Below are 461,373 nucleotides of genomic sequence, written 5' to 3'. Positions count from 1 at the left end.
CAAACATGCCGTACTGCAGCCCCTTTTCATCAAGCAGCTCACGGAACTCTGAAATAAAATCAGCCAGATTTTCAGGCGGAACACAGGTATCTTCTGTGAAGGCAACAGGCTTTGCCCTGCCCTCTGCTGCACCCAGCAAGCCCACCGCTTTTTTACGCATGGCATAAATACGGTTGATGCTGGCCAGATCTTCGCAGATCTGATAACCGATAATGCCGGCTTCATTGGAAGACGACATCTGTTCCAGCTTTTCAGTCAGCGCCTCGACGTTCTGCTTAACCTGCTCCGCATCCTGCCCGGCAAATTCTACAATGTTAATGCCCAGCAGCTCTTTATCCGGCACATCGGTCAGCAGATCACTCACCGTGTTCCAGACAATATCCTGCTTAGCCAGATTAAGCACTTTGGAATCAATGGTTTCGACAGAAAGCGCATTGGCTTTTACCAGAAAAGGCGCAGTACGCAGTGCAGAATCAAAGCTGTCATACTTTACGTTAACCAGAGTTCTGACTTTCGGTATCGGAGTCAGGTTAAGCTTGGCTTCCGTAATAAATGCCAGAGAGCCTTCAGAGCCGCAAAGTACTGCGGTCAGATCAAAACTGTCGTCTTCGCCTATTGCGTTTTTCAGGTCATAGCCCGTTAAGAAGCGGTTTAGATCCGGGAATTTATCGACAATTTGCTCACGCTTATCTCTACAGACGCTCTCTGTCATCTGACAGGCATCAAAGGCATATTCACCTTCAACCGGCACGCCGTGAGAATTGTCGGTCTCATAAACTGAGCCGTCCGCAAATACCGCCTGAAGCGAAAGAACGTGGTTTGATGTTTTACCATAAACCAGAGAGCCCTGCCCGGAGGCGTCGGTATTAATCATGCCACCTAGTGTGGCCCGGTTACTGGTGGAAAGCTCCGGAGAGAAAAACAGTCCGTGCGGGCGAACAATATCGTTAAGCTTATCTTTAACAATACCGGTCTGAACACGTACCCAGCCCTCTTCAGGGTTAATTTCTAAAACCTGATTCATATGGCGGGACATGTCCACCACTATGCCCTTGGTCAACGACTGGCCGTTGGTACCTGTACCTCCCCCTCGCGGAGAAAAAGTCACGCGGTCATATTCAGGATTGTTGCTGGTTTTCCCAAGCAAGACTACATCTGAAGTTGACCTTGGATGGACAACTGCCTGAGGTAACTGCTGATAGACACTGTTGTCTGTGGAAACAGCTAAACGGCTGGAGTACTGGGTTTCAATATCACCGGTAAATCCGGCTTGCTTTAATTCTTCAAGGAATCTAACTACGACTGGATCGACGTCCGTCTGGCTTGCTAATCTTGGTAACATCTCGCTTCCTGCCCCGATTTTTATAATTCCGATCTATTCGGGTAACTTAATCGGGTCACTTTACCTTATTTGCCAATTGAACAAAAGCATCAAAATGAGAGATATTTTCATGAAGAGTTTTTAATTTTAGCTCATACTAAGCCAAAGCAAATACGATCATCTATGTAGTGAGAAAATAATGAAAAAAACAACTGTCGTGACCAACGAAGACATTCTTCTTAAGCTTTGCCATTCCGTTTCGGAGGTTCTCAGTTCTGCCAGTGGTTCCCGGGTGGTCTACTCAGAAATGGTTCAGAAGATAAACAAAACTTGTCTGAAACCTGATTTAGGATGTTTCGTTCTGTTTGATGGAGGATTTTCCGGGCTTGTTGTTATCAATTTCACGGCTCAGGCAGCGCTTGAGCTTTATCAGAAGTATATGGTTAACATGGGCATGCCTTCAGAAGGGCTGGCGATTCTGCACACCTCAGATGAAGTCGGCGATGTTCTGGGTGAGCTGATGAACCAGCTGGTTGGTGACTTTACCAGTAAGATCCGCAGAGAGCTAAAAACCAACATCACACAAAACCAGCCTAAAATGCTGGCAATCAATAAACAGGTTCAGATGTCCGTTGACACTAACCTGGACCGCCCACAGGCACGAAGAGTGACCTTTTCCACTGAAAACAACAATATCTTCTACCTTGAACTGGCTATGGATAAAACTGAGTTTATTCAGTTGGAAGAGTTTGATGTGGAGGAGGATGTTTCTCCGGATTCTATTTTAGAAGCGGAAAGGAATAAGGTGGCGTCGGCAAATGCGAACCAGTTGGCCGATGATGGGGCTGATGATTTGTTGGATGAACTTGGGATATAAGGGGTTAAGGCTATGGGGCGGGCTTCGCCCTTGTGGGGCTATAGGGCTATGGGGAAAGATAACCCCATCACCCCATCACCCCATCACCCCATCACCATCATAAAACTCATCCTCTTAACATCAACCCTCCCCCCTTTAACTTCCCCGCCAAAATCGGTAAAATGGTCGACTTTTCTAAATATGTCTGCCCGTTTCTGAGAGTTTGATGGATAAAAAGAAAGCCCTGAAAAAAATTGCTAAGTGTCTTGAGTTAGGTAATTCCGCTAATGTGAATGAAGCTGCTCAGGCCATCAAAATGGCACACCGGTTGATGCTTAAATATGGTCTTGATAAAGACGATATTGAGTTTATCAAGATGGGGAAAACACAATCCACTCACCTTCTTCCGGCAAGTATCAGCTCTACGCTTTTAAGGGTTATCCGTGGTATCAACACTAAGTTTGGTGTTGAGGCTGTCCTGCTTAACCACAAGGGGCTAAAGCGGGTTGAATTTATCGGTGAAGCTGACAGGGCCATTTTTGCCGCCTTTGCTTTCGATATTATTTACCGTGAAATGAATGAGCATACCGGGCAGTTCCGTAACAGTTTTGCGGGAACCGGAACCAGCACGACCGAGGTTACCCGGCGTGTGAACTCGTTTGTATCCGGCTGGGTGGAAGGGGCACTTGAAAAGCTGCCGGTTATCGCTCCGGATGAAGAATCAAACAATAAGATCAATAACTATATTGATCGTGAGTTTAAAAATATCGACCGTGAAACCTTTAAGCAGCAGCTTAAAGAGGCGATGAAGAATATCACGGAAGATTACGAAGTCGGGTTAAAGAAGGGCCGCCGGCTTTCTGTTAACAGGCCGGTTGATGGTGCAAAGGCACCTAAGTTGCTAAAGTAGTAAAGGTTAATGAGCACGGCTTTGATGAGAATAACAATGAGACAACTCACCTCGGTTAATGCACTTCTTTTTTCTCTGCTTATTTCTTTCTGCGCAGTATCTGCACCCTCTGAAAATTTGGTTGCCCGGGCTGAGAGTAATGATACTCAGGCTCAGCTTCTTTTGGGGCAGGAGTACCTTGCAGAGAATAAAATCAAGCAGGCTCATTTCTGGCTTCTTAAGTCTGCGCTTAATGGCAATTTAGAAGCGCTCTCGAATATGGGCTCTCTTTATGAAGGTCAGGAAAATGCGGCGATAAGTTCGCTTTCTTTGGCTGAAAATTGGTATCAGGCAGGCAGTGAGCAGAGCTCTGAGGAAGCAGATCAGGGGTATTCGAGGGTACTGGAGAAGCAGTTTAATCAGCGTCGTGCTAAGCAGGTTTCTGCCATTGCCATTCTTGATAAGGCGGCAGACGAAGCGCTGATTCAGAAGGCGGCACGTCTTGACTCAGAGGAAAGTAATCGCGGTAATAAGATTAGTGTTGAAGTTATTGTGATTTCTGTTTTGATATTGCTTGTGGTCCTGTTTGTCACTATCCGGCGATTTTTCCGGACAAGAAAGCAAAATAAGTCGGCCGATCAAAGTAAGAAACTCGCTGAGAAGGAGAGAAAAATCCTTACTCTGCAAAAGAGTCTGAACAGAACCTTCGACCAGTTAAAGAAAGTGCAGCAGCAAAACCAGAAGCAGAGTAAGGATCAGAGTTTTGCTCTTGCCTGCGCTGTCCTTGGGTTCACGCCAAAAAATGTGCCTGATGATAAGGTGCTTAAAGCCAGATATAAGAAACTTTGCCGGGTTTATCATCCGGACGCCGGTGGCAGTGATGAGGATATGAGAAGGCTGAATACTGCTGTGAAGATCCTCTCTTCCCGAAAATAATATAGAGTAGTTAAGTAAGAGTCGCATATGCGGCTCTTTTTGTTTTTACCCTTCATTGACTTCAGTTTATGGTCACCTTGACCTCTGCCGGCCAGCAGGCAGGTCCCCATAGCAGACACGCATAAACCCATCCATGGGGCTTGACCTTGCCATCCCTGGCAAGGACAGTCTGCTATGGGGACCTGCCTACTGACCAAAGGCTCCTTTAAATCCTCTTGCTGCCATACAACCTTGCTGTAATACAAATGCTATAGATCACACTTGGATAGAAAACACGCAAATTAATGGTTGCAAACTGAACAAATATACATTACTGTTCTTTTATACAGTATGTACAGGAAAACAGTATTATGCTTCAGGTAAACACAACTATTCATTCAGGCTCGTACACAAGTAACCCAATTCTTTCTGGTCAGGCCGTTGTATCACGCTATGAATCAGATATGTATCAGCAGTTGGCGGCGCTTTCCCAACGTAAACAGTGGATACTATTTACCGCCCAGTGTCCTCGTCCTGTATATGCTGAGCTGTCTCAGTATGAGATTAACTGTTCTAACATCATTCATATGAAGCCTTCCGCTGTTTCCACAGAAGAGGAAATTGTCATCAAAGCGATTAAGGCCAGAACCGCAAGCGCTATTGTTGCCAGCGGACAGTTAAACTATACCGCGAAAGCCCGTATTCAGAAGTGCGCTGCAACTTCTAACTGTCAGGTGTTTTTCCTGAATAATGGTCCTGGTCTAGCCGGAAGCATTTGTCACTAATCGCCAACACAAAGGCTAGGATCTCGTTCCCATACTCCAGTGTGGGAATGCATACCTAAGCTAAAGTATTATGCATACTTCCCCCCTCTATCAGCTCCATTTAACCGCTAATTACAGTCAAATTGCACCCGCAATTCCAGAGAAAAAGCAAACGTTTGCTTTTTCTCTGGCAGCTTTAAATAGTTCTGGTATCATTCGCACATCTTTAGCGAGTGACGCAACTCGCGGTTATATCAGGATTAATGATAGGAAAGTCTCTATGAATCTCGCAGATCAAGTTCTTGCCGTAAATGATGATTTACCCATTCGGACAGATAAACCCGTGCACAGCGGAAAGGTTCGCTCTGTATACTGGCTTACGGAAGAAGACAGTAAGAGACTGATTAAAGAAAAGAATTACGATGTAGCGCCGGATGCTCCGCTGGCAATTATGGTGATAAGCGATCGTATTTCTGCATTCGATTGTATCTGGAAAGGTGAAGGCGGTCTGAAGGGTGTTCCGGGTAAAGGTGCTGCATTAAATGCGATTTCTAATCACTGGTTTAAACTGTTCCGTGAAAATGGTCTGGCTGACAGCCATATTCTGGACATCCCCCACCCTTTTGTCTGGATTGTTCAAAAAGCCAAACCGGTCATGATTGAGGCTATCTGTCGTGGCTATATCACAGGTTCAATGTGGCGTGCTTATGAAAAAGGTGAAAGAGAGTTTTGTGGTATTCAGCTTCCTGAAGGTCTGGAAAAAGATAAGCCACTGACCGATCTGCTAATGACGCCTTCAACTAAAGGTATACTGAAGGGGATTCCGGGTGTTCCTGAAGCGGATGATGTAAATATCTCGCGCAAGAATATTGAAGATAACTTTGCTGCTTTTAATATCTCTAAAGCTGAAGATATTGCTCTGTATGAAAAACTTCTGAAAGAAGGCTTTGGTGTGATCAGCAAAGCGCTGGATGATGTTGGTCAGATATTTGTGGATACTAAATTTGAGTTTGGTTATGTCACCAACTCAAAGGGTGAAGAAAAACTTATCTATATGGATGAAGTGGGTACACCGGATTCATCTCGTATCTGGGACAAGGCTGAATACCAAGCTGGCAATATTGTTGAAAACTCGAAAGAGGGCTTCCGTCAGTTCCTGCTAAACCACTTCCCGGATCCGGACATTCTGCTGAACAAGGAAAGAATGGACGAGCGTATGGCACTGGCAGAAAACAATGAACTGCCTTTGGAAGTGATGCAGATGGTATCGGATACCTATACCGGCATTGCTGAGAAAATCACAGGTAAGAAAATTCATCTGAGTGATAACCCTAAGCAGGAAATTATCCAGACTCTTAAAGACGAATACGATTTAATCTAAGAATCACGGCTGAAAATCCCCTGGCAAATGCCGGGGGATTTTTTATTGAGCTACACTTCAATAAGGGATCAAGTAAACCTCTTTCAGGTAGCTCCATCATGTCAGCCAGTGATAACAAAAATATCAGCTCCTCTCCAAATGAGACAGCTCAGTCCGTTGTCCGGATCGTTTGTGATATAACCAGAGAGCTCAATCCCGACGCGCTTGAAAACGGCGGATTAGGGCTGGACAGTAATCTGGATCATGACCTGGGATTAGACAGCCTTGCCCGTGCTGAACTGTTGATTCGTATTGAAGCCCATTTTAAAGCTTCGCTGCCTGAGCATACGCTGACCTCCATTGAAACACCCAGAGATCTGATCAAGGCCCTATTGCAGGCAGACACCAGCGTTAAACCTGATGCCATTGATAACGCCATCAGCCAGGTTACGCTGGACTCAGTGGAAAGCCACCCAACTAAGGTTAAGACTCTCCAGGAGCTGCTTAGCTGGCATGTAAAAAAACACCCTGACCGCCCTCACCTTTATGTGTTTCAAAATGCCGATAAAGTGGATGAAATCAGTTATAAAACTCTGCACAGCAAGGCTGTAGAAGTCGCAGCCGGTTTAATAGATAAAGGCGTGGAGCCAGGGGATCGCGTTGCCATTATGCTGCCTACCTGCAATGACTATTTTTTTAGTTTCTTCGGAATACTCTTTGCGCGGGCGATTCCCATTCCTATCTATCCACCAGCGCGAATGCAGCAGATAGAGGATCATCTGAAACGCCACGCCAGTATTTTAAAAAACGCCCAGGCAAAGCTGCTGATTACGGTGAAGGAAGCGAAACCTCTGTCTCAGTTGCTTAAGCTGCAGGTGTCATCAGTGGAATCGGTTGTCACCTTTGATGAACTGGAAGGCTCACGACAACCCGTTGATGTGGGAGAAGCCAAAGAAAAGGATATCGCCTTTTTGCAGTACACTTCCGGAAGTACCGGTGTACCGAAAGGCGTTACCCTGACTCATGCAAACCTTCTGGCCAATGTCAGAGCAATGGGCAAAGTGATCCATGCCAGCTCAGACGATGTCTTTGTCAGCTGGCTGCCGGTTTATCACGATATGGGGCTGATTGGTGCCTGGTTTGGTAGTCTTTATCACTCCATCCCTCTGGTGATCATGTCGCCTCTGCTCTTTCTGACTAAACCTCAACGCTGGTTATGGGCAATTCATCACTACCGGGGAACTCTCTCTCCGGCTCCGAATTTTGCCTATGAGCTCTGTGTAAACCGGATAAGCGATGCTGAACTGGAAGGGCTGGATCTTAGCAGTTGGCGGCTATCCTGGAACGGCGCGGAACCGGTAAGCCCGCAAACGATACAAAGCTTTACCGGGAAATTCGCCAAATTTGGCTATAAACCGGAAACCATGTCTCCGGTCTACGGATTAGCAGAGTCTTCCGTCGGGTTAACCTTCCCCGCCGAAATAAGAACACCACGTATTGAATATTTTTGCAGAGATGAGTTAAGCCTCTCAGGCAGAGCCGTTCAGGCCGACAGCTCTGATGAAAACAGCATTGCTATGGTGGGCCTGGGCCAGCCGCTGCCGGAGCATCAGATCCGCATTGTGGACGATTTAGGTAAAGAGCTACCGGACGGAGAAGAAGGTGCCCTCGAGTTTAAAGGCCCGTCCTCCACTCAGGGCTATTACCGGAGACCGGATAAGACCAAAGAGCTATACCATGACGACTGGCTGGTGACCGGTGACCGCGCCTTTACCTTAGCCGGTGAGCTTTTTCTTACCGGGCGCAGTAAAGATATTATTATCCGCGCAGGACGTAATATTTATCCCCACGAACTGGAGTTAGCCGTTGCCAGTATCCCAGGAATAAGAAAAGGCTGCGTAGCGGCATTTGGCAGCCATGACAGCGGCGCCGGTACAGAAAAGTTAGTGGTTCTGGCTGAGAGCCGGGAAACAGATACTGATCAATTAAAGCGGTTCAAAAAACAGATCAACTCACTGGCCATCGACTTGCTGGGCAGCCCGGTTGATGATGTGGTCATCGGCCCGCCACATACTGTCCCGAAAACCTCCAGCGGAAAAATCCGCCGCAGTGCATGTAAAGAGATGTATGAAAAAGGCACTTTAGGTGAAAGGCAAAAAGCGGTATGGCTTCAGGCACTTCAGCTAGCCATCGCCGGGGTGGTTCCTCAGATACGCCGGGGTTCCCGGACAGCAGCCGATATTGGCTACGCCGCGTACTGCTGGCTGATTATGGGATTACTCGCGCCCCTTGTCTGGATTCTTGTGGCAATTCTCCCGTCTCAGCCTACGCGCTGGAAAGTGGTGAAGTATGGCTCCAGAGCGCTAATACGGCTGACAGGTACCAGACTCACTGTAAAAGGCAAGAGTCATCTGCCGGATTTGGATCATCCCTCAATCCTTATTGCCAATCACAGCAGTTATCTGGACGGAATCATTGTCGCCGCAGCCACTGGCCTTCCCTGCCGGTTTGTGGCAAAAGCCGAGCTACTAAAACAACCGGTCGCACGAATATTCTTAACCCGTTTAGGAACTGAGTTCGTAGAAAGGTTTGATGCAGAAAAGAGCATTGTTGATGCAGATAAAATAATAAACCAGGCGAATAACAATCAGGCTCTGCTGATCTTTCCCGAGGGAACACTTTACCGCATGGCAGGCTTGCATGAGTTTCATATGGGAGCATTTATGGCAGCGGCCCATTCAGGGTTGCCGGTAACCCCGCTAACCATTTGCGGAAGCCGGGCAAAGCTCAGGGGAAATTCACTGTTTCCACGACGTGGTGCGGTCAATGTTACCATAAGCCAGCCGCTGCTCCCTGAAGGTGCTGACTGGGAATCGGCAGTGGTATTAAGAGACAAAGCCAGAAATGAAATCCTGAATCACTGTGAAGAGCCGGATATGGCGCATAATTCCACAAGATAAGCAGCGCTTATTCCGCTAAATATTAAATATCGATTTAAAATAACATTTTTATTAATAAAAATGTCGTTATTATTTTCTGGATTTTTTAAACGATAGGGGAAGTAAAACCAATTAATTTATAATGGCAGGCAGAATGAATATAGAGTTTTAGCTCGCCGAAATAATAAACAAAAAATGGCACTTAATACATATTACTGAGTAAACTATCAAACAAAATACAGTATTTATACTAAAGATAAATCGTAAACTCATCCTGTGCTGACCGGGAGATCTGCACTTCGCTTTCCTGACTGATATTGTCCAGTTGAGACTGCTCCAGCTCGTAAGGCATCATAAGCCTGATCTCTTTAACACCCTCATGCTTAGCCAGTTCAGTCAGTCTGATGATATTAGTCACATCACTGCTCTGTGCCGACAAGGTGCCTAGAGCCAATTCCCAGACCCTTTCCTGAATATTTTGCTCTTTTTGGACACTATTTTTCCATGCATATCCAAACACAGGCGCAATAGAAAGAAACACTTCAGTCAGTGTCCATTTCTTTCTACAAGCTGCTGCAAGAAATGTCGTGTAATCAAACACCACTAAATTTCTTTCGTGATCTTCCACAATGCTCCTCCCCAAAAGCACAGTACGGTATCGGTACTATCCTCCACTATGTTTGTAATAGCAATGGAATATGCAGCATTAATCTTTTATCGGTACACATGCCAAATAAATCGGACTAAATATATCAATTTATTAACATGAGAGTATCAATTTATATATATCCTCAGATCTAATTTTAATATTTAAAGAAATAAACATTAACGAACATCCACTATCCTGCTTGCTTTTTTATACTGAACTTTCCAGCCTTTCCAGACAGGTAATTCTCTTCTTTTTGGATCAGACTTACGCAATCCACTGCAATAGATTACATATATCAAATTTTTTGACTTGATATACTCAACATCAAGTTGCAGATCTCCGATATTTAAAAAGTTGGGATATTTTTCCGCGAAATCATCGAATTGCCAGTATGGAATACCTTCGAAAATAAAGTCATCTTCAGTAAAAATATCCAGTTCACTGATCTCTGTTATGCCCAGCTCCTGAAGCTGATGGGTAAACCAGGACTCAAAGCTGATATTCGCATGATCGGTGCAACTCTCATCCAACCCCAGCTCAACATAGAGCTTCCAGAGTTGTATCTCTCTTGCTCTTTTTTCTGCAAAGCCCGGAAAAATCGACCCGCTCTGAACCGCATCAACTATAGGCTTAAGCAAAAGCTCACCCTCGGGCATCACCTTTTTGGAGCTTAGTGTACGACCCGCATATATAAGGTTTAACCGGGAATAGAGAACGCCCTCCTCAACAACCGTTTCACCCTGACACCATTGGCCGATTTCCATTTCAATCAGCTCTGAAACTGGAACGGGCAGCATAACAGACCCAAGATTCAGCGTCTGCTTAACGCCTCGTCCCGGAATGCTGTGCTGATCCAGAACAATTGCCGCTTCATCTTTATCGGCAAACAGACTGTTTCTGCCCGGCATTAATTCGGCCTTGCCGTTGCCCATGGCTTCACGGCGCTTTTCTCGTCTTACATAAACCAGTTCAGGGTGAATCGCGATAATTGCCTTTAACCATTCACTCCGGTTGTAACGGGAAGCTACGTCAAGAGCAGGCAATTCCAGCGCATCGCGCATTTGCTGCGCCAGACCCCTGGCTTCTTTCAGGGCGTCCTGATCTATCTCCAGAAACGGCGCTTTTTCTCCCCTGACTAAGCGGATAAGCACAGCACCGTCACAGGCATTCGGTTCCCACTTGGCAAGTTCTTCCAGTTGTTCTTCATTCGAGGGAATTTTGAAGATGGTCGCAGGAACCGAAAGCGCTGCGGCCAAATCAAGCATGGCTTCACGCAGAGGTTTTATCGGCATTCGGGTCAGAAGGTCGGCATAGATGGCATCAATCGGCAGCGGATACAGCACCTGACCATGTCTGGTAATATCTCCGCGCTCATCTATCGCCTGCATGTTTTTCAGCATGGTTTCTGCACTGGCCAGAGATTTTTCCGGCAAAGCATCAAGAAAATGCAGCTCTGTTAACCGGCTACCACAACAAGCAGCAGCAAGCATTGCTTCGGTTAGCTCTTCCCGTAATAACTCGGGAGGTGTCATCAGCTCTAATGCCGCATGCTCACCGTACAGCCTGACACACAAACCGTCTCTGACCCGCCCTGCTCGGCCGGATCGCTGCCTTGCGCTGGCTTTGGAGATGGACTTCAGGCTCAGCACAGTCCGGCCATTTCTCTGTGAAGTACGGCGTTCAAGGCCGGAATCGATAACCAGTGTAATGTTGGGAATCGTCAGCGATGTTTCCGCGACATTGGTTGCCAGCACCACCTTTTGTTTGTCAAGCCGGTTAAGTGCTCTATGCCTTTCACTGTCAGAAACCGACGCATGAAGCCTTACCACTTCTACACCACTTAGCTTATTCAGCCTTTGCGCACACTGATTAATCTCTTTTTTACCCGGTAAAAACACCAGAAGATCGCCATCGGTTTCATCAATTCGCTGTAAAATCTGGTCGCACACATTCTGTTCCAGATTTCGGCTATCAGGTAGGGTGTTGTACTCCCGGGCCAGATAACGGATATCCACTTTAAACATCCTGCCTTCTGAAACCAGCCGTTTTGCGCCGATATAAGCGGCCAGCTTTTCGCCTTCCATGGTCGCTGATGTCACAATCATCCTGTGCTGATTATTCTCTTTCAGCAAAGCCACCAGCAAATCGGTATCCCAGCGACGCTCATGAAACTCATCCACCATCACCAGATCGAATTCGTTTAGCTTGTTTTCAGCAAACCATCTGAGCGCCACACCAGGCGTCACAAAGACAACCTGACTCTTATCAGAGAACTTTGAATCCAGCTTTATCGCATAACCTATTTTATCACCGAGCTTTGTCTGCTCACTTTCAGCGATAAATTCTGCAAGCGAAGTACAGGCAATTCTTCTCGGCTCAATCACCAGAACCCGTCCATGCTCTGCCGCCCACACAGGCAAACAGGTTGATTTACCCGATCCGGTTTCTGCTTCAACAACAAGATGCTGATTGGGGATCAGGGAATGAAAATCAGAACGAAGGCTATCAATAGGAAGAGACTGCATAGAATAAGTACAAACAGATGTTACAAACTGGATGGACATAGTATAACGCGACATAAACGAATTTTGCCGATAAAAAATCCGGTGATTTTTGCCCTGTGACGGGTTAGGCTATGAAAGCTAAATAAATTCCTAAACAAGAGACTTTAAGTATGCTCGAAGTACTCGCTCCCGTGGGTAAGCATATCGTTCCCTATACCCCGGAAATTTCAACGGCGCTGGTAGCCTGTCTGCTGGTGATGTTCGGCAGTGATATCAACCGCTTTTTAAGAAGAACGCTGTCAGGCCAGCATTTTATTGTCCGGACTCTGGCTTTTATTCTTCTTAACGCCTTTGGTTACGGGATGCTGATAGTGTATGCTGCACCTTACCTCTCCCGGCAGCTCAGAGAGCTGAACCCCGGTGATATGATGGCTCTTGTTGTGGTTAGTTTTATTGTTATCGGTATGTGGGCGCAAAGAAACAGACACGTATGAAGCTAAATTGGTCCAGGCTTAAAACAAAGCTCAGTATCCGTCAGATAAGAATCACCGCCCGGGCAATGAAAGCTTCGATCGGCATTCTTATCGGCCTTCTGTTTTCCATTTTTATGGCAGACAGGCTGGTCAGTTGGACCACGTATAAAAACATCTATGAAGAAACCCGCCAGCTTCCGGACTATGATGTGGCCTTAGTTCTGGGAACCAGTAAATATCTTGGTAAAATTCTTAACGACTATTACACCAACCGCATTGAAGCCGCCATTGAGCTCTATCAGTCCGAAAAGGTTGATGCCTTTCTTCTGAGCGGCGATAACGCCCACCGCTCTTACAACGAACCCTGGACCATGAAAAGGGATCTGCTAAAAGCCGGCATTCCGGAAAAAGCCATTCATCTGGATTACGCAGGCTTTCGCACGCTGGACTCCATTGTCCGCTCTAAAGAGATTTTCGGTGCCGATGAATTTATTATCGTCACCCAAAAATTCCACTGTGAACGGGCACTCTTTATCGCCAGTCATTTTGATATTCAGGCCGTCTGCCTTGCCGTTCCGGGACCAAAACAGCACTCAGGTATCAGCATCCGCATAAGAGAAGTTTTCGCCCGGGTAAAAGCCGTGCTGGATCTCTATATCTTCCATACCATGCCTAAGTTTTTAGGGCCTAAAGCGCCTATCAAGCCTAATTATCTTCAGAGTGGGAATTATCAACTGGCTCATCCTGAGTAAACAGCTATTTCTTTCACTTGATATACATTGTTTCGTGACTAAAAATACATTTATCAATTTGTGCTAAATACATATCAGTAATTAACCTTATTTGTATTGTATGATATACACAATTTATTATAAATCAGGCTTATGGACTAACGTGTATGCAAAGCAGGGAAGAACAAATACAAACAGAAGGCAACCAAATTGCAAGCAGCGTATTGCCGCTTCTGCCCGGAGCCTGAGACATGCAAGATGAGTCTAAAGTAAACCACCTCTACGATTCGGTTTTAACCGGAGAAATGCTTTTTCAAAAAAGCATTACGCCTATGATGATCGTCGACACTACCCGTACCATTATCAAGGCTAACAATCGATTCTGTGACATGTTCGGTTACGCGCTTAAAGAGATTGTAGGCAAAAAAACCGTCATTCTGACACCAACCGGAGAGCACTTCAGCCGGTATGCAAAAGCCTTTGAAGAGACGCGGGACGGCTCCATTGAGAGCAATGAGCTGCTGTATAAAAAGAGTGATGGTTCCCTGTTTTGGGTAAAGTTAACAGGCATGCCTCTTGAAACAGAAGCCGGCAACTTTGTTATCTGGTCATTTGACGATATCAGCGAAGAGGTCAGCACCAGGGAGGAGCTTGAAAAGAGCTATAAAGAGCTGGAAGCCATGAAGGAAAAGGCGGAGCGCTCAGATCAGGCAAAAAGTAATTTCCTTGCCAATATGAGCCATGAAATACGCACACCAATGAATGCCATTATCGGCCTTTCGAATCTCACTCTGAATACCGAACTCACCCGCATCCAGCATGACTACCTGACCAAAATAGAAGGCGCTGCAGTATCACTTTTAGGCATCATTAACGACATACTGGACTCTTCTAAAATCGAGGCGGGTAAGTTGCAGATAGAAAAGGTCAGCTTTTCTCTGGATGATTTACTGAAAAAGCTGCGCAGCCTGGTTTCTATTGATGCTGAAAATAAAGGGTTATCATTTGAGATTGAAATAGACTCCAGGGTACCCCGGCATCTTGTTGGTGATCCGATGCGCCTGGGGCAAATACTGATTAACCTTGTAGGCAATGCCATCAAGTTCACTGAAGCGGGGCAAGTACTTGTCAGAGTACAAGAGCAGACTTCAGCCGAAAACACGGGGGACGACGAACAGACCCGGCTTCATTTTGAGGTTATTGATTCAGGAATAGGTATCAGCCCGGAACACAAAGAAAAACTGTTTCAGGCGTTTAATCAAGCAGATGGATCGACAACACGAAAATATGGTGGCACAGGTCTTGGACTGAATATCAGTAAGAGTTTGGTTGAGATGATGGGTGGAAGCATCTCGGTAACCAGTGAACCCGGAAAAGGCAGCTGTTTCAGCTTTACGGTTTGTTTAGCAAAAGAAGCTCCGGTGAAACCCAAAAACCAACAAGCAGCATCAGACACAAACCAATCCACAGAAGGCGCATTTCAGGGGACTCAGGTTCTGCTGGTGGAGGATAACAAGGTCAACCAGACTGTGGCTATCGCATTACTGAAAAGCCAGGGAATTGATGTTGTACTTGCTGAAAATGGGAAAGAAGCCGTTGAGGCAGCAATGGGCACCACCGGCTTTGATGCGATCCTTATGGATATACAGATGCCCGAAATGGATGGATATCAGGCCATGAAACTAATCCGGGAGACCTACTCTTCTCAGGAGCTTCCTATTATTGCAATGACCGCTTATGCAATGGAGCAAGAAAAGCAAAAATGTCTGGATGCGGGAGCAGACGATATTGTGACTAAACCGATACTTCCGGAAATCCTGTTTGCTGCCTTATCAAAGTGGATAGCTCAAAATAGATAGCCCCTAAATTAACAATGAGACACTCAGGGGCTTTGGCTAATCACGCAGTCCCTTAGCCACTTTTCCGGCAAGACGCTGAAACTCTTCCAGCTCTTCAGGGCTAAGGTTTTTTGTGATTAGCTGATCCATCTGGCTATCAACTCCCGCAATCTGCTCCATGATCTTTTCGCCACTTGATGTAATACGCAGGTAATGACTGCGCTTATCAGCCGGATTGAGTTCCTTTTCGATAATACCGTCTTTAATCAGAGAATTAAGCAGGCGGGTAACCTGAGACTTATCACGATTCAGGAAATTCGAAACGTCTATCGCGGTGCATTGTGGATTTCTCCTGATCACTTTAAGAACCCCCATATGCATTGGAGTAATTCCAATATCAAGCTGCTCCATTTTATTTTGGTATTGGCGCTTTAACAGGTGAACTAACTGAAACAGGCTATCTAACGATCTGCTTTCCGACATACATACCCCTACAAAACTAGTTGATAAAGTCAATTTGTTAGTTGACTTTATCAACCAACAGCAACATAGTAGACATTATCAACTAGATTATGGTTAAACACAAGACTGGAATGATTATGGCTACTCTGAACTCAATTGTAACTTCTGTCCGTTCATCAATTGCGCCTTTGCTGACCAAAAGAACCGGCATTGTTTTGGGCGTTATGATTCTGATGCGCGGTATCGTCACCGGCGTAATGACTTATATGGATAACGGATTTACCAGTACTTTTTTCGCTGACTGGCTAAGTCTTTTGGCAAAAATGATGTTTATCATGATGCCTTGTGCCTTAGTCGCAATTAAGCTACTGAGCGAATTGATTAAAAAACTGATGCCGGACGCAAAAGATAACCTGAGAACCCTAGTTATGGTGGTGATTATGGTACTGGGTATGGAGTCGAGCATGACATTCAGCACAGCATTAAGCAGCGTTGGTACTGCGGATATCAGCCTGTTTATGCAGGCATGGTTAAAAGACTTAGCAACCGCTCTTCCCGTTAGCCTGACAACCATGATAATTATGGCACTGGCCATTAAGCCACGAATTAAGAAGTACCTTGGTTTTGAAGAGCAAAAAGTAGCAAGTTAATCTGGATAAAAACGAGCGCTGCCATTTGAAATGGCACGCTTTCTTTATGCAATAACATTGTTAAATTAGTCACCGACCTCTCGTTCCCATGCTTATATGGACTCCCGGGTGTTGTCAAAAAGTTTATTAGAACAGAGGTCAGATGCTTGCTTATATACGGGCTCTAACTGAGGAGCTACCTCGGCCTCTTCGATGTATTCGCACCTTCATGACTTTATCTCCCGCACGGTAGTTTCTACCTGAGCATGGGCCAGTCTCTTGAAGGTTGGTCTTACCTGTTTGTTCTTACGTTCTTTTTGACTAACCTGGTATTAAGCCACAAGTGGTTGTGGCTTATATTCCTCATCACTTTTTATCATGGCAAGAGCCGTTCTCACCGTTTTATTTGCCAAAGCAATAGCTGCAACTTTTTTGCCTCGCCTTGTGGTCAGATCTTTAAGCCATTGCTCTTTTCCTGTCCGGGCTTCTCGTTTTTCCAGTTTACACACAACTGTTAAGGCTCCTCGAAAGAGTGCACTACGCAACATGTTGTGACCACACTTTTTAGCGATAGAACCTATTTTCTGTTTACCACCACTACTGTGTTGAACGGGTGTTAACCCCAGACAAGCTGAAGCTTCTCTACCCTTACTAAAATGCTCTGCCTGGCCTAACGCTACTTTTAATAAAACTGAGCATACTGGGCCAACCCCCTCCAGAGCTTGTAACCGCCTGCACACTTTATCTTGCGCTATTGACTGCTGTAGTTGTTGTGTAAAAGCTTCTACTTGCTCTATCAAATTTATAAACTGCTCATACATCTGACTCAGGCAAGCTCTAAACTGGCCGGTTAATCCGTTATCAGCGTCCTCAAGAACATAAGGAATGGCTTCTCTCAATGCTTTATCACCTTTAGTGATCGGAATGCCAAACTCCAGTAAATAGGAACGCAGTTGATTACTTATACTTACCTTCTGCCTAACCAGTAGATCTCGCATATGAACGATGGATTGCTGACACTGCTCTTCAACGGTTGGTATGCGACAGGATTTTATTTGAGATTGCGTAGCTGCGATAGCAATGGCAATAGCGTCATTGGCATCGGTTTTTTGGCCCTGCCTGAATGCAGCTGCCCGACGTGGGGCAATAGCCTTCACTTCATGCCCTTGCTCTTTAGCATATCGAGCCCAATAGTTGGTTGTACTGCATGACTCCATTGCTACCAGTGTTGCTTTTTCCCTGGCTAAAAATTCCAGCAGTTTCTTACGGCTCATTTCTCGATTAAAAATAATCTTGCCATCGAAATTCATCTTACAGACCTGAAAAACACTCTTTGCAAGGTCAATAGCAATAACGGTAGAATATTTCATGTATGGACTCCTTTTGTAAAAGTTTGGTCGCTTATTACGCTACTCCTGAGGGAGCCGGGAGTCCATACATCTCCTCCGTGGGAACGAGATTTTTGTGTAATTATTCAGCTATGCGATGAATCAATTAAATCCTGTTAGCTATTTCTATTTAAAAACTCGACTAATAGAGCCGAAATCGTCTCGGGCTGGTCTTCCATTGAAAAGTGACCACAATCCTCAATGATATGTAATTCAGAGCCCGGAATATCCCTATTTAATTTATGCGCCCAATCAACTACTTGCCAAGCATCATCAGCCCCCCAAATTAATTGCACTGGACTGTTACCCAGCTCAGCATACCGTTCAGCCACTTCGTCAGTATGTTTTGGGTCGTAATGCATCACTTGGTGCTGGAAAAAACTACCCTGCCCAACAGGGCCGGAAATAAAGTCGAGATAGGTATCCATTGATGTATCCGCTAAACGCTGTTTATTCTGCACAGTTGAATACAGCCATTCACGGAAGTGTTCGCGATGAGTTTCATTAGACGCCTTAATCAGCTTTTCCAAACCAGCCTGCATCTGCTCGTGAGTTCGCTTTGATGGCCAACTGTCATAACTAACAACATCAATCATGGTTAGAGATAACAATCGATCCGGAGATTGAATGCCAAATCGCTGCGCTACACCTCCACCAATATCATGTGCAATTAAATGAATCTCCGTTAACCCCCAGTGTTCAAGCAATCCTTCTAGGACGGAAACTTGTCCAGTCACCGATGTATCTATATCCGGATCTCTAGGCCGTTCAGAAAAGCCATAACCCAGTAAATCAAATACATGAACCTTGTAACCAGATCCAACTAGTGAAGGTAGAACATTTCTCCAAATATAAGAAGAAGACGGCGTACCATGAATTAGTACAACAGGATCACCTTCCCCATGTACACCATGAGCAATACGCATGCCGTTAATTAACGTATTTTTAGTAACTATATGATTCATACATCGCCTCAGTATTCATACTTTTCAACATGGTAATGCTTTGATATGGTATGACTCAAATGAATGCTTTTCATGCCGAAATCAATAAATGTCATATAAGAGTTAAGTAATGACTGCCAAATTAGAAATTGATGCATTACGTACCTTGTTAGCAATTGAGTCGCAAGGTGGCGTTACCCGTGCAGCAGACCATATGCATTTGTCACAGTCTGCTGTAAGTCATAAGATCAAACGCCTGGAACAAGCGCTCGACTGCACCTTACTGGCAAGGCGAAGTGGTGACACTCTCTTTACAGATGCAGGGAAGCGATTACTCGAGTACGCTAGAAGAATGATTGATCTTCAAGATGAAACCATTGCGTCTTTAAGACAGATGAAGCTCAAAGGCTCCATCCAAATTGGAATGACAGAAGACACTACCAGCAGTGGATTGGCTCGAATTCTCGGACGGTTTTCAAGGCTATATCCAGATGTAAGTGTTCGAACGAAAATAAATCAAAGTAAAACATTGGCAACGCAAATAGAAAACGCTGTTATTGATGTAGCGGTAATGCAAGTATTCAAAACCGAAGTACAGCCAGATGATTTAGTGTTATATGAAGATAACTTGCACTGGGTTAAATCTAAAGAATTTATCCTATCTCCGAATGCTCTTATCCCTTTTCTAGCCTTCGATGAACAATGTTTCTATAAGCACTGGGCGACAACACAGGGTCAATCTAATGGCCATGAATTTGACACCGTATTTGAATGCTCTAGCGTTGCAGGTATTTTGGCAGCGGTTAAATCAGGAATGGGAGTAGCGTTACTTAATGATTTACACCTCGCTCCAGATCTAGACATTATCACTGATATCTTCCCGTCCCCCCCTGAAGTTGCTTATGTTGTGCGAATCAACCCAAGCAAAAGAAAGACTGAAGCAGTATTAACATTAGTAGACGAAATAAATAGAGAAATTAAAAATGCTATCCCACAACGAGTTGCTTGATGAGCCTGAACTTGCATTTCTATGCATCAACAAAAGTAACTGTTGAATCTGCTACTCCGATGACACACTCAGGCTCAAGCCTGGGCATTGAGCCAAATCGACTGTCTCTGCCCAATCACATAGTCAGCGACTAATATTCATCGTCCTTTTAATCATTTAATTTCACCTCCACTTCACCTCTGTTGCTTCACCCTTACCTTTAAAAATACATATACAAAGGTAAAACCTATGACAAAAACTTTCGCATTATTTGCTGCAATTGTGGTTAGCTCCTCTGCAAACGCTAATCCTGAAGAAGGTCGCTTTGACCAGCAAGGATTCAGTGGTGATTTATCACTAATGACTGGTTATTTTAGTTCAAAAAACAATCTGGACACTGAAACGAAGGTTAAATCTGGTGAGTTGAATAGCGAGGCCACCTCCGAATCTAAATTCGCAGCGGCTCCTTTCGGTAAGGTTGCATTCACCTATGGTAGTCAGCAAGTATTTATGGGCATGACCCACGATAATATTGTTGAAGGGGTATTCGCATTAGAGTTTGGTTACGCCTTCGAGCTTAGAAATCACTCCGCTCTCGCATTCTCTTATTTCCCAACAATTTCAAAGGGTGAAGTGTGGGAAAACCCATACCTGGTAAACACTGCAAGAACTAAAACAGATTTGTCGGGAAACGCTTATCGTATCCAATACGAAAGAATCGCCGGCTTACCAATTAACACTGACTTCACTTATTACGATAAGGAAGTAGAAAATGAACTATCTGGTAGCAGTAGTACTATTAATACTCAATCATTACGAAGGGATGGTACCGGTTATCAGATTGCTATGTCATCGGGATTACCAATAAGTCAATCCTTCCTACTGATGCCAAAGGTTAGTTATCACATATTCGATGCCGATGGCAGAGCAATGGCATTTGAGCAGTACGATGTCGACTTGCAAACTATGTACAGGGTTGGCAGCCAGGCGATCTCCCTTGCTGTCTCATATTCCAACGCAAACTTTGATGCAGAAAACCCACTATTTAATATAAAGCGTGAAGATACAAAGCATGGGGTTAGCCTGAACTATAAATACCGGGACCTTTTTGGCTGGCACAATTGCGATTTCAGTATCATGGCTGCATATAATGATAGTGATTCGAATATTGATTTCTACGATCAGAACAAAATCCTATTCGGTTTGGGGCTAAATTATAAATTCTAAACTATGGGGCTCCCACCTGACAGATGGAGTGGGAGCCCTCTTATAATCAGCGAATATCCATAGACAGCTTCGCTTTTACGCCACCCTCAATATTTTCTACCACAAGGTCCCAACCAAGCTTTTTACAAATTTTTTCCGTTAACTCTAAACCAAAACCAAAGCTAACCTCATAATCTTCACTGCGCATACTTTGCTCAACATTCTCAATAATTATTGAGTCCTCTTCGTAATTAATCCGAACCCATCCGTTATGTGTATACTGAAATGCGTTTCTTATTAAATTACCCAATACGACCCTCAGCGGAATAACCGGCAACATCCTTTCCGGAACACCCCCGTATTCTTTAGTTACTTCAACGGCCTCTCCCTGAAGCAAATAACTTTGCTCTTTAATAAGCCCATCCAGTAATGCAGGAACCGTTACCAAAGCGACTGAGGGCTTATTGTCACTCTTTCTTGAAAGCCAAAGTAAGGTTTCAATCACTTTGCCCATATTAGAGCTGGCTTTGTCTATCCTTGAAACCACCACCCTTGCTTCGTTACGCATTTCTATCTTCTCCAGAATCTCCATGTTGGCGCGAATTACCGCTATCGGAGTTCTTAGCTCATGGCTGGCATGGGACAGAAACTTTTTTTCCCTATCGACCAGTTCGGCATTTTTACGTAAAGCATCATGAAGGCAGGTTGCAACCTGGTTGTATTCGTCAAATGTAAAATCAGGCATTTCCTCACTGAACTCCGAGGAGACCTCTTTGGTCCAGGTTACCAGCTCCCCCGTTCTTTTACTGACTTTATAGTTGTAGTACCAGAGAATGGATATCGTAACGATAATGTAACTGGCCAGGAAAAACAGGATAGAAAAGAGACGTTGGCTAAACATCCCGTACGGGCCCAATCCCAAATCATATCTCGCCACGGTGTAGAGCGTCCTGCCATCAAAAAGACTCTGACAATAAATGGCAAAGGTAGGCGTTATACCATCGCTGGGTTCCACGTAATCATCCAAGAAGACCATCGTAAAGTCCCCATCAGACAAACTGACGTCACCAAAGACATTAATCCCCTGGATAATCAAGACGGGTAAATCATCAATGTAAAAGTTGGTCGCATAAGTCGACGGTAACACTATGTCAGGGTTTTGTTCGTAAACCGAAGCCAACGCGTTACTCTCTGTTATGACCCGCAACTTGGCTGAGTCGTTCAGGCCAAATTTAAAATGCTCTATCAGTAATACCAAAAAAACGATGGTAGTAATGATGGCAATAACAAAAAATAATGTAGAGAACCTGTTTTTTAGAGACAAACTATTTAGTTTCCACATTTGTTATCCCTAATCCGAAAACCTAATCCGGATATCGTTTCAAGCAGTTTGTCTGTGAAAGGTTTATCTATTTTCTGCCTCAGTTGATAAAGCTGTACCTTGAGGTTATTGCTCTCTGGGGGATCATCCGGCCAAAGCTTCTCTTCAATTTCGGCGCGACTTACGATGTTAGGACTGTCGCGCATCAACATTTCTAACAGTTGAAGATTAATCCGGGTAAGGGTTATCGCTTCCCCTCCCCGGGTTACGCTTCTGGATTCCAAATCTAACTCCAGATCTGCAACAACCAACTTTTTAGATTGGCTGCTTTTGCGTTTCGCCAGTGCTTTAATCCTTAATGCCAGCTCTTTCATAGCGAAAGGTTTTACTAAATAATCATCGGTGCCGGCATTAAAGCCGGCTTCTTTGTCTTCTAACGTGTCTTTGGCAGTGAGCATTAGGATGGGAACATCGCTCCCATTTTGACGTAAGTTCTGGCATACCGTTAGCCCATTGATTGTTGGCAACATCAAGTCCAGCAGAATGACGTCATAGCTGTTGCCCTGTGCCAGGTTAAACCCGCTATGGCCATTGTACGCATGATCACAACGTATATTTTCATACTTTAGATAGTCTGCAACCGCTATTGCCAACTCCTTATCATCTTCAATCAACAGTACGTCAATAATCAACTCATCATTCATAGGACAATTCTCTTTTATCTTTTGGATTCTCTTTGTGACCAAACCAGTTAATCAAACGATTTAAATCTTCATGCACCATCACCAGAGCCGGAATGAGTACCAGCGTGATTACCGTCGCAAACAATATTCCATATCCCATGGAAGTCGCTGCGGGGATAAGGTACTGAGCCTGTGGCGTTGTTTCTGCCAGAAGCGGGACGAGGCCAAAGTATGTGGTCGTGGACGTTAGTAATATTGCCCTCAAGCGGCCAGTACCCGACTCAAGCAATGCATCCATCACTGATAGCCCTTCATTTCTCTTGCTATTGTACCGGGAAATAAGAAGCAGGCTGTCATTCACTACCACCCCGGACAACGCAAGAATGCCAAATAACGACAACAGGCTGAGGGCTTGTCCATGCAACATATGCCCTAAAAGAGCACCGACGATACCAAACGGGATAGCACACATAATAATAATAGGCTGCAAATAGGACTTTAGAGGGATAGCAAGCAAGGCAAAGATCGCAATCATGGCAATGGCAAAAACCTCGATTAATGACTCAATAGCATCGTTCTTTTCCATTTGCTGGCCCGAAATCACAATATCTAAGTCCCGGTATTCAGCTTCAAGCTGTTGAAACAACCCGCTATCCAGTTTGGCTATCACGTCTTCTGGTGAAATCGCAGACTTATCGACATCTGCCGTAACCAGGTTCACCCGACTATAGTTCGTTCTTTCAATCGTTGTTGAAACATAACTGGTTTCAAGACTGGCGACTGAGGTTAACGGCACAACCTGACCATTTGGCAATCGAATCTGGGTATACTGCAGATCTTCCAGGTTGTCTCGTCGCTTATCCGGATATTGAATTTTAACTTTTACTTCATTCTGATCTTTTTGTAAGCGTTGGATTTCATAACCCATGAATGCCAGCTTTAATTGCAATATAAGATCGGTATTGCTCAGCCCCATCGCCAAGCCTTCAGGTTTGATGTTTACATTGACCTGAGTCTGGGCTGATGTCATGCCGCTTTTAATACCCGATACACCATTAAATTGCTCCAACGCTTTCATTAACGTCTTGCCTGCGAGTTCGATAACCCGGCTATCCCTACTGCGAAGTTCGATACTGATACCTTTTTCGCTGATCTGGTCAGCTGAAAAGCTGAGACTTTCAATCCCTTCTTGTGGTGGCAACCTCGATTGCCAGCGTTTCACCACTTCATTTGCAGTAAACGGACGTTCATTAGTCGAAGAAAGGCTTGCCGTTATTGTCGCAGTATTATCCGTAGTTTCGGTTAACAGGCTCTGGATAGGGTCAATTTCCAGACTATATTCGGCCTTGAGATCTGTATTTAGCGTCATAGCCAGACGTTCAAGATCTAACGCCTCACGTTGTACTATGCCAAAGCCCGCATCATCTTTAAACACAACATCAAGCTGTATGGAATCGGCCGCTATTTGAGGAAAGAAAACCGATTTAATCTTGCCTGATGGTATCGCCCCGACAACTAAAATAAACGCTGAAACGAAGATGGCTAATGCTGCATAACGGTACTGCAGCGTCATTGCAAGAAACGGCTTGTAGTGGTGATGAGTGAAATAATCTAATCCTGCTAATAGCTTATTTTGAAAACGGCTCCAATAGTTGTGAGTTTCTTTATTAGACATTTTCAGGTGAGCAAGGTGCGCAGGCAGTATCAGTTTAGACTCAATGAGCGAGAAGAGCAGACAGAATGTCGCCGCATACGCAAATTGAGCAAACATCTGACCTAATGTTCCTTCCACAAAGCTGATGGATACAAAGGCAACAATGGTTGTCATCACACCGAACGTCGTTGGGATTGCCACCCTTTGCGCGCCACGAATGGTTGATTCGATCGTTGCACCCTGTTTTTCGCGCTGCTCGTAAATACTCTCGCCAATAACTACTGCGTCATCGACAACAATACCCAGAGCCATGATCAGGCCGAAAGTGGTTAGCTCGTTCAGGGTCATACCAAAGAAGGATTCGCCCATCAATAGCATGGCACCAGAGAAGATAACCGGCAGACCCAGACCTACCCATAAAGCCACCCGGATATTCAGAAATATGGCTAACAGTATGGTTACCAGAAACACACCCTGGAAACTGTTATTCATTAATAGTGACAGGCGGTCCTTAATCGGCTCACTCATGTCATTCCAAAGCTCGACATTTACGCCTGTCGGCAAAGAGGTTCTAAATTCGTTAACCACCCGCTTTGTTTCTTCAGAAATTGCCGAGATGTCAGAATTTCCGTACATCTTAATGTCCAGGCCTACAGACGGCTGCCCATTGTAGCGGGTAAGGTTGTTTTTATCTGCAAACCCATCAATCACATCCGCAACATCAGACAAGTATACGGTGCTGCCATTCGGTAGTAACTTAAGCGGGATCGATGCGAAACCTTTTGCGTCCTTTCGCTGTTGTTCCGTTTTCAGGATCAGCTTGCCTGTCTCACCATCTAGCTCACCACCGGTATCCGTCACTGAAGCTTCGCTTACCTTGTCAGCAACCTCTAAAAGCGATAAACCAACCGCCTGAAGTTTACTTTCATCAACCTGGATAATGATTTCCTGATCTTTATGACCAATATAATTGACCTTTTGAATCTTGCTGTTGGCCAAAAGCTTAGAGCGCAACTCTTCTGCGTATTTCTGCAGTACCTGATCTTCAGCCTCACCATACAGGTTCACGAAAATCACGTCACGCAGACGTACCGCCCGTTCGATTACCGGTGTTTCAGCGTCCTGCGGTAGTGTGTTAATAGCATTAATCTGGTTTTTCACATCTTCGTAGAGCTTATCCAGATCGTAGCCACTCGTCTTGGTTATTGTGACAGAGACATTCTGTCCCGTAGAGGTACTATCAACACGCTTAATACCAGCGATCCCCTGCAAGGCATCTTCTATCTTAAGGGCGATCCCCTCTTCCGCTGATTCCGCGGAGCCACTGTTAAACTGGATATCAACAAAAACACTGTTGGGCGGAATACTTGGCAGGCTCTCTGTACTCAGGTTTGACGCAGAGATTAAACCTGCAACCAGGATCAACACCATCAGCAGATTTGCGGCAACCGGATTGCGGGTAAACCAGGCAATGATGCCCTGGTTAGTAGCGTTATCTTGCATATGCGCTCTCCTCAAAGGCCACAACACTCATTCCTTCGATATAGTGAGACATCGGCTTTTTCACTAAGTTGATTTTCGAGTCTAGTCCGTCTCTGGCAATGCCAACCTCTTTCGAATTAGCAAATAGTTTATTGGCTTTGTGTCTGAATAGTTGGTTATCTTTTTCAAACCAAATGTAGTTATCGGCGGTTATTGAAGACGACAAAATAACAAAGCTATCAGGCAATGTTTTTCCCTGAAGACGTACGTTCACAAACCCACCAAACAGGAGCGGTGTTTCCTGCTCTAAAGGCTTGTTAACCTCAACGGTAAGGGTTCTGGTGCGGGTACTTTGGTCAATGACCAGCGATAAGTCAGATACCCGGCCAGTCCAAACATGTTGCCTATTATTTGAAGAAGAGATCTCAACCTGAAGGTTTTCAAGCGAAGCAGGTAATTGCTGCCACTCGTTTTCAGCCAGTGCAACTTTGATTTCAGCGGTGTCTGCGGATTTCAACTCCCCAATGACACTACCAGTTGCGATATAACTATCTTTAGTCACACTGCGTGAAGCGATCACCGCATTAAATGGAGCGTATATTTTTGTGTTCGCCAGTTTTTTCTTAGCATTCCCCACCGCTTTTTTAGCAGCAGTATACTGCGTTTGCGCAACAGCGAGCTGTGGTTTTCTTAAGGCTAACTTACTTGGTTCATCGGCAATTTCTGCACGCTTCCAGTTATCCTGAGCCCGCTTATATTTCCTTTTCTCTTGCTGTAGAGCAAGGTCGGCGTCAGCCAGAGATTTCTCTGCGTTTGCCAGGTTGGCCTGATATTCAGAGTCCTCGATACGAAGCAACAACTCACCTTTTTTAATAAGCTTTCCTTTCCTGAAGTTATCTGACTTCCAGACAACCCTGCCCGATACCTGGCTAAGCAGTGAAAGTGTTTCGGATGAGATGACTTCACCAAACGCTTCGATCACACTGTTATTCTCACCGGCGATTAAGTGCTCAGTGGTCACGCGTGGCAAAATCAACGCTTCTTTTACGGCCACTGCTTCAGGTTGGTTGCTAATGGCGTAGTCGGTATAGAAAACTGCAGCCGGTATCGTCATTACAGCCAGGGCGCTTACACAAATTTTCTTCCAGTTCATATTTTTCACGGTCTACACTCCCATTCCTAATGCAAGGCCTAAAGTAATCCGGTTTGACAGCCGGGCCTGCTCTGTTTCTAACAACTGAATTTTCGCCTGGAAGGCGGTCTGTTTGGCTGACAACAAGGTCAGGACATCACTCACACCGTCCTGATACAGGTTTTGATAGTCATTCATGCTTGATGTCGAATAAGCGTATGCCTTTCTCAGGTGCAGCTCTTGTGCCTTCAGTGACACTTCTTCACCGAAGGCGTTTTCAACTTCATTCATCGCATTGATGAGTAGTTTTTGGTAATTGAGATAAGCAACCTGAGCATCGAGCTTTTTGATTTTTGCACTACTCTCGAGAGATTCACGATTGAACAGTGGCGCGGTAATACCACCAATCAGACTCCATGCCGATGTATCCACCGGCGTACCTGTTTTGCTGGCAGAAGCCGTTAGCGTAAATTTGGGAAGCAGCTCTTTGTACGCAACAGATGTATCCTTATCAGCAGCGACAATGCGCTGGTAGGCTGCGATCAAATCAGGGCGTGATCCAATCATATCTCCTGGCACCTGGGCCGGTGGTGACTTGACCTCCACACCAAGGAAGGTAATGTCCGGTAGTTCACTACCCGCATAGCCTCTCAGCACATTCAGACTGCGGATTGCCACAACCTGCGCCTGTTTACGAGCAACAAGAGACGCCTTAGTTTGTTCTGTAGAAGCTTTTGCGGTATCCAGGTCAGCTTGCTCTTTTACGCCATCAAGAACTTGTTCAAGAATGATATCTTCTGAATTGAGCAAACTGGTTACCCACTGCTCTTCAACTGCAATTATCTGAGCGCGGTAACTGATATCCAGCCATGCCTGTATGATCCTTGCTGCCAGTGAATTCTTAGCGTACAGGTAATCGAGTTTACTGGCTTTGGTTGTAGCTGCTGCTGCATCAGAGGCATCGGCCAGTCTTCCCCATACATCCACTTCCCAGCTAAGGTCCAGCGATAAGGATTGTGAGTTCGTGATTTGGCCTTTATCATCACGAGATGCCGTATAGGTTGTACTCAGTTCCGGGCCTTTATCCAGATCTGCCTGTCTGGCCAACAAGCGTGACTGCTGCAATCTGGCTGCTGTCACCCTCAGATCATAGTTAGCAGCTAATGACTCGTGAACTAACCTTGTTAATGATGGTTGATTAACAAGGTCAAGCAATTGGTTTGTTAGTGCATGGTTGACAAACTCACCCGAAGCCTCCCACTGATTCGGTATAGAAACCTCATTTGGTTTGGCTGCAAACTCTTGCTGAGAGTCAATTGAGCTACACCCTGCCAGGACAGCAATGAGCCCTGCCAGCATTAAACGCCGTGCACTGATATCGTCGCTTCTCATAAATCACCTCAAGTATTTTCTGATATTGTTAATACTGCGAGGTGAATCAGGGGTGAAATGACCTACTGAACAAATGAAAGAGTAGTTTCCATTGCAAACCAGTAAATACCAACGAGATAAGCAAACCCACACCGAATATTGCTGATGTATAGAGACTGATAGCCACAGGGGAACCGTCTGACTATTAAAGTACTCGCCAATCTGATACATAGCAGGTAAAAAAACTGCTGTAACCGGCAGCTAAAAATAGAAAGTCTGAATAGCAGTAGGTTAGGTATGCTGTGGTTGTTAACTAAAAGCCGGTCCGGGATCCATAAATATCCGGTAATCCGCAATTTTGTTCTCCTGGGTCAGGCGTAACGTGCTGTTTGCCGGTAGCTCTATTTTCCGTCCATCAGCAAATCCGTACCGGACAACGGCTTCAATGCTCACTACCGGGCCTTCTTCCCATAACCCAGTCCATATCCCCTGGATGATATGTTCAACGGAGGTAAAGTGCGCCTCCGAAGCTTTAAAGGCTTCTATCAAAGGTTCAATACCAATGGTTGCAGGCATATTTGCCATGCGCAGTAACACATCATCGGTCAGGAAAGGACGAAGTCCTTCAGCGCATTGCACATCGACTGCTGCAAAAAAAGAGCAGGCAAAGTCTTCTAATTCTCTGTGGTTCATAAGGTGTTTCCTGTATATATAAGCGAAGTTATATGGCTCTTATCCAGCCTGAATTAGAGAAGCCCTGCTTGGAGTCAGGGCTTTATTATCCGTTCTAATCGTTGTAGCGATTACAGGTTTGCTTCAAAGAACTCAGAAATAGCGTTTACTGCGTTTTTTACTGGTTCTGGCTGGTCGTAGAAATCGAACTGGGATACGCCGTCAAGCCAGATTGCAGAAACATTGTCGCCTGCGTTATCAAGGTACATGTGAGCACCAGCTGGCAGAGCCATCGCTTCAGAAGCCACCATCAGAGTTGGCTGTGTTAGTTTATCTGCGCTTAGCTGTGCGTTGTAGTTCAACCAACCGTCCCATGAAGCAACGTTAAACTTGTTGTCATACTCAGGGATAAGACCACGGTCTGTTTCTGTGTAGTATGGTGCGTTGTACATTAGCGCGCTTTCGTTAGTCGTGCTTGCTGCTTCAAGGTATACAGGCTCGCTTGCGTTCTTCGCTTCTTCAGCTGCTGCAAGAAGGCCTTTTACGCTCTCTTCACCGCCGTAGATAGCTGTCGCCATTGGTACGTCGTGCAGCCAAGGTGCAACTACTGCTGCTGCACTTACTTTGTCATTACCTGCCACTGCATCAAGCATGTAGCCAGCAGATGCACAGATACCGATACCTGCGATACGGGTGCCGTCAACCTGATCCAGCTCAGCAACAGCGTCAATTACCGCGCGGATATCATCAGTTTTACGAGCCGGGTCTTCAAGGTAGCGGATAGCATCAGCAGACTGGCCCCAGCCACGAAAGTCAAAAGTCAGGGCTGCGTAGCCTTTGTCAGCAAGAGCTTCTGCGTATACCGCAGGCATCTGCTCTTTAACCGTTGTCCATGCACCGGTGATGATTACAACAGGTGGCTTTTCAACACCCTCTGGCAGGTAAAGGTTAGCGGCTAGCTGGCCTACACGGGTGTCTAGTTGAATAGCTTGCATAGTAGTCTTCTCTGAAATTTGAGTTGTGTTTTTGTTGGCATCGTCACTGCTTGAACATGCAGCAAGAGACAGTGCGCCAAGTACTGAGATTAAAAGTTTCTTAAACATGGTGTGTCCTCTGACCGATTAACTGTCAAACCCGGTAAGCATTGGGTTTGTTGCTTAACTTGGGTATAGGATAGCGGGACACCGGAAATGTTTATTGCAGATTGCTGCCCGAGTTTTGGTATTTTATTGCACTGCGGTTTTCTGAATAATCCACCCGCTACGTTTTATCCGTCGTTGCTCCATTGACAGCCTCGGTTTCACTGGAAATATTCATGTCTATCTGGAACCCCTCAAACAGATTAAACCCAAGGAATTAGAGCAATAAAGTTATTTGATTCTTAATTAGCACAAAAATCCCTCTGTAACTGTTGAGGGATTTAATTCATCAATACATGTTTACTTTAGTCTGCGTACTGCAATGACATTTTTGTAATCTTTCCCTGTGTATTCCACCAGTAGTAATAGTGAGCCTCCCAGGCAGACCATTTGACGAGTGTCTTAGCGAAGCCACTTTTTTGCTCTAAAATCTCCTTATGAGAAAACGAGTCACCACTGGGCATTACTTCATTAAGTGCCCATCGTTTGATTTTACTCTTTCCCGTAAAGGTGCGATTTACATCAAGCATGATGGCATCTTCGGCAAAACAGTTCATATAATCATCGATATTTCTAGCTTGGGTGGCAGCTTGATAGCATTGGATTGCCTCCGGGAGCGGTTTAGCAACAGCAGGTAAAGAGAGTAATCCTAATAGTAGAGTTGATATAAACCATTTCATGTTTCTTGCCTCGTTTGGTTTCGAAGGTATTACTGACCGCTTATATTCATTGTTGCTTCAAAATAAGCAACTTCGCCACAGTCATTAGTTCTTCTTCTTTGCCGCTTCGATAGCAAGACCTAAAACATCTCTCGTCCCTTGCTCTTCTCCGGCGTGAAGTGTCAGGGAAGAAATTTGCCATGTGTCACCGGTTTTCTCCAGCTCGTATGAATACGAACCAGAAATTTGCCAGTAACCCTCTTCACCAATGTAGTGACTCGCTACGATATCTGCTGTTGCTTTCGCCTTGTTGCCCTTTTGCTCTACAACTTTAATGTTATTCAAGTCATGATAAGTAGCATCGAAACCAGGTAGCAGCCCAGCCCAGTTAGTCATTAGAACTGAACGTTGAATTGTAGATACTTCACCACCAAATGCTGATGTGTAATCAACAACAACTTCAGGGGTAAAAATTTTCTCTAATACATCGTACTGATTTCGGTCAGCCAATGTACCCATACTCTGCACCGTAAGTGCTATTTGGGCTTCGTCTTTTGTCAGTTCATAAGCTTGAGTAGTCATTGCCATAAATCCTAAAAATATAACCATTAATTTTCTAAACATATTAATCTCCATTAGCTCTTTGCAAAGTGTTCGACAGTAGCGTTGGTTGCTTATTAATTTAGTAGGATTGACTGACTGTTTATTGGAAATAATTGACTTTTCTTTTGAACATAATTGCTGGCTATGATTTGCCTTTGCTGCATCAGACCATCGAGATTAACAGGTGTGAAGGACTGATCGGGTGAGGTGAAATACGCATCTCCTGAGCAAATCATCAGCAAACTGCCTATATTTTAACTCCTCAAAGATCAACATAGCTTCGTCACAATGCCCACATTTATTTCTATTTTCACTAAGTTTTTTGCGCTGTGTTACAGAACACCAATTATCTATATATGGTATTTGGCAAGATTATAAACACCATATATAGTAGTAAGGTTGTCTAGCAAAATAACAAGGAAAACCCAAGTCATGGCAGACACTTACAACGAATCCGAACCTATGATCATCTCTGCAACCGATATTGAATACCAGTCTACATCCATCGAAATCTGGGACAGTAAATACAGGTTAAAAACCAAACATGGCGAACCAATAGATCAGGAGCTTGATGACACCTTTAAGCGTGTTGCCAAGGCGCTTTCTGATCTGGAAAAAAGAGATAAGAAAAAGTGGAACGAAGCGTTTCTCTGGGCGCTAAGAAATGGTGCTATTCCGGCAGGCAGAATCACCTCTAATGCTGGTGCATTTGAACACAAACCTGCGACCTCAACCATTAACTGTACTGTTTCCGGCACTATCCATGATTCTATGGACGATATTCTCAACAAAGTACATGAGGCGGGCCTGACTCTTAAAGCCGGTTGTGGGATCGGCTATGACTTCTCTACCCTGCGTCCAAAGGGGGCTTTTGTTTCAGGTGCAGGCGCTTATACCTCCGGCCCGCTGTCGTTTATGGATATCTACGACAAAATGTGTTTTACCGTCTCCTCTGCCGGTGGTCGCCGAGGCGCTCAGATGGGCACTATGGATATTCGTCACCCTGACATTATCGATTTTATTAGAGCAAAACGTGAAAACGGCCGCCTGCGCCAGTTCAACCTTTCTCTGTTAATTAGTGAAGATTTCGTTCATGCCGTTAAAGAAGACAAGCCATGGCAGCTTATCTTCCCTATTACCGCTAAAGAAGCGACTCAGGACGGAATGGATCTTCATAAGGATCAAAATATCGTCTGGGCAGACTGGCCGGTTAATGAAGAGCTGGTGGAAGATGAGTTAGGCAGAGTGGCCTGTAAGGTATATCAGACCCTTCCGGCGCGTAAACTGTGGAATGTTATTATGACTTCTACCTACGATTATGCAGAGCCGGGCTTTATTCTGATCGATAAAGTCAATCAGATGAACAATAACTGGTTCTGCGAAGAGATCCGTGCCACCAACCCATGCGGTGAGCAGCCTCTTCCGCCTTATGGCGCGTGTCTGCTGGGCTCCATAAACCTGACCAAATTTGTCCGCAATCCATTTACCGACAAAGCCTTTTTCGACTGGGACAGCTACAACAAAGTTGTCGCCATCTTCACCCGTATGCTGGACAACGTAGTTGAAATCAACAAACTTCCACTGGAAAAACAGCGTCATGAAATTGAGCATAAACGCCGTCATGGTATGGGTTTCCTTGGTCTGGGCTCAACTCTGACAATGCTGCAACGTCGCTATGGCAGTGACGAATCCATTTCATTCACCGATAAAGTTGCCCGTGAAATGGCAGTTACCGGCTGGAAAGAAGGCTTAGAACTTGCCAAAGAAAAAGGCCCGGCACCAATTATGGAGCAGGAGTTTGAGATCAGCGCAAAAATGATGCGCCAGCGCCCTGAAATGGCGGAAGATGGCATCAGGATTGGCGACAAAGTTAAAGGTAAAGTTCTGCATGCCAGATACAGCCGCTATATGCAGCAGATGGCCGAACTTGAACCAGAGCTGGTAAACGAACTGGCAGAGAGCGGCAGCCGCTTTACTCACCATACGTCGATTGCTCCAACCGGCACCATCTCGCTTTCTCTGGCCAACAACGCCAGTAACGGTATCGAGCCAAGCTTTGCCCATCACTACACGCGCAACGTAGTGGTTGAAGGTAAAAAATCCAAGAAGAGTGTTGATGTCTATAGCTTCGAACTTCTTGCCTACCGCCAGTTAATTAACTCAAAGGCGATGCCGTACTCAGAAGAGGAAGAGGCAAAACTGCCGGATTACTTTATCACCACAGACGATATTACCCCGTCGCAGCATGTTGCCGTTCAGGCCGCAGCCCAGAGCTGGATTGATTCGTCCATTTCCAAGACCGCCAATGTGCCAACCGATTTCCCGTTTGAAGGCTTTAAAGATATCTATATGGAAGCCTACGACAAGGGTCTGAAGGGATGCACCACCTTCCGCTTTAATCCGGAAGTGTTCCAGGGCGTGCTTATTAAAGAGAAAGATCTGGAAAACACCACTTATGTATTCACCCTGGAAGACGGCTCCACCTTCGAAGCCAAGGGAAATGAAGAGATTGAGTACGACGGTGAAACCCATACCGCAGCCAACCTGTACGACGCCTTAAAAGAAGGCTACTACGGTAAGTATTAATACCCGGAACTTTGAGAGGTTAAAATGACAAAAAAAATCGCAAACAAGATTGTCGGGTTCAAAATTAAAGAGGCTAATGACGACAATATTCAGCCTGAAAAGGAAGAGCCTGAAATTCAGCAGATGCATGAAACCATTCTGCGTCCGGAAAAACTGATGGGCTCCACCTATAAACTGAAAACGCCAGAGCATGTTTCAGAGCATTCGCTGTTTATCACCATCAATGATGTGATCCTGAATGAAGGGACAGAGCACGAAATCCGCCGGCCATTTGAGGTGTTTATCAACTCAAAAAGCCTTGAGCACTATCAGTGGATTGTGGCCCTGACCCGGATTATGTCAGCGGTATTCCGCAAAGGCGGCGACTGTACCTTTTTGGTGGAAGAGCTGCGCTCGGTATTCGATCCCCGTGGCGGTTACTGGAACAACGGAAAGTACGTTCCCTCTCTGATTGCAGAAATCGGCAACGTTATCGAGCAGCACCTGATGGAAATCGGCCTGCTGGAAAATCCGGAGATGGATGAGCATCAAAAAGCCTTTCTTGAACAGAAAAAAGCAGAGCTGACTTCAGTTGAAGAAGAGCCGGCGCAGGAAGAACAAGCTGCCAGCGGTTTTCCTCCAAATGCCACTTTCTGCTACAAATGCAACAATAAAGCGGTCGTCATCAAGGACAACTGCCAGACTTGTCTCAATTGTGGTGATTCAAAGTGTGGTTAATTAAAACCATTCTGATATAGAATAAGCGGGCTTTCGGGCTCGCTTTTTTATATCAGGGATACTTTATGAAGATCAAACACCTGCTTCCTGCTGCACTAGTCACCACCGCCAGTCTTACATGGCTAATCGCCTGTTCCAGCACAGCGCAAAGCGTAGGAGACTCTCAGGTTGGAACAATCAAAAGCGAACAAATCTCTGAAGCCAGTGGTTTAGTCGCTTCTTCCGTTAACAAAGGCATTCTCTGGGTAAATAACGACAGTTTTAGCCAGAATGCACTGTTCGCAATTAACGAGCGCGGAGAGCATCTGGCAACTTTAAAAATTTCCGGTATTCAGAATATAGACTGGGAAGATCTGGCAACATTTGAGTTTCAGGGTATCCGCTATATTCTGATTGCCGATACCGGCAACAACGCCGTAGACAGAGAAAATTACAAGCTGCACTTTATCCGCGAGCCTGAGCTGAAAAGATTATCAAGATCAGAGCAGTCCATCGTAGCCGCAAAGCCGGAGTGGACCATAACCTTCACCTATGAAGACGGTCTGAAAGACTGTGAAGCTGTTGCCGTAGACATAGTGAACAAAAAAATACTTCTGCTTAGCAAAAGAGACACACCACCAGCATTATACGAGCTCGATTTAAGTCAGCGCACACCCCAGGTAGCGACAAAACTTGGCGATATCACCCCGTTTCCGCTACCAAAAGAGCTTCGCTTTGGCATGTTGGATCTGCTGAATATATCCAGCATGCCAACCGCAATGGATATCTCACCGGATGGCAAAAGGCTGATGGTCCTCACCTACTCCGCTGCTTATCTCTATTCCAACGAAAACCAGAGCAGTTGGCTGGATGTGTTCTCAACCAAGCCGGAGATCATTGAGTTTCCACAATTGGAGCAGGCAGAAGCTGCCGGGTTTGGTGCAAATGGTGAGAGTATTTATATCACTACGGAAAAAGTTCCTGCTCCGTTATTGAAATATTGATTGTTATCCGCCATCCCGTGGAGGCGGGAACCTGCTAAAAGCACTTTGTAGAACATAGTGTTATTGCTGGCTCTACGGCGCGTTGACAGTAGATCCCGGATAAAAGCTTCGCAATTTCCGGGATGACGAGGGAGAATTCGCATTATCATTTTTTCGTCATTGAACAATGTGATTGCGCTGGACAAGGAGCTACACCCACTACCAGTTATAAGAAAAAATAAGTTATAACAAACTGTTGTTAACAGAAGCTTTGTTTTCTCATCCCAAGCCCATATATAATCTTGTAACAAAGACAAAAGAAACCTCGGAGTCAGCTCAATGAGTGATATCAAACATAGTAAACTACTGATCTTAGGCTCAGGCCCTGCGGGATACACTGCAGCCGTTTATGCCGCCCGCGCTAACCTTAACCCTGTTCTGATAACAGGTATGCAGCAAGGCGGTCAGCTGACGACAACAACTGAAGTGGAAAACTGGCCAGGGGGTGCGGCGGATATGACCGGCCCGGGTCTGATGGAAGAGATGAAAGCACACGCTGAGCGCTTTGATACTGAGATCATCTTTGACCATATCAATGAAGTTGATCTGCAAAACCGCCCGTTCCACTTAAAAGGCGACAGCGGCGAATACAGCTGTGACGCTCTGATCATTTCCACCGGTGCTTCAGCAAAGTACCTTGGTCTGGAGTCGGAAGAAGCCTTTAAAGGCCGCGGCGTATCCGCTTGTGCAACCTGTGACGGTTTCTTCTACCGCAACCAGAAAGTCGCGGTCATCGGTGGCGGTAACACAGCGGTTGAAGAAGCACTTTATCTTTCCAATATCGCTTCAGAAGTACATGTTATTCACCGTCGTGAAGGCTTCCGCGCTGAAAAGATTCTGATGAAACGAATGATGGACAAAGTGGAAAACGGCAACATCATTTTGCATACCGACCGCGTACTGGATGAAGTTCTGGGCGATGAAATGGGTGTCACCGGCGTTCGCCTGAAAGACACCAAATCTGATGCCACTGAAGAGCTGGATGTTATGGGCCTGTTCGTAGCCATTGGCCACCACCCGAACACTGAAATGTTCAAAGGTCAGCTGGAGATGAAAAACGACTACCTGCTTGTTCAGTCCGGCCTGGAAGGCAATGCGACACAAACCAGCATTGAAGGCGTGTTTGCAGCGGGTGATGTTATGGATCATCACTACCATCAGGCAATTACGTCTGCCGGTACAGGCTGTATGGCAGCACTGGATGCCGAGCGTTATCTGGACGAGCTGGCACTGCAGGACTAATACTAAAGAGTTAAAGCAACTGAAAATCAGCTGCTTAGTTCAAATCCCTACAAACCAGCGGTATTCCCGCTGGTTTTGTTTTTGTATACTCTTTTTTTTATAGCAATCATAATAATTAATAGCAGTAAGCCTTCTATACATGGATAAAACAAAACAGCGCGAGTTAAACAATTGGCTGAAAGATCAAAGCAAGCTGGCTAAACGCTGGCTTCTGATCAGTGTCGGCCTTGGGGTGCTCTCAAGCCTGCTCTTGCTTGGTCAGGCAGCACTTATCGCTTCAATTCTTCATCAGCTCATCATTGAACATACTGATAAATCTGAGCTAATTCCGTATTTTATTGGTCTGGCACTGACCATTGCAGGCAGAGCAGCCTGTACCTGGGGCCGTGAAATTGCCGGATTCCGCTGCGGTGAGCAGATCAGAATCTATATCCGTCAGCTGATTCTGGACAAACTAAGAGCCTTAGGCCCTGCCTATATCAAAGGCAAACCCGCCGGAACCTGGGTCACCCTGCTTCTGGAACAAGTTGAGGATATGCAGGACTTTTTTGCCCGTTATCTGCCTCAGATGTCACTGTCGGTTCTGACACCGATTATTATTCTTGTGGTGGTATTTCCGGTTAACTGGGCTGCGGGGCTGATATTCCTGCTTACCGCACCGCTTATCCCAATGTTTATGGCCTTTGTCGGTAAACGTGCAGCAGAGGCAAACCGCAAGAACTTTAAAGCACTGCAACGACTGTCCGGACACTTTTATGACCGTCTTCAGTCCATGACAACCATCAAACTGTTTGACCGTACAACAGCTGAAGAAGAGAAACTGAGCGCCGCCTCTGAAGTGTTCAGAACCCGCACCATGGATGTGCTGCGCGTTGCATTCCTCTCTTCCGCCGTGCTGGAATTTTTCACCTCTATTTCCATTGCCCTGACTGCGGTTTATCTGGGCTTTAGCTATATCGGCGAGTTGAACTTCGGTCATTATGGTGCAGGTATTACCCTGTTCTCAGGTCTGCTGATTCTGATCCTTGCTCCGGAGTTTTATCAGCCACTAAGGGATCTGGGCACCTTCTACCATGCCAAAGCGCAGGCAGTAGGCGCTGCGGAAAGCATCGTCGAATTTTTAGAAACGGAAGTGAAACAGTCAAATACAGGAACCACTTCTATTACTGAGCCGCAAAACATTCGAATTGAAGCGAATGACCTGACCGTTCTTAGCCCTGATGGGAAAAAACTGGTCGGCCCGGTTTCTTTTGTAATGGATTCAGGAAAAACCACCGCTCTGGTTGGCCCGAGCGGCGCAGGTAAAACCAGCCTGATCAACGCTATTCTGGGCTTTCTGCCCTACGAAGGCAGCCTGCGGATAAACAATACCGAAGTGAGCGAGTGCGATCTCAACCAGTGGCGCGAGCAGATAAGCTGGGTGGGACAAAACCCATTGCTTTTACACGGTAGTATTAAAGATAACATCACTCTGGGTAATCCGGAGGTAAGCAGCGAACAGATTCAGACTGCTCTGGATGATGCCTTTGCCTCTGAATTCGTAGAAAAACATGGCCTTGATTATCATGTCAGCGACCGTTCCGGCGGTCTTTCCGTTGGTCAGGCACAGCGCCTTGCGCTAGCTAGGGGCATGCTGCAAAAGGGTAACTTCTGGCTGCTGGATGAGCCGACGGCAAGTCTGGATGCAAGAAGCGAAGCTCTGGTTATGCAGGGTATAGAGAAGAAAATTCAGGAAAAAACCACATTAATGGTGACCCACCAGCTTAACCAGCTAAAAGAGGTTGAGCAGATACTGGTGATGCAGTCGGGCGATATTGTTGAGTCCGGTTCATTTGAAGAACTACAAAATTCAGAAGGTCTGTTTGCTTCTATGCTGAATGCACGAAACAGCCAGCTTGCTGCAGAAAAAGGAGATTTAGATGCGTGATTTACTGCCTTTTCTGAAGCTGTATAAAAAACACTGGTTCGGGCTTTCGCTTGGAATGCTTCTGGCTTTGCTGACCCTGTTCGCCTCTATTGGTCTGTTGACGCTTTCAGGTTGGTTTATTTCTGCGGCCGCAGTAGCCGGGCTGACTATTGCAAAAGAGTCCTTTAACTATATGCTGCCCGGTGGCGGTGTCCGTGGCTTTGCTATCGGCCGTACTGCTGGACGCTGGGGTGAGCGGGTTGTCAGTCACAACGAAACCTTTAAGCTGCTGACAGCGCTGCGGGTTTATTTCTTTAAGAAACTGGCACCGCTTGTTCCGGGTAAAGTCTCAGGGCTTCGTGACGGCGATATTCTGAACCGTCTGGTTGCAGATGTGGATGCCATGGACCATGTCTATCTGCGCCTTGTCAGCCCGGTAGTCACCGGAACCCTGGGCATTATCGTATTAACGGCCTTTCTTTGCGCCTTTGATCTGCAGTTAGGTTTAACGCTGGGTGCAATACTGTTAGCACTTCTTCTGCTCTGGCCGGTTGTTTTCTACAAGCTCGGCAAGCGAAATGGTTCTGAGCTTACTCACCATAAATCCGATTTACGGGTTTCCGCACTGGACTGGCTTCAGGGTCACAGCGAGCTGGTACTGTTTGGCGCAGAAGAGCGTTACCACAACGCCATACTGGACACCCAGAAAAAGCTACTGAGCAATCAGTTTGTGAATGCCAACCTGACAGGTATTGCCAGTGCCCTGCTTATGCTGGCAAACGGCTGGGCGCTGACACTGATCCTCTGGCTGGCGGCTGACGGTATCGGTGGAAACCAGCCGGATCCGTTTATCGCTATGTTTGCATTTGCCACTATGGCCAGCTTTGAGCTGCTAATGCCGATCGCAGGTGCCTTCCAGCACTTGGGACAAACACTGACATCCGCACGACGTCTGAATGAAATCACTCAGGCAACGCCAGATGTGATTTTCCCTGAAGGCGGCGATTTAAAGCAGAGCGAGCACAGCATTGAATTCAAAGATATTGAATTTAGTTACCCAGATGCAGATAGCCAGGCGATTAAAGGGATTAGTCTCACTATCGAAGCAAAAAACAGAGTGGCGATTCTGGGCCAGACCGGCTCAGGTAAATCTACCCTGCTTCAGCTTTTATGTCGGTACTGGGATGTGCAGTCCGGCAGCATTTCTGTTGCTGGCACACCAATTACTGAAATCAGTGAAAATGTGCTCAGAAACAAGATCTCTGTCGTCAGTCAGCGCGTTGATATTCTTAACGGCTCGCTGCGGGAAAACCTCTCCATCGCCAAGCCGGAAGTAACCGATTCCGAACTTAAAGAGCTACTGGCAAAGGTGGGGCTTGAAAAACTGACAGAAGATAAAGGCCTTGATGAGTGGCTGGGAGATGGTGGCCGTCAGCTTTCCGGTGGCGAAAAACGCCGGATCGGTATCGCAAGGGCCATTCTTCATAACGCCCCTATCCTGCTGCTGGATGAACCAACAGAAGGGCTGGATAAGAAGACAGAACATCAGATTACTGAGCTGTTCGACCAGCACTTTGAAGACAAAACGGTTCTGTTTATCACTCACCGTCTGGTGAACCTGCATAAAATGGACAATATCTGCCTGATTGAAGAGGGCCGGATTATTGAGCAGGGTAACCACTTGGAGTTAATGGCGCAGCAAGGCCGTTACTTCCAGTTAAACCAGACACTATAAAGCACCCAAAGGGCCTGGATATTGTTATCCAGGCCCTTTAATTAAACACGAATCCCTTTCTTATTTTTTGACGCAGTATCCAGCCAGGAATCAAACCCGTTCGGAAGCAGATTTGTTCTCTTGCATAAACCGGCCTATATCCATGTCTTTCTCAAGAATATGCTTCACAAGCCAACTGGTTAAAAATTCGTCGAGCGCATCCCGTCGCGATGGGTTATTCATCGTCTCGGTTGAGCTGTCGTTTAGCTTGAGTATCAGAAGATTATGCATTTCCTTATGCTGCTCATATTGAGGATAACCTGCCCTCTCCATCAATGCCTCTTCAGCGCGAAAATGTTCTCTGGTATACCGGTACAATTTCAGCAATGAGGATTTCAGTTTTTCATCTTCGTTGCTCTGAAGAACCTCATTAATCAAATCAAATAAGTACTTGTGCTGCTGATCCACCTCATCAACACCAATTGCATAATCATCAGACCATGGAATTAAATTAGCCATTAATCACCCCCGGTATTTTTCAGTCATACCTTAAACACGCACTAGCTACATCTTATGGCATTTCATAGCTATTTTAGATCAATAAGTTGGTGAAAAGTTTGACTGATTCTTCAATATATATAAGAGTTCGGAGACTTATTAGACAGATACGTCGTTTTTTCAGGAAAGCTTTAAATAGCGGAAGTGAAAATATGGGAGTTAAGTAACTTCACCGAAGTGAAGTTACTTTAGTTCTGAATTATGCGTATTCCGACTCAAACTCACGCATAAAGTCAACAAGTGCAGCAACGCCTTCTACCGGCATTGCGTTGTAAATAGAGGCACGCATACCACCAACAGCTCTATGGCCTTTTAACGCTTTTAGCCCCGCTTTGTCTGCAAGTTCAAGGAATTTGGCATCAAGTTCGGGTTTAGCCAGCTGGAAAGGCACATTCATCAGTGAGCGGTTTTCAGGGTGAACACCGTTTTTGTAGAAAGGAGACTGATCAATGTAGTCATAAAGAAGCGCCGCTTTCTCACGGTTTTGCTTCTCAATCGCTTGTACCCCACCCAGTTCTTTCAGCCACTTAAACACCAGGCCAGAAAGGTACCAGGCAAAGGTTGGCGGCGTGTTGAACATAGAGTCTTTTTCAGCCAGAACCTTGTAGTTCAGTATGCTAGGCAGCACATCAGATGCAAGATCAAGCAGATCGTCCCGTACAATAGCAATAGCGATACCCGCAGGGCCGATGTTTTTCTGAGCACCCGCATAGATTACGCCATATTTAGAGACATCAATTTCACGAGAAAGAATGGTCGAAGACATATCAGCAACAATCGGCTTGTCTGTTACCGGCAGGTCATTAATCTCAATACCGTCAATGGTTTCATTCGGGCAGAAGTGTACGTAAGCCGCATCGTCAGCGATCTTCCACTCTGTTGAAGGCAGAATGGCCGTTTTACCTTCAACCTCAGTTTTTGCCACAAATACATCCGGATCACAGTACTTTTTCGCTTCTGCGATGGCGCTTTCTGCCCAGTAACCGCCATCAATATAAGTTGCTGTTTTTGCGCCGCCCAGCAGGTTCATAGGTACTGCGGCAAACTGTGCACGAGCCCCGCCCTGACAGAAAAGTACTTTGTAATTGTCAGGAATATTCAGAAGATCTCTTAAGTCCTGCTCTGCTTCATCAGCAACCTTGATAAACTCTTTGCTGCGGTGACTGATTTCCATCACGGAAGTACCCAAACCGTTCCAGTCAATAAGTTCTGACTGCGCCTTTTCCATTACCGGCTTTGGCAGTGCTGCAGGACCTGCACTAAAGTTATATATCGTTTCCATGATGGTACGTACTCCCTACTAATTTCGATAAATTTACGACAATTTTATTATTTCAAACCGGTTTAAGTACCGATTTTAAGAAACTGTAAGCAAGTAATACCACGTTTTTGCCAGTATAAAAAGTACAAAAAAGAGGTCTAATGACCTCTTTCCTTTGATAACTTATTTTTCAGACAGTTTTATTAGCAATTACATCGCGAAAAACGAGAACAAAAGTTGCAACAGGGGCACTTTTTGACCACTTTCAAAAACAATATTTCCGTCCTCAACTACCGCTGCCATCTGATACCCTTTATCAACTGGTTTTACCATCTCCATAATAACCAGCTCATCAATTCCCTGCTGGATGGCGGGATAGCCATCAACCAGTTCGTTTGAAATAAATGTATCCATTTTACCGGTTAATACCGGAATAACGCCCATGATATTCTGGGTCACGTTTGAAGTGCCCTGCGGCACAGCCAGAGACCATTTTGAATCAAACACCCCCTCACCCAGATTCAGCTTCATCTGATTCATGGATAGCATAAAGCCTTTATCAAACAGGGTGTCGATATGCTGTGCCGACTGATTGATAGTCGCATTATCCATTTCACCGCTGCTGTAGAAAATAGTAGCCAGACTGCCAAATGCCTCTGCGTCTAAATCGCCAAGCGTAAAGTCAATATTCAGGTTCTCAATTAAGTCACCACCTGATTTGAAAGCCTTAGCTGCAATCTGATGATTGGTCTGCACCCGGCTTCCTGACTCTGATTCTGTAACCGATGAAGCAAACTGATAGTTAAGATTGCTGCCATAAACAAGGCTTACATGCGCCGGGTTTTCCATTGAGATTTCTTTCAGGTTAGCCCCGTGCTCTCCAAACCACAGGCCATTTAGCTTCTTGCCTTTGCCTGAACCGGTAAACTCGGTAAAAGAGAGTGACTCACCAGTGTCAAATTTTACCTGAACAGAGGGGAAATCGAAGCTATAGTCCAGCTCCCCAAGTACTGACGCTTTACCTGAAATTTGAGACCGTGCAACAGAAACAGAGCCGCCAAGCGTATTGGGATCCTGAAAATTCAGGTGAGCAATATCCAGATTAAATTCAGTATTACCATTTAACTGGCTGTGAGAATAAAGAACGAGAGGCAACTGCGGCATGCTGACAGGTTTGGATACGGCGTCAATACCAAGCAATCCGTGTTTAATTTCATGCTTTACCGTAATTTCAGTCGGGATACCATCAATCTGAAACTGCTCTATCAAAACAGGATCGGTAAGCTTGTAGCGGGAGGTTGCGACAGACGAGAGATACCCTCTGTCATAATCAACCACTGTCGCATTCAGATTGGCATCGTCAATTTTAGCCACACCATCATGCAGCACCTTCTGCGCAATCTGACCAACCGCCAGCGGCCAGATTGCCACCAGCACAATGGCCCCGCCGATAGCACCGTATTTCTTTAAATCCTTCATCGCTCTCTTCACTGAATCGTTGTTTACATGAAGTCTAGCTTATGTCCCCTAAAGAGAAAACCATTAGAACTTTGAGATTAATCAGGCTTTTGCAGTTAACTGGTTTTAAAACCTGATAATTTTACTCACCTCTCAACCCGTTGTGATGAAAATTGCTACATTGTAAAAAAACTGTAGAGAGGTGGCTGTGAATCCATACGTATTGCTCTATTTAGATAACGACCCTGTATCTGTTGAACTATTAAGAACAGAGCTGGCATCGCTTTCCTCGCATTTTGATATCTACTGCATAGATTCACCTGAAGAGGCAGAGCAGACCATTGAGTACCTTCAGGAGCAGAACCAGACTGTTGCCATGGCTATTGCCACCTCAAGTCAGGAGTTTAATGGTGCGGATTTTTTGATTCACCTGGAACAGTCCTCACATACAAAAAATGCCAGAAAGGTGCTGGTCAGCGATGGTGAAGACATTGAGACCATTCTGGCAGCCGTAAACGAAGGCAGCCTGGATCACTGTCTAACTCAGCCACTAAAAGAGCATGCCCTGCTTGAAACCGCCATCAAAGAGTTGACAAGCTTTATTCTGAGCATTGCTCAGGAAGACTGGCTTCGCTACAGTTCGGTTTTGGATCAGTCCCGTATCCTCAGCGCTCATATAGAGCATAAGCTAACCTCATTCAGGACCGGATTTATTCACGATTTCCATGAGCTTAGTGACACCTACCTTGCTGACCATTTTATCGGTGAACTGCTGGAGTTTTTCGCTGAACAGGATGAAACACGAGCCTGCCGAACCTATTCTGTTGATCACCTGCTGACTGTGGAAGGAGAGCCGAACGAATTTCTCTGGTTTATCGTTGAAGGTGAAGTGGCTCTTTATAAGCTGGATGACCTGGGTGTGCAGCGCGAGGTAGTCCGCCACGCCAAAGGCAATATTGTCGGTGGTATGTCCTTTGTGACCGGAGAAAACTCATTTTCTACCGCAATTACCCTAACCAGAACGAAAGTGATTAAGCTTGATAAGGAAGTATTTTCACAGGTTATGCGCTCCAACAGTGAGCTTCTTCCTCTGTTTACCAACCTTCTTTTGCGCCACTTTAACCGTAGGCTGCAGCGGAGCATCAATACCAAACTGGAGCTACAAAAAACGCTGGAATCTCTTGAGTCAGCTCATCAGCAACTGATAGAAAGGGAAAAGATGGCCATGCTGGGCCAGCTTGTTGCCGGTGTTGCCCATGAACTGAATAACCCGGTAGCCGCCATCCTGCGCGGAGCCGATACCCTGACAGCTAAAATTGATGAACTGATACACTCTCCACTTCCTGAATCTCATCAGGAGCTGGGAGCGAATATCCTGAAAGAGTCGCTTGAATCACGGCCTATGTCCACATCAGAAATACGTCAGCATACCAAAAACATTGTGTCTGATGTGGGAGATAAACAGTTGGCGAAGAAGATAGTGCAACTAAACCTGCATCACGATCTTCGGGAAGTTTTGCAACTGGGTAAAGAGCTCGGAAACCTTAGTGAAAGTATCACCGGGCTGGAAAAATACTATATTGCCGGCTCGACTCTGAGGTCGATCCGGGTCTGTGCAAAACGTATCGCGGACATGGTGAAAAGCTTGAAAGGCTACGCCCGTCAGGATGACGAAGTGATGCATGTGGTGGATATTCATGAAGGCATTGAAGATACGCTGGTTATCTTTGAAAACAAACTGAAAAGGCATCAGGTTATTAAGGAGTACCACCCTATTCCAAATATACTTTGTCTGTCCAATGCGCTTCAGCAAGTCTGGACTAATCTGGTGTCCAATGCCATCGATGCCTTTCCGGAGCAGGGCTGCCTGAAAATAACCTCTGAGCAGGCGATGAAGGAGGATATGCTCTACGCTAAGATAACCTTTGAAGACAACGGCCACGGTATCCCGCAGGAGCAGGTAGATAAAATTTTCGAGCTTAACTATACAACGAAAAAAGAAGGAAACTTCGGACTTGGTATCGGCCTGTCCGTTTGTCAGCAGATTCTGGCTCATCACAACGGATGGATTGAAGTCGAGTCAGAGCCTGAGCAGTTTACTAAAATGATTGTTTGGCTTCCGTTTCAGCAAGCCAACCCTCTTGTTCAACAGTGATAAGGAAATGCCATGAATAAATATCTCATACTTTGTGTAGATGATGAACGTGAGGTTTTGGACAGTGTTGTGCAAGATCTTTCCGACTTTGAAGACGACTTTATTATCGAAGGCGCCGAATCTGTGGCGGAAGCCCGCGAAGTTATCGAGGAAAATGAAGATGATGACGTAAAATTGGCGCTTATCCTCTGTGACCATATTATGCCCCAGGAGACCGGCATCAGCTTCCTGATTGAATTAAACAAAGAAGAGAAAACCAAACCCGCCAAAAAACTGCTTCTTACCGGTCAGGCCGATCTGGAAGACACCATACAGGCGGTAAACAACGCCAGTCTGGACTTTTACATTGCCAAACCCTGGAAAGGTGAAGAGCTGGTCAACAATGTAGTGCAGCAACTCACCAGCTATATGATTGAAAATGAAGAAGATCTTATGCCATGGGGACGAATTCTGGATACCGAGCGGATCTTTAATGCGATTGCGGACAGACGGAATCAGTTTGGGGAGTAAAAGCAGCTATCAGACTAACTCTTATACACAAGTTTAATGAGCCAAAGAATGCTCCTCCCCTTAGCCTCGAAAGGCCGGATTTTCGAAGAAGTAGCATCGAAGGGGAGGCAGGGAGGGGTTGTTTCTCATGGACTTAAGTTTTGGTGGTTTAACCATGCATGGCATAACCAACCCCCTCTAACTCCCCCTTCTATTAGCTTTATCAACTAGTTAGGCTTTTTCACTCAAGGGGGAGAACCGTTCTCTGGTCACTTTAATATATGCATATCCCGGCCTAATACTTACTGCTAAAAGCACAGCGACACAGCCCAACCCATTGAAAAAAAAACAGAATACAAGAATGGACTATTAAACCATAATTGGTGTATTTTATTCTGGTATGCATTCCCACGCGGGAGCGTGGGAACGAGAAATCAGTGAATCTTTCAATTGGTATAACTCTTGCATTTACAAAATCAGTGACATTTTTTTAGTGACTCAAGCCGTTGATTTATTATTATATGGCTAGCAATCTTGTGCTTGGGCCTGTTTTACGCAGTGCCCTTTAAAGAATAATTTAAGGATAAAGGTTTACTTGATATGCGTAAAACACTACTTGTTGCAGGACTAGCACTTGCATCCAGCGCAGCTTTTGCAGCAACTGACCCAAACAGCCCAACGGTAATGAGCAACTTTAACTACGACTATGCTGAAGCCCGCATCGGCATGAGCCCGGTAACTTTCGGTGGAGCATTCAGTAAGTCCGTTCACCCGAACGCACACGCTATCGTTCGTGTCGACTCTGAATTCGACAGCGATTACAACATGGCTGCTGGTTTTGGTTTCCATGCTCCTATCAATAACTGGGCAGATATGACGGGTGAAATGCTTGCTCGTGTCATTGACACTAAACACACTGACTCAGAAATCGGTATGGAACTGAACTTTGGTGTTCGCCAATGGCTTGGTCCACAACTGGAAGTGGGTGGTAAAATCGGTTACGTAGAAGTTGATGATCAGGACGACGTTGTTGGTACTGTTTTCGCTCGCTTCCACTCAACAGAGCTGTTCTCTGTTGGTGTTGAAGGTGTCTTCAACGACCTCTACGACGACGAGCAAGTTATGTTTACTACACGCTTTAAGCTTTAAATCGACTATCAGCTATCAAGAGCTTGCTGTTTCAAAAGAAAACAGCAAGCTTTTTTATTTTCTCCGGCGATTCTTGGGGTGAGAAACAGGAATGGCAGCTAGTAAGGTTTTCGTGTAATCCGCCTGCGGGTTGTCAAAGATTTCCTGAACGCTTCCGTATTCAACGATTTTACCGAAATACATTACCGCAACTCTGTCAGAAACATGACGGACAACGGACAGATCGTGTGAGATAAAAATAATCGCCAGATTCATCTCCTGCTGCAGTTTTAACAATAAATTCAGGATCTGCGCCTGCACAGAAACATCAAGGGCCGAAACGGACTCATCACATATAAGCAGTTTAGGTTTCAGGGCTATCGCTCTGGCAATGCCAATTCTCTGCCTCTGACCACCTGAAAACTCATGCGGATACCGGTTGGCAGAACTTGCCGGTAATCCAACTTTTTCCAGCAGTTCCGCAACCCAGATTTTTCGCTCTTCCTTACTGCCCAGTTTATGAATAATAAAAGGTTCCTCGATTATCATTCCCACGGTATGACGCTGGTTCAGTGACTCAAGAGGATCCTGAAATATTATCTGCATATCTTTGCGCAGGGGCCGCATCTCTTTTGTGCTCAATCCGGTAATATCCGTCCCTTCAAAAAAGATTTTTCCATCTGTTGGCTCGTAGAGCTTAAGCAGGGTTCTGCCAAGCGTGCTTTTTCCACAACCCGATTCCCCAACAAGCCCCAAAGTCTCACCCCGGTTAACATGCAGAGAAACACCATCTACCGCTTTAACCGTGTAGCCTTTTTTAAACACACCGCCACCAGAGGTAAAGTACTGTTTTAGGTCTTCGATTCTTAAAATTTCACTCATACAAAAACTTATCCGGAGAAGTGATTTACAGCGTCTATTTCTATAATTTGCTTAGGCGGTGTATCCAGCCTCGGAACCAGGCTCAGCAAGTGCTTGGTGTAAGGGTGCTGCGGGTTGTCAAACAGCTCGAAAATATTGGCATTTTCCACAATCTGGCCGTCATACATCACGGCAACATCATCACAGATTTCAGCAACTACCCCCAGATCATGGGTGATAAAAATCATCGCCATTCCGGTATCATTCTGAAGCTCTATCATCAGGTCCAAAATCGAAGCCTGAACGGTAACATCCAATGCAGTTGTTGGTTCATCACAAATCAGAATATCCGGTTTACAGGCCAGCGCCATTGCAATCATCACCCTCTGCCTCATTCCACCGGACAGATTATGCGGGTACTCATTCAGCCGCTTTTCGGGATCAGGAATCTTCACTTTGGTCAACATCTCAACAGCAAAGCTCTGACGCTGAGATTTATTCAGCTCCGGGCGGTGAAGAATCAGCACTTCGTGAAGCTGCTTACCGATACTATGAACCGGATTTAACGCTGTCATCGGATCCTGGAAGATAACCGAAATATGATTACCCCGAATCTTGTATTTCTCAGCTTCAGGCAGCTTAAGCAGATCTTCCCCGCCATAGAGAATCTCTCCGTTAGTCACTCTTCCATAGGGCTGAGGTAAAAGCCCCAAAATGGACATGGAAGTCACGCTTTTCCCGCAACCGGACTCCCCGACCAGACCCAGAGTTCTTCCGCGTTTCACCTGAAAGTTAACCCCTTTAAGAACCTGAACGACACCATCGTCTGTGGAGAACTCCGTCTCCAGATCCTTAACCTCTAAAATCACATCCGGGTTTGTCATTGCCATTTAATCCCAGCCTTAAAACTTGTAGGTGTCATCAATAACAGTTACCGGTTCAAACCCTTTTCCCTTCTTCATTGCTGACAGGGTCTCTTTTTTCGCCTCTTTGTCTATCCAGAAAACACCCAAGTCTGAAGGATAACCATGCGGGAAAAGTGATTCCGTTTTTTTGGTCATCGGATTTTGTGGAAACTTCATCCAGCGCCAGTAAGCAGAGCGGGCGTATGGCACCATGTAGCCAGGTATTACAATGCAGGCATCGGCAACAATCTGCTGAATTTCGCGGGATATCTGCTCGCGCTTTTCAGTGCTGAATTCATGACGGTAATCATCTGTCAGCTTATCCAGCTCTGGTGTCGAATAGTTGGTGAAATTATTCGTTTGCGGCTTATTTGCATTGTCAGAGTGAAGATACTGGCGATACGCAGGCTGCTCGCCACTGCCCATATCGTGGAACGAGATATCGTGTTTTTTCTCACTGACATACTTAAATGCAGAAGAGCCGTCAATCAGATTCAGGGTAAAATCCAACCCGGCTTTCTTTGCCTGCTCCTTCAGGTAGGCAAGGCGCTGAGTGTGATGAGAAGCTGCGTAGGTAATCGCAAAACTCAGGCGTTCACCTTTGTCATTCTGCCTTATCCCGTCAGGACCGATAACGGAAAAGCCTGCCTTTTCAAAATAAGAAACGGCCAGCGCAGGATCAAATTGTGGCGCTTTGATATCGGTATTGGTAAAAGCACCCTGCCCGACTCCCATGCCATTTGGCTTGCGCAGGTAGTCACCCCTTAATACTTTTTCAATCATGCCGTCGAAATCCGTCGCATGAGCAATGCCCTTTCTCACATCAACATTGTCCAGATAAGGTTTTGCCGTGTTTATCCAGAGCCCTCCGGCTCCCTGCGGCGTCTGACTAAAGCCCCAGAACTTGTGAATATAACCCTTCTGATAGTTTTTACTGTTGGTTTTATCGTGCCAGAGGTCCGGAATAATTACCGGATAGGCATCCATCTCACCTTTCTCAAAACGTTTTTTTGCAATGTCTTTATCGCGGATAACACTAACCCGTATTTTCTCTACATTGTAACGGTTCTTATAATATGGATTACTGTATCCCCACCACTCTGGCCCCACATGTTTAAAGGTGACTGAACGCCCTTTTTTCACCTTATCGAGTTTATATGCCCAGATTGTCGGTTCGGCTTTGAAGTTATATTTGCGGACAAAATTATCATCCACGCCGTCACCGTTTTTGTCGGTATCCGGCTTATAAAAGTGCTTAGGGCGTGGCCCCATCGTCGTGCTGAGCAGAAGGTCCGTCTTATCTTTTGGCTGAGCCAGGGTAATAGAAATCGTATGATCGTCGTATTTCTTGATGTCTTCTATTACCGTCTTAAAATAGGTGTTGTACCAGGGAGCAACAATATCTTCAGAGCGCATTAAGGTAAGGACATAGGTAAAATCATCCGCTGTCACCGGCATACCATCCGACCACTTAGCCTGTGGGTTTAACCGGTAATAAACCGTTTTGTGGTCATCATCAAATGCCCATTCATTAGCCAGATCAGGAATCCATTTATCCGTATTAGGGTGCTTGCTGACAAGACCCGGACTGACATCTCTCAGCCACCAGCGAAAGGTCCCGTTTGAATCCGGCCCCACCGTTCTGAATGTTTGCGGAAAGCTGGAAATATAGGTTCTGAAAGTTCCGCCAAATTGCGCTTTTTCTGACGCAAACATCGGCTCATCCCAGTTTGTCTGCCACTCAAGATTATCCGGTAGTTCTGTTGCCAGTGCCGAAGCTGAGAAACCACAAACCAGCAGGCCGGTTTTTATTCTGTTTATATTCATATTCACTTCCTTGTCAGACTCAGCTGTAACGGGTAAATTTCTTAGGATCAAAGGCAGCTCTTACCGCTTCACCAATAAAGGTCACCATAACCAGTATAGATACAATGGAGGTCACCACTGAGGTCACTATCCACGGAGAATCCAGGTTAGACTTACCCTGCTGAAGCAACTCACCCCAGCTGGGTGTTGGTGGCATCAGGCCCAAACCAAGGTAATCCAGTGCCGTCAGAGCGGTAATATTTCCGGCTATAGAAAATGGTGCCAGTGTCACAATCATAACCATAGTATTAGGCAATATATGTCTGAACAGAATTCGCGCCGTTGATGCTCCAAGCGCTTTGGCTGCCAGCACATACTCTCTGGCTGATTCTTTGTAGGTCATAGTCCTCATATACCAGGTCATCCCCATCCAGCCAAAGAGCACATTGATTGCCACAAACAGAGTAAAGGTCGGCTGAATAATGGAAACCAGTATCATAATCACATAGAGAAACGGCACCATGGACCAAATCTCTATCAGTCTCTGAACAATAAGGTCAAACTTACCGCCCCAGAATCCCATTGCACACCCGACTGCGGTCCCTATCGCGTAGGAGATAACCATGGTTATCAGAGCAAAACCCATAGCAATTCTGAAACCGTATACCAGGCGGGAAAGAATATCCCTGCCGATAGTGTCTGTTCCGAGATAATGTTTGCTCTTAGCATCCGGCGGGGTTGGTGGGTAATCTCCGCTAAAATCCTGCTCGTACGGATTCCAGGGAACAATAGGTAAAACAACAAAGTTACCCTCGCCCTGCTGTTCAAACACCTGTTGCAAACGGCGATAATTCGCTTCACCTGGCTCTCTGAGTCCAAACTCGCTACCCTGAATAACATCGCTGAATACCGGAAAACGGAATTCCCCCTGATACCTGACAATCAAAGCTTTACTGTTAATCAGCACCTCTGCAAACAGTGACAACACAAGCAGCAAGGTCAAAATAATAAATGACCAGTAACCGCGTTTAATGTCCTTAAAGCGTTGGATCTTTTTCTGAGTTAAGGGATCGAATTTAAACATCATCACTCTCCAAACTTAACTCTGGGATCAACAAAAGCCACACAGATATCAGACAGGATATTCCCCACAAGAAGCATCATGGCGTTAATGGCCACTATTCCCATAACCACGGGGTAATCTCGCTCCATAATAGATTCATAACCTAAAAGCCCTATGCCGTTGATATCAAAGATAACTTCAATCAGAAATGAGCCTGTCATAAAAAACAGCAGAGAGTTACCAAAATGACTGGCGATGGGAATCAAGCTGTTACGCAAGGCGTGCTTTCTCACCGCCTGCTTAAATGGCAGCCCCTTAGCAATGGCGGTGCGGATATAGTCTGCAGAGAGATTCTCCATCAGATTATTTTTCATTGTCATAGTCAGTGTGGCGAAATCCCCAATGAGGTAACAGATCAACGGAAGTACCGCATGCCAGAGCACATCCTTCACCTGCTCATAAAAAGTTTCATAGTCTTCAAAATCATCACTGGTAAAGCCGCCCATGGGAAACCATTCCAAATTGTAGGCAAACCAGGTAATCAGCAGCACCCCGACAACATATCCGGGTAAGGCATAACCGATAAAAATCATGACCGATGAGGCGGAATCAAAAACGGAGCCATGCTTAAGGGCTTTGAAGTAGCCAAGAGGTATGGAAACAAAATAAGCAATAAAAAAGGTCATGCCGCCATAAAAAAGGGAAATGGGCAACCTTTCTGCAATCATGTCAATCACCGGCTCGTAATAGCGGGTTGACTCACCAAAGTCCAGTGACAGCAACTTTACCAGCCACTCCCAGTACGCTTCAAATACTGGCTTATCCAGTCCGTAAAACTCGTTTAGCTGAGCAATCTGATCATCAGACAGAGCAACACTTGCACCCACATCGGTGGAAACCGCCGCTGTTTCAGCACTGTTAAACTGCATACTGGAAAGAATACGCTCTACCGGCCCTCCCGGAACCAGTCTTGTGATCGCAAAGATCAATATCGTAATACCGATAAAGGTTGGAATTACCAGCGCCATCCTGCGCAGGAAATAATCTATCACCTAAATTTCATCCCTTTATTGTTGTCTAAAGACAGACTTTAGAAGCGAACGTCATACTTTTAATAATATGATTTTTAATGGATTAGTGTTAGCAAAACTAAGTGATAAATATAAAAAACCCGGCATTTCTGTGCCGGGTATAACATAGTTGGTTTAATTTCCCTGCTACATCAGTTCACAGGCATCAAGAAGCTCTTTCTTTCTGGTTTCACTAAGCAGTTTCCAGTGAACACCATCCAGAGCCCCTGCAAATTTCCATAAAAGGCGAATATCTGTATCCTTCCCATACTCCTCGCGTACTCTTAGAAAAGCAGATTCCGGACCTAGTTCTCTGAACTTTTCAACATCCTCAATGCCAGACTTTTTCACCATACGCTCTAAGGTTAACTGCATATTTGGCAAATCTCTTAATCGCATATTATCTGAAGACTTCTGAAAACACCGATACTCTATCGAGTGTTCAATTGAACGCTGAATGAGTGAGTCCAGTTCCGTATCTGAATTTAAGTACAGGTCCGTAACGTTATAATAATTTACTGTCGCTGTTGTCTGCCTCTTTACATGACGATATTTATCACACCCTTTTGCTATAAATTTATCGTCAAGTTCATCCCCTCCCCGTATATAGACTTCATCTCCTATCACCAGGGCATACATGGCATCATTTAAAAAAAGCCCCATTCCACCAAACATCGATCGTTTCTGGTATCTGCCAAACTTTATTGCATAGTCATAAAACGATTGTTCAACCATCTTTCCGGACTCCCTACATCTGGATGTCCCCCGGAAAACACATTGCAAACCATGGCGGTTTTAACCATGGATTTGCTTAAATCTCAATCAGATAAGTATTTATTATATAATGAATATTTATTATTGATCCCAGCCAGCCGAGCTATAATACTTAATGAGGGTAAAGAAGTGATGATCAGGACGCATTCAAAATGTAAACAGATATTTATATGAGACCAATATCACATGAAAACAGACTCATATTGATACTTTTGTTATCCAAAAGGCGTTTTAGATGGCTCAAATATATGAACATACTGCCATTTATCAGGACACTGTATTGATAATCACACAAAAGAAATTGTAAGATGGGCCGCGAGAATTAGGATTAAAAACATATGAATCATTTATCATTCTATTGGCTACCGGGTAACAAAAATCAACTCATTGAAGCTCTGGAGTCAGAATTTGCTGTACTGGTAGAGCAATCTATCCAAACCGGAAAGATATCCCTTCCACCCATTCCGGAAGTTGTACTGAAAATCCAGAGATTATGTGCTGAAGAAGGAACCGGGATCCCTGATATCGCAGAATGCCTTATCGACGATCCAAGCCTGGCTGCGGTCGTTATCCGGGTTGCCAACTCGGTTATTTTCAACCGGCGTAACATTACCTGCACCGATCTGCAGACAGCAGTATCAAGACTTGGAATGATGCGGGTCAGAGACATAGTTACTGCACAGGCCATCGAGCAGTTAAAACACTCCGCGAACCTGGACAAAGAATGTAACGAAATTCTGATAAACAGTGCGGCAACATCACGAGAGCTTGCAGCCACTATGGTATTGGTCACCGAACAGATTAAGCAACTTTCTGACGGTGAGTACGAATACCTTGAGCTGGAAAAATCTCTGTTGGTAGGTTTGCTTGCCGATATCGGCCTGTTCTGCCTTGTTAGCGAATATCACCACTACCTTGATAAAGGTAACTACCTTGAATACGACCTGGCTCTGCAGATATTTAATTCCCGCTGCCCGGTAACCAGTGAACTGGTTCTTAAACACTGGCAGTTTGACACAGATTTTCTGGAAGTTGCGACCAACAACGAAATCTATGATAACCGCCCTGAGATCAGCTACTTAGACATTGCCAGAATTGCCAACCACCTGTTAATGTTCCGTCGCAACGATGAGGCTATCGATGATCATCATGTGGAAATTAACGCAGTCGGTGCCGAAGCACTCTATGAACTCAGCAATATGGAAGAGCCTATATTCAAAGCAAAAGTTTCTGATATCATTCAGGCATCGGGACTGTAAGTTCAGGCTATTTATTATCTAGGGAAAGAACGCTGAATGTTCGAAGGAATGCTGTTTATTTTTGCCCCACTTGTTGTGGGGTATTTATTTTCTGTTTCGAAGCAAAACATACTTGATGCCATAAACCGCTACACCTCCAGGCTGGTTTATCTGATTTTGTCATTAATGGGGCTAAGCCTTGCTGCGCTGGATAATCTGGGCAGTAACCTGCAAACCATTTTACTATTCACCGGCACGTTTTTCTTTGCGCTTGGCTTTTGCAATATGCTTGCGTTGCCTGTGGTGGATAAGCTGCTGCCATTAAAAACGGAGCACCTGCATAAAAAGCTTCCCCTCTCCTCAATGGCACTGGAGTCATTAAAACTGATTGCTGTTGTCGGCTCCGGGCTCATTATCGGGCTTCTTCTGCCCATCGACCTTGACTGGGTGGATACTGTCAGTGAATGGATTCTGTTTGTGCTGCTTTTTCTTATTGGCGTGCAGCTAAGAAACAGCGGCCTGACACTGAAACAGATCCTGCTGAATAAGCACGGGATGGTTATCGCCTGTGTCATTATCCTCACTTCCTGGTGCGGCGGACTGATTTCAGCCGTGATCCTGGATATTCCTCTGACCAAAGGGCTGGCAATGGCCTCGGGCTTTGGCTGGTATTCACTGTCCGGGATCCTGATGGGGGATGCTTTCGGCCCTGTTTATGGCGGTGCATCCTTTATGATTGAATTGTTAAGGGAGCTGGTCGCGCTTGTGCTGATCCCTATGCTGATCCGTAACCGCCCTTGCACCGCTATCGGCTATGCCGGAGCAACGGCAATGGACTTTACTCTGCCTGTCATTCAGACCACTGGCGGGGTCAGATGCGTTCCGGTTGCCATCGTCAGCGGCTTTATTTTAAGTCTTCTGGTTCCGGTATTTATGCTGTTTTTTGTCTCTGTTGGCCAGAATATGTGAGGATGGTAGCGTAGTCTCAGGAATCTCAGGCAAATAACGTCATACCAAGTTACAATGCGTTAACTGATACCAATCCCAGTAATTAGCTGTTCAGTGATTGCGCAGGCAAAATCGCTAAGAGCAAGGCAAAATTTGCAGTAACTAGTGGATCTAATTACAAAAATTTTAACGCAGCTAATAGCGATTTTGACAAGCAAGGATGAACAGATAATTGCTGGGATTGGTATTATAAGTAACACAGCCAATCATTCCTGAGGAAGCCATTATAATGAAGCGTATTCTGACTACCCTGCTGCTATCGATGACGGCCACATTCGCACACTCTGCAGACAATCAGTGTCTTTCCGGTAAATATGATGCTTATATTGACGCCTCGCTGACCTGGTATCAGGATCTTATCGAATTGACATCATCGCAATACCCGGAGCTTGCAGAAGTGGGAGACTGGTTTTATCAGCAGAGAAAGAATCACTTTGAGCTAAATCGCGCCGCAGTCCACTACTATCTGGAAAAAGACATGACCAAAGTAGCCACCGAGCAACCTATCGAAGCCTGGCTACAACTGGAACAGAAAGACGTAAAGCAGCTTGCGGGAAGAAATGATTCACTGGGTGAGCTTGCAAACAAGAGTTTTCAGGATCGCCAGCATAAACGCCATCCACAAAACTATGAATTAAGATCCGCCTTTGCTGAGCTGCTTAGCCATCCAGACAAAATTGATGTTATTTTGACTAAATACAACACGGCAATGGAAAAAGCAGAACAACTTAGCTGCGACTAACTATCTGTTTTATAAGCGCTTGCTTCATTAAAAAATCACTTTACATATTTAAAACGGGACTTTGTTCCCGTTTTCGTTTAGATTGACGCGCTAGCAAAGAAATTTAAACAGTCATTCTCTAAAGTATGGTATCAGATAACAAAACAGCGGACGTGAGCTTTGAAAGCCTGCTTCGTATCTTTACTGTGCCGGAAGCACCTGGCTCAGCACTTTCACAAATAGAAGCTGAACTTTCGCAAAACCTGAACAAGTTTTTGCGAGAGCACATCGTTGCTGAAGAAAAACCCCTTAGAGAAATTGAAAAAGACTTTCTGAACGCCAGCATACCTGAAGAAGCGTCCTTTGTTTCTGACCATACCCAGCACCTGATGGACACCCTGGTTGCGCAGTCTGTGCATACCTCCGCACCAAGCTTTATCGGTCATATGACATCAGCACTGCCTTATTTCCTGATGCCGCTGTCAAAGATAATGATCGCGCTGAATCAGAATCTGGTAAAAATCGAAACGTCAAAAGCCTTTACACCGCTGGAACGCCAGGTGCTTGGTATGCTGCACCGTTTGATCTACAACCAGAGCGATGATTTCTATCATCAGTGGATGCACAGTGCCAAACACTCGCTGGGCGCATTCTGTTCCGGTGGCACCATTGCCAATATCACCGCACTTTGGGTGGCACGTAACAATGCCCTGAAACCTGACGGTGATTTCCGTGGGGTAGAAAACGAAGGCCTGTTTAAGGCCATGAAGCACTACAACTACGACGGTCTTGCCATTCTGGTTTCCGAGCGCGGTCACTACTCGCTTAAAAAAGCGGCGAATGTACTTGGCATTGGTCAGGACTGTCTTGTCCCGGTAAAAACGGATAACAAGAACCGGATATGCCCTGATGCGCTGGAACAAAAAATTGCAGAGCTCAAGGCGCAGAATATCAAACCCTTTGCAATTATTGGTGTTGCAGGTACCACAGAAACCGGAAACATCGACCCGCTAAGAGAGATGGCTGAAATCAGCCAGAAAGAAGGCTGCCATTTCCATGTGGACGCGGCCTGGGGTGGCGCGACACTGATGTCGAAAAACCACAAGCACCTGCTAGACGGCATTGAACTGGCGGACTCTGTCACCATAGACGCCCATAAACAGCTCTACATTCCTATGGGCGCAGGTATGGTGCTCTTTAAGAATCCAAATGATATGTCAGCGATAGAACACCACGCTGAATATATTCTGCGTAAAGGTTCAAAAGATCTGGGCAGCCGCACTTTAGAAGGCTCCAGATCCGGTATCGCTATGCTTGTTTATTCAAGCATGCATATTATCAGTCGTCCCGGTTACGAACTGCTTATCGACCAGAGCATAAATAAAGCGAAATACTTTGCCAATCTGATTAAAGAACAAGCGGATTTTGAACTTATCTCTGAGCCTGAATTATGCCTTCTCACCTATCGTTATGTTCCGGAAGGTGTCAAAGAGGCTCTGGCCTTAGCAAACGAGACTCAGAAGCAGAGACTTCACCGGTTACTCAACGATTTGACTAAGTTTATCCAGAAGCGTCAGAGGGAAAGCGGTAAATCATTTGTTTCCCGTACCCGCTTAAACCCGCCCCAGTGGCAGGAAATGGATACCATTGTATTCAGAGTGGTTCTGGCAAATCCCCTGACCAGCTGTGAAATTTTACAGGCCGTACTAAAAGAGCAGCGAAAAATAGCAGAAACCTGTAAGTCACTGATGGATGAAATCAGCAAACTTACCAATGAGATACTGAGCGTTGAGTCTGTTTAGAGATAGGTTTCTTCCAGACGGTTTGTAAATTTCTTTCTTTTTTCTGTAACTATCAAATCAAAGCAGCGGCAAAACCGCTGCATTTTTCGCCTGTTATCGGATTTTGAGTTTTCCAAACTGAAACTTTGTTTGAACTTTGTCATATTCTGGTGAAGAAAAACCCGAATTCTCACCTTTTGTTTTTTCCAAACGATTACTTGGGTTTATACTCATTTTAATTTAGTAGTTCATTGTGTCTCCGGATTGAAGGCAGTCCTATAATGACAATAAAGACTACCATCAGAATGCAATGATAAATGAGCTTAATGTAAGCATTGACTATTAGTACTATGAATATTTTAGATAAGATTCAGAAAAGCCTTGATAACTTTAGTAAGTCGGAACGTAAAGTTGCCGAAGTTATCATGACTTCTCCCCAGACAGCTATCCACTCCAGCATCGCCACACTGGCGAAAATGGCGGATGTGAGTGAACCGACGGTAAACCGTTTCTGTCGCAGACTGGATACCAAGGGTTTCCCTGACTTTAAACTGCATCTGGCCCAGAGCCTTGCAAACGGCACGCCTTACGTAAACAGAAATGTGGAAGAAGACGACGGACCGGATGCTTACACCCACAAGATTTTTGAGTCCACCATGGCTTGTCTTGATGTAGCGAAAAACAGTCTGGATGCCGTGCAGGTAAACCGCGCTGTAGATCTGCTGACTCAGGCAAAGCGTATCTCATTCTTCGGCCTTGGCGCCTCTTCTGCTGTGGCAAAAGACGCTCAGAATAAGTTTATCCGCTTTAATATCCCAATCGCCTGCTTTGAAGATATTGTTATGCAGCGTATGAGCTGCATCAACTGTACCGACAATGATGTTATCGTGCTTATCTCCCACACAGGCAGAACCAAGAGCATGGTTGAAGTGGCTAATCTGGGACGTGAAAATGGCGCTACAGTTATTGCCATTACAGCTAAAGACTCGCCACTGGATAAAGCAGCTTCCTTGTCTATTACCCTGGATGTGCCGGAAGATACCGATGTCTACATGCCGATGGCAAGCCGTGTGGTTCAGATGACGGTTATCGACGTACTGGCTACAGGCTTTACACTGCGTCGGGGCTCAAGTTTCAGAGAAAACCTGAAGCGTGTGAAAGAAGCACTGAAAGATTCAAGATACGATAAGATCACTCAGTACTGATTTTCGCTGAATAGCAGACAGAGGGGACGACGATTCGTCCCCTTTTTTATTTCGGTCAGTCCTTAATATCCATTCCTGTCATACCAAACCCGGCAATACCTTCACTCTGCTTACCACAGGCACACACCTGTTCAAGGATATACACCAGACGCTCTTTATTCAGAGGCAACGGATTCCCTTTGATGGAATAGGTGTGTAATGCATCGCGGGCAATGTCTGAAAAAGAAAACTCGCACAATCCAAACTCCGTCAGCTTAGGCATTTTCAATCGATCCAGAGTCGATTGCACCCAGGTGATACATTCATCTTCCGCCACATTCTCCTTCTGCAGCATAATTTGCGATAGCCTTTTGTAGCGAGAAAGAATATCCCCTCGCCCAGCAAGGCGCGCAGCTTCAATATTTTCCCTCATTACATAAGGAACCAGTCTGCTAATAATATTGCCGTGCGGTACCATCATCTTACCGGCCAAAGAAGATGCAAGGCCATGCGCTGCACCCAGCTTGGCATTGGAAGAAGCCATCCCGCCTAACATGGCTGCAAATGCTAAATCTGAGCGGGCCTTTTTGTCATCGTTGATACAGGCAGGAATGACAGAGCCTGCCAGTCTGCCCAACCCTTCCTCGCAAATCATATCGGTAAGAGGATTTGGGTCACCACAAACGTAGGCTTCCATCAGATGAGAAAAGGTTTCAAATACCCCTCTGGCAGACTGCTCCAGCGGCATTTCATAAGTTAAAGTCGGGTCAACAATGGCCAGATCAGGCAATATCAGTGTGCTTCTGAGGCTGATTTTTACCATATCCTGCCCGGAACGCAGGACCGCTTTATTGGAAACCTCTGAACCGGTTCCTGCTGTTGTTGGTATTGCGATAAATGGCAGAGGCTTAGTCTTTAATGGAACACTCCGGCCTATTACATCCACATAGTCATATACGTTGCCAAAGTTGGTGATAATACCAGCCAGTGCTTTACCCGTATCAATCACACTACCACCACCAATCGCTACCACCATATCCGGCTTAAACTTACGGCCTACCACCGCAGTTTCTTCTATCATGGCGATATTGGGTTCACCGGACACAGAAACATGCTGATAGCGCATATTCTGGCTGTTTAAGTAACTCAGCAGAGGCTGAGCTCTTTCCTGGGCTTTTCCGGTTACCAGCAGAACGCTGTATCCAAACTGATTTAAAGTAGAGAGCGAAGTTGCCAGCGCGCCTTCACCAAACACGATTCTTGTTGAAGTCATAAATTGAAACATAAGGAACCCCTAAGCTCAGAAATTCTTTGACTTAACATCACACAATATAAATAAATATATTAGTAGATTACCGGTTTGTAAAAGACCACGCTGAAAGAAAGGAAATACCCATCCTTAACTCAACAAGTTTCCATAGATTTTACCTATCACACTAATTACTTCACACTCCCGGAGCTTTAAGGCAGAATAACCCCATAATCAATTAAGAAAGTAAGGTTACTCAATATGTTCGTTGTTATTTTTGGTCGTCCTGGCTGTCCGTTCTGTGTCCGTGCAAAAGATATCGCTGATAAGCTAAAAGAAGAGCGTGACGATTTTAACTATCGCTATGTCGATATTCACGCTGAAGGTATTTCAAAAGCCGACCTTGAAAAAACCGTTGGTAAGCCGGTTGAAACCGTGCCTCAGATTTTCATCGATCAGGAGCACGTTGGCGGCTGCACTGAGTTTGAAGCCTACGCAAAAGAAAACCTGAATCTGTTTGGTTAATAACAGGCTGGAATCATCAAGAAGCTCGCATTTTGCGGGCTTTTTTATTTCCTGATTAAAAATCGGCAATCCGATGAAAAAAAGATAAATTTTCACTTATCTTTTCATTTTATTCCTATACAATTTGTAGGAAATCCCCCTTTCAATCGCAATAAGTTTTTGTCGAGCTAAAACTGTGAATATTGATGTTGTCCTGTTACTAGAACAGAACCCAATACTGCTAATCTTCGTCGTACTGGCACTGGGCCTTGCTATCGGTAAAGTCCGTTTCGGTAGCTTTCAACTTGGTAATTCCATCGGTGTTCTTATCACTGCTCTTGTCATGGGTAACCTGGGTTTTACCTTTAGTACCGAGGCGCTCACCATTGGCTTTATGCTCTTTATATACTGTGTCGGCATTGAAGCCGGGCCAAACTTTTTTGGTATCTTCTTTCGCGACGGCAAACACTACTTTCTTCTCAGCCTGATTGTGCTTGTCTCCGCAATCAGCCTTACCTATTTTACCAGTCACTATCTGGGACTGGATTATGGCCTGGCAGCCGGTGTGATGGCTGGTGCGCTCACCGCAACGCCTGTACTTGTTGGTGCTCAGGATGCACTTAACTCAGGACTGGCAACCATGCCAAGAGGCATGAGTATGGACACGGTTATTCAGAACCTGTCCGTTGGCTACGCTATCTCCTACCTTGTCGGCCTTATCAGTATGATTCTGTTCGCCAAACTGCTGCCTAAAATGCAAAAAGAAAATCTGCATGACAGCGCAGAGCAGATAGCAAAAGAGCGCGGTATCGGTGATGCAGGCCAGCGCAAGGTTTACCTGCCTATCATCCGCGCATACCGCATCGGCCCGGAGCTGATTAACTGGATTGACGGTAAGAACCTGCGTGAACTGGGTATCTACCGCCAGACAGGTTGTTATATTGAACGGGTACGCCGTAACGGTATTCTTGCCCATCCCGACGGTGATGCCATTCTGCAGGAAGGTGATGAAATCGCACTTGTTGGCTACCCTGACAGCCACGCCCGGTTGGATCCAAGCTTTAGAAACGGCAAAGAGGTGTTTGACCGTAACCTGCTCGACCTGCGAATTGTAGAAGAAGAGATAGTAGTAAAAAGTGACAGTATCGCTGGCAAAAAATTGTCCGATCTAAACCTTTCGGAATACGGCTGTTTCCTTAACCGCGTTGTCCGTGCTCAGATAGAAATGCCGATGGATCACGATATCATCCTTTCCAAGGGTGATATTCTTCAGGTCAGTGGCGAAAAGAGCCGTGTACTGGGCCTTGCGGAACGAATTGGTTTTATCTCCATTCACAGCCAGATGGCTGACCTTCTTGCCTTCTGTAGCTTCTTTATTCTTGGCATGCTGTTTGGTCTGATTACCATGACATTCGGTCAGGTCACCTTCGGACTGGGTAACGCTGTTGGCCTTCTTCTGGCTGGCATTACCCTGGGCTTTTTGCGAGCTAACCACCCTACTTTCGGTTATGTCCCTCAGGGCGCACTGAACATTGTTAAAGATCTCGGGCTTATGTTTTTTATGGCAGGTATCGGGCTCAGCGCAGGCGGAAACCTGTTTAGTTATCTGAGCGAAGTGGGTCTGCAGATCGTACTGGTTGGATTACTGGTCAGTGTACTACCGGTGTTTCTGGCCTTTGTTGTTGGTGCTTACCTGTTTAAGATGAACAAAGCACTTCTGTTTGGTGCGATTATCGGTGCAAGAACCTGTGCTCCGGCGATGGATATTGTGAACGAATATGCCCGCTCAACCATCCCGGCTCTTGGATACGCGGGTACTTATGCTATCGCTAATATTCTGATGACTCTCGCTGGTACTTTGTTGATTATTCTGAGTTAATTTCTGTCATACCTCGTTCCCACGCGGGAACGAGGGTGAGTTGAGAAATTATTTAGATATCAATAACATCAAACTCAACAGCTGGACTTACATCCGCTTCGTAGTCAACACCTTCAACGCCGAAACCGAACAGCTTCAGGAACTCTTCCTTATAATCAACGTAATCAGTCAGTTCTTTCAGGTTTTCAGTGGTGATTTGAGGCCATAGCTTCTGACAGTGCTCCTGGATATCGTCGCGAAGTTCCCAGTCATCAAGACGCAGACGGTTATTATCATCAACCTCTGCTGCTGAACCGTCTTCTTTGTACAGGCGCTGGCTGAACATACGGAAGATCTGCTCCATGCAGCCTTCGTGTACACCCTCTTCACGCATTTTCTTAAATACCATTGCGATATACAGCGGCATTACCGGAATTGCAGAACTTGCCTGAGTCACAACAGACTTAAGTACAGCAACGTTGGCGCTGCCACCTGTTGCTTCAAGCTTGCTGTTTAGTGCTTCTGATGCACGGTCCAGATCCATTTTCGCTTTACCAAGCGCGCCGTCCCAGTAGATAGGCCAGGTCAGCTCAGTACCGATGTAGCTGTATGCTACAGTTTTACAGCCGTCAGCCAGTACGCCAGCTTCAGACAGAGCGTTAATCCACAGCTCCCAGTCTTCGCCGCCCATTACCGTTACAGTGTCATTAATTTCCTGCTCGGTTGCTGGCTCAACACTTGCTTCGATGATAACGTCTTTGTTGGTATCAACCGCTGTTGAAGTATAAGTTTCACCGATAGGCTTCAGTGAAGAACGAATGACTTCGCCGGTTTCAGGCATTTTACGCACTGGTGAAGCCAGCGAGTAAACCACCATATCAATCTGGCCAAGGTCTTCTTTAATAAGTTCGATGGTTTTTTGCTTCGCTTCGTTTGAGAAAGCATCACCATTTAAGCTTTTTGCGTAAAGGCCTTCTTCATGCGCCAGTTTGTCAAATGCTGCCGCATTGTAGAAACCTGCTGTTCCTGTTTTTTTCTCTGTACCTGCTTTTTCAAAGAAAACACCGATTGTAGAGGCACCACCACCAAACGCAGCTGCGATACGGGAAGAGAGACCGTAGCCACTTGATGAGCCAACAACCAGCACGCGCTTAGGTGCGTTTTTGATTGGTCCCTGAGCTTTTGTATAAGCGATTTGTTCTTTTACGTTTGCTTCACAACCAACTGGATGTGTTGTGGTACAGATAAATCCACGAATTCTAGGTTTGATGATCATATTCAGCTTCCTTAATAAAACCCCTGTAGGATAAAGTTTTCAGCCGGAGTTCGCACCCAGTTTTTTTGAATTTACTATTAATTTTGAAGTGGTTGGATCTCTGGAGAGCTCTTATTGGTCAGAACTTCAGAAAAGTCATGGCTGAAGTGGTCAACCTGAACCGCTTTAATCCGCAATGCTTCTGCAGCCTGGATTTTGGCAACCTCCTGCTCAGTCAATACACCCGCTTCCAGAGCCTGTTGCAACCTGTCCGCTAACAGGCCTTTACGGACCACTTTTCCATCTTTTGCCGCCTGAACCAGTTTGCGCTCAAGCCCTTTCACTTCATGCATCTTAATAAAGGCGCTTTCCATAAGACCGACAGGATCGCTTTCTCTGTTACTGACATAGCACAGATGTGTTAAGCGATTCCTTTGTGCCCCCGGCGTCATCATACTCTCAGCAATTCTTACCGACAGATAGTCCGATGGCTTGTTAAAGTGATTTCCCAGCGGGAAGGCAACAAAGCGAAGCAGATAACCTGCGGCTTTGCCCGGGAAGTTACTGTATGCCTCGGAAAGTGCTTTAGCCGCGTTATGGGTACAGTGCTGCATTGCATAGTGAACATAGTCCAGATCGCCCTGCTGCCTGCCATCGTCTTCATATTTCTTCAGAACGGCAGAAGCCATGTACAGATAACTGAGCACATCACCAAATCTGGCTGAAATCATCTCTTTACGCTTAAGATTTCCACCTAAGGTGCCCATTGCCACATCAGCACTGACGGCCAGTGCACGGCTTAATCTGGTTAAATCTTTATAGTATCTCTTTGTCACACCGCTCATAGGTGAGCGAATAAACGCAGAGCCGCTAATACCTGCCATCAAAGCACCCAAGCCATTTTTAGAAGCGTGACCGATATGCTTAAACAGCAATTCGTCAAACTCTTTCGCGCCCTGCTCTGAGTCCGGGTTTACTGCCGTTTCCATCTCCCTGAGAACATATGGGTGACAGCGGGTCGCTCCCTGACCAAAAATCATCAGATTACGGGTGAGAATATTCGCCCCTTCCACGGTAATTGCCACAGGAATACCGATATAGAAGTTTACCAGATAATTCATTGGCCCCTGCTGGATGCCCCGGCCTGCGTGGATATCCATGGAGTCATTCAGGATCTGCCGCGCCATTTCCGTCATATGATATTTGGCAATGGCGGTGACTATTCCCGGCTTCTCCTTCAGATCCAGAGCTGTCGTGGTGAGGGTTCTGGTTGCTTCCAGAAGGTAAGTAAATCCGCCGATCCTTCCCAGAGCCTCAGCAACACCTTCAAATTTACCAATAGAGACGCCAAACTGCTTGCGCACATAGGCATATGCTCCGGTAGTGCGTGCAGTCAGATGTCCGGTTGCCGCCCCCATTGCAGGCAGTGAAATACCCCGCCCTGCTGACAGGCATTCAACCAGCATACGCCAGCCTTTACCCACGTATTCCTGACCGCCAATAACCCAGTCCATCGGGATAAAAACATCTTCCCCCCGAGTCGGGCCATTCATAAAGGCCAGTCCCAGCGGGTCATGACGCTCACCAATTTCAACTCCATGATGATTGGCTGGGATCAGTGCGCAGGTAATGCCTAAATCAGTTTCACCGCCTAGTAACCCATCGGGATCCTGCAGCTTAAAAGCCAGACCAAGAACCGTTGCCACCGGAGCCAGGGTGATATAACGCTTGTTCCAGCTAACCCGCATACCCAGCACCTCTTTACCCTCGTGCATTCCCATACAGACCACACCTGCATCCGGAATACTACCCGCATCGGAACCCGCCTCAGGACCGGTTAATGCAAAACAGGGGATCTCTGTACCGTCAGCTAAACGCGGTAACCAGTAATCTTTTTGCTCTTGTGTACCATAGTGGGTGATCAGTTCACCCGGCCCCAGGGAGTTAGGAACCATCACCGTCACCCCGGCGCTGTTACTTCGGGTTGCTATCTTGGCAACAATGGTGGAATTGGCATAAGAGGAAAACTGTCTGCCACCGTACTCCTTCGGAATAATCAGAGAAAAAAAACGCTCTTTCAGGATATAGTCCCAGGCCTCTTTGGGCAGATCCCGGTCCTTCTGAACTATCTGATAGTCGTCCAGCATATCCAGGAGTGTTTCCACTTCATTGTCGATAAAGGATTGCTCTTCTTCGGTCAGGGCTGGCTTTGGATAATGATGCAGAGTTTGCCAGTCCGGAGAGCCGGAAAACAGTTCACCGTCCCACCAGACACTTCCTGCCTCCATTGCTTCCTTCTCTGTGGTAGAAAGCGGTGGCAGTACCTTTTTGAACATCTTAAATGCAGGGTCACTAACCCATTTCCGTCTTAGAGAGCACATAATTTCAATCCTTTTGTAGCGTACTGTTTTCTATAGCGCTTCCTTATTGTTTTCTTATAAAGCGGCTTTACTTAGTCTGCAGCAACACCCGCTGCCAGATAGGGAAGCAGTTGATCAATAAGTACATTTGAATCAACTGTCTGTCCGTAATCATTAAATGCAATTTCAGCCAACGCCTGGCTTGAGCCCATGGTGAATACACAGGTTCCCAGGGTAAAATGCAAACGCCAGAACAGATCGCTTGAGCTCAGGTTCGGGTTTGCCTTTTTAATACTTTCTGTAAACAGGTTCAGAACATCACTGTAGCGGGTCGTAATAAACCAGCGCAGATGCCCCTGCACATCGGTATACCCCCGGCCAATTAACAACATAAACCGGCTTGCGCCATTCGCATGTATTTCATCCAGCCTCAGCAAAGGAAGGCGTAGTGACTCAAACACCTCTTTCATTGAGTAACTGTCCTGACGGTTCAGTTGCACCAGCTCATCGCCGACAGCAGGCATAAACGCCTCCAGATATCTGTCTATTACCGCTCTTACCAGCGTTTTCTTGTCACCAAAGTGATAGTTGACCGACGCCAGGTTCACTTTCGCTTCACTGGTAATTGCACGAAGCGACGTATCGTTGAAGCCCTTCTCCGCAAAGAGAACCTCAGCGACATCCAGAATCTTATCTTTTGTTTTATTTACACGAACCATTTCAATCAACCGTATCAAACACTCGTTTGAATATACACCCGAAACAGTTTATTAACAATAAAACAACATCACATTTAGATTAATTTAATGTGGCGAGAAAAAAGATCATAAAAAAATTAAAAAAAAATGAACTGAATGAAATAAGGGGGGTCTGAATAGGTGTAGTAAGAAGTGCATTAAGAAGTTTACCTGTTGTAAGAACTTGTTTTCTAACTGAACTTACTCACTATGCTGCTTTTTTCTTATTAACTCCTATGTTTGTATCGCCCAATCCTTGTTAGATTGGGCGTTTTTTTATCCTGATTACTGACTCACCTCAGCCTCAACATCCACTTTCTTCGGCAGGGTGACATGCAACATGGCATAACCGGTCAGCGCCGCAAGAGTAGATCCCATCAGAATCCCCAACCTTGAGTAGGTGTCAAATTCTGCACTGGCTCCGACAAAGGCAAGCGATGAGATAAATATCGACATAGTAAAACCAATCCCGCAAAGCACAGAAACGGCAAATATATGCTTAAAGTCAACGCCCTCGGGAAGCTTTGCAACGCCAGACTTAACCGCAAGCCAGCTAAAGCTGAAAATGCCCAGAGGTTTACCAACGAACAAGCCCATTGCAATACCAAGCGGCAGCATAGATGTCAGTCCGTCAAGAGACACGCCCTGAAGTGAGATACCCGCGTTGGCAAACGCAAATACAGGTAAAATCGCATAGGCAACATATGGGTGGAGCGCATGTTCCAGGTGCCTTAGCGGAGAGTCTTCACCTTTGTTTCCTTTCAGAGGAATCGCAAAGCCAATCACCACACCGGCAAGTGTTGCGTGCACGCCTGATTTCAATACCGCAATCCATAAGATGGTACCTGCAATCATGTACCAGTTAAGGTTAGTCACATGCTTAGCGTTCATGGCAAACAGCACACCTGTCATGATAAAACCAATTACCAGCGCCAGAGTGGAAAGATCACTGCTGTAGAACAGCGCAATAATCACCACAACACCAAGGTCATCTATGATAGCCAGTGCCAGAAGAAAAACTTTCAGGCTTAAAGGTACGCGCTTACCCAGCAGGCCCATAATACCCAGAGCAAAAGCGATATCTGTTGCAGCAGGAATTGCCCAGCCCTTTATCGCTTCAGGACTGTCCAGGTTAAACAGCACATAAACCAGTGCCGGTGCCAGCATACCGCCAACTGCGGCTATCGCCGGAAAGATCGCCGTCTCTTTGGATTTCAGAGCTCCTTCCAGCAGCTCCCGTTTCACTTCAAGACCAACGAGCAGGAAGAATACCGCCATTAACCCATCGTTAATCCAATGAGAAAAACTCATTCCGAAAATATAGGTATGTAAAACAGAATCGTATACCGCGCCAAGGGGTGAATTGGCTATGGTCATCGCTGCCAGAGTTGCGAAAACAAGGATGATACCCCCTGCTGCTTCCAGCTTGAAAAAGTCGCGAATAAAGTCGGTCATACTGGTTCCCTCACCACTTTATATATCTAATCTTAATAATCGTCTAACTGAGATCGGCAGTTTATAGATCCCGTTAAGACAGGAATAATCGATTGTTTAGAGGTTACATTTCGATTTTTCCGAATTAACTAAGATTATTAATATAAAAACATCATATAAGCGTAGTCTAATATAACTAATTAGATGTAATTCGGGATATGAAAAGTGGAATAGAGATCGTAAGAAAGAGCCTAGTTTCCTGACAACTGCAGGTAACCAATAATCAGGCCTGATGCTTCTTCATAAACCGGGCCTTCCCACTGAGGGATCATAAAGGGATGCCACAAATCAGTACGAACCGGTTTAACCACCAAATCTATGTTATAGCGCGGAATTCTGACTGACCACTTCAGCGGCAGAAGCTCTCCGTTTGAAAGGGAGTAGTACTCCTTCGGAGTCAGCTCAATATCGGAGTCTTTCAGGGTAACAACCTTTCCTGAACTCTCCGCCAGTTGTCCGTTGGTGTAGGAACCGTGATTGTTAATTTGCACTCGCTCAACAGACAGAATCTGACCCGGAGCCGTTCTGAGCGAGAATTTAACAGAACGGGAAGGCTGCAGTGTTTCCGGATCACTGCCCCACTCTTTTTCCAGCCAGCCCTTACCTGATACCGAAACTGTTTTTCCATCAAGCTTTAGCTGCCCGGAAACGCTTAGAAACGGCGCTTTTACACCATAAGATGCAACAGGCATAAGATCATGCTTTTTAATGTATCCCTTATCCCCGGAAAGAATGTAAGGTCCCATTGCGGTTGAGGATAGACTTACCGTAAAGTTATCGGTTTCAACACTTAATAAGCCGGGTAACGGCATGGAACCAATGGAGCGCCACACCCAGTTATCCAGCCATAACCTGAACGGCCTTGGTCTTAAACCAGCCTGACCTATTCCGCCTCTGGCAACCCGTTGTTGTCTCCAGACTTTGCTTTTTGACGTAATAACAATGTTTGCCAGATAGAGCTGTGAGTTACGCCAGCCACTATCAACTCTGTCGTCAGCGGCAATCCGTGATACCGTCCACTCAATTCCGTAATGACGTCCCTGCCTGTCCTTCACATTTGCCGTGTACTGCCACAACTCATGCTGATATTCAGGGTGGAACGTAAAATCTTCGGGTAAGGTTACCGCTTTGTCAGGCAGTACAGGCTCAAATACCGCTTTAGGATCAACCTGAACAATGGCTTTTTGCTCCGTAAACGAATCACTGTGCTCTGTCATAAAGGCATAACGCAGACCCGCGCCAGCAAGCAGAGCAAACAGAACAGCAAACATGGTGATTTTATGTTTCTTCAGCAGCGTCATTTACAGCGCATCCCTCAGCGACTTCATTGGTGTACGTTTCACCATACCGATGACCGGTATCGCTCCCGCTGCAAGCAGTGCAAGCATCGTCCAGGCAAAGGTTTCCATATACTGCCAGGGGATCACGTAAAGCTGCATACTCCAGCCAAAGGCCAGTTTAAGTACTACATCCAGCATGACATTGGCAATCACAAATCCCAGAGGCAGTGCAACCAGCGCCGAAAGAAAACCAAGCATCAGCAACTGAAGGCTGCTAAGTGCAACCAGCTCTTTACCGGATATCCCCAAACACCTGAGAAGCGCGACTTGTCTCTGCTTAGAAACTTCACCCGCCACGGTCGCAAAGAATATCCCAAATACAGCAATAACCAGCGTCAGATTGCCCAGGGTGTCTGCGATAATAAAGGTCCGGTCAAACACTCTCATCGCCTGATTGTGGATATTGGTGTTATCAAAAATCCGGTCAGCAGATAAATGATAATAACTGCTCAGCCTTTTGATAATCGGTGCTGCCTGCGCTTCGTCATTCAGATGGACACCCAGCCCCACATTCCCTCTGCCAGAGAAAAGCCCGAGCCAGTTGCGGTGAGACATCAGAATCTGGTTGTACGGGTTGCCGTAGTCGTAATAAACCCCGGCCACCTGCCAGTCGTCACCAAGCTGCCCCGGAATATTCACATAATCACCCGGGCGGATATCTTCTTTCAGAGCCATAGATTCACTAATCATGACGCTTCTTGAGTTATGCAGATGATACCAGTAGTCCGGAATCGCCAGCTTAGGCGTTACCGCCTCCCTTTCACCGGTTGTGCTGCCGGAGCTGACAATCTGTAATGTACCTGAATCGCTAGTCAGCTCTTCTTCCCAGCGCCACCAAACTGCTTTAACTTCTTCTTGCGTGGTCAGCCAGTTGCTGACTCTGGCCGCAGAGCTGTTGCTCGGATAAATATAGAGATCGGCAGCCAGCCTCTGAGTCAGCCACTTATCGGTTGTCTCCCGAAAGCTGCCAACCAGAGTTTCAACCGCAATATTTGCCGACATAGCCAGCATAAATGCCATGGTGGCAACACCACGATAGCTCATGCTTGTCGCGGCATCAGCAAAGAACCAGCGCACTTTTACCCACCGAAGAGAGTAGGAAAAACGGTTAAACAGCTTATAGATAGCAAACGGAAGCAGCAGAGCCGTTCCCACCATCAATAGAGCAACCAGAGCAAAGCCTCGCTCCGGCGTATGCGGGATCTTGTAGTAAAGCAAGCTGGCAAACGCGAACAGTGCGCAGGCAACCAGAGCCTGAAGCGCAAACTCTGTACCGGCCAGCCGGATAAGGGAAAGGCGTGCAGACAGACGAATTGGCGGCGCCTTAACCAGGCGAAGTGCCGGCCAGCTACACGCGATAAACGTGCCGACAACGGCCATCAGCAGGCTGGTTCTGCTCCACTCCCAGCTCCATGAAATAGTCAGACCAACATTGGCGTTATAGAGATCAGCCAGAGTAGTAGAAACCGTCGGAATAAGCTGGTTTGCCAGAATAAGGCCAAAGACGTTGCCGCTAAGCCAGCTAAACACCACAAGGGCACACAGTTCTAACACGGTCGCCCTGACTAGCAGAGCGGTTGTCACGCCCGTCTGGCGAAGAATCCCCACCAGAGGCTGCCTCTGAACAAAAGAGAGTGACATCGCCTGATAAAAAATAAACAAACCAACCAGAAACGCCAGCATGCCCATTGCGGACAGGTTCATATGAAAGGCTTTTGTCAGCGATTTTAACTCGGTCTGAGAGCTGCGGGTGATAGTTACGCCATTGGGAAGGATACGCTTAAGCTGCTCAAACTTTGGCTGAGGCATAGCACCGCAATTAATTGCAGAGAAGCCGCCTGCTTTGTTGATCATTCGCAGCTTTGCAATATCTGTGATAATCCGCGTGCCTGATATCAAACCCTTAGAGTCGATAACAATAGGCCCCAGCAGGGAGTTATCAATAAGCTCTATATAATCCCCGTTCCCTTTATCCAGAAACGCGGCCAGCTCTTTACTCAGCATAATCGGGTACGGAGGTCTGAGCATGTCCATGTTGAGGTAATCAGCCAGATTTCTTATCCCGGCAAGATCAAGCGTGGCGACTGAGTCCAGCCCCAGTACGGAGAAATCGCGCCCCTCTGAGGTCTCAATCTGCATTATGTCGAGAGGCACACACTGATGAAAACCTTCCCGTCTTAGCTGAATATACAGGCCCTGAGGAATTTTATTGGCATTGTTCTTTGGACGAATACGGTATGGCAAAGGGTTGGAAAAAAGACGTTCGCCTTCGGTGTAGCTTTCCCGCGCATGCTGGTTCACCGCTTCAACACCGACAAAAATGGAGATACCAAGAGTCAACCCCAGCCAGACCAGCAGGAGTTGTAAAGGGTGACGCTTATAGTGGCCCAGTAGTGCTTTAACTACGGGCCATAACATGCAACTGCCCTCCCTGAAGGCGAATGCTGCCATTCATATGCTGCGCCACTTTCTCACTGTGTGTCACCAGAAGCAGTGTGCAATCCAACTGTCTGGTCAGAGAGGTAAGCAGTCTCATCACCGCTTCTGCGTTTCTTTCATCAAGGCTGCCGGTTGGTTCATCCGCCAGAAGCAAGCGAGGCTCCATATAAAGAGCACGGGCAATCGCAGCGCGCTGCTGCTGGCCACCGGACACCTCTTCAGGATAGCGGCCAAGAAGCGGCATAAGATCCAGAGCGGAAAGAATTTGACGCCATAATCCGCTATCTTCGCGCAGGCCTTTAAGCTGGCGGCAAAAACGGATGTTATCAGCGATATTCAAGGTCGGCAGAAGGTTGTACTGCTGGAAAACGTGTCCGATATTGTCGCGGCGGTATGCAGTGCGCTCCACTTCCGGGCTGCTGTGCATAGCGAAATCAGGGAACCAGATTTCACCGGTATCAGAAGTATCTAACCCGGCGATCAAATTCAGAAGTGTACTTTTTCCTGAGCCGCTCTCCCCCATCAGGGCTAACTGTTCGCCTTGTTCCACAACTAACTCTGCGCCCTGAAGTACTGGATGAAACTCTCCGCCGTCGAGATATCCTTTACTTAGGTTGGTTAGTTTTAACATTTATGGCTCGCTCAGAAACAGAAATTCGGGAATGTGAATCTACACCAAATTATCACTTTTCGAAAGCATTTTGATTAACTGATCACACTATGTAATACCAAACGGCAGAATTGAGTGATTTATGCCCAGTTTTTATCAACTAATTTTATAAATTTTCAAAAAAATTGTTTTATATGAATAATTTGTAATCCATTACACCGATGGCTACTTTTCAATCAGATTCACTATCCAGCGTTTGCTTTTCAGGCGCAAAACACAGGTAAAACACTTGATCGCTTCTTCCAACAAAAACAGGGCATAAACCCACTGAGGCTGCACCCCAAGAAAGATGGCTGCAACTGCAGTTAAAGGGATACCTATCAGCCACTGAGTAGCCAAATCCTGGTAAAGACAATACTTCACATCCCCGCCCGCTCGCAGCACACCAACAACCAGAGTTATGGGTACAGAGCGAATCACGATTCCCAGGCACAGGATCAGAATAAACTTATCGGCCAGAGCTCTGGTTTCCGGCGTCAGAGCAGTAAAGGCATTCAGAATTGGCGTCTGAACAAAATAGAGCAGAGTCGCAACAAATATTCCAGTCAGGATACTTAATAAAAGCAGACCAATGGCCTGATAGTAAACCGCATCATATTTCTTCGCTCCAATGCTGTTACCGGTCAACACCGCAGCAGCATTCGAGGTGCCAATAAGCAGACTAAAGCTAATCTGGTCCACAGGCGTCATAACTGAAAGTGCCGCCAGCCCCTGTACCCCGGTCTGACCCATCAGGGCATGATAAGAGAAAATACCCGCAGCCCAGGCAAAGAAGTTAAATGTGGTCGGAAGTGACAGTTTAAGAAATCGCCTTACTTTTTCACTGTCCATCACAATGGCAAGCTCTTTAAGCCCGAACGCCAGCAGGTGTTTCTTCGCATAAAGGTAGCTGTAGATGCAAACCACTTCGATGGCGCCACTGAGAACCGTTGCAATTGCCGCCCCTTTAATTCCCATGGCTGGCATTCCCAGGTTACCGAAAATCAGCACCCAGTTAAGAAATACATTGGACAGTATCCCGATACCACTGAAAAAGGTACTGATACCCGGCCGGTGCATGGCTCTCAGCCCCACAGCCATACTACTTACACAAGCCACGGCAAACATGCTTAAAGAGGTGATAACAATATACTCGCTGCCAAGGGTAATCACTTCCTGAGAGTCCGTTGCCAGCCCCATGATCTGCTTAGAGCAGAACATAAACATCACAACCGTTAACAACGCAAAAGAGTTAGCAATAACCCAGGTAAGCGCGGTACTCTCACGAACCCCTTTTTTATCACCGGCCCCCCAGTACTGGGCCGTTAACAGGGCACCGCCCATATTCACCCCCACCAGCATTATGGTGGTGACGAACATAGCTCTGCTGGCTACCCCTACCGCAGCAACATCCGCCTCACCCAGTTGGGCAAGCATCAGCACGTCCACCAGGCCGCGGCTGGAAAACATCAGATTTTGCAGCGCAATTGGCATAGCGATAGCGATCAAACGGCGAAGAAAGTCGCCTTTCGTATGCTGATAAACATGTGATAGGGTAGTTTTCATACGGGTAATCCCTGGGATCTGGGGAAAAGAGAACTCTGCATTCTACTCTTTCTGACCACAAAAGCCATCTTCGGAGGAGACAATTTACCTATGACTAAGTATAAGAAAATTCTGGTATTAGGCGCCTCGGGTTATGTGGGTTCTCAGTTAATCCCAAAACTGCTTGAGCTTGGTCATACGGTGACTGCCGCTTCAAGAAATGTTGACTACTTAAAAGCCAGAGTTGTCCCCCATGAAAACCTCACCTATCAGTATCTGGATCTGGCAGAAAAAGAGGCCACCCGTGAGGCCGTTCAGGGCCATGATCTGGTTTACTTTCTCGTTCACGGTATGGCACATGGACATGACTTCCTTGATTATGAGCTATCCCTGGCCATCAACTTCAAACACGCCCTGACTGACAGTTGTGTTAAGCATGTCATTTATCTCAGTGCGATTCAGCCGCAGACCGGCAATTCAGACCACCTTCTGGCTAGAAAGAAAACCGGCGAGATACTGCGTCAGTCAAAAGTGCCGGTAACCGAACTCAGGGCAGGCGTTGTTATCGGTCCGGGATCAGCCGCCTTCGAAATTATGAAAGATTTCGTCTATAACCTGCCAATCCTTATTGCACCTAAATGGGTGGACTCCAAAGCCAATCCCATTGCACTGGAAAACCTGAACCACTACCTGCTGTCTCTTATTGATGATTCCCCACAGGAACATTCCTATTACGAAGTTGGCGGGCCCGATATTCTCAGCTACCGGGAGCAGTTTGCCGTTATCTGCTCGGCAACCGATAAGCCCTTCCGGTTATGGTCCACTCCCCTGCTGACGCCTAAAATGGCCTCCTACTGGCTGGGCATGGTGACATCGGTACCATCCAATATAGGCCGCGCATTGCTGGCGGGGCTGGAGCATGACTATATCGCCGACTCACAGAAGATCAGAAACCGTTTCCCGCAGACACTGATTTCCTATGAGGATTCCGTCAGGAGTTCCATAAAGCAGGAAGGCACCTTTATCCGCAGTAAAGTCTGGGGCTATGATCCTGCCGCCTTAAACCGCTGGCAACCCGGTTATGGCTACTACCCGAAAAATGCAGGCGCAACTATCACCACAACACTGACTGCTGAGCAACTCTGGAAGGTAATTGAAACCATCGGCAGTAAAGAAGAGGGTTATTTCTTTGCAAATGGTCTGTGGCGTACCCGTGAATGGCTGGATATTTTTGTGGGAGGCGGAGTCCCGGTCCGGCGCAGTCCGCCCGGACCGGGATTAAAAGTGGGTGATCATATCGACTCATGGAAAGTGATACGCTGCGAATCAAACCGCTTTTTGTCCCTATTGTTTGGCCTGAAAGCACCCGGACTGGGAAGGCTGGAGTGTAAAATCAGCGACCACGGCGACTGCAGAGTACTGGATGTCAGAGCCTGGTGGCACCCCCAGGGTTTTCGCGGCCTGCTTTACTGGTATGCCATGATGCCGGCACACCTGTTTATCTTTAAGGGAATGGTTAAAGCGATTTGCAGGAAGGCGCATATTTGCGTTGCGGAAAACGCAGCACTGTAGAACATTCCTACTCTCACAATATCTGCAAGCAATTAAATGGCCCCAGCTGAGCCGGGGCCATTTAATTACATATTGTCAGAAACCTAAGAAAATACGTATTACCCGCCTATCCTTAGGTGACATCCTTACATTATTTTTCTATTAGCTCGTAATGCATAGACTGAGTGTTCACCCGGATAAGATAGCGACCGACAATATCGGTAAAGATATTATTTTCAGTTTCCCATTCCAATACGCCGTCTGAATTGCTATCACTCACGCTTTTTTCCCAACCGGTTGTCTCGGTGAATCTAAAGCGCTGCTCTCCGTCATCATCTTGTTCGCCGCTAAACTCAACCTCTAATTCCCAGGTATAGTCAGCAACCCTGGTCATAGGTGTTATTCCCCATTGATTAGGCGTCCCGCGGAAATAGAGGCTATCCAGATTACCGGCTGGCGATTCAGAATTATCACCAACCCAAACCGATACACTGCCGCCATTCACCTTAAAGGTACCTTTACCTTCAGCATCGGTGCATACTCTGTCATGAGTAAGGTGGTGACCTGTGACATCGATAAAGCACTCGTTAGCATTATCTGTCCCCATGTCCATCTCTTTATTGCCGCCCGGTCCATCAGAGATAAGTACAGCGAGGCCTTCAGGGTGCGCATTATCACCCTGACGGGTCCAGCCAACAATATCTCTGTGATCCATGTAACTACGCTGCACTCCGTAGGCATAGTTCTTCCGTGCATCCAAGAGTTTATCGATAATCCATTTATGGGAAGCCATCTTGATGGTCTGCCCTTTATCATGGTATTCCGCTCCATAATAGTCCGCATAGAAGATATTAGGGTATCCCTCTTCACGCAGCAGAATAAAGGCGTAAGCCAATGGCTTAAACCAGTCCTTTACCGGAGACGCCAAAGATTGCAGCTCCTGGGTATCGTGGTTTTCCACCAGAGTTACCGCATGTGCCGGATTATTACCCATCAGAGTGCCGTTCAACAATCCTCCCATATCATAGTTACCGTTACCGATAGAGGCATGGTGGAAATACAGGTGCAGCGGTGCATCAAATAGCGACATGCGATAGCCGGTCCCTTTCAGGTAATCCTGCAAGACGCCAAGATCGTACTGCCAATATTCCCCGACAGTAAACAGTCCCTTGTCCGTATCCCTACGCACAGAGTCCAGCCAGTCATTGAAGAAGTCCTGCTTGATATGCTTGATGGCATCCAGACGGAAGCCGTCCAGGTTGGCAAAATTCACATACCAGGAACCCCATTTCTTCAGCTCTTCAACTACCTCAGGATGCTCCATATCCAGATCAGCTCCCATCAGGAAGTCATAGTTACCGTTTTCACCACTTACCTGAGAATCCCAGGCCTTGCCTGTGCTCCGGAACCTGAAGATACTCTTCTCTTTGTCGTTGTTATCGTAGTCAACACCATCAAAGTGATACCAAGTCCACTTAAAGTCTGAGTAGGTGTCTCCCCGTCCAGGGAAGTCAAACTCAGTCCATGCCGCAACAGTTTTGTCGCCGTTTTCCTTGTATCGGTCGTTCCAGTCAACACGAACCGCTGGCACATCATGTGTTCTATCCGCACCAAACTTATGATTCAGAACGACATCAGCATAAATCTTGATACCCGCATTATGGGCACTATCAATCGCAGCTAAATACTGATCTTTATCACCATAGCGGGTAGGTCCGTCCCCCTTTTGCGGGAACTCACCAAGATCATATAGATCGTAGGTGGCATAACCGACACCCAGCGAACCATCATCTTCCGGCATCGCCTTGTAAGCAGGTGGTAGCCAAAGTGCTGTAATCCCTTTATCTGCCAGGTTAGATGCTTCATCAGCAACCCTATCCCACAGGTTATCAGCCTCACTGTTATACCAGTGGAAGTACTGCATCATAACGCCACTATTATTGTCGCCGGTTAGCAACTCACTGTCCGGAGACGTCTCAGAGATAATAGTAAGCACCGGATTATTGGTGTCGCTCGCATCCAGGTTAAAGCGATAAAAACCGGCTTGAGTAACGCTAATCTGAATTTGACCGTCGTTGTTTGCATCCAACAGCTCCAGCTCACCAACGCCCTGCAGCAACTCATCATACCCCAACTTAACTTTGCTCCAGTCATCAGACGCCAGTTTAAAGTTATAGGCTCCGGCTCGCAGATAGACACTGCTCTGATAAATACCTTCTCCGATAAAATCCATTTGGCTTCCCTCATCCCAATCGGTCAGAGAACCGCGCAGATAAATCTGTTCACTGCCATAAGGAGGAATTGCCGACTCAGGAGCTTGAATGGTCAGGGTCGCACCGGCACGATCCAGAGCAAAGGTATAATCACCCGTCGCTGCTGCCGTAATCTTAAGGTTGTCATCACTATCGGTATTCCAACCTATAGAGCCTTCACCCGCAGTCAGGCTGCTGGCACCATAAGCCGGTGTCCAGTCACCACTCGCCAGCTTAAAGGTCAATGAATCACCTTTAGTTAGTGCTAAGGTAGCCTCATACTTATCTGAGCCTTTATAGGTTAGCGGTTCAGATGTTGCCCAATCATCCGTTAGCTGGCGCAGGTAGAGCTGAGGCTGACTCATGCCTGTACCCTGCTCATTACCTTTCTGAGGGATAACAAATACCGCAGCTGTCATACCAGGAATCTTCAGCTCACCCTCGACCACCTTCGCATACTGCAGGAAATCACCATGACCAGCGACCTGCACCGGATGCAGCTCCATGCGCTCGGCGTTGTCTATCGCAATCCGTTGCTCATTGCGGTTGGCATTAATAGCAACGATCAGGGCTTCATAGTTCGGATCCAGATCGGCACCCGCCTCTACGCCATCGTCGATGCTCATAACAATCACACCCGGCTTGGCATTATCCCAAACCGCATGGAAGCGCAAGCGCTCTTTAATTTCCTCACTGGTGCCCAGACGCAACAATTCACTTGCGGAACGGATCTTCAGTAACTCCTTAAAGCGTGCATCCGTCCAGATAATATCTTCTGCGTTTGCCGCAGTATTGTCATTACCGATCACCTGTCTGATGCGATTCCAGTTACCACCATCTTTATCCTGACGCGGCAGGCCAACATTCCAGTTGTTGCTCTGTTTGCTAAAGTCAACGCGGTTATACCAGTCACCGGAGTCGTAACTGTCGCGCTCCATGGATTTGGAACGCAGCAACTCTGAGCCCATATGCAGGAACGGAACCCCCTGCCCCAGCATCACGGTCGACAAACCGATGATCTGCATCCGCGCCCGGTCTCTGGCACTTACATTATCTGACGCTTTGTACTGGATGATGTCCCACAGAGTCTGGTTATCGTGCTTGGAAACATAGTTTACGGCTTCCTGCGGATCGGCGGCGTAGCCTGCGCCATGCTCTCCGAACATATAGGCACTACCTGCAGATAAGGCCCCCTTATTTCCGGCCAGAGGAATCAGGTAGCTCTGCAAGTTACCCGTCATCCCCAGACGGATTAAGTTCATCTTATCTTCCATCCCGCTGAAACGATAACCGGCATTGGCATAACCAGGATTCGTATTCATCGGATCCGAGTGATCACCACGTACTGCATCACGCATCCTGTCGTTATAGGTTCCAATACCTGTACCAGCCATATTCCACTGGGAAGAGTTAATACCACGGGCATTTTTATACACTTCACCAAAGTCCCAGCCTTCGCCGTAGATCCAGCTGTCTTCGTCAACCGCTTTCACCGCGTCATAGGCCTTGACCATACTCGACTTCATCAGGTGACCCATAAGGTCAAAACGGAAACCGTCTATCTTGTAGTTCTCTGCCCACATCACCAGGCTGTTGGCAACGAACTTCTCAAACATACGATGTTCGGAAGCAGTATTATCACAGCAGGTGGATCTCTCTACATAGCCGTTATCCGGGTTGCGGCGGTAATAATAGCCAGGAACCACTTTATCCAGCACTGAGTTGTTATACAGACCCGAGGCACTGGTGTGGTTAAATACCACATCCTGCACCACGCGGAAGCCCATATCGTGCAATGACTTCACCATAGAGCGATACTCTTTAATACGGCTCAGACCATCGCTTTCTGATGCGTAGCTGCCTTCCGGTGCGTTGTAATGGTAAGGGTCGTAACCCCAGTTAAAACCGTCACGCAGGCGAACATCTGCCAGCACTTCCTGGGCTTTACTGCTGGACGGATCCATCCCGTTCAGGATATCTGAGATAATGCCTGTCTTAGCGATATCACATAGTGGAGCGTTCGGTGCGATACCTGTATCAGCATTACATAGCTTGGCAGCGTCATCAGTCATATCCAGGCGGCGCTCAGCCTCTTCCGGGATAGTCGAAATATCATAGCTCGGCAACAGGTGAATGGTGCTTAAACCAGCATCCCGCAGCGACTGCAGTTGTTTAACACTGTCGCGCTCCTTCTCAGTAAATGCCAGATAACCACCGTTATAGGCTTTAGTACCCACAGTATCAGAACCACTGAAATCACGGATATGCAGCTCATAAATAATGTTATCTTCCGGTTTGTTCTGCGGCGTAACAGTCTGACTGTCCCAGCCTTCCGGTTTACTCGCTTCACCATTCAGGTCAACAAGTTGACTGTAACGGCTGGCAGTACTCAGTGATACCGAGTAGGGGTCAGTGGTCATCATCCATTCGATACGATCGGTTGCAGGGTGGTAAGCCTGAACACGGTAACGGTAAAAACTGTTTTCCAGTGACGCATCGCCGGTGTAGGACCAAATACCGCTGACGGCATCTTCTGTCATCGAAAGTGGCGCATTATCCAGCGGACGCTTGTTTTCGTCGTACAAATAGAGTTCAACCTTCAGGGCAGTCGGAGCCCACAGACGGAACTCAGCCTTGCCGTCTTCCAGCCATGCCCCCTGCTTCGCCTCGTCGGCATCGTTGTCACCAACAGTAAATAAGCTGTCAATCAGGAAAGGCGTCTGTACTTTGGTTGCCGCTACGGCTTCGCCGTTGTCTGCCACCGCCACTGCATAAAGACGCTGCTTCAACAGGCTCTTCACCTCTTCAGCCGTCAAACCTATACTGTACTCATCACGACCTGTCAGGTGCGGTACACGCCCGTCATCAACCTTATTGCGGTATGTCAGGGCATAGAAGTCAAACTGAGATTTATCACTAAAATCCAGTTCACCATTAGCTTTGCCTACCCATAGTTCGTTTCTGGTTGCACCATCGGCACCGTTGTAGACAAACTGGTCCAGATTCAGCCAGTGCGCGGAAGCACCATCAACTGCCAGATTGACCGAAGCGGAGGCTACTCCTGCTGAGCCTTCTCCCTGCGGTGTTGCATCCAGAGAGTCCGGTGTACCATCACCATCATCGTCACTGGAAGCAAAATCACCCCAGCCGTCTTTATTGTTATCTTTGGTTTCAAAGCGGTCCAGCGGGAAAGCATCAATATCGTCGGTTACACCATCACCATCGGTATCGTTCTTACTACTGTATTTCTCCTTATCCAGTGGGAACTCATCTTCGGCATCGAGATGACCATCGTTATCATCATCCGTATCCGCATTATCACCAGTACCATCCCCATCAGTATCAGCCGATTCCTTAGGATCGTACGGGAAGATATCTGAGATGTCAGGTACGCTATCGTTATCGTCATCGGTATCGGCGTTATCACCGGTACCGTCTCCATCGGTATCCAGCCATTCAGCCTTGTTGTCTGGAAAAAGATCTTTTTCGTTGGCGACATTGTCGCCGTCACGATCATCATCTTCACTATCGGCAATATGGTCGCTATCTAAATCTGCGGGCTTAGAGTCCGATTTCAGCGCATCTGTCTTAAGACGGACCTCATCCGCATCCGACCAGCCATCGTTATCATCGTCTTCATCACTGTTGTTGCCAATTCCGTCGTTATCACTGTCCTGACTTTCCAACCTGTCATCTGGAAAAGCATCAAGTATGTCTTCAATACCATCTCCATCCTGATCACTAATCAACCTTGGCATATCATCATTATCGGATAAAACGAGATTATCCAACGATGCTTCCTGACCTGCAGATTGTTGGCGCCGAACCTCATCCCCAAGCACTTCAGCCCCGTGAACCAGTTTTTCCAGTTTCTGGCTATCTTCCATCTCCGTAATGTTTTTGGGCAATAGATTAACCAATGCCCTGGCACTATTAGCAAGCAAAGTATTACCGCTTGCCACATAGTCTGCAGATAGATCAATTTGGCTCTGGGCAATTGATTGATTAACCTCTTCAATAGCCTCAGCCTCTGTTTTACCCTCTTCCTCCATTTTAAGTTTTACTATTGTCGTTAGAGGAGTAATAACCTTATACCCGGGAGGAGCTGACATTAAATAACCCGCAGCTAATGGAACATCCGGATTATCTTCATCGATTGTCTGCCCGGCAACAGTTTGAACCATTAGGGAATACGCAGAAATATCGCCGCTCACATTGGAAATATCCAATACAGCACGCCCGTGTTCCCCGGATATAGCAGAAGGCTCTGCAATATCTTTTTCGTTATTCCCGTTCACATCCAACCATATTTCAGCATTACGCAAATAACCGTCAATTGCTGTAACTTCCAGTCGGTTTGATGAAGAACTACTTGTATTATTTTCATCTCCCCCACACCCAGACAATAAAGTGACAAGTGGTATTGTTGCCAATACCAGCGCAGAAAGCTTATGCCTCATTGTAAATCCTTTTTTCAGAACATCTAATATTTAGAAATAAGAAAACCACATGTGACTACTACGTAGCACACGCGATCAATGATAAAACTGAAATTAGCAGGACATTGGAATATCAAATTAGTTTATTGAGGCTATACTGCTTCTGAACAATCTAACAGACTTGACCTATTAAAATCAGTTTCTGTCCTGGCGAATAATAAGAACACACTAAAATAACACAAGAACCCAAAAAAGCGCTAACGGGGAGATAACGTTCTTTATTGAGTTATATTTAAGGTTTTAGTCTTATTGTTGTTTATACTAATAACCTAATCAAAAAGTTAAACCTCCTTACCCTTTAAAAAAACGAGATAGCAACATCGATTTTTATAAAGTTCACTAACCGCTTCTTGTGCTATCTTAGTTACTCTATCCAAATCTCCATTATTAATTGTTTCAGTCTTTGATATCTTTCCATCTTCATTTATTTTTCTATTGACTTGATGATTAATACTCATTATTGCTCTTTTGTATCAGGTTAGTTTTCCTAAAATAAGACTGACATTATTCTCCAGAACAACACCAGATGCAATGGGAACAGTCCCAAGCCGTGTTATAAATCACGTTTTTAATTATCTAAAAGACTCTTTTATAACGCATTCCCTGTACTGATATAAAAATATCGGATAAAACAGATGGGGCTGTAGTTCCTTCCAGTTGCTTGTTGGGACACACGATCTGCATCAGGGTGAGATCGTGAGTATTTTTTAAGCAAAAAGTAAGATCGATTTGACGATCACATCTAGCTGTGATCATATACTCTCCTTTTAGGGAGAACACCATGCACATTGACCACTTCAAAGAACATTTTCAACCAATAACCGACCAACGTCAGAGTGCAAAAGTTACTTATTGCCTATTTGATGTCCTGTTTGGCTCATTGTGTGCGGTAATAGCAGGTGCTAAAGGTTGGTTTGATATTCGAGAATACATTCTTGGGCATCATGACTGGTTTAAACGTAATGGATTGTTTATAGAAGGTATTCCCGCCGACGATACCATCGCTCGAATTATCTCCACTATTGAACCTGAACAGTTTCATGAATGTTTCGTCAATTGGATGTCATCGGTACACACGCTGACAGAAGGTCAAGTGGTAGCTATTGACGGAAAAACGCTTCGTGGATCATACAACCGCGAAGATAGAGCCAGCACCATCCATATGATTAGTGCGTATGCTTCCTCAAATAAATTGGTGCTTGGACAGCTCAAAACCGATCAAAAAAGCAATGAGATAACAGCGATCCCAGAGCTGATAGAAATGCTTGATATCAAAGGAGCTTTAGTCACGATTGATGCAATGGCATGCCAGACCAAAATAGCCAAAGCCATTGTAGACAAAGGTGGAGATTACTTACTTGCAGTAAAAAGTAATCAAGGGAAACTCCGAAAAGCAGTGGAAAATGCCTTTTCAGCTCAGCGGGCTAATATGCCAGAGACAATCTCCTTAGAAAATGGACACGGACGTATTGAATCTCGTCAATGTTATGTCTTTGACAGCAAAGATCTTGGAGGTAATTTCTCACGCTGGAAAGGCCTGAAAAGTATCGTAATGGTTGAGAACTTCCGCCTTGAAAAAGGAAAAGCGGTTGACCTTGAATATCGTTACTACATCAGTTCCAAGGCTCTTAGCGCAGAGCAAGCCTTAGCAGCGGTAAGAGAGCATTGGGGCATAGAGTCCATGCATTGGGTTCTTGATGTCAGTATGGGTGAAGACGCCTGCCAGATATATAAAGATCATGGTGCAGAAAACTTATCTTGTCTGCGTCATATGAGCCTGAATATGCTTCGTGCTGAACCGACAAAGGTGAGCATTGTTGGAAAACAAAAGCGATGCATGATGAATACATCAATGCTGGAAACCGTTTTAAATGCAGGTTTTAGTCAGGTGGCGAAAAGCTGAGCACTCATGCGGTTGCCCTGCGATCTGCATTAGTTTTTTGGAAAGTGCAGAAATATCCCCACTTTGATACCAATGGTTAAATTTTTTTGCCAATTCGGATGAGGTTATAGTCAATATGCCATCAACACCGTTAAATTTATATTTAAGCTCTGTCATAATTTAGTGGGTTTTACTTGTTCTTCCTGAGAATACTATTCTCTTGTTTAATACAATGTGTTACTCAAAACTCAAGTAGTAGGTAGTCCCTCCTTCCCATGACACCCGGCGTTCCTCTACCATAGGAACATCTCTCCATGAGCTAAACCGAATATCACCAGCGAGAGGTTTATCAGTACAAGCGATAACAATTTCATCGGCATAAGGTAAAAACAGCTCCCAGACTACCGCTCCTCCACCAACAATAAGTATTTCTTCAGAACTCTTATACTTATCCACCACCTGCATATAATCCGTCACAACGGTTGCTTTAGCGTTACCCCGTAAATCGAAGTCTTCATTTCTGGTCAGAACAAGCAGCTCTTTTTCGCCTGGATCTAATTGGGAAAACAACTCTATGTTGTGGTCATAAGTAACGCTGCCAACAATTGCATTTTCACCAAAGAACATTTTTTCAACTTCAGCAATAAGGCCTTTAGGCCATTGGCTTGCTCTTAGCGCTCTATCCTCGGGTTTTGTACAACCAACCGTGTCATTTTTATCGGCTACAAATGCTAATCTAATCAATGATATCTACCTTATACATCTATACTGATGGTGAAAAAATAATGTTGCTTCAAATAGCTTTGACCATTCTAAGCAACAGTTTTACCTTGAAAACTCCACTTGAAATTAACCAGCTCTTCACTTTTTTCCCAAAGGCGCTTTCTAGTGTCCTCAACCAAAATATGTGCACCAACTTGGGCGTCACCCACAGGACCTCGCATTTCCCACAGCTTCTGTGGCCCATAATACGCCCCGCGTAACGCCTCTTTACCTGCTGCAGCCAACACCGTAGGTAGTGCTCCTTGCGCAGGAGGTTGTGCAAATAGTGGATTCACCACCTTATAGATTGCATTAAGTAAACCTGCCGGCCCCGCATTTTGTAAGTTGGTGTTGGAGTAACCTGGATGACACGCAATTGAAATAGCTGAACTGCCGGACTCTTTGAGGCGACGATCCAGTTCTAAAGCAAACATTAGGTTTGAGATTTTGGATTTTACATAGGCTCCGTTTGGTGAGTAACTCTTGTCAGACATGTAATCATCCAGCATCAAGCCATCCACTCGATTAGCAAGACTGGTCAACGTCACGAATCTGCCATTACCTGCCTCGACTAAATCCAGCATCAATCCGGAGAATAAAAAGTGACCTAAATGATTCGTACCGACCTGCATTTCAAAGCCATCTTTGGTCTTTTGTTTCGGACACTGCATGATGCCGGCATTATTTATCAACCCATCTAACCGTTGGAAACGTTGATGAGCTTCTTCCGCTGCACGTCTGACAGATGCGAGGTCACTTAAATCTAACTCTAGGATTTCAACCTCACCTTCTATCATTTGTTTCAACTCAGAACTCGCCAGGCTCGCTTTATCTAATGATCGGCAGGCTAAGACTAAATTAGCACCTTTTGCACCAAGATATTTCGCAGCTTCAAAACCTAAACCAGCATTACCACCAGTAATCAGATAAGTCTTGCCCGTAAGATCCGGAAGTTGGTCAACACTCCAGGTGTTAAAGCCCGAATTAACAATCGTCTTATTTGTCATCGCTGAAATCCTCATTAGATACGTGTCTGCTGTATCGCTCGTATTAAGTTGTCACAAAACCAGCTTCAAGTCAACCTTAAGGTTGTCTCGATGATGCTTTATGACAACCTTTAAGTTAATTTATTCTGCATCAACGTAAACCAAATAATTGACATACGCGGCAATTATGACAAAATCTTATGGTTTGAAATTTGAAATGTATTTCGTGAACCGGGAGGAAATATGAGCTCAACAGAAATGCTGATGACATTTGCTCAACACGGTATTCAAAAAACATCCGTTGCCGACTTGGCTCAGGTGGCCGGAGTATCAAGACAGGCACTTCATAAACGATTTGGATCGAAACAAGGCGTACTTGAGTGGGTGTTAAAGACTTTTACAGAAGAGCTTTTTGAATCTTCTTTGGGTGTCCTTAAGACCTGCGATACGAAAGACCCAAAGCAAACGATATTAGTGTTTTTTGAGTCCTGGTCTGGTGCGCTTGTTCCAATACTTAGCACCACTCCTCATGGAGCCTCTGTGCTGGAAGCCGGCATGCAATTCGCGCACGAGTCACAAACCAATTGGGAAAGCGATCTGATGCTTAAACTATCAGAGTTTCTTGTGTCCTCAGGGGTCACATCCTCAATGGATTGTGCAATGGAGCAAACCTTTACTTTAAATATTGCATCTAAAGGGATTTTGCTTAAGAGTCGCTCGATGCAAGACTTTTCGCGAGATATGGAGCGTGTTGTTAGCGTCGTGCTGTCAGATCTAGTCTGAACTAATACAATTTATACCTCGGCTGGTAACTTTACGTCTGATATGCAATGGCATGGACTCCCTCACCTTCGTCGAAAATATCGGCTAAGGTAAGAGTGTCAACTAAAAAGGAGCCCATGCCATGAACAAGAATATCACTATTTCTATCGACCTTGCTAAGACTGTTATTCAAGTTGCGATAATTAATAAGCACGGAAAGCTTTCATCTAATCAAAAAGTATCTCAATCAAAGTTAATTTCAATGGTGGCTAAGCACCCCAAAGCTGTTATTTGTATGGAAGCTTGTGCAACGGCTCATTATTGGGGTCGAAAGTTCCAGCAGGCAGGACATCAAGTCTTACTCGTGCCTGCTCAGATCGCCGCTAAGTATCGCTCGGGAAATAAAAATGATCCCAATGATGCTTTGGCTATTTATGAAGCCAGTCAGCGGACAGATATTCATTTCGTTCCGGTTAAAACTGTTGAACAGCAAGATCTTGCCTGCTTACTAAGACTGCGGGAAGGTTATATTAAGCAACGAACACAGCTTGCTAACCGTATCCGGGGGCTTGCGATGGAATATGGCATCAAATTTCCCATAGGAATCAATTCGCTCAGAAAACAGCTACCGTTTGAGTTGGAAAATGCTGAAAATGAATTAACCCATGCTGCTCGGTTTATTCTAAATAATCTTAAAGAACAGTTGCTCGCGCTTGATACCCAAATTGATGATGCCACTCAAGCTCTTACCAATCAGGCAAAACAAAATGAAGATTGTAAGCTTTTAGCCTCGTTACCGGGTATTTCATGGATTTCAGGCAGTGCTTTGTATGCCAGGTTAGGAAATGCATCGGCTTATAAGTGTGGTAGGGATGCAAGCGCAAGCATTGGATTAGTGCCTGCTCATACAGGAAGTGGAGGTAGAAATATCAACCTTGGCATTACTAAGCGAGGAGATCGTTATCTCAGAGCTCTTGTCGTTCATGGTGCCCGAGCTGTAGTTAGTCATGTCAAAGATAAAACTGATCCACTTAGTCAGTGGATACGCTCTCTGTTAGAGAGAAACCATGTGAATAAAGTCGTTATTGCTCTAGCGAATAAGATAGTCAGGATGGCGTGTGCCATATTGAAATCAAAACAGCCTTACCAGCTTAAGTTAGCTTAACTGAAATAAGGTAAAGCTGAATTTGGAGCAAACGACAAACCAGCGTAATAGCAAGTAATTAAGATAAAGTGTTAGCACAGCACACAAGGCAAACTCTGTGTGGGAATGAGGCAATAAATGCCTGGACTGCGATTAGAAGCCTTGTTAGTGGATTTAGCCATAAAGGTTCGGGGTAGCGCCCCATGATGAAACCGAATATACGTGCACTTGCATAAACTCTTATTATCTTAAACCACTTGTGTTACAGGGGGAGTCCATATACATTCCCACGGAGGACCATGGGAACGAGAGTCCTGCATAACTATTCATACTCTAATCTAACGCTTCAAGCCCTAAAATTGATTCTGCATCAAAAGAACATGATGCTCTCCAACGGCGCTCATCTCGTAGATTGAATATTTCTCCACTTATATTCCTTTGATATTGAATATAAGCTTCAGAACGTTCAAGCGTGTTCATTTGCGCAGCTATTAGTGATTTGAAAAGGTTAGAATCAGGCTGAGTTTCATCTTCAATAAACCATAAGCATTCATTTACCCGAACAAACTCCACACTGTGAACTCTAGACTTTTCCACTTCATCTGAATCAATCAGAATAGATTGAAGCAGGCGTGCACTATCTAACAATGCTAACCGTGTCGCTTCTTGCTCTGCATATTCAAAGGTAATTGCCCTTTGTATATCATCCCGAACGCCATCATTATCAAAGTCTACCCCGGCAAGCGTAGTATTATTCTCCGTTCCTGGCTCTGGTGGTAAAGCATCAAATAGTGGATTACTACTCCCTTGTGTTACCCCGATTTCTATTATTTCCGGGAATATTCGTAAATCAGCCCAAGAGACTACCGGGAGTACTATTAATACAGGTAGTAATAACGTTTTTTTCATACGTCTCTTCGTCCCTTGTTGTGTGGATATATTAGAAAATATAGTGGCAAAGTTACTGACCTATGGTTCATAAGTGCGCCAGTCCAAACAATAAGAATCTTTTTGTCTGCACTCTACCTGGGCTGGCATGCGGCTTATGATAAAGACCCGGCAATTAATTGGTTATAGTCTTTGTTTATAGGTTCTATATATTCCTGATTTGTCTCTAAGTCCCAGGTACGATATCACCACCCCCAAGCGACTGATAAAGTTTTGCCTGTATCACAAACTGGTTATATCTGTTTTCCAGGAAGGACGATTCGATACTGCGCCTTGATTCCATCGCTTTGATCCAGTCAATCATGTCACTGGCACCGTACTTATACCTGCTGGAGTATATCGCTTCAATCTCTTGCGCATTGGAGTACTGATCTTTGTAAATCCCACCTTTGTAATGGTAATGCTGTTTTGCCGTAAGCAAATTCGCAACCTCCTCCAGAGCCTCATATACAGTGTCCCTGTAATCTAATACCGCCATTTGATAATCTAGTTCGGAAATATTTTTGTTCAGCTCCATCTCTTTCCATTCCAGAAAAGGTAAAACAATTCCGCTTCCCAGTTTGGCTACCGGGTTTTCCAGCAGTTCCAGTAAGCCCGATGAAGAAGTACTCAGTGAACCGGTTAGCGTTAATGTTGGCATATAGCCGGCCTCTACCCTATCTTTTGTCGCCAGCGATGACTTCAGCGTATACAGGGAGGCTTTTATATCCGGTCTGCGAAGTAAAAGCTCTGAAGGTATCCCCGGTGCGATTTCGGGCACTGGCAGCACGGATAGTTGCTCTATGATTAAGTCTGTTTCCTGCAATGGCTGATTTAGCAGCATCGAAATTGAATTTTGCGTCTCTGACAGCTCTTGCTGCAACTGACTGAGCTGTACCTGCTGACCATATAGAGTCTGAGTTGACTCCAGTACCTCTAAACGGGTTGCAGAGCCGTTATCGAATTTGCGTCTTGTTAGCATGGCAACCTTTTCCGTGCCTGCAATGTTTTCCTCAGTCAGTGAAATCATCTGATTAAGATAACCCAGCTTCCAATAGAGTGTTGCAGCCGTCACAGCCAGACTTTGTGCCGTGCTTTCTCTGTCTTCATAACTGGCTCTCGCGTTCCAGTCGCTTGCATCAGCGGCCGCATCGACGCGTCCCCATAAGTCCAGCTCATAGCTGAGGGATAAGCTGGAGCTAAAGCTGGTATCTGAAGAATCATCATCAATGTCGTATTCATACGAGGAAGCGTGTGAAAAGCTAAGCTCAGGCACTTTATTGTTTTCACTCAGTCCGGCTTCCAGCCTTGCTTTTTTCAGAGTCAGCGTTGCTTTAGCCAAATCACTATTTGACTGTAATACCTGCTCTATCAGGGCATCTAGCTGTGGATCTTCAAATAACGACCACCATTTATCCGGCTGCTCAACACTGTTGCTTGCCACTTGTTGTGATACTTCTTGTAATGATTGGGACCAGCTTTGCGGAATTGCTAACTCAGGCTGCACAAAGTCGCTGCGCATAGTGCTGCACCCGGCCAACGATCCCGTGCAGAGTATCAATGCAATAGACGGGTTTAATTTTGTTTTCATAATAGGTTCCTTACCCTAATCTCTGGAGAGCGCATCAACAGGGTTTAACTTTGCGGCATTACGGGCAGGAAGGTAGCCAAACAGAACACCAATTAATGTAGAGCAGGCAAAGGCTGCAACAATTGAAGATACAGAGTAGATCATCTGAAACTCAGCATTGGTGTAGGTAAAAACCATGCCGACAAAATAAGCGAGAGCGATGCCCATCGCCCCGCCACAAAAACAGACCAGAACCGCCTCAATCAAAAACTGACGCATAATATCTGTCTGTCTGGCACCGACAGCCATACGAATGCCGATCTCCCGCGTTCTTTCTGTTACCGAAACAAGCATGATATTCATCACGCCGATCCCGCCAACGACCAGAGAGATAAAGGCGATGGCAGAGATAAGCAGTGTCATGGTCTCGGAGGTTTTCTCTATGCTTTTACGCACGGTATCGGTATTAATGGTAAAAAAATCCACTATGCCGTGACGCATGGTAAGCAGGCTGATAATTCCCTGCTCTGCGGCATCACTGGAGACATTGTCATCGATTCTTACCGTTATATCGCTCACGTAGTTTTGCCTGAATATACGCCCGGATACCGTGGTGTAAGGCAGCCAGATATTCAGCTCTTCGCTGTTATCCGACACACTTTCAATCGGCTCTGTTACCCCTATAACTCTTACGGGAAGGCGACCAAGGAAAATGACGCGACCTAATGCCTCTCCGTCAGAAAAAAGCTCTTCCCTGGTATTTGCATCAATAATCGCAACCTGTTCCAGTGCATCAACACTGTCCTCGTCAAAGTATTGCCCTTCGGCGAGCGTGTAGCCCCGAACCCGAAAATACTCAGTACCGACCCCCTGAACCGAGCCAGACACAGTTTCACTGGCATAACGGATAGCGACATTGGCCCGGACTGTTGGCGTCACACTATCGACAAAAGGCAGTGTTTTAAGCGCGTTGGCGTCTTCGGCTGTCAGTGAGCGAACCCGGCCGGAGCGACGGTCTCCACGACCGGTTCCGGGTTTTATCTCAATGGTGTTGGTTCCCATTGAAGCGATATTGTCCAGAATCGATTGCTGCGATCCTGTACCAAGCGCGACAACGGATACCACTGAGGCAATACCAATTATGATGCCAAGCATGGTCAGAAACGTACGCAAGCGGTGATTAGACATGGCAAGTAATGCCATCTTCAGGGCTTCAAAATAGCGGTTCCAGTTAATTCTGCGCCCGGTATTTTGTTCTTCTGTCGATCTTCTGAGATCAGTTACCGAATGACAACTGTTCTTAGCACAGTTTTTCTTATCACCGATAATTTCGCCATCTTTGACCTCTATGATGCGGTCAGCAAAGCCAGCGACATGAGGATCATGCGTTACCAGAATAATAGTGTGACCGTCCTGATGAAGTTCCTGAATCAGCTTCATCATCTCATCGCCGCTGTGACTATCCAGTGCGCCTGTCGGCTCGTCAGCAAGAATAACATCACCGCCATTAACAAGCGCTCTGGCAACACTGACTCGTTGCTGTTGTCCGCCACTAAGCTGGCTTGGCTTATGATCTAAACGGTCTTCCAGACCAAGACGGGTAAGCAACTTTGTTGCTTTTTCCTGTCTGGAATATTTGCCTTCATTGGCATACAAGGCCGGAATTTCCACATTCCCCACGGCGGTTAAATCGCCCAGCAGATGGTAACGCTGGAAGATAAATCCGAAGTGCTCGCGCCTTAGTGCTGCAAGCTCATCTTCGCTCATAGAAGAAGTATTTTGCCCATTGATGAAATAACGGCCGCTACTTGGCTTATCCAGACAGCCAAGGATGTTCATAAGAGTAGATTTACCAGAGCCGGATGCACCAATAATGGCAACCAGTTCGCCACGGTGAATTTCAAGGTCGATACCTTTGAGAACAGTTAGCTCCTGCTCCCCGGCGGCAAATGTCCGGCTGACGCCTTCGACTCTCAACAGTGTTTCACTCATGCTGTTACCTCATACCTTGTGCTGGTCCAGGTCCCCCCGGCCCCCGCCCGCCTTGTCCCGGCACTCTGCCTGACCCGCTTAAGGAAAAGCCGGATCCTGACACCTCTATATCAGCAGACTGACTGAGAACAATTTCGTCGCCTTCATTTAAACCAGATAGTATCTGGGCATATATTTTGTTGTTGATCCCAACTTCTACATCACGGTACTCAACCTGGTCGCCACTTCTTACAGGAACCTGATACGCGGAAGTTGGGCCGGGTTTCTGAACCAGTATCTGCGAAGGAACAAGCAGTGCATTTTCTGCACTTTCCAGAACAATTGATACCTGCGCGGTCATCCCGATGCGCAGCAACTTATCCGGATTATCTACATCAAACAGTGCGTTGTAGTAAACCGCTTCATCATCGCCAATCTTCAGATCACTGTCGTCACCGGTAAGTAATGTAGGGCCCGGTTCAATCGCACGTAAGGCACCACGGAATTTCTTTCCGGTTGAGCCCAAAATCGTGAAATAGACTTCCTGACCGGCTCTGATGTTAATAATGTCAGCTTCCGAAACCTGCGCCTTTACGGTCATCACATCCAGTTGCGCCAACTCAATAATGCTTGGTGTACCCTGGTTGTTATTTACTGTCTGGCCTTCTTCTACCGACACATAAATCACAGTGCCATCAATGGGCGAACTGATGCTTGTGTAACCGAGATCGAGCTTGGCGTCATCCACACTGATAAGTGATTTTTCCTTTTCAGCGATTAACTGTTCCAGTTCGGCGCGGTAAACGGCCAGTGTTGACTCCGCTGTATCGTATTCCGATTGCGAGGTGGCACCGTCTGTCAGCATCTTTTTCTTACGTTTAAATTCGGACAAGGCTCCTTTAATCTGAGCCTGCTTTGCCCGGTATTGAGCGTTAATACTCTTGAGAGAGGCCTCTGCTTCCTTCAGGGTATTTTGTTGTGCCAGATTGTCGATTTGTGCAATCAAGTCGCCTTGCTTGATTTCGTCACCCAACTGAACATCCATTTTTTCTATCAGCCCTGAAACCTGAGCGCCGACACTGACCAGCTTTGATGGATATAACACGCCGTTTGTCAGCACAACGCTTTCGACGTTGCCACGCTTAACAAAGTCGGTAGTCAGTTGGTGATGCTCCTGCTGAGCAAAAGTGGATTTGTAACCAAGCCCGGCAGTGGCACCACCAATAAGAAGGCAAGCTACCAATGCATATTTACTGCTTTTTTTCATTTGAGACTCTCTGTTTTCTTTCGAAGCTGACCGTTAGTGAGTCAGATTCCAATACCAAATCACGCATGTTTTCCCGTAGAGTGGCCTCTGAAATATGGTTTGATTGCACCAGTTCCAAAGGCTTTGAGAGTGCATAGAGATGAAAGGTATAGTCTTTCGGTCCGGGGCCTCTCGAACAGGGCGGGGCATATTCGTTTTGATGGTTAACACCATTACTGCCAAGTGTGCCGACAGATTTCCCGATTGACGTACCAGATATCTCCACAGGTATGTTGTACATAGTCCAGTACCAGTGGATGCCTTCCGGCCCTTTCCCTTTTGATTTTGGTGGTGGGGGTGGCGGAGGTGGGGGTGTGCTTTCTGTATTAGCTTCAGGCTCAGGCTTTTGTTCTTTTCTGTCCTCCGGCTTTGGTTTCGGATCTGGCTTATGATCCATAATGACAACCAATGACTGAGCTCCGTCAGGTATACCACTCCAGCTTAAAGGTGGGGAAATACCTTCACCTTCACAGGTAAACTGAACCGGGTATACACCGCCATCAGTAAAAGCGGCACTGGTCAGTGTCAGGGGTTCACTGGCTCTGGTTGCCACTGAAACGCTCAGCATCAAGCCTGCAATGGGAACCATGATATTGGCGTTCATAAGCCAATCTCCTTATCGATAACTATCTAATGAGTTACCTTAAGTCTATCGATTAGGAGTCAGCTATGGATGACAATGCTGTCATTTAATGATTGCTACAGAAGAGGAATGAAGTTTCATACAAACATAAAGTGAGTTACTTCTGGATAAACGCCACAGACCTAGCGGACGAAATCTACCTGCGGATTAATTTTGGTATTTCAAAAGGCAATCAGCCACCGCTTCCTGTGGTGGCTGAGATGAAAGAAATTGGACAGAAGCTTGCACCCCCAAACAGTGGTATCGAATTCGCTTTATTCAGTATTTTCAGTGAAACATGCAAAGCACAACAGTTTTGTTAACACTTTTGCGCCTGTACGTATAATAGTTACTACTCCATAGATAAATCCAATCCCGATCTTATTAGCGTTGTACAACGAGCAAAGAGCCATGGAATAGGAGATATTTGTCTAAGAAAGTTTGGGTAGTCCAGTTGAAGAAAGGCACTACACCAAACAGTGCCATTAGTGAAAGGGTTAAGATCAAGGTTGCTTTTATCTTTTGATTATTCAACTGTACGAGGTGTACATATACGCGGTAACAAGTCGCCAAGAAATTGTCCTCCTTGAATTACCACAGAATCTCCCAACGTAGTGACCATTTTATTTCCCCCATACCCTCCGAAGCTGTTCTTAGCATTCACATAACCACATACTGTTCTTTTACCATTAGAGCCTTCTAGTGCCCAAAACTCCCCAAACCGAGCGCTTTCTGGATCCTTTAGAGCATCGGTAACCTGTTGCTTGAGGGCTAGTATTTCATCCTCTGTAGCACTAGCCAGAGTCCATACAACTGGTGGAGAATATGCTTTTGTCGCTGGAGTGTATGTCTGTGTGTATTGAGTACCACAGCCGACTAATGCCATGGTACACATCAAAATAGTTAGATATTTCATGTTTGCTCCGTATTCTGATAGAAAGAAATTACTTTTCTAAAAGTCCATGAATGAAAGGCGGTGAAGGTAAGTATATTCACTGATTTTCACATAGAAAGCATAGTTGAAGGTTAATCGGAGTTAGTAATTAATATAGTGCCAATTATTTCAACTCGTACACATCAACCATCTCAATATACCGATTCATTGCGGTAACATAATTCGAGATAGTGCTTTTTGAAAGATTTGTTGAATCTTCTAATCTTAACTTTAATATCAATACGTCTTTGGAGGTTGAGAGCAATTTCGGAGAAATACTTTCGTTCAGGTGTTTTGAAACTCCGTTAAGATATGATAGGTAAGATGCAACTGAATCGGCCACCTTGTCATGAGAGCCTACACCGATGTCATGAATATACGCTTTAAATTTCTCTTGGTGCAATATCATTAATCTACTTCTCCTTGTATTTAGGCCAACTAAGTTAATCATAGGAGAGTGCTTGATATGGAGCATGTTTCATTTGTGGGAACGATTGATAAATGCATTAGAGTTAACCCCCTAACTAGCTTCTTCCACCGCGACGTATTCACACAAGTAAGCCTGCATGATTATTCATACGTAATTTTTAGCTAGAAATGTTAATAAGTGCCAGTTTTTGGGAGTTTCCTTTCACCACACCTAAGCACTTAATCGTCGAGTCGATGCCGATAAGTATGGGGCGAAATTTATCTGCCTGATATCTTACTGACTCATAAAGGGGCAAAAAATGAGTTTCAACATACAACAAATTCAGATTTGCTAGGGCAGGTATAACCGCATGGTTACAACATCTTTCTGGCTGGGTTCCAGAGTAAGTTCTCCACCATGGGCGCGGGCGATTTCACGGGCCAGACTTAGCCCCAGTCCGCTGCCGGATATGCCTTGGATATGTTCCAGTTCACCACGATAAAAACGCTCGAACAGATGCTCTCTAACCTCTTCCGACATCGGTTGGCAAAAGTTACTGATTAGTACTTCCAGACCAGATTCACTTCGGTTTGCCTTAATGATGATGCCTTTATCCTGAAGACTATAACGCATCGCATTAGTAAGCAGATTATTGAAAAGTTGCCTCAGAAGAACGATATCACCTTTTAGATTTAACTCTCGCTCAATTGAACAATGCAAAACTAACTCTTCCGACACTAGCTCCATGTCGGCGGTCAGTTCGTCTAACAAATCAGTAATGTTTATCGCTTCAAGGTGAAGTGCCATAGAGCCGGAATCGGCCTGTGAAAGAAGCAGCAGTTTACGTGTGATTGCCGATAGATGACCGACTTCATCTAAAATGGCATTAAGATCAACTTGTGACGGGTCTTCGTTTATCACAGCCTGCTCAAGTTTGCCTCTGAGAACGGTGAGCGGCGTTTTTAATTCATGGGCGGCATCTGCAGTAAAGCGCGAAGTCTGCTGAAAACTCTCTTCCAGCCGGTCCAGCATGGTGTTGTATGCATCGATTAATACTCTGAACTCTTTATCTTCTTTGTATTCAGACAGGCGGTGGCTGAGATCTTTTTGCGTCACTTTATCCATCGACTTTTGCAGCCGGTCTATCGGCCTTATGGTATTGGTAGCGATAAACCATGCGCCCAGGATACTGAGCAGCAAAGAGAAGGGAATGACAAAAATAAGCGCGGTTTGCAAAGTCTCTCTCAGTTCACTGGTTGTCGCCGCAAGGTCAACAGCGATAAAACTTTCCGCTTGAGGGACGGCAAAAAAGCTGGCCCGCCATTGGTTATTGTTATGCTCAAAGGAAACAAACTGGCAACCAAGGTTGCCCCGGCGTCCACTTTTTGATGCCGGCTGTGCGGCATCACGTTCAGTCCGGTTAAATATGCTTATCAAGCGCTGAGCATCAGAGCCTTCAGACTTAAGAATAATGTCGTTATCTTCGGATTTAACCAATACCATTAGCTGGCTAAGAGTGCTTACCCGAAGTTTGTCCACCATATCATTGATCAGCCGGTTATCCGGAAGTTCATACTTATCCGTACTCTGCCTTGGCACCATTCGCTTTGCTTCCATACAAAGCCGGGAATCAAGATGCTCAAGCTCAACTTTATTTATACGTGACCAGCCCAGAATGACCACAATAGCCAGTACTGCACTCACGGTGAAAATGGATATGGAAAAAATGCGGGTGCGAAAAGACATAGGTTTACCTCAGCGGGGGCTCAGTCGGTAACCCGTACCGCGCACAGACTCTATGGCACCAACCATTTTCCCCGCACTCTCCAGAGAGCTCATCTTGCGGCGAATTCGTTTAATGCAGACATCAACGACATTGGTACAGGGGTCAAAGTCATACCCCCAAACGTGCTCTAAAAGTTGTCCCCTTGTAAAAATCTGATTTGGCGAGCGCATCAGATACTCTAATAAGGTAAATTCCCTGCTGGTAAGCTCTACAGACTGGCAGTTGCAATTGAGACTCCGGCTAATGCAGTCAAGTTGCAGTGAACCAACCTGAACCACGTGTTGCTGCGTACCTTCTCGCCGCCTTAGCAAGGCATGAATGCGGGCTATCAGCTCCTCCACATAGAAAGGCTTGGCTAAGTAATCATCGGCCCCCATCTCCAGTCCCTGAACACGATCGCCCAGTTCATTACGGGCGGTAAGCAAAATAACCGGAGTATCAAAACCGGATTGGCGAAGAGAGCGCAGAATATCGAGCCCGTCGCGCCCCGGAAGCATGATATCGAGAACAATAGCATCATGACTGTTTTGGCAGGCAACCTCATGACCCTGATCTCCGTCAGCGCAGTGGGTAACACTCATATTTTTGGCTCGCAAACCTTCGCACACAAAGTCCGCTATTTTCTGTTCGTCTTCGACAAGTAGTATCTTCATGGGGTTCAATCCTCTGACCGATACTGAAAGTATGTCATTGGATGCTTTAGCCTCGCAACAAGTATGACAAATTTGTCATTTTTGAGTGCTAATACCTTGTTTGTTTCAATGAAGCCGTTTCTATAGTGTCTATGATTACGAGATATAAAACATCAGTTACTAAGCTTTCTCTTCAGGTAAGGAACTCTTATGAAAAATCGATTACTGATCAGCTTGATAACTACGATACTGACAATTCAGTTATCCGGTTGTGGCACGATACTCCACCCAGAGCGAAAAGGTCAGAAAAGCAGGCAAATAGATCCGGCCGGTGATTATTCTCTTTAAAAAAGCCCATTCCGACAGCTGTCTGAATGGGCTTAAAATTAGTACTCTTCCGCTTTAAACCCGATAGGAATTTCAGCCAGTTGCTCACCCTGATTAGCCGGATAGATCAGATACTCCCCATGATACTTCACAATAGATTTGTACCCGGTTCGCTTATGCAAAAGAAAGCCGGCTTTGGTTGCCAGACGAACAAACTCGGCATGGTTACCTCTCACATAAAAGCTCATTGGTTTAACCAGCTCTTCATGCCCCTCTTCATCTGCGTTGGCAAAACACTCTTCACACTGTTTTGCACACAGCACCAGAGAGTTATCACCTTCGGTAAACACCTGAGTTTTTTCTGTAAGGTCAAACTCGGTACATACACTCCAGTTTTCCTGCTCCATGGCATCAAGGAAAGACTCAATGTCCTTATCTTTAATTACCTTTGGCTCGCCATCCAGCGGAAGAAAATGACCATAGAAAGCGGAAATATTTCTGAAAGTAAAAAGCATATCTGAATCCGTGCCTTTACTTCTTCCCGCTTTCTGCCATGCGGTGAGATTACCTCCGACGATACGTGGGAAACGCTGAGTTTTAAGGCTTCGGGTCACCCATCGAACCAAAAAGTGAGTGTTGCTCACCGGCGTATTGGCAAGCTTGCCTTTCTTATGTTCCTGCTCCAACTCTTCCAGTGCCAGATTCACCAGTTTCTGAATTTCAACGCTATAAACTGCCATTACACTCTTCTTCCAAATAACCAATATAATGCTGAGCAAAGAACCGCACAGCTTGCCATCACACTTATCAATGTCCAGGGCGTATGGCTCGGCAACCAGGCCACCAATGCCCCGACGGCAGCACCAACACCAAAACGCAAAGTTCCGGCCAGAGCTGTCGCCGTTCCCGCCATTGACGGATAACCCGACAACAACAGCCCCATAATATTACTGCCCACGGTGGACATGGCACTGATATACAGAGCAACAAAAGGAACAATCCCCCACAGCCCCGCATCAGTAAACCCAAACACAAACAGGCCAATACCGGCGACAAGCTGAATCATCAGCCCAAACCGCAGCATGCCCACTGAGCCCACTCTTTTCACCAGGCGGCCATTAACTATGGTCATGCCAAACATAGCAAAGGCATTTAAACTGAACATATAGCCAAACTCAGCCGCATTCAGTCCGTAAATATCAATATAGACAAAGGATGCGGCAGTCAGAAAGGCAAACATCCCCGCAAAGGAAAAGCCGCCCGCCATCATCAGGCCCATCGCCTCTTTGCTGGCAAACAACTTTGCGTAATTTCTCAGCATAGTCGCAAAATGCAGTGGCTGACGGTTCTCTTCAGAAAGGGTCTCCGGGATCTTCCACAGGATCAGAAAAACAACGATCACAGAAAACAGGGCCAGAAACCAGAACACAGAGCGCCATCCGAACCAGTCGGTAAGGTGACCGCCAAGCATAGGAGCAACCATAGGAGCCACCATCATCACCATGGTGATAAAAGACATGGTGCGGGCGAAATCTTCTTTATCAAACAGGTCCCGGATCAGAGCCTGAACCACTACCGCCGCAGCAGCACCGGCAAATCCCTGAGCGATACGCAGTAAAATCAGAAACTCGATGCTATCGGTAACCGCACAAACCACCGAGGTGAAAACAAAAAGCAGTGTACCAACCAGTATAATCGGTCTTCGTCCATAGCTGTCCGACAGCGGGCCATGAACCAACTGCCCTACCGCAAAGCCAGCGGTATATACTGAAAGCGTCATCTGAACCGCACTGGCGTCTGCACTCAGATCTTTAGCAAGCGCGGGAAGCGAGGGCAAATACATATCAATGGCCAGTGGTGTAATCGCGCAGATTGCACCAAAAACCATAAACATAAAAAAGCCGAGCTGTATCTTGTTTGTTTTGTTCATAGCACTCTTTATTATTTGATTTCTACAGCAATAGTCACCTGGGGCAAGGTGGCTGATATCAAAAAGCAGACCGTCCTTGCCAGGGATGGCAAGGCCGAGCCCCATGGAAGGGTTTATGCGTGTCTGTGTTTGATATCAGCTACCTTGCCCCACCCACAGGAACCAAAAATCACCGCCAGACAGCATCGATCTCTTCTTCAGTAAGATAACGATACTCACCCGGCTCCAGCTCTTCATCCAGCTCAATGGCGCCAATCCGCTCCCGGTGCAGCGCTTCAACCTTATTACCCAGAGCAGCAAACATACGTTTCACCTGATGGTATTTCCCTTCAGTAATCGTCAGAAGCACTTCCTTCTCATCAAGCACCTCAAGCTCAGCTGGCAGCGTCAGCTCCCTTTCATTTCTCAGCTCAATGCCGGTTGCAAATTTTTCCTGATAGTCATCCTGAACGGGATCGGCCAGCCAGACACGGTAAGTCTTTTCGCACTTATGTTTAGGAGAAGTAATTCTGTGAGACCATTTACCGTCGTCAGTAATCAGCACCAGACCGGTAGTATCCACATCCAGACGACCGGCAAAGTGCAGATTTTCCATTTTCACTTCATCAAGAAGCACAAATGCCGTGTGATTAAAACCATCTTCATGTGAGCAGACAAAACCCTCAGGCTTAAAAAGCATGATATAACGAGGGCCCTGCATGGCGATTTCTCTGTCCTGCCACTCAACAGTACAATCCTCTGTTACCTTAAAAGCGCCGCTCTTTTGCATTACGCCATTTACAGTCACATCACCGCTTTTAATAATCTTGGTTGCCTCTTTGCGGGTAGCACCCAGCGCATCACACAGAAATTTATCTAATCTCATGAATACCTCTTCTTGTTCAGGTCGGGTATTATATTCCCTATTCCATAATAAGTTGAGCTATTTCACACTTTTCCCGCGTATGTACAAACTCAGGCCCTATCAGGCAGACTCCGTAAAAGCTGTTATCCACTATTTCCGTAAGCATTCAACGCCTGCCGTCATTGTTCTGCCGACAGGTGCGGGTAAAAGTCTGGTCATTGCGGAGCTTGCCCGTCTGGCGAAGGGCCGCGTATTGGTACTTGCGCATGTAAAAGAGTTGGTTGAGCAGAACCACGCGAAATATGAAGGCTATGGTCTCACCGGCTCCATTTTCTCTGCCGGACTTGGCCGGAAGGAAACCGATCAGCAGGTGGTTTTTGCCTCCGTTCAGTCCGTGGTAAGAAACCTGGACGCCTTCGCCAATCAGTTTTCCCTGCTGGTTATCGATGAATGCCACCGGGTGCCGGACGATAAAAAAAGCAGTTACCAAAAGGTCATTACTCACCTAACCGAACTTAACCCCGGAATAAAGATTCTGGGCCTGACCGCCACCCCCTACCGTCTGGGCATGGGCTGGATTTATCAGTACCACACCCGTGGTCAGGTGCGCAGCGAAGAACCCCGCTTTTTCCGTGACTGTATTTTTGAGCTTCCCATTCGTTACCTTTTAGATGAAGGCTTTTTAACTCCGGCAAGGATGATAGATGCTCCGGTTTTAAGCTATGACTTCTCCCAACTAAAGCCAGCCAATACCGGACGCTATAAAGAGTCTGAACTGGATATGGTGATAGAAAGCTCAAAACGGGCAACCCCGCAAATCGTTCAGCAGATTATCCAGATGAGCCAGGACAAACAGGGCGTGATGATCTTTGCCGCCACCGTCCGCCATGCTCAGGAAATCCTGTCGCTTCTGCCTGAATCAGAATCCGCTATTGTTATTGGTGATACGCATCATAAAGAGCGGGACAGCATCATCCGTAGCTTTAAAGAACAAGAGCTAAAATACCTGGTCAATGTATCGGTTCTCACCACAGGTTTTGATGCCCCGCATGTGGATCTGATCGCCATTTTAAGGCCAACAGAATCGGTCAGCCTTTACCAGCAAATTATCGGCCGGGGACTCCGGCTTTCTGAAGGCAAAGAGGAATGCCTGGTTCTGGACTACGCCGGCAACAACTACGACCTCTACCAGCCTGAGGTGGGCGATCCTAAACCGGACTCACAAAGTGACATTGTCACCATTCCCTGCCCGTCCTGCGGCTTTAACAACAACTTCTGGGGCAAGTTAGACAGCAACGGATTTCTGCTGGAACACTATGGCCGTCGCTGCCAGGGCTATTTTGAAGATGAAGATGGCAGCAGAGAACACTGCGGCTACCGGTTCAGAGCCAAGTACTGCAATGAATGCGGCGCAGACAATGATATCGCCGCCCGTATCTGCCACGAATGCGATGCCACACTGGTTGATCCTGATAAAAAACTCAAAGAAGCACTTAACCTGAAAGATGCCTTAGTCTTTGAATGTACTGACATGACACTCTCGGTACACAAAGACAGTAACGGCAAAAACCAGTTGAAGGTGACCTATCAGGGCGATGAAGGTGCTCAGGTACATGAATTCTGGTCACTTAACACCAAGGCTCAGAAAATCCGCTTTTATAAGCAGTTTGTCCGCTCCCACCTTGCAGACAGACACCGTCCCTTTGAAGAAAGCTCACCGACAAAAATCGTTAATAATCAACACAGATTTCGCCTGCCGCAATTTGTTATCGCGCGCAAAAGCGGCCGCTTCTGGAAATTACGCGACAAATTATTTGAAGATGAATTAATTTCTAAGTGAAATACATGTCTGAGTTAACATATTGGATTATAATTAATAACAAGCTCAATAGAGTTATGACAGTATGTAAATTAACTCATTCTAATGTAAAACCTTAAGGTAAGAGGCCCTTCTTATCTGTTAAGGAGTATCGTCATAATGAAACTATCCTTCAAAAATATAACGCTCTCCAGACTTTTGCTTGTCTCTCTGTTGTCCGTTGGCGTCATTCCTGCGTTACTGGTTGGACTCACTTCCACCTATCTGTTTGACAACGAGTTAAGAAGGCAGTCCTACAATCAGCTTGATACTGTCAGGGCGATTAAAAGCAGCCAATTGACCGGTTTTTATGGTGAAAGAAAAGGTGACATCGGTGTACTGCGCGAGGTCATCAACACCTTTAACAGCGAAGCCATCAGGACACTACAGGAAACCAACAATACCCGCGAGAAAGAGGTGGCGGAATACATCAGCATACTGAAGAAAGAGCTGAAAATATTCTCACGCTCTGCCTCCGCTATCGGCGCGACCGAAGACTTCTCACGGGCATTTACTTTTCAGGGTAAGACGGTTGATTCAATGCTGTGGAAAGATGCAGCAGCGGTGCATGGTCCAAAAATTGATGACTTTAACAAAGAGTTCAACTGGTATGATGCATTTCTTATCAGTCTTGACGGCGATATTCTGTATACCACAGCCAGAGAGCCTGACCTGACAAAAAATGTGAGTTCAGAACTGATTCAGGGCTCCGGCCTGGAAGTGGCATACAATAAAGCAAAAGCTCTGCCTGAAGAGAGCAACGGCATCTTTTTTGGTGACTTTACCGCTTACAAGCCGTCTGATAACGATCCCGCCGGTTTCTTTCTGACAAAGGTATTTGATGATTTTGGCGCCCATACCGGCTATGCCGCGGTGCAATTTCCTATTGAGCATATCTCGCATATTCTGGCTGCGGAAAGTGATGTAAAAAGTTACCTGGTTGGCCCGGATCATCTTCTGCGCTCAGATACAGAAGACTTATCGGTCAATGAGTCCTTTGCAAAAAACATCAAAATTGCTGACGACACATCCGCTTCCCAAAACACGTCTGATTCCTATATCAGCAGAGACCGGCATGGCAAGCTGATCCTGACCGCCAGTAAGAGCATTAAAATCAGTGATGATGTGAACTGGAAGGTCTTCTCAGATATCGACATTCTCGCGGCCTTAGTGCCAACAGACTCAAGCGGACAAGAGCTCTACCAGACTTATATCCAGAAATATAACTACTATGATCTGTTTCTTATTGAACCGGACGGAGAGATATTCTACACCGCCACCAGAGAGTCTGACTTCGGCTCTAACCTGATTAACGGTCCATATTCCGACTCCAATCTGGCTCAGCTGTTCCGCGATGTAAAAAACAGCAAGGACTACGGCATTATTGATTTTGCACCATACGAGCCATCTAACTTTGACCCTGCTTCCTTCATCGCCCAGCCGATTTTGTCTGAGTCCGGTGAGGTTGCAATGGTAATAGCTCTCCAGCTCTCCATTGATGCCATTAACGCGGTAATGAATCTCAGAGAAGGTATGGGGGAAACCGGTGAGTCCTACCTGGTGGGCAGCGATAACCGAATGCGCTCCGACTCCTACCTTGATCCTGTAGGCCACTCTGTAAAAGCTTCATTTGCCGGGACCGTTGAGGAAAACGGCGTTCATTCAGTTGCCTCAGAGGCCGCACTGCAGGGACAAACCGGCTCACAGCTGATCACCGACTACAACGGCAATCCGGTTCTCTCTTCTTATGCTCCACTGGATATAGAAGATATGCGCTGGGCGCTGCTGGTTGAGATTGACGAAGCAGAAGCCTTTGCGACGCTGACAACCATTGAAAAACTGCTTATGGTTTTGATTATCATCGCCATGGTGGTTATCGTGGTTATGGCTGTTATGCTGGCGAAAATGATCAAAAAACCACTGGGTGGAGAGCCTAGAGAGATGATAGCGCTTGCCGCTCAGGTTGCAGATGGCGACCTGACCCATAGGTTTGATGACTCTATCGCCGGCGACACCCTTTACGGCTCACTGAGAAATATGTCACTGAACCTTAAAGCTCTGGTCTCCAAGATGCTGGAATCCAGTAACACTCTGGCCTCAACTTCCGAGGAAACCTCCATGGTTTCCAACCAGACCACCACCTCAATTGCCGCGCAAAATGCCGATATTGAGCAGGTGGCGACCGCTGTAAATCAAATGGCAAGCACCACCTCAGATGTTGCAAAAAACACAAATGATGCGGCACTTGCCTCTGAACAGGCTTCTAAACAGAGTGATCAGGGTCTGCAGGTTCTGGAGAAAAACATGGCCGCCATTCAGGAGCTGATTGCCTCTGTACAGGCCACTTCTGAAGATGTTATTCAGCTAAGAGATCAAAGTGAAGCCATCAATAAAGTACTGGACGTGATTCAGGAAATTGCCGAGCAGACCAACCTGCTGGCCCTGAATGCCGCCATAGAATCGGCCCGCGCAGGCGAATTCGGACGCGGCTTTGCGGTGGTTGCTGATGAAGTAAGAACACTTGCCCAGCGTACCCAGGACTCAGCTTCAGAAATTCAGCAGATGATCAGCAATGTCCAGAATTCAGCGAACTCGGTAAGCTCCAGCATTGAGCGCAACGCGCAAAATGCATCGCAGGTAGGAGAGCTGTCAGATAAAACCCGTGAAGCCTTCCTCGGCATCAGCACAGCCATCGGTGAAATAGACAATATGATGGCTCAGATCTCCACCGCTTCTGAAGAGCAGGCTCAGGTAACTGAAGATATCAACGAGAAGATTCTGCATATCAACGAAGTATCAGTACAGACCGCCACCGCCTCTGAAGAGCTAAGTGCGGCAAGCCAGGAGGTAGCCCGATCAGCAGAGGAGCTTAGTGAACTGACCCGGCAGTTTCATGTTTAAGAGCTGGTGTTCTAATCTGGAGGCTCCTTTAACGAGGAGTCTCCGTAGATCCCGGATAATGGCTTCGCTATTTCCTGGATGACGACGTTATCGTATAAGATAAGAGCCTGTCCTATTGGGTCTTACCCAAAACTCTTAGTCATAAACAACAACTTCTCAGACTGCTTACCAATTTCATCCGCATTCTTAGCCACCAGCTCTGCCTGGCACAGGCTCTGTGTTGACGACTGGCTCAGGTTGGAAATATTCCCCCCTATCTCCTTAGCCGCAACGCTTTGCTGCTCTGCTGCCGAGGCTATCTGAGTGGTGTTATCAGAAATCTCCGTCACTATGGAGCAGAGTCCGCTTAAGCTGTCTTTGGTGACATTGGTAATTTCCACACATTCATCTGCACTTTTCTGTCCTTCGTCCATGGAGGCTGACAGGGTTTTCAGCGTACTTTGAATTCCGGTGACCGATTTCTGGATTTGCTCAGTAGCGCCGTGAGTTCTCTGGCTCAGCGCACGCACTTCATCTGCAACTACGGCAAATCCGCGCCCGTGCTCACCAGCTCTTGCAGCTTCAATGGAGGCATTAAGCGCAAGCAGGTTTGTTTGCTCAGCGATACCCTGAATCTCTTCCATCACACTATTTATCCGCACTGACTCTTTGGCTAACTCATCGGTAATTTTGGCAGAAGCTTCCACTTCGGCTGCCAGGTGCTCGATTTTCTTCTGTGTGCTGCTTAAATCCCCGGTCACCTGCTTCGACGTATTTCTGGCCAGATTGGTCTGATTCATAATATCTGAACAGTGCAGCGCAATTTCTGAAATCGTCGCCACCATTTCTTCCACTGCCGTAGCCACTTTCTCCAGCTCCACCGACTCTTTCTCAACGTTTTCCCTTGCCTCTTCAGAGGTGCGCGACAGTACTTCCGCTTCCCCTAAAAGAAAACGGCTGCTATCCAGCACTCTGCCAAGAATGGTCCTCAGCCTTCCCTCAAACATCTTCAGATGGTATTCACTGATATTATTTTTGGTTTCGCAGAAAACCTGCCTTGAGATACTGTCATACTCATCGGCCAGTTTATTGTCGTAGCTTTCCCGGGTGCCGGTGTTATAAAACAGCATAACGGAAGCAAGAGGAAACAGAACAGATAAGTAAGGAGAGTAAGTAATGGAAGCAATGATTAAGGCAAGGTTCAGAACAATCCATAAGGCTAGCTTGCGCGAGAAGCTCAGATGAATATTAAAGATATCCACTTTGCTCACTTTCAGGCTCTCAGCGGCTATGGCTTTCTTATATAAATTAATCGCCCGCCGCTTTTCGGTCTCACCCAACTTTGTCCGCACCGACTGGTAGCCAACCAGAGTACCGGCTTCGTATATGGGCGTCACAAAAGCATCCACCCAGTAATAGCGCCCGTCTTTACAACGGTTTTTGACCGCTCCGCGCCAGGCCTGTCCCTGCTTTAAATGGTCCCACAGATCTTTAAAGGCCGCCTTAGGCATATGCGGATGCCGGACAACATTGTGGTTCTTACCCACCAGCTCCTCAGAGGTATAACCGGCAACTTCGCAAAACTCTTTGTTGGCGTAGGTGATAACGCCACGGGTATCGGTAGTCGAGACTAATTCAGCATCAGAAGGAAAGGAGACTTCTTCATTAACCGTCGTTTTACTGGACTTTCTCATAACGTAATATCCTCGGTGCGACTAAGGAAATTATAGGAGAAAATCTTTCTTACTGTTATTTTTGTTAGTAATGATATATAACCGCTACCGGATCATTGGCTAATCAACCAGTTCAATATCCAGACACTGCAACAGATTGAGTGCTTCATAACGCGAAAACTTAGCCCCTTTTACCCGGTTCTCCAATACGTTAATGGCATAATCTGTCGAGTCAGTGAAATCCACATTCTGCAAACTGGTTCTCATAAACAGGCTATGGGTAAAATCGCAGTACTTCATCACTGAGTCATCAAAATTGCCTTCGCGGAAGTCAACATCGTGCAGCTTGCACTCATCGATATTCAGTTCGTTTAAAGTAAGGCCAAAGAAAGAAGCGTCATTTAAAATACAGCGCTCAAAATTGAGTTCGAAATCCAGATGATAGGAAGACCAGGTGGCTTTGGTCCAGTCCACACCGACCAGTTTGCAGTCTGTAAATTTCACGCCAAACAGCCTGGAATTAGCAAGGTCTATCAGGCTAAGGTTGCAACGGATAAACTCACAATTGGTAAATTTGCAGTTCTGAAATTTGCTTTCGGAAAAGTCACAATCTGAAAACTCGCACTCTTCGAACTCCTTATCTTTGTAATGCTCATAGCTCGCTTCCACTTTCCCGAAGCTCTCTTCGAAGAACTCCTGATTATCGTCAATATTTGCCATCTGCTTTGCCACCTGATTTTTTTCGTCTTAATTGCAAGAATATCATGTTCATAGAAAGAAGAAGTTTATACAGGAACTACACTTAAGGGGAGCCTTATTTCTTACAAACGATTAAGCATAAGGAAATGCCATGGACTTCGACTTAAAAGATAAATATATCGGCAGATACCGCATCGACGAGCTATTGGGCGCAGGCTCCATGGCCCATGTCTATAAAGCCTACGACGGTGAGATTAACCGCACCGTGGCAATCAAGGTTTTGAAAAAAAACAACTGCCTGGATAAAGAGTATTACAACCGTTTTTTAAGTGAAGCCAAAGCTGCCGGTTTTCTCTCCCACCCCAATATTGTTACCATCTACGATGTGGGCACCTATGAGGATACACCCTATATCGTAATGGAGCTTATCGAAGGCAAAACCCTTGGCGATATGCTGGAAGAGAAACAGACCTTCGATATAAAACAGACACTGCGCATGATGATGCAGCTGGTTCATGCCCTGGATTATGCGCACAGCAAAGGCATAGTGCACCGGGATGTTAAACCGGACAATATTATCTTTATGCCCGACGGTGACACGGTAAAACTGACCGATTTCGGTATCGCTCACCGGGACGACAGCACCGCCAGCGAAAAAACCCAGGCAGGCACACTTTTAGGTACCCCGCGCTATATGTCTCCGGAACAGGCTCTTGGTGAAAAGCTGGATGGCCGCTCTGACCTGTTCTCTGTGGGCGTGCTTTTGTATGAAATGCTCACAGGTGAAAAGGCATTTAAATCCAAGTCCATGATCACTCTTATCACCCAGATCACTCAGCAGCAGCCTGAACTGCTGGGGAAACTGCCCGATGAAATACCGGCCGGTCTGCAACACCTGCTAAAACGCCTGCTGGAGAAAAAACCAGCCAAACGGCCAAAATCAGGCGCAGAAGTGGCTGAAGTGCTGCAGTGGGAACTGGATGCGCTGTATGAACAGGAAGAGCAAAAGAGCAGAAATAAATATATGCCCATGCATATCAAATGGACGCTGATTATGAGCTCGATTATCACCCTGGTTCTGGCATCCTGTATATTTATCGTACTTAAAATCCAGAGTCAGAAACTGACCGAATACGCCGTTGATTCGGGCGTCTCTCTGGCACAGTTTATCGCCTCTGAAAGTGCTATCCCGGTTCTGGGCGAAGACTGGGTTTCTCTGGAATCTCTGGTGAAAGATGCCAGTGAACGACAGACTTTTGAATACCTGATCATTCAGGATCACAGCGGTATTGTACGGGCAGCAATGCAGCCAGAGCTTATCGGCCAGCCGATGAAAGAGTTCCAGATAACCGGCACCCTGTTTAACAACGAAGAAGTTCTGGTCACCAGCCTGCTCACCCAGGGCGAGCAGCAGGTATTTAACTTCCAGACCCCTATTTATTTCCACGGTACCAATGTGGGCCGTATTCAGTTAGGCCTGCAACAAAACAGTCTGGAGCAGATTAAAAAGGTTTCCACCGGACTGCTGCTGTCCGTTGGCGGTGTCACCCTGATGTCTGTGGTGGTGGTGATCTTTATTTTCGGCAGCTTTATCGCCATCCAGCTGCGCATTCTTCACCGCGCTATGGTGGACTTTAAAGCAGGCAGTCTGGACAGACGTATATCCCAGACCCGTTCCGATGAAATCGGTGATGTATTCCAGCTGTTTAATGAAATAGCAGATAAAGTGCAAAATGATATGGTTCCGAGACAGCATATTGCAGAACCAGTCATCCAGGAGCTGCAAGAAACTTCAACTGACACGACAGCAGAAGATAGCTCCGAAGAAGTGGCTGAATCCGTTGAACCGGATGAAGCCATAACGTCTGAAGAGCCTGAGATACCGGCAATAAATACTGAACAGACTGAGCCTGATGACACTGAACTGGAAAAGGAGATTGAAGTTAAAGCAGAGCTGGCAGAAGAAGGCACTGTTATTGGTGAACTGACGACTGAAACCGGACAAGCAGAACCATCACCGGTTACCGGTGAGGAGATATCGGATGAAACCGATGGAACGACCATACAACCGAAAAGTTAACTTCTTCAGTTTTTCGGCTCTGCTCACTCTGGTGATGACGGGTTGCGCTTCCGGCCCTTCCGCTCCGGTCAGCGGAGTCGTGTCTGAAAACAAGGATTTTATTTTTGTTCGCAAGGCAGAAAATGAAAACTATCAGATGCTTGCTCAGCGTTACTATGGCTCTTCCGCTCTGGCAGAGAAGATAAGCCGGGTAAACCCGGCAGATAACAATACGGCAGGCAGCCTTATTGCTATCCCTAAGCGGGTGATCAATCCGTCCGGAGTCTATCCTGACGGCTACAGAACCATACCGATTCTCTGCTATCACAGGTTCACCGGCAGAGAAACCGGAAGTGACCGGCTGGATATGCCGGTGGCCTTCTTCCGGGCCCAGCTTCAGTACCTGGCAGATAATAATTACTACATCATCCCCCTCAAGGAGCTAAACCAGTATCTGATGGGAAACAAAGAGATTCCCGAAAAATCCGTGGTCATTACCATGGACGATGGCTACCGTTCTGTCTACAAGTATGCCTACCCACTGCTTAAAGCGTTTAATGCCGCTGCAACTCTGTTTCTGTACACCGATTTTATTGAAGCTCCGCATGCGGTCACCTGGAAGCAGGTTGCAGAGATGCAGCAAAGCGGCGTTATCGATATGCAGTCGCACTCAAAGAGTCATGCTTCGGTTGCGGTTCCGTTAGACCCTGAGATAGATCTGACTAAACAAACACTGGAGGAAGTTAAGTACCCAGCGGCACTGATCAAAAGAAAAACCGGTAACAAACCGGATATCTTTTCTTTCCCTTATGGGGACAGCAATGACGAAACAATCAATATTCTTTACCAACAGGGAGTAAAGATGGCAGTTACCGTTCAGCAAGGTGGCAATCCATCTTTTGCTAATCCTTACCTGTTAAAAAGAACCATGATTTACGCTGATGACAATATGGCGTCGTTTGTTGAGAAGCTAAAAGTCTTCCGCAGGGAGAAACTGCAGTGATGAGAACTAAGCTAGTGTCCATTCAGGAGCAGCATATGTATCCCATACACTTGGAGGGAAAACCTTCCAGTCCGGTATGCATTCCCACGCTGGAGCATGGGAATGCATACCGGAAAGGCAGCTTTTGGATAAAAACTAAGCTGATTTCAATTATTTTGCTTGGGTTGGTTGCACAGGGTTGTAACAGCACTCGTGTGGATACATCGCAGGAAACAGAATTTACCAACTTCCACAGAGCAGAAGCCAAACAGCTTATCGACTCTGGCCGCTATCATCAGGCCAGAACACATCTGGAAATTCTCAGTGCTTTTGATCAGAGCAACGCGGAAATAAAAAGCGAGATCAAACTTATCAATGTGCTGATTGAGACAAAAACTTCGCCTCTTATCAGCAAAGGACATAAAGAGCTGAAAAAGGGTCAGTACAGAAGGGCGCAAAAAACACTGTTAGCGGCACTGGCAATCGATCCGGAAAATCAGCAGGCTTTTCGTCTGCTGCGTCAGGCCAGCTATATTCCAAGAAAACACAAGCAGGGTGAAGAGCTGGTTTCCACTTATTCAACCAGTCCGCCGCTAACCTATGAAGGATTCCGGCGTGGTTCTGTTGTGGCTAAAAAACCGGTCGCACAGCCAAGCCAAACTACCTCTGTTACAGCGACGAAAGAAAAGCCACAGGCTAAACCCGCAACGGTAAAAGTAGCGAAAAAGCCCGTAGCTGAAACAAAAAACAAAACCATTCCGGTAGCGAAAGTTGTTACAAAACCAAAAGCAACACCGCAGCCAGACATGGCAAAAATAACAGATGGATACAAGGTTAAGCCTGCTGTAGAAGCGCCAAAAGTGGTAGCCAAACCCATTCCGGCCAAACCAGAAACAAGCGGCGACACCATTGCTATGCTTGCCGGAAAACCGGCAGAACAAACCATAGGTCCGGAACAGGCTATTATTGCCCCGGAAACTAAAGCACCGATAGCTCAGGACCCTGCACCGGTTTCAGAGCCTGAGCCGCAAGTGTCAGAGGAAAACTTTTTAGCACCTTTTGAAGCCTATTACCAAAAGCAGCAATGGTCTGAACTTATCAAGGCAGCCAACTACCTGCCAGAGGGACAGACAATGCCCGAGCAGCTAAAAGGCTGGCTATTTGAAGCTCACCTGCAAAAGGCACAAACCCTGAAGAGTCAGAATAAACTGGACTCAGCACTTGGCGAAGCCAGTCTGGCTCTGGATTATGCCAATAACGAAAACAAACAGAAAGCCGATACCTTTATGGCAGAGATCAGAGAGCAGCTTTCCCAACAGCTCTACGCACAGGGGCAAAAAGTGTTTCATTCTGATATAGAAAAAGCCATCTCCCTTTGGGAAACGGCTTTAATCTATAAAGAGAACTACCCGGAAGTGAAGCATCAACTGCAAAAGGCCTATCTGATCCGGAAAAATCTGGGCAATATAAAACTCAATCAGTGAACCCCTTTCTCATTCAGATGTTTTGAGTACTTCTGGTCAGTTCCCCTGATATGGTTTATCAGCCAGCCTTTAAGGAAATCAGAAAACTCCTCGCCCAGATCCTCGCCTCTGTCGAATCTGTCTTTAAAGCCCTGAACCTGAGCGACGATTTTCTTATGTTTCTCTTTATGAGGAATAAAATCAGGGTACCCGTTCTCCTCCATTAAGCTTTCTTCGTAGTCAAAGTGGCTTTTCGTGTAATCCACTACTCCCTGCATAACCCGTTCGATCGCCCCTCTGGCACTTTCAGTCGCCTGAGCCTTATGGTATTCATTTGCCAGCGTCATCAGACTCTGATGCTGACGGTCAATTTCAGCAATTCCCACGGAATAAGAGCTATCCCACTCAAACAGCTTAGCGGGATCTAACCACTCCGACTCAACCTGAGTCTCGCTTACAATAAACCGGTTAGAAAGTGCTTTTACTTCTGAAGATAACGCCTTAACCCGGCTGCTTGATTCCTTAGACTGATTGGCGTCACGGGAGGTATCAGCAGACACCTGCTTAATGCTGATAATATTGCGATTGATCTCCTCAGACACACTGCCCTGCTCTTCCGTTGCCGACGCTATCTGAGCACTCATGCTATTGATCACATCCACGGCCTGAACAATATCCTGCAGTGCCTGACTTGCGCCCCCGGCCTGCTCAGCACTTTGAGAGGCATAGGACACTCCCTTACGCATCACCTCAGAAGCTTCCTGAGAACCTTTTTGCAATTTTAAAATCATCTCCTGAATTTCAACCGTTGACTCCTGAGTTCTGGAAGCCAGAGTCCTTACTTCATCAGCCACCACGGCAAAGCCTCTGCCGTGATCTCCGGCCCTGGCCGCTTCTATCGCAGCATTCAGTGCCAAAAGGTTGGTCTGGTCAGCAATTTCACGGATCACATCTAAAATAGTCGTAATGCTGCTACTGTCATTTTCCAGGGTTTCAACCACCTCACCTGCACTTTCTACCTCCCGTGCAAGCTGCTCAATGGACTGCACCACTTCATTCACAACAGCCATTCCATTCTCAGCGGCACGCTGAGCCTGCTCCGCCGCATCCGCAGCCTGAACCGTACTGCCACTGACCTCCTGAACGCTTGCTGTCATCTGGTTAATGGACGTCGCTGCCATATCAATATCCGTTTCCTGGCGCAGAACACCTTCGCAGGTTCTCGCGTTGGCCTTGTACATATCTTCACAAAGATCATCCAAACTATCGCTGCTGGATTTTATGTTGAAAACCACCCGGCCAAAGTCATTGGCAATGCGGTTCAGCGCGATACTGGTTTTACCCAGCTCATCCTTAACATTCAGGGTGCTTCTCACCGTTAAATCACCTTCAGCCAGTTTTCCGGCCACATCACTTAAATGGTCAATTGAACTGCCAAGCGCCTTATACATAGCGGCAAATACGGTAAACAAGAGAACAAGAATAATGATAAAGACCCACAGAATAATCATCAGATAGCTCTTATCTTCGTCTATCCGCTCAACAAGCAAACGGTCCAGTTCCGGGATAACTTTGTCATAAAGGCTTAAGCATTCAGCGATTGCTTTGGTTCCGGCGTCAAAATAGTCTCCGGCGCTGACGGCAGGCAGCTTGTCCGTCAAAAGGTTTTCCTGTGTCAGTTGAATAAACTTGTGCGTTGCCTCAACCGCCTTTACTGACGGACTTTTAAGGCTGGTGTTGAGTGTCGGGTTTTCCTTCACCGCGGTCTGCATACCCACATCCAACCTTTGAAGCAGACTCACCAGGCGGTCACTCAGAACAGATAATCTGAGTGCCGGTATCGCAGACAAATCGTTTTTAGCGATGGCACCGGCTCCCATCCCCCTTACCTGCCCCATACTTTCTGCAAGGGATGGGAGAACCGAGACAATGGAATCCATCAGATAGTAACTGTCCAGCTCCGGATCAAGAATCAGATTAGATTCATTGGCGATATGCTGCATATGATTCAGTACATCGGTAATCAGCCGGGTATGCTCAGCAAAATTCTCTTTGGCAGAAAGACTGGTATCGTTTTTTATGGCTGACCATTTTTCATGCAGCTTTTTAGAACCGGACTCGCTATCCAGCTTTTTCCCTAAACCTTCATCGGCAGAAAACAGCTCGGTAAAATATTTATCCACCACCTGTTTACGGGCCAGAACCTTAGGGCGGAAGCTTTCATCGCCGTTCATAAGTCCCTGAGTAGTCCCCCGGTGACCAGCCATGTTTGCTGAAAGCTGGCGCAAGACCGGAAGGTACTCCACGCCCACTCTCTCTTTTTCAAAAAAGGTAATTTCAGCATCGAGTTTCGACCAGAGGATCAGATTGGTAATGATCAGCGGCACGATAAAAACAGTGCCTATCGCAAAAAACTTAACCCTGAATGAAAACTGGTTCATCAGCAGAATTAAAGGTGAAAGAACGCCACTCATCTCTTTATCCCCTTAATTGGCTTTCTGTAAATAATCAGAAAGGATCGAGAATCAATTCTTTACCCAGCCCTTAGAACCGTTAATTATAAATTTGTTAGTATACAAATAAACTTAGTTGACTCAGGCCGGGTTTGCAAAGATGCGGAGAGCGTTGCCACAATCACAGATAATGAAATTGCAGCAACGGTAAAGCAGATAGATTAGAGGCGGTCATGCACTGTGATTTGATTGCGTCCCTGATACTTGGAATGATACATCGCCTGATCGGCACGGTTAATAACGGCTTCTATCCCGGTATCGTTTTTCTGAATATCACTTATCCCGACACTAATTGAAAACGGGATGGGTATATCCTTATAAATACAAACATTGTCCTGAACCAGATTCTTAATTCTGGCAGCAAAACTGGATGCTTCTTCAACGCTGATATTCGGCAAAACCAAGCCAAACTCATCACCACCAAGGCGTCCGAAGGTATCTACAGCCCTGTGCTCATGCTGGCACAACTGAGTAAAATGACAAATGGCGGCATCACCTGCAAGGTGGCCATACCTGTCATTCACGGTTTTAAAGTTATCTATATCAATGAGAAGGAAACAAGCTGACGTTTCGTAGCGGAAGAATTCATTATAGGATTGGGTAAGCTGCTCAATGACTTTAATGCGGTTGTATATTCCCGTCAGGTAATCACGCTGAGACAAATCCAGCAGCTGTTTTTCATTATCACGCGTTTCAGTTAAATCCCGGCAGATACAAACTGCAATTCGCGCACCTTTGTGAATAGTGGTTAAGGGATTAATCTTCAACTCAAAAGTACGCGGCCTGTTCCCCGGAAGTTCGATCTTTAAATCAGGGGACGGCTCCAGCCGGTATTCAATGGTTTTTATTGCCGCTTCAGGATCCGAAAATGCCTCTTGCAGCGCATCAATAAACTGAGAAGACACCGTTTCGGGAAACAGTTCTCTCACCGAATGACCCACAATATTCTCAGGGTTATGTCCCGACACCCCTGCAATTTCAAGATATTCCCCATTTTCAGTAACAACAAGCACCAGTTCAGGAATACCGCGAATCACATCCCTGAGTAATCTTAACTCCTGTTTTTCCATTCTTATGCCTTTTATATTTTATAATTTTTTACCCAGCCATAACTCATTATACAACCTCATGCATAAATGTAATGTTAAATTTAGAATAATAATTCTAAATTATAGGATAGATTATGTATTACAAATGTAAAGAAACCTGCGTAAAGCAGGTTCCTTGTTAACATAAGCTTATGATATTACTTGTCTTCCAGCGCCGACAGCTTGGTTTTTAGCTCCTTCGCCTGCGCTAAATAGGCTTTCGCCGCACTGTGTTCAGGGTCAATTTCGAGAACCCGGTTCCACAATGTGATGGCTTTATCCAGCTCCTGTTTTCTATACGCAATTGAAGCTTCACTGTGGTAGCGGTCTGCATACTCACGCTGAATCGGTTTTAGTGCACCAATGGCCTTGTTATTATTCGCATCAAGCTGAGTTGCTTTTAGTAATGAAGGAATCGCACTTTCACGCTGACCATATTTGATTAAGGTTTTTGCCGACTCATAGTAATAAGCAGAGGCCTGTTTAGGGTCGCTGGACTCCAGTTGCATCGCCGCTTGCTTATAAATAGAAATACTGCGTTTTTCCTGAGTAGATGAGAGTCCGCCTGACTGCTTTATGGCTTCCAGGCTGCTCACTGCTGTCAGGTAGTCGCCCTGATCAAGCGCCGCCTGCATTTTCTCTTCCGGTGTCATAACCACCTCAGGCTCAGCTTCGGCAACGGACTCTGCCGCTTCCTCTGCCACCTCTTTCGCCATGTCTGCCATTTCGGTTACCGGCTCTTCTTCTGCACCATTAACGGCCATATCCAATAACGCCTCTTCGGAAACAGCGGGTTCCGGAGCAACCTGAGTGCCGTTTTGCTTAGCGGCAATCAACTCTGCTTTATATTTAAGTGCATGCTGAGTACTCGGCACCTTCACAACCTGTCCGGCATCAATTCGCGCAGGAACGTCGATTCCATTGTATTTTGCCAGTGCATAGAAGGAGAACACATCGCCCAGATAGTCTCTTGCCAGAGTAGACAGAGTTTCACCTTTATCCAGCGTCACCTTAAAGTTGGCAGCAGGAAAATAGGAAGATGCCGGTTTGTCTATCTGTTCAAGCAGGCGGTTTGCCCTTGGTGATTTCTTGTTAGTCGCGATATATTCCTTAAGCTCTATCCGCGCCATATCCGGTTGTCCCTGCTCCAGATAACTCAGTACCAGGCGCAGTCTTTCTGAAGGGCTAAGGCCCGGCTGAGCCATCGGCTCGGGTTCAACCATCACCTCTTCTTCTACCGGTAGATTGGTCTCTTCAACAACAGCCGCCTCCTCTTTCTCAGTAGAGATACAGCCAGCAAGGGTTACGCAAACCCCAAAACTCAGCATCATGGTTTTTATTAAGGTATGCATGCGCGCGGCTCCTGTATTATCAAAGAGTTCAGGACTCAGAAAAGTTTCGGACGTTTAATCAAATATATAGTCCAACTCCCCTGCTCTTGCCATTCAGGATGCCACCGAATTAGAGGCTGTCTGTTTCATTATTGATAATTCGCAAAAAACGGGAAGAGCTGGCAATTTTCTTTGACGCTAATTCCATTTTCCCGGCTTCAATTGCATAAGCTTATAAAGGAAAGAAGGGAGGTAAAGATATGGGTAAACCCGCAGCCAGAATCGGAGATCAGGTGCTTCAGGATGCACCTCACTGCCATGCGCCAATTCATCCGCCAGCACCGGTTCCCGTGCCAATCCCGCATCCGCCAATGCCTCTGACCATCATAAAAGGTCAGCCTAACGTTCTGATCGGAAACCAGCCCGCAGCAAGATCGCTGGACACCACAACCCCCTGCACCATAGCCGGTTGTGTACCGGGAGGCCCCGGCATGCTGGGAATGGGCTCAGCCACAGTTTTTATCGGCGGAATGCCCGCAGCGCGAGTAGGCGACCAAACCCTACACCCAAGCTGCGTAGCCCCCATTCCAAGCCCTACAGGGAAAATCCTGCCTCCTGGGTGTCCTACAGTATTGATTGGGTAGCAAAATCAACCTGCAATCCTGACTCTTACACTCAAATATTAATGTGACCAGAGAACGGTTCTCCCCCTTGTGTGAAAAGCTTAAGTGGTTGATAAAGCTAATAGAAGGGGGAGTTAGAGGGGGTTGGTTATGCTATGCATGGTTAAACCACCAGAACTTAAGCTCATGAGAAACAACCCCTCCCAGCCTCCCCTTCGATGTTACTTCTCCGAAAATCCGGCCTTTCGAGACTAAGGGGAGGAGCATTCTTTGGCTCCTTAAACTTGTGTATAAGAGTCAGCCTATAACCTATAAAAAACTAAACCACCTGCACCCCGTTAAACTCCAGACTTCCCAGCATCCGGTCAAAAACCGCCTCCGACTTGTCACAACTTGCTGCTAAAACCGTGGTGGTCAAAATATACTTACGCAGTACATCCCCGCCAACCAGCAGAGTAATCACCCTCTGCCGGAGCCGGGCTGGCTCCTGTCCCCACTCGTAAACACAGATAATCCCGTCATTTCCCCCGCGCTTGCCTGAGTTCTGACTGACCATTACAAAATCATCCAGACTTAAACTCAGAGCCTTCAGCTCATCCAGCACAGATTTCTCCAGTTCATACCCCTCAGGTACAAGCTCAAAGCGAATGGTCAGATTGGGAGAAAACCCGCCCTCTTCCGGCAGAACAAAGGTATAGCTGGAGGCATCCCAGCACTTTTCCGGTAAATCGATAACAAATCCTGAACCCTGAAACTGACTCATATCCTGCTTCCTGACTGACGCTGATATAAAAAGCTTAGTTGCAGAATCTGATAAATACGCTTTTCTAACTAATGAAAATGCGAAACCACTTGAAACAACTAGACTTAACGTAAAAGCGACACACAGCCGCTCAGGGAGGCATCGTCATATGGCAGAGTCATTAACTCAGATAAACAGAGCCGTTACCGTAACCACACCGCTTGGTGATGATACTCTGGTGTTTTGGAAGATGATTGCTGAAGAAGGCATAAGTCAGCTGTTTACCTACCGGCTGGAGTTATTAAGCGAAGATGACTCGCTGGATTTTAACTCCCTTCTGGGTGAAAAAATTTCCGTGACCTACCAGAACCCGGACGGTAAAACACGCTTTTTCCACGGCCATGTTTCCGATATCACTTATGCGGGCACCATCAGCCGCTTCCCCGGCTACCAGATTATCCTTAAACCCTGGCTCTGGTTCCTTTCACGATCCTCCAACTGCCGGATTTTCCAGCAAAAGTCTGTCCCGGATATTATAATGGAAGTCTTCCGCAACAGCGGCTTTTCTGATTTTGAAAATGAACTCTCAGGCGACTATCCGACAGTGGAATACTGCGTCCAGTACAATGAGACCGATCTGAATTTCGTCAGCCGCCTTATGGAATCTGTCGGTATTTATTACTTCTTCCGCCATGAAGAAGACAAAGACCGTCATGTGATGGTTTTTTGTGATGATATTCAGTCAAACACAGGAAATGTTTCACTGAACTATCTGCCAAAAGCCAACATTTCCCAAAGAGAAAAAGAGTGTATCTATACCTGGATACCCAAAGCCAAGGTTCAGCCCGGAACCTACTCTTCGCAGGACGCTCACTTTCATTCGCCGCCAATGAAGATCACCGGCCGAAAATCCGACCCTCAGTTGCACTCCCTTGCCGACAAAGAGATCTACGAGCTGCCGGACAGCAACTATCTGCACGATGATCTGCAGCTAAACGCCGATATCCGTTTTGAAGAGCTGAAGGCCAAAACCATCAGTGCCAGTGCCGAAGGTAACAGCATTGAAATCAGCACCGGCAGCGTATTTTATCTGGAAGATTTTCCAAGAGACGATCAGAACGATGAGTTTCTTATCACTTCTGCCCGCTATGAACTCAGCACCAATGAATACACATCAACCGAAACGGGCAAGAGCGCTGAAGCCGATTTTCACTGCAGCTTTAGCACCATTCCGGCAGACGTAAGATACCGGCCGGAAAGAGTTACACCAAAGCCCTTTGTCTATGGCCCGCAGACGGCATTAGTTGTCACCTCAGACAGCTCCGGCGAAGAGATTGATACCGATGAGCACGGCCGGATAAAAGTCCGCTTTTTCTGGGTTAAAAAGGACAACGGCGGACAATCTTCATGCTGGGTCCGGGTCAGTCAGTCTGTGGCAGGCGGCAACTGGGGCAGCATCTGTCTTCCGCGCGTCGGCCAGGAAGTGATTGTGGAATTTATCGGAGGCGACCCCGACAGGCCGCTTGTCACCGGAGCTGTCTATAACTCTGAAATGAAGCCGCCTTACACGCTGCCCGGAAACAAAACCCAAACCGGAATAAAAACCCGCAGCAGCAAAAGCGGCAGCGGCGATAATTTCAATGAACTGAGGTTTGAAGACAAAAAAGATGCCGAAGAGGTCTATTTGCACGCGGAACGAGACTTTACCCGTATTGTTGAAAACAACGATGTACTGACCGTAGGTTTTGAAAAATCCGAGCCCGGTGACCAGGAGATTGATATATACCGCAACCGCACCACCATGCTGGAAACCGGCGATGATACGCTTGCCCTCAGACAAGGTGACCAGAGCATCGATATTGCCGGTAAGCAGAAGATAAAAGTCATGGGCAAAGTGACCTACGAATCCCCCACCTCCATTGAGCTAAAAGTGGGGGCAAGCAAAGTGAAGATAGAGCCTGCAAAAGTATCCATCGAGTCACCGCAAATAGAGATAAAAGCCTCCGCCACACTAAAAGCTGAGGCGGTATCCACGGAAATCAAAGGCTCTGCATTGCTGAAACTGGACGGTGGCGTCATCAAAATTAATTAACCCGGAGCGACAAAAACCGCATGGAAGAGATCAAACTGGATAAAGTAGTTGCGCAGAAAGCATCGGAAATCATATCGCTTTATGAGCCGGAGGAAGAGGTTCTCCTGCATCTGAACGATGGCCTCTCCCCTGCTGAGTTCATCACTGCCTTAACCGGAGAGCAGCTTTATAGCGAGGCGCTTCATTATATGGTTTATGCGCTGCCTAAGCGGGAAAGCGTCTGGCTGGCTTGTGTCATTTACCGGCAAAACAGCGCAGACAATTCACTGGATAAAAGCGTCGAATCGGCAGAAAAATGGGTTTATACCCCGGATGAAAGCAACCGTTCGCTGGCAATGAAAGAAGCCGAAGCGGCGGGATACGGCACACCGGCCGGGCTGATAGCGGCGGGAGCTGCCTGGAGCGGAGGCAGTCTCACCGGCCCGGAAAATCCGCCTGTGCCACCGGCAGAAGATCTCACGGCAAAGGCGGTCTGGGCAGCCATTACCATTCTTGCTTATCAGTCAGATCCTGAGACAGTTTTGCAAAGATTTCACCACTTTTTGCAGCAGTCTGTTGATATTGCTAACGGCGGTGATGGGCGCTTGTCTCAGCCTTGATATAGGACAGGAGTTGTTAAACTATCATCAAAATCCACTTTACGTTTCACAGGAGTCTTACTACTACTTAATTAATGAATTTTACAAGCTGTTCACAAACAACAAATTAGCCCAGCCGTATCGGGGATATGGATATTCGTGACCTCACTTAACCTGAGGTAAGGGAGCCAATATGGCAGCAATTGATCGTGAGTCTTTGTGCAACGCTATTTCCGCAGATCAGCCTTGTGGTGAAGATCTGGAGTACGATAATGAATTTATCGAAATAGAGAACCTTTCTCAGGGCAAAGCTGAGCAGCAAATTGGCGATACTGTTGTTGAAGCAGAAGAAGCCGACTGGCAGTTAATCAAGAAAAAATCCATAGCGCTTCTTTCCAGAACCAAAGATATCCGGGTATTTATTTTCCTTATCCGTGCCGTACTCAATTCAGATGATCTGACCAAATTTAATGATGTGTTAGCGGCACTAAAAGAGTCCATTACTTCATTCTGGCCTGACATTTATCCCCTGCTCGATGAAGACGATGGCGATCCCACCATGCGCATCAACGCCCTTGTTACTCTGTGCGATGAGCAGGCGGTACTTCTCCCGCTGCGTAAGGCTCCTCTGGTTAAATCCCGGATGCTGGGCAGTTTCAGCCTTCGTGATATCAACTATGCCACGGGTGTTTCCTCTCCGCCATCAGGCTATGACCTTGTTGCAGAAAGCACCATAAATGGTGCCTTTCAGGATGCCGATACAGACGAGCTGCAGGCCACACATGATGCCATAACCGAAAGCATAGAAAGTATCAGCGAAATAGAAGGCTTTGTTACCGACCAGGTCGGCGTTGGCAACGCAGCCAGTTTCTCCGCACTGTCTGGTGAACTAAAAGAGATACAAAAAACCCTGGGGAACTATTTGCAGCTCAGAGGCGTGGCACCACAAACCGAAAGTGCAGATGACAATGTCCCTGCTAATGACACAACTGCCGCCGCTTCCGGCTCAGCAACTGCACCGGTATCCCAACAGGTTCAGAATCTCAGTGGCGATATAAGTAGCCGCGAAGATGTCATCAATGCGCTGGAAAAAATCGAACGCTATTACAACCAATACGAACCAACCAGCCCTATCCCACTTTTGATTGGCCGTGCAAAAAAAATGGTCAATATGAATTTTATGGAAATCATGAAAAATATTGCTCCCGACGGTCTGCCTCAGGTTGAGGTAATACGTGGCCCTGAGCAAGAAGAACAAAGTGTTTCACAGCCGGACGAAGCCAACGCTTCTAGCAGTACTGATGACGATTGGTAAGTCATTTACCAATCTTTAGGATTCAATGCCAACAGGAGGTGAACTGTGGCCCAGAGTAGTCAAAAATTTATCGCGAAAAACCGCGCTCCACGGGTACAAATTGAGTACGACGTTGAAGTATACGGCGCAGAGAAAAAGGTGCAGCTTCCATTTGTAATGGGAGTAATGGCCGACCTTTCCGGTAAGCCGGAAGAGGCATTACCTCCTGTTGCCGACCGGAAAATGCTGGAAATTGACGTGGACAACTTTGATGAACGCTTAAAATCAATGAAACCACGTGTTGCTTTTCAGGTTCCAAACACCCTGTCTGGAGAAGGCAACCTGAGCATAGACTTAACCTTTGACAGCATGGACGACTTTTCGCCCGCTGCGGTAGCACAAAAAGTCGGTGCTTTAAATGAATTGCTAAAAGCTCGCACTCAGTTATCCAATCTTATGACCTATATGGACGGTAAGACCGGTGCTGAAGAACTAATAGCAAAAGCGTTAAACGACCCGGCACTCCTTCAGTCCCTTGCCTCTGCTCCTAAACCAGCAGAAGAAACAAGTTCAGAGGAGGAGTAATCTATGGACACTGAACGCAAAGTTGAACAACAAGCTGGTGAACAAACACTGGAATCCAGCGAATTTGCCAGCCTGTTAAATCAGGAAATCAGGCCTAAATCCGATCAAGCTCGGGAAGAAGTGGAGAATGCGGTTCAGACTCTAGCTGAACAAGCACTTGCTTCATCCGTTACCGTTTCAGCAGATGTGACCATCACCATCCGCGAGATGATCGCTGAAATTGATAAGCGTCTTACTGAGCAGGTCAACCAAATCATTCACAATGAAGAGTTCCAGAAGCTGGAAGGCGCGTGGCGTGGATTGCATTATCTGATAAACAACACTGAAACCGACGAAATGCTGAAAATCAGAGTAATGAATGTGTCGAAAAAAGACCTTCATAAAACCCTGAAGAAATACAAAGGCACTGCCTGGGACCAAAGCCCTTTCTTCAAAAAGCTATACGAGGAAGAGTATGGGCAATTCGGTGGTGAGCCCTACGGTTGCTTAGTGGGTGACTATCACTTTGACCAAAGCCCACAGGATGTAGAGCTTCTGGGCGAAATGGCAAAAATCAGCGCATCAATACATGCTCCATTTATTGCTGGTGCAAATCCTAGCGTGATGCAGATGGACTCCTGGCAGGAACTGAGTAACCCTCGCGATCTGACCAAGATATTCCAGACACCGGAATACGCTGCCTGGAACTCATTGCGTGATTCAGACGATTCCAAATATATCTGTCTGGCCATGCCTCGTTATCTGTCCCGTCTTCCATATGGTTCTAAAACCGAACCCGTTGAAGAGTTCGATTTTGAAGAAGACACCGCCAACGGCGATCACAACAGATACACCTGGTCAAATGCCGCTTACGCAATGGCCGTAAACATCAACCGTTCATTTAAAGAGTATGGTTGGTGCTCACGTATTCGCGGTATCGAATCCGGTGGTGCGGTAGAAGGTTTACCTGCACACACCTTCCCTACCGACGATGGTGGTGTGGATATGAAATGCCCTACCGAAATTGCCATCAGTGACCGTCGCGAAGCGGAACTTGCGAAGAGTGGCTTTATGCCACTGATTCATAAGAAAAACACGGATTTTGCCGCTTTTATTGGTGCGCAGACACTGCAAAGACCAGCGGTTTATGATGATCCGGACGCTACCGCTAACGCAAATCTGGCGGCAAGACTTCCGTATCTGTTTGCCACCTGCCGTTTCGCTCACTACCTGAAATGTATTGTGCGCGACAAAGTAGGCTCCTTCAAAGAACGCAAGGAAATGCAGCGCTGGTTGCAAGACTGGATTCTTCAGTACGTAGACGGTGATCCTGAGCATTCCTCAGAAACCACGAAAGCGGAACACCCACTTGCAGCAGCTGAAGTTGTTGTTGAAGAGATTGAAGGTAATCCTGGTTACTACAGCTCCAAGTTCTTCCTTCGCCCTCATTACCAGTTAGAAGGATTGACTGTGTCACTCAGGCTTGTTTCTAAACTACCTTCAGCTAAAGGAGGCGCATAACCATTAACACCAAACTTACTGACATTAAAGGAATTAAATAATCAGGAGACTTGTTATGGCATTAGATATGTTCCTTATTTTAGACGAAATAAAAGGTGAAGCTCAGGACGATGTCCATGGGGATACGATCGATGTTCTGTCCTGGAACTGGGGCATGTCCCAGTCTGGTAGTTTTCATTCCGGTGGCGGTGGTGGAGCCGGTAAAGTTACCGTTCAGGATATTACTGTCACTAAATGGATTGATAAATCCAGTCCTGTACTGCTGAAGTACTGTTCAAATGGCGATCACTTTGAGGAAGCAAAACTCATTGTTCGAAAAGCAGGTAAAAAACCACTTGAATACCTGACTATCTCAATGAAAAAGGTACTGATTAAGGCGGTTTCAACCGGTGGTAGTGGTGGCGAAGATAAATTGACAGAAAACGTCACTCTTCACTTCAAAAAAGTGAAAGTTGATTATCAGGCTCAGGACGCCGACGGCAACAAAGATGGTGGTGCAATTACTTACGTTTGGGATATTGCTTCCAACGCTGAGAAAGAGTAACTGCAGACTAATTCGTTACGGAGCATATACCTATGAGCGCGCAACAAACACTGAATGAAGGTCGCCTGCATGAAGCCCTTTCAAAGCTTCAGGGTCAGGTGAGAAAAGATCCGTCAAAGGCAGAGTATCGTACTTTCCTGTTCCAACTATTAGCTGTATTGGGACAATGGGATCGTGCTACCAACCAGCTTGAAGTCGTTGGAGAGCTTGATGCCGGGACATTGGCTATGGTGAAAACCTACCAGACAGCGATTCAATGTGAAGTCTTTCGTCAGCAAGTGTTTAAAGGTGAGCACTCGCCACTTATCTTTGGTAAACCACCAAAGTGGATGGCACTGCAACTTGAAGCACTGCGCCTCACGGGTAACGCTCAGTATAAGCAGTCACAATCAGTAAGAAACCAAGCCTTTGACAATGCACCGGTCACAGGCGGATACATTAATGGCCAGCCCTTTGAGTGGCTGGCTGATGCGGATCCCCGCATCGGACCAGTGCTTGAAGCCATTATAAACGGTCAATACTACTGGATTCCGCTAGAGCATATACGCTCAGTTCAAATCGATGAACCCTCAGATTTAAGAGATATTGTCTGGATGCCAGCTCATTTCCGCTGGAGTAATGGCGGTGAAATAGTAGGCCTGATCCCGACCCGCTATCCTGGCTCTGAATTAAGCGATGATCCACAAATACAGATGGCGAGAAAGACAGAATGGCTTGATATGGGTGATGAGCTTTTTATCGGTATGGGGCAACGCATGCTTACAACGGATGAGAAAGATCATTCTCTGATGGATATCAGAGAGATAACACTGAATACCGAAGATGAATCTGAACAGGACATAAACGAGAGTTAAAAGGAGTTTTAACTTGGCAGAATTAACCACAAAGGACCGTCTGCAACCTTCCCTGTTGGACAGACTCGTTGACGATGCACCGGATAAAAAATATGAGTCCCGGGACCAACGAGTGCTTTCTTCGCAAAAACTGCGTGAGGGTGTAATGCGCGATCTAAGCTGGTTATTGAATACTGTTAATCTGGCTTCTGTTCAGGACTTATCCGCTTACCCTCATGTGGCAGATTCGGTACTTAACTTTGGTATGCCAGACTTGGCAGGACACACTGCATCGACGGTTGATGTCCATGCTATGCAGCGCCTGCTTCGTGATTCCATTCTTACCTATGAGCCAAGGTTAAACAGGCGAACTCTAAAAGTTAAGTTAAAGCTTGATAAAAGAGAGATGAGCCATAATACCCTGAGCTTTGATATCGAAGGAGAATTATGGGCTCAACCTCTACCCCTTCGAATGTATATGAAAACCGAAATCGACCTGGAAATCGGTCAGGTTAAAGTATCTGACTACAGTGGCAGGAGGTAGTGCTATATGAATCCTCAACTGCTTACCTACTACAATCAGGAGCTGCAATATATTAAAGAAATGGGTGCAGAGTTTGCCGAAGAATTTCCTAAGATTGCCGGACGCCTAGGGCTGGACAATTTTGAGTGCGCCGACCCTTACGTTGAAAGACTTCTGGAAGGCTTTGCCTTTCTGGCCGCGCGTGTTCAACTCAAACTGGATGCTCAGTTTCCGGACTTTACTCAGCACCTGCTGCAAACTGTCTATCCGCACTATCTGTGCCCGACGCCCTCAATGACTGTGGTGCAAATGCAACCCGATCTTAGTGAAGCCGGGCTGGCTGAAGGAATGCCTGTTCCCAGAAACAGCCAGTTAAAAGGGCTAATGGGGAAAAATGAACAGACAGCCTGTGAATACCGTACCGCCCATGAACTGACTTTATGGCCTCTAAAAGTCACTGAAGTGAATTATCTCACCACGCTGGTCGGTACTAAAATAAAAGAGATGCCGGGTACTAAGGCTGCCATTCACCTTCGTCTTAAAACCACCGCCGGATTAACTTTCGATAAGCTAACGCTGGATAAACTTCCTCTGTATCTATCCGGTGTGGATTCGGTTCCCATGCACTTATATGAGCAACTACTGGGAAACTGTATTTCCGTCGTAGTACGGCCAACGGCACACACTGCCACATGGTGTGAAACTCTGGAATCTAAAGCAGTTCAGACAAAAGGTTTTATTGAAGAAGAGGCACTGCTTCCGCGAACACCCCGCTCTTTTGAAGGCTATCGATTGCTGCATGAATATTTCTCCTTCCCTGAGCGTTTTATGTTTATTGAGTTGACCGGACTGGAAAAAGCGGTAAAACGCTGTGAACACGATGAGCTGGATATCTATTTTCTTCTGAGTCAGCAGGATAACTATCTTGAAAAACGGACTACAGCCGATAACTTCAGGCTGTTCTGCACACCGGCGATTAACCTTTTCCCTAAGCACTGCGACCGGGTCCAGCTCAATCATAAAGAGCATGATTTGCATCTGGTACCTGACCGGACCAGACCGATGGATTTTGAAGTTTATTCCATCGGTGAAGTGACCGGATACGGCAGCGAAAAAGGCAAGGGCCAGGAGTTTTTGCCACTTTACGGAGCCCGGAATCAGGCAGGCCAGCACCCGAATTTAGCCTTTTACAGTCAGATAAGAGAGCCGCGCCAGCTCTCATCAAAGCAGCAACGGGAAGGGCCTCGTTCAGGCTATATCGGCAGCGAAGTTTATATCAGCCTGGTGGATGGCAGAGATGCCCCCTACCGCTCTGATCTTCGCCAAATCGGCACTTATACCCTGTGCACCAACCGGGATCTGCCCCTGCATATGCCGGTTGGCAAAGGAGAGACCGACTTTACCCTAAGCGACGTACCAGTGGTGGAATCGGTTCGCTGTATTGCCGGACCAAGTAAACCCAAACCCGCCTGGCCAAAAGGGGAAAGCAGTTGGCGGCTGATTAACCATCTTTCACTGAATTACCTCTCTCTGACCGATTCCGACGAGCAGCAAGGCGCAAGCAGCCTTCGTGAACTTCTTGCCCTATACGGCAATGTCTCAGAGCTGTCAGTGAAAAAACAGATAGAGGGCGTGCGAAATATTCAATGCAACCCGGTAATTAAACGAATTCCGGTTCCCGGCCCGATTGCACTAGGACGCGGACAAGAGATTCAGCTGACCTTCGACGAGGATGCCTTTGTGGGAAGCGGCGTATTTCTGCTGGGAGCCATTCTGGAGCAGTTTTTTGCCAGATACGCCTCAATCAATTCATTTACCCAAACCGTTATCTGCACCACAGAGCGGGGAGAGATCATGCGATGGCCATTACGGACCGGGAAGCGGCACGTACTTTAGAGCTGTATCAAGAGTTGCAGCAATCGCCTTATCAGTTCGATTTTTACCGGGCTTTAAGGGCGCTTGAGTGTGCGCATCATGACTATCCGCGCATAGGAGAATCCCTGCGCCCTGCGGAAGATCCGGTCAGGTTTGGGCAAGAGCCCTCCAGCATCTTTGCACCATCAAGTATCGCGGAGTTTTCACCCGGCGAAGAAGGAACAAAACCACGCCTGACTTCACTGCACTTTGGCCTGTTTGGTCCTAATGGCCCTATGCCACTGCATCTGACCGAGTTTGTCAGAGACAGGCAGAAAAACTCTGAGGACTTAACTCTCACCCGCTTCGCCGATCTGTTTCATCACAGAATGTTTTCGCTGTTCTACCGGGCGTGGGCCAATACTCAGCCTGCCATCAGCATAGACCGTCCGGATGAAGACAGGTTTGCAAACTATATCGGTGCCACCTTCGGCAGTGGCTCAGCCACATTTGCTTCCCGTGATGCCATGCCAGATTGTGCCAAACGTTACTTCTCTGGCTGGCTGTCCGGTCAAACCCATAGCGCTGACGGATTAGAAGCCATTTTAGAAGAGTACTTAAGGCTTCCGGTTTTAGTGGAACAGTTTATCGGTCACTGGATGGATATTCCGCCTGAAGGTCAGTTAAGGCTGGGAGAGACACCGGAAACCGGTGCTCTGGGCACTACATCCACAATCGGTGCAAAGGTATGGGACAGGCAAAACAAGTTCCGCATCTCTGTGGGACCGCTAAACCAAAATCAGTATACCGACCTGCTGCCAGGTGGTCAGGGATTAAAACGCCTGATCTCAGTAGTAAAGAATTACATTGGCGATGAAATGAGCTGGGATCTCCGGTTTGTTCTCAGAAAAGAAGAGATTGTTGCCATGAAACTAGGAGACAACAGCACTTCAGGCACAGAAGGAAGGCTGGGCTGGACCTCCTGGAGTAAAAGTGACAACTCGGAAAATTTTGATACCAGCGACATAGTAATCAACCCGTTCGCGGCATCGCATTAACACAGAATTATCGAAAAAGGAGACAAGGATGGCTGAAATTAATCGTGTTGCTCTGTTTGGCAAACTAAATCAGATTGGATACAAATCTATCGAAAGTGCCACTGTCTTTTGTAAGATGCGCGGAAACCCTTATGTGGAACTGGTGCACTGGATACATCAGATTATCCAGCTTGCCGATTCCGATCTGCTGCGGATTATTAATCACTTTGAGATCAATAATTCCCGGCTGGCAAAAGATATTACCGACCATCTGGACCGTCTGCCAAGGGGCTCGACCTCTATAACCGATCTCTCTTCCTATATCGAAGAAACCGTCGAAAGAAGCTGGCTCTATTCCACTCTGATGTTTGGTGAATCTCAGATCCGTACCGGTTATCTGATGGTGGGCATTCTAAAAACCAAACGGCTCACCAACGCGCTACGAGCCATTTCCACTGAGTTCGATAAAATCAAACTGGAAGAGCTGACAGATAAATTTGACGATATTGTTGGCGGCTCACCGGAAGATCATATGGCCGCCAACGATGGCTTCCAGGTTGGCGGTGGTGCCGTACCGGGTGAAGCCAGTGGTGCAACCTCTCCGGCTCAGATGGGCAAACAGGAAGCTCTGCAACAGTTTACCGTAGACCTTACTGAAGAAGCACGAAGCGGTAAGATGGACCCGATTGTTGGCCGCGATGAAGAGATCCGCCAAATCACAGATATCCTGATGCGCCGCCGTCAGAATAACCCGATACTGACCGGTGAAGCGGGCGTGGGTAAAACCGCCGTTGTGGAAGGCTTTGCCCAGCGCATTGTGAAAGGCGACGTACCTCCGCCACTTCAGGGCGTGACCCTGCGTTCTCTGGATGTTGGCCTGCTTCAGGCCGGTGCCAGCATGAAAGGCGAGTTTGAAAACCGCCTTCGTCAGGTGATTGAAGAGGTTCAGTCTTCTGAAAAGCCAATTATCCTGTTTATCGATGAAGCCCATACCCTGATTGGTGCCGGTGGCGCTGCAGGTACCGGTGATGCAGCAAACCTGCTAAAACCGGCTCTTGCACGCGGTACACTGCGCACCATCGCAGCGACCACCTGGGCGGAATATAAAAAGTATATTGAAAAAGATCCTGCCCTCACCCGCCGGTTCCAGGTGATTCAGGTACCAGAGCCAACTGAAGATAAAGCCATTCTTATGATGCGCGGCGTTGCCTCCACCATGGAAAAACACCATAAAGTACAGGTGCTGGATGAAGCGTTAGAAGCAGCGGTTAAACTTTCCCATCGCTATATCCCGGCCCGTCAGTTGCCGGACAAATCCGTCAGCCTGCTGGATACTGCCAGTGCCCGTGTTGCTATCAGCCATGGCGCGGTTCCTGCGTCCATTGATGATTCCAGAAAACGGATAATGGCACTGGAAACAGAGCTGAAAATTATCCACAAAGAGAAAGATGTTGGCGTAGATATTAAAGAGAGAGAAAGCAATGCCACCGAAAGCTTAGCCAGCGAACAATCAAGGCTGGCAGAGCTAGAAGCACAATGGGAGAAAGAGAAAGCTCTGGTTGATCAAATACTGGCGCTGAGAACCAGACTGGGTACTCATAGCGACAAAGCAGAGCAGCCAGAGGCTGAGCCTGAAGAAACTGAACCCGCTGCTGAAATTGAATCCGTTGCGGAGCAGACTCAGGAACTGAGCGGGGTCGATCGCGAACAGGCCCTGACAGAACTGCAAAGCCTTCAGGATGAACTGATGACACTTCAGGGCGAAAATCCGCTGATTCTGCCATGCGTCGACGCTACCGCAGTGGGCACTGTGGTTCAGGACTGGACCGGTATTCCGGTCGGCCGCATGGTGAAAAATGAAGTGGAAACCGTACTGAATCTGGCCGACATTATGGAGCAGCGGATTATCGGTCAGCGCCATGCACTGGATATGATCGCCCGCCGCATCCAGACCTCGCGCGCAGGCATGGATAATCCGAATAAACCAATCGGCGTCTTTATGCTGGCCGGTAGCTCAGGTGTGGGTAAAACCGAAACCGCACTGGCGCTTGCCGAAGCCCTTTATGGCGGTGAAGAGAACGTAATCACTATCAATATGAGTGAGTATCAGGAATCCCATACCGTCTCTACTTTGAAAGGTTCACCTCCGGGTTATGTGGGCTATGGCGAAGGCGGCGTACTCACTGAAGCGGTTCGCAGACGACCTTACAGCATTGTTCTGCTCGATGAAGTAGAAAAAGCGCACCCTGATGTGCATGAACTCTTCTTCCAGGTATTCGATAAAGGATGGATGGAAGATGGTGAAGGCCGGGTAATCGATTTTAAAAACACACTGATTCTGCTGACCACTAACGCCGGTACGGATCTGATTATGAACATGTGTAAAGACCCGGAACTGATGCCGGAGCCAGAAGGCATCGCTAAAGCATTGCGCGAGCCACTACTTAAAGTGTTCCCGCCAGCACTACTGGGCCGCCTGGTTACTATTCCATTCTACCCACTAACTGATGAAGTTCTTAGCCTGATAGCAAAACTTCAACTCAAGCGCATAGAGAAACGTGTGGTGGAAAATCACAAGATTCCGTTCAGCTATGATGATGCTGTCGTTGAGCTAATCGTAAATCGCTGTACCGAGCTGGATAGTGGCGGACGTATGATCGACTCCATTCTTACCAATACTGTTTTACCTGCTGTCAGTGAAGAGCTGCTGAAATGTATGGTAGAAGGTAAAGCAGTTGAGAAGGTACATGTTGGGGTTACAGACCAAGAGTTTGTTTATAAGTTTGACTAACCGAATTAAATTTATCCTATTAAAGGAGGACACATTATGCCTTTGGATATGAGTTCATTTTTAATCTCACCGTTCAACCAGTCTAATGTTCTGGATACTGACTACAATCCGGAGTCAGCAAGTGGTGCCTGCCATATGTTTTCACTGAAATGGTTGTCGGAAATCATGGCGAACAAGAGTCAGGGTGCCGCAACCCGCATGGACACTATGCGACGAGAAGCCAAAAGCGTTCAGGTTATGTATGGCGTATTTGGTAAGCGCTGGGTTCGTGAAGGAGGACGTTATGCTGATGTAGGTATGGCGAAAATGCTTGGTGTTGAGGTTTTCGATTTTAAAACTCCAAGCAGTTTTGCAGATGTAGCCAGCCAGGTTCGAAGTACATCACGCACAGGATTTGTATACAGCTTCTGGTTTAATGATGGTGGCGCACACAGTATCGCAGTCTATCGTTCAGGGAAATCTTTCTGGGGGACTGGTCATATCTACGTATTTGACCCAAATTTCGGAGAGTATTATATGAAACGGTCCGTATTCGTTAACTGGCTCAGACAGGCAATGGATAGCGCTTATGCAGGATACGGCGGTATCGAAAGCCATCAGTTACGCTACGTTAAAAAATACCAGTCAGCTGGCAGTGCTTTGGGTGGTTTCTCGTACACATAATGAACTTCTGACAGGAAAAACAAAATTACGATATTTTTATTGGTACCTATAATTTAGTTAACATCTGTAACTGACCGGGGAAGCTAATGAAAACCAAAATAAAAGTCATAAGCTACAAAAAACAACCACCCGATTCACCAATCGAAGCAGAGATTGGTGAATCCGGGGGCACTTTAGGGCGCGCAGCTGCAAACACCTGCGTCCTCCCCGACCCTGACCGTTTTATCTCAGGCAAACACGCCGCTATCTCCTACAAAAGCGGTAAGTTCTATGTCACTGATACCAGCACCAACGGCCTGTTTTTTGAAGGTGATATCAATCCGCTCGGACGTGACCGCAGTGTGGAGTTAGCCGACGGACAAAGACTGGTTGTTGGTGACTATATTCTGCAAATAAGCATTGAAGATGACCCGCTCGAAATGGGCAGCTCGCCATTTGGTTCTCCGGCTCAGCAGTCCCAGACCAACTTCTTTGAAAAAGAACCGGAAAGCAGAGACGACTTTTTCAATCAGCCCGTTGAACAGAGCATACCGCCGTGGCAGTCCGATGAGCCAGCAAGCAATTCAGGTGGCAGCGACTTTTTCACTTCCCCCCCTACTCCGGATTTCGGCGAACCTGAACCCTCAGGAAATGACTTTTTTGCCTCAGACAGCGATCTTTTAGCCGACGCCAGTAAAGAGGAATTTACCGGAGCCTCTGAGCCGGACAACGTCCCCGCCGAAAACCAGTTTTTCAGCGCACCAAACAGCATTCCGGAAGACTGGGATATTCTTTCTGACAGCGAACCGGAAGTCGCCACTGAACCACCACCTCAGCCTGAACCTGTCTTCCAGCCAGAACCTGTAGCACAAACTGAACGGCAGGTCGCTGCACCACCGGAGCCGGTAGCCACACCACCACCAGCACAGGAAACCGCCCCGCAAAGCTTTGCGATACCAAACCCCGGAGCATCGAAACCCCGAACTCAGGTTCATGCCACAAACGGAGGTAATGGCAGCGCTTCTATGCAGTCCTTACTAAGGGGAGCCAGAATTGAGCAACTGAACATTCCGGAAACCAGCTCTGAACAGGTGCTGGAAACTTCAGGCGAACTGCTTCGTGACTCACTGGATGGCTTGATGCAGATGCTAAGAGCACGGGCAGAAGTAAAAAGCGAATTCCGTATGGAACAAACGACTATCCGCGCAGTGGAAAACAATCCGCTTAAATTCTCTGTCACCGTAGATGAAGCGCTCAGACAGATGCTGATGCCGACCAGCAGCGCTTATCTGCCGCCAAAAGAAGCCATGCATGAAGCTCTGAATGATATCGAAGCCCACCAGCTTGCCATTATGGCAGGAGTGCAGGCTGCCTTATCCGCCATGCTAAAACGCTTTGAGCCGGAACAACTCAGAAACCAGTTTGACAAGAAAAGTGGCCGGGGCCTGCTTGAAACCAAGAAAGCATGGTACTGGGAGCAGTACGAAGACAAATACAAAGAGATCCTGACAGAAGCGGAGGACTCTTTTCAGGAACTGTTTGGCGAAGCTTTCTCCAAAGCCTATCAGGAGCAGGTGGAGAGGCTTTCCCGGTCACGAAAATAACAGACTGACGACGGCGGTTTTCTCAATGAAGAGAAAATCGCTAACAGTCTGATGTATATCAACGAAATAAGAGCGTGTTAAACACAGAGGTCGGTAAATAGCTCCTATACTTTTGAATTAGATAAGCCATAAAAAATGGAGATTTTTATGCAGTTACCCATCAGGATGTTTCGCATAGTACTGTCTCTGCTATTTGCCGGTCTGCTTCTCAGTGGCTGCGCAAGTACGTCTGTTCCCTTTAAGGCTGACTTTATCGGGTCAATTCATATGAACCCGAATATCAAAGGCGACCCTTCTCCCACCGTTGTTTATATCTATGAACTCGCCTCACCGACCACATTTGAATCCGGCAACTATTTTTCTCTTACCGACCCGGACAGTGGCGTGCTGGCCGACGATCTCCTCGGCTACAACGAAGTGATGCTGTTTCCCGGAAAAGAGTTGTCACTGGAGCAGAAGCTGCACCTCTCCACCCGTTATATCGGCTTTGTTGCCGCATTCCGGGATATCAATACCGCTCAGTGGCGCACCGTGGTTCCGGTAAAAGCAGGCTCATCAAACAAATTTATGGTCAGGATCAGTAAAGACGCCATCGAAGTTTCCAAGAAAACCATGGACCTTTCATTTGAAAAGGCAGACGAAATTAAAAAGAAAATCAAACCGGACGAAGAACTCAAGTTTGATTTTTAGGAGCAATAACCATTATGAGTTGGCGTAACAAAGTGATCTGGACGGAGGGAATGTTCCTGCGTCCGCAACATTTTCAGCAACATGACCGGCATCTTGAGCAGCTGCTGGAATCCCGCTGCGCACCAATGCGCCCCTACAGCTGGGGGATAAGCGAGCTGAGCATTACTCAGGATCTGCTGGCTCAGGAAAAACTCGCCATTGAAAGCTGCTCAGGAATTTTGCCGGACGGCACGCCATTTAATATCGGTGGTGAAGATCAGCCGCCGAAGGTGCTGACGGTTCCCGATAACACCAGAGATACTATTGTCTACCTCTGCCTTCCGGCAAGGCGCAAAGGACAAATAGAGGCTGACGCGAATGAAAAGCCTCAGATTCTGGCCCGTTATCTGCCGAGAGAGCAGGATGTCAGCGACAGCAATCATGGCTCTAACAGCGAAGCGGCCATTCTGACCGGCGAGCTCTGTCTGCACCTGATGCTGGAGCCTGAAGATCGCAGCGCCTTTGTTGAAATGCCTTTATGCCGGATTATCGAAAAGAAAGCCGATAAAACCGTGGTTCTGGATAAGGACTTTATCCCGCCGTGTCTGGATTGCTCCGCCGTTCCCAAAGTGCACGGTTATCTGGTTGAACTTCAGGGCATGCTAAAGCACAGAGCCGAAGCCATAGCTGGCCGGGTAACTGAATCCGGCCGAGGCGGCGCTGCAGAAATCGCCGATTTTATGATGCTTCAGGCAGTAAACCGGCTTGAGCCGCTCTTTACTCATCTGACTCTGGCCAGAGGCGTGCATCCGGAAGAGTTCTTCCGCATTGGTATTCAGATGGCCGGAGAACTGGCTACCTTTGCCAGACGCAATAAACGCCCTGAGGCTATGCCTGAATATCTGCATAACGATCTGAAAACCACATTCGATGGTTTGATGTCGTCGCTTCGTCAGTCTCTGAGCATGGTTCTGGAGCAAAACGCCATTCCTGTGGAAATTCAGGCCCGCAAATACGGTATCTATGTTGCGGTACTTGGCGACCATACACTGCTGGGCAGCGCCAATTTCGTACTGGCAGTAAACGCTCAGGTTTCCGCTGAAACCCTGCGAAGCCACTTCCCGACTCAGGTAAAAATCGGCCCTGTAGAACAGATTCGCCAACTGGTTAACCTTCAGCTTCCGGGCATCGCCATCAGGCCGCTTCCGGTGGCGCCAAGGCAGATCCCGTACCACGCCGGATTTAACTATTTCGAACTGGACCGTAACAGCGAACTCTGGAAACAACTCAGCACCTCCGGCGGATTTGCCTTCCATGCTGGCGGCGATTTCCCGGGGCTTGAGCTTGAGTTCTGGGCCATTAAGGGAGAATAACCGTGAGTAATGATAATCCCTTTTTCGATAACCCTGATACTGATATAGACAGTACGGTTATCCGCCCGACACCGGGAGGTATGCGTCCACAGTCCCCGCCACCACCGACGGGGAAGCCTGCTGCGCCCGATATTCCGGTGACACCGGGTAACTACTCCGTTGAGCAGGGACTGAATCCTCTGGTAGCCAGCGCCTCTCCCCTGCTCTCTCTGATTGCCAAGCTGTATAACAGCGCCAGCCACAGCAACGTAGATGGCTTGCGCCAGCAGGTTGAGCAGGAACTGAAGCGCTTTGAATCCAGCGCACTGGAGCACAGCGACAGAGAAACCATTCACGCTGCGCGTTACTGCCTTTGCTGCGTAATTGATGAAACCGTGCTAAATACCCCCTGGGGCAGCCAGAGCCGCTGGAGCGAACGTAGCCTGCTGGTGAGCTTTCATCAGGAAACCTGGGGCGGAGAAAAGTTTTTTGTCATTCTTGAACGCCTGATGAAAGATCCGGCCCGGCATCTGGATATGCTTGAGCTTTTGTATATCTGCCTGAGCATGGGATTTGAAGGCAAATTCCGCGTACTTGATACTGGCCAGAGGGCACTGGAGCAGGCAAAAGAGACTCTGTTTCAGCTGATAAAAAAACAGCGCGGCGCGGCGGAGCCGGAGCTCTCCCCTCACTGGCGCGGTGAAGCTGCTGCCAGTCATAAGATCCGCGATTATATTCCTGTCTGGGTTATTGCTCTGGTCACGGGCGCATTGCTGCTGATTATCTATTTTGCATTCAGCATTCTGATTAATCAGGCCTCTTCCCCAGCATTCAGTAATCTGGCCTCCATTGGCAGAGAAGAGCCTCCTGCGGTGATTATCGAAGCAGCCGAGCCTCCACCAGTGATTGAAAGCAACCTCTATGAGCGGGTCTCCACATTTCTGGCCGATGAGATCGCTCAGGACATTCTGGAAGTGCTGGATGCCGATACCGATGTGATTATCCGGCTGAGAAACAAAGGCCTGTTCGGCTCAGGCAGTGCAACCGTCACTCAGGCATTTGTCCCTATTTTGCAGCGTATTGCCGATGCCCTTTCCCTTGCCGAGGGACAGATTATTATCGCCGGACATTCGGACAATGTGCCGATCCGTACACTGAAGTTTCCTTCAAACTGGCACCTGTCAAAGGCACGTGCTGATTCCGTCACTCAGGTGATTACCGAAGCTTCCATTATTCCAAAGGCTATTACCGCCGAAGGCAGAGCGGACAGCGAGCCACTGGTCAGCAATGACTCAGCAGCAAACAGAGCGCTTAACCGCCGGGTAGAGATCATACTGGAGAAATGATGAGCATCTTTAAAAAGAAATGGCTACTACAGTTACTTGGTCTGATTGCAGCCAGCATTATTATCTGGTTTGTCGGGCCCATCATCGCCATTGGCGGCAGTGTTCCACTGGAAGGTATGATTGCCAGGCTGGTTCTGATCGTTATTCTGTTTGCTATCTGGGGCCTGATTCTTCTGCTGGCAAAACTGAAAGCGCGGAAAAACGAGCAGAAACTGATTGAAGAGCTGGGTGAAAGCTCCCCTGATGAAGCGGCAGATCAGTCGGCAGAAGAGCTGCAGGTGATTAAAGATCGCTTTGAAGAAGCCATCAGCGTTCTGAAAAAGACCAATAAAGGCGGCGTGCTTTCCGGCAATCAGTACATCTACGAGCTGCCATGGTATGTGGTTATCGGCCCTCCGGGCTCAGGCAAAACCACGGCACTGATTAACTCCGGCCTGAACTTCCCTCTTTCCGATAAGTTCGGTAAAGACGCCATCCGTGGTGTTGGCGGCACACGAAACTGCGACTGGTGGTTTACCGATGACGCCATACTGATTGATACTGCCGGACGCTACACCACACAAGACAGCCATAAAGACACTGACTCCGGGGCCTGGGGCGGTTTTCTGGATCTTCTGAAAAAACACCGCAAACGCAGACCGATAAACGGTATTCTGGTGGCGGTGAGTATTACCGAACTTATGCTCTCCAATCAGGCTCAGATAGAGCAGCACGCCAACGCCATCAAAAGCCGCATTGAAGAACTGAACACCCAGTTGGGCATACGTGCGCCAATTTATATGATGTTCAGTAAATGCGACCTGATTGCAGGCTTTAACGAGTTTTTCGAAAGCCTGAGCCATGAAGAACGAAATCAGGTCTGGGGCATCACCTTTCCGGTGATTGATGAAAAGGCAGAAAAAAACGCCAATGACCTTCTGCCCGGCGAATTTGATGAACTGCTTCAGCGAATCAATGAACAGCTGCTGCAGCATATGCATCAGGAAAGAGACAGCTCCAAGCGCGCTACCCTGTTTGCTTTTCCTCAGGAGCTGGCCTCTCTCAAAGCACCTGTCACAGACTTTCTTGAGCAGATCTTTCACCCGAACCGTTTCCAGGGCGCGCCTTTGCTGCGGGGGGTTTATTTCTCCAGCGGAACTCAGGAAGGCACGCCAATTGACAGACTGATGGGTAACCTTGCCAGCAGTTTCGGTTTAGACCGTACTTCTCAGCCCGCCTTCAGCGGTCAGGGGCGCAGCTACTTTATCCATAATCTGTTTAATCAGGTGATGTTCCCCGAGTCCAGTATGGTCGGTTCCGATCCAAAAGCAGAAGCGCGCCGGGCATGGTTCCAGAGGGGTACCTACTTTACCGCATTCACCGCTCTGCTTGTCGGCGGCTTTATCTGGGCCACCAGCTTTACTCAGAATAAGAGCGCTATTGCCGATGTGGAATCCCATATCAGCCACTACGAAAACAAACTGACTGAACTGCCGTTCATAACCACTCAGATCGATACCCTGCTTCCGGCGTTAAATGATCTGCGCGCCGCCAGCGATGTTTATCAGGAGGAAGTGCCATGGTCACTGGGCTCCGGCCTTTATCAGGGCGATAAACTGGATCCGGCTGTTCATAACGCCTATCACAGAGTACTGGAAGGACGTTTCCTCTATTCCATTGGTGCGCAGCTTGAAGAGTTTCTTTCCACGACTTCTGAAACCGAGCTGCTGTTTGAGGGGCTGAAAACCTATCTGATGCTGGGTAGAATCCAGCATCTGAACCCTGACGAGGTGAAACTCTTTATGTCGCTTATCTGGTCAGCAACTGTGCCGGAAAAACAAGAGCAGCTTCTGGCTCACCTGGATAGTCTGCTCAGCGAGAAATTCAGTCCGCTTCCGCTCAATCAGCAAACCATTGAGCTCACCAGAATGAGCCTGACCGACATGCCTTTTGCTGAATATATCTATCATCAGATTCAGATGACAGCCGCCGATCAAAGCCAGGATATTCTGTTAACCCGGGTTCTGGGCCGCCATGGCGACAGAGTCTTTACCTACAATCAGGGCGATCTGAAAAACGCCCGTATCCCGGCTCTGTTCACCTACAACGGCTATCATGAGGTTTACAGTAAGAGCAGTGAGCAGATCATCGAACATAACCTTAAACAGCAATGGGTGCTAAGTGATGAAGTTTCTGACGAAGAGATAGATGACCAAAGGCTGCTTGATGTCACAACCGAAGTGGAAGAGCTCTATTTTGAAGACTACATTACCCAGTGGCGCAGGCTGCTGAATAATCTGAGTATTGTTCAGGCGAAGAATCTTTCCCACGCGGTGGATATTCTGGAAGCGGCCTCCTCTCCTTCCAGCCCGGTGAAAAAACTGCTGACAACCGTTGAAAAGAATACCTATCTGACCAAAAAAGATCAGGCTGCAAGCAAAGCAGCCGGTGTTGCTGAAGGCTTAGGTGAAGCCGCTGCAACCCTGAGCACTTCTGCCGATATGCAGAAAGCCCGTCTGGAAAGGATGATGCAGGCAGCAGGAAAAGTAAATTCAGGGGATGGAACGCAGGCTCCTGTTTATCAGGTAGAGTCTGCCTTTAAAGAGATCAACGAACTGGTTCAGGAAGTGGACGGTAATCCTCCGCTTATCGACGAATTGGTTGGTGATTTCTACAACTCCTTCAATTTCCTTTCCGAAATGCAGAGCAGCGGCACCGCTCTGGACGCCGCCAAACAGAGCGCATCCGGCGAAGGCAGAAACCCGCTTAAACTGCTTCAGCAAAAAGCCAAGCAACTGCCGAATCCGGTCAATAAGTGGATACTGGCGCTTTCCAGCCAGGGCTGGAATATGGTGGTAGGCGGAACCCGAAGCGAGCTCTCCTCTATGCTGGGTCAGGAAATTCTGCCGCTGTGCCAGAAAGGGATTGAAGGACGTTTTCCTTTCTCGACAAACATGTCCAAGGAAGTGACGCTTTTAGACTTTACCCGTTTCTTCGGTCCGGGCCAGCTTATGGATCAGTTTTTTAATGAGAACATCAAACCATTTGCCGATACCAGAAGAAGCCCGTGGCGCTGGCGGGCTGCAAATGGTCATCCGATGGGTATCTCTAACAGCGTACTGCGCAAGTTTGAAACCATTGCCAAAATACGTTCAACCTTCTTCCCGTCCGGAGGCTCGCAACCTCAGATTGGCTTTAGCCTGAAACCGGTCTTTATGGATACCGGCAGCCAGAGGTTTGTGCTGGATATTAACGGTCAGACCGTTTCCTACCGGCACGGTCCTGCACGGGTCAGTAACCTGCAGTGGCCTTCAAAGAAGGATACCACAGGGCAAAGCTCAGCAACCTTTGTCGATGCTGACGGAAAATCATCCACCAAGGTAGAAAGTGGTATCTGGGGCTGGTTCAAGCTGCTGAAAAGCGCTGAGCTGCAACGCGGCGGTCAGGCCGATAAGTTTATGGTTGTGTTTGAACAACAGGGGCACAGAGTGGAAATGGAGCTCAGGGCAAACAGTGTCAACAATCCGTTTATGATGCGGGAACTGGAGGCGTTCAGGTGTCCGAGGCTATAAACAAGTACAGAGCCAAAATCGGCTTTTTCGGTAAGCAGCCTACCTATGGCGACTTTCTTTCCAGAAGGCTGCCCAACACTTTTACGTCCGTCTGGGACAGGTGGCTGGAACTGGCGATTAACGAAAGCCGACAGCAATTGGGCAACGAATGGCTGAATTACTATCTTACCAGCCCAATCTGGCGCTTCGCCCTGCCAGCGGGCATCGCCGGAGATAACGGCTGGGCGGGTGTTCTGATGCCAAGCGTCGACAGTGTCGGCAGATACTTTCCTTTCACTCTGGCCATGTCGCTTCCGTCCGGCACAAACCTGTCTGCCCTGCTCTCTGAAAACGAGATATGGTTTAACCAGTGTGAAGAGGCTGCTCTGTTAACGCTTCACAGTGATTTTAACCTTGAGCAATTTGACAAAGAGATAAGCAATATAGAAGAGCCAAGAATCGTAACTTCAGCGAATCCGTTAACCGGGGCTCAGCCAGTAATGGTTCATTTTGAGCTGCCAAGCGTTGATCCGTTTTACAGCGGAATATCTTCACTAAACGGTTATCTGTCTTCAAAACTTCCCGACAGGCACAGCCTTTGGTGGACTCACGGCTCTGAAAAAATCAGTCCTTCACTCTTAATTGCTCATGAACTTCCCGCCCGGCAGAGTTATGCGAGCATGCTGGACGGAAACTGGGAACTCAGGGGCTGGCAGCAGTATGATCTGGCTCATAACGGTGAGCCTCAGGCAGGCCAACAACCTCAGGCGAGATAATATGCAGACTTCTCCAACACGGTTTAAATGGGAAACATCTGCTCTGACTCATCAGGGTAAAGTGCGCAAGGTCAATCAGGATGCCTGTATTGCAAGGCCTGAACACGGTTTCTGGATCGTGGCAGACGGCATGGGCGGACACAACTGCGGAGAAGTTGCCAGCCAGACCATCACATCCACATTTGAGCTGGCGCAACTCCCGGAAAAACTCAGTGACAAAGTGAAAGTACTGGAAGATAACCTTCTGGCAATTAACCGGCACTTGCTGCTCGAAGCCATGCGCCACGGAGAAAATACGGTTATCGGAAGTACCGTGGTTATTCTGCTTGCTCATCTTGATATCAGCATTCTGCTTTGGGTTGGTGATAGCCGGGCCTACCGTTACCGCGATGGTCAGTTACTTCAGCTAACTCAGGATCACAGTCAGGTTGAGGAGATGGTAAAACGGGGCATGCTGCTAAGAGAAGATGCAGAAAACCACCCTCTTTCCAATATCGTCACCAGAGCCATTGGCGCCAACGATGCTCTGTTTGTGGATCTTATCGACTATGACATTCATAACGATGATATTTTCCTGCTCTGCAGTGACGGTTTAAATAAAGAAGTAAAAGACTCAGAGATGGCAGAGCTTCTGGCTCAGAATAAAAGCATTGAAGAGATAAACCAGTCGCTTATCGAACTGACTCTGCAACGGGGTGCCAGAGATAATGTCACCACCATATTGGTTAAAGCCCATGAGCTTGTTCAGGCTGATTCAGAGTAAAACAGGCGGAAACTATGTCTAATACCAACCGCACCAGCATCAATCAACTCGCCCAGCAATATGCCGACGGCGAACTGGATCGTGCCAGATACCTGGAATTACGCACAGAAACATTGGAAAAACTGGTAACTGACAGAACAAACCGGGAGAAGCCTGCAGTATCGGACAAATTTACGCCACCGGAAACTAAGCCAACTCTCCGGGAACCCGGCATTTCTCAACCTGAAAAACCAGAGCCAATCCCACAAGATTCCATACCTTTTATCCGAATTGCCATAGTCGCATTTATCCTGCTGCTATCTTTTATTCTTGGTATTTACCTGTTCTTTATGATCTAGAAAATCTGTACCATAAAAACCAGAAATGCAGGAAATAAGTTCTGATTTTTGTGGTTCAGTAACAAAAAGATCAGATAAACCGCGTAAAATACAATTTCCGGATATTTATTGCAGTTTCTATTGCCCTATCAGGACAAGAATGATAGTATCCGCGCTCGTTTTGCAGGTATCTGTAAAACGTTAAGCATTAACGGCCAGGTCGCTATGCTGTTAATGAGATTTAAATTTTACTAATTTGAGAGTAAATACTATGAAATTTGAAGCAGTAGTACGTACTGAGCTAGGTAAGGGTGCGAGCCGCCGCCTACGTCACGCTGGTCAGTTCCCAGCAATCGTTTACGGTGGTGAAGCAGCGCCAGTATCTATCGCTCTAATCCACGATGATGTTGTTAACCAAATGGACAAGCCAGAATTCTACGAAGGCATCACTCTAGTGATCGACGGCGCAGAAGTTAAGGTTAAGCCACAAGACGTACAGCGTCACGCGTTCAAGCCTAAAGTTGAACACATGGACTTCATCCGTATCTAATTCTCTACCAAAGAATTTCGGATAAAATCCAAACCTTTTGCATAAAGATAACCGGAATTACCAACCGGGAAATCTAAAAATCAGAAACCCCAGACGGCTACCAAACGTCTGGGGTTTCGCTGTTTATGGGGCCAAATCCGCCCCATTTCTTTTATACCAGTCCCAGCAATTATCTGTTCATCCTTGCTTGTCAAAATCGCTAATAGCTGCGTTAAAACTTTTGTAGTTAACTCCACTAGTTACTGCAAATTTTGCCTTGCTCTTAGCAATTTTGCCTGCGCAATCACTGAACAGCTAAATACTGGTATTGGTATTAATCCGGGGTGTTACTTGCAAAGTAGCTTATAAAATAGCTCTTCAGCTTTTTTAGTACCCTCTGGGGTTACGTGAACAGATTTGTTCTTGTTCACTGGATTACCGATTAAGCCTTTTTCATGAAGGTGGTTCATTACCTCATAATCCAGCGTCTTCCAGGCTCGATAAGAGTCATCAACCGATGATTTATCGTGAAACGTTAAGTACAAGAGTGCAAGCGCTAGTTCAGAGCTTAAAACATCAGATTAAAGTCTGGATGGTTATGCAAAAGCCTCGTTCCCACGGTCCTCCGTGGGAATGTATATGGACTCCCCCTGTAACACAAGTAGTTTAAGATAATAAGAGTTTATGCAAGTGCACGTATATTCGGTTTCATCATGGGGCGCTACCCCGAACCTTTATGGCTAAATCCACTAACAAGGCTTCTAATCGCAGTCCAGGCATTTATTGCCTCATTCCCACACAGAGTTTGCCTTGTGTGCTGTGCTAACACTTTATCTTAATTACTTGCTATTACGCTGGTTTGTCGTTTGCTCCAAATTCAGCTTTACCTTATTTCAGTTAAGCTAACTTAAGCTGGTAAGGCTGTTTTGATTTCAATATGGCACACGCCATCCTGACTATCTTATTCGCTAGAGCAATAACGACTTTATTCACATGGTTTCTCTCTAACAGAGAGCGTATCCACTGACTAAGTGGATCAGTTTTATCTTTGACATGACTAACTACAGCTCGGGCACCATGAACGACAAGAGCTCTGAGATAACGATCTCCTCGCTTAGTAATGCCAAGGTTGATATTTCTACCTCCACTTCCTGTATGAGCAGGCACTAATCCAATGCTTGCGCTTGCATCCCTACCACACTTATAAGCCGATGCATTTCCTAACCTGGCATACAAAGCACTGCCTGAAATCCATGAAATACCCGGTAACGAGGCTAAAAGCTTACAATCTTCATTTTGTTTTGCCTGATTGGTAAGAGCTTGAGTGGCATCATCAATTTGGGTATCAAGCGCGAGCAACTGTTCTTTAAGATTATTTAGAATAAACCGAGCAGCATGGGTTAATTCATTTTCAGCATTTTCCAACTCAAACGGTAGCTGTTTTCTGAGCGAATTGATTCCTATGGGAAATTTGATGCCATATTCCATCGCAAGCCCCCGGATACGGTTAGCAAGCTGTGTTCGTTGCTTAATATAACCTTCCCGCAGTCTTAGTAAGCAGGCAAGATCTTGCTGTTCAACAGTTTTAACCGGAACGAAATGAATATCTGTCCGCTGACTGGCTTCATAAATAGCCAAAGCATCATTGGGATCATTTTTATTTCCCGAGCGATACTTAGCGGCGATCTGAGCAGGCACGAGTAAGACTTGATGTCCTGCCTGCTGGAACTTTCGACCCCAATAATGAGCCGTTGCACAAGCTTCCATACAAATAACAGCTTTGGGGTGCTTAGCCACCATTGAAATTAACTTTGATTGAGATACTTTTTGATTAGATGAAAGCTTTCCGTGCTTATTAATTATCGCAACTTGAATAACAGTCTTAGCAAGGTCGATAGAAATAGTGATATTCTTGTTCATGGCATGGGCTCCTTTTTAGTTGACACTCTTACCTTAGCCGATATTTTCGACGAAGGTGAGGGAGTCCATGCCATTGCATATCAGACTCAGATTCACCAGTCGAGTATAAACTGTCACTGAACTTATGTTCTTTATTTTTAGTGTGTTATGTGGGTATTTTCAGCTGCGGTATGCATTCCCACGCTGGAGCATGGGAACGAGGGCGTGGTGAGTAATCTGACACTTTAGTTGCATAAATAAAGCATGCCATTTCAAATGGCAGCGCTCGTTTTTGTCCATTTCCTTGTATCTTAGGAGTGTGGCAGAGGACATTTCAAAAAACGGCAATCTACAGTGATTGCCGTTTCTATTACGGTAAGCTCAGTCAAATTTCTTTCTTGCAGAAATACCAGTCTTTACATTCGTAACCTTCTCCCAGACGAGCTTCAACTGCCTCATTATCCTGCGGTGGTGGTACAATTACTTTGTCTCCCGGCTGCCACCCTTCAGGTGTTGCTATTTTATGCTCGTCTGCTGCTTTGAGAGCCTTAAGTAGACGAAGAAACTCAGGGATAGAACGGCCATTACTCATAGGGTAATACACCATTGCACGCAGGATACCTTCTGGATCAATAATAAAGGTTGCACGAACTGCTGATGTATCCGCTGCTCCGGGGTGGATCATTCCATAGGCATTTGCCACTTGCATTGAGAGGTCTTCAATAATAGGAAACTTAATCTCTACATCAAACTTCTCTTTAATATTGCGAGTCCAGGCAATATGGCTGAAGTAACTGTCAATAGATAAACCCAGCAGATCCGCTCCTTCAGCAAGAAACTCTTCATGATGATTGGCGAAAGCCATAAATTCAGTTGTGCATACTGGCGTAAAGTCAGCAGGATGAGAAAATAGAATTAACCATCGGCCTTGGTAGTCAGATAGCTTTTTTACCCCGTGGGTTGTGCGTGCTTCAAAATCTGGAGCTGGTTTATTTAGCTGCGGAAAAGCAGGAGCTTTGTTTTCTATACTTTCCATGTTGGCACCTATAATTTAATCAAAATAATCAATAACCAGAACAGCAAGTTACCTTGTTTTTAGAACAATTAAACTATAGAGCTGAATTGTAGGTTTTGTGAAATTGATTAAGCCTATTTTATTTATAGTTCCTTCCTATAGCTCTAAACGTCACAGACCATCGCTATCAGCGATGGTCTGTGTGCAGAGAGTTGAACAAAATTTGCTATAGTCGGTTGATGTAATTCAGGCTGCCCGGCGTTAATCGTTTGTATTTACAGATTTACCAAGCATACGAGTTACAACGGGATATTTATCTACCAGTTGGTATTTAACTGAACCAACAACATGAGCTGTGATTCCCAGAGTCAGGCCATACATCCCTGCCCCATGCAGTGCGTATCCCATTTCTTTAACTAATTCATATTTTTCGCCAGGCGCAATCAAAGGGTATCCGAATACGAAAACCGGATAACCGCTGCCAACCGAAATCATTAGTCCTGATAGCGGCATTACGACTGTTGCCAGAAGCAGTGCCACATGAAGCAGCTTGATGCCTTTTACATGCCACCCGGACATAATTCCAAGTTGCTCGTACTCTCCTTCTTTCCAGCGCCACAGGATACGGAGAACAGCAATAGCAAGCACGATGGCACCAAGAGACTTATGCAGATTCATCACCTCTCTGCGTTCATCATTATGTGCCATTTCTGCCACCAGAATACCCAGGCCGGTACTGGCGATCATTAAGATACCGACGACCCAGTGCAGACTGATGGTTAGCAGTGAGAGTTTAGATTGATTTTTCATACTTAGTTCGGCATTGACTCAAATTCCATTACAAACGCATATGTGCGGCCCGGAAGACGATCACGACCATATGTGCCAACATCATCCATGTAGTCTCCCCATGTTGGTACTGGCAGGTTCATCTCACCAAAGCCCATTACACGCTGACCGTTACCTGAATCATTAGGCTGATCGTTAGGCCGCGGATCTTTATCCACTACACCATCATCCAGATTTACAGCCCAGTTGCTGTAGTCCCAATTCTCACCACTTAACCAGCTCCAGCCACCGGCAGGCTCAGCAGAACCCTCTGGCTGATATCCGCCAAGGAATGGACCGATAGTGATTTCATAGTGGTTATGACGGCTCTGACCTTCAACATACTTAGGAAACTTCCAGAAGTACTTCATATCGTTAACCATGTTAAAGATAAATGCGTTTTCTTCTTCTGAAGTGATAGAGGCAAGGTAACCGCCTGCGTCGTCTGCCATATAAGCAGCCTGGAACCAGTTCAGATTACCGTCCGGTAAGTAAACGACCTGGTAATAGTGTGTTTCACCATTTTTGTTGGTGAATGTCTGAATAGGTTGCTTTTCATAGTTAAAATCAGCAGGCGCATTATCCCAGCCAAAAAACTCGTAGCTCTCAGACACATCAAAGGTCACACCGTTAATAACAACTTCTTTTGTTTCCTGGTTCAGGTTTGCCGCTCCGGGAGGAGCCATATCATTCTGTGAACAAGCTGCAAGTAGCGCGACTGACAGACTTGCCATGGCAAGTGTAAGTTTTGTTTTGGTCATAGGATTTATCTCAACAGTTATAGTTTAGCGGCGTAGTGCCTCGCCTTAAAAGTTGAGATAATTTTAATCAGAAGATTTTGGGGTTAGGTTTAGATTTGGTTTAGATATCGGCGATTTACATTTCTTTACAGAAACAGAAATATATCGCTTAAGCGCACTGGCACCTCACTATATGTGTTAACGCCGTTTAGTAAAAAATGTAAATAAATCATTGCTATATATCGAAATAAATGTGCATCCAACCTAACCCTAAGTGATTAATATCACACTAATAAGAAGCAGCCACTATCACCGTTGGTGATATGTATCACAACAATATTATCTATGGTAGGTTTTTACCGTACCCAATCTCTAAACACAGTATTGGCCGAAGTTATTTCAATATATGGACTAGCCATATTATCTTTCTGTTATTCTTATTGAGTTATCTATGAAAAAATTCAAATTTCAGGTTGTCGGAACGCTCTGTGCTTTTATTGCTCTTACTGTCCTAATTTTAATATCGCTAAACTACACCTCCTTTAAAAACGAAAGTGTCAATTTAACCAAAGTGATACTGCAAGAGCGAAATGCCACCATTAAAGCTGAGTTATCCGAACGATTTAATAAATACAAATCTCTGCTTTCTTCAGTAACTGTCAATGAGTCTGACTTTTTAGGAAGCTCTTTATCTAATGACGCTATCCTGCGCCTGAAGTCCGTATCTGAAATGCAGAGCAAGGTCAGCACCGGTGTTTATGTTGTCAGAAGTAATGGAGAAATCTATAAAAACGGAAAGCTGCTAAATTTCAATGTTAAGGAGCTGAACCGCTCTTACTATGTAGCAAGTTTTGTTGAAGGAAAGCCTTATTACTTTTCAGAGCCCTATATTTCGAAAACTACCGGAAAACATGTAGTAGGCGTAATCGTAAAAATTAACCCGACAACAGCGATTTTATCCAGTATTTACCTGGAAGCGATGCTGGGCTCTGCTCAGGAGAGAAACGATATTTTCGTATATACGAGTAAGAGAACTATTGTCCATTCGGGATATCCTGAACTTTTTGGTAAGGATATTTTTGAGAAGCGCCCGCTGTATAAACAATTTAACCCTGGCAACCCCCAGCTATCCTATACAGCGGATATAGATGGTGTAGCTACAGATTTCACTGCTTTCTGGGGTGAGTTTGATATTAACGGCTGGGGCTATGTAAGCTTTATCCGTGACCAGGTTATCGAAACGAACGCGAATGAACAGCTAATTTCTTCACTGCTTATAGGTTTACTTAGCCTGTTTGTTTCCTGCCTGGGGCTGTTTTTTATTATCAATAAGCTGGTTATTAAACCTGTGGGTGGCGCACCAGAACAAATTGCTTCTTTAATGATGGATATGTCTAAAGGCAACCTGACTTTAAAACATGATCAGCATGGTTCAAAGTCAGGAATTTACCTGTCATTAGTTAATCTGGCCCATCAGTTATCAGATCTTATCAGAAACTCTCACGGTATTTCTGAAAGTGTTTCCTCTGCTTCAGAGCAGCTTAATGTCATCATGAATGATACAAAAGCCAACTCTCAGGTGGAGATGGATCAGGTTGAGCAAATTGCTACAGCGATTAACGAGTTGTCATCTACATCCCAGGAAGTAAGTCAAAAAGCGGTAATGGCAGAAGAAGCCGCAAAAGAAGCGCAAAATAATGTACTCAATGGTAAAGGTACCCTTGAGCAGAATATCTGTTTAACTGACCAAATTAACTCTTCCGTCAGCGACAGTGCGGTCATTGTTCAGGAACTTCGCCAGTTCGTAATTGAAATTGGTACAGTGACCGAGGTAATTAATAATATCTCTGAACAAACAAACTTGCTGGCCCTGAATGCGGCGATAGAAGCAGCACGTGCCGGAGAACAAGGCCGGGGATTTGCGGTGGTAGCGGATGAAGTACGAAATCTGGCTTCTAAAACGCAAGCCTCAACGGTAAGTATTCAGGAAATTATTACCAAACTTCAGGATCAGTCTGAGAAAGCGACCTCCAATATGGCGCAGAATGTGGAGCTTATTGAACAGTCAGTTCAGTTGGCGGACAAAGTAAAATCTTCCTTCGAATCCATATCACTGGCGGTGGAAAAAATATCCGAAGTCAACGCGCTGGTCGCAACAGCTTCACAGCAGCAGCATGCCGTGACTGAAGAGATATCTGAAAATACCTCTCATGCGCTAGAGTTAGTTCAGCAAAATGTTTCTGCTGTTAATGAAACTCTTCAGGCTTCTTCTGAACTGTCTAAGCTTGCTGAAACTCAAAAAAGTGAACTTGCTTTCTTTAGCGTATAACAGAAAATCAACTCTGATTTTCTGAAAAGCCGGCTATTTATGCCGGCTTTTGCATTTATTAAGATCCCAGATTCCGGAGCCTCTTATATAAATGTCACTCTAATCTGTAAAATTGCCCGAAATATATATCGGCCATAGCACCAAATATACCCAAAACCCAAAAGGTTAGTTATCAGATTTGCTCGCTGTATAAGTTGCAGATATATGTTAGTTATACAGTAAAACGTCTCCGGCTAAGGAAAAATAATGAAAATACAAAATGCTATCGGCGCTTTATTTCTGGGTTCTGCGGCAATCAGCTCTGCGGCGGTGAACTCTGCACCAATGCGCCTGCCTGCAGACAGTGAAATCCAGAAAGTGCTCTACCAGTTTGCGGAAACCTACATCTGCCCTAACAATCAGATTTCCCTGTTAGATTCGGTTGAAGATGGCCTCCCCTGCCCTAAAGGGCAAAATGCGATACCTATGATTTATAAGAACCTTAAGTCTGGCGAGTGGGATATCAGCCAGGTGGTGCCGCTGGCTACCGGAGAGTTTCAGCGCTTCCGGCCAGAAAATATTGAGCAGCTTGTGAATGTAGGCAATAAAGACGCCCCGGTTGTGGTTATCGAATATACGGATCCTCAGTGCCCGTTTTGCTCATACTATATGAAGCGCCCTTTTACGGAGATCAAGAAACGCTATATAGACACGGGAAAAATACAGTACAGGTATCACCACACCCCGCTATCGTTTCATAAGGATGCCTTTTTAGCCTCAGAAGCCAACTATTGTGCCAGCGAGCAAGGCGCTTACGCCTCATACCATAAGCTGTTGTTAAACGATACTCAAAAGCAGGGCAAAGAGTACCTGATTGAGTATGCAAAACAGACTGACCTTGATATGGACAAATTTACCCGGTGTCTGGACTCACATAAGTTCCGTGATCAGGTCGCTCGGGAAAAAGCGCTGATTGATCAGGTGACACCCATTACCTATCCGTTCTTTGTGATTGGGCACTACGATTCAGGGGAATTTCAGACTCAGGCAGTCTATGGCGCACCATGGCTGCATGTTGTGGATAGTAATCAGCTGATTTCCAGAATAGAGAAAGAGTTACAGGCAGTTTATTGATGAGCTACTCGTCATCCCACTGAGACCACCAACTTTGATATTTATGGTTGATGGAATTAAAACTTATCTCGCCACTGTGCTTATTATTTTGTTTCAGTTGGTCAAGTGCCGACTGAAACATACTGACCACCTCATCAGAGGTATCAAGATTTAAAGCATAGTAAAGCTCTATCGGCTCAAGAACATAAACCACTTCATAATCTTTCGGGCTATACCCCGCGCTGCTTATCGCCCACAAAGCCACTTTTTCTTCATATGACCATAAGTCGATTCGTTTATGCTCCAGCATTCTGGCCAGAGCTACCGATGAGTGGGCATACTCTATATCGTCTGCGCCAATCTCTTTCTTTTTAATCAGCTGCTCGCCTATGTCGTCGGTTATAACACCAATGCTGTAATTCTTAATCTCGCTTTTATCATGAATAACAATTTTGGCATCTTTTCTGGCAATCAATACGATGCGGGTAGAAGCGATTGGGCCAACCCATTTAAACAGCTTTTCCCTGTGAGCCGATCTGGCAGCGGAAAACAGAACGGTATTTTGCCTGGACAGCACAGTTCGGTACGAGCGGGCCCAGGGGCGTAGTTTTAGTGACTTTTCCGGGATCGCAGTATTGAGCAGTTTTGCCGACTCATTTAGCAGATCAACGGCAATACCTTTTACCTTCTCACCGTCACTGAAGTTGTATGGAGGGTACTCTTCGGTATAAAAATCAAACTCATTAAAGAAATCAGAAGCATCTGATGTATAGGCATAACCGGAAGCGGTAAACAAACAGGCAATCAACAGAAGCACACTGCGCATAACCAACCACTCCGGTAATCTGAAAAAAAGAGACTCTTTAATAGAATAGTGTATTTATAACATTGATGCTAAGACGCTCCCAGCAATAACTTATAAAGTTGAGTTTCCATTTCCAGCGCTCTTGGATCTGCCAGTGAACTGATTTCTGAGGCTCCCGGATTTTCTATCACTTTAACAACTCTGGCCGGAGCTGAAGACATAATAACAATTCGCTGCCCCAGTAAAACCGCTTCTCTGGTATCGTGGGTGACATAAATCGCTGTGGTTTTATGCTCACTCCAGATATTCCGGATAAGGTGGATCAGCGTCTGCTTGGTGTTGATGTCCTGCCCCTGCATAGGCTCATCCAGCAGCAACAAACGGCAGTCGCGGGAAAAGGCTCTCGCCAAAGAAAGGCGGAACTTCATGCCTCCGGACAACTCCTCCGGATAAGAGTTCTCTTTTCCTGATAAGCCCGTTTTCTCCAGCCAGTCATTGACCAGCTTGCGGCGCTCCGTTTTATCCGGGGTGTGTCCTTTCAGGTTAATATCCAGATTTTCTGACACCCTGTACCATGGCAGCAGACGCGGTTCCTGAAATACAAAACTCATGGACGCTTCGAAGGGATTGGTAATTTTGCCCTGGCTAATCTCAGCCAGACCAGCGATGCAACGTAGCATGCTTGTTTTTCCGCAACCTGAAGGGCCGAGAATAACGGTGATCTCTCCTTTTGGGATCTCCAGATCGATATCCTTAAATATGCTTTGCTGACCAATTAAGTAACTGCAGTTTTTTAGCTCAACTCCGGACATTTCGCCTCCAGGATAAACGCAACAGGCGATCTAAAGCGCCGCTTGTAATGACTGCCAGTAACGTCCATGCCATCACTTCTGCGGTAGCCAGATTCATCTGCGCATACTGCATCTTAGTTCCTATCGCATAAAGAGGCTGACTTAATATCTCAGCGGCAATCACCACCTTCCACACCAGCCCGGCGTTAGCAATCACCGCGCTGTATAGAAATGGTACGCATGAAGGCAGATAGATATGCCTTATTACATCTGCCCTGCTCCAGCGATAAAATCTGGCGACTTCAAGCAGCTTAGGATCCGTTTCACGAATGCCTTGCTGTACATTCTGTTCAAACAGAGGAAAAGACATAAGAAATGCAACAAAAACCGGCACCCGGCCAGACTCAAGCCACATAACCGCCAGCAGAATAACAGCAAGCACAGGGACAGCCCGTATAACAATGATATAAGGCTGGAAAAATGCCCTGCATTCGCGGCTGATACCACTTAAAATCCCGACCACTAACCCGGCAGTCATAGAAAGAAAAAACGCTATCACCGCCCGCCACATTGTTGCGGCCCAATGATGCAAGAAGTCCGGGCTGGTCATCAGAGAATAAAATACTGCCACCACCTCTTCCGGCGGGGGGAGAATAAGCGGCGAAGAAAGCGCCACTGCTCCGGATTTCCAGAGCAGCAGAATAAACAGGATACTGATAAAACTGATTAAATTAGTATTCAAGGTAGAAGCTCTCATCCGGAAGCTTTCCGCCTATTGAAGCGGGTTCAAACCCGAAAAGCACCTGATAGAAAAGCTCCAGCTCATTTTTTATTTCAGAAGGCGTGCTGAAACTTAAATTACAGCGCGGGATCGCTTTTTCCGCCATCGGTGCCGGCATAACGCCCTGACGCTCAATTGCTGCCGCTGCCTGCTTCGGGTTTTCTAACACCCACTCAATGGAATCTTTATAGGCAGAAAATACCTTACCAAGAATCGCTTTGTTGGTTAGCTTCGGTGATACAACAGCCAGAGATATGGGGTAGCCTTTTCCTGTTCCGCTCAGCTTACCCCACTCTTTTTGCATATCTGAGAATATCCGCGCATCGGGATTTTTTGCCAGCACCATACTCACCAGTGGTTCAGGGAGTATTGCATTGTCGACCTTACCTGCTGCCATCATCTGAGCTAGCTGCTGTGGAGAATAGGTGAAACGAAGCGCAACATCCTTACCCGCTTCCAGCCCTTCGCCACTTAACACGTAGCGGGTCAGATAGTCGGGCGTTGAGCCTTTGGCAATACTGTTAATGGTTTTGCCACGAAAGGAACCCCATGAGATATCCCCTTTGCCGGTAGTCAGTCCATAAATGGCACCGTTACCAACGCTACCTCCCAGCGCATACCCTTTTGCACCCATTTTGTTATACAACTTTGCAGCAAGATTTACCGGAAGAACCGCGATATCAACCTGCCCGGAAGAGATGCGTGCAACCATATCCTGAGGCGTTGCAACCAGCTCATAGGAGAGTGAAATGTCATCTCCCAGCGACTCAAGCTGGTCAATCATCTGGATCATGCCAAACGCAGTCGGACCTTTTAAAGCTGCCATTTTTATCTGAACAGGCTCATGCCCGCAAGCGGACATACTGAATACCACCGCCAAAGTTGAAAAAATGGAAAATAAGATTTTATTCATAAACAGATTATTCCCTAAAATAAAGTGAGAGCTCAATTCAAATAGTTAGAGCATATTTTTACATAAAGCAATAAATTGAGACAGTTCTTAAATCTGATTCATTGACAGCACTATTGCCTAACCTATCATTTAAATTATATACCGTTAAACATTCTGAAAGAATTTTGATACTATTCTCAGGTTCATTTGTGCTGTCACAATAATTCAAGAAGTAACATCAGGTTTTTATGTCTAAGTTATCAAAAGTAGTTCGCGTTATTGAAGAGAAATGTACGAACTGCCATGCGTGTATTGCGGTTTGTCCAGTTAAACTCTGTAATGATGCCACCGGTGATGCGGTCACCATTAACGACGATCTCTGTATCGGCTGCGGACAATGCATCACTCATTGCCCTCACGGTGCCAGAGTACCCGTTGACGATTTTGATTTATTTCTTAGTGATTTAAAGAAAGGCGAAAAAATAATCGCCATTGCCGCTCCGGCAGTGGCTTCCAATTTCCCCGGCCAGTATTTAAATCTTAATGGCTGGTTTAAATCCATTGGTGTTGATGCTGTTTTTGACGTCTCTTTTGGTGCTGAGCTGACTATTCGCTCCTACCTGGATCATGCTGAAAAAAATAACCCTAAATGCATCATTTCTCAGCCATGTCCCGCAATCGTTACCTATATTGAATTATATAAGCCGGAACTCATTCCTCACCTTGCTCCGGTAGACAGCCCAATGATTCACGTCATTAAGATGTTGCGTAAACATTATCCTGAATACAGGAACCATAAAATTATGGCTATCTCGCCCTGTATTGCAAAACGCCGCGAGTTTGATTCAACCGGATATGGCGACTACAACATCACCTTTACGGCAATTGAAGAGCACCTGAAAGAGAACAGAATTAATTTACGCTCATTCCAGGAGGTCGAGTATGCAAACCCGCCTGCTGAGCGTGCTGTTCTGTTTTCAACGCCAGGCGGATTACTTCGTACCGCAGAAAGGTGGAACCCGGATATTGCACTGAAGACAAGAAAGATTGAAGGTCCGGACGTTATTTACGAGTACCTTGACGGTCTGAGTGAACAGATTAAGAAAGGCCAGAATACTTTCCTGGTTGACTGCCTGAACTGTGAAAAAGGGTGTAATGGCGGCACCGGCACGACCAGCCAGCATAAGTCCTTTGATGAACTGGAAGGACTTATTGAAAAAAGAAACAAGAAAATGGTCTCTGACTATAAAATAAAAGGGATCTTTTCTGAAAAGAGAAGCAAGAAAGCTCTGGAAAAACTGATAAATAGATACTGGGAGCCAAACCTATACAAACGGACTTACCAGGATCTATCACGCAATAACTCTGCCACCTACCCAAACCCGGCGCAGATGAAAGATATATATCTTTCCATGGATAAACATAGCAGTGATGATGTCTATGACTGCCATGCCTGTGGATACAAGAGCTGTGAATTAATGGCTAAAGCTATTCATAACGGTTTAAATAAGCCGGATAACTGCCATCACTTCAACCTCAAGAATGCCCAGAAAGAGTATGACAGAGCCGAGCTGGAGACACAGAAAAACCAGGAAGCGCACGCCCAGCTTATTGAGATGATTGAAAAAGGCAAAGCAGACCGTCTCGACACAACTTCGGCGATCAGCAGCCTTCTTACCTCGCTGAAATCCTCTATGGATTCCCAGCAGACAGAGTTTAAAGAGCTGGACAGTACCCTACACGGCCTGTCTGATATGACAAAAGAAGTCATCACCATTGCCGATGCCATTACCAGCCTTTCAGAGCAAACCAACCTGCTTGCCCTCAATGCCTCAATTGAAGCCGCCCGGGCAGGTGAAGCCGGCCGCGGCTTTGCCGTGGTTGCTCAGTCAGTGAAAGAGCTCGCCTCCAGCTCCGAAGAAGAAGCAAATAAAATCGCGCCTTATGCTAAGAAGTTAATAAATAATGTAAGCCAGATAAGTGCTGAAATGGGAAATTCGGTAGAGACGCTTTCTAAGAATAGCCAGTTGGTCGATGAAGCAATAGATAAGACTGAAGAGATTGCCAATAAAGATTAAGCAGCGGGGAAGATGGTGAACGGTACTATAACTATGTCCGATTAGTCAGAGATGTTAATTAGGCGAAATCTACCTGTCACTAACACCCTCCATTACTGGATTTGCTTTATGCAGGAGTAAACGAAAAGTATGCAGTATATCGCTCATCCCCGAATTGCTTTTGCCCCAAAGCGAGATGACTTGTATTTTAGCCGATAAATTCTGCCCCTGATTTATCGGCTAACAGAGGCTAAGACGAGGTGAAAGCTTTCTCCCATTTTCTTTCACGGTGTAATAGAGTTATCGAGTATGCTCATTTGCATATCTATTTGCTGGGAAGTACACAATATTAGGAGAAATTAGGGGGAATATCCAAAAACTGGCAGGAGTTAAAACTCCTGCCAGTGTATTAGTTTGCTGTATGGTGATGGGCAACACTTTCAAGCCGTTCTGCCAGCCATATCTTAATTATTGATTGTCTTGTTACTCCAACCCGGCTAGCTTCACGATCTAAAGACTCAAGCATCCAAGCAGGGAAGTCTACATTCACACGCTTCTGTTTTTGCATTGGCCGTTTGGCTTTAGATAAGTCTAGATCGCCTAAGATATCTTCATCGCTTTCAAACTTGGCATCAAATTCATGCGCTTTCATATAAATTTACCTCCACTTTGCGTGAACGTCTAACCGAAATGATCCTGATATTCGTTCCTCGGTAAGTTATTACACCAGACCAATGTTTACCGTTAAGTAAACCAATAACTAAATATCTAGGCTCATCGCTAGTGTTTGCAGGGATTTCAATAAGGTCTGAATCATTCCATAAACCTTGAGCTGTATAAAAATCAATACCATGCTTTTCTAGATTCGTTCTGCTTTTGTTCTCGTCAAATTCAAATGTAATCATGAGTAAAATCTATACCATTATTACTCGCTTCGCAACACTAAAGTATCAATGTAATGCGTCCATCATTCCCTTAGTCGTAAGCGAGAGATGAGAAATATGTTCTCTTAATAGCATTAATATGCAATAGAATTGTCTGAAAAAGGTGTTATGTTTTGCACAAAACTGTCCATTTTCTTTCAGATTCGGCATCCTTATCTTATCCACTGCCCAGAATAAGAGAAGCCCCGATACCAACGTATCGGGGCTATAGTCTTACTCGCGACAATCCAGCTACTAACGGTGCTCCATGCATCTAATCCATGACAGTGTGCTGTTTCCTTCAGCTTATTCCTTTCTTCGCCTTCCTAGCGGTGTCCTCGATCTTATCCTGATCAGCTAACAGTCCTCATTAGCGCACATCACTTGTTCCGTGAGCGGTGTCCCTTTCATCATCCTGATGATAAGTCCTTGCCTCATCCTGAAGACTACCGCCAAATAGCTCTGGTAGCTTAAACTGATACTCATTGTCACGTCTTAATCATCATCTCCAGTGTTTGGGACAACTGTTCACTAAAGAAAGTTATGAATGACGGTATCCGCATTGTTTTGAACGGACTCGCTACCAATGATCTCAGGCCAATGTTCTGTCTGGTCAGCCAACTCTCCCGTAAGCCCTTTCTTACTGCCCCACCAGATACCAGACTTGAAAGTGTCTTTATTTAGCAGCACATCTACGTAACGCTTGGCACCGACTTCCACAGAATGAGCTTTACCAAGGAATTGCATAACCCGCATCGTGGCATTGGTAGCCCACTTTTGATACCAAGGGAAAGCGTCAGCTCCCGAGGTACCAACTGCCATACCAGGGTCAACCGTGATAAACCTCATGTCGGGGTGCTTGCGCGCCATGCTCATCGTCCATAATGCGCCCATAAGCTTTACGGAACCATAGTGGTCTGTATAAGCCTTGTTGGTGACAAACTTCTCGCCATTAGCAACTGAGGTCCACTCTTCAATTGATCCCTCGGTGATCGGGGGTTTTGCCGCGCCAAGCTCAGGAGCACCTCTAGCAGCAAAACTGGCGACATACATTACCGAGCCACCCTTGGATAGCTTGCCGTTCTCCATAAGAAGCTCAGTCAAGTGGACATTTCCAAGCACATTAACCGCGAAGGTAAAAATGACGCCATCCTTTGTGAGTTTAGTTGGCTCAGATCCACCTGCACCTCCGGCGTTCAAAACAATTCCGTCAACTTTGGCGTCAAGGTTTTCGGAAGCTTTTCGGCACGACTCTAAATCGCTAACATCGACAATTAACGTTTCGAAAATCTTCTTGCCAGTCAACTCTTCCAATCGCTGAAGAGCTTCTTTAGCCCGGGCTTCGCTTCGACACGCTAAAATAATTTTGTTGATTTCTTTCTGCTGGGCGAACTGTCGCGCCGCCTCGAATCCTAGTCCGGAATTTGCGCCTGTAATAAGAACAGAAGAACAAGTCATATAGTTACCAATAGTTAAAAGTAAGTGGGTGACCAGAGGCCGTTATTTATATATTTAAAAGGTATGCGTGATCGTTTTCCTTAGATTTTCACGCACCTGACCGAGAACATGTAATCTTTTGAGCTTGTCGCGCGTCGAATCTCCCCTTTGTGGGCGTTCCACCATGAGTAAGCTAATGTTCTGATAATCGCCTGTTTATCTGTCTCACTGCTGCCTGTCCAAAATTCGGTATAAGCACCCTGTGTGATATATAAGCCGTTCCATTTCACGCCAGCAGGTCTTGCGAAAAAGTTGTGCTTGTTCACTTGTGATTGATCGAACTTCTTGAACAGGCCATCGGATTGCGCCTCTTTAAGTTGAACACCTAAATCATTGTCACCGCCGCGCCAGCCTTTTTTATGTACTTCCTCTTCCGGCATGCCGATAGTACGTTCTAGCTCCTTCCAGTCATCATCGGTTGCAACACGCCAACCTTCCGGACAAATGTTTCTTTCATCCGATACATCATGCCAGTCATAGAGTCTGCCGTACTTTAAGAGATTATCTTCGTCATCTTTTGGAATGAAGCCGGTATTTACCTTCGAGCCATCTTGAAACTTTGTGGTCCTGAGGTTTTCTGCAAGCCAAACCTGATTTCCGATTTTGACTGTTCGATAGGTATTGCCTTCTATATCCTGGACGGTTTCCTCCAGGGCCGAAGACACTTTGTTTATATCATTTGCGGATAATATACCTGGAACAATCATGAAGGCTCCCATAGAAAGTAGTAGTGTTTTAGCTGACATAGTATTAACTTCTTTTGGCCCCGGAATCATTGCAGAGCTCTGGTGAATCTTGGTTTGCGCCTATGGCGTTTCAGTAAAGTAACTATAGTCATTCACCTGGAGATTAAACAGGCCATATAATCTCTAAAACATGCCTATTTGTATCAATTACTATCACTTGGATGGAGGACGCAGACTCAGGAGTTTAAGCGATGAACAGCATAAACCAATTTAGTCCGAATGGATGGACACCAGAGCAACTAGACTCTCTGGCAGGCAAAACCTACCTTATCACTGGTGCGAATACTGGCGCAGGATTTCAGGCAACACGCATTCTGCTGTCTAAAGGCACCACTTTACCTATAACGATTCTGAAGGCGATGACCGCTAGCTTAGGTCGAGTTACACCGCCCCCACCGTCAAGTCGAGTATGAACCCACTACATTTAAATTGATCCAATTTAAACAATAGTGAAAATTAAACCGTAAACTGGTCCACTACATGATTCAAATCTTCCACTTTATTACGCAGTGAATCACAGCCGTTTCTGTTATCTTCTGCAATGCTTGCGGCATCTGAGCTCTGTTCGGAAATCACCACAATACGTTCAGAGATTTCATTTCCCACCTGAGTTTGCTGTTCTGTCGCTGTTGCAATAAGGGTATTCATTTCCATGATTGTCTCTACGGCTTTAACTATATCTTCCAGCGCCTGACTGGCCAGAGTTGCCTGAGACACAGTGTGCTGGCTCTGTCCCTTACTCTCATTCATTGCATTAACGGCTTCATCGGTTGCTACTTTCAGCAGGTTAATTGCCTCATTGATTTCACCTGTACTTGCCTGAGTACGGCTGGCAAGCTGACGAACTTCATCAGCAACCACGGCGAACCCTCTGCCCTGTTCGCCCGCGCGCGCCGCTTCAATCGCCGCATTCAGTGCCAGTAAGTTTGTCTGCTCTGCAATTTCCTGAATCACATCCAGTGATGAGGAGATATTTTCCACGTTGCCTTCCAGCCGCTGCATAACCACACTGGCCTGCTCAATTTTGCTCGCTAATGTCTCAACTGAATTTACCGCTGAACCCACTGTGCTCATGGCATCTTTTGCCCTTTCATCGGCAACCGTTGCAGAGGACGCGGCATTGGTGGCATTTTGTGAAATATTCTGGGCTGTCGAGGTCATTTCCGTCATTGCGGTTGCAACCTGCTCAGTCTCTTCTCTCTGTTTGCCGGAAACATCTTCCGCCATATTGGCCCGGTTCTGAATACTTGAAGTTTCACCGGCAATTTCATCGCTGGCAGCCGCTAACCTTCTTACTATCACCTGAAGATCGGAAACAAACTTATTGAAATTGGTACTCAACCGGGAAAATTCAGGAACTGAGAAATCATCCATTCTGGCAGTGAGATCAGCATCGCCACTGGCAAATGAGGCAATTGAATTATCAAACTGCTTAAGCGGAGAGAGAATACCGACAGTGATTAAATATGAAACCAGACCAACCACAACACCGATAACCAGGCTAAACATACCGATGACCCGGAACCCTTCAGAGGTTTTCTCCGTTGAAATCACTTCCATCTCATGAATAGTCTGCTCAACATCATCGATATAAAAGCCGGTACCGATAATCAGATCCCATTGAGCTTCATAGATAGAGTAGCTCAACTTCTCTTCTGCCTCGGTCTTACCCGGCTTAGGGAAGAAGTAACTGGTGTATCCTCCGCCATTTTTTGCTTTCTGAATAATTTCCCGTATCAGATAGGTGCCGTTCACATCCTGCAGGTTCCAGAAGCTGTCACCAATGCCCTTATTGGTATTCCCCTGAACAATACGTATTCCCTTGCTGTCATAGCCAAAGATATACCCGCTCTCTTCGTATTTCACTAGGGCGAGCTCTTCAACCACTCTTTCAATCGGCGCGTTGTTCTCCTTCAGTGGCTCTAAAATTGAATCCACAATCTGCATGTAAGATTTCAGCTCGCGCTGTTTCTCTTCGTACAGCTGCTCGCGAACAAGCTCAATCTCTGTCTCATTCAGCTCATCAATCTGCACATGAGTAAAGTAGACCATGCCCGTCACCACAAGAATGAGCGGGACAAACGCCAGGAGGTATAAACGTGCTTTAATAGTTAATTTTGACATAGCGGCTTACCTTATTATTCAAAGGTGTAGCCATACCGACGCGAAACAATAATTATTACTGTTCTTTTATTAAGTTTAGTGACAGATGATATATTCATCAATTATGAGCGAGAATATAATCATCATTTTCTCAGTGATGTCATCCCATGCGCAGAAAATCTTCTACTCAAACAGGTCAGACTGAGGGTTTATCGGTTCAGACAAGTCGGCAGGCTGCACTTTTCCCTGCTGCATTTTTCTTCGGTAACGTTGACGACAGAGTTTAAGAACGTGCTTTTGCTCAGCCGGCGTCATGGAAAGCCAGTTAAACCTCTCTTCTCTCTTGCGCATGCATCCCCGGCAGTAGCCTTTTTCATCCATACTGCACACCCCGATACAAGGGCTTGGGACACTAAAAAATTCAAGTTGCTCCATAGGCTTATGTTTCCGGCTAAGCTAACTGCATAAAACGAATCAAGTTAATAATAGAATAGCCCACTCCTTATTCCCTCCATTTTTAGCTGATAATCTCATAAGCATCACAGATCCCTGACATAATTAAAAAAGAATATCTTATACTGATTAAATCTAAATTCTCTGAACCGGAGTAAGTAATGAAAAAACTGATTGCGACACTGAGTCTCCCTCTGATTTTAGGCGCGTGCCAGAGCACTGACGAACAGGTGGCAAATGTAACAGAAACAGCCCTTGTGCATCACAACTGGACTTTGGTCCGGATTGACGGTGAAAATGTCCAGACAGGCAAGAATAAACCAGTGGCAAATCTGGAAATAGGCGAGAAAATGTCAGCAACAGGTAACGCAGGCTGTAACAACTTTTTTGGCCAGGGAGAGCTGCGTAATAATCAGTTCCGGATTAAGGCCATGGGCATGACGATGAAGATGTGCAAAAGCGAGTTTATGACAATGGAGTCTGTCGTTGCACCTGTGTTGGGAGAGTGGAGTGATATGAGCTTAACAGAAGAGACTCTGGTGCTGAAAAGCAGCGAACATACGCTGACTTTTGTGCTTACTGACTGGAAATAAAAAGATCCCGGATAATGGCTTCGCTATTTCCGGGATGACGAAAACCGTTAACTGTATTAGTATTCTTAATAATTACAAAAATCACATGCAGGATGCTAATGATTGAGCTTAAACACCTTCGCACCATCACATCACTCAGAGATACGGGCTCACTGACCGCTACCGCAACGGCTCTGCATCTGACGCAGTCTGCCCTCTCCCACCAGATTAAAGATCTGGAGCAGAAAATCGGCAGTCAGCTGTTTTTACGAAAAACCCGCCCGGTAAAGTTTACCTCCGAAGGTGAAATCCTTTTAAAACTTGCCGATGAGATTTTGCCTAAAATCGCTGTCGCGGAAAGCAAAATTTCTAACCTGAAAGAAGACGTAAATGGCCGCCTGCATATGGCGATAGACTGTCACTCCTGCTTCCAGTGGCTCATGCCGGCGCTTAAGGAGTATCAGCTTGCATGGCCCGGTGTCACTCTGGATTTCTCTTCAGGCTTTGGCTTTGATCCTATTCCCGCCCTTCAGACCGGCGAGCTGGATCTGGTTATCACCTCCGATATTCTTCCGCGTTCAGATATTCATTATGAGCCCCTTTTTGACTTTGAAATGCGGCTTATCACCTCTACCAGCCACGAACTGGCAGATAAAGCTGAAATCCAGCCGCAAGATCTTGCTTCTCAAACCATGCTCTCTTATCCGGTACAAAAAATAAGGCTGGATGTTTATAAGCACTTCCTGCAACCGGAAGGCATAGAGCCGGAGCGATGGAAACAGGCCGACAATACCCTGATGCTGGTTCAGATGGTTTCAGCCGGTTTAGGTGTTGCTGCGCTGCCGAACTGGGCAATTATCGAATTTTCACGCCAGGGGCTGATCACCAGCATTCCTTTGGGCAAAGGGCTTTGGAGGAGACTGTTTGCTGCGGTCAGGGCTTCCGAGGTTGAAAAGCGTTATCTGCAGGCATTTTTTCAGACGGCGAGAAGTCAGAGTCAGCTGCATCTGGAGGGGATAAAGATTGCTTAAAGGGCTATGGGGCTATGGGGCTATGGGGCTATGGGGCTATGGGGCTATGGAAGCATACACCCGGCTTTTGCCGGGTGTATAGAAATTTAGTTGTAGGATTTAAACTGGTTGGTTAACGGGTCGTATTGGTAGCCGATAACATTAAGTTTTCCGATCAGGCTTTCCACGTCCATTTCATATTTATTCACCAGCTCTTCAAAGCTGTCACACTCAAGACGAAGCTTCTCGTTAACAATGCCCAGAAGAATGGCACTATCCAGCTTTTTTACATCACTTAAATCCATGGCATCTCTCCTTATTCACATACAGTATTAAGGCTAGACCGGATTTTAAGAATAAAGAGTGACCCCGGCTACGATTTACACTTTTTATGCCGAAAACAACAGAGGCTGGAAGCTAACACAACTTCCCAGAATAAGCACAAGTACCATAACCAACTGTGACTTTCTGGTCTCCTGCCCGGTGAGCATATGCCAGCACCATAAAACTATACCAGCCACCAGACTGGCTAACCCGGCAAAAACATACATTGAAAGCGCCTCTAGCTGAGCTTCCTCAATACCTGTAGCCTGCACAGAAACCAGTACTGCTAACAAAATACCGGCTAATATCCCGCTAACCGGCAGTATTTTATGGAATGCGTCCAGTCTGGATGCTGCAAATTTAAGGCTCAGGTGTGCATAGGCAGCACCAAGAAGCATAACGGCGCAAACCGCCGCCAGAGAAGCGGCCAGCGAACTGTAACCGGAAACCTGTTTTGCTACATAAAGCAGAGCAAACACATCAGCCAGGTAAAGCAGCCAGAGTGGCCCTTTCTTCTTCGTTTTCTTAGTCTGAATCTGTGAATAGAAATAGAAGATCGGCGCAGAGACAACCAAAGCCTCAACACCCAGTGAAGCGCATGCAAGCCAGAGCGTACCTATTGCAGGAAGCAGCTTGTGCAGCCTTCCTCGCTGCCCGGGACAGATCTCTCCCTTTACCAGAATCAGAGTCAAAACCAATTGGGCCCCAAGCAACATCTTGGGAATAAGCTGAAGAAGAGAATCAAGCATTTCAGGTTAGTCAGTATTTCATCAAAAAACAGGGCTGAGCATCATAACACAAAAGCAAATTATGGCTCCTTGTTCTTTCAGGACTGGCTTCACACAATCCATCCCGTTATAATTCCCCACCTTCCGGTCTTGAGGTCAAAAAATGCACAACGAAATAACTCCCATCCATGAATACAAAAAGTACTGGGCAGAATGCTTTGGTACCGCTCCGTTTTTGCCAACCAGCAGAAAGGAGATGGATGCTCTGGGCTGGGACAGTTGTGACATCATCATAGTTACCGGTGATGCATACGTAGACCATCCGAGTTTTGGTATGGCAATTATCGGCAGGCTGCTTGAAGCTCAGGGCTTTCGGGTGGGTATTATTGCCCAGCCCGAGTGGAATAATAAAGATGCCTTTATGAAGCTGGGTAAGCCAAACCTGTTCTTTGGTATTACCGGCGGTAATATGGACTCAATGATCAACCGCTACACCTCTGACCGAAAGCTTCGTCATGATGATGCCTATACGCCAAACAACGAAGGCGGCAAGCGTCCTGACCGCGCGGTACTGGTTTACTCTCAGCGCTGCCGTGAAGCCTATAAAGAGGCACCCATTGTTCTGGGAGGCATTGAGGCAAGCCTGCGCCGCCTGGCTCACTACGACTACTGGTCTGATAAAGTGCGCCGTTCAGTACTCTTTGATGCCAAAGCCGACATACTGCTGTTTGGTAACGCAGAACGCGCGCTGGTTGAAGTGGCGCACCGCCTGGCAGATGGCGAATCCATTTCTCAGATGACCAATATCCGCGGTACAGCGGTTAATCTTGCGCAAGTACCGGAGGAATATAAAATTGTCGACTCTTCCCGTATTGAAAAGCCGGGAAAACCCTTTGTCGCGGTTAACCCGTATGAGATCATTCAGGACTGCGATAAAAAGTCTGAAGAAGAAGCCAAACCTATTACGGTAAGACCGTCTCGTCATGATGCGAAAACAACCGCTGTCCGGCTGCCGCCCTTTGAGAAACTCAATAACGACCGGATTCTGTACGCGCATGCCAGCCGCGTTATGCATCTTGAAACTAACCCATATTCCGGCAGAGCTCTGATTCAAAAGCACGGAAATCGTGAATTATGGGTTAATCAGGCACCGATTCCTCTGACAACAGAAGAGATGGACTATGTGTTCGGCCTGCCCTTTGCCCGTGTTCCGCATCCTATGTACAAAAAGGCCAAAATCCCGGCCTACGAGATGATCAAAACCTCGGTCAACCTGATGCGTGGTTGTTTCGGCGGCTGTACATTCTGTTCCATTACCGAACATGAAGGCAGGATCATCCAGAACCGTTCTAAGGAATCCATTCTTAACGAACTGGAAGAGATCAGAGACAAGGTACCGGGCTTTACCGGGACTATTTCCGACCTTGGCGGCCCTTCAGCCAATATGTACCGGCTGGGATGCAGCGATCCAAAGGCTGAAGCAAACTGTCGTCATCCTTCCTGTATTTTCCCCGGGATGTGCAGCAAGCTAAATACCGATCACAAGCACCTGATCGACCTGTACCGCTCGGCCCGTAAAGTGCCGGGTGTAAAGAAAGTACTGATTGCATCCGGTGTCCGTTATGACTTAGCGCTTGAGTCACCGGAATATATCAAAGAGCTGGTTACCCACCATGTTGGCGGCTATCTGAAAATCGCTCCGGAGCACACCGAGAAAGGGCCGCTTGAGAAGATGATGAAGCAGAGTATGGATACCTACTACAGCTTCAAAGAGTTATTCGAAAAATACAGCCGTGAAGCGGGTAAGAAGCAGTACCTTATCCCTTACTTTATCTCTGCTCACCCCGGCACAGAAGACGAAGATATGGTCAATTTGGCACTCTGGCTGAAAGCCAATGACTATGAGTGCGATCAGGTTCAGAACTTCTACCCCAGCCCTATGTGTAACGCTACGGCTATGTATTATTCAGAGACCAATCCTCTTAAGCGCGTGAAGTATAAACAGCGTGAAGTAGTTCCTGTGCCAAAAGGTGAGCGCCACCGCCGTCTGCACAAAGCTCTGTTGCGTTATCATGATCCGGCAAACTGGCCGCTGATCCGTGAAGCCCTGAAGGATATGGGCAAGCAGCATCTTATCGGTGATAAACCAAGCTGTCTGGTTCCGGCAGAGGACAAAGATGCCAGAACGCCTGCACAGAGAAGAAAATCCGGCCGCCACGGTTCAAACCGCTTTGCAACCAAGCATACCAAGGGACAGTTTGCTAACGACAAACCGCGTTCAAATAAAGGTAAGCAGAATGGTGGAGCCAGTGGGAATAAGAAACCCGATGGAAAAGGAAACCAGACTAAAAAAGGGAACAACGCCCCAAATAACAAGCGCCCGAAACGCAGATAAAATTCTCAAATTAAAAGACTAGCACAGCACACTCCGACCCCTCGTTCCCACGCTCTCCAGCGTGGGAATGCCACTGATTTTTCAGGCTAATGCCTGATTTTCATTCCACTGACTCAGCTTCTGCATCGGTATCGGCCGGTCAAAATAGTAGCCCTGCAGGTGTGAACAGCCGTAAGAAACCAGCTTCTCGTACTGCTCTTTGGTCTCGACACCTTCCGCGACAACCTGCATGTCACAGGAGTCGCCAATGGCGATAATAGACTTAATCAGCATATCGCTCTGCTGGCTGACCAGAAGCTTATCCACAAAGGTACGGTCGATTTTAATTTCAGAAATAGGCAAGTTGTTGAGATAACTCAGCGATGAATAACCGGTACCAAAGTCATCCAGTGAAATACCAAAGCCCAGGCTGCGTAACCGCTGCAGCACAGGTGACACTTTATTAAAGTCTTCCAGCAGAAGATTTTCTGTGATTTCCAGAGTAATACGTTCTACATCAATCCCCACATCCGAGGTAATTTCAAGCAGGAATTCAGCAAAGTCTGGCCCCAGGATCTGTTTCGGCGAGATATTTACCGACAGCTTAAGCGCATCCTCACCATTACGTGACAGCGAATAAATATCTTCGCAGGCTCTGCGGAATACAAACAGGCCAATTTCATGGATCAGCCCGGTCTCTTCTGCAACGGCGATAAACTTAACCGGCGAAATCATACCAAGGCGCATATTGCTCCATCTGGCCAGCGCCTCCACCGAAACCATCTTGCCGGTCTGGGAATCAATCTGAGGCTGATACAGAACAGAAATCTCATCCTTATAAATCGCCCTTCTCAGCTCCTCTTCAACGGTAAAGTCAAACTGAACTTCTTCGTTGATGCTGCTATCGTAGAAGAGCACATCACCTTTACGGGTAGACTTGGATTTATAAAGCACAATATCGGCTTTGCGGATCAGAGATTCAGGATCGTCACTATCTGCCGGGAACATACTGACGCCAATACTGCATCCGGTGGAAAGGATTTTTCCGTCAATAACAAACTGATCATTAAAGACTTCTTTTATCAGCGAGACTTTCTTTTCAGCCTCACTGACATCTTCAAGATCCGGGAAGCAGAAGATAAACTCATCGCCCCCAAAGCGGGAAACCGTATCTTTTTCACCTACCAGAGTTTCAAATTTCCGGCTTATGGTTTCCAACAGCTTGTCACCCGATGAGTGACCATAGAGGTCGTTCACCTTCTTAAAATCATCCAGATCAGCGAACATGATTGCCAAATGCCTGTTGTTGGTTCTGGCATGCTCAATACCGGCTTTTATATCTTCTAAAAGCATCATCCGGTTAGGCAAACCTGTCAGCGAATCGTGCAGTGCCATATATTGCATCTGATCTTTTGTATGCTCCAGTTCACCGAAATCTTCCGCTATACGGTCCTGGAACTTACTAAAACGCTGAGCAATCAGATTGCCGGCTACCAGTGAAATCCCGATAACAAGCAGAGTGGAAATCAGGCTAAGAACGGTAATTTTTATAAACTCTTCGTCGTTACTGGCTTCGAGGATTTGTTGCCTGGTTGACAAGTACTTTTCAAAATCATCGACGTAAAAACCGGTACCCACGATCCAGCCCCAGTCGTCCACCGACTTCACAAAACTTATTTTTTCGGCTTCTCCCTGAGCACCCGGTTTATATGAAAAGTTGTAATTGACAAAGCCACCTCCGGTCGCCGCTTTTTCGCGGAAACTGGATACTGTCGGTCCGTTTTCTGAAACCTCCAGTTCAGAGAGTTTCTGACCCACAAACTCTTTGTTAGGGTGAGCCAGTATCGTCCCGTTTTTATTTACGACAAATATATAACCCCTGTCGCCGTAACCGTAGTCCGAAACCCAATGCAGTATCTTTTTCTTTACATCCTGTTCAACATCAGCAACGTATTCACCGGTTCCGATAAACCAGTCATAGGGTTCAAAGCGCTTACCAAAACCAATTTTTTCATATTCGTTTTCAGCCGGTTCACCGGGTTTTTGGTACCACCAGTTATAAAAGGCTTCGCCACCAAGCTCTTTAATCAGACGTATATGCTCTCTTAAGATGTAGGTCCCGCGTATATCTTTTGCACCCCAGGCCGAATTGCCCTCTATCTGCGGCTTTAGAGCATGCATAACGTTGACACCATCCATCTGGAAGATAAAGAAATAGCCTCTTCCTTCATAAAAGCGAATCGGTTTCAGCGCTTGCGAAATCATCTGGGTAATTTCTGCTTTGCTCTTGCCCGGATTGTTTTCATAGATACTCATTGCGATATCATGGGCTTCATTGACGCGCTGTTTCGCCTGCGCCTTCAGGCTCTGAACCGTCTGATTTTTTTCGAAATGGATGTGTTTTACAACTTGGTTAACTTGTTGAGAAATCGTGTCTTTCTGGCGGGTAATGACATCATCCCGTAATGACAAAAAGCTTTCGTCAGCCTTACTCCTGTTGTCCTGGAGGATGACAACATTAACGGCTAAGACAAAGACTCCAATGATTAATACGGGCGCAAAACGTATTAAATTAAGCAATTTTCGATCACTGGTCGCAGACATAAGATCCATCTTCTCTCTCTTTTTTATCAGTATAGCCTACTGACCCAAATAACATCAGGTCAGGCTAACTTTTTATTTTTATAGAGTTATGTGCCCAAAGAACGCCTGGGTATATCAGGTGTTCTCACACTCGAATTCCACTTCAAGCGCCATGGAAGGTTCGTAATACAAAACACCACCTTTCTGCTGACCCTTTGCTCGGAACACCGCGATATCAGCATTGCTTATCAACTCTTCAGCTGTGATACCACCTTCAGGATAGGTCACAACACCCATAGTGCAGGAGACGGAGATTGATTTATCATCGATAGTAAACTTCTCTGAGAAGATCTGCCGAAGAATATCCAGCTTGTCCTGCAACTCACTTTTTTTAACCAGCTCAGAAAAACAGAAGATAAACTGATCACCAGCATGCCTGGAAACAATATCATGCTGCTCCGTTACGGTTTTAAAGTGTCTGCTGATAAGTTGCAGTAACTTATCACCAAAAGCAAAACCGTATATATCATTGATCTCTTTAAAATTATCTATATCAAGCAAAGCAATGGCAACCAGACGGCCGGAGGATTCCGCCTCCTGAACATGCTTTCTCGTTGTCTGAGTAAACTGAACCCGGTTTGGCAGATCGGTGAGCGAGTCAAACAGTGCCATATACTGCATCTGGTTTTTGCTTGCGGTCAGCTCACTAAAGTCATGATTGATTTGGGCCTGGAATTTCTTAAACCGGGTGGAAAGTCTGCCGCTGATATAGGCTGCACATACGAACATGACAGAAGCGATCAAAAAGCTGAACAGAATCAGTTTTACCAGTTCAGCATCATTCTGATCCGCTATTTCCCTCTCTTTCGCCGCGAGATAGGATTCCACTTCAGACTCGTAAAAACCACTGCCTAATACCCAATTCCATGGCTTCAGCAAGCGGGTATAACTGACCTTATCTCGACGCTCAACACCTTCGGGTACAAATGTCGCTTCATAATTAACAAAGCCACCACCATCCATAGCGGTTTCGATAATCTCGCGGACGTAAAATTTGTTTCGGCTGTCATGCAGATTAAACCCCTGTGTACCTCTTATTTCAGGATCAGGGTGCGCCAGAATATTTGCATCTGTATCAACAACAAAAACGTAGCCGGACTCACCAAATCTGATCTCAGATATCCAGCTAAGAAGGCGCTTCTGCGTGTCTTTTTCAAAATCTCGTATGTACTCCCCTGTCCCTATAAACCAGTCAAGGGGTTCAAAGTATTTAACGAAACCGATTTTTTCCAGATCCTGCTCCAGATCCTGTGGCTTGAAAAACCACCATCTGTGGTAACCTTCGCCTTTATTCTTCACTACGGATGCTAGATCATGGATGATGTAGGAACCACGGCTATCTTGCATATCCCAAAGGGAGGTTCCTTCCCGTTCCGACAAGTGAGGTAACAACACATTTGTGCCGTCCATCTTATAGATAAAGTAGTAACCACGGTTGTCATTAAAGCGGATATAGCGCAAAGCGTCAGTGATTTGCTTAGTGATCTCTGCTTCAGATTTGTCTTTATTGTTCTGGTAAATATTGCTGGCAATGGTGTGAGCTTCATAAACGCGCTGCTTAATCTGCTTTTTCAGCTCTAATTCTGTGCGCGCTTTTTCGTAAACCAGTTGCTGGTAAACGCTCTCAACTTCAAGCTGAACACGTGTTTTTTCCCGCTGGGTATAATCCGTATGCAGTGACTCCAGGTTTTCTACGGCTTCTTTCCGGTTATCGTGAAACATATTCGCGATAATCGCTGCTGTCGCCAGACCGATGAGAATCATTGGCGTATATTTAATGAAACTCAGCAGTTTTTTGTCATAAATCTGTTCCATTAGCCTCTGACTACCACTCCAGAATACCTTTTATTAACCTATTTGCCTTAAAACAACCGAATCAACAACTGATTATTAAATCAAGAAAATAGAATCCACTCAGCATATTACCACTACTTTAGTCGCGCTTACATGCTGTAATATGCTGATGCGGGTCAATTAAGTAAATTAACAATGACTTAAGGCAAAATTCTACACCAAATTGTAAACAATAAGTATCAATTTGTTAATTTTTAGGCCATAGCCAGGCCGCACCACGCACACCACTGGAGTCCCCATGAACGGCTTTCTTAATTTCTGTCTGGCACTCACCCCCAAACACATATTCAGACAGAAGTTTCGGCACATTGTCATAGAGCCGTTCGATATTGCAGACACCACCGGCCAGCACAACCACATCCGGATCAAGCACATTAACCACCCCCGCCAGAGACTTCGCCAGTCTCTGCTCGTAAGCTTCCAGAGAAAGATTTGCCGCTTCATCACCGGCCAGCGCCAGCTCTGAAATCTCTTTGCCAATCAGCTTTCTGCCTGTGCGTCTTTCATAGTCAGCACAAAGACCGGTGCCCGAGACAAACTGTTCTATGCAACCGTGTTTACCGCAGTAACATGGTGTCGCATCTGAAAACTCCCGTTCCTCTCTGTTTTGCCAGGGCATGTTATTGTGCCCCCACTCGCCACCGACACCATTGCCACCGGAATGTGGCTTTCCGTCAATAACGATACCTGCACCACAACCGGTTCCCAGAATCAGAGCCAGCACAACATGTTTCCCCGCTCCCGCCCCATCGGTAGCCTCAGAAACTGCCATACAGTTTGCATCATTAGCAATTCTTACTTCACGGCCAAGCAGGTCAGAAAGGTCTTTATCAAGAGGCTGGCCATTAAGCCAGACGGAGTTGGCATTTTTTACTTTGCCTGTATAAGGAGAGATGGTACCCGGAATACCCAAGCCGACAGTACCGGTCTGGCCGGTCGCCTGCTCTGCGTCATCAACCAGCCCTTTGATGGCCTGCAGCGTATCCTCATAGCTACCACGGGGCGTTGGAACCCGCTTTCTGAAAAGCTCTTCACCAGCATTGGAAAGAGCAATAACTTCTATTTTTGTACCACCTAAATCGATCCCTATGCGCATCTTAAAGCCTCTGTTTTTATTAATTAATTGCTTAACAGAGTTATTCTGAACCAATAAAAGGGGTAATTCTGTGCGTCTTCTCGCGACCTTGAGGTTTGTAATAAAGAGTTTTGTGACTCCGGTGTAGCTTGTGGCTAATAGCTATCATGCACTCTTGATTCTTCGGTAAAAACCCATCATTGACAAAATCAACATAAACAACCAGCCAACACCCGCCCCACTCCGCGAAGAAGTGGTTGAATCCTCTTCTCTTTCTGAAATATCAGAGCTGGTTGCGCCCGCGATAGGGATCAGCTTCACCGCAACAATTCTCTCGTCACCTGAACCATCGTTACAATAGGCAAAATGGTCAGTGGAATCATAAGCCATTGAACTGGTGGCATCCTCATCTTCAAAGCACTGAAGTGCGGTTGCAGAAATCACGCCGGCATCGTTGATATCTCCGGCATCGATAACCCGGAAATGGTTATTAGCGGAGCTGTAATCCCCACCATTGGTCAAATCATCCAGCCACCAGGCCTGATTGTTGAAACGTGCCCTGCGTGTTGAGTCTGTTCCGGTGTCGTTATAGGGATAGATAAAGCCGCGATGGTCCCGCTGCTTTCCGCTCACTTCACGATGGTCTTCGGCATCCACCTGTCCGACAATTTCATTGTAATTATTGATGGCATTGGGATTTCCGTGAGCACTGTCGAAGAAAATGTCTTCTCCCTGAGCCGTGAAAAAAGTGGCGCTGGGGTCATCATCATTGGCGTCGGCTAAAAACATGCGGTTGTCGGTCACACCGTCATAAGGGTAGTCATCATCCCGCTTGGCGTAACCAATCACTATCATATTTTCATTAATACCGGTTGCGATGGAGTGACTGTGGATATACGCATCATCCACTTCTACCGTCACATCTTCAATAAAACTGGTCTCCCAGGCATTTTCACTCACAGAAAAGCTGCTGGTTGATGAAGGCCTGAATATAGCCGCCTGCATCAGAAAGTTATCCGAGTCATCAATATAGGTGTTGTAACCCACCAGCACCGGAAGGTTGGCGTAGGTGCCGGTATTACTGATCACCGCAGAGCGGATACTGGCCTGGGCCGAAGCCTCATCATCGTTGTACTCATAGTAGGTATCATCAGTATCCGTTTCCCAGTCTGCAGCTGAAAAGCGATTGTCCGTTGTATCTGAGTTCGGGCCGTCTGAATCTGAGATGTTCCAGATATAGGCTCTGGTGGCAAAACCGAAGTTCTGACATTCAGGGTATAGCGCCGGATCGGTATAATCGACGCAGTTGGTCACATCTTCATCGTCTTCGGTTGAAGTATAAGCGGAATCATAATCCTTTATTTCGTCATCATCTTCGTAGTAGAAAGGCGCGACCGCAGCACTGCCGACAATGTAGGTCTCTCCACCATAGCTAAATGAGTCAAAGGCCATAGTCCGGCCCATCTGAGCCACAATATTCTGCTCATAGTTGGTATCACCGTCTTCATTTTCATCGTCGGCTAATTCAAGAGAAGTATCCGCTTCCGGCTCCAGTACGGTTTCACTCAGTGTAGAAGTGGAATAGAAGAATCCACGGCTTCGGTACAGGCGTACATAACTGCCGTTGTAATTGTAATAGCCGCTACTTGTATTGCCGATGACATAGCCTGACTCATCAATCGCGTTAACCACTTTATCATCAGTACCTGAAACAAAGTCATCACTGCTAAGGGCTGACGGAGAATCATCCCCGGAATCCGGGGTAAATGTGATGGTGTAACCGTCATCGGTGTAAGTCGTGGCATTCGTCTGATAATCGGCTTCGTAGTATGCCTCACGTTCATTCTCCAGACCACCGATACCCGTGTCAGTATTGCCGTACCAGTGATTCTCAGCCCAGCTATCGCAGGTAGAATAACCCAGATCATTCTCACAATAAGATTCAAGATCAGAGTAGTCCAGATAATTGAACCTGTTGCCTATACCAAAAGCGACCTCTTCTTTGTAGGACAAACCATCGGTGCCATTTAGTGTGTCACCAACAAGTTCGTAATCATTGTCACCACAACTATCCTCAAAACAGTCTATGGTGCCTGTTTCTTCGCCTATGCCAATACCATAGGACTCTTCCGTATCTGTCGGTGAGTCAGACTCAACAATCCTGTATAAGGCAGCATAAGAGTGGTGTGAAGTTAACGTGAGGAAGGGGATTAACAATAATTTCTGTACAGCTTTAATCATTTTTTGAGCCCGATGCCTGAGAAGATAACAGGCACTGTGTAATAAATGAGACAAAGATATTCCTGCTCTTTGCAGAAATTATGGAGAAAACAAGGAATTATAAATCCTCACTTTCTCCATTTTCCCTGCTCAATCTCCTTCTAATATCTACCCTATTCCTAAATGACCCGACTAACGGAAACAATGATATGAAAAAAATCACAGTGCTATTAGCAGCCTGCTTATCCCTGCTGTCTCTTCAAGCATTTACCAGCGAAAACTCACAGGGTGAAGGGCCACAGGGAGGCAATCCACCTAGCTTTAGTGACATGGATACCAACGGTGACGGCCTGCTTCAGAAAGACGAGCTAAGAGGTCCGCTGGCTGATGAGTTCGACCGCTTTGATCAGGACGGCGACGGTGCGCTATCAGAAGAGGAACTACCGCCACCTCCACCGCAAAGACAATAATCCCCATTTTTAAGAAACCGCCATCATTGGCGGTTTTTCTATTCATTTTCTGAAATTTTCTGTTAAAATCTGCCGCCTTTTTCCGCTTAACACATTAGGCAACCATCGGTTTTAACCATGAAACTCGCAGAAAGCCCGATTACCCGTCACTTTTTTAACGGGCAGCCGTTTTTCCTCAAAAGAGATGATCTTCTTCACTCCCAATTTACCGGCAACAAAGCCCGTAAATTTATGTCTTTGCTGGAAGGCGACTTTCCGCTGATTGACACACTTGTGGGCTACGGCTCCGCCCAGGCAAATTCACTCTACTCGCTTGCCGTTTTGTGTGCCTGTCGTGGCTGGAGGCTGGTCTATTTTGTCGACCATATCCCCTCTTTTGTAAAACAAAAGCCCATGGGCAACTATCGCGCAGCACAGGATCTTGGCGCTGAAATTGTCGACCTTTCTCAGGCGGAAGACCGTAACGGAAGGCATGCGTCGGAATACATCCAGGACAACTTCGGAAATAACCCGAATATTCTGACTATCCCTGAAGGAGGTAGAAGCCCGCTGGCCGAGGAAGGTGTAAAAAAACTGGCTCAGGAAATCCTGGACTGGAAGGTGATGGAGCGCCATGAAAACCTCACCGTTGCCCTACCGGCGGGAACCGGCACCACAGCGCTTTATCTGCAAAAGCATTTAGGGCAGTGCAACATTGACGTTCTCACCTGCGCCTGTGTGGGAGGAGAAGACTACCTGCGCATGCAGTTTAATGAGCTGGACAGCGAAGCACCTCATCCAACCATTCTTGGCACTGAAATCAAGCACCCATTTGGCCGCCTGATTAAAGAAAATTATGAGATCTGGAAAGAGCTGGAAGAGCAGACTCATGTCGAGTTTGAGCTACTTTACGATCCTCTTATGTGGCGCTGCCTGAAAAAGTGGATCCCGGAGAATCAGGATAAAACCCTGCTTTATATTCACCAGGGTGGCACCATGGGCAATGAAACCATGCTGCCGCGATATCAGAGAAAGTTCGACAAAAAGTGCGGCAACGCAAACTGCCTGAATAAATCAGTAAAAGCTGACTGGTAAATAGAAATCCAGCTCAAACCTCTCATCAGAGGCCAGAAAATGGTTCTTATGATAATGAACATAGGCGGGAGTGGATTTCATCTTAAAGCCGGACTCCGGCAGCCAGAGATCCTGAATACGGCTGATTTGCGGAAGCAGTTCGCCATATTTCCCGGTGAAGCGAAATTTGGCGTACAAGCCGCCGGGAATGCTCATCTGATTGACGACGCCACGCTGTTTCAACGGGCTGTCAATTTCAATACAGGCAACATAACGGCACTTATCCAGATCGACCCAGGCCGGATTTGAGTGATGAAGGCCATACTGGCTGGAAAAGTCGCGCCCTTCACTGCCCGCCCAGGCTTTCAGCAACAGCCAGGCATTTCTTATACTCCGGTTGTAACCCAGGTGACGTACATAGGCCACAAACCTTTCCGGCACTTCCACAATCTGAGGCTCGGGAATATCGTCCGATACAATGCGCCTGTATCCGGCGGCAATTTCAGGCTCGGAAAGATAGGGCTTCTCGCTGTTCTCTCTGTCCGCTTTACGCCATTCACCGGGTGAAACCTCAAACACGGTTTTAAATGCCCGGCTAAAGGAAGAAACTGACTGAAACCCGGCCCGGTTTGCGATATCTAAAACCGTCGCCCCTGAATCAAACATCAACTGGTTTGCCGCATACTCAATTCTTGTCCGCCGGATATACTGATGAATCGACTCACCAACCACCTCTTTAAAGATCCGGTGAAAATGCTGCTCCGAGTACGCTGCAATTCTGGCAAGCTCTGCGGCGGGCAATTCACGGCTGATATCCTGGTGAATATGGTAAAGGACATCATTAATACGGGAGACTTTCTGGGACTGCTTCATACAAAATCGCATAAATGGACATATCATTAAGCATAATCGGACATGATTCGGATAACAAGTAACATTATGCTATGCGGTACTTTAAAAACCGGAGCTTAATAATGGAAATCGCTAAATCCCTGCAACAAATCCAGTCATCCTACATCCGAGAAATTCTCGATGCAGCGAGTGATCCAAATGTCATTTCACTAGCAGGTGGTTTGCCGGACGCAAAGACATTTCCCATTGAGCTAATGAGAGAGACCCTTTCCCAACTTGCAGATATGCCGGAAGTTTTCCAGTACGGAAACACCGCAGGCTACGGCCCGCTTCTTGACTACCTTTCCGGATATTTCAGTCTGCCGGAAAACCAGAAGGCTCTGATTTCCACCGGCTCGCAACAGGGTTTGGATCTGGTTGCCCGCGCCTTTATCGATCCGGGCGATAAGGTGGTTATGGAAGCACCGAGCTACCTTGGCGCAATGCAGGTATTTGGCCTGGTTCAGGCTGATATTGTGACGGTACCGCAAAATGAATCCGGCCCTGAACTGGATAAGCTGGAAACCTGCTTTAAAGAAGAAAAACCTAAGCTTTTCTATACGGTTCCGGATTTTCACAACCCAACCGGCGTATGCTGGTCGCTTGAAGCACGACAGAAAGTTGCTGAATTATGTGAAAAATACGGCGTTACTCTGGTAGAAGATTCTCCATACCGCGAGCTGAGATTTACCGGTGAAGCACTACCACTGGCATCGAGCTTCTGCCCGGACAACTCTATTGTTTTGCGTTCGTTCTCTAAAATCGCCTCTCCGGGCCTGCGTATGGGCGTAGTCACAGGTAAAGCGAGCTATATCGATCCTATGATCAAGGTGAAGCAAGGCGCTGACCTGCACTCAAGCGTTCCAATGCAGGCGCTGCTGCTAGGACTGCTGAAACACGACAACTTCGAACTGCATATCGATAATATCCGTGAGCTCTATAAGTCCCGCTGTGAAAAACTGATCAGCGAACTAAAAGATAAGCTTCCGCAAGGCTGCACAGTAAACAATGTTGAAGGCGGTATGTTTGTCTGGGTGACCATTCCTGAATGCGATACCTTTAAACTGGCGAAAGAACTACTGGCAGAAGGCGTAGCAATAGTGCCAAGTGATGTTTTCTACCCTCAGAATGCAGAAAAACAGGCTGCAATGCGCCTGAACTTCAGCAACGCGACACCAGATGAAATTGAAATCGCGGTAGATAAACTAGCAAAAGTACTAAAAGACTTCCACTAACCCATTGAAATATAACCCCATCCCTCGTTCCCACGCTCCAGCGTGGGAATGCATACCGAAGCCAAAAACACCAAATAAGGTCATATCGCCCTAGGCTCAACTTTATGTCTGTAACTCACAATCTGACAGACAATAACAAGTACCATCGCAGCCACCAGCGCAATACCTGCAGCAACAAGTACCCCCTCCCAGCCCGAAGAGCCAAAGTGAGGCTCAAAATAGAGCACACCTAAACTCGCACCTGAGTAATAAAAAAGACTGTACAGTGCCTGCGCACTTCCTTTCGCTTTTCTGACACTTTTCCCTATCAGAGTACTGGCATTGGCATGGCAGAAAAAGAAGCCAAAAGAGAGCAAAATCATCCCGGATATCACCACAAAAAGATGGCTGTTTGAAAGCAGCATCACCGCGGCCAGCATAATTGACAGACCAACTCCGATTCCGGCTAATGGACTATGATTTTTAGCAAACTTCCCTGCCAGTGATGAACTGGTTGTGCCGCCAAGCAGCGTCAGAAACATCAGGCTGCGCATATCCGCCGGCATTTCATAGGGGGCACTCTCCAGTACCGTCATCAGATAGTTAGTCAGGTTCACAAAGCAGCCAAAACCAATACCGATAATCATATAAGCCATAACAAGCTTAGGTTTTCTGATATGAGACAAATAACCTGCAAGACAAGAGCCGATATGGAATGGTGTTGGCTTGAAGTGACGCTGTTTTGGCAGGCTGTAATAGATAACCAAAAACAGCAGAGTGCTTATTCCGGCAATCACATAACCGGCTGCATGCAGGTTACCAAGGTATTCTGAACTGATACCGCCAATCAGGCGTGCAGCCAGTCCGCCCAGCGTATTTGCCGCGATATAAAACCCGACCGCTGTCGCTATCCAGCTTTTTCTCAGCTCATCGGCAAAAAACGGCACCGCGACGGCAGGGCAGACTGCAAAAAATGTCCCCTGAAGAAAACGCATTGCCAGAAACAGTGAGTAATCTTCAACAAGAGGCAACCAGACTGAAACACAAACCCCAAGTGCAATCCCCGTTAACAGCACAGGGCCACGGCCTGCGGCATCAGATATTGGGGCAAAAACAAGCAGACCAAGCCCCATTCCAAGCAAGGGTGCTGACATTGAAAGGTGAGCATCCAGAGTACTCACCTGAAAACTTTCCTGAATCATGGGAAGTAGCGGCTGAAGCCAGTAAATATTGGCAAAAGTAACAACGGAGCTAAGACAAACGGAAATAATCAGGCGCTGATAATGGGTTAATTTCTTCACTGCTTTACATCTATAGGACAAGGTTAGGAACAAGGAACCTGTGTAGATTAATTAACCCTTGCCAATAAATAAAATATATTATATTTATGAGTTCCATATATATTATTTATACCGTTAGATTTCTCAGAAATTTAACCAAATGTCATAGGAAAGCCATGGAATTCAGACAACTCCAGCACTTTGTTGCCGTAGCGGAAGAAGGCACGATTTCCGGCGCTTCCCGCAGGCTCAGCCTTGCCCAGCCGGCTATCAGCACCAGCATAAAAAAACTGGAAGCAAGTCTGGGAGCCCCTCTTTTCCACCGTAAAGAGCGTGGGGTTGATCTGACCATAGCAGGTCAGAGCTTTCTGCTTCAGGCAAAGCAGATCCTTAAACTGGCTTCAGATGCAGAGCTTTCTATCCAAAACCTTGGCTCACTGGACAAGGGCGAGGTGGAGTTTGGTGCTCCCAGCATGATGGGGTCATACTTTTTTCCTCCCATACTAATGGCCTTTAAGCATCAGTATCCCGGACTGCAACTGAGCATTGTCGATGACGGAACAAGAAACATCCGCGAAATGCTGCTTAATGATGAACTGGAGCTCGGTGTTATTGCCGACCAGTACCTGACTCCGGAACTGGAAAGCGGAAAACTGATTCAGGAAGAGATGGTGGTCTGTATGGCGGCTGACCATCCACTGGCAGAAAAAGAGCGAATTGAGTACAGCGACTTTCTGGCACACGAACTGGTTCTGTTCCGCAAAGGTTATTATCACCATTCGCTGATAGAAAAAATTAGCCGTGAAGAGAATGTTCTGCCTAAGATCGCCTTTTCAAGCAACCTGCTGCCACTGATTAAGTCTGTGATCAGACAGGGCTTTGCCATATCTCCCATGTGGAAAGTCGCCATACAGGATGATGACCATATTGTGACCCGAAGATTTGCCAAACCCTTCTATATCGATCTTAGCCTTGCATGGCGTAAAAACCGTTATCTCTCCAGTGCCAATCAGGCATTCCGGGATTTTGTACTGGAAACAGTAAACCAGAAATAAATTCATAACTTTCAGTTAATAGTCTTATATTCTGTATTTATCCTGACAATACATCGCCTTCGCAACTGCTATTATCGGGGCATTACAAAACAAACAGAGAGCAAAAATGGAATTTAACGATCAGGACCTGCAGGCGCTAAACGATATCTGGATGTCACAAAAAGCCAAGATGCGTATGACGCAGATGGAGGTGGTAAAAAAACTGGGCATTTCTCAGGCTGAATTTTCCGGCTATATGAAAGGAAAAATGCCTTTAACCATAAGCTTTGTGGAACACCTGTGTAAGCTGCTTCATGTGGATCCTAAATTAATTGTTCCTTCCTTAAGGCAGGCTGCTTATGAAACTGACAAGGTGATGCACCTTCAGACCAGAGTTGTGATTGACGGTGAGATCAAAAGCGCGCATATCGAAGGCAACCAGGTGATCATCGAATACACTCACGTGGTGGAATAAATCACACTCTGTCTTTGTCACAGAGTTTTCTATTACCTGTTTTCGTTATCCCGCTCACACTTAGTGCGATGATTCAATAGGTTATATTCATCATTTTACATATAGCATCGCCCTGACACATAACTTGTGCCAATATAGGCTCAATATTTATAAAAAGAATAAAAAGGCCGTTTATGGAAGTACAAACAGAACCAAGCTTGCTTGAATCTTTATCGGGCACAATTAAAAACATTTACAGAATCGCGAATGAGAGCTCCCTTGTTGATTTTAAGCAACTGGCATATCAACAAGTTATTAATCATATCCAGACTGATAGCGGTATCTGGGTAACCAGAAGCGATATGAACTCCCATGAATATATCGCAACCAAACTTGCTGATGATACCTACCTGTATAACCAGCCGGAAGCTTTTATGGATAACTACCAAAGAGTGATGACTTCTGGAACAGAGCAGGATTGGGTATTCGTTCAATTGGTAAAGAATCAGGGAAAGGTCATTGACCTCTTTGATGTTATGCCAGAAGAAGAGTGGCTCAAAACACCTTCATACACAGATCACTGCGCTAAATTTGGTCTGGAACAGATTATCAGTTGCATGTCCCCAGCCACAGAAAACACTATTACTCATCTGATCAGCTTGTATCGTGCTGATCGTGCAAAGCCATTTAGTGAAAAGGACAAACAGACCTATCAGCTACTATTCCCTCATCTGGTGGAATCATTCAGAATCAACATACTAAGCAGCTTTAAACGTCCTTCTACAAAGCTAAATTGTACCAGAGCGGTTTGCGATCGCTTTGGCTTTATTATTGAGGCTGAATCAGCCTTTTACAGCATGGCTGAAAATATTATCAGCCAAGGGAAAATAGACTTAGACTTCGATTCTGCTCAGACTCACTCACAACTCTTCGTTGATAAAGATCTTCACATCAATATCGATTTTATACAGGGTGCATTCTATATCGAAGTCATTCAACAAACTCAGCTGAAGCTTACCAAAAGAGAAAAGCAGATTGCCGCTCTTGTTTCGCAGGGACTGCCTGACAAATCAATCTCTGAACAGCTGGAGATCTCCCCTTCTACAGTAAACAACCACCTGAACAATATTTTTAAGAAAGTCAGGGTAAAAAACCGCACCGCCCTTATCGCTCAGCTTTCAAAGCAGGGAGCACTTGAATGCTGAGTTTTGAAGATCAGGCAGAACTTTCCAGGCTTATTGCCCGGTTATATGGCACCGCAAATGATGTCAGTCTGCCCGATTTTCAACGGTTTTGTTTTGATAACCTGAATGAAAAACTTAATGTCTGCGAAGGGATATGGTTTTCAGTAAGACGCGATGAGCAGCTAACTCTTCTGTCCAGTTCCTATGGTTATAATCTTGTTGTTCCCCAGATGCTGGAACAGCAGGATGCGACAAAAGTCACTCAAAAAGAGCTGGACAGCCTGATAAACAAATACCCTTCTCTTATCAGCCAGCAAGTTTTTGATATTACAACTGAATATTTTCAAAGCCCCGGACAACCGGCAACCTCTTCTGTTGCAAAGAATATTTATCTGACTTCAGACTGTGCCTTCTGGGCAATCAATCATGGAGACTACATTGATATTGTCGGGATCCACTCTAAAGAGCTGGATAAAAATCTCCCTCAAGAAGCGTTATCTTTCTGCAATCTCTATTTTGAACACATTATTGAAGCCAAAAGGCTGAACATTCTCTCCTCGTTCAACCGGGGCTGGGTTCACAGAAATAGTTGCCGTGCGGCTTGTGATATCAACGGATACCTTCTCCATGCGGAAGCCCCGTTTCTGGACAGGATGGAAAAGCTGGGGCTAGGCAAAGACCACAGATACGAATTACCCGACCTGAAACCTGAAATACCTGTGCGCCTCTCTCCAATAAACGGAACCATAATCGAAGCCACTAAAAGCGGAAGTCTGGTTTATCTGGAAGTCGCCAACGAAGCCCCTTTGCCGGAACAACTCTCCCGAAGACAGAAACAGGTTGCTAAAGCGCTTTTAAAAGGACTCAGCGATAAACAGATCGCTGACGAGCTTCATATCAGTAAGTTCACCGCTTCAAATCACCTGAAAAACATCTATAAGTTATTGGGCGTAAAGACAAGAACAGAGGCAGTAAGAAAGCTGCTTGCGCAAAATAGCTAATTTCACCCATAAACATTTCCGATAGTTTTGTCGATAATCACTGTTAATCAACAAATAACAATGTTGGTTGGCTACAATTTCTATTACGTTAAATTGCATTTATGCCAGCAAGGTTAATGTCGCCCTGCTGGTTTTTTTTATTTCCGGCAAAACCACCTATCTGGATTAATTCAGATTTATCAATTATTCTCTTGACAATAATTTTTTGTTATCAATATTGCTATGCTAAATCCTAACTGGCTGAATACCTTCAAAACCCTGATTGATACCGGACATTTCACCAAAACAGCAGAAAAGCTGTATATGACTCAGCCCGGTGTCAGTCAGCATATCCGCAAACTGGAGGAGTCCTGTGGATACCCGCTTATCCACCGGGAGAAGAAGAGCTTTGAACTTACCGAGCAAGGCCGCCTTGTCTACCGTTACGCGCTACAACTGGCCCAAAGCGAGACTGCTCTGCTGGAAAGCTTAGCCTTTGATGATCCAAACAGCGGTGAATGCCGGCTATCCTGCTCCGGCTCTCTGGCGCTGCTGCTATTTCCCAGGTTACTTGAGAGACAAAAAGCGCACCCGCAGCTGACTATCCATATGGAAGCCGCACCCAACCATATCATTTTGGCGGAAGTGCAAAACGGCGGCATCGACCTTGGCATAGTCACAGATATTCCCAACAAGAGTATGTTTGATGCGGAAGAAGTTGGCAGGGAACCGCTGTGTCTTATCATGCCCAACAGCAAAAGCTGTCACTGCAGTTCTGCGCAGGAGTTGATAGAGCTTGGATTTATCCGCCACCCCAATGCACTCCATTATGCTTCGTTGTATTTTTCCCAGTGCGGAAACAGCGATCTGGCAAACCTGAACATCAACGACATCCCCACTTCCGGATACGTTAACCAGATTGGACAGATCCTGCTTCCTGTCTCTAAAGGGCTGGGATTTACCGTACTGCCGCAAAGTTCCGTAGAGAGCTTTCCTGAGCCTGAAAAACTCAAACTGTTTAAGTCTGAAAGTTTTGTCTATGAAACTCTGTACCTGGTAAGAAAGCGAAACCGGACACTGCCGGCGCGCTTTGACAATATTATTGCCGATATAAAAGCTAATCTGCTGTAAAAATAATATCCCCGTAATACGCTGTGGCCTGCTGGCCGCTGTTGTCCGTGTCGGTCATTATGGCAACCACATCAACATAGCGGTAAGCTTTCTGGTTTTTCTTATCGCTTCCTTTATCGCCAAAGGCCGAAATTAGGTCTTTGTACACATTTCGCTTTTCCCGGTACCATTGATTCAGTTCCGCCTCTTTCCCTTTTACAGCAATCATTTTTGCGTTACTTCCGGCAAAGGCATTATCCCAGCGGCTCGCTTCTGGCTGGTTGCCTGACCAGACATAATTCAGCGCCTTGGTTTTCCATATCTGCCAGCCGCCATCCAGAACAAGATAGATACGCGCAGAATAGTCATCACCTGATTTGGCCAGCTCATCAAACCCCATAAGCTGCGTTTGGGTCATCCAGCTCCAGTTAATATAAGGTGTTTTTAGCAGATCGATTTTGCGCTCCAGTGCCAGCCCAGAGGCGCTGGCACTGCTGTTTGCCTGAAGCACAGAGCCACCCTCCTGCTCAACGATCGCATATTGCGTATAGCCGGAAAATGACTTTTCTTTCCAGATACTCAGATCCTGCTCTGCAAATTGAGTCACGTTTATTGCTGCCTCAGCACTGAAAACTGAAGCGGAACCCAGCAGATAAATAAACGGAAATAATATTTTATGCATCAAAATCCCTCCCCTTCTCTCTTATAGACCCTTGATAAGTTGAAATTAGTTCAAACTTAAGAATAAATTTTGAGCTAATTAAAGCTATTTACAGTTTAACAACCCAGTTTAGGTTTTTTGTTCTACTCTTATAAAGAATAATTATATATACGCTCACCAAGGACGTTGGCTATGACAGATAAGGAGACCATTCTGGTTGTCGATGACACACCGGAAAACATTGATGTGCTGGTCGGAATACTGAAAGCGGATTATAAAATTAAGGTGGCCAGAAACGGTGAAACGGCGCTAAAACTTGCCGCCAAGCAGCCGCAGCCCGACCTTATTCTGTTAGATATTATGATGCCGGGTATCGATGGCTACCAGGTATGCGAAAAATTAAAGTCTGAACTGAACACCCGCCATATCCCGGTCATTTTTGTCACCGCGAAAATCTCTCCCGAAGATGAACTGAAAGGGCTTGAACTGGGCGCTGTTGACTATATCGCCAAACCCATCAGCCCGCCTATCGTCAAGCAGAGAGTCCGCACTCACTTAAGCCTGTTTGATCAGAACAGAGCCCTTTCACACAAGGTTAAAGAACAACTTGGGGAAATCGAATATACCCGGATGAAGGTGATAAAAAGCCTTGGTCGTGCCGGTGAGTACAAGGACAACGAAACCGGATTTCATGTGTCCCGCATGAGCCACTACACCCAGATTCTGGGCATAGGCATGGGCATGTCTGAAGAAAACGCAGAACTGCTTCGCGATGCCGCAACCATGCATGATATAGGCAAAATAGGTATCCCCGACAGCATTCTCAAAAAGCCCGGTAAACTGGAGCCTGAAGAATTTGAGATCATGAAAACTCACTCTGAAATTGGCCCGGCGATTTTGGGGGATACCGAAGGCAGCGAACTGCTGGAAATGGCCAGCACTATCGCCGTCACCCACCACGAAAAGTGGAATGGCAAAGGCTACCCAAAAGGGCTGAAAGGAGAAGAGATCCCACTTGTCGGACGCATTGTTGCCATTGCCGATGTGTTTGATGCACTCACCAGTGAACGGCCTTATAAAAAAGCCTGGTCTGTCGAAGATACGGTCGCACTTATTGAGCGGGAAGCAGGAGAACACTTTGACCCGGAACTGGTAAAAGTATTTAAAGACAATCTAAGCAAGATTATAGACATAAAAGAAACACTTACAGACTAATAACAACTTATATTGGCTAGCTGAATCCGGAGAAGCCCATGGAAGCCCAGAATACGCATGTGCTCGTTGTCGATGATATGGAAGCGATTCGTAAAATCACTGCAGAGCAGTTAACCCGTATCGGTATCAATGCAAATAACATTACACAGGCCGAAAACGGCCAGCATGCACTGGAAATACTAAACCGGAGCCAGGTAGATATCATTCTGTCCGACTGGAATATGCCGGTTATGAGCGGCATGGAGCTACTGGATAAAATCAAATCCAACCCTGAGTGGGCAAAAATCCCCTTTATCATGCTTACCGCTGAGTCACAGCGCTCTAAGATTGCCGAAGTGATTCAAAGCGGCGTTACCGACCTCATCATTAAGCCATTTACCGTTCAGACTCTGCGCGACCGCTTTAAAGAAGCCATGTCCGGTAAAGTCAGAAACCGCACCAAGCCACCGGCGCCAAAACAGCTTGCGGAAAAAACAAAGGCGCCTGAAAACCGCGAAGAAGAAAAGCCGGAACAAACGGTTCTGGTTGTCGATGACACCCCGGAAAATCTGAAACTAATGGCAGGTTTGCTGCGTAAACACTACCGTATTCAGTTAGCTAAAGACGGGCCTAAAGCCCTTTCTATGGTTCAGTCTGACTCTCCGCCGGATCTGGTATTGCTTGATGTAATGATGCCGGGAATGAATGGCTTTGAAGTGTTAGAAAAAATGCGCTCCCATCCGACATCGGAAAATATTCCGGTCATATTCGTTACGGCTCTGACGGATACCAAACATGCGGAGCAAGGGCTCCGGGGTGGCGCGATCGATTACATCACCAAACCGGTTGATCCTGAAATGCTCCTTCTCAGGGTTAACAATCTGATGGGGATGGTTGCCCTTAAAAAGAATCTGCAGATAGATATCGATAATATGCTCTCTATGCAACGAATGAAGGATGATGTGGATCAGATGCTGCATCATGATCTGAAAGGGCCAATCTCCGGAATAATGGCGATATCGGAAGAGCTCACCACAGATAACCGCCTTCCGGTGAAAACACAGGAGATGCTCGCCTCTATCCAGAACCTTTCCTCTCAGATGAATAATATGGTCAATCTGTCAGCAGACATATTTAAAATTGAGAGCGGGCAATATGAACAGACACCTGATACCTATTCTGTGATAGAGCTTTTGAAAAACCTCTGCCTTAGCAGCAAAGAGACGTTCCGCCATAAACGTCTGATGGTTTATCTGGAGCATTTTGCCGACGAAAGTGACACTCTGGATCTGACGGCTGCAGGGGATGAATCCCTGACCTATTCCGCACTGAGTAATCTGATAAAAAATGCCTGCGAAGCTTCACCGGACAACAGCCGCATCGCGGTACACGTTAAGCAGGAAAACCGGAACATTGAGATAAGCATCCAGAATTACGGGGTTGTTCCGCAAGAGATACGCCAGACTTTCTGGAACAAATATGTCACCTGCGGAAAAGAGGCAGGAACCGGTCTGGGAACTTACTCAGCCAAACTGCTTATAGAAGCACAAAATGGCAGAATTGACCTCGATGTGGATGATATCGCTGAAACAACCAAAATAACAGTGAGCTTACCGGCCGCCTAGCCAGGTTCCCCTCGTTCCCACGCTCCAGCGTGGGAATGCATACCGGAGCTGATGAATATGAAATAACGCTCATTACACTATGTCAGGCAGGGGCAACTTCATCAAGCTGCTCTTTTAGCTCTGCCAGCGTCTCTTCGGCCGCTTCAAAGTCATAGTCGTTGAGCTGCTCATCCAGACGCTTAACCGTACTCTGAAGCCCGCTTCCCTGTACCAGTTCATCAATGGCCTCGGCGGTATCTATTGCGTCAGCATCGGAGTCTTCCACTTCCTGAGAAAGCTTATCCACTAACTCGCGCAGTTTGTCATAGTCCAACTCTCCCGAAGACTCTGTTACCTGCTCTTTTTCAACGGATATGGCAGCCTGAATCGTCTCTATCGCCTGTTTAAGTTTTCCTGCGGTATTTGCCAGTTTGTCACCAAAGGCCTGCTCATCTGAAATAGCGCTATTCCCCTCTTCATGCTCGCGGCGAAGATGAGATTCAAGCAGCGCTGCTTCTTCAAACAGTTCCATTGCCCCGATATTACCCGCCAGACCTTTCAGGGTATGGGCCATTCTCTCTGCGGTATGCAGATCGCCGGTTGCCACCTCTTTCTCAAGTTCTTCCAGAGCATCAGCCTGTGAATCCGCAAATTTACGGAGCATCCTGGTATAGGTTTTAACACTACCTGCTGAGCGGGCCATTCCGCCTTCAGTGTCAAAGCCAGCAAGCTCTGGAAGCGTCTCTTCGGTCTCCTCTTCACTGTTTGCTGCCAACTGTTCAAGATAGCCTTCCGGTGCCTGCCGCTCTCCCGGTTTAACCCACTTCACCAGACATTCAAGCACAGCTTTAGGATCGATAGGCTTAGCAAGGTGGTCATTCATACCCGCCTCGAGACATTTTTCATGATCCGTACTCATCGCATTCGCCGTCATAGCAATAATCGGAAGCTCATCGAACTCGGGCAGGCTTCTTATTTCGCGAGTCGCGCCATAACCGTCCAGCACCGGCATCTGGATATCCATTAGCACGGCGTCGTACTCATTTTCCTTGATTTTATCGACGGCTATCTGGCCGTTCTCAGCAACAGAAATATGCAGACCGGACATGGTCAGAAGCTCTACTGCTATCTGCTGGTTAATTTCATTATCTTCCACCACCAGAACATGAGCTCCCGCAATGGATGCGGTAATGCTGGTATCCAGCTTCGAAGAAGACTGAACGGGCTTAACATCATGTTCACTGCCCAGCGCAGACATAGTGACGTCAAGCAGGGCCGACGCGGTAATCGGTTTGGCAAGGTATCCACTAAAATCAACACCAGCCGCTTCTCTGACTAACTCGTCCTTATCATAAGCCGTCATAATGACAATCTTACCCGGATTTTTAATATCGCTATGAGAGCGGATAAGTTTGGTCAGCTCAATGCCGTCAACCAGCGGCATCTTCCAGTCGGTGAAGATCATTTTGTACGGCCTTTTTTCCATCTCAGCGCGAACAATTTTATCCAGAGCCTCGGAGCCGGAATGCGCGACATCCACATCAAAGTTCAGGCTTAGAGCCAGATTCAGCAATATTTCGCAGGCGGTAGGACTGTCATCCACAATAAGGATCGGCATACTGCGAATATCTTCCATTGAATATCTGGATTTCAGCCCCTGCTCAAAGTCCTCGGAAATACCAAACCGGACGGTGAAGAAGAAAGTACTGCCTTCTCCGTAGGTGCTTTCTACCCAGATTTCACCACCCATCATTTCTGTCAGGGATTTACTGATGGTCAGGCCAAGGCCGGTACCGCCGTAGTTCCGGGTTGTGGATGCATCAGCCTGAGAGAAAGACTGGAACAGTTTGCCAAGCTGAGCCTCTGTCATACCGATACCGGTATCTTGCACCGCAAACTCCAGCATTACCGACTCTTCCTCCAGAGAAATAAGGCGGGATCGGATAATCACCTCGCCCTGATCAGTAAACTTAATGGCGTTATTGGCAAGATTAGTCAGGATCTGTCCCAGTCTGAGCGGGTCACCCACAAGGTTAGTCGGAATATTTGGCGGAACATCAATCAGCAGCTCAAGCCCTTTCTGCTTGCTCTTCACTGTGATGACCTGAATCATCTGCTCCAGAGTGGAATTAAGATCAAAGGAAATATTCTCAATATCCAGCTTACCGGCCTCTATTTTCGAGAAGTCCAGAATATCGTTAATAATACCTAACAGCGCATTAGCAGAGCCGTGGATCTTATTGACATAATCCAGTTGCTTCTTGCTCAGATCAGTCTGCAGGGCCAGGTAACTCATTCCGATAATGGCGTTCATCGGTGTGCGGATTTCATGGCTCATATTGGCAAGAAAATCGCTCTTGGCCTGAGTCGCTTCTTCTGCTGCCTCTTTGGCAAACATAAGCTCACGTTCGGCTTCTTTCCTGCTGGTAATATCACGCACCATGCCGGTATAGATATGGTCACCATCCAGCACAGATTCACCTACAGAGACTTCCATATCAAATCTCTGACCATCTTTACGGCGTCCCTCCACTTCAAACAGGGCATCTGTCAGATTATCCGAATCAAACTCCATATCCTCCGGATGCAGGTCGTAGAGATGAAACGGTTCATCCATCAGAATTTCCAGAGGCTGGCACTGGAGTTCGTCCTCGGTATAGCCAAATATCATTTCCGCAGCAGGGCTGAACTCAATAATCCGTCCGTACTGGTTGGTGACAACAACGCCATCGGATGCATTTTCAATAATAGAACGGGTGCGCTTAATGGACTGATTGAGCTCAGAAGTCCGCTCTCCCACCAGATCTTCAAGCTCAGCCTGGGAGCGGCTTAATGCATTTGTCGCGCGCTTGCCCAACTCCAGGGTAAAGAACGAACTGCCGAATATCAGCATAAGCGCCACTGTCAGCATTCCGTATAGAGTGTACTGAAAAGTCGTAAACTGCTCATAGGCCTCAGAAACATCCAGCTCAGTGGCAATACCAAGATCCAGATAGTGATCCCATACCCAGCTTCCCACAACAGGTACCCCGCGATAATCCCGGTACCCTTCCAGATCGCCGTCTTCGATAAACAGGGTGACATCTTTTGCCATCCGGGTTAGCGGCCACTCCTGCCGAGGAATCTGACTTTTTTCTCCGTTTGCCAGGTTCACTCCCGGATCGGCAATTCTCAGGTTAAGAATCGGTTTACGATCTTCCTGAACAAGTCCAAGCGATTTCACCTGCTCTGCAAAACGAATATTGGAAATCAGCAGCCCATCACCATCTACCGCATAAGTTTCGCCTGTCTTTCCGATTGAACTGGCCGAAAGAACCTCTGAAAATTCACCTTCCGGATCGATACGGCGGGTTACAATCGCAATGACTTTATTTCCCTTCATTACCGGCGCAGCAAAAAGCATGGTTGGGGGTTTTTGTGAGCTGGTGTGAGAATCTGTTAAATTAACATCGGAACGGATAGGAGAGATAAACACCCCTTCCCCTGCCAGTACTCTTTTTATTAGCAGCGGTTTTTTCTTGCTTACGAAATTAACCGTACCAATGTTGGTGTCACGCCGTGAAGCCAGACTGATCATGTCATCCGGCGCTATAATGAAAAACCCGATGGCGCCAAATGTCTCTTCTCTTTCTTTAAAGAAATTACGAATTTCAGCCTGCTCTTGTGAATGAACAAGCGCGGCCTTATCTCTCGGAAGTGCAAGGAGCCGCTCTGTGATTTCCACCAGTTCAGGCGTTTTACCCAACTGCTTAAGGTCGCTGATTTCTCTGGTAATCCAGCCATCTATGCGGTTATGAGTGGACCAGAGCAAACTGTCAAAGTTGTAAGCCAGATTATCCTGAGTCTTAGACTTAAAGCTGCTGATAAAGCCCGACGTCATGGTAAATAACACCAGAGCAAAAGCGATCAGACCAAGAAAGTAATAGTACCGGAATCTCTCCGAGCCCATTAAGTTTGCCAGTCTGTTCTCATCAACCTTACGCACAGCAAAATGAACAAAAGCAACAAAGGCCAGAATGACAATAACTATGTAAGTGAAAAACCTGATCAGTCTGTCATCACTAATTTTGAACTGTGCGTTATCAGCCTCAGTATGAATCTGAGATTTCACCCACTCATCATCTGCAATCATGGACTTATTCGAGGCCACAGCATCAAGCCCCTTCTCGATAATATTATGTAATACCGGCTGATCAAGCGCCGTAAGAAAATGCAGTGCTGACGGGCTTATTGCCTCGGCATCAATCACTCTTAACTTGTCTATATTCCTCGCTTTTAGCCTGGATTCTACAATAATCTGGGAGTCAATCATGGCATCAACAGCCCCGTCAATAACCAGATTTATCGACTCTTCGATATGCTCAGTTTCCACAATTTTTATTGAAGGGAAGGCCTCTTTCACCTTATCTACCGTTGTATATCCGGCCGGTATTGCAACTTTTACACTGGTTAAATCTGCCAACTGATTCAGGTCCGTGCGCTTATCCAGTACATAAAACCTTTCATTCACCATATAGTACGGAGAGGAATAGTTACCATATTCCTCACGCTCTTTGCTGTGGTAAACCTCAAGCAACAGGTCATACCTTCCTTCGGTGAAATTATTCCAGATATTGGTCCAGTCATCAGACTCAAACTCAACTTTAAGACCTGTCAGAGCAATGATCTGGTTCATTAGCTCACCAGCCAGTCCTTTTAGCTGACCATTTTCTTCGTATACAATCGGTGGCCAGTAATCGATGCCAATTCTGACGGTGTTGCTCTCAATCCACTCTCTCTCGGCTCCGCTTAACTGCACCATGCCATAAGAGGCCGGCAGTATATTTTTTACCACCTCTGTAGTGTTAAGAACTTCAACATAATCATCTAACCCCTGCATAAGAACAGACTTGTTATTGCGGTATGCATTTGAGTTTAAAATTGCGACAGCTTCCTGCTTGTCTCCCCGGCGAACGGCCTCAATAGCAGCCCGCTCCAGTGTAACAAGGTTATAGTTCGCATTTCTGACCTTACTCACCAGTTCGACGTGCTGTATCTGAGGCGAACTGATCAGGATCTCTATTAACCTGCTCGCCTTTATATCGTTCTCCTGATAGCGCAAAGCCCACTCTTCTTCGCCGGTAAAGGCAAAATTCAGTACCGAAGAGGTAAGAATCTCATCGATATATTTCAGCTCCAGGGCCATCTTTTCTAGCGCAGGAGCATCCATTTCCGCTGCACTGGTCTCTTTGTGACCGGGAACGTGGTCAGCAAAAGCAGCACAAACAGTAAATAACGACAGGAAAACCAACAAAATGATTTGTTTGACTTTGTTCGCACTTTTGGTGCAACAAAGAAAACGAGCAGAGCTAATATCCATATACAGTCACCAAGCCAATTTATACGCCTATCCGCTGACGTTTATTTTTTAATCAGATCATTAAGTTGAGTATATACTCTTGGACCAGATTCGATGGAAAACCCCGTTACAATGGTAAAAATTTTGTTGCATTTGTGATCATCTCACTCTTTCCCCCACACACTCCCTAAAACAAACCAACCAAATATGAGCCGCAAAATAAATGAGTGACAAGAATCACAAAACAACCAATACGCTCAATTTAATTGTGGTCTTTTGGGGCAAAATCACGGAATATAGCCGTCATCGGTTACATAAAATTAACATTAACACCGAATGAACAAGGAATAAGTCAACGGCTAGATTGAAAAATCACACAATCATGAGCCACAGAGAAAACAAAATCAAAGATTGGTGACATAAGAATAAATGCTTTTATTAACAAGCAACTTAAAAGCATTTAACAACATCGATTTTACTACGACAAAGGTTATGCCATGGATATAAGTAGCAAGACATCTATCCGTACCCAGTTTGTACTGTTTAACGTTATCATTTCCGTTATGTTTGCATGCGGCTTTGCCATTGCCGTATTTTCCGTCAATCAGGTTGAAAGCAGCTGGAATAACTACCAGGAAAATGCAGCCAGCAGACAAAATCACCTGGAAAGCATGAAAGAAGCCTTCGGCTACGGCGGCCTGATCCACAACTTCAAAAACTATGTACTTCGGGCGGATGATAAGTATCTTCAGCGTGCTCTGAACAATCATAAGTCACTGACTGATGACATTCAGGCATACCGCTCAGCAAGAAACCTCTCTTTTGACGAACAGCAGGCACTGACCGCGATTTCAAATACTGCTGATAAGTACAGACAAGAGCTGGCGAATGTGACTTCTATGATTAAACAGGGCGAAGAGGTTACTTCTATTGACTCTGTTGTAAAAATTGATGATTCACCTGCGCTTCAGGGCTTCACTGCTCTTAATACCAAAATCAAACAATTAAAAGACGTAGAGCATAACCGTCTATACAACAAATTGGATCAGGGATACTGGTTACTTATTTCACTAACCATTCTGGGAATCCTTATTCAGGTTCTTGGCAGCACCGCGATGATGAGACCAATACAGCGTGAACTGGCAATACTTACTGCCCGTATTAGTGCTAAGTTTGCCGATGCAGACCTGGATAAGCACAAAAATGAAATTGTAAAACTGGATTCTGGATTTGACACACTCTTCTCCGGCTGTGACCGCCTGCTGGGAGTACTGGGAAGTGCTTCATCAAAAATAGCAGAAACAGCGGCAGATCAGATGCGCGTGGTATCCAAAGCGTCTGAAGGCGCCAACGTACAAAAACGTGAAATCGAAAGCTTTACTACCGCCATGAATGAGATGGTGGCAACAGTTCACGATATCGCTGACAACTCAGGAAAGGTTGCCGACGAAGTGAGCAGTGTAAAACAGCACGCAAGCCAGGGAAGCGCAAGCATGCAGAAAACCGCTTCAGCCATCACAGGTCTATCGGAAGAGTTGTCCAACTCCAGCCAGGTGATCTCTCAGCTGGAACTGGACAGTCAGCAGATCGAATCTGTACTGGAAGTGATTATCAGCGTTGCTGAACAAACTAACCTTCTGGCCCTGAACGCCGCTATTGAAGCCGCAAGAGCCGGTGAGCACGGACGCGGATTTGCAGTTGTTGCCGATGAAGTAAGGGCACTTGCCGCTAAAACCAATGAATCCACTCATGAAATCCGCTCAACGATTGAACAGCTTCAGAGCCGTGTACAGGCAACAGTAAGCAGCATGTCGGCCAGCATTGAAAGCGCGAAAGAAGGCGCAGAGCAGGCTAAGGATTCAGAGCAGCAGATCTTAAACATCGTCGGCCTGGTTGATAACGTCGCGGATATGACAGCGCAGATTGCAGCAGCCGCTGAAGAACAAGGCGCGGTCAGCGAAGAGATGAACCGTAACATCACCATTATCAATGATGTGGCTAAAACCACTCACGATACCGCGTTAGAAGTCGAAAAGTCTTCTGCCGATATTCATGAACTGGTGCGCTCACTGCATAAGACAGCCAATGAATTTAATATCACAGATCCTTCTTACCATATCAGCCTGGCGAAGATGGCCCATAAACTGTGGATTGGTAAGATGATCAACTTCCTTGCCGGCAAGGAGGAGCTCACTCATCAGGAAGGCTGTTGCTACAAGTCCTGCGACCTGGGCAAATGGTACTTCAGTGAAGGTATGCAGGACTTCAGCCAGATACCGGGAATGAAAGAGCTGGATGAACCGCACCGTGAGTTCCATGCCACCATCAGTAAGATCATCAAGGCTAAGTCTGAAGGTAATACGGCCGCGATAAATCAGCACTTCGATGAACTGGTCGAGCTGTCAGAAGATGTGGTTAAGTGCCTTGAACGGGTTGAAGACAACCTTCAGATGCAGCCACAACACCACACCGCTTCCGCTAAAGCTGTTGCTTTGGTAGAGCAGCCTGCTTATTAATTTACTGCTGTCACCTCAATGTTCCCACGCTCTTCGGCGTGGGAACAAGGAAATCATTTGTTTCTTATAAAATACAGAACAGGTAAAATGCCCCACCCTTTGAACACCTAACCTTCAGGCACCATACGACCATCATGCAGACCCCGGACAACTGTTTTACCCGCTTTAAACAATCCACCGAAGAGTACTCCCTGCCGGAGAAATTCACTTTTCCGTTCTGTTATGAACCTCACCCTCTTTGTGAACTTGCGGCTAACGAGTTACAGCGTCACCTAAAAACTCAAACCAGCTGGAAACATAACTTTGGTCTTGAGGGTGAAAGCGAAGGTGCCATTGGTAAGATGTTCGGCGTACTGGTTGTGCAGAATCAGGCCGGAGAGCTTGGTTATCTGTCCGCATTTTCAGGCAAACTGGCAGAGCGTAATGACATTCCGGGCTTTGTTCCTCCTGTATTTGATATGCTCACTGAAGGCAGTTTTTTTCTTAAAGAACAGGCAGAAATAAACCAGATCAACTACGACATTGAGAAGCTGGAAAACAACCCGGAAATCAATTGGTCTGAACAGTATCTGGCAGATACGAAAAATGAAGCGGAAAAAGCGCTGACCGCCCACAAAAGTGCAATGTCCGAAAGAAAAAAGGCACGCAAAGCCCTGCGCGCAAACATCAATAACACGCTGACGGGAGAAGAACACCAGCAACTGATACAGGAGCTGAACCAGCAAAGTGTTATCGACAAATTAAAGCTAAGGGATTTGAAGATTGAGTGGGAGCAAAAAACCGCAGAGGCACAAAGTAAATTAACCGGACTTCTTGCCCCGATTAATGAACTGAAAGAGCAGAGAAAAAAACGCTCTCATAAACTGCAAAAGCAGCTTTTTGCCCAATACCGTTTTCTGAATCAATCCGGCGCCGAAAAAGATCTGACCGATATTTTTAAAGATACACCTTCACATATCCCGCCAGCCGGTGCCGGTGAATGCGCTGCGCCAAAGCTGTTGCAGTACGCTTTTAAGCATAAACTGAAGCCTGTTGCCATGGCTGAGTTCTGGTGGGGCATCTCACCGAAATCTGAAGTGCGCCGACATAAATACTATTACGGCTCCTGCAAAGGAAAGTGCGAACCCATTCTGGGCCATATGCTCGAGGGCATTGAGATGGATGATAATCCGCTTGCGGTTAACCTGGCCGAAGGTAAAGAGCTGGAGATAATCTATCAGGATGATTCTATTGTTGTGGTCAACAAACCGGCTGAGCTTCTTTCGGTTCCGGGCAAATCGGTGCAGGATTCAGCCTATCTGCGTGTAAAGCAGATGTTCCCTGAGGCAACCGGCTCTCTGACCATTCACCGCCTGGATATGTCCACTTCCGGCCTGCTGGTGTTTGCGCTTTCCCACAGAGCACAAAAGCACCTGCATAAACAGTTTATCAGCCGCACAGTTCAGAAACGCTATGTTGCGCTTATCGATGGTGTACCGGAAAACGACAGCGGCGAGATTAACCTGCCAATGCGCGGTGATCAGCACGACAGGCCGAGGCAGTTAATCTGTTACGAACACGGGAAACCGGCGCAAACCCGATGGGAAGTGTGCGAGCGCCGTGACGGAAAGACTAAAGTTTACCTGTATCCCAAAACCGGCAGAACGCACCAATTAAGAGTCCACTGCGCGCATGTTGACGGCCTGAATATGCCGATTGTCGGTGACGATCTGTACGGGCAAAAAGCCAACCGCCTGCATCTGCATGCTGAATCTCTGACACTGGAGCATCCGATTACTAAAGAAATTATGCATTTTCAGGCGGATGCTGAGTTTTAGTAGCCGGTCAGCTCCATATAACCTTCCCCGCTGTGGGAACCTGATACCAAAACCGGTCCCTCCCAGTACGGGATCGTCAGCGGCATTTTTGCATTGGGATTAAGCGCCTCTGCACGAATCTCTATCTGCCCGGAAGGAATGCGGATATCCCAGGCAATTGGATAAGGAGTGCCTTTGATTTTGTGGAAATCAGCAGGAACAACCTCTATCTCATCAGATGCAATATTGATCCCCTTCCCATCCGGATACATTCTCCGGGCGCTGTAAAAGTTTCGGCTTTTATCTTCACTGGAGCGAAGCTGAAACAACATCAGAGCAGAGCCGTCATCCAGTCTTAATCCAAACCAGTCCCAGCCCTGTTGCGAGCGGCTTAGCACCTGAGAGCTCCATTCTCTGTCAAGCCAGGCTTTGCCAGTGACCTGATGCGCAACTCCGTCTATGACCAATTCTCCCTGAACATCAATAAATGGCTGGCTGTAATAATAGGAAGCGGACTTTCCGTCAGCGCTTTTTATGCTGTACCCATTGTCACCCTGCAACTGCAACGGGCTTGTGCTGGTAAGAGAAAGCCGGTAGTTAAATTCATCACTGCTTACGGTTAACTCTGCCGGAAACAGATCTTTACCCGTGGACTGCCAACGCCAGTTATCCAGTTTAATGCTAAAGGGCTCGGGTAACACGTAGGCCATCTGTCTGTGCTGGCGGGACCACTTTTCATTGGCGAGATGTTTATCCCCGGTAGTGACAGCGGTATGTGCCATATAAAGTTGATTGGTTTCCCAGCCGCCATTGTTTGTTTGCTCATCTGGATCGGGTGAAAGTGCAATGCGAAACTGGGTCCACTGGAGACCCAGTTTCTCCCCGTTTTCGGTTTGCAGATTGGCAGTCAGGTACCACCACTCCTGACGAAATTCAGGGTGAGCACGGTGATCAAAGGGAAAAGACAAAGCTTTGCCCGGAATCACTTTGCTATAGCCGCTAAGATCGCCTGCAAGCAAACTGCCCATGGATTTCGAAGGCTCCGGCTCTGAGCAGGCAGAGACAAAAAGAGTGATAGCCAGCAGGTAAATCAAACGCTTCATATCACCTCACTTTGCAGACTGGATACCAGCGGTCTGCGTGTCTGCCGGTACAGGGGATAAGCCACAGCAACGCCACTGGCAAACAGTGCCAGTCCAACCACTTCTGCATAAGCCTGCCAGCTCCAGACCATGGCAATACTCCAGCCAAAAGCCTGCAAGGTCACTTTGTTAATCAGCAGATAGCCCAGCATAGCGCCGGTGGGAAGCGCCACAAGACAGGTAAGCAGAACAATCACAAGCATCTGAGTGACCACCATCAGCGTCAACTGCTTTCTGCTGACACCCAGGCTGTAAAGCCTGGCAATAGGCGCCGTTCGGGCCTGAGTCATCAGATAGCAGGCACTAAAGAGTCCGATTGCCGCCACCAGCAGAGTCAGGGTATTTAAGACTCCGGTAATAGCAAAAGTGCGGGTAAATATGGTGATCGCCCGTTCTCTTATCTGACTCTGGTCAAAAATCAAGGCGTCGGATATTCCCAGCTCATTTCTCAGCACAGCTCTTAGCTCATCAGGCGTGCCGGAATAATCTGCGCCAAGACTTAACGGTATATCGGTAAACCGGTTTTCCTGCCACACATCCGGAGCGATAAGCACTTCTCCTGAAGGATTTCCGTAATCGTAAAAAACGCCCCCTACTGTAAAACTATTATCCGGAATGGCTTCAAGAGTGATGGCATCCCCGGTTTGGATGCCTAATTTAACCGCCATAGGTTCATTAAGCAGAACCAGCTTTCCGGCAAAACAATCAGGCCAGATATCTGCAAGTGAGTTTTTGAAAATAGTCGTTTGCTCGAAGGTTGGAATATCTTTTGTGACCAGATAAACCGGCATATTCTGGTGGCTGCTTTTTATAAAGTACTGCGCAAATACGTCTGTGACTTCAGGTTGCTGGCGCAGGAACTGCTCGGTTTCAATCATTTGTGATTGAGGCGGTCTCACATAAATGTCTGCATGAAGACGCCCTTCCAGCCAGTTTTTCAGCGTAATTTCAAAGCTTCCCACCAGTGTATTCATTGAAATGTTGGCGGTTACCGCAAGCAGCATCGCCATCATTGCCAGAGACATTGGCGGTACCAGTTCTTTGGTTTCCTCCGCCTGATAGCCCACCAGACCTTTAGGTGCAAACCGGGCCATCAGATTCACCAGCATGGAGAGCGACCAGGGCAGAGCCAGGGGTATCGCCACCACCACAAAGCCAAGCAGCAGCATGGTTTTGCGATAGTCCTGACTAAATGGCATCGCAACCACGGCAACAGCTGCAAAACATAGCGCCACCAAGAGCTGAATAGTATGAATTCTCTGAGCATTTTTCTGCTGATGATACTGCCCCGACGTCCGGGCCAGTGGCTGCCGCCAGAACTGAATAAAGAGAGAAGAACAGGCCAGCAGTGATGAAAACAGGGTCAGACCAACCGCCTGCAACAGCCAGATCCAGCTCCAGCTTCCCGCTAATATCCGGGCATCGTAAAGCTGTTCCAGAGTCACTGAGACCATTGGATGCAGCCAGTAGCTAAGCTGCAACCCGGCGGCAAATCCAATAAAAGATCCGGCAATAACCAGAGCGACCAACTCTGTAATCAAAGCGGAAATTATCATCAGCTTAGGCATACCCAGTTGCTGCAACTGGGTCAGCAGCCTTTGCCGTTTCATCAGGCTGTAGCGGATACCGTTATAGGCGATAAACAGACCAACAATAAAAGCCAGCATACTCATGGCCGTCAGATTAAGATGAAAACTTTCGGTCAGCGCCGAAAGATTCTCGCCGTTATCACTCTGACTTAGCAAAGCTCTGCCTGCGATAAGGGCATTCAGTGATTGTTGCTCTGAAGAAATATCATCAAACAGCGCGATATAGCTGATTTCACCCGACCGGTTAAGCAGCCGTTGCAGCAATGAAATATCCATCAGCACCCGGCTTCCGATGTTCAGGCTTTGATCTAATCCGACAACTTTTACCTTTTCACCCGCAAGCACCAGAGTCTCATTTGCGTATCTCAGAGCCTTACCTTTATTCATTAAAGCAACCGGCTTACCTGCCAGCATATCTACCACAGGTAAATCACCATCAAACAGCGAAGCGCCGCTTTTATCGTCTTGCTCACCTTTCGATGAAGAGAAAGCCATTAAAGCCGCAATCAGGTCACTGCCTGTCACCTGCAACCTGTTACCCAGCTCATCAACCAAAGTCTCTTCAATCACCGCCAGACTCTGACTGTAGCCCGCACTGCGCAAATCAAAATAAAGATCTTCAGAGAAAGTTTCCCGGCCGGAAAGAGGAGTAATAAACCAGCTGGCCTGCTGGCTCAGTAGTTCAGTGGCGGAGCTGTAACTTTTAACGGCATTGTCATTGATAGCTTTGACCCCGGTCAGAAGTGTGACCGCCAGAACCACGCCGACGACAATAGCACCGGCCTGAAGAGGTGCTTGTTTGTAGTGCGCCGCGAATACCCTCAGGCAATGCAGATACTGATTAAATCTGGTTCTGCTGACAGCAGGGCTATTCATGAACCTTTCCCTGCTCCAGATGCCAGCGCCTTTGCATAAAGTCAGCGCAGCTCTGGCTGTGAGTCACCAGAAGAATGCTTGTACTCTGCTCGGCACTTAACTCGCAAAGCAGCTGCATCACCTCCAGGCTGGCGGCTTCATCCAGATTACCAGTGGGTTCATCGGCAAGCAGGATCTCAGGTTGATGGGCCAGTGCCCGGGCAATCGCCACTCTCTGCTGCTGCCCGCCGGAAAGGTTTTCCACATGACGGTCCAGCAAACCGCTCAGACCAAGCTTTGCCACCAGATGATCGCACCAGTCATTCCACTTCAGGCCATTGAGCCTGAGCGGAAAATCGATATTTCCGGCGACATCAAGCGGTGTCAGCAGGTTAAACTGCTGGAAAACAATGCCAAGGTTCTGATAACGGAACCGGCTCCACTGCCTGTCCTGCCAGCCTGACGAGTCATTCCCCAGCAGCACCAGTTCACCGGATGTGGGCGGCTCAAAACCGGCAATAATATTCAGAAGCGTACTTTTCCCGCTGCCACTGGCACCGGTAAGGGCGATGGTATCTCTGTGTTCCAGAGTAAGATCCAGCCTATCCAGCACCCGGTGCCGGTTTTCCCCATCGGTAAACTCTTTGCTAACCCCGTTAAGCCTGACTATCTGATCTGCCATTCCTTTGCATACTCACTTATTAACCTTACCTGAACGCCACACAATTTAAGGTAGCGTAGGTAACAGGTAAAACCACCAATGTAAGTACAGTAGCAAAGCCCAGACCAAATACAATGGTAACTGCCATGGATGCGAAAAACGGGTCGAAAATTAACGGCGCCATACCCAGCATGGTGGTAATTGCCGCCATACAGACCGGGCGCATCCGGCTGACTCCGGCATCCACAATGGCTTTATGTATCTCAGTGCCCTTCTCTTTTTCTATCTCAATCTGCTCAACCAGTACAATGCCGTTTTTCACTATCATCCCGGACAGACTGATTAACCCGAGCAGAGCGGTGAAAGAGAAAGGAATATCAAGCAGCAGCAAACCACTTGCCACCCCAATCACAGACAGAGGCACGGTAAACCATATCGCCAGTGGGTCGCGGATGGAGTTAAACAGTAAAATCGTGATCAAAAACATCACCAGATACCCAATCGGCAGTGTGCTGAACACCGCTCTTTCTGCCATTTGCTGAGATTCGTGTTCGCCGCCCCATTCAAACGAGTATCCTGGCGGAAGCGGTATGGATTCGATCTTATCTTTCAGCTTCTGACGCAGCATTTCAGGCGTATTACCTTTAAACGGCTCAATATCCGTCATCACCGAAACCACACGCCGGTAATCTCTTCTGGTGATCAGAGAGTTCTCAAACTCAGTGGAGAAATCCGTTACCACCTGACCAATGGGAATATAGGCACTGTTTTCAGCACTCCAGATCTGCAGGTTCTCCAGTCTGTCCACATCATTTCTGATCTCATCCGGCGCCCTCACCAGAACAGGCAGCAGATGGCTGCCCTCCCGGTACAGACCGGCAACCATACCATCGGTATTGGAGAGCAAAGTATTGTTGATATCCTGCTTGCTGATCCCACTTCTTCTCGCCTCCGCCATATCTATCTGCGGCCGGATGGCCAGCGTTTTCTCGCGCATAGAGTGACGCGTTTCAACCGCAAGCGGTTCATTGTCGATAATATCAATGGCCTGAGCGGCCAGCGTGCGCAGTACATCCAGGTCCGGACCATAGAATCTGGCTTCAATATTGGCTGCCGGTGACGGCCCTAAAGTCATCAGCTTAAACTTCAGTTCCAGCTCCGGAAACTGAGCTTCTAACTGCTCCCGCACAATGGGAATCAGCTCTGCCAACCTTTCTAGAGAAACAGCTTCCACTATCATTTGCGCGTAGCTCGGATACTGCCGCTCAGGGGCGTAAGTCAGGATAAAGCGCTGTGCCCCCATTCCGATGGTTGAGGTGACATTGACCACACCTTCGGTTTCCATCACCACCTTTTCTATCTCACTGACCGCATCAGAGGTTGCCCTGACATCCGTACCCTGCTGAGCCCAGATATCGATATAGAAAATAGGCGTGTTAGAGGTCGGGAAGAAGCTCTGTTTTACCTGAGTAAATCCATATCCGCCAGCTATCAGCAGCGCCAGAGTAAACAGAATGGCAACCACTCTAAAACGCAGGGCAAAGCTGAGAAAAGCACGGTATCCCCTGAATACCACAGAAGAATAGGGATCATTTTTACTGTCATCTTCATCTATGATGCCGTCTTTAAACAGCATATGGCAGAAAAACGGAATTAAGGTAATGGCCAGAATCCAGCTGATGGAAAGAGAAATCATCAGCACCGCAAACAGAGAATAGAGAAAGTCCCCGGTGGCGTTATCTGACAATCCAATGGGCGCAAAGGCAATAATGGCAATCGCCGTTGCGCCGAGCAAAGGCGTCTGGGTTTGTGAAACCACGCGGTTGATGGCCTGCAAACGGGTCAGCCCCTGCTTTAAGCCCACCAGCACACCCTCGGTAACCACAATGGCATTATCCACCAGCATACCCAGTGCAATAATCAGCGCACCAAGGGAAATGGTTTCAATATCGATTTTCATCACCAGCATGCCGATAAAGGTGCCGAGTATCGTCAGCATCAGAATGCTGCCCATCAGCAACCCGGAACGCGCGCCCATGGTGAAAAAGAGCACCACAATAACAATGGCAACCGAAACCAGCAGATTGGTAATAAAGTCATTGATGGAGTTATCGACCTCTTTTGCCTGGTCATATACGAGATTCAGGTCGATACCAATGGGTCTTTTATACTCAAGCTCTTGCAGCTTCTCATTGACCAGTCTGCCCACTTCAATCACATTCACTTCGTCTTTAAATGAGATGCCAAAGGAAAGGGCACGGTTCCCGTTGCTGCGGTAGATATTCCCCGGCCGCTCTTCGTACTCTCTGGAAATGGTCGCAATATCGCCAAGGCGGATAAGAGAGCCGCTTCCCGGAGGGCTGATAATCATCTCTCTCAGCTCTTCAAGGCTTTCAAATTCGCCGGTTGGATGAAAGCGCACAGACTGAGTCCCGATTTTAACCTGACCGGCATTGGAAACCACATTCTGGTTAGTCATCAGTCCAAGAATCCAGCCAGGATCAATACCCAGTCCATTCAGGTTTTCCTGCGAAAGCTCAATAACGATCTGCTCCTGCACCGTGCCAACGATGGAGATCTTTTTCACGCCGTCGACAAGTATCAGCTCCCTTTTCAAAAAATCGGCATAGTTTTCCAGATCTCTGTAGGAATAATCCTGCGTTGTGATGTTATAAAAAATCCCGAACACATCGCTGAACTCATCCATAACAACAGGCGGATATGCGCCGGGAGGCAGTGAACTTTCCAGATCCTGCATCTTTTTATTCAGCTTGGCCCAGGCCTCAGGATGCGCAGACGCCGGATACTCTTCCGACAGTTCAATCAGGATCTGAGAAAGCCCGGGGGTATTGAAAGAGTCGATATGAAACACCGCTTCCAGCTCTAAGATAGCCTCTTCAAGCTGAAGTGAAACTTCTTCCTCAACCTGCTCAGCAGAGGCGCCCGGATAAGCGGTTGTCACCATAGCCTGAGGAATAGGGAAAGCCGGAAACTCAAGCCGCCCCAGTTCGTAAAAAGACACCACTCCGCCCACAAGAAGCAGCAGGCAGACCACCCAGCTAATCACGCTATTTTTAATGGAGTATTCGGCTAAATTCATGGTTACAGCCCTCTCTCAAGCGTTAGCGGAACTACCTCCATTCCCTCTTTCAGCCGGTTTAACCCTGCCGTTACCACGCGATCATCAGGCTCAACATCAGCTTTTACCAGTACTGACTCACCCGTAACCTTTCCCAGCTCCACTGCCTTAGGGTGGACCTGACCCGTTTGGGCATCGTAAATCCAGATGTAGTTCTCACCGCTGGCGTCATCCTTAATCACCGCTGTCACCGGCAGAGCTATATAGTCGTTTAGCTGGTTTTCCAGAAAAACCTTATCAAAATCAATGTGCATAGTTGCAGGCATTCCCGGATAAACCGTCGCCTCCTGCGGAGCTGCCAGCGTAAATGTCATTCTGTAAGATTGAGTCCCCGGAGTCACCTGGGTGGCGTGCTGTTTGTATGTGACCGGATAGTGCCTGCTGTTATCCGATGCAAAAGTCACTGTTGGCTGATAATTCAGATTCACTTTCTCTTCCTGCAAGCGGAAAATCTCACGCGCAGGCAGTTGAATTTCAACATCGATAACACCGCTGTTCTGCAGTATTACCACGGTTTGCTGGGGCTGAATATACTGATGATTTTCAACCAGAGTTTCTGAAATCAGGCCCACAAATGGCGAATAGACAACGCTGTCGGTTACTCTGTCTTTTGCCAGCCTCAGATTCGCTTCTGCTGCTTTCAGATTTGCTCTGGCAGAGTCGTATTGCGCCTTTGAGATCATTTTCTTTGCCAGCAATTTTTCATAGCGGGCAAAGTTGGTCGCCGCGAGATCATAGTCAGCCTGAGCAAGTTGCTGCTGATTGAGAAAGTCACGGTTATCGACTTTAGCGATCAGATCGCCCTTTTCAACTGAATCCCCCGGCTTCAGCGGAAACTCAACCAGCCTCCCGGCCACCTGAAATGAAACGGCCACCTCTTTGTTGGCAGACACCTTCGCCGGGTATTTTTTTATATTGCCGGTTAATGTATCCGACACCTTAATCATCTTGACCGGGCGGGGTTTGTGCTCTGTCACCACCAGGGCTTCATCTTTGCAGCCCGAAAGGGAAAAGCTTAGTGATAAGCCAACCAGAAAGGTAATAACTTTATTGGAATTGCTGGACATAAGAAGCTCCGGATCTATCTGATACTATAAATCTAGAACATTATGCGAATATTATTCGGGTAATATCTCGATTACATCTTTGGTCACAGTTTGGCATATAATTTCAACATGTTCGGCAAGATTGGTATCTTTTATGCTCCAAGCGGACAATAAACGACAAACGGCAGGAATCAGGTTATAAACCGGTCCCTTTGTCCTGTCTGAGTGCTTATCCAGAATCATGCCGTAACCTGACATTTTTATTTCCATAACACCAACCACCATGCCATACAGGCTAGTAACAAAAAGCTCGGCACTTCTGTCATCCAGTGTCAGCCCTTTTTCCTTATTGACCGAATCAACCAGTTCAAGGATATTTTCCAGGATCTGCTCTGCCATCTTATTGCCCTCTTCCACCCGGCTGGCAGAAGCGTTTGCCCAAATATTGGGGTTCATCGCAAGCTGGTTTAGCGCGTAATACTGGGGTCTTTCAACGAACAGTGCAGCGATGGCAAAAACGGTAGATAGCAACTTATCGAAGTCGTCTTTCGCCTTCTCAGTCACCTTTTCAAGAATGGCAAGATCCTGCTTTATGGTTTCGTTAGATACGGCGATCAGCAGATCTTCTTTGCTGGGGAAGTGGGAGTAAATAGCCCCCATAGAGCACTCAGAAGCTTTGGCAATGTCGGACATGGTTAAGTCAAGCACACTGCTGATTTCCAGACGGTCCAAAACCGTCTGGATAATATGCTGCTCACGTTGCTGACGGGCTTCCTGTTTACGCAAAGTCTTTCCCTTGCCTTTGTCTTTTGTAACAAGTATATACCCGGTTTTGAGAAAGCGCTGTTGTCGGCGAAGAATAAAGAACGATAGAACTCGCTGATTCTATCGCCCCTGACACATATAATTTACACTATTCGGAATTTTGAAATTTCTGCCTCAAGCTGGCTGGATAATTCATTCAGATCCCGGGCAGCAGACTCAATGTTACTGATCTCAAGCATCACGTCTTTGGAGTTTGAGTAGATCTCTGCCACGTTGCTACTTATTTCCGTTGCAACAGCGCTTTGCTCCTCAGAGGCAGTGGCAATATGTGTGTTCATGTCCTGAATGTGATTTGCTGAATCAATAATCTTACCTAAGCTGTCGCTGGTAAGCTGAGCTAATTTGGAGGTTTCTTCAGACATAGTGAAGTTAAGACTCATTTTCTCTACGGCACTAACGGATTCAGACTGAAGCTTTGTAATTGTTTTCTGAATATCGTCTACACTTGACTGAGTTTTTGCCGCTAAGTTACGCACTTCATCTGCAACAACGGCAAACCCTCTGCCATGTTCTCCCGCACGAGCGGCTTCAATCGCTGCATTTAGTGCCAGCAAGTTGGTCTGTTCCGATATTTCCCGGATCATATCAAGCACACTTTCAACATTCTTCGTTTCTTCTTCAAGCTGATTTAGTGTTGCACTAACGACAGTCGTGTTTTCAACCAGCTCCGACGCCTGACTGGTCACTTGAGTGGTTGCTTCACTTCCTTCAGAAGCATCTGAGAAGGTCTGGGTGGCTGCATTCAATGCCAGTTGAGCATTTTGAGCAACTTCGTTAACGGTCGCAGACATTTGATCTACCGCGGTGGATACCTGCTCCAGGCCTGTCGCCTGATTCTTAGTTGAATGGCTGAACTGTTCAACCATTCGCTCCATTTCATGGCTGGAGCCACTGACTGAATTGACCACATTACTGATATGAGAAAGCAAATTCTTTAAGCTGTCTCTCATCACTAACATCTGCTTTCCAAGCTGGTCAATTTCATTATGATTTGAAGTATCAATACTTACGGTAAGATTTCCTCGCGAAATCTGCTCTGAAAAATCAGATAAACGAGCAAGAGGCTTAACAATACTGTTAACAATCAAAAGACTTATCACGATAAAGACAATGGTTGAAACGACAGCGATAATCATAACGATCTGAGAAGCCTGGCTGACATTAGTTTTGACGCCGCCATAGAAGGTTTGAAGCTTATTATCGGCGAAGGCAATAATTTCCTGGATGCGCTTATTCAGTTTATTGATATGCACCACACCCTCAGTCTGAGTTATTCTGGCCGCATTTTTCATATCACCCTGATTTTTGTAATCAATAACTTTTTGGCGTATCTGTTTCCAATCAATAAACCACTGCTTCAGCTCTTTAATGTCACTCTTATCCCCAAGAAAGCGTTCTTCTAAAAGGTCAAACTCAGCAAGCGTATCGTTATGGAGCTTGTTAACAACCGCCTGAGCCTTACTGAGATCTTTTCCCAGTGCAATGTCTTTCATTTCCCGGTGGATTAGCACAACGTTATAGTCGATTTTTTTGATAACGCTGGACACAGCAACAGGATGCCGGTACATCTTATCAACCAGCTCTTCAATGTTTGAGAACTTTGAATACTGAAAAAAAGAGGTTCCCACTAAAAATGAAATAGAAAGTACGAGAATAAGTAAAATACGAGCTCTTACCGTCAACTTTTCAAAATTCATAACTACCTGGCCTTATTTATGTCTATTTTGGTGTGCTACTCTGCACTCTAGAGCACAACGACTACGATTACAAAACTCTATGCTGTGAAATAAAATCTAGAGCACATAGCCTATAATAAACATCTGTTCTACGGCCCATTCGTAGCTCAGTTCGTCCCCTTCTTTGATGCTTAGCAGAAAGTGCCCTGTTGCCGGCGAGGAATAAAAAACGATAGCAGTTGAGCCTTTCCAATATCCTTAGTTCGCTTACCGCTATTAAGCATGGTTAGAGTTTTCATTCTAATATATATATCAATAAATCCCAAAAATGAAACACCCTGCATATCAAAGCCTCACCTAAGATCAAATTAGGTACACCGCTCTACCTCCTTAAAGTTATCGATAGATTTCATTGTATTAATTTATCGAAATTTGTAGTTAGCAGGAGGGGAAATAATGGATAAATATAGAAGAACCCGGTAGTTGTTTTGATTCTGACTATATGACTTTCATTTTACTTATATACCCATGGAGAGGGAGACAAAGTAATGATTACGGTCTACAAAATTGAAACCTATAGCGACGAATGTGCAGCTCAGATTGCTAACTACATTGAGAAAAATAACGGATACTGCTCGATTCAGGGGTGGGCAATTATCACCGATTACTGTTTTCGCTCTCCAAAATCACTGGAGCTGCTGCCCTTTATCTCAACGATAACTGCCGAACTCAGTGAATCCGATATCTATTATGTACGCAGTCAGTCACTAATTGCAGCATAAGACTTTCCTGACTTTGCAAATGTACACCCACAAAGTCACCCCTATTCGGGTGACTTTGCTCTCTCCTTGTCCAGCAAGGCTCGTTTCCGCTCAAGCCCCCAGCGGTAACCTCCTAAGCCTCCGTCGCTTCGCAATACCCGGTGACACGGAATAAGGATCCCTATCCGGTTTTTACCACAAGCTGTGCCTACGGCGCGAACCGCTTTCGGGCTATCAATCTGTTCTGCAACCTCTGCGTAACTCATTACGTCCCCTTCTTTGATGCTTAGCAGAAATTGCCATACTTTGATTTGGAATGCGGTTCCTCTGATATCTAGCGGCACATCGGGTCTGGGTGCTCCCTGACTGATATGCTGATCTAAGGCCAGCATCCAGCTATCCAACTCCGGCGCATCCTGCGCTGCAGAAAGCACAAGTTGTGCATTGGGGAATTCATCGGAGAGAAGAGTATGCAGAGCCTCTTTGTCGTCACCAAACTGTACTGAGCAGACTCCCTTACCGGTCGCGGCCATAATCATGTAGCCGAGAGCAGTCTCACGACACGCATAATGAATCACTTCCCCCTGACCACCCGCTCTGTAAGCTTTGGGGTTCATGCCTATATTTCTGGACGCTTCACCATATACCCGGCTTATTGAACCGTAACCTGACGAGAAAATTGCATCGGTTACACCTTCGCCTTCCTTTAATGAATCCTTAAACTTTTGCATACGCACTGCATCCTGATACTGCCTGGGGGATACGCCGAACATGGCTTTAAAAGTGCGCTGTAATCTGGAAGGCGAAAGTCCTGCAAAATGGCCTAACTGAGTGAGTGTAATTTTATCTTCGGCATGGCTGTCAATATAGCGAGCCACATCAATCAGCTTCCGGCTACGCTCATCCCGCACCGGCGTATTTTCCAACTCATTTTCAGGTAACTTTGACATAACTGGACTCACTGTCTATCGGATTTCATTGCTATCTCATCACACCTGGCCTGATGATACCATCCGATTCTTGCCGGATAATTAATTTAGCTGATACAGCGCCAGCTTCCGGTACAAGGTTGACAGAACAATACCAAGGCTTTCCGCTGTAGCCCGTTTATCACCCTTGTGATATTCGAGCGCTGTCAGTATATGCTGCCTTTCCACCGCTTCCATTGGCATTAACGGAGAAAAAGAGTTCTGCTCTTCTTCAACGATATTTAGTTCCGGTGGCAGATCGTTCTCTTCTATCCATTCACCGGCACAAAGGGCGACAGCGTACTCCATCGCATTGGCCAGCTCGCGGACATTTCCCGGCCAGGTATAGTTCATCAGAGTCTGGACCGCTCCCCTTGAAAGACCAATAACACTGCGATTCATGCTGCTACCGAATTTATGCAGAAACAGGTTAGCTATAGGCAGAATATCTTCACGGCGCTGTTCCAGGTCCGGAACTTTCAGCTCAATAACTCTCAGGCGATAGAAAAGATCCTGGCGGAAGTTGCCCCTTTTCACCTCATCACTAAGATTACGGTTGGTCGCAACGATAACCCGCACATCCAGTTTCCGGGAAAGATTTTCGCCAATACGTTTAACTTCTCTCTCCTGCAACACGCGAAGCAGCTTAACCTGCATATTCGGGCTGGTTTCACCTATTTCATCCAGAAAGATAGTGCCACCATTGGCCTCTTCAAATAAACCGGCGCGGGCTCGGTCTGCTCCGGTAAAGGCGCCTTTGGCATGACCAAACAGCTCATGAAGTGGGTAATAACCTGCAAAGTGAGCTCAACTATGCAAAAGAGATGAAAGCTATGGTGGTTGCACATTGAAACCTAAATAACGAAGAACACCGGACTGAGCTCAGTCCGGTGTTTTTTATTGCCTCAAAGCAGAACCAAAAACATGCTATTCTGCTTTAATACTGCTTTTTATCTGGTTTCGGCCACTATTCTTAGCCTGATATAACGCTTTATCCGCAGTTGAGAAAAAGCTTTCAGGATCATCACTTTCTGATGGTTTGAACGAAGTAACCCCCATACTTACCGTCACATAAGGAGAATCGAGGTTAGAGTCACAGTGAGGAATCTTCAATTTAGCCACCCGCTGACTAATAAACTTTGCAACCTCAACAGCCTCTTGTTCAGTAACTGACGGAAGAATAACTGCGAACTCTTCTCCACCATATCGCGCTACAAAATCGGACGCGCGCCTCATACTCTCTTTTAGGGCCCGACCAATCTGAATTAGACAATAATCCCCCTGCTGGTGACCATAGCTATCGTTGTATTGTTTAAAATGATCGATATCTAATAAAATCATGGATAACGAAGCTTGCTCTCTGGCAGCCCGGTACCACTCTTTTTCTAATATTTCATCGAAACGCCTTCTGTTCGGAATTGCAGTTAACGAGTCAATAAATGCCTGCTTCTCCAACAGGTCTCTGGCTTGTTTCAACTGAATATGGTTTCTGATTCTGGCCTTTATTATCGGTATGCGAAATGGCTTTTTGATGTAGTCTACGGCACCAAGGTCTAATCCCTTAGTTTCATCTTCCTCATCATCAAGGCTGGTGATAAACACTACCGGAATTAACTTTGTCGCTTCATTCTCTTTCAGCCGGTAACATACCTCGAATCCATCCATTTCCGGCATCAGAATATCCAGCAATATTAAATCAGGTGCCAGTTTCTCTGCATCCTCAAGGGCCTCTTTTCCGCTAGTCACGATATGAAAGTCATATTCATCACCCAAACGTTTTGCCAAAAGTCTGGAATTTGCTTTTACATCGTCAACTATCATGATCTTTGGCTTAGGTACCGCCACGTATTCTTCTCCACTAAAACTACCTGTGTCACGGCGTAATTACCGTCAAACATACCGGAACTCCATACGAGAAATATAGTTTCTCGCTTTGCTCCATACACTATGACACCTCGATTTATCTTGCTCTTGGGATGCACTTTCCAGCTCAAAATATATGGCAGCCAGTTCCTGAATACCATAGTTACTGCAGGCTCCTTTATAACCATGGGCCAGTCGGCGTAAGTCTTCAAAGTTTTCTTTTTCCAGAGCCATTCCCATGCTGTACATTTCTTGTTCAAGCTCTTCTATAAATTCTGGAATTAACTCTTGTAAGTCTTCGTCCACTTCAACCAAATATAATTCGCTGCTATTAATGCCATTCTCCGTACCAGCAGGGTACACCACCTTCTCTAAAGCCTTTATCAGATCGCTTTTCTTGACCGGCTTGGCTAAAAAGTCATCACAACCAGCGTTTAGGCACTCTTCTTTGTGTTGATTAAAAGCATGTGCCGTCAGGGCAATAATCGGTGTTCTCTTCAAACTGTATTCTTGCTCAAAAACTCGAATTTCCCGGGATGCAGTCAGACCATCCATTATTGGCATTTCCCGGTCCATGAGAATGACATCAAACTGACCACCAGACTTAACATAAGCATCAACGGCGGCTCTTCCGTTGATCGCCTCTATTATCTGAATTCCTGATTTTTTAAGAAAAAGGTGAACAACTTTACGGTTTGCCGATATATCTTCTACGAGAAGTAACCTGAGCTTATTCATATTTCGGAGTTGATTATTTCCACCCTTTTCCTCTACAGAAACAGGGAGCTCATCAGCCTGCTCAAAGTGAACCGTAAAGAAGAAAGTTGAGCCTTTTCCCTTCACCGACTGAACCCAAATACTTCCTCCCATAAGCTCAATCAACCGTTTACATATCGCGAGGCCGAGACCTGTACCACCATACTCTCTTGTTGTCGATGTATCAGCCTGTGAGAAGCTATCAAAAATTGAGTGCTGTTTGGATTCAGGAATACCAATACCAGTATCGCTAACAGAGACCAGAATCATATCCTGCTCTCCTGGATCCGGAATAATCTCCAGATTAACAGCGCCTTGGTCTGTAAATTTAATAGCATTACTGAGCAGGTTTATCACTATCTGCTTTAATCTGATGGGATCTCCCTGGAGCTGACTGAATACATCCGGAGAAATCCGATAGCCAAATTCAAGGCCTTTTCGCTCTGCCTTAGGAGCAAGTATCCTGATCGCTTCTTCTACCAAGTCATTCAGATTAAACGGCGTGTGTTCTAGCTCAACCTGATCCGCTTCAATTTTTGAAAAGTCCAGAATGTCATTAATAATATCCAGTAACATTTCACCAGAAGAATGAAGCGTTTCGGAAAAATCTTGCTGTTCACTATCAAGATCAGTTTCAAGCAGTAGCTCGCTCATACCCAGTATGGCATTCATAGGCGTCCGGATTTCATGACTCATCCGGGCTAAAAACTCCGATTTAGCTTTAGTCGCATCCTCTGCTGCAATTTTGGCTTTATTCAGTTCCTGCTCTGCCATCGTTCGTTCGGTAACATTTCGCATACACTCAATGCCAGCCACTACTTTACCTGAACTATCTCTCAGGGGTGCTGCAACCCCCCATAAATAGGCACCTTTACCTCCAAAAGCATTGGGCGTATAAATCTCGCCATACAATTTCTCACCATCGCGTCGTACCAGGCTATATTTTTCGATAGGAACTTTATCTTCAGGATCCAGTGTCCAGTCAACCAATATCGGCCTTCTGGTACCGTAAAATGGTAAAGCATACTCATAATTTCCTTTACCAAGGATATCTTCTTTTTTTACCCCTGAAACATCTTCAATAGCCTTGTTCCACACGACAACTGTGCCATCCAGATCCACCACCATCGTGGGTTCGGGTAAAAATTCCAGCACTTCCGCCAGGTGGAGGTTCCATTGCAAATGCTTCTGTTGGGAGAACTCCCGAATTTGAACAAGCATATATTCAGCAGATTCAGTAGCCACAGGAGTGAACTGCAACTCAACGATTCGACCGTTAAGAAGGTCCTGCCTTATAAGCCGTCCCTTATCGTTACGGGCTTTATGAAGTTGATATTCCTTCGTATCAAATCCAGCCGCTATTTTTTCCATGGCTACTATAAGGCTAAGATTAATAAGAACGTCTTTGGATACACACTTGAACAAAGAAACAGCTTTGAAGTTTGCATCAAGGATACTGCCATCCTTATCTAATATAAGGATGGCCTGAGGGGCTTGTTGAAAAAAGCTCAGGAAGAGGTTTTCTGGTTCATGCATACAGGAATACTGTTTTAGCTTATATCATGTCTTTTATATTAGGAGGAGAAAGAAATTCAGGTCAAATTAGATTCGAAAAAAATGGCCTATATTCAGGCTATTACTCGATATCTAGCATGGAATTATGTCGTTTGCTTCGAACAAACACACTCCGCTTCTACTTTTGGGATAAGCTTAGGAAGTCTTCGCCACTGGGAGCGAGGAGACCGGACGCCACGTGGCCCGGCCCTGGTTCTGCTCAACGTTCTGGCTAAAGATCCGCAAGCGGTTCTTAAAGCTTTGTCTTAAAACGCTAATGTCAGGCTCATTGCCTCTTTCTCTTCTTCGGAGACAAAAGAGGCTTCAATGGCATTTAAAGTAAACTGGGCCAATTCCTGCTCTGACAACTCAAATGCATTCGCTACTGCGAGGAAGTTGTCCGTCATATAACCGCCGAAATAGGCCGGGTCATCCGAGTTGATGGTCACACACAGCCCTTTGCGCAGAAGATCGACGATATTGTGCTGCTCCATTTGCTCGAATACTTTCAGCTTAGTATTTGATAGCGGACAGACGGTTAACGGCATCCTTTCCGAAGCTAGTCTCTGCACTAGGTTTTCATCTTCAACGCAGCGTACACCGTGATCTACCCTATCGGCGCCTAACATGTCCATCGCATCCAGAATATTCTGCGCAGGCCCCTCTTCTCCCGCATGGGCAACCACTTTAAAACCGGCTTCTCTGGCTTTGTTAAATACGCGCTCAAATTTCTCAGGCGGGTGGCCCTGCTCAGATGAATCTAGTCCAATACCAATAATCTTGTCTTTATATGGCAGAGCCTGCTCCAAAGTCTCAAATGCGGCATCTTCACTCAAGTGACGCAAAAAGCACATAATCAGCTGGCTGGAAATACCAAGTTCAGACTGAGCCTGCTTCAGTGCCCGGTCGATTCCGTTAACCACGGTTTCAAAGGCGATACCCCTGTCGGTATGAGTCTGAGGATCGAAGAAGATTTCGGTATGAATAACATGATCCTTCTGGCATCGAAGCAAGTAAGCCCAGGTTAAATCGAAGAAATCCTGTTCATTAATCAGTACATTTGCGCCCTGATAATAAATATCCAGAAAAGACTGAAGATTAGTAAATTGATAAGCCTCTCTCACCTCTTCCGGCGAATTAAAAGGTATGTCGATTTTGTTTCTCGCAGCAAGCTCAAACATAAGCTCTGGCTCAAGAGAGCCCTCAATATGCAGGTGAAGTTCAACTTTAGGTAACTTCTGAATAAAATCGATCTGTTCCGGGGTCAGGTTGGCATTTTTATTATTTTTCATTGTCATTCGCTCTATTTGATTTCTTTTTAAAAGAATAGGTTATCCATGTCTAAGCATCAAACTATACTCATTGTATTACAGGTTAATTTTTAGGGAAGCGCTATGCTTGAACTGATGCTAAACGACCAGGTTCTTGAGCTGCCGGAGACTCCTTCCGACCTGATGCTGCTTGACTGGCTGCGTCAGCATCAAAAATTAACCGGAACAAAAGAAGGTTGTGCCAGTGGCGACTGCGGGGCATGTACTGTCGTTGTTGTAAGTCCCGGAAAAAATAGCACTCTCCATTATCAGCATATTAATTCCTGCATTACCCCGTTAAATGCATTGCACGGTAAACAGATTATTACCGTCGAGCATCTGCAACAAGGACGAGAGCTGCATCCCATTCAAAAACTTCTTGTAGATAAACATGCTACTCAATGCGGATTCTGCACTCCCGGTTTTGTGATGTCTTTATACGCACTTTCAAAGCAGACTGCTAAGCCTGAACACCCGGAAGAGTTTCTTACCGGAAACCTGTGCCGTTGTACCGGATACGGCCCCCTAATCGAAGTGGCCCAGCAGGTATCTGAGCTGCCTCACATTGCCGATAACGATGAAGCCCGTGTCATCGCCTGGATGAAACAATGCAGAAAGCAACAAACCGAAAACTACCTTAAACCATCAAACCGGGCAGAACTGGCAAACGCATTAAAAGCATTGCCCAATGCGCGGCTTATCGCCGGAGGCACAGATCTGGCGCTGGAAGTAACACAGGAGCATAAAGCACTGCCGCAACTTATCGATATATCTGACGTTGATGACCTGACCCAAATCGGGCAAACCGATAACGGCTGGCGAATCGGCGCAGCCGTTACTCTCGCCAGACTGCACTCTTTTATGAAAGAACACTATCCGGAAACAGACGAACTGCTTTCCAGAGTCGGCAGCCTGTCAATCCGCAACCGGGCTACAATGGGTGGCAGTCTTGGACACGCATCACCAATTGGCGATATCGCCCCTCTGCTGATTAGCCTGGACGGAAAGATTGAAGTGGATGATGGTGAACAAAAGCAATTATTTAAGCCAGAAGACTATATAACCGGCTACTGCAAAACCCTACTTAAAACGAATCAGTGGGTAAGTGCCATTTATATTCCTCCCCTTTCAGACAACCAGAGCTACGCCATATATAAAATAAGCAAACGAAACGAGGATGATATTTCCAGTGTTGTACTGGGAATCAACATCACCACCTCCCCGGATAACAAAATAACAAACTGTATTATTGCTGCCGGAGGCGTTGCGGAAAGAACACTTCAGCTTCACCAGATAGAAGCGATTATTACAGGAAATGAATTCAATCAGCCTACTCTGGATAAAGTCATCGCTAAAATTCCGGACTGCATTCATCCCATTTCAGATCTTCGCATGAGCGCAGAATACCGGACTCTGGTAGTGCAGAATCTTTTTCGCCGCTTTTATCTGCAATATCACAAAATTTCAGCGAGGATAACCGATGAAGCGTAGAGTTATTCAGATAATAGGGCAAGCAGGCAACAATAAATTCATCGGTTGTCCGCTAAAACACGAAAGCGCTGAAAAACAGGTAACCGGTAAAGCCGTGTATGTGGATGACTATGCGGTATCGGAAAGCTGCCTGCATGCAGCGGTAATCTGTGCTGATATCGCAAAAGGCGAAATCCTCTCTGCTGATTTCAGCAAAGTAAAGCTCCACGCCGGAGTGGTTGCTGTCTACAGCGAAAGTGATATTCCGGGCCTTAAAGATATCGGGACTTTAGACTGCGGTGACCCCCTACTTTCTGATGGAAGCATACGGTTTCACTCTCAGGCCATAGCGTTGGTACTGGCTAAAGGTCATAAGCAGGCATGGCGAGCCTCTGAGCTAGCCGAAATCACATATAAAAAACAAACATCTGCTACAGATTATGCCACGGCTAAGAATAAGCCCCCACTTATCAGTCCGTGCCATATCGGTGCGCAAGTCAGCGACTCTGAAATAGGTGACTGTGATATCCGCCTTGAGGGCACTATTTCCACCGGAGGACAGGAGCACTTCTATCTGGAGGGGCAAGTCAGTCTGGCAGAGTCCACTGAAGATGGGGGCATCTTTATCCAGACATCCAGTCAGAATCCGTCTGAAGTTCAGAAAATGATCGCTAAGGTGCTGGATATTCCGTTCAATAAAGTTGTCGTCGATACCCGGCGAATTGGCGGTGGATTCGGAGGAAAAGAAAGCAACGCGACACAATGGGCATGCCTTGCTGCACTCGGTTCAAGCCTTAGCGGGAAGATGGTAAAAATTCGTCTTCCGCGCAGTGTAGATATGGAGGTCACAGGAAAACGTCACCCTTTTGTCAGTCATTACCAGTTAGGCACAAACAAGGACGGCGTAATTCAGCATTGCAGACTGGAAATGAATGCGCTCTGCGGTCATTCACCAGACCTTTCTCAGGCCATAATGGAAAGGGCCATACTGCTTTGTGATAATGCCTACTTTCTCAACCACGCCTCCATCACCGGAAAATACCTGAGAACCGACACGGTTTCCAATACGGCTTTTCGTGGTTTTGGCGCACCTCAGGCTGCAATGCTGATAGAAAAAGCTATGCAGGATCTTAGTATCCGAACGGGTCAGGATGCTTTGGATGTTCGTCTGAAAAACAGATATCAAGAGGGGAAAGAACTGACTCATTACGGTATGCAGGTTGAACAACACCAAGTGCTCTCTGAAGTGTTCAAAACACTGGAAAAAAGCAGTGGCTACCGCAAACGCAGGCAAGAGATCAACCAGTGGAATTTAAGCAATCCCGTAATTAAAAAAGGATTGGCTCTAACCCCGATAAAATTCGGTATCGCGTTCACTGCCACTTTTTTAAATCAGGCTGGCGGATTAATCCATATCTATACCGATGGTAGTGTTCAGGTATCCCATGGTGGCACGGAAATGGGCCAGGGAATCAACACCAAGATTCAGCAAATTGTTGCAGAAGCACTGGGAATTCCGGCAGAGCTGATACTGGTTACCTCAACCCGGACAGACAAAGTTCCCAATACCTCCCCGACAGCAGCCTCATCCAGCGCAGATCTTAACGGAATGGCAGTCTACAAGGCCGCCCAAACTATCAAAAAGAGACTGTTGGAGTTTGCTACCGAGCATTTCCAATTAAGTACCCCACCCCGGATAACCGATGGTCTGCTCGTAACAGAAACAGAAAAACTTGAGTGGACAAAATTTATCCAGCTGGCTTATATAAACCGGGTATCCCTGTCCGCTACCGGTTTTTATAAAACACCAAAAGTCTGGTACGACAGAGAAAAGGGCGAAGGTCACCCCTTCTACTACTTTTCCATCGGCGCGGCATGCTCAGAAGTGAAAGTAGATACACTAACCGGAGAGATGAAAGTCACCCGGACGGATATTATTCAGGATGTGGGAAACAGCCTGAACCCGGCTATAGACACTGGACAGATAGAGGGGGCATTTATTCAGGGAATGGGCTGGCTGACCACGGAAGAACTGATCTGGGACAAAGACGGAAAGCTGCTTACCAACACACCGGCAAGCTATAAGATCCCGACAATAGGCGATTATCCGGATCAAATGAATATTACCCTGTACAACAACGCCAACCCGGAGCACAGCATTTACCATTCAAAAGCAATCGGTGAGCCCCCGTTTTTGCTGGCAATCAGCGTCTGGTGCGCCATATACGATGCTGTCGCCTCAATTAGCAACCATAAGCTCATACCGGAACTAAATACACCAGCAACCTCTGAGCAGATACTGAAGGCCTGTGTAGATCAGCACCAGAAGATGGCTAAGGATGAAAATGAATAAGAATAATCAGTGGCACCACGCCTGTCAGAAACTGGAAACCCAAGGTTCTGCTTACTGCCTGGCGACCATCCTCTCTAAGTCTGGTTCTGTTCCGGGAGAAACCGGAGCAAAGATGGTGATCACAGCAAACGAAGAGTTTGGTTCCCTTGGGGGCGGTAAGCTTGAGTTTGATGTGATAAACAAAGCCCGAAAGGAACTGACATCGTCAGAAATAAAAATAGGGAGCGAAGGTTTCATGCTGGACAACAAGCATGGTCAGGCATGTGGTGGATCTCTGAAAGTTCTGTTTGAATACCGGAATATAAACCAGCCAAAGGTCGTCATTTTCGGAGCCGGTCATGTTTGTCAGTCGCTCTGTCTGATCCTCAGCCAGCTTCCCTGCTCCGTTACCGTCGTAGACTCCAGAAAAGAGTGGCTGGATAAACTGGAGCCGCTAAATATTATTACCCGTCACAGCGAGCAACCTGAAAGCATCATCAGTGAACTGAGCGAACATACTTCTATTCTGGTGATGACACATGAACACCAACTCGACTTTAAAGTCGTTCAATATGCGCTGGAAAGAAACTGTTTTTCTTATGTTGGCCTGATTGGCTCAAAGTCTAAAAGAAAACAGGCTGAAAGGTATCTCAATGAACACCTTTCAGCCCCGGAGCTTCTTTCGCAATTAACCTGCCCTATCGGTCACCCCGATATAAAAGGGAAATTGCCAATGCAAATTGCTGTCTCTGTATCCGCTCAGCTGATAAGCCGTTTTACTTCTTCCTGATCACAAGAGTAAAGCTCGTATCTTCTGATGACAGCGAAGGCTGAAGCTCAACACTGTAGCGGCGAAGTCTGCATCCCAGAGAACTAAGCAGCTGCTTTTTGTTAAAAGTGCTCAACTTAATGCCGGAGCCACTGCTTAGCGCTGTCGCCTCTTCATCCAAAAATTCCAGAACCACCAACTTATAGCGGTTTCTCTCAATTGCTGTAATCAGCTTTTCCATCTGAAAAGAGTGATGCCAGCCGGCACTGACCTCTGAAAAGATAACCAGACTCGATGACGCATTAAAGTAGATATAATCAAGCACATCTGCTTTCGCCGTTTTTCTGATCCCGGAGTACTGGCTTTGTACCTCTTTCAATGCCTCCATACTGGAATCTACATACGTTACGTCATGGCTGTCGCTGACTTTCGACGCTATGGACGCATCCCCACAAAATATGATCGGATTTCCCGCAGATTGTGAGAGGTGTTTTTCAATACTTTTCGTAACGACACTTGAATCTAACATACGCTCCCCCTGTGTATTTTGGCTGTTAACTCGATAGTGCTGCTGTTATTAGTAACAATACAAGGGGCGTGCCAGAACCGACAAAATCAATAAAAGTAATTCATTTCTGAATTTTTATTCATTATCGAGCTTATAACTAAATAAATTTGCATTTAGTGGATTATTTATCTGCAAACTTACTCCATCACCAGTTAGATTATCTAGCCCCCCTTTGCCCAGCAATGATCTATTTCGCACCACAATGGTGCAGTGACAACTTCAAAGCAAATTGCACACTTTTATCTATACTTAAATGAACCAACTGCGCAGGGCATTGAATTCTATGGATTTGTTACAAAATCAGCTTATAAATATGCCTATAGAACAACTATGGGAAAAAATCTCATCTTTCTATATGACAGATGAAGCTCGCCTCCAGAGTCAACTGCTTCCGCTTGCTACCCCATCTGAGGCGGAAAAACAGCAGATAGAAGATCAAGCCAGCAGCCTGATTCAGACGATTCGTGCTGACAAAGAATCCGTTCAGATGGTCGACGCCCTTTTGCTGGAATACAGCCTGGATACTCAGGAAGGTATTTTACTGATGTGCCTTGCCGAAGCCCTTATGCGTATTCCGGACAAGGCAACCGCCGATGCATTAATCAGGGATAAACTTTCGGTTGCAGACTGGCAATCTCACCTGAGCCATTCCGATTCTGTTTTCGTTAACGCCTCAACCTGGGGGCTTCTGCTATCCGGAACCGTCTGTAATCTGGAAGATAAATCTCCGACTCCTGTAAAAGCACTCTCGCACCTGGTCAATAAACTGTCTGAACCGATAATCCGCCAGGCAATGAATCAGGCGATGGCGATATTGGGACGCCAGTTTGTTCTGGGCCGGACAATAGAAGAAGCAAAAAACAACGCACAGGAGAAGCAGGCACTGGGGTTTGACTACTCTTTTGATATGCTGGGCGAAGCCGCTCTCACCGCTGCTGATGCAGAAAAGTACTTTACCGATTATATGCGTGCCATTGAATCAGTGGGCAGTCATAAGGCACTGAGAAATCAGCGCTCCTCTTCCATTTCCATAAAGCTTTCCGCACTGCATCCCCGTTATAACGTTGCCAATCAAGAGCGGGTTATGACTGAGCTCTTCGCAACCCTGCTTGCTCTGGCAAAACGGGCCAGACAACTGGAGGTTCCTCTAACCCTTGATGCAGAAGAGATGGACAGGCTGGCGCTTTCACTCAGGCTGTTTGAAAAGCTCTACCATCACCCGGAAATTCAGGGCTGGGGCGAACTGGGTATTGTGGTTCAAACCTATTCCAAACGCGCACTGCCAGTTTTTGCATGGCTGAATAAACTCGCTGCCGGGCAGGGAGACAGAATTCCTGTCCGGGTAGTAAAAGGCGCATACTGGGACAGTGAGATAAAGCTCGCTCAGCAAGGGGGATATCTTAACTACCCGGTATTTACCCGCAAGGAAGGAACGGATGTCAGCTATCTGGCCTGCGCCCGTTTTGTATTAGATCCAGAGGTGAATAAAAACCTGTTCCCGCAGTTTGCCAGCCATAATGCGCAGACCGTCACATCGGTTTTGGTGATGGGAGAAGGCAGGGATTACGAGTTCCAGCGACTGCACGGAATGGGTGAAGCCTTGTATAACCATCTGATGAGCGGTTATCAGCCACGTATTCGCATCTACGCTCCGGTGGGCAGCCATAAAGATCTACTTCCCTACCTGGTCCGCCGCCTGCTTGAAAACGGAGCCAACAGTTCGTTTGTGCACAGACTGGTTGATGCAAAATGTCCGGTGGAACAACTGACCCGCCATCCGGTTGATCAGTTGCTAAGTCATCCGACACCCGATAATAAAGCGATTCCGCTTCCTCCGGATATCTTCCCTGAAAGGAAAAACTCTCTGGGAATCAATATTGACATTGAAAGTGAGTATGCTCCGCTTAAAGCTGATATTGACGCTTTTTTGTCAAAATCATGGATTGCAGGGCCTGTCATTAATGGCGCTTCCCTCTATGAAGAAATGAAAAATGCAGGAGATACAGTCCAACATATCACGGCTCCATATGACCGGAATATTTCCGTCGGCACTGTTGTTTTTGCCCAAAATGAGCAAATTGAAACCGCAATTGTGAGTGCAGAGGATGCATTTCAAACCTGGAATAAGAAATCAGCTCCAGAAAGAGCTGTGCACCTGAACAGGCTTGCGGATTTACTTGAAGAAAACCTGGCTGAACTGGTTGCCATCTGTCATCAGGAAGCAGGTAAAACCATTCATGATGCTATTGATGAAGTGCGAGAAGCCGTTGATTTTTGCCGTTATTACGCTTGTCAGACACAAGTTTTTGGCCCAGAAACTGTTACCGATTTTAACGGTACTTCTGTAAATGTATCCCGGACAGGCCGAGGCGTTTTTGTCTGTATCAGTCCCTGGAATTTTCCTTTGGCAATCTTTCTGGGACAAATTACCGCAGCCGCAATGGCCGGAAACACAGTTATCGCCAAACCCGCTGAGCAAACATCACTTATCGCCGCAAAAACCATGCAGCTAATTTCCAAAGCAGGTTTCCCGGATGGTGTTATCCAGTTGCTTCCGGGAACAGGATCAGAGTTGGGTAATATACTGACCTCCCACCCTGCAATTGCCGGAGTCGCCTTTACCGGCTCAACGCAGACGGCACAAAATATCAACCGAACACTTGCTGCAAGAGATTGCGCCCCTGTTCCACTTATTGCTGAAACCGGCGGACAAAATGCCATGATTGTAGACAGCACTGCCCTGCCGGAACAGGTTGTGCGCGATGTGCTTCGTTCTGCATTTGCATCAGCCGGGCAAAGATGCTCAGCCCTGAGAGTGCTTTGCGTGCAGGAAGATATCGCCGACAACATCATTGAAGCCATTTCCGGAGCTATGGATGAGCTTAATGTCGGTCTGCCCTATCTTCACAAAACTGATGTGGGACCAGTAATAGATATTTCGGCAAAGAACAAGTTGCTAACCCATATCGAAGAGATGAAATCCACTCAGCATCTTATCAAGCAACTGAAATTAAGCGATGAGTGTCAGAGCGGTGATTTTGTCGCTCCATGTGCCTTTGAAATCTCCGATATCTCATGCCTGAAAGAGGAACACTTCGGTCCGGTTTTGCATATCCTGCGCTACAAGGCTTCAGAGTTATCAAAGCTGATAGAAGATATAAACAGCACAGGTTTCGGCTTGACTCTGGGCATACACAGCCGCAATGAAACTACTTACCGCCAGATTGAGCAGATGGTTAAAGTGGGCAACAGCTATATTAACCGGGATCAGGTTGGTGCCGTAGTTGGCGTGCAACCCTTTGGCGGACAGGGATTATCAGGTACAGGACCTAAAGCAGGCGGGCCACATTACCTCTATCGTTTTACTCAGGTTGAATACTCGGAGGCAGAGAAATGAGTCAACATCATATCAGCTTCAACCAAGCATTAAATGCCTTTGAAAAGTGGAACCTGACAGAGTCTGAAAAAAGGTGCGAGGTGTTGAACCAGCTATTCAGTCCCTATCCGGATGACCTTAAAGCAGTATTCAGGTATCAGCTTAATCATGCGGGGAAAATAGCCGCCAAAACCGAATTTCTTAACGGCCCCACCGGAGAGACAAACGAGCTTTATACTCAGGGGCGTGGTGTTGCTCTTCTACTGGTTGACTCGGATGAAAACAATGCTCTTAAGGCAGTAGTTTCTATGCTGGTTTCACTGATGATTACCGGGAATAGCGTTATTGTATGCAGTGATAAAGAAGCGATTAACAGCTTCACTTCCAACCTATCCGGCAACCCGATTATGCCAGAGAATCTTTTGCAACAACGAAACTATGCAGCAAGTGAACAGCTAATTGGTGAGGATATCCGAAGCCTTGTTTATATTGGTAACAACGGCAAAGCAGGTAAATTAAACAGAGCACTGGCAGACAGTGTGCATGCCATTACAGCCCTGATTTCAGAAACAGATTTAGCCCGTTTGCCAAATTCCAGAGATCCTATGCTGGCACTTCACTTTATTACCGAAAGAGTCCGCACGATAAATATTGCTGCTATCGGTGGGAATGCCAAACTACTTGAGCTGGGTGCTGACCGCTCATAGGTATTTACTTCCTTCCCGGATACTAAGGGCTGAAAGACCTTCTCTATTCTCAGCGATAAAAAGACGTACCCAGTCAGGGTCGATTTTGCTGTAACTTCGTAAACTCCAGCCTATCGCTTTGTTAATAAAGAACTCTTCCTGATTCAGGTTATTGATCAGGATTTCTCTTAGCAATGCTGTATTAGTTTTGTCTTTGCGGTTTAGCTGATGATCAATAGCGATTCTTCTGAGCCAGAAATTCTCATCGGTACTCCACTCAAGCATTAACTTATCCACTTCGGTGCAAGTTAAACCAATATCACCGATAAGCCTGTCCAGACAATCAATACTGTCCCACCATGATTTGGTAAGAGCGAGTTGCTTCAGACGAGGAATATGCTCCGGCTTCAGGTAACGTTTCTTTTTGCTCAGATAATCCAGAGCCACATACTGAAACTCCCGCTCTGCTTTGGCCCAGCATCCCTCAACAAACGTCCAGTCTACTTCTTTTTCCTGACGTCGCTCTGCCCAAAACGGCTTACACAACTCCCTTCGTTTAGGAGTCTGAATCCCCAGAAAAGGAAACTGGTTTTTCATATAAGCGCTCATCTGCTTCGCCTTTTCAGGATCGGCGTGTTTCTCTAAAGTTTCGAAAAGCGTGTTCATGGCTTAGCCCGGAAATTCTTATGTAATGATTACAATATATTAGAAGTGATGCTCGGCTAATACAAAACTAATCAATTTATGTCTGTCCGAACTCCATAGTCCACGCCCCACTCCCAGAAGTCGTCGAATGCACGGACTGTGTGGGTTGATAGGTAGTCTTGGGCGAATTTGTTGGCTTGTTGTTTTTCGGGCTCGGTCATCGTGGAAAGGAGTTCGTGATAGAGTTCTTTCCTTTTTTCATGAGCATATTTTTTGGAGCTATCTCCTACGATCTCGTCCCCCATAACCGAATAATAAATTTGAAAATATCCAGCCGCTTTCGTTTTACTGTATGGCACAACGTCTCTTAAATAGTCGTCATAACTATAAAACTCAGCCATATAAATTAAGTTTTGTGCTATACCTGAATCAACACCTTTCAAAAGCCACTTCACCGCTTCTTCTTTTGTTTTTTCATTTGCTGCAAGCAATGAAGCATACGCATCCATCGCAGGAGGATATCCGGACTCAGCTGCTTCTCTGTACAACCTCTGTATCTCCTTATCTCGTTTTCCCGGAACAAGAAACCAGCCATAAGTCCCATGCTGATAGCGCTTAGCTAAATAGTATTGGCTATGAGGATGCCCTGCCTCTGCAGCTTTTATTACCCAATCCATTTGAATATCGTCATCAGAATAGAGCCCCGGCATTTTCCCTATTGCCAGTGCATCTCCCGATTTAATCTTCCTTTTCAAAATTGCCAGTGCCTGCCCACGAAAGAAATTCTTTTTTTGTTTAGAGACATGGATACTTCGGGTTACCTTAACCATGGCGTTTACGTTACCCAATTGAGCAGCTTTCAAAGCATAATCACTTTCATCTTTCTGCTGAACAAATACGTTGCCCTTTAGCAGCTCTGAATACATATAAGTAGCTTTTGCATGTCCTTTACTCATTGCATATTTCAGATAGTTTTTTGCATCTTTTTGTTTATATTGAGCATTTAACAATTTCGCTTTTTCAAAAGCTTCTTGAGCCGTAAGTTCTGCTAAATCATCATCTGCTCGAATTTGAGATACATTAATTAGAACAACCAAACAACTCACTTGTAACAGCCACCTAAGTAGCATTCTTGTTTTCATTCTATTTTCCTGTCGCGCTATAGTAACTTGAGTGGGAATATTCTGTATTTCCTTTTCCAGTAGCATTGGAATACCCGTTATTTGACTCAGTTATCTTCTGTTTAATCTCGTCAGTGAGCACATAGTCCATATGTACAATTAGCGTAGAAAAGTGATCTGGAAATCCTGTTATTAGCCTGTAATGATCAAACTTAAGATCTCCAATAGATATATTTCGCTTATTTTGCTTACTAAATTCCGGCCAATTATCAAATGACATGAATTTAGTTATCCGAGCTTTGTTAACCGTAAACATCCACACCTTCATCGCATACTCTTCAGGCGATTTACTGTTTCTATTCATACGTATAACAGCTTCTTCTAACTGTCGCTGGCTTGCATGTATCTTTTCCGGTTGCCTGGTTGGATAACAACCTCCTGTCGTTTCAGCATCCAAATACAACCAACAGATAATTTTAGCGATAGCCATCTGTTGCCAAGCGTGCACCTGAACAATTGAATACTCGTCCGTTCCACCACCTGCTCTTGGTATTTTTAATTCCTCCGGCTCACTAACCAAAGTATCCAACAACGGCCCCAACGCTTCCGGTGGCAATAACAACACCCATTGCCTCAATAGTTCCTGATCGGCAGTATTAAAAATATGCGCTACCATCCCAGCCCGCTCCGAGCGGTCAAAAAAGGAAATCAGGGTATCCAGTTTATCTTTTCCGTAAGCTAACAAGCTGCCGACATTGAGCTGGGTAAAGAGCATCGCCCGGCTAAGCCCAACCATAAAGTTAAAACTCTCTTCGTCAGCGAAGGATTCTGTTGAGCAATCAGAGACAATCTTGCGGTACTTGCATCTACGCAGCATTCGCTGGAACTGGGTTACCCAGAGGCCTAATGCTGAGGGAGAGATTTCACCTTCAAAACTGACCGTTGTTGCACAGGGCCCGATATTAACCTTCACCATAGGTTTGCCATCTTTCAGGCGGAACTGTATGGGCAACTTTATCTCTTTCTTTACCTCAGCTTTTATTGCACCCCGTACCAGAACCATTCTTTGTGTGCTTTGCTGTGCCCGTGACAGAAGCTCCGGTAGATCATCGGGTAGCAGCCAGTCAATAAAGCAGCCGAGCTCTATACCAGCTTCGGCGGACAAAAAAGCGTTAATAGAATCAATATCCAGTACCTGCTCTTCCTGAATGGTCTTATAGCCAACGGTAGTTAAATGAACGCCGTCGGCTTCATGCGTCAGTGCCAGCTCAGGGTTAAAGCTTAAGCATGCGCCGACAAATCCCCATGCTTTGGCATAAAAGCGCATCTGCAGTGCTCCGTTGTTAAAGCTGGTGTTGGTCAGGGTGCCGTCGCGGTCAATATAACTGAGAGGTACGGACTCTGCTCTCATCTTTTCACTCACGTTTTCAGACGGGAAGTAGAGATAGTCCCGGCCACTAATTGCCTTAAACAGATTCAGCTCACCACGCGCTAACGAAATCTCAGAGCTGGCTTCCAGGCTTGCAATATTGACCTTTTTAAAGTCGTTCACGTGCATCTTGTATAGACCGGGTAAGTCAGAGCTGGTTTTGTTTGTATTTACCATTCTGAAAAACTGGGCCTGAGGACTGCGGTCAAACGGGTCCAGCCGCTTTTTCAACTTGCGGGCAAACAGCACTTCTTTGATATTTTCCTCCCAGCCACTGATATCACCCTGTAGCATTTTTACTGCTATTTTCTTCTGTTTCAGGGCGTCATAGAGTTTTTCAGGTTCAAACAGACCTTGGTCATCAAACCAGCTCTGCTCAATTGGCAAAGGCTGAATATGGACGCCAAGCAAACGAATGAGTGCCTGATCCGGGTTTTCGTCAACCGAAAGTGAGCCGGGTTTGAGGGTTTTGGTGGTTGGTAATTGGTACAGGGAAAAGTAACGAAATTGCCGCAGTTTACCTTTTCTGTCCTGTGGCTCGGCGGATAAGTACTCTCTGAGCGGGAAGTCGCCCTTTGCCAGCCGGGTTAACGGTTTTGGTTTATAGTCGGTATCCCACAGCAGGTACATTGGGCTCTCACAGCTCAGTACATTCTTCTGTGCCGTTTCCCGAATTCTGGCAGCTTTTTCCTCAAGGACTTCCACCTGTTTTAGTTCATCTTCGAATAGTTTATTTGGCATTATCTGAGCAGAATTATCCGCGAAGGCATACAAATTGGTTGAACTGTCCAGTTGCTTAAATTTCTGCTGTATCTGCTGCTCTGTCTCTTTCGCCTCTTTCAGATACTGGTAATATTCAGCCAGAGCATCATGACCATTACCTTCCTGATTCAAAGCGTATTCAGGGGTAGCAATACCGCATAAGGCCAGTGTTTCGATGGACTCCATCAATTCAGGCAGACTCTTTTCTACTTTGACCAACTTGTCCTTACTGTTTGCCTGTACATACTCTGCGGTGCCTTTGGCTGAATAGCCGGTTTTGGCAACTAACTCTTCAAACTCTGAAGTGGTTTTCTTTAAGGCCGCGAATTGCTCTTGAGGTGGCACTTCCCTTTTACCGGCAAAGGCTTCTCTTGCTTTCAAATAGCGCTTTATCTCAGCCTGTATTTCCAGCTCCCGCTTACCATAAAGCTTGCCATTTTCGTAGCGGTAACCTTTACTCCGCGCTACGGATACCGCCTTCTGTTCAAGCTTTTTGTACTCCGACTCAATACCCGAAACATAATGAGACCAGGCATAGCCATGAGTCGCTTGCCCTTCATCAAAAAAACGCCGAGCCGACTCATCGGGTTTAGCTAACAGTAAACGCAATTCAGACAAGCGTTTCTTCTCTTCGTCACCCTCCAAAAACGAAGTCAGATCTGCCGACACCAAAGCATCCATCAAACCGGATTTTGCCAGCCCCTGAAACTTGCCTTCCTTATCATCAATATCCACCACTAATGCCGAAAGTTTCTGCTCCGCCTCCCGACAGCGCGACTTACCTTCGCGACTTAAAAGATAAAAGCTATCTGAGCCGGTCAGATAAATCAGATCTTCGTACTCCATCGGCTTGATATCATCAGCACAAGCCGATGCAACAGGAGCGGGAGTGACCTCTTCGGAGCCGATATCCAGTGCAGGTTCGACTCCCGGCGAGCTATCCGGGTTTTCTATCTGGCTCTGGCAATATAAGGATTCCAGGGGGAATTGAGACTCAGATGACATAAGACGATTCCTGTTTCTATAAGTAGCATCAACCTCTGAGTTGAAGTAACAAGAATAATGCCAACGAACGAATCCTTAAAAATCAAAAGGTTATTCTTGACAACTGTTTTGCCGGCAATATTTTGCTTAATTCAAGCAATTAGTCACTCGGATTGGTCATAACTTGCTAAGAAGGAGTTATAAGGCTCGCAACTTACCCTCCAGGCGCATCCTTTATCTCTGCACGAACTCCATAATCCACACCCCACTCCCAGAAATCGTCGAATGCACGGACGGTGTGGGTTGATAGGTAATCTTGGGCGAATTTGTTGGCTTGTTGTTTTTCGGGCTCGGTCATCGTGGAAAGGAGAGTTTGATAAAATTCCCAATAGATATCATAGAGTTCCTTATCATGTTCATCACTCATAACCGAAAAGTAGGCTTGGTAGTATCCTGCGCCCTTTGTTTTATCGAAAGGAAGAACCTCTCTCAACCAATCAACCTCTGTATGCAATCTGGCAAAAAATAAAAGGCTTTGAGCTTCCCCGTTTTCTACTCCTTTATAAAACCACTCGAGAGCCTCTTTTTTGGCCTTTAGCGTATTGTCTTGATATAGGACACTTCCATATTTATCGATTGCAGGAGGATAACCGGACTCTGCTGCAGCTTTAAACAATCTTCTTATTTCCCTTTCTCGGTTTCCCGGAATTAAAAACCAACCGTAAGTTCCATGTTGATAACGCTTTGCTAAATAATATTGGCTATGAGGATGCCCTGCCTCTGCAGCTTTAATTACCCAATCCATTTGCCTATCATCATCAGAATACAGACCCGGCATTTTTCCTATTGCCTGTACATCTCCCGATTTAATCTTTCTTTTCAAGATTGCCAATGCCTGCCCCCGAAAAAAATCTTTTTCTTGTTTAGAAATATGAATACTTCGGGTAACTTTAACCATCGCATTTACACTACCCAATTGAGCGGCTTTTAAGGCATAATCACTCTCATCTTTTTGCTGAACAAATGCGTTATGCTTTATCAATTCCGAGTACATAAAGGTAGCCTTAGCATGTCCTTTACTTATCGCATATTTCAGGTAATTTTTTGCTTGTTTCTTTTTATATTGCGCATTTAGCAGTTTAGCTTTTTCATACGCCTGCTGTGCTGTAAGTGTTTCTAATTCTCCCCCAACACTAAGCGACGAGGTACTTATTAAAACCATTAAGGTGATTGCTCGTAATGTCGTCCTAACCAGTGTGATTGTTTTCATCCTACTTTCCTGTAGCAGTGTAATAAGATTTATGAGAATACTCAGTATTTCCTTTTCCAGTCGCTCCGTAATATCCCATACCTGATTTTGTTATTTGCTGCCGTATCTCATCTGTGTGCGTATTCCGGCTAATCCGGACACCGGCACCGGTTTAATCCGGACACCAGTTTCCCTCGCTTTTCTCTAACTCTATTTTTACCCCAACTGTCCGGATTGCACCAGTTTTCTCATTGATTCTCCTCCCAGCTCGATCCGGTGGCTGTTGTGGATCAGCCTGTCCAGAAGTGCATCTGCCACCGTGGCATTGCCTATCATGTTGTACCACTCTTTGACTGGGAGCTGGCTTATCATGATCGTGCTGGCCGTTTGATACCGATCTTCCAGGAGCTCCAGCAGATGACCCGCATGATCCTGACTCAGTTTCTCCATTCCCCAGTCGTCTAAGATCAACAGTTGTTTCTTCGACAAGGCAAGAAGCTGCTTCTGATAGCTACCGTCCAGGCGACCGGGACTCAGATCGTCCAGTAAACGGCTGAGGCGATAGTATCGGACGCTATATTCCTGCTCACACGCCTGAGCAGCCAGTGCACAGGCAACATAGGTTTTCCCTGCTCCTGTTGGCCCGGTGATCAAGATGTTCTGATGCTTTAACAGGTAGCTCCCCGTTAGCAGCTCGCTCATCTGGACACGTTTTAGCCCCCGATCTTCTTTGTAGATAAGCTGGCTGGGTAAGGCATCCACCCGTAGCTTAGCTTGTCGTTTCAGGCGCAGGATCTTGGCCTGGCTTCGTCCCAGCACTTCACTTTCAAGCAGCAGGCTCAGTCGTTCCTCGAACGTCAGTTCTGCGTAGGTGGTTAGCTGCTCCCGCTGCTGCTCGAGTGCCTTGGCGGCGTGGCCAAGACGAAGGGATCTTAGTTGCTCATTGATCTGGTTCATGTCGCTCTCCTAGTGGTAACAGTTCGGGCCGCGCACATTGCTGTGCTGGATATCCGGAGTGGTATGAGACTCGGAAGAGAGTTGGCCTTCCCGGTGGTGTTCAAGCAGGTTTCTGATGAAGCGGAGATAGGGCTTGTTTACCATCAGAGCATCTTTGCAGGCCTGCTCTAAGCGTACGTCACTGTATTTCTTGGTGAGATTGAGCAGACCAAGGCAACTGCGGTACGCCTGCTCTGGATGATCTTTAGATCTTAGCTGGATGCTCACTACTTCTCGGTTGGCCGCGCCTATATTGCCTCCCCAGCTCAGCAACCGCTCCGGATTCCACTTCTGATATTGATAATTGCTGGGCATATGTTCCGCGTGCGTGCTGATCCCGCGCTCTTTTTGACTGGCCGGATGTTGAGACACCAGGTTTCCCTGGTGATAGATCTGGATGAGACGTGAGTTCGCCTCCAGAGCGACATGTTGACCAACCAACTGATGGGGAACCGAGTAGTAATGGCGTCTGTACTCGATGTGATAGTCCGGTCCCACCTTGGCACGCTTGATCTCTGTATAGAGGTAGCGCTGGGCTGGGAGAGGCTTAAGGGCCGGTTTATCCAGGCTGTCGAACAAGGCTTTACGGCTGGCACCCAGTTGCTTCATTTCTCGCTGGTTTAGTGAGTCCATGAGCTCTCGGATCGAGAGATTCAGCTCATGGAAGGTATGGAAGACCCGGTGGCGAAGGCGCATCATGATCCAGCGCTCGACGATCAGCACCGCATTTTCTGCTTTGGCTTTATCCTTCGGCTTATAAGGCCGGGCAGGCATAACGGCCGTTCCGTAATGGTTAGCGAGTTTACGATAGCTGTCATTAAGCTTCGGTTCATAACGATCGGTTTTAGTGACAGCGGCTTTAAGATTATCCGGGATCAGGAGAGCCGGCACCCCACCAAAGTGTTCGAAGGCGTTCGCGTGGGCTTCCAGCCAGTGCTCCAGCTTCTGACTTGGGCAGGCATAGTTGGAGGCTCCCAGCGTCGCAACGAAGATCTGAGCGTGACGTACTTCTCCGGTATCGGGGTTAACCACGGGGATCGTCGGGCCGCAGTAGTCGATAAACAGCTTATCTCCGGCGGTGTGGATCTGACGCATGCTGCGTTTTTGTTTCTTATGCCAGCGTAGGTAGTGCTCGCAGAACTGGCTGTAGCGGTAGGCTCTCTCTTGATGCTCCGCAACATGCTCTTCCCACAGGAGCCGTTTTGTCATGCCTTTACGCCTAAGATCGATAAAGCACTGGGCGAAGTCAGGCATGATCTTATCCTGATTAGCTGCTTTTTCCCGATACAGTGCCTGAGTTAACTCGGTATCTGAGTAGCAGCCAGGAAGCGGCCAATCCAGATCACTTTGTTCAAACCGGATCAGGATCTCAGAGATGGTCGAGCGTCCGACCTTGGTGCATGCGGCGATCTTTCTGGTCGATAAACCGCATTCGAATTTAAGGCGCAATACCTCTTTGATGTTTGCCATAGATGTCCTCTTTTTGGTCATGATCACTTCCTTGCTATATACAGACTGATAGCAGAGATAGTGAGCTATTGATTTAAAAGAGAAAAGGGAGAGATTCCGGGGGTTCCGGACAGGGTTTCCGCTCAACCGGACAGTGATTCCGGAGTTAGCTGAAAATTGGCTGGTTTATCCCGGAATTGCTGTCTGGATTAAAACGGAATGGGTGTCCGGATAATCCCGGAATCGGTGGTCGGATTGCTCCGGAATATGCATCTGTGAGTGCACCAGCCATATGCACCAACAATACACTTATGTATGAATCAAAATCGGCGGTCACTTTGCTATGCTTAGCAAATAAGGAATCTATATCTTTTGAATAAGTCGAAAAATCAGGATGATTCTCAAACGCCATGAAATCTAACAACCTGTGTTGGTTCAATGTGAATTCCCACACCTTCATCGCATACTCTTCAGGCGCTTTACTGTTTCTATTCATGCGAATAACAGCTTCTTCTAACTGTCGCTGGCTTGCATGTATCTTTTCTGGTTGCTTAGCGGGATAGCAACCTCCTGACCTTTCTGCATCTAAATACAACCAAAGGACAATTTTCGCGATAGCCATTTGCTGCCAGGCGTGCACTTCTACGATTGAATACTCGTCCGTCCCACCTCCTGAACTTGGTATTTTTAACTCCTCCGGCTCACTAACCAAAGTATCCAACAACGGCCCCAACGCCTCTGGTGGCAATAACAGCACCCACTGCCTCAATAGTTCCTGATCAGCGGTATTGAAAATATGCGCCACCATACCTGCGCGCTCCGAGCGGTCAAAAAATGAAATCAGGGTATCCAGTTTATCTTTTCCGTAAGCTAACAAGCTGCCGACATTGAGCTGGGTAAAGAGCATCGCCCGGCTAAGCCCAACCATAAAGTTAAAACTCTCTTCGTCGGCGAAGGATTCTGTTGAGCAATCAGAGACAATCTTGCGGTACTTACATTTACGCAGCATTCGGGGAAACGGCTAACCTCACCTTCATTTCTACTTCCCCTCAGGACGAACACCATAGTCCACGCCCCACTCCCAGAAATCGTCGAATGCCCTAACTGTGTGGGTTGATAGATAGTCTTGGGCGAATTTGTTGGCTTGTTGTTTTTCGGGCTCGGTCATGACCTTAAGTAGCTTTTCATAGTCTTCTAATACGATTTCATAGCTGCTTGAGTTTGGCTCCGGAGCCATTACATCCAAATACGCTTTCAAATAACCTGCAGCTTTCACGTTGTCACGTGGAACAACTTCCCTCATGTCAGGGTTTTCGGTATAGATATAAGCAATAAACGGGAGGCTTTGTGCTTTTCCTATTTCTACTCCCTTTAGCATCCACTGAAATGCTTCTTTTTTTGTTTTTGAGTCCTTCGCTAATAACGAAGCATATTTTGCCATTGCAGGAGGGTAGCCGGCTTCTGCCGCTGCCTTGTATAACCGGGATACCTCTTTTGCTCTCTTTCCTGAAATTAAAAACCAGCCATACGTTTCGTGTTGGTAACGTTTAGCTAAATAGTATTGGCTATGAGGGTGTCCCGCCTCAGCAGCTTTCATTACCCACTTCATTTGGGTATCATCATCAGAATAAAGTCCTGGCATTATCCCTATTGCTTGTATATCACCATGCTTTATTTTCCGTTTTAAGATCGCTAACGCGCGGCCTCGAAAGAAATTCTTTTCTTGTTCCGAAATATGGATACTACGCGTTACTTTTATCATCGCATTTACATTGCCCAATTTAGCTGCTTTCAGCGCATAGTCACTTTCATCCTTTTGCTGAACAAAAGCGTTATGTTTGATCAGCTCTGAATACATCAGCATTGCTTTTGTGTGTCCATGTGCCATCGCAAACCTTAGATAAACTTTTGCATGCTCCTTTTTATATTGGGAGTTTAATAGCTTTGCTTTTTCATAAGCTTCTTGGGCTGTTGTCGCCGACGTTAAACCTTGTTCTGCACTAATAGTTGCACTATTGATTAGTGCAAGCAAAAGCACTAGTTTCAATATCCATGAATCAAAATATCGTGCTTTCATCTTACTTTCCCGTTGTACTTAAATAGCTTGAATTAAAGTTGGCGAGACTACTCTTTCCTTTCGCGTTGTAATAGCTTAGGTGGGATTGTGTGATTTGCTTTTTCACTTCTTCCGTCAGTACGCCATCCATATGAATAAGAATCTGCTCTAGGCGTGAGTAAAAGCCTTTTGTTACCTTATAATGCTCACCGAAAAGCTTTGTGTAAGTATCATCCGTAGTATTGAAACTAGGTTGATTATCACGCCCCATAAAATCTAGCAACCTGCGTTCATTTCTAGTAAACACCCAAACCTTCATCGCATACTCTTCAGGCGCTTTACTGTTTCTATCCATACGTATAACCGCCTCTTCTAACTGCCGTTGACTGGCTTGTATTTTTGCCGGTTGCTTCGCGGGATAACAGCCTCCTGACCTTTCTGCATCCAAATACAACCAATGGATAATTTTAGCGATAGCCATCTGTTGCCAAGCATGCACCTGAACAATTGAGTACTCATCGGTTCCGCCTTTAAGTCTTGGGATTTTTAATTGCTCTGGCTCACTAACCAAAGTATCCAACAACGGCCCCAACGCCTCTGGTGGCAATAACAACACCCATTGCCTCAATAGTTCCTGATCGGCAGTATTAAAAATATGCGCTACCATCCCTGCGCGCTCTGAGCGGTCAAAAAATGAAATCAGGGTATCCAGTTTATCTTTTCCGTAGGCTAACAAGCTGCCGACATTGAGCTGGGTAAAGAGCATTGCCCGGCTAAGCCCAACCATAAAGTTAAAGCTCTCTTCGTCAGCGAAGGATTCTGTTGAGCAATCAGAGACAATTTTGCGGTACTTACATTTACGCAGCATTCGCTGAAACTGAGTTACCCAGAGGCCTAATGCTGAGGGAGAGATTTCACCTTCAAAGCTGACCGTTGTTGCACCCGGCCCGATATTGACTGTCACCATAGGTTTGCCGTGTTTCAGACTAAACTGTATGGGCAGCTTTATCTCTTTCTTTACCTCAGCTTTTATTGCGCCCCGTACCAAAACCATTCTTTGTGTGTCTTGCTGTGTCCGTGACAAAAGCTCCGGTAAATCATCGGGTAGCAGCCAGTCGATAAAACAGCCGAGCTCTATACCAGCTTCGGCGGACAGAAAAGCGTTAATAGAATCAATATCCAGTACCTGCTCTTCCTGAATGCTCTTATAGCCAACGGTCGTTAAATGAACGCCGTCAGCTTCATGTGTCAGTGCCAGCTCCGGATTAAAGCTTAAGCATGCGCCGACAAATCCCCATGCTTTGGCATAAAAGCGCATCTGCAGTGCTCCGTTGTTAAAGCTGGTGTTGGTCAGGGTGCCGTCGCGGTCAATATAGCTAAGAGGAATGAGCTCTGCTCTCATCTTCTCAGCCACAGCTTCAGACGGGAAATAGAGGTAATCCCGACCAATAATCGCCTTAAACAGGTTCAGCTCACCACGTGCCAACGAAATCTCAGAGCTAGCTTCCAGGCTCGCGATATTGACCTTTTTAAAGTCGTTCACGTGCATCTTGTATAGGCCGGGTAAGTCCGAGCTGGTTTTGTTTGTGTTTACCATCCTGAAAAACTGGGCCTGGGGACTACGGTCAAAAGGGTCGAGTCGCTTTTTCAGCTTACGGGCAAACAGCACTTCTTTGATATTTTCTTCCCAGCCACTGATATCACTCTGTAGCATTTTTACTGCTATTTTCTTCTGTTTCAGGGCGTCATAGAGTTTTTCAGGTTCAAACAAACCTTTGTCATCAAACCAGCTCTGCTCAATTGGCAAGGGCTGAATATGAACGCCAAGCAAACGAATGAGTGCCTGCTCCGGGTTTTCGTCAATTGAAAGTGAGCCGGGTTTGAGGGTTTTAGTCGTCGGTAACTGGTACAGGGAAAAGTAACGAAATTGCCGCAGTTTACCTTTTCTGTCTTGTGGCTCGGCTGACAGATACTCTCTGAGCGGGAAGTCGCCCTTTGCCAGTCGGGTTAACGGTTTAGGTTTATAATCGGTATCCCACAACAGGTACATTGGGCTCTGACAACTCAGAACATTTTTCTGTGCCGTTTCCCGGATTCTGGCCGCCTTTTTCTCAAGGACTTCCACCTGCTTTAGTTCGTCTTCAAAAAGCTTATTTGGCATTATCTGAGCGGCGTTGTCCGCAAAGGCATACAGATTGGTTGAACTGTCCAGTTGCTTAAATTTCTGCTGTATCCTCTGCTCAGTCTCTTTCGCCTCTTTCAGATACTGGTAATACTCTGCCAGAGCATCATGACCATTGCCCTCCTGATTTAAAGCGTATTCAGGGGTAGCAATACCGCACAAGGCCAGTGTTTCGATGGACGCCACCAGCACTGGGAGACTCTTCTCTGTTTTGGCTAGCTTTTCCTTGCTGTTTGCCAGTGCATACTCAGCGGCGCCTTTAGCTGAATAGCCGGTTTTGGCCACTAACTCTTCAAACTCTGAAGTGGTTTTCTTTAAGGCCGCTAATTGCTCTTGAGGTGGCACTTCCCTTTTACCGGCAAAGGCTTCTCTTGCTTTCAGATAGCGCTTTATCTCATCCTGTATTTCCAGCTCCCGCTTGCCGTAAAGTTTACCGTTTTCATAACGGTAGCCCTTACTGCGCGCTGCCGATATCGCTTTTTGTTCAAGCTTTTTGTACTCCGACTCAATACCCGAAATATAATGAGACCAGGCATAACCATGAGTCGCTTTTCCATCATCAAAAAAACGCCGGGCCGACTCATCGGGTTTAGCTAACAGTAAACGCAATTCAGACAAGCGTTTCTTCTCTTCGTCACCCTCCAAAAACGAAGTCAGATCTGCCGACACCAAAGCATCCATCAAACCGGATTTTGCCAGCCCCTGAAACTTGCCTTCCTTATCATCAACACCCACCACTAATGCCGAAAGTTTCTGCTCTGCTTCCCGGCAACGCGACTTACCTTCCTGGCTTAAAAGATAAAAGCTATCTGAGCCGGTCAGATAAATCAGGTCTTCATACTCCATCGGCTTGATATCATCGGCACAAGCCGATGCCACAGGAGCGGGATTGACCTCTTCGGCACCGATATCTAACGCAGACTCGATTCCCGGCAAACTATCCGGGTTCTCTGTCTGGCTGTGGCAATACAGGGATTCCAGAGTGAATTGAAACTCAGATGGCATAAGAAGGCTCCTGTTGTTGCACGCGATACTGCTTAATCCATTGCATGGCTATTTGCTTTTTCTGGTTGATACTTTCAGTGCCCTGAAAGCACAGCCTGAACTCTTCATTTGGAAGGTATTGATAATATTCAGCCAACCAGTGTGCACACCTGGCCAGTGTTATCTGGGTCAGACTTTTATCCTCACAGGTCCACTGATATAACAGCTCTGCTGCGGATAAAATTGAATCCCCCGGCAACGGCCAGGTCGATAATGTTCCCAGCCAATACGCATAATGATGCACCCTGATTCGCTGGCAAAGGTCAGAGGTTAAACACCAGGAGGGTGAGATTTGAACCTCAGGTAATGTGTGAATTTCCCAGCTTTGGGACAAATAATCAGGAATATGCACAGCTCTAACTGAAGGAAAACAAAACGATTTTTGTTCCATCAGCGCTCTGGCAATATGCGGGGCATAAAAACGAATGTATGACCTTCCGCACTGCGGATTTTCGGCATAGATCTGCTGACGAAGCAAAGCCTGCAATTCACTCAACCTAAGGGGCGTATCCAGAATAATGCCTCCCCGGCTCTGGCAAATCTTATCCAGCAAGGCTTCAGGAACCTTATTCGCCGGGAACAGATAAGGTCCCTGAGTTTGACAGCCTGCATACATAGTCCCTTTCAACAAAAAGGTATAGGGGACTTCGCCCTCACTCAGCCTTCTGGCCAGATCCTCGACTCGCTGCGGCTCTGCTATGACAATGTAGTTGTGTTCTATTTGCATCGGCACTTATCTCCCTGACTACAGGAACCATCCGACTGCTTTCCGCAAACAACAAAACTGTCCGCACCACTGACCGAGGCATGCAATAACGCTTTGGCAAAATCAGGCGTACTGCTGACAGGCATAGGGGGAGAACTAATTCCCAGGGGTAACTTAGCGATTTTTCCATCATACCCGCTGCCGCTTCCGGCACTGCCTCCGGAGTTAAGATTGATAACAGGTCCCATAACGTGAACACCTGCCGGATCGATCTTGACGAAACTGCCTCCAGCCTTCAGTGTGATTTCGCAACCAGCTTCAATCACCACTTTCTCACCAGCTTTAATATGCACTTCACTTCCAGCCTCACTGGTGATGACTTTCCCGGCCTTCACCTGCAAAGAAGCGTTTAGCTCCATCGTTTTGTCTTTACTGACCCTGACAAGGCTTTCGCCTTCAACGGTGACATGCTGGTTGTTTCTGACCTGAGTAAAACTGTCGTTATCAATTAATTGATGTTGGTCATGCCCAATTTGAGCCAGGTGATCATTCAGCACATCGGCCTGAAGGTCTTTTTGAGCATGCAGATAAACCAACTCCGATCCGGACTGGTCTTCAAAACTAAGCTCGTTATAGCCCTCTCCCTGATGGGTTTCACTACGCAAGACAGTTTTGGTTTTATGCTCGGGAAGTATATATGGTGGGGTGTTCGCAGCATGATAGGTACGGCCGGTAATTATTGGCTGATCCGGGTCACCATTTAAAAATGAAACTATTACTTCATGACCAATCCGGGGCAAAGCCAGCATCCCATACTGGCTGCCAGCCCAGGCTTGTGAAACACGCACCCAGCATGAACTCTGTTCATTACTGTCTGAATATCGGTCCCAGGGAAAATGGATCTTTACCCGTCCGTATTCATCACAGTAAATCTCTTCACCTTTCGGGCCAACAACTGTGGCAATCATAGGACCATCAACCTGAGGTTTAGGTTGTGGCGTTGCTCTCCAGGTCTGATTAGCCGGAATCACTTTGAAGCCATTTCTGTAAGTAGTGGCCCCTTCTCCCCCATACTCTTCCAGAGCCTGAGGCTGGCTTCCCTTATGAGTGATAGACACCAGAAGCCAGTCCCGGTTTAGCTCACTGTTTAAATGTTCCTCCAGCTTAAACCGATAGCCCGCCCGCATTAGTGGCTGATCACTATGCCCGGATGCAATAAAGGCTTCCCGCCTCAAATACTCCAGCCGGATCCGGCTGAATACTTTACCGTTAACATCGTTTTTATAACGTCCGGGAAAATCAAAAAGCGCGTAATTGTTAGCCTGCCCTGAGCATTCTGTCTGATGGGAAAAATTGTATGATGGCTTTTTAAAGCAGCGATCCTGCAACTCTACTTGCTCAGTTTCACTGCGGGTCACTATTTGAAAATTTTCAACAAACGGAACATCTGAAGTTCCGCCCGACAAAGCATTGTATGGTACTGGCCCGGAAAGCTTAGGTAACAGTTCAGAATTGTCACTAAAAACCAGCGTATGCTTTCCCTTGCTGTGTTTGTGGCTGTAAACCAGCCCTTCTTCAGCCGCTAATCTATGCACAAACTCCAAATCCGTCTCGCGGTACTGAACGCAAAACTCCCTTTGCTGAAAGTCACGGGATACAGAAAAGACAAAGTCACGGATTTCCATCTCCTTAAATAGTACAGAGATAATTTCCGGCACTGTTTTACGCTGAAAGATACGGGAGTTATAACGCAGAGAAAGGCGTTCAATTGCAGGAACCAGTGTTAAAGAATAAAAGGTATGCTGATGACCGGTATCGCCCTGGGTAAAACTGCGGACAATACCGTGAAGCCTCTGAACCAGTTCACCATTACGATAAATGTTCAGCTCTGCGCAGTTATCAATAAACTGCTCTGGACTTAAATCGCTTCTGCGACTGGCAAGATCAATATCGAACCTGAATCCAAAACAGGTAGTTTGGTTAAACACCCCGTCAGAAAGAGCTTCATGCCCTTCGAAACTACGTACGACCAGGCTGTTATCCTCTAATCCTTCCACTCTGAGAGTAAACTTCAGTGTTGCCATTAAATCTTCCTTTGCCATTCGCTACAGAGACTGAACGGAGATAGGTAAACAAGAAGAGTGCCAACAGAGGAAGGCTTTAATTTCAATTAATTATATTCAAAGGTGTGTATTTTCGGCAATAAGCCGCTCACTTAAGGTAATTTATTGCTCAGGTTGGTAACATTTTGCTAATTCATATCTCCTCTTTATGATATTTATATTTACTTACAATAACTACAACTTAGTTAATATTTACCAAACTTAATAACACTCAATATCACACTCAATCAAACTCATCCCATTATCTGTTTGACCAGGAGCGAAAAATAATGTCTTATTCCCACCGAATTAAAACAAATAGGAAAACCTATTATTTAGTTTAAATGATCGATACAACGTATAGTTAACCGTAAAAATCATCATTCTGACACAGAAGTCAGGCACAAGATTTAGCGAAACCTGTTTATCATACGCTCAGCTTGGAAGAATCATACACCCAGATTATCAATTTAATTTAGGTGTGGGCGACTGCGCCTTATGGAAATATAAAAATCATGATTAATAGATAATGCAAGCTTATTTATTCGATAATTACATTTTGCAAATTAATTACCGTACGCCTGATTTCAAATAAATATAAATCGTAAATCACAGGCCATTATTTATGAACGATAATACCGTCTCCGTAGACAATACAACTTCCACAAGCGAAACAAAATTCACCTACAAAGACTTCACCTGGTGTTTATCACTATTTGGTACCGCTGTGGGCGCAGGTGTCCTTTTCCTGCCAATTAAAGCCGGTGCCGGTGGTTTCTGGCCACTGGTGATTCTTGCCCTGATTGCAGCGCCGATGACCTGGTTTGCCCACAAGTCACTTGCCCGCTTTGTACTATCCGCAGGCAACCCGGAATCTGATATTACCGACACTGTGGAAGAGCACTTTGGTAAAACCGGCGCAAACCTGATCACTTTTGCTTACTTCTTTGCTATTTACCCTATCGTGCTGATTTATGGCGTTGGCATCACCAATACCGTAGACTCTTTCCTTGTAAACCAGTTGGGATTTGCCTCTCTGCCCCGCTGGCTTCTGTCCGGCTTCCTGATTATGGCGATGACAGCCGGCGTTGTATTTGGCAAAGATCTTATGCTTAAAGCCACTTCTGCGCTTGTATACCCTCTGGTATTCATTCTGCTGGCTCTCTCCTTCTACCTGATCCCAGACTGGAATACCTCAATGATGGACGTAGCTCCCGACTGGGCTGCAATGCCGTCTGTAGTGTGGCTGGCAATTCCTATTATCGTGTTCTCATTTAACCATAGCCCGATTATCAGCCAGTTTGCCAAAGAGCAGCGCATAGAGCATGGTGAAAACGCAGCAGCGAAAACAGACATGATCACCGGCGGCGCAGCCCTGATGCTGATGGGCTTTGTGATGTTCTTCGTATTCTCTGTGGTACTGTCACTTTCCCCTGAGCAGCTTGCAACAGCAAAAGAGCAGAACATCTCCGTACTTTCTTATCTGGCAAACGTTCATGAGTCACCGATGATTTCGGTTATGGGTCCGGTTGTTGCCTTTGCTGCCATTACTTCAAGCTACTTCGGTCACTTCCTTGGCGCACATGAAGGTCTGGTCGGACTGATTAAGAGCCGCTCTTCAACTCCGGTAAACAAAATCGAAAAAGCCTCGCTTATCTTTATTGTGCTGACAACCTGGATTGTTGCCATCATCAACCCAAGTATTCTGGGCATGATCGAAACCATGGGCGCACCAATGATCGCAGCAATCCTGTTCCTGCTGCCGGTATTTGCCATGAACAAGGTTCCTTCAATGGCCAAATACAAAACATCAACACCTGCGCAAATCTTCACAGCAGTCTGCGGCTTCGCGGCAATCACTTCTGTCATCTACGGCGCGCTTTAACCGCCTCCCGCAATAACTAATATAACAAAGTGTCTTCTGATTAAGTCAGAAGGCACTTTTGAGGAAATCTCAATGATTAGTGTATTTGATATATATAAAGTTGGTATCGGCCCTTCCAGTTCGCACACTGTCGGACCGATGAAGGCTGGCAAAGAGTTTATTGATAGTCTGCGGACAATGGGCAAACTGCGCGAGATAACCAAGATTACCGTCGATGTGTATGGTTCATTATCTCTGACCGGGAAGGGCCACCACACAGATATCGCCATTATTATGGGGCTTGCAGGCAACACTCCTGAAAAAGTCGATATCGATTCAATTCCGGGCTTTGTAGAAAGAGTCAGTAACACCGGGAGATTACCGGTCGGCATGCATTGTCATACCGTTGCTTTTCCAAAAGACGGCGGTATGAACTTCCATTCGCATAACTTAGAGCTGCATGAAAACGGAATGCAGATCCACGCCTGGATTGATGACAAGGTCTTCTTTTCAAAGACTTATTACTCCATTGGTGGCGGTTTTATTGTCGATGAGGAAAATTTCGGTAAAGAAGAAGACTCTACGCTCGCAGTCCCGTTTGAATATACCTCCGCTAAAGAACTGGTAGAACACTGCAAATCTCAGGCTCTGTCTGTCAGTGCGCTGGTTATGGAGAATGAGAGAGCCCTGCATTCTGAAGATGAGATCCATAAGTACTACTTCAACATCTGGAGAACCATGCGTGAATGCATTGAAAGAGGCATGAATACCGAAGGAGTACTACCGGGCCCTATGCGGGTTCCGCGCCGCAGCGCAGCACTCAGGCAGCAGCTTATGTCTACTGAGTCAACCAATACAGACCCGATGGCAGTCATTGACTGGGTAAATATGTACGCCTTCGCCGTTAACGAAGAAAATGCAGCCGGAGGCCGTGTCGTCACAGCACCAACCAACGGTGCCTGCGGCATTATTCCGGCAGTACTGGCTTACTACAATAAGTTTATTCAGACTGTTGGTGAAAAGGATTATATCCGTTACTTCTCAGCTTCCGGTGCTATTGGTGGTCTGTACAAAAGAAATGCCTCAATTTCCGGTGCAGAAGTGGGCTGTCAGGGCGAAGTTGGCGTTGCCTGCTCTATGGCTGCCGCCGGACTTACTGAGCTTCTAGGTGGAAGTCCGGAGCAGGTATGCATTGCAGCAGAAATCGCCATGGAGCATAACCTTGGCCTGACTTGTGACCCTGTAGCGGGACAAGTTCAGATCCCATGTATTGAGCGTAATGGCATAGCGACAGTGAAAGCGATTAACTCTGCAAGAATGGCATTGCGTCGCTCTTCTGAGCCAAGGGTTTCTCTGGATAAAGTAATCGAAACCATGCTGGAAACCGGGAAAGATATGAATGCCAAGTACCGGGAAACTTCTCAGGGTGGACTGGCTGTTAAGGTTCTTTGTTAACTTATACCTTGTATGTGACCCAGCGCTATCCCTGCTGGGTCAGAATATTAATTCTTACTTAATCTCTGGCCTGACTCCATAGTCCACTCCCCACTCCCAGAATTCATCGAATGCCCTGACTGTGTGGGTTGATAGGTAGTTTTTTGCGAGCTCTTCTGCTTGTAATATTTCTGACTCGGTCATAGTGGAAAGGAGATCTTGGTACAATTCGTAATAGTAATCATATGTGGCGCGTTTTTTTTCAATCTTAGCCATATTAGCAAAATAGCAATGATAATAGGCTGCAGCTTTTACCGAATCATAAGGCATTACATCCCGTAGGTCGCCATCACTGCTATAAAGCTCTGCCGCTATTAATAGCGCCATAGCCTGACCTGCCTCTACACCTTTTAATATCCAAAAGACTGCTTCTTTTCTTGTTTCAGGTTTACGTTCTAAGGAAAAAGAATAGGCATCCATTGCTGGTGGGTATCCTGCCTCAGCGGATGCTTTGTATAGCCGGAGAATCTCCTTTTCTCGGCTACCAGGAATGATAAACCATCCATACTGACCCTCATATCGTTCCGCCAGCATAAACATCGCCTTGGGGTTACCACTTTCAGATGCTTTCTTTAACCAATAGTAAGAACGGTCATCGCTGTCAGGATAAAACGAATACAAATAGCGCATTGCGTCACTATTACCTAATTGAGCCTGATTAAGAAGGAGCTGTTCCGCCTTCACTCGCCAATCTCTTTTTATCATACTTGTACCGATGGACACCTTAAGCAGCGCTAACAAGTGTCCAGATTCAGCTGCCATTACAGCATACTTTGACTCTTCTTCATTTTGGACAAATGATGGCTGAGATAATATTTCCGAATACATAAATGCAGCTTCTATATGCCCTTTATCAGCAGCATATTTTAAATATGACTTAGCCTGTTCTTCTTTATATTGCCAATGTAATAACTTTCCTTTTTCATATGCGTCCTGAAGGCTTAGTAACGACATACCTTCCTGGGCTTGAACCGCCCAACTGCTTATTATTCCAAGTAAACACATCAGGAGTATAATTTGTTTAAATAATGTTCTCTTATTCACCTGCCAGCCTCATCGAATTAGCTTTGATTAGATTTAATTACTTTTTGCTGCATGTCGCTCGTAAATGCTTTGTCCATATGGACCAATATCCTTTCTATGCAAGTTGGAAAATCGTTCATCAAATCGAAATGTTCACGCTCTAAACGCCTTCTATCTTGACGAGATGATGTTTCAAATCTCGGCCAGTTTTCGGGTAACATAAAGCCTGTTAATCGTGCTTTATTCACAGTAAACAACCACACTCTCATCACATACTCTTCAGGCGCTTTACTGTTTCTATTCATCCTAATAACAGCCTCTTCCAGTTGCCTTTGACTGGCCTTAATTCTCTCCGGGCTACTGGCCGGATAACATCCGCCGGCGTTTTCTGCATCGACATATAACCAGCGGACTATTTTTGCTATAGCCATTTGTTGCCATGCATGAACCTGCACCTTAGAGTACTTTTCCTGCTCTGACTTACTTATATGTTCAACTAGCTCCTCCGGCTCACTAATCAAAGTGTCCAACAACGGCCCCAACGCTTCCGGTGGCAGTAACAACACCCACTGCCTCAATAGCTCCTGATCGGCAGTATTAAAAATATGCGCTACCATCCCTGCACGTTCCGAACGGTCAAAAAATGAAATCAGGGTATCCAATTTATCTTTTCCGTAAGCTAACAAGCTGCCGACATTGAGCTGGGTAAAGAGCATTGCCCTGCTTAGTCCAACCATAAAGTTAAAACTCTCTTCATCAGCGAAGGATTCTGCTGAGCAATCAGATACGATCTTGCGGTACTTACATTTACGCAGCATTCGCTGAAACTGAGTCACCCAGAGGCCTAATGCTGAGGGCGAGATTTCACCTTCAAAGCTGACCGTTGTTGCACCGGGCCCGATATTAACCTTCACCATAGGTTTGCCGTCTTTCAGGCGAAACTGTATGGGCAGCTTTATCTCTTTCTTTACCTCAGCTTTTATTGCGCCCCGTACCAAAACCATTCTTTGTGTGTCTTGCTGTGTCCGTGACAAAAGCTCCGGTAAATCATCGGGTAGCAGCCAGTCGATAAAACAGCCGAGCTCTATACCAGCTTCGGCGGACAGAAAAGCGTTGATGGAATCAATATCCAGTACCTGCTCTTCCTGAATGGTCTTATAGCCAACGGTAGTTAAATGAACGCCGTCAGCTTCATGTGTCAGTGCCAGCTCCGGATTAAAGCTTAAGCATGCGCCGACAAATCCCCATGCTTTGGCATAAAATCGCATCTGCAGTGCTCCGTTGTTAAAGCTGGTGTTGGTCAGGGTGCCGTCGCGGTCAATATAGCTAAGCGGAATGAGCTCTGCTCTCATCTTCTCAGCCACAGCTTCAGACGGGAAATAGAGGTAATCCCGGCCACTAATCATCTTAAACAGGTTTAGCTCACCACGCGCTAACGAAATCTCAGAGCTGGCTTCCAGGCTTGCGATATTGACCTTTTTAAAGTCGTTCACGTGCATCTGGTATAAACCGGGTAAATCCGAGCTGGTTTTGTTTGTGTTTACCATTCTGAAAAACTGGGCCTGGGGACTGCGGTCAAACGGGTCGAGTCGCTTTTTCAGCTTGCGGGCAAACAGCACTTCTTTGATGCTTTCCTCCCAGCCACTGATATCACCCTGTAGCATTTTTACTGCTATTTTCTTCTGTTTCAGGGCGTCATAGAGCTTTTGAGGCTCAAACAGACCTTGGTCATCAAACCAGCTCTGCTCAATTGGCAAAGGCTGAATATGAACACCAAGCAAACGAATAAGTGCCTGCTCCGGGTTTTCGTCAGCCGAAAGTGAGCCGGGTTTGAGGGTTTTAGTCGTCGGTAACTGGTACAGGGAAAAGTAACGGAATTGCCGCAGTTTACCTTTTCTGTCTTGTGGCTCGGCGGATAAATACTCTCTTAGCGGAAAGTCGCCCTTTGCCAGCCGGGTTAACGGCTTAGGTTTATAATCGGTATCCCATAACAGGTACATTGGATGCTCACAGCTCAGAACATTTTTCTGCGGTGTTGTCCGCAAAGGCATACAGGTTGGTTGAACTGTCCAGTTGCTTAAATTTCTGCTGTATCTGCTGCTCAGTCTCTTTTGCCTCTTTCAGATACTGGTAATATTCAGCCAGAGCATCATGACCATTACCCTCTTGATTCAAAGCGTATTCAGGGGTAGCAATACCGCACAAGGCCAGTGTTTCTATGGACTCCATCAACTCAGGCAGATTCTTTTCTATTTGGGCTAGCTTTTCCTTGCTGTTTGCCAGTGCATACTCAGCGGCGCCTTTAGCTGAATAACCCGTTTTGGCAACTAACTCTTCAAACTCTGAAGTGGTTTTCTTTAGGACCGTTAATTGCTCTTGAGGTGGCACTTCCTTTTTACCGGCAAAAGCTTCTCTTGCTTTCAAATAGCGCTTTATCTCAGCCTGTATTTCCAGCTCCCGCTTACCATAAAGTTTACCGTTTTCATAACGATAGCCCTTACTGCGTGCTACCGATATCGCTTTTTGTTCAAGCTTTTTGTATTCCGACTCAATACCCGAAACATAATGAGTCCAGGCATAACCATGAGTCGCTTTTCCATCATCAAAAAAACGCCGGGCCGACTCATCGGGTTTGGCTAACAGTAAGCGCAATTCAGACAAGCGTTTCTTCTCTTCGTCACCCTCCAAAAACGAAGTCAGATCTGCCGACACCAAAGCATCCATCAAACCCGACTTTGCCAACCCCTGAAACTTGCCTTCCTTATCATCAATATCCACCACTAATGCCGAAAGTTTCTGCTCTGCTTCCCGGCAGCGCGACTGACCTTCACGGCTTAAAAGATAAAAGCTATCTGAGCCGGTCAGATAAATCAGGTCTTCATACTCCGTTGGCTTAATATCATCAGCACAAGCCGATGCCACAGGAGCGGGAGTGACCTCTTCGGAGCCGATATCCAGTGCAAATTCAACTCCCGGCAAGCTGTCCGGATTCTCTGTCTGGCTCTGGCAATACTGGGATTCCAGAGGGAATTGAAGCTCAGATGACATAAAAAAATTCCTGTTGTTATGCGCACTAACAAGCTAAAGAACAAGAATGATGCCAATCTTAGGTTATTTAAAAATCAATACGTTAACGAAAAGAAATTGTGGAAATAGTAATAAACTGCTTAACCTTAGCAATTTATTACCCGAGTAAGTAACATGCTGCCAATATGTAGCGAATGCTATAACAAAATGCACGATCATGGTGCAAACGGGCATAAATTTGTGCCTTTCTACACACAATTGAATGAAAAACTGTCACATTCTTCATGTAAAACTGGTTATTTATTCAGTCTAAATTTATAATGTCGGCTCAAAAAATTCAAAAGCCATATATTTCAATACGTTACAATCAACACCAGGAGATAGGTTGGTTGCAACATAGATATGAATGCATAATTTTTTAGATAAATGGAGTTTTTATGTACACGGCAGTTAAAAAAGCACTTATCGTTCTTGGCCTTGGAATCTCACTTCCGGCGATGGCAGAAAACTATACTATCGGGACAGGGAGCCAGAGCGGTACTTATTACCCGCTTGGTGGCACTCTTTCTAAGATCTGGAGTGAAAATATTCCGGACTTCAACATGCGCGCAGAAGTAACTGCGGCATCTGTTGAAAATATCATCAAGGTTTCAACCAATAAGCAGCTAGTTGGTATCGCGATGGGCAACGTTGTGCTTAAAGCAGCACACGGCGAAAAACCATTCCCCCGAACTATGCCAGTAGATGTACTGTTTGCACTTTACCCTAATGTTGTGCAATTTATTGTGCCTGCTGACTCTGACATTCATTCTGTCAGCGATCTGAAAGGGAAGAAAATCTCTCTTGGTGCTCCGGGCTCAGGTACCCGTGTAAGTGCAACTAATATCCTTAAGACACTGGGCATTACCGAAGATGATATCAAGGCTCAGTCTCTGAACTACACTGCAACCACCAGCGCAATTGCAAACAATCAAATTGACGCTGGCGTTATCGTTGGCAGCCTGGGGGTTGGTGCAATCACGGAGCTGGCATTAACCCGTGATATCCGCATCCTGTCATTTACGCCAGAAGAGCTGGCAAAGATCTCGGCTGACAACCCTTCTTACTTACCACTTGAAGCTGGCGCAGACAGCTACAAAAACGTTCCGGCATTTACCGCACCGGCTGTATGGAACGTTCTGGTAACCAACAAAAAAATGGACGACGCAATGGCTTATAAAATGACCAAAATTGCGTTTGAAAATATCGAAACTCTTCGTCAGGCGATTGGTGTAACCAAGTTTACTACTGTGGAAAACATGACCAAGCTTGAAGGTGTAGCCCTTCACCCTGGCGCTCAGAAATACTTCAATGAACATCAGTAATCCTTGCTGACTCTCTTTGTACATCCGGCCTGCTGAACTAAGAAGCCGGAAACAGAGCAGTATTTACCTTCAAAGGTAAATACTGCTTTTGGTGTTTTAAAGATTATTATAATTGGAGTTTTCATGACTCGTGTTTCTTACCATCAACAAAAACTGGCCGATCTGCTTTCAATGATCGCTGGTATCTGTGCGGTTTGTCTGACTATTTTTCAGATCTGGCAGGGTATCACCGCTGAGCTTTCAGCCACGGTATTCAGGCCAGCTCACCTTTGCTGGGTTCTGGTGCTGATATTTTTGTCTTATCCGCTGGTAAAACCTAACAAAGCCTCAGCTGCTTTATACTTTGCAGCCAGGTTTACAGATGTCTTGCTAATCGCAGCGACTTGTTGGGCTGCAAAGCAAATCATCACATTCGATTATGACGATATCACTTTCCTGCTGGATGGCCTGAATAGCACAGACCAATTAGCGGGACTTCTGATTTTGGGTCTGCTTCTGGAAGCCACACGAAGAGCCGTCGGCGGTATAATGGTACTGGTGGCAGCACTATTTCTTGCCTATGCGCTTTTTGGCAATGTGCTACCGGACTCGTTTGCAAGTAAAGGCTTTTCAGTAGAAGAAATGGTTCGCTTCCATATCTTCTCCACCAACGGCGTGTATGGTGCTCCGCTGGCTATTGCTGCCGGTGTGGTGTTTATCTTCGTTCTGTTTGGCGCGTTTCTTCAGGTTACCGGAGCCGGTCAGTTCTTTATCGACAGTGCGTTTGCCATTGCCGGGAAATCACGCGGTGGCCCGGCAAAAGCCAGTGTTCTGGCCTCCGCTGCTTTGGGCTCAATCTCTGGCTCCGCCATAGCCAATACAGTAACCACAGGTTCACTAACCATTCCTATGATGAAAAAGCTGGGGTATAAACCTGAGCAGGCAGCCGGGATTGAAGCTGCAGCGTCAACCGGCGGGCAGATTATGCCTCCTGTTATGGGCGCAGGCGCTTTTGTTATGGCTCAGTTTACCGGTATTCCTTACAGTGAAATTATCCTGGTTTCGATAGCACCGGCCATTCTCTATTTTGGCTGCACCCTTCTGTATGTTCATCTGATGGCCTGTAAGCTAAACCTTCAGGGCCTTACTGAAACAGAAAAGATCGGCAAAATACTAAAACAAGGCTGGCACTTCCTTCTGCCACTAGTACTGATTACAACGCTTCTGGTAATGAGCTACTCGCCAATTCTGGTTGGTGTCGCAGGATGCGCCGCAATACTTATTGCAGCCGTATCCAGAAAGCACACGAAAATCAGTTTTAAACTCGTACTTCAGGGCATGAAAGAAGGAGCAATCCTAGCACTTCCTATCTCAATTGCCTGTGCCACAGCAGGTATTGTTGTTGGTGTAGTGGGTCAGACAGGCATCGGACTTCAGTTTACTCAGTTCCTCACTTCGCTTTCCGGTGGGTACTTATGGTCAACACTGCTGTTTATTGCGGTAGCCGCCGTCATTCTGGGGATGGGACTTCCTGTAACCGCAGCCTATATCGTACTTTCTGTAATGGCGGTACCGGCACTTCTTGAGCTGGGCATTCCACTTCTGACGGCACATATGATAGTGTTCTGGCTATCACAGACCTCAAACGTAACACCACCAATCGCACTAGCCGCATTTGCCGGAGCAGGTATTGCCAATGCTTCGCCGATGCAGTCCTCCGTTCAGGCATTTAAACTGGCTCAGGGGTTCTTCTTAATTCCGGCAATGATGGCGTTTTCCGGTCTTATCTGGACACAAAATGAATCTGTGTTCGAGTTTATTGAGTCCATTCTGGCCTGTATGGCGCTTATCGTTGCATTTGCAGGGGGAATTGAGGGGTATCTGGTGAAGAAGTTATCGAAGTTCCAGCAACTCCTGTTTGTTGCCTTGGCTGTCGTAACTTTACTGCTTCCGGATCCTTACCGGATCATCAGTGTGTTAGCCATAGGATTACTGGTTATGCTTGAGTGGCGAGGTAATAATTCCAAGCAGAGTGACACTGCAATGGATACACAATAGCTAAACACCAGAAATTAACTTCTGGATCATTCCGACTTTTCTTCTATGTCTGTTTTTGGTGCAACATCATTCACTGAGTTGCACCAAAAATACAACATCATTCATTGATACACAGTAATGGGTAAGCTTTTAGTACCACACCTGCCATTGGACATTTTGTCCACTTTAAATAATCATACAAGTGTCACGGCTAGATAAAATACTATTACAAGGATTTATACCAATGAAAATTCGGCTGAAAATATCACTATGGATGGTAATAGTAGCGACGATCCCTCTGCTATTTTCTATAACACTCATCAGTATATCGGCATCAGATAATGCCACAGAGGCATTAGAAAATAGCTACAGCAAAAAGCTGCTTTCAATTCGTAACGCCCGTAAAACTCAAATAGAAGATTACTTCGCTTTTATACGCAGCCAGATTCTGACTCTTTCATCAGACAGTATGACGGCTGAAGCTATGTCATCTTTTTCCCGTGCTTTTGATGAAGCCGCTACCCCTGACACAAAAACCACCGATAGCTTACATAAGTACTACCGCGATCAGTTTGGCCAGGAATTCAGCAAGCAAAACAACTCTCAATCTATCTCTACAGAAAGCCTGCTGGAACAACTGACCCCAAAAGAGGCCTACTGGCAAACACAATACATCAGCCAGAACCCGCACCCTCTGGGGTCAAAACACAAGTTAAGCAGAGCGGCTGAAGAGAACAATTATAATCAGCTTCATCAGCACTATCACCCTCAGTTTTCCCGGTACCTTCAGGAATTCGGCTATTACGATATATTCCTGGTTGATGCCCAAAGTGGACACATTGTTTACTCGGTCTTTAAAGAGCTGGATTTCGCGACATCACTTAAAACCGGACCTTACGCAGACTCTGGCATAGGAAGAGCGTATCAACAGGCACTTTCAGCCGGTAATCAGGACTCCGTGGTGCTGATAGATTTTGAGCCTTATGTTCCTTCTTACAATGCACAAGCTTCCTTTATCGCATCCCCGGTTACTGATGAAAACAATGTTGTGCTCGGCGTATTAATATTCCAGATGCCCATTGAACGCATTAATCACATTATGACCAGCGGTGGTGAATGGCAGAAAAATGGGCTGGGCCTGAGTGGCGAAACCTACCTCTTAGGTCAGGATTATAAAGCAAGAAGTGTCAGCCGTTTTCTGCTTGAAGATCCAGAACATTATCAGGAAAGTCTGATTGATAACGGAATTAGTGAGCACTTAGTCCGGCAAATTATAGCGAAAGGAAGCAACATTGGTCTGCAGGAGATCCGCACTCAGGCCTCCGAGCATGCCGTTAATGGCCAGACAGGGTTCGATATCAGCCCAGATTATCGCGGAATCAGTGTGCTGTCGGCATACGCCCCGCTTGATATTCCCGGGCTCAACTGGGTAATCCTGAGTGAAATAGGCAAGGACGAAGCCTTTGCCGGCGCCAGAAAACTTCAGGACAATATTTTCTACATGGCTGTTATTACTCTCCTGGGAGTGTCCATCCTCGCAATAGCTACCGGCATACTAATTTCCCGCTCCATGACCAGACCAATTATCGAATTTAGCGGCTTGCTGCGAAAAATCGAACAAGAGAACAATCTTCAGTACCGTAGCGATATTTCATCGAAAGACGAACTTGGCGATATGGCTACAGCGCTCAATATCATGCTGGAGAAGTTTTCAACACTGTTGCAGGAAGCCAATGACTCAGCTCAACTTGTTGCCCGTACATCGGAAGAACTCAATTTAACCTCAAAGCAAAATGTTCAGGGAATTGAGGCGCAAAAAGAACAAACACAGCAAATAGCAGCCGCAATGGATCAGATGGTTGTCGCCATAAGAGAGGTGGCAACACATACAACTGAAGCGGCAGATGTCGCTCATTACTCAGCAGAGCAGGCAGAGACCGGAAAAGAGATCGTACTTAAATCTTCATCCTCCATTAACGAGCTATCTGCAAGACTGACTAAATGTTCCGACTCCGTAAAAGAACTCTCTGATAAAAGCCAGAATATTGGCAATATTACGGAAGTAATAAAAGAGGTTGCTGAACAAACCAATTTGCTGGCCTTAAATGCAGCAATTGAAGCTGCCAGAGCCGGGGAATCTGGCAGAGGATTTGCTGTTGTAGCTGATGAAGTCCGCTCTCTGGCTCTGAGAACCCAGAGTTCAATTCAAAAAATTGATAATACCGTTGAGCAACTTCAGGCAGGCACTATAGAAGTGGTTGATGCCATTGAGCAGAGCCAGAATGATGCCAGCGCCAGTGTCGAGTATGCTCTTCAGGTTAACTCTGCACTGGAAGATATATCTGCATCAATTGAACAGATCAGGACGTACAATGTTCAAAACTCAGACTCGATGCAAGAGCAAAGTGTGGCAACAGAGCAGATGAATATCAACATCCGCAGCATCAATGACATAGCTCTCCAGACAGCAGCAGGTTCTGAGCAAAGTGCAACATCCGCCAGGGAGTTAGCTGACTCGGCTTCCCGTTTGCAGGGGTCGATAGATAAATTTAATGTGTAAGTATTGAATTTTGGATCTGACTGGATAATAAGCCCAGGCCCGGAAATCGTTATGTTCCGTGGCAATTACGTTTTATCAAAATAGATCGCATTATTGTCTTTGTGCTCTTACAACTTCATGCGCTTCATTGAACTAGCTACAGTAAACTTATATACTTGTACGTGATTACGTACATGCACACTTTGGAGGTAATATGGACGCAATAAGCTATACAGCGGCAAGGGCAAACCTTGCCAGCACGATGAAAAAAGTCTGTAACGACCATGCCCCCGTTATCATCACCAGGAAAAGTGAAGCACCAGTAGTTATGATTTCTCTCGAAGATTTCGAAGCTATGCAGGAAACAACGTATCTTTTGCGAGCACCGGCAAATGCAAGGCGTTTGCTTGAATCCGTTGCTGAATTAGAGTCAGGAAATGGAGAGGAAAGAGATCTAATTGAATGAAGCTGACTTTTTCTGCCCACGCATGGGAAGACTACTTGTACTGGCAAAAGACAGATAAAAAGATTCTTAAACGTATAAATACGTTAATCAAAGATATTCGCAGAGAGCCTTATGAAGGATTGGGAAAGCCTGAACCCTTAAAGCACGGTCTGTCCGGCTACTGGTCGCGTCGAATCAACGATGAGCACCGGATTATTTACAAGTGCAAAGAGAACAATATCTTAATAGCTCAGCTTAGATACCACTACGAGCTTTAAAAAAGCCGCAGACAAGATCTGCGGCTTTTGTTTGTAACAAACAGAAATTTTAGAACTGGTCAGTCGCCAGCATTACCAGAGTACAGCCTTCCACTACCTCAATGCCCTGCTCTTTCGCTTTAGCCATCAGGTTCTGATTTTCTGTACCCGGGTTTGCAATAATACGCTTAGGCGATAATTTCAGAATTGGGTCAATCATCGACTCCAGTCTTTTTTCACCAACGTAAAGTGTCAGCGTATGAACATCGCCTTCTACTTTTTCCAGTGAATCCACCAGCTCAATCTGGTCAAGTTCCAGCGACTTAGGAGAAACACCTACCTGATTATTAAAACCAAATTCTTTCAGTTTTTGGTGGGCTTTAAAGCTATAACGCTCTGGATTGTCAGATGCACCCAGAATAACAACTTTTTCTTCTACAGCGGTTTTCATCCCTGTTTTTCCTCTAAATTATGATTTCTGCAGCATAGAATATATGAATAAAAATACACAGCATAGTACTGAATAGGAACACTAAGGTTGACGTTATGTGGTGCACCACGCACCAACTTAGTTAAAATAAATACTAAAACTCTCCCCTCTTTCAGGTTAATTTATAAGAAACAACAAGATATATTTACAACTTTATTGGCAAGCTTTTCGCAAAATGTCTAACGCTTTTGCTGGTTTTCGGTTGTTCTATACTTAAGGCAAGGATCTGATTTCACAGGTCAAAAACCATTGTGTTATTAATTCAATGGAGTGACGTATGAAAAGCCATGCCTTACCTGAAACAAATGTTATCCGATCCAGTTTTCTTCATTTTCTGGCCGACCCTGCCTGTTGCGAAAGCAGCTCCGACTGTTACGAGTATCTGCCAGACGGTTTGCTGGTCATAGAAGATGGACGGGTAAAATCTCTCAAGCCTTATGATGAGTCCGAGGCAAAGCAATATACGCAACTTATTGATGAACGGGGCAAACTGATCCTTCCCGGCTTTGTTGACACTCACATCCATTACGCCCAGACCCAGATGATTGCAGCCTATGGCGAACAGCTTCTGGAGTGGCTTGAGACTTATACCTTTCCTACAGAGAAGCAGTTTGAAGACAAAGCCCACGCAGAAAGAATATCTGAATTTTTCATCAATGAGTTACTAAAGAACGGCACCACCAGCGCCTCGGTGTTTGGTACGGTTCATTCTGAGTCTGTCGATGCTTTGTTTAGCCAGGCGCTGGATAAGAATATGCGGCTTATTGCCGGTAAAGTTATGATGGACAGAAATGCTCCGGATTATCTGCTCGACTCCCCTCAGTCGGGCTACGATGAAAGCAAAGCACTCATTGAGAAATGGCACAATAGAGGCCGCTTACTTTATGCCGTTACACCGCGTTTCGCGCCTACATCAACCCCTGAGCAACTGGAACTAGCAGGTAAACTGAGGGCTGAATTTCCGGATGTCTACGTTCAGAGCCACCTGTCAGAAAACAGAGATGAAATTGAGTGGGTGAAATCCCTGTTCCCTGAGCGCAAAGGTTACTTTGATGTGTACCAGCATTATGGCCTCACCGGCAGCAAATCTATCTTTGCTCATTCGGTGCATCTGGCAGATAGCGAATGGGAGGCGCTTCATAAAACGGATTCCGTAATTTCATTTTGCCCCACTTCAAACCTCTTCTTAGGCAGCGGACTTTTTGATTTAGAAACAGCAGACAAGAATAATATCCGGGTTGGTTTAGGTACTGACGTCGGCGCAGGCACCAGCTTTTCCATGCTTCAGACGCTTAGTGACGCCTACAAAATAATGCAGCTGCAAGGCAATAAACTTTCCGCATTCAAGGGCTTTTATCTGGCAACTCTGGGCGGAGCGAAATCCCTCTGCATTGATGACAAAGTGGGAAATTTCTGTAGCGGAAAAGAAGCTGATTTTGTCGTACTAAATCTCGAGGCAACCGAACTTCAAAAGCTCCGTTTTGAGCACTCAACCACGCTGGAAGATAAGCTGTTCGCACTTATGATGTTGGGTGATGACAGGAATATTAGTTCAACCTGGGTGGCTGGGAAGAGAGTTTATTCATCATCCTTCTTAGCAACCTGAGTATTATAGAAAATGGTCGCAAAATTCTGATGGGCTGCTTTTGAGTATCCTTCCTTGTACACTCAGATTTTTACTAAGGATTAGAACCGCTACAACCGGTTCAAGACAAATGCTAGACTAGCCGCCAAGTTCATTTAATAATTAAAAGGTAGTGCAATGAATCCGATTATTGCGATGTTGAAAGAAAACAATATCAGCGAAGCACAAATCAACGAGGTTTTCGAAGCCTTGGTACAAAACCCTCTTGCGGCGATGGCAACAATCAGCCAGCTAGGTTTACCTGAAGAAAAGCTAAAGCTATTGATGGGACAGGTAATGCAACGTCCTGACCTGATTAAAGAAGCAGTAAACGAGCTGGGCCTGGATTTCTCGAAAGTAGAAGCAGCTAAAGAGCAGCTTCAGAAGTAAGTTTGTTATTTGCTTGTTCAAAGAGGCCGCTAAGCTAAGCGGCCTTATTAAGTTCTATCCAACAAACCAATTCGCATATCAGTTCGTTTTATGATGATGCGAAACAGTTTCAAGCCGTTTAGCTTGAGATATATCCAGCTCACCAACAATATCTTCATCACTCTCAAACTTAGCATCGAACTCATGCGCTTTCATACAAATCTACCTCCGCTTTGCGTGCTCGATCAGCAGCTATTACATATGTTAGCTGAAACAACTAGCCACTTCACGATGCATTAAAACCAGAGCGTCTTTAATAACATTAGTCGGCAAATGAAAAGTCTGAAAAAATAATAAATTGGTATTGAAATGTGATAAATAATACGGCTATCTCTAGAACCTAAAGCCAATTCCAAGCGAAACCACCGAGCTGTCGTTATCGCCTGAAATAGTTAAGTTATCTGTCTCAAAGGTTTTGTAGGCTAGTTTCAATGATACATTTGGACCAAAAGATAGACGAAGCCCCCCACCAAACACACCAGTGGTATCGGAAAATGCACCAGAGTCGCTTCCGCTGGCATAAGCGTAATCCATGGAATAGTGAATGAAACCTGCGGTAGCAAAAAGTGACAGGTTTGGCGTCAGATAAAGCTCCGGCCCGATACTGACTTGATAGCCACCGCCATCAGCAGTAAAACGAGAGCTATCGGCATAGCCATGGTCGTTAATATTAAACCCGGCAATTTCACCGATAAAACCAACATTATCTCCAAGCTTGCTACCAAACCCTAACCCAAGGCCGTAACCATTAAGGTTATTGCCAAAATCAATAAGCGAACTATCGATACTTAAATAGCCGTCACCCATGCCAACTCCGGGGCCAATACCCACTCCCCGAGGCCCGGGCCTTGCTTGAGCAGTGCAGCAAACTAAAACCGGAAGTAGCGCTAACAGAATGGTTTTATTCATAGGAAAGTCCTGAGATAAGCGGTTTAAGTTAATCGAACAACCGTTAACTTACCCGGTAACAGAGACAAAATCTCTAAAGGGCGCTAATCTCCTATGCTTTTCCATATTTGCGCTTGTGGTCTCCTTAATCTCTCCTTAGTTTGTTCTGAGAATTTCAAAATCACAGGGACAGAGTCTGAGCAAAATATGCGAATTACTTGATTGGACCTTTACACTTTACGCAGTCTTAAAGCCAAAGCGTAACTCACATCCACAAGCCTTGGCATATTTAATTAGCGTCTTCAATGTAGGATTTCCCCGACCTTTCTCAAGGCGAGATATATTTGCTTCCTTAGTTCCCATCCGCTGAGCAACCTGGTCTTGAGTTAAACCAGCGGCATTGCGCATTCTTAGCAGAGTATTAATTAGTTCAAACTCCGGTTCCAGTTCATCATAAGCCTCCTGTACATCTTTATCCGCCAGTGCTTTGTTTTTTAGCGCTTGAAGTTTACTAGTCATGTTTTCTGTTCCCCCCTTTGATACCGCTAGTTTAAGTTTCTGAAAAATTGATGCCATCATGGACAGAATGAATTTTAGTATGAAATGCGGATAGTGATTCTGGACTGTCTATTTGTTGTTCTCTCCCAAGCTTCTATGCTTTTAGTTATCCGGTTAACAAAGAGGTTAGCAAACAGATGCCAAATATTTTTTCAGACATTCCGACCAGTATCCCCGACGAAATATTTGAAGATATCGTCACAACGGACAGCATCCGGATTGAGCGCATTATTTCTCACGGGCAGAGTTCACCGGAAACCGGCTGGTATGATCAGGATGAAAGTGAGTGGATTATTGTACTGTCCGGGCAAGGAATTATTGAGTTTGAAAATGGGGAGCTAGTTACCTTGCGGAAAGGTGACTACCTTAATATTGAAGCCCATGTCAGGCATAGAGTGCTGGGGACTTCTGTTGATGAGGTTACTATTTGGGTTGCAGTATTTTATGATTAACAAAAATCAAAGTATGATGCCCCCCAAAATTAGGCAGACAAAATAAGGAACGCCAGCCATATGAGCGAGCTCACCGCAGAACAAGAACACGCACTCACACTTTTCAAAGAAAGAACCCACCTTCCGGGTAACGGCTTCCATGCTCTGATTATTGAACTGTGTAAAGAGTATCAGCTACCTTTCCAGCAGGTGCGAACTGTGTTTATGGAGTCTCAGGCGGCGATTGAAAAAAAGATCCGTACCGATTTTGCCAATACTACCGACGAGCAAGTGACCAAGGAGCACTGGTTGTCTGTGATAAAGAGCAGGCTGGATGAACTGGCTGCTGATAATCCGCCAATAATGGAGAAGCTAACCTCCAGCAACCGTTATCTGAAACTTAAACAAGCACTTGCAAAACCGATAAACAGTGAAGAGGAAAAAGCACTGCTTTTGGCAAACCTTGAAGACGTGTACGAGTTTGAAGTGTGTAAGCCCCTGAAAGCTATGCTTCGTACTACCAGCCTGTTCTGGGCCGTGAAAAGTGAGCTTTTTGAAATGACGCCAGAACAACGCCTAAAGTTCAGTGATTATCCTCAGCATATGGAGGCGACTGAACATCTGCTGGAACTGGCAGAAAGGATTCGGAAGTAAAAAAATAGCCTGCTTTTCAGCAGGCCATTTATCGTAAAGCATCTGTGACGATACTAACTTACCTTTTAGCTTACATTCTCTACCGGAATTGCTTCGCCTTGAGGTTTGTTTCCTTTTGCTGCGTCTTCATTACGCTTCTTAATTTCTTTCCATAAGTCTGCATTCTTAATGCCAAGCTTTTCAGGATCAAAGATTGGGTTCAGGCCAGCTTTCTTCTGCTCTTCGTAGTCTTTCAGACATGCCAGAGCAGGCTTTTGCAAAATAAGGATAGCAACAATATTCAGCCATGCCATCAGGCCAACACCCACATCACCAAGACCCCATGCAACACCAGCGCTGTGAACTGTACCGTAACCAACAGACACCAGGAACAGCACCTTCATGATGAAAGTCAGCCATGGGCGGTGTGCTGTGCGGTTGATGTAGGCGATATTGGAATCAGCCATGTAGTAATACGCAAGCATGGTTGTGAATGAGAAGAACAGCAGTGCTAATGCAACAAAGCTGGCACCAAAGCCTGGCAGAGCAGATTCTACTGCTGCCTGAGTAAAGCCAGGGCCTGCCGCTACTCCAGCTAGTCCTTCTACCAGCATAGTGCCGTCTGCACCGTGAACGTTATAGCTGTTGGTTGAAATCAGCATAAATGCCGTCGCAGTACAAACAAACAGAGTATCGATGTAAACAGAGAACGCCTGTACATAACCCTGTTTGGCCGGGTGAGAAACCTCTGCAGCCGCTGCCGGGTGTGGACCGGTACCCTGACCTGCTTCGTTTGAATAAACGCCGCGCTTAACACCCCACTGAATCGCCATACCAATCATTGCACCAAAACCGGCATCTAAGCCGAAAGCGCTGCTGATAATCAGTTTGATCATATCCGGGATCATAGAAGCGTTCATGCCTACGATAACCACTGCAATCATGATGTATGCCAGCGCCATGAAAGGTACAACAATCTCAGCAAAAGCTGCGATACGTCTTACGCCACCAAAGATAATGAAACCAAGACCAAGCACAATGATAGCGGCTGTAATTGCAGGAGCTACGCCCCACGCGTTTTCCATACCAGAGGCGATACTGTTCGCCTGAACACCCGGTAGGAAAAGGCCCGTCGCTACTGCAGTCGCTACTGCAAAAATCCATGCGTACCACTTCTGACCCATAGCTTTTTCGATATAGTAAGCCGGGCCGCCACGGTACTGACCGCTGTCATCTTTTTCTTTGTAGATCTGACCAAGCGTCGATTCAACGTATGCAGTAGAAGCACCTAAAAATGCCACCATCCACATCCAGAAAACCGCACCCGGACCACCAAATGCGATAGCAGTTGCTACACCTGCAATATTACCTGTACCTACACGGCCAGAAAGTGACATTGCAAGTGCCTGGAATGACGAGATACCTGCCGGTGATTTCTCACCTTTAAACATCAGGTTTAGCATCTCTTTAAAGCCGCGGACTTGCATAAAACGGGTTCTGATAGAAAAGTACAGTCCAGCACCTAAGCACAAGTAAATCAGAGCAGGACTCCAGATTATACTGTTTAAAAAGTCGATAATTATTGCCATATTGTTATCCATTTAAGTTTTAATATGTTGTGTTGCGTTTCCTCTTGTTATCACTGCAATAATAACGCCAACATGAGCAACAATATAAAATAACTCCAAATAAGGCATGTTTGTTGGTTTGTTTCACTCCGAAGCGAATAAACCCTTACCAGAAGAATATATTACCAACAACGCAATGCACAAGATTCGAGCATCGCACCAATTTGGATCATTAACCCTTAAGCAGCACGAAACATTTAAGTAACAAACGCTTTAAGTCTCTTATTACCTCAAAAAAAAAGACCTGCTCACTTATGCAATGAGCAGGCCTTATGACAAACGTTGGCAGCTAGCTTATCTCAACCTGATGACAGGCAACCCAGTGTTCCGGCTCAGCCTCACGCAGCACAGGAATTTCACTGCGGCATTTGTCGGTTGCTACCGGGCAGCGTTTGCAGAATTTACAGCCGGTAAAGGTTTCCATAGGAGAAGGAACCTCACCCGTTAGCGGCTGCCTTGAACGGCGCTGGCTTGGGTGCGTTACCGGCACACTTCCGATAAGAGCCTGGGTATAGGGATGCAGCGGGTTTCTGTCCAGCTCTTTGGACGGACTGATCTCCACAATATTACCAAGGTACATTACCCCTACTCTGTCCGAAATATGCTTCACGACAGACAAGTCATGGGCAATAAACAGAAAGGATAGCCCTAAATCACGCTGCAAAGACTTAAGCAGGTTTATGATCTGCGCCTGAATGGACACATCCAGTGCTGATACCGGCTCATCGGCTACGATAATCTCTGGCTGGCATGCTAACGCCCGGGCTATACCGATACGCTGGCGCTGACCACCTGAAAACTGGTGCGGATATCTTTGCAGATATTCCTTACGCAGTCCGGCCTGTTCCATATAGCTGACTATTTCAGCATGAATATCTGAGTTCGGACGATAAAAGCGGACCGCCTCACCGATAATATCCCCAACCGTCATTCGCGGGTTCAGTGAAGAGAACGGGTCCTGGAAAATCATCTGAACCACGGAGCGGAATTCGCGCATCTCTTTCATGCTGAGATTGGCGATATTAGTACCGTGCAATTCAACCGAACCATGAGTTATCGGGTTCAGGCGAACAATAGCCTTACCTACGGAAGTCTTACCACAGCCGGATTCACCAACCAGACCAAAAGTCTCGCCTTTGTAGATCTCAAATGAAACACCATCAACCGCTTTTACGTGGCCGACCGTCTTCTTGAGTATGCCTTTTTGCTGAGGGAACCAAACCTTTAAATCATCAACCTTTAAGACAGGTGTACGGCTCATAACGATGTCTCCTCTGATTGATACAGCCAGCAACGCGCATAGTGACCATCTGAGAAATGCGTCACCGGCGGCTCTTCTTTTTCACAGCGCGACATGCACTGATCACAGCGGGGTGCAAACTTACAACCTTCCGGCAGTTGAGTTGGATTTGGCACCATACCGCGGATGGCGTACAGATCATCACTGTCTGTATCAAGCGTTGGCATAGAGCGTTTAAGGCCAACCAGATACGGGTGCTTAGGATCATCGAAAATATCATTCACATGACCGTATTCCACGATTTTACCTGCGTACATCACAGCCACACGGTCAGCGGTTTCAGCTACAACACCTAAGTCGTGAGTAATCATAATCACTGCCATACCAAGCTGCTGTTTAAGATCATCGATAAGGCGCAGGATCTGAGCCTGAATGGTTACATCCAGCGCACTGGTCGGCTCATCGGCAATCAGCAGAGCCGGATTACAGGCCAGCGCCATGGCAATCATGACACGCTGGCGCATACCGCCAGAAAGCTGATGCGGATATTCATCCACACGGGATTCCGGTGCAGAGATCCCCACCTGACCCAGCAGCTCAATCACACGCTTACGCGCTTGCGCTTTGCTGGTGCCCGGCTGGTGCAGAAGGATAGACTCTGCAATCTGGCGACCTACCGGAATAACCGGGTTCAGTGATGTCATCGGCTCCTGGAAGATCATGGCGATATCGTTACCGCGAATCGACTGAATCTCTTTATCTGAAAGAGAGAGCAGATTCTTGCCGTTAAACCAGATTTCACCACCTTCAATTTTGCCCGGAGGACTTGGGATCAGACCCAGCACCGACAGTGAAGTTACCGACTTACCCGAGCCGGACTCACCCACAACAGCCAGCGTTTCACCCTTGTAAACGGTATAACTCACTTCGTCACAACCACGGACCACACCTTCATCGGTGTAGAAGTTGGTTCTCAGATCTTTAATTTCTAATACTTTTTCCACTGAAGATCTCCTAGTGAGTAATTTTTGAGTCAAGCGCATCACGCAAGCCATCACCAAACAGGTTAAAGGCCAGAACGATCAGCAGGATTACGGTACCAGGGACCAGAGACATGGAGATATTCTGATGCAGGAACTGCTGTCCGCTTGCCAGCATAGCGCCAAGGCTTGGCGTTGGCGGTTGCACGCCCAGACCAAGGAAGGACAGGCCGGCAATGGTCAGAATGGTTTCACCCACACGCAGAGTTGCCATAACAATGGTCGGTGCCAGGCAGTTAGGCAAAATATGACGGCGGATAATCTGGCTGTCAGGAATACCCATCACGCGCGCGGCGTTAACATAGTCAGCACCACGAAGCAGAAGCGAGTCACCACGGATAATACGGGCAAACTCAAGAATACCGGTCAGGCTCACCACCAGCACAAGGTTAAATAGCCCAGTTCCCAGTGCCGCCATCAGAGCAATCGCCATCAAAATAAACGGAATCGCATTCCAGAACTCCAGAGAGCGCATAATAACGTTATCGGTTTTCCCGCCGTAGTAACCGGCAAGCAGACCAAGGGTTGTCCCCATTGCGGTATTCAGAAGTACCGCCAACAGGCCAATGCCCAGTGCAATACGGGTTCCGTAAATGGTGCGGGATAAGGTATCACGGCCAAGGTCATCGGTACCCAGCCAGTGGGCAGAACTTGGTCCCTGAGACAGTGCGCCCCAGTCAATCGTCAGCGGATCTACAGGCACAATAAACGGCGCCAAAATGGCAGCATAAGCCAGAATAGTAACGACAATAAGGCCGCCCATAGCCGCTTTATCGCGCTTAAGCTTCTTCAGCATCAGCGTAGTTGCTGAACTTGTACCAGGGATCTGGGCCGCTTCACGGCGACGGCTTCGCACTAAGATAAGTACCAGGAAAATGGTTAAACCGGCAAACAACGCATAAGAGATAGTCGCATCCTGACTACTCAATACTTCGGGAGCAAAAAAAGCCAGTAACAACAGATTGATAATAATCAAAGGTAACAACATTTCACTTACCTCAATCGTACTGAATCTGTGGATTCATCAGGCCGTAGATAAGGTCAACAATCAGGTTAACCACGACGTAAACAATCGCCATCAGCAGTACACAACCAAATACCATTGGTTCATCTCGGCGGAAGATAGCATTCACGGCAAGACGGCCGACACCCGGCCAGGCGAATACGGTTTCCGTTAATACCGCACCGGCGAACAGGCGTGCAATCTGGTTACCGATATTGGTGGTAATCGGGATAAGCGCATTGCGGAATGCGTGGTAGAGCACCACCATTCTTTCACTTACGCCCTTAGCACGCGCAGTACGGATGTAATCCTGATGGATAACTTCCAGCATGGCTGAACGGGTCAGACGCGTGGTTGAGGCCATCAGAACAAAAGAGAGCGATAACGCAGGAAGGATCATGTGACGGAAGCCTTCCACCGTCCAGAAATGTCCGCCATAACCCGAAGCCGGTAGCACCTTCAGATAAACTGCGAAGAAGTAGATTAAAAGGATACCGCTGAAAAATACCGGGATAGAGACACCGAACATCGCCAGAGACATGGCCGTGTAGTCGAACCAGGAATTACGTTTTACCGCAGAGATGATCCCCACCGGAATGGAAACCACAACGGCGATAAGCAGGGCAAGAAAACCGAGCTCCAGAGTTGCAGGCATACGGGCCAGAACAAACGAGAGTACGTTATCTTTGTAGAAAATAGACTGCAGCTCTCCGGTAAAGAAGTTCTGCATCATTTTGAAATACTGAACCGGAAGCGGCTTATCCAGCGCGTATTTTTCGTGAACCGCTGCGATGGCTTCTTCTGTCGCCTGATCGCCAAGCAGCATTGCCGAAGGGTCACCCGGCGTTAGCTTGATAATGGCGAATACAAAAATGGAGACAAAAATCAGCATAGGTATTAAGAGCAGCAATCGTCTTAATGCGTAATTTAGCACCTTGATATCCTTTAATAATTAATGCTTTAAAAGTGTTTTAGGTAAACCGAAAAGGTTCTGGAAAATGAGGGAAGGTCCACCTTTTGTATCGGATGTTAACTCAGTAACAATCCGGGATTTGTTTTATACGCGCTTAAAATTCAAAGTCACCTTTAACTCTACGGCGCGATTTGAGTAGATTCCTGCCTTCGCAGGAATGACGACAACCTCCTATATGACAGCGTCGTCATCCCGGAAATAGCGAAGCCATTATCCGGGATCGACTAACTGCGCGTTGTAAACTCAAACGTAACCTCTGGCTTCACAACGCAATTTAGGCAGATTCCTGCCTTCGCAGGAATGACCGCTGATATTAGTCAGCTAGGTCTACATTACGCTCCCAGGTCACCAGGTGAATATACTTCTGTGGTGATGGAGTGAAATCTTTCACTTTCGCGCTTGTGCCTGTCACAGTTTTCAGCCACACCAGCGGAATGTGGATGTAGTCTTCAGTCAGAGCCTGACGCATTGCAGTCTGGTACGCTTGTGCACGTGCAGCCGGGTCGCTCAGCGTACGGCCTTTTTCAAGTGCAGCAGTGACTTCAGCATTGTCATACTTTGAGAAGTTCATCGTAGAGTCTGGCGTAAACAGACGGTATGTCCAGCGGTCCGGATCTGGCACAGAACCCCAGCCCATTACGTACATGTCACAGTCACCTGCTTTCAGTTTAGGGAACAGGCTGCTCCACTCAGGAGTCTGAACATTTACAGTAAGGCCAAGTGAACGTAGCTGAGTACTCAGTACTGTTGCCACCTGCTTACGAGCCGGATCGCCTGGTGAGTAGATATCAAACTCGAAGCCATCTTTCAGCGTGCCGTCTGCCTTCATTTCAGCAATCAGCTCCTGAGCCTTCTTCATATCGAAGTTCAGCGCTTTTGACTTCATATATTCAATGTCATCGCCCACGACACCAACAGGGATCCATGAGTAAGCGCGTTCGCCTGCACCTTTAAAGATGCCCGGAATCGCCTGCTCAAATGGCACTGCGTGGTATACCGCTTTACGGAATCTTACGTCAGAGAACGGAAGGTTCTTAGTTGAGAAACCGATGTAACGAAGCGTCAGACCAGGAACGCTCTGAATGTTCAGGCCATCGTTTTCAAGACGCTGAAGATCCTGAGGCAAAAGTTCGAATGCGATATCAATACCACCAGCCTGAAGCTCAGCAGACATGACTTCCAGTTTAGGGATCGGACGGAATACCACTTTGTCCAGCTTAGGCTCAGCAACAAAGTAGTCTTTGTTCTTTTCAAGCGTGATGTGGTCATCCGGAACCATTTCAACAAATTTGAATGCACCGGTACCAATTGGGTTACGGTCAAAACCTTCCATACCCATCTCTTTCAGCGCTTTCGCAGGCAGAATACCCAGAGTCGGGTTTGCCAGTGCAAGCAGGAAAGGAGCCGATGGCGCATCAAGCTTTAGCACAACAGTGTGCGCATCAGGTGTTTCAATAGCCTGAATTGGTTTTAAGAATTCACGGTTAGGAGAAGCGTTTTTCTCATCAAGAGTAATCTCAAAAGTGTATTTTACATCTTCAGAAGTAAGAGGCTGCCCGTTATGGAATTTAACGCCTTTGCGCAGATGGAAGGTATAAGTTTTACCATCTTCAGAAATGTCCCATGATTCAGCAAGAAGAGGCTCAGCTTTCTTAGCGCTCTCTTTAAAGCCAATCAGGGTATCAAACATATTACCGGCAAGGGATTCTGCGTATACGCCTTGCATCAGTACAGGGTTGAGGTTAGTCGGGTCCTGAGTCAGACCTATCTTAAGCACTTTATCAGCAGCATTTACGGCAAAAGAGCCCGCCAGCATCAGTGCGCACGTCACTTTCGTGAATATCCTTTTCATTTATTTGACCTTAATAAAATTGATTTTTATTGGAGTGCTTTTCCACGTAAATGGAAAAAAGGTACAGCCTGATAGTATGGGATCCGGTCGGACCTGTAAAGATTATGCATAGATGCAGCTATTTGACTTGTATAGTAAATAGCTTTATTCACCATACAATAACTAAGGCTTTACAATTTTAGCTCTATTGTTTACATAACTGAATGTTTTTTAGTCGTTCAATATAATTACTGACTTACCTTGAATAAATGCCCGAACTCCGGCTTTTTATCCCGGTAAGTATGAGCAATCTGAGCCAGTAACAACTCCGCCGTTGCAATGGAATCGATAAGCGCATTATGAGTGGCGTACTGAGGAAGGTTATACTGTTGCCGGACAGAAGAAAGACGGTTGTCCTGGCCAAATTTAGTGCCCTTCTCCAGCGAGCGCCATTGCTCGAACCTCAGAGTATCAATCCAGAGTAGCGGCAGTTCAGGAATGTCCAGCTCTTTTCTGGCATAAAAATCCAGAAAGCTTTTTTCAATTACCTTCCCGTGCGCAACCAGCACCTTGCCCTGCGCCTTTTGTAGCAGCAGATTAACGGCTTCTTCAAGAGTCACACCCGTATCAACCATCTGCGGAACAATATGATTCACCACCGCGGTCTGGTGGTTGATATTCTCACTGTTGCTGACGTAAATGTGCTCAGAAGAGGCAAAGTCCACCTGCATCTGTGACACTTCTATCCATCCCATGCTGATAATGTCGCAATTGTCCGGGTCAAACCCTGTGGTCTCAAAATCCACCACCAGATAGGAAAGTTTATCCAAAGGCGTACTCTTATCCGGAAGCGGTGCTGAAAGGTGCTCATACACTAGATCCGGCAGAGACTTGCTGGCGCATTGTTTGCGTGTGGTTTCGAGCTCTTTTAACCAGTCCCGCTGACGGAAAAATTTCAGCATCAGTTAAACCTCATTTTGGCCGACTGCTGCCAGTCATCAATAAGGCGGAATGCATCCTTGATATGTTTGCGCTCAAAACTGCCGAAGTAGTCCGGGTTGATGTTGTTGTCCGGGATCTCGCCTTTATTCAGGCGGTCAACCTGATAGGAATAGCGGAAACTGTTCAGGAAATTATAGGCACTGAGAACATTTTTTAATGTGGCTTCTGTTATCAGGTCAGCCTTATGAGCTTCAATCAGCCTTTCGCGCGTATTACAGGCATCCGATTTTGCAGACAAAGCGAATATACGGGCTAAATCTACAATGATATTTATCCCATAACGCTTAATATTCAACGCTTTCTCATTGTTCTCGTTTTTGGTTAATACAAGGTTATGGAATACGCCTAAAGGTGTCCGGTTTTCAGCGGCATCTCTGATCAACTTAGCAAGAAAGTGACGCTGTGACGTCATTTCTTTAAAACCCTGTGAAAGGGTGTCACCAAACTCTTTTTTACCGTAGATGACTCTGATATCCAGAAATACACTCAGGTTCAGCAGGCGCTCATATTCCGGACTTTTAATCCATTTTTTATAGTACTCCTGCCATACCGACAATGGCTGACACCACTTTGGCGTCACAGCCATAAACTTGCCGGAGCAGAGCTCGTAACCACACTGAGCCATGCCTTTTGTCACTATCATCGCCAGATGACGGAAGTAGAACTTATCACCTGGCGTGGCACCGTTAGACATAATGATGCCGCTGTCCTGATCGGAAAGAATATGCGCTTCTTTGCGGGCATGAGATCCGGAAACAATCCAGGCAAATTCGCAGGGTGCAGGCCCAAGGCGTTCAATGGCAATATCGATAAGACGTTGGTTCACCGCATCCATAATGGTACTCAGAATCGTGCTAATCAGATCCGCCGGAACCTTATCATTCGCCAGTTCCTGAAAAATCCGGTCACGCTCATGCATAAAGCTGGCAAGCTCTTCCTCATTTCTGGATTTCTTAATTTTGTCGATCAGATAAATCGCCTGCATTCTGTGATTCTGAAATAACTGATGCAGGGAAAGCAGTGCAATTACCTGACCATCTTTCACCACTGGCAGGTGCTTAATATGCTGCTCCATCATAGCAATTGCCGCCTCAAAGACGGTCTGGTCAGGGGAAATAGTGGTAGGTGCCGGACTCATTATGCTGTGAATGGGCTGGTCCGTATCCAGATTTTCGGCAACGACCCGGTAGGTCATATCGGCATCCGTCATTACACCGGTAAGCTGCCCGTTGTCCAGTATCATGGCACAACGGGTTTTCTCTTCCCGCATAATCTGAGCAAGTTCGCGGATAGATTTATTCTGCTCAACCTGAGTAAAGCGCTGACTGGCTACCTGCCCCACCGTATTGAAAAAGGAGCTGCTATTTAAGTCACTCCAGGTAGATTCAACCGCTGAACGAATCCGGTCTTCAGGCTTCGCGGTAAAGTGCTCGGCATATTCCGGATACTGCTGCTGAATATGGTAAATGGTTTCTGAAGGCACCAGATACAGCAGAGAGTTATCCATCGCTTTTACTTCATAGCGGGTTTCAGAGTCGGAAAACAGACTAAAACCAAATACATCCTCCTCTTCCAGTCGCCCTCTTAACGCACCATCACTTAACCGCTGCTCCACCGCACCGGTTCTGACAATGTACAGATACTTGTCATCTTCCGATTTTGCCGGAGGAATGACTTCATCTTTTGCCAGATAGATGATTTTGATTGTTGAAGTAACGCGATCCAGCAGTGCCTGAGGCAGCCTGCTAAAAGGGTCAATTGCCGAAATAAAGAGTTCAATATTAGGTATCAGTGTCTCAGACATAAAAAAAGCCTGTCAGGGAATCCAGAACAGGCTTCTTTATACCATTAAAGTGAAAACGTTTACACCGTTTAGCTATGAAAGTTTGCCTAAGTGCTTAACACTCCTCTGGCGGAGTTTTCAGTCTTACCAGTCCCTGCTCAATCTGAGTGAAGATAATATCCGTCAGCTCAGGCAGAGAAAGCAGGTTAAACGCTTCACCCTTCTCACCTTCTGCGATTGCCACATCACAAAGCTCGGAAAGCTGAGCCTTAATCTCTGTCATATCTTTGATAAAGTGATTACCCGATACCAGCAGCATTGGGATGATTCTTAGCTGAGGTTTAGCATCGCTTTCACCCTGCTCTATTCTTCTCTTCAGAGCCGTTACAAGCAGATCGAACGGCATTGCGCCTTCCAGTGAACAGGAGATGTTTTTCTCTGAAAGCTGTGAAAGCAGAGTATCGCAGTAGCTGATTGCCTGATGCCCGGCGTTGTCCAGATATGGTGCACCGTGATGGATAAACAGGTTAATATCACTGCCGGTTTCAAAGCGTCCGTTTAGCGCAGAAAGCAGATCATTCGCTCTGTGCGTATGGTGAATAATCGCCGGAGTGTATTCGATAGCGGAAAGCGAGAAGTTTCGGAAACCCTCAACAATCAACTCTACCTGCTTATGTTCATCTGTCGGGAACAGATAGCAGGAAACCACCAGAATGCGCTGATAGCCTTCCAGATCCAGCGCCGCAAGCACAGACGGCAGGTTCAGATACTCTTCACCGCTTGCTGCCAGCTTTTTGGTTACCATGCGCGAACTCACAGCGATTCTCACTTCGCAGTTCGGATAGCGCTCTTCCACTTTGCGCTGCAGTTCGTTGTAACGTTTCTGTTCAACCACTGAGCCAAAGCAACTCAGTACTATCGCGGTTCCCTGAGTGTAATGTCTTAATCTTTTCATTTTTTCTCTCTCAGCTTTAGGCCGGTTGTTGTTCTAAAATCAGTTTTCCTTCGTGCAGACGATATTCCGTATCAGTCAGCGTTTTGCGAAGTTTCTCGTCATGGCTGACAAGAATAATAGGCAAATTTACCCGGTTTACTATGTCGATAAACAGCTGGTAGTTTTTGTCATCAAGGCCGTTGGTGGGCTCATCAAGCAACAGCACTTCCGGCTTCATTACCAGCACACTCGCCAGTGCAGCAAGTCTTTTCTGACCGCCGGAAAGGCGGTAACTTACGCTGTGAGCCAGATGCTCAATACCCAGATCTTTGAGGGTTTTCATCGACATCTCTTCCGCTTCTTTCTGGTTGTACCCCTGATTGATGGGGCCAAAGCAGACATCTTCTATCACCGTAGGAGAAAACAGCTGATCATCCGGGTCCTGAAACACCAGACCTAACCGGGTGCGGAACTTTGCAAACTCTTTATCCGACTTGCAGCTATTCCCGAACAGAATCACTTCACCTTTCACATCCTGAAGCAGTCCGAGAATTATCTGTAAAAGCGTACTCTTTCCGCTGCCGTTACTGCCGGTAATGGCGACCCTGTCCCCTTTGCTCAGGGAAAAGTCTAATGCGTCGGCACACTGTTGTCCGTTTGAACGCTGGTAGGAGATACCTTTCAGCTCTATCAGTTTATTCACTTAATCTTTTCCAAAAATCACTATCTAACGGGCCAGACAGCCAAAATATCCATCGAGAAAACCACCAGCGTCAGGAACAGAAATAACATTGCTGAGCGATCAAATAACTGGCTCTGTTCTCCTTTTGATACGGGAAAATGACCACTGTATCCACGACACTTCATGGCAAGCCAGATACGGTCTGCCCGTGCCAGCGCTCTTACCAACAGCATACCAAACATATAGCCGTAGCTGCGCCAGACATGTAACCTTGGGCCGCATCCCAGACCGCGTGCTTTCATTCCAGAGCGGATGCTTGCTATCTCCTGCTGCATCACACTGATATAGCGGATACTAAACTGCAGCAGCAGAATAAACTTAGTCGGCACTCTGAGCACACAAAGCGCTTTAGTCAGTTCCAGTCCGGAAATACCGCTGCACTGCGTCATCATTAGCATGGCGGAAAGCGAAGCTTTGAAAAAGATCTCCTGCGCCTTAACCACTCCCGGCTCTGAAAGTACCAGAGGCCCCCAGTGAATCACCTGATCGCCGACGTAATTGAAAGGCAGAGGCAAAATGGTAAGCAGTACAACGCTATCGATAATAAGCAGGCGCTTCAGGCCAGTGGCAAAGCCCATAGGACTTTTCAGCCAGAGCAGACAGGCAAGAATAAAGTAACCAGCAAAAGAGAGCGGATTAGCAGACAGCACAATAGCGACGATCATAAATATCGCCAGCAGGATCCGGGTATGTGCTAGTCCATACTCAGCACTGCCCGCTTTTACGTTGCCTGATAAAACCCCTTCTATCATGCCTGTGCCGTTTTTCTGTTTCTGACCAGAACCAGAAGCCCGAACAGGCCAAGGATATAGCCTATCCCGCCAAGAATATCGTGCATAGTTCATAGTAAGCAACGTGGCCCTGACCACCATCGCCACGAACTGAATAGGAATCCGGCACTACAGGATCTATGGTAAAGAAGCCTTCTTCATCAGCAACTGCCGTACCGACAACTTTACCGTCTTTCAATAGCTGAACTTTAACGCCAGCCCCGGCTGGATTAGCACCGCCAACAAAATAAACCTCACCTTCGATATAACTTTCTTCCGGATACACAGACATACGGATCTTGTGAGCATAAGCCGATAAACTCACACTTAGAGTACATAAAATAAGAAGCATTAAACCGGCAAATTTTGATAATAACTTAGTCATTTTCTACAACTCTCTTAACCCCGGACACTCATTAGTTCCGGGCGACTTTTCTTAAGCAATTTTAATGTAAACGCGAAAATCACACCTTCCAGTGCAGCCAGCGGCAAGTGGGCGATAATAACCAGAGAAGCACTATTCATAAATACATCACCGGACAGTACAAGCACCAGTGCAACCATCAGGCTGGTAAGAAATACCGAGCCAAAGCCAGCCAGAAAGCCAACCACTGAAGGTGACCATTTATCCATATAAGGTCTGAGAAGCACACCAACTAAAACCGCCGGAACGGCAATATTCATGGTGTTGACGCCAAGCACCAGGATTCCACCAAAGCCAAAGAATACAGCCTGAAGAACAAGACCAATCAAAACTACGGGAAAAGCACTCCAGCCCAACAGAAGACCGATCAATCCGTTAAATATAAGGTGAACACTGGAAGGCCCGATGGGAATATGAACCAGAGAAGCCACAAAGAAACATGCTGCAAGTACTGCTGCCTGTGGGATCTTGCTGTCAGTGAGCTGGCGCAGACCGAGATATGATCCGCCAATAGTGATTGCGGCTCCGGCAGCCAGAACCGGCATACTTAGTACGCCATCTACAATATGCATATCTTCCCCGACAAAATATCTGAACTGCGCTGGGAAGAGTTTGAGAAATTATCAGAAACCACTTCTGAGTGCTCCCGCCCAGATCGTAAGCAATATGAATTCACATCTAGCAGGTTCTGACTTATGGCATTCGTTAGTGGCGATGCTATTTACAGTTGCGGGTACAGTCCAGGACTCTCACCTGATTCACTTTCAGCCCAAAGGCTCACTAGATAAAGTCTGTGGAGTATCGCACACCGATTTCTGGTCACAATTGATTGCGATCAATTTTGAAGTAACGGCAGATTTGCGTATTGATAAATCTGATTGAGCTGATAAATACTCGCCGTTCTATAGATATTTATTGCCAATAAATGGATGGCTGATCACTCTTCTTCAGTCGATATTGGCGCAAACAGCAATTCCTTTAGGAACAGGATCGCCCACATCTGCAGCAATACCCAAATCATCATTTGAATGGTATACATACGCCCTCCCTTGGCTCCGCCTGGTAATCATCATGATTATCTATTAACCAAGATACTGAATTACCGACTGACATACCAGATGGGAAAGGCGCAGATTTAGTCAGTTGAATGGGATACAGATTTCCACACTACAATAGAGACTAGAGCAAGCAAGATACGCTTAATAGAAGTGGCTAGGCAGGTGGATCTCACTGGAAAATAGCATAAAAAAAGCGAAGCTGGGTGCTGTAGAGTCCGCAATAACCTTTTACTCTACAACACGCCTTGAGCAGATTCCCATTTTCATGGGAATGACGAACTGTTTAGCTAAAAATGAAACGAGTAGTTGTGGCGACTTCTTCTATCTACTCATCCGAATAACCGTAGGCTTTCTGCCAAACCTGATTAATCTCATGATCAAAAAGATAAAAATAAATATCGATATCCTTAAACTTAGACTCCCTGCAAACATCCAGAGAAATCTGAGCCGCCTCATGCAGCGGATAACCATACACCCCACAGGAAATAGCCGGAAATGCAACAGAATCACACCCATTTTCCAGAGCCAGATACAGTGAAGAGCGGTAAGCCGAAGCCAGAGTTTCTGCCGGAGACGGATCGGAATGATATATCGGCCCGACAGTATGAATCACATAATCGGCATTCAGATCACCCGCCGGAGTGATCCGAGCCTCTCCAGCCGGACAACGCACCCCATTCACTTCCGGAACCTGATAGCAGGCCTCAAGCAGCTTAGGTCCCGCCGCCCGGTGAATGGCACCATCAACACCGCCTCCCCCCAGCATTCTGGAGTTTGCAGCATTCACAATCGCGCTGACACTTGCGCGGGTAATGTCCCCCTGAAGAATTCGGATATTGGTCATGGCTTCCTCCGGTCGGAATGCAACTGATATATTTAGTTTAGTCATGAACGGAGGTTTGTTCCGACATATAACCGCGGCGAAAACCAATGAAACTACCAGCAATCAAATACTAGTTGAATACATCAAAGCTCTTCGGAATACTTCTCCACATGCAAATTCAAAAAGTGCATACCTGCGGAGCTCAGAACATAATGCTTATCACCGCATAGATATAAGAAGTTCCTGTCAGCAAGATAGGCTATTGCCTTATCCCAGTTTTCTATTCCAATAGCCTGACGGATATCATTGTAAATAGTTTGCTCTGCAATTTCTTCAAGAGCAGTTCGGCCCAGGCCAATGACAGGCGTTGCCAGATCGTCAAGGTCAAAACCTTTGTCTACCCAGTAGCGCGCAATGATCAATAACATCGCCTGGATCTTAGTTGCGTTGGTATCCGCATCTTCCTCGGCTTCACTGCGGCTAATATAGAAAAACTCACCTTCAACATTAAAGTTAAGGTTGTAGCCAATGTGCAGGTAGAGCTGGGTAAAGTGATCAAGATTTGTGTACAGCTCTGTGTAGAGGGGGCTGTCTGTAAAAGCCTGCTGGTAGATATCGTACACCTGCTTTGTTATCACCTTACCGTTCACAAAGGTGGCGTATATCTGCTGGCTTTTTGCCATATTGATTTGTGAAAAAGCCGTATTCATTACTTCACTCTCTCAGTTCGAATTCTACGATAAAGATAAACGGTTTCATCCTGTACCAGGCGGCGCTGGAAGTTGGTCACTTTTACTGCATGCCCGTCTAGCATCTCATTGCTGCGCAGCACAAAGTTGAGCCCTTCTAACAGATCAACAAAATGATACCCCGGAAGATGTTCTTTTAACCGGCGCTGCAAGGCCAGCGTCAGATCCTGATACTCTGTCATTTGCATCTGCCTGACCAGATTATAAATCTGCTCTGCGCGCTCCAGTCTGCGCTCGGTGGAATCATCTTTGGAGCTAACCAGCTCCACATTCTGGTTCTGTTTAAACAGATTCTGATCGGACACTCTGGCTTCAATATCACTCACCACATTGTTCAGATAAGCTTCAGAGCTGCTGATACGCAGAACCTTCGGCCTTGGCTGCTGCATTAAGCCCATAAAGGCTCCGTTGTCACGGGCAAACTGACCGTCAATCTGTCTGCGCTTGAGGTTGTGACGAGTCGCATCCAATGCTTCTGAAAGTTCAGCAAATGCATTTTCAATCGCGTTAAACTGTTTAAGGCGTTTTTTGGAACGGGCTAAAAACTGATCGACCGAATGCGAAACCTTACTGATCTGAGAATGAAAGCTGTTAAAACTCACTTCATACCTCAGCATTGCTGTTGCGCGTTGGTGATCCTGATGCTTTTCAAACAGACGGCGCAAACCTTGCAGACATTCGAACAGGTTAGGGCCATCTTTCAAACGGCTCTTTTCATCCAGAAACTGGCGTGTCGGCAAAATATGCCGGGACAACAGGTGAGATATTTTTTCGATGGATTCGCGCTGAAGAACAGAAAACGCCCTGGAATTATCGGCCTTAGCGGCCTGCTCACTGGCTTCACTCAGCTCCTGATTAATCATCTGCATTTTAACCAGATTCAGACGGATACTGTTCAGCAGTTCACTCAAGCGATGAAACAGCTCGTCTATCAGCTCTTTGTAATCAAGCTCTACATCGCTAAACAAGAGCGAGCCCGATTCAAGCTGACCAAGCAGCAGACGTATGCCGCCCAGTTGAGTTTTCAACGCCACATCGGTTAAATCCTGAAACAGGCTACGGTCAAACAGCCGGAATACACCAATGACCGAACGGTCAAAAATAAGCCGGCTCTCCCCACCAAACTCATCTTTATCCACCAGAATATGCGCTGAAAGCAGGTTATCTGTCGAGAAGGCGGTGCGCAGCTGTTTACGCTTCTCCTTGCTCTGACCCTGCATATAATGGTGCAGCCTGCCCACAAATTTAGCTTCACGCACATAAGGCTCACCCGCTTCATCCATCTCACGAATGACATCACGCATAACGGTATGGTGCTCAAGCATAATGGCAAATGTCGGTATGGTCAGAAGTCGTTGATCACTCATCTTCCTCTCCAAACATATCCAGTTGCTCTCTGTCCAGAGTACTGCCTTTCACCACAAAGCTCTCCGGCATACCGGTAAAGGCTATAGTCCGGGCCGCATGATATGGGGTGGCAGTGCGCATGGCATCCAGGCGGAAATGCTGACCGAATTTAAAGATAATTTCGCTGGATGCAGAGTTCGTCGATGCACTAAGCACCCTGAATCCCGCTTGCTTTAGGTTCGGCAGCAACCAATCAAACTGCGAACTATCGACAGAGGCACCTTCGTCAATAATCAATGGGAAATGAGTGGTACAAGCCTTGTTTCTTAGGCGACTAAGCAGGATTTCAACCAGCTTCAGATTAATCAGCATAATGGTTGAGGTAGATTGCGACTTACTCTCCCACCCGGTCTGCCCCTGCTTTTTCACCCGGTAGGCAATACCTGCCACAATCTGCTCCATGGTTAACAGCGCAGCTTTTCCGTCGGGGAAGAACTTATGACTGAAGGCTTTCAAACGTTCAATAAACTGCTCTGAGGCCTTTTGATCTGAGTGAGTGTCCAGATGTTCAATCTCTCCCACCAGATCACTGAATCTCGCTTCAACCTTAATCTGAGCTTCTACCTGAGCCAGATCATTGATCGTCACTCCGGCAAACGCACGGTTAATGCTCTGCTCAAACTGACGAACCATTTCCCTGTTATTTTTCAGCTCGTTAATGATGCTGTGAATAGAATGCTTATGCTCAACGAAGTTTTTACGCAGTATATCAAACTCTTCTTCCAGCCCCTGATAGCGGGACTGCAACTGTTCGAACGCATGTTCCAGCAACTCATCCTCAACATAGGACCTCATCAACTGATCATCATTCTCCAGTACCTGATTACGGACAAAGTCCTGGATTTTTTCAACCAGATCGGTTCGCGCTTCACGCTTTAACTGCAAGCTGGCGATACGGGAATCTAAACCCTCTTTACTAAGTTCAAGTGATGGGTTTGGCAGCACAGAAAAGTTGCTGCTTGGTAAACCGTGAGCTTCAAGCTGAGCTTTAGCTAAGAGCTGATAATGATTCAGTTGCTCCAGTCCGGACTTAAGTTCAGCTACCTTCAGCTCTTGTTCGTTGTAGGCTTGCAGCTCCTGCTCTAAAACCTCCTGCTGGCTTTCAAGCTGCCTTACCAGTTCCTGCTGCTTGTTTCCAATCGCATCCAACTCTTCATTGCAGGTATGTAACTGCTGAGTATTGCTATTGCAGGCCTGAAGCAGCTCAATTTCAGCTTCAGTGCGGGAGATTTCTGATTTAAGCGCCGAGATAGTTTTAACCTGCTCAAAGCGACTCTCTTTATCCATGGCGCTGATTTCTGCCGCCCGCTTACGCTTAACTTCCAGCACTTCACGAACCTTGTCTAACCGGCTTTGATCTGACTCGCGTTTATCCGGTGATACCGGCTCCAGTTTTACGCCGAACAACTCATACCTTAGCTCATCAGCTTCAATCAGATCGGTAAAGTCGCCAATAGCCTGCACTTCTGATTCCGCTAAAGCACGCCCCGGATTCGCTTCTGCCACTTCCGGGTTTACAGCTGCCAGCTTCAGCCAGACGGATTCTGACAACTGGTTAAACAGTTTAAATTCCTGTTTTTCAACCGACGCCTGGAAACGAAGCTCAATATCTTCAAGCCCGCTGATTTCCTTGTTCAGATTCTGCAAATCTTCCTGGCGTTTCTGTGCATCTAACTTGAGCTCCAGCTCCTCATTTTTCTCATTAAGATGCTCGCGGTGACCTTCGATAATAATCTCAAGGGTGTCCGACTCGTCATACTGATTCACAATCAGCTGAGTTTTCTGCACCACGTCATCCAGCTTTTTCTGCTGACGACTGAGCGCTTTTCGTTCACCTTCCAGGGCTAGCTGTGTTTTCTCTATATCGATACGCTTATTACGGGCAGCCCGGACGCGGCCATCCATCAGGCTTAGCCGGGTCTCTTCTGTCCCCAGCTCAGTATTGTCCTTACCAATCTGGTTTTGCGCCATCATGGCATACTGCATCAGGTCATCTTCTGCATTTTTGTTTCGGAGCAGTTCCTGGTGACTGGCAGCCAGCTTCTCAAACTCGGGGCGCAGACTTTCGATATTTTTCAGCAAGCGTTCACGACGGGCGAGCGCATCATTGTGTTCAATAAAGGCATCGATATCGAAATTGAGCTCATCTTTGCGCTCTTTCTTCTGTGATTCGATAATATTGGCTACCGCCAGACGCACCGTATCCGAGCCTGTCTTCATATCAAACAACAGACGAACCAATGCCCGGAAGGCATCTACATCGGCATCACTTGTGGTACTGAGCGGGAACAGGCAAAAGCGCATAGCATCAATATCAAGCAACTGATTCGCGTAAATCACCTCTTTGATTGCCGAAGAGCGCATCAGGGTTTTAAAGTACTTATCCTCCTGCTTAAGGAAGGTTTGCACTTTCGCCGGGCTTAAACCATCGACTCTGCCCCCAATCCCATCCTCACCTGCGTTTGCGTCCCAGAAAAGGTGGCGGATCTGCTCATAGCGCAGGGAGGTGAACATGCGGCGATAATCAAGCTTGTCTGTGCTGCCCCGGTAAAGGATCTGGCAGTGTGGCAAGCGCCCGCCTAAATAGTTGTCACATTCCAGAATTAAAAAGCTGCTGTTGCTGGGAAAATAGTGTTCAAAGCTCTCATCATCGGAGAAAAACTTTCCCTCTTTATCGGAAAAGCCAAATTTCTTTGCAGAGTTTTTAAAGTTTTCTTCCGGCAACAGAAATAGCCGGATGGCATTAAGAATCGAGGTCTTACCGATATTTCCCCCGCCTATCAGTATGCCACCTTCGCGAAGATCTATTTCTGCAATGGCAACTCCAGCAGAGTCCACAGCAACCAGACGTGAAATGCTGATAAGCAGGTTGTCGATAGCGTCGTTTTGCATAACTTAATCCTGTGTTAATTCCGGTAGCAGGGCTTCCTGTTCCAGAAAGGCGCGGGTCTGGTTCATTAAATCGGCTTCCTGAGTGAGTTTCAGCTCCCGCGCGAGTTTAATCGCCTTAGCTAACTGGTTTGCGTTTTTAGGCGCTAATTGAAATTTATTGCGATGAATTTCCCAGTCAGCAGGAGCCAGCCACTGACATTGAGGAAGGGCGTTCTTTAAAGTTTGATAGGTTATCAGGCCACCTAAATCGACATCCTGGGCGCAATAAATAACGTCATACTGAGATAAAAACGCAAGATTGAGGCGGTCGCAAATCTGATTGCCTGCCCCAAAAAAGATATCGCAACTATCAGCCAGATCCGACTGCCCAATTGCCGACAAAAACTTCCGGAAACGATAAAAGTTTTCACAGTTTTCGATGATCACTGCACACTTTCCAACAAGCTTCCCTTGCGTTTTAAACCCGTCAGCATCAGAAACAACCACAAACGGGATCTGAGAATAACAATGCTGGTTTAATACCAGAATATGCGCGAAGCTACAGGAAAAATCATGAGAGCGCCCAAGACCGGACGCGCTGACTCTGTCCGTCAGTTCCGGTAAATATAAAGCCTGGTGCCTGTCGCTATCAATGATGGTTAATTGATAACCGCCACGTACACGTACGGCCTGATAAATCTTTCGCCACTCCTGGGGATCTGAGTATGGAAGACAATCTATAAAACGGTCGAGGTTTATAGTGTCGCCCTGTTCTATTTTGGTCAGGTATGGGTTGAGTTTCATGGTTTGATGCTGAAAGTACTAAGCGTATGATTAAATGTCCTATTTCGCCAGCCTATATTGTTTAATCAAACAATCTGATGGCTTCAATTGGGCCTGGCGATTCAATCGGATAATACTCTTCCTCAAAGGCATCAACCAAAGTCGCTAATACTTCCAGTTCATCGCCTTCAGGCGTGTCTGGTTCCGCATCAAATAACTGATCAATACGAGCTAAAGCTGCTTCATGATCAGCTTTTGTCTCAATCTGTTTGATTTGCATCGCTGCACCTCTATAGAGTTGTTGCATCTATTTTACCATACTGATTATTGAACTTGTAAAGTTTACTGTTTGAATTCAATGGCTAAACTTAACGCATCAACGAAGGAAACAATAAAGCCAGCATCAACTGGCTAATTGAGAATATCATAGATACATAAATCACTTCTCAGCGCAGAGTGTGATCGACATTGAACACTATGCACTAAAGAACATCGTGGCATAATACTGAACCGAACCATCGATAACAGGTAACCAAATTGCAAAAACTCATTCTGATAAGAGGCGTTAGCGGCTCCGGCAAAAGCACCCTTGCAAAGAAGATACAATCTGAACAACCGGGCGCTGCCATAGTGGAAGCCGATATGTACTTCTGCGATCAGGATGGAACCTACCAATATGACCGTGATGACATTAAGCTGGCTCATCAATGGTGCCAGTCAGAAACCACCCGGTTACTGAGGCAGGGAAAGACGGTGATAGTTTCCAATACCTTTTGTCGTCAGTGGGAAATCCAGTTTTATCTTGATCAAGCTAAGAAAAAGGGCATCACGGTTGAGCTGCACCATTGTTACGGGCGCTACCAAAATGTGCATGGCGTGCCTGATGAAGTGGTCGAGAAGCAGCTCGAAAGTTTTGAAAAGGTTCAGATGCCTTAAATTTTCGTCTTACCGGTAATCAGAAGTGCTACTTTTCTGGTCCAGGCAGTGTGAATGAAACACAAGCACCGCCCAACTGCGATGTTGATATATGCAGGGCTCCTCCGTAGCTGCTTAAAATATCGGTTACCACAGCCAAACCCAGGCCCTGTCCAAGGTTCGCCGTGTCAGAACGGGCCCCCCTTTTCAATATTGATGTTCTTAAATGAGAATCGATGCCGGGTCCATCATCTTCCACCCGGATCTCCAGCTCTTTTTCTGATTTAACGGCGGAAATTTCAACGCAGCTTTTTCCATATTTACATGCATTTTCAATAAGATTACCCATGATTTCCATCAGATCCCCATCCTCACCATAAAAACGAATGTTATCGGCTATCGTGACTTTGACTGAAATATGGGAATAACTCTCCAGTTTTGTTAACGCATTAGTCAGGCGGGTAACTACTGAGACAACAGCAACCTGCCCGGCTAAAGGCTGATAGCCCAAATGAGCACGGCTTAAATGGTGGCTGATGATGTTATCCATGCGTGTGACTTGCTCATCAAGCGATTGATTCTCTTTCGTATCATAATTTGACCGGATGATAGCCAAGGGTGTTTTCAGACTATGTGCCAGATCGGCTAGCGTATTCTATGTGTCACGTAATCATATACAGGAGTCGCCTTTACAACTCTTGCGTAGTCATAGTTTGAGTTGTGCTTAGCCATTACACCAGAGCTGAAACAGGCAGTAATAGCAAGTGAGATGATAATTAGCTTGTTCATCTTCCCCTCCAATAAATAATGATCCTTCATCTTTATAATAAGAGGGGGAAGCTGAACGTAAGCTGAATGGAACACTCGTCCTCTAATTTCAGCCAACACGTTACCGAAGGACAGGAAGAAGCACTCTCCGACTTTACCAACAAGCGCCCAATTAACCTGACGATAAACCGGTAAACGAAGTTATTGTCTATGAGGGTAAAACGGCTCAGACAATCACTGCCAAACAGCCACCTGAAGCTATGAACGAGTTAGTCCGCCAGTTGGTCATTAAGCTACTAATCGAAAACTGGGATAGTGAACATGATTCTAGACATACTTTCTCTATGGCATTGATATTACTGGTTCCAATAAGATTCCAGCAGCCAGGCTTCTAAGGCCTCTTCATTCAGGGGACGGGCATAGAAATAGCCCTGCGCGTATTTACACCCTCTCTGCTTTAAAAGCTCGGCTTGCTCAGCTTCTTCAATACCCTCTGCTACCACATCAATATCTAAGCTGCTGGCCATTGCCAGAGTGGCTTCTACCAGCCTTTTGCTTTTCGGGTCAGTTACCAGATCATCGATAAACTCTTTATCTATTTTAAGAATATCAAAAGGATAGTGACGGATATAACTCAGAGAGGAGTAACCAGTACCAAAATCATCCATTGCTATCTTAATTCCACTGCCGCAAAGTTCCTGAATAACCGATTCACTTTTTTCTTTGTTATCAATCAGCACGCCTTCGGTTATTTCCAGTGTCAAACAGCTGTGTGGTAACTCCAGGTCGTCCAGAACCGTTATTACCCGGGAGGCAAAATGAGGATCGTGAAACTGCTTTGGTGAGACGTTTACTGCAATCATATAGTCCCGGCTGTGACGTTTACGCATGCGGGCACACGCCGTAAGAGCCTGCTTCAAAATACAGTCTCCCAGCTCAATAATCATGCCGTTGTGTTCTGCCAGCTCAATAAACTCCCATGGAGGAACAACGCCAAGGACCGGATTAGTCCAGCGGGCAAGCGCTTCAAATTTCCTCGGCTGGCCTGTGCTTAAGTCAACAATAGGTTGATAAGCAACACTAATTTCGCCGCATTCAATAGCTACTTTAAGTTTTTCTTCAAGCACCATTTTACGCAAAGTTCTTTTATTCATATCCGTTGAAGAAAAACTAAAGCTATTTCTGGCAGTATTTTTTGCTTCGCGTTTCGCGATAGAAGCGTTTCTCAACAGTTCGTTAACCTGATCACCATCTTTCTTATAGCAGGCAATGCCAATACTCGAAGTAAGGCGGACTTCTTTCCCGTCAAGGAGGAAGGCCTCATGTATTGTGTTCAGAATATGTGAGCAGACAGCTTCAGCATCGTGCTTGTCGTCACTAACCTGAGTGATAACAACAAATTCATCACCACCAAAGCGGCATATAAAGTCTGACGTTCTCATTGCTGATTGTAGTCTTGAGGCGACCAGCTTTAATAACTGGTCCCCCCCAGCCAGTCCAAATCTGTCGTTTTGCTTTTTAAAATCGTCAATGTCGAGAAAAAATATGGCAAAACTGGATTCAGAAGACTCTTTAGCAATACGAATTTTCTGCTCCAACTCAGCAAACATCCCCGACTGATTTGGCAGGCCAGTTAAGCTGTCTTTAAAAGATTCTTCAACAAGCTGGTCAGATTTTGACTTTACTGTCTTACTGAGAGTTATATTCCAGAAGGCAATAATAGAGGTGATAACGATAAACGCCGCGAAGGTAATACTCAGAAAAACGATAAAGAAGTAAAAGTAATCATTCAGCAGATTAATCTGTTTTTTTGCAATAGAGTCTGGAAATATGACGCCTATATGCCAGTTCTGACCTGCAAGCCTGGTCACGACCAGAATAGAACGTTCTGAGCCAAGAACACTGGAATCAAGTTGAATAAAGGAACTGTCAAGATGATGAACGGCTTCAACCAAAGGAGCCAGTGACAAATCTGCATCTACCGCCTTTTCTATGCTGTGCATCAGAAGGCTGTGATCTTGTGGCAGTGAGGTAGCAACAAACTGTTCGTTTTTATCCAGAATAAAACTGATGATACCCGACTGCGCTTTAATTTCCATCAGACGCTGATTAACACCACTAAGATCAATATCTATTGTTGCCACCCCCCAGAAAAGCCCATCACGCTCAATTCTGACAGAGCAAGTCACCATAGGAACATTAGAGTGTGGGTCAACATAGGCCTGTGACCAGACGCACTGGTTAATAGCAGCATTTTTGGCAGCCTGATACCAGAATTCATTCTGGTAAGCCTGGCTCTGCGGTGAGTTGTAGCCTTCATCAAGCCGGAATTTTCCGTCACCGGTTTTTACCCAGAATAATGACGCTTTTTCCTGACTATCGATTAACTGGTACGGTTCGGGCCAGATACCACCACCGGCAATACCCGTACTGTTTTCTATCAGAATACCGGCATTACTAATAAAGCTATTCCGGTTAAGCGGGATACTGGATGCAATTACCGCAAGGCTCTTAGTAAGTGCCGCCTGCTCAGAGAACTTTATTGCCAGCTCTTTTTCTATCACCTGGGCCTGTAACTTAGCTTTAGCAACGCTTTCCTTAACAACAGTCGGCGCAACGATATAGTGGGCAACGTAAAGCAGCGCACTCATCAAGACGATAAGAACGATGAGAGCTCCCCAAAAAAAAAGCCTTTTTTTTCTAAACATATTCCACCATGACAGAACAACGTTCCTTGTCGTTGCTATCGATATAATACTCTTATAATTGTTAATAACAAATCATCCAGCGATCTTCACAGTAAGATACATATAAGCAAGCTTGTTAGCCCGGACAATAGAAATCTTAAGCCTATACTTAAGTCCGCGCTAGAAAAGTACTTTCTGTCATGGTGCTCGTCACTCTCCACCATGGATGCGGCGACTTTGGTCGCTTTACTCGTACTGTGTCTCATATGATTCAAGCGTGGAGGAGGTGAAGCCGAGAAAAATGCCCCTACCGCTATCTGGATAAAGAAAGCATAAAAGAAGTAGTCACTGATAAATTTAGCGCTGAACCAGCCAAGTGCATTTTCGATAAAATACAGGAAAGCCAGCAAAACAGTATTTGCACTGACAATGAAAAATATAAGACGCATGGTAAGGTGACCTTGCTGTTCATCTAAAGGTTAATCATGTTCAAGCCTTTTTCCGAGCCCTGCAACATTATCGTCGGCATAGCCAATAGCCTTATAGAACTCGATAACGCTTGTATTTGTATTCCGGACCTGAAGATTGATTTTAGGGCAGCCTTTTTCTTGAATCAGGCCTTCTACCGCCTTTAAGATCTGCTGCCCATACCCCTTTCGCTGGTGCCCGGTTTTGACAGCAAGATAATTTATCCAGCCACGGTGTCCTTCGTATCCACCCATAACGGTAGCGACAATTTCATCTTCCTTCACCCCCACAAGGAACAAATCTGGATCGACTTTCAGTTTTCTCTCGATATCTTTGGCGGGATTATTCTGAGGAGCTACAAGACCGCATTCTTGCCAGAGTGCGATTACTTTTTGTTTGTCGTTGTTGGTGTATGCTCTGATTTTCATTTGGGCTGTTCCTGAAGCTCTGTCATTAATGCCAAAATATAAATATATATTAATAGGTTAGATAAAGGTAGCATTCTAATCTACTCCCCGGCTACGGAATATTTGACCAGCTATAACAAGCAGTAACTCATCGGCTAAAGCCTCGTATAAACCTGCAACATTTTTATACATAGCTAACGCTTCTGAGTTCACACCTTGACCTTCGAATACCGGGAACAATTCACTTTGCATCTTTGCTGATGTTGTACATGCTCGTACCATAGCTTCCATTTTAAAAAGTTTATGTGTAATAGAGTTACTACTGTCAAAAACATCTCTGAATAAATGCGATAATTCAAGGAAATCAATCCTCTCATTTAGAACTTCCAGTTGAAAATTCACATCGCAACTAAGTAGCGTAGCTTTTTCCAGTAGTTCACTCATAATTTCCATGATAATAATCACTTTCTCAGGCGCGCTACCATAACAACTAAAACATCTCATACAATGCTAAATGTCTAATTTGTTTTTTATATATTCAGACTCAATAAAACCCAAGTCTTTTATTACCTCTTCCCAATTAATACTTTCATATGTCTCAGGATTATTCTCGCCATGATATGAAATATGAGGGTGTGCATACTCATTCCAACAAGAAATGGATTCATCTTGTGCAGGAACCATTGTATATTCTCCCATATTTCTCTTTATATATAGGAAAAATCTATCATATTCCAGTCCAATATAAAAATCAGGATACCCCGTCAGTTCAAGTAAAGGCTCTAAATTCCTACTAAGACAAGGCATCAAAGCAATTTTATTGAATAACGTAGCTGTCGTAGGATTTTTATCGATTAATCCTATATTAAACCTTTTACCAGGTGGAGCTTCATAGCCACTAGTAGATTTTGTTTTGTAAGGCAAGAGGTAATGATATTCTTGATAAAGATTACCCTTTAACAATTTGACATCTCTACTTTTAGTCCGATCTACATTAATAATATCTATTTCTTTGTAATCTATAGGTACAAAAGAGAAATAAAGATTAACCTCCTTATACCTCTCACCTCTAAAGTTGCAATTAAATGCAATTGGAAGTGCGATACCTTTAATCATAGCCATATCCTTTTTAATATATGTAACAATTAAAAGGCTCCCGAAGGAGCCTTGAAGTTTTAGATGAGTGAATATAGAAATAAAAACTATTTAGTCAGCGTTATACGTTTATTTTCAGAAAGATAATAAATAACATACTGCCAAAAAGTATGATCATCATCTTGCAACTCAACACCTTCTAAATTGATAAGGCTTACATCTTCGGTTTCGTAGAACTCATCCTGAATTTCTTCCGGAAGATCATTTATTACCAGGTCAATGAGCCTATCCTTCAAGTCTTCATCAGACACCCCGAAAAACCTTGCTGTAGAATTCGGGCTACTCGCAAGAAATAACTCACCCAAACCACCATCTGGATTACTATCCCTTAATAGTTGCTTCACTAGCTCGTCATCTTCTTCCAGATTAACTTCTCTCCAAGAATCATAGCACTCACTTGCGAACAGCAACCAATAATCCACATTAATAGCAACTTCCCAGCCCAATTTATTAAATTCCCGGATTATTTTCGCCCTATCTTCGTGACTCAAAGGCATGTTGATTAGCTTTGAAAAAAACTCTTCTTTCAACTTAAACCGAGATACCTGAGTGCTATACTCAAGAGCGGTATCTCTGGTACTGATATATAAACACAATAAAGCCAGTTGCTTATGATTAAGCATCATTACTTCATCAATAGCTTTTCTTCTAATCACACCCATATTTTCACCTGTCTGTTTTACGAATCATATGATCGACAAAAGAGCAGCAAACTTTTGACGTTTACTGCTCTTTTGTCTAATTGATATTTCAGGCGAGTTATACCAAAACTGTGAATTCCTTTCATTACGCTTTTGGCCAGAATTCAGGTCATTTGAAGTAACTTTAGATTCAGTGTGGTAGAAACTATCGGATATCGTCTGTCAAACCATCACCATAGGGTGCAACTTTACGTGCTTCTCGTTCATATTTTTCATAAAGTCAGTCTGTAATTGAAAGTTTATGAAATCATTGTAGGTAAAGCTTTTTTTTCCTCTATTGAACTGATGCTCCATTGACGTAAGCAAGATAGACTCATTTAAGAAACAATATCTATCCAGCATAAGATGTCTATACGCAAAAACAGCTTGGGCGGAAAAATACGATTTAAAATCCTCACAAAGCTGTTCATTTTTTCCAATAAGGCATGATGAAAAAATAATTACTTTATCATGATTCTTCTTCGATAGAGCCTTCAAGTTACTTCCATCAAATACCTCTCCGTTTGAAAGTTCAAATCCCTCTTCATTTCCATGGCCGGAAAAAATAATAACATCTTCCTTTATTTTCCGCGAAAGAAAAAATTCAAGGTCTTTCAGTGAGTGAACTCTTTCGTAGCTAAAGTCCCAATTTGCAGATTTGCAGAAAGGTTTCCAGAAATCAGCAGAATTTCTTGTAACCGTATCTCTGCGATTTCTTCCATCTAAAACAGTATCAAAAACTCTTACACCACTAACCATATTCACTCCAGATAGAAATAAAAAACTCGATAATGCAAAGTAAGAATTTATCTGAGATATGCTCTAAATGCTATGTATTTTAATGAACTTTTTATATTTATTCCTGGATATCTTTATTTAAGTCCCCAAAATGACGTTATACGTATTTTGCATAGCTGCTTTTAAGCAACTTGAACATATTTCGTTTTCGCTTGTACTTTGTGGCAAGTTTTCCTACGTTCTCATAAAACGCTCTCTTTACTTCAGGGAGTGGTTCTAATCGCTTTTCCAGAGATTGAAGATAACGGAGCGCTTTTTCATAAGCGCTATTGTGAGTTTGTTCAATCGTAGCAGTCACTGTTCGAAAATAGTATCTCATTGCAGTTTCAGGGTTGTCATTGAGGACTTCATTTGCCAGCTCTATTAGTGCATTCGAGCCCACTTTATGCGTTTCCACCCATACGCACGCCTCATCCAGTCGGCTCTGATCTATATAAAACCTCACAAGATCATCACTTTGATGAGAAACATACCTTCCATCTGGCTCCTGATAAGCCTGTTTTAATAAATCCTCAACTCGCGAAAGAAGCGCAGGATCATCAATTTCACAGCGCTTACGAATTTGGTTAAGTCGAAGGTATTCGCTAAAGCTTGGAGATGACTCGAAAACCCGGTTTGCCAGTTTCCAGGCACTCTGATACTCGCCCATGGCTTCTCTGACAATGACCTCTTCCCTGTCACAAGCATCCGTTTCATAACCTGCATTCGCTACTCTTCGGGCTTTTATCAGCCAACTTTCAGCATCTAATAATTCGTTATGTTCCCGGCAGAACTTACTCAAAGCCAGATACTCCCTTGTTCGCCGGGCCAACATAGCCTTGATACTGACTTCCTTTCTCCATTCACCTGACTGCCGGGCAAGAGCAAGCAATGGAGCGGCATAATTTTTGGCCTTCCAGTATGATTTTTCATCACCCAAAGCACATAGCTTCTCAAGATTTTTCTGACAAAGGCTTATAAATACCTCATTGCTGGAGTAAACATCAGCGAAGCACTCTTCGATAGAGGGAAATACATCATACTCATCATCAACCAGACGATCTGCCAGCCACTGAGCCTTTTTCTCCTGACTCCAGTCAAGACGATCAAATATGACCGGCATTTTTTCAGCTATTACCCTCTCAAGACCAAACCTCGAACCATCTGAGTCATCAATCCTCTCTAACACCAGATTCAAACGATCAATGATGTACTGAATCAGCTCCCACTGGTCTTTAGTCGTCACCAGGCCAAACACATTCCAGATAGCTTCGAACTGGATTTCTGCATCCTGAAAATATCCCGATGACTCTCCCCACCCCCATAGCTCTTCCTGTGGAAGAGCATCATCCACCCAACTTTTGAGCTGCTTTAGCGTCGGAATATCTATACTCGCCTGAGCTCTGAGCAACCAACTGTTCCAGTGTGCTTCGTCTTTTTTTAAAAAGCCCATGATAATATCTATCAGTTCATCTGGTGCCTGTTGGCTAAGATAGCTATGAATGATCTCTTTCTCGTCGATAACTTCCGGTGGTGTAAGGTTTGTCTGCATAGCAACGGCAACAGCGTGCTTGCATATATCCTGATATTCCGCTGCCGGACATGTGCAATAGCAAGAAACCGGGGTATCTCGGCTTATCTGCACTTTATATTCAAGCGTCCCGTCTACCGTCGCAAAAACAGTATCGCCTTGTGAATGCAGATGACGAACACATCCGTTTTTAACCAATGCAATGCCTCTGGCAAAAGTCAGATCGCCGGCTCTACGCAGGAATTCATCCATATCGAAGTTGATTGTTTGTTCTTTTTTCATTATTTGCCTCTTGTCATCACAGTATTGCTAACCTAACTGTAGATCCTCTCTGGAGTTACATATTTCAGAAAACTGCATATAAATCACCAATATTGGAAAAACAATAAAAATAAGCGTAATAAAAATTGATATTAAATAAGCAATAAAATACTGAATACCACTAACAATCCCACTCCAGGAGATAATTCCAAACCCGGCATTTACCAATGTATACGTCACTAAAAGTGAAATCAGCAAAACAAACACACACAATGGAACTATATCAAAGCCAGATTCGTTTTTCCTTACAGCATAAGACACTGTTCTTTTTACAGTAAACAAATCAACAACTAAAACGAACAAAGAAAAAAGGAACATCCAGGAAAAATAAACCAACCATGTTGAACAGAAAGATGCATATATATCACACACCCAACCAAGTAAGTTATACACTAACATAATCAATAAGATGAATGGCCAAATTCTGAAGGCATAAAATATTCCAACAAAAATAAACAGTAAGGCAATACCGACCACGCTAACTCCTAAAAAGGATAATGAAGAAATTGTTATCAGAAAAATATTTAATCAAACCAGGTCTCACTGGAGTGATATCTAATGTTGCATTCAAATAGAAACAGAAAATGCAGCCGAAGACTTTGGCTCTTTAACAAGAGGCTTATGACCGGTGAGATATAGAAAACACCCAATACAAAGCAATACTGTCGTTACCTGCACTACCGCAAAAAACACTGAGTTAGGGATTATGAAGAATGAAACTTCTAACACTGTAGCAGCTTTAAAAAATAAAGGACGAAAACTTCCGTTCATATCACTGTGAAGGTTTACTCCCTGCCACCTGATTTCATAAACCGTTTCATCAATAATGGTGCATATCAGACTCATGATAATCAGTAAATAAAGGAGAAAAGAGACCAGAACGACAGCGACTGACACAAACCCCAGATCAATATCATCAAGCACGCTGCCCACATCTGAAGACGACAATCGTGGAATTAAAATGCATACAAGCCCAACGAAATAAAAGCGGGCGGGAAGTGCTCGAAAAGAGCGGCACACTGCATTAAAAACAAGTTTTGCTATGTTTCCTTTTTTCCCGTAACCCAGGTATGCCAGCATCAGAACGACAAACAGTGAAGAACAAAACAAAAACGGCAGGACGACCATTGTTTTAGAGAAAACATTGCTCCCGTAACCAGAAACATACTCTTCAGCAAACCTAACCCAGCGAACGCTCAGCACATGAAACAGCAAAAACAAAACGACTGAGCTTATACATGTCATCGGGTCTTTAACAAATACATCTCTGATCAACTTTAGAATGTCTTTTTCTTGTTCTGAAACAATCATACTTTTTGAAAACCCTCGTTATGTTTAAAACCGTTGCTGTTGAACGTAATTCGTTGACAACTTGAGTATATGGAGGGCCGCGACAATTACTGTCGCAGTAAAAATATAAGATTGAAATTTTTCAGAGAAAGGCGGACGCCCCCCTGGTGGAGAAAGTTAGCTGATGGGATTCTCAAGCATAGTTCTTTGCACTGTTCGTAACTATATCTGCAACTTTAGTGCGAAGGCTTTGGGGAGACTCAAGTACAACATCCTCGCCATACCGAAGTACCCAGGCTATAAGATCATAGGTAGGAATGCAGGTGAAGGTTACTCTGAACCACTCATCATCTAATTTTTCTAATCGCTGATCTTCTGCCAGTTTATTGTGAGTCAGAACATCCAGGGCGAACCTTTTAACCTTCATAACCATTTTCTCTGGCTCTTCAGCTAATACCCACCCGGTAGGATTTGTAGAAAGATAAGACTCAAAGCTGAACGTTTTAGGTTTGACGATATCCAGGTAAAGCCGCTCTGCGTGCTTAATGCGGTGGAACAGAAACAGCTGTGGCTTTTCCGGTGAGTCAACCTTCGTTGCTGCCAGATAGTGGCTTTGGTCCCGAATGATAAGCCCTATGGGGTTTAGCGAGTAATCAGTACAGCTCTCACTCTTTGCACCCTGATACACAATCTTAATTTTCTCCTCATCCAGTACCGCTTTGTAGATTATCTCTCTGAGCGCTTCGGAAAGCTGGCTTTCATCCGGAATCAATGGATAACCATCGGATATCACACTGACTTTTCGATTCCAACGAGTTAACTGATGCTTAGAAGCCAATGTTGCGGACGCCTTGCCAAGCAATTTCTCTAATTTTGCAGACAGGCTATTTGGCAGGATCTTGCGCAGGAGGTTTTCCGACAGAACAAGTAAAAAAGCTTCCGCAGTCGAAACGATGTTGATCACGTCAGATTTACGTGAATCCCGATACCAGAGATTCCCGTTTGGCGTCTCTTCATAATCCAGCTCCGCCCATTCACAGAGTTTTTGCAGATCGCGTTCAACAGTGCGCTTGGATACTTTGTATCCCTCATCTAATAACGCCTGGTAAATCTCTGATGTAGTCATAGGAGCGTGATAGGAGCGCACTCGTTCAAGCATGATCAGGTTGCGTAATATTGTGCTTTTTTGTCGGGTCTCTTCTATTTTTGGCACGTTGCCCTCATTGCCTTTGATTGTCTGAATTAGCCAGGTTGGTCTGACTTTAGATGTCAAATGCTCTTAAACAGCAGCACTCAGGTTTCGGTACTCTTCCAAAGCAAAACCATCTGTCATACCACTAATGTAATCTATGACCAGTCGGGAGCGATGATAAAGCTCCATCAACTTATCACTATCAGTAAGCATCTTGTCCTCTTGAGAATAGATTTCCCCGACCGCTTTTAAGTAGGTTGTTTTATGTTTGCTTGATAGCTTGTGAAATAACCGGGTAGCAACAGGATTAGATTTTAGCCTGTTATCTACCGCCAAGGTTTTAAAGTCTTCAAAGGAAACATTGATTAACGAAGAATATATTTTCAGTAACCCGGAAATTACGGCATAGCCTTTAAGCTCCAGATTCTCCACTTCATAATGGCTGAAAACATTTTCCTGGGCCAGTTTTCTTAATGTTTCGGTAGCCACATGATACTCATCTTTACCATCCAGTAATGACTCATCCAGCGTACCATTAAATACGGCGTCATGATTATCAACATATCTGGTGGCAGCATAGCCAGCCAAATCATTAACCAGTCTGGTTCTCAATGTAAGGATGTAGGCGTGGCTGCTAATAAACTTTTCCTGTTTAGCCCGTTTCATGGCTTCTTCCGCTATACGCAGGAGGTAACCTTCATCAATAACAGTGTCATCAATGCCCTCTTCTCCCCTGAATGACTCCCAGATTCTTTTTATTTCAGAGTGCAGCTTTTCAACAGTAAGAATGCCTTTATCGATGGCATCATCTAAATCTGCAATGCAGTATGAGATATCGTCTGCAGCCTCCATAATATATGTCAGAGGAAAGCGGCAGCCTTTATCAATTTCCAGGCAACTCTCTATTTGGGTCAGGAGTTCCTCTTCGGTAAAGTAGTAGCCCGGCTTTTTCATCCGGTATTCGAATTCATGCCCTTTTTTCGGTTTTTCAGCATACGCCGGGCGCGTGTATTTGATAAGACATGCCAGCTGCGTGTAAGTCAGATTAAGATCCTGCAGTTGGTGAAGAACCCTTATCCCCTGAGCGTTGCCTTCGAAACTGCAAAGATCCTGGATCAGCTTGTCGCAGTCCAGTTCTCCTTCGAACCTTTCCCGGATAGCGTCAGACAGAAAAGATTTGGTCCAGAGGTTAATCGCTTCTTCACCAAAATGTCCAAATGGCGGGTTACCAATATCATGAAGCAGACAGGCGACTTCTACGGCGCTAACAAAGCCATCAGAGAAATCACTAATATCCAGTCCCTGTTCAGCGAGTTTGCTCAATATGGTTTTGCTGATGTAACGGCCAACCTGCTGAACTTCAAGGGAGTGAGTCAGACGGCTACGAACAGCCGCATTAGCCTCTAGTGGAAAAACCTGTGTCTTTTGCTGTAAGCGCCTAACGGCAGCTGAGTTAATCGCTCTTCCCCGATCACTTTCCATTTCTTCGTTAAACACCCGTCCCTGAATTGTTGACTGGCGGTATCGGTTGGATTTTAGTTTTTTATGGTAGTTCATGATTTCTCCAGGAATTTTGGACAGGGCCGATAAGTAAAAAAGTAACCGTGAAAAATATTGTATGTAATTCAACGATGGATGCAAATCTGTAACTAACAATAAGCAAAACTATAGGGTAACCAACTAAGTAAGGAGCCCACTACTTATCATCCTTGTAATATTCTCATTGTTGACCTGATGCCATGTTACAGACTCAAAGAATATAACAATGCATCCTAAAGTTGCTAAACACATCTGAATAAAGCAAGATAAATTGTCTTTTACTAATGTACTTTCGAATCCAAATATGCATCGCAATTCGAACTTTATCATCAAATAATCTAAGTAAAAACATGCTAGATATTGATTACCTCACTGAAAAATGCAACACTCAACAGACTGATATAAGCTAAGACTCATATATGATAAAAAAATATAATTCACTATCATTCGAAAATATTCGTTCCATGAGAGGAAAATCACTACGAAATTTGACTGTTACACTTGACAAACTTCCAGATTACTCTGGTGTTTATATTTGGAGATATTGGCCTCAACCTAAAAGCTATAGCAGAGAAGACTTAATTGAGTATTTAACAAAAATCACCAAAGAATACCCTGTACTTGAAAAAGAAATTGTAAAATATAACGACACTATGATATATAAAAGATATGCTCTAGGATCTGACTATAACTCACCATTTAAATCTTTAAATTTAACTCCGAACAAAATAAACAAACTAGAGGCCTTACTTGATGATGAAGACGCTATATCATCTATATCAAATGTTTTTGAAATGATGGTTTCTATGTTGCCGCCTTTATACATTGGGAAAGCATCAAATTTATCAGATAGAATTAGTCAACACGTAAATAGGAAATCATCAAAGTTATTAGAAAAAATCGACCAGGCAAATATCAATTACGGAGACATATATATTAGCTTTATCAAAGATGAACTAAGCTACCCCGATAAGGATATGTCTGACCTAATGGAAATAATTATACAACGAGTCACAAATCCAGTGTTTACAGATAGGCAGGGATAAACAATGATAGAAAAAAAAAGAAAGAAAAAAGTAGAAATAAAATCTAAAAGTAAGAGTTTTAGTTTGTCATCATCGATATCTTACACTAAAGCCTCATTTGGTTTAGAAACTGAAAGTGTCGGTGTCTATTTTCTTGATATAAAGGTAAATGACCTTTTAGAAAATTTTAAAATATTCGAAGAAATGAATAATGTTGAAGTTTGGCCTATAAGCACTTTAATACAGCGAGAATTAGATCATAATAGAGCTAAACAAATTGCAAACGACTACCTTTTGAACTCTGGTGTTACTAAATATTTCCCGCCACTAATTTCCGTGATGATTCCAACTGGAAGCGATTACCTGCCGTTAGACTCCTTTGAACAAATAGACCCTACAGCCACTTCGACCAACTTTGTTGACGGCGCAATCAAACACATGAACCCCGAAAAATTTGAAGATTATGAAAACTCGATAGAAGTTGCCGGAGGTATTTTTGAAATACCATTCGATCCTATGTCCGGGGATATAGTATGGGATAACAATAGACTTACATCAGTTGTTATTGATGGCCAACATAGATTTAAAGCACTAAAAGAAGCTGCTGCAATAAATAAAGAAATTCTAGAATCAAGAATAACCGTAACTCTTATTGACTTACCTTCTATTTGTGAAAGAAAAAACAGTAAACCAACTGACGTTGCCAGAGACCTATTTGTAACTATTAACCATACCCCGGTTGAAGTAAATGAAACAAGACTAGTTCTTATGGATGACAAAGACGTACTTGCATGTTTCACTCAATCACTCGTAGATGATGCGGATAAGTCACTACCCCCAGCAATTCAACCAGAGATAGTGGATTGGGATTGTGAAGGCGGAAAGCACGCTATGGATATGACACTCTCTGGAGTTCTTACAATAAGACAAATAATTCAGACATGCATTTTCGACGATCGACGCGCATCCAGTATTGATGATCGACAGAATCAGAGAAATATACAGCAATGGTTGTCAAGATTAGATTCTTGGGTTACGCCAGATGAAGAAATCAAGAAAGCTCTTGGCGAAAACGAAACATTTAAAGGTAGAATGGATATTGCTAAGGCTTCAATATGTGATGATGAAGATGATGAAGAAAGCACCTTTTTATATACTTGGTCACCTGCTGCATCAAAGATAGCAAAGAAAGAATTCTCTAATAAATATAGAAGTGTGTTCAGGTATGTTTTTGAAAATTTGCATCCATTCCGAGAGTTTTACTCTATATGTAATCAACATAATGCATTAGACGAAGGTAGCAGCTTGAGAACATATTTAAGATCTTTTAAAGGAAAAAGAAAAGAATATAGCAAAGATTCATCTACTATAATGATGAAGTCTGTTAAGTCGTTCAAGAAAGACATTACTGAATTGACATCAGACAATATTTGCTTTTCTGTAATGGGTCAAAAGTCGATATTTAAAGCACTGTTTAACGAATACCTTTCTATCGTAGAAGACAAAAATAGTGAGAACCTTTTACAAGAAACAAAAAAATTCGTAGATGACTTCAATAATATGTATGAACAATTCAATGAGTCTAGTGTTGGAGATGAGCGCGTATTTTCTTTGGAATATAAAAACTCCCAGACAGCAAGACAGAAAAGCTATAAATCTTTATCTGCATATTTTTGGTCTGGAATTATAAGAAAGGCTAATGGTGAAATAGACTATAGTAAAAAAGCTGTCGATATATTATCTAAAATAATTTTGGATCTAATTAACACATCTAAAGATAATCACCTAGATTCATTTACATCAGTTAAAGATATCAACAATAGACATAAGAGCCACTTAAAGAAAATACAACCTGATGAAGATGATGATTTTTACGTAAGAACTTCATCTAAAATAGTTCTATCAAAACAACAACATCTTCTTTCAGTATTATAATTATGAATTATATGAACTGAAAAAATTTAAAGGCTCATTTCCAAAATGAGCCTTTTTCAAATTTATTTACACTCTCGATTCATATGTATTATTATATCATTATTTATAGCACGTAATACACGGCCCTTCATCAATATCTTCGCCATATATATCATCCATATTACGAGTTTCAATAAGCATATTTTCGTCAATCAAAGCATGCATACCTAAACGGCGTTTGCGCTCTTTAGCCTTTCGCTTTTCAAATCGCTTGATCGCCTTTTCATGGTTTTCTTTAATCTGAGCAATTCGATCCGGATCCTCTAACGTTGTTAGTGGCTCATTAGGCCCCATCCAATAGAAAGTTTCACCGTTTGCACTACTCTCAGCCTGTTTTTCGAATGCCTTAGCCTCTTCGAAAAGCTCTGGATAACGCTCCATTAGCCTTACCCATTCAATCTTTCTCTGGAAGAAACAGAACGTGCAGCCAGAGCGTGAACGCCATTTGTAATATTTGGGAAGACCAAGTCCACTGCTATCTAGTATTGAAAGCACGCCGTCTTTCTTAATACCATCATCAGCAAATGGCATTTTAATTTTTAGGTATTTTTGCGCCTCATTTGGTTTATAACCATCACGCCATGGCTCATCAGCTCGAATACCAACATACGACACCACTTCGTAACCTTCATCACGATACGCTTTGATCCATTTTTCAAATGGTTCAAGCTTCATCTTGATGGTACACCAACGTTGACGGCCTGAAGGAAGGAAATTATTGTGCTCTTTCAGTATCTTGTCAAAGACTTTCACATCCCCATTAACCATGCGTTCGGAGTGGTTTAGTCTAAGAATCTTTTTACATAGCACAGCCTCAAGCTTATCGATAAAATCATAAACTTCCGGCAGCTCATACCCTGTATCTGTAAAGAAATACTCAATATCAATATCTGGGTATTCTCTTGCCATATAAATCGCAAGAGCGGCACTGTCTTTCCCTCCAGACAGTCCCAGCACATGTTTTACTTTCTTTTCGCTCATCAGTTAACCTCAAAATCATGTTGAGCGTCTTTACTTTGCTCTTTCAACGTATCTCGTAATAGCTGATATAAGATATCGACCTTTTCAAACTCTGTTAGCCCACTAAGCGTGTTCATAACACTATCTTTTTTGCGAGTAACATCATCAGATTTCGATTCTAGTATCTCAGTCTTGTAGGTTTTTAACATACTATCTTCTTCTAGTACTAAAGATACTGTTTTGATGTTTTGAGTTTCAAATGATGCTGAAGTATTTACTGAACCGGCTTTAGCAATACTCAAGAAGTCTCTGGCATATTCGTTTATCGCTTTTTCAGCGCCAATAAGGTCATTCTGATTCCAGTTTTGCTCACTTTTGCCTACGGCAAGGCTAACAATATCTTCTACCCAGCTAAGACCTTTACTCTGTCTAAGGGCTAGCTTTTTAGCGAACGCTTTCAGCTTCATATCGCCACTTTTAGCTTCGACTAGCTCGCACATAGCAAATAGCTCTTCATCCGATACTGGGAAGATAGCCTTGAGTGTGTCACTAAACTGAGTGAGCATTTTATCGTGAGCTTGCTTTAATACGGTAAAGCACTCATCAAGCCTGTCAACCCGCTCTGTAAGAGAAAATTCTTTGTCACTGTCTAGTGCAACAACAAGATCTGAAGTAAGAAGAGCATGTGGGTCTTTGGCTTGCAAAAACCTGTCCCTAACATTCAAAATTCGTTTGTTTAGCTCTTTGTCATCCGACAAATGGTTGGCATTTTTTATCCATTTAGGAAGAACCAGCATGCTTGTTACGAGAGGCCTTGCAACAGACAATAAACTATCTGTAACGACTTGACCGGTTAGAGTCGCGGCATAAACACTAAGCTGGGTAATCCACTGCTTTTCTTCATCCTGCAAAGATATGTATTTTACCGCCAGTTCTTTAGGGTTCTTCTGTAGCGTCTGAACATAGTCAGAGTCAGGCTCCATTAAGAATGCAAAATCACCTGCACTATCAATTTCATAGTAGGCAATCTTAGTGCCTAGTGTCTTCAAGTACGCCAATAGATAGATTGGTGTAACACCCAAAGTAAGTCCGAAAGGAGCATCAGTACAAATATCAACCAACTCAGAAAGTGGTGTAATCTGACCTTTTTTATCTTTTAGATAATTAGTTAGACGGTCAAATAATCGACGCAATTCTGGGCCAATATTTTTAGTTGAAAAACACCATTCACCGTCAATGCAATCATGCAGCTTGGTATTTTTCAAACAGCTAACATACATTGACTTCTCAGGAGGAAAGCCCTCAATATCAAGGTCTTCTTCATCCTCAAAGTCAATCATTGCTTCAAACAGCTTTTTACGGGCTGAAACAGCAGTACCCGATAACTTATTTTTGTTCACTAACTCATTGAGCAGTGGAGGTGTATGGTAATATACATCTTCTGCTAAAACGCTTGCTAATGAGCTAATACTATCTGAAGTAATTTTCTCTCCTCTGATAAACCATTCCGCTCGCGTAAATGCATCTTGTACACAGTTATTAAGCAGCTTGTGCGCTTGATACCTTCTGCTATCGAATTCTTTTTTGGCTACTTTATCGTGCTGTAACGACGAACCAAACTCTCTGTTTTTCTCCAATAGTTCAAGAGCATAAAGTTCTTTAGCGTAGTACTCTATGTCCGCTGCATTCTGAGCAACCGATATTGCAATGGTTTTGTTGTTCTCAGATATCTCCAATAATTGACTTTCTTCCGCTTCCTTTATAAGTAAAACGAAGTTAGCAAACTCACCATTTCTGCCCTTAATTACTCGATCGATATCTAAGTGATAAATATCAGAACAAACCACATGCTCAACCCAACGCATTGTGCCCACAGTGTGATAATGGCCTATGGCAATGGTTTGTTGAGAATATTTAATCTGCTGCAAAGAATCTGTGCTATCACTGAGTTGTGAGAGTTGTTTGTCTAACTCACTTTGGATATCAATATCAGACCCTTCAAAAATAACCCATGATGACTGGTGTTTTCGATAGACTATGCAAGAAGCCGCGCGTAATAACTTAAGGTGCTCATCTAGCTCATTTGCTTCTTGAATACCAACAGCAGCTTGTAAGACCTTCTCTGTCGCATAAAGATTTGCAGCTTTACCAAATAGGTTAATAATCGCTATCGACTTCAGAACATTTCGAGTTTCTTCTGAAACATCTGCACGGTTTACTGCATCAGCAGCTTCCGCCCATGCATGTCCATCTGGTGACCCTAAAATAGTATGCTCAAGGTTTATCTCTAGGTAATCCCAAAGATTTGCAAGCGAATACCTCTCCTGCTTGTTTACTGTATTCTGCAAGAACATCTGAAAGCTATGTTCTTCTCTAGAAGTTAGGAAACTGAAAGTGCTACGCTCGTTTTGACTAAAGCGACGCTTAGATAACGGGCCAAGAATCAATGCTGTTAACGGATGCAAAGGAGCACATTGCTTTAGGCGAGTCTCTAGCGACTGCTTACGCTCTTCACTGTCGTTTATAGCATCAAGTGTCATCGACACATAGGGGGTTTGATCTGCAAAGCTATCATTTTCAGGAACAATCGATCTAGCTAACAGTGCTACGGTTTCATCTGTTGATACGTTATAAGAGATATCTGAATAACGTCCCTGAATTTTGCCCCACTCTTCTTGCAGCTTAGTACCACGCTCTTTGGCATATTCACTGAATGACTGGTGCAACAGGCCTAGGAAGATAACATCGGTATCAATGCGCCCAAGAACCTCCGCAAGATCTTGGAATAAGTGTAGCTCTCCCTTATTCTTGTTGATGAACTCTAGGGTTTTACCCATTTCATCCGCAAGAAGTAATACGCCATCAACTTTATCTTTGATCTCTGTAAATAACCCTTCCCACAATTCAATGAGCTCAGATTCATTAACTGCATTAAAGCGTTTGTATTTTTTGGCCACTTGTAAGGTATTTGGGTGTTCCAGCAAGGCTTCTAATGTTGCTTGCCAAAAGGTATCTACTGGTGCGTGTACACCACCTACTGAGCGGATCTGTAACCACCCCTGGCTATAGGTAACGCTTTCATCAATCAAAGATTTTGTACTTTGATTGATTGTATCTAATGCTGCATTTCTAATTCCAGAGTCATAGCTAAGAAGCCCCGTCAAAAGAAGAGCAATTGTTGACTTACCTGAGCCATACGGTCCGGTAAGTGTATAAGCGCTTTGGTTAGTTTGCCCAAATTGACGTATTAACGTTTCTAAAGCAGTTTGTGCCGTACCATGATAAACAAGTCCAGGGAAAAACTCGGGATTAAGATCGCTATCTATACGTGTTGAACGCTGGTGCCGAATAGCGATGGCATAGTGCTGTGCAAGAGTCATTATTTATCTCTTTTTTTATAATAGCTTTCTAAATACATTTCAGGAGAAACAGTGCTGATATCTTCAAATTCATGACGTAGCTGCCTTAAGCCCTGCGTATCGGTCCAGGCCAGCATCCCTTCAGATAGCTTTTGCAGTTCATCTAGCTTTTCGCTTAATCCTTGCTCAGTCAGGCGAAAAACTTTACCTGGGGAGCCAACATCTTTAAGAAGTGAATCAAATGAAAAAGTCCGCTCTTGCGAATCAACCTTAACATTATGTTTTTTCTTAATAAAATCGATAAGAGCATAAGCAAAAACTTCTACAGGTAAGCTTTTTCTAGTAGATAATTCAGCAACATAGCTTTTTGCATCAACCTGCTCTAATAAACCAAGCTCAGTGAAAGGTGAAGTAAAGCTATCCTCATTTACCTTAGAGCCTTTGCTGCTTGATTTAACGGAATACGTTTGTAAAAAGCAGTCGATATCTTTCTTCAAGGTAGCTTCTGTAACCTCTCTACCACCTTGCTCAAGTGCTGCATTTATATCTGCAGCGATCTGCTGCTTGTCACACCGGACTCCGTTGTAAAAGTTGAAAAACCAGCGAGGAGTATTTAATTCGAACTTTGAAGGTGATATTGATTGAGAAAGCCAATGTATTAACCACACTGTACCCACCTTATCCATAAACTCATCGTACGCAGGTTCTTCCTTCGTCCCCACAAATAGCTTCTCAGCCAACGGTGTTAATTCGAAGTCCTGAGCCTGTTCTTTACTAGAAGTCACCAAACCAAGGGTTTTGATCCAATGACGTATAGATAAAACCATATTTTTACCTACACCCATATAAACCATTTGCTTATCTATCATCTCCTTACTTGAGATAGATCGACCCGCTTTAACTTCTTGTATTATTTTATAAATCCACCCATATCGGAGAGGAAACGTTTGATGCCCTGAGAACTTCAGGGTGCTAGACTCAATTGACAATGTGATTACCTATAGCTGTTTGGAGATTTTATCCAAACCGTCATTTTACGGATTCTTGTGAGAAGTTCTAGGAGGTATACTAAGAAAAAATGCAAAAGTCTGAGTAAAGTTGTGATTTAGCGCATTGCTTTTACTCTGCATCAGAATAGAATGCTTTAATGAAAAACCTTTCAAAAACAATTGGTTAATAATACATCATGTTACATATTGTTCACATAGGCCCGTAATATACTTGTTTTACTTACAGATCAAAACTCTTTTCTCAATGCCAGACGTAAACTACCATACATCCTAAGCTAGTGGAGAAGTTCTCTAGCATGAATAGAACATAATTGCAAAGCTATGCCAAAAACAGTGTTTTGCCAACATCAGTAACTAGGAACACCCTCAATGCAGAAGTCGTTAGATATTTTCAAAGCTGAACCCCAATCCGTTTTCGATGTTCTTTGTGAACGAAAACAGACTGGATTCTATATGCCAGCCTACCAAAGACCATACTCATGGGAAGAAAAGCACATCAGAGACCTTTTCTCAGATTGTGAAAACGTATTTAGAAATCTGTTAGAATCGCCTGATGCGATCATATTCCTAGGTTCAATATTAAGTGTTGATGATAGTGCAGCAACAACAATCTACCCTGTCGCAAAGCGCCATACTCCTACACATATAAAACTAATCATTGATGGTCAGCAGCGCTTATCAACCTTGCTTTTAATCATCTTATGTCTAAACGAAAGATTGAATATCAAGCTACCTAAACTTAAAAAAGTAATAGACAAAGAAAAAGATGAAGATGCAACCGACGCTCTAGAAGATTTGAGAGAAATTGTATCGCAACTAATTCAAGATACATCTAACTTTGTTATCGAGACACAAGCCGAGCACTCTTTATTCAAGTTCTATCCTAAAATAATCCGTTCTCAAGTTGACTGCTGGGGTAAGGACGACAAGAAAGCACAATACGATAGTCCATTAGCAGAAGTATTACTTAGTTATCAACGACACATAGTTGAGTCTCGAGAGTCAACCACCTTCAAACCATTAGATTTGAATAATATTGCCATATCCTCTAAGCGAGTTGTTGACAACATAAAGGAAATTCGTAAACAACTTAATTTTGTGCAAACAGGGTTTGAATCAAAATCTAACGACGGAGAAGAAAATGAAGTATTGACGGTATCTCACTTAACCAATAAAGATACTCTTGATGAATGCTTAGATTTTCCGATTGATGACGAACTCAAAAAAGTTGCGGACTCAAACAAAGATATACAAGAAATTATCTTCATTTCTGCATTTTCAAAATTCCTTCTTCATCGTGTTTGCTTAACTTATGTAGAGGTAAACAATGAGTCGTACGCGTTTGACATGTTTGAAGCACTAAATACGACAGGTGAACCACTTACAGCAATCGAGACCTTTGTCCCAAAAGTAATTGAACATATTGGCAACAAGCGTAAGAACGGCGAAGAGAACGCAGACAAAGCAATGGAAACCCTCAGTGCCATTACTGATAGGTTTGAAGCCATAACTAAAGCAAAAGAAAAAAATGACAAAACTAAAGCGCTAATTTTAGCCTTTGTTCGTGCCTACCAGGGAAAAGTAAAAACTTCCAGCTTAAGAGATCAGCGTGATTCAATGCTAAAAAGTTACGAAAGCTGTCTCGCTATAGATAAGGATGAATATTTAAATCATCTGAAAAAAACTGCTGATTTTCTATTTGATCATTGGCAAGCTAAAACACCTAACTTGAATGGGTTAGTCAGTGAAGCTGAGCAGCAACAAGCCATGGTTTGCCTCCATTACCTAACAGATATCAAACATGATATTACTCAAAGCTTACTTGTTCAGTTTATCTTACAAGATGAACTGTACGAAACATTAGAAAAACCAGAATCAAGCTTTTTGCAGGCGTTAAAGGCCGTCACGGCCTTTAGTGTCTTGTGGAGAGCTATGAGTGGTGGAGCTGATGGTATTGACAGCGTGTACAAGAAACTTCATGAAAGAGGATTTGACGTCTGTGGTGTTGAATACGAACCATATCAACTCCATGGAGGTACATTAAGTTCAAATAAATTCAATATTGAAAAAGTCAAAGCGTACTTCAGACAAGAGCTAGAAAACAAAATCATAAGTAAAGCATCTCCAAAAGATACACCGTTTGAGCAATGGTTAGATATTTGCTCAAAGCAACAAATGCTCACAAAATCCAAAAATATTCGGTTGTTAATATTAGCCGGCTTCCATCAGCTCGAGCTAGAAGGAGAAAATTTTGTGCAGTCTACAGCAGACCGAAATAATTTCCTAACAACAAGTATGTGGGAGCTTCTTTACAGTGGCAACAGAATTTCAATGGTTTACGATCGTGACACTGCAGACCATCAAGGATGGAATGAGTCTTTAAATGCGCCCGAAGTTTTTAACAAACTCGGAAACATTCTTATCGACGCCCGGAACAACATTGTAAACACTAAAAATCAGAGTTGGTTTACTGTTTGTCAAAAAATGATGCAAGCACTACAAAATGAATCAATCCCGGATATAGATATGATCTTTACTTCAGAGGGTGTAAAATCTGACGAAGCACAAAGACACGCATCAATATTAATGCTTGAACGAAAATATGCTGAAATTACTTTCGCATCTGAATGGAACGCTCAGGCAATAGAAGAAAGAACACAGCTTCTTCTAAAAAATGCATGGGTAAACTTATCTAAATGGCTAGCTTAGATAGGAAAAGTATGCAGTTTTCTGACCTTGTCCTCAAAGCCAAATATGACTCCGATGAAGATGATATTCTCCATAGCTTTCATGTCCCCTTGCTTAGCTATGCTAAACAATATGATAGAGCTGTAGGATATTTTTCTTCTGAAGTATTAGCCTCAGCAGCAGCAGGGTTAGAAAAATTTGTTCAATCTAAGGGAAAAATAAGACTCATCATCGGTGATCCGCTAACTGATGATGAGTATGAAGCCGTACTCAATGGTACAAAAAATAAAGAAGCTGAGTGTTCAAAAAAATTAACCGATTTATTGCTAGAAACTCACGATAAGAATTTAAAAATTCTTACATATTTAATTGCAAATAAACAACTTGAAATTAAATTTGCGTTCACACACAGAGGCATGTTCCATAAGAAAATTGGCATCTTCTATGGCGATGCTCAAACCGTTGTATTTAGCGGTTCTGCAAATGAAACACTGGCTGGCTTATCTAAGTACAATTCAGAAGAAATCAGTGCATTTTTTAGCTGGAAAAGCTCTTTTGACGAGTACGGTCAAAGTGAAATCGATTACTTTAATAGCCTCTGGCTAAACACAAAGAAACGGACAAAAGTCGTATCACTAAGTTCTAGGACCTATCAAAAAATCCAGACTAGTGTGGATAAAGAAAAACTATACCGAGACATTTTAGGGGAATCTATATACCCAAGCCCTAACAAAAATGATTCATATGAGCTAGCAGAGTCGAACTCTGCCCAGAGTTCAGACATCTTCTTTAAGTACAGTTTTGCAAAGGCCGACCATAAAGTTATTCATTTCGAACCTGAAAACAAAGTACCCTCAAAACCTCTAGTAATCAAAAACAAACCTTTCAAACTTTTCCCACATCAAAAAAGTGCAATACAAAGCTGGATAAATGCTGATTATAAAGGTTTATTTAAGCTCGCTACAGGTGCTGGTAAAACGTTTACATCTATTAGTGCGATGGTAGATCTATATGAATCCCGCGCTAGATTAGACAAACAAACCTTTGTCGTTGTTACAGTTCCTTATATAGAATTAGCAAATCAATGGCTCCAAGAGTTGGAACCATTCAACATAGTTGCTGTTCCTTGCTACGAAAGTTCCGATAAATGGATCAAAACTTTAGATAAAAAAATCTTACGCTTTAAATCAGGAGGACTAGATTTTGTTTGTGTTGTTGTTGTTAACCGAACGCTGGTTAGTGAAAATTTCCAAAATAGAATATCAAAGATTCCCCTCGATAAAATGTTACTTATCGGAGACGAATGCCATCACCTAGGAGGCCAAAACCTCTTCGAAAACATTCCAAAATGTAAATATCGCATTGGATTATCTGCAACCCCTTTTCGAATGGAAGATGATGAGATAGAAGGAAATCCATTTCCAGACACCGCTAAAGAGAATCTTATTGCCTATTTTGGAGGAATAATTAGTGAATATACACTTTCGGACGCAATCAACGATGAGGTACTATCTCCCTACACTTATGATTTAGTTCCCGTTTATTTGACAGAAGAGGAACAAAACATCTACGAAGAATACTCGGAACGTATTCAACGAATGATCTTAAAAAGTCGCAGCAGCCAACTTAGCAGTGAAGAAAGGCAGAACCTAACAAATATATGCGGATTACGTTCACGTCTCTTAGCTACTTGTCAGGGAAAACTACCTGCTCTTATTGCATACTTAAGTAATCACAAAAACCTACAACTAACACACTCTTTGATTTATGTAGGAGAAGGAAAGGCTTTAGATGAAGAGAAAAAGTATGTATTTAATGTAACTAATAGATTACACGAATATGGTATCCGAGTTGCGAAGTTCACTTCAGATGAGAGCAACTCCGAACGCAAAAGGATAATGGCTGATTTCAAAGATGAAAATATCGATGCCTTAGTCGCTATGAAAGTACTTGATGAGGGTATTGACGTTCCTGTATGTAAGTCTGCATTCATTTTAGCAAGTACTCGAAATCCTCGACAATACGTACAAAGGCGCGGAAGAGTTCTAAGAAAAGCGATAGGAAAAGAATCCGCGCTTATAGTCGATTTTGTTGTTTTACCCCAAAAAGGTGTTGTAAACCGATTCAGTCAGAACTTAAAAAATGCTGAACTTCAAAGAATCGAAGATTTTAAATTTACAGCTTCAAACACTAATGCTGTTGAAAAAAGAATTATTGAGCTAGGAATTATGTGATGGATTTAGCAAAAATAAAAGCCATGTTGGAAGCCGCTGACAAAGAGACAGCAGATGCTCACCACAGCTTTTCAGACAAGTCTTCTGTTCATGCCGCTGCTTTGCAAATTATGCAGTTTGAGAAAGATCTCCACTATGGCGATATTGCTCAAAACCGACATTTACAGAAAATTCGAGAAATTATTGAGTCATATATGGAAGAAATAAATAATGAAACTGCTAAGAATTAAAATTAAAAATTTTCGCCAGTTTTATGGTACTCAGGAAATTGAGTTTTCTACAGATTTAGAAAAATGCGTTACACTAATTCACGGTGAAAACAATGGTGGTAAAACGGCTTTACTAAATGCACTTCGTTGGTGTTTGTATGAAGAAACGACCGAGAACTTATTGGAGGCTAACAATTTATTAAACAAACATGCATTAGCCGAAGGTCAAATCTCTTTTAGCGTATTCATTGAGCTTCTATATAACAATAAACTATATGAAGTTAGAAGGACTAAGTCACGCTCAAACACTGCTTCTGTACTTAAACTCTATGAAATCAGAAATGGTTGTTATGTCGAACAGCCTAATGCAAACGAGCTAATAGCGACATTCTTACCAACAGAAATGTCGCAATATTTCTTCTATCAAGGAGAAGGAACTGGCACTTTAAACAGTCAGAACAGTTTCTCTCATATTAATGAAGCTATTAGCAAGGTACTTGGCCTGACGATTGCAGAAAAAACGACAAACCATTTAAGAAGTATAAAAAATGGTTATCAACGTGACTTAAAACAATTTGACACAAGCAATGAACTATCAAAAGCTATCTCTGATAAGGAAACTTTGGAGTCCCGCCTTGACAAAGACAAGGCTGAATTGTCAAAGCTAAATCTTGAACTAATTGAAGTAGATAAGATTTTTGAAGAACAGATTGCTAAACTAGCAACACTTAACACAGCCTCTATTGAGCATCAATTAAAATTGAGGAGTGAGAAGCAAAGTATACTTTCTTTACTCCATAAACAATATAACGACAGTCTATCCAAAAAATCTAAAAACATTTCTAAGTGGGTAAAATCTGCATTTAGCAAGTCATTGAGTCAAATTGACTTATCTAGTATCGATATTGATGAATTAAATCAAAAACAACGATACTCAGTTGATAAAAAATTGATTGATGCAATTATTAACAACGCAGAATGTATTTGTGGAAGAGATGTAACTGAAAACAGCGATGCCGCTAACCTACTAAAAGAATTATCAAAATTCGCTGTAGATCCTAAGCTTAAACAAAGATGGGCAAAAGCTACGGATTTATTGACTCAGCTTAGAGGTTGGGAAAATCCTAAGTTTTCAATGGGCGATCTTCTTAGCCAACTAGATGATTGTCAAGATCAAATAGCGAATATAACTCGTCAAATCAATGAATTGACGCTTACAATAAAAAATTCTGATATTGCCGACATCAAAAACATAGAAAATGCTAAAGCTAATGCTAAAAGCAGGCGCGACCAATTACATAAGAACATACCAGCTCTAGAACAAAAAATTAATAGAGCAAAAATAGATATTGATGAGTGTGAAAGAAGAATATCTAAGCTTTCATCAAATGCACCGCAAGCTGAAAGAGTTAATAAGCTGATTCACGCTACCGATGAAATTCTAAAGCTTTATAACAATGAAATAGAAAAGTCTAAAAAAGATGTGGATGCTATTTTGCTGAAAAAAATGCAAAACTTCTTCAGCCAAGTTGCATTTAACGGCTATACAGTACAAAAAGATAGTAAAGTAGGGAGCTATACTTGGGCTATTGTTGACAGAAACAGCAAAAAGGTTGCTGCCGGTAATGGCTATCAGGCAATGCTTTCTATTTCCTTCATTATTGCATTAATCCAATTTTCAAAAGATCGGATTAATGATAACCGAAACTTACTAACTCCCGGAACCGTCGCCCCATTTATTGCGGATTCTATACTAGCGTTTATTGGTCCTGACAATGGCAGAGAGTTAGTCCGATTCATTGCTGATTCTGTTGACCAGTCAATATTTATGTTCTCCCAAGCACAATGGACTGAAAGTCATACTGATAAAGGAATCCGAGACAAAATAGGGAAAGAATATAACTTGGTTCAACACACCGTTCTTTCTGAAAGTGAGTTTAAAGGGCAATATCCGACATCACTAGTAGTTCAAGGAAAGCAATATGATGTGGTCAGGTTCGGTAGTGAATTTGATAAAGTAACCATAGAGGAGGTTGCAGTAAATGGATAATCAAATCGACTGGCGCAAAATTTCTGTAAGCCGAAGCACAGACTATGAGTCTTTGGTAGATCGTTATTGCTCTACTAAAAACTCAAGAACGAATGAAAGTATGGTGTTTGGAACCATCAAAGACTTTATGGTATTTGCAGCCTTAGTTGGATTTCAGATGAAACTTTTCAAACCACTAGAAAGTAAGACTAATACCATTTCTATTCTCTTAGAGACGTATGCCAGCACCAACCATGATGCATATATTTATTTAATGGCACTATATAAAAAACCAACATTAGATGTTTTGAAAGATGAAAACCTTAGAGAAGCGATCTCCATTTTTGAAGGGTATTGTAATGGAGGGCTAGAGCATATAAATAAGTGGGTGCTAAACAATGTTGGACAACACTTAAATTCTGACATCTTATTTAATCAAACTTTAGAGTATTTAATCGAAGCTGAAAATGACTGAGTATTACGACTACGCTGCTTCTACACCAATTGCTGATGCAGTCCTTGAAGATATGAAACCCTGGTTTCAGAATAATTTTGCAAACCCTTCTGCTTCTCATAATTTAGGGGAGAAAGCTTCTTACGAGATAAAGAAAGCTCGAGAAGTAATAGCAGAAAAAATTGGTGCAATGCCAGCAGAAATCATCTTTACAAGTGGTGCAAGCGAGGCAAACAACCTTGCAATTAAAGGCATAGCCTTTAAGCATCTAGATACTAAAGGACATATCATTACATCGAGTATTGAGCACAAATGTGTTCTCAATACATGCAGCTTTTTAGAATCAATTGGTTTTGATGTCACCTATTTAGAACCGGACAACAATGGAGTTATCTCTCCAGAGTCAGTTCAGCAAGCTCTTCGAGACGACACTATTCTGATCTCTATCCATCATGTAAATAATGAGTTAGGAACCATACAACCTATTCAAGAATATGGCTCTATTGCTTTTGATGCAGAAATTCCATTTCATACCGATGCAGCTCAATCATTCTGTAAGCTAGATATTGATGTAGAGGACTCAGATATCGATATGCTATCTCTGTCTGGACACAAAATATTTGGTCCTAAGGGAATTGGAGCTCTTTATATCAGAGATGGCAAAAACTCAGGGATTGTTCCTCTGATCCATGGAGGAGGCCAAGAAATGGGACTTCGTGGTGGTACCTCCCCTACCCCATTGATTATTGGCTTAGCGTCTGCGGTAAAGCACTTTCCACAGAATGAGCCAAGTGTCATTTCAGAATTTAAAAAAGTACTTTCTGAATATTCATATCAGCGTAATGGTGGGGAAAATGTAGTCCCTTCTATTTGGAATATTACATTTAGTAGTGAAGAAGAAGCTTTAAACTTCCAGTCCTCTACTGGCTGGTTAATTTCTCAGGGCTCTGCTTGCAACGCAATGAGTAATGTCGCTTCACACGTCTTATCTGCGATTGGTCTAAATGAAGAAGAGGCAAGGCGTTCATATCGAATTAGCCTCCCTCCTTATCATATCAGCGAGTAAGAATTCTAAAGCCTTTTACCTGCTTATTGCGCACTAAAAGGCTTTCTTCCCATTCATTTCGATGAATAATTACTTCTTTTTTGTCTGAGACATCAAGTAGCTTGGCTATTCGTTTATCAAAGCTTTGCTGCTTATTGAAGTCTTGATGACCCTCCGCCATAAATAAGTGCTTGTTAAGCAGTGGTGGTCGCCTTTTCTCATCAATATAGTCAAAAAAGTCAATATCCTGATCCGCCATCTTTATTTTCACTCTTTCAACTAGGAAAGGAATTGAATGCTCAAAATCATCATAAGATGTAAGAGTTAACTTTCCTGATGTTGTATGAATCTTTATTAAGTCAATGTCATCACTTAAGTCACCATACATCTGCAATCCCGCACCTACATAGGTTCTAAGCAAAAGGGGAAGCTCATCAATATAGTCCTTGTGGAAGATTAACGAGTGACCAGCATTGAGGATACTAGCCGGTAATAATGAATGCGCCTTTTCACACTGATTATGTATCTCCTCCTTGTCCGCAATTGCAAATAACAATTCAGTTGCAAGGTTAATAACGTTTTTATAATCACCAAATAACGCTTTGATATCACGCTTTAAAGACTCAGGTTGATGAACATAAGGTTTGCGCTTCTCAAATAAACCCATTGCAAAATAAAGCAATAAATCTTCCTTTCGGCTTTTTTCTGCGTTAGCAAACTCTTGAGTATCATATAGTTCTTGAAGGAGGCTAAAAACTTTTTTGTGCGAACCCACTAGTGCTCGCATTTGCTCTGAGTCATCAAATTCGTCGTTAGCAGGAACTCTCCCAAGCTCTAAGCAAACGTTCCAAAATCCATTAAACAATTCCTGATTTTGAGTGATCAGTAGCTTAGCCTTATCTTTCGCCTCAATAGGCTCCGGAGAGGTCAGTTGCTGCCATTGATGGTGTCGTTTGTATTTACCTTGCAGATACTGCTGCTCTTCTATTTTATCCTTAAATATAAAAAATATTCCTGGAGCTACAGCTATTGCATCTTCTTGCAGAGTACGTTCTATATAAGCCTTAATTTCTGATTGTGCGTAGTATTTTTGAAACGTGTTTCGGCTGGTAATTACACCATCTTTAAATGGCGTAAACTGGGCAATATAGCTCTCATTAGCCAGCATTACAGATACAACTAGAAGCTTCTGGCTTAACTCCCATGCACCGAGTAAGGCCTCTAGCCTCTCATCTTGATCTTCAATTACGTTTAAGACAAAACCAAGATTAACAATATCTGAGGCAACCTTTTCATTATCCGGCTGATAGTTTGGGTCCCAGCCTAAAACATCTAACCCATGTGCTTCCAGTTCCCTTAAATCATCGCCTCGCCCGCACCCAAAATCAAAGATTGAATGAGAGCCTTCTAAGTAACCATACTTTGCAAGAGACTTCATTGGAGCAGATAATTCATGTCGCACAATTGCAGTTCTATGCCTGTCTATGCCCACTTCTTCGACTGTTACATTAACAGTAGAACTTCTGAACAACCTACCATCAACCAGATCGTATCCATGTTTTCGAATTACGTTTTCCCATGAACGCTTAAAACCGATCAGGCGAGAATTCTCATATAAACCGGCCGCTTCGCCCTCCTGAGTAATCGCAACAAAATTACTATAATGAGGACTATCTTTGAGGATCATGGTCTCTTTGCGATGAAGAATCGGTGGGTTGTCTGAGTATTCGTATGAAGTAACCTTGTGAGTCAATTTGTTCAAATCAACGTTAAGGCTTTGTTTTAGTGCCGGATAGGACTCGTTGTAGAAGTCTGGATAATATAGCAACGAAAGCCTAAACTCACCCTTGAATAGTTTTACAAGATTCCATTTGTCATCGGGCAAACTAACTGCCTTGGCTACAGCGGGAATGAACTGGGCTAGTTTATCAGGCACAGCTTCTAAAGCATCACGGTGCAAATAAACAGCGTCTGGTAACTTTTTCCCGATGTTAACTTGTTTTATAAGAGAAGAAAAAAGCTCTTGGTTCATAGTCATACCCGAATCTATCTATTTGACGATAAAACGATATTAGAGGAAAAAAACCACGTCTACTAGTCATATAAGTGCAGACAAGAGAAACTGATATCCCCAGCGTATATGAATTCCTGCCTATCTTTGCATTACTCGCAATTTGCCTCTCACTGTAACCCTTTTGACTGAAAGCAGCTACTTAATCGCAAAGCTTTCTTACCCTGATTTGGGCTCACATCCATACTTATTCACACATTCAATATATAACAATAGCATCCATAACAACGTTGTTGTTTAATATAAGAATCACGTACCGTAACAAAGAATAGAATGCTCGAGAGATCAGATGTCGACATGCCGCTGTGGCGAAAAAAGGTCGACAAAACACTACTAAAAGATTCTGAGACTCCAATACCTAAATGGTTATGGGAAGTTTGGGATATCCCAAATACGTTTGGTGGCGTGCGATCTAAAAGAGAGCCTCAATCTATTGTTGATATATCCTATCAAGGCAAAGAATATTCCGGCCATATTACAAAAGTTAAATCTCCCGGTGGCTATAAATTCAGATTCACATTTGAGAAATCACTCTCAGAAGCCTTAAATGACACTTATCTCATGTCATATATGAGGATGCTTGAAGCAGAAATAAATCCAGAAAAAAACTACAGACAGGTTGAGGACGAAATTTCCTTCTGGGAGTTTCTCGATATTGAGTTTAACTCTGAACAAAAACACTTTATCTTTACTTCCCATTTTACGGTGAAACCAACTTTTCCAAACTTATTTTCAAGATTAATTAAGTCTGCTCCACTGAAAGCCATGGAATCAGAAATTCTTGGAAAAGACGCTCAAAGGATACACAAGCAAAACTGGAAACCACGGGCCGAATACAAAACTGAACTTGGTGCTATAAATGTGGTTTACATGCTTCTCGATTCTAAGTCTAAACTACTTTACGTTGGTGAAGCTGAGAATCTTAAGAATCGATTTGATGCTGGACATCCAGATATAAGGGAATGGGATTTCTACAAATATAATGTTCTACCAAATAAGCTATATCCTTACCGACTTGCAATCGAACGAATGGTAATAAGAGACATGGCGGCACTTCTTACAAATAAACAGGACATCCCAAATATTAAAATCTCTGAGTATAAACTTGCAAACCGGAAAATTGACAAGTAGCCATACGGTTTCTGCCAATCCAATCACCTGAATCAGATGTATTTTGTGATACGAGAAATTCAAGCCGGTTTTGAACAAGATCTGGTCACCGCTTACAGTACAGAATCCCATTCTTGCACCAAAGATCAAAGAATGCGCAATTCATCTCCTATACTGTAAAAGGACTATCAAACTCAGACAGCAATATAAAAATGCATAATTACAAAGAGTTAAAACAACGTCAAAGAGCTGAACGAGACACCTACCCTCAAAACCTAAGCCTCCGCGTTCACCGCGCATTAAGCTGGCTGAATAAGTCTGAGCAATGCGACGATGATGACTCCAGGTTTGTTTTCTTGTGGATCGCCTTTAACTCAGCATACGCACAAGAATTCGAACAACGGCAAAACTATGGAGAACAAGGTCTCTACGGAAAGTTTCTGGAAAAACTGATCTGCTGCGATAAGCAAGAACAACTACACAGCCTGGTTTGGGCTGAGTACTCAAACACGATTCGGGTAATCCTGGACAATGAGTTTATTCTTCAGGCTTATTGGGATTTCCATGCAGGCAGGATCAACGAGGAAAGCTGGAAAAACGAACGCAGCAAAGCCAAAGCAGCGGCCAATAAAGCACTTAGCCAAAATGATACTGCAAAGGTTCTATCCATTCTGTTTTCCAGGCTGTATACCCTTCGAAACCAGTTAATTCATGGTGGAGCGACTTACCTTAGCTCAGCTAATCGGCACCAGTTAAGAGATTGCACCAGCATTATGGAGAAGACCGTTCCTGTCATCATCGAAATCATGATGGACTCAGCAGATAAAGTCTGGGGTGATGCTGTCTATCCTCTGATCAATCACAACTAACTCCACACCAGTTAAGTTCATACCTGCCTTAGAAGTAACCATCATAACTAAGATCTGTTGCACTGCTTTCCCATACCTCATCTGTGATGACAGAAGCAATCATGAATGATGGCCGCTGATCTGGATTGTCAGTAAAAAACGTAACTGTTAATTCAGAATAATCTCCGCCTTTTATCCCATCCTCCGATCTTAAAGTAACAATAACCTGATGGTCAGGAAGAACAGGCTGTGAATCATCTATAAGTAAAAATCTCGGTTGTTCCTCTTCGCTTTTAGCCCACTTTGCTCGGTTGTACTCACTTACTGCTTCTCGTGTACCCTCAAGTGACCCTGCATAGGTATAACTTATAGACATTTCGCGTACAGAAATCTCCCTACCTTTTTCTGTTATGAATTTTATCGCGTTCATCATACTACACCTCCCGTCAATTCAGCGGCACAACACTTTTTAATGTAGGCGATATACTGAGTTAACTGACATTGATTGCCTCAAAAAAATCTCGCTTCACCGACATAGTTATCAGCTCATCGCTATCATAAAGCCTCGCTGAAGAAAGTGTCATACCCAGCTTTTCTAATAATCTGGCTGATGGCAGATTTTCAGTAACTGCAACACCATAGATTTCATTCAGGCTTGTATTGGCAAAGGTAAACTCAACCACTGCTTTTGCAGCCTCCAGCGCATAGCCGTTGCCCTGAAACTTGGTAAGCAAAGCGTAGCGAATATCATCAAATCCACTTTCAGCTATAGTCTCAACTCCGGCATAACCGATCTTTGTCTCTGGACTGTTTTTCAGAGAGACGATAAAAGTGCCATAGCCTTTCTTCCAGTGCTCGATCTTCTGGAGAAGATAGTTCGCTATGTACTCTTCAGTGAATGGTTTTCCGCCTGGGAGATATCTGGTGGTTTCCGGGCTGGTCAGCAGTGCTGTGTAGATCTCCATATCGTCTGCTGAAACCGGCTTTAGGATCAGCCTGTCTGTAATTATACTGGCGTGATTAGTCATCAGCTCAATTCCTGTTATCGTTTGCGATTGCTTCAGAGACAAAGACCAAACAATCCAAAAGTTGTACAAAACACCACAAACAACATTTTAGTTGTAGATAGAAGACGGGTAGAACAAACCAGCGCTGTCCAGTACCGCCGTCACTTTCATCAATGCAGTTTCAAATGACGGATTAAGGGAGTTGCTTAAGCTGTAAGTATTTGTCATTGATTATCTCTGCTGTTTCTCTGTTGCGCCCGTCATTTGTAGCTAAAAGCTCACCAATAGCCAATAACGCGACACCCGTTTGACTAACTGCTAGCTTCTCACCCCAAAACGCTTTAGTGAGCTTAAGTGGACTTTGCCCTTTCTGACCCAAAGGATACTTTCGCCCGCGTGTCATCGTATGGCTAAACAATACTAGATCTTGCGGAATCAGATATTCAGTCAGTTGAGCAGCAGCAGCCTCTCCTCCCCAAAGTTCACCATTTTCAATGGGTACAGCTTGCCACTCTGCTGGAGGAGGTAAAGGAACGGAGTTTAGCTTAGGCCTAACCGTAGTACGATAAGCCATCAACCATTGATACTGCAGTTCCTCAATATTCAAAAAACGGCGCTTCTTTTTATCAGCGGGAATATAGTTGTGCCTAATTAGGTACTGCATGGATTTTGTAACCATCCCAAGCGAAATTGCTGCTTTGTCGGCTATTTCCTGATAGTTTTTATTTAGTAGACCTTCTTCAGCAATGAAGGCGAACAAGCATTTGGCAATACCTATGCTCATGCTCTCTGGAACTGATCGAGTACTTTCTTGTTCACGCCCTTCAACCAAAGCGTAAAAATTGTCATGTGCAATTCGCAAATTACCAGCGCTATCAAGATAATTTATCTGATGCTCTTCGCAGTATTCGCGCAGAAAGTCACTCATCTGCTCGCAGATGAGTAACCGTTGCCTGTCTGGATTTTCAATCAAAAACTTCAGGCTCTCTTTTCGATGAACTCTCTTACATTCTACCACCAGAGTAATATGCTGATTGTTAATGTGTAAGGCTAGCTGCCCATCATATGGCCCTGATGTAGACGCAATAAATTCAGCCTGCCAATCTCTAGGCAGCTTGTTTATCGCTGTATCGATAAGTTTTTCTTCTTTCATTTTCACGAACCTTGTCTTTTCATGATTCATGAAAAAATATTAACTGTGAAAAAAGAACTTTGCAAGATTAGTAAAGCGGAACATAGCAATTTACTAACAGTATGATTGGGTAGCATTATCGGCTACCGAAAAGTCAACAACACCGAATTCTGGCGTGATTAGTCATCTGCTCAATTCCTGCTATTGTTCGTCTTGTGAAATCACCAATTCCTTCGAGCCTATTAACTGAGCTACTCCACCAACATTTATCGTACGTACTTCCGAATCAATAACTTCAACACAAGCGAATATCTCCGAACGGCAATTCATGGCTCTGCCCTGCTCAAACAAGTATTCGCTCTGTACGTTGTGGTACCTGGATAAATAACATGCCAGAGCACCAGATGAACTTCCTGTTGCTGACTCTTCTTCAATCCCAAACAGAGGAGCAAAATTTCTGCAACTTGCAGTATAGCTGCTTTCACTGTCACATAACTCAAAAGCGTGAATGCCAACCAGATTATGCTCCCTGCAAAACTTGGTTATTGCATCATGGTTTGGCCTGAGCTTATCAAGGCAACCAGCCGGAACCGGGATTATCAGGTCAGCAAGCCCGGTGGACACAACCTGAATAGGCAAGCTCACGCCTTCCAAAACCTCGCTGTCTATACCAATCAATGAAGCGATATCGCCGGGAGAGTATTTATCTGACCATTGAGGCAGTTTTTGCTGCATCATAACCTTGCCATCAGGCTGAATATCAACAGCCAGAACGCCCGCTTTCGTTTCCTGGGTATACTTGCCGGGAGATAAAATGTCTTTCTGATACATCATTGAAAATGTCGCCAATGTGGCGTGACCGCAAAAGTCCACTTCACCGGCAACAGTAAAGAAAGAAACGTGAAAGTCTGCGGTATCACTGCTGGAAACAAAAGCAGTTTCAGAATAGCCCACCATTTGAGCAATCAACAGCTTTTGCTCATAGGATAAATGGTCTGCTCTAAAGACGACGCCAGCAGGATTTCCTCCACTTCCATTGGATGTAAAAGCGCTGACTAACTCTACTGAAACTTCCATTGGTTAATATTCCGTTCTCTTTGGGCTCGCGGATAAAATTGTAAAGATGTCCGCTAACAACTCGCTAGGTTACACAAAATTAATTATATATGACCTTAAAATCAGCACTCAGTCGCTGCCAATGTTGCTTCAATTCAGCTTTATGCTCTTCTAACATCGGCAGATCTTCTAGCCGTTTCGGCCATTGGTTTCTAGCCTTATCCATCACATCAAGTAAATGAGGTTTAATGGCAATCCACGGAACTCCCGTTTTTCCACACCATATTTCAAAATGCGTCATCGTCATGTCATACCATTGCTTATTGCCAGCCATATTGAGCGCAAGACTATCGTGCTCTATGTATGGCGCTGTGAATACCACATCATACAGCGGCGACAAACGTGGGGAGTATTTGTCACTATAGATCAACGTCCAGTTCTTCAGATGAGCGTCACCATTTCCAAGCAGGATGTTGATAAGCAGTCTCCTTGCCATCTGTTGGATGTCCTTCAGGCGCTCAGTACTTGATTGATAAAGCACACTACCAAGCTGTTCGTAATTAACCCGTTGATACTTATCTGAAGGATAGAGCCCAAACACCTGAGCAAAGTCTTCCATATGAATACGACCTTTATGGCTGCGATCAAAGCGTTTAATTCCGTAAGCATACCGCTCATCCGGCAGCTTAATGTTTGGCAGTCCTTCCAGCACATCGAGTTCGATTAACCGCACTTCCGGAATCTCTGCTCCTGCGGCTTCCGCAAGCTTCATACAGGTATATTCGTTAACCGGCACACCCTTGTGGATTGTTGACGGAGTTTTAATGATCCACATATCTTCAGAGATTTCCTGATCGATATGATATCGGCCATCTACATGTGACGACGAAAACTTCATTTGTACACCAGCAAGCGAAAACTTGGTGTCAGCATGCTTAACATTGATCTGCTGTGGCTCTGTCGATAAACGCTGCTCAAGAGCCCAAGCTGGAACATCGCCAGCCTTTATCGGTTTGGCAACGAGAGCCCCCGGCAGGTTTGAGCCCAAGTATGCAAGAATTGAAAATTCGTTGTTGATATGGCATTGAAGCGCTTTGGCCGTCAAATCTCTTAGTGCTCCCTCCGGTAGCAGGTTGGATAAAACCGGAGGTATCTTGTCAGTCCGAATTTGAGGCTTGCTCAAATAGTCAGGATCACGCAACTGCCTCAGAGTAAAAACTGGTCGCCTCTCTGCTGACATCGCAACAAAATCTGGATTGAAGGTCAGTATATTTTTTCCACCAGCATAATGCGCAATAACGCCAACATTGATGCCATGCAACTCAATACTAAGCCCCTCAACCTTCTCAACTTGTTTGCTCATAACTCATCCTCTGAGCCAAACCAAAAACCAAGGTCATCAGTGTCATCTCGCAGGGCCTCTTCACTTTGGCTAACTGGCGCTTTATCGACAGGGATAGATGGTGCTTTTCTACCCTTAGGAACAATCGAAAGCTCTAAATCCAGCCCTTCAAGAACTCTAAGTAAGGTTGACAGTTTTACATCGCTACCTGCCTCAACACGCTGATACTGTTGCTGCTTCATGCCGATCCGCATATACATGTCTTTTTGCTCAATGCCCAGTTTTTTACGCTGCTCGGTTAACTTCACTGCAATTTCTTCAATACTTTTCATCACTCACACCAAACAACCTAAAAGTTGTACAAAGCACCATAAACAACATCTTAGTTGTACACCCATTAAATTACAACTTTTGAGTTGTAATTGTAATCACTAACAACTTCACACCTGTTTAAGCCCTGTTTAAATCTCACACCGCCTATTTGGAAAGTTTAAAAATTTCCCATTTTAAGCGGTGCCATTTCCCAATTTAAGTGGTGTCACTTTACGAACAGTATGATTGGACCGTCATTTCGACTACCGAACATTACTGAATTTTAGGCAAGAAAAAAGGCCTGATAAATCAGACCTTTAAGAATTTGGCGGTGAGTGAGAGATTCGAACTCTCGATACGTTGCCGTATACACACTTTCCAGGCGTGCTCCTTCAGCCACTCGGACAACTCACCGTATTTTGAATTTTGCGTTACCGCCGTGGGCAACGAGGCGCTAATTTAATGATTCTTAGGGCTTTGGTCAAGGTTAAATTCACGAAAAAGTGCCCTTTTGTGCCTGACTGACGATAATTTAGCTTATTTGTGCAAATTCCCGGCTAATTCAGCATTCAATCACAAGTTTCTGCTCTGTTCCAAAGTGGTCTAAGACAGCTATCACACCTTAATCTTCTTCCTTTGCTTCACTCCGAACAAAGTGCAATCATAAGCCCGAAATATAAAATCAATAATAATATCCGGATAATTATGATTTCTGTTGCATTAGTTGACGATCACGTTATGGTGCGCTCTGGCTTTGCCCAGCTATTGAGAGTTGAAGACGATATTCAGGTAGAAGGCGAGTTCAGCTCGGCTAAAGATGCCTTTGATACCCTTGCCCGTTCCGGCACTTTAGATGTGGCCGTGATTGATATCTCCATGCCTGACGAAAGCGGCCTTTCACTGCTTGAACGCCTGCGTAAACACAAGCCCGATCTTAAAGCCATTATCCTGAGTATCTACGACTCGGCCTCCTTTGTTAGCAAAGCGATTGATGCCGGCGCTTCAGGTTACCTTTCAAAACGCTGCGGGCCCGGTGAGCTGGTAACGGCAATACGCACTGTGGCTTCGGGTGATCGTTACCTTTGTGCCGATGCACTGATTAACTTAAGTAACGCCTCCACTTCCGCTGCTGCTCTTGATGAGCTTACCAAGCGGGAGAAACAGATCTTTGAGCACCTTATTCAGGGGCTTTTGCTAGTTTCCGAATAATTGATTAAACCTGATCATAGGAGGTAATTCCTATGAAAATAATCGACCTCAGCTTAGTCAGTATCAGTGAAGCAGCCCACTACTATGGTGTTTCCGTGCCAACCATGCGTCGATGGGACAGAGCCGACCAGCTCAAATCGGATTGCCGAACAGTCGGTAACCATTGTCGCTATCATTTGCATCAACAGGATAAGCTCAAAGTGGGTTATGCTCATGTCAGTTGCTATGCTGTTGGCAAAGCCGGTGTCTGAACTGCATTTATCACATAAGGATCGTTTGCTGCGTTTTGGCCACGAGCTTATCTTTCAATTGTGTCAATGGTCTGGAACAAAAGTGATTATCCATAAGGAAGAGAAAGAAATTTCTTTTGAGCAGGAGTTATGCCGGGATGTCATTACACTGATGACGGTGTTCTCCGCAAGACTTTACGGTAAGCGATCTCACTCGAATAAAAAGGCCAAAGCGGTTTAATGCTGTATGCCTGACCAGTATAGTTCCGGCATGCAGATTTCTATCAAAACTCAGCTGTTCACCAATAACCGACAGGCGACTTACATGGCGAAGGCGTCAGGCACAGCTCGTTTTGTGTGGAACTGGGCTCTGGCGAACTGGAATGAGCAATATCAGCAGGTTAAGGAAGGTAAACGGGATAAAAAACCGAATGGCATGAGTCTGAAGAAGGAATTCAATGCCATCAAGAAATCCGACTATCCCTGGGTTTATGAGGTCACTAAGTACGCCTCCCAGCAACCATTTATCCACTTGGGCCGGGCGTGGTCTGAGTATTTCAAAGGAAACCGTAACCGCCCTAAGTTTAAGAAGAAAGGCAGATGCCGTGATGCCTTTTATGTAGGAGGAGACCAGGTAAAAGTGCAGGGCCGGTTTGTCAAAGTGCCCAATTTAGGCTGGGTGCGTATGGCCGAGCAAATTAAATACGGCGGACATATTAACTCAATGACGATATCCCGCAGAGCAGACAAATGGTACGTTTCCTTCTCTATTAATGTCGAAGTCTCAATGCTCCCCTGTAAAAGCCAAGCAGGTGTCGGAGTAGATTTAGGAATTAAAGCGCTGGCTACCTTAAGTCGCGGAGAGTTCCGTTACTGGTTTTCACCCAAACCGCTGCAACAGAGTCTTCGCAAGTTGGCTCGTTATCAGAGACGGCTGGCTAAAAAAGTAAAAGGCTCAAACGGATATAAGAAACTCAGGATGAAAATCGCCCGGCTTCATAAACGCATTGCTGATATTCGTAGCAATACGCTCCATCAGCTCACCTGCTATCTGGTGAAAAACTTCAGTGACATCACCATTGAGGACTTAAACGTCAAAGGTATGATGAGCAATGGCAGGTTAGCCAGACATATTGCAGATGTCGGCTTCTATGAGTTTAGAAGGCAGCTTGAATACAAATGTCAGAACTTTATGGTCAGGTTAAACGTGGCAGACAGATGGTATCCTTCCAGTAAGCGATGTTCGTCCTGTGGCAGGCACAATCCGAACCTGACATTAAGTGACCGGACTTACCGGTGCGAATGTGGTCTTGAGGTTTGCCGGGACCATAACGCCGCCATCAATTTAGAATCGTATACGGCTTATGTGGACTCCCCCGTGTCAACAATACCTTTGCATCTATTTAGAATTAATGCGTGCTTATGTTCGAGCTCTGTTTGGGTAGCTAACCCTGGCTCACTGATATTTACGCGAACGGCTTTGTCATCTCTCGTTCGCGAGCTATAAGCTCAGACCGTAACACTGACTAAAACCGCTGATTTTCATCTAAACTCAGCAATTGTATTGGTGATTCTTAAAAGCTAAGCAGTTAAAGGCTCAGCCCGGTATTCGGTTCCATTGGCAATTAATGCAAAGGCGGTTCTAATCGTCTTATTTGCTAACGCAACCGCAGCACAACGCTTTCCTCGACGTTCGATTAACGCTTTTAGCCAAGCTTCTTTTTTCGTTCGGGGCTCTCGTCTGGATACCTGGCTACACACAGACATAGCCCCACTAACTAACGTAGCCCTCATGCTATGGTTTTTAACAAACTTCCCAACGCTGCCGAGTTTTACCTTACCGCCAGTAGTATGTTGAATCGGGGTAAGCCCAACACAAGCAGAAGCATCCCTGCCAGTGCGGAATGTCCCCATCTCACCGCACACTAATAACATGTACATATTGACGGCATTCATCGGTCCAACACCCTCTATTGCCATAAAGGTTCGACACTCTTCGTTCTGGGCAGCCAGTTGCTCAAGTGTCTTTTCATGCTGAATGATGACTTCTACCTGTTGCTGGTAAGTTTGCCAAGCGGCATCTAATGACGCTCTAAATTCATCGCAAAACCCGTTCTCAGCATCTTCGAGCGTTGATTCAATCACTGTTCGAATAGAGCCTTTTTTCGCGATACGGATACCAAATTCACGCAATAGTGCCCTAAGCTGATTCTCCATTGCGACCTTGTGCTTAGTGGCCAAATCTTTCATACGAACTATCGATTGCAACTCTTGTTGCTTAAACGTTTTTCCTGAAATGAACCTCACTTCAGGTAACTGGCTGGCTTGCACAACGGCAAGCGCATCATTTTTATCCGTTTTTTGATTTTGGCGAACCTGAGCAACTAATTTAGCGCTGATTTGCTTTGCATGGTGGCCCAAAGAATGAGCAGTTTGCTGCCAATAGTTGGCACTACTACATGCCTCAAATATGACAGTTACTGGTTTTGACTTAGCAAGCCAGGCGTTAAAGGCTTGCGGTGTCATCTCTTTATTGGAGAGCACCTTGTTACTCCTGACCACACAGACCTGGATAACATCATTTGCTAAATCAACACCAACAATTGTATTCTTCATACTATGGACTCCAACTAAGAACTATGTGTGACAACTAAGATCTTAACCTTTTCTCTTGGGGAGGGGGAGTCCAATTATCTCGTTCAGCCGGAATTTACGACGCTGGAGATAACGGCTCTGTCCCTGCTGCAAGACAGCAAGGGCAACCAGTATCGTTGAACGCGTAAGAAAGCTTCAAACCTCATGATCAGGTTTGTGTAGGTATTTCAGAACGGATACAGGAAAGAATCAATGCCCTCGGCGGCGAGATAGAGATAGAAAGCAGAGGCGGAGCCAGAGTTGTTATTAACCTGCCCGTAAAATCCGATAACACGCCGTTAAGCGAGGCACCCCTGTGAAACCACTTACCGACAGACGAGAGATTGATCAGGTTTACCGCCACTGGCGGCTTCAGCTTATGGCTATGATGTATGTAGGGTACGGCGTCTTCTACTTTGCCCGTAAAAGCCTGAACTTTACCATGCCGGCCATGCTGGCCGCCAACTCTGCCGTATCCATGTTTGAGGTGGGCGGTTTTCTGGGTTCACTGTTCGGGGGCTGGGGCTCGGACAGATTCTTCCATGGCAACCGGGCACCTATGAACCTGATATTCGCTATGGGTATCTCTATCTCAGTGGCCGCGCTCTGGTTAACCCCTCTGGACAACATTTATGTGCTCTCAGCTTGTCTGTTCTCCATCGGCTTCTTTATCTTTGGTCCGCAGATGATGATAGGCATGGCTGCCGCTGAATGTTCTCATAAAGATCTGGCCGGTACTTCCACCGGTTTTGTCGGTCTGTTCGGCTTATGTGGACTCCCCCGTGTCAACAATACCTTTGCATCTATTTAGAATTAATGCGTGCTTATGTTCGAGCTCTGTTTGGGTAGCTAACCCTGGCTCACTGATATTTACGCGAACGGCTTTGTCATCTCTCGTTCGCGAGCTATAAGCTCAGACCGTAACACTGACTAAAACCGCTGATTTTCATCTAAACTCAGCAATTGTATTGGTGATTCTTAAAAGCTAAGCAGTTAAAGGCTCAGCCCGGTATTCGGTTCCATTGGCAATTAATGCAAAGGCGGTTCTAATCGTCTTATTTGCTAACGCAACCGCAGCACAACGCTTTCCTCGACGTTCGATTAACGCTTTTAGCCAAGCTTCTTTTTTCGTTCGGGGCTCTCGTCTGGATACCTGGCTACACACAGACATAGCCCCACTAACTAACGTAGCCCTCATGCTATGGTTTTTAACAAACTTCCCAACGCTGCCGAGTTTTACCTTACCGCCAGTAGTATGTTGAATCGGGGTAAGCCCAACACAAGCAGAAGCATCCCTGCCAGTGCGGAATGTCCCCATCTCACCGCACACTAATAACATGTACATATTGACGGCATTCATCGGTCCAACACCCTCTATTGCCATAAAGGTTCGACACTCTTCGTTCTGGGCAGCCAGTTGCTCAAGTGTCTTTTCATGCTGAATGATGACTTCTACCTGTTGCTGGTAAGTTTGCCAAGCGGCATCTAATGACGCTCTAAATTCATCGCAAAACCCGTTCTCAGCATCTTCGAGCGTTGATTCAATCACTGTTCGAATAGAGCCTTTTTTCGCGATACGGATACCAAATTCACGCAATAGTGCCCTAAGCTGATTCTCCATTGCGACCTTGTGCTTAGTGGCCAAATCTTTCATACGAACTATCGATTGCAACTCTTGTTGCTTAAACGTTTTTCCTGAAATGAACCTCACTTCAGGTAACTGGCTGGCTTGCACAACGGCAAGCGCATCATTTTTATCCGTTTTTTGATTTTGGCGAACCTGAGCAACTAATTTAGCGCTGATTTGCTTTGCATGGTGGCCCAAAGAATGAGCAGTTTGCTGCCAATAGTTGGCACTACTACATGCCTCAAATATGACAGTTACTGGTTTTGACTTAGCAAGCCAGGCGTTAAAGGCTTGCGGTGTCATCTCTTTATTGGAGAGCACCTTGTTACTCCTGACCACACAGACCTGGATAACATCATTTGCTAAATCAACACCAACAATTGTATTCTTCATACTATGGACTCCAACTAAGAACTATGTGTGACAACTAAGATCTTAACCTTTTCTCTTGGGGAGGGGGAGTCCAATTATCTCGTTCAGCCGGAATTTACGACGCTGGAGATAACGGCTCTGTCCCTGCTGCAAGACAGCAAGGGCAACCAGTATCGTTGAACGCGTAAGAAAGCTTCAAACCTCATGATCAGGTTTGTGTAGGTATTTCAGAACGGATACAGGAAAGAATCAATGCCCTCGGCGGCGAGATAGAGATAGAAAGCAGAGGCGGAGCCAGAGTTGTTATTAACCTGCCCGTAAAATCCGATAACACGCCGTTAAGCGAGGCACCCCTGTGAAACCACTTACCGACAGACGAGAGATTGATCAGGTTTACCGCCACTGGCGGCTTCAGCTTATGGCTATGATGTATGTAGGGTACGGCGTCTTCTACTTTGCCCGTAAAAGCCTGAACTTTACCATGCCGGCCATGCTGGCCGCCAACTCTGCCGTATCCATGTTTGAGGTGGGCGGTTTTCTGGGTTCACTGTTCGGGGGCTGGGGCTCGGACAGATTCTTCCATGGCAACCGGGCACCTATGAACCTGATATTCGCTATGGGTATCTCTATCTCAGTGGCCGCGCTCTGGTTAACCCCTCTGGACAACATTTATGTGCTCTCAGCTTGTCTGTTCTCCATCGGCTTCTTTATCTTTGGTCCGCAGATGATGATAGGCATGGCTGCCGCTGAATGTTCTCATAAAGATCTGGCCGGTACTTCCACCGGTTTTGTCGGTCTGTTCGGCTTATGTGGACTCCCCCGTGTCAACAATACCTTTGCATCTATTTAGAATTAATGCGTGCTTATGTTCGAGCTCTGTTTGGGTAGCTAACCCTGGCTCACTGATATTTACGCGAACGGCTTTGTCATCTCTCGTTCGCGAGCTATAAGCTCAGACCGTAACACTGACTAAAACCGCTGATTTTCATCTAAACTCAGCAATTGTATTGGTGATTCTTAAAAGCTAAGCAGTTAAAGGCTCAGCCCGGTATTCGGTTCCATTGGCAATTAATGCAAAGGCGGTTCTAATCGTCTTATTTGCTAACGCAACCGCAGCACAACGCTTTCCTCGACGTTCGATTAACGCTTTTAGCCAAGCTTCTTTTTTCGTTCGGGGCTCTCGTCTGGATACCTGGCTACACACAGACATAGCCCCACTAACTAACGTAGCCCTCATGCTATGGTTTTTAACAAACTTCCCAACGCTGCCGAGTTTTACCTTACCGCCAGTAGTATGTTGAATCGGGGTAAGCCCAACACAAGCAGAAGCATCCCTGCCAGTGCGGAATGTCCCCATCTCACCGCACACTAATAACATGTACATATTGACGGCATTCATCGGTCCAACACCCTCTATTGCCATAAAGGTTCGACACTCTTCGTTCTGGGCAGCCAGTTGCTCAAGTGTCTTTTCATGCTGAATGATGACTTCTACCTGTTGCTGGTAAGTTTGCCAAGCGGCATCTAATGACGCTCTAAATTCATCGCAAAACCCGTTCTCAGCATCTTCGAGCGTTGATTCAATCACTGTTCGAATAGAGCCTTTTTTCGCGATACGGATACCAAATTCACGCAATAGTGCCCTAAGCTGATTCTCCATTGCGACCTTGTGCTTAGTGGCCAAATCTTTCATACGAACTATCGATTGCAACTCTTGTTGCTTAAACGTTTTTCCTGAAATGAACCTCACTTCAGGTAACTGGCTGGCTTGCACAACGGCAAGCGCATCATTTTTATCCGTTTTTTGATTTTGGCGAACCTGAGCAACTAATTTAGCGCTGATTTGCTTTGCATGGTGGCCCAAAGAATGAGCAGTTTGCTGCCAATAGTTGGCACTACTACATGCCTCAAATATGACAGTTACTGGTTTTGACTTAGCAAGCCAGGCGTTAAAGGCTTGCGGTGTCATCTCTTTATTGGAGAGCACCTTGTTACTCCTGACCACACAGACCTGGATAACATCATTTGCTAAATCAACACCAACAATTGTATTCTTCATACTATGGACTCCAACTAAGAACTATGTGTGACAACTAAGATCTTAACCTTTTCTCTTGGGGAGGGGGAGTCCAATTATCTCGTTCAGCCGGAATTTACGACGCTGGAGATAACGGCTCTGTCCCTGCTGCAAGACAGCAAGGGCAACCAGTATCGTTGAACGCGTAAGAAAGCTTCAAACCTCATGATCAGGTTTGTGTAGGTATTTCAGAACGGATACAGGAAAGAATCAATGCCCTCGGCGGCGAGATAGAGATAGAAAGCAGAGGCGGAGCCAGAGTTGTTATTAACCTGCCCGTAAAATCCGATAACACGCCGTTAAGCGAGGCACCCCTGTGAAACCACTTACCGACAGACGAGAGATTGATCAGGTTTACCGCCACTGGCGGCTTCAGCTTATGGCTATGATGTATGTAGGGTACGGCGTCTTCTACTTTGCCCGTAAAAGCCTGAACTTTACCATGCCGGCCATGCTGGCCGCCAACTCTGCCGTATCCATGTTTGAGGTGGGCGGTTTTCTGGGTTCACTGTTCGGGGGCTGGGGCTCGGACAGATTCTTCCATGGCAACCGGGCACCTATGAACCTGATATTCGCTATGGGTATCTCTATCTCAGTGGCCGCGCTCTGGTTAACCCCTCTGGACAACATTTATGTGCTCTCAGCTTGTCTGTTCTCCATCGGCTTCTTTATCTTTGGTCCGCAGATGATGATAGGCATGGCTGCCGCTGAATGTTCTCATAAAGATCTGGCCGGTACTTCCACCGGTTTTGTCGGTCTGTTCGGCTTATGTGGACTCCCCCGTGTCAACAATACCTTTGCATCTATTTAGAATTAATGCGTGCTTATGTTCGAGCTCTGTTTGGGTAGCTAACCCTGGCTCACTGATATTTACGCGAACGGCTTTGTCATCTCTCGTTCGCGAGCTATAAGCTCAGACCGTAACACTGACTAAAACCGCTGATTTTCATCTAAACTCAGCAATTGTATTGGTGATTCTTAAAAGCTAAGCAGTTAAAGGCTCAGCCCGGTATTCGGTTCCATTGGCAATTAATGCAAAGGCGGTTCTAATCGTCTTATTTGCTAACGCAACCGCAGCACAACGCTTTCCTCGACGTTCGATTAACGCTTTTAGCCAAGCTTCTTTTTTCGTTCGGGGCTCTCGTCTGGATACCTGGCTACACACAGACATAGCCCCACTAACTAACGTAGCCCTCATGCTATGGTTTTTAACAAACTTCCCAACGCTGCCGAGTTTTACCTTACCGCCAGTAGTATGTTGAATCGGGGTAAGCCCAACACAAGCAGAAGCATCCCTGCCAGTGCGGAATGTCCCCATCTCACCGCACACTAATAACATGTACATATTGACGGCATTCATCGGTCCAACACCCTCTATTGCCATAAAGGTTCGACACTCTTCGTTCTGGGCAGCCAGTTGCTCAAGTGTCTTTTCATGCTGAATGATGACTTCTACCTGTTGCTGGTAAGTTTGCCAAGCGGCATCTAATGACGCTCTAAATTCATCGCAAAACCCGTTCTCAGCATCTTCGAGCGTTGATTCAATCACTGTTCGAATAGAGCCTTTTTTCGCGATACGGATACCAAATTCACGCAATAGTGCCCTAAGCTGATTCTCCATTGCGACCTTGTGCTTAGTGGCCAAATCTTTCATACGAACTATCGATTGCAACTCTTGTTGCTTAAACGTTTTTCCTGAAATGAACCTCACTTCAGGTAACTGGCTGGCTTGCACAACGGCAAGCGCATCATTTTTATCCGTTTTTTGATTTTGGCGAACCTGAGCAACTAATTTAGCGCTGATTTGCTTTGCATGGTGGCCCAAAGAATGAGCAGTTTGCTGCCAATAGTTGGCACTACTACATGCCTCAAATATGACAGTTACTGGTTTTGACTTAGCAAGCCAGGCGTTAAAGGCTTGCGGTGTCATCTCTTTATTGGAGAGCACCTTGTTACTCCTGACCACACAGACCTGGATAACATCATTTGCTAAATCAACACCAACAATTGTATTCTTCATACTATGGACTCCAACTAAGAACTATGTGTGACAACTAAGATCTTAACCTTTTCTCTTGGGGAGGGGGAGTCCAATTATCTCGTTCAGCCGGAATTTACGACGCTGGAGATAACGGCTCTGTCCCTGCTGCAAGACAGCAAGGGCAACCAGTATCGTTGAACGCGTAAGAAAGCTTCAAACCTCATGATCAGGTTTGTGTAGGTATTTCAGAACGGATACAGGAAAGAATCAATGCCCTCGGCGGCGAGATAGAGATAGAAAGCAGAGGCGGAGCCAGAGTTGTTATTAACCTGCCCGTAAAATCCGATAACACGCCGTTAAGCGAGGCACCCCTGTGAAACCACTTACCGACAGACGAGAGATTGATCAGGTTTACCGCCACTGGCGGCTTCAGCTTATGGCTATGATGTATGTAGGGTACGGCGTCTTCTACTTTGCCCGTAAAAGCCTGAACTTTACCATGCCGGCCATGCTGGCCGCCAACTCTGCCGTATCCATGTTTGAGGTGGGCGGTTTTCTGGGTTCACTGTTCGGGGGCTGGGGCTCGGACAGATTCTTCCATGGCAACCGGGCACCTATGAACCTGATATTCGCTATGGGTATCTCTATCTCAGTGGCCGCGCTCTGGTTAACCCCTCTGGACAACATTTATGTGCTCTCAGCTTGTCTGTTCTCCATCGGCTTCTTTATCTTTGGTCCGCAGATGATGATAGGCATGGCTGCCGCTGAATGTTCTCATAAAGATCTGGCCGGTACTTCCACCGGTTTTGTCGGTCTGTTCGGCTTATGTGGACTCCCCCGTGTCAACAATACCTTTGCATCTATTTAGAATTAATGCGTGCTTATGTTCGAGCTCTGTTTGGGTAGCTAACCCTGGCTCACTGATATTTACGCGAACGGCTTTGTCATCTCTCGTTCGCGAGCTATAAGCTCAGACCGTAACACTGACTAAAACCGCTGATTTTCATCTAAACTCAGCAATTGTATTGGTGATTCTTAAAAGCTAAGCAGTTAAAGGCTCAGCCCGGTATTCGGTTCCATTGGCAATTAATGCAAAGGCGGTTCTAATCGTCTTATTTGCTAACGCAACCGCAGCACAACGCTTTCCTCGACGTTCGATTAACGCTTTTAGCCAAGCTTCTTTTTTCGTTCGGGGCTCTCGTCTGGATACCTGGCTACACACAGACATAGCCCCACTAACTAACGTAGCCCTCATGCTATGGTTTTTAACAAACTTCCCAACGCTGCCGAGTTTTACCTTACCGCCAGTAGTATGTTGAATCGGGGTAAGCCCAACACAAGCAGAAGCATCCCTGCCAGTGCGGAATGTCCCCATCTCACCGCACACTAATAACATGTACATATTGACGGCATTCATCGGTCCAACACCCTCTATTGCCATAAAGGTTCGACACTCTTCGTTCTGGGCAGCCAGTTGCTCAAGTGTCTTTTCATGCTGAATGATGACTTCTACCTGTTGCTGGTAAGTTTGCCAAGCGGCATCTAATGACGCTCTAAATTCATCGCAAAACCCGTTCTCAGCATCTTCGAGCGTTGATTCAATCACTGTTCGAATAGAGCCTTTTTTCGCGATACGGATACCAAATTCACGCAATAGTGCCCTAAGCTGATTCTCCATTGCGACCTTGTGCTTAGTGGCCAAATCTTTCATACGAACTATCGATTGCAACTCTTGTTGCTTAAACGTTTTTCCTGAAATGAACCTCACTTCAGGTAACTGGCTGGCTTGCACAACGGCAAGCGCATCATTTTTATCCGTTTTTTGATTTTGGCGAACCTGAGCAACTAATTTAGCGCTGATTTGCTTTGCATGGTGGCCCAAAGAATGAGCAGTTTGCTGCCAATAGTTGGCACTACTACATGCCTCAAATATGACAGTTACTGGTTTTGACTTAGCAAGCCAGGCGTTAAAGGCTTGCGGTGTCATCTCTTTATTGGAGAGCACCTTGTTACTCCTGACCACACAGACCTGGATAACATCATTTGCTAAATCAACACCAACAATTGTATTCTTCATACTATGGACTCCAACTAAGAACTATGTGTGACAACTAAGATCTTAACCTTTTCTCTTGGGGAGGGGGAGTCCAATTATCTCGTTCAGCCGGAATTTACGACGCTGGAGATAACGGCTCTGTCCCTGCTGCAAGACAGCAAGGGCAACCAGTATCGTTGAACGCGTAAGAAAGCTTCAAACCTCATGATCAGGTTTGTGTAGGTATTTCAGAACGGATACAGGAAAGAATCAATGCCCTCGGCGGCGAGATAGAGATAGAAAGCAGAGGCGGAGCCAGAGTTGTTATTAACCTGCCCGTAAAATCCGATAACACGCCGTTAAGCGAGGCACCCCTGTGAAACCACTTACCGACAGACGAGAGATTGATCAGGTTTACCGCCACTGGCGGCTTCAGCTTATGGCTATGATGTATGTAGGGTACGGCGTCTTCTACTTTGCCCGTAAAAGCCTGAACTTTACCATGCCGGCCATGCTGGCCGCCAACTCTGCCGTATCCATGTTTGAGGTGGGCGGTTTTCTGGGTTCACTGTTCGGGGGCTGGGGCTCGGACAGATTCTTCCATGGCAACCGGGCACCTATGAACCTGATATTCGCTATGGGTATCTCTATCTCAGTGGCCGCGCTCTGGTTAACCCCTCTGGACAACATTTATGTGCTCTCAGCTTGTCTGTTCTCCATCGGCTTCTTTATCTTTGGTCCGCAGATGATGATAGGCATGGCTGCCGCTGAATGTTCTCATAAAGATCTGGCCGGTACTTCCACCGGTTTTGTCGGTCTGTTCGGCTTATGTGGACTCCCCCGTGTCAACAATACCTTTGCATCTATTTAGAATTAATGCGTGCTTATGTTCGAGCTCTGTTTGGGTAGCTAACCCTGGCTCACTGATATTTACGCGAACGGCTTTGTCATCTCTCGTTCGCGAGCTATAAGCTCAGACCGTAACACTGACTAAAACCGCTGATTTTCATCTAAACTCAGCAATTGTATTGGTGATTCTTAAAAGCTAAGCAGTTAAAGGCTCAGCCCGGTATTCGGTTCCATTGGCAATTAATGCAAAGGCGGTTCTAATCGTCTTATTTGCTAACGCAACCGCAGCACAACGCTTTCCTCGACGTTCGATTAACGCTTTTAGCCAAGCTTCTTTTTTCGTTCGGGGCTCTCGTCTGGATACCTGGCTACACACAGACATAGCCCCACTAACTAACGTAGCCCTCATGCTATGGTTTTTAACAAACTTCCCAACGCTGCCGAGTTTTACCTTACCGCCAGTAGTATGTTGAATCGGGGTAAGCCCAACACAAGCAGAAGCATCCCTGCCAGTGCGGAATGTCCCCATCTCACCGCACACTAATAACATGTACATATTGACGGCATTCATCGGTCCAACACCCTCTATTGCCATAAAGGTTCGACACTCTTCGTTCTGGGCAGCCAGTTGCTCAAGTGTCTTTTCATGCTGAATGATGACTTCTACCTGTTGCTGGTAAGTTTGCCAAGCGGCATCTAATGACGCTCTAAATTCATCGCAAAACCCGTTCTCAGCATCTTCGAGCGTTGATTCAATCACTGTTCGAATAGAGCCTTTTTTCGCGATACGGATACCAAATTCACGCAATAGTGCCCTAAGCTGATTCTCCATTGCGACCTTGTGCTTAGTGGCCAAATCTTTCATACGAACTATCGATTGCAACTCTTGTTGCTTAAACGTTTTTCCTGAAATGAACCTCACTTCAGGTAACTGGCTGGCTTGCACAACGGCAAGCGCATCATTTTTATCCGTTTTTTGATTTTGGCGAACCTGAGCAACTAATTTAGCGCTGATTTGCTTTGCATGGTGGCCCAAAGAATGAGCAGTTTGCTGCCAATAGTTGGCACTACTACATGCCTCAAATATGACAGTTACTGGTTTTGACTTAGCAAGCCAGGCGTTAAAGGCTTGCGGTGTCATCTCTTTATTGGAGAGCACCTTGTTACTCCTGACCACACAGACCTGGATAACATCATTTGCTAAATCAACACCAACAATTGTATTCTTCATACTATGGACTCCAACTAAGAACTATGTGTGACAACTAAGATCTTAACCTTTTCTCTTGGGGAGGGGGAGTCCAATTATCTCGTTCAGCCGGAATTTACGACGCTGGAGATAACGGCTCTGTCCCTGCTGCAAGACAGCAAGGGCAACCAGTATCGTTGAACGCGTAAGAAAGCTTCAAACCTCATGATCAGGTTTGTGTAGGTATTTCAGAACGGATACAGGAAAGAATCAATGCCCTCGGCGGCGAGATAGAGATAGAAAGCAGAGGCGGAGCCAGAGTTGTTATTAACCTGCCCGTAAAATCCGATAACACGCCGTTAAGCGAGGCACCCCTGTGAAACCACTTACCGACAGACGAGAGATTGATCAGGTTTACCGCCACTGGCGGCTTCAGCTTATGGCTATGATGTATGTAGGGTACGGCGTCTTCTACTTTGCCCGTAAAAGCCTGAACTTTACCATGCCGGCCATGCTGGCCGCCAACTCTGCCGTATCCATGTTTGAGGTGGGCGGTTTTCTGGGTTCACTGTTCGGGGGCTGGGGCTCGGACAGATTCTTCCATGGCAACCGGGCACCTATGAACCTGATATTCGCTATGGGTATCTCTATCTCAGTGGCCGCGCTCTGGTTAACCCCTCTGGACAACATTTATGTGCTCTCAGCTTGTCTGTTCTCCATCGGCTTCTTTATCTTTGGTCCGCAGATGATGATAGGCATGGCTGCCGCTGAATGTTCTCATAAAGATCTGGCCGGTACTTCCACCGGTTTTGTCGGTCTGTTCGGCTTATGTGGACTCCCCCGTGTCAACAATACCTTTGCATCTATTTAGAATTAATGCGTGCTTATGTTCGAGCTCTGTTTGGGTAGCTAACCCTGGCTCACTGATATTTACGCGAACGGCTTTGTCATCTCTCGTTCGCGAGCTATAAGCTCAGACCGTAACACTGACTAAAACCGCTGATTTTCATCTAAACTCAGCAATTGTATTGGTGATTCTTAAAAGCTAAGCAGTTAAAGGCTCAGCCCGGTATTCGGTTCCATTGGCAATTAATGCAAAGGCGGTTCTAATCGTCTTATTTGCTAACGCAACCGCAGCACAACGCTTTCCTCGACGTTCGATTAACGCTTTTAGCCAAGCTTCTTTTTTCGTTCGGGGCTCTCGTCTGGATACCTGGCTACACACAGACATAGCCCCACTAACTAACGTAGCCCTCATGCTATGGTTTTTAACAAACTTCCCAACGCTGCCGAGTTTTACCTTACCGCCAGTAGTATGTTGAATCGGGGTAAGCCCAACACAAGCAGAAGCATCCCTGCCAGTGCGGAATGTCCCCATCTCACCGCACACTAATAACATGTACATATTGACGGCATTCATCGGTCCAACACCCTCTATTGCCATAAAGGTTCGACACTCTTCGTTCTGGGCAGCCAGTTGCTCAAGTGTCTTTTCATGCTGAATGATGACTTCTACCTGTTGCTGGTAAGTTTGCCAAGCGGCATCTAATGACGCTCTAAATTCATCGCAAAACCCGTTCTCAGCATCTTCGAGCGTTGATTCAATCACTGTTCGAATAGAGCCTTTTTTCGCGATACGGATACCAAATTCACGCAATAGTGCCCTAAGCTGATTCTCCATTGCGACCTTGTGCTTAGTGGCCAAATCTTTCATACGAACTATCGATTGCAACTCTTGTTGCTTAAACGTTTTTCCTGAAATGAACCTCACTTCAGGTAACTGGCTGGCTTGCACAACGGCAAGCGCATCATTTTTATCCGTTTTTTGATTTTGGCGAACCTGAGCAACTAATTTAGCGCTGATTTGCTTTGCATGGTGGCCCAAAGAATGAGCAGTTTGCTGCCAATAGTTGGCACTACTACATGCCTCAAATATGACAGTTACTGGTTTTGACTTAGCAAGCCAGGCGTTAAAGGCTTGCGGTGTCATCTCTTTATTGGAGAGCACCTTGTTACTCCTGACCACACAGACCTGGATAACATCATTTGCTAAATCAACACCAACAATTGTATTCTTCATACTATGGACTCCAACTAAGAACTATGTGTGACAACTAAGATCTTAACCTTTTCTCTTGGGGAGGGGGAGTCCAATTATCTCGTTCAGCCGGAATTTACGACGCTGGAGATAACGGCTCTGTCCCTGCTGCAAGACAGCAAGGGCAACCAGTATCGTTGAACGCGTAAGAAAGCTTCAAACCTCATGATCAGGTTTGTGTAGGTATTTCAGAACGGATACAGGAAAGAATCAATGCCCTCGGCGGCGAGATAGAGATAGAAAGCAGAGGCGGAGCCAGAGTTGTTATTAACCTGCCCGTAAAATCCGATAACACGCCGTTAAGCGAGGCACCCCTGTGAAACCACTTACCGACAGACGAGAGATTGATCAGGTTTACCGCCACTGGCGGCTTCAGCTTATGGCTATGATGTATGTAGGGTACGGCGTCTTCTACTTTGCCCGTAAAAGCCTGAACTTTACCATGCCGGCCATGCTGGCCGCCAACTCTGCCGTATCCATGTTTGAGGTGGGCGGTTTTCTGGGTTCACTGTTCGGGGGCTGGGGCTCGGACAGATTCTTCCATGGCAACCGGGCACCTATGAACCTGATATTCGCTATGGGTATCTCTATCTCAGTGGCCGCGCTCTGGTTAACCCCTCTGGACAACATTTATGTGCTCTCAGCTTGTCTGTTCTCCATCGGCTTCTTTATCTTTGGTCCGCAGATGATGATAGGCATGGCTGCCGCTGAATGTTCTCATAAAGATCTGGCCGGTACTTCCACCGGTTTTGTCGGTCTGTTCGGCTACCTTGGCGCGGCGCTGGCCGGTTATCCTGTTTCTCTGGTGATTGAGCAGTATAGCTGGGAAGGCTTTTTCAGTGTGGTTACCATTGTTGCTGCAACCGGCGGACTTCTGCTTCTGCCGTTTCTTAAAGCGCAGGATCCGCAGACTGAGCCAGATGCTGCCTGAACGATGTGAACCCAACCACAAAACCAGTTAACAATCAGTAAAACTAGGAAATTTTCCTAGATGACTAAAAATCCGTCTCATCCATTTTACCATTCTGTTTTTTAACATGGCGAAGAACCCTACTTCCAACCGGCGCATAAAAGCGAAAAAGCTGACGCCGGAAAACAAGAAAACAGAGGAAACAGAAGATGAAAGGAAAATTCACTCGTAACCTGCTTACCGCCTGCATCATGGGATCCGCTGCTCTCGCTGCGCCACAAGCACTTGCTAAGGGCCGCCTGGTGGTTTACTGCAGTGCGACAAACGCGATGTGTGAAGCGGAAACCAAAGCCTTTTCAGAACAATTTGACGTGAAGACTTCGTTTGTGCGCAACGGCTCGGGCAGTACTCTGGCTAAAATTCAGGCGGAACGCAAAAATCCGCGTGCTGATGTCTGGTACGGCGGTACATTAGATCCTCAGTCTCAGGCGGGTGAAATGGACCTGCTTCAGTCATACCAGTCACCTCAGTTGGACAATATTATCCCTGAGTTCCGCGATCCGGCTAAACGTAAAGGCAACTACTCTTCTGCAGTTTATATGGGCATCCTCGGCTTTGGTGTCAACACCGAGCGTCTGAAAGAGAAAGGTCTGGAAGTGCCGCGCTGCTGGAGCGATCTGACCAAGCCTGAATTTAAAGAAGAAATCCAGATTGCTGATCCGCAAAGCTCAGGTACGGCTTATACTGCGCTTGCAACCTTTATCCAGCTTTGGGGTGAAGATAAGGCATTTGATTACTTTAAGAAGTTAGACAAAAACATTTCACAGTACACCAAGTCTGGTGTGACTCCATCGCGTAACTCGGCTCGTGGTGAAGTCGCTATCGGCATCGGATTCCTGCATGATTACTCACTTGAGCAGTCTCAGGGCGCGCCACTTGAGCTTATCTCACCTTGTGAAGGTACCGGCTATGAAATCGGTGGTGTAAGTATGATCAAAGGCGCCCGTAACCAGGAGAACGCTAAGCTGTTTATCGACTGGGTACTGTCTAAAGAAGGCCAGCAACTGGCATGGCAGAAGGGTAAATCCTTCCAGATCCTGACTAACACTCAAGCGGAGCAGTCTCCTTACGCGTTGGACCCGAGCAAGCTTGATCTTATCAACTACGACATGGACACCTATGGTGCCTCTGACACCCGTAAGCGTCTGATCAAGAAGTGGGTTAACGTGGTTAAAATGGGCGAATAATCCCCCCTTCTGTGTTCTGCTTTCCCTCCCCTTTCCGGGGAGGGAGTATTTACTTCCTATTTTGTTATCAAGGTGACTAACATGTCTCAGCTAGCTGCAGATACGGGTATTGAGCTGCAAAACGAGAAGATTGGCCGTGATCCAGTGTTCTACTGGCTTGCTTCCATTGTTGCTGCATTTATTCTGTTGCCGGTCTTTTCTCTCGATTACGGGGTTTTTGAATCCACCTCAGATGAGTTTCTGGATGCCATGGGCTGGAGCAGTCAGAATGTTGCCTGGCTCTGGTTTGGCCTGCCTCTGTTTTTATTGCTGCGCCCGAAACTGGCTCAGAATAAATATAATAAAAAACGCCATTACACGGATATTGGCTATTCCGCATTTTGTATTCTGTTTACTCTGATCTCTTCCTGGGCCACCGGGCACGGTCTGGGCTACGGCACCATTTTGCTCTTTATTGCTCTGGGTTGTGTGATCACCTTTGCCTACGCACGCCTTGAGTATCTTGGCGGCGATGTCTTTGTTATCGGCTCTCTGGTCGCTATTATCGGCCTTATCACCACCTTTATTCTTTATCCGAGCATCGCCATTTTTGTGCCTATGTTTCAGGATGAGATGGGTAACTTTGTCGCCTGGCAATTTATTGAAATTCTCTCTCAGAGACAGATTGTCCAGATCATTATGAACTCAATGATGCTGGGAACCTCTGTTGGTGTGACGGCGACCTTCTTCGGTCTGATTTTCGCAATCTATTCAACCCGGATTGCGGTGCGCTCTGCCTTTATCGCCAGAATCTTTTCCATTCTGCCAATTGTCACACCGCCGTTTGTGGTTGGTCTTGGTGTTACCCTTATGCTGGGCCGCTCAGGCTACATAACCGATATTATGGTGGACTGGTTTGGTCTTGAGCACACCAACTGGCTGTACGGCTTTACAGGGATCTGGATGGCACAGGTGCTGGCCTTCGCGCCTATGTCCTTTATGATTCTGGATGGTGCCATGAAGTCACTGCATCCGTCGCTGGAAGAGGCTTCTTATACGCTGCGTGCAAACCGTTATCAGACCTTTTTTAACGTGGTGATCCCGCTGCTGAAGCCTGCACTGGCCAACTCCTTCCTGATCATCTTTGTTCAGTCACTGGCGGACTTCAGTAACCCGCTGGTACTTGGCGGCAGTTTTGATGTGCTGGCCACTCAGATCTACTTCTATATTGCAGGTGCACAGCTGGATTATGCATCGGCCAGTACGCTTGGTGCGGTTCTGCTGATCTTCTCTCTGGCTATCTTTGTGATTCAGTATCTGTGGATTGGTAAGCGCTCCTACGTCACCATCTCGGGTAAATCTTACCGTGGTGATGTGCAGCCACTTCCGGACAGCCTGCGTATCTTTGTATCTGCTACGCTCTATGTCTGGATGGCCTTTAACGTGCTGCTGTACGGAAGCATTGTTTACGGAAGCTTTACCGTAAACTGGGGCGTAGATTACACCCTGACTCTGGCTAACTATGTGAACCTGTTTGGTATGGGATTCGGTGAAGGCGCATGGCCATCGCTAATCAGTACCATGACTTATGCGGGTATCGCAGCGCCAATCACGGCAACCTTCGGTCTGTTAATCGCCTATATCGTTGTGCGTCAGCAGTTCCACGGTAAGAAAGTGGTGGAGTTTGTGACCATGCTCTGCTTCGCGGTACCAGGTACCGTTGCCGGTGTTTCTTACATCCTGGCCTTTAACGATGCTCCGGTTTATCTGACAGGTACTGCTGCCATTGTGGTTATCTCCATGGTGATGCGTAACGTTCCTGTGGGTATCCGCGCCGGTCTGGGACAGCTGGACAAATCTCTGGATGAGGCTTCACTGAGTCTTCGGGCTGACTCCTTTAAGACCATCATGAATATCCTGATCCCTCTGCTGAGACCGGCGATCCTCTCTTCGCTGATCTACAGCTTTGTGCGCGCCATGACAACGGTTAGCGCCATTATATTCCTGGTGACACCGGAGACCCGCGTTGCCACCTCGTACATTCTTAACCGGGTGGAAGACGGCGAATACGGTATTGCCATCGCCTATGGCTCGCTGCTGATATTTGTCATGCTTGCCATCATTCTGACTTTCGACTTCCTTGTGGGAGAAGCCCGCATATCCCGCTCTAAAGCCAAGCACCAAGATTAGGTCTGGAGAATTTTTAAATGAAAAAGAATAGCTTTGTAGTTCTGAAAAATATTTGTAAACGCTTCGGCGATAATACGGTAATTGGCAACCTGGATCTTGAGATTGAAAAAGGCAAGCTGATCACCCTGCTCGGCCCATCCGGCTGCGGTAAAACCACGGTACTTCGCCTGGTTGCCGGACTGGAGAAACCCTCCAGCGGACAGATCTTTATTGATGGTGAGGATGTCACAAACACCTCTATCCAGCATCGTGATATCTGTATGGTGTTCCAGTCCTATGCCCTGTTTCCGCATATGTCGCTGTATGAAAACGTCGCTTACGGTCTGAAAATGCTTAAGCTTCCTGCGGATGAAATTAAGCAGCGGGTGGACGAAGCACTAAAGCTTGTAGACCTTGAAGGCATGGGCAACCGCTTTGTGGACCAGATCTCTGGCGGTCAGCAGCAGCGCGTTGCCCTGGCAAGGGCGCTGGTGCTTAAACCTAAGGTTCTGCTGTTCGATGAGCCGCTGAGTAACCTTGATGCTAACCTACGCCGCAATATGCGTGAAACCATTCGCGAACTTCAGCAACGCTTTAATATCACCTCGCTTTACGTGACTCATGATCAGTCAGAAGCCTTTGCCGTATCAGATACAGTTATCGTAATGAAAGATGGCGATATCATGCAGCAAGGGACACCGGATGAGCTGTACCGCTCACCAGCGTCCATGTTTATGGCCAACTTTATGGGTGATGCCAACATTTTCACCGGTCAGTTTGAAAACCGTCAGCTGGACATTAACGGCTATAAAGTTCCGGTTGAAGACGCCACCTTGTCTACTTTCCCGGATGATGAGTATCAGGTTGGTGTCCGCCCTGAAGCGATTTTACTTGTCGGAAAGGGTGACGAGTGCCAGCGCTGTAAGGTGAAAGATGTGGTTTATATGGGCTCCATGTATGAAGTGGCCGTTGAGTGGCAGGATCAGGAGCTGCTTCTGCAGCTTAACTCTTCTCAGTTTGATCCTGAGATCTCAGATCACGCCTATCTGACCATTGAACCAACGGGAATATTCCTGCTGCCGAAAGCTGCGTAAACGATTCAGGGGACGATTAGCTCCCCTGATTTTCTCCAAATACCTGAAACTCAGCAGGCAGGCCTGTTTTGTATATCCAACTGGTGCCACTTTTATCTCTGCAAGCTGGTCAATCTGCACCTCATCATGCAACTTCAGCCCCAGAATCTCTACCTGCCGGGAAGTCAGCTCCATGTATTACTCCTGAAAAAATAGTGAAGGATCATCAGTAATGATATTACTCACTCCAATTTGTTCAAAATCGTTTCTCTTCTCTGGGTTATTCATGGTCCAGATATTTAACTCATAGCCCGCTGCCAATATGGCTTCTGCCATGGGTTGAGTCAGTATTTTCTGATTCACATGCACGCTGTACATATCTAAGCGGGCCAGCTCTTGCAGGTAGTCCGTTGTCTCTTCTTCTGTGATATAGCCGATACGGATCTCAGGTAATGCCTGCTTTATTTCCTCTATTGCTCCCTTAGAGAAGCTGGAAATCAGAAGCTGACCGGCAGGAAAACTGCTCTGACGGATAACAGTGGCGACAGATTTGACCAGAGCTTCTACCTGACTTTCACAATGCACCTTAAGCTCCAGGTTGATGCCAACCTGATTCTCAGCGCAGAATACCAGCAGCTCTTCAAGTGTTGGGATCGGCTCTTTACTAAACTCCGGCCCGAACCAGCTACCGGCATCAAGCTTTTTCAGCTCCCGCAGTGTCAGCTCAGCAACCTGTCCTTCTCCGTCGGTGCAGCGGGCAACTGAAGCATCGTGAGTTATCACAGGTACGCCATCGGCACTTAACTGGGTATCAACCTCTATCCAGCTAACCCCGGCTTTAACCGCCGCCCTTACGCCCGCAAGTGTGTTTTCCGGCGCTAAAGCTGCTGCGCCCCGGTGACCCATTATCATCTTTTTCCCTCTGCCTTTTTTCATTTGAAGATATCTGGATTTCGTACTAAATCATACAAAGTGATCTCTCAAAAACAACAATATACCCCTTATGTGACAACAGTATTTATGAGCCTGTTATCAGGATCGCAACATTCATATGAACATAGAAATGCTCATATGAATACATGAGAAAATCATATATGGTAACTTGCATAAAAACTCTAACAACGACAAGTAGTGACCAACAAGGACACGTTACTTCTGACCTATTCCGAGTGGCTGGTCATGTTCCTGCCAAACCTGCTCTAAGCTGTGGGGTGACTTATGAATTTTGTGCCGAACCAACTGGACGATAGCTGGAAGCAGGTGGACTGGGTGTTGACCGACGTGGACGATACACTGACCTGGCACGGCCGCCTGCCTCCGGAAACATTAGTTGCTCTGGATAAGCTGCAAAAATCGGGCGTTAAGGTGGTTGCGGTAACCGGAGCCTGCGCCGGTTGGTGCGATCAGATTGCCCAGCTCTGGCCTGTGGACGCGGTGCTGGGAGATTCCGCCATCCGTGGTGATGTCTGAACCGGGAGGATACGGTTTCGCTGAATTTGCAGAGCAGTTGATCAAGATTAAAGAAAAGCCCCCGGAATAGTGCGTGGGGGCGGCTTTCTTCACACTCTAGCCAAGCGTGACATTGTTATAATTCATCAAAGCAATCAGGCTTGCTGACAATAACCCGGAACACGGAACCATTTACGGCAGTAATCAAGGAAATAGCCGTAAAGTACGCCCATCCCGCAAGAGAGCACCGCATTTGTCGCTACCGCTGTAATGATCTGGTCTGTACTTGCACCTACTGACAGCAGAATGCCTACGTATACAGGCGACTGGAAAGTTACAAACGCAACCAGATCAGCGAGGTTTTTCACTACAAAGTTATCCGCAATTTTTGCACCCTGGCGCAGTACCCAGTCACGGTACAGGCCGTAAGGCATTGCGATTGCTATATTTACCGGAATCGAGACTAAGCGAGAAGCCAGTGACTTTTCGAAGCTCATTCCTGATATAAAAATTTCGATTGCCATCCCTGAAACAAAGCAAAATACCACCATGGCAAAGGTATCTGCCGCTACATTCCTTACGCTTACAGAACTACGCGCTTTCATTTCTCTCCTCAAACAGGATAAATAACTAATATAGGCATTAAAATATAAAATGATTATCTGGATTGTCTTCGCAATCCTAGAAAGTTGCGCTATTAGAACAGAATTAATCCAGATTTAGATTCTGTTTTTCAAATAAAGTTATGAATATTCCGCTAGTTTTTTAACCAGAATAAGAGAGATCCACTGCACACTTTTCGGTCTGCCAGTCGGTTAATCCATAGGTGGTATAAATTGGGGTTTAGACTTGATTGGGAAGTTGTTAGGATACAGTTCAATTTCTTTACCGGGATTTATTGTGACTCTGCAAGAATTACTTCAATTACCTGAACTGGAAGGTAAACTGCTTAACGAAGCTCAAACCATCGGCTTTGTAACCGCTATGGCAGCGGCTCCTAATGTTCTTAACCCTTCTGAGTGGATGCCTTTCCTTTGGGGCGGCGATGAGGTTGCTCCTTTCGCCGATGGCGAACAACTGGAAACATTTGCTGACCTTGTTATTCAGATCTGGAACAACACCCGCCCTGCCCTGTTAGAAGGCACCTGGCAATGGCCTGAGGGTTGTGTGCTGGATGATGAGGATATCGTATCAGAGAAGGCAAGAGACTTTCTGGAAGGAGTTCTGCAGGGCTATCAGCTTGCCAGAGATGACTGGGAAACCTTAATGCCGGAAGAGAGTGAAGAGAATGCGCTTTTAGGTGGTGTTCTGCTGTCACTAAGCATGCTTTATGATCCGCAAACCGCACTAGAGACTCTGAAAGAGCAAGGCTTTGAAGGCCTTGAGCAGTTTGAAGAGATTTACAATGCCATTCCTGTGATGCTTTGCGGGCTGACGCAGCGCGGTGTGGCGTTGGCGGAATAGAGCAGCTATCGACCTTAATCTTATACATAAGTTAACTGGGCAAAGGATACTCCTCCCCTTTGCCTAGTAAGGCCGGATTTTCGAAGAAGTAACACCGAAGGGGAGGCAGGGAGGGGTTGTTGCGTCGAAGTTTAAGGTTCTACGACTTAGTTAATTTATGTATAACCAACCCCCTCTAACTCCCCCTTCTATTAACTTTATCAACCACTTAAGCCTTTCTACTCAAGGGGGAGAACCGTTCTTAGAACACTTTAACATCTGTGTATAAAAATCAGCACTAACTTCCCCTCTGAAAGCTGACGACTAATAGCTGACAGCTTAAGCGTTCCCTTTCACCTGCATCTGCAACTCTTCGGCGAAGTCGAGCATGCGGTTTAGTGGGATAAGAGATTTCACGCGAACTTCTTCATCAACAAAAATCTCATGGGTTTCGCCGCTTTCTGTTAACGAACTTTCAATGGCAGCAAGGCCGTTCATTGCCATCCACGGGCAGTGTGCGCAGCTGCGGCATGTTGCGCCTGCACCCGCTGTCGGTGCTTCAAACAGCTCTTTTTCCGGAACCAGTTGCTGCATCTTGTAGAAGATACCTTTATCGGTAGCGACAATCATCTGCTTATGAGGAAGCTCTTTTGCCGCCTTGATTAGCTGGCTCGTCGAACCTACAGCATCGGCAAGCGATACTACGGTTGCAGGTGATTCCGGGTGAACAAGAACAGCCGCTTCCGGATAAAGTTTTTTCATATCCTCAAGTGCTTTTGCAGAGAACTCGTCGTGTACAACACACTCGCCCTGCCAAAGCAGCATATCTGCGCCGGTTTTGTTTTTGATATAAGAGCCCAGATGACGGTCCGGTCCCCAGATAATCTTCTTATCTTCTGAATCCAGATGATCGACGATTTCCAGTGCAATACTTGAGGTAACAACCCAGTCAGCCCTTGCTTTTACAGCAGCGGAAGTGTTGGCGTAAACCACAACGGTATGGTCTGGGTGCGCATCACAAAACTCTGAAAACTTATCTACAGGACAACCTAAGTCCAGCGAACACTCTGCCTCAAGATTAGGCATAAGCACGGTTTTCTCCGGAGTAAGGATCTTGGCTGACTCACCCATAAAGCGAACACCGGCAATAATCAGAGTTTTTGCTGGATGGCGCTTGCCGAATTTTGCCATTTCCAGTGAGTCGCCAACAAATCCGCCTGTTGCTTCAGCCAGTGCCTGAATTTCAGGATCAGTGTAATAGTGGGCAATCAATACCGCATCTCGCTCTTTCAGCAATCGCTTTATGTTAGCGATATGAGTTTGCTTCTGCTCTTCAGTCAACGGCGTTGGTTTTGGTGGAAATGGATAATGTGTATGTTCAATAATATCTAATAAGTGGCTCATTGCTCTGCTCATGCAACTTCCTATAATCCGGGCATTGTACACCCGATGCAGAGCAAACTTCCACTAGCAAGGGGAATATAAATACTACAATAAGCGGTAAAATTAGATTTAACGGTTCTGGAAAAACAAAAGGCCACTTTTCAGTGGCCTTTGGAAGTTACTTCATTCTGCTCTTGGCAGTTTTGGCGGAAGAGCTGTCAGGGTACTCATTAACTACCTGCTGATAGTACTCCTTCGCAACGTCAGGTTTACTGTTTCGCGTTGCGATATCACCTAACTTAACCAGAGCGTCAGCCCGTTTGCTTGACTCTGAGAAAGAAACAACAGAAGCAAAGCTTTTCGCCGCTTCCACATCTTCTTTGCGGGCAAAGTAGAGTTGTCCTAACCAGTAGTGCGCATTCGCAGCGTACACTGAGTTAGGGTAATCAACCTGGAACTGCTTAAAGGCATCTAAAGCCCCCTGGTAATCTCTCTTCTGAAGAATGAGATCAACCGCGGACTGATAATCTTCCTGCTCTTTTTCGTTAGACGAGAACTGGCCATCAGTTGGCTTGTCCTGGGCTTGCTGCCCTTCTGAGCCACTAACAGGCGCTGCTGGTGTTGCTGTCTTCGCTTCGCTTCGTACTTTATCAAGTTCAACGAACAGCTCTCTTTGCCTGTCGAGCATCTTCTTCATTTCGTAACTGTTTCGTTCAACCTCGCCTCTTAGCTCTGCGATCTCAGCCACCATATCATCGATCTGCTGTTGCATCTGGATCTGGACACGGTTTCGGTTCTTAAGCATACGTTCAAGGCGCTGAACGTCGGTTTCAGAGGAGGAGGTTACGGAAGCGGTAGAAGAGGCGCTTTCATTTACGTTTGATACTGGAGCTGGTGCAGCGAGAACAACTCCCGCTGCACTTGCCAGTAACACAAGCGAAACAGCTCGCTTTAAGTTACTGAACATGAGGTAATTCCTCAATTAGTATACGATAACCGCACGGCGGTTTTTCGCGTAAGCTTCTTCAGTCTGGCCCATTACCAGAGGCTTTTCTTCACCGTAGCTTACTACTGAGATTTGGTCAGCCTGTACACCAAGAGCCTGAAGGTACTTAGATACAGCTTCTGCACGACGCTCACCAAGAGCGATGTTGTACTCAGGAGTACCACGTTCGTCAGCGTGACCTTCAACTTTAACTTTGATTGAAGCGTCTTTGCTCAGGAATGCAGCGTGAGCTGAAAGCATTTCTTCGTAGTCGCCAGAGATAGTTGCGTTGTCGAACGCGAAGTATACAGTCTGGTTTTCACGAAGTGCTTTTTCTTTTAGTTCCTGCTCAGATAGCTGAGATTCAGCACCGATTGGAGAAACTACAGATGTGTCAGTACCGTTAGCAGCAGCTGTGCTCTGCTGGTTAGTTGTTGACTCACCAGAAGCGTCTGTTGCTTGATCGCTTGAACTACACGCAGTCACTGCTAGAACTGGTAGCGCAATTAGAAGCCCTTTCAGAACCTTATTCAGTTGCATCTTATTTCTTCCTTACTTTATAAAAACTTAGTTGCTACAAAAACGGAGACCAGGCGGGAGCTCTAACACGCCCATTTGTTGCCGGTAATCTAGCTTTAAATCGTCCATCTATAGAAACCATCGAAAGTACGTTTTTCTTTCTGTAGATGGAGCTATAAATGACCATGCCACCATTTGGGGCAATACTTGGAGACTCATCCAACAGTGTTTTTGTTAACACCTGAACGGCCCCTGTTTCCAGATCCTGTTTGGCCAGATTAAAGCCTGAGTTTGATCGGTTTACCATAATCATAAAGCGACCATCAGGGGTAATCTGTCCACCCAGATTCTGACTACCTTGCCATGTCAGACGGCTTGTTGCGCCGTCGTTCAAATTTACTCTATATATCTGAGGTTTACCACCCCGATCGGAAGTAAATATCATGGATTGACCGTCTGGGTACCAGAACGGCTCTGTATTATTTGCTCTGCCACGCGTAATTTGCTGTAGTCTGCGCGATTTCAAATCAAGGACATAGACCTGAAGGCTGCCGGATTTGGACAACACCACGGCCAGTTTACTTCCGTCCGGTGAGAATCTTGGCGCACCATTGTGACGCGGGAATGAGGTTAATTTCTCGCGCTCACCGGTATAGATATTCATCATAAATATCTCTGAGCGCCCGTTTTCAAAACTAACGTAAGCCAGCTTCTTGCCATCCGGCGACCAGGCCGGAGACATCAGCGGCTGCTTTGAGCGAAGAACCAGTCTTTCGTTGTAACCGTCATAGTCGGAAACACGCAGCTGATACGGATATTTGTCTTCATCATTCACAACCACATAAGCGATACGGGTCAGAAACGCACCTCGTTCACCTGTCAGCTGTTCATAAACCAGATTAGAAATGCGGTGCGCGTAGCGGCGCATATCTTTTGCTTTCAGGCTGTTTTTGTTCTTGTGGAAGTGGATATGGTCTCTGGAAATAACCAGTTCGCCTGTCGCAGGGTCAAGCGCTTCACTCCGGCCACCTGTCAGCTGGCCTCGTACCACATCAATCAGCTGATAGTTGATGTTAAAAGTACCGTCTGCGTTTTCAGTGATGCTGCCGGTAAGCAGCGCATCCACACCAAGGCGAACCCATGCAGAATAGTCTACATCGGTATCAACATAAGGTGTCTGTGGCATACGGTTAACCCTGACAGGGTTAAATTTCCCGCTTCTTTGCAGATCCGAAGCAATCACCGCCGATACATCGTGCGGAAGCTTTTGCTCGCCATTCCACTTAAAAGGGATAATCGCAATCGGGCGGGCAGAATCAATACCTTCCGTAATCACCAGTTCCAATGCCGCATTGGCAACATTGGAAAAGCCGATCATCAAAATAACTATGCTTGTTAAAAGTCGCTTAATCACAACCTGTTCCTTATTCTTATTCCGGAGCAACCGTCAGATTGATATTTCTAACTTTCTCAACAACATCGCTCTCTTTTGGTAGAGGAAAGCTGCCCACCTGAGCAACGGCGCGCTTAGTTGCAGAACATAAACGCGTATCCCCTTCCAGAACTTTTACATCGCTGAGTATCATATCTGTTCCTGTAGGAAGAAGTCTGAGATTAACCCGGCAGGTTTTACCTTTAAACGACTCTTCTACCAGAAGGTTATTCTGTATCAGCTGCGTATAAATGGCGCCATAGCGGTCGGTTTCTGAAACCACATGGCGCTCTTTTGCAGACATATTCTGCGCAGATTCCTGCTGAAGCCCTGAGAAGATGTCACCAAGCGCCGCTTCCTGCTCTTTACGCTCACGTTCTAACTGCTCAAGGCGCTCTCTTTCAAGACGGGCTTTCTCAGCCGCTTCTTTCGCTGCCTTCTCTTTGGCAATTCTTTCTTTCTCAGCTTTGGCCGCTTTCTCGCGCTCAATACGCAGTTTTTCTTCTGCTTCTTTGGCTGCTTTCTCTTTTGCTACGCGCTCCGCTTCAGCTTTGGCAATAGCAGCCTGCTTAGCTTTTTGCTCAGCCTCTGCCCGCTTGATAGCTTCCTGCTTCTTCTTGCGCTCAGCTTCAACTTTTGCCGCCTTTTCGCGTTCTGCTTTCAGACGTTGCTGTTCTTTCTTCACACGAGCCTGCTCTTGTTTAACGCGCTCCTGCTCAGCTTTACGTTTTTTCTCCGCTTCCCGCGTTGCCTTATCGGCCTTCGCTTTCTGTTCGCGAAGCTTTCTGATTCGCTCTTCTTCGGCCTTACGGTTTTTCTCAAGCTGCTCGCTCTGCTTACGAAGCTTATCTAAACGCTCCTGCTCTGCTTTTGCTGCCGCTTCACGGGAACGGCGAATTTCCTGCGCCTGCTTTTTCACAAGCTGAGGATCAATCACCACAGCTTGCATCAGCTTGCCGCTTGGCTCTGGTTTGGACATATTAAAATCTGTCCCCCAGACAAGCGCCACGACCAGCAGCAAATGGAGAACAACCGATATCAATATCTCTTTTGTATAATTCTTATCGCTTTTCATCAACAGCTAAAGCTATTCCCTGATTTCCGTCAGCAGCCCTACTTTCGGGATGCCGGCTCTTCTCAATTCATCCAATACCAAAACCACTTCAGCGTATGGCGTTGAAGCATCTCCCCCAACGGCAACCGGTGAAGTCGGTGCAAGAGACAGTTCTGCTTTCACCCGGACGATAATCTCCTCCAGTGACATACCTCTTCTTATCTCTTCATCGTTTACGCTTAAACCAAGATTGCCTTCCTGGTCGATTTCCACAATGATAAAGCTTGCCTCGCTATCGCCTGCAAGCTCAGCAGCAGACTGCGCCGTTGAGGTTTGCGGAAGCTCAACATCGACACCCTGTGTCACAAACGGAGAGGTAACCATAAAGATAATAAGCAGAACCAGCATCACATCAATGTAGGGAACTACATTGATTTCTGCGGTCATCTTTCTTTTCTTTGGTTGATAACCCGCCATGCTTAATCCTTATCGCTCATTGCCTGGCGGTGCAAAATACTATGGAACTCTTCTGAAAAAGTCGCATACGAGTGTTCAAGTTTACCTACACGGTTACTAAGGCGGTTATACGCCATTACTGCCGGAATCGCAGCAAACAGACCCATTGCGGTTGCAACCAGTGCTTCTGCAATACCCGGAGCAACCATGGCAAGCGTTGCCTGCTTTACTTCACCTAAAGCGATAAAGGCGTGCATGATCCCCCAAACCGTACCAAACAGGCCGATATAAGGGCTAATAGAACCGACTGTTGCAAGAAATGGCAGGTTGGTTTCCAGCTCTTCCACTTCGCGGGCCACGGCGACACGCATTGCGCGGCCCGTCCCGTCCATCACAGACTCACGTGATGAACCCGGCGTTCTTCTCAGACGCGCAAATTCTGTAAAACCTGAATAGAAGATCTCTTCGGAGCCGGAGATGTCGTCTTTACGCTGCTTTACTTCCTGGTAAAGCTTAGACAAATCCTGAGTTGCCCAGAACTTATCTTCAAACGACTCTGCATTTCTGATTGCGCTGGTCAGTACCTGGCTGCGCTTGATGATCATCGCCCAGGAGACAACTGACATACCCAACAGAATTAGCATGACAATTTTTACTAATAAACTGGCCTGTAAAAAAAGATCTAAAATCGAAATATCAGCTGACACTGTTAGTTAACTCCGCAATTATCGAACCTGGTATAGCTTGTGGTTTCATCTTCTCAATATTGACGCATGCTATCTTAACCATAGCTTTGCACAATATTTTTCCATCAATGTTTACAATTTCCTGACAGAAAACCAGAGAGGCTTTTTTGCACTCCTCTACTTTGGTCAGCACAGTAAGCTGTTCGTCCAGCTTTGCGCCCTGTAAAAAATCGATATCCATGTGTCTGACAACAAAGCCTACACTTTGTTCAAGTAACTGATTTTGAGACACACCAACAGAGCGAAGAAGCTCGGTACGCGCTCGCTCAAAGAATTTAAGATAATTTGAATGGTAAACCACACCACCTGCATCCGTATCTTCGTAATAAACGGTGACGGGCCATTCGAAAGGAGAAGTCGTTACTTCCTGCACAAACTCTATACCAAATGAAACCTATTAATAATAGAGGCTAACTATACATGATGAATATGGCAATAGTACGAAAATGTTAAAAATTTTTGAGAGAAACGATGAAAAGTAGGAGTAATTGAACAGGAATCACTCCTTGATGCCTATTTTTTAGCCGAGAATATAGGCTAATGTCAGGTAAAACAAAATTAAAAGAGAGAAATAAGGACTGAAAAACACCCGCCAAAACCAGCTGTTCGGGGTAAAACCAATACCGAAAATCACACCGGAACATACCGCCCAAATGAGTAAAGGCGCAATAAGCGCATTAAACCCGCCAATTGCAGATGCATATTGCACAGGATCCCAAAGCACTAACCCCGCATGAGCAAATGCCAGTAATAAAGACAGAGCCCTGAAAAAGGTTTTTTCTACTGGCTTATGCATATGTTTTATATAATTTTTAATTTCCTTCATACAACAAAGTATCCACTCATGGAGAATTACGTCGTATTCTAACATCGGCTTATCAATGGCTCTAGAGAAAGCTGCCTTCGTTGGTGGTAGTATTCTGACTTTAAAAGAAATTCTGAGACACAGGAGATTCAATTGGCCATTAAATACTCTCCCAAAGTAGGTCAGATTTTAATGTGTGACTTCCACGGATTTAAAGCGCCTGAAATGGTAAAGAATCGCCCTGTAGTTATATTGGCTACACGACCTAACGGGCACAATTTAGTCACAATAACTTGCCTGAGTACTGCTGAGCCAACCCCTAAACAAAGCTATCACTATAAATTGGAGCAAAGTCATCTCCCCAAAAGCAAGTTCTTTCAGGGGAAGGAAACCTGGGTCACCTGCCACAATATTTATAGATAGTAACGCATGATATTGCGTCATAAGATGTAACTAAAAGCAAATGAGGTTGATTCATAACTAATTTTGCCATAAGATTTATCCCGTTACAGCTTCTTTGGTTTTTACCAAAACGGAGCACTTGAGACTGAAGCCGAGAGTTTCAGCCAGCCCATAATAGGCGATAACAAGCTCTATGGTGCTGCCGATTGAAGGCCCTCTTATTAGAGGGCTTTTCTGTATCTGGATGGGCGCAAAATAATCATATCTAGTCGTTTTCACCCGGCTCAAGGCAATAAAAAAGCCTTGAATATCAAGGCTTTTTCGATGTTTTTAACAGTAAATCTCAGCGACTTTCGTTGCCAGATTACTTGTCATCTTTATCCATCATTTCTGAGTGCTCTAACCAAAGAGCATTAATAATGCCGAACGCACAGGCTAACAGTACACCCAGGATCCAAGCGAAATACCACATATTAATAACTCCTTAGTAAAGTGAATTCTTGTTTTCTTCGATGAAGTTCTCATCAATACGACCAAACATCTTGTAGTAACACCATGAAGTGTAAGCAAGAATAATTGGTACAAAGATGGCAGCTACGCCAGTCATAATTTGAAGAGTTAATTCACTCGACGTTGAGTCCCACATGGTCAGGCTGTGGCTCGGTTCCAAATCCGAAGGCATTACGAACGGGAACATTGTAAAGCCAGCAGTCAGAATAATACCGGCTGAAGTCAGACTTGAAGCGATAAACGCAAGTGCGTTTTTCTCTGTCTTAGTCGCCAGAATAGTTACCAGCGGCATTACCGCACCAAGAACAGGTGCCAGCCACATCAGCGGATACTTCTCAAAGTTAACCATCCAGGCGCCGGCTTCACGAACCACTTCTTTTGCCAGCGGGTTAGAAGCGGCTAATGTATCAAGCTCTCCTTTAATTGCGTATCCGTCGATAAACTGAATCCAGATACCGGCAAGTACAAACAGCACTGCCACAGCAATAGAAGCGATATTGGTAAAGCTACGCGCTCTGTCATATACGCCATCTGTTGTTTTCATCTGTAGCCAGGTTGTGCCCATCATGATAAACATGCCCAGGCTGACAATACCGCAAACCAGCGCAAACGGATTTAGCAGACCGAAGAACGAACCGTGGTACTCAGGCATCATAAACTCGCTCAGAGTAAACGGAACGCCCTGAAGCAGGTTACCAAACGCAACACCAAAGATAACCGGCGGAACAAAACCACTGATGCTGATAGCAATATCCCAGTTGTTACGCCATTTCGGATCTTCGATCTTTGAGCGGTAATCCAGGCCGATAGGACGCAGCCACAGTGCAGCCAGTGTCACTATCATCGCCAGATAGAAACCAGAGAAAGAGACCGCGTAAACCAGTGGCCATGCAGCAAACAGTGCACCACCAGCGGTGATCAGCCAAACCTGGTTACCATCCCAGTGCGGTGCAATGGAGTTAATCATTACACGACGCTCGTTATCGGTTTTACCAATGATTGGTACCAGAGCACCAACACCCATATCAAAACCATCAGCAATGGTGAAACCAATCAGCAGAACACCAACCAGAACCCACCAAATAAATCGTAAGACTTCGTAATCAAACATTATTCTTCTCCCTATCTTACACTTCTACCTGGCGGTTAACTGCATCCTGTGCAGAAGCACCATTTTCAAAATGATAGCGGCCAGTCTTCAGGCTACTTGGTCCCTTACGGGCAAATTTCACCATCAGATAAACTTCTGCAACCAGGAATGCGGTATACAGAGCCAGAATTGCTGCCAGCGACAACCATAGTTCGCCAGCGGAAAGTGCAGATGCCGCAACATCCACAGGAAGAATTTCACCTACGGCCCATGGTTGACGACCGTATTCAGCAACGAACCAGCCCATTTCTACGCCAATCCACGGCAGAGGAATACTCCACAGTGCCGCTTTAAGTACCCATGGTTTCTGCTCGATCTTCTGACGACAGGTCTGAACAAATGCAGCACCAAATACAAACAGCATTGTAAAGCCGATAGCAACCATGATGCGGAAGGACCAGAACAGCGGCCATACAGTCGGGATAGAATCATCTACCGCTGACTTAACCTGCTCATCTGTCGCATCAACCACATTTTCTGTGTAACGCTTAAGAAGCAAACCGTAGCCAAGGTCATTTTTCACGCCGTCAAATGCCTGAATATTCGCTTCAGACTTATCACCGGCACGCAGTTTTTGCAGCAGTTCGTAAGCGTACATACCGTTACGAATACGCCCTTCATTCTCTACTTTGATATCTGCAATACCCTGCACTTCTTCTGTGAAAGAGCGGGTTGCGATGATACCCATCACGTAAGGGATCTTAATGGCGAAATCAGTATGCATGGTTTCCTGATTCGGGAAGCCAAACAGAGTAAACGGTGCCGGAGCTTCTTCTGTATGCCACTCAGCTTCGATTGCAGCCAGTTTCACTTTCTGCACATCACCCAGCTCATAACCGGATTCGTCACCAAGTACGATAACCGAAAGTACAGCAGCCATACCAAAGGAAGCCGCTACCGCAAATGAACGGCGGGCAAAGGCGATATCACGGCCTTTCAGCAGGTAGTAGGAGCTCACACCAAGGATGAACATGGCGCCCGTTGTGTAGCCGGAAGCGACTGTGTGAACGAACTTAACCTGAGCAACCGGGTTCAGAACCAGCTCTGCAAAGCTCACCATCTCCATCCGCATGGATTCGAAGTTGAACTCAGAGCCAACCGGATTCTGCATCCAGCCGTTTGCCACAAGAATCCAAAGCGCTGAGAAGTTGGAACCCAGAGCCACCAGCCAGGTAACTGTAAGGTGTTGGCGCTTAGATAAGCGATCCCAGCCAAAGAAGAAGAGACCTACAAAAGTGGATTCTAAGAAGAAGGCAACTAAGGCCTCAATGGCTAACGGCGCACCAAATATGTCACCTACGTAGTGCGAGTAGTAGGACCAGTTGGTACCGAATTGAAACTCCATGGTAAGGCCGGTAGCCACACCAAGAGCGAAGTTGATACCGAACAGCTTACCCCAGAACTTGGTCATGTCCTTGTAGATTTGCTTATCGGTCATTACATATAAAGACTCCATAATGGCAAGCAGGAACGCCATACCAAGAGTCAGTGGAACGAATAAAAAGTGATACATCGCTGTTAGCGCGAATTGCAACCGCGATAAATCAACTATGTCAATCATAGTAACTCCTTTTGTGTCGGCTGAATGACACTGATACTTATTGCATCAATTTATAGGCTTAAAATTGATGCCAATCCCTTTAAATCTTGAGCTATTCAGGTAATTGGCACTGCCAGCTACGATTTCCGGTCAGAAATCTTGTTTGTTAATTTTATGTACCCTATGTGTTTATTTAATGTAAGAATACAACTTATGTAGCTACGGCTAATATTAACGACAAAACATAGATGTTTCAAAAGTTTTATCACAATTTCCTGCTTTGATTTGAATCAAACAACAAGCCGGATAAATTGCGAACAGAAAGCAAAATTGATTTGCATCAATTAGAGTAATGATTTTAATAACCAAACAGTGATAAGGGTTATGTTTATTATGCGAATTAGTTTTGAACAGAATGAATTTTATGTAAGAAAAAGATTTTTAGAAATGTGATAAGTAACACCTATTGGGTAGAAAAGACAAATGGCTAACAAACAACTAACAAGGTCACTCTTGTTAGCTGTTTGAGTGTTACTCTTTTGTGTCCAGACCAAAATGAAGGTAGGCGCGGTTTGTGGCAATCCGGCCACGTGGCGTTCTTTGCAGGTACCCCTGCTGGATAAGATATGGCTCTAACACATCTTCGATGGTGTCTTTCTCTTCACCGATGGCTGCCGCCAGGTTATCCAGGCCAACAGGTCCGCCGCCAAATTTTTCCATAATCGCCAGAAGCAGCTTTCTGTCCATATAGTCAAAGCCCTGATTATCCACATCCAGCATATCCAGAGCTTTATCAGCAACGTCGGCGCAGATATGTCCGTTGCCTTTTACTTCAGCGTAATCCCGTACACGTCTTAACAGGCGGTTGGCAATACGCGGTGTACCCCTTGCCCGGCGGGCCACTTCAAGCGCACCGGCTGGGTCCATGGACAGGCCCAGGCAGTCAGCACTTCTCTGCACAATGTTTTGCAGATCGGCAACCTTGTAATACTCAAGGCGTTGGACAATACCAAAACGGTCTCTGAGCGGAGACGTCAGTGAACCGGCTCTGGTGGTAGCGCCGATAAGAGTAAAAGGCGGAAGATCGATTTTGATTGAACGGGCAGCGGGTCCCTCACCTATCATGATATCCAGCTGATAGTCTTCCATTGCCGGATACAGCACCTCTTCCACCATTGGGCTGAGGCGATGAATTTCGTCGATAAATAAGACGTCATTCTCTTCCAGGTTAGTCAGCAGAGCGGCCAAATCACCGGCTTTTTCCAGTACCGGCCCGGAAGTGGTACGGATATTCACTTCCATCTCATTGGCAACGATATTGGCCAGAGTGGTTTTACCCAGTCCGGGAGGACCAAAAATCAGCAGGTGATCCAGTGCCTCTTCGCGCATCTGAGCTGCTTTGATGAATATTTCCATCTGACCACGGACATGATCCTGCCCCTGATAATCGGCCAGCTTTTTAGGACGGATTGCACGATCAATCACGTCCTCTTCTTTAAATACCGGATTATCCGGAGCGATTAATCGGTCTGCTTCTATCATCTTTCTCTCTTAAACCATAGATTTCAGGGCTTCACGGATAAGAGTTTCGCTGGACATATCCGGTTTGGCAACCTGAGAGATCACCTTAGAAGCCTGCTGCGGTTTATAGCCCAGCGCAATCAGAGCACTTACCGCTTCATCTTCAGCACTGTGAGCAGCTTCTGCCGCCGGCGCACTGTCAATTGGCGCTGCATCAGTAGCCGGAGTAAAGAGATCACCGGCTCCCCAGCCTTTCAGACGGTCTTTCATTTCTACCACCAAACGCTCAGCGGTTTTCTTACCCACGCCCGGCAGCTTAATCAGAGTGGAAATATCTTCACGCTCCACACAGCTGACAAACTGCGCCGCCGTCATTCCTGAAAGGATCGCCAGTCCAAGCTTAGGACCAACACCGTTCGCTTTAATCACTTCACGAAACAGCGCCCGCTCTTTCACTGTATTAAAGCCGTAAAGCAGCTGAGCATCTTCGCGCACCACAAAATGGGTATAAACGATAGCTTCCTGCCCTGTCTCCGGCAGTTCATAGAAGCAACTCATCGGCATCTGTACTTCATAACCAATACCACCCACTTCAATAAGCAGTTCAGGTGGCTGTTTTTCGATAAGTGTTCCGCGCAGGCGTCCAATCACGAGAGGGTTCCTTTGAAAAATGGTAATGGGGGAGATGATAATAAAATACTGGATGGATAGCCAGTGTTAATTCGAGCTATCAGTTATTAGCTATCAGCTTTCAGTAAAAACCTCTGACAGCTGATAGCTGACGGCTGAAAGCTATTAACGATACCTGCCCTTCCTGGCAGAAGTAGCCTTCCCCGCCAGCGCAATCAGAGTTTTGTTGGTATTCGCATGACATATCGCCACCCCCAACGCATCGGCGGCATCTGCCTGAGGTTTTCCCGGAAGTTTTAGCATACTCATTACCATATGCTGAACCTGAGATTTATCAGCGCCACCTGTACCAACCACCGCCTGTTTGATCAGTCTGGCAGCGTATTCATAAACGGGTAGGTCTGCGTTTACGGCGGCAACGATTGCACTGCCCCTGGCCTGTCCCAGTTTCAGTGCTGAGTCGGCGTTTCTTGCCATAAACACCTGCTCAATGGCAAAGGCGTCTGGCTGAAACTGAGTGATGATCTCTGTTACGCCGGCGTAAATCTGCTTTAGTCTGCCGGGCAACTCTTTTTCAGATGTACGGATACAACCACTGCCAAGATAATGCAGATGTCGGCCTTCCTGTCGGATAACGCCGTAACCTGTAATACGTGAGCCGGGGTCGATTCCAAGGATTATCATTAACTATCCTTAAATTGGGAAAAATGTAAATGATGCCACGCCATGCACCACCTTATTTATGGTGCGGCTGGTGCTGTCTGCAACTATGTTCGCCATCAGATCCTGAGTAATGATCATCTTGCTGAAGATTCTTTCATAGCTGAGATTAGATACACCATTCTTGGCTATGCCATTGGTAAGCAATAAAAGTGAGCCATCATCATAACGGGCATTATTCAGCCGCCAGGTAATGGTTTCCAGGTTGCGTGCGCTGTCATACAGCTTTTGCTGATCAAGTTCGTCCAGCATATTAAACTCAAGCTGATTGTTGTAAGAAGCACTGAGCATGCCTGTTACTCCTGCCATCAAAGCAAATACCCTGTCCCCCTTAAACTCCTTGGAAAAAGCCAGCGGCAGAACCTCTACCCCATCCATATAGCCTAGTTCAATAAATCCCTTTTCCGGACGTTTTACAGTCATTAACTGAGCCACACGCGCATCAACCGTCATTCCTGAGCTTTTTTTCAGCTCAGACGGGTTTCGCTTGTAGAGTTTTACAATAAGCTGCTCTGTGAGTTCCCTAAGCTGCGCCAGATGAATCTCAGTAACCAGATCGATATCCGATTTCACCAGGTCCTTCACGTTAAAAGAACGGGAACCATCATCAGAAGCACAAGCTGATAGACAAAACACAATAACTGCAATGATAAGCGACCGCATACCTCTTCCCTGCCGATAATACCAATTCACCGAAGCTATCATAGGAGGCATAAAGAATCACCATTACTATCAAAGGAATGAGACAGGTAATCGCACTCCTGCAGACATAAAAAATGCCCGCGGGGGGCATTTTTTACTATCGACACCACTCACTTTGATGTCAAAAAAGAATTACTTACTCTTCTTCTTTCTTCTCAGCAAGGGTGACCGCAACTGCCAGCTCTTCAAGCGCAGCAGGGTTTGCCAGGCTTGGGGCATCTGTCATCAGACACGCCGCCGCTGTTGTTTTAGGGAATGCGATAACATCACGGATATTTTCAGTACCACAAAGCAGCATAACCAGACGGTCAAGGCCAAAGGCCAGACCCGCATGCGGTGGAGTACCGAACTTAAGCGCGTCCAGCAGGAAGCCAAACTTCTGCTTCTGCTCTTCTTCGTTAATGCCCAGAGTATCAAATACCGCTGCCTGCATTTCTGCATTGTGGATACGAACCGAGCCGCCACCCACTTCGTAGCCGTTGATAACCATATCGTAAGCGTCAGAACTTGCGGCTGCAGGGTTCGCTTTCAGCTCGTCCGGCGTTACACCAAGTGGCGCTGTGAACGGGTGGTGCATCGCATGCAGGTTGCCTTCGTCGTCTTCTTCGTACATTGGGAAGTCGACAACCCAAAGCGGAGCCCATGCTTTAGTATCTGTCAGCTCAAGGTCGCTGCCCAGCTTCAGACGAAGTGCGCCCATTGCTTCAGAAACAATGCTCGCCTTATCGGCGCCAAACAGAATGATATCGCCAGTCTGTGCACCAGTGCGCTGAAGAATGGCATTAATCACTTCCTGAGAAAGGAACTTAGCAACCGGAGACTGAATGCCTTCCATGCCAGCATCAAGATCGTTCACCTTCATCCATGCCAGACCTTTCGCACCGTAAATACCAACGTACTTACCGTACTCATCAATCTGCTTACGGGTCAGTGAAGCACCGCCAGGTACACGGATAACCGCTACGCGGCCTTTCTCATCATTTGCAGGACCGGAAAATACTTTGAACTCAACTTCTTTAACTAGATCAGCAACATCAACCAGCTCAAGCGGGTTACGCAGGTCGGGCTTGTCTGAACCAAAGCGACGCATCGCTTCTTCAAACGGCATAATCGGGAACTGACCAAGGTCAACGTTCAGAAGCTCCTGCCACATTTCGCGGATCATACGCTCAGTCACTTCACGAACCTGCTCAGCAGACATAAATGAAGTTTCGATATCGATCTGAGTAAATTCAGGCTGACGGTCAGCACGCAGGTCTTCATCACGGAAACACTTAACGATCTGGTAGTAACGGTCAAAACCAGACATCATCAGAAGCTGCTTAAACAGCTGAGGTGACTGAGGCAAAGCGTAAAAACTGCCTTTGTGTACGCGAGATGGTACAAGGTAGTCACGGGCACCTTCAGGCGTCGCTTTAGTCAGAACCGGAGTTTCGATATCCAGGAAATCGTTAGTATCTAAGAAACGACGAACAAAGCTTGAAGCCTTAGCACGAAGCTTGATGTTGTTGCTCATTTCAGGACGGCGAAGATCGATGTAACGGTACTTCAGACGCTGCTCTTCTGTGTTGTTCTGGTTAAAGTCCAGAGGAAGAACGTCACTGCGGTTGATGATTTCAAGGCCTTTAGCCAGAACTTCAACCTCACCCGTTGCCATATCTTTGTTGATCTGGCTTTCCGGACGTGCACGTACTTCGCCGGTGAACTTGATGCAAAACTCGTTTCTTAGCTGGTTGGCAACTTCGAATACGTCCTTCATATCCGGGTCAACAACTACCTGAACGATACCTTCGCGATCTCGCATATCTACGAAAATAAGACCGCCTAAATCGCGGCGACGGTTTACCCAACCGCACAGTTCAACAGTTTGTCCCACAAGGGACTTGTTCAGGTGACCACAATACTGGGTACGCATAATGAAATTCCCAATCTCTAATTCGTTTAATCCAGTGCAGCAATGGCTGCGATTCAAACCCACATTTATACTCGGAAAGTCGCTCAAAATCGACCTTTATGGGGACTTTTTCTTGTAAAAAAGGATCACTTTGCCCTGACAGGTTAGAAAAGCATCAATTTTCAGCAGCAGCTTCCTCAAGCAGACATCCGCTATCCAGTTTTTAATTGCCATGAAGCACATTGTTTTATATGTTATCTAAAATGAGATCTGTGGCACACAATATAGACTATCCACAGAAAATGAGGCTGGCAGGATGCTTTAGCTGGTTAAACAACAACCTATGTTTGTAAGCGGTAAGCATGGATGATTTCTTTTGGCTGCTCATAGCGGCACTATTGGTATTTTTGATGCAGGCAGGCTTTCTCTGCCTGGAAAGTGGCCGTATTCGTAGCAAAAACAGTATAAATGTCGCTGCCAAAAATATATCCGACTTTGTCATCTCTTTTATCATTTTCTGGCTATTTGGCTTTTCACTTATGTTCGGTGAAAGCTTTAACGGAATATTCAGCTTATCGCCCTCCCCTTTTAACGAAACTGATAATCCATGGAATGTCAGCTTTTTTATCTTTCAGGCCATGTTTTGTGGAACAGCAACGACCCTAATGTCCGGTGCGGTTGCAGAGCGCATGTCTTTTCTCGGCTACCTTGTTATCGCCATATTGTTAAGCTCATTAATCTATCCTGTAACCGGGCATTGGGTCTGGGCTGGTGCTTTTAACCCTGAAAACCCCGGATGGCTTCAAGACCTCGGTTTTGTGGATTTTGCTGGTTCTATGGTTGTACATGGTGTTGGCGGCTGGCTTTCACTTGTCGCTGTTATGATTATTGGCCCTCGAACAGGCCGATTTAACCGTCAAATGCAACTTCCGCAGGGAAGTAACCTGCCACTATCGGCGCTTGGTGTTTTACTGTTATGGTTTGGCTGGTTCGGCTTTAATGGCGGAAGCACACTGGTATTCAACGCCCAGGTTCCAGCAGTATTGCTCAATACATGCATTGCTGCTGCATGGGGCGGATTAACCGCCCCGGCCATTTTCTATTACTTCAACCGCTATGTTGATGTCACTTTAATACTAAACGGTGTTATCGGCGGTTTGGTAGGCATCACAGCCAGTTGTCACATCGTTACTCCTTCACAGGCAATGGTTATCGGTCTGATTTCTGGTGCTATTGTGTTTTTTGGTGAGAAATGGATAAGCCAGAAAAGAATAGACGATGCTCTGGGTGTTGTTCCCGCCCATCTGTTTTCCGGCATATGGGGAACGCTGGCCGTTGGCCTGTTTGGTGACCTTACACTGTTAGGCACCGGATTAAGTCGAATAGAGCAAGTGGGTATTCAGCTGTTGGGTATTCTGTGTATAAGCCTGTGGTGTATTGGTATCGGTTACATTCTTCTGCGGACAATAAACCGTTATATCCCACTCAGAGTATCTGCTGAAGCCGAAGAACTCGGGATGAACGTTGCTGAACATAATGCAGCAACGGAACTGTTTGACCTGCTGACTTCTATGCAGCAGCAACAAGATCAGGGTGACTTCTCTTCTCCTGTCCCTGAACACCCATTTACAGAAGTTGGATTGGTAGCAAACCAATACAATAAGGTTCTTCACCGGGTACAAACAGAGATCACAGCACGAGACGAAGCAATCAACAATTTCCAGACTAGCGAACGAAGAAAAAGCGCTATTTTGGACTCTTCTATGGATAGCATAGTTACGCTTGACATATCAGGTAATATTCTGGAGTTTAATCCCTCCGCAGAAAAGACTTTCGACTGCCTGCAAAAAAGAGCGCAGGGCCGGAACTTCATCGACAACTTTGTTCCTGATAATAAAAAACAGTATTTCCATGACAGCCTGACGCATGGCTTTACTCTTTCAGGAGGATTACTTTTAAACAGGCGTAACTCTCTTAATCTCCTGCGTACAAGCGGAAGTGGTTTCCCGGCAGAGATTTCCATTACCCACTCAAAACATATAAATAAATTTAATGGTGAGTTTATACTGAATATCCGCGATGTGACCAGACAAAAAAAGCTGCAGGCAAAACTCCGTCAGCTCGCCTACAGCGATCCATTAACAGGGCTTTACAACAGAACTTACCTGATTGAAAAACTCAATAATGCGATAAAAACCGCAGGAAAAACAGACGAAAGTATCGTTGTGTTCTTTCTGGACCTTGACAAATTCAAGCGTATCAACGACACCATGGGGCACAAAGCCGGCGATGAGTTATTGTGCGAGGTTGCAAATCGGTTAAGTGGCGTTACACGTGAATCGGATATTATCACCCGCTGGGGAGGAGATGAATTTATCGTTCTAATGCAGGGACGGCTTACCAGCCTTTTAGCACAGCAAAAAGCCGAAGAAATACTTAATGTTATGCGACAACCTGTTCTGCTTGAGGGTCAGAGCATAAATATCCCTACCAGTATAGGAGTAACGCTTGTAGATCAGATTGATATCGAAGCTGATAAAATCATTCAGCAAGCCGACATAGCTATGTACGAGGCCAAAATCCAAGGACGTGACAGTTACAAGTTCTTTGTCGATGAAATGGCCCAAAAAGCAAACCAGAATTTTCTCTATGAAAGAGCATTGAGAGAAGATCTGGGTACTGAACGTTTCTTCATGATGTTCCAGCCTAAAGTAACATCGCGTGGAGAACTAATCGGCCTGGAAGCATTAAGTCGCTGGTCCCACAAAAACGACGGATTTATTTCACCGGCAAAGTTCATCCCTATTGCTGAAGAATCCAACCTAATCATCGAAATTGGTGAACAGGTAATTAAAACATGTCTGGCTTTTCTTAAGCAGCTACAAAGCAAATCAATTCCATTAATTCCTATATCCGTCAACGTATCAGAAAAACAATTGCTTTCACCTGATTTCCTACCATTTCTTAAGACGCAACTGGAACACTCAAGCGTTGAAGGAAAATGGCTGGAAGTAGAAATTACTGAAGGTGTTCTGGTATCAGACATCGACCAATGTATTGAGGTTATGGAACAGCTTAAAGAGCTAGGCGTGTCTATATCCGTTGACGACTTTGGTACCGGGTACTCTTCTCTGAATTATCTGAAAAGGTTACCTATTGATGTCCTGAAGATCGACAAATCATTTGTTGATGAGTGCCATACTATATGTGAGGATGGGAAAATATGCTCTACAATCATCAACCTGGCCCACAACCTAGAATTGACCACGATAGCTGAAGGTGTTGAAACTCATGAGCAACTGGAGTTTCTGACTCAGCACGGCTGCAATTATTTTCAGGGTTATTATTTCTATATTCCCCTGCTTGCTGATGAAATCGAGTCCTTACTAATGCAAAATACAAGTGACATAGCCTAGCTGATCTCTTAAAATACGCCCCCGTTTTTCACGCATCCAGGTCAGCAGCAATGAGTAATCGTGACGATATTTTCTCTTCACCGATAGATAACATAGGCAACTTCTCCTTTGATGAGAATGTGGTAGAAGTGTTCCCGGATATGATCCAGCGTTCTGTGCCGGGGTACAGCAATATTGTCTCTGCTATCGGCATGCTGGCTCAGCGCTTTGTTAAGCCAAATACCAATATCTATGACCTTGGTTGTTCCCTGGGTGCCTCGACGCTTTCCATTCGCCGCAATATCAAGCAGGAAGGCTGTAAAATCTATTCCATCGATAACTCTAAAGCCATGGTGGAAAGATGTAAGCTTCACGTCAACGCCTACCGCTCAGATACCCCGGTGGAAGTGATTGAAGCTGATATCCGCGATGTGGATATCGAAAATGCCAGCCTGGTTGTTCTTAACTTTACCCTGCAGTTTTTATCACCCGCAGACCGTCAAACGCTGCTGGAAAAGATCTACGCCGGACTAAGACCGGGCGGAATCCTGATTCTTTCAGAGAAATACATCTTTGAGGATGAGGTATCAAATGAGCTGCTTATCGACCTGCATCACGACTTTAAACGCGCCAACGGCTACAGCGAGCTGGAGATAAGCCAGAAGCGAAGTGCTATCGAAAACGTGCTGATCCCGGATTCCATTCCTGCCCATAAGAAAAGACTGGAAGGTATCGGATTTTCTACGGTAGAGGTCTGGTTCCAGTGTTTTAATTTTGGGTCTATGTACGCGATTAAGTAAAGGGCTATGGGGTTCTGGGCCCTAGGCCCTGGGACATCTGAACTTGGTTGAATTTATTACTTATTTTGAGACTAAATAATTTCGATGTTTAATTTTTCTAATTTTTATCAGTTGATTGCTCAGGATACGGTTCTGCAGCCATGGCTGAATATTCTTCCTCAGCAGTTAACGGACTGGCAGAATGCTGAGCATGGTGACTTTGAGCGCTGGCTGAAAGCACTGAAAAAGATTCAGGAAGGCACACCGGACAATATTGAACTTAAGGATTCGGTCACTGTTTCCAATAACGAGCCTCTGGTCAGCGGTGAAAGGAAGAAGCTGGAAAACCTGCTGCGCACTTTCCATCCGTGGCGCAAAGGCCCGTATAACCTGCACGGTATCCATATCGATACCGAATGGCGCTCGGACTGGAAATGGGACCGTGTGCTGCCGCATATCAGCCCGCTTAAAGACCGCTCTGTGCTGGATGTGGGCTGTGGTAACGGCTATCACATGTGGCGTATGCTGGGTGAAGGTGCCCGTCTGTGTGTCGGTATCGACCCGTCGCACCTGTTTCTGGTTCAGTTTGAAGCTGTACGTAAACTTATGGGTGATGATCAGCGTGCTCATCTTTTGCCTCTTGGGATTGAACAGCTGCCTGAACTGAATGCCTTTGATACCGTATTTAGCATGGGCGTTCTGTATCACCGCCGCTCTCCTCTAGATCACCTGATTCAGCTTAAAAACCAACTTGTTTCCGGTGGTGAACTGATTCTGGAAACTCTGGTGATTGAGGGTGACGAAAAGGCCGTACTTGTGCCGGTGGACCGTTATGCTCAGATGAGAAATGTCTACTTCTTCCCTTCAGCAAAGGCACTTAAAGTCTGGCTGGAAAACGTTGGCTTTACCGATGTGCGTATCGTCGATGAAAACGTAACAAGCACGCATGAGCAGAGAACCACTTCCTGGATGACCCATAACTCGCTGCCTGATTATCTTGACCCGGAAGATTCTTCAAAAACCGTAGAAGGATACCCGGCACCAAGACGAGCAATTCTGGTGGCACGTAATCCATAAAACTGACACAACGCTAACATAACGCTTACACAAGGGTGCTTTTTGCACCCTTTTTGTTGGATAAACTCGCGGGAGACAAAAAGCTTTTAATACCAATAACGTAAGGCTAACAATGAAACCACTTCCGCTGTCACTTTTTATCCTCTCTCTGTTATCCGGATGCGCGCTTACCGATGACATACACTTTAGTGAAGAAACCAAAGAAGCCATTCTGCAGTCAGAAGCAAATCTCAATCAGAAGCTGACTAACCTTGAGCTCGCTATCAGCAATCAGTCCGACTATATCGACAGTCTTGAGTCGGAACTGCAGCATCTGAAAAACCAGATAGCTAAAACCGAAGCAGCCCAGCCTCCCCTATCGGATAAAAAGACTCCGCCCGGAACGCCAAAACATAAATCTGAGAAAAGTCCGAAAACCCAGGTAACTCTTGGCTCAGTTGAAGCAGTAAACGTTGCGACATTAAAACAGACTTTCAGTGCAAGGATAGATACCGGTGCCACCACTTCCTCCATTAACGCACTGGATATCCAGGAGTTCGAGCGAGAAGGGAAAAAGTGGGTGAAATTCCACATTGTTAGCGAAAAAGAGAGAACAGATGACTCACTGATAGAAGCCCCTGTTGTTCGTTACACCAGCATCCGCCAGTCATCGTCAAAAAAGAGCATAAAAAGGCCCGTTGTTGAACTCTGGCTAAAGCTGGGAAAACTGCATGAAAAAGTGCCGTTTTCCCTGGCAGACCGCTCTCATATGACCTACCCCGTTCTGTTGGGAAGAGACTTTCTCAAAGACATTGCGCTGGTTGATGTGAGCGGTACTTATCTTTACTCAAATCCAGATGACAAGAAGTAAGTACGGGGTAAATTATGATTTCAAGAATTCCATTTTATATTCTGATCTGCCTGTTGGTTGTGATTGGTCTTAGCTTTAGTTTTCACCGCCATAACACCTACGGTGTACCCTGGACACCCGGTGAAAAGCGCCAGGTATGGGATATCGAAGCGAGGGTCGAGTTTAACGGTACCGGTGCACCTGCCAAAGTGTCTCTTGCAGCGCCTAAAACTCAGCAGGGTTATACCCTTATTGAAGAGTTTTCCGCCTCTCCCGGTTATGGCGTGGCTTATATCCAGACAGACTCCGGCAGAAGAGCGGAGTGGTCTGTGCGCCACGCAGAAGGCCCGCAAACCATCTACTACAAAACCCAGTTCCTTGCCGATGACAATGCCGGTGTAATCCCGGTTCCTCCGGACGAAGACAGCATAGGGAAGCCGGTGTTTAACCGCTCGCAGGAAGCAGCAGCCATCGCACTTATAAAGCAGGCAACAGCACGTTCAGCAGACAATATCACTTTTGCGCGAGAGTTAATCAAAGCATTAAATGATAAGGAGAGCCAGAATGCTTCCCTGCTTTTGGATGGCACCAATAAGCCAGAGCTGGTTTCCCACCTGCTCTCTTATTCTGATGTCCCCAACAAAATTGCAGGTGTTATTTTTCTGGAAGACGGACGGAGACGTCAGTCTATTTCCCATATGATTCAGGTCTGGAGCGGCGAAAACTGGATACTGTTTGATCCGGATTCCGGCACTCAGGGACAGCCTCAAAATGTTCTGGTCTGGGATGAGTCAAATGTCTCTCTGCTTGATGTAGTCGGTGGTCAGGACAGCCAGATCCACTTTTCCATGATCGCCAACGAAATCTCTCCCCGGGCAGCCACGGAGAGCAAAATAACCGCTGATAACCTGATTAACTTTTCCATTCATAGCCTGCCGCTGGAAGAGCAGGCGATGTTTAAGACCATTATGCTTATCCCGATCGGTGCACTTATCGTGGTGTTTCTCAGAATCATTATCGGCCTGAAAACATCAGGCACCTTTATGCCGGTTCTGATTGCGGTGGCCTTTGTCCAGACTCAACTGGTTACCGGGATAGTCGGCTTTTTAGTGATTGTGGGAACGGGCCTGATTATCCGCAGTTATCTGTCACGACTCAATCTTCTGCTGGTGGCCCGGATTTCAGCCGTGATTATCACGGTTATTCTGATCATCTCTGTGTTTACCGTTGTGGCATTTAAGATAGGACTGACTGAAGGTCTGAGTATTACCTTTTTCCCTATGATTATCCTCTCCTGGACAATCGAGCGTATGTCCATTCTATGGGAAGAAGAAGGCGCAAAAGAGGTACTGATTCAGGGAGGCGGTTCACTGCTTACTGCGGTAATTGTCTATCTGGCAATGACCAACTCCTATATTCAGCACCTGACCTTTAACTTTATCGGTCTGCAGCTTGTTGTTCTGGCGGCCATTCTGGCACTGGGTAACTACACAGGCTACCGTTTAACCGAGCTAAAGCGCTTTAAACCGCTGGCGGAGAGTTAAGTCTATGTTCAGTCGATTTACCTCCCCGCTTAAGTTAAAAGAAAAAGGCATCATGGGGATGAACCAGCGAAACAGCGGCTACATTGGCCGCTACAACGACCGCTCAAAATACCCTCTGGTGGACAATAAACTCAAAACCAAGCTGATTGCCGAACAGGCCGGCGCAACTGTGCCAAAGCTAATTGGCGTTATCAGCCATCAGGCCGAAGTCAGGAACATCCACAAAATGATAGAAAGCTGGCCCGGCTTTGTGATCAAGCCCGCTCAGGGGAGCGGGGGCAAAGGTATTCTGGTTATCATTTCCCACCAGGATGGCACATACACCAAACCTTCAGGTGCTGTTATCAACCGGCAGGATGTAGAGCGTCATATCACCAATACACTGGCCGGACTGTTTTCCCTTGGCGGCAAAAACGACGTTGCCGTGATCGAAAACCTGATTAAGTTTGATGACTGTTTTGATGGCTTCAGTTATGAAGGCGTGCCGGATATCCGCATTATCGTTTTCAAAGGCTATCCGGTTATGGCAATGATGAGGCTTTCAACCGCAGCCTCAGATGGAAAAGCCAACCTCCACCAGGGCGCTGTTGGCGTAGGCATAGATATCGCAACCGGCAAAGCGGTCCGGGCAGTACAGTTTGATCAACCCATAAACCAGCACCCCGACACAGGAAAAAACCTCAGTGAGCTTCAGGTCCCCCACTGGGAAAAGCTACTGACCCTGGCATCAAGCGCCTGGGAAATGACCGGCCTCGGCTACTTAGGCACAGATATGGTTCTGGATAAAGAAGAAGGCCCAATGGTGCTGGAACTCAACGCCCGTCCGGGACTGGCGATACAGATTGCGAATGGGAGCGGGTTGCTACCCAGGCTTATGCATGTTGAGGGGTTGGGGGTTCCGGCGGAGTATCCGGGGGCTGTGGAGAGGGTGGTTTATTCTCGGAGGGTGTTTGGGGCTGGATAATGGCTATGGGGCTATGGGGCTATGGGGCTATGGGGCTATGGGGCTATGGGGCTATGGGGCTATGGGGCTATGGGGCTATGGGGCTATGCAAGATTTGATTCGACTGCACATAATGTCAAACTTTTTAGCTTTTCCCTATAGCCTTATTTCCCTCAAGGACGAAGTCCGTCCCCTAGTCCCCTAGCCCAAAATCCTATTTCCCCAACGCTTCCTTATAATGCTGCCGGCAAACCGAAACATACCTGTCATTCCCGCCGATCGCTACCTGATCACCTTCCGCAATCGGGTTACCTTCAGCGTCGGTACGGATCACCATGTTAGCTTTGCGGCCGCAGTGGCAGATGGTTTTTAGTTCGATCAGTTTGTCTGCCCAGGAAAGCAGGTATTTGCTGCCTTCGAACAGCTCTCCCAGAAAGTCAGTGCGGAGGCCGTAGCAAAGTACCGGGATATTCAGTTTATCTACCACTTCTGTTAGCTGGTAAACCTGTTCGCGGGACAGGAACTGGCATTCGTCGATTAAGATGCAGTGCAGCTTTTCTTTCTCATGCAGATCGGTAATTGCCTGCAGAAGATCGGTATCGGTCTGAAACAGGTGTGCATCAGACTGCAAACCAATCCGGGAAGCAACTTTACCGACTCCGTAACGGTCATCCAGTGCAGCAGTAAAGATAACCGGGTTCATTCCCCTTTCTTTGTAGTTGAAAGAAGACTGTAAAAGGGTTGTGGATTTACCTGCGTTCATTGCAGAGTAGTAAAAGTACATCTGAGCCACAAGGGTGTTCCTATCTTATCTGTCGGCAATATTCTTTGCCTTTACGGTTATAAAAAAAGCCCGTGAGGGCATTTTGTATTTTTCTGTCATTCCGGCGTTTTTTATTCCGTCATCCCGGAAATAGCGAAGCCATTATCCGGGATCTACTATCCACGCGTTGTAGTGTTAACAATAACCTTTGCCTCTACAACGCGCTTCCATTAGATTCCCGCCTTCGCGGGAATGACGAATATTTAGCAGAAATGACCGATGAAAGCCTTACTAGCCGCGACGCCAGGTCGTGCCTTCCGGGCCATCTTCCAGAACAATGCCCATCTCGTTCAGTTTGTCACGGGCCATATCAGCATTTGCCCAGTCTTTTGCTGCGCGGGAATCGTTACGCAGTTTGATCAGAGCTTCAATCTCAGCCACTTCATCATCGCTGCCTGCGTCGCCTTTCAGGAAGGCTTCTGGATCCTGGTAAAGAATACCGATAACATCAGCAAGCTCACGCATTAGTGCGCCAAGCTGAGATGCTGCAATGATATCTTCCGTTTTAACCCGGTTGATTTCGCGGGCAATATCAAACAGCACAGAGTAAGCAATTGGCGTATTGAAATCATCATTCATCGCTTCAGTAAAGCGGGTAACATACTCTTCGCCACCAGCAGGCTCTGCTGACATGTCCAGCCCTTTCAGTGCGGTATACAGACGCTCAAGTGAAGCACGGGCCTGATTCAGGTTATCTTCACTGTAGTTTAGCTGGCTGCGGTAATGACCGGACATCAGGAAGTAACGTACTGTCTCTGCATCGTAGTGCCCAAGCACGTCACGAATGGTAAAGAAGTTACCCAGTGACTTAGACATTTTCTCTTTGTCTACCATCACCATGCCACTGTGCATCCAGGTGTTCACGTACTGAGTATCGTGAGCACAGCAAGACTGAGCAATTTCGTTTTCATGGTGCGGGAACTGAAGGTCTGAACCGCCGCCATGAATATCAAAATGGTTACCAAGAATCGCAGAGTTCATCGCAGAGCATTCAATGTGCCATCCCGGACGGCCAGGGCCCCATGGCGATCCCCAGGTTGGTTCACCCGGCTTAGACATCTTCCACAAAACAAAATCCAGCGGGCTCTTCTTCGCACTTTCAACATCAACACGGGCACCCGCCTGAAGCTGTTCAAGGTCCTGCTTAGAAAGCTTGCCGTAATCGTCATACTTGCTCACTTCAAACATGACATCGCCATTTTCAGCAACGTATGCAAAGCCGCGCTCAATCAGGCTTTCAACAAGTTCGATAATCTCCTGAATAAAATGTGTCGCACGAGGCTCAACATCCGGGCGCTTCATGTTCAGCGCATCGAAATCCTGATACATATCCTGGATCAGACGCTCTGTCAGAGAGTCACAGCTTTCATTGTTTTCAGCTGCACGCTTAATGATCTTGTCATCGATATCTGTGATATTACGAACGAAAGTCAGATCGTAACCCAGGTAGCGCAGGTAACGTGAAACCACATCAAAGGAAACAAACGTGCGTCCGTGGCCAATGTGACAGAGATCGTAGATAGTCACTCCACAAACGTACATGCCAACTTTACCGGCATGGATGGGTTTGAATTCCTCTTTTTGACGTGTGAGCGTGTTGTATATTTTTAGCATGATCTCTATCTAAATCTGGTTGATATAAAAACAGAGCGTGAGTATAACAAGTCCAGCTTGTTTTAGTCACTTCAAATATCGTGCAATTGAAGGTAATCAGCAGTTATATCAATCCAAATTACCGAATGGTGACTATTATTTACTCAGAGACAGTAAACTACTCCTCCCAGGAGTCTATAATGGTTTGAATGTGGCAAATGTTCAGCTAGACTAAGCTCTTGTACACTTATACAAATACAAAATATTTGAAAGGAAACTAACATGATCGTCCTTCACACAAACTTCGGCGATATCAAAATTCAGCTAAACGAAGAAAAAGCACCGGAAACCAGTGCTAACTTCGCGCAATATTGCCGCGACGGCTTCTACGACAATACTCTGTTCCACCGTGTAATCGATGGCTTTATGATTCAGGGCGGCGGTATGACTTCAGGCCTTAAAGAGAAGGCGACCCGCGCTCCAATCAAGAACGAAGCGAACAACGGTCTGAGCAACAAGGTTGGCACACTGGCTATGGCCCGTACTATGGAACCGCATTCAGCAAGCTCTCAGTTCTTTATCAACGTAAACAACAACACCTTCCTGGACTTCAAATCAGAAAGTCTGGATGGCTGGGGTTACTGCGTATTCGGTGAAGTTGTTGATGGTATGGATATCGTTAACAAGATCAAAGGTGTTAGCACAGGCACCATGGGTATGCACCAGGATGTACCGCTTGAAGAAGTGGTTATCACCGGCACTACCATCGAAGAGTAATCACTCCTTGTTTCTCCCCCCTTTATCAGGGGGAGAAATGTATCTAAAGGCCGGAACAACCGCTGCTAAGACTATGACAACATTTTTTATTGCCGACCTTCACCTGACTCCATCACGCCCGGATATCACCCACTGCTTTTTTGAATTTATGCGCAACGAAGCTGCAAGTGCAGATGCGTTATACGTTCTTGGTGATCTCTTTGAGTTCTGGGTGGGTGATGACGACAACAATTCGTTTAACCAATCCATCAAACAAGAGTTCAGAAAACTGACTGACAGCGGCGTCCCCTGCTTTTTTGCCCATGGAAACCGTGATTTTTTGGTCGGAAAACGCTTTGGTAAAGAAACCGGTGTGACCTTGCTCGGCGACGAAAGTGTCATAGACCTGTATGGAACCAGAGCGGTAATAATGCATGGCGATACGCTCTGCACTGATGATCTTAGCTACATTGCCTACAGGGAAAAAGTTCACAAGCCCTGGCTGCAATGGCTATATAACCGCTTGCCACTTTCAGTAAAACTAAAAATTGTCGCAAAAGTTCAGTCAGATATTGGTGAAGACAAAAAACAGAAGTCTTTAGATATTATGGATGTGAATCAGCAGGAAGTAGAACGCGTGATGCAACTGCATAACTGTAACCTGATGATTCATGGACATACCCACAGACCGGGAACTCATGTTTTTGCTTCTGACGGGGCGGAAAAAACGCGAGTTGTTTTAGGCGACTGGTATACCCAGAGCTCAGTTTTGGAATGCACTCCCGGAAAACAGGAGCTGCAAAGCAGAAATTTTTTATCTGAGACGAAAAATAAGCACGATACTTAATATATTCATGCTTTTTCTCCGGAAACAACGTATCATCCATATACCAGATTTTTATTGTTATTTTTGTCAGAGTCAGTCAAATCCATGAAAGATGCCTATTCTTATGTTGCGCGCCAACCTATCCTAGATAGAGAAAAGAAAACAGTCGCTTATGAGCTGCTGTTTCGTGATGGCCCTAAGAATACTTTCCCTGAAGTAGAGCCAGAGCTTGCAACAAGCAGGCTGCTTTCAGAGCAATTTTTAAGTGCGCAATCGGACGCGATCGGATCAAAACTTGGATTTGTTAACTTCCCATACAACAGCCTTATCAATGGTATTCCAACACTTTTTCCAAAAGATAAAGTGGTTGTAGAGATCCTGGAAGACTGTGAACCCACTGATGAACTTCTGGAAGCCATAAAACAGCTTGCAGCCAAGGGCTATAAAGTCGCGCTGGATGACTTTGTTCCAAGCCCGGGCTGGATTCGCTTTCTGCCTTACATTGATATCATCAAGTTCGATATTCAAATCGTTCCTGTTGCTAAAGCAATCAAGTTCATTGATAAGCTCAGGGAAACCAAAATTCAGTTTCTGGCCGAAAAGGTAGAAACCTATGAAGAGTTCCATGAAGCAAAAGAAGCGGGTTTCGACTTTTTCCAGGGATACTTTTTCAGCAAGCCTGAAATACTGCAGCAGAAAACCATTGAACCATCCTTTCTGACAACCGTTCAGTTATCCAGTGAAGCGGCTGCAGAGGATATTAATTATGACGAAGTTGAGCGCATCATCAGCACAGATGTGTCACTCTCCTATAAGCTGCTGAGGTACGTTAACTCATCGGCAGCGATCAGCTCAGAGATCAAATCCTTCCATCAGGCTCTGGTTTATCTGGGACAAAGCCGTCTGAGAAAATTTATCGCGCTTGTTGCACTCACTTCAGCAAACGAAAGCAAGCCGGACTCTTTATATGGTCTTTCCATACACAGAGCGCGTATCTGTGAGCTTTTATACCGCCGTCTGGACAAAAAAAATGATGGAAAACAAGCCTTTCTTGTAGGCATGTTCTCACTGCTCGATTCTTTGATGGACCAGCCTCTGGAATCCATTCTTGAAGCCATTCCTCTGGATAACGCCATTAAAGATGCGCTGCTAAAAAAAGAGGGTGCGCTAGGTAAACTGTTATCGGTTTCCATTGCCTATGAAAATGCAGACTGGAAGGCTCTGACATGGCTGGCCGATGAACTGGGACTCTCACAGCAAGAGCTGATCAGCAGTTACGAAAGTGCAACGGAATGGGCTGAAGAGCTGTTTTCCGGGAACTAATCTCCAATATTTCATTTCGTGGCCTCGCCTGAGGTCACTTTGTATCGAAAGGCAAAGTCATGTCCGAATCCAATCTTCAAACCTGTCCCTGCTGCAGCGGAAAAAGCTACCAGGAGTGCTGTCAGAAAGTCCACCTGAACCATCAGGCAGCAGTCGCTCCAGAGCAGCTTATGCGCGCGCGCTTCTGCGCTCATAAACTCAAACTCACGGACTTTGTCGTTGCTACCTATCACCCGTCCTGCAACGCAGAAGAGGAAAGAACCGGCATCGAAGAGTCAGTAAACCTGGACTGGACACGACTGGAAATCATCAAGGCACCAAAACCAGATGCAAAAGAAGGTTTTGTTGAGTTTAAAGCCTATATGTCAGAAAACGGTGTTGAGCACTGCATGCATGAACGTTCCCGTTTTGTCAGAGAAAATAACCTCTGGTACTACATTGATGGCGAATTCCCTGAACCGGCAGAGCCAGAAGCTCAGAAGCCAGCCCAGTCAACCAAAGTTGGCAGAAATGATCCCTGCCCATGTGGCAGCGGAAAGAAATTCAAGAAGTGTTGTGGTTAAGGGGAGTTACTCCCCTTCCATAAAGCTCAGGTCTGGCAGCATATCCAGGTGCTCTGAGTAGCGCTTTTCATTAAACGGTTCCTGATTTTTCATCACATCAAAAATCTCAACCGCCACCGCACACGCCATCAAAGCAACCGCATCTTCTCTTGAGGTTCCCGTCATGGTAAGGCGCATCAGGGTCTCTTTTACCTTAATTGGGTTTCCGTCAGCCAACTGATTCTCAATAATCTCAACCAGTGTATCCTCATTTACAAATTCATTTTCTTCAGTCATCAGAACTCCAATGTTTAAGTGACTTAATATCCAGTGCTTTGCTGCTAATATGGTGTTGATGGAACAAACATACTTAGCCAGGGAAGGCTAAGTTTGAGCGCCCATGGATGGCCCGAGCGTTTTGTGGAATCAACACCATATTGGCAGCGACAGGGGGTTAAGACTCCACCCCGCAAATTTTCACCTAACTATGACAGAACAAACAAAAATTTCGAGTATTTTCTTTCCCCGTCAATTTTATTACACAGGACGAAACTGTGAACAACATCCCGAAAACTGTATCCCGGAGAATCTTTCTGTTAGAATCACCGCCCGTGTAATTTTACTGGTGTTTACCAATGTCTGATAACAGTCAAAAGAAAGTCATTGTCGGTATGTCCGGCGGCGTTGATTCATCCGTTTCCGCTTATCTTCTTCAGCAACAAGGCTACCAGGTTGAAGGCCTGTTTATGAAGAACTGGGAAGAGGATGACAACGAAGAATACTGCACAGCAGCAGATGATCTGCGCGATGCTCAGGCAGTATGTGACAAACTTGGTATTCATCTGCATACAATCAACTTTGCAGCAGAATACTGGGACAACGTGTTTGAATATTTCCTTGCCGAATACAAGGCAGGCCGAACGCCTAACCCGGATATTCTTTGCAACAAAGAAATCAAATTCAAAGCCTTTCTGGACTTTGCTGACGACGTGCTGGATGCTGACTACATCGCAATGGGTCACTATGTGCGCCGTACTTTCCCGGAGAATGGCGAAAAGCCTCAGATGCTTCGCGGTTTAGACGGAAACAAAGATCAGAGCTACTTCCTGTACACACTAAGCCACGAGCAGGTGGCAAGAAGCCTGTTCCCTGTGGGCGAACTGGAAAAGCCAGAAGTACGTCGCATCGCGGAAGAACAAGATCTGATAACGGCTAAGAAAAAAGACTCAACCGGTATCTGTTTTATCGGTGAACGTAAGTTTACCGATTTCCTTTCCCGCTACCTGCCTGCACAACCGGGTAAAATTGAGACGCCGGAAGGAAAAGTTATCGGTGAACATATGGGCCTTATGTACCATACTTTAGGTCAGCGCAAAGGCCTTCAGATTGGCGGCCAGAAAGGCGGCGGCGGTAATGAAGAGCCGTGGTACGTTGCAGATAAAGACCTGAAGCGTAATGTACTGATTGCAGTACAGGGTGCCGACCACCCACTGCTGAAATCTCAGGGTCTTATCGCTTCTCAGCTACACTGGGTAGACAGAGGCGTTATTACTGAGCCGACCAGCTGCACGGTAAAAACCCGTTACCGTCAACAAGATATTCCGTGTACAATCATCCCGGTAGATGATGAAAACATCAAAGTAATATTTGACGAACCTCAGGTAGCCGTAACACCAGGACAGTCCGCAGTGTTCTATAATGGTGATGTCTGCCTTGGTGGCGGAATTATCGAACAACGAATCTAATTAAATCAGGAGTTAATACGTGGCGAATTCTCTTTATGACCGTACCATCGCTTTTGCAGGCATATGTCAGGCTGTTACCTTAGTTCAGCAGGTTGCCAAAGACGGTTATTGTGATTCCGCCGCGTTTGAAACTTCCATCAAAGCAATCCTGAATATCAACCCAACCAGTACGCTTGACGTATTCGGCCATGAGTCAGACCTGAAAATTGGTTTAGAAACTCTGGTTAAAGGCATCGACAGCACTCCGGCAGGCAGCGAAGTTACCCGCTACATTATCAGCCTGATGGCGCTGGAGCGTAAGCTGAGCGAAAAACCGGACACTATGGGCCAGTTGGGTGACCGTCTTCAGATGATTGCAAGACAAGCCGATCACTTTGAACTTATGGAAGATCAGATGATCGCCAATATCGCCAGCGTTTACCTGGATGTCATCAGTCCGGCAGGACCACGCATTCAGGTAACCGGCACCCCATCCGTATTACAGCAAACCAACAACCAGCAAAAAGTACGCGCCCTTCTGCTATCAGGTATCAGAAGCACCGTACTTTGGCGTCAGGTTGGTGGTAAGCGCCGCCATATGGTGTTTGGTCGCAAGAAAATGGTCGAGCAAGCACAGATTTTACTGGCAAGAATTTAATCCCACACAACCAACCTTTTTTATTCAGGAGAAACAACATGGAACTGTCAGCATTGACTGCTGTTTCACCGGTAGACGGCCGTTACGGAAGTAAAACGATTGCGTTACGTAGCATCTTTAGTGAATATGGACTCCTAAAGTACCGTACTATCGTTGAAATCCGTTGGTTACAGAAGCTCTCAGCAACGGATGCAATTAAAGAAGTACCTGCTTTCAGTGCAGAAGCGAATAAATTCCTTGATGAGCTGGCAGCAAACTTCAGTGAAGAAGATGCTCAGCGTATCAAAGATATCGAGCGCACAACCAACCACGACGTAAAAGCGGTTGAGTACTTCCTGAAAGAGAAAGTCGCTGGTGTTCCTGAGCTGCATGCAGTAAATGAATTCATTCACTTTGCCTGTACTTCAGAAGATATTAACAACACTTCACACGCTCTTATGCTAAAAGAAGCGCGTGACACTGTTGTTCTTCCTGAAATCAAAAACATCATTGATGCTATTCGCGCTCTTGCAGAAGAATACCGCGATATTCCTCTGCTTTCCCGTACACACGGTCAGCCAGCTTCACCTTCTACTATGGGTAAAGAGATGGCTAACGTTGCTTACCGTATGGAGCGTCAGTACAAGCAGATCGAAAATGTTGAGATTCTTGCGAAAATCAACGGCGCAGTTGGTAACTACAACGCTCACCTTTCTGCTTACCCTGAACTGGACTGGCACAAGTTCAGCGAAGAGTTTATCACCCAGTCTCTGGGCGTAACCTGGAACCCATACACAACTCAGATTGAGCCGCACGATTACATCGCAGAGCTGTTTGATGCAATCGTCCGCTTCAACACCATTCTGATCGACTTTGACCGTGACGTTTGGGGCTACATCGCTCTGGGCCACTTCAAGCAAAAGACTATCGCTGGTGAAATCGGTTCTTCAACCATGCCACACAAAGTTAACCCAATCGACTTTGAAAACTCGGAAGGTAACCTTGGTCTGGCAAACGCAGTATTCAGCCACCTTGCACAAAAACTGCCTATCTCTCGCTGGCAGCGCGACCTGACTGACTCTACGGTTCTTCGTAACCTTGGTGTTGGCTGTGGTTATGCAATTATCGCTTACACTTCAACACTGAAAGGTATCAGCAAGCTGGAAGTTAACCGTGACGCGCTTCTTGCAGAGCTTGACCAGAACTGGGAAGTTCTTGCAGAGCCGGTACAGACGGTAATGCGTCGCTACGGCATCGAAAAGCCTTACGAGAAGCTAAAAGAGCTGACTCGCGGCAAGCGTGTTGACGGTGAAGCTATGCGTAACTTTATCGACGGTCTGGAGCTTCCAGAGGAAGAGAAAGCACGTCTTAAAGAAATGACACCGGCTAATTATATTGGGCAGGCGATTGAGCTGACTGATAAGCTGTAAAGGTCCTGGGTTTATAGGCCCTGGGCCCTTGGTTTTTGGGCTATGGGATTTCTAGCCTATTGATATTTAAAAAGCGAGCTGGTTTGGCTCGCTTTTTTATTTGCTCTTAGCTCGGTTCCTTTTGCTAGATAATTTTTCGCAAGTTCTTCAATTGCTAAGCGGTCTTTCTCTCGAAGATCAATCATATTCCTGTGCCCTTTTCCATACTTCCAGCTCCGAAGGCCTCAGTCTGTAACGCACAAGAATCCCTTCATGTATAATTCGTAACTCTTCTGTTACCAGTGCCGTTATAATTTCTTTATCCCGCTCACTCGATTCATTGCTCACAGAATCCTGAATAATATCCAGCGGAGAAAGCTCAGGAGACAAAATCACCTCCCTTACAATCGCTTTTACCCTCTTTCTGTAATGCAGTTTCTGCATGTCCGGCGCAACCAGTTCCCGTTTTACTTCTACGTACTCTCTGACAGATTCTCCGTATGCCCATAGATAAATATCTCTCAGCAGCTCTACCCTGTTCATTTCATATACACCGAGTATCGCTTTGGTATAAGCCTCTTCAGGAACACCGATAAATGTTAGCGGACACAGGTTTGCTTTTAACAACGGGATGTTAGCAGCAAGGCGGGAAGTTCGCTTGTTTACATCGGCAAATGGTTGAAGGTAGGGCAAATGAACCATGATAAAAAAAGACTGCTCAAACGGATCTTCTATTTGATTTGCTTTATCTAATATCAGCCTGAACTGAACACTTAGCAGCTCTTCAGAAGACATTGGTTTGTATACACTGCCACCAATTCCTACCATATGCTTTCTGATGCGTCCTTCATCTTCTGGCTCCGGTAGCAGACCCTCTGACAATGCACCGTGAATATTCAGAATTGTATAGGGGTTAAACTCAACTAATTCCGCATCTTCAATCAACATCTCAATCGCAGTTTTGTGGTTTAGGATCATCAGGGTTTCAGTATAGGCTTTACCTTCGGCATGGTTTCCATACTTGAGCAGCTCTACAGTATCGAGCTTGCTATAGGTGTTACCTTCAAGGTGACTGGAAGCCCATGATAAATCGATTAGGATACGGTTATAAATATCTCTTCCATAGGTTCCCGCCGGCTTTGTTTCGTAGCCCGTAGTGCCTATCCGGTGCAGTTGTCTGCGTATTGGCTCCGACAGATAATAGCTTTTATTGGGGACATAAGAATTCAGAAACTCCTGATCATAGCCAACACTATGTCGTGCATGAACGGGTTGCATCAGATATTTAATAATATCTCTGCTATCGGGAGAAACCGGGATAGATGAAGATAAGCCGTAAACCGGAGGATCTTCTTTTATTGCTGAGTGTACGTAAGAAATATACTTTCTTGACCTGCCCTCACCAATCGTCTCTAACAGACCATCAGCACTGAGCTTGCCAAGCCAGCGTTGCACAGTTCTTCTGCTCAGATCCGGGAAAGCTTCTGTAATTTCTGAAACAGAAACCGGAAACACCTGCTTTTCAATATACAAAAAAAGCTCATTCATTGTCATAACTCAACCTGATAGAAATCGCGCCAGAAACAGATTGACTATGCCATAATTGCGCCACAAATCAATTTATTGCGCCAAGTTTTGGGATGAATCGCGCCATTTTAGCAGGTGGCAGGTGGCAGGTGGCAGGTGGCAGGTGGCAGGTGGCAGGTGGCAGGTGGCAGGTGGCAAATTTATAAAAAAAAGCGCGATAAAGTCAAACCTTTCCGCGCTTTTTGCTTTTCCTGTAACCTGCAGGACGAAGTCCGTTCCTGCTGCCTGTCGCCTATTTTATTTGTGCCTTTCCTTCAGCTTATTAACCACATCATTCATAGACAAACCCTGATCCTGAAGCAGAACCAGCAAGTGGTAAATAAGGTCAGCTGATTCACAAACCAGCTCAGCTTTGTCGCCGGAAGTTGCTGCCAGTGCCACTTCTACGCCTTCCTCACCAACTTTCTGAGAAATACGCTTTGTACCACGTGCATACAGGCTGGCAGTGTAAGAGGAATCCGGATCGGCATCCTTACGCTCTGCCAGAAGTTGCTCTAGCTGAGCCAGCCATACCATTTGTGACTCTTCCTGCTTATCACCGTCAAAACAAGTCGTTGTACCCAGATGACAAGTTGGACCGATAGGGTCAACCTTCACAAGCAGAGTATCGTTGTCACAGTCCAGAGCGATGTTCTTTAGCTGAAGAACGTTGCCAGATGTCTCACCTTTGGTCCAAAGGCGCTCTTTGGTGCGGGAGAAGAAGGTTACCTGCTCAGTATCGGCTGTTTTCTTCAGCGCGTCCTGGTTCATATAACCCATCATCAGAACCTGACTAGACTGAAAATCCTGAACAATCGCAGGCACCAAACCATCGATCTTGTCCCAGTCAATACGCTCAATAATGGTTTCAATATCCGAAGCTTTAAAACCTTCTGTCAATGTACTCATAAACGGATCTCCACGCCCTCTGCTTTTAAGTATTGTTTTAGTTCACCAATATTGATGACCTGCTTGTGGAATACCGATGCTGCCAGTGCACCATCTACATCCGCTTTTTTGTACGCTTCTGCAAAGTGTTCCATCGCACCTGCACCGCCTGATGCGATCAGAGGCACATGACAGACTTCGCGAACCATATTTAGCTGCTTGATGTCGTAACCGTTACGTACGCCATCCTGGTTCATCATATTCAGTACAATTTCACCGGCACCGCGCTTTTGTACTTCCTGAACCCAGTCACGAGTTTCCCACTTAGTCGCCTTAGTACGCTCTTCGTCACCGGTGAACTGGTAAACCTGATACTTACCGGTTTCAGAATCAAAGTAAGAGTCGATACCCACAACAATACACTGAACACCAAACTTATCAGCAAGCTCAGTGATCAGGTTAGGATCAGCAAGCGCCGGTGAGTTAATAGAAACCTTATCAGCACCAAACTCAAGGATACGCGCTGCATCTTCAGCAGATTTAATGCCACCAGCAACACAGAAAGGAATATCAATCACTTCTGCAACACGTGCTACCCAGCTTTTATCTACCACGCGCCCATCAGAAGACGCAGTAATATCATAGAACACCAGCTCATCTGCACCTTCTTCCGCATAACGCTGTGCAAGCGGCACTATGTCACCAATGATTTCGTGGTTACGGAACTGAACGCCTTTTACAACCTGCCCGTCTCGTACGTCAAGACAAGGAATTATTCGCTTTGCCAGCATGCAAATGCCTCCTCTGCGGTAAACTTACCATCAAGCAGTGCGCGGCCAACGATAACGCCGGCAACGCCGCTGCCTTTCAGTGCTTCAATATCTTTCAGGCTACCGATGCCGCCTGATGACTGGAATTCAATCTGCGGATAGGTGTTGCACAGGTCAACGTAAAGCTCTACGTTTGAGCCCGCAAGCGTACCGTCACGGGAGATATCTGTACAAAGTACGTGCTTAAGACCTACGGTCAGATAGTTCTCAATCAGCTCTTCAATCGATACGCCAGAATCTTCCTGCCAGCCAGAAACGGCTACGCGGCGGTTGCCGAACTTATCGATATTGATATCCAGAGCCAGAACGATTTTCTCAGGGCCGTATTTTTCCATCCAGCCTTTTACCACTTCTGGCTGTTTAACCGCTGTTGAACCAACAACAACACGCTGAGCACCCGCTTCAAGCAAATCCACAACGTCCTGCTCGCTACGAACACCGCCACCAATCTGGATATTGGCCGGAGTACTTGCCAGCAGCTTAGCGATAAGATCAAGCTGACGCGCTGACGTATCCTTTGCGCCTGTCAGATCCACAAGATGCAGCCAGTCTGCGCCTGCTTTGTTGTACAGGTTAAACTGCTCTGCCGGATCCACTTTATATTCTGTTACCTGCCCGTAGTCACCCTGATACAGGCGGACTACCTGGCCTTCAATTAAATCTAATGCTGGAATAATCATTTTTAATTCCTTTTACTCGCCCCCTCCCCTTCTGTATGCATTCCCACGCTGGAGCATGGGAACGAGGGAGGAGAACCAAAAATTTATAGTTCCAAAAAGTTCTGAATCAGTTTCGAACCTGCTTTGCTGGAACGCTCAGGGTGGAACTGAACACCGTAGTAGTTTCCACTCTGTACCGCAGCTGAGAACGGGTTGCCGTAGTCGCAGCTTGCGATGGTATAGTCACCTGCCGGCATTGCGAAGCTGTGAACAAAGTAGAAGTACTCACCCTCTTCGATACCTTTAAACAGAGGATTACCCGCTTTGGCAGTCACAGTGTTCCAGCCCATATGCGGAAGCGGAAGATCTCCGGTTTCCATCAGGCGGACTTCACCTTCACAAAGACCAAGACATTCAACGATATCATCAGCCTTAGAGCCTTTTTCCATGGAAAGCTTACCTAAAAGCTGCATGCCAAGGCAGATGCCCAGAAGCGGTTTTTCTACCTTTTTCACCAACTCAATCAGGTTGCGCTCTTCTAAGTTCTTCATTGCTTCACTTGCTGTACCTACACCCGGCAGGAACAGTTTATCAGCCGCAAGAACCACTTCAGGATCTTTAGAAATCGTAACTTCGTAGCCCAGTCTTTCAATGGCAAATTTTACAGAAGATACGTTGGCACAGCCTGTATCAATAATAACTACCTTCTGATTCTGACTCATTTACAGCACTCCTTTACTGCTTGGCATCTCATTGCCTTCTACTTTAATCGCCTGGCGAAGTGTACGGCCAAATGCCTTAAAGATGCTTTCGATAATGTGATGATCGTTATCACCCGTCGATGAGATATGAAGCGTACACAGCATAGTATCTGACAGAGACTTAAAGAAGTGCTCGGTCATCTCAGTGGAGTAATCACCCACCATCTCACGGCTGAATTTAGCATCAAACACAAGGTAAGCACGACCGGACAGATCCAATGCACATTGCGCCAGACACTCATCCATTGGAAGCGAGAAGCCGAAACGGCCAATACCGCGCTTATCACCCAGAGCTTCGCGAAGTGCCTGACCCAGAGCCAGCGCGGTATCTTCTACCGTGTGGTGATCATCAATATGCAGATCACCATCAACCTTCACTTTCATCTGGAAACCGCCGTGTGTCGCGATCTGATCCAACATATGGTCGTAAAAGCCAAGGCCGGTAGAAATCTCGTTTCCACCCTGACGGTCAAGGTTCACTTCAATTGAGATATCCGTTTCTTTTGTCTTACGGACAACTTTTGCAGTGCGCTCTTTAACGGTCAGCTCGCGCAGAATCTCGCGCCAGCCCATTGTCTCCGGGTTGTACTGAATACCGCGGATCGCCATATTTTCAGCAAGCTGAAGGTCGGTTTCACGATCACCGATAACAGCAGAGGTTTTAAAGTCTACCTTACCGTTTTGCAGATACTCTTTAACCAGACCCAGACTCGGCTTACGGCAAGCGCAGTTATCTTCTTCAAAGTGAGGGCAGATAAGAACGTCATCAAACCTGATGCCCTGAGATTCGAAGATCTGCATCATCATATTATGCGGTGCATCGAAATATTCCTGCGGATAGCTGTCTGTACCCAGACCATCCTGATTAGTTACCATCACCAGACGGTAGCCTGCGTCCTGAAGCGCCAGAAGGCTTGGAATCACAAAAGGTTCCAGCTCCAGTTTGTCGAGTCTGTCGACCTGAAAATCCACCGGAGGCTCAACAATTAAGGTGCCGTCACGGTCGATAAATAGAATTTTTTGTTGGTTGCTCACTAAATACTTCCTTATTTGTCAGCTCTTCGCGGAGTTAAGGAGTTCTCGTTCCCATGCTCCAGCGTGGGAATGCATACCATAACCAAAGTGATCATACATAGTACACATCTCCCGACTCATTTTGCCCCTTATGCATTCCCACGCAGAGCGTGGGAACGAGGAGAAAGGGAGCTCCTCGGCTTAAAACTGCTCTTCAATAAACGCCAGCGTTCTTTCACACTCTTCCCTGCTGCCGATGCTAATTCGCACACAGTCATCAATCGGAGAGTTACGCAGGATAATGCCTTCATCCCATGCCGCTTTAAACAACTTATCGCCTTGTGGGAACTTAACCAGCAGGTAATTACCCCAGCCTTTAAATACGGTTACCCCTTCCAGCTTTGACAGCCCTTCTTCAAGATAAGCACGATTTTCGCAAAGCGTTGCCACCTGCTCTTTGGCCCTTGCAAGACCGGCTTCTGAAAGCGCCTGAGTGGCAATGTCCGCTACAGGGACAGGCACCGGATATGGCGCGATAACTTTAAGCAGCACATTGATCAGCTCTTCATTAGCCAGAGTAAAGCCACAGCGAAGACCTGCAAGTGCAAAGGCTTTCGAAAGCGTTCTCAGGATGGCCAGATTCTGGTATTTATCCAGCAGGTCAACCGTAGAAGCTTCAGGGCAGAAGTCGATGTAGGCTTCGTCCATTACCACGATAGCCTTGTCTTTAGTCATTTCCAGCAGAGCAATAATATCTTCACGGTTAATCAGGTTACCGGTCGGATTATTCGGGCTGCAGACAAAAACAAGCTTTACGTTATCCAGATTAGCTTTAATGCCTTCCAGATCCAGCTGCCAGTCACTGGTTGTCGGCACTGTCTTACGCTCAACACCAATGGTTTCTGCGCTGATAGAGTACATACCGTAAGTTGGCGGGCAGTACAGAATTGCATCTTCACCCGGCTCACAAAAAGCACGGATAAGCAATTCGATACCTTCATCCGCACCACGGGAAGTAAGTGTTTGCTCCGGTTTTACACCAGCATATGCAGCATATGCATTGATTAGCTCCGGTGGCTGACATTCACTGTAGCGGTTAAGCGCTGAAAATGTGGTCTTGTACTCGTTGTCGTAAGGTGACTCATTGGCGTTCAGCCAGATATCACCACTTCCTCCGATACGACGAGCCGAAAGGTAAGGCGTTAGCTTCTGAACCTGTTTCCTTGCAAGTTTCTCCACGGCCTTACTCTCCTTTTTCCAGCGCTTCTACACGAATTGTTACCGCACGTTTGTGCGCATCCAGACCTTCTGCTTCAGCCATGGTCACTACCGTTGGTGCCAGACCACGGATACCGTCTGCGCTTAGCTCCTGCACTGTCATGCGTTTTGAGAAATCAGCAAGGCCAAGGCTTGAGTAGGTTCTTGTGTAGCCGTAAGTCGGCAGAACGTGGTTAGTACCTGAAGCGTAGTCGCCCGCAGATTCCGGAGACCAGTCGCCAAGGAAGATAGAACCGGCGTTATCCAGTACAGGAAGCAGTTCGCGTGCGTTACGGGTCTGAACAATCAGGTGCTCAGGACCGTAGTAGTTAGAGATAGAGACACACTGAGGAATAGATTCAGCAATAACAATAACACTTGAACCCAGCGCCTGCTCAGCAATCGATGCGCGGGAAAGCGCTTTAAGCTGCTTTTGCACCGCATCGGCTACCTGATCCGCAATCACAGCAGATGGCGTTACCAGAACTACCTGTGAGTCCGGGCCGTGCTCTGCCTGACTTAGCAGGTCAGCGGCGATAAATTCAGGGTTTGCCTGTTCGTCAGCAATCACCAGTACTTCAGAAGGCCCGGCCGGCATATCGATAGCAGCACCACGGAAGTCGTTGCTTACCTGACGCTTAGCTTCAGTTACATATGCGTTACCCGGACCAAAGATCTTATCCACTTTAGCCACGGTTTCAGTGCCGTAAGCCATAGCGGCAACCGCCTGACCACCACCAACGTTGTACACTTCATCAATGTTACATAACTTAGCAACATACAGAATTTCATCAGCAATTGGCGGAGGTGAACAAAGCACAACCTTACGACAGCCTGCAATCTGAGCCGGAACGCCCAGCATCAGTACCGTTGAAGGCAGTGGCGCGCTTCCGCCCGGAATGTACAGACCAACTGTGTTGATAGGTCTTGTAACCTGCTCACAAACCACACCCGGCTGAGTTTCCACGCGAAGCGGTTGTGGCTTCTGCGCTTTGTGGAAAGTCGCGATGTTCTCGTAAGCCTGCTCCAGAGCCTGCTTCATTTTGTCAGAAAGGCGCTCAGACGCGGCATCAATTTCTTCCTGAGAAACACGGATAGACTCAGGACGGATACCGTCAAACTTCTCGGTAAGTTCAAGCAGAGCAGCATCGCCCTCTGCTCTTACTTGCTTAATCACACCTTCTACAGCAGAGGTGATATTTGCACCTTCAGTAATCGCAGGACGTTCCAGTACGGAGTCCTGCTGCTCTTCACTCAGTGATTGCCAAACGACTGTTTTCATCGTCTTACCCCAGCATTTTCTCGATTGGTAGTACCAGAATTGAGCTTGCACCCAGTTCTTTCAGTTGTTCCATCTCTTCCCAGAACAGATTTTCAGTACTTACCAGGTGAACCGCTACGCGGCTTTTATCTTCAGCAAGAGGCAGTACTGTTGGATCTTCAGCGCCCGGCAGAAGTTTTTTCACTTCTTCAAGCTTATCTGTTGGCGCGTGCAGCATGATGTACTTAGATTCTTTCGCCTGAATCACGCCCTGCATACGAGTCAGAAGACGGTTAATAAGTGCTTGCTTGTCGTCAGCAAACTCACCGGCACGCTGGATAAGGGTCGCTTTTGAACGGAAGATAACTTCTGCTTCTTTCAGGCCGTTTGCTTCCAGTGTTGCGCCAGTTGAAACAAGGTCAGCAATCGCATCAGCAAGACCGGCACGAGGAGCCACTTCTACAGAGCCCTGAAGAAGACAAGTGCTGAAATCAACGCCCTGCTCTTCCATATAAGCTTTCAGAAGGTGCGGATAAGTTGTCGCAATACGCATGCCTGCAAGATCCTGAGGACCGTTATAAGTTGCGTCTTTATCAACGGCGATAGAAAGACGGCAACCACCAAAGTCAAGGCGGCGAAGTGCAACAAACTCACTTGGCTCATCTAGTGCGATTCTGTCTAAACGCACTTCTTCCAGCTCGTTTTCACCGATAAAGCCAAGGTCAACAACGCCATCCATTACCAGACCCGGAATATCGTCATCACGAACCAGCAGCAGATCGATTGGCATGTTTTCAGAATGAACAACCAGACGCTCACCCATCAGATTAAACTTAACACCACATTTTTTTAGTAGTTCCTGGCACTCTTTGCTTAGACGGCCTTTTTTCTGGATTGCGATTCTTAGTCGTTGTGTTGGCATTGCTAATTCCCTGTTTCTAGATATTCGTATAATAAGTTGCTGTAAAACTGAAAAACCCCCGGAAGTGTTATCTCCCGAGGGTTCAAATCTGATGTATCTGACTTAAACTCCGGGAGACTGTCTCCCGGGCATGCGTACATCTCCCGAAAGACTACTCAGGATGATGGTGATGATGAATGTTCATTACAAAATTACGCATAAGTTTTTCAGCTCCGTTTTCTTGTGTTCCACACTAGCGGACGCGTTAACATTTTTCAACAGAAAATTTAGAGTTTTTTCATTTATCTTGAAAATTACACGCGAACTGCTTTTGCAGAACCAGCCCTAGACACAGCAGCAAAGACAAAGCAAATAGCAACAAACGAAGCCAGCGCAGCACCGAATGCAATGGAAACCGAACCAGACATTCCCAGTACCACATAACCAATACATGAAACCAGTGCCACAGACAGTGCATAAGGAAGCTGAGTTGCCACGTGGTCGATATGATTACAGCGTGCACCAGTCGACGAAAGAATGGTGGTATCAGAAATTGGCGAACAGTGGTCACCAAATACAGAACCAGCCAGAACCGCGCCAAGCATTGGCAGCATCATAGATAAATCTGTAGCACCTGCCATATCACCGGCAATTGGCAGCATAATTCCGAATGTACCCCATGAAGTACCGGTAGCAAATGCCATCAAGCCAGACAGCAGGAATAAAATAACCGGCAGCCACTGAATATTAATATTGCCCTGAACAAGCGATGATAAATAAGTACCTGTTTTCATATCACCGATAACAGAACCGATAGACCAGGCAAATATTAGAATTAAAATTGCGCCTAACATAGATTTTGCACCAATCCAGATAGTTTTAGCTATATCTGAAAGTGGAAGTTTTTGTTTTAGCACCGTTAATAACGCAATAAATAAACCAACTAATCCACCATTAACCAGAGACTTACCCACATCAGTATTTTCAAATGCGCCTAAAAGTGAGAACTCTTTACCAGACTCAGCAAGCGCATCGCCGCCCGTAGTCAGCATAAAAATAACGGTAGCAATAATTAACGCCGAAATTGGCGCAATCAGGTCAAATACACTGCCGTGTTCGCTTTCAACAATATCCAGCTCTTCGTTAATTTCATGCGCTAACTCATTATCATCGTCAGATTTAACTTCATTGCCTTTACTTGCTTTCTGTTCATGCGTGCGCATAGAGCCAATATCAATCTGGAACCAGGCAACGGCAAATACCATTAATAGAGCAAATACGGCATAAAAGTTCATTGGCACTAAGCGAATATAAGCGCCGATAGCAGAATACTGGTCCAGCCCATGAGTAACTAAAATACCACTGATGATCGTCATGATATATGCGCCCCAGCTCGATGCCGGCATTAATACACACATAGGCGCAGCGGTGGAATCCAGAATATAGGCCAGTTTCGCGCGTGATACATTATATCTATCGGTAACAGGACGGGAAATGGCACCAACAGCCAGGCTATTAAAATAGTCGTCGATAAAAATAAATACGCCCAGGAATGCTGCCAGTAGCTTAGAGCCTCTTTTACTTTTTACCCGCGCTTGTGCCCAAATAGCAAACGCTCTTGTACCGCCGGAAAGAGTAAGCAGAGCAGTCATCATGCCCAGCAATAAAAGAAATGCGACGATACTCATATTCCATGAGTTAATACCACCATCTTCAATAAATACACCTTTAACGGTGGTACCAATATATGCAGCAGCATTAAAGAAAGAATAATCTGCCAGTAGCAGAGAACCAAGGACAACACCAATCCCCAGAGAAAGCAGAACGCGACGCGTAATTATTGCCAGCGTTAAGGCAATCAGTGGCGGCAGCACCGATAACGGTGAGGAAGCAAAATCGATTAAATTCATGATCTTCAAAAACCTTTCAGGTTAGAGATCTACTGCAGTGAAATTACCCAAAACGGTAATTTAAGTTGAACAAGCGAAAGGGAAGCGAACACTTCACCCAACCCTACAGTAGCGCTCCATAGTTTAACAATAAAATAGACTATGGCAGTGTTGCACTTATTCAATGCAACCCCAGCGAACCGCTTTGATATACAGGTTCACTTCGGCAATCATTCCTTTCACTACTATTCATTGGTATCACCCCAACAGTAGTTACTGATAAAGACTGCGCCTCTACGTCAGTTCTCTGACTGATTTTGAATAAAGTTTACTCAAACCAGTTTCAAACTGAATTAGGTAGCGGCGATTCTACTGATCCAAATGCGCATTGCAAGATAAAACTCGATCAATTTCACGAAACTCAATAGTTTTGCATTCTAAATGACTATTTAAGCACTATTTCATGAAATCAATGAAAGGGACTGATCAACAGGGCAACCGCATGAGTGCTCAGCTTTTCGCCACCTGACTAAAACCTGCATTTAAAACGGTTTCCAGCATTGATGTATTCATCATGCATCGCTTTTGTTTTCCAACAATGCTCACCTTTGTCGGTTCAGCACGAAGCATATTCAGGCTCATATGACGCAGACAAGATAAGTTTTCTGCACCATGATCTTTATATATCTGGCAGGCGTCTTCACCCATACTGACATCAAGAACCCAATGCATGGACTCTATGCCCCAATGCTCTCTTACCGCTGCTAAGGCTTGCTCTGCGCTAAGAGCCTTGGAACTGATGTAGTAACGATATTCAAGGTCAACCGCTTTTCCTTTTTCAAGGCGGAAGTTCTCAACCATTACGATACTTTTCAGGCCTTTCCAGCGTGAGAAATTACCTCCAAGATCTTTGCTGTCAAAGACATAACATTGACGAGATTCAATACGTCCGTGTCCATTTTCTAAGGAGATTGTCTCTGGCATATTAGCCCGCTGAGCTGAAAAGGCATTTTCCACTGCTTTTCGGAGTTTCCCTTGATTACTTTTTACTGCAAGTAAGTAATCTCCACCTTTGTCTACAATGGCTTTGGCTATTTTGGTCTGGCATGCCATTGCATCAATCGTGACTAAAGCTCCTTTGATATCAAGCATTTCTATCAGCTCTGGGATCGCTGTTATCTCATTGCTTTTTTGATCGGTTTTGAGCTGTCCAAGCACCAATTTATTTGAGGAAGCATACGCACTAATCATATGGATGGTGCTGGCTCTATCTTCGCGGTTGTATGATCCACGAAGCGTTTTTCCGTCAATAGCTACCACTTGACCTTCTGTCAGCGTGTGTACCGATGACATCCAATTGACGAAACATTCATGAAACTGTTCAGGTTCAATAGTGGAGATAATTCGAGCGATGGTATCGTCGGCGGGAATACCTTCTATAAACAATCCATTACGTTTAAACCAGTCATGATGCCCAAGAATGTATTCTCGAATATCAAACCAACCTTTAGCACCTGCTATTACCGCACACAATGAGCCAAACAGGACATCAAATAGGCAATAAGTAACTTTTGCACTCTGACGTTGGTCGGTTATTGGTTGAAAATGTTCTTTGAAGTGGTCAATGTGCATGGTGTTCTCCCTAAAAGGAGAGTATATGATCACAGCTAGATGTGATCGTCAAATCGATCTTACTTTTTGCTTAAAAAATACTCACGATCTCACCCTGGACTGATCAAGCTTTCCATAAAGGAAGTTATTTTACACTTAATCACTCATATATAGACGATAAGTAAATTTCTTGTAAGAATATCCGCTGTTAATATTCATTAACGAGAATTTTGCTATATTTAGCATTAGACATTAATAAAATTATTTGTAATATCTTGGTACACTGTTATCATTATATTGTTTAATTAAAGTCCAACGGGAAGAATTATGTCAGAACTTACCAAAACTCTGCTCAATATTCGTAGCCTGCGTGCATTTGCCCGCGAGTTAACTTTAGAGCAACTAGAAGAAGCACTAGATAAACTAACTATCGTAGTAGAAGAGCGTAAATCCGCTGCTGAAGAAGAAAAAGCAGCAAATGCAGAGCGCGAAGCTAAATTAGCTGAATACGCTCAAATGATTGCTAAAGACGGTATCGATGTTGCCGATTTAGTTGCAGCTCTTTCTGGCGAGACTAAAACTAAGACTCGTAAAAAGCGCGAACCACGTCCTGCGAAATATAAATATGTAGACACTAACGGCGAAGAAAAGACCTGGACAGGCCAGGGCCGTACACCTTCTGCAATTCAGGCACAGCTTGATGAAGGCAAATCTCTGGATGATTTCCTGATTTAAGTATCTATATATTAGATGTAAAAAAAGAGCTCTAATGAGCTCTTTTTTATTGCGTAAATATAAATACTTAACGCTCCCAATACGCCTCTTCCAGGCTATCTTCCCGCTCAGGAAGGCCTCTTGATAACCTTGGGGAATGCTGAACTAATACTTCATAACTGGCGCGGTTTGCATATTTACAAACCTGGGAGAAAGAAGAATAAGTTAAAAACGGATACTGATGCTTACTTGAATTTGGCACATTCTCTTTATGGTATTTATTAGCAGCCATATCGTGCAGAAGTGCAGAAAGCGCTGCATCTCCGGCACCGTTGGTATTTTTAATCTTCTCCGGACCGCCCATATATGGCGCAATATGGGAATAAACCTTAATTGGATTTTCACAGGCGCTTTTAGACGACGGGCGGCTGAATTCATATTGGTTAAACTCAGCAATCGCACCAGGAAGCAGTGGCAGAGAAGTGGTTCTCTTTGCATTATCTTCCGTATAACCCGCCATAAACAGGCCGATAGGACCTGCTGTACACAATACAAGGTCAACCCACTCCAGCGCTTTATCTGATGCCAGTAGCGGATCGGACTCGCCTGTAAGCGCTTCTGCCTCATCTTCATTCATTGCAACAACCGTTACGTTGTCATTGAGAAAATCCTGCCAGAATTTCGGGTCATCCTGAATCACAAATTTAGTTCCCAGAGTCAGCACAACCGGTACATCGTACTTTTTCGCGTATTCAATCGCCTGCATGGTCGCTTCAGGCATTGGATCGCCCTCTTTACAACGCACCAGATAAGCAGTCAGTACAAGCGCTGAAGCGTTTTCGAAGATCTTCTCAGGGATATTTTCCGGCTTTAGCTGGTTCATCTGGCCTTCACTGATTGCGAAGGTGCGCTCACCGTCATCTGAGATAAGGGCGAAACAGCGGCCAATCGCGCCATCCACGCCCTGCAGGTGGTTCAGGTCCATACGGCTTGAGGTATTACACAGATAGCGGTAGCCATAGCTGCCGATTTCGATATCTTTGCTCATTACACCAAGCAATGTAGAAGCGTCGTCGGCCAGCACAGAGTAGTTGTGCAGCGTGTTGCCAATAGTACCGCCGGCAAACTCGTTGGTGATCAGCTCTTTCTCTTTTAACTCACGGTAAAGCGCTTCAGCAGTCTGATCGTCGATAACCAGAGAATGCCCCTTACTCAGGCCAAATTTCTCGATATAGTCGTCGGGAACACGGGCTTCAATATCAACCAGAGTCTGATCAATACCGATTACATGAGTCTTTGCCATCTTTCTGACCTGAGACTGACTAACCAGAGGATCGCGCTCGTGAACCGGGAAATAGTGTTTAGATTTGCGTTGGCCTGGAAATTTCATGGGAACGTTCTGCTGGAAGTGGGTAAAGAGGTAAGTTTAGCTTGTGATAGGCTTATCAGCAATATGGCGAGGAAAAGCAAACGGTTGCGGGAGAAGCTTTCAGCTATCAGTTGTCGGCTTTCAGTGAAAAACAGGTCTAACTGGGCAGAAACTGACATCTGACATCTGACATCTGACAGCCTGACTCTTATACGCAAATATCAAAGTGATCAGAGAACGGTTCTCCCCCTTGAATGAAAAAACCTAATTGGTTGATAAAGCTAATAGAAGGGGGAGTTAGAGGGGGTTGGTTATGCCATGCATGGTTAAACCACCAAAACTTAACCCCATGAGAAACAACCCCTCCCTGCCTCCCCTTCGATGTTACTTCTTCGAAAATCCGTCCTTTCGAGGCTAAGGGGAGGAGCATTCTTTGGCTCCTTAAGCTTGTGTATAAGAGTCAGGCTAACAGCGATTCCCTTGGGAATACATACCCTGGTTAAAGAGACCTATAGTGTCATTGAGCCCTGTAAGGAATATTCGGAGGGATGCCAAAGATGGCGTGTGTTATTCTTTCTTGATGGTAGGCCTGATGCGCGTCATTCCGGAAATTGCATAGCAATTATCCGGAATCTACTCACTGCGCGTTATATGTTCACAGAAAACTTATAGTCTACAACGCGCTTTAATCAGATTCCCGCCTTCGCGGGAATGACAACAGTTGGAGTTGATCACTCCTGATCAATCATCCAGCGGCGGAATTCTTTCTGCTCTTCTTTGCTTGCTTTGGTGTACCAAAGTTTTAGCTGGGTAACCGGGTCGCCTTCTACTTCAAGTTTACCGGTTTTTTGATCTACTGTAACAACAGCGTCAGTGATGTCTTTAGTACCCATGCTCGTTAAAATAAGGCCACTTTGCTTATTATGAGCTTTTATTGCTTTTTCAATATTCGTAAAGGGTGCGAAGCCACTTCCATACATTGTTTCAATAGTTACCGGGTATGATTTACCTTCAGACTCAAGCTCCCAGCCCATCTTATTCTTTTCCAGCGCCTTTTCTACTGTATTAACGCTATAAAAAGCTTTATGGCTCAGCTCATAGCTTGCATTCGGATCGGTAACCTCTAACTGCATAACTAATGGCTTACTTGCAAATAACTTTGTTTTTGAACCATCTTTAAGCTGTTTAGCATACTGAAGAATAATCTGATGTTTACCTTCAGGTAGTTGACTAAGGACTGATTTATCCTGCTGTTTCTTCCCATTTAATGCAAGCAGCTGGATAGAATATGGTAGCTCGAGTGACGCTGCATTCACATATGAGGAAAACGCTATCAAAGCAGACATTGACAACATAGTGATTTTTTTCATAGCTATTTCCTATTGTTTAATAAATTAAAAAGCCACCCAAATGGGTGGCTTTCAAGAATATCTAAATATGCTTTAGATTAGAAGCTTAGCTTAGCACCAACAGCGTAGCCCATGTCGTTGTTCGCGTAAGAACCAGCGTCACCTTCAGTTTCAGCGATTTCAACATATACAGAAGCGTTAGTTGCTAGAGCGTAAGATACGTTTGCGTACCATTGATCCTGATCCTGAACACCTTCAACATCAATTGTAGACCAACCAGCACCTACAGTAGTCTTATCCATAGTGTATGCAACACTTAGAGAGATAGCATCAGCTTCGATATCGCTTGTAGTACCAGCAGCATCTTTCTCACCAGATGTGTAAAGAGCGCCTAGAGACAGAGCATCAATAGAGTAGTTAGCTTGGATTGCTAGGTTATCGTAATCTGCTGCCGCTTCGTCTTCAGCAGTAGAGTAGATTACCATCACGTCTAGGTCAGCAACGCGTAGACCAGCTTTAAGATCGATTTGCTCGTAATCGTTGCTAGTAGTGTCGTCACCATCTGCGTCTGCAGTATATGCAAGACCTGCGTAGAACATCTCACCGTTGTCCCACATTACTTTAGCAACCTGGCTAGTCTTATCATCGATACCGATAGCATCGTTTGCTTCGTAGTTACCTGCGATGTTTTCGTCGTTTGCAACGCCGATTTCATCAACAAAGTTAACCGCACGACCAACTGTCACAGTAACGTCACCAGCAGTAACACCAATGTATGCGTTGTCGATAATTGGGCTGTTAGTGCTTTCAGTTTGAGAAGCATCATCATCTGATGTTTCGTTACCGTTCCACTGGATTTTACCAAATACTTTAACGTCATCATTTACAGCAGTAGATGCATCGAAACCAAAGTCGTAGTCACCAACAAATAGTGCACCGTCTTGATTTGTACCGATAGCTTGCTTGTAACCAACTTCTAGGTCACCAAATACACCAGCTGTAACACCGTCTGCATCGTATACTGTAGCTGCGTTTACTGAACCAGCCATTGCTAGTACAGAAAGAGCGATTAGAGTCTTTTTCATAATTAATCCACTGCCTTTTCTTAAGAAAATTCGGGAAATCCTTATCCGGTTCCCTTTAGTTTTATTGATGATGCCGGTTTCTCTTTTGGAAACTCGTCATCGCCATCAAATTGCGGGGTCTAGATTGCAAAAGTTTTATTGGCATGTCAAACGGATAAATTTTCCTAAATAAAAAAATATAAAGCCTTTAATTTCATACACTTAAAATCAACACATTGAGATAAGTGTGATCTACATAATAAAATATTCATCAAATTTAAATAAAACTCAGTGATAAACTAGCAGTGATAATAACCATAATTTATTAGTTTTATACAGTTTATCCATACATAATCCTGTTTACATATTTTTATTTAGACATATCATTCTGTTTCAGGCGTATTTCTAGAGTTCCGAGAAGGTTCAGTTTTTTTTTGGGATATAGATCAACTTTTAATTAAATTATGAGCTGCAATGGGTACAAAATGGGCAGTGTCACTCGCAAATTGTGGATAAAAATGGGGTTTTGGGGGTGGGGGGAATTTCTGATTTTTTGATTAATTGAGCATATTTTCATCACCACTGTGGGCTATGAGGCTATGAGGCTATGAGGCTATGAGGGAGGATAAGGCGCTAATTGCGATAGTTCACTTTTTTACTCTGTGCTACTATGCCGCTTCCATTCAGCGGGCGAAATCATGCTTAATCCTAGAATTCAGAAATCCATTCGTGGCAGTTATCAGAACCTTCAGCATCAGTTGGATAACTTTACCCCCAGAAGAGCACAGAATTATCTGGTGGCGGAGATAGCAAAAACACTGAGCGGTGAGTATCACGACAGAAACCGTATTATGATTGCAGAAGCTGGGACCGGGATTGGTAAGTCGCTTTCTTATCTTATGGCGGCAATTCCTGTTGCTGTGCTTAACAACCGTAAGCTGGTTATTTCTACTGCTACCGTTGCGCTTCAGGAGCAGCTTCTTAATAAAGACCTGCCTCTGTTTCGTCGTATTACCGATCTGGACTTCTCTTTTATTCTGGCAAAAGGCCGGCAAAGATACTGCTGCGCTGAGAAACTGGCTATTGCCTGCGGTGCTGATGGCGGTCAGATGGCGATGTTTGAAACTAAGCCTAAGAAAAAAGATATCGAACTGCTGGAGACCATGTACCGCTCGCTGGCTCAGGGCAAATGGGATGGCGACCGGGATTCCTGGCCTAAGCCTATAAAGGATGAACTCTGGCAGGTGATTGTCAGTGATAAGCACAGTTGCAATAACGCCTTACCACAACACAGAGGCTGTCCTTTCCAGAAAGCACGCTCTGAAATGGATAAAAATGATGTGGTGATAGCTAACCATAGTCTGGTTATGTCTGATATTAACCTTGGTGGTGGCGTTATTCTCTCTGAGCCGGAAAATACCATTTATGTTTTTGATGAGGCGCATCACCTTCCCCGCGTTGCCCGTGACCATTCATCTGCTGCTGCCAGTTTAAAAGGTGCCGCCAGTTGGCTGGAAAGTCTGAATCAGAACTCAGCTAAGTTTGCCAGCCTTGCTGACGATAAAAGAGTCAACCGGTTCCGCAATGAGCTTCAGGAAAATATTCAGCAACTGATCCCTGACTTAACTCAACTGGTAAGGCAGTTTAATCCTTCAAGCTTTGAGGAGAACGTCTTCCGCTTTGAAAATGGCGAACTGCCGGATTGGCTGGAGAAAAAATCGGATGAACTAAAAAATTCATCCGGCAAAGCAAATCAGGCACTTGGCAAGATAATGGATCTCATTGCTGAGCAGGTAAAAGACGGTCAGCTTTCAGCAAGACTGGCTGAGCCTGCGCTGGCTGAAGCCGGAACCTATCTTCAGCGGCTGGAAAATTTGCATAAGGTCTGGTCATTAATGGCTGAGCCAAGAAGGGAAAAAGGCGCTCCGCTGGCGAGATGGTTTGAGGTCAATCCGGAAAGAGAAGGCGATTTTATCGTAAATGTCTCACCACTTGAGATTGGCTGGGAGCTGGATAAAAAACTCTGGAGCCGCTGTATTGGCGCGGTACTGACATCCGCAACCGTACGGGCGTTAAATTCATTCAGTTTCTTTTGTCGTCAGGCGGGTGTTAGCGAGAAGAAAGAAAACGGCACACAATTTCTGGCTCTGGCTTCTCCCTTTGATTACCAGAATAATGCCGAACTCTGTATTCCCGCTATGAAGTATGAGCCACAGGAAAAAGAGTATACCGACTATCTGGCGGAGATACTTCCCTCTTATATAGAAGAAGATAAAGCCAACCTGATCCTTTTTGCTTCCTACTGGCAGATGAATCAGGTGGCTGAAGCCCTTGCTGATCAGTTTGTAAAAAATGGCTGGGCACTTCAGGTTCAGGGGGACAGTTCCCGTGTGGAAATTCTAAAAAAACATAAAACGCTGACTGAAAAAGGGAAAACCAGCGTTCTTTTTGGTACCGGGAGTTTTTCTGAAGGTCTGGATCTGCCGGGGAAACTTCTGGAAAACCTGATTATTACCAAAATTCCTTTTGCGGTTCCTACCTCTCCTGTGGAGCAGGCGCATTCGGAATATATTGAGCAGAGAGGCGGCAATTCCTTTATCCAGATTTCTGTGCCTGAAGCGAGTAAGAAACTGATTCAGTCCGTTGGCCGTTTGCTGCGTAAAGAAGAGGATTCTGGTAGAGTCGTCATCCTTGACCGACGTCTGGTGTCTAAGCGCTACGGGAAGTCTTTGCTGGATTCGCTTCCGCCGTTTAAAAGGAATATAGAGTACTGACGGGTTTCGTCATTCCTATCATCGCGTCATTCCCGCGGAGGCGGGAATCTGATTGAAGCACGTTGTAGAGCCATAGATTATTGTTAACACTACAGCGCGCAGACAGTAGATCCCGGATAATGGCTTCGCTATTTCCGGGATGACGAATAATTAAAACTAAATATAGAAAAAATAGAAAACACAAAAGGTTTCTGACTAAATGGAAATGATTGAACCAGCAACCCTGGTTATTCTCTCACTGGTGGCCTTTGCCGCCGGTTTTATTGATGCTGTCGCCGGAGGTGGCGGAATGCTGACCATTCCTGCCCTGCTCTCTTTAGGCTTGCCGCCACATATCGCGCTAGGCACCAATAAACTGGCTGCGACTTTTGCATCATCCACAGCGGCGATTACCTATTACCGTAAGCGACTGTTTAATCCTCAGTTCTGGGGAAAAGCCTTTATTGCCACTTTAATTGGCGCAACCTGCGGAACACTTGTGGTAGATGCCATCAGCACAGACTGGCTGGAAAAGGCCTTGCCACTGGTTGTTCTGGCAGCCGCTGCCTATACCATTTTACATAAAGCGCCCGATGCCAATAAAAATGTGCTGCCTGAACCGGGCAAGCAGATTAATAACAAGCAGATAGCTCAGGGATTTACCCTTGGCTTCTACGACGGTGTTGCCGGACCGGGAACCGGGGCCTTCTGGGTAGTGAGCAGTATGGCAATTTATCGTCTGAATATTCTGCTCGCTTCCGGCCTTGCTAAGGCGATGAACTTTACCAGTAACTTTACTTCTCTGGTTACTTTTGCCTTTTTGGGTCATATTAACTGGGTGCTTGGGCTGGCGATGGGTGTTTGTCTGATGCTTGGGGCTTATGTTGGGGCGCATTCGGCTATCCGGTTTGGGGCTAAGTTTATTCGGCCGGTGTTTGTTTGCGTTGTTAGTGTGTTGGCGGTTAAGTTGGCGGTTGAGGCTTGGGTATAAGGGGCTATGGGGTTATGGGGTTATGGGGCTGACTCTAGTACACAAGTTTAAGAAGCCAAAGAATGCTCCTCCCCTTAGCCTCGAAAGGCCGGATTTTCGAAGAAGTAACATCGAAGGGGAGGCTGGGAGGGGTTGTTTCTCATGAGCTTAAGTTTTGGTGGTTTAATCATGCATGGCATAACCAACCCCCTCTAACTCCCCCTTCTATTAGCTTTATCAACCAGTTAGGCTTTTTCACTCAAGGGGGAGAACCGTTCTCTGATCGCTTTAATATTTGTGTATAAGAATCAAGATTACAGGTAGTGTGTTGAAGTCAGTACTTTCAGACAACTTTTTTCTTTAGGTTAAAATGAACAAATTTGAGCAACTTGAACAGACTTTGGAAACTCTGGTTAAACAGGCTTCGCTGCTTGATCGTAAGCGGGGGGAGCATTATCAGCCGCTGTTTGATGAGAGGTTGTTTGGTTGCCGGGCTAAGCTTTTGCTTCCCTGTGTTGAAGAGGCTCAGGGGGTACTTGAGACTTTGATCCGTGAGCAGAGTGAAGGGAAACTGACTTCTGCCAGTGCGGAGTATCTTACTGAGCACCTTGTGGATCAGGTTTCGGCGATTTCCAGAGAGCTTTCTACCGAAGCGATTCGCAAGAGCGAAATCAGACACGGCAGCCATTACCGAAAACCTATTAACCTTCTTTATCAGGATCTTGCTCAGCATCAGGAGTGGGAACGAAGACTGAAAGAGATGGTGCGAAATAAAAAGCTGGCACTTCAGTCCGCCTCTCCTGCAGAAGCGCCCGGAGCTCAGCAGGCACTTATCGCAACCGAAAGAAGGCTGATAAAGTGTCAGGCCGCTAAATTGAAAATTGAAAAACAGATTAATTACAGAGAAAGAAAACAATGACAGAGCAAAACTCAAGCCCGTTAGACAATGCGCCCGATGAAATCAAACTGGCCGTGGATCTTATTTATCTGCTTGAGTCTAATGAGATTGATCCTGAAACTGCTTTAAAAGCGATTAATATTGTAAAGAAGGATCTGGAAGCCCGCTTAGATAAGGAAGCGGATAAATAGTAAGCCAGATGGAGCGGAAAACATCATTCTGATGTTCGTCTGTGCTCTCACCAAGTTTCTCTCCCTGCTTTTCACCACTTTGTTCACTATCGTAAAAGTGGGTTTCGCCTGTGGCGGAGAGATCAAGCTGCCAGTCAGGCGAAGAAGCTAACACTATTCCCTGACTCAGAATCAAAACCAACAATCCGGCCAACCATTTTCCAGTAATCTGTTTCATGACGACTCTTGCCTCTTAAGTAAGTGACTCTGTACTAATAGCAGCAAAAACTATTCCAGAAACAGATCAATCGGGCCCACACGCTAACCAACTGATCTTAAAGAGTTATTTATAAAAAGGCGAAAACCGTCTTTTTACGGGTGCAAACAAAGGTAAATAATAGTGGCAACATCTGGCCTTGGCTCTTATACACAAGTTTAAGGAGCCCAAGAATGCTCCTCCCCTTAGCCTCGAAAGGCCGGATTTTCGAAGAAGTAACATCGAAGGGGAGGCTGGGAGGGGTTGTTTCTCATGAGCTTAAGTTTTTTAACCATACATGGCATAACCAACCCCCTCTAACTCCCCCTTCTATTAGCTTTATCAACCAGTTAGGCTTTTCACTCAAGGGGGAGAACCGTTCACTGATCACTTTAATATTTGTGTATAAGAGTCAACATCTGGCCTACCCGGCTTTTCTCAGAGTTAACTGAACCGTGCTGATACTTTTAGCCAGAAAACCCCCTTCGCAATAACTCAGGTAATAACGCCACATGCGGATAAACCGTTCATCATAACCAAGCTGGCGAACCTGATGCACAGAGCCGGTAAATCTTGTATGCCACTCAGACAGCGTGCTGGCGTAATCCTGGCCGATATCTTTTACATTGGTAGCCACCAGCCTGCTGTGACGGGTAGTCGTTTCCAGCAGTGCAGTGACGGAAGGTAAAAAGCCGCCGGGGAAAATATACTTCTGAATAAAGTCTACCCGGCTGCTGTAGGCGTGATAACGCTGGTCGGCAATAGTAATGGCCTGAATCGCCATTAATCCATCCGGCTTAAGCAGCTCATTACACTTTTTAACGTAGGAAGGCAGATATTGTTTGCCCACCGCCTCTATCATTTCGATGGAGACCAGTTTATCAAAGCGGCCTGTCAGCTCCCGGTAATCCTTTTTCAGCAGTGTAATCTGCTGTGATAACCCTCTTTGTTCGATCTCCTGTTTGGCATACTGGTATTGTTGTTCGGAGATAGTGGTTGTGGTCACCTTGCATCCGTAGTTCTCTGCCATATAGATCGCCATGGCACCCCAGCCGGTGCCGATTTCCAGCACATGATCTGAGCTTTTTAGCTGCAACTGGAGGCACAAGCGTTCCATCTTATTCTTTTGAGCGACCTCTAAGGACTCCTGCTCAGACAGATAAATTCCTGACGAGTAAAGCATATTGCTGTCGAGAAACAGCTTGTACAGATCGTTGCCTATATCGTAGTGCGCTTCGATATTCCGCCTGGAGTTCGCCTTACTGTTTTTATTTAACCAGTGATCAAACTTGTACAGCAGCTTTGATAGTTTCCCGGCTTTAGACTCAAGCCTGTCCAGTACCGGCAGGTTCTCAGCCATCAGGCGCATCAGAGCCGTTAAGTCCGGGCTATCCCACCAGCCATTCATAAAGGCTTCGCCTACCGCGATACTTCCACCTTTCAGCAACACCGGATAGAACTGAGGATTTTTTATCTCAATGGCAGCATGAGTACCACTTTCACTGCCAAAGCGTTCTGAAACCATCTCTCTGCTTTCACTGCAGGAAAAGTTCTCAATAAGAGAAAGCGAACCTTTATCCAGAGCCGAGGCTATACGCAGAACAAGTGTTCTGGCGGTTCTCTGGGATGAGCTTAGTACTTCGGCATTAATACTTGCGGTTGAATCTAACATGGTTATCCCTCTCCGGATCGGGTTTGTCTGCTTCCCGAACCGGGATGCGGGTAAATTGGTGCTCTTTTCAGAGCAAGTTTTAGCGCGTGCCAGTAAATTCCCCATACCACTTTTAGCGTCATAAATGGCGTTGCACTGAGCTGTTTAATCAGGTTTGTTGTGGTAAATGTACTGGCTTTCATAGACAGGGTTGCGCTGAATTCTTTGTCTGCACGATGGCATTCAAGATGAACAAAAAGCTTCTCTGCTAAAGGTTTTAGCCTCCAGACATACTGCTGATCCATCGGGTTAAAAGGCGAAACATGAAACGCCTTCTGATGAATCCATTTCTGGCTGTCTGAACTCACAGCATAGTAATGGCGCTGATTCCAAGGTGTGTTACTCACCTCCGCCAGCAGATATCGCCAGTTGTCCTGCTCATCAAACAAGTAGTAGAAATTCACCGGACTGAAATAGAGGCCAAAGTATCTCAGGTGACATACCATTACGACCCGCCCCTGAACTTTCTCTCCGGTAAGCTGATACACCTTGGCCTGAACATCCGTTTTAAGATCGCCCTCTCCCAGATAATCTTCTCTGTGAAAACGCGCCCAGTGCCACCACCGGTAACCAAACCCCCATACCTTTTCCTTCAGCATTTCAAGTTCATCCAGGTCAATACAGGGCATAAACAGTGAATAGCTAAAACTGTGCTGTACTGGTTTAAAACGGGAATGCATCACCTTTCCCACCATCAGAGAGCTGCGCAGAGTCATGCGGCCCCCTTTTGCTGGTTCGGCGTATTCACGCTCTCTTCCAGTCCGCTGACTACATCAATCGCACTTCTTACCCCGTCTTCATGAAATCCGTTGTACCAGTAGGCACCGCAGAACCAGGTGTTGCGGGCTCCGTTGATTTCGTCTCTGCGTTTTTGTGCCTTTATGGTCCGGCGCTCAAACAGCGGATGATCGTAAATAAAGCTCCGCAGGATTTTGCTCTGATCAATCTTGTTCTGTGAATTCAGAGAAACACAAAAAGTGTGAGAAGACTGAATATGCTGAAGAATATTCATATTGTAAGTCAGCGTTGGGCGGGCTTTACTTAACGAATTCGTATCTGCCAGATGATAATTCCAGGATGCCCAGGCTTTTTGCTCTATGGGCAGTAAGCTGGTATCCAGATGCAGCGTCACTTCGTTTTCCTGATAACGGATATCAGAAAGTATCTGGCGCTCATAGGGTGAACAGTCTGCCAGTATTCTTAAAGCCTGATCGCTGTGGCAGGAGAAGATAACCTGATCAAAATGTTCATCCCTGCCACCGGCCCGAATCACTACACCACTTTTAATGCGCCATACTTTTTCTACCGATGTGTTAAGGCGTATTTTATTCCCGAATCCTTTTGTCAGTGGCTGAATATACTCTCTGGAACCACCTTTAATCACATACCACTGCGGTCTGTTGGCAACATCCAGCAAGCCGTGATTGAGGAAAAAACGTAAAAAGAAATCCAGCGGAAAAACCCGCATATCAGCTATGGTAGAGGACCAGATCGCCGCACCCATAGGCAGAATATAGTTTTGCGCAAAATAATCACTAAAGTCATAAATCTTGAGAAAATCCCCCAGGGTCAGGGCATGACTGCTCTGATAGCTGATGCTCTCTTTAGCCAGACGGTTAAAACGGATAATTTCCCGGATAAACTGATAAAACTGAGGATTAAGCCAGTTTTTCTTCTGGGCAAACAGGGTACTTAAAGTATGTCCGTTATATTCAAGGCCGTTAGCATCATTACGGACGCTAAAACTCATCTGAGTCGGCACACCCTCAACACCAATCTCATTCATCAAATTAATAAAATTGGGGTAAGTTCTGCCGTTGTAGACAATAAATCCGGTGTCGACAGCATAGTTGCGGCCATCCACCTCCACATCGACGGTGGCTGTATGGCCTCCGATATAAGAGTTAGCTTCAAACAAAGTGATATCATGGTGCCGGTGCAGATAGTAACCCGCCGTCAGTCCGGAAATACCTGTCCCTATAATTGCAATCTTCATTCTACTTCCCCAACCGATTTTTCAATGAACGAACCGTTTCCCCGAGCACCGGGATGTTTTCGTAAAGCATTTCACCAAGATCAAAGTAGTCTCTGTGGTACAGCACTTTGTCCTGATAAAACTCAATATGTGTACAGCCATCCACAAGTATTGTTTTTCCGCCTTTCAGGCGTGGGTGTTGAAGGGACATCTCCCAGACAATAAAACCCACACTGCTTTTCTGCATATGAGAGCGGATATGGAAAGTGCAGGCATCCACATTTTTGTACAGAGATTTAAAGTAATTGTACAAATTCTCAATGCCGTGAATTTCGTGTGCAGGATCATGAAATTGCACATCTTTATGATAAACATCATTTAACTGATGGAGATTATCCAGACTCAGACTCTTATAAAACTCAGCGACTGTTTCAATATTCATAACATCACCTGTCACAGAAATGTAAAGCTATTAGTTTACAAATTAGTACACCACGGACAAATTGTACAAATTATTTTTTGTGCAATTTTTCCCTATATTTTCTGTGGTATTTATACGAAAACGGCGGGGGGATGGATCAATTAAGTGAGAAAAAATTAATTGAGAAGGAAGTTAGGGAGTTATGCCGGTGGAATGATTCACTAAAATTTAAGCTAATACTAATCAACCCCTCCCAGCCTCCCCTTCGATTTGGCTTCATCGAAATACCAAACTTATGAGTTCAAGGGGAGGGGCTTTCTTTGCCCATTAAACAACGAGCTAAGTAAATGTTAGCTATTGCGCAGTGCTTCGATACGCTTATCCAGCGGCGGGTGGCTCATCAGAAGCTGCATCACGGTACTTTTACCATTAATGCCGAATGCCATCATAGAACCTTCCAGTTGAGGCTCGTAGCTCAGTTTCAGACGTTCCAGAGCAGCGATCATCTTCTGCTTACCGACCAGATCAGCAGCACCTGAGTCTGCGTAGTACTCTCTGCGGCGGCTGTACCACATGGTGATAAAGCTTGCCAGGAAGCCCAGAATCAGCTCAAGGAAGATGGATACTGCAAAATAAACCATCATATTGCTGCCCTCGCCTTCTTCACGGTCACCCGACGCTATGATGTTAGCAACAAATCTGGACAGGAAGATCACAAAGGTGTTCACCACCCCCTGCAGCAGAGTCATGGTTACCATGTCACCGTTGGAGATATGGCTGACCTCATGGGCAAGCACCGCTTCTGCTTCGTCTCTTGTCATGTTATTCAGCAAACCGGTAGAAACCGCAACAAGGGAATCATTTCGCTTGGCGCCGGTTGCAAAGGCGTTGATATCCGGCGAGTCATAAACCGCCACAGTAGGCATACCAATGCCAACCTGCTGAGACTGACGCTTAACGGTTTCCATCAACCAGTGCTCGGTTTCATTACGCGGGCTGTCGATTACCTGTCCGCCAACTGAGCGCAGTGCCATTCCCTTAGACATCAGCAGGGAAATAAATGAGCCACCAAAACCAAACAGTGCTGCCATCACCAACAAGCCATTCAGGCTGCCCGGTTGCAGGCCGGTTGTCGCATACAGAATATTAAGTACGATGCTTAATACAAAAACGACCGCAAGGTTAGTCGCTAAAAAGAGCATTATACGTTTCATTTTTTATCTCCATTTAATAGCTGATTTTTACTATTTCTTTTAATTATAAATGTACGCCAGTTATCCTATTCTTGCTTCCATCAGATTCCCGCCTCCGCGGGAATGACGAAAGTATTTAGCAGTAAAGAATAAAATAACTATAAACCATAAGCCGGATTATTTTTCAGTACACTATATCCTTATACATATAGTCGTAAATTTCGATTACAAGGTGAAGAAACAAATTGCAACAAATTGTCAATGGCGCTCAAACTTCCGCCGTTTTCTCACTGGTATAACCTCCACAAACCTTAGACCAAAGTCTAATTGAGGCTTAAGGGCGGCAGAGATACAGTCAGAAACACAGGACAGCTATACAGGAAGACGTTTATGGCTGAAGATACACTACAAAGGAAGAAAGTGATGGTTGAGAGTCCTAACTACCTGATGGCAATCGATCTTTTATGCTGCCACCTGGGAATGACCGAACAGGAAGCAATGGAGCAACTTGGTATAGATCCGGCCAAAAATATTCATGAAACGATCGCTGAAACTCAACAGGCTCTGTTGGGGAGTGGGGAGAAATAGAGCTGTCAGTTTTGATAGCTGATAGTCTGACTCTTATACACAAGTTCAAGGAGTCAAAGAGTACTCCTCCCCTTAACCTCGAAAGGCTGGATTTTCGAAGAAGTAACATCGAAGGGGAGGCAGGGAGGGGTTGTTTCTCATAAACTTAAACCTTTGTGATTAAAGCATGCATGGCATAACCAACCCCCTCTAACTCCCCCTTCTATTAGCTTTATCAATCAATTAGGCTTTTTCACTCAAGGGGGAGAACCATTCTCTGGTCACTTTAATATTTGTATAAAAACCTGGCCAATAGCTGTTTTTACCCTTCCAGAATCGGAGAAATATCCATATATTTCCCGATATCACGCTTTTTCACGCTTGGGACATACGGGATTTCACCAAGCTTCGGAGCCGGGATCTGCTCTTCCAGCATCTGGATAATTTCTGCGTAGTTTTCCGTGCCCGGATTGATTCTGTTTGCGGCCCAGCCGATTAGCTCAAGTCCGTCGTTCTTGATGGCTTCAACCGAAAGCATGGCATGGCTCAGACAGCCAAGCTTAATGCCGACAACCAGCACCACCGGCAGTTTCTCCTGCTTAACCCAGGAAGACAGACAATCTGTATCAGACACCGGAACTCTCCAGCCACCAGCACCTTCAACCAGAACCACATCCGCGCACTCTTTATGATGAGCAAGCTTTTCACTCAGCACAGAGTATTCAATGCTAACGCCATCGCGCTTTGCCGCAATATGCGGAGATGTAGGCGCAATCAGTGCGTACGGGTTGATATCTTCGTAAGGTATTTCCTCTGTTGCCGCCTGCTGAAGGTGCAGCGCATCAGAGTTTCTCATACCCTCTTCGGTCTCTTTGCAGCCTGCTGCCACAGGCTTGTACCCGATAGTTTTTAATCCCTGACTGTTCAGGGCCTGTAAAATAGCTTTAGATACAACGGTTTTTCCGACTTCTGTATCTGTACCAGCAATAAAAAATGCTTCGATCATAGGTTAATTGCCCCTAGACATACATTGTAAGTGGCGGGCAACTGCCCTTCCTCACCTTTAAATTTTTGATATTCGTTTTCAACATCTAACAGTGTCCGCTTCTTCATCAGGCCATGCGACCTGCCACGAACATGGGTGGCTCCAATACCTTTTAGATCCCGCATTAACTGAAATGCAGACGAATACCACATTCTTATTGAGCGTAAGTCTAAGTGATGCTTTTGGATGTCAGATTGCGCTAACGCAATTTTTATTTCCTTCTCAGTGAGAAAGTCATTAACGTGTTGATGTGTGTCAATTTTTGACCAGGATAGTTTGAGCTCATGCAGTGAGCCATCCAGTAAAGTAGAAAACAGTACGCTGCCTCCGGGCTTTGTCACCCGCTTAAGCTCCTTCAACGGCTTAGACAGATCTTCGCACCATTGCAGGGCAAGACTTGAAAAAGCGAAATCAAAAACCGAATCCCCGAAGGGAAGATTCTCGGCATCTGCCTGCTGATAATGAGCAACGCTTGAGCCACAGCGGAATTTTGCCTGTTCCAGCATATCGGCTGAAAGATCAGCAGCGGTGACTTCTGCTCCCCTTTGCGCCAGCAGTTCTGAGAAGTATCCGGTCCCGCAGCCAATATCCAGCACTTTATATCCGGTCAGATCCCGTGGCATCTTAGCCATCAGCTCACGGCCAACCTGACGCTGAAACTCAGCATGTTGATCGTATTTAGATGCCGCCTTACCAAAGGCCTCTGCAATCGCCGCTTTACGATTAAATTCCATCAGATTCACCGACTCCTTAACTTAAGAATGGCCTGACAAAGGCTGTTAACCTCTGAAGCAGAATGGTTAGCTGTTAATGTAATGCGTAATCTGGCGCTGCCACTGGGCACTGTTGGTGGGCGGATAGCGCTCACCCAGAACCCCTGGCTTCTCAATGATTCCGCCATTGCCACCGCTTTATCCGCATCGCCACAAATATAAGGCTTAATCGGAGTATCTGTATCCAGATAGCCTTCCGAACCTGACAAAGTTTCCTTATAAACCATTTGCAATTCAGCAAGCTTATCCCTGCGCCATTGCTGGCTCTGAATCAGCTTTGCAGCACAAGCCAGCGTATAGGCCTGCGCCGGAGGCATTGCAGTGGAATAGACATGATGACGGGCAAACTGAACTAAATAATCACCCAGATCCTTGCTACACATAATGGCAGCGCCGGATAAGCCAAAAGCTTTGCCGAAAGTGACAACCAGCAATTCAGGCTTAATTCCGGCTTCTGAGCAACTTCCTGCTCCCTTACCTCCGAGAACGCCGATTCCATGCGCATCATCCACCATCAGCCAGCTCTCTGAAGCTGTGCACTGAGCACTAATCGCCTGCAGCGTCGCTCTGTCGCCATCCATGCTAAATACGCCTTCGGTAACTACCAGCGCCTGTGATGAAGCGGTAAGAAGCTGATTCAGATGCTCAGTGTCATTATGTCTGAAGCGTCTCATCGTAGCCGGAGAAAGCATTCCTGCTTCCATCAATGAGGCATGGTTGAGCTTGTCCTGAATCAGAGTATCCTGTTTCTCCAGCAGGGAAAAAAGCGCGGCCTGATTGGCACTAAAACCGGAGTTAAACAGCACCGCTTTTTCATATCCCAGCCACTCACACAGGGTTTCCTCCAGCATCTGATGAGCAGGAGAAAAGCCGGTAACCAGCGGAGAGGCGCCGCTTCCAACGCCGTAATCCGACAGCCCTTTCTGCCAGGCTTTTACCAGTTCCGGTTCGGATGCCAGGCCAAGGTAATCGTTGTTGGAAAAGTTAACGTACTCTGATTCGTCTTTACGAAGGCGGGACTGATTCCCCCCCTCCAGAACCGAAATCTGGCGGAAAAGCCCCTTCTCTCTGCGTTCGTCCAGGGCTTTTTGAATACGACGGTTAAACACTTGCATCGTAGAACAGATCATCCGCTGTCGGGCGGGATACCACACGCTCAACCACCTGCTCCATCAGTTCATTTTCCTGAACTTCGTCTGGCTTCTGGCTTACTTCAACGCTGTTGATGCCCAGCTTTTTAAACAGCTGCATATCTGCATCTTCATCCGGGTTTGGTGTCGTCAGTAGCTTACATCCGTAGAAAATCGAGTTAGCACCTGCCATAAAGCAAAGTGTCTGCATCTGCTCGTTCATATTCTCACGACCGGCAGAAAGACGGACGGCTGATTTCGGCATCATAATACGGGCAATGGCTATCAGACGGATAAAATCAAACGGATCAACATCTTCTTCGTTTTCCAGTGGTGTGCCTTTAACTTTAACCAGCATATTGATCGGCACGCTTTCCGGATGAGTTGGCAGGTTTGCCAGCTCAACAAAAAGTCCGGCTCTGTCGTTGACGCTTTCACCCATACCGATAATACCGCCAGAGCAGATTTTCATGCCCGCATCGCGCACGTGGGAAAGGGTATCCAGCCGGTCTTGGTATGTACGGGTGGTAATAATGTTACCGTAGAACTCAGGCGATGTATCAAGGTTGTGGTTGTAGTAATCCAGCCCGGCATCCGCCAGCTCATTTGCCTGCTCAGGCGTCAGCATGCCAAGCGTCATACAGGTTTCCAGACCTTTATCCTTTACACCCTGAATCATATTGATCAGGTGCGGCATATCTCTGTCTTTCGGATTCTTCCAGGCTGCGCCCATACAAAAACGGGTGGAACCGGCTTGCTTGGCTTTTTCCGCCGCGTCCAGAACACGTTCCACTTCCATCAGACGCTCTTTTTCAACATCTGTCGTATAACGGGCACTCTGAGGGCAGTACTTACAATCTTCCGGACAGGCACCTGTCTTAATCGACAAAAGTGTGCTTACCTGTACGTAGTTATGCTGCTGATATTGACGATGCACCTGCTGCGCTTCAAACAGCAGATCCATAAATGGCTTTTCCATCAGTGCACGCACTTGCTGCACTGTCCAGTTATGTCTTACTTCCACGTGTAATCCTAATTTGCTCGGTTGTTATATTTTATGAGGCTCTGAACTCGCTCGTCATCCCGGAAAATGCGAAGCTTTTATCCGGGATCTGCTTTGAATTATCTGAACTCTCTGCGCTCAGACTCATTCATCCCTCAGCCATAAATTAATTGACAGTCTACCCGTAACCCTTAGACTGTCAACAAAACTAAATAAACAAAAGTTTACAACTGATTACTATTTGAGCTATTTGTATGTCAATGGATCTGAATTTTGATCGCCAACACATTTGGCACCCCTACACTTCGACACTAAATCCGCTAACCTGCTATCCGGTAAAAAGTGCTGAAGGTGTCTATCTGCAACTGGAAAGTGGTGAAAAACTGGTTGATGGTATGTCTTCCTGGTGGTCGGCTATTCACGGGTATAATCATCCGCACCTGAATCAGGCAGCACATCAGCAGATTGATAAGGTCTCCCATGTGATGTTTGGCGGCATTACCCATGAGCCGGCCATTAACCTGTGTAAAAAGCTTATCGGTATGACACCTGAGAGCCTGCAGCATGTGTTTCTTGCCGATTCTGGTTCCGTTGCGGTAGAAGTCAGCCTGAAGATGGCACTGCAGTACTGGCACGCCAAAGGTGAGCCAAGATCCAAGTTCCTTACCTTAAGGGACGGCTACCACGGCGATACCTTTGCAGCCATGTCAGTTACCGATCCTGATAACTCCATGCACAGCCTCTACAAGGGATTTCTGCCTGAGCATATTTTTGCCGAGTCACCAAAAACCGGCTTCTGGCAGCAGTGGGACCCAAATGATATTAAGGACTTCGAACAAAAGCTTTCTGAAAACCGTGACAAAATCGCTGCGGTAATTCTTGAACCTATCGTTCAGGGCGCCGGAGGGATGAGAATTTACCACCCGGAATTTCTGAAACAGGTGCGCCTGCTGTGCGACCAATATGGCGTGCTGCTGATCCTGGATGAGATTGCCACCGGATTTGGCCGTACAGGCAAGCTATTTGCCTGTGAACATGCGGAAATCGAACCTGATATCCTGTGCGTCGGTAAAGCCATTACTGGCGGCTATATGACACTTTCCGCCACACTGGCAACCAAAGATGTGGCAGATACCGTATGCGGAGGCGAAGCCGGCTGCTTTATGCACGGCCCGACATTTATGGGCAACCCGCTCGCTTGCGCTGTAGCAACAGCAAGTATGGAACTGCTTGAATCAGGCGAATGGAAAAAACAGACTCAGATAATCGAGGAGACCTTTGCCAGCAAATTCCCGGATTTAAACCAGCATGAACTGGTTAAAGATACCCGCTGGCTGGGCGCCATTGGTGTTGTGGAAACCACCAAGCCGGTCAATATGGAAAAGATTCAGCAGCTGTTTGTGGCTGAAGGGGTTTGGATCCGTCCTTTTGGCCGGTTGATTTATATGATGCCGCCGTTTGTTAGTACGGAAAAAGAAGTTGGGAGGTTGATTGGGGCGGTGGAGAAGGCGTTGGGGGATAAGGAGTGTTTTGTATAGGGTACTGGGGTCGGGCTTTGCCCTGCTGGGCTATGGGTTATGGGGGAGAACCGATCTCTGGTCACTTCAATATTTGTGTATAAGAGTCAGGGTTACAGTCAACCTTCTTTTACCTGTCACCTGTAACCCAGTAAAAACTACCCCTTCTTCACATACCGCTTCTTGCGATCTGCCGCTTTCAACTTCTTCTTTTCTTCATTGATAATCGCCGGATTACCATTACGGACGGTCTGAAGCGTGTGCTTAATCCAGGTTGGCAGATGCGTTGACAGGCGGTAGAAAATCCACAGTCCGTCTCTTTCATCCTGAAGGAAGCCGCTGTCTCTTAGCAGAGCAAGGTGGCGTGAGACCTTTGGCTGGCTCTCACCGGTTGCATCGGTAAGATCTGTTACGCTTAGCACTTCTTCGTCTTCAAGCAGCATCATAATTTTCAGGCGCAGAGGGTCGCTCATTACCTTGAACAGCATGGTCGGAACAACCGCACTACCCGCTTCCTGGCCGTGCAAAAGCAAAAACAGTGAAATGCGCTCTTTCAGGCCCTTATAAACTTCATCAAAAACCGCAACGCCTTCCTGGTCCTTAGGATCCGGGAAATCCCAGTGAATTTGTGCACCGGAGTTATCAAAGACCACGCACTCATCTTTTGCGTGTTCACAAAGCGTAATAACAACATCGAAGTCCTCCCGGTCAAACTCTTCTACAGACTGACTTTTCAGGTAACTGCCATCAACACCATACTGTTCGAGAACGGTGAATACCCTGGGATCAACCACAGAAGGTTCCAGCCCCGCGCTTACCGCAGAAAAGTTTTCATCCGCCATGTGATTAAACAAGGCTTCAGCCAGTTGAGAGCGTGCAGAGTTGCCTGTGCACAAAAAGAGGATTTTTTTCATAATCGCATATTCATACTATTAATCGCTTTGCGTACATTTTGCTGAATTCACTACAGAAATCAAGGTATAAAAAAACCGGCAGTCGCTGCCGGTTTCCTTTAAGCCAATGATGATTAGCCGATATGAGTAACACCCTTCATGTACTTACGCAGTACTTCAGGGATCTCAATGCGGCCGTCAGCCTGCTGATAATTCTCAAGGATCGCTACCATAGTACGGCCAACTGCAAGACCTGAACCGTTCAGTGTATGCACAAGCTCTGGTTTTTTCTCACCTTTACGGCGGAAACGAGCCTGCATACGGCGCGCCTGGAAGTCCCACATGTTTGAACATGAAGAAATCTCACGGTAAGTCTCCTGCGCCGGAACCCATACTTCAAGGTCGTATGTTTTGCATGCGCCAAAGCCCATATCACCGGTACAAAGAACCACTTTACGGTACGGAAGCTCAAGAAGCTGAAGTACTTTCTCAGCGTGGCCTGTCAGCTCTTCAAGTGCATTCATAGACTCTTCAGGCTTAGTGATCTGTACCAGTTCTACTTTGTCGAACTGGTGCATACGGATAAGACCACGGGTATCACGGCCGTAAGAGCCAGCCTCAGAGCGGAAGCATGGTGTATGCGCTGTCATCTTCAGCGGCAGATCTGCCTCATCAGAAATGGTGTCACGAACAAGGTTTGTCAGCGGCACTTCTGATGTCGGGATCAGAGAAAGCTTACGCGGCTCCTCATCGTTCACTTTTTCAGTCAGCGGCTCTGTATGGAACAGATCTTCACCAAACTTAGGCAGCTGGCCAGTACCGTACAGGCTGTCAGCATTCACCAGGTAAGGGACATACATCTCTGAGTAGCCGTGCTCTTCAGTGTGCAAATCCAGCATAAACTGAGCGATAGCGCGGTGAAGACGAGCAAACTGACCCTTCATCACGATAAAACGTGCGCCTGTGATTTTCGTTGCTGCTGCGAAATCAAGGCCGTCGCCCATTTCACCCAGATCAACGTGATCTTTTACTTCAAAATCGTAAGACTTTGGTTCACCCCAGCGAGAAATCTCTACGTTTTCGTCTTCATCTTTTCCGTTTGGTACAGACGCATCCGGGATATTCGGTACAGACAGAGCGATATCTTCCAGCTTAGACTGAACTTCAGCCAGCAGAACTTTCTTGCTATCCAGTTCGCTGCCAAGGTTACCAATCTGCTTTTTGATCTCTTCTGCGCCTTCTTTATCACCAGCCGCCATTTTCTGACCGATTTGCTTGGAGATGGAGTTACGCGTGGATTGTAAATTTTCAACTTCTACCTGAATGGACTTACGTTCCTCTTCAAGTTGGCGAATAGTCTCTACGTCCAGCTTAAAGCCGCGGCGCGCCAGTTTTTCAGCTGTTTCTTCCAGCTCTGTACGAAGTAATTTAGAATCCAGCATTGCTAATCCTATGCTTTTGGGTTTGAGAAAAAACCTGCTCAATAATCAGGCAGGTTATTTGAATAATGTTAACCGGGTTAAGATAAACAAAAAGTGCTAGTTTTCATAGCGCTTTTGCAGGCTTTTTGCGTCCAATGAGGCAAGATAATCTAACTTTTCACCAATTTTCGTCTCCAAGCCCCTATTTGTTGGGAAATAGTAACGGGTTTGTGCCATTTCTGGTGGGAAATAATTTTCACCGGCGGCGTAGGCTCCCGGCTCATCGTGGGCGTAGCGGTACTCCGCTCCGTAACCCATATCTTTCATCAGACTGGTTGGCGCATTTCTAAGATGAACCGGAACTTCGAACTCCGGCTGATTATGCGCATCAGACAGTGCCTGTTTCCAGGCGGTGTAGACGGCATTACTTTTAGGCGCACAAGCCAGATAGACGATTGCCTGCGCGATAGCCCTTTCCCCTTCCGCCGGACCGACACGGGTAAAGCAGTCCCAGGCAGAAAGCGCAACCTGCATGGCTCTCGGGTCGGCATTGCCCACATCTTCCGAAGCGATTGCCAGAAGACGCCTTGCGATATACAGAGGATCGCAACCGGCTGCAATCATTCTTGCGGCCCAATACAGAGCCGCATCGGGATCTGAGCCACGGATGGACTTATGTACCGCAGAAATTAAGTCGTACCAGATATCGCCTTTGTTATCGAAACGGGCAACTTTCTCACCGGCAACCTCAGCCAGCAGCGGCAGCGTAATCAGTTTCGTCCCTTCCCCGTCTTCCTCTGCCATATCATAAAGCAGCTCAAGATAGTTAAGAGACATACGCGCATCGCCGTTAACCAGTTCGGCCAGCCGCTCAAGAACATTGTCAGAAAAATGCGCAGCCGTTTTGCCGAGCCCTCTTTCCGTATCGCTAACAGCCTGATTGACAACCTTAAGAATATCCTGGTTATTCAGTGACGTAAGCTTATAAACACGCGCGCGGGATAGAAGTGCATTATTAAGCTCAAAGGACGGGTTTTCGGTTGTCGCTCCGATAAAGGTAACAGTGCCATCCTCAATATGGGGAAGAAAAGCATCCTGCTGGCTCTTGTTAAACCTGTGTACCTCATCCACAAATAAAATAGTACGTCTGCCCGCAAGTTTGTTCTCTCGCGCTTTTTCAATCGCAGCACGAATATCTTTCACCCCGGAAGTCACCGCAGAGACTCTTTCCACCTCAGCATTGGCATAATTTGCTGCCACCTCAGCCAGAGTGGTTTTCCCGGTACCCGGCGGTCCCCATAAAATCATGGAGTGAATCTGACCCGCTTCCAGCGCGCGGCGCAAAGGTTTACCCTCGCCCAGAATATGCTGCTGACCAATATATTGCTCAACGGTCATCGGGCGCATACGAGCGGCTAAGGGGCGGAAGTCTTCGTCGGGGGAAAAGTCTAGGGTGTAGTTGGTCAAAGAAATGGTCCTGGGTTCGGGCTTCGCCCTGCTGGGCCCTCGGCCCTGGGAAAGCGGTCACTTTATTCTCATTCCCACGCTTCGCATGGGAATGCATATTTTAGTTAGAGGTGTCACACATAGTGTACATCACCCGATTTATCCGATCCCTTATGCATTACCACGCGGAGCGTGGGAACGAGGGATATTTCAGTTTCGTATCTATTCCAACGCAGGAGCAAGGAACTCCCAGGGCCTAGCAGGACGCAGTCCGTCCCAGGGCCCAGGGCCTTATCTACCGCTGATCATCCACCTCAACCCCCTCCGGCACAACAAACGTAAACCGCTCTTTCGCCGGCACCTTAACGCTGAAGTTGTTAAAGATAAACTGCCCCTGCTGGCCGTCCTGTTCGATAACCGTAAAGCCTTTCACTATGCCATCAGCGTTAATTTCTATCTGGAAGCGGCCCTGATTGGAGTCCAGTGCTGTTGGAGTCAGGGTGAAAAGATCGCCCTGTTGGGACACATGGTAATTGTTCCAATCGTCGGCATTGTTTCGGGTCAATAGCACAAACGGAGTCTGCGCCGTGGCCTGCTCCTGCCAGTAGATGGTCACCTGCTCGATAAAAGGGCTGTAGTACCACAGCGTCTTACCATCAGAAACCAGCACGTTTTCATCCGGCATTTCCGTAGTCCAGCGAAATAAACTTGGCCTTGCAATCTCCACACTGCCACTGCCTTCCATAATAACTTCACTATCGGGACTGACGACTGTCTGGGAAAAATCCGCGCTAAAGCCTTCGGTTTGAGCAAGGCGATCACTTAGCTCGTCTTGTGGCCCGGCGAGTACGGAGAAACTTAATGATAGTAGAAGTGGTAAAAATTTTTTCATTTTGGAATTTATATATTGAGTGTTTGTTCTTTATAGACTCATCAATTTGAGTTGAGTTCCGTGTTTTTGGCCCTGGGGACGGGCTTTGCCCTGCTAGGTCCTGGGCCCTTGGAAAGTGAACGCTGATAATTTCCCAGGGCCCATAAAGAGCGTAGCGAATGCACCTAGGGCCTATTCCTTAACCGGCGTAGGCGCCAACACTTCCCTATTCCCATTATGCCCCGGAGCACTAACAATCCCCTGCGCTTCAAGCTGTTCAACAATCCGTGCTGCCCGGTTATAGCCTATTTTAAAGCGTCGCTGAACGCCGGATACTGAGCCGCGGCGGGTTTCAACCACGTGTTCAACTACCTGGTCGAATAGTGGATCGACGTCTTCATCGCTTTCCATAGTTTCGCCCGGGAGCAGGGTTTCAGGGCTCTGCTCGCCGCTGGTAATTTCGTCGATATACTGAGGTTTACCTCGTGCTTTCCAATCATTAACTACCGCGTGAACATCGTCATCGGAGGCAAATGCGCCGTGTACCCGGATGGTATGGCTGGAGCCCGGAGGCAGGTAAAGCATATCACCCATACCCAATAGGGATTCTGCGCCACCCTGATCAAGGATAGTTCTGGAGTCCGTTTTGGTTGAAACGGTAAAGGCCACACGGGTTGGAATGTTGGCCTTGATAAGACCGGTAATCACATCCACCGATGGTCTTTGTGTCGCCAGGATCAGATGGATACCCGCCGCTCGCGCCTTCTGGGCAAGTCTGGCAATGAGTTCTTCCACTTTCTTACCAACCACCATCATCAGGTCGGCAAATTCATCAACCACAACGACAATATACGGCAGCTTCTCCAGCAGTGGTGGTTCCTGATCCATGCTGTCGCCTTCCTGCCACTGAGGATCATGGATTGGATGCCCGGCATCGGCGGCCATCTTCAGTTTGTCATTGAACCCTTTAACATTACGTACACCCAGAGCGGACATAAGCTTGTAGCGTCGCTCCATCTCGCCGACACACCAGCGAAGAGCATTTGATGCATCCTTCATATCCGTTACCACTTCGGCAAGCAGGTGAGGAATACCCTCGTAAACGGATAGCTCAAGCATCTTAGGGTCAATCATGATAAAGCGCAGATCTTCCGGCTTCGCTTTATACAGCATACTCAGGATCATCACGTTAACGCCCACAGACTTACCTGAGCCTGTGGTACCCGCCACCAGCACATGCGGCATTTTGGCGATATCAGCAATAACTGCTTCACCAGCGATATCCTGCCCCATCACAACCGTAGTCGGTGACTTGGCTTCCTGGAAAATCTTGCTGCCTACCACATCAGAGAAGAATACCGTCTGGCGGCTCATATTCGGCAACTCAAGACCAACATACGGCTTGCCCGGGATCACTTCCACCACACGCACTGCCATTGCAGACAGCGAACGAGCCAGGTCCATGGAAAGGCTGGAGATGCGGCTGACTTTTACACCCGGAGCCAGATCCAGCTCAAAACGGGTAATCACCGGGCCGGGGAAAATCCCGACCACATCGGCTTTAATCTTATAATCCGCCAGCTTGGATTCAACCAGTCTGGCAATCTCTTCCAGTGCTGCTTTATCGATATGGTTTTCCCGTTTTTCCGGGTGATACAGCAACTCAAGTGTCGGCATAGGCGATGTTGGCACCGGCAGGTTAGCCTCTTTTTTCACCAGGAACGGATTTTCCTGAGCCGCCATATTTTTCTGAGCTTCTTCCACCAGGCTCTGAAATGCTTCTACATCCGCATCAGGCTTTGGTTCATCTGCCGTTTCATCCTGTTCGATCTCTATGGTTTCAATCTCTGAAATTACCGGCTCTTCAGTCTGGGCTTCGTTCTCTTCCTGATAGATCTTATCCAGTGCATCTGTTGTGATGGCAGGCTGTAGCTCTTCCTCAGGGAAAGACTCCGGTTGCTCCGGTTCCACACTTATCTGAGCCTCATGATGCAGAGCACTTTCATCAAGCTGTTCACTGGCCACCATTTCCAGCTCTTCGATGGTGGCATGCAGTTTGGTATCAGGGTCCATCTCTTCAATGACTTCTTCACCGTGCGGCTGAACTTCCTGATCCTCTTCGTAAACAGGTGTTTCTGTTGCTCCGGCAGGAATATGGATCTGATAGCGGGACTCCGGCTGTTTTTCTTCTTCGTGATGCTCGACGGTTTTATCCAGATCGTGTCTGCGTGATTCCTTCTCGCTTTGCAGCTCAGACTGAATATCCGGTTGCAGCAGCTCTTCACGGTTTCCGCGAGCCAGATTAACCAGCCAGGTAGAGAAACGGATGGCACTCTCACCCAGCCATTCAACCAGAGTCAGCCAGGATACGCCGGTAACCAGAGTAATACTGGCTCCCCAGAGAAACAGAAAGGCAATTGTGGTTCCAAGAACATTCAAGGAAGGCAGAGCAAAGCTGGTGAGTACGTCACCAACCACACCGCCAGAGGAGAAATACCAGATATCATCAAAGTTGATATCCGCAAGGCCGCAGCTGGTCAGGACAAGTAGTGTTGCACCCAGCAAGCGAGTGCCCCACAGCATAAAATCTATCGAGTCATTTTCATCGCGCCTGCGGAACAGATTCCAGGTAATCACTGCCGTTATCACCGGAATTAAGAATGCCAGAAGCCCGAAGGTGAAGAAGAGGGTATCTGCAAGCCAGGCACCCAGTGTACCGGCCGCATTGCGGACTTCTCCGCTCCATGATGTCTGCGACCATGAGGGATCAGCCGGGTCGAAGCTGTAGAGGGCTACAGATAATAAAAGAGAAAGCAGGAAACCAAGAATAAAACACAATTCTCTTAACCGCTGAAGACCACTCAGACGAGGACTCTCATCCACATCCGATGTTTTAATAATCGTTTCTATTTTTTCTTCGTTCTCTCTGAACATATCGCTTTCTGACATCATAAAACAGTCCGAGCGGCAAACGCCGCTCGATTCGGGAAGACAAAGCCTGCAAACTTCGCCAACCAATATAACCAAATAAAAGGCAAAACCCAATATTCAGAATGCAGTTGTCTGCGCAACTTATGCATTCCTTTACCGTATTCTGACCTTCGGGTGTCTACCCTGTTAACTATCGTGTTTTAATAACTAACTGGTTGGTCTGCTTAACTTCTTCCATAACTACGTAAGTACGAGTGTCGTTCACCCCAGGCAGACGCAATAGTGTATCACCCAGAAGTTTACGGTATGCGCTCATATCTGATACGCGTGTCTTAAGAAGATAGTCAAAGTCACCTGAAACAAGATGACACTCCTGAATATCATCCAGCTTCTGAACAGCGGTATTAAACTGTTCAAACACGTCAGGCGCACCACGGTTTAAGGTAATTTCAACAAATACCAGTAGTGACGCATCCAGATACTGAGGATTCAGCAGTGCTGTATATCCTGTAATATAGCCCTGACGTTCCAGTCGACGAACCCGCTCCAAGCAAGGTGTAGGAGAAAGTCCTACTCGCTTAGACAGTTCTACGTTAGAAATTCTGCCGTCTTTCTGAAGCTCGTTTAAAATGTTGCGATCAATGCGATCGAGTTCCTTGGACGGTTTTTTGTAGTTGTCTGCCATTTTTTATTCCACCTTAATACTTCCTTGCAAAAAAATATACTACAATTTACTAATATACAGTATCAAATTTTTGTTTTTGCTTTATATACTAGACTTAATCTCTAGAAAAACACCCTACACACAGCTAATACAACCAATAATTATTAAGGAGTCAGGATGATCATTGGCGTACCTAAAGAAATCAAAAACCACGAATATCGTGTTGGTATGATTCCAGCTAGCGTTAGAGAGTTAACCTCCCAAGGCCACCAAGTCTATGTTGAAACCCATGCAGGGGCTGGCATCGGCTTTTCCGACGATGATTACATCGCGGCAGGTGCATCCATTCTTCCTACTGCTTCTGACATATTTGCCAGAGCAGACATGATTGTTAAGGTTAAAGAACCTCAGTCTGTTGAGCGGGCAATGCTCCGTGAAGGGCAAATATTGTTTACCTATTTACACCTTGCACCAGATCTTCCACAGACAAAAGAGCTTATCAAGAGTAAAGCTGTCTGTATAGCGTATGAGACTGTAACAGATAATGCGGGTCATCTTCCACTATTAGCTCCAATGTCTGAGGTTGCGGGAAGAATGTCAATACAGGCAGGTGCTCAGACTTTAGAGAAATCACACGGCGGCAGAGGCTTACTTCTTGGTGGTGTACCGGGTGTAGAACCGGCAAAAGTGGTGATTATTGGTGGCGGCGTTGTTGGCTCCAACGCAGCACGTATGGCCGTTGGCATGCGTGCTGACGTAACCATATTAGACAGAAATATCAATACCTTGAGAGAGCTGGACGAAGAGTTCCAGGGAAGAGCAAAAGTGGTTTACTCGACCACCGATGCTCTGGAAAAGCATATTCTGGAGGCCGATCTGGTTGTAGGCGCAGTACTGATCCCAGGCGCGGCTGCGCCAAAACTGGTCACAAAAGAGCACATTAAAAAAATGAAAAAAGGTGCGGCAATTGTTGACGTTGCTATCGATCAGGGCGGCTGTTTTGAAACATCAGAAGCAACAACGCATGCAGATCCGGTCTATATCGTCGATGATGTTGTTCATTACTGCGTTGCCAATATGCCGGGAGCGGTGGCAAGAACCTCCACCTACGCACTGAATAACGCAACGCTTCCTTATATCGTAAAACTTGCGAACAAAGGCTACAGAGAGGCACTTCTTGAAGATAAAGGCTTCTTGGCGGGCCTGAACGTGATTCACGGGAAAGTGACTTGCGAGGAAGTGGCTGAGGCGTTTGGGTTAGAGTATGTGGAGGCAAGCACAGCTATCGAAATGTTTAATTAAAAAGAAATTGGGCCCTCGGCCCTGGGATCGGGCTTCGCCCTGCTGGTACCTGGGAAAACAAACTGGAGACGGAAATGAACGAAACAAACGTCCCAGGGCCCAGGGCCTAATCCCCCAGGGCACCATGAATAAGTATATTCCGAGGCGTCACCCCCCTATCACAAAAAGCGGACATCTCCACCCAATACCCATTTTCTTCCAAATAAATCCCCCGGTCCAGAACCAGCCACATTTCCAGTGGGCGGCGGAAAATTTGTTGTATCAGGCTTAGTTTTTCCATCTGCCAGAATCGTTCTTCGCCTTTGCTAAACCAGAAACCAAAATCAGTATCCGGCAGGGAAAAGCCTTTTTTATCTGCGGCCCAGCGGCAGAAGTATTCAAATCCGTTGGCCAGCTCGGATTTTTTGATGCTGGGGATAGTTATATATTCTTTGTGCTCGGTTTCTGCTTTCAGCAGCAGATCCAGCCCCAGGCGGTAACTCATTTCTGACTGACGATGCTTTTTAACGCGCTCTCCGCCGGTGACAGTTTCCTGCAAGGGAATTCTCAGCTCATTCTTACTCAGGGTTAACTTCGAACTTTTTGCTGCTTCTGATAGCGGTTGGTAATTTTCATCTCTTATCAGATGGTAGCAGCAGGGGGAAAACGTCACTTCGCTTAAGTGTTTCTCTACGGCATTTTTAATCAGCTGAACATGCAGGTCTCCGCAAGCATGCAGGGCGACGGCATGTTGTTTTTGCTGGAATAACTGCTTTGCCTGGTCCGAAAACGCATCTCCCTGGACAAATTTCATAGGGAGCTTTCTGGAGTCGGCTTCTTTTTGCCCCGCTTCGCACAGGCTCTCCTGCCATTCCAGGCTGGTAACCGGCTGACCGGACTGCTGAGCAAGGATACGACCTAAGTAGCCTTTTCCTGAGCACCATTCAAGCCATTCCGGGCTTTTATGGTGAGCCAGAACATAGTTGCTGATAGACACTATCTGGGCAACTTTTCTGCCGGGAATACCCGACTCTAAACCTCTGGGCAAATCCAGATTAATCTGAGTTTCATCAGGCAGTTCACACAGAGCTTCCAGGCTCTTAACATCGGGGATAACAGAAACAAGGTTTTCAGCCAAAGCATGGCTATCTGATTTAAAACGGATGGTATCTTCAATGGATAACGCATCTAGCCAGCGACAGAGATCCGAAGGAAATCTTTTTTCAATAAGATCTCTCTGGCCGCTGAGCTGGAACGGCTCAAAGCGCCACAGAGTCTGATGTTTGGTAAGAAGTGCGTCTAGCTGATGAAATCTGGATTGCATAAGTTCCCCTGTAATCTGAGCGGATTATAGGGGAACTAAGATTAGTGAGAAAGGCTTAACGTACCGGTAATTCGATATCTTTAAACATCTCTTCAATTTCAACGTTATTGCGAAGAGAGATGGCCTGCTCCACAACCGGTCTGGTCAGGTGCGGTGCAAAACGCTCCATAAAGTCGAACATATAAGAGCGAAGGAAGGTTCCGCGTCTGAACCCGATACTTGTGGTACTTGAGCCGAAAATATGGCTTGCATCAATCACATGCAAGTCGGAGTCCTGCTGCTTATCAATGGCCATACTGGCAATCACACCAACACCGATTCCCATTCGGACATAAGTCTTGATAACATCAGCATCCGTGGCAGTGAAGACGATTCTTGGTGTCAGACCGGCTGTATTAAATGCACTGTCCAGCTCAGAACGGCCGGTAAAGCCAAATACATAAGTCACCAGAGGATAGGCAGCAAGATCATTGATAGTGATCTGAGCTTTTTTAGCCAGCGGGTGATCTTTAGTCACCACGATTGAGCGGTTCCAGTGATAACAAGGCAGCATGATTGCGTCCTGGTAAAGATGCAGCGCTTCAGTGGCAATGGCAAAATTGGCGGTTCCCTTTGCAATCGCCTCTGACATCTGACTTGGCGTGCCCTGGTGCATATGCAGAGAAACCTTTGGATATCTCGCTGTAAAGCCTTTGATGACTTCAGGAAGCGCATAACGGGCCTGCGTGTGGGTTGTAGATATGTTCAGGCTGCCCATTTCCGGGTTGGTATGCTCACCCGCTACCGCTTTTATGCTTTCTACTCTGGAGAGAATCTCCCGTGAAATCCGGACAATATCTTCACCTGCAACCGTCACCTGGGTCAGATGCTTTCCGCTTCGCTCAAAAATCTGAACACCCAGTTCATCTTCAAGCAGACGAACCTGCTTACTGATTCCTGGCTGGGAGGTATACAGACTTTCTGCCGTTGCCGATACATTCAGGTTATGATTCACTACTTCAACGATGTACTTCAGTTGCTGCAATTTCATCTCAGGTACCGTATTCCATTTTAGCTGCGAGATATAATATTTAGTTATAACGCTAAAATGAATAAATTGACAGTAAAAACCTTAAGGGACATGAAATTAGTAGACTTCTTCTTTTTTCGATGAATTTTTTGTAATCTAGTGCGCATATTTTACTGGTTTAATTACAATTATAAGTGAGACCCCGGATAATAGACTGTCGGGTAGTAAAAGATTCGTGTATGCTATTTCGCAACTCAAGTGTCGCTATTGATATAGATGTAAATTTATGAATATTGGTTTAATTATTATTCTTGTAGCCGTTCTTCTCGTCATGATCATTGGCTACAACGTGATGCTTCAGTACAACAGTAAAGTAGAAGCAGCCAAAAAACAGGAATCTGCCCGATTCATTGCCATCATTGATGCAACCGAAGATCTGATCGGCAACGCACACCATCTTCCTTTCAGTCAGGAGCTTTTAGTCTGCCTGAACCAGCGCATTTTAGATGCTCTGACAAATATGCATGAGCTGGATCCAAAAAACCGCCAGCTTGCGCAGCGAATCGAAAATATGAAGAACCAGATCCAGCAGCTAAAGGAAAACTATGCTGGCGCCGAGAGCACTTCATTTAAAGTTCCAAGCAGTGATAAGCAGGCAATTCTTATGCTTAAGCTGGTGAAACGCCTGAGAGATACCATCCGAAGCGAACATAATAAAGGCCGTTTCAATACTCAGTCTTATGTTACGGAAAATGCCCGTCTGGAAACCATTCAGATCCGAATCAATATTGAAAACGTGATTAAACGTTCAAGAGAAGCTGTGCTGCGTAATCAGTCCGGCACAGCAAAGCAGTTGCTGCGTAAAGGTATTGACGTACTTTCATCCAAAAACGACTCTTACTCCAACCAGGCCAGAGAAAAACTTCAGGCCATGCTTGATGAGCTGGATAAGAACAAGAAAGACCAGAATGCAGAAGAGCTGATGGCGATGGAAGAGCAGGAACGCAACAACGATATGGAAGCGTTGTTTGGCGAGAAGAAGAAGTGGTGATTTTGGCCTGGGCCCTTGGAGCGTTCGCTTCGCTCTCTGCTGGATCCTGGGAAGAGAATACAAAAAAGCTCTGCGGAAATGCAGAGCTTTTTTTATACCTTTAACTTGGCTGCCAGGCTACTTCCTAGGGCCCAGTAGGGCGGAGCCCGTCCCAGGGCCTAGGGTAGGGCCATTAAAGAGACTTATTAATCTCCGCCAACACCCCCGCCGGATCCTCAGCCTGCGTTATCGGGCGTCCTATAACCAGATAATCCGAACCCGCTTCAATCGCCTGTGGTGGTGTCATAATACGCTTCTGATCGCCAACAGCACTGCCTGCCGGGCGAATTCCCGGAGTAACCAGTTTGAACTCTTTACCTAGCTCAGATTTCAGCATAGAAGCTTCCTGAGCTGAACAGACTACGCCGTCCAGGCCGCTGTTCTTTGTTAGTGTGGCTAAGCGCATCACCTGCTTTTGTGGCTCGATATCAAGACCGATTCCGGCAAGGTCACTTTGCTCCATGCTGGTCAGTACCGTCACGCCAATCAATAGCGGGCGATCTTTACCATAAGGTTCGAGGATCTCTCTGGATGCACTCATCATACGCTCACCACCGCTGGCGTGAACGTTCACCATCCATACTCCCAGCTCAGCTGCAGCTCTCACCGCTTTTGAACAGGTGTTAGGAATATCATGAAACTTAAGGTCCAGGAACACAGAGAAACCGCGCTTGTGCAGCTCTTTCACAAACTCAGGACCAAACAGAGTAAACATCTCTTTGCCTACTTTAAGACGGCATGATGCTGGATCTATCCTGTCAACAAACGCTAGGGCATCTGCCTGATTATCATAATCCAGTGCAACTATTACTTTTTGATCCAACATTTAAATCTCCGGTTTTGGGGTCCTGGGACGGGCTTTGCCCTGCTAGGCCCTAGGACATTGCTCCAATTATAAAATCTGTATAACCTTCCCAGAGCCCAGAAGGGAGCGGAGCGACCGAACCCAGGGCCCAGGGCCTTCTATTCCCCATCAAGTCCGCGAATAGGCTTAATCGTCCCCCACCCCTTACAAGACGGACAATGCCAGTAAAGAGAATGGGTTGAAAATCCGCACTTTCTGCAGCGATGGTGGTGTTTTACTTTAATCTGTTCCCCAACCAGAGCCTGTAGTGTGGAAAGGCTGTCTTTCGCCCTTCCCTCTTCCGCTTCAGCCAGGTGGTAATCCATCAGGCGGTGGAAGCCTTTCATGGTTGGGTTCTTTAATAACTGTCGGGTCAGGAGGGTCTGTGCGGCAGCGACACCCTCATGGTGGGCAACCTGCTGCGCGAGCATAAGCTCTGCTGACACACCTGCATTTCTCTCGATACAGGCTCTTAAGAATTCGACAAGATCCTGTTCCCGTCCAAGATGATAGTAACACTCGGCCAAAACAGGCAGCACTTCGCCCACAAAATCGATATCCTGATCCAACACCATTTCCATAAATGCGATGGTATTCTTGTAGTCTTCATGTTCCAGATAGAGCTTACCAAGCGATATGCTGGCCCGAACACACTTTGGATCTTCAGACAGCGCCCGCTTGAAATACTGTATCGCTTTCGTCGTATTTTCGTTGGCCTGCTCCTGCATCGCCAGCTCGCACCAAAAGTGGGCGATATTTACCCGCATACGTTTGCGTCCCAGCTTAACTAAAGCGTTGCCATAGTAGATGGCTTTACTCCACTCTTTCGTTTGCTGGTAAATAGAGACAAGTTGAGTCAACGCAGCTTCTTTGTGCGAAGGCTCTTCCACAAGCTGCTCAAATATTTTTTCGGCCCTGTCCAGAAAGCCTGAGACCATATAGTCTTTTGCCAGTTGCTGCAGGGCAATGTTTTTCTGATCTACGGTTAAACCCTGTCTGGAAATCAGGTTCTGGTGGATTCGTATCGCGCGGTCAACTTCTCCTCTGGAGCGGAACAGGTTACCCAGTGCGAGGTGGGTATCTATGGTTTCGTTATCTACCTGAAGAAGTTCTATGAAATGATCGACTGCTTTATCCGATTGGTCGGATAACAGAAGGTTAAGACCCGTCACATACTGACGGGAAATCTGATGAGACTGCTCCTGCCTGTCCTGTCTTGCACTACGGTTACCCATATACCAGCCATAGGCGGCGGCAATAGGTAACAACAAGAAGAGTAGCTCAAGCATTTATATCATAACCCTCTAAGCTTAGGCTTTGGTCTCTGCAGGAAGCGTTGCTGCCTGCTTCTTTAGCTGACGGGTCAGTCTTTTAATTTTCAGTTGTGATTTAACCTGAATGGTTCCGAAAATCAGCCAGGCCAACACAAAACCAGCAACAAAAACAACGCCTAACAAGGTCGACAGATGGAACTCACCTTTTGCCAGTAAGTAGTTAAAGCTCACAACTTCCTGATTCTGAGCGCCTAATGCCAGTGCAACCAAAAAAAGCGCAATAACAAGAATAGCTTTTATAATCTTCATCGTTTATAACTCCCTGACTTTTGCTGACCTCTGATTATGCAGCAATTCGACTTTACAAACCACGGCAAACTTCTATTTCATGGCATAAAAAAGCGGCATACCGAAATATGCCGCTTTTTCTATACCCTTACAGGTGAGTATTAACTGTAAATATCTACGCGTTCACGAAGCTCTTTACCAGGTTTGAAATGAGGTACATATTTACCATCAAGTTCAACCTTTTCCCCCGTCTTAGGATTGCGTCCCACACGAGGCTCACGGAAGTGCAATGAGAAGCTACCAAAACCACGAATTTCAATTCTGTCGCCACTTTCTAAGGTAGAAGCCATATGCTCCAAAATATCCTTAACTGCATCTTCAACTTCTTTAGCAGAAAGGTGAGTTTGCTCAGCACAGAGTCTTTCAATAAGTTCAGACTTAGTCATATTTCCCCTCATTACTATGTTATCCAAAAGCTTGGGTATCCATAAGGTTATTATCGAAAAAGGGAGCCGTCACATGTCAGGCTCCCTCAGTACGATTATTCGCCTTTAGCAGCCTTGAATGCATCAGCCATAGCATTACCGAACGCGCCTTCATCTTGCTTGTTCAGTGAAGCCATTGCTTCTTGCTCTTCAGCTTCATCCTTAGCTTTGATAGATAGGTTGATTACGCGGTTCTTACGGTCAACACCTGTGAACTTCGCTTCAACACTGTCACCAGCGCTTAGGATTAGAGATGCATCTTCAACACGGTCACGTGATACTTCAGATACACGGATGTAACCTTCAACGCCCTCTACAATTTCAATTGTAGCACCTTTTGCGTCAACTGCAGTTACAGTACCGTTAACTAGAACACCTTTCTTGTTATCAGCAACAAATGCGTTGAACGGGTCGTTTTCCATTTGCTTAACGCCAAGAGAAATACGCTCACGCTCTGCGTCTACTGCAAGAACAACAGCTGAGATTTCGTCGCCTTTCTTGTACTCACGTACTGCTTCTTCACCTGGAACGTTCCAAGAGATGTCAGACAGGTGTACAAGACCATCGATGCCGCCTTCAAGACCGATGAAGATACCGAAGTCAGTGATAGACTTGATCTTACCAGTAACTTTGTCGCCTTTAGCCTGAGCTTCAGCGAAAGACTGCCATGGGTTAGCTTTACACTGCTTAAGACCAAGAGAAATACGACGACGTTCTTCGTCGATCTCAAGAACCATAACTTCAGCTTCGTCGCCAACGTTAACAACTTTAGATGGGTGGATGTTCTTGTTAGTCCAGTCCATTTCAGAAACGTGTACAAGACCTTCAACGCCTTCTTCGATTTCAACGAAGCAACCGTAGTCAGTTAGGTTTGTAACGCGACCAGTTAGCTTGTGACCTTCTGGGTAACGCTTAGCGATTGCTACCCATGGATCTTCACCTAGCTGCTTAAGACCTAGTGATACGCGAGTACGCTCACGGTCGAACTTAAGAACTTTAACAAGGATCTCGTCACCAACGTTAACGATCTCAGATGGGTGCTTAACACGCTTCCAAGCCATATCAGTGATGTGTAGAAGGCCGTCAACGCCGCCAAGATCAACGAATGCACCGTAGTCAGTAAGGTTCTTAACGATACCTTTAACTTCGCTGCCTTCTTGTAGAGTTTCAAGAAGTTCGTCACGCTCAACGCTGTTTTCAGATTCGATAACAGCACGACGAGAAACAACTACGTTGTTACGCTTCTGGTCTAGCTTGATTACTTTGAACTCTAGCTCTTTGTTTTCCAGGTGAGCAGTGTCACGGATTGGACGAACGTCTACTAGTGAACCAGGTAGGAACGCACGGATGCCGTTAAGTTCTACAGTGAAACCACCTTTAACTTTACCGTTGATGATACCAACAACAGTTTCAGCTTCTTCATATGCTTTCTCAAGAACAATCCAAGCTTCGTGGCGCTTCGCTTTCTCACGAGAAAGCTGAGTTTCACCAAAGCCGTCTTCTACAGCGTCAAGAGCAACGTCGATTTCAGAACCAACTTCTACTTCAAGTTCGCCAGCTGCGTTCTTGAACTGCTCTGCAGGGATTGCAGACTCAGACTTAAGGCCAGCATCAACAAGAACGAAACCGTTCTCGATTGCTACTACAGTACCCTTAACAATGTTGCCAGGGCGGAATTCTAGTTCGTTTAGAGACTCTTCAAAGAGTTGAGCGAAAGATTCAGTCATTAATTTAATCTTCAATAATTAAACTTCCACGGGTTTCCTACCTCGTGGGGTTGATAAATTAGCCAGTCTTCTTCCATGCGACCGACCTCCTATTGCCTCTTACTGAGACAATTTAGATTCGATATATTCCAGTGCTTTTGCTACCACTTCTTCAATAGAAAGTGATGTAGAATCAAGCACTAACGCGTCATCCGCAGGACGTAACGGAGCCACCGCACGGTTGCGGTCGCGGTCATCACGCTCTTGGATCTCGCGTAAAAGGTGGTCAAATTTAACACTTAACCCCTTGTCTTGCAACTGCTTAAGGCGTCTATTTGCTCGCTCCTGCGCACTTGCATCTAAGAAAATTTTAGCTTCTGCCTGTGGAAATACCACTGTTCCCATGTCGCGGCCATCGGCAACAAGACCCGGCTCAGTTGCAAAAGCACGCTGACGGCGCAGCAAAGCTTCTCTTACACGAGGAAGCGCAGCTACTTTTGAGGCCGCATTGCCCGTTTCTTCTTTGCGAAGTTCACCGGATACATCCTCGCCTTCAAGAATAACCTTAACCAGATCACCCTCTGCGATAAACTGAACATCCAGATGAGTCGCAAGAGGCACAAGTGCATCTTCAGACTCTGTGTCTACACCATGGTGAATTGCAGCCAGTGCAAGCACCCGGTAGATAGCACCGGAATCAAGTAAATGAAAGCCTAATTTTTCTGCCAACAGCATGCATAAAGTGCCTTTACCGGCACCACTCGGTCCATCTACGGTCACAACCGGAGTATTTGAGGACATTTGTTTCTCCACAGATTTTAGTTTGTAGCAGTCCAATTAATAGACAAGGTTAATTATAGGGCTGCTTTTATCGGCGGCATATTATAGGGGGAAACGGGGGGAAGGGCGAGGGAAAATTAATTAGGGCCCTGGGTTTCTAGGCCCTGGGCCCTGGGAAGAGGAGCGGAAGTTGTTTCATTTCATTCCAAAATAACAACAAACAACTGAAAAATATAACTTTTAGTTTCAGAAATAAAATTTATCACCCGGTTACCCAGGACCTGTAGGACGAAGTCCGTTCCCAGGGCCCAGGGCCTTCTTTAAACAATAGGCCTCTGCCCCCTTTGCAACCACTTCATAAGAAGATTATCCGCCGCATCCCCGCCAATCTTCGCTAAACGGTCTGCCATTTTCTTCTTCTGCACATAGCGGATAGAAAGTACGGTTTTATCTTTGCAGGCTTCTACAACCAAGTCGTCTGAAGTGCTGATTTCATCCACCAGTCCCAGCTCATGGGCTTTGGTGCCGAACCAGTGTTCACCTGTTGCGACTTTTTCCAGATCCAACTCTGGTCTGCGTTCACGGATAAAGTCTTTAAACAGCACGTGGGTCTCTTCCAGTTCTTCTTTGAACTTGTCACGGGCTTTGTCCGTGTTTTCACCAAACATGGTCAGAGTTCGTTTGTATTCACCGGCTGTTAGCTGTTCAAACTCGATATCATGCCTTTTCAGCAGCTTGTTGAAGTTTGGTAGCTGGGCGATTACGCCAATAGAGCCAACAATGGCAAACGGCGCTGAAACAATCTTGTCAGCGATACAGGCCATCATATAGCCGCCACTTGCTGCTACTTTGTCCACTGAGATAGTCAGAGGCAGGCTTGCCGCTTTAATTCTGTCCAGCTGTGACGATGCCAGACCATAGCCGTGTACCATACCACCGCCTGACTCAAGGCGCAGCAGAACTTCATCGCCTTCTCTGGCAACAGCGAGAATCGCAGTTACTTCTTCTCGCAGAGAAGCCACTTCTTTAGCATCGATACTGCCGTTAAAGTCCAGCACAAACAGATGAGGCTCGCGGGTTGTTTCCAGATGCCCTTCCTTTGCCGCCTTTTTCACTTCTTTGTTTCTGGTCTTCGCTTTTTCTTTATCCGCTTTTCTTTCAACTTTATCGCGCTCTTTGATAAAGGTGCCGTCATGAAGATGATGCTCCATCACCTCAATAGTGTTTTTATGCTGCTCGGTCAGGTTGGTAATTTCCAACTCACCTTTTGAACCGCCAGTTTTACCGTTTACTAATTTGGCAACCACAAGAACAGCGATAATTGCTATTACAAACGTGGCAACTTTGGCCAAAAACAGACCGTACTCCAACAGAAATTCCAATCTAATATCCTCAATACTTTGGGCTTGTCATAAAGCCGTCATAAGTTCGCCATAATAACCAAGATTAAAACCCATGCACAGAACCTTTGGTTTCCAGAAATAAAAAAATGAGCCCTGACACGGTCAGAAGCTCATTTTCTATACGTTTCTAAGAAGTAGCGTTACTTCTCTCTTGGATAAGGCCAGGCCATGATACCGCCTTCCATCACTTTAACGTTCTTCCAGCCATTGGCCTGAAGGACAAGTGAAGCCTCATAACCGCGCAGCGAAATCTTACAGAAACAGATAATCTCTCTGTCTTTATCTTGCGGCAGTTCATCCAGGCGTTTTCTTAAAGCACCAAGCGGGATTAGAGTCTCGCCGATACCAAGGCGCATCATTTCAAACTCATCCGGGCCACGAGCATCAAGGAAGAACGGCTTCTCAGCATTAGGATCATCCAGTTTCGCTTTAACCTCACGAACCGAAATGCCCTTCAGACGGCCTTTCAGCTTGTTCTGCATCAGGTGAGCAGTGGCAATAAAGTGGTCAATAGCCAGTGAGAAAGGTGGCGCATAAGGCATATCCAGATTAATCAGGTTTTCAACGGTGAAACCTGCATTCAGAGCCATAGTTGCCGTTGCAATCTGCTTGCTGACATCACCAGGACCTACCGACTGATAGCCCAGTACTTTCTGGGTTTTCTTATCAACAACCATTTTGCTTACCAGAAGGTTCGCGCCCATAAATCCAGGCTTATCCGGGCTGGCATTAACGACAGTTTCAATCTCATATCCCTGCTTCAGTGCAGCTTCTTCAGAAAGGCCGGTAGAACCTGCTGAGAAATCAAACACCTTACAGATACCAGTCTGCAATACACCAGGGAAAGTAACGCTATTGCCCATAATGATATTTTCACCGGCAACACGTCCCTGAAGGTTTGCCAGGTCTCCCATTGGCGCATGAACTTTCTTGCCGGTAATCATGCTTACCGACTCAACACAGTCACCCGCAGCGTAGATGTTTGGATCGGAAGTCTGCATAAACTCATCAACCACAATACCGCCGGTCTCACCGATCTCAAGACCCGCTTCTTTTGCCAGTTCTGAGTTCGGGCGAACACCGATAGCGACAACAGCCAGTTCACACGGCAGCTCAGTGCCATTTGCCAGCTTAACTCCGGTCAGTTTGCCCTCTTCACCAAGGAATGCCGCAACACCATTGTCTGTCATCACGTTAGCGCCTTTCGCCTTAACGTGGTTTTCAACCAGCTTAGCCATCTTCCAGTCCAGGAAGTTCAGTAGCTGAGGTGCCAGTTCAACAACCGTGATCTCAATACCGGCAAGCTGCAGAGCTTCACAGGTTTCAATACCGATCAGGCCACCACCGATAACAACGGCTTTTTTAATTTCTTTGTCGTCACGGATTTTGCGCAGATAATCAGCATCTTTCATCGACTGAAGGGTTGTGATTCCCTTAAGATCGGTACCCGGAATAGGCGGCACAAATGGTCTTGCACCGGTACACATCATCAGTTTGTCGTATTCGATGCTCTCAACTTCACCCGTCTTCAGATCTTTTACATCCACTTTCTGCTCTTTCGCATCAACAGAAATCACTTCCATTTCTGTTCTGGCGTCAATGCCTTTTGCATTCAGGAAGAATTTAGGGTCACGAACTACGCCAGCCGGAGTACTAATCAAATCATTTCTGTCATCAAATACACCGCCGACATAATACGGATAACCGCACGACGCCATGGAAAGATCTTTATCTTTCTGTAACAGAATGATCTCTGCATTTTCATCTAGCCTTCTAGCCTTTGCTGCAGTCTTCGGACCAGCGGCTGAGCCGCCAATGACAACAATTCTTTTCATATTTCTGATCCCTAAGCTCTTCGCTTTTGAGTTAATTTTTCAACATATATATCAATAAATACTAATATACGACTTGCGTAATGACTTTTCAGTCTTTTTATGTGAAAGATATGTTTTCGCCAATCTGGATAATTATTGGCATATGCCAGATATATTTATAACAAAATAGTGGACTGACCGACAAAGATTTTTATCTGATCTGCCGGGTTCGCTGATTTTATGTATTGTGTTCTTGAACTAAATCAAACTACTGCCAATATAGGCATTAACAGCGATTAAATATGTGAGCAGGAATACGAAAGTGGATTATTCAGTTTCAAAATCAGCACTTAAGAACAAAGTCATTTTAGTCACCGGAGCCGGTGACGGCATCGGAAAACAAGCTGCCCTTAGCTTTGCCGAGTATGGCGCCACCGTTATCTTACTTGGCAGAACCGTTGAAAAGCTTGAAAGAACTTATGATGAAATCGAGGCCAGAGGTTATGCTCAGCCAGCTATTATTCCTCTGGATATGATGGGTGCAACACAGGAGCACTACCTTGGTATGGCCGATACCATTGAACAACAGTTCGGCAAGCTTGACGGTGTTTTACATAATGCCGGTCTGCTTGGTGTTGTCTGTCCTTTTGATCAGATTGAAGAAGAGGATTTTGATGATGTGATGCAGGTAAATGTTAAGGCCCAGTTCCTGATGACTCAGGCTCTGCTGCCTGTACTGCATAAATCAGAAGACGCACGTATTGTTTTCACCTCCTCCACGGTTGGTCACTCGGGCCGTGCTTTCTGGGGAAGCTATGCCATATCCAAATTTGCAACCGAAGGGATGATGCAGGTTCTGGCCGATGAACTAAGTGATACAAAAATCAGGGTAAATGCCATCAACCCCGGCGCAACCCGTACCAAAATGCGCGCCAACGCTTACCCGGCAGAAGACCGCAACCTGTTAAAAACCCCTTTAGATATTATGCCGCTTTACCTCTACCTGATGGCTCCGGAAGGTAAAGAGGTCAATGGGCAGTGTATTGATGCACAGCCAAAGAAATAAGCTATCAGCTTTTCTGCAGATCCTTCTTGATCCTCCTCCTCAATCAAATATACTGTACATATATACAGGTATATTTTTATGAATACAGTTACTCAACTTTTGCAGGACAAGCGCCTTATCTGGCGTGGCTCTGAGCAGAAAACCGCTATTGAAACCCAAACGACCGGATTCCGGCAGATGGACCAAGAGCTTAATGGCGGCTTTCCAAAACATGGTGTGGTAGAGATTACTTCTGATCTTGGTATCGGAGAGCTTCGCCTTCTGACGCCTTATATAAAAGAGAACGGGAAAGATAAACTGACCGTATTTATCAACCCGCCGGCTTATCTGTGCGCGGAATACCTGGCTCATCAGGGACTGGATCTAAGCAGAGTCTTGCTGATTTACCCAGAAAACCACCAAAAGGCCTTATGGGCAGCAGAACAGAGCCTGAAAAGCGGCACATGCGGAAGCGTCACCTTATGGCACCCTTCGCTGGAAGTACATCAGGCCCGCAGGCTGCAGGTCGCCAGTGAGACAGGCCAATGTCTGCATTTCTTTTTCAGAACAGAACCGGAAGAGCAGATAAGCCTGCCTATCTCCCTGAGCCTGCAGCTAAAACCTTCCGCACAAGGGCTTGAGATCTCAGCAAACAAAAGGAAAGGGGGCTGGCTAAGCTCAACCTTTACCCTTGATATGTCTGCCCTATGGCCTCAGTTGACAAAAGCTGCCTACCGTCCCCGGACAACCTCTTTTCCGGAGCAAAAAAGGGACATGGCATGATCCTCTGGCTCTATCTTCATTTTCCAAGGCTGCAACTGGATACCCTGTTTTCAGATATCCGGGAGGTTCCCCTGTGTATTATGGATAAACACACCATAATTCAGGTAAATGACATTGCTGAGAAAGCCGGTATCAAAACAGGAATGGGACTTGGCAGCGCCGCTTCCCTCTGTAACAACCTTCAGGTTCATCCATATAAAGCCGGTGTAGAAGAGAGCAAACTAAAAGAGATCGCACACTGGCTGTATCTGGTTACTTCTGATATCTCTCTTTTCCCGCCGGATGGCTTGCTACTGAAAGTCAGCAATATGCTCACTCTGTACGACGGGCTGGAAAGTTACTGGCGCAGCTTAAAAAAACAGCTGGACGAGCTAAATCTTAACTACCACTATTCAACCGCTTTTTCTCCTCTGGCGGCGCGCTTGCTGGCAAAAGCCGGCGAGCACTGCATTTCAGACAGCCGCAACTGGCTGGAGCAAAAGCTGCTTACCTACCCTGTTCAGGCTACAGAGCTGCCGGGTAAACAGATTGAAAAACTCAACCGGGTTGGTATCCGCCATTTAAAAGATCTGCTCACTATCGATATCTCTGAAGTAGCAAAACGCTTCGATATCGAACTGGTCAATTACACCGGGCGACTTACCGGGCGCTTTAAGCATCCGGTTGATTTCTACTACCCGCCGGAGACCTTCAAACGTTATCTGGAGCTGCTTTATGAGATTGAAAATATCCAGTGGCTTGAAAAGCCTCTTTATAAGCTTTTTGTGCAGCTGGAGTCTTTTCTAAAGCTCAGAGAGCAGGTTGCTTATGAGCTTACTCTCCGGCTTCATTTAAGAGACAAAGCCGATCAGGAGATCATTTTTCACTCGGCCAACGGAGATTATCAGGCGGATAAATGGAATAAGCTAAGCCAGCTGGCACTGGAGTCGGTAAAGCTTGAAGCACCGGTTATCGGCATGACCCTGCTGGCCAGTCAGGTGGACCAACTGCAGCCAGACGGAAAAGATTTCTTTGACGGTCAGACAGGCAACCGCTCTGCTCTGGAGCTTATTTCTCTTTTGCAGGCAAAACTTGGCAAAGAAGCGGTGAAAGGCATCGCCCTCACCGACGATCCCCGTCCGGAAAAAGCGACTCAGCTGTGTGAACCCATGTACGAATCGCAAAACTCACAGGATCGCCGTCCGCTACGCCCCAGCCTTCTGCTACCAAAGCCCGAACCACTGCAGGAGAAAGTCACCATTATGCAAGGACCGGAAAGGCTCTCCACCGGGTGGTGGGATGGTGGCGGAATCATCCGGGATTATTTTATTGCTGTATCACCGGGAGGGCGGTGGGTTTGGGTATTTCGGGATAAGGAAGGCGGGTGGTTTTTGCATGGTTTTTTTAGTTAAAGGGAGGTGTGACGGGCTTCGCCCTATAGGCCCTGGGCCCTAGGAAGGGGGCGCTATTACTCTACAGTAAGAGCCTAAGCATCTGTGTATACACAAGGGTATAAGTTAATACACTACTTACAGCAACAAAGAATCCCAGGGCCCAGGGCCTAGAAACCCAGGGCCTAATAACCCAGGTACAAAAATGAACTACGCCGAACTATTCTGCCAAACCAACTTTTCCTTCCTAACCGGAGCCTCCCATGCGGAGGAGCTGGTGCTGCAGGCGGATTTTCTTCGTTATTCGGCTATTGCCATTACCGACGAATGCTCTGTTGCCGGTGTGGTTAGAGCTCATACCGCCATAAAAGATCACAAACTGAGAATAAAGCTGATGACCGGCAGTATGTTCTGGCTGAATTCTGAATGCCAGATCATACTGCTCTGCCCGGATCGCAGTGCTTATGCAGAGCTTTGCCGGGTGATTACCAATGCCAGAAGAAGAGCCGAAAAAGGCACCTATAACCTCTCTGAGTGGGACCTTATGTCACTAAAACACTGCCTGGTTATCTGGCTTCCGCAGCAAAAACACGCCGATATTCAGTGGGGAGACTGGTTATCCAAGCATCATCAGGACAGGCTGTGGATCGGAGTGCAGCGCCACTTACAGAGCACAGACAAAGCCTTTACCGAATACTGCCAGATGCTCTCTGAACGCTTTCAGCTCCCCGTTACTGCCTGTGGCGGTGTGCTTATGCATTCGGCGACCCGCTTGCCTCTGCAGCATACACTGACCGCTATCCGTTTAAATACAACCGTTACCAAAGCCAAAAAACACCTGATAACCAATACTGAACGCAGCCTCAGACCGAAAGAAAAACTAGGAAAAATATTCCCGGAGCAATGGCTGGCAGAGAGTCATCATATCGCAGGCCTCTGTGAATTCTGTCTGGACGATCTGCAATACGAGTATCCGGCAGAGCTGGTTCCTGAAGGAAATACGCCAATGGCTTATCTCCGGAAACTGGTAGAAAAAGGGAAAAAAATTCGTTTCCCGGAAGGCGTTCCGGCAGATATCGAACAGACCATCAGCAAGGAACTGGAGCTGATTGAAAAACTGAAATACCCCTTCTTCTTTCTGACCATTCACGATCTGGTGATGTTCGCAAAACAGAGAGGCATTCTCTACCAGGGGCGGGGCTCTGCGGCCAACTCTGTGGTTTGTTACTGCCTGGAAATCACCTCAGTAGATCCAAGGCAGATATCCGTACTCTTTGAGCGCTTTATCAGTCTCGAACGGAAAGAGCCGCCGGATATCGACGTTGATTTTGAACATGAGCGACGGGAAGAGGTTATCCAGTATATCTACCAGAAATATGGCCGGGAACGAGCCGCCATTGCCGCAACTGTGATCAGCTACCGCTTTAAAAGTGCCGTCAGGGATGTGGGCAAAGCGCTGGGTATTTCGGAAAACCAGCTGGATTTCTTTATTAAAAACATCAACCACAGAGACCGCTCTGTTGGCTGGCAGGCTCAGATTACCGAACTTGGGCTGAATCCGGACTCCAGCAAAGGTCAGCAGTTTATCGAGTTGGTCAATGACATTCTTGGTTTTCCAAGACACCTCTCCCAGCATGTGGGCGGCTTTGTTATATCAGCAGGCCCGCTGTATGAGCTGGTGCCGGTTGAAAATGCCTCCATGCAGGAGCGAACTGTTATTCAGTGGGACAAGGACGATCTGGAAAGCCTTGGCCTGCTGAAAGTCGATGTGCTGGCGCTTGGCATGTTAAGCGCCATACGTAAATGCTTCTCCCTGATTGAAGAGAATTACGGCCAGAGACTAACCATTGCCGACATTACCCGGAGACAAGATGATCCCAATGTCTACGGCATGATACAAAAAGCCGATACCGTCGGCGTGTTTCAGATCGAATCCCGTGCGCAGATGAGCATGTTGCCGCGCCTCAGACCGGCCAAATATTACGATCTGGTGATCCAGATAGCCATTGTCCGCCCGGGGCCAACTCAGGGCGATATGGTGCATCCATTTTTAAAACGGCGTGACGGCAAGGAAGAAGTCACCTTTCCTTCCGAAGAGGTGAGAGAAGTACTGGACCGGACCATGGGCGTACCGATTTTTCAGGAGCAGGTGATCAAACTCGCAATGGTTGCCGCCGGTTTTACCGGTGGTGAAGCGGATCAACTGCGCCGGGCAATGGCGGCGTGGAAGAAAAACGGCAATATATTTAAATTTAAAGCAAAGCTGATAAACGGCATGCTGGAAAGGGGCTATGAAGCTGAATTTGCAGAGCGTATCTTTGAGCAAATCTGCGGTTTTGGTGAGTACGGTTTTCCGGAAAGTCACTCCGCCTCATTTGCAGTGCTTGCCTACTGCTCTTCCTGGTTGAAGTACTATTATCCAGAGGTCTTCTACACCTCGTTGTTAAACAGTCAGTCAATGGGCTTTTACAGCCCTTCACAACTGATTCAGGATGCCAGAAGACATCAGATTACGGTACTTCCGGTCTGTGTTAATCATTCGGACTATGACCACACTATTGTTCGGCTCTCTTATGAAAACGGTAATAACAATCCACAGAGACAGTTTGCTATCCGGCTGGGGCTAAGACTGGTTAAAGGTTTATCAGCCAAAGGGGCAAGACTGATTATCAGCCTGAGAAGCAAATCCTCGTTTACCAATCTGTCCCAGATAAAAAACAGCGGATTAAACCAGAGCGACATCGAAGCCCTGGCTTCTGCCGATGCCTTTAAATCCTTATCCGGAGACAGATATGCTGCGCGCTGGGATCTGATGGACTCCATTAACGAGCTGCCACTGTTTGAACAGTACCAGCAAGCGCCTTCTCAATATCAGCATCAGGTCAGTGATTACGATACTCTGATTGAAGACTATGCTGCCACAGGCCTGTCCCTGCAAACTCATCCGGTAACCCTGCTGGATCAGGCAGGAGCCCTGGGCCGCTTTACCCGGCAGAAAGATCTGCTGACCCTGCCACATAAATCGCTGGTTACCGTTGTCGGAGTGGTTACCGGCAGGCAATCACCCGCCACCGCCGCCGGGGTAACCTTTTTTACCCTTGAAGATGATACAGGCAACGTCAATGTCGTTGTATGGGCAGGCACAGCCAAGGCACAAAAGCAGGCTTACCTTTCTTCTAAAATACTAAAGGTAAAAGGGATTCTTGAGCATGACGGGAAGGTAACGCATGTGATTGCGGGGAAGCTGATTGACTTAACCGGTAGTCTTGCTGAGCTGGCAAGTAAGTCGCGGGATTTTCATTAAATTAGTCCTGAAATGGTTAGCAGGTGGCATGCAGGTATCGATAAGCAAACCCTCCGTGCCAGGGAAGGCACGGTGGAGCCCCATGGATGGGTTCATGCGTGTTTGTGTTCGATACCTGTATGCCACCTGGTGCGCGGAAGTTCTGAGTTATCTTCCAAGAATCTGGCGCATTCTCTCCTGCACCACATCCACCAGCAAATCAGGCTGGAACTTGGAAATAAAGCGGTTACAACCCACCTTCTGAACCATAGCCTCATTAAAGCTGCCGCTTAGAGAAGTGTTCAGAGTAATAAACAGGTTCTCCATACGGGCATCATTACGGATTTCATAAGTCAGTCTGTAACCATCCATTTCAGGCATCTCGGCATCAGTGATCAGCATCATGATCTCCTGATAGATATCCTTGCCTTCATCAGCCCAGCGTTTCAGCAAATCATGAGCCTGCTTGCCATCGCTACATTCCATAATGTTAAGGCCTAACTGTTCTAAAGTGCCACGAATCTGAGCCCGGGCAGTTGAAGAATCATCGACAATCAATACATTTCTGCCAACCATATGGTCAACCAACTCCTGATCCAGCACCTCTTCAGAAATCGTAATGTCGTAATCAATAATCTGAGCCAGAACCTTTTCTACGTCGATAATCTCAACAATCTCTTTGGCGCCATCAACCTCAACCTGAGTAATCGCGGTCAAAAAGTTAGAACGGCCAGCAGTGCTTGGTGGCGGCTCGATTTCAGTCCATGCGGTATTGACAATATTAAGCACCTGACCAACCAAAAAGCCCTGAACCGAACGGTTATACTCAGTGATGATCAGGTTCTCTTCCGGGCTCTCAATTCTTGCCGGAGGAAAGCCGATTGCCGCTCTTAAATCGATAACAGGAACAGACTCACCACGAAGTGACGCTACACCGGTAACATGGTAATGAGCACCCGGCATCTTAGTCAGAGGCGGAACCTTAAGAACTTCTTTTACTTTGAATACATTAATAGCGAATATCTGACGACTATTAAGTTTAAACAGAAGCAGTTCCAGACGGTTTTCACCAACCAGATTTGTTCTTTGATCGACAGTGCTCAAAACTCCGGACATACCATTTCTCTCTAAATAACTGAAAGCTTGTTACATAATTATACAAATGAATCGTCCCATCATCTTAAATAATTTTATAAGAATAATGCGACTTCACTGAATCATCATTGCAGTATAAACAGTTTTATAAATATCTGAATATTTTTGCCAGATTGTGCGAATAAGCTCAACTAGCCGTCGATAACGCTCATCAGCAACAGGCCATCATACATCGCCTGCTTAATCAAGGCCGCACCCGGCATGGTTGCCTGCTTGTAGAACCGGCTCTCTACCAATTCCAGGTTTTCATAGTAGAAAGGTAATGAGCGCTGTTTAATGCTTGATTCAATCGCCGGATAAAGGACAGATTTCGCCTGGTTCACAACACCACCAATCAGAACGATTTCAGGGTTGAACAGGTTAATCACAATGGAAATGGCGCTGCCAAGATGCTGACCCAGTTTTTCGATGACCTCAACGGCAAGCTTATCCCCTGCCGCAGCGGCAGAACAGATGTTTTCAATGGTGATATTATCCAGAGAAAGGCTGGACGCTTCACCATTTTCAAGCCGCTCGGTCACCTCTTCCCTGATAGCTTTTGAGCTTGCAACCGTATCTAAGCAACCATAGTTACCGCAACTGCAGAGCTTACCATTAGGATCTATCTGAATATGGCCCAACTCACCAATGTTGCCATTGCGTCCCTGAAGAAGGTGCCCATCAAGGATAATCCCCGCCGCAAGACCGTGGTGAATGGAAATCAGAACAGAGTTATCGTTTTTCTGAGAGTTACCAAACAGCTTTTCCGCCAGAGCCCAGGCATGGGTATCGTTAGCCATAAATACCGGCAGACCGGTTGCTTCGTAAATGGCAGGACCAAGAGCCAGGTTCTTCACATTATAGTAAGGCATCTGAAGCACAATACCGGTTGCTTCATTCACTTGTCCCGGAAGAGTTACTGCAATACTGGTCACTCTGTCCAGCTGGTTTGAATAGGTTTGGAAGAATTCATCTATTTCATGCAGAAGACGCGCCAGCAAATCATCCTGATCATCCTCGTGAACATCGATTTTCGTATCGACCAGAACATCACCGCCCAGGTTATGAAGTGCGATAGCAAGATAACCTCGTCCCAGACGCAGGGAAAGGAACTGCCAGCCTTCATTTATTGTCTGCAAACCGACTGCAGGCCGCCCACGACTGGTGGCTTCCTGAACCACAGTTTCGTGGATTAGCTGGGCATCGATAAGCTCACGGGTGATTTTAGTGATACTGGCAGGAGCTAGCTCACTGATTTTGGACAGATCTATCCTGGAAATCGGTCCGTAAGCATCAATCAGTCTGTATACACGGCCTGCATTGATCTGTTTGATATGATCAATATGGCCGGGTTGAGCCATGTACATCTTCTACTCCAAATAGTATTAAGCGATTAATTTTTTTACTTTGCGAACTAATTGTGAAGTCATTTACTGGATTGCCGTGACCCACGTCACGCACAAAAGGAAATTACCGGTTAAAAATCCAATATTTATTCCCGAATAAATATTCCAGCTGCCTACCCCTCAGATTTTTTAATGCAGGATCAACAATTTTTGCGCAATCACATATACTCAAAAATGACTATAAACTACATGGAGTAGCCCCATGGGTAAAAAACTCAGAAGAACAAAAATTGTTACCACGCTTGGTCCGGCAACGGATAAAGATAACGTCCTTGAAGAGATCATAGCAGCTGGTGTAAATGTAGTGAGGATGAACTTCTCCCACGGAAGTGCAGAAGGCCATATCAAACGAACCAAACAAGTCAGAGAGATTGCAGCAAAGCTCAACAAACACGTCGCTATTCTGGGCGACCTTCAGGGTCCAAAAATCCGCGTTTCTACCTTCAAGGACGGAAAAATTCAACTTAATGTCGGCGATAAATTTATCTTAGACAGTGAACTTGGTGCAGGAGAAGGCGATATCGATGCCGTTGGACTGGACTATAAAGAACTTCCTCAGGATGTGGCCAACGGCGATATTCTGCTACTTGATGACGGACGGGTTCAACTAAAAGTCATGTCCGTTGATAAAACTAAAGTTTACACGGAAGTTCTGGTCGGCGGCCCGCTTTCCAACAACAAAGGCATCAACAAGAAAGGCGGAGGCCTGTCTGCTGATGCATTAACAGAAAAAGATAAACAGGATATCAAAACCGCTGCCGAGATGAAGGTGGACTACCTTGCGGTCTCTTTCCCGAGAAATGGCGACGATATGAATTACGCCCGCCGTCTTGCCCGGGACGAAGGTCTTGAGGCCAAACTGGTTGCCAAGGTTGAAAGAGCAGAAACCGTCGCAGACCCGGAAAGCATCGATGATATTATTTTAGCTTCTGATGCCGTTATGGTTGCCCGAGGCGATCTGGGGGTAGAAATCGGTGACCCTGAGCTTGTCGGGGTGCAAAAACAGCTTATCCTGCGAACCAGAAGCCTGAACAGAACTGTAATCACAGCGACTCAAATGATGGAGTCCATGATAACCAGCCCAATGCCAACCCGTGCTGAAGTGATGGACGTTGCAAACGCCGTTCTGGATGGCACAGATGCGGTAATGCTGTCAGGGGAAACCGCCGTCGGCGCTTACCCGCTTGAGACAGTGAAATCCATGGCCGAAGTTTGTATGGGCGCTGAAAAAATGGCCTCGGCCAACAAGTCCAGTCACCGCATGAACCGCAAGTTTGCTTCTTCAGAAGAAACCATCGCTATGTCCACCATGTATGCAGCAAACCATATGGAAGGGGTTAAGGCGATGATTACCCTGACAGAATCAGGACGGACACCTCTGATGATGTCAAGACTCAGCTCAGGTCTGCCTATTTTTGCTCTGTCTAGAAATGAAGGCACCCTAAACCGTGCAGCACTTTACCGAGGCGTAACTCCGGTTTACTTCGACAGTATCGCTGATGCAGGTTTAACCTCTGCGCTTTCAGCGATTCAAACCCTGAAAAAACGTGGCCTGCTTGATCCCGGAGATCAGGTCATTATTACTCAGGGGGATGTGATGGATAGTGTGGGAAGTACTAACTGTATGCGGATTTTGAAAGTGGATTAGTAATTCGCACTAACTAGGGTAGCAGGCAGGTATCGATAAGCAGACCTTCTTTGCCATGGATGGCAAAGCAGAGCTACATGGAAGTATCTATGCGTGTCTGTGTTCGATACCTGCCTGTTACCCGGACAGCGTCAACCAAAGGCAGCTATTTCTCCAGCCAAAGCTGCTTTCGGCTCTCAACATAAGTCTCAATAAACTTATAACCGGCGGTCAGCCCCTGCTCATAATCAAAGAGCAGATCCTCTTTGTTGCTCAGCAGTGCTGATGACCTCAGCGGCTCCTGCGGTGAAATCTGTACGATAAAACAGTCATCCGGCGGGTTATGCAAAAACTCCTGGGTCAGTGAATAAGTCTGGTAATGAACCATTACCAAATCAGCGATACCTGAATCAAACTTATCGCCAAACAGATGACTCAGGCGGAAAACATCCTCACCGCCAAACAGCCACCTTCCGCCATTTAACATATTCAGATGCACCTTATGTATCTTCTTCTCTTTTGACTTGTCTAACTGCTCCTGCCAGAACTCACTCCAGTCCCTTTTCCACTCCTGTAGCTTCTCCTGCCAGTGCAGCTGCAACAAAGCAACGGGCTCTCTTAGAAACTGGTAATCTACACCGGACTCAGAGATAGCCTTTTCTTCTTCGCACAGAGACTCCGTACGTATCACCACAATATTTCTGGCTTCCTGACGCCAGGCTTCCTGAACCGGGATAGCGGCTGATACGCCTCCATCAACATACCGCTCAGACCCCACCTCTACTTCCTTGCCGTAAAGCCCCGGAATGGCGCAGGTGGCGCGCATTATGTCATACCAATTGTGGTCAATGATCGGCAAATAATGATCTCTGAGTTCACCGGCGTGCGTTACCGCAGCAAAGGCGTCTCTGCCGCGTAAAGCACGACGGCCTAAATCCAGATCCAGCTTATAAGGGTAGTCGCATATCCGGTCCAGAGCCCACTCCATATTCAGAGTCTGCTTTCTTCGTATATAGCTATAAAGATGAAAAAACTTATCGTCTGTGGTGAGGTCAAGAATAAAGGAGCGGCCAAGCCCTGACTGGCGGCATAAAAAGGCGCAAAGATTCATGGCACCCGCTGAAGTACCATAAAAAGCATCAAATGGGTCAAAATTAGACAGAATAAAGGAATCAATCACTCCGGAAGTAAAAATGCCTCTCTGTCCGCCACCCTGAGCTACCAGTGCCGTACGGCCTTCCAGATACTTTGCATATCTGGAAACATCCAACAAGGCCTGGGAGCCGCAAATTACGCCCTTATTGGACATAAATCCCCTACCTTACTGATGAACTCCGGCAAAATAACCGCCGGAGTATAGTTGATTTAATACGCGATAGCGATAACACCCATGGCGATAATCAGGCCGAAAGTCACTACCACAATTTTAATTGCAATTGAAAAGTCTTGATCCATAAACACCTCCTTTGTTAACAACTTAATAACAGAAGTGAGAAATCCACTCAATTATTAACGAAAAGACCTGGGCAAATATGTTGTTATAGTCACAATAATTGTAGGTGTTCTGGAAAGGCTTTGTGAAAAACTATGAGAATAATTTCGACCCTTCTTGCTCTGATGATGACCGTTTCGCACAGTTACGCGGCCGTTCACTTCACTCCCATACTTGGCTATACCTTTGGTGGTGAAGTGGCAAATAGCGAAGATCAGACATTTGATATCGAGCCAGGTGCTAACTACGCATTCAGTATTGCAGCCGATCTGCCAAAAGTTACCCAGTCGGAACAGGGAAGAATTGGCCTGTTTTACTCACAGCAAAACTCTCATATAGAAGAGTACAATAACGATCTGACCCTCAGGAATCTGCACTTCCAGAGCGCCATCTACTATACAGCAACTCCTGAGCTCTCCCCGTTTCTCGGGTTAAGTATTGGCGCTACCCAGTTAGATCCACAGTGGAGCGGAATTGACTATCGCTTCTCCTCCTCTATTTATACCGGCCTTGAATACCAGCTTACCGACAGAGTCTCACTGCAGGGGCAGTTTCGCTGGATGGGAACCTTTATAAACAACAAAAGCTATACACTTTGCCAGGTCAGCGGCAGCAGTACCTGCTATATCCGCTATGAAGGAGACTGGCTGGGCCAGGTACAATCCAATATAGGCGTCGTTATCCGTTTGTAGCAGATTATCCTGCCTGAAAATACCCTTATAAAAAGTCGGGAATGTACATTTTCCGTAATAATATTGTGTCTTTTGCATCTTTTTCAGACAGTCTCGCTGACATATTCAACAGGCTTTAATACTACCAAAACAGAAACAAGCAGATAATTAAACCAACAGCCATCCGCGCAGCAAATATGATCGGCTATATTTCGATGCATTTCACACTCTTTGCACTTGCCAACACCGATTATTTAATAAACATTTTCTATTGCGTTACCTCACTTTAATCTGTAACCTTCTTTTCCACGCGTAGCTGAATGTTTCAGTTTTCGCAAACACACATTGCATAACACAGAACAATACTCTGAGTTTTACCTTAGACTTTAGAACTAAAACCTAATTTTTTATGATTATCGCAGAATTCAGTCCGGGATATTCCCTTGCTGAAAGGTAATATTTTGCTGATCACATAACCCTTTCAAAGTCCTGGTAAAAAGCTTCATATCTCAGAGATTAGCCGTAAGGAGTAACTATGAAGCGAGAACAATGGGGATCCCGCGCAGGATTTATTCTTGCAGCAGTTGGATCTGCTATCGGTCTGGGTAACATCTGGCGTTTCCCGTACATGGCATATGAGAATGGCGGTGGCGCATTCCTTATCCCTTATCTATTTGCCATGCTGACAGCCGGTATTCCATTTATGATCCTGGAATTCTCTATGGGTCAGAGAAACCGTGGCTCTGCACCTATCACTCTTAGCCGTATTAATGCTAAGTACGAGTGGCTGGGCTGGTTCCAGATTGGTGTTGCAGCAACAATCGCTGTTTACTACGTTGCCGTTATTGGCTGGGCGATTTCATACTTCGGTATGGCTTTCACTCAGGAATGGGGTACTGATACTAACGCATTCTTCTTTGGCGAATACCTTGGTCTTGGTGACAACTCGCCAACTAATCTGGGTGGCATGCAATGGAAAATTGCCGGTGCAATGACCATCGCCTGGGGTATCACTTTCGCTGCTATCGCTGGTGGTGTAAAAGCCGGTATCGAACGTGCAGCAAAAATCATGATGCCTGTGCTGTTCCTGATGGTACTTGGCCTGATCGTGCGTATGATTATGCTTCCGGGCGCTATCGACGGTGTTAACTACCTGTTCCAGCCTGATTTCAGCAAAATCTTTGACTTCAATGTATGGGCAGCGGCTTACGGTCAGATCTTCTTTACCCTAAGTATCGGCTTTGCGATCATGCTGGCTTACTCCAGCTACCTGCCAGAGAAGTCAGATATCAACAACAACGCATTTATGACGGTGCTAATCAACTGTGGTTTCTCAATCATGGCTGGTGTGATGATCTTCTCTGTTCTTGGCTATATGGCTGCAGAACAAGGTAAGCCTCTGACAGAAGTAGTAAGTGCTGGTGTTGGTCTTGCGTTCGTAACGCTGCCGGCAGCAATCAACCTGCTTCCTGCTCCATACATTCTTGGCCCGCTATTCTTCCTTGCGCTTGTAGTTGCAGGTCTGAGTTCTCAGATTTCTATCATCGAAGCGGTTGTATCAAGTATCATTGACAAGATGAACTGGTCTCGTAAGAAAGCGGCAACTATCGTATGTGGTACTGGTTTTGTTATCTCAATGGCATTTGCAACCGATGGTGGCCTTCTGCTGCTTGACCTGGTTGACCACTTCGTGAACAACGTAGGTATCCTGGGCAGCTGTCTGGTAGAAATCGTACTTATGGCATGGTTTGTTAAACTGGCTGACGTACGTGAATACGTGAACAAATATTCTGATTTCTCTATCGCTGGATGGTTTGAAGTATGTCTGCGCTTTATCACGCCAATTATGCTTGCAATCATCGTTGGTCAGAAACTTATCCACCTGCTGCAAGAAGGCTACGGTGGCTATGACATGAGACTGGGATGGGCACTAATGGGCATCCTGCTGGGTATTGGTATTGTGGTTAACGTAATGAGCAAACCACAAGAGAAGGTGGAGGCATAATATGACTTTTGGTGCAATTATCATGATGATTATCGGTCTGGGTGTTACCTGGGGCGGCGCTGCTATCTGCATTAAGCGTGCAATGGATAGCCAGCAGTAATCTGCTGAATACTGAGAAAACGCCGGCATTTGCCGGCGTTTTTGTTTTTTAATTAGTGGCTTTTAATCCATTCATCCATATCGGTTTTCAGATTATCAGATTTAGTACCAAAGATAGCCTGAACACCACCGGCAACCACAACGACACCAGCCGCGCCCAGACGCTTCAGTTGATCCTGATCGACTGCTTCTGTATCAACCACAGCAACACGCAATCTGGTAATACAGGCATCTAAACCGGTAATATTTTCTTTACCACCAAATGCGGCGACCAGATGACCGGCCATTTCTGAGCCGGAAGCCATTTCCATATCCTCTTCACTGTCTTCTTCTCGACCCGGCGTTTTCAGGTCCATCGCTTTGATAACCGCACGGAAAATCGCGTAGTAAATAGCACCGTAAACCAGGCCACATACGACAAACATGATCATTTTCTGGGAGTTACCGGACAGAACGATAAAGTCGATCAGACCATGTGAGAACGAGGTGCCGTGAACCATACCCAGTGAGTTGGTAAGAATAAACGCGGAACCTGCCAACAGAGCATGGATAGCATAAAGAACCGGGGCCACAAACAGGAAGGAGAACTCGATAGGTTCAGTAATCCCGGTCAGGAATGAAGTCAGGGCTGCTGAAAGCATAATACCCATGATCTTAGCCCTGTTCTCTGGTTTAGCAGAATGGGCTATTGCAATAGCAGCAGCTGGAAGACCATACATCTTAAACATATAGGCACCTGCCAGTTGTCCGAAACCATTACCGGCAGCGCGGGAGGCTTCATCAGCAACCAGATAACAGGTCAGAATACCGGTCTGAGGCTCACCGGCTGCATTAACGCAGCTACCCGCTTCAAAGAAGAATGGCACGTTCCAGATATGGTGCAGACCAAATGGGATCAGCGCGCGTTCCACAATACCGTAAATACCAAATGCCACCTGCGGATTCTGATTCGCAGCCCAGTGTGAGAAAGTTTCAATACCTGAACCAATCGGAGGCCAGACAACAGAAAGGATCAGACCAAGACCAATGGCACAGAAACCGGTCATAATGGGAACAAAACGTTTACCGGCAAAGAAACCCAGATAGTCTGGAAGTTCTATACGGAAGAAACGGTTGAAGGCCCAGGCAGCTATTGCACCGGAGAAGATCCCGCCAAGCACACCGGTATCAATTTTATCAACCCCCATAACCCCGGCCATTACCCCGAGGGTCGCTGCCATAATGCCGTAGCCGACGATAGCCGCCAGTCCGGCCACACCATCATTATGAGTAAAACCAAGGGCAACGCCTACGGCAAACAATAAGGGCATCTGCCCAAATACCGAGCCACCGGCCTGCGCCATTATGTTAGAAACCACATCCGGCAACCAGCTAAAGTTAGCGGCACCGACACCAAGCAAAATACCTGCAACGGGCAGTACTGATACCGGAAGCATCAGTGCTTTACCGACTTTCTGCAGGTTCGCAAACAAATTGTTAGCCATTGTATACGCTCCTGAAAGTTTATTTTATAAGTACTTACAGGGGTGAATGTAGTTCACAATGGGGGAAATGCCAGAAAATAGGCGTTAAAAAAGAGAGCAGATACTCTCTTTGGGTGCTTATAAACTAAAATGATGTCATCCCCGCGAAGGCGGGGATCTGTTGTCTGCGCGCTGTAGAGAGAAACAAGCCGACAACCATACAACGCGCTGTGAGCAGATTCCTGCCTTCGCAGGAATGACTACTGAACTAAGCTGGATTATTGGGGTAAAAACAAATTCCGGAAGTTTTCCGTCGTTTTTTCAGCCACTTCCGTTAGCGATATTCCCTTTAACTGGGCAATATACTGAGCCACTTCCACCACATATGCCGGCTGATTTTCTTTGCCGCGGTGAGGAACCGGAGCCAGATATGGCGAGTCGGTTTCAATAAGCAGCCTGTCCAGTGGAAGCTCTTTTACTACAGCTTTCAGGGCGCCCGCCTGCCTAAAGGTGACAATACCGGACACGGAAATATAGAAACCAAGATCCATGGCCTTCTTTGCAAAGTCCATATCCTCGGTAAAACAGTGAATCACACCACCGCACTTTTCAGCGCCGCCGTTTTTCAGGATTGCCAGCGTATCTTCCCTGGCATCGCGGGTATGGATAATCAGTGGCTTTTGAACGTCAATCGCCAGTTCAACCTGCTGCTGAAATCTCAGCTTCTGCAGCTCTTTGGTTTCTGGTTTGTAGTGATAATCCAGGCCCGTTTCACCAATGGCAACCACTTTTGGATGACTGGCAAAATGGTGCAGCTCATCCAGAGCAAACGGGCTTTCCACATCCAGAGGGTGAACACCGCATGAGGCGTGCACATTGTCAAACTCAGAGATCATCTGAATCATTTCCGGGAAAGCATCCAGAGTCACACCAACAGAAAGAAGTTCTGTTACCTTTGCATCACCGGCCTTCTTTACCACCTCAGCAACATTTGCGTGTAGCTCGTCGTAGTTCAGTTTGTCCAGATGACAGTGGGAATCTATAAACATATCTCTAGTATCCAGTTAGTAAACAGCAGCTCAGCGTTTAATCCGCTGTAAGTGGCTAACTGCTCTCTTATTTTATTCAGTTTAATCAGGGCATCATAAGCTGCCTGATAGGACATCACATTGGCAATATCCTGGCTTTTCAGGCACATACCCTGCTCATTTAAGCCAAAGTGCACCTTCTGAACATCACTTAGCAGCACCGACAGCCAGAACATCCCGGTTAAGGGGTTATCTTTGATAAGTTTAAATAACTTCCCGGTATCCGGGAAAGGGTTGCCAATTTCGGCGGCAAACCGATTTTCCAGTTCAATAAAGACTTCATATTCCCCGTTGTCGAAGAAAGCCAGTGACTTAAGCGGTGCGCCACGGTTTAACCGGATTCCATTGTAGGAAACGGCAGCTTTACTGTTTTGCTGCAACCATTGGTAGGTGACGTTTATATCCGGCTCAGCAATATCCCAGAGCTGACAACGGCTGATAATCGTTGGCAGCAGCTTAGCCCTGTTATGGGAAACAAGCAGGAAGACACAGTGCTCCGGTGGAGACTCCAGTGTTTTCAGCAAGGCGTTAGATGCAGATTCATTCATCGCCTCGGCAGGTGAAATGACAATGACTCTGTAGCCACCTAACTGAGAAGACTCCAGCGCCTTACGGTTACACTCACGAATCTGATCAACGGTAATATTCTTGCCCTGACTTTCAGGCTTAATCCAGTGGATATCCGGGTGGTTCTCTGTTTCACTCAAAGAGCAGGAGTGACAGAATCCGCAGGGCTCATCATTTGAGTGAGTACATACTAACGTCCGGCTCAGCAGGCTGACTATCTGAGACACCCCTGTCCCCTCTGCTGCTGAGCAGAGCAAAGCTCCGGGTATTTTTGAGGATTCTGATAGCTGCTGCCATTTTTGCCAGACCGGCTTCAGCCATGGATAAACATCGGACATTTCGGGCTCTTTAGCTCTTCAGCCAGTTTTCCAGCGCCACCACAATATCAGCGGTGACCGCTTCTATCGTCTGGCCTGCATTCACTGTGATAACCGTTTCATCGCTGCTGGCAAGTTCAAGGTATCTTTCTCTGGTACGCTCGAAGAAGCTGATATCCATCTTCTCGATTCTGTCCAGCTCTCCGCGCCCTCTGGCACGTTCCAGACCAAGTTTCGGGTCGATATCCAGATAAAGGGTCAGGTCCGGTTTAAAACCAGCTAAAGTGACATCCTTTAGCGTTCCCATTACCGTTTTATCAAGCTGGCGTCCGCCCCCCTGATAGGCCTGAGAAGACATATCGTGGCGATCACCGATAACCCAGTTTCCTTTTTCCAGAGCAGGTTTAATCACATTCTCAACCAGTTGCGCTCTTGCTGCATAAAGCAGAAGCAGTTCGCTAATGTCTTTTAGCTCTTCACCTTCGTGCTCTTCTTTAATCAGTGAACGCATTTTTTCAGCAAGCGGTGTACCACCCGGCTCACGGGTTTTGCTGATATTTTCTATTCCATGCTGGTTTAAAACGGACTCAATCGCTGCAATTGCGGTGCTTTTTCCTGCACCATATTTTTGGGAAAAAAACCATGTAAACCACAGAGTGAGTGAGTGAGTGATGTAAGAAATAGCCCCGATAACTACCATTCTTCTACCTTTCATGCATAGAGCGACAAATTCAAGTGGGATTTCTAGTGTGAAATGTAAACTTACCCCACAAAGCTCTAAATTAAGCTGTAATGTAAACAGATTATCACATGTTAGGCTACCCTCATAAAGCTTTGAAAAAAGAAAACGTAAACCTTGTTGAACCCTTCCCCTTTGTCTTAGCAAGGTGATGGCCTCACTGCGTGAAACCATCACCCTGCCAAAAGGGTATTTAAGAGAATGATGGTAAAGTAAAATAATAAAGCCACTCCTGACGCTCGCACAGCTCGCTACTCGCTAGGCGTTTATGATTTTTCTTGACCATCCCGTTGGCATTTGGACAAATGTTTAGATCCCCTACTGGAAACTCAGAAAAGACTTGCTCATTAAAAGCCTAAAATGGTCAAAGACTAACAACATAGTCTCAAGGTAAAGTGATGACGTAAGTCCCAAGTCACAGTTAGCTACTTCTCTGACCATAGAAGGACTATTTTTAATGTTTAGTTGCTGATATAACGTAATAAACACAATATCTGTCAATATTTAGTGCTAAAGTGTAGTGAGTTAGTTCAGGAGGAGCTAAATGGAAGACTTAATTTATTATCTTGTGTATTTCCTGTACATCATAGTGAGTTTTTGCTTAGCCTACCCACTGTTAAAGAAAAAATCTCAACACCCTAAAGCTTTCAAACAGTTCGTAGATATCTTCCTTGTTAATATTTTTATCTTAGGTACTTTGCCTTTGGTCACATTTTTAATGAAATCGCCCCCAAATCCTTCAGTATCAAGATCAGAAAGTTATGATTACTATGAGAGAAAGAAGATTTGGATCTGGAATAAGTGAGCATGTGTTGATGAAAAAAGTTTTTATCGTATTGTTTATGATTGTTTTGTCATTTAATGCTAGTGCTTTGTCTATCAAGGCTTGGTGGGAAATTTGTTCTGAAAAAACATCAAGTGATTCTACTTGTTTGCTTTCTGTCTCTTCTATGGAAAATGGTATTAAATATCAAGCCATAGCATCTTTTTCAGACCATAGCGATCTTGATAAGAATGATAAAATTGGATCTGCTCTTTGGCTTGGTTTTTGTTGGGAAGCTTCGATGAAAGATAACTGGGCTGTGAAGTATCAACTGTTTAAGGGGCATATTGCCGACCTTTATTACAGTGACCACGATCTTTCTAATGATGTTGCATTCGAGTATCTACATTGGTTTAGGGATAGATACCGCCCGACCGAGTGCTTAAATTAAAAATTTGAGTTCGATTGTATGAAACCTCTTTAATTTGCTGGATCGGGCTGCGGACATACCTGTCAAAAATAGCCTGTCAGGTGAATCCAATACAGCTCAAAACAGAGTGTAGCTTGCTTAACTCATCAACATTAACACCAACATAGTGAGTGTTGAAATACTTGGCTCTATAAATTTCGCCCAGTTGCGCCCACCCCTTCACAGTGGTATCTGTAATTTTTGTTTCATCCAAGCAGGATACCCAAAAAACATCTTTTTTAGGCCGTTGCCCAGACGTAAAATGCCGTCCTTTGTAATAAAGTACTACTTGTGTTTTCCGAATCGAAATGTCAGTTACATTTGGAATGGTAGACAACTCTTCAGCTACTTTAATCAATTCGGGGTTTATGAGATTTGAATCGTCATCATACGCAGACTGCATGATCACGAACCCTTTCCTTGAGCTAGCTACGCTATCTTTTTTAGAAGCTCGTTTTCCTGTTGGTTTTGCTTTAGTGCTTTGAGCTAACATTTCATCACAGACAGACATAACCTCTGCAAACCCTTTGGATTCAGCGTTTTTTCGTATATTGTTCAGTTGTTGATAGGAGTATTTTCCAGCTCTTATTTTGTCTATAAGTTCTTCAATGTTTACAGCCATAAAACACCTTTCAATTAGTCACTATTTGTTAATCATTATACATGTGAGGCTATTTGAGTGTAGTAGTGTGAAAAAGGATCGGGATATTAATGCTTCTCAGGGTAATCTAGGTATTGCAGATCCTGCACTTAATAGCTCTTTCAGGTAGCTATTTCGCTCGTGAGAGTGACTAGGCGCTTCTGTTATCTGCTTCATATCAGCATGACTTCCGACAATATGGATCTCACTTTCAGCCCTGGTTATTGCCGTATAAAGCCAAGCTCTATCCACAATTCTTCCCTTCTGTAATGCGATGATAATGCGAGGAAACTGTGAACCTTGGGCTTTATGAAGAGTGATTGCGTAGCCAAGCTCCATACAGTCCAAAACTGATTGTGTCACTTCGACCTTTTCGCCAGTGTCAAGAGTGACCTCCCCATAACTGTCGTCAGTAGATTTTACGCTTGTTAGTGTACCTAGAGAACCGTTCTGAATACCCTTATCGTAATGATTTTGAGTAAACAGAATCGCGTCATTTAAGCTGAGCGGTAAAAAGAATTTATCACCATTAATCTCGAACTCAAGACTGTCACTGTTTGGGTTTATGGCATTTTGGGTGAGCTTATTGATATCCGCAACGAGTGCCTTTGTTGGAGCCATCACACGACTACTTTCAGGAGATTGCTGGTAAAGCTCACAGCAGGTTTGAGCAATTTTATCCTTGCTTGTTGGATGGAAATGTATTGCACCTGTGCTCAGTTGTTCAGGCATAACACCTTGATTGATGAGCTTTGAATATTCAGGAATGCCAGTTGAACCCTCCTGCCTTTTGACGATATCAAGCATGGTATTGGCTATCGTTTTTGTCTCAACGATATCCGCAAGCACCTTACCACATCCTATCGGCGGTAGCTGATCAGGGTCGCCTGCAAAAATCAATCGCACAGATGGATGCATGTGATTGACAAGACGATACATAGTCGGTAAATCAATCATGCTAGCTTCGTCAATGACGAGCAGGTGATTAGGCGTGTCAGCACTTGGCTCAATCGGTTCATCACGAAGCAATTTGGCAATGGTGGCTGTGACAAAACCAATCGATTCGTGCAAACGCATTGCTGCCCTACCACTAAGGGCGACAGCGTGTATATCATACCCCATTTTGTGGAAAGCCCTGAGTGCGGTTCTGAGCACTGTAGTTTTACCTGTTCCTGCACCACCTGTAATACAGCTTACCGAGTTATCTAGGCAGGTCGTCACGGCTTCGATTTGCTTCTTATTTAGTTCATATGGAAGCTCTGCAACAGCAGAACAGTATGCCGCATTAGCGTTTTCATCATATAAGTCATTACGTTCATTCAGTGTTTTTAGTCGTTTAGCAACGACATTTTCCATTAATAGTTGAGCGGTTGGGTGATAAGTGCCAGTGTCTGGATTAAGAATATATTGAGCTTTGTCATGTCCAGCCTTGAATGCGTCTGCCACCATTTCTTTATCTTTAAGTAGTTTTGATAGATAAGGGCGAACCTTAGCATTCGTGGTGTATGTATGACCTTTTTCGACTTCCTTTCGGATAGCCATTTCAAGGGCTGCACTCAAGCGCCTAGCATCGTTTAAGCTGAGTTTGAAGTTGTTATTAGGATCAGTTGCTATCTCATCAATATCCTTAAATGACATACCAAACCCAATAAGTACATAAGGGTTATGTGCAATGGCATTGATCGACTTTTCGTTGTGATGCTTTAAAAGGCGCTGCTGTATGCTTGCTGGTATCTTTTTCTTGCTCATCCAGTTGCACATGGGTAGGTTCGTGTATTTGCCATAACCTCTAAAGAGCGCATCAATAGAAGTTTCACTCAGGATCTCTTTAAGCAACTTTCTGGATTCTGGTGTGTCTTTCCTCAAGGTTGCATGAAAATCCTTGCCTGACTTGTTTAAAAAATTCCAAAGCTCTCTGGCTTTACTCTCACCAATACCTTTGAACTCAGTATCTCTACCGATAAAACGTATTAGTTGCTCTCCAGTTTCAGGTAAGGAA

General features: G+C 45.9%; 375 protein-coding genes, 1 tRNA gene, 9 pseudogenes, 2 riboswitches and 1 other annotated feature (2 of these 388 running past the window's edge). Of the genes and pseudogenes, 152 read left to right on the top strand and 233 right to left on the bottom strand.

Annotated features, from left to right (window positions below):
* A protein-coding gene (locus L3Q72_RS06520) for an FAD-binding and (Fe-S)-binding domain-containing protein (RefSeq protein ID WP_275131843.1) crosses the window boundary here: on the bottom strand, positions 1–1,342 show its 5' portion. The gene continues 1,697 nt to the left of window position 1, outside the view; 1,342 of the gene's 3,039 nt are visible here — the first part of the coding sequence; the start codon lies at positions 1,340–1,342; its stop codon lies off the left edge, out of view.
* Positions 1,343–1,520: 178 nt separating this feature from the next.
* On the opposite strand from L3Q72_RS06520, the gene L3Q72_RS06515 reads away from it, so the two are divergent.
* The 6 genes from L3Q72_RS06515 to L3Q72_RS06490 all read left to right on the top strand — a co-directional run bounded on the left by L3Q72_RS06515 (position 1,521) and on the right by L3Q72_RS06490 (position 9,065).
* Positions 1,521–2,198 (top strand): DUF3334 family protein, encoded by a 678-nt coding sequence (locus L3Q72_RS06515; protein ID WP_275131842.1) that lies wholly within the window; start codon positions 1,521–1,523, stop codon positions 2,196–2,198.
* 205 nt (positions 2,199–2,403) lie between these two features.
* Positions 2,404–3,087 (top strand): DUF2786 domain-containing protein, encoded by a 684-nt coding sequence (locus L3Q72_RS06510; RefSeq protein ID WP_275131841.1) that lies wholly within the window; start codon positions 2,404–2,406, stop codon positions 3,085–3,087.
* Between the two features lie 36 nt (positions 3,088–3,123).
* Positions 3,124–4,002 (top strand): hypothetical protein, encoded by an 879-nt coding sequence (locus L3Q72_RS06505; protein ID WP_275131840.1) that lies wholly within the window; start codon positions 3,124–3,126, stop codon positions 4,000–4,002.
* Positions 4,003–4,352: 350 nt separating this feature from the next.
* Positions 4,353–4,766 (top strand): hypothetical protein, encoded by a 414-nt coding sequence (locus tag L3Q72_RS06500; protein ID WP_275131839.1) that lies wholly within the window; start codon positions 4,353–4,355, stop codon positions 4,764–4,766.
* Positions 4,767–5,025: 259 nt separating this feature from the next.
* Positions 5,026–6,126, top strand: a complete 1,101-nt coding sequence (locus L3Q72_RS06495) for a phosphoribosylaminoimidazolesuccinocarboxamide synthase (RefSeq protein WP_275131838.1) — start codon at positions 5,026–5,028, stop codon at positions 6,124–6,126.
* Between the two features lie 98 nt (positions 6,127–6,224).
* Positions 6,225–9,065, top strand: a complete 2,841-nt coding sequence (locus tag L3Q72_RS06490; protein WP_275131837.1) for an AMP-binding protein — start codon at positions 6,225–6,227, stop codon at positions 9,063–9,065.
* Positions 9,066–9,294: 229 nt separating this feature from the next.
* On the opposite strand, the gene L3Q72_RS06485 is transcribed toward L3Q72_RS06490, so the two are convergent.
* Both L3Q72_RS06485 and L3Q72_RS06480 read right to left on the bottom strand, forming a co-directional pair.
* The gene (locus L3Q72_RS06485; RefSeq protein WP_275131836.1) at positions 9,295–9,672 is read right to left on the bottom strand and encodes a transporter; all 378 of its coding nucleotides are present in this window, start codon (positions 9,670–9,672) and stop codon (positions 9,295–9,297) included.
* 197 nt (positions 9,673–9,869) lie between these two features.
* Positions 9,870–12,218 (bottom strand): helicase-related protein, encoded by a 2,349-nt coding sequence (locus tag L3Q72_RS06480; RefSeq protein ID WP_275132080.1) that lies wholly within the window; start codon positions 12,216–12,218, stop codon positions 9,870–9,872.
* A gap of 149 nt (positions 12,219–12,367) precedes the next feature.
* Between L3Q72_RS06480 and L3Q72_RS06475 the strand changes: the two genes are divergently transcribed.
* The 3 genes from L3Q72_RS06475 (at position 12,368) to L3Q72_RS06465 (ending at position 15,260) form a co-directional block, all read left to right on the top strand.
* Positions 12,368–12,691 carry a DUF3392 domain-containing protein gene (locus L3Q72_RS06475; protein ID WP_275131835.1) on the top strand — a complete coding sequence of 108 codons (324 nt, stop codon included), beginning with the start codon at positions 12,368–12,370 and terminating at the stop codon, positions 12,689–12,691.
* Entirely contained in the window at positions 12,688–13,422 is a 735-nt protein-coding gene (locus tag L3Q72_RS06470) for an ElyC/SanA/YdcF family protein (protein ID WP_275131834.1), read from the top strand. The genes L3Q72_RS06475 and L3Q72_RS06470 overlap by 4 nt, the downstream gene beginning before the upstream one ends.
* Positions 13,423–13,652: 230 nt before the next feature.
* On the top strand, positions 13,653–15,260 hold the full coding sequence (locus tag L3Q72_RS06465; protein WP_275131833.1) for an ATP-binding protein: 1,608 nt from the start codon (positions 13,653–13,655) through the stop codon (positions 15,258–15,260).
* A gap of 36 nt (positions 15,261–15,296) precedes the next feature.
* Here the strand turns inward: L3Q72_RS06465 and L3Q72_RS06460 are convergent, their stop codons facing one another.
* Positions 15,297–15,722 carry a MarR family transcriptional regulator gene (locus tag L3Q72_RS06460; protein WP_275131832.1) on the bottom strand — a complete coding sequence of 142 codons (426 nt, stop codon included), beginning with the start codon at positions 15,720–15,722 and terminating at the stop codon, positions 15,297–15,299.
* Between the two features lie 116 nt (positions 15,723–15,838).
* On the opposite strand from L3Q72_RS06460, the gene L3Q72_RS06455 reads away from it, so the two are divergent.
* Positions 15,839–16,351: a DUF2798 domain-containing protein gene (locus tag L3Q72_RS06455; RefSeq protein ID WP_275131831.1), complete on the top strand. Its 513-nt coding sequence runs from the start codon at positions 15,839–15,841 to the stop codon at positions 16,349–16,351.
* 311 nt (positions 16,352–16,662) lie between these two features.
* Here the strand turns inward: L3Q72_RS06455 and L3Q72_RS06450 are convergent, their stop codons facing one another.
* Positions 16,663–17,700, bottom strand: a complete 1,038-nt coding sequence (locus L3Q72_RS06450) for an IS110 family transposase (RefSeq protein WP_275129398.1) — start codon at positions 17,698–17,700, stop codon at positions 16,663–16,665.
* Between the two features lie 134 nt (positions 17,701–17,834).
* Positions 17,835–18,683 carry an alpha/beta hydrolase gene (locus L3Q72_RS06445; protein WP_275131830.1) on the bottom strand — a complete coding sequence of 283 codons (849 nt, stop codon included), beginning with the start codon at positions 18,681–18,683 and terminating at the stop codon, positions 17,835–17,837.
* 109 nt (positions 18,684–18,792) lie between these two features.
* Between L3Q72_RS06445 and L3Q72_RS06440 the strand changes: the two genes are divergently transcribed.
* A complete protein-coding gene (locus L3Q72_RS06440) occupies positions 18,793–19,671 on the top strand; it encodes a LysR family transcriptional regulator (RefSeq protein WP_275131829.1) in 879 nt (292 codons plus the stop codon).
* A 228-nt stretch (positions 19,672–19,899) separates the two neighbouring features.
* Positions 19,900–20,877 carry a DUF2860 family protein gene (locus tag L3Q72_RS06435; protein ID WP_275131828.1) on the top strand — a complete coding sequence of 326 codons (978 nt, stop codon included), beginning with the start codon at positions 19,900–19,902 and terminating at the stop codon, positions 20,875–20,877.
* A 46-nt stretch (positions 20,878–20,923) separates the two neighbouring features.
* Here the strand turns inward: L3Q72_RS06435 and L3Q72_RS06430 are convergent, their stop codons facing one another.
* The 9 genes from L3Q72_RS06430 to L3Q72_RS06390 all read right to left on the bottom strand — a co-directional run bounded on the left by L3Q72_RS06430 (position 20,924) and on the right by L3Q72_RS06390 (position 31,593).
* Positions 20,924–22,198, bottom strand: a complete 1,275-nt coding sequence (locus L3Q72_RS06430; protein WP_275131827.1) for a HAMP domain-containing sensor histidine kinase — start codon at positions 22,196–22,198, stop codon at positions 20,924–20,926.
* Positions 22,186–22,881 carry a response regulator transcription factor gene (locus L3Q72_RS06425; protein WP_275131826.1) on the bottom strand — a complete coding sequence of 232 codons (696 nt, stop codon included), beginning with the start codon at positions 22,879–22,881 and terminating at the stop codon, positions 22,186–22,188. The genes L3Q72_RS06430 and L3Q72_RS06425 overlap by 13 nt, the downstream gene beginning before the upstream one ends.
* Positions 22,874–26,017: an efflux RND transporter permease subunit gene (locus tag L3Q72_RS06420; RefSeq protein ID WP_275131825.1), complete on the bottom strand. Its 3,144-nt coding sequence runs from the start codon at positions 26,015–26,017 to the stop codon at positions 22,874–22,876. The genes L3Q72_RS06425 and L3Q72_RS06420 overlap by 8 nt, the downstream gene beginning before the upstream one ends.
* Positions 26,007–27,149 carry an efflux RND transporter periplasmic adaptor subunit gene (locus tag L3Q72_RS06415; RefSeq protein ID WP_275132079.1) on the bottom strand — a complete coding sequence of 381 codons (1,143 nt, stop codon included), beginning with the start codon at positions 27,147–27,149 and terminating at the stop codon, positions 26,007–26,009. Before L3Q72_RS06415 ends, L3Q72_RS06420 begins: the two co-directional genes overlap by 11 nt.
* Before the next feature lie 12 nt (positions 27,150–27,161).
* On the bottom strand, positions 27,162–28,520 hold the full coding sequence (locus tag L3Q72_RS06410) for a TolC family protein (RefSeq protein ID WP_275131824.1): 1,359 nt from the start codon (positions 28,518–28,520) through the stop codon (positions 27,162–27,164).
* A 288-nt stretch (positions 28,521–28,808) separates the two neighbouring features.
* On the bottom strand, positions 28,809–29,192 hold the full coding sequence (locus L3Q72_RS06405; protein WP_275131823.1) for a nuclear transport factor 2 family protein: 384 nt from the start codon (positions 29,190–29,192) through the stop codon (positions 28,809–28,811).
* A 110-nt stretch (positions 29,193–29,302) separates the two neighbouring features.
* Complete coding sequence (locus tag L3Q72_RS06400; RefSeq protein ID WP_275131822.1) at positions 29,303–30,274, bottom strand: alpha/beta fold hydrolase; 972 nt, start codon at positions 30,272–30,274, stop codon at positions 29,303–29,305.
* Positions 30,275–30,615: 341 nt separating this feature from the next.
* Entirely contained in the window at positions 30,616–30,990 is a 375-nt protein-coding gene (locus tag L3Q72_RS06395) for a hypothetical protein (protein WP_275131821.1), read from the bottom strand.
* 84 nt (positions 30,991–31,074) lie between these two features.
* Positions 31,075–31,593 (bottom strand): nuclear transport factor 2 family protein, encoded by a 519-nt coding sequence (locus tag L3Q72_RS06390; RefSeq protein ID WP_275131820.1) that lies wholly within the window; start codon positions 31,591–31,593, stop codon positions 31,075–31,077.
* A gap of 411 nt (positions 31,594–32,004) precedes the next feature.
* Between L3Q72_RS06390 and L3Q72_RS06385 the strand changes: the two genes are divergently transcribed.
* The 6 genes from L3Q72_RS06385 to cydC all read left to right on the top strand — a co-directional run bounded on the left by L3Q72_RS06385 (position 32,005) and on the right by cydC (position 40,780).
* The gene (locus L3Q72_RS06385; RefSeq protein WP_275131819.1) at positions 32,005–34,158 is read left to right on the top strand and encodes an adenosylcobalamin-dependent ribonucleoside-diphosphate reductase; all 2,154 of its coding nucleotides are present in this window, start codon (positions 32,005–32,007) and stop codon (positions 34,156–34,158) included.
* 24 nt (positions 34,159–34,182) lie between these two features.
* Entirely contained in the window at positions 34,183–34,875 is a 693-nt protein-coding gene (locus tag L3Q72_RS06380; protein ID WP_275131818.1) for an NrdJb, read from the top strand.
* A gap of 65 nt (positions 34,876–34,940) precedes the next feature.
* Complete coding sequence (locus tag L3Q72_RS06375; RefSeq protein ID WP_275131817.1) at positions 34,941–35,858, top strand: hypothetical protein; 918 nt, start codon at positions 34,941–34,943, stop codon at positions 35,856–35,858.
* Positions 35,859–36,176: 318 nt separating this feature from the next.
* Positions 36,177–37,139 (top strand): thioredoxin-disulfide reductase, encoded by a 963-nt coding sequence (trxB, locus tag L3Q72_RS06370; protein ID WP_275131816.1) that lies wholly within the window; start codon positions 36,177–36,179, stop codon positions 37,137–37,139.
* Positions 37,140–37,278: 139 nt separating this feature from the next.
* Complete coding sequence (gene cydD / locus L3Q72_RS06365; RefSeq protein WP_275131815.1) at positions 37,279–39,066, top strand: cysteine/glutathione ABC transporter permease/ATP-binding protein CydD; 1,788 nt, start codon at positions 37,279–37,281, stop codon at positions 39,064–39,066.
* Positions 39,059–40,780 (top strand): cysteine/glutathione ABC transporter ATP-binding protein/permease CydC, encoded by a 1,722-nt coding sequence (gene cydC / locus L3Q72_RS06360; RefSeq protein WP_275131814.1) that lies wholly within the window; start codon positions 39,059–39,061, stop codon positions 40,778–40,780. The genes cydD and cydC overlap by 8 nt, the downstream gene beginning before the upstream one ends.
* A 90-nt stretch (positions 40,781–40,870) precedes the next feature.
* Here cydC and L3Q72_RS06355 read toward each other — a convergent pair whose 3' ends face one another.
* The 3 genes from L3Q72_RS06355 to L3Q72_RS06345 form a co-directional block, all read right to left on the bottom strand.
* On the bottom strand, positions 40,871–41,278 hold the full coding sequence (locus L3Q72_RS06355) for a bacteriohemerythrin (RefSeq protein ID WP_275131813.1): 408 nt from the start codon (positions 41,276–41,278) through the stop codon (positions 40,871–40,873).
* A gap of 238 nt (positions 41,279–41,516) precedes the next feature.
* Positions 41,517–42,599 (bottom strand): 3-phosphoserine/phosphohydroxythreonine transaminase, encoded by a 1,083-nt coding sequence (gene serC, locus L3Q72_RS06350; protein ID WP_275131812.1) that lies wholly within the window; start codon positions 42,597–42,599, stop codon positions 41,517–41,519.
* Positions 42,600–42,788: 189 nt separating this feature from the next.
* Positions 42,789–44,057 carry a DUF945 family protein gene (locus L3Q72_RS06345; RefSeq protein WP_275131811.1) on the bottom strand — a complete coding sequence of 423 codons (1,269 nt, stop codon included), beginning with the start codon at positions 44,055–44,057 and terminating at the stop codon, positions 42,789–42,791.
* Between the two features lie 187 nt (positions 44,058–44,244).
* Here L3Q72_RS06345 and L3Q72_RS06340 point away from each other — a divergent pair, with 187 nt between their 5' ends.
* The 3 genes from L3Q72_RS06340 (at position 44,245) to L3Q72_RS06330 (ending at position 47,829) form a co-directional block, all read left to right on the top strand.
* Positions 44,245–46,191 (top strand): ATP-binding protein, encoded by a 1,947-nt coding sequence (locus tag L3Q72_RS06340; RefSeq protein ID WP_275131810.1) that lies wholly within the window; start codon positions 44,245–44,247, stop codon positions 46,189–46,191.
* A gap of 12 nt (positions 46,192–46,203) precedes the next feature.
* Positions 46,204–46,701, top strand: a complete 498-nt coding sequence (locus L3Q72_RS06335) for a response regulator (protein WP_275131809.1) — start codon at positions 46,204–46,206, stop codon at positions 46,699–46,701.
* A 579-nt stretch (positions 46,702–47,280) separates the two neighbouring features.
* On the top strand, positions 47,281–47,829 hold the full coding sequence (locus tag L3Q72_RS06330; RefSeq protein WP_275131808.1) for a hypothetical protein: 549 nt from the start codon (positions 47,281–47,283) through the stop codon (positions 47,827–47,829).
* Positions 47,830–47,883: 54 nt separating this feature from the next.
* Here the strand turns inward: L3Q72_RS06330 and L3Q72_RS06325 are convergent, their stop codons facing one another.
* The 6 genes from L3Q72_RS06325 to L3Q72_RS06300 all read right to left on the bottom strand — a co-directional run bounded on the left by L3Q72_RS06325 (position 47,884) and on the right by L3Q72_RS06300 (position 54,248).
* Entirely contained in the window at positions 47,884–48,690 is an 807-nt protein-coding gene (locus tag L3Q72_RS06325) for an ATP-binding cassette domain-containing protein (RefSeq protein ID WP_275131807.1), read from the bottom strand.
* Positions 48,691–48,698: 8 nt separating this feature from the next.
* Positions 48,699–49,553, bottom strand: coding sequence for an ABC transporter ATP-binding protein (locus tag L3Q72_RS06320; protein ID WP_275132078.1), 855 nt, complete (start codon positions 49,551–49,553; stop codon positions 48,699–48,701).
* Positions 49,554–49,571: 18 nt separating this feature from the next.
* A complete protein-coding gene (locus tag L3Q72_RS06315) occupies positions 49,572–51,401 on the bottom strand; it encodes an extracellular solute-binding protein (RefSeq protein WP_275131806.1) in 1,830 nt (609 codons plus the stop codon).
* Between the two features lie 19 nt (positions 51,402–51,420).
* Positions 51,421–52,464 carry an ABC transporter permease subunit gene (locus L3Q72_RS06310; RefSeq protein WP_275132077.1) on the bottom strand — a complete coding sequence of 348 codons (1,044 nt, stop codon included), beginning with the start codon at positions 52,462–52,464 and terminating at the stop codon, positions 51,421–51,423.
* Between the two features lie 2 nt (positions 52,465–52,466).
* Positions 52,467–53,495, bottom strand: a complete 1,029-nt coding sequence (locus tag L3Q72_RS06305; RefSeq protein WP_275131805.1) for an ABC transporter permease subunit — start codon at positions 53,493–53,495, stop codon at positions 52,467–52,469.
* Positions 53,496–53,660: 165 nt separating this feature from the next.
* Entirely contained in the window at positions 53,661–54,248 is a 588-nt protein-coding gene (locus tag L3Q72_RS06300) for a TfoX/Sxy family DNA transformation protein (RefSeq protein ID WP_275131804.1), read from the bottom strand.
* 377 nt (positions 54,249–54,625) lie between these two features.
* On the opposite strand from L3Q72_RS06300, the gene L3Q72_RS06295 reads away from it, so the two are divergent.
* The 5 genes from L3Q72_RS06295 (at position 54,626) to L3Q72_RS06275 (ending at position 60,240) form a co-directional block, all read left to right on the top strand.
* Positions 54,626–55,546 carry an HDOD domain-containing protein gene (locus tag L3Q72_RS06295; protein WP_275131803.1) on the top strand — a complete coding sequence of 307 codons (921 nt, stop codon included), beginning with the start codon at positions 54,626–54,628 and terminating at the stop codon, positions 55,544–55,546.
* 36 nt (positions 55,547–55,582) lie between these two features.
* On the top strand, positions 55,583–56,494 hold the full coding sequence (locus L3Q72_RS06290) for a lysine exporter LysO family protein (RefSeq protein WP_275131802.1): 912 nt from the start codon (positions 55,583–55,585) through the stop codon (positions 56,492–56,494).
* A 268-nt stretch (positions 56,495–56,762) separates the two neighbouring features.
* Positions 56,763–57,275, top strand: coding sequence for a hypothetical protein (locus tag L3Q72_RS06285; RefSeq protein ID WP_275131801.1), 513 nt, complete (start codon positions 56,763–56,765; stop codon positions 57,273–57,275).
* Between the two features lie 125 nt (positions 57,276–57,400).
* Complete coding sequence (panP, locus tag L3Q72_RS06280) at positions 57,401–59,056, top strand: pyridoxal-dependent aspartate 1-decarboxylase PanP (protein WP_275131800.1); 1,656 nt, start codon at positions 57,401–57,403, stop codon at positions 59,054–59,056.
* 329 nt (positions 59,057–59,385) lie between these two features.
* The gene (locus tag L3Q72_RS06275) at positions 59,386–60,240 is read left to right on the top strand and encodes a MurR/RpiR family transcriptional regulator (protein WP_275131799.1); all 855 of its coding nucleotides are present in this window, start codon (positions 59,386–59,388) and stop codon (positions 60,238–60,240) included.
* A 55-nt stretch (positions 60,241–60,295) separates the two neighbouring features.
* Here the strand turns inward: L3Q72_RS06275 and L3Q72_RS06270 are convergent, their stop codons facing one another.
* Complete coding sequence (locus L3Q72_RS06270) at positions 60,296–61,504, bottom strand: iron-containing alcohol dehydrogenase (protein ID WP_275131798.1); 1,209 nt, start codon at positions 61,502–61,504, stop codon at positions 60,296–60,298.
* Positions 61,505–61,729: 225 nt separating this feature from the next.
* Between L3Q72_RS06270 and L3Q72_RS06265 the strand changes: the two genes are divergently transcribed.
* Together L3Q72_RS06265 and L3Q72_RS06260 are read left to right on the top strand one after the other, a co-directional pair.
* Positions 61,730–61,993 (top strand): GrxA family glutaredoxin, encoded by a 264-nt coding sequence (locus tag L3Q72_RS06265; protein ID WP_275131797.1) that lies wholly within the window; start codon positions 61,730–61,732, stop codon positions 61,991–61,993.
* A 175-nt stretch (positions 61,994–62,168) separates the two neighbouring features.
* The gene (locus tag L3Q72_RS06260) at positions 62,169–63,851 is read left to right on the top strand and encodes an aspartate:alanine antiporter (RefSeq protein ID WP_275131796.1); all 1,683 of its coding nucleotides are present in this window, start codon (positions 62,169–62,171) and stop codon (positions 63,849–63,851) included.
* Between the two features lie 52 nt (positions 63,852–63,903).
* On the opposite strand, the gene fabV is transcribed toward L3Q72_RS06260, so the two are convergent.
* The 8 genes from fabV to L3Q72_RS06220 all read right to left on the bottom strand — a co-directional run bounded on the left by fabV (position 63,904) and on the right by L3Q72_RS06220 (position 75,670).
* Complete coding sequence (gene fabV, locus L3Q72_RS06255; RefSeq protein WP_275131795.1) at positions 63,904–65,106, bottom strand: enoyl-ACP reductase FabV; 1,203 nt, start codon at positions 65,104–65,106, stop codon at positions 63,904–63,906.
* Between the two features lie 77 nt (positions 65,107–65,183).
* Entirely contained in the window at positions 65,184–67,466 is a 2,283-nt protein-coding gene (locus L3Q72_RS06250; RefSeq protein WP_275131794.1) for an acyl-CoA dehydrogenase, read from the bottom strand.
* A 71-nt stretch (positions 67,467–67,537) separates the two neighbouring features.
* A complete protein-coding gene (locus L3Q72_RS06245; protein ID WP_275131793.1) occupies positions 67,538–68,164 on the bottom strand; it encodes a TetR/AcrR family transcriptional regulator in 627 nt (208 codons plus the stop codon).
* Between the two features lie 303 nt (positions 68,165–68,467).
* Positions 68,468–69,637 (bottom strand): Na+/H+ antiporter NhaA, encoded by a 1,170-nt coding sequence (gene nhaA, locus L3Q72_RS06240; RefSeq protein ID WP_275131792.1) that lies wholly within the window; start codon positions 69,635–69,637, stop codon positions 68,468–68,470.
* Between the two features lie 230 nt (positions 69,638–69,867).
* Positions 69,868–70,977: a lipocalin-like domain-containing protein gene (locus tag L3Q72_RS06235; protein WP_275131791.1), complete on the bottom strand. Its 1,110-nt coding sequence runs from the start codon at positions 70,975–70,977 to the stop codon at positions 69,868–69,870.
* Positions 70,978–73,434: an FtsX-like permease family protein gene (locus L3Q72_RS06230; RefSeq protein WP_275131790.1), complete on the bottom strand. Its 2,457-nt coding sequence runs from the start codon at positions 73,432–73,434 to the stop codon at positions 70,978–70,980.
* On the bottom strand, positions 73,415–74,086 hold the full coding sequence (locus tag L3Q72_RS06225) for an ABC transporter ATP-binding protein (RefSeq protein ID WP_275131789.1): 672 nt from the start codon (positions 74,084–74,086) through the stop codon (positions 73,415–73,417). Before L3Q72_RS06225 ends, L3Q72_RS06230 begins: the two co-directional genes overlap by 20 nt.
* A 204-nt stretch (positions 74,087–74,290) precedes the next feature.
* Entirely contained in the window at positions 74,291–75,670 is a 1,380-nt protein-coding gene (locus L3Q72_RS06220) for an MATE family efflux transporter (RefSeq protein WP_275131788.1), read from the bottom strand.
* Between the two features lie 90 nt (positions 75,671–75,760).
* Between L3Q72_RS06220 and L3Q72_RS06215 the strand changes: the two genes are divergently transcribed.
* A complete protein-coding gene (locus L3Q72_RS06215) occupies positions 75,761–77,221 on the top strand; it encodes a DUF2867 domain-containing protein (protein WP_275131787.1) in 1,461 nt (486 codons plus the stop codon).
* A gap of 130 nt (positions 77,222–77,351) precedes the next feature.
* Here L3Q72_RS06215 and L3Q72_RS06210 read toward each other — a convergent pair whose 3' ends face one another.
* A complete protein-coding gene (locus tag L3Q72_RS06210; RefSeq protein ID WP_275131786.1) occupies positions 77,352–83,912 on the bottom strand; it encodes an alpha-amylase in 6,561 nt (2,186 codons plus the stop codon).
* A gap of 320 nt (positions 83,913–84,232) precedes the next feature.
* Positions 84,233–84,409 carry a hypothetical protein gene (locus tag L3Q72_RS06205; RefSeq protein ID WP_275131785.1) on the bottom strand — a complete coding sequence of 59 codons (177 nt, stop codon included), beginning with the start codon at positions 84,407–84,409 and terminating at the stop codon, positions 84,233–84,235.
* 323 nt (positions 84,410–84,732) lie between these two features.
* Here L3Q72_RS06205 and L3Q72_RS06200 point away from each other — a divergent pair, with 323 nt between their 5' ends.
* On the top strand, positions 84,733–85,854 hold the full coding sequence (locus L3Q72_RS06200; RefSeq protein ID WP_275129476.1) for an ISAs1 family transposase: 1,122 nt from the start codon (positions 84,733–84,735) through the stop codon (positions 85,852–85,854).
* A 216-nt stretch (positions 85,855–86,070) separates the two neighbouring features.
* On the opposite strand, the gene L3Q72_RS06195 is transcribed toward L3Q72_RS06200, so the two are convergent.
* The gene (locus tag L3Q72_RS06195; RefSeq protein ID WP_275131784.1) at positions 86,071–86,577 is read right to left on the bottom strand and encodes a dihydrofolate reductase; all 507 of its coding nucleotides are present in this window, start codon (positions 86,575–86,577) and stop codon (positions 86,071–86,073) included.
* Positions 86,578–86,645: 68 nt separating this feature from the next.
* Positions 86,646–87,602, bottom strand: a complete 957-nt coding sequence (locus tag L3Q72_RS06190; RefSeq protein ID WP_275131783.1) for an oxidoreductase — start codon at positions 87,600–87,602, stop codon at positions 86,646–86,648.
* A 222-nt stretch (positions 87,603–87,824) separates the two neighbouring features.
* Between L3Q72_RS06190 and L3Q72_RS06185 the strand changes: the two genes are divergently transcribed.
* Together L3Q72_RS06185 and L3Q72_RS06180 are read left to right on the top strand one after the other, a co-directional pair.
* A complete protein-coding gene (locus L3Q72_RS06185; RefSeq protein WP_275131782.1) occupies positions 87,825–88,364 on the top strand; it encodes a TetR/AcrR family transcriptional regulator in 540 nt (179 codons plus the stop codon).
* A 121-nt stretch (positions 88,365–88,485) separates the two neighbouring features.
* Entirely contained in the window at positions 88,486–89,508 is a 1,023-nt protein-coding gene (locus L3Q72_RS06180) for an IS110 family transposase (protein WP_275129409.1), read from the top strand.
* A gap of 312 nt (positions 89,509–89,820) precedes the next feature.
* On the opposite strand, the gene L3Q72_RS06175 is transcribed toward L3Q72_RS06180, so the two are convergent.
* From L3Q72_RS06175 to L3Q72_RS06140, 8 genes are all read right to left on the bottom strand, one after another.
* Entirely contained in the window at positions 89,821–90,396 is a 576-nt protein-coding gene (locus L3Q72_RS06175; RefSeq protein ID WP_275131781.1) for a hypothetical protein, read from the bottom strand.
* Positions 90,397–90,601: 205 nt separating this feature from the next.
* A complete protein-coding gene (locus tag L3Q72_RS06170; RefSeq protein ID WP_275131780.1) occupies positions 90,602–92,005 on the bottom strand; it encodes a TolC family protein in 1,404 nt (467 codons plus the stop codon).
* Positions 92,006–92,020: 15 nt separating this feature from the next.
* Positions 92,021–93,976 carry a MacB family efflux pump subunit gene (locus L3Q72_RS06165; protein WP_275131779.1) on the bottom strand — a complete coding sequence of 652 codons (1,956 nt, stop codon included), beginning with the start codon at positions 93,974–93,976 and terminating at the stop codon, positions 92,021–92,023.
* A 4-nt stretch (positions 93,977–93,980) separates the two neighbouring features.
* Complete coding sequence (locus L3Q72_RS06160) at positions 93,981–95,222, bottom strand: efflux RND transporter periplasmic adaptor subunit (protein ID WP_275131778.1); 1,242 nt, start codon at positions 95,220–95,222, stop codon at positions 93,981–93,983.
* The gene (locus L3Q72_RS06155) at positions 95,206–95,865 is read right to left on the bottom strand and encodes a YbhB/YbcL family Raf kinase inhibitor-like protein (protein WP_275131777.1); all 660 of its coding nucleotides are present in this window, start codon (positions 95,863–95,865) and stop codon (positions 95,206–95,208) included. Before L3Q72_RS06155 ends, L3Q72_RS06160 begins: the two co-directional genes overlap by 17 nt.
* A 544-nt stretch (positions 95,866–96,409) precedes the next feature.
* Positions 96,410–96,799 carry a hypothetical protein gene (locus tag L3Q72_RS06150; protein WP_275131776.1) on the bottom strand — a complete coding sequence of 130 codons (390 nt, stop codon included), beginning with the start codon at positions 96,797–96,799 and terminating at the stop codon, positions 96,410–96,412.
* A 778-nt stretch (positions 96,800–97,577) separates the two neighbouring features.
* Positions 97,578–98,972 carry an ATP-binding protein gene (locus tag L3Q72_RS06145; RefSeq protein ID WP_275131775.1) on the bottom strand — a complete coding sequence of 465 codons (1,395 nt, stop codon included), beginning with the start codon at positions 98,970–98,972 and terminating at the stop codon, positions 97,578–97,580.
* A gap of 9 nt (positions 98,973–98,981) precedes the next feature.
* Positions 98,982–99,665, bottom strand: coding sequence for a response regulator transcription factor (locus L3Q72_RS06140; RefSeq protein ID WP_275131774.1), 684 nt, complete (start codon positions 99,663–99,665; stop codon positions 98,982–98,984).
* A 189-nt stretch (positions 99,666–99,854) separates the two neighbouring features.
* On the opposite strand from L3Q72_RS06140, the gene L3Q72_RS06135 reads away from it, so the two are divergent.
* Positions 99,855–99,992: a hypothetical protein gene (locus tag L3Q72_RS06135; protein ID WP_275131773.1), complete on the top strand. Its 138-nt coding sequence runs from the start codon at positions 99,855–99,857 to the stop codon at positions 99,990–99,992.
* Positions 99,993–100,030: 38 nt separating this feature from the next.
* Here the strand turns inward: L3Q72_RS06135 and L3Q72_RS06130 are convergent, their stop codons facing one another.
* The 3 genes from L3Q72_RS06130 to rsuA all read right to left on the bottom strand — a co-directional run bounded on the left by L3Q72_RS06130 (position 100,031) and on the right by rsuA (position 102,766).
* Positions 100,031–100,711, bottom strand: coding sequence for a DUF2913 family protein (locus L3Q72_RS06130; RefSeq protein WP_275131772.1), 681 nt, complete (start codon positions 100,709–100,711; stop codon positions 100,031–100,033).
* Positions 100,711–101,901 carry a Bcr/CflA family multidrug efflux MFS transporter gene (locus tag L3Q72_RS06125; RefSeq protein WP_275131771.1) on the bottom strand — a complete coding sequence of 397 codons (1,191 nt, stop codon included), beginning with the start codon at positions 101,899–101,901 and terminating at the stop codon, positions 100,711–100,713. The genes L3Q72_RS06130 and L3Q72_RS06125 overlap by 1 nt, the downstream gene beginning before the upstream one ends.
* A 169-nt stretch (positions 101,902–102,070) precedes the next feature.
* Positions 102,071–102,766, bottom strand: a complete 696-nt coding sequence (gene rsuA / locus L3Q72_RS06120; RefSeq protein ID WP_275131770.1) for a 16S rRNA pseudouridine(516) synthase RsuA — start codon at positions 102,764–102,766, stop codon at positions 102,071–102,073.
* A 79-nt stretch (positions 102,767–102,845) separates the two neighbouring features.
* Between rsuA and L3Q72_RS06115 the strand changes: the two genes are divergently transcribed.
* Together L3Q72_RS06115 and L3Q72_RS06110 are read left to right on the top strand one after the other, a co-directional pair.
* On the top strand, positions 102,846–104,585 hold the full coding sequence (locus L3Q72_RS06115) for a DEAD/DEAH box helicase (RefSeq protein WP_275132076.1): 1,740 nt from the start codon (positions 102,846–102,848) through the stop codon (positions 104,583–104,585).
* 138 nt (positions 104,586–104,723) lie between these two features.
* Positions 104,724–107,504: a methyl-accepting chemotaxis protein gene (locus L3Q72_RS06110; protein WP_275131769.1), complete on the top strand. Its 2,781-nt coding sequence runs from the start codon at positions 104,724–104,726 to the stop codon at positions 107,502–107,504.
* A gap of 122 nt (positions 107,505–107,626) precedes the next feature.
* Here the strand turns inward: L3Q72_RS06110 and L3Q72_RS06105 are convergent, their stop codons facing one another.
* Together L3Q72_RS06105 and L3Q72_RS06100 are read right to left on the bottom strand one after the other, a co-directional pair.
* Entirely contained in the window at positions 107,627–109,177 is a 1,551-nt protein-coding gene (locus L3Q72_RS06105) for a PAS domain-containing methyl-accepting chemotaxis protein (RefSeq protein ID WP_275131768.1), read from the bottom strand.
* 99 nt (positions 109,178–109,276) lie between these two features.
* Positions 109,277–109,876: a pentapeptide repeat-containing protein gene (locus tag L3Q72_RS06100; RefSeq protein ID WP_275131767.1), complete on the bottom strand. Its 600-nt coding sequence runs from the start codon at positions 109,874–109,876 to the stop codon at positions 109,277–109,279.
* A 130-nt stretch (positions 109,877–110,006) separates the two neighbouring features.
* On the opposite strand from L3Q72_RS06100, the gene L3Q72_RS06095 reads away from it, so the two are divergent.
* Genes L3Q72_RS06095 through L3Q72_RS06085 form a run of 3 tightly spaced genes read left to right on the top strand, consistent with a single transcriptional unit; the run spans position 110,007 to position 114,380 of the window.
* Positions 110,007–111,935, top strand: coding sequence for a serine/threonine-protein kinase (locus L3Q72_RS06095; protein ID WP_275131766.1), 1,929 nt, complete (start codon positions 110,007–110,009; stop codon positions 111,933–111,935).
* Entirely contained in the window at positions 111,898–112,917 is a 1,020-nt protein-coding gene (locus L3Q72_RS06090) for a polysaccharide deacetylase family protein (protein WP_275131765.1), read from the top strand. The genes L3Q72_RS06095 and L3Q72_RS06090 overlap by 38 nt, the downstream gene beginning before the upstream one ends.
* Entirely contained in the window at positions 112,917–114,380 is a 1,464-nt protein-coding gene (locus L3Q72_RS06085; protein WP_275131764.1) for a hypothetical protein, read from the top strand. The genes L3Q72_RS06090 and L3Q72_RS06085 overlap by 1 nt, the downstream gene beginning before the upstream one ends.
* Here L3Q72_RS06085 and L3Q72_RS06080 read toward each other — a convergent pair.
* From L3Q72_RS06080 to L3Q72_RS06070, 3 genes are all read right to left on the bottom strand, one after another.
* A complete protein-coding gene (locus L3Q72_RS06080; protein WP_275131763.1) occupies positions 114,374–116,833 on the bottom strand; it encodes a bacteriohemerythrin in 2,460 nt (819 codons plus the stop codon). The genes L3Q72_RS06085 and L3Q72_RS06080 overlap by 7 nt on opposite strands.
* A gap of 200 nt (positions 116,834–117,033) precedes the next feature.
* Positions 117,034–117,942, bottom strand: coding sequence for a sensor domain-containing diguanylate cyclase (locus L3Q72_RS06075; RefSeq protein WP_275131762.1), 909 nt, complete (start codon positions 117,940–117,942; stop codon positions 117,034–117,036).
* A 176-nt stretch (positions 117,943–118,118) separates the two neighbouring features.
* Positions 118,119–119,312: a LysM peptidoglycan-binding domain-containing protein gene (locus L3Q72_RS06070; protein ID WP_275131761.1), complete on the bottom strand. Its 1,194-nt coding sequence runs from the start codon at positions 119,310–119,312 to the stop codon at positions 118,119–118,121.
* Positions 119,313–119,551: 239 nt separating this feature from the next.
* Here L3Q72_RS06070 and L3Q72_RS06065 point away from each other — a divergent pair, with 239 nt between their 5' ends.
* Positions 119,552–119,935, top strand: a complete 384-nt coding sequence (locus L3Q72_RS06065) for a PAAR domain-containing protein (protein ID WP_275131760.1) — start codon at positions 119,552–119,554, stop codon at positions 119,933–119,935.
* A 298-nt stretch (positions 119,936–120,233) separates the two neighbouring features.
* On the opposite strand, the gene L3Q72_RS06060 is transcribed toward L3Q72_RS06065, so the two are convergent.
* A complete protein-coding gene (locus L3Q72_RS06060) occupies positions 120,234–120,677 on the bottom strand; it encodes a DcrB-related protein (RefSeq protein ID WP_275131759.1) in 444 nt (147 codons plus the stop codon).
* Positions 120,678–120,825: 148 nt separating this feature from the next.
* On the opposite strand from L3Q72_RS06060, the gene tssI (L3Q72_RS06055) reads away from it, so the two are divergent.
* From tssI (L3Q72_RS06055) to rplY, 21 genes are all read left to right on the top strand, one after another.
* The gene (tssI, locus tag L3Q72_RS06055; RefSeq protein ID WP_275131758.1) at positions 120,826–122,748 is read left to right on the top strand and encodes a type VI secretion system tip protein TssI/VgrG; all 1,923 of its coding nucleotides are present in this window, start codon (positions 120,826–120,828) and stop codon (positions 122,746–122,748) included.
* Between the two features lie 20 nt (positions 122,749–122,768).
* Positions 122,769–123,347, top strand: coding sequence for a hypothetical protein (locus L3Q72_RS06050; protein ID WP_275131757.1), 579 nt, complete (start codon positions 122,769–122,771; stop codon positions 123,345–123,347).
* Positions 123,348–123,519: 172 nt separating this feature from the next.
* Positions 123,520–124,641 (top strand): type VI secretion system protein TssA, encoded by a 1,122-nt coding sequence (tssA, locus tag L3Q72_RS06045; RefSeq protein ID WP_275131756.1) that lies wholly within the window; start codon positions 123,520–123,522, stop codon positions 124,639–124,641.
* A gap of 45 nt (positions 124,642–124,686) precedes the next feature.
* Positions 124,687–125,205, top strand: a complete 519-nt coding sequence (gene tssB / locus L3Q72_RS06040; RefSeq protein WP_275131755.1) for a type VI secretion system contractile sheath small subunit — start codon at positions 124,687–124,689, stop codon at positions 125,203–125,205.
* Between the two features lie 3 nt (positions 125,206–125,208).
* Complete coding sequence (tssC, locus tag L3Q72_RS06035) at positions 125,209–126,705, top strand: type VI secretion system contractile sheath large subunit (protein ID WP_275131754.1); 1,497 nt, start codon at positions 125,209–125,211, stop codon at positions 126,703–126,705.
* Positions 126,706–126,760: 55 nt separating this feature from the next.
* Positions 126,761–127,249 carry a type VI secretion system tube protein Hcp gene (locus L3Q72_RS06030; protein ID WP_275131753.1) on the top strand — a complete coding sequence of 163 codons (489 nt, stop codon included), beginning with the start codon at positions 126,761–126,763 and terminating at the stop codon, positions 127,247–127,249.
* Positions 127,250–127,281: 32 nt separating this feature from the next.
* Complete coding sequence (locus L3Q72_RS06025; protein WP_275131752.1) at positions 127,282–128,103, top strand: type VI secretion system accessory protein TagJ; 822 nt, start codon at positions 127,282–127,284, stop codon at positions 128,101–128,103.
* A 13-nt stretch (positions 128,104–128,116) separates the two neighbouring features.
* A complete protein-coding gene (gene tssE / locus L3Q72_RS06020) occupies positions 128,117–128,626 on the top strand; it encodes a type VI secretion system baseplate subunit TssE (RefSeq protein ID WP_275131751.1) in 510 nt (169 codons plus the stop codon).
* A 6-nt stretch (positions 128,627–128,632) separates the two neighbouring features.
* Entirely contained in the window at positions 128,633–130,501 is a 1,869-nt protein-coding gene (gene tssF, locus L3Q72_RS06015; protein WP_275131750.1) for a type VI secretion system baseplate subunit TssF, read from the top strand.
* The gene (gene tssG / locus L3Q72_RS06010) at positions 130,465–131,517 is read left to right on the top strand and encodes a type VI secretion system baseplate subunit TssG (protein WP_275131749.1); all 1,053 of its coding nucleotides are present in this window, start codon (positions 130,465–130,467) and stop codon (positions 131,515–131,517) included. Before tssF ends, tssG begins: the two co-directional genes overlap by 37 nt.
* Before the next feature lie 28 nt (positions 131,518–131,545).
* Complete coding sequence (gene tssH / locus L3Q72_RS06005; RefSeq protein ID WP_275131748.1) at positions 131,546–134,287, top strand: type VI secretion system ATPase TssH; 2,742 nt, start codon at positions 131,546–131,548, stop codon at positions 134,285–134,287.
* A 36-nt stretch (positions 134,288–134,323) separates the two neighbouring features.
* Complete coding sequence (locus tag L3Q72_RS06000) at positions 134,324–134,950, top strand: YopT-type cysteine protease domain-containing protein (RefSeq protein WP_275131747.1); 627 nt, start codon at positions 134,324–134,326, stop codon at positions 134,948–134,950.
* Positions 134,951–135,036: 86 nt separating this feature from the next.
* On the top strand, positions 135,037–136,533 hold the full coding sequence (gene tagH, locus L3Q72_RS05995) for a type VI secretion system-associated FHA domain protein TagH (RefSeq protein WP_275131746.1): 1,497 nt from the start codon (positions 135,037–135,039) through the stop codon (positions 136,531–136,533).
* 147 nt (positions 136,534–136,680) lie between these two features.
* A complete protein-coding gene (tssJ, locus tag L3Q72_RS05990; RefSeq protein ID WP_275131745.1) occupies positions 136,681–137,223 on the top strand; it encodes a type VI secretion system lipoprotein TssJ in 543 nt (180 codons plus the stop codon).
* A gap of 14 nt (positions 137,224–137,237) precedes the next feature.
* Positions 137,238–138,575, top strand: a complete 1,338-nt coding sequence (gene tssK, locus L3Q72_RS05985; protein ID WP_275131744.1) for a type VI secretion system baseplate subunit TssK — start codon at positions 137,238–137,240, stop codon at positions 138,573–138,575.
* A 2-nt stretch (positions 138,576–138,577) separates the two neighbouring features.
* Complete coding sequence (gene icmH, locus L3Q72_RS05980) at positions 138,578–139,900, top strand: type IVB secretion system protein IcmH/DotU (RefSeq protein ID WP_275131743.1); 1,323 nt, start codon at positions 138,578–138,580, stop codon at positions 139,898–139,900.
* Positions 139,900–143,451: a type VI secretion system membrane subunit TssM gene (gene tssM / locus L3Q72_RS05975; protein WP_275131742.1), complete on the top strand. Its 3,552-nt coding sequence runs from the start codon at positions 139,900–139,902 to the stop codon at positions 143,449–143,451. The genes icmH and tssM overlap by 1 nt, the downstream gene beginning before the upstream one ends.
* Complete coding sequence (tagF, locus tag L3Q72_RS05970; RefSeq protein WP_275131741.1) at positions 143,436–144,206, top strand: type VI secretion system-associated protein TagF; 771 nt, start codon at positions 143,436–143,438, stop codon at positions 144,204–144,206. The genes tssM and tagF overlap by 16 nt, the downstream gene beginning before the upstream one ends.
* A gap of 1 nt (position 144,207) precedes the next feature.
* Entirely contained in the window at positions 144,208–144,969 is a 762-nt protein-coding gene (locus L3Q72_RS05965; protein ID WP_275131740.1) for a protein phosphatase 2C domain-containing protein, read from the top strand.
* Positions 144,970–144,983: 14 nt separating this feature from the next.
* Entirely contained in the window at positions 144,984–145,307 is a 324-nt protein-coding gene (locus L3Q72_RS05960) for a hypothetical protein (protein WP_275131739.1), read from the top strand.
* Positions 145,308–145,557: 250 nt separating this feature from the next.
* Positions 145,558–145,836, top strand: coding sequence for a 50S ribosomal protein L25 (gene rplY, locus L3Q72_RS05955; RefSeq protein WP_275132075.1), 279 nt, complete (start codon positions 145,558–145,560; stop codon positions 145,834–145,836).
* A gap of 876 nt (positions 145,837–146,712) precedes the next feature.
* On the opposite strand, the gene L3Q72_RS05950 is transcribed toward rplY, so the two are convergent.
* The 4 genes from L3Q72_RS05950 to L3Q72_RS05935 all read right to left on the bottom strand — a co-directional run bounded on the left by L3Q72_RS05950 (position 146,713) and on the right by L3Q72_RS05935 (position 150,318).
* Complete coding sequence (locus tag L3Q72_RS05950) at positions 146,713–147,735, bottom strand: IS110 family transposase (RefSeq protein ID WP_275129409.1); 1,023 nt, start codon at positions 147,733–147,735, stop codon at positions 146,713–146,715.
* Between the two features lie 364 nt (positions 147,736–148,099).
* Positions 148,100–148,750, bottom strand: a complete 651-nt coding sequence (locus L3Q72_RS05945; protein WP_275131738.1) for a peroxiredoxin — start codon at positions 148,748–148,750, stop codon at positions 148,100–148,102.
* A gap of 240 nt (positions 148,751–148,990) precedes the next feature.
* On the bottom strand, positions 148,991–149,539 hold the full coding sequence (locus L3Q72_RS05940; RefSeq protein ID WP_275131737.1) for a cytochrome b/b6 domain-containing protein: 549 nt from the start codon (positions 149,537–149,539) through the stop codon (positions 148,991–148,993).
* A 2-nt stretch (positions 149,540–149,541) separates the two neighbouring features.
* Positions 149,542–150,318, bottom strand: coding sequence for a hypothetical protein (locus L3Q72_RS05935; protein ID WP_275131736.1), 777 nt, complete (start codon positions 150,316–150,318; stop codon positions 149,542–149,544).
* Positions 150,319–150,748: 430 nt separating this feature from the next.
* Between L3Q72_RS05935 and L3Q72_RS05930 the strand changes: the two genes are divergently transcribed.
* Both L3Q72_RS05930 and L3Q72_RS05925 read left to right on the top strand, forming a co-directional pair.
* Entirely contained in the window at positions 150,749–152,626 is a 1,878-nt protein-coding gene (locus L3Q72_RS05930; protein WP_275131735.1) for a methyl-accepting chemotaxis protein, read from the top strand.
* A gap of 246 nt (positions 152,627–152,872) precedes the next feature.
* Positions 152,873–153,739, top strand: coding sequence for a thioredoxin domain-containing protein (locus L3Q72_RS05925; RefSeq protein WP_275131734.1), 867 nt, complete (start codon positions 152,873–152,875; stop codon positions 153,737–153,739).
* Positions 153,740–153,743: 4 nt separating this feature from the next.
* Here the strand turns inward: L3Q72_RS05925 and L3Q72_RS05920 are convergent, their stop codons facing one another.
* From L3Q72_RS05920 to L3Q72_RS05905, 4 genes are all read right to left on the bottom strand, one after another.
* Positions 153,744–154,544: an ABC transporter substrate-binding protein gene (locus L3Q72_RS05920; RefSeq protein ID WP_275131733.1), complete on the bottom strand. Its 801-nt coding sequence runs from the start codon at positions 154,542–154,544 to the stop codon at positions 153,744–153,746.
* A gap of 68 nt (positions 154,545–154,612) precedes the next feature.
* The gene (locus L3Q72_RS05915) at positions 154,613–155,335 is read right to left on the bottom strand and encodes an ATP-binding cassette domain-containing protein (protein WP_275131732.1); all 723 of its coding nucleotides are present in this window, start codon (positions 155,333–155,335) and stop codon (positions 154,613–154,615) included.
* Complete coding sequence (locus L3Q72_RS05910) at positions 155,322–156,056, bottom strand: ABC transporter permease subunit (RefSeq protein ID WP_275131731.1); 735 nt, start codon at positions 156,054–156,056, stop codon at positions 155,322–155,324. Before L3Q72_RS05910 ends, L3Q72_RS05915 begins: the two co-directional genes overlap by 14 nt.
* Positions 156,046–157,008 (bottom strand): ABC transporter substrate-binding protein, encoded by a 963-nt coding sequence (locus L3Q72_RS05905; RefSeq protein ID WP_275131730.1) that lies wholly within the window; start codon positions 157,006–157,008, stop codon positions 156,046–156,048. The genes L3Q72_RS05910 and L3Q72_RS05905 overlap by 11 nt, the downstream gene beginning before the upstream one ends.
* Positions 157,009–157,235: 227 nt before the next feature.
* On the opposite strand from L3Q72_RS05905, the gene L3Q72_RS05900 reads away from it, so the two are divergent.
* Positions 157,236–159,065 carry a [Fe-Fe] hydrogenase large subunit C-terminal domain-containing protein gene (locus L3Q72_RS05900; RefSeq protein ID WP_275131729.1) on the top strand — a complete coding sequence of 610 codons (1,830 nt, stop codon included), beginning with the start codon at positions 157,236–157,238 and terminating at the stop codon, positions 159,063–159,065.
* Between the two features lie 388 nt (positions 159,066–159,453).
* On the opposite strand, the gene L3Q72_RS05895 is transcribed toward L3Q72_RS05900, so the two are convergent.
* From L3Q72_RS05895 to L3Q72_RS05870, 6 genes are all read right to left on the bottom strand, one after another.
* Positions 159,454–159,696: a CopG family transcriptional regulator gene (locus L3Q72_RS05895; protein ID WP_275131728.1), complete on the bottom strand. Its 243-nt coding sequence runs from the start codon at positions 159,694–159,696 to the stop codon at positions 159,454–159,456.
* Complete coding sequence (locus L3Q72_RS05890; protein ID WP_275131727.1) at positions 159,683–159,949, bottom strand: BrnT family toxin; 267 nt, start codon at positions 159,947–159,949, stop codon at positions 159,683–159,685. The genes L3Q72_RS05895 and L3Q72_RS05890 overlap by 14 nt, the downstream gene beginning before the upstream one ends.
* 549 nt (positions 159,950–160,498) lie before the next feature.
* Positions 160,499–161,425 carry an SDR family NAD(P)-dependent oxidoreductase gene (locus L3Q72_RS05885; RefSeq protein ID WP_275131726.1) on the bottom strand — a complete coding sequence of 309 codons (927 nt, stop codon included), beginning with the start codon at positions 161,423–161,425 and terminating at the stop codon, positions 160,499–160,501.
* A gap of 80 nt (positions 161,426–161,505) precedes the next feature.
* The gene (locus L3Q72_RS05880) at positions 161,506–162,210 is read right to left on the bottom strand and encodes a fibrobacter succinogenes major paralogous domain-containing protein (RefSeq protein ID WP_275131725.1); all 705 of its coding nucleotides are present in this window, start codon (positions 162,208–162,210) and stop codon (positions 161,506–161,508) included.
* A 456-nt stretch (positions 162,211–162,666) separates the two neighbouring features.
* Complete coding sequence (locus L3Q72_RS05875; protein ID WP_275131724.1) at positions 162,667–164,334, bottom strand: methyl-accepting chemotaxis protein; 1,668 nt, start codon at positions 164,332–164,334, stop codon at positions 162,667–162,669.
* 162 nt (positions 164,335–164,496) lie between these two features.
* A complete protein-coding gene (locus L3Q72_RS05870; protein WP_275131723.1) occupies positions 164,497–164,748 on the bottom strand; it encodes a DUF1289 domain-containing protein in 252 nt (83 codons plus the stop codon).
* Between the two features lie 179 nt (positions 164,749–164,927).
* On the opposite strand from L3Q72_RS05870, the gene L3Q72_RS05865 reads away from it, so the two are divergent.
* The gene (locus L3Q72_RS05865; RefSeq protein WP_275131722.1) at positions 164,928–165,359 is read left to right on the top strand and encodes an META domain-containing protein; all 432 of its coding nucleotides are present in this window, start codon (positions 164,928–164,930) and stop codon (positions 165,357–165,359) included.
* Positions 165,360–165,457: 98 nt separating this feature from the next.
* Positions 165,458–166,369, top strand: coding sequence for an HTH-type transcriptional regulator MetR (gene metR, locus L3Q72_RS05860; protein ID WP_275131721.1), 912 nt, complete (start codon positions 165,458–165,460; stop codon positions 166,367–166,369).
* An 86-nt stretch (positions 166,370–166,455) separates the two neighbouring features.
* Here metR and L3Q72_RS05855 read toward each other — a convergent pair whose 3' ends face one another.
* On the bottom strand, positions 166,456–166,653 hold the full coding sequence (locus tag L3Q72_RS05855) for a DUF4250 domain-containing protein (RefSeq protein WP_275131720.1): 198 nt from the start codon (positions 166,651–166,653) through the stop codon (positions 166,456–166,458).
* A gap of 84 nt (positions 166,654–166,737) precedes the next feature.
* Positions 166,738–167,421, bottom strand: coding sequence for a hypothetical protein (locus L3Q72_RS05850; RefSeq protein ID WP_275131719.1), 684 nt, complete (start codon positions 167,419–167,421; stop codon positions 166,738–166,740).
* Positions 167,422–167,563: 142 nt separating this feature from the next.
* Here L3Q72_RS05850 and L3Q72_RS05845 point away from each other — a divergent pair, with 142 nt between their 5' ends.
* Positions 167,564–169,795, top strand: coding sequence for a YgiQ family radical SAM protein (locus L3Q72_RS05845; RefSeq protein WP_275131718.1), 2,232 nt, complete (start codon positions 167,564–167,566; stop codon positions 169,793–169,795).
* Between the two features lie 81 nt (positions 169,796–169,876).
* Here the strand turns inward: L3Q72_RS05845 and L3Q72_RS05840 are convergent, their stop codons facing one another.
* From L3Q72_RS05840 to L3Q72_RS05825, 4 genes are all read right to left on the bottom strand, one after another.
* Positions 169,877–172,387 (bottom strand): cache domain-containing protein, encoded by a 2,511-nt coding sequence (locus L3Q72_RS05840; RefSeq protein ID WP_275131717.1) that lies wholly within the window; start codon positions 172,385–172,387, stop codon positions 169,877–169,879.
* A 105-nt stretch (positions 172,388–172,492) separates the two neighbouring features.
* Positions 172,493–174,232 carry a cache domain-containing protein gene (locus tag L3Q72_RS05835; protein WP_275131716.1) on the bottom strand — a complete coding sequence of 580 codons (1,740 nt, stop codon included), beginning with the start codon at positions 174,230–174,232 and terminating at the stop codon, positions 172,493–172,495.
* 226 nt (positions 174,233–174,458) lie between these two features.
* Complete coding sequence (mak, locus tag L3Q72_RS05830; protein ID WP_275131715.1) at positions 174,459–175,367, bottom strand: fructokinase; 909 nt, start codon at positions 175,365–175,367, stop codon at positions 174,459–174,461.
* Between the two features lie 144 nt (positions 175,368–175,511).
* Positions 175,512–177,587: a DUF3466 family protein gene (locus tag L3Q72_RS05825; protein ID WP_275131714.1), complete on the bottom strand. Its 2,076-nt coding sequence runs from the start codon at positions 177,585–177,587 to the stop codon at positions 175,512–175,514.
* 188 nt (positions 177,588–177,775) lie between these two features.
* On the opposite strand from L3Q72_RS05825, the gene L3Q72_RS05820 reads away from it, so the two are divergent.
* Both L3Q72_RS05820 and L3Q72_RS05815 read left to right on the top strand, forming a co-directional pair.
* The gene (locus L3Q72_RS05820; protein ID WP_275131713.1) at positions 177,776–178,036 is read left to right on the top strand and encodes a hypothetical protein; all 261 of its coding nucleotides are present in this window, start codon (positions 177,776–177,778) and stop codon (positions 178,034–178,036) included.
* Positions 178,037–178,153: 117 nt separating this feature from the next.
* Entirely contained in the window at positions 178,154–179,110 is a 957-nt protein-coding gene (locus tag L3Q72_RS05815; protein WP_275131712.1) for a pyridoxal-phosphate dependent enzyme, read from the top strand.
* Here L3Q72_RS05815 and L3Q72_RS05810 read toward each other — a convergent pair.
* A complete protein-coding gene (locus L3Q72_RS05810) occupies positions 179,090–179,962 on the bottom strand; it encodes an AraC family transcriptional regulator (protein WP_275131711.1) in 873 nt (290 codons plus the stop codon). The two genes, L3Q72_RS05815 and L3Q72_RS05810, sit on opposite strands and share 21 nt — an antisense overlap.
* 101 nt (positions 179,963–180,063) lie before the next feature.
* Here L3Q72_RS05810 and L3Q72_RS05805 point away from each other — a divergent pair, with 101 nt between their 5' ends.
* Positions 180,064–181,215, top strand: a complete 1,152-nt coding sequence (locus L3Q72_RS05805) for a PLP-dependent aminotransferase family protein (protein ID WP_275131710.1) — start codon at positions 180,064–180,066, stop codon at positions 181,213–181,215.
* An 80-nt stretch (positions 181,216–181,295) separates the two neighbouring features.
* On the opposite strand, the gene L3Q72_RS05800 is transcribed toward L3Q72_RS05805, so the two are convergent.
* Positions 181,296–182,495, bottom strand: a complete 1,200-nt coding sequence (locus tag L3Q72_RS05800) for an MFS transporter (protein ID WP_275131709.1) — start codon at positions 182,493–182,495, stop codon at positions 181,296–181,298.
* Between the two features lie 155 nt (positions 182,496–182,650).
* On the opposite strand from L3Q72_RS05800, the gene L3Q72_RS05795 reads away from it, so the two are divergent.
* From L3Q72_RS05795 to L3Q72_RS05775, 5 genes are all read left to right on the top strand, one after another.
* The gene (locus L3Q72_RS05795; RefSeq protein ID WP_275131708.1) at positions 182,651–183,529 is read left to right on the top strand and encodes a LysR family transcriptional regulator; all 879 of its coding nucleotides are present in this window, start codon (positions 182,651–182,653) and stop codon (positions 183,527–183,529) included.
* 106 nt (positions 183,530–183,635) lie between these two features.
* A complete protein-coding gene (locus L3Q72_RS05790; protein ID WP_275131707.1) occupies positions 183,636–183,983 on the top strand; it encodes a helix-turn-helix transcriptional regulator in 348 nt (115 codons plus the stop codon).
* A 173-nt stretch (positions 183,984–184,156) separates the two neighbouring features.
* Entirely contained in the window at positions 184,157–185,167 is a 1,011-nt protein-coding gene (locus tag L3Q72_RS05785) for a helix-turn-helix transcriptional regulator (RefSeq protein ID WP_275131706.1), read from the top strand.
* Complete coding sequence (locus L3Q72_RS05780) at positions 185,161–186,147, top strand: LuxR C-terminal-related transcriptional regulator (RefSeq protein ID WP_275131705.1); 987 nt, start codon at positions 185,161–185,163, stop codon at positions 186,145–186,147. Before L3Q72_RS05785 ends, L3Q72_RS05780 begins: the two co-directional genes overlap by 7 nt.
* Positions 186,148–186,369: 222 nt before the next feature.
* Positions 186,370–187,257, top strand: a complete 888-nt coding sequence (locus tag L3Q72_RS05775; RefSeq protein ID WP_275131704.1) for a LysR family transcriptional regulator — start codon at positions 186,370–186,372, stop codon at positions 187,255–187,257.
* On the opposite strand, the gene L3Q72_RS05770 is transcribed toward L3Q72_RS05775, so the two are convergent.
* A complete protein-coding gene (locus tag L3Q72_RS05770) occupies positions 187,244–187,918 on the bottom strand; it encodes a DUF3047 domain-containing protein (protein ID WP_275131703.1) in 675 nt (224 codons plus the stop codon). The two genes, L3Q72_RS05775 and L3Q72_RS05770, sit on opposite strands and share 14 nt — an antisense overlap.
* Before the next feature lie 171 nt (positions 187,919–188,089).
* On the opposite strand from L3Q72_RS05770, the gene L3Q72_RS05765 reads away from it, so the two are divergent.
* Together L3Q72_RS05765 and L3Q72_RS05760 are read left to right on the top strand one after the other, a co-directional pair.
* Positions 188,090–189,112 carry a two-component system response regulator gene (locus tag L3Q72_RS05765; RefSeq protein ID WP_275131702.1) on the top strand — a complete coding sequence of 341 codons (1,023 nt, stop codon included), beginning with the start codon at positions 188,090–188,092 and terminating at the stop codon, positions 189,110–189,112.
* A gap of 38 nt (positions 189,113–189,150) precedes the next feature.
* Positions 189,151–190,716: a hybrid sensor histidine kinase/response regulator gene (locus L3Q72_RS05760; RefSeq protein ID WP_275131701.1), complete on the top strand. Its 1,566-nt coding sequence runs from the start codon at positions 189,151–189,153 to the stop codon at positions 190,714–190,716.
* Between the two features lie 82 nt (positions 190,717–190,798).
* On the opposite strand, the gene L3Q72_RS05755 is transcribed toward L3Q72_RS05760, so the two are convergent.
* Positions 190,799–196,054, bottom strand: a complete 5,256-nt coding sequence (locus tag L3Q72_RS05755; protein WP_275131700.1) for a response regulator — start codon at positions 196,052–196,054, stop codon at positions 190,799–190,801.
* A 476-nt stretch (positions 196,055–196,530) separates the two neighbouring features.
* Between L3Q72_RS05755 and L3Q72_RS05750 the strand changes: the two genes are divergently transcribed.
* Positions 196,531–198,549 (top strand): methyl-accepting chemotaxis protein, encoded by a 2,019-nt coding sequence (locus tag L3Q72_RS05750; RefSeq protein ID WP_275131699.1) that lies wholly within the window; start codon positions 196,531–196,533, stop codon positions 198,547–198,549.
* 134 nt (positions 198,550–198,683) lie between these two features.
* Positions 198,684–200,366: an RluA family pseudouridine synthase gene (locus tag L3Q72_RS05745; RefSeq protein WP_275131698.1), complete on the top strand. Its 1,683-nt coding sequence runs from the start codon at positions 198,684–198,686 to the stop codon at positions 200,364–200,366.
* Here L3Q72_RS05745 and L3Q72_RS05740 read toward each other — a convergent pair.
* The 7 genes from L3Q72_RS05740 to L3Q72_RS05710 form a co-directional block, all read right to left on the bottom strand.
* Positions 200,363–201,448 carry a lipocalin-like domain-containing protein gene (locus L3Q72_RS05740; protein ID WP_275131697.1) on the bottom strand — a complete coding sequence of 362 codons (1,086 nt, stop codon included), beginning with the start codon at positions 201,446–201,448 and terminating at the stop codon, positions 200,363–200,365. The genes L3Q72_RS05745 and L3Q72_RS05740 overlap by 4 nt on opposite strands.
* Positions 201,445–203,952 carry an ABC transporter permease gene (locus L3Q72_RS05735; RefSeq protein ID WP_275131696.1) on the bottom strand — a complete coding sequence of 836 codons (2,508 nt, stop codon included), beginning with the start codon at positions 203,950–203,952 and terminating at the stop codon, positions 201,445–201,447. The genes L3Q72_RS05740 and L3Q72_RS05735 overlap by 4 nt, the downstream gene beginning before the upstream one ends.
* Complete coding sequence (locus L3Q72_RS05730) at positions 203,945–204,613, bottom strand: ABC transporter ATP-binding protein (protein WP_275131695.1); 669 nt, start codon at positions 204,611–204,613, stop codon at positions 203,945–203,947. The genes L3Q72_RS05735 and L3Q72_RS05730 overlap by 8 nt, the downstream gene beginning before the upstream one ends.
* 25 nt (positions 204,614–204,638) lie before the next feature.
* Complete coding sequence (locus tag L3Q72_RS05725) at positions 204,639–207,692, bottom strand: efflux RND transporter permease subunit (RefSeq protein WP_275131694.1); 3,054 nt, start codon at positions 207,690–207,692, stop codon at positions 204,639–204,641.
* A 2-nt stretch (positions 207,693–207,694) separates the two neighbouring features.
* Positions 207,695–208,798, bottom strand: coding sequence for an efflux RND transporter periplasmic adaptor subunit (locus L3Q72_RS05720; protein WP_275131693.1), 1,104 nt, complete (start codon positions 208,796–208,798; stop codon positions 207,695–207,697).
* A gap of 51 nt (positions 208,799–208,849) precedes the next feature.
* Positions 208,850–209,563, bottom strand: coding sequence for a TetR/AcrR family transcriptional regulator (locus L3Q72_RS05715; protein ID WP_275131692.1), 714 nt, complete (start codon positions 209,561–209,563; stop codon positions 208,850–208,852).
* A 122-nt stretch (positions 209,564–209,685) separates the two neighbouring features.
* On the bottom strand, positions 209,686–211,299 hold the full coding sequence (locus L3Q72_RS05710) for a methyl-accepting chemotaxis protein (RefSeq protein WP_275131691.1): 1,614 nt from the start codon (positions 211,297–211,299) through the stop codon (positions 209,686–209,688).
* 527 nt (positions 211,300–211,826) lie between these two features.
* Here L3Q72_RS05710 and L3Q72_RS05705 point away from each other — a divergent pair.
* Positions 211,827–212,060 carry a hypothetical protein gene (locus L3Q72_RS05705; RefSeq protein ID WP_275131690.1) on the top strand — a complete coding sequence of 78 codons (234 nt, stop codon included), beginning with the start codon at positions 211,827–211,829 and terminating at the stop codon, positions 212,058–212,060.
* A 41-nt stretch (positions 212,061–212,101) separates the two neighbouring features.
* On the opposite strand, the gene L3Q72_RS05700 is transcribed toward L3Q72_RS05705, so the two are convergent.
* From L3Q72_RS05700 to L3Q72_RS05680, 5 genes are all read right to left on the bottom strand, one after another.
* Positions 212,102–212,989 (bottom strand): methylated-DNA--[protein]-cysteine S-methyltransferase, encoded by an 888-nt coding sequence (locus L3Q72_RS05700; RefSeq protein WP_275131689.1) that lies wholly within the window; start codon positions 212,987–212,989, stop codon positions 212,102–212,104.
* Between the two features lie 81 nt (positions 212,990–213,070).
* Positions 213,071–213,781, bottom strand: a complete 711-nt coding sequence (locus tag L3Q72_RS05695; RefSeq protein WP_275132074.1) for a sigma 54-interacting transcriptional regulator — start codon at positions 213,779–213,781, stop codon at positions 213,071–213,073.
* Between the two features lie 153 nt (positions 213,782–213,934).
* Positions 213,935–214,852, bottom strand: coding sequence for a diguanylate cyclase (locus L3Q72_RS05690; RefSeq protein WP_275131688.1), 918 nt, complete (start codon positions 214,850–214,852; stop codon positions 213,935–213,937).
* Between the two features lie 45 nt (positions 214,853–214,897).
* Positions 214,898–217,162: a PAS domain-containing hybrid sensor histidine kinase/response regulator gene (locus tag L3Q72_RS05685; protein WP_275131687.1), complete on the bottom strand. Its 2,265-nt coding sequence runs from the start codon at positions 217,160–217,162 to the stop codon at positions 214,898–214,900.
* 284 nt (positions 217,163–217,446) lie between these two features.
* Positions 217,447–218,472 carry an adenosine deaminase gene (locus L3Q72_RS05680; protein ID WP_275131686.1) on the bottom strand — a complete coding sequence of 342 codons (1,026 nt, stop codon included), beginning with the start codon at positions 218,470–218,472 and terminating at the stop codon, positions 217,447–217,449.
* Positions 218,473–218,574: 102 nt separating this feature from the next.
* On the opposite strand from L3Q72_RS05680, the gene L3Q72_RS05675 reads away from it, so the two are divergent.
* From L3Q72_RS05675 to xdhC, 3 genes are read left to right on the top strand one after another with little or no spacing between them, the layout of a single operon-like run.
* Entirely contained in the window at positions 218,575–219,981 is a 1,407-nt protein-coding gene (locus L3Q72_RS05675) for an FAD binding domain-containing protein (protein ID WP_275131685.1), read from the top strand.
* On the top strand, positions 219,971–222,313 hold the full coding sequence (gene xdhB / locus L3Q72_RS05670) for a xanthine dehydrogenase molybdopterin binding subunit (RefSeq protein ID WP_275131684.1): 2,343 nt from the start codon (positions 219,971–219,973) through the stop codon (positions 222,311–222,313). Before L3Q72_RS05675 ends, xdhB begins: the two co-directional genes overlap by 11 nt.
* Positions 222,306–223,082, top strand: a complete 777-nt coding sequence (gene xdhC / locus L3Q72_RS05665) for a xanthine dehydrogenase accessory protein XdhC (RefSeq protein WP_275131683.1) — start codon at positions 222,306–222,308, stop codon at positions 223,080–223,082. Before xdhB ends, xdhC begins: the two co-directional genes overlap by 8 nt.
* On the opposite strand, the gene L3Q72_RS05660 is transcribed toward xdhC, so the two are convergent.
* On the bottom strand, positions 223,069–223,590 hold the full coding sequence (locus tag L3Q72_RS05660; protein WP_275131682.1) for a hypothetical protein: 522 nt from the start codon (positions 223,588–223,590) through the stop codon (positions 223,069–223,071). The two genes, xdhC and L3Q72_RS05660, sit on opposite strands and share 14 nt — an antisense overlap.
* Positions 223,591–223,912: 322 nt before the next feature.
* Here L3Q72_RS05660 and putA point away from each other — a divergent pair, with 322 nt between their 5' ends.
* Both putA and L3Q72_RS05650 read left to right on the top strand, forming a co-directional pair.
* The gene (gene putA / locus L3Q72_RS05655) at positions 223,913–227,026 is read left to right on the top strand and encodes a bifunctional proline dehydrogenase/L-glutamate gamma-semialdehyde dehydrogenase PutA (protein WP_275131681.1); all 3,114 of its coding nucleotides are present in this window, start codon (positions 223,913–223,915) and stop codon (positions 227,024–227,026) included.
* Entirely contained in the window at positions 227,023–227,712 is a 690-nt protein-coding gene (locus L3Q72_RS05650; protein WP_275131680.1) for a 1-pyrroline-5-carboxylate dehydrogenase, read from the top strand. Before putA ends, L3Q72_RS05650 begins: the two co-directional genes overlap by 4 nt.
* Here the strand turns inward: L3Q72_RS05650 and L3Q72_RS05645 are convergent.
* From L3Q72_RS05645 to tssI (L3Q72_RS05595), 11 genes are all read right to left on the bottom strand, one after another.
* On the bottom strand, positions 227,707–228,357 hold the full coding sequence (locus L3Q72_RS05645; protein WP_275131679.1) for a DNA alkylation repair protein: 651 nt from the start codon (positions 228,355–228,357) through the stop codon (positions 227,707–227,709). The two genes, L3Q72_RS05650 and L3Q72_RS05645, sit on opposite strands and share 6 nt — an antisense overlap.
* A gap of 71 nt (positions 228,358–228,428) precedes the next feature.
* Positions 228,429–229,478, bottom strand: coding sequence for a hypothetical protein (locus L3Q72_RS05640; protein WP_275131678.1), 1,050 nt, complete (start codon positions 229,476–229,478; stop codon positions 228,429–228,431).
* 1 nt (position 229,479) lies between these two features.
* A complete protein-coding gene (locus L3Q72_RS05635) occupies positions 229,480–232,653 on the bottom strand; it encodes a hypothetical protein (protein ID WP_275131677.1) in 3,174 nt (1,057 codons plus the stop codon).
* 193 nt (positions 232,654–232,846) lie between these two features.
* On the bottom strand, positions 232,847–233,902 hold the full coding sequence (locus tag L3Q72_RS05630) for a hypothetical protein (protein WP_275131676.1): 1,056 nt from the start codon (positions 233,900–233,902) through the stop codon (positions 232,847–232,849).
* A 195-nt stretch (positions 233,903–234,097) separates the two neighbouring features.
* Positions 234,098–234,838: an IS21-like element helper ATPase IstB gene (gene istB / locus L3Q72_RS05625; protein WP_275131675.1), complete on the bottom strand. Its 741-nt coding sequence runs from the start codon at positions 234,836–234,838 to the stop codon at positions 234,098–234,100.
* A gap of 9 nt (positions 234,839–234,847) precedes the next feature.
* On the bottom strand, positions 234,848–236,368 hold the full coding sequence (gene istA, locus L3Q72_RS05620) for an IS21 family transposase (protein ID WP_275131674.1): 1,521 nt from the start codon (positions 236,366–236,368) through the stop codon (positions 234,848–234,850).
* A gap of 124 nt (positions 236,369–236,492) precedes the next feature.
* A complete protein-coding gene (locus tag L3Q72_RS05615; RefSeq protein WP_275131673.1) occupies positions 236,493–237,335 on the bottom strand; it encodes a hypothetical protein in 843 nt (280 codons plus the stop codon).
* Between the two features lie 30 nt (positions 237,336–237,365).
* Positions 237,366–238,403, bottom strand: a complete 1,038-nt coding sequence (locus L3Q72_RS05610) for a hypothetical protein (RefSeq protein WP_275131672.1) — start codon at positions 238,401–238,403, stop codon at positions 237,366–237,368.
* Position 238,404: 1 nt separating this feature from the next.
* Positions 238,405–241,569: a hypothetical protein gene (locus L3Q72_RS05605; RefSeq protein WP_275131671.1), complete on the bottom strand. Its 3,165-nt coding sequence runs from the start codon at positions 241,567–241,569 to the stop codon at positions 238,405–238,407.
* Positions 241,559–242,335 carry a DUF4123 domain-containing protein gene (locus L3Q72_RS05600; protein ID WP_275131670.1) on the bottom strand — a complete coding sequence of 259 codons (777 nt, stop codon included), beginning with the start codon at positions 242,333–242,335 and terminating at the stop codon, positions 241,559–241,561. The genes L3Q72_RS05605 and L3Q72_RS05600 overlap by 11 nt, the downstream gene beginning before the upstream one ends.
* Positions 242,326–244,398: a type VI secretion system tip protein TssI/VgrG gene (gene tssI / locus L3Q72_RS05595; protein ID WP_275131669.1), complete on the bottom strand. Its 2,073-nt coding sequence runs from the start codon at positions 244,396–244,398 to the stop codon at positions 242,326–242,328. Before tssI (L3Q72_RS05595) ends, L3Q72_RS05600 begins: the two co-directional genes overlap by 10 nt.
* Before the next feature lie 643 nt (positions 244,399–245,041).
* On the opposite strand from tssI (L3Q72_RS05595), the gene L3Q72_RS05590 reads away from it, so the two are divergent.
* Positions 245,042–246,301 carry an aromatic amino acid transport family protein gene (locus L3Q72_RS05590; RefSeq protein WP_275131668.1) on the top strand — a complete coding sequence of 420 codons (1,260 nt, stop codon included), beginning with the start codon at positions 245,042–245,044 and terminating at the stop codon, positions 246,299–246,301.
* 72 nt (positions 246,302–246,373) lie between these two features.
* Positions 246,374–247,735, top strand: coding sequence for an L-serine ammonia-lyase (locus L3Q72_RS05585; protein ID WP_275131667.1), 1,362 nt, complete (start codon positions 246,374–246,376; stop codon positions 247,733–247,735).
* A gap of 54 nt (positions 247,736–247,789) precedes the next feature.
* Here L3Q72_RS05585 and L3Q72_RS05580 read toward each other — a convergent pair whose 3' ends face one another.
* The 3 genes from L3Q72_RS05580 to L3Q72_RS05570 are packed head-to-tail and all read right to left on the bottom strand — an operon-like array spanning position 247,790 to position 251,845.
* Entirely contained in the window at positions 247,790–248,818 is a 1,029-nt protein-coding gene (locus L3Q72_RS05580) for a hypothetical protein (protein ID WP_275131666.1), read from the bottom strand.
* Positions 248,819–248,835: 17 nt separating this feature from the next.
* Positions 248,836–250,797 (bottom strand): hypothetical protein, encoded by a 1,962-nt coding sequence (locus L3Q72_RS05575; protein ID WP_275131665.1) that lies wholly within the window; start codon positions 250,795–250,797, stop codon positions 248,836–248,838.
* Between the two features lie 7 nt (positions 250,798–250,804).
* Entirely contained in the window at positions 250,805–251,845 is a 1,041-nt protein-coding gene (locus tag L3Q72_RS05570; RefSeq protein ID WP_275131664.1) for a hypothetical protein, read from the bottom strand.
* A 416-nt stretch (positions 251,846–252,261) separates the two neighbouring features.
* On the opposite strand from L3Q72_RS05570, the gene L3Q72_RS05565 reads away from it, so the two are divergent.
* Positions 252,262–253,188, top strand: coding sequence for a TAXI family TRAP transporter solute-binding subunit (locus tag L3Q72_RS05565; RefSeq protein WP_275131663.1), 927 nt, complete (start codon positions 252,262–252,264; stop codon positions 253,186–253,188).
* Here the strand turns inward: L3Q72_RS05565 and L3Q72_RS05560 are convergent.
* Entirely contained in the window at positions 253,182–253,313 is a 132-nt protein-coding gene (locus L3Q72_RS05560) for a hypothetical protein (RefSeq protein WP_275131662.1), read from the bottom strand. The two genes, L3Q72_RS05565 and L3Q72_RS05560, sit on opposite strands and share 7 nt — an antisense overlap.
* On the opposite strand from L3Q72_RS05560, the gene L3Q72_RS05555 reads away from it, so the two are divergent.
* From L3Q72_RS05555 to L3Q72_RS05540, 4 genes are all read left to right on the top strand, one after another.
* The gene (locus L3Q72_RS05555) at positions 253,312–255,225 is read left to right on the top strand and encodes a TRAP transporter permease (RefSeq protein ID WP_275131661.1); all 1,914 of its coding nucleotides are present in this window, start codon (positions 253,312–253,314) and stop codon (positions 255,223–255,225) included. The two genes, L3Q72_RS05560 and L3Q72_RS05555, sit on opposite strands and share 2 nt — an antisense overlap.
* A gap of 223 nt (positions 255,226–255,448) precedes the next feature.
* Positions 255,449–257,764 (top strand): methyl-accepting chemotaxis protein, encoded by a 2,316-nt coding sequence (locus tag L3Q72_RS05550; RefSeq protein ID WP_275131660.1) that lies wholly within the window; start codon positions 255,449–255,451, stop codon positions 257,762–257,764.
* A gap of 193 nt (positions 257,765–257,957) precedes the next feature.
* Positions 257,958–258,209, top strand: a complete 252-nt coding sequence (locus L3Q72_RS05545; RefSeq protein WP_275131659.1) for a type II toxin-antitoxin system prevent-host-death family antitoxin — start codon at positions 257,958–257,960, stop codon at positions 258,207–258,209.
* The gene (locus L3Q72_RS05540; protein WP_275131658.1) at positions 258,206–258,466 is read left to right on the top strand and encodes a Txe/YoeB family addiction module toxin; all 261 of its coding nucleotides are present in this window, start codon (positions 258,206–258,208) and stop codon (positions 258,464–258,466) included. Before L3Q72_RS05545 ends, L3Q72_RS05540 begins: the two co-directional genes overlap by 4 nt.
* Positions 258,467–258,515: 49 nt before the next feature.
* Here L3Q72_RS05540 and L3Q72_RS05535 read toward each other — a convergent pair whose 3' ends face one another.
* Positions 258,516–258,896, bottom strand: a complete 381-nt coding sequence (locus L3Q72_RS05535) for a CoA-binding protein (RefSeq protein ID WP_275131657.1) — start codon at positions 258,894–258,896, stop codon at positions 258,516–258,518.
* Positions 258,897–259,212: 316 nt separating this feature from the next.
* On the opposite strand from L3Q72_RS05535, the gene guaD reads away from it, so the two are divergent.
* Both guaD and L3Q72_RS05525 read left to right on the top strand, forming a co-directional pair.
* Positions 259,213–260,541, top strand: a complete 1,329-nt coding sequence (gene guaD / locus L3Q72_RS05530) for a guanine deaminase (RefSeq protein ID WP_275131656.1) — start codon at positions 259,213–259,215, stop codon at positions 260,539–260,541.
* Positions 260,542–260,697: 156 nt separating this feature from the next.
* Positions 260,698–260,949, top strand: a complete 252-nt coding sequence (locus L3Q72_RS05525) for a DUF2999 family protein (RefSeq protein ID WP_275131655.1) — start codon at positions 260,698–260,700, stop codon at positions 260,947–260,949.
* A 114-nt stretch (positions 260,950–261,063) separates the two neighbouring features.
* Here L3Q72_RS05525 and L3Q72_RS05520 read toward each other — a convergent pair.
* The 3 genes and pseudogenes from L3Q72_RS05520 to L3Q72_RS05510 form a co-directional block, all read right to left on the bottom strand.
* A pseudogene (locus L3Q72_RS05520) lies at positions 261,064–261,144 on the bottom strand (CopG family transcriptional regulator); the annotation flags it as partial.
* 177 nt (positions 261,145–261,321) lie between these two features.
* Entirely contained in the window at positions 261,322–261,897 is a 576-nt protein-coding gene (locus L3Q72_RS05515) for an outer membrane beta-barrel protein (protein WP_275131654.1), read from the bottom strand.
* A gap of 216 nt (positions 261,898–262,113) precedes the next feature.
* Positions 262,114–262,395, bottom strand: a complete 282-nt coding sequence (locus tag L3Q72_RS05510) for a helix-turn-helix transcriptional regulator (protein ID WP_275131653.1) — start codon at positions 262,393–262,395, stop codon at positions 262,114–262,116.
* Between the two features lie 176 nt (positions 262,396–262,571).
* Between L3Q72_RS05510 and L3Q72_RS05505 the strand changes: the two genes are divergently transcribed.
* Together L3Q72_RS05505 and L3Q72_RS05500 are read left to right on the top strand one after the other, a co-directional pair.
* Entirely contained in the window at positions 262,572–262,886 is a 315-nt protein-coding gene (locus tag L3Q72_RS05505; RefSeq protein WP_275131652.1) for a cupin domain-containing protein, read from the top strand.
* A gap of 60 nt (positions 262,887–262,946) precedes the next feature.
* Positions 262,947–263,519, top strand: a complete 573-nt coding sequence (locus L3Q72_RS05500) for a hypothetical protein (protein WP_275131651.1) — start codon at positions 262,947–262,949, stop codon at positions 263,517–263,519.
* Between the two features lie 65 nt (positions 263,520–263,584).
* On the opposite strand, the gene L3Q72_RS05495 is transcribed toward L3Q72_RS05500, so the two are convergent.
* From L3Q72_RS05495 to L3Q72_RS05405, 19 genes are all read right to left on the bottom strand, one after another.
* On the bottom strand, positions 263,585–265,087 hold the full coding sequence (locus tag L3Q72_RS05495; protein ID WP_275131650.1) for an alanine/glycine:cation symporter family protein: 1,503 nt from the start codon (positions 265,085–265,087) through the stop codon (positions 263,585–263,587).
* A 328-nt stretch (positions 265,088–265,415) separates the two neighbouring features.
* The gene (locus tag L3Q72_RS05490) at positions 265,416–266,387 is read right to left on the bottom strand and encodes an oligopeptide/dipeptide ABC transporter ATP-binding protein (RefSeq protein ID WP_275131649.1); all 972 of its coding nucleotides are present in this window, start codon (positions 266,385–266,387) and stop codon (positions 265,416–265,418) included.
* Positions 266,384–267,370, bottom strand: coding sequence for an ABC transporter ATP-binding protein (locus L3Q72_RS05485; RefSeq protein WP_275131648.1), 987 nt, complete (start codon positions 267,368–267,370; stop codon positions 266,384–266,386). Before L3Q72_RS05485 ends, L3Q72_RS05490 begins: the two co-directional genes overlap by 4 nt.
* A 10-nt stretch (positions 267,371–267,380) precedes the next feature.
* On the bottom strand, positions 267,381–268,394 hold the full coding sequence (locus L3Q72_RS05480; protein WP_275131647.1) for an ABC transporter permease: 1,014 nt from the start codon (positions 268,392–268,394) through the stop codon (positions 267,381–267,383).
* 10 nt (positions 268,395–268,404) lie between these two features.
* Positions 268,405–269,343, bottom strand: coding sequence for an ABC transporter permease (locus L3Q72_RS05475; protein ID WP_275131646.1), 939 nt, complete (start codon positions 269,341–269,343; stop codon positions 268,405–268,407).
* 352 nt (positions 269,344–269,695) lie between these two features.
* Complete coding sequence (locus tag L3Q72_RS05470; protein ID WP_275131645.1) at positions 269,696–271,234, bottom strand: ABC transporter substrate-binding protein; 1,539 nt, start codon at positions 271,232–271,234, stop codon at positions 269,696–269,698.
* Positions 271,235–271,461: 227 nt separating this feature from the next.
* On the bottom strand, positions 271,462–272,175 hold the full coding sequence (locus L3Q72_RS05465) for an exonuclease domain-containing protein (protein WP_275131644.1): 714 nt from the start codon (positions 272,173–272,175) through the stop codon (positions 271,462–271,464).
* Complete coding sequence (locus L3Q72_RS05460) at positions 272,175–274,019, bottom strand: putative nucleotidyltransferase substrate binding domain-containing protein (RefSeq protein ID WP_275131643.1); 1,845 nt, start codon at positions 274,017–274,019, stop codon at positions 272,175–272,177. The genes L3Q72_RS05465 and L3Q72_RS05460 overlap by 1 nt, the downstream gene beginning before the upstream one ends.
* Before the next feature lie 94 nt (positions 274,020–274,113).
* Positions 274,114–274,953 (bottom strand): sirohydrochlorin cobaltochelatase, encoded by an 840-nt coding sequence (locus L3Q72_RS05455; RefSeq protein ID WP_275131642.1) that lies wholly within the window; start codon positions 274,951–274,953, stop codon positions 274,114–274,116.
* 16 nt (positions 274,954–274,969) lie between these two features.
* On the bottom strand, positions 274,970–275,635 hold the full coding sequence (locus L3Q72_RS05450; RefSeq protein WP_275131641.1) for an ABC transporter ATP-binding protein: 666 nt from the start codon (positions 275,633–275,635) through the stop codon (positions 274,970–274,972).
* Between the two features lie 20 nt (positions 275,636–275,655).
* Complete coding sequence (locus L3Q72_RS05445) at positions 275,656–276,426, bottom strand: energy-coupling factor transporter transmembrane component T (RefSeq protein WP_275131640.1); 771 nt, start codon at positions 276,424–276,426, stop codon at positions 275,656–275,658.
* Positions 276,427–276,487: 61 nt separating this feature from the next.
* Complete coding sequence (locus L3Q72_RS05440; protein ID WP_275131639.1) at positions 276,488–276,829, bottom strand: carboxypeptidase-like regulatory domain-containing protein; 342 nt, start codon at positions 276,827–276,829, stop codon at positions 276,488–276,490.
* A 14-nt stretch (positions 276,830–276,843) separates the two neighbouring features.
* A complete protein-coding gene (gene cbiM / locus L3Q72_RS05435) occupies positions 276,844–277,440 on the bottom strand; it encodes a cobalt transporter CbiM (RefSeq protein WP_275131638.1) in 597 nt (198 codons plus the stop codon).
* Positions 277,441–277,530: 90 nt separating this feature from the next.
* Positions 277,531–277,668: riboswitch (cobalamin riboswitch) on the bottom strand.
* Between the two features lie 583 nt (positions 277,669–278,251).
* Positions 278,252–278,770, bottom strand: coding sequence for an O-acetyl-ADP-ribose deacetylase (locus tag L3Q72_RS05430; RefSeq protein WP_275131637.1), 519 nt, complete (start codon positions 278,768–278,770; stop codon positions 278,252–278,254).
* A 122-nt stretch (positions 278,771–278,892) separates the two neighbouring features.
* Positions 278,893–279,459 carry a hypothetical protein gene (locus tag L3Q72_RS05425; RefSeq protein ID WP_275131636.1) on the bottom strand — a complete coding sequence of 189 codons (567 nt, stop codon included), beginning with the start codon at positions 279,457–279,459 and terminating at the stop codon, positions 278,893–278,895.
* Positions 279,459–280,865: a hypothetical protein gene (locus L3Q72_RS05420; RefSeq protein ID WP_275131635.1), complete on the bottom strand. Its 1,407-nt coding sequence runs from the start codon at positions 280,863–280,865 to the stop codon at positions 279,459–279,461. Before L3Q72_RS05420 ends, L3Q72_RS05425 begins: the two co-directional genes overlap by 1 nt.
* On the bottom strand, positions 280,858–283,797 hold the full coding sequence (locus L3Q72_RS05415) for a hypothetical protein (protein WP_275131634.1): 2,940 nt from the start codon (positions 283,795–283,797) through the stop codon (positions 280,858–280,860). The genes L3Q72_RS05420 and L3Q72_RS05415 overlap by 8 nt, the downstream gene beginning before the upstream one ends.
* A 3-nt stretch (positions 283,798–283,800) precedes the next feature.
* The gene (locus tag L3Q72_RS05410) at positions 283,801–284,580 is read right to left on the bottom strand and encodes a Wadjet anti-phage system protein JetD domain-containing protein (protein ID WP_275131633.1); all 780 of its coding nucleotides are present in this window, start codon (positions 284,578–284,580) and stop codon (positions 283,801–283,803) included.
* A gap of 61 nt (positions 284,581–284,641) precedes the next feature.
* The gene (locus L3Q72_RS05405; RefSeq protein ID WP_275131632.1) at positions 284,642–284,866 is read right to left on the bottom strand and encodes a hypothetical protein; all 225 of its coding nucleotides are present in this window, start codon (positions 284,864–284,866) and stop codon (positions 284,642–284,644) included.
* A gap of 230 nt (positions 284,867–285,096) precedes the next feature.
* Here L3Q72_RS05405 and L3Q72_RS05400 point away from each other — a divergent pair, with 230 nt between their 5' ends.
* On the top strand, positions 285,097–285,495 hold the full coding sequence (locus tag L3Q72_RS05400; RefSeq protein ID WP_275131631.1) for an ATP-binding protein: 399 nt from the start codon (positions 285,097–285,099) through the stop codon (positions 285,493–285,495).
* Between the two features lie 28 nt (positions 285,496–285,523).
* Here the strand turns inward: L3Q72_RS05400 and L3Q72_RS05395 are convergent, their stop codons facing one another.
* The 14 genes from L3Q72_RS05395 to dgt all read right to left on the bottom strand — a co-directional run bounded on the left by L3Q72_RS05395 (position 285,524) and on the right by dgt (position 298,307).
* Positions 285,524–286,024 (bottom strand): ATP-binding protein, encoded by a 501-nt coding sequence (locus tag L3Q72_RS05395; RefSeq protein ID WP_275131630.1) that lies wholly within the window; start codon positions 286,022–286,024, stop codon positions 285,524–285,526.
* A 95-nt stretch (positions 286,025–286,119) separates the two neighbouring features.
* Positions 286,120–286,263: a hypothetical protein gene (locus L3Q72_RS05390; protein ID WP_275131629.1), complete on the bottom strand. Its 144-nt coding sequence runs from the start codon at positions 286,261–286,263 to the stop codon at positions 286,120–286,122.
* A gap of 335 nt (positions 286,264–286,598) precedes the next feature.
* Complete coding sequence (locus L3Q72_RS05385) at positions 286,599–288,950, bottom strand: GGDEF and EAL domain-containing protein (protein ID WP_275131628.1); 2,352 nt, start codon at positions 288,948–288,950, stop codon at positions 286,599–286,601.
* 86 nt (positions 288,951–289,036) lie between these two features.
* Positions 289,037–289,378 carry a hypothetical protein gene (locus tag L3Q72_RS05380; protein WP_275131627.1) on the bottom strand — a complete coding sequence of 114 codons (342 nt, stop codon included), beginning with the start codon at positions 289,376–289,378 and terminating at the stop codon, positions 289,037–289,039.
* A 30-nt stretch (positions 289,379–289,408) separates the two neighbouring features.
* Positions 289,409–289,825, bottom strand: coding sequence for a GNAT family acetyltransferase (locus tag L3Q72_RS05375; RefSeq protein WP_275131626.1), 417 nt, complete (start codon positions 289,823–289,825; stop codon positions 289,409–289,411).
* Between the two features lie 75 nt (positions 289,826–289,900).
* Entirely contained in the window at positions 289,901–290,257 is a 357-nt protein-coding gene (locus tag L3Q72_RS05370; protein WP_275131625.1) for a hypothetical protein, read from the bottom strand.
* Between the two features lie 57 nt (positions 290,258–290,314).
* Positions 290,315–290,920 (bottom strand): hypothetical protein, encoded by a 606-nt coding sequence (locus L3Q72_RS05365; RefSeq protein ID WP_275131624.1) that lies wholly within the window; start codon positions 290,918–290,920, stop codon positions 290,315–290,317.
* Positions 290,921–291,006: 86 nt separating this feature from the next.
* Positions 291,007–291,621 (bottom strand): hypothetical protein, encoded by a 615-nt coding sequence (locus tag L3Q72_RS05360; protein WP_275131623.1) that lies wholly within the window; start codon positions 291,619–291,621, stop codon positions 291,007–291,009.
* A 201-nt stretch (positions 291,622–291,822) separates the two neighbouring features.
* Positions 291,823–292,398 carry a hypothetical protein gene (locus L3Q72_RS05355; RefSeq protein WP_275131622.1) on the bottom strand — a complete coding sequence of 192 codons (576 nt, stop codon included), beginning with the start codon at positions 292,396–292,398 and terminating at the stop codon, positions 291,823–291,825.
* 136 nt (positions 292,399–292,534) lie between these two features.
* Positions 292,535–294,229 carry an SWIM zinc finger family protein gene (locus L3Q72_RS05350; protein WP_275131621.1) on the bottom strand — a complete coding sequence of 565 codons (1,695 nt, stop codon included), beginning with the start codon at positions 294,227–294,229 and terminating at the stop codon, positions 292,535–292,537.
* A gap of 27 nt (positions 294,230–294,256) precedes the next feature.
* Positions 294,257–294,745, bottom strand: a complete 489-nt coding sequence (locus tag L3Q72_RS05345; protein ID WP_275131620.1) for a hypothetical protein — start codon at positions 294,743–294,745, stop codon at positions 294,257–294,259.
* 90 nt (positions 294,746–294,835) lie between these two features.
* On the bottom strand, positions 294,836–295,579 hold the full coding sequence (locus L3Q72_RS05340) for a hypothetical protein (protein WP_275131619.1): 744 nt from the start codon (positions 295,577–295,579) through the stop codon (positions 294,836–294,838).
* A 172-nt stretch (positions 295,580–295,751) separates the two neighbouring features.
* Positions 295,752–296,771, bottom strand: a complete 1,020-nt coding sequence (locus tag L3Q72_RS05335) for a WYL domain-containing protein (protein WP_275131618.1) — start codon at positions 296,769–296,771, stop codon at positions 295,752–295,754.
* Positions 296,772–296,837: 66 nt separating this feature from the next.
* Positions 296,838–298,307: a dGTPase gene (dgt, locus tag L3Q72_RS05330; RefSeq protein WP_275131617.1), complete on the bottom strand. Its 1,470-nt coding sequence runs from the start codon at positions 298,305–298,307 to the stop codon at positions 296,838–296,840.
* 401 nt (positions 298,308–298,708) lie between these two features.
* On the opposite strand from dgt, the gene L3Q72_RS05325 reads away from it, so the two are divergent.
* The gene (locus L3Q72_RS05325) at positions 298,709–299,335 is read left to right on the top strand and encodes a hypothetical protein (protein WP_275131616.1); all 627 of its coding nucleotides are present in this window, start codon (positions 298,709–298,711) and stop codon (positions 299,333–299,335) included.
* Between the two features lie 3 nt (positions 299,336–299,338).
* Positions 299,339–301,249 carry a DNA sulfur modification protein DndB gene (locus tag L3Q72_RS05320; RefSeq protein WP_275131615.1) on the top strand — a complete coding sequence of 637 codons (1,911 nt, stop codon included), beginning with the start codon at positions 299,339–299,341 and terminating at the stop codon, positions 301,247–301,249.
* Between the two features lie 99 nt (positions 301,250–301,348).
* Here L3Q72_RS05320 and L3Q72_RS05315 read toward each other — a convergent pair whose 3' ends face one another.
* From L3Q72_RS05315 to L3Q72_RS05305, 3 genes are read right to left on the bottom strand one after another with little or no spacing between them, the layout of a single operon-like run.
* Positions 301,349–302,269: a phosphoadenosine phosphosulfate reductase family protein gene (locus L3Q72_RS05315; RefSeq protein WP_275131614.1), complete on the bottom strand. Its 921-nt coding sequence runs from the start codon at positions 302,267–302,269 to the stop codon at positions 301,349–301,351.
* Positions 302,269–305,628, bottom strand: a complete 3,360-nt coding sequence (locus L3Q72_RS05310) for a hypothetical protein (RefSeq protein ID WP_275131613.1) — start codon at positions 305,626–305,628, stop codon at positions 302,269–302,271. Before L3Q72_RS05310 ends, L3Q72_RS05315 begins: the two co-directional genes overlap by 1 nt.
* Positions 305,628–306,596: a DUF4007 family protein gene (locus L3Q72_RS05305; protein ID WP_275131612.1), complete on the bottom strand. Its 969-nt coding sequence runs from the start codon at positions 306,594–306,596 to the stop codon at positions 305,628–305,630. Before L3Q72_RS05305 ends, L3Q72_RS05310 begins: the two co-directional genes overlap by 1 nt.
* Before the next feature lie 390 nt (positions 306,597–306,986).
* Between L3Q72_RS05305 and L3Q72_RS05300 the strand changes: the two genes are divergently transcribed.
* Genes L3Q72_RS05300 through L3Q72_RS05275 form a run of 6 tightly spaced genes read left to right on the top strand, consistent with a single transcriptional unit; the run spans position 306,987 to position 315,297 of the window.
* The gene (locus L3Q72_RS05300; protein ID WP_275131611.1) at positions 306,987–309,326 is read left to right on the top strand and encodes a DUF262 domain-containing protein; all 2,340 of its coding nucleotides are present in this window, start codon (positions 306,987–306,989) and stop codon (positions 309,324–309,326) included.
* 11 nt (positions 309,327–309,337) lie between these two features.
* Positions 309,338–311,539 (top strand): DEAD/DEAH box helicase family protein, encoded by a 2,202-nt coding sequence (locus L3Q72_RS05295; protein WP_275131610.1) that lies wholly within the window; start codon positions 309,338–309,340, stop codon positions 311,537–311,539.
* Positions 311,539–311,769: a CxC ATPase DNA modification system associated small protein gene (locus L3Q72_RS05290; RefSeq protein ID WP_275131609.1), complete on the top strand. Its 231-nt coding sequence runs from the start codon at positions 311,539–311,541 to the stop codon at positions 311,767–311,769. Before L3Q72_RS05295 ends, L3Q72_RS05290 begins: the two co-directional genes overlap by 1 nt.
* On the top strand, positions 311,750–313,798 hold the full coding sequence (locus L3Q72_RS05285; RefSeq protein ID WP_275131608.1) for an AAA family ATPase: 2,049 nt from the start codon (positions 311,750–311,752) through the stop codon (positions 313,796–313,798). Before L3Q72_RS05290 ends, L3Q72_RS05285 begins: the two co-directional genes overlap by 20 nt.
* Positions 313,791–314,252, top strand: coding sequence for a hypothetical protein (locus L3Q72_RS05280; protein WP_275131607.1), 462 nt, complete (start codon positions 313,791–313,793; stop codon positions 314,250–314,252). The genes L3Q72_RS05285 and L3Q72_RS05280 overlap by 8 nt, the downstream gene beginning before the upstream one ends.
* Positions 314,245–315,297, top strand: coding sequence for a cysteine desulfurase family protein (locus L3Q72_RS05275; protein WP_275131606.1), 1,053 nt, complete (start codon positions 314,245–314,247; stop codon positions 315,295–315,297). Before L3Q72_RS05280 ends, L3Q72_RS05275 begins: the two co-directional genes overlap by 8 nt.
* Here the strand turns inward: L3Q72_RS05275 and L3Q72_RS05270 are convergent.
* Positions 315,287–317,308: a DNA phosphorothioation-associated putative methyltransferase gene (locus L3Q72_RS05270; protein WP_275131605.1), complete on the bottom strand. Its 2,022-nt coding sequence runs from the start codon at positions 317,306–317,308 to the stop codon at positions 315,287–315,289. The genes L3Q72_RS05275 and L3Q72_RS05270 overlap by 11 nt on opposite strands.
* A 312-nt stretch (positions 317,309–317,620) precedes the next feature.
* On the opposite strand from L3Q72_RS05270, the gene L3Q72_RS05265 reads away from it, so the two are divergent.
* Positions 317,621–318,478 (top strand): hypothetical protein, encoded by an 858-nt coding sequence (locus L3Q72_RS05265; protein WP_275131604.1) that lies wholly within the window; start codon positions 317,621–317,623, stop codon positions 318,476–318,478.
* A 191-nt stretch (positions 318,479–318,669) separates the two neighbouring features.
* On the top strand, positions 318,670–319,326 hold the full coding sequence (locus L3Q72_RS05260; protein ID WP_275131603.1) for a HEPN domain-containing protein: 657 nt from the start codon (positions 318,670–318,672) through the stop codon (positions 319,324–319,326).
* Between the two features lie 28 nt (positions 319,327–319,354).
* Here the strand turns inward: L3Q72_RS05260 and L3Q72_RS05255 are convergent, their stop codons facing one another.
* The 7 genes from L3Q72_RS05255 to L3Q72_RS05225 form a co-directional block, all read right to left on the bottom strand.
* The gene (locus L3Q72_RS05255) at positions 319,355–319,738 is read right to left on the bottom strand and encodes a hypothetical protein (protein ID WP_275131602.1); all 384 of its coding nucleotides are present in this window, start codon (positions 319,736–319,738) and stop codon (positions 319,355–319,357) included.
* A gap of 58 nt (positions 319,739–319,796) precedes the next feature.
* Positions 319,797–320,333: a GNAT family N-acetyltransferase gene (locus L3Q72_RS05250; protein WP_275131601.1), complete on the bottom strand. Its 537-nt coding sequence runs from the start codon at positions 320,331–320,333 to the stop codon at positions 319,797–319,799.
* A gap of 172 nt (positions 320,334–320,505) precedes the next feature.
* Positions 320,506–321,465: a type IV toxin-antitoxin system AbiEi family antitoxin gene (locus tag L3Q72_RS05245; protein ID WP_275131600.1), complete on the bottom strand. Its 960-nt coding sequence runs from the start codon at positions 321,463–321,465 to the stop codon at positions 320,506–320,508.
* 180 nt (positions 321,466–321,645) lie between these two features.
* Positions 321,646–322,521, bottom strand: coding sequence for a PhzF family phenazine biosynthesis protein (locus L3Q72_RS05240; RefSeq protein ID WP_275131599.1), 876 nt, complete (start codon positions 322,519–322,521; stop codon positions 321,646–321,648).
* 79 nt (positions 322,522–322,600) lie between these two features.
* Positions 322,601–323,863, bottom strand: a complete 1,263-nt coding sequence (locus tag L3Q72_RS05235; RefSeq protein ID WP_275131598.1) for a type II toxin-antitoxin system HipA family toxin — start codon at positions 323,861–323,863, stop codon at positions 322,601–322,603.
* Positions 323,860–324,174: a helix-turn-helix transcriptional regulator gene (locus L3Q72_RS05230; protein ID WP_275131597.1), complete on the bottom strand. Its 315-nt coding sequence runs from the start codon at positions 324,172–324,174 to the stop codon at positions 323,860–323,862. The genes L3Q72_RS05235 and L3Q72_RS05230 overlap by 4 nt, the downstream gene beginning before the upstream one ends.
* A gap of 306 nt (positions 324,175–324,480) precedes the next feature.
* Positions 324,481–324,568 (bottom strand) — tRNA-Ser (locus L3Q72_RS05225).
* Between the two features lie 291 nt (positions 324,569–324,859).
* Between L3Q72_RS05225 and L3Q72_RS05220 the strand changes: the two are divergent.
* Positions 324,860–325,342 (top strand): annotated as a pseudogene (locus tag L3Q72_RS05220) (response regulator); the annotation flags it as partial.
* A gap of 74 nt (positions 325,343–325,416) precedes the next feature.
* Here the strand turns inward: L3Q72_RS05220 and L3Q72_RS05215 are convergent.
* Positions 325,417–325,578, bottom strand: a complete 162-nt coding sequence (locus L3Q72_RS05215; protein ID WP_275131596.1) for a hypothetical protein — start codon at positions 325,576–325,578, stop codon at positions 325,417–325,419.
* Between L3Q72_RS05215 and L3Q72_RS05210 the strand changes: the two genes are divergently transcribed.
* Both L3Q72_RS05210 and L3Q72_RS05205 read left to right on the top strand, forming a co-directional pair.
* Entirely contained in the window at positions 325,577–325,834 is a 258-nt protein-coding gene (locus L3Q72_RS05210) for a hypothetical protein (RefSeq protein ID WP_275131595.1), read from the top strand. The two genes, L3Q72_RS05215 and L3Q72_RS05210, sit on opposite strands and share 2 nt — an antisense overlap.
* A 6-nt stretch (positions 325,835–325,840) precedes the next feature.
* Positions 325,841–327,100 carry a transposase gene (locus L3Q72_RS05205; RefSeq protein WP_275131594.1) on the top strand — a complete coding sequence of 420 codons (1,260 nt, stop codon included), beginning with the start codon at positions 325,841–325,843 and terminating at the stop codon, positions 327,098–327,100.
* A 74-nt stretch (positions 327,101–327,174) separates the two neighbouring features.
* On the opposite strand, the gene L3Q72_RS05200 is transcribed toward L3Q72_RS05205, so the two are convergent.
* Positions 327,175–328,209, bottom strand: a complete 1,035-nt coding sequence (locus tag L3Q72_RS05200) for an IS110 family transposase (protein WP_275131593.1) — start codon at positions 328,207–328,209, stop codon at positions 327,175–327,177.
* A gap of 397 nt (positions 328,210–328,606) precedes the next feature.
* On the opposite strand from L3Q72_RS05200, the pseudogene L3Q72_RS05195 reads away from it, so the two are divergent.
* A pseudogene (locus L3Q72_RS05195) lies at positions 328,607–329,033 on the top strand (MFS transporter); the annotation flags it as partial.
* Between the two features lie 179 nt (positions 329,034–329,212).
* Here the strand turns inward: L3Q72_RS05195 and L3Q72_RS05190 are convergent.
* Positions 329,213–330,247 (bottom strand): IS110 family transposase, encoded by a 1,035-nt coding sequence (locus L3Q72_RS05190; protein ID WP_275131593.1) that lies wholly within the window; start codon positions 330,245–330,247, stop codon positions 329,213–329,215.
* Between the two features lie 397 nt (positions 330,248–330,644).
* Between L3Q72_RS05190 and L3Q72_RS05185 the strand changes: the two are divergent.
* A pseudogene (locus tag L3Q72_RS05185) lies at positions 330,645–331,071 on the top strand (MFS transporter); the annotation flags it as partial.
* 179 nt (positions 331,072–331,250) lie between these two features.
* Here L3Q72_RS05185 and L3Q72_RS05180 read toward each other — a convergent pair.
* Positions 331,251–332,285 carry an IS110 family transposase gene (locus L3Q72_RS05180; RefSeq protein ID WP_275131593.1) on the bottom strand — a complete coding sequence of 345 codons (1,035 nt, stop codon included), beginning with the start codon at positions 332,283–332,285 and terminating at the stop codon, positions 331,251–331,253.
* A 397-nt stretch (positions 332,286–332,682) separates the two neighbouring features.
* Here L3Q72_RS05180 and L3Q72_RS05175 point away from each other — a divergent pair.
* Positions 332,683–333,109: pseudogene (locus tag L3Q72_RS05175) on the top strand (MFS transporter); the annotation flags it as partial.
* Between the two features lie 179 nt (positions 333,110–333,288).
* On the opposite strand, the gene L3Q72_RS05170 reads toward L3Q72_RS05175, so the two are convergent.
* Positions 333,289–334,323 (bottom strand): IS110 family transposase, encoded by a 1,035-nt coding sequence (locus L3Q72_RS05170; protein WP_275131593.1) that lies wholly within the window; start codon positions 334,321–334,323, stop codon positions 333,289–333,291.
* Positions 334,324–334,720: 397 nt separating this feature from the next.
* On the opposite strand from L3Q72_RS05170, the pseudogene L3Q72_RS05165 reads away from it, so the two are divergent.
* Positions 334,721–335,147 (top strand): annotated as a pseudogene (locus tag L3Q72_RS05165) (MFS transporter); the annotation flags it as partial.
* A 179-nt stretch (positions 335,148–335,326) separates the two neighbouring features.
* On the opposite strand, the gene L3Q72_RS05160 reads toward L3Q72_RS05165, so the two are convergent.
* Entirely contained in the window at positions 335,327–336,361 is a 1,035-nt protein-coding gene (locus L3Q72_RS05160; protein WP_275131593.1) for an IS110 family transposase, read from the bottom strand.
* Between the two features lie 397 nt (positions 336,362–336,758).
* Here L3Q72_RS05160 and L3Q72_RS05155 point away from each other — a divergent pair.
* Positions 336,759–337,185: pseudogene (locus L3Q72_RS05155) on the top strand (MFS transporter); the annotation flags it as partial.
* 179 nt (positions 337,186–337,364) lie between these two features.
* Here the strand turns inward: L3Q72_RS05155 and L3Q72_RS05150 are convergent.
* A complete protein-coding gene (locus L3Q72_RS05150) occupies positions 337,365–338,399 on the bottom strand; it encodes an IS110 family transposase (protein ID WP_275131593.1) in 1,035 nt (344 codons plus the stop codon).
* A gap of 397 nt (positions 338,400–338,796) precedes the next feature.
* Between L3Q72_RS05150 and L3Q72_RS05145 the strand changes: the two are divergent.
* A pseudogene (locus L3Q72_RS05145) lies at positions 338,797–339,223 on the top strand (MFS transporter); the annotation flags it as partial.
* Positions 339,224–339,402: 179 nt separating this feature from the next.
* On the opposite strand, the gene L3Q72_RS05140 reads toward L3Q72_RS05145, so the two are convergent.
* The gene (locus tag L3Q72_RS05140) at positions 339,403–340,437 is read right to left on the bottom strand and encodes an IS110 family transposase (RefSeq protein WP_275131593.1); all 1,035 of its coding nucleotides are present in this window, start codon (positions 340,435–340,437) and stop codon (positions 339,403–339,405) included.
* Positions 340,438–340,834: 397 nt separating this feature from the next.
* On the opposite strand from L3Q72_RS05140, the gene L3Q72_RS05135 reads away from it, so the two are divergent.
* From L3Q72_RS05135 to fbpC, 4 genes are all read left to right on the top strand, one after another.
* Positions 340,835–341,386, top strand: a complete 552-nt coding sequence (locus tag L3Q72_RS05135; RefSeq protein ID WP_342752168.1) for an MFS transporter — start codon at positions 340,835–340,837, stop codon at positions 341,384–341,386.
* 188 nt (positions 341,387–341,574) lie between these two features.
* Entirely contained in the window at positions 341,575–342,612 is a 1,038-nt protein-coding gene (locus tag L3Q72_RS05130) for an ABC transporter substrate-binding protein (protein ID WP_275131592.1), read from the top strand.
* 81 nt (positions 342,613–342,693) lie between these two features.
* Positions 342,694–344,781, top strand: coding sequence for an iron ABC transporter permease (locus L3Q72_RS05125; RefSeq protein WP_275131591.1), 2,088 nt, complete (start codon positions 342,694–342,696; stop codon positions 344,779–344,781).
* A gap of 17 nt (positions 344,782–344,798) precedes the next feature.
* Positions 344,799–345,854: a ferric ABC transporter ATP-binding protein gene (fbpC, locus tag L3Q72_RS05120; RefSeq protein WP_275131590.1), complete on the top strand. Its 1,056-nt coding sequence runs from the start codon at positions 344,799–344,801 to the stop codon at positions 345,852–345,854.
* A gap of 177 nt (positions 345,855–346,031) precedes the next feature.
* Here the strand turns inward: fbpC and L3Q72_RS05115 are convergent, their stop codons facing one another.
* Entirely contained in the window at positions 346,032–346,769 is a 738-nt protein-coding gene (locus tag L3Q72_RS05115; protein ID WP_275131589.1) for a glycerophosphoryl diester phosphodiesterase, read from the bottom strand.
* A gap of 282 nt (positions 346,770–347,051) precedes the next feature.
* On the opposite strand from L3Q72_RS05115, the pseudogene L3Q72_RS05110 reads away from it, so the two are divergent.
* A pseudogene (locus tag L3Q72_RS05110) lies at positions 347,052–347,282 on the top strand (HAD hydrolase family protein); the annotation flags it as partial.
* Positions 347,283–347,437: 155 nt separating this feature from the next.
* Here L3Q72_RS05110 and L3Q72_RS05105 read toward each other — a convergent pair.
* Entirely contained in the window at positions 347,438–347,887 is a 450-nt protein-coding gene (locus tag L3Q72_RS05105) for an L-alanine exporter AlaE (protein ID WP_275131588.1), read from the bottom strand.
* A gap of 295 nt (positions 347,888–348,182) precedes the next feature.
* Here L3Q72_RS05105 and L3Q72_RS05100 point away from each other — a divergent pair, with 295 nt between their 5' ends.
* Positions 348,183–348,746 (top strand): UPF0149 family protein, encoded by a 564-nt coding sequence (locus L3Q72_RS05100; protein ID WP_275131587.1) that lies wholly within the window; start codon positions 348,183–348,185, stop codon positions 348,744–348,746.
* Positions 348,747–349,064: 318 nt separating this feature from the next.
* Here the strand turns inward: L3Q72_RS05100 and nadA are convergent, their stop codons facing one another.
* The 17 genes from nadA to aspS all read right to left on the bottom strand — a co-directional run bounded on the left by nadA (position 349,065) and on the right by aspS (position 365,195).
* Complete coding sequence (gene nadA, locus L3Q72_RS05095) at positions 349,065–350,129, bottom strand: quinolinate synthase NadA (protein ID WP_275132072.1); 1,065 nt, start codon at positions 350,127–350,129, stop codon at positions 349,065–349,067.
* A gap of 157 nt (positions 350,130–350,286) precedes the next feature.
* Positions 350,287–351,075 carry a tol-pal system protein YbgF gene (gene ybgF, locus L3Q72_RS05090; RefSeq protein ID WP_275131586.1) on the bottom strand — a complete coding sequence of 263 codons (789 nt, stop codon included), beginning with the start codon at positions 351,073–351,075 and terminating at the stop codon, positions 350,287–350,289.
* Between the two features lie 15 nt (positions 351,076–351,090).
* A complete protein-coding gene (pal, locus tag L3Q72_RS05085) occupies positions 351,091–351,633 on the bottom strand; it encodes a peptidoglycan-associated lipoprotein Pal (protein ID WP_275131585.1) in 543 nt (180 codons plus the stop codon).
* 34 nt (positions 351,634–351,667) lie between these two features.
* Complete coding sequence (gene tolB, locus L3Q72_RS05080; RefSeq protein WP_275131584.1) at positions 351,668–353,026, bottom strand: Tol-Pal system beta propeller repeat protein TolB; 1,359 nt, start codon at positions 353,024–353,026, stop codon at positions 351,668–351,670.
* Positions 353,027–353,042: 16 nt separating this feature from the next.
* Positions 353,043–354,119, bottom strand: a complete 1,077-nt coding sequence (gene tolA / locus L3Q72_RS05075) for a cell envelope integrity protein TolA (protein WP_275131583.1) — start codon at positions 354,117–354,119, stop codon at positions 353,043–353,045.
* Positions 354,120–354,131: 12 nt separating this feature from the next.
* Positions 354,132–354,575 (bottom strand): protein TolR, encoded by a 444-nt coding sequence (gene tolR / locus L3Q72_RS05070; RefSeq protein ID WP_275131582.1) that lies wholly within the window; start codon positions 354,573–354,575, stop codon positions 354,132–354,134.
* Positions 354,576–354,577: 2 nt separating this feature from the next.
* Entirely contained in the window at positions 354,578–355,261 is a 684-nt protein-coding gene (tolQ, locus tag L3Q72_RS05065; RefSeq protein WP_275131581.1) for a protein TolQ, read from the bottom strand.
* Positions 355,251–355,673: a tol-pal system-associated acyl-CoA thioesterase gene (gene ybgC, locus L3Q72_RS05060; protein WP_275131580.1), complete on the bottom strand. Its 423-nt coding sequence runs from the start codon at positions 355,671–355,673 to the stop codon at positions 355,251–355,253. The genes tolQ and ybgC overlap by 11 nt, the downstream gene beginning before the upstream one ends.
* Before the next feature lie 147 nt (positions 355,674–355,820).
* Positions 355,821–356,126, bottom strand: a complete 306-nt coding sequence (gene ybgE, locus L3Q72_RS05055; RefSeq protein ID WP_275131579.1) for a cyd operon protein YbgE — start codon at positions 356,124–356,126, stop codon at positions 355,821–355,823.
* 745 nt (positions 356,127–356,871) lie between these two features.
* A complete protein-coding gene (gene cydX / locus L3Q72_RS05050; protein WP_275131578.1) occupies positions 356,872–356,979 on the bottom strand; it encodes a cytochrome bd-I oxidase subunit CydX in 108 nt (35 codons plus the stop codon).
* Positions 356,980–356,991: 12 nt separating this feature from the next.
* Positions 356,992–358,128, bottom strand: a complete 1,137-nt coding sequence (gene cydB / locus L3Q72_RS05045; protein ID WP_275131577.1) for a cytochrome d ubiquinol oxidase subunit II — start codon at positions 358,126–358,128, stop codon at positions 356,992–356,994.
* Positions 358,129–358,144: 16 nt separating this feature from the next.
* Positions 358,145–359,728 (bottom strand): cytochrome ubiquinol oxidase subunit I, encoded by a 1,584-nt coding sequence (locus L3Q72_RS05040; RefSeq protein WP_275131576.1) that lies wholly within the window; start codon positions 359,726–359,728, stop codon positions 358,145–358,147.
* Positions 359,729–360,238: 510 nt separating this feature from the next.
* Positions 360,239–361,249: a Holliday junction branch migration DNA helicase RuvB gene (gene ruvB, locus L3Q72_RS05035; RefSeq protein ID WP_275131575.1), complete on the bottom strand. Its 1,011-nt coding sequence runs from the start codon at positions 361,247–361,249 to the stop codon at positions 360,239–360,241.
* Positions 361,250–361,258: 9 nt separating this feature from the next.
* Complete coding sequence (gene ruvA / locus L3Q72_RS05030) at positions 361,259–361,879, bottom strand: Holliday junction branch migration protein RuvA (protein WP_275131574.1); 621 nt, start codon at positions 361,877–361,879, stop codon at positions 361,259–361,261.
* A 144-nt stretch (positions 361,880–362,023) separates the two neighbouring features.
* Entirely contained in the window at positions 362,024–362,542 is a 519-nt protein-coding gene (gene ruvC / locus L3Q72_RS05025; protein ID WP_275131573.1) for a crossover junction endodeoxyribonuclease RuvC, read from the bottom strand.
* A gap of 9 nt (positions 362,543–362,551) precedes the next feature.
* Complete coding sequence (locus L3Q72_RS05020) at positions 362,552–363,241, bottom strand: hypothetical protein (RefSeq protein ID WP_275131572.1); 690 nt, start codon at positions 363,239–363,241, stop codon at positions 362,552–362,554.
* 175 nt (positions 363,242–363,416) lie between these two features.
* Positions 363,417–365,195 (bottom strand): aspartate--tRNA ligase, encoded by a 1,779-nt coding sequence (aspS, locus tag L3Q72_RS05015; protein WP_275131571.1) that lies wholly within the window; start codon positions 365,193–365,195, stop codon positions 363,417–363,419.
* A 341-nt stretch (positions 365,196–365,536) separates the two neighbouring features.
* On the opposite strand from aspS, the gene amt reads away from it, so the two are divergent.
* The 6 genes from amt to L3Q72_RS04985 all read left to right on the top strand — a co-directional run bounded on the left by amt (position 365,537) and on the right by L3Q72_RS04985 (position 373,762).
* A complete protein-coding gene (amt, locus tag L3Q72_RS05010) occupies positions 365,537–368,590 on the top strand; it encodes an ammonium transporter (protein WP_275131570.1) in 3,054 nt (1,017 codons plus the stop codon).
* Between the two features lie 50 nt (positions 368,591–368,640).
* On the top strand, positions 368,641–369,369 hold the full coding sequence (cmoA, locus tag L3Q72_RS05005; protein WP_275131569.1) for a carboxy-S-adenosyl-L-methionine synthase CmoA: 729 nt from the start codon (positions 368,641–368,643) through the stop codon (positions 369,367–369,369).
* An 84-nt stretch (positions 369,370–369,453) separates the two neighbouring features.
* On the top strand, positions 369,454–370,425 hold the full coding sequence (gene cmoB, locus L3Q72_RS05000) for a tRNA 5-methoxyuridine(34)/uridine 5-oxyacetic acid(34) synthase CmoB (RefSeq protein WP_275131568.1): 972 nt from the start codon (positions 369,454–369,456) through the stop codon (positions 370,423–370,425).
* Between the two features lie 112 nt (positions 370,426–370,537).
* A complete protein-coding gene (locus L3Q72_RS04995; RefSeq protein ID WP_275131567.1) occupies positions 370,538–371,275 on the top strand; it encodes an ATP-dependent zinc protease in 738 nt (245 codons plus the stop codon).
* A gap of 14 nt (positions 371,276–371,289) precedes the next feature.
* A complete protein-coding gene (locus L3Q72_RS04990) occupies positions 371,290–372,798 on the top strand; it encodes an inactive transglutaminase family protein (RefSeq protein ID WP_275131566.1) in 1,509 nt (502 codons plus the stop codon).
* A gap of 4 nt (positions 372,799–372,802) precedes the next feature.
* Positions 372,803–373,762: an alpha-L-glutamate ligase-like protein gene (locus L3Q72_RS04985; RefSeq protein WP_275131565.1), complete on the top strand. Its 960-nt coding sequence runs from the start codon at positions 372,803–372,805 to the stop codon at positions 373,760–373,762.
* Between the two features lie 193 nt (positions 373,763–373,955).
* Here L3Q72_RS04985 and L3Q72_RS04980 read toward each other — a convergent pair whose 3' ends face one another.
* Both L3Q72_RS04980 and cysS read right to left on the bottom strand, forming a co-directional pair.
* A complete protein-coding gene (locus L3Q72_RS04980) occupies positions 373,956–374,534 on the bottom strand; it encodes a thymidine kinase (protein ID WP_275131564.1) in 579 nt (192 codons plus the stop codon).
* A 261-nt stretch (positions 374,535–374,795) separates the two neighbouring features.
* The gene (gene cysS / locus L3Q72_RS04975; protein ID WP_275131563.1) at positions 374,796–376,178 is read right to left on the bottom strand and encodes a cysteine--tRNA ligase; all 1,383 of its coding nucleotides are present in this window, start codon (positions 376,176–376,178) and stop codon (positions 374,796–374,798) included.
* Between the two features lie 261 nt (positions 376,179–376,439).
* Here cysS and L3Q72_RS04970 point away from each other — a divergent pair, with 261 nt between their 5' ends.
* The 4 genes from L3Q72_RS04970 (at position 376,440) to L3Q72_RS04955 (ending at position 379,625) form a co-directional block, all read left to right on the top strand.
* The gene (locus L3Q72_RS04970) at positions 376,440–376,934 is read left to right on the top strand and encodes a peptidylprolyl isomerase (protein WP_275131562.1); all 495 of its coding nucleotides are present in this window, start codon (positions 376,440–376,442) and stop codon (positions 376,932–376,934) included.
* 73 nt (positions 376,935–377,007) lie between these two features.
* Positions 377,008–377,760: a UDP-2,3-diacylglucosamine diphosphatase gene (lpxH, locus tag L3Q72_RS04965; protein WP_275132071.1), complete on the top strand. Its 753-nt coding sequence runs from the start codon at positions 377,008–377,010 to the stop codon at positions 377,758–377,760.
* Positions 377,761–377,844: 84 nt separating this feature from the next.
* Positions 377,845–379,062, top strand: a complete 1,218-nt coding sequence (locus L3Q72_RS04960; protein ID WP_275131561.1) for an HDOD domain-containing protein — start codon at positions 377,845–377,847, stop codon at positions 379,060–379,062.
* 59 nt (positions 379,063–379,121) lie between these two features.
* Positions 379,122–379,625, top strand: a complete 504-nt coding sequence (locus L3Q72_RS04955; protein ID WP_275131560.1) for a YchJ family metal-binding protein — start codon at positions 379,122–379,124, stop codon at positions 379,623–379,625.
* Between the two features lie 6 nt (positions 379,626–379,631).
* Here the strand turns inward: L3Q72_RS04955 and L3Q72_RS04950 are convergent, their stop codons facing one another.
* Positions 379,632–379,901: a hypothetical protein gene (locus L3Q72_RS04950; RefSeq protein WP_275131559.1), complete on the bottom strand. Its 270-nt coding sequence runs from the start codon at positions 379,899–379,901 to the stop codon at positions 379,632–379,634.
* Between the two features lie 338 nt (positions 379,902–380,239).
* Between L3Q72_RS04950 and mnmA the strand changes: the two genes are divergently transcribed.
* Genes mnmA through purB form a run of 3 tightly spaced genes read left to right on the top strand, consistent with a single transcriptional unit; the run spans position 380,240 to position 383,395 of the window.
* Positions 380,240–381,349 (top strand): tRNA 2-thiouridine(34) synthase MnmA, encoded by a 1,110-nt coding sequence (gene mnmA / locus L3Q72_RS04945; protein ID WP_275131558.1) that lies wholly within the window; start codon positions 380,240–380,242, stop codon positions 381,347–381,349.
* A 19-nt stretch (positions 381,350–381,368) separates the two neighbouring features.
* Entirely contained in the window at positions 381,369–381,986 is a 618-nt protein-coding gene (gene hflD, locus L3Q72_RS04940) for a high frequency lysogenization protein HflD (protein WP_275131557.1), read from the top strand.
* A gap of 38 nt (positions 381,987–382,024) precedes the next feature.
* A complete protein-coding gene (purB, locus tag L3Q72_RS04935) occupies positions 382,025–383,395 on the top strand; it encodes an adenylosuccinate lyase (protein ID WP_275131556.1) in 1,371 nt (456 codons plus the stop codon).
* Between the two features lie 56 nt (positions 383,396–383,451).
* Here purB and L3Q72_RS04930 read toward each other — a convergent pair whose 3' ends face one another.
* The 12 genes from L3Q72_RS04930 to L3Q72_RS04875 form a co-directional block, all read right to left on the bottom strand.
* On the bottom strand, positions 383,452–383,580 hold the full coding sequence (locus L3Q72_RS04930; RefSeq protein ID WP_275131555.1) for a hypothetical protein: 129 nt from the start codon (positions 383,578–383,580) through the stop codon (positions 383,452–383,454).
* Entirely contained in the window at positions 383,573–384,928 is a 1,356-nt protein-coding gene (locus L3Q72_RS04925) for a Fic family protein (protein WP_275131554.1), read from the bottom strand. Before L3Q72_RS04925 ends, L3Q72_RS04930 begins: the two co-directional genes overlap by 8 nt.
* Before the next feature lie 270 nt (positions 384,929–385,198).
* The gene (gene hisIE, locus L3Q72_RS04920; RefSeq protein ID WP_275131553.1) at positions 385,199–385,849 is read right to left on the bottom strand and encodes a bifunctional phosphoribosyl-AMP cyclohydrolase/phosphoribosyl-ATP diphosphatase HisIE; all 651 of its coding nucleotides are present in this window, start codon (positions 385,847–385,849) and stop codon (positions 385,199–385,201) included.
* Positions 385,846–386,619, bottom strand: coding sequence for an imidazole glycerol phosphate synthase subunit HisF (gene hisF, locus L3Q72_RS04915; protein WP_275131552.1), 774 nt, complete (start codon positions 386,617–386,619; stop codon positions 385,846–385,848). The genes hisIE and hisF overlap by 4 nt, the downstream gene beginning before the upstream one ends.
* A complete protein-coding gene (gene hisA, locus L3Q72_RS04910) occupies positions 386,601–387,338 on the bottom strand; it encodes a 1-(5-phosphoribosyl)-5-[(5-phosphoribosylamino)methylideneamino]imidazole-4-carboxamide isomerase (protein WP_275131551.1) in 738 nt (245 codons plus the stop codon). The genes hisF and hisA overlap by 19 nt, the downstream gene beginning before the upstream one ends.
* Before the next feature lie 83 nt (positions 387,339–387,421).
* Entirely contained in the window at positions 387,422–388,039 is a 618-nt protein-coding gene (gene hisH, locus L3Q72_RS04905; protein ID WP_275131550.1) for an imidazole glycerol phosphate synthase subunit HisH, read from the bottom strand.
* Entirely contained in the window at positions 388,040–389,113 is a 1,074-nt protein-coding gene (gene hisB, locus L3Q72_RS04900; RefSeq protein WP_275131549.1) for a bifunctional histidinol-phosphatase/imidazoleglycerol-phosphate dehydratase HisB, read from the bottom strand. It lies immediately after the preceding gene.
* A 180-nt stretch (positions 389,114–389,293) separates the two neighbouring features.
* Positions 389,294–390,331: a histidinol-phosphate transaminase gene (gene hisC / locus L3Q72_RS04895; RefSeq protein WP_275131548.1), complete on the bottom strand. Its 1,038-nt coding sequence runs from the start codon at positions 390,329–390,331 to the stop codon at positions 389,294–389,296.
* A gap of 4 nt (positions 390,332–390,335) precedes the next feature.
* Positions 390,336–391,631 (bottom strand): histidinol dehydrogenase, encoded by a 1,296-nt coding sequence (hisD, locus tag L3Q72_RS04890; RefSeq protein ID WP_275131547.1) that lies wholly within the window; start codon positions 391,629–391,631, stop codon positions 390,336–390,338.
* 4 nt (positions 391,632–391,635) lie between these two features.
* Positions 391,636–392,532 carry an ATP phosphoribosyltransferase gene (gene hisG / locus L3Q72_RS04885; RefSeq protein ID WP_275131546.1) on the bottom strand — a complete coding sequence of 299 codons (897 nt, stop codon included), beginning with the start codon at positions 392,530–392,532 and terminating at the stop codon, positions 391,636–391,638.
* 46 nt (positions 392,533–392,578) lie between these two features.
* Positions 392,579–392,708, bottom strand: a sequence feature (His leader region).
* Between the two features lie 117 nt (positions 392,709–392,825).
* Entirely contained in the window at positions 392,826–394,421 is a 1,596-nt protein-coding gene (locus L3Q72_RS04880) for a Na+/H+ antiporter NhaC family protein (protein WP_275131545.1), read from the bottom strand.
* 101 nt (positions 394,422–394,522) lie between these two features.
* Positions 394,523–394,705: riboswitch (Lysine riboswitch) on the bottom strand.
* Between the two features lie 205 nt (positions 394,706–394,910).
* A complete protein-coding gene (locus L3Q72_RS04875; protein ID WP_275129476.1) occupies positions 394,911–396,032 on the bottom strand; it encodes an ISAs1 family transposase in 1,122 nt (373 codons plus the stop codon).
* 306 nt (positions 396,033–396,338) lie between these two features.
* On the opposite strand from L3Q72_RS04875, the gene L3Q72_RS04870 reads away from it, so the two are divergent.
* A complete protein-coding gene (locus tag L3Q72_RS04870) occupies positions 396,339–396,746 on the top strand; it encodes an H-NS family nucleoid-associated regulatory protein (protein WP_275131544.1) in 408 nt (135 codons plus the stop codon).
* A gap of 67 nt (positions 396,747–396,813) precedes the next feature.
* On the opposite strand, the gene L3Q72_RS04865 is transcribed toward L3Q72_RS04870, so the two are convergent.
* The 3 genes from L3Q72_RS04865 to L3Q72_RS04855 form a co-directional block, all read right to left on the bottom strand.
* Positions 396,814–398,115, bottom strand: a complete 1,302-nt coding sequence (locus tag L3Q72_RS04865) for an inosine/guanosine kinase (RefSeq protein ID WP_275131543.1) — start codon at positions 398,113–398,115, stop codon at positions 396,814–396,816.
* A 710-nt stretch (positions 398,116–398,825) separates the two neighbouring features.
* Positions 398,826–399,464, bottom strand: a complete 639-nt coding sequence (locus L3Q72_RS04860; protein WP_275131542.1) for a DUF2057 family protein — start codon at positions 399,462–399,464, stop codon at positions 398,826–398,828.
* Positions 399,465–399,541: 77 nt separating this feature from the next.
* On the bottom strand, positions 399,542–400,528 hold the full coding sequence (locus L3Q72_RS04855) for a porin (protein WP_275131541.1): 987 nt from the start codon (positions 400,526–400,528) through the stop codon (positions 399,542–399,544).
* A gap of 677 nt (positions 400,529–401,205) precedes the next feature.
* Here L3Q72_RS04855 and dinG point away from each other — a divergent pair.
* The 4 genes from dinG to rsmS all read left to right on the top strand — a co-directional run bounded on the left by dinG (position 401,206) and on the right by rsmS (position 405,319).
* Entirely contained in the window at positions 401,206–403,281 is a 2,076-nt protein-coding gene (gene dinG, locus L3Q72_RS04850) for an ATP-dependent DNA helicase DinG (RefSeq protein ID WP_275131540.1), read from the top strand.
* A 199-nt stretch (positions 403,282–403,480) separates the two neighbouring features.
* On the top strand, positions 403,481–404,251 hold the full coding sequence (locus L3Q72_RS04845) for a TSUP family transporter (RefSeq protein WP_275131539.1): 771 nt from the start codon (positions 403,481–403,483) through the stop codon (positions 404,249–404,251).
* A gap of 349 nt (positions 404,252–404,600) precedes the next feature.
* Positions 404,601–405,149, top strand: coding sequence for a primosomal replication protein (locus tag L3Q72_RS04840; protein ID WP_275131538.1), 549 nt, complete (start codon positions 404,601–404,603; stop codon positions 405,147–405,149).
* The gene (gene rsmS / locus L3Q72_RS04835) at positions 405,146–405,319 is read left to right on the top strand and encodes a pleiotropic regulatory protein RsmS (protein ID WP_275131537.1); all 174 of its coding nucleotides are present in this window, start codon (positions 405,146–405,148) and stop codon (positions 405,317–405,319) included. Before L3Q72_RS04840 ends, rsmS begins: the two co-directional genes overlap by 4 nt.
* A gap of 659 nt (positions 405,320–405,978) precedes the next feature.
* Here the strand turns inward: rsmS and L3Q72_RS04830 are convergent.
* The 5 genes from L3Q72_RS04830 to htpX all read right to left on the bottom strand — a co-directional run bounded on the left by L3Q72_RS04830 (position 405,979) and on the right by htpX (position 410,875).
* Positions 405,979–407,226 carry a cyclopropane-fatty-acyl-phospholipid synthase family protein gene (locus tag L3Q72_RS04830; RefSeq protein ID WP_275131536.1) on the bottom strand — a complete coding sequence of 416 codons (1,248 nt, stop codon included), beginning with the start codon at positions 407,224–407,226 and terminating at the stop codon, positions 405,979–405,981.
* 2 nt (positions 407,227–407,228) lie between these two features.
* Positions 407,229–407,981: a DUF1365 family protein gene (locus L3Q72_RS04825; RefSeq protein WP_275131535.1), complete on the bottom strand. Its 753-nt coding sequence runs from the start codon at positions 407,979–407,981 to the stop codon at positions 407,229–407,231.
* Complete coding sequence (locus L3Q72_RS04820; RefSeq protein ID WP_275131534.1) at positions 407,978–409,261, bottom strand: FAD-dependent oxidoreductase; 1,284 nt, start codon at positions 409,259–409,261, stop codon at positions 407,978–407,980. The genes L3Q72_RS04825 and L3Q72_RS04820 overlap by 4 nt, the downstream gene beginning before the upstream one ends.
* Before the next feature lies 1 nt (position 409,262).
* Positions 409,263–409,682 (bottom strand): nuclear transport factor 2 family protein, encoded by a 420-nt coding sequence (locus L3Q72_RS04815; RefSeq protein ID WP_275131533.1) that lies wholly within the window; start codon positions 409,680–409,682, stop codon positions 409,263–409,265.
* 329 nt (positions 409,683–410,011) lie between these two features.
* On the bottom strand, positions 410,012–410,875 hold the full coding sequence (htpX, locus tag L3Q72_RS04810) for a protease HtpX (RefSeq protein ID WP_275131532.1): 864 nt from the start codon (positions 410,873–410,875) through the stop codon (positions 410,012–410,014).
* 369 nt (positions 410,876–411,244) lie between these two features.
* Here htpX and L3Q72_RS04805 point away from each other — a divergent pair, with 369 nt between their 5' ends.
* The gene (locus L3Q72_RS04805) at positions 411,245–411,442 is read left to right on the top strand and encodes a hypothetical protein (protein ID WP_275132128.1); all 198 of its coding nucleotides are present in this window, start codon (positions 411,245–411,247) and stop codon (positions 411,440–411,442) included.
* A gap of 301 nt (positions 411,443–411,743) precedes the next feature.
* Here the strand turns inward: L3Q72_RS04805 and bioD are convergent, their stop codons facing one another.
* From bioD to bioB, 4 genes are read right to left on the bottom strand one after another with little or no spacing between them, the layout of a single operon-like run.
* Positions 411,744–412,427 (bottom strand): dethiobiotin synthase, encoded by a 684-nt coding sequence (gene bioD / locus L3Q72_RS04800; RefSeq protein ID WP_275131531.1) that lies wholly within the window; start codon positions 412,425–412,427, stop codon positions 411,744–411,746.
* On the bottom strand, positions 412,424–413,200 hold the full coding sequence (gene bioC, locus L3Q72_RS04795) for a malonyl-ACP O-methyltransferase BioC (RefSeq protein ID WP_275131530.1): 777 nt from the start codon (positions 413,198–413,200) through the stop codon (positions 412,424–412,426). The genes bioD and bioC overlap by 4 nt, the downstream gene beginning before the upstream one ends.
* A gap of 5 nt (positions 413,201–413,205) precedes the next feature.
* On the bottom strand, positions 413,206–414,354 hold the full coding sequence (gene bioF / locus L3Q72_RS04790) for an 8-amino-7-oxononanoate synthase (protein WP_275131529.1): 1,149 nt from the start codon (positions 414,352–414,354) through the stop codon (positions 413,206–413,208).
* A complete protein-coding gene (gene bioB / locus L3Q72_RS04785) occupies positions 414,341–415,393 on the bottom strand; it encodes a biotin synthase BioB (protein WP_275131528.1) in 1,053 nt (350 codons plus the stop codon). The genes bioF and bioB overlap by 14 nt, the downstream gene beginning before the upstream one ends.
* Before the next feature lie 239 nt (positions 415,394–415,632).
* Between bioB and bioA the strand changes: the two genes are divergently transcribed.
* Positions 415,633–416,910 carry an adenosylmethionine--8-amino-7-oxononanoate transaminase gene (gene bioA, locus L3Q72_RS04780; RefSeq protein WP_275132070.1) on the top strand — a complete coding sequence of 426 codons (1,278 nt, stop codon included), beginning with the start codon at positions 415,633–415,635 and terminating at the stop codon, positions 416,908–416,910.
* A 137-nt stretch (positions 416,911–417,047) separates the two neighbouring features.
* Here bioA and L3Q72_RS04775 read toward each other — a convergent pair whose 3' ends face one another.
* The 6 genes from L3Q72_RS04775 to lrp all read right to left on the bottom strand — a co-directional run bounded on the left by L3Q72_RS04775 (position 417,048) and on the right by lrp (position 425,136).
* Positions 417,048–417,803 (bottom strand): metalloregulator ArsR/SmtB family transcription factor, encoded by a 756-nt coding sequence (locus L3Q72_RS04775; protein WP_275131527.1) that lies wholly within the window; start codon positions 417,801–417,803, stop codon positions 417,048–417,050.
* 113 nt (positions 417,804–417,916) lie between these two features.
* A complete protein-coding gene (gene serS, locus L3Q72_RS04770; RefSeq protein ID WP_275131526.1) occupies positions 417,917–419,224 on the bottom strand; it encodes a serine--tRNA ligase in 1,308 nt (435 codons plus the stop codon).
* A 96-nt stretch (positions 419,225–419,320) separates the two neighbouring features.
* Complete coding sequence (locus tag L3Q72_RS04765) at positions 419,321–420,670, bottom strand: replication-associated recombination protein A (protein WP_275131525.1); 1,350 nt, start codon at positions 420,668–420,670, stop codon at positions 419,321–419,323.
* 274 nt (positions 420,671–420,944) lie between these two features.
* The gene (lolA, locus tag L3Q72_RS04760; RefSeq protein ID WP_275131524.1) at positions 420,945–421,541 is read right to left on the bottom strand and encodes an outer membrane lipoprotein chaperone LolA; all 597 of its coding nucleotides are present in this window, start codon (positions 421,539–421,541) and stop codon (positions 420,945–420,947) included.
* A 171-nt stretch (positions 421,542–421,712) separates the two neighbouring features.
* Complete coding sequence (locus tag L3Q72_RS04755) at positions 421,713–424,454, bottom strand: DNA translocase FtsK (RefSeq protein WP_275132069.1); 2,742 nt, start codon at positions 424,452–424,454, stop codon at positions 421,713–421,715.
* A 187-nt stretch (positions 424,455–424,641) separates the two neighbouring features.
* Complete coding sequence (gene lrp / locus L3Q72_RS04750; RefSeq protein ID WP_042474348.1) at positions 424,642–425,136, bottom strand: leucine-responsive transcriptional regulator Lrp; 495 nt, start codon at positions 425,134–425,136, stop codon at positions 424,642–424,644.
* A gap of 156 nt (positions 425,137–425,292) precedes the next feature.
* On the opposite strand from lrp, the gene ald reads away from it, so the two are divergent.
* On the top strand, positions 425,293–426,417 hold the full coding sequence (ald, locus tag L3Q72_RS04745; RefSeq protein WP_275131523.1) for an alanine dehydrogenase: 1,125 nt from the start codon (positions 425,293–425,295) through the stop codon (positions 426,415–426,417).
* Between the two features lie 106 nt (positions 426,418–426,523).
* Here ald and L3Q72_RS04740 read toward each other — a convergent pair whose 3' ends face one another.
* On the bottom strand, positions 426,524–427,720 hold the full coding sequence (locus L3Q72_RS04740) for a methyltransferase (RefSeq protein WP_275131522.1): 1,197 nt from the start codon (positions 427,718–427,720) through the stop codon (positions 426,524–426,526).
* A 55-nt stretch (positions 427,721–427,775) separates the two neighbouring features.
* On the bottom strand, positions 427,776–428,750 hold the full coding sequence (cysB, locus tag L3Q72_RS04735; RefSeq protein ID WP_275131521.1) for an HTH-type transcriptional regulator CysB: 975 nt from the start codon (positions 428,748–428,750) through the stop codon (positions 427,776–427,778).
* Positions 428,751–429,015: 265 nt separating this feature from the next.
* Here cysB and L3Q72_RS04730 point away from each other — a divergent pair, with 265 nt between their 5' ends.
* Positions 429,016–429,780: a DNA repair protein gene (locus L3Q72_RS04730; protein ID WP_275131520.1), complete on the top strand. Its 765-nt coding sequence runs from the start codon at positions 429,016–429,018 to the stop codon at positions 429,778–429,780.
* 172 nt (positions 429,781–429,952) lie between these two features.
* On the opposite strand, the gene pyrF is transcribed toward L3Q72_RS04730, so the two are convergent.
* The 8 genes from pyrF to L3Q72_RS04690 all read right to left on the bottom strand — a co-directional run bounded on the left by pyrF (position 429,953) and on the right by L3Q72_RS04690 (position 438,434).
* Complete coding sequence (gene pyrF, locus L3Q72_RS04725; protein WP_275131519.1) at positions 429,953–430,645, bottom strand: orotidine-5'-phosphate decarboxylase; 693 nt, start codon at positions 430,643–430,645, stop codon at positions 429,953–429,955.
* A 137-nt stretch (positions 430,646–430,782) separates the two neighbouring features.
* The gene (lapB, locus tag L3Q72_RS04720; RefSeq protein ID WP_275131518.1) at positions 430,783–431,952 is read right to left on the bottom strand and encodes a lipopolysaccharide assembly protein LapB; all 1,170 of its coding nucleotides are present in this window, start codon (positions 431,950–431,952) and stop codon (positions 430,783–430,785) included.
* 21 nt (positions 431,953–431,973) lie between these two features.
* Complete coding sequence (locus L3Q72_RS04715) at positions 431,974–432,246, bottom strand: lipopolysaccharide assembly protein LapA domain-containing protein (RefSeq protein ID WP_275131517.1); 273 nt, start codon at positions 432,244–432,246, stop codon at positions 431,974–431,976.
* Positions 432,247–432,386: 140 nt separating this feature from the next.
* Positions 432,387–432,683, bottom strand: a complete 297-nt coding sequence (gene ihfB / locus L3Q72_RS04710; RefSeq protein ID WP_342752162.1) for an integration host factor subunit beta — start codon at positions 432,681–432,683, stop codon at positions 432,387–432,389.
* Between the two features lie 83 nt (positions 432,684–432,766).
* Entirely contained in the window at positions 432,767–434,437 is a 1,671-nt protein-coding gene (gene rpsA / locus L3Q72_RS04705) for a 30S ribosomal protein S1 (protein ID WP_275131516.1), read from the bottom strand.
* Between the two features lie 99 nt (positions 434,438–434,536).
* Entirely contained in the window at positions 434,537–435,217 is a 681-nt protein-coding gene (gene cmk / locus L3Q72_RS04700) for a (d)CMP kinase (RefSeq protein ID WP_275131515.1), read from the bottom strand.
* Positions 435,218–435,516: 299 nt separating this feature from the next.
* Positions 435,517–436,578, bottom strand: a complete 1,062-nt coding sequence (gene sohB, locus L3Q72_RS04695; RefSeq protein WP_275131514.1) for a protease SohB — start codon at positions 436,576–436,578, stop codon at positions 435,517–435,519.
* A 161-nt stretch (positions 436,579–436,739) separates the two neighbouring features.
* Positions 436,740–438,434 carry an FAD-dependent oxidoreductase gene (locus tag L3Q72_RS04690; RefSeq protein WP_275131512.1) on the bottom strand — a complete coding sequence of 565 codons (1,695 nt, stop codon included), beginning with the start codon at positions 438,432–438,434 and terminating at the stop codon, positions 436,740–436,742.
* Positions 438,435–438,735: 301 nt separating this feature from the next.
* Here L3Q72_RS04690 and L3Q72_RS04685 point away from each other — a divergent pair, with 301 nt between their 5' ends.
* The 4 genes from L3Q72_RS04685 (at position 438,736) to L3Q72_RS04670 (ending at position 444,915) form a co-directional block, all read left to right on the top strand.
* Entirely contained in the window at positions 438,736–439,479 is a 744-nt protein-coding gene (locus L3Q72_RS04685) for a YciK family oxidoreductase (protein ID WP_275131511.1), read from the top strand.
* Between the two features lie 78 nt (positions 439,480–439,557).
* On the top strand, positions 439,558–440,241 hold the full coding sequence (gene imuA / locus L3Q72_RS04680; protein WP_275131510.1) for a translesion DNA synthesis-associated protein ImuA: 684 nt from the start codon (positions 439,558–439,560) through the stop codon (positions 440,239–440,241).
* A complete protein-coding gene (locus L3Q72_RS04675; RefSeq protein WP_275132067.1) occupies positions 440,241–441,632 on the top strand; it encodes a DNA polymerase Y family protein in 1,392 nt (463 codons plus the stop codon). The genes imuA and L3Q72_RS04675 overlap by 1 nt, the downstream gene beginning before the upstream one ends.
* 184 nt (positions 441,633–441,816) lie before the next feature.
* Positions 441,817–444,915: an error-prone DNA polymerase gene (locus L3Q72_RS04670; protein WP_275131509.1), complete on the top strand. Its 3,099-nt coding sequence runs from the start codon at positions 441,817–441,819 to the stop codon at positions 444,913–444,915.
* Between the two features lie 147 nt (positions 444,916–445,062).
* On the opposite strand, the gene L3Q72_RS04665 is transcribed toward L3Q72_RS04670, so the two are convergent.
* Positions 445,063–446,010, bottom strand: coding sequence for a chemotaxis protein CheV (locus L3Q72_RS04665; protein ID WP_275131508.1), 948 nt, complete (start codon positions 446,008–446,010; stop codon positions 445,063–445,065).
* A gap of 170 nt (positions 446,011–446,180) precedes the next feature.
* Positions 446,181–447,395 (bottom strand): ROK family protein, encoded by a 1,215-nt coding sequence (locus tag L3Q72_RS04660; protein WP_275131507.1) that lies wholly within the window; start codon positions 447,393–447,395, stop codon positions 446,181–446,183.
* A gap of 241 nt (positions 447,396–447,636) precedes the next feature.
* Between L3Q72_RS04660 and pyk the strand changes: the two genes are divergently transcribed.
* Positions 447,637–449,082, top strand: coding sequence for a pyruvate kinase (gene pyk, locus L3Q72_RS04655; RefSeq protein WP_275131506.1), 1,446 nt, complete (start codon positions 447,637–447,639; stop codon positions 449,080–449,082).
* A 145-nt stretch (positions 449,083–449,227) separates the two neighbouring features.
* On the opposite strand, the gene L3Q72_RS04650 is transcribed toward pyk, so the two are convergent.
* The gene (locus L3Q72_RS04650) at positions 449,228–450,370 is read right to left on the bottom strand and encodes a patatin-like phospholipase family protein (RefSeq protein ID WP_275131505.1); all 1,143 of its coding nucleotides are present in this window, start codon (positions 450,368–450,370) and stop codon (positions 449,228–449,230) included.
* A 278-nt stretch (positions 450,371–450,648) separates the two neighbouring features.
* On the opposite strand from L3Q72_RS04650, the gene L3Q72_RS04645 reads away from it, so the two are divergent.
* From L3Q72_RS04645 to L3Q72_RS04635, 3 genes are all read left to right on the top strand, one after another.
* Positions 450,649–451,245: a porin family protein gene (locus L3Q72_RS04645; protein WP_275131504.1), complete on the top strand. Its 597-nt coding sequence runs from the start codon at positions 450,649–450,651 to the stop codon at positions 451,243–451,245.
* Positions 451,246–451,759: 514 nt separating this feature from the next.
* Positions 451,760–453,229: a sodium-dependent transporter gene (locus L3Q72_RS04640; protein ID WP_275131503.1), complete on the top strand. Its 1,470-nt coding sequence runs from the start codon at positions 451,760–451,762 to the stop codon at positions 453,227–453,229.
* A 1-nt stretch (position 453,230) separates the two neighbouring features.
* Entirely contained in the window at positions 453,231–453,329 is a 99-nt protein-coding gene (locus L3Q72_RS04635; RefSeq protein ID WP_275131502.1) for a MetS family NSS transporter small subunit, read from the top strand.
* A 52-nt stretch (positions 453,330–453,381) separates the two neighbouring features.
* Here L3Q72_RS04635 and ptsG read toward each other — a convergent pair whose 3' ends face one another.
* From ptsG to tmk, 4 genes are all read right to left on the bottom strand, one after another.
* Complete coding sequence (ptsG, locus tag L3Q72_RS04630) at positions 453,382–454,812, bottom strand: PTS glucose transporter subunit IIBC (protein WP_275131501.1); 1,431 nt, start codon at positions 454,810–454,812, stop codon at positions 453,382–453,384.
* Positions 454,813–455,069: 257 nt separating this feature from the next.
* Positions 455,070–455,840, bottom strand: coding sequence for a YchF/TatD family DNA exonuclease (locus tag L3Q72_RS04625; protein ID WP_275131500.1), 771 nt, complete (start codon positions 455,838–455,840; stop codon positions 455,070–455,072).
* Positions 455,831–456,784, bottom strand: coding sequence for a DNA polymerase III subunit delta' (holB, locus tag L3Q72_RS04620; RefSeq protein ID WP_275131499.1), 954 nt, complete (start codon positions 456,782–456,784; stop codon positions 455,831–455,833). Before holB ends, L3Q72_RS04625 begins: the two co-directional genes overlap by 10 nt.
* Before the next feature lie 10 nt (positions 456,785–456,794).
* Positions 456,795–457,463: a dTMP kinase gene (tmk, locus tag L3Q72_RS04615; protein ID WP_275131498.1), complete on the bottom strand. Its 669-nt coding sequence runs from the start codon at positions 457,461–457,463 to the stop codon at positions 456,795–456,797.
* A gap of 800 nt (positions 457,464–458,263) precedes the next feature.
* Here tmk and L3Q72_RS04610 point away from each other — a divergent pair.
* Positions 458,264–458,716 carry a hypothetical protein gene (locus L3Q72_RS04610; protein ID WP_275131497.1) on the top strand — a complete coding sequence of 151 codons (453 nt, stop codon included), beginning with the start codon at positions 458,264–458,266 and terminating at the stop codon, positions 458,714–458,716.
* A gap of 76 nt (positions 458,717–458,792) precedes the next feature.
* On the opposite strand, the gene L3Q72_RS04605 is transcribed toward L3Q72_RS04610, so the two are convergent.
* The gene (locus L3Q72_RS04605; RefSeq protein WP_275131496.1) at positions 458,793–459,356 is read right to left on the bottom strand and encodes a hypothetical protein; all 564 of its coding nucleotides are present in this window, start codon (positions 459,354–459,356) and stop codon (positions 458,793–458,795) included.
* Positions 459,357–459,452: 96 nt separating this feature from the next.
* Positions 459,453–461,373, bottom strand: the 3' portion of a protein-coding gene (locus L3Q72_RS04600) for an AAA family ATPase (protein ID WP_275131495.1). Its footprint extends 284 nt past the window's final position; the window shows 1,921 of its 2,205 coding nt (coding positions 285–2,205); its start codon lies beyond the right edge, outside the window; the stop codon is at positions 459,453–459,455.

Source organism: Vibrio sp. JC009 (assembly GCF_029016485.1).
In the GTDB taxonomy this organism is placed as follows: domain Bacteria; phylum Pseudomonadota; class Gammaproteobacteria; order Enterobacterales; family Vibrionaceae; genus Vibrio.
The sequence above is the reverse complement of the archived record's forward strand: the minus strand, read 5'-3'. Positions and strand labels throughout refer to the sequence as shown.

What these genes read in the sequence shown, in the direction of transcription:
- L3Q72_RS06515 (WP_275131842.1), top strand. Translation starts at nt 1,521, where the DNA reads ATGAAAAAAACAACTGTCGTGACCAACGAAGACATTCTTCTTAAGCTT.
- L3Q72_RS06510 (WP_275131841.1), top strand. Translation starts at nt 2,404, where the DNA reads ATGGATAAAAAGAAAGCCCTGAAAAAAATTGCTAAGTGTCTTGAGTTA.
- L3Q72_RS06505 (WP_275131840.1), top strand. Translation starts at nt 3,124, where the DNA reads ATGAGACAACTCACCTCGGTTAATGCACTTCTTTTTTCTCTGCTTATT.
- L3Q72_RS06500 (WP_275131839.1), top strand. Translation starts at nt 4,353, where the DNA reads ATGCTTCAGGTAAACACAACTATTCATTCAGGCTCGTACACAAGTAAC.
- L3Q72_RS06495 (WP_275131838.1), top strand. Translation starts at nt 5,026, where the DNA reads ATGAATCTCGCAGATCAAGTTCTTGCCGTAAATGATGATTTACCCATT.
- L3Q72_RS06490 (WP_275131837.1), top strand. Translation starts at nt 6,225, where the DNA reads ATGTCAGCCAGTGATAACAAAAATATCAGCTCCTCTCCAAATGAGACA.
- L3Q72_RS06480 (WP_275132080.1), bottom strand. Translation starts at nt 12,218, where the DNA reads ATGCAGTCTCTTCCTATTGATAGCCTTCGTTCTGATTTTCATTCCCTG.
- L3Q72_RS06475 (WP_275131835.1), top strand. Translation starts at nt 12,368, where the DNA reads ATGCTCGAAGTACTCGCTCCCGTGGGTAAGCATATCGTTCCCTATACC.
- L3Q72_RS06470 (WP_275131834.1), top strand. Translation starts at nt 12,688, where the DNA reads ATGAAGCTAAATTGGTCCAGGCTTAAAACAAAGCTCAGTATCCGTCAG.
- L3Q72_RS06465 (WP_275131833.1), top strand. Translation starts at nt 13,653, where the DNA reads ATGCAAGATGAGTCTAAAGTAAACCACCTCTACGATTCGGTTTTAACC.
- L3Q72_RS06460 (WP_275131832.1), bottom strand. Translation starts at nt 15,722, where the DNA reads ATGTCGGAAAGCAGATCGTTAGATAGCCTGTTTCAGTTAGTTCACCTG.
- L3Q72_RS06455 (WP_275131831.1), top strand. Translation starts at nt 15,839, where the DNA reads ATGGCTACTCTGAACTCAATTGTAACTTCTGTCCGTTCATCAATTGCG.
- L3Q72_RS06450 (WP_275129398.1), bottom strand. Translation starts at nt 17,700, where the DNA reads ATGAAATATTCTACCGTTATTGCTATTGACCTTGCAAAGAGTGTTTTT.
- L3Q72_RS06445 (WP_275131830.1), bottom strand. Translation starts at nt 18,683, where the DNA reads ATGAATCATATAGTTACTAAAAATACGTTAATTAACGGCATGCGTATT.
- L3Q72_RS06440 (WP_275131829.1), top strand. Translation starts at nt 18,793, where the DNA reads ATGACTGCCAAATTAGAAATTGATGCATTACGTACCTTGTTAGCAATT.
- L3Q72_RS06435 (WP_275131828.1), top strand. Translation starts at nt 19,900, where the DNA reads ATGACAAAAACTTTCGCATTATTTGCTGCAATTGTGGTTAGCTCCTCT.
- L3Q72_RS06430 (WP_275131827.1), bottom strand. Translation starts at nt 22,198, where the DNA reads ATGTGGAAACTAAATAGTTTGTCTCTAAAAAACAGGTTCTCTACATTA.
- L3Q72_RS06425 (WP_275131826.1), bottom strand. Translation starts at nt 22,881, where the DNA reads ATGAATGATGAGTTGATTATTGACGTACTGTTGATTGAAGATGATAAG.
- L3Q72_RS06420 (WP_275131825.1), bottom strand. Translation starts at nt 26,017, where the DNA reads ATGCAAGATAACGCTACTAACCAGGGCATCATTGCCTGGTTTACCCGC.
- L3Q72_RS06415 (WP_275132079.1), bottom strand. Translation starts at nt 27,149, where the DNA reads ATGAACTGGAAGAAAATTTGTGTAAGCGCCCTGGCTGTAATGACGATA.
- L3Q72_RS06410 (WP_275131824.1), bottom strand. Translation starts at nt 28,520, where the DNA reads ATGAGAAGCGACGATATCAGTGCACGGCGTTTAATGCTGGCAGGGCTC.
- L3Q72_RS06405 (WP_275131823.1), bottom strand. Translation starts at nt 29,192, where the DNA reads ATGAACCACAGAGAATTAGAAGACTTTGCCTGCTCTTTTTTTGCAGCA.
- L3Q72_RS06400 (WP_275131822.1), bottom strand. Translation starts at nt 30,274, where the DNA reads ATGTTTAAGAAACTTTTAATCTCAGTACTTGGCGCACTGTCTCTTGCT.
- L3Q72_RS06395 (WP_275131821.1), bottom strand. Translation starts at nt 30,990, where the DNA reads ATGAAATGGTTTATATCAACTCTACTATTAGGATTACTCTCTTTACCT.
- L3Q72_RS06390 (WP_275131820.1), bottom strand. Translation starts at nt 31,593, where the DNA reads ATGTTTAGAAAATTAATGGTTATATTTTTAGGATTTATGGCAATGACT.
- L3Q72_RS06385 (WP_275131819.1), top strand. Translation starts at nt 32,005, where the DNA reads ATGGCAGACACTTACAACGAATCCGAACCTATGATCATCTCTGCAACC.
- L3Q72_RS06380 (WP_275131818.1), top strand. Translation starts at nt 34,183, where the DNA reads ATGACAAAAAAAATCGCAAACAAGATTGTCGGGTTCAAAATTAAAGAG.
- L3Q72_RS06375 (WP_275131817.1), top strand. Translation starts at nt 34,941, where the DNA reads ATGAAGATCAAACACCTGCTTCCTGCTGCACTAGTCACCACCGCCAGT.
- trxB (WP_275131816.1), top strand. Translation starts at nt 36,177, where the DNA reads ATGAGTGATATCAAACATAGTAAACTACTGATCTTAGGCTCAGGCCCT.
- cydD (WP_275131815.1), top strand. Translation starts at nt 37,279, where the DNA reads ATGGATAAAACAAAACAGCGCGAGTTAAACAATTGGCTGAAAGATCAA.
- cydC (WP_275131814.1), top strand. Translation starts at nt 39,059, where the DNA reads ATGCGTGATTTACTGCCTTTTCTGAAGCTGTATAAAAAACACTGGTTC.
- L3Q72_RS06355 (WP_275131813.1), bottom strand. Translation starts at nt 41,278, where the DNA reads ATGGCTAATTTAATTCCATGGTCTGATGATTATGCAATTGGTGTTGAT.
- serC (WP_275131812.1), bottom strand. Translation starts at nt 42,599, where the DNA reads ATGGAAACGATATATAACTTTAGTGCAGGTCCTGCAGCACTGCCAAAG.
- L3Q72_RS06345 (WP_275131811.1), bottom strand. Translation starts at nt 44,057, where the DNA reads ATGAAGGATTTAAAGAAATACGGTGCTATCGGCGGGGCCATTGTGCTG.
- L3Q72_RS06335 (WP_275131809.1), top strand. Translation starts at nt 46,204, where the DNA reads ATGAATAAATATCTCATACTTTGTGTAGATGATGAACGTGAGGTTTTG.
- L3Q72_RS06330 (WP_275131808.1), top strand. Translation starts at nt 47,281, where the DNA reads ATGCGTAAAACACTACTTGTTGCAGGACTAGCACTTGCATCCAGCGCA.
- L3Q72_RS06325 (WP_275131807.1), bottom strand. Translation starts at nt 48,690, where the DNA reads ATGAGTGAAATTTTAAGAATCGAAGACCTAAAACAGTACTTTACCTCT.
- L3Q72_RS06320 (WP_275132078.1), bottom strand. Translation starts at nt 49,553, where the DNA reads ATGACAAACCCGGATGTGATTTTAGAGGTTAAGGATCTGGAGACGGAG.
- L3Q72_RS06315 (WP_275131806.1), bottom strand. Translation starts at nt 51,401, where the DNA reads ATGAATATAAACAGAATAAAAACCGGCCTGCTGGTTTGTGGTTTCTCA.
- L3Q72_RS06310 (WP_275132077.1), bottom strand. Translation starts at nt 52,464, where the DNA reads ATGTTTAAATTCGATCCCTTAACTCAGAAAAAGATCCAACGCTTTAAG.
- L3Q72_RS06300 (WP_275131804.1), bottom strand. Translation starts at nt 54,248, where the DNA reads ATGGTTGAACAATCGTTTTATGACTATGCAATAAAGTTTGGCAGATAC.
- L3Q72_RS06295 (WP_275131803.1), top strand. Translation starts at nt 54,626, where the DNA reads ATGAATCATTTATCATTCTATTGGCTACCGGGTAACAAAAATCAACTC.
- L3Q72_RS06290 (WP_275131802.1), top strand. Translation starts at nt 55,583, where the DNA reads ATGTTCGAAGGAATGCTGTTTATTTTTGCCCCACTTGTTGTGGGGTAT.
- L3Q72_RS06285 (WP_275131801.1), top strand. Translation starts at nt 56,763, where the DNA reads ATGAAGCGTATTCTGACTACCCTGCTGCTATCGATGACGGCCACATTC.
- panP (WP_275131800.1), top strand. Translation starts at nt 57,401, where the DNA reads ATGGTATCAGATAACAAAACAGCGGACGTGAGCTTTGAAAGCCTGCTT.
- L3Q72_RS06275 (WP_275131799.1), top strand. Translation starts at nt 59,386, where the DNA reads ATGAATATTTTAGATAAGATTCAGAAAAGCCTTGATAACTTTAGTAAG.
- L3Q72_RS06270 (WP_275131798.1), bottom strand. Translation starts at nt 61,504, where the DNA reads ATGTTTCAATTTATGACTTCAACAAGAATCGTGTTTGGTGAAGGCGCG.
- L3Q72_RS06265 (WP_275131797.1), top strand. Translation starts at nt 61,730, where the DNA reads ATGTTCGTTGTTATTTTTGGTCGTCCTGGCTGTCCGTTCTGTGTCCGT.
- fabV (WP_275131795.1), bottom strand. Translation starts at nt 65,106, where the DNA reads ATGATCATCAAACCTAGAATTCGTGGATTTATCTGTACCACAACACAT.
- L3Q72_RS06250 (WP_275131794.1), bottom strand. Translation starts at nt 67,466, where the DNA reads ATGTGCTCTCTAAGACGGAAATGGGTTAGTGACCCTGCATTTAAGATG.
- L3Q72_RS06245 (WP_275131793.1), bottom strand. Translation starts at nt 68,164, where the DNA reads ATGGTTCGTGTAAATAAAACAAAAGATAAGATTCTGGATGTCGCTGAG.
- nhaA (WP_275131792.1), bottom strand. Translation starts at nt 69,637, where the DNA reads ATGACCGACTTTATTCGCGACTTTTTCAAGCTGGAAGCAGCAGGGGGT.
- L3Q72_RS06235 (WP_275131791.1), bottom strand. Translation starts at nt 70,977, where the DNA reads ATGACGCTGCTGAAGAAACATAAAATCACCATGTTTGCTGTTCTGTTT.
- L3Q72_RS06230 (WP_275131790.1), bottom strand. Translation starts at nt 73,434, where the DNA reads ATGTTATGGCCCGTAGTTAAAGCACTACTGGGCCACTATAAGCGTCAC.
- L3Q72_RS06225 (WP_275131789.1), bottom strand. Translation starts at nt 74,086, where the DNA reads ATGTTAAAACTAACCAACCTAAGTAAAGGATATCTCGACGGCGGAGAG.
- L3Q72_RS06220 (WP_275131788.1), bottom strand. Translation starts at nt 75,670, where the DNA reads ATGAAAACTACCCTATCACATGTTTATCAGCATACGAAAGGCGACTTT.
- L3Q72_RS06215 (WP_275131787.1), top strand. Translation starts at nt 75,761, where the DNA reads ATGACTAAGTATAAGAAAATTCTGGTATTAGGCGCCTCGGGTTATGTG.
- L3Q72_RS06210 (WP_275131786.1), bottom strand. Translation starts at nt 83,912, where the DNA reads ATGAGGCATAAGCTTTCTGCGCTGGTATTGGCAACAATACCACTTGTC.
- L3Q72_RS06205 (WP_275131785.1), bottom strand. Translation starts at nt 84,409, where the DNA reads ATGAGTATTAATCATCAAGTCAATAGAAAAATAAATGAAGATGGAAAG.
- L3Q72_RS06200 (WP_275129476.1), top strand. Translation starts at nt 84,733, where the DNA reads ATGCACATTGACCACTTCAAAGAACATTTTCAACCAATAACCGACCAA.
- L3Q72_RS06190 (WP_275131783.1), bottom strand. Translation starts at nt 87,602, where the DNA reads ATGACAAATAAGACGATTGTTAATTCGGGCTTTAACACCTGGAGTGTT.
- L3Q72_RS06185 (WP_275131782.1), top strand. Translation starts at nt 87,825, where the DNA reads ATGAGCTCAACAGAAATGCTGATGACATTTGCTCAACACGGTATTCAA.
- L3Q72_RS06180 (WP_275129409.1), top strand. Translation starts at nt 88,486, where the DNA reads ATGAACAAGAATATCACTATTTCTATCGACCTTGCTAAGACTGTTATT.
- L3Q72_RS06175 (WP_275131781.1), bottom strand. Translation starts at nt 90,396, where the DNA reads ATGAAAAAAACGTTATTACTACCTGTATTAATAGTACTCCCGGTAGTC.
- L3Q72_RS06170 (WP_275131780.1), bottom strand. Translation starts at nt 92,005, where the DNA reads ATGAAAACAAAATTAAACCCGTCTATTGCATTGATACTCTGCACGGGA.
- L3Q72_RS06165 (WP_275131779.1), bottom strand. Translation starts at nt 93,976, where the DNA reads ATGAGTGAAACACTGTTGAGAGTCGAAGGCGTCAGCCGGACATTTGCC.
- L3Q72_RS06160 (WP_275131778.1), bottom strand. Translation starts at nt 95,222, where the DNA reads ATGAAAAAAAGCAGTAAATATGCATTGGTAGCTTGCCTTCTTATTGGT.
- L3Q72_RS06155 (WP_275131777.1), bottom strand. Translation starts at nt 95,865, where the DNA reads ATGAACGCCAATATCATGGTTCCCATTGCAGGCTTGATGCTGAGCGTT.
- L3Q72_RS06150 (WP_275131776.1), bottom strand. Translation starts at nt 96,799, where the DNA reads ATGAAATATCTAACTATTTTGATGTGTACCATGGCATTAGTCGGCTGT.
- L3Q72_RS06145 (WP_275131775.1), bottom strand. Translation starts at nt 98,972, where the DNA reads ATGTCTTTTCGCACCCGCATTTTTTCCATATCCATTTTCACCGTGAGT.
- L3Q72_RS06140 (WP_275131774.1), bottom strand. Translation starts at nt 99,665, where the DNA reads ATGAAGATACTACTTGTCGAAGACGAACAGAAAATAGCGGACTTTGTG.
- L3Q72_RS06135 (WP_275131773.1), top strand. Translation starts at nt 99,855, where the DNA reads ATGAAAAATCGATTACTGATCAGCTTGATAACTACGATACTGACAATT.
- L3Q72_RS06130 (WP_275131772.1), bottom strand. Translation starts at nt 100,711, where the DNA reads ATGGCAGTTTATAGCGTTGAAATTCAGAAACTGGTGAATCTGGCACTG.
- L3Q72_RS06125 (WP_275131771.1), bottom strand. Translation starts at nt 101,901, where the DNA reads ATGAACAAAACAAACAAGATACAGCTCGGCTTTTTTATGTTTATGGTT.
- rsuA (WP_275131770.1), bottom strand. Translation starts at nt 102,766, where the DNA reads ATGAGATTAGATAAATTTCTGTGTGATGCGCTGGGTGCTACCCGCAAA.
- L3Q72_RS06115 (WP_275132076.1), top strand. Translation starts at nt 102,846, where the DNA reads ATGTACAAACTCAGGCCCTATCAGGCAGACTCCGTAAAAGCTGTTATC.
- L3Q72_RS06110 (WP_275131769.1), top strand. Translation starts at nt 104,724, where the DNA reads ATGAAACTATCCTTCAAAAATATAACGCTCTCCAGACTTTTGCTTGTC.
- L3Q72_RS06105 (WP_275131768.1), bottom strand. Translation starts at nt 109,177, where the DNA reads ATGAGAAAGTCCAGTAAAACGACGGTTAATGAAGAAGTCTCCTTTCCT.
- L3Q72_RS06100 (WP_275131767.1), bottom strand. Translation starts at nt 109,876, where the DNA reads ATGGCAAATATTGACGATAATCAGGAGTTCTTCGAAGAGAGCTTCGGG.
- L3Q72_RS06095 (WP_275131766.1), top strand. Translation starts at nt 110,007, where the DNA reads ATGGACTTCGACTTAAAAGATAAATATATCGGCAGATACCGCATCGAC.
- L3Q72_RS06090 (WP_275131765.1), top strand. Translation starts at nt 111,898, where the DNA reads ATGAAACCGATGGAACGACCATACAACCGAAAAGTTAACTTCTTCAGT.
- L3Q72_RS06085 (WP_275131764.1), top strand. Translation starts at nt 112,917, where the DNA reads ATGAGAACTAAGCTAGTGTCCATTCAGGAGCAGCATATGTATCCCATA.
- L3Q72_RS06080 (WP_275131763.1), bottom strand. Translation starts at nt 116,833, where the DNA reads ATGAGTGGCGTTCTTTCACCTTTAATTCTGCTGATGAACCAGTTTTCA.
- L3Q72_RS06075 (WP_275131762.1), bottom strand. Translation starts at nt 117,942, where the DNA reads ATGGAAAAACAGGAGTTAAGATTACTCAGGGATGTGATTCGCGGTATT.
- L3Q72_RS06070 (WP_275131761.1), bottom strand. Translation starts at nt 119,312, where the DNA reads ATGCATACCTTAATAAAAACCATGATGCTGAGTTTTGGGGTTTGCGTA.
- L3Q72_RS06065 (WP_275131760.1), top strand. Translation starts at nt 119,552, where the DNA reads ATGGGTAAACCCGCAGCCAGAATCGGAGATCAGGTGCTTCAGGATGCA.
- L3Q72_RS06060 (WP_275131759.1), bottom strand. Translation starts at nt 120,677, where the DNA reads ATGAGTCAGTTTCAGGGTTCAGGATTTGTTATCGATTTACCGGAAAAG.
- tssI (WP_275131758.1), top strand. Translation starts at nt 120,826, where the DNA reads ATGGCAGAGTCATTAACTCAGATAAACAGAGCCGTTACCGTAACCACA.
- L3Q72_RS06050 (WP_275131757.1), top strand. Translation starts at nt 122,769, where the DNA reads ATGGAAGAGATCAAACTGGATAAAGTAGTTGCGCAGAAAGCATCGGAA.
- tssA (WP_275131756.1), top strand. Translation starts at nt 123,520, where the DNA reads ATGGCAGCAATTGATCGTGAGTCTTTGTGCAACGCTATTTCCGCAGAT.
- tssC (WP_275131754.1), top strand. Translation starts at nt 125,209, where the DNA reads ATGGACACTGAACGCAAAGTTGAACAACAAGCTGGTGAACAAACACTG.
- L3Q72_RS06030 (WP_275131753.1), top strand. Translation starts at nt 126,761, where the DNA reads ATGGCATTAGATATGTTCCTTATTTTAGACGAAATAAAAGGTGAAGCT.
- L3Q72_RS06025 (WP_275131752.1), top strand. Translation starts at nt 127,282, where the DNA reads ATGAGCGCGCAACAAACACTGAATGAAGGTCGCCTGCATGAAGCCCTT.
- tssF (WP_275131750.1), top strand. Translation starts at nt 128,633, where the DNA reads ATGAATCCTCAACTGCTTACCTACTACAATCAGGAGCTGCAATATATT.
- tssG (WP_275131749.1), top strand. Translation starts at nt 130,465, where the DNA reads ATGGCCATTACGGACCGGGAAGCGGCACGTACTTTAGAGCTGTATCAA.
- tssH (WP_275131748.1), top strand. Translation starts at nt 131,546, where the DNA reads ATGGCTGAAATTAATCGTGTTGCTCTGTTTGGCAAACTAAATCAGATT.
- L3Q72_RS06000 (WP_275131747.1), top strand. Translation starts at nt 134,324, where the DNA reads ATGCCTTTGGATATGAGTTCATTTTTAATCTCACCGTTCAACCAGTCT.
- tagH (WP_275131746.1), top strand. Translation starts at nt 135,037, where the DNA reads ATGAAAACCAAAATAAAAGTCATAAGCTACAAAAAACAACCACCCGAT.
- tssJ (WP_275131745.1), top strand. Translation starts at nt 136,681, where the DNA reads ATGCAGTTACCCATCAGGATGTTTCGCATAGTACTGTCTCTGCTATTT.
- tssK (WP_275131744.1), top strand. Translation starts at nt 137,238, where the DNA reads ATGAGTTGGCGTAACAAAGTGATCTGGACGGAGGGAATGTTCCTGCGT.
- tssM (WP_275131742.1), top strand. Translation starts at nt 139,900, where the DNA reads ATGAGCATCTTTAAAAAGAAATGGCTACTACAGTTACTTGGTCTGATT.
- L3Q72_RS05965 (WP_275131740.1), top strand. Translation starts at nt 144,208, where the DNA reads ATGCAGACTTCTCCAACACGGTTTAAATGGGAAACATCTGCTCTGACT.
- L3Q72_RS05960 (WP_275131739.1), top strand. Translation starts at nt 144,984, where the DNA reads ATGTCTAATACCAACCGCACCAGCATCAATCAACTCGCCCAGCAATAT.
- rplY (WP_275132075.1), top strand. Translation starts at nt 145,558, where the DNA reads ATGAAATTTGAAGCAGTAGTACGTACTGAGCTAGGTAAGGGTGCGAGC.
- L3Q72_RS05950 (WP_275129409.1), bottom strand. Translation starts at nt 147,735, where the DNA reads ATGAACAAGAATATCACTATTTCTATCGACCTTGCTAAGACTGTTATT.
- L3Q72_RS05945 (WP_275131738.1), bottom strand. Translation starts at nt 148,750, where the DNA reads ATGGAAAGTATAGAAAACAAAGCTCCTGCTTTTCCGCAGCTAAATAAA.
- L3Q72_RS05940 (WP_275131737.1), bottom strand. Translation starts at nt 149,539, where the DNA reads ATGAAAAATCAATCTAAACTCTCACTGCTAACCATCAGTCTGCACTGG.
- L3Q72_RS05935 (WP_275131736.1), bottom strand. Translation starts at nt 150,318, where the DNA reads ATGACCAAAACAAAACTTACACTTGCCATGGCAAGTCTGTCAGTCGCG.
- L3Q72_RS05930 (WP_275131735.1), top strand. Translation starts at nt 150,749, where the DNA reads ATGAAAAAATTCAAATTTCAGGTTGTCGGAACGCTCTGTGCTTTTATT.
- L3Q72_RS05925 (WP_275131734.1), top strand. Translation starts at nt 152,873, where the DNA reads ATGAAAATACAAAATGCTATCGGCGCTTTATTTCTGGGTTCTGCGGCA.
- L3Q72_RS05920 (WP_275131733.1), bottom strand. Translation starts at nt 154,544, where the DNA reads ATGCGCAGTGTGCTTCTGTTGATTGCCTGTTTGTTTACCGCTTCCGGT.
- L3Q72_RS05915 (WP_275131732.1), bottom strand. Translation starts at nt 155,335, where the DNA reads ATGTCCGGAGTTGAGCTAAAAAACTGCAGTTACTTAATTGGTCAGCAA.
- L3Q72_RS05905 (WP_275131730.1), bottom strand. Translation starts at nt 157,008, where the DNA reads ATGAATAAAATCTTATTTTCCATTTTTTCAACTTTGGCGGTGGTATTC.
- L3Q72_RS05900 (WP_275131729.1), top strand. Translation starts at nt 157,236, where the DNA reads ATGTCTAAGTTATCAAAAGTAGTTCGCGTTATTGAAGAGAAATGTACG.
- L3Q72_RS05895 (WP_275131728.1), bottom strand. Translation starts at nt 159,696, where the DNA reads ATGAAAGCGCATGAATTTGATGCCAAGTTTGAAAGCGATGAAGATATC.
- L3Q72_RS05890 (WP_275131727.1), bottom strand. Translation starts at nt 159,949, where the DNA reads ATGATTACATTTGAATTTGACGAGAACAAAAGCAGAACGAATCTAGAA.
- L3Q72_RS05885 (WP_275131726.1), bottom strand. Translation starts at nt 161,425, where the DNA reads ATGACTTGTTCTTCTGTTCTTATTACAGGCGCAAATTCCGGACTAGGA.
- L3Q72_RS05880 (WP_275131725.1), bottom strand. Translation starts at nt 162,210, where the DNA reads ATGTCAGCTAAAACACTACTACTTTCTATGGGAGCCTTCATGATTGTT.
- L3Q72_RS05875 (WP_275131724.1), bottom strand. Translation starts at nt 164,334, where the DNA reads ATGTCAAAATTAACTATTAAAGCACGTTTATACCTCCTGGCGTTTGTC.
- L3Q72_RS05870 (WP_275131723.1), bottom strand. Translation starts at nt 164,748, where the DNA reads ATGGAGCAACTTGAATTTTTTAGTGTCCCAAGCCCTTGTATCGGGGTG.
- L3Q72_RS05865 (WP_275131722.1), top strand. Translation starts at nt 164,928, where the DNA reads ATGAAAAAACTGATTGCGACACTGAGTCTCCCTCTGATTTTAGGCGCG.
- metR (WP_275131721.1), top strand. Translation starts at nt 165,458, where the DNA reads ATGATTGAGCTTAAACACCTTCGCACCATCACATCACTCAGAGATACG.
- L3Q72_RS05855 (WP_275131720.1), bottom strand. Translation starts at nt 166,653, where the DNA reads ATGGATTTAAGTGATGTAAAAAAGCTGGATAGTGCCATTCTTCTGGGC.
- L3Q72_RS05850 (WP_275131719.1), bottom strand. Translation starts at nt 167,421, where the DNA reads ATGCTTGATTCTCTTCTTCAGCTTATTCCCAAGATGTTGCTTGGGGCC.
- L3Q72_RS05845 (WP_275131718.1), top strand. Translation starts at nt 167,564, where the DNA reads ATGCACAACGAAATAACTCCCATCCATGAATACAAAAAGTACTGGGCA.
- L3Q72_RS05840 (WP_275131717.1), bottom strand. Translation starts at nt 172,387, where the DNA reads ATGGATCTTATGTCTGCGACCAGTGATCGAAAATTGCTTAATTTAATA.
- L3Q72_RS05835 (WP_275131716.1), bottom strand. Translation starts at nt 174,232, where the DNA reads ATGGAACAGATTTATGACAAAAAACTGCTGAGTTTCATTAAATATACG.
- mak (WP_275131715.1), bottom strand. Translation starts at nt 175,367, where the DNA reads ATGCGCATAGGGATCGATTTAGGTGGTACAAAAATAGAAGTTATTGCT.
- L3Q72_RS05825 (WP_275131714.1), bottom strand. Translation starts at nt 177,587, where the DNA reads ATGATTAAAGCTGTACAGAAATTATTGTTAATCCCCTTCCTCACGTTA.
- L3Q72_RS05820 (WP_275131713.1), top strand. Translation starts at nt 177,776, where the DNA reads ATGAAAAAAATCACAGTGCTATTAGCAGCCTGCTTATCCCTGCTGTCT.
- L3Q72_RS05815 (WP_275131712.1), top strand. Translation starts at nt 178,154, where the DNA reads ATGAAACTCGCAGAAAGCCCGATTACCCGTCACTTTTTTAACGGGCAG.
- L3Q72_RS05810 (WP_275131711.1), bottom strand. Translation starts at nt 179,962, where the DNA reads ATGAAGCAGTCCCAGAAAGTCTCCCGTATTAATGATGTCCTTTACCAT.
- L3Q72_RS05805 (WP_275131710.1), top strand. Translation starts at nt 180,064, where the DNA reads ATGGAAATCGCTAAATCCCTGCAACAAATCCAGTCATCCTACATCCGA.
- L3Q72_RS05795 (WP_275131708.1), top strand. Translation starts at nt 182,651, where the DNA reads ATGGAATTCAGACAACTCCAGCACTTTGTTGCCGTAGCGGAAGAAGGC.
- L3Q72_RS05790 (WP_275131707.1), top strand. Translation starts at nt 183,636, where the DNA reads ATGGAATTTAACGATCAGGACCTGCAGGCGCTAAACGATATCTGGATG.
- L3Q72_RS05785 (WP_275131706.1), top strand. Translation starts at nt 184,157, where the DNA reads ATGGAAGTACAAACAGAACCAAGCTTGCTTGAATCTTTATCGGGCACA.
- L3Q72_RS05780 (WP_275131705.1), top strand. Translation starts at nt 185,161, where the DNA reads ATGCTGAGTTTTGAAGATCAGGCAGAACTTTCCAGGCTTATTGCCCGG.
- L3Q72_RS05775 (WP_275131704.1), top strand. Translation starts at nt 186,370, where the DNA reads ATGCTAAATCCTAACTGGCTGAATACCTTCAAAACCCTGATTGATACC.
- L3Q72_RS05770 (WP_275131703.1), bottom strand. Translation starts at nt 187,918, where the DNA reads ATGCATAAAATATTATTTCCGTTTATTTATCTGCTGGGTTCCGCTTCA.
- L3Q72_RS05765 (WP_275131702.1), top strand. Translation starts at nt 188,090, where the DNA reads ATGACAGATAAGGAGACCATTCTGGTTGTCGATGACACACCGGAAAAC.
- L3Q72_RS05760 (WP_275131701.1), top strand. Translation starts at nt 189,151, where the DNA reads ATGGAAGCCCAGAATACGCATGTGCTCGTTGTCGATGATATGGAAGCG.
- L3Q72_RS05755 (WP_275131700.1), bottom strand. Translation starts at nt 196,054, where the DNA reads ATGGATATTAGCTCTGCTCGTTTTCTTTGTTGCACCAAAAGTGCGAAC.
- L3Q72_RS05750 (WP_275131699.1), top strand. Translation starts at nt 196,531, where the DNA reads ATGGATATAAGTAGCAAGACATCTATCCGTACCCAGTTTGTACTGTTT.
- L3Q72_RS05745 (WP_275131698.1), top strand. Translation starts at nt 198,684, where the DNA reads ATGCAGACCCCGGACAACTGTTTTACCCGCTTTAAACAATCCACCGAA.
- L3Q72_RS05740 (WP_275131697.1), bottom strand. Translation starts at nt 201,448, where the DNA reads ATGAAGCGTTTGATTTACCTGCTGGCTATCACTCTTTTTGTCTCTGCC.
- L3Q72_RS05735 (WP_275131696.1), bottom strand. Translation starts at nt 203,952, where the DNA reads ATGAATAGCCCTGCTGTCAGCAGAACCAGATTTAATCAGTATCTGCAT.
- L3Q72_RS05730 (WP_275131695.1), bottom strand. Translation starts at nt 204,613, where the DNA reads ATGGCAGATCAGATAGTCAGGCTTAACGGGGTTAGCAAAGAGTTTACC.
- L3Q72_RS05725 (WP_275131694.1), bottom strand. Translation starts at nt 207,692, where the DNA reads ATGAATTTAGCCGAATACTCCATTAAAAATAGCGTGATTAGCTGGGTG.
- L3Q72_RS05720 (WP_275131693.1), bottom strand. Translation starts at nt 208,798, where the DNA reads ATGTCCAGCAATTCCAATAAAGTTATTACCTTTCTGGTTGGCTTATCA.
- L3Q72_RS05710 (WP_275131691.1), bottom strand. Translation starts at nt 211,299, where the DNA reads ATGAATTTTGAAAAGTTGACGGTAAGAGCTCGTATTTTACTTATTCTC.
- L3Q72_RS05705 (WP_275131690.1), top strand. Translation starts at nt 211,827, where the DNA reads ATGATTACGGTCTACAAAATTGAAACCTATAGCGACGAATGTGCAGCT.
- L3Q72_RS05700 (WP_275131689.1), bottom strand. Translation starts at nt 212,989, where the DNA reads ATGTCAAAGTTACCTGAAAATGAGTTGGAAAATACGCCGGTGCGGGAT.
- L3Q72_RS05685 (WP_275131687.1), bottom strand. Translation starts at nt 217,162, where the DNA reads ATGCATGAACCAGAAAACCTCTTCCTGAGCTTTTTTCAACAAGCCCCT.
- L3Q72_RS05680 (WP_275131686.1), bottom strand. Translation starts at nt 218,472, where the DNA reads ATGAAAAATAATAAAAATGCCAACCTGACCCCGGAACAGATCGATTTT.
- L3Q72_RS05675 (WP_275131685.1), top strand. Translation starts at nt 218,575, where the DNA reads ATGCTTGAACTGATGCTAAACGACCAGGTTCTTGAGCTGCCGGAGACT.
- xdhB (WP_275131684.1), top strand. Translation starts at nt 219,971, where the DNA reads ATGAAGCGTAGAGTTATTCAGATAATAGGGCAAGCAGGCAACAATAAA.
- xdhC (WP_275131683.1), top strand. Translation starts at nt 222,306, where the DNA reads ATGAATAAGAATAATCAGTGGCACCACGCCTGTCAGAAACTGGAAACC.
- L3Q72_RS05660 (WP_275131682.1), bottom strand. Translation starts at nt 223,590, where the DNA reads ATGTTAGATTCAAGTGTCGTTACGAAAAGTATTGAAAAACACCTCTCA.
- putA (WP_275131681.1), top strand. Translation starts at nt 223,913, where the DNA reads ATGGATTTGTTACAAAATCAGCTTATAAATATGCCTATAGAACAACTA.
- L3Q72_RS05650 (WP_275131680.1), top strand. Translation starts at nt 227,023, where the DNA reads ATGAGTCAACATCATATCAGCTTCAACCAAGCATTAAATGCCTTTGAA.
- L3Q72_RS05645 (WP_275131679.1), bottom strand. Translation starts at nt 228,357, where the DNA reads ATGAACACGCTTTTCGAAACTTTAGAGAAACACGCCGATCCTGAAAAG.
- L3Q72_RS05640 (WP_275131678.1), bottom strand. Translation starts at nt 229,478, where the DNA reads ATGAAAACAAGAATGCTACTTAGGTGGCTGTTACAAGTGAGTTGTTTG.
- L3Q72_RS05635 (WP_275131677.1), bottom strand. Translation starts at nt 232,653, where the DNA reads ATGTCATCTGAGTCTCAATTCCCCCTGGAATCCTTATATTGCCAGAGC.
- L3Q72_RS05630 (WP_275131676.1), bottom strand. Translation starts at nt 233,902, where the DNA reads ATGAAAACAATCACACTGGTTAGGACGACATTACGAGCAATCACCTTA.
- istB (WP_275131675.1), bottom strand. Translation starts at nt 234,838, where the DNA reads ATGAACCAGATCAATGAGCAACTAAGATCCCTTCGTCTTGGCCACGCC.
- istA (WP_275131674.1), bottom strand. Translation starts at nt 236,368, where the DNA reads ATGACCAAAAAGAGGACATCTATGGCAAACATCAAAGAGGTATTGCGC.
- L3Q72_RS05615 (WP_275131673.1), bottom strand. Translation starts at nt 237,335, where the DNA reads ATGCTGCGTAAATGTAAGTACCGCAAGATTGTCTCTGATTGCTCAACA.
- L3Q72_RS05610 (WP_275131672.1), bottom strand. Translation starts at nt 238,403, where the DNA reads ATGAAAGCACGATATTTTGATTCATGGATATTGAAACTAGTGCTTTTG.
- L3Q72_RS05605 (WP_275131671.1), bottom strand. Translation starts at nt 241,569, where the DNA reads ATGCCATCTGAGTTTCAATTCACTCTGGAATCCCTGTATTGCCACAGC.
- L3Q72_RS05600 (WP_275131670.1), bottom strand. Translation starts at nt 242,335, where the DNA reads ATGCAAATAGAACACAACTACATTGTCATAGCAGAGCCGCAGCGAGTC.
- tssI (WP_275131669.1), bottom strand. Translation starts at nt 244,398, where the DNA reads ATGGCAACACTGAAGTTTACTCTCAGAGTGGAAGGATTAGAGGATAAC.
- L3Q72_RS05590 (WP_275131668.1), top strand. Translation starts at nt 245,042, where the DNA reads ATGAACGATAATACCGTCTCCGTAGACAATACAACTTCCACAAGCGAA.
- L3Q72_RS05585 (WP_275131667.1), top strand. Translation starts at nt 246,374, where the DNA reads ATGATTAGTGTATTTGATATATATAAAGTTGGTATCGGCCCTTCCAGT.
- L3Q72_RS05575 (WP_275131665.1), bottom strand. Translation starts at nt 250,797, where the DNA reads ATGTACCTGTTATGGGATACCGATTATAAACCTAAGCCGTTAACCCGG.
- L3Q72_RS05570 (WP_275131664.1), bottom strand. Translation starts at nt 251,845, where the DNA reads ATGTCATCTGAGCTTCAATTCCCTCTGGAATCCCAGTATTGCCAGAGC.
- L3Q72_RS05565 (WP_275131663.1), top strand. Translation starts at nt 252,262, where the DNA reads ATGTACACGGCAGTTAAAAAAGCACTTATCGTTCTTGGCCTTGGAATC.
- L3Q72_RS05555 (WP_275131661.1), top strand. Translation starts at nt 253,312, where the DNA reads ATGACTCGTGTTTCTTACCATCAACAAAAACTGGCCGATCTGCTTTCA.
- L3Q72_RS05560 (WP_275131662.1), bottom strand. Translation starts at nt 253,313, where the DNA reads ATGAAAACTCCAATTATAATAATCTTTAAAACACCAAAAGCAGTATTT.
- L3Q72_RS05550 (WP_275131660.1), top strand. Translation starts at nt 255,449, where the DNA reads ATGAAAATTCGGCTGAAAATATCACTATGGATGGTAATAGTAGCGACG.
- L3Q72_RS05545 (WP_275131659.1), top strand. Translation starts at nt 257,958, where the DNA reads ATGGACGCAATAAGCTATACAGCGGCAAGGGCAAACCTTGCCAGCACG.
- L3Q72_RS05540 (WP_275131658.1), top strand. Translation starts at nt 258,206, where the DNA reads ATGAAGCTGACTTTTTCTGCCCACGCATGGGAAGACTACTTGTACTGG.
- L3Q72_RS05535 (WP_275131657.1), bottom strand. Translation starts at nt 258,896, where the DNA reads ATGAAAACCGCTGTAGAAGAAAAAGTTGTTATTCTGGGTGCATCTGAC.
- guaD (WP_275131656.1), top strand. Translation starts at nt 259,213, where the DNA reads ATGAAAAGCCATGCCTTACCTGAAACAAATGTTATCCGATCCAGTTTT.
- L3Q72_RS05525 (WP_275131655.1), top strand. Translation starts at nt 260,698, where the DNA reads ATGAATCCGATTATTGCGATGTTGAAAGAAAACAATATCAGCGAAGCA.
- L3Q72_RS05515 (WP_275131654.1), bottom strand. Translation starts at nt 261,897, where the DNA reads ATGAATAAAACCATTCTGTTAGCGCTACTTCCGGTTTTAGTTTGCTGC.
- L3Q72_RS05510 (WP_275131653.1), bottom strand. Translation starts at nt 262,395, where the DNA reads ATGACTAGTAAACTTCAAGCGCTAAAAAACAAAGCACTGGCGGATAAA.
- L3Q72_RS05505 (WP_275131652.1), top strand. Translation starts at nt 262,572, where the DNA reads ATGCCAAATATTTTTTCAGACATTCCGACCAGTATCCCCGACGAAATA.
- L3Q72_RS05500 (WP_275131651.1), top strand. Translation starts at nt 262,947, where the DNA reads ATGAGCGAGCTCACCGCAGAACAAGAACACGCACTCACACTTTTCAAA.
- L3Q72_RS05495 (WP_275131650.1), bottom strand. Translation starts at nt 265,087, where the DNA reads ATGGCAATAATTATCGACTTTTTAAACAGTATAATCTGGAGTCCTGCT.
- L3Q72_RS05490 (WP_275131649.1), bottom strand. Translation starts at nt 266,387, where the DNA reads ATGAGCCGTACACCTGTCTTAAAGGTTGATGATTTAAAGGTTTGGTTC.
- L3Q72_RS05480 (WP_275131647.1), bottom strand. Translation starts at nt 268,394, where the DNA reads ATGTTGTTACCTTTGATTATTATCAATCTGTTGTTACTGGCTTTTTTT.
- L3Q72_RS05470 (WP_275131645.1), bottom strand. Translation starts at nt 271,234, where the DNA reads ATGAAAAGGATATTCACGAAAGTGACGTGCGCACTGATGCTGGCGGGC.
- L3Q72_RS05465 (WP_275131644.1), bottom strand. Translation starts at nt 272,175, where the DNA reads ATGCTGAAATTTTTCCGTCAGCGGGACTGGTTAAAAGAGCTCGAAACC.
- L3Q72_RS05460 (WP_275131643.1), bottom strand. Translation starts at nt 274,019, where the DNA reads ATGTCTGAGACACTGATACCTAATATTGAACTCTTTATTTCGGCAATT.
- L3Q72_RS05455 (WP_275131642.1), bottom strand. Translation starts at nt 274,953, where the DNA reads ATGAAAAGATTAAGACATTACACTCAGGGAACCGCGATAGTACTGAGT.
- L3Q72_RS05445 (WP_275131640.1), bottom strand. Translation starts at nt 276,426, where the DNA reads ATGATAGAAGGGGTTTTATCAGGCAACGTAAAAGCGGGCAGTGCTGAG.
- L3Q72_RS05440 (WP_275131639.1), bottom strand. Translation starts at nt 276,829, where the DNA reads ATGACTAAGTTATTATCAAAATTTGCCGGTTTAATGCTTCTTATTTTA.
- cbiM (WP_275131638.1), bottom strand. Translation starts at nt 277,440, where the DNA reads ATGCATATTGTAGATGGCGTACTAAGTATGCCGGTTCTGGCTGCCGGA.
- L3Q72_RS05430 (WP_275131637.1), bottom strand. Translation starts at nt 278,770, where the DNA reads ATGACCAATATCCGAATTCTTCAGGGGGACATTACCCGCGCAAGTGTC.
- L3Q72_RS05425 (WP_275131636.1), bottom strand. Translation starts at nt 279,459, where the DNA reads ATGAATACGGCTTTTTCACAAATCAATATGGCAAAAAGCCAGCAGATA.
- L3Q72_RS05420 (WP_275131635.1), bottom strand. Translation starts at nt 280,865, where the DNA reads ATGAGTGATCAACGACTTCTGACCATACCGACATTTGCCATTATGCTT.
- L3Q72_RS05415 (WP_275131634.1), bottom strand. Translation starts at nt 283,797, where the DNA reads ATGCAAAACGACGCTATCGACAACCTGCTTATCAGCATTTCACGTCTG.
- L3Q72_RS05410 (WP_275131633.1), bottom strand. Translation starts at nt 284,580, where the DNA reads ATGAAACTCAACCCATACCTGACCAAAATAGAACAGGGCGACACTATA.
- L3Q72_RS05405 (WP_275131632.1), bottom strand. Translation starts at nt 284,866, where the DNA reads ATGCAACAACTCTATAGAGGTGCAGCGATGCAAATCAAACAGATTGAG.
- L3Q72_RS05395 (WP_275131630.1), bottom strand. Translation starts at nt 286,024, where the DNA reads ATGGATAACATCATCAGCCACCATTTAAGCCGTGCTCATTTGGGCTAT.
- L3Q72_RS05390 (WP_275131629.1), bottom strand. Translation starts at nt 286,263, where the DNA reads ATGAACAAGCTAATTATCATCTCACTTGCTATTACTGCCTGTTTCAGC.
- L3Q72_RS05385 (WP_275131628.1), bottom strand. Translation starts at nt 288,950, where the DNA reads ATGTTTAGAAAAAAAAGGCTTTTTTTTTGGGGAGCTCTCATCGTTCTT.
- L3Q72_RS05380 (WP_275131627.1), bottom strand. Translation starts at nt 289,378, where the DNA reads ATGCGTCTTATATTTTTCATTGTCAGTGCAAATACTGTTTTGCTGGCT.
- L3Q72_RS05375 (WP_275131626.1), bottom strand. Translation starts at nt 289,825, where the DNA reads ATGAAAATCAGAGCATACACCAACAACGACAAACAAAAAGTAATCGCA.
- L3Q72_RS05370 (WP_275131625.1), bottom strand. Translation starts at nt 290,257, where the DNA reads ATGGAAATTATGAGTGAACTACTGGAAAAAGCTACGCTACTTAGTTGC.
- L3Q72_RS05365 (WP_275131624.1), bottom strand. Translation starts at nt 290,920, where the DNA reads ATGATTAAAGGTATCGCACTTCCAATTGCATTTAATTGCAACTTTAGA.
- L3Q72_RS05360 (WP_275131623.1), bottom strand. Translation starts at nt 291,621, where the DNA reads ATGGGTGTGATTAGAAGAAAAGCTATTGATGAAGTAATGATGCTTAAT.
- L3Q72_RS05355 (WP_275131622.1), bottom strand. Translation starts at nt 292,398, where the DNA reads ATGGTTAGTGGTGTAAGAGTTTTTGATACTGTTTTAGATGGAAGAAAT.
- L3Q72_RS05350 (WP_275131621.1), bottom strand. Translation starts at nt 294,229, where the DNA reads ATGAAAAAAGAACAAACAATCAACTTCGATATGGATGAATTCCTGCGT.
- L3Q72_RS05340 (WP_275131619.1), bottom strand. Translation starts at nt 295,579, where the DNA reads ATGATTGTTTCAGAACAAGAAAAAGACATTCTAAAGTTGATCAGAGAT.
- dgt (WP_275131617.1), bottom strand. Translation starts at nt 298,307, where the DNA reads ATGAACTACCATAAAAAACTAAAATCCAACCGATACCGCCAGTCAACA.
- L3Q72_RS05325 (WP_275131616.1), top strand. Translation starts at nt 298,709, where the DNA reads ATGATAAAAAAATATAATTCACTATCATTCGAAAATATTCGTTCCATG.
- L3Q72_RS05320 (WP_275131615.1), top strand. Translation starts at nt 299,339, where the DNA reads ATGATAGAAAAAAAAAGAAAGAAAAAAGTAGAAATAAAATCTAAAAGT.
- L3Q72_RS05315 (WP_275131614.1), bottom strand. Translation starts at nt 302,269, where the DNA reads ATGAGCGAAAAGAAAGTAAAACATGTGCTGGGACTGTCTGGAGGGAAA.
- L3Q72_RS05310 (WP_275131613.1), bottom strand. Translation starts at nt 305,628, where the DNA reads ATGACTCTTGCACAGCACTATGCCATCGCTATTCGGCACCAGCGTTCA.
- L3Q72_RS05300 (WP_275131611.1), top strand. Translation starts at nt 306,987, where the DNA reads ATGCAGAAGTCGTTAGATATTTTCAAAGCTGAACCCCAATCCGTTTTC.
- L3Q72_RS05295 (WP_275131610.1), top strand. Translation starts at nt 309,338, where the DNA reads ATGCAGTTTTCTGACCTTGTCCTCAAAGCCAAATATGACTCCGATGAA.
- L3Q72_RS05290 (WP_275131609.1), top strand. Translation starts at nt 311,539, where the DNA reads ATGGATTTAGCAAAAATAAAAGCCATGTTGGAAGCCGCTGACAAAGAG.
- L3Q72_RS05285 (WP_275131608.1), top strand. Translation starts at nt 311,750, where the DNA reads ATGAAACTGCTAAGAATTAAAATTAAAAATTTTCGCCAGTTTTATGGT.
- L3Q72_RS05280 (WP_275131607.1), top strand. Translation starts at nt 313,791, where the DNA reads ATGGATAATCAAATCGACTGGCGCAAAATTTCTGTAAGCCGAAGCACA.
- L3Q72_RS05275 (WP_275131606.1), top strand. Translation starts at nt 314,245, where the DNA reads ATGACTGAGTATTACGACTACGCTGCTTCTACACCAATTGCTGATGCA.
- L3Q72_RS05270 (WP_275131605.1), bottom strand. Translation starts at nt 317,308, where the DNA reads ATGAACCAAGAGCTTTTTTCTTCTCTTATAAAACAAGTTAACATCGGG.
- L3Q72_RS05265 (WP_275131604.1), top strand. Translation starts at nt 317,621, where the DNA reads ATGCTCGAGAGATCAGATGTCGACATGCCGCTGTGGCGAAAAAAGGTC.
- L3Q72_RS05260 (WP_275131603.1), top strand. Translation starts at nt 318,670, where the DNA reads ATGCATAATTACAAAGAGTTAAAACAACGTCAAAGAGCTGAACGAGAC.
- L3Q72_RS05255 (WP_275131602.1), bottom strand. Translation starts at nt 319,738, where the DNA reads ATGATGAACGCGATAAAATTCATAACAGAAAAAGGTAGGGAGATTTCT.
- L3Q72_RS05250 (WP_275131601.1), bottom strand. Translation starts at nt 320,333, where the DNA reads ATGACTAATCACGCCAGTATAATTACAGACAGGCTGATCCTAAAGCCG.
- L3Q72_RS05245 (WP_275131600.1), bottom strand. Translation starts at nt 321,465, where the DNA reads ATGAAAGAAGAAAAACTTATCGATACAGCGATAAACAAGCTGCCTAGA.
- L3Q72_RS05240 (WP_275131599.1), bottom strand. Translation starts at nt 322,521, where the DNA reads ATGGAAGTTTCAGTAGAGTTAGTCAGCGCTTTTACATCCAATGGAAGT.
- L3Q72_RS05235 (WP_275131598.1), bottom strand. Translation starts at nt 323,863, where the DNA reads ATGAGCAAACAAGTTGAGAAGGTTGAGGGGCTTAGTATTGAGTTGCAT.
- L3Q72_RS05230 (WP_275131597.1), bottom strand. Translation starts at nt 324,174, where the DNA reads ATGAAAAGTATTGAAGAAATTGCAGTGAAGTTAACCGAGCAGCGTAAA.
- L3Q72_RS05210 (WP_275131595.1), top strand. Translation starts at nt 325,577, where the DNA reads ATGTCAGTTGCTATGCTGTTGGCAAAGCCGGTGTCTGAACTGCATTTA.
- L3Q72_RS05215 (WP_275131596.1), bottom strand. Translation starts at nt 325,578, where the DNA reads ATGAGCATAACCCACTTTGAGCTTATCCTGTTGATGCAAATGATAGCG.
- L3Q72_RS05205 (WP_275131594.1), top strand. Translation starts at nt 325,841, where the DNA reads ATGCCTGACCAGTATAGTTCCGGCATGCAGATTTCTATCAAAACTCAG.
- L3Q72_RS05200 (WP_275131593.1), bottom strand. Translation starts at nt 328,209, where the DNA reads ATGAAGAATACAATTGTTGGTGTTGATTTAGCAAATGATGTTATCCAG.
- L3Q72_RS05190 (WP_275131593.1), bottom strand. Translation starts at nt 330,247, where the DNA reads ATGAAGAATACAATTGTTGGTGTTGATTTAGCAAATGATGTTATCCAG.
- L3Q72_RS05180 (WP_275131593.1), bottom strand. Translation starts at nt 332,285, where the DNA reads ATGAAGAATACAATTGTTGGTGTTGATTTAGCAAATGATGTTATCCAG.
- L3Q72_RS05170 (WP_275131593.1), bottom strand. Translation starts at nt 334,323, where the DNA reads ATGAAGAATACAATTGTTGGTGTTGATTTAGCAAATGATGTTATCCAG.
- L3Q72_RS05160 (WP_275131593.1), bottom strand. Translation starts at nt 336,361, where the DNA reads ATGAAGAATACAATTGTTGGTGTTGATTTAGCAAATGATGTTATCCAG.
- L3Q72_RS05150 (WP_275131593.1), bottom strand. Translation starts at nt 338,399, where the DNA reads ATGAAGAATACAATTGTTGGTGTTGATTTAGCAAATGATGTTATCCAG.
- L3Q72_RS05140 (WP_275131593.1), bottom strand. Translation starts at nt 340,437, where the DNA reads ATGAAGAATACAATTGTTGGTGTTGATTTAGCAAATGATGTTATCCAG.
- L3Q72_RS05135 (WP_342752168.1), top strand. Translation starts at nt 340,835, where the DNA reads ATGGCTATGATGTATGTAGGGTACGGCGTCTTCTACTTTGCCCGTAAA.
- L3Q72_RS05130 (WP_275131592.1), top strand. Translation starts at nt 341,575, where the DNA reads ATGAAAGGAAAATTCACTCGTAACCTGCTTACCGCCTGCATCATGGGA.
- L3Q72_RS05125 (WP_275131591.1), top strand. Translation starts at nt 342,694, where the DNA reads ATGTCTCAGCTAGCTGCAGATACGGGTATTGAGCTGCAAAACGAGAAG.
- fbpC (WP_275131590.1), top strand. Translation starts at nt 344,799, where the DNA reads ATGAAAAAGAATAGCTTTGTAGTTCTGAAAAATATTTGTAAACGCTTC.
- L3Q72_RS05115 (WP_275131589.1), bottom strand. Translation starts at nt 346,769, where the DNA reads ATGAAAAAAGGCAGAGGGAAAAAGATGATAATGGGTCACCGGGGCGCA.
- L3Q72_RS05105 (WP_275131588.1), bottom strand. Translation starts at nt 347,887, where the DNA reads ATGAAAGCGCGTAGTTCTGTAAGCGTAAGGAATGTAGCGGCAGATACC.
- nadA (WP_275132072.1), bottom strand. Translation starts at nt 350,129, where the DNA reads ATGAGCCACTTATTAGATATTATTGAACATACACATTATCCATTTCCA.
- ybgF (WP_275131586.1), bottom strand. Translation starts at nt 351,075, where the DNA reads ATGTTCAGTAACTTAAAGCGAGCTGTTTCGCTTGTGTTACTGGCAAGT.
- pal (WP_275131585.1), bottom strand. Translation starts at nt 351,633, where the DNA reads ATGCAACTGAATAAGGTTCTGAAAGGGCTTCTAATTGCGCTACCAGTT.
- tolA (WP_275131583.1), bottom strand. Translation starts at nt 354,119, where the DNA reads ATGAAAAGCGATAAGAATTATACAAAAGAGATATTGATATCGGTTGTT.
- tolR (WP_275131582.1), bottom strand. Translation starts at nt 354,575, where the DNA reads ATGGCGGGTTATCAACCAAAGAAAAGAAAGATGACCGCAGAAATCAAT.
- ybgE (WP_275131579.1), bottom strand. Translation starts at nt 356,126, where the DNA reads ATGAAGGAAATTAAAAATTATATAAAACATATGCATAAGCCAGTAGAA.
- cydX (WP_275131578.1), bottom strand. Translation starts at nt 356,979, where the DNA reads ATGTGGTATTTCGCTTGGATCCTGGGTGTACTGTTAGCCTGTGCGTTC.
- cydB (WP_275131577.1), bottom strand. Translation starts at nt 358,128, where the DNA reads ATGTTTGATTACGAAGTCTTACGATTTATTTGGTGGGTTCTGGTTGGT.
- L3Q72_RS05040 (WP_275131576.1), bottom strand. Translation starts at nt 359,728, where the DNA reads ATGATTGACATAGTTGATTTATCGCGGTTGCAATTCGCGCTAACAGCG.
- ruvB (WP_275131575.1), bottom strand. Translation starts at nt 361,249, where the DNA reads ATGATAGAAGCAGACCGATTAATCGCTCCGGATAATCCGGTATTTAAA.
- ruvC (WP_275131573.1), bottom strand. Translation starts at nt 362,542, where the DNA reads ATGATAATCCTTGGAATCGACCCCGGCTCACGTATTACAGGTTACGGC.
- L3Q72_RS05020 (WP_275131572.1), bottom strand. Translation starts at nt 363,241, where the DNA reads ATGCGGTCGCTTATCATTGCAGTTATTGTGTTTTGTCTATCAGCTTGT.
- aspS (WP_275131571.1), bottom strand. Translation starts at nt 365,195, where the DNA reads ATGCGTACCCAGTATTGTGGTCACCTGAACAAGTCCCTTGTGGGACAA.
- amt (WP_275131570.1), top strand. Translation starts at nt 365,537, where the DNA reads ATGGATGATTTCTTTTGGCTGCTCATAGCGGCACTATTGGTATTTTTG.
- cmoA (WP_275131569.1), top strand. Translation starts at nt 368,641, where the DNA reads ATGAGTAATCGTGACGATATTTTCTCTTCACCGATAGATAACATAGGC.
- cmoB (WP_275131568.1), top strand. Translation starts at nt 369,454, where the DNA reads ATGTTTAATTTTTCTAATTTTTATCAGTTGATTGCTCAGGATACGGTT.
- L3Q72_RS04995 (WP_275131567.1), top strand. Translation starts at nt 370,538, where the DNA reads ATGAAACCACTTCCGCTGTCACTTTTTATCCTCTCTCTGTTATCCGGA.
- L3Q72_RS04990 (WP_275131566.1), top strand. Translation starts at nt 371,290, where the DNA reads ATGATTTCAAGAATTCCATTTTATATTCTGATCTGCCTGTTGGTTGTG.
- L3Q72_RS04985 (WP_275131565.1), top strand. Translation starts at nt 372,803, where the DNA reads ATGTTCAGTCGATTTACCTCCCCGCTTAAGTTAAAAGAAAAAGGCATC.
- cysS (WP_275131563.1), bottom strand. Translation starts at nt 376,178, where the DNA reads ATGCTAAAAATATACAACACGCTCACACGTCAAAAAGAGGAATTCAAA.
- L3Q72_RS04970 (WP_275131562.1), top strand. Translation starts at nt 376,440, where the DNA reads ATGATCGTCCTTCACACAAACTTCGGCGATATCAAAATTCAGCTAAAC.
- lpxH (WP_275132071.1), top strand. Translation starts at nt 377,008, where the DNA reads ATGACAACATTTTTTATTGCCGACCTTCACCTGACTCCATCACGCCCG.
- L3Q72_RS04960 (WP_275131561.1), top strand. Translation starts at nt 377,845, where the DNA reads ATGAAAGATGCCTATTCTTATGTTGCGCGCCAACCTATCCTAGATAGA.
- L3Q72_RS04955 (WP_275131560.1), top strand. Translation starts at nt 379,122, where the DNA reads ATGTCCGAATCCAATCTTCAAACCTGTCCCTGCTGCAGCGGAAAAAGC.
- L3Q72_RS04950 (WP_275131559.1), bottom strand. Translation starts at nt 379,901, where the DNA reads ATGACTGAAGAAAATGAATTTGTAAATGAGGATACACTGGTTGAGATT.
- mnmA (WP_275131558.1), top strand. Translation starts at nt 380,240, where the DNA reads ATGTCTGATAACAGTCAAAAGAAAGTCATTGTCGGTATGTCCGGCGGC.
- purB (WP_275131556.1), top strand. Translation starts at nt 382,025, where the DNA reads ATGGAACTGTCAGCATTGACTGCTGTTTCACCGGTAGACGGCCGTTAC.
- L3Q72_RS04930 (WP_275131555.1), bottom strand. Translation starts at nt 383,580, where the DNA reads ATGATTGATCTTCGAGAGAAAGACCGCTTAGCAATTGAAGAACTTGCG.
- L3Q72_RS04925 (WP_275131554.1), bottom strand. Translation starts at nt 384,928, where the DNA reads ATGACAATGAATGAGCTTTTTTTGTATATTGAAAAGCAGGTGTTTCCG.
- hisIE (WP_275131553.1), bottom strand. Translation starts at nt 385,849, where the DNA reads ATGAGTACATTGACAGAAGGTTTTAAAGCTTCGGATATTGAAACCATT.
- hisF (WP_275131552.1), bottom strand. Translation starts at nt 386,619, where the DNA reads ATGCTGGCAAAGCGAATAATTCCTTGTCTTGACGTACGAGACGGGCAG.
- hisA (WP_275131551.1), bottom strand. Translation starts at nt 387,338, where the DNA reads ATGATTATTCCAGCATTAGATTTAATTGAAGGCCAGGTAGTCCGCCTG.
- hisH (WP_275131550.1), bottom strand. Translation starts at nt 388,039, where the DNA reads ATGAGTCAGAATCAGAAGGTAGTTATTATTGATACAGGCTGTGCCAAC.
- hisD (WP_275131547.1), bottom strand. Translation starts at nt 391,631, where the DNA reads ATGAAAACAGTCGTTTGGCAATCACTGAGTGAAGAGCAGCAGGACTCC.
- hisG (WP_275131546.1), bottom strand. Translation starts at nt 392,532, where the DNA reads ATGCCAACACAACGACTAAGAATCGCAATCCAGAAAAAAGGCCGTCTA.
- L3Q72_RS04880 (WP_275131545.1), bottom strand. Translation starts at nt 394,421, where the DNA reads ATGAATTTAATCGATTTTGCTTCCTCACCGTTATCGGTGCTGCCGCCA.
- L3Q72_RS04875 (WP_275129476.1), bottom strand. Translation starts at nt 396,032, where the DNA reads ATGCACATTGACCACTTCAAAGAACATTTTCAACCAATAACCGACCAA.
- L3Q72_RS04870 (WP_275131544.1), top strand. Translation starts at nt 396,339, where the DNA reads ATGTCAGAACTTACCAAAACTCTGCTCAATATTCGTAGCCTGCGTGCA.
- L3Q72_RS04865 (WP_275131543.1), bottom strand. Translation starts at nt 398,115, where the DNA reads ATGAAATTTCCAGGCCAACGCAAATCTAAACACTATTTCCCGGTTCAC.
- L3Q72_RS04860 (WP_275131542.1), bottom strand. Translation starts at nt 399,464, where the DNA reads ATGAAAAAAATCACTATGTTGTCAATGTCTGCTTTGATAGCGTTTTCC.
- L3Q72_RS04855 (WP_275131541.1), bottom strand. Translation starts at nt 400,528, where the DNA reads ATGAAAAAGACTCTAATCGCTCTTTCTGTACTAGCAATGGCTGGTTCA.
- dinG (WP_275131540.1), top strand. Translation starts at nt 401,206, where the DNA reads ATGCTTAATCCTAGAATTCAGAAATCCATTCGTGGCAGTTATCAGAAC.
- L3Q72_RS04845 (WP_275131539.1), top strand. Translation starts at nt 403,481, where the DNA reads ATGGAAATGATTGAACCAGCAACCCTGGTTATTCTCTCACTGGTGGCC.
- L3Q72_RS04840 (WP_275131538.1), top strand. Translation starts at nt 404,601, where the DNA reads ATGAACAAATTTGAGCAACTTGAACAGACTTTGGAAACTCTGGTTAAA.
- rsmS (WP_275131537.1), top strand. Translation starts at nt 405,146, where the DNA reads ATGACAGAGCAAAACTCAAGCCCGTTAGACAATGCGCCCGATGAAATC.
- L3Q72_RS04830 (WP_275131536.1), bottom strand. Translation starts at nt 407,226, where the DNA reads ATGTTAGATTCAACCGCAAGTATTAATGCCGAAGTACTAAGCTCATCC.
- L3Q72_RS04825 (WP_275131535.1), bottom strand. Translation starts at nt 407,981, where the DNA reads ATGACTCTGCGCAGCTCTCTGATGGTGGGAAAGGTGATGCATTCCCGT.
- L3Q72_RS04820 (WP_275131534.1), bottom strand. Translation starts at nt 409,261, where the DNA reads ATGAAGATTGCAATTATAGGGACAGGTATTTCCGGACTGACGGCGGGT.
- L3Q72_RS04815 (WP_275131533.1), bottom strand. Translation starts at nt 409,682, where the DNA reads ATGAATATTGAAACAGTCGCTGAGTTTTATAAGAGTCTGAGTCTGGAT.
- htpX (WP_275131532.1), bottom strand. Translation starts at nt 410,875, where the DNA reads ATGAAACGTATAATGCTCTTTTTAGCGACTAACCTTGCGGTCGTTTTT.
- L3Q72_RS04805 (WP_275132128.1), top strand. Translation starts at nt 411,245, where the DNA reads ATGGCTGAAGATACACTACAAAGGAAGAAAGTGATGGTTGAGAGTCCT.
- bioD (WP_275131531.1), bottom strand. Translation starts at nt 412,427, where the DNA reads ATGATCGAAGCATTTTTTATTGCTGGTACAGATACAGAAGTCGGAAAA.
- bioC (WP_275131530.1), bottom strand. Translation starts at nt 413,200, where the DNA reads ATGGAATTTAATCGTAAAGCGGCGATTGCAGAGGCCTTTGGTAAGGCG.
- bioF (WP_275131529.1), bottom strand. Translation starts at nt 414,354, where the DNA reads ATGCAAGTGTTTAACCGTCGTATTCAAAAAGCCCTGGACGAACGCAGA.
- bioA (WP_275132070.1), top strand. Translation starts at nt 415,633, where the DNA reads ATGGATCTGAATTTTGATCGCCAACACATTTGGCACCCCTACACTTCG.
- L3Q72_RS04775 (WP_275131527.1), bottom strand. Translation starts at nt 417,803, where the DNA reads ATGAAAAAAATCCTCTTTTTGTGCACAGGCAACTCTGCACGCTCTCAA.
- serS (WP_275131526.1), bottom strand. Translation starts at nt 419,224, where the DNA reads ATGCTGGATTCTAAATTACTTCGTACAGAGCTGGAAGAAACAGCTGAA.
- lolA (WP_275131524.1), bottom strand. Translation starts at nt 421,541, where the DNA reads ATGAAAAAATTTTTACCACTTCTACTATCATTAAGTTTCTCCGTACTC.
- L3Q72_RS04755 (WP_275132069.1), bottom strand. Translation starts at nt 424,454, where the DNA reads ATGTTCAGAGAGAACGAAGAAAAAATAGAAACGATTATTAAAACATCG.
- lrp (WP_042474348.1), bottom strand. Translation starts at nt 425,136, where the DNA reads ATGGCAGACAACTACAAAAAACCGTCCAAGGAACTCGATCGCATTGAT.
- ald (WP_275131523.1), top strand. Translation starts at nt 425,293, where the DNA reads ATGATCATTGGCGTACCTAAAGAAATCAAAAACCACGAATATCGTGTT.
- L3Q72_RS04740 (WP_275131522.1), bottom strand. Translation starts at nt 427,720, where the DNA reads ATGCAATCCAGATTTCATCAGCTAGACGCACTTCTTACCAAACATCAG.
- cysB (WP_275131521.1), bottom strand. Translation starts at nt 428,750, where the DNA reads ATGAAATTGCAGCAACTGAAGTACATCGTTGAAGTAGTGAATCATAAC.
- L3Q72_RS04730 (WP_275131520.1), top strand. Translation starts at nt 429,016, where the DNA reads ATGAATATTGGTTTAATTATTATTCTTGTAGCCGTTCTTCTCGTCATG.
- pyrF (WP_275131519.1), bottom strand. Translation starts at nt 430,645, where the DNA reads ATGTTGGATCAAAAAGTAATAGTTGCACTGGATTATGATAATCAGGCA.
- lapB (WP_275131518.1), bottom strand. Translation starts at nt 431,952, where the DNA reads ATGCTTGAGCTACTCTTCTTGTTGTTACCTATTGCCGCCGCCTATGGC.
- L3Q72_RS04715 (WP_275131517.1), bottom strand. Translation starts at nt 432,246, where the DNA reads ATGAAGATTATAAAAGCTATTCTTGTTATTGCGCTTTTTTTGGTTGCA.
- ihfB (WP_342752162.1), bottom strand. Translation starts at nt 432,683, where the DNA reads ATGAGGGGAAATATGACTAAGTCTGAACTTATTGAAAGACTCTGTGCT.
- rpsA (WP_275131516.1), bottom strand. Translation starts at nt 434,437, where the DNA reads ATGACTGAATCTTTCGCTCAACTCTTTGAAGAGTCTCTAAACGAACTA.
- cmk (WP_275131515.1), bottom strand. Translation starts at nt 435,217, where the DNA reads ATGTCCTCAAATACTCCGGTTGTGACCGTAGATGGACCGAGTGGTGCC.
- L3Q72_RS04690 (WP_275131512.1), bottom strand. Translation starts at nt 438,434, where the DNA reads ATGAAAAGAATTGTTGTCATTGGCGGCTCAGCCGCTGGTCCGAAGACT.
- imuA (WP_275131510.1), top strand. Translation starts at nt 439,558, where the DNA reads ATGAATACAGTTACTCAACTTTTGCAGGACAAGCGCCTTATCTGGCGT.
- L3Q72_RS04670 (WP_275131509.1), top strand. Translation starts at nt 441,817, where the DNA reads ATGAACTACGCCGAACTATTCTGCCAAACCAACTTTTCCTTCCTAACC.
- L3Q72_RS04665 (WP_275131508.1), bottom strand. Translation starts at nt 446,010, where the DNA reads ATGTCCGGAGTTTTGAGCACTGTCGATCAAAGAACAAATCTGGTTGGT.
- L3Q72_RS04660 (WP_275131507.1), bottom strand. Translation starts at nt 447,395, where the DNA reads ATGTACATGGCTCAACCCGGCCATATTGATCATATCAAACAGATCAAT.
- pyk (WP_275131506.1), top strand. Translation starts at nt 447,637, where the DNA reads ATGGGTAAAAAACTCAGAAGAACAAAAATTGTTACCACGCTTGGTCCG.
- L3Q72_RS04650 (WP_275131505.1), bottom strand. Translation starts at nt 450,370, where the DNA reads ATGTCCAATAAGGGCGTAATTTGCGGCTCCCAGGCCTTGTTGGATGTT.
- L3Q72_RS04645 (WP_275131504.1), top strand. Translation starts at nt 450,649, where the DNA reads ATGAGAATAATTTCGACCCTTCTTGCTCTGATGATGACCGTTTCGCAC.
- L3Q72_RS04640 (WP_275131503.1), top strand. Translation starts at nt 451,760, where the DNA reads ATGAAGCGAGAACAATGGGGATCCCGCGCAGGATTTATTCTTGCAGCA.
- L3Q72_RS04635 (WP_275131502.1), top strand. Translation starts at nt 453,231, where the DNA reads ATGACTTTTGGTGCAATTATCATGATGATTATCGGTCTGGGTGTTACC.
- ptsG (WP_275131501.1), bottom strand. Translation starts at nt 454,812, where the DNA reads ATGGCTAACAATTTGTTTGCGAACCTGCAGAAAGTCGGTAAAGCACTG.
- L3Q72_RS04625 (WP_275131500.1), bottom strand. Translation starts at nt 455,840, where the DNA reads ATGTTTATAGATTCCCACTGTCATCTGGACAAACTGAACTACGACGAG.
- holB (WP_275131499.1), bottom strand. Translation starts at nt 456,784, where the DNA reads ATGTCCGATGTTTATCCATGGCTGAAGCCGGTCTGGCAAAAATGGCAG.
- tmk (WP_275131498.1), bottom strand. Translation starts at nt 457,463, where the DNA reads ATGGTAGTTATCGGGGCTATTTCTTACATCACTCACTCACTCACTCTG.
- L3Q72_RS04610 (WP_275131497.1), top strand. Translation starts at nt 458,264, where the DNA reads ATGATTACTATGAGAGAAAGAAGATTTGGATCTGGAATAAGTGAGCAT.
- L3Q72_RS04605 (WP_275131496.1), bottom strand. Translation starts at nt 459,356, where the DNA reads ATGGCTGTAAACATTGAAGAACTTATAGACAAAATAAGAGCTGGAAAA.